This is a genomic window from uncultured Tateyamaria sp., assembly GCF_947487805.1.
Lineage (GTDB): Bacteria > Pseudomonadota > Alphaproteobacteria > Rhodobacterales > Rhodobacteraceae > Tateyamaria.
In genome coordinates this window covers 1-379191 of the sequence record NZ_CANKXW010000003.1, presented here as the reverse complement: position 1 = coordinate 379191, position 379191 = coordinate 1, and the positions used below count along the sequence as shown (strand labels likewise).

The following is a 379191-nucleotide window of genomic DNA, read 5'->3' as shown; positions in this document are numbered from 1 at the left end:
TGGTGACGGCTTGCGAAACCTCAGCAAAGGAATTGAGCGGGTTAGAGGAACGCTCGACGACCAAGATGCAGAGCCAGATGGATGGATTGGCCGCCTGCGTGTCAGTGCTCATTCAATCGCAAACGGTGTCCGTGGCTGGACCTGTCGCGCTTTTGTGCCGCCCCAAGTGCTCGTTTGGGCCACCTTCCGTTCGAAGGCGACAGGGCTTTTCCAGCCCAGTGCTGAGTGGCGACGGCGCGGATTATAGAAGCCGTTGATGTATTCGAAGATTGCCATCTCGACTTGCCGCCGCGTTTCCCATGACCTGCGCCAGATTAGCTCAGCCTTGATGGTCTTGAAGAACGTCTCGACAGCCGCGTTGTCATAACAGTTGCCTTTGCCACTCATCGAGACTTTGAAGCCATGTTGCCGCAGGATCCGCTGATAGTCGTGCGAACAGTATTGGCTGCCGCGATCCGTATGGTGAATGCACCCTTTGGGTGGAGCCCTGAATGCAATTGCCATGTTCAATGCCCGGATCGCCAGATCGCGTTTCATGCGATTGCTAACGGCCCATCCAATCACGCGCCGAGAATGCAGGTCCAAGATCACAGCTAAATACAGCCAGCCCTCACGCGTCCAAACATAGCTGATGTCATCTGCCCATTTCTGATTGGGCGCATCCGCGTGGAAGTCGCGGTTCAGCAGGTTCGGCGCGATGTTGAACGCATGGTTGCTGTCGGTGGTCACCTTGTATTTCCTGGACCGTTCGACGCGTATGCCATTCTCGCGCATTAGTCGGCCAACGCGGCGATGGCCGATGTTCAGGCGGATCTCTTTCAGCTCTTCTGTCATCCGCGGCCTGCCGTAGCTGCCCAGGCTGAGACGGGACTGTTCTTTGATATGTGCAAGTGTCACCAGATCGGACCGCTGCCTGCGACTGGCGGGACGGCTGCGGAAGGCCCGCAAACCGCGTGGGCTGACGTCCATCATCCTGCAAAGGCGTTCCGTCTGGAAAGACCCAGAATGTTCTTCCCCTCTCATCGAAACTACGTTTCGACTGCCGGGCAGTGGATGAACCTGAACCTCATGGCTTTTGGCCCGCGAAGAACTGCGTTGCTTTTTTTAAGATTTCCCTCTCCTCCTTGAGAATGCGGTTCTCACGTCGAAGCCGGTCATTCTCTTGGGCGAGGCTCAAATCTTCCTTCGACACCACATCTGTATCCCGGTGAGCTGTGATCCATTTGTTCAGTGTCGACATCCCGACGCCCAGATCATCAGCCACCTGCTTACGCGTTAGCCCGCTCGTCAGCGCTATGCGCACCGCATCTTTGCGGAATTCGTCTGTTCGTTTCAGTCCCATAGTTCGTCTCCTTTGTTGCAGTAAATGCTATCAAAGGAGCGGCATCAAACCGCGACAGGTCCAGTCCCTTACCAACTCTTTTCCTGCCTTCTGTATGAGCCTTTAGAACAAACAAAAAATACGGGCTGTTTTGAATGATTAGACGCTTTTTGGCCAACTTATGAATTGACCGTTACCGCCCGGTGTCAACTGTTGCCTTGCGGCTTCACACCGAAACCTGCTCATGTCAGTCCTTAAAGCATTGAAAATTGAGGGCTTCTGCGTTGCCTTGAAAGGCTCGGCAGTCTTTGTAGATTGAAAGCTAAGCGCCTTGAGCAAATCCAAAGCGACGTCCACAGGAAAAAGCAATTCGAGGCCCAAGCAAGGCGGTGCAGCAGCGGGCGAGATGGCCGCACAACTGGCGGCGGTGTCCGAGGTCATGCAGGTCTTGGGACGGTCGCGGGATGAGGATGGCCCCGTTTTCAAAACGATTTTGACCAACGCCGTTGCCCTGTGCAATGCACAGATGGCCGGCCTGATCCTGGCAACGGCACAGGACGCCGTCCAGTCGCTTGCCGCGCAAATCGGCATGTTGCCGAAGGCCGTCGCGCTTTTTGAAACGGGTGGCATGAAGATGGACCCTGACCTGTCATATGCGGCGCGGTCCATTGTCGAAGCGCGGCTGATCGCGTTCGAAGATATGGGCGAAAGCGACCTCTATACCGCCGGCAGCCCGGTTGTGCGGTCTATGGTGGATGACAGCGGTATCCGCAGCGTTCTCTTTGTGCCCTTGGTTGGGCAGCACGGGGCCATCGGCGCAATCACGTTGTTCCGAGACAGGCGCGCGCCGTTCTCGGCGGATGAAATTGCCCTCGTTCAAGCATTTGCACTCCAGGCGGTCATCGCCATCGAAAACGTGCGCCAGTTCCGCGAAATAGAGACCCGGTTGGAACGAGAACGCGGCATGGGCAAGATCTTGAGCCTGATCAGCCAATCGCGACAGGACGAGCGGCCGGTGTTTGACATGATTGTCAAAAATGCGGCCAACCTGTGCAACGCTCACGCTGCGGCTTTGGCGATGGGCCAGGTCGGTGATCTTCATCAAACGATGGCGGCGTCCTACGGGCTCGATCCGGCGACGCTTGATGTTTACCAGGATGGGCGGGTGTCTATGGGCCCCGACCTGTCTGTCGGTGCGCGGGCCATCCTGACGGGCAAGCCCATCCACATCCCGGATATGGCCGACACTGACGAATACAAACGGGGCGTGCCCGTTTTTGTATCGGTGGTCGAAGACACGGGCATTCGCACCAATTTGCTTGTCCCTTTGCTTACCAGCAAAGGCGCCATTGGTGTGCTGATCCTGTTCCACAAAGAAGTGCGCCCTTACACACAAGACGAGATTGCGCTGGTCGAAACCTTTGCCGCGCAGGCTGTGATTGCCATTGAGAATGTGCGCCAGTTCCGCGAAGTACAAGAGCGTCTGGAACGCGAAGCTGCCACTTCTGAAATCCTGTCAGTTGTCAGCTAAAGCCGCGATGACGCCGCAGCCGTTTTTCAAACCGTTCTGGAACAGGCTACAACTGTGTGCGGGGCGGATCAGGCGGGTTTGGCCCTGCGGGTGCCGTCACACGAAACCTATCAGCTGGCGGCAAATTGGGGCCACGCCAACGAAGTGTCCAAACCGGGCGATGAATGGCCGCTCAGCAGCTCACAGGCGGCGGCCACTGCAATCAGAACAGGCAAGGTGGTCGACTTGCCGGACCTGGCTGACACAGACGCGTATCGCAACGGTGACCCGGTCGCCGTGTTGTTGGTCGATGGCGAAGGCATCCGGTCCCGTCTGGCCGTGCCTTTGATCCGCGACGGCGAGGCCATTGGCGCAATTGCTCTCAGCCGCCGCGAGGTCCGCCCGTTTTCGCCAACGGAAATCGCATTGATTGAAAACTTTGCCAAACACGCAGTCATTGCAATCGACAACACCCGGCAGTTTACCGAGACCAACGATGCGCTGGCCCGTCAGACCGCCACGGCCAACATCCTGAGCGTCATCAACAAGAATCCGGGCGATACACAGCCTGTGTTCGACAGCATCGCGACATCTTCCAAGGAACTCTGTGGCGCAAGCTTCTGAAATATTTGGCGTATCGAAGACGGGATGCAACATCACTGCGCCCTTGCCGGTTTTGAGCAAGCCGACATGGAAAGCTACCTGAAACAGTTCCCCAGGCCTGCCGGTACCGATACTTTGTCTGGTCAAGTCATCAAGGCGGGTGCGATGCAGCGCATCGCTGACGCTCAAGATCCCAACTACCGCGATCACCAACTGGCAAGGAAACAGGGGTTCCGCGAGATCATAGGTTTTCCTATTTTTGTCGGCCACGCAATTTGGGGCACGATCATTCTTGCGTGGCCTGACGGGCACACGCGGACGCAGGCCCACATCGATCTGATAGAGACATTCGCCGAACAGGCTGCCATCGCCATCGAGAACGCGCGGCTGTTCACGGAAACCAAACAACGCACCGCCGAAGTGGAAGAGGCGCTGGTGTGTGAACAGGCCAGCGCGGAAGTCCTGCAGGTCATCAACGCATCGACCTTGAACCTGCAGCCGATGTTTGACCTGATCGTGTAGAAATCGGCCGAACTGTGCGGCGCACGGTTTTGCGTGCTGGACCGGTTTGATGGGGAGGCCTACCACTTCTGCGCGCAGCACGGATTTCCCCCGGACCTCGCCGCCGCCCTTCTGGACGATTACCCGTTCACCGAGGGCAAAGGCCACATGTCGACCATGGTGATCGAATCCGGCCAAGTGGTCGAAATCGAAGACGCGCAAAGCGGGGATGTCTACTATGCCCCCGAAATGGCCAAGTCGGTTGGATGGCGGCGCATGCTGGGTGTCCCGATCCGCGTTGGCGCGCAAATCTGGGGGGCTGTCATTGTGGCCTGGCCAGATACCACACCGCCGTCCGCCTCGAACATAGAATTGATCCATAGCTTTGCCGCCCAAGCCGGTATCGCGATCGAAAACGCGCGCTTGATGCAGGAAACGAAGGCCCGGACGCTTGAGGTTGAGGAGGCGCTGGAACGCCAGACGGCGACTGCGGAGGTGCTTGAGGTTATTTCCAACTCGGTCGAAGATACCAAGCCCGTCTTCTCCAAGATCCTCCACAGTTGCGAGCGACTGACCAAATCGACCGATCTGTCGCTGATGACACTGGACGAAAGCAATCTGGTCCACCTGGCAGCCTTCCGAGGCGACGCCGCCACACTGACCGCCCAGAATTACCAGCCGATGCCGCTTGAAGAGACAATCCTGAGCGGCGCTGTGAGGCAGGGCAAGGTTATGCACTACGCCGATGTGACGAACGATCCTGATGCCCCCCAGGCTCTTAAGAAGATAGCCACAAAATTTGGCCAGGACGCAGAAAAGATGTCTGCGATTGTGGCTCCGATGGTGTGGCAGGGCAGCCCTATAGGAGGGATTCTCGTCACGCGTATGATGAACGAAGATAACTGGGCGCCATTTACCCTCCGAGACAGGGAACTACTGGAAACCTTCGCCGATCAAGCGGTGATCGCGATCCAGAACGCGCGGCTCTTTTGGGAAACGAAGGATGCGCTTGAGCGTCAGACCGCCAGCGCCGATATCCTTCGGGTCATCAGTGAAACGCAGGATGATCTGGGCCCTGTGTTTGACGCGATCCTCAGCCGGGCAGCAATGCTGTGCGGTGCACCGATGGCCAGCCTGAACATCGTCAACACCGAACGCACCCACGCCAACCTTGTGGCCCACCACGGAGACAACTTGCAGGCGCTTGAGGTCGGCAAGACACAATGGCCGCTGGATGACGACCTGTCCAACGCGGTGGCAATCAGGAACAAGCAAGCCGTCCAGATTGCCGATCTGAAGGACACTGACCTTTATCGTGAAGGGAACGAACTTCGCCGGCATGCCGTAGACGAAGAAGGGGTGCGCACGTTTCTCGCTGTACCATTGGTGCACAAGGGACAGGGCATCGGCAGCCTTGCCTTGTACAAGCGTGAGGTAAAGCCGTTTACCGTTGAAGACATTTCCATTCTGAACAGCTTTGCCGATCAGGCTGTCATCGCGATCCAGAACGCGCGCCTGTTCAGCGACACGCAGACATCACTGGCCCGCCAGACGGCCAGCGCTGATATTCTGAGGGTCATCAGCAGCGCCCAAGCCGACGCCAGCCCGGTCTTCGAAGCGATTGCGCAGACGGGTATACAATTGCTGTCGTGTGAAGGTGCCGCCGTCCTGATCCGGGAGGGCGATACCTTCATCCCGGAAGGCGGTTTTCAAACGACGGGTCGTATCGCCAACCTCGACCCGGAACCTGTGCATATCGATGCTGCGATGAACTATCCGTCGCAAGTTTTCCTGAGTGGACAGATGGTCCACATCCCCGACTTTGAAACCGTCGAACTGCCCGTGCACGAACGCGATACCGTTCCCAAGTTCGGCATGAAATCAGCGATCTACCTGCCCATGATCCGCGACGGGGTCACGTTGGGCGTTCTCATCTTCACGCGCGTGTCCAAGGCGCGCGCCTTTACCGCCGAAGAAATCGAATTGGCCGAAAGCTTCTGCGACCAAGCGCTGATCGCCATCGAAAACACGCGGCTGTTCAATGACACCCAGGCGTCGCTCGCGCGCCAGACTGCGAGTGCAGATGTGTTGCGCGTGATCAGTGAATCGCCGACAGATGTGCGTCCGGTGTTTGAGGAAATCGTGCAGGCGGGTGTCCGGCTTGTGGATTGCCACATGGTTGGCGCGACGATCCTGTCAGAGAATCAGTTCAAAGTGATCGCACGCGCGCAACCGGACGGTCTGGAAGAAGTCGACGAAACAAATAACCGGTTTCCTTTCGATCCAGAGATGAACTTTCCCAGGCAGGTTATGCAATCCGGCGAGATGCTGCACCTGCCGGACTGGGACGCGATCACGTTGACGCCATTCGAACAGCGTACTCAAGAGAAATACGTCGTTCGTGCATCCCTGATGCTGCCCTTGTTGCAGGCGGGTACGTCGCATGGCGTGATGCTGTTTATCCGGCAAGACCCGCGGCCGTTCCGTAGCGAAGAAATTGCCGTTGCGAGATCGTTCTGCGACCAGGCAGTGATCGCCATCGAAAACGTCCGGCTGTTCATGGAAGCGCAAGACGCCCGCGAAGAAGCCGAAAAGGCAAACGAGGCCAAGAGCGCCTTTCTTGCCACGATGAGTCACGAAATCCGCACCCCGATGAACGCCGTCATCGGGATGAGCGGTCTGATCATGGACACCGAGCTGAACGAAGAACAGGCCGATTATGCGCGCACCATTCGCGACAGCGGCGATGCGCTTCTGGGGATCATCAACGAAATCCTCGACTTCTCCAAGATTGAAGCCGGGCAGATGGATATTGAGGATCACCCGTTTGACCTTCGTAATTGCATCGAATCCGCGCTGGATCTGATCAGCGGGCGCGCCGCGGAAAAGCAGCTTGAGCTGGCCTATATCTATGACGACAATGTGCCGGTCGGGATCAGCGCCGACCTGACGCGGCTGCGGCAAATCCTGCTGAACCTGCTATCGAATGCGGTCAAGTTCACCGATGCCGGCGAGGTGATTTTGTCGGTCAGCGCCGCCCGCTCGGACAGCGGCAAGACAACCCTTGAGTTCAGCGCGCGCGACACCGGCATCGGGCTGACCGACCAGGGCATGAGCCGCCTGTTCCAGTCCTTCAGCCAGGCCGACAGTTCCACCACCCGCAAATATGGCGGCACCGGGCTGGGCCTCGCCATTTCCAAGCGTCTTGCAGAACTGATGGGCGGCACCATGTGGGCGGCCAGCGGTGGCGCAGGCAAGGGATCGACTTTTCATTTTACCATCGACGCCAAACCCGCCGCGCTGCCCGACACCGAAAGCCGCAGCCTGATCGGTGAACAATCCGAACTGCAGGGCAAACGTCTGCTGGTGGTCGACGACAACGCAACGAACCTCAAGATCCTCACCTTGCAAACGCAGAAGTGGGGCACCCAGACCACGGCCTTTTCCACGCCGACCGATGCGCTGAAGGCGCTGGACGGGGGGCAAGGTTTTGATCTTGCGATCCTGGACATGCACATGCCCGAGATGGACGGCATTGATCTCGCCCGCCAGATCCAAACACGCCAACCCGACCTGCCGAAAATCCTGTTCAGCTCGCTCGGGCTGCGCGACACGGACGACGACAAGAACCTCTTTGCCGCCGCTTTGGCAAAACCGCTGCGCCAGTCCCAGCTGTTTGACACGTTGGTCACGCTCTTTGCGCCAGCCGTCGCGACCAAGGTCAAACGCAAGGCGCCAGGCAAGCCGCAATCAGACCCAGACATGGCCAAGCGTCATCCCCTGCGCATCCTGCTCGCTGAGGATAACCTGGTGAACCAGAAACTCGCAACGCGGCTGCTGGAACAGATGGGCTATCGCATTGATCTGGCCAGCAATGGAATTGAAGCCTGCGAAAGCGTGGCGCGGCAAACCTATGACGTGGTTCTGATGGACGTGCAGATGCCCGAAATGGACGGGCTCGAGGCTTCGCGCCGGATCAACCACGAACATGCCGAAACACGCCCGCGCATCATCGCGATGACCGCTAACGCGATGCAGGGCGACCGCGAAATGTGCTTGGCTGCGGGCATGGACGATTATATCGCCAAACCGATCCGGGTGGATCGCCTGGTCGAAGCGCTTTTGAACGTACCAACATCGCGAGAGGATCAGAAATGACCGAAGACATCGTAGATACCGAGGTCTTTGCTGAGCTGTGCGAGGCCATGGGCGATGATTTCGCCGCCGAACTTCTCGACACGTTCCTGAGTGAGGCACCGAAGATGCTCGCCGCCCTCAAAACGGCTGTGGCCGAGGACGATGCCGACGGCTATCGCCGCGCCGCACATTCGATCAAATCGAATGCCGAGATTTTTGGCGCAACGGCGCTGGCTGGCCTGTCGCGGCAGATGGAACTGACCAGTTTGGCGGATGCACCGCCCCCGGTCGCGGATCTGGACACCATGTGGTCAGATACGGAAACCGCCCTTAAGGCATTGTGCGATGAATGATGCGCCCGGACACGTGTTGATCGTCGATGACAACAAGGTGAACCGCCTGCTGCTGACGCGCAATGTCGAGATGCTGGGCCACCGCGTGTCTGTCGCCGAAAACGGACGCATTGCGATGGACATGCTGGCATCGGACCGGTTCGACATTCTTCTGCTTGATATCGAAATACCCGAAATGGACGGCTTTGAGGTCCTCGAAGCGATCAAGAGCATGCCCACCCTGCGCCACCTGCCTGTGATTGTGACATCGTCGGTCGAAGGGCTCGACCACATCGTGCGTTGTATCGAATTGGGGGCCGAAGACTACATCCCGAAACCCGTGAACAAGGTTCTGCTCAAGGCCCGTGTCAGCGCCAGTCTTGAACGCAAGCGGCTGCAGGACGAACAAAAGGAACTGCTGAACCGGTTTGCCACCCAGGAAGTGGCCGATCAGCTGACCGAAAGCGGGTTTGCCATCGGGGGCGAGCGTCTGGTTGCAACGGTTCTGTTCTGCGATATCCGGGATTTCACAGCCATTTCGGAAACCATGACGCCCGAGGCCACGATTGATCTGATCAACACCTATTACACGTTGATGTTCGACGCGGTGTCCAGCCAAGGGGGCATCGTCAGCCTTATGGTTAGTGATGGGCTCATGGCGCTGTTTGGTGCGCCCAACCCGCTTGAGAATTCCGCGCAACGCGCCGTGACTGCCGCGCAAGACATGCTTGCCATGACCGCCGCACTGAATGAAGAACGCACAGCCGTTGCAGAAACCCCCTTGCGGATCGGTTTCGGGATCGCCACAGGCGAAGTGGTGGCGGGATATACCTGCGCGCAGCACCGCGCGACCTATACCTGCATTGGCAAAACGGTGAACCTTGCGGCACGGCTGGAGGCGTACACCAAGGTGGCGGGCTGCGAGATCCTGTTTGACCAGACGACATGTGCCAGCCTGCTGGACACCTCCAGCACCCGGGAGATCTCGGACGTCCGTTTGAAAGGGTTCGCCGAGTCAGTTAGCGCGTTTACGTTTGCATAACGGCTTGTTTCGCGATCCTTAAATTATTTTGATGCGGCGGTAAGTCTTCTTCAAAAGCGGCGTCATTGCATGGGATTACGCGATTCGCCCTAAAGCGCACGTTCCATGAATTAGACGTATGGTTTCCATTCGTCAGGAAAGCCTTTGGGATGCAGCGAACCTGTAAATCCGGCGGCTTGATACCTCGCTTTCGCATATGTCAGAAAAACTGCTGATGAGAAAACGACTTTCTGGCACCCGACTTCGATCAGTTGATTGTACCTTTTATTCAACAGAAGGCGACCAATCCCGTGACCATGGCCCGCTTCACTCCCGAACATGCGATTGAATTCGGCGACACCAGCCGACATTTCATTGTACATGACGCAACCCACCACCTGGTCGTCGAGACAGGCCACAAATATACCGCCGCGCGATGAATGAATGGCTGGTTTCCTCGCCGCTCTGCAGCGGCATGGTCAGAGCAGCCACAGCGGTTTTCACGCTGAGTGGTTACGCAACACGTAATCATGATGACCGCCTTGGGCTCTTTCCGGACCTTAGCTGCGTGAAGGGCAGAGGTCTGCTTCTCCGAACTATCGGCAACCGATACGATCGCCGTTCAGTTCGATTTCGAGACCAGATCCCTGCACTCAAGTCCATGCAGAACAGATTCAACGTCATCCAAGAGGTAAACCGGGCCAAAGTAGGTGTCGCCGGGCCGAAACCTCTCGATTCCGGCCGCCTTCAGGCGCTGCGAGATCGATCTGCTGCCTTGGCCAAGCTTTGCCGAGAGAAGCGTGAGCGTCGTAAACCGCGCGTGAAATGCAGCCGCATCATCCTCGGTACAATCGCCCGCTGCACAGTTGAAAGAGTGATGCGCGACATTGGCATTGAAGGCGTCAGGCGGGGCAAGAAGGTCAAAATAGCCCATGGCCAAGGCTGACTGTCTGCGCTGGATCAGGGAGGCTTTGGACGACCGGACAGAGGTCGAAGACCTGTTGCAGGCTGTGAAGGTCTATGCCACCGAATGCGCAGGCTTCACCCGGTCGAAGGCCTGTTTCTCTGACTACTGGTTCAAGTCGGAACAGTGGCGTCCGGCGCCTTGAACCATGATCGACCGCTCAGCGCGCCGTCGCGACAAGAAACGTGGCCGTGCGCGGCCCCGGTTTCCAGCGATGCCGGATATCGAACCCGGCGGCGGTGATCGAATGGGCCAAGGCATCCGATGTGAACACACGCACCGTCGGAAAGAGGCGCAGCGCCTTGCCGATCGGTGCGATCCATTTGAAGATCTTCAGGTCATCGCCCATGCAGACCGTGCTCGACACAAACAGATCACCGGGTTGCAACAGGCTGCGGATCTTGGCCAGCGCAACATCCCTGTCAGACACCAGATGCAGGATGCTCATGGCGAGAACGGCGTCATAGCGCACGCCGTCCGGTGTGAACCCGTGCAGATCGTCGACGTCAAACCGGACATTGCCAATTCCGGCCTCCGCCTTCTTGGCATTGGCGATGGCGATCATCCGTGGGGACACGTCAATCGCGTGCACGTCCGTGACAAATGGCGCTTGGCGCAGCGCCGTTCCACCCGTGCCGCATCCGACCTCCAGCACCCGCATTTCGGGGCTGAGGCGCTCCTGTGTCAGGCGCAGCTTTTCCTCGTAGGCGACAGGGTCGGCGATCGGGCTTTTTGCGTATCGATTTGCCATCCGGTCCCAGAATCGTGCCTCTCGGCTCAATGTCATTTTCATCTCTCTCTCGTCTTCACGCATCCGAATATGCAGGTTTGGTGGCCCAAAAGGCCGTGCTTCCCTGCCGGGTCACGGCCCCAAGTGCCAGCGGGCACAGGCCAATGTCCTGCAACCCCATCTCGCGGAGCCATGTCACGCCCTGCCGCTCGCTCACCGTCCAGGTGCGCCAGCGCATCTTGATGAACGCACCGAACAGCGACGGACGCGTCACGCAGGCAAAGAGGCGTCCGCCCGGTTTCAGTACCCGCGCCATCTCGCGCAAGCCGGCGACGGGGTCAGGCAGGTGCTCAAGCACATGCGCCGCCGTGACAATATCAAAGGATGCGCCGTCATGGGGGATCGCGTCGATACTGCCGCGCCGAAGCTCGCAGAGGATGTCCGCCCCGCGCAAGAACATATCCGCCTGCGCCAGCATCCGCGCGGAGGTATCGATGCCAGAATACTCCACCGGTCCCGCACATATGCCGCGCAGAGCCAAGCTCAGGCTCCCCGTGCCGATGCCGCAATCGAGCACGCGTGTGGCGCCGTGCCCCTGTCGCTGACCTGTGCCGATCCGTCCCCGGCGCAGTGCGTGCCCGTAACTGTCGACCAGTCCGAACCGCCGTGCGGTGTCCTCCCATGTCCCCGCGGCCACATCGTATTGCGCGGCCAGATCGCTGGACGAGCGCACATGGCGGCGCACACCGATTTCCCACGACCCCAGCCGTGCAACACCTACGGGAACGGTCGTTCCGGCGTTGGACTGATCCGAAGGGTGCACAGGTGCGAAAGTCATGGCGTATCCATCCATCTGGAGTTTCCACGGCGTCTATGCCGACGTCACTCTATACGAAATTGCCAAAATCCGTGGGGCTGCTATACGCATTTGATGGAGTGGAAGGGTGCAAATTTCGATTGGAACCAGGCGCGGGCCTTTTTGGTCACGGCCGAGGAAGGGTCTTTGTCGGCGGCTGCCCGTGCGCTGGGGCTGACGCAGCCCACGCTCAGCCGACAGGTGGCCGGGATCGAAGAGGCGCTTGGCGTGACCCTGTTCGAACGCAGTTCGCGCACGCTTTTGCTGACCCAGGCCGGGACCCAGCTGCTGGAGCATTTCCGCACCATGGGGGACGCGGCCAACCGCATCTCGATTGCCGCCACCGGGCAGTCGCAATCCTTTACCGGGCATGTCGCGATCTCGGCGACGAACCTGCTGGCTACGCAGTATCTGCCGGCCATCCTCGCCGAATTGCAAGCGGTGGCGCCTGGGCTTCAGGTCGAGATCGTCACCTCCAACCAGATCAGCGATCTGCGGCGCCGCGAGGCAGATATCGCGATCCGCCATGCACGGCCCCAGGATGACGCCCTCTTTGCCAAGCGTCTGCCTGACCGCACGGCGACGCTTTATGCGTCCCGGTCCTATCTGGCTTCTGTCGGGCATCCGTCAAAACCCGAGGATTTCACGGCGCTGCAATTCGTCGGGTTCGAACATCCCGAACACCTCTTGGGGCTGATGGCGTCGCGCGGGCTCAATCTGACCCGTGCGAATTTCAACCTTTGCACGGCCAGTGGCACGATGTCGGTTGAGCTGATGCGGCAAGGGCTTGGGATCGGCGTGCTGCCTGACGAAATCGCCAAGTTCTATGACGAACTGGTTGTGGCATGGGACGGTTTCGAACCCGTCGAAGTCGAAACATGGCTTGTCGCGCACCGCGAGTTGCGCACCAACCCCAGCATTCGTCTGGTCTTTGACCTTCTGGCAAAGGAACTGTCGCGCAAAGGGTTGCGGCGGATCGGTCACAGCACCCTGCGGTGAAGGGCGGCCTCATCACTTGATCGGGTTGTCACCCGTATAGGTCCAACGATAGCCCGGTGGCGTCGGCCCCTTGTTGCGTCCGCCCTGCTGCGTCTGTTCCCACGCGTGGGCCAGGATCCCCACGGACCGCGACAGGCAGAACAGCCCGCGTGCCAGCGGTGCCGCGAACGCCAGCTCGGCAAAGATCACGGCCGTGGCCCCGTCGATGTTCATCGGCACGGGCTTGCCCTTTTCCTCCGCCAGTGTGGTCTCGATGCCGCGCGCGATCTGCGCGAACCGCCCCGTCACCATGCCCCCCTGCGCCGCATCATCCACCAGCCCAAGCAGCCGTGGCGCGCGCGGATCCGTGGGCGTGTGAAACCGGTGGCCAAAACCGGGGATGAACCGCCCATGTTCGGCCCGCCAATCGTCCAGAACGTCCCTTAGGGGCGCGTTTGTGTCCGCAATCCGCTGGTACAGCTCTACCGCCTGCTCGCCTGCACCCCCATGCACGTCGTCCAACATATTCACGGCCGATGCCAGCGCCCCGTTCAACCCGACCCCGCAGGTGACGGCCATACGCGCGGCGGCAATCGACGGCGCTTGCGGCCCGTGGTCCACCGCCGCCACAAGGGCCGCCTCCAACAGGCGGGCCTCGGCGGCCTCGGGCAGGGTGCCCCGCATCATCAACCAGATCATCTGGACAAAGCTGACTTCGCCGATCAGGTCCTCGATCGGATGGCCGCGCATCCGGATCTGGCCGGGGGCCATGTCGATGATCGATGTGGTCCACCATTCTGAGACATCCGATTCCCTGTCGCTCATATCGCCCCCTTGTCCACCAGGTCCTGCACCGCCGCCGCATCCAGCCCCAGCGCGCCCCAGATTTCTTGCGCATGCGCGCCCAGTTGCGGCGGCGGCGCATCGACCTGCAATGGCGCGCCGTTCATCTTGACCCCGGTATTCACCACCGAGATATCGCGCCCCACCCCCGGCACATCCGCATAGTCCGTCAGCAACCCGCGATCCGCAATCTGCGGATGGGCCAGCACATCCGCGACCTCCATCACCGCCCCCGCGGGGACACCGATCCTGTTCAACTCGCGTGCCAGTGCGCGGGCGGAACAGGGCGCAAGCCGTTCTTCGATCCGCGTGCGCAGCGCGTGCCGGTTGCGCTTGCGGTCCTCGCGGGTCGCGTAGTCCGGATCGGTGCGCAGCTCTGACAGGCCAAGGTAGTCCACCAAAAGCCCCCACTGCTCGTCCTTGTTCGCGGCGATGTTGATCAACCCGTCGCCGGTCTGAAACGCGCCGGACGGGGCCGAGGTCGGGTTTTCGTTGCCATGGGCCGTCGGGGTGGCCCCGGCAATCAGGTGGTTCGACACCACCCATCCCATCGTGGCCAGCACGCTTTCCAGCATGGAGCAATCGATGAAACACCCGCGCGGGCGCGCGTTCAGCGCCGCCGCCACGGCAAAGGCCGCCGTCATGCCGCCCACCGTGTCCGCCACCGGATAGCCCACGCGCAAGGGCGCGCTGTCTGCGTCACCGGTGATCGACATCACCCCGGACACGCCTTGAATGATCTGATCATAGGCCGGCCGATCCACCCACGGGCCGTCCTGTCCAAACCCCGAAATGGCGCAATAGACCAGATCGGGCCTATGTTTGGTCAGGGCATCATACCCGATCCCCAACCGCGCCATGACGCCGGGGCGAAAGTTCTCGACCACCACGTCTGCGGTGGTCACCAACCGTTCGAACAGCGCCTTGCCCTCGGGATGCTTGAAGTTCACGGTCACTGATTTCTTGCCCGCGTTCTGGGCCAGAAAGGACACGCCCATGCCCCGCGCATTCAGGTCCGGATCCGCGCCCAGCTGGCGGGCAAGGTCGCCGCGCCCGGGCGCTTCGACCTTGATCACCTCTGCACCCATATGGACCAACTGGTGGCAACAGAACGGACCGGCCAGAACATTGGTCAGGTCCAGAACCCGTATGCCACCCAGCGGTTTAGTCACCGTCGGCCACACCCTTGGCCCGCAACCGCGCGCGCCGCGCCCGGTAGCTGGGCAGGATCACCAGCAGTGCCGCCACAATCAACAGGCCCAGCGTCATGGGCCGCTCCCAGACAAAGCTGACCCCGTCGTACAGCTGCATGGAACGGCTGAAGTTGTTCTCGAGCATACCGCCAAGGATGAACCCGATCAGCAGCGGCGCCAGCGGGTAATCGGCAAAGCGCAGCACCGTCGCGCAAATGCCAAAGCCCACGAGCAACAAGAGCTCGGTCGCGTTGTTCTGCCCGATATAGGCCCCCATCAGCGTAAAGAAGAGAATGAACGGGATCAGGAAATTCCGCGGCACCGACAGGATCTTGGCGATGTAGGGGATCAGCGGCAGGTTCAGGATCAACAGTACCAGATTGCCGATATACATCGAGATGATGACCGCCCAGAAGATCTGGGGGTCGTCGATCATCAGGCGCGGCCCTGGCGTGACGTTGAGGGCGATGAGCGCCCCCAGCAGGATCGCCGTGGTGCCGGAGCCGGGAATGCCCAGCGTCAAAAGCGGGACGAAGGACCCGGTGCAGGCCGCGTTGTTGGCCGTCTCGGGTGCGGCAAGGCCCTTGACCGATCCTTTGCCAAACTCGTCCTGCTCCGCCTTTGGTGCGATGTTGCGTTCCACGGCATAGCCGAGGAAAGACGCAATCGTCGCCCCGGCCCCCGGCAACACGCCGATAAAGAACCCTTGAAGCGATTGCCGCCCGATCACTGGCGCGATGGACTTTGCCTCGGCCCGCGAAATGCGCAGGTCCTTGATGTCGCCGCTGTCGCCTTGGGCGGACCGCGCCGGGTTGAGCACGAGGAAAATTGCCTCGGGCAGGGCAAACATCGCCATGGCGAGGGTGATGAAGCCAAAGCCAGATTGCAGATCCATCAACCCCATGGTGAACCGCGGCATGTTGAACAGCGCGCCCTCGCCGACTGTGGCCATGATCAGGCCCAGCAGCGTCATGATGATCGCCTTGGCCACCTGACCCGTCCCGGCAAAGGCGGCGATGGCCGACAGGCCCACAACCATCAGCGCAAAATACTCCGCCGAATGAAACAGCAGCGCGACCGACGACAGCATCGGCGCGAAGACCATCAACAGGACCGCCCCGATGGTCCCACCGCAGAAGGATGCAATCGCGGCGATTGTCAGCGCTTTGCCGGCCTTACCCTGCCGCGCCATCGGATAGCCGTCGAAACTGGTCGCGACCGTGCCCGCGACCCCCGGCGCATTCAGCAGGATCGACGAGGTGGAGCCGCCGAAGATGGCGCCATAGTACACCCCCGCAAGCAGAATCAGCGCTGCCGCCGCGTCGCCCATCGAAATGGCGACCGGGATCATGATGGCGATGATGGACATCGGGCCAAGGCCCGGCAACATGCCGATGAACGTGCCGATCAGACACCCACCGATCACCATCAGCAGGTTTTGGACGGATAGGGCCGTTTGCAGGCCGATCAGAATACCTTCGAGCATCGCGTTATCCTCCTAGAAAGCCGGGCAGGGGGCGCAGGAAAATTCCAAGGACCTCCTGCACGAGATACCAGACGACGCCGGTGGCCAGTGCCGACACCACGATCATCGTGATCCACCGCCGTTCGCCAAGGATCACCGATCCCACGATCAGAAAGCCGGTGGTGGAAAAAAGGAACCCGCCAGGGCGCAGCAGCAGCGCATAGGCCACCATCAACGCCAGCAGTCCCAGCGCCTGACCAAGGTGGTAGTCACCCAGTCGCCGGTAATCGATGTCCCCGATCTTGGCCTCGCCCTTTTCCAGGCCTGCAATAATGACCAGTGCGCAAAGAATGCCCATTATCGACAGGATCTTGGGGAATGTGGAGGGCCAGATGGGGTTGCGCTGCATGAAAGGCGCAAGGCTCGCATCCATCGTGAACCAGGCCGCATAGCCATAGGCCAGGAATATCCCCAGCAATATCAATCCGATCCAGCGATCGAGTGCCATTTCCATTCTCCCGTTACATTCTGTCCCCGCGGGGACAGCCAGACCGACGTGTCAAATGACCGGCCGTTGCTATGGGGGCGCTGCCCCCGTCCTTCGGACTCCCCCGAGGTATTTTGAGCGAAAGGAAAGCAAATTTTAATAAAATGCTTTGTACCTTGGCCGCACGGTACAGGCTGAGGAGCCGATGACCGTGCGAGAGGAAGGCCGTTGAACCGCCTTCGAGGGGAAGGGGAGGCCGGATCGTCTCCTCTTCCTTTCGCCGAAAATACCTTGGGGAGCGCGAGGGGTGAAACCCCTCGCACAGTTTTAGATAATGTGCGGCGAAAGCCGCGCCTTTGGATCAGAGGAAGCCAAGCTTCTTCATCAGATCGCCGATGACCTTTTCCTGGTTTTCCAGGAAAGTGTTGAAGTCGTCACCATTGTTGTGGATGTTCACCCACCCGTTGCGGGCGCGCACGGCTTCCCATTCGGGGGTCGCATACATCTTGGCAATGGCATCCTGATAGGCGGCCAGCTGTGCCTCGGGCAGGCCCGGTGCTGCAAAGAAACCGCGCCAGTTCACGAATTCGGTGTCGATGCCCTGTTCCATCATGGTCTGCGCATCCGGGTATGCATCCACACGCTCGGGCGCGGTGACGCCGATGATCTTCACTTCGCCCGCATTGGCCAGGTCGACCGCTTCGGAGAAGCCGGTGGACAGCGCCGCAATCTCGCCCGACAGCAGGGCCGCCATGGCTTTGCCGCCTGCATCGTAGGGGATGTATTTCACGCCAAGCGCATCTTTGCCCGCCGCTTCCATCACCATCGCGGCGACGAGGTGGTCCATGCCACCGGGAACGGATCCGCCGCCCACAGCTGTGGCACCGGGATCGGCGTCATAGGCGGCGATCAGGTCGGCCATCGAGTTGATCGGGCTGTCCTTGCCCACGACCATGGCTGCATAGTCGCCAATGGTGCCTGCGACCAGTGTCAGGTCACGGAAGTTGTGCGGGAAAACACCGGTCAGCGAGCGGATCACGATGGGGGTCGAGTTGACCATCAGCGTGCCGTGGTTGCTGTCGGCGTTTTCGATCAGGAAGCCGATGGCCTTGCCGCCGCCGCCGCCCGACATGTTTTCATAGGACGCGTTGCCCACGAGGCCCGCGCCTGTCAGCGCTTCGCCTGTACCGCGCGCGGTGCCGTCCCAGCCACCACCGGCGCCGCCGGGGATCAGAAAGTGGATGCTGTCGACGACCTGATGGCCGTCCGCCATGGCCTGACCACCCAGACCCAACGCCAAAGCGGCGCCCAAAAGAGCCCGACGGCTCAGTTCAAACGTTTTCATATTTTCCTCCCATTTGACTTCACATGCGTTGCACGCGAATGCTGACAGTCAAACACCTGAACCTGACACAGACCTGTCACGGCCACTTGCAGACAAAGATTGCGCTATGAAATACCTGCTGATCGAAGACAATGCAGAGCTGGCCGCCGCGCTGTGTGATCGGATGCGGCTGGACGGCCACGTCATCGACCACGCCGCGACCCTGTCCGAGGGGGCCGATTTCCTGCATGTGGGAGACTATGACCTGATCCTGCTGGATATCATGTTGCCCGATGGGGACGGGCGCGGATTTCTGGAGCGGCACCGCGCACGGCAGGACGACACGCCGGTGATCGTGCTGACCGCCCGGTCCGAAGTGTCCGACCGGGTGGGTATGCTGGATCTGGGCGCGGATGACTACCTGACCAAACCGTTTGATCATGCGGAGTTGCAGGCCCGCTGTCGCGCGGTGATGCGCCGCCGAGCGGGCGCGGCCCAGACCGTCATACGGCGGGGTACGGTGGCCTTGAACCCGGTCGCCAGCGTGCTGACCGTGGGCAGCAACGAGACTACGTTGCGCAACCGCGAATTGCGCCTGCTCGAGCTGTTCATGAATGCGCCGGGCCAGATCTTTTCCAAGGACAAGCTGGTGGACAGGCTGTTTTCCTATGACGACACGGTCACCGAAAACGCGATCGAGGTCTATGTCGGGCGGCTGCGCAAGCATCTGGAGGGGTCGAGCGTGACGATCTCGACCCATCGTGGGCTGGGGTACCGGTTGGATGAGGGGTAGCGGATGGTCCCTGCGCCGTCGTCTGACCCTGACCCTGATCGGCGGGGCGGCGGTGCTGGCCATCCTTTTCTACCTCGTGGTGCGCACCTATGCGCAGGGCATCGCGCAACAAAGCCAGGACCGTATCCTCGAGGCGTCGGTCACGTCGCTGATGGACGCGGCGGTTGTGCGCGGCGGGCAGATCGAGCTGGACCTGCCCTATGCCGCGTTTTCGATGCTGGACACGGCGGCCGATGACCGGGTGTTCTATGCGATCCATCAGGGGGACGTGTTGCTGAGCGGGTATGAGGGGCTGTCGTCGGGCCCGTTCGCGCCGATGGGCGAGCCGCGGTTCGCCACGCGGGGTTTCGCAGGCGGCGATGTGCGGGTCGCCACGTTGACCCACAGCCTGCCGGCCAGTCCGCGGCCCGTGTTGCTGACCGTGAGTGTGGCGCAGACGCGCGACAGCCTGTCGGGCACCTTGCTGACGATCTCGATCAACGCCGCCGTGTTTGGTGCGGTGTTTTTTCTACTGGCGGCGGGCATGGCGCTCTGGACCTCCGCCTCCACCTTGCGGCCCCTTGGGCAGATTGCGGCGTCGGTTGCGCGGCGCGGGCCCAGCGATCTGCGGCCCGTGACCCGGTCGGTGCCGACCGAGCTGTCGCCGCTGGTGACCTCGTTCAATGCGCTGATGACACGGCTGAGCCATTCGCTGACCCAATCCGAGACGTTTATTGCCGAGGCTGCGCACCGGGTGCGCACGCCGCTTGCCACGGTGCGCAGTCATGCAGAGGTCACGCTGATGCGGGTGGACAAGGATGAGAACCGGCAGGCGCTGCGGTCGATGATCCGCGCCATCGACGAAAGCAGCCGGGCCGCAGGGCAGCTGTTAGATCATGCGATGGTGACGTTTCGCGGCGACCAGCTGGACAAACAGGATGTCGATCTGGTCTCCATCTGCTCGGATATCGTGGATCGGCTGACGCCGGTGGCCGAGATGATGGACCTTGACCTGACCATTTCGAGCGACGGGCCCGTGCCGGTGCAGGCCGACCCGATCCTGGTGCAGAACGCTGTGCGCAATCTGGTCGACAACGCGCTGAAATACTCCTCCGCGGAAAGCGTGGTGCACATCCATGTGTCGGCGCAACCCGGCCCGTCCATCACCGTGACGGATCAGGGCATCGGCTTTCCCAAGGACCAGATCGAACTGTTGTCGCAACGGTTCCAGCGGGGCGACAATGCGCGCGATACGGTGGGGTCCGGGCTGGGGCTGACGATTGCCAAGGACGTGGCCGAGGCCCATGGCGGGCGGCTGGAGTTGAAAAATCTGGAAGCGGGTGGCGCATGCGCAGTCTTGTACTTTTAGTGGCGATGATCTGGGCCCCCTTCGTCTGGGCCGCAGACCTGGAGGACCGCCAGATGTTCGAGGGGGCCGCCGCGGAAACCACCCTGCGGGTGATTTCCAGCACGGACACGGACATATTCGCACCCATTCTCGAGGGGTTTCTCGCGCAGCGCCCGGACCTGCGGATCGACTATGCCGTGGCGGGCTCCGCCGACATCGTGACACTGATCGCGGACTGTCCCGATTGCTACGACATCGCCATATCCAGCGCCATGGACCTGCAACTCAAGCTTGCCAATGACGGGCTGGCGCGGCGCCTGTCGGGGTTGGAGCAGACGGCGGGCACCCAGTGGCGGCAGACGCTTTTTGGCTTTACCCTCGAACCCGCGACCATCGTGCTGAACCGCGCCGCCTTTGCCGGGCGGCCCGTGCCGGAAACGCGGCAACAGCTGATCGAGGCGGTGCGCGCCGACCCCGCCCATTTTCGCGGGCGTCTGGGCACCTATGACGTGCGCCTGTCGGGGCTTGGGTACCTCTTTGCCACGCAAGACGCGCGCACGTCAGAGACCTATTGGCGGCTGATGGAGGTTTTCGGCAGCCTTGATGCGCGGCTTTATTGCTGTTCGGGGGATATGATCGACGATCTGGCCAAGGGCGACCTGTTCGTCGCCTACAACGTGCTGGGCAGCTATGCCTCCACCCGGCCGGAAACACGGGACAAGGTCGCGATCATCACGCCAAGCGATTTCGCCACCACGATGATGCGCACGGCGCTGGTGCTGGACGCCACCGGCGAGGAGGCCGCGGCCACAGACCTTGTCGCCTACCTGACCCAAGGGGCATGGGCCGATGCGGCGCAGCCGGAATATCCGCTGCCGTCCATCGGTGTATCTGATCCCGCGCGCCTGAACGTGGTGTCGCTGGAGCCGGGCCTGCTCGTCTATCTCGACCGGCTCAAACGCCAGATCTTTCTCGAGGCGTGGACCTCGGCGCTGGTGCGATAACGGCCTTGTTGGTTACAAATTCAACCATTACGCATGCAACCAAATTCAAACGGTGCCTGCATGACCTCTGCCCCCCTGACCCTTTACAGCTATTGGCGTTCGACGACGTCCTACCGGGTGCGGGCCGCGCTGAACCTCAAGGGCGTGGCCTATGACATCGTGCCGGTGGACCTGGTGGCGGGCGATCAGAAAGCCGATGACTACGCCGCGATGAACCCGGGCAAGGGTGTGCCGACGCTGGTGCTGCCGGACGGGACCGTTTTGACGCAATCGCTGGCGATCCTCGACTATATCGACGCGGAGTGGCCCACGCCGCCCTTGCTGCCTGCCGATCCCGTGGCGCGGGCCCGTGTGCTGGCGGCGGCGCATACCATGGCGCTGGACGTGCATCCGGTGAACAACCTGCGCGTCGTGACCCACCTGCGTGACGCCTATGATGCGGGCACCGATGGAGCAATGGACTGGATGCGCCACTGGATGACCGAAGGGTTCACAGCACTCGAGGCGTTGGTGCAGGACGACACGCCCTTTGCCTTTGGTACAGCCCCCGATCTGGCGGACCTTTGCATCGTGGCGCAGGTCTATAACGCGCGGCGCTGGGGCGTGGACCTCGACCCCTTCCCGAATGTCGCGCGGATCGAAGCCGCCTGCCTTGCGCACCCGGCCATTGCCGCTGCACATCCCGACCAACAACCCGACGCATCCTGAAAGGACCCGACCATGGCCAAGGCCTTTGCCTCCCAAGGGGACATGACCGAAAAGACCATCACCTTTGACGAGATCGGTGAGGGTCTGTGGGCCTTTACCGCCGAGGGCGATCCCAATTCCGGCGTGATCATCGGCGACGACAGCGTGATGATCGTCGAGGCGCAGGCGACCCCGCGTCTGGCCGAAAAGGTGATCGAAAAGGTGCGCAGCGTCACCGACAAACCGATCTCACATCTGGTGCTGACCCATTACCACGCCGTCCGCGTGCTGGGCGCGTCGGCCTATGGTGCCGATCAGATCATCATGTCCGACATGGCGCGCGGCATGGTGGCCGAGCGCGGGCAAGAGGATTGGGACAGCGAGTTCCAACGCTTTCCCCGTCTGTTCGAGGGGCACGAGAGCATTCCGGGGCTGACCTGGCCGACGACGACCTTTTCCGATGCGATGACCGTATATCTCGGGTCGCGGCGCGTGGACATCAAGCACGTGGGCCGCGCCCATACGGCGGGGGATGCCGTGATCCATGTGCCGGATCAGAACGTGATGTTTACCGGCGACATCGTCGAATACCACTCGGCCTGTTATTGCGGCGACGGGTATTTCGGCGACTGGGGCGGGACGCTGGACGCGATCAAGGCCTACGGTGTGGACGCCATTGCGCCGGGCCGGGGCGATGCGCTGGTGGGGTCCGAGATGGTGAACAAGGCCATCGAAAGCACCCGCGATTTCGTGGACAGCACCTACCGCCCCGCGGCGCGTGTGGCGGCGCGTGGCGGCACGTTGAAAGAGGCGTGGGACGCGGTGCGCGCCGAGTGCGATCCGAAGTTCAGCGATTATGCGATCTACGAACACTGCCTGCCATTCAACGTCGCCCGCGCCTATGACGAGGCCCGCGGCATCGCCCATCCGCGCATCTGGACGGACAAGCGGGATATCGAGATGTGGGAGGCGTTGCAGGGGTGATCAAAGCGAAAGAAGCGGCTTTGAAGGCCGCGATCGTATTGGTGCCAAGCTATACAGCAGCGTACCTAACAGACAAGATGGTTTGGGTGGTTCCTACGTTGGCAGCAGCGGGGTTCTTTGCTGGAACCATTTCGTTGGATCAATCTGCTGTTCGGCGTCGCGTCGACGATGACGGCGACGCTGACGGCCATGAGCATGAATACGAACAACTGGAATCCGTGACTGAGCTGGAAACTGAGGTTTCTGGCGATGGAGATTAGGAGCACCGGATGGTCGACGTTCGCTATGACATAGCCTTCCAACTGTATCCCTACGCCCCCGTCGCAGCGCAGACGATGCCCGCGCAACGGCACCCTGTCGTCATCGTCGGTGGTGGCCCCATTGGGATGGCCTTGGCGCTGGACCTTGGGCGCAAGGGGACGCCCGTACTGGTGCTCGATGACCATGACGGTGTGGGGCAGGGCAGTCGGGCGATTTGTTTTGCCAAGCGGACGCTTGAGATCGCCAACCGCCTTGGCGCGGGGCAGCGCATGATCGACAAGGGCGTGGTGTGGAACGTGGGCAAAGTGTTCCATGGCGACGACCGCGTCTTTCGGTTCGACCTGCAACCCGAGGATGGGCATCGATGCCCCGCCTTCATCAACCTGCAACAGCCCTATTTCGAGAAGTTCCTGGTGGACGAGATCCGCGCAGCACAGGAACAGGGCGCGCCGATTGAGATACGGGGGCGCAATGCGCTGACCGGGATGGACCAGCGCGGCGACCACGTGTTGCTCGACGTGGACACGCCCGACGGCCCCTACCAGATCGAGGCGGAGTGGCTCATCGCTTGTGACGGCGCGCGCAGTCCAATCCGCGACATGATGGGGCTGAGCTTTGATGGCCGTGTGTTCGAGGACAATTTCCTGATCGCCGACGTGCACATGACCGCCGATTTCCCGACCGAGCGGTGGTTCTGGTTCGAGCCGCCGTTTGAAGGTGCGGGTCAGTCGGCGCTGCTGCACAAACAACCCGATGACATCTGGCGCATCGATTTCCAACTGGGCTGGGACATCGACCGGACCAAGGAGCTGCACCCCGACAACATCCGCGCGCGGGTCGATGCGATGCTGGGTGAAGGGGCGGAATATGAACTCGAGTGGACTTCGATCTACACCTTCCAATGCCGCCGGATGCAGGAGTTTCGCCACGACCGCGTGATCTTTGCCGGGGATTCGGCGCATCAGGTGTCGCCCTTTGGCGCGCGCGGGGCCAATAGCGGGGTGCAGGACGCGGACAATCTGGCGTGGAAGCTGGACTATGTGCTGCGCGGGCTGGCACCCGAGACGCTGCTCGACAGCTATTCCGAGGAACGCGCCGTGGCGGCGGATGAGAACATCCTGAACTCCACCCGCGCCACGGATTTCCTGACCCCCAAGAGCGAGATCAGCAAAGTGTTCCGCAATGCGGTGCTGGAGCTGGCGCGGGATCATGCCTTTGCCCGGCCTTTGGTCAATTCGGGACGGTTATCGGTGCCTTGTGTCTATGACGGGCTGTCGCTCAATGGGCCGGATATGCTGGATGGGCCGGCGCGGACGCGGGTGGGGGCACCTGCGGTGGATGCGATGCTGGGCGATACGTATCTGCTGGACCGGCTGTCTGATGGGTTTACCCTGCTGTGCATCGATGCGGTGGCGCCCGATCTGGATGCGGTGGACGGTGTGCCGATCACACGTCTGGACCTGACGGGCCGGGGCAATCCGTATCTGACCGAACGGTATCTGGGGGACGCGGACAGTGCGGTTTACCTGATCCGGCCGGATCAGCATATCGTGGCGCGCTGGTCTACCGCGACCGCAGACGATGTGGCGGCGGCGATGCGCACCGCGCTGGGAAAGGGGACGGCATGACACTCAACCTTGATCCGAACATCCCGGACCCGGACGGGTTCTATGACGAACTGCTCGCGGCGCATCAGGGGCTAAGCAAGGCGGACAGCGACGCGCTGAACGCCCGGCTGATCCTCGTGCTGGCCAATCATGTGGGGGATCGGGACGTGCTGCGCGCGGCGCTGGCCGCTGCGCAGCGTCAGGTGGTTTCGACGCAGTGACGGCGGAACGCGCGCTTGAGCATGTCCAGCTCGGCGCGCAGCAGTTCCACCTCGTTGCGGATGTCGTCGCCGAGCGCCTCACCCGCGATCAGGGTAAATTGCCCCAGCTTGCTGTCATCCGTGGCGTCGGTGATGACAAAGACCTGGACCCCGTCTGCAATCGCTTCGGAGGGGATGGGCACCTGCATCAGCCACTGGCCGTCGCTGCCCTCGCTGACTTGCACATCAGGGACGTCATTGCCCAGATGCGTGACCTTGATCTGCGGCACGCCGGTGCCGGATTGCTGGATGTGCCCTTGCCAGATGCCGTGGCGCATTTTCGTGGGTGTCAGTGTCAGCGTGCTCATGGGCCGGTCTCCGTCACAATGCGGCGCGCGGGCGGCGCGAGAAGGTCAGATCGCGCAACGTGATCTGGTTCATTTCGGGGCCTTCAAAGATCAGGTCGATCCACGCCCGTTCCACGCGCTTTTCGTTCAGTTTCGAATAGGCCAGATCAAATTCCACGGTCACGTCCTCCTGGTTCAGGGGCAGTTCGCGGACGATCTGTTCGGTGTTGGGGCCGTGGCGGATGTTGAGGCGACCAAAGATTTCCAGCGGTTTTTCCATCTCGACGATGGCGTTCATGCCGACCAGATGCGTCTTGCGCAGGCCCTGCACCGCGTCGGGCGGCAGGTCGATCACCAGCGACAGGAACGAGCCGTCGAATTTGAAAACGTCGAGACGCAGGCCGTAGGGGGCCAGGTCCTCTTCGCGCAGGTTGCGCAGCTGGCGCAGGGTCAGTTCGCTGAGCGCGCAGTCATGGAACAGCGTCACCTCCTTGCCCAGCATCGATTTCGTCTGGACCGAGGACGCGCCGGGTGTGGGCAGCGGCCCGCGCCACAGTTCGGGTCGCCATGACCAGTCGGCATTGTGCGGCTTGGGAAAGCTGGTGGAGCCGATGACAGGAAGCGCCAGCCGTTCGTCGGCGCGGTGGATCAGCCGATCAAGATGGCTGCGCATCAGGCGCGCGGCGCTGCGCAGGCCACGCAGTTCGTCCAACGGCGTCTCGCGGGCGTCGCGTGCGGCCCGCGCCCAACGGCGCATCGCGCGCCGATGCGCCAGCCTGTCGATGAACTTGATCTTTTTGCCTGCCATGTGCCCTTGCGCCGTTTCCTGCCCGTTGTCCGGTGCGCCCGTTATCTATGCCAAAGGTTTCACCTAAATAAACCGGCCAGCAGCCCTCGCGGCTCCGGTTTTGCCGCCGTCGTTGCAGAATTGTCCTGCGGTGCTGCCGATTTGCGCTGTGTGCGGTCCATCATCTGGATCAGCAGATCCGGGGCAAGCGCGCCGAGTTCCGGGCTGCCCGACGCCTCGTAGAGGGCAAAGCCCACGGCCTGATCGCCGATCTGCCCGACAGCGCGCCAATAGATGTCGCGGACATCCGGGCTGGGCGGTGTGCCGCGCACGCGCGCCAGAACCAGCGCGTCGGTGCGGGTTTCATCCAGCACGGTTTCCTGATCCGTGCCGACCGCGCTGGCCGCTTCGGCGCTGGATGGCACGGTGGTCGCGGTGATGATGGCAAGCGGCTGGCCGCGCCCTTGCCCACCGCCCAGCGTGTCGCAGCGCGCGATCAGTGCGAAACTCGCCCGCAGGCTGCGCGGGTCGATGCAGAACCCGTCGGGCGGCACCAAGGTGACTGCGCCGCGCCCCAGCTCGGCAAAGGCGAGGCCCTCGGGCGCGGTTGCCCCCAGACCCGGACCACCGATATCGTCACATGCCGTCAGGGCCAGACAACAGGCCCCGACCATGGCCCCCCTAGAGGTCCATGTATTCATGACGTTCCGCCTTGGCACCCGGATGCGTGACCGCACCCTTGTAGGTTTCACCGACCAACTGCGCGTATTTCCACAGCGCGCCCGAGGCATAGATGGTCTCGCGCGGGCCGCTCCATGCGGCTTTGCGCGTCTCCAGTTCCTCGTCGGTCAGGTCGACATTGATCGACCCTTCGATGGCGTTGATCGTGATCACGTCGCCGTCTTTCAGCAGCGCGATGGGGCCGCCATGGGCTGCTTCGGGGCCGACATGGCCGACGCAAAACCCGCGTGTCGCGCCCGAGAACCGGCCATCGGTGATCAGCGCCACCTTCTTGCCCATGCCCTGGCCCGACAGGGCCGCCGTGGTGGCCAGCATTTCGCGCATGCCCGGCCCGCCTGACGGCCCCTCATTGCGGATCACGAACACTTCGCCTTCTTCATAAGTGCGGTTTTGTACCGATTCAAAGGCATCCTGCTCGCATTCGAACACGCGCGCCGGACCGGTAAAGATCTGGTGCTGCGGCTCGATGCCCGCGACCTTCACGATGGCGCCTTCGGGGGCGACATTGCCCTTGAGGCCGACAACGCCGCCGGTCTTGGTGATCGGTGTCTCGACAGGGTGGATGACGCGGCCATCGGCCTCGCCTTCGATCTTGTCCAGTTCCTCGCCGATGGAATAGCCGGATGCGGTCATACAATCCTCGTGGATCAGGCCCGCTTTGCGCAACTCCTTCATCACCACATAGACGCCGCCAACCTCATAGAGATCCTTGGCCACGAATTGCCCGCCCGGTTTCAGGTCGACGAAGTAGGGCGTGTCGCGGAAGATTTCGCAGACGTCATCAAGGAAAAAGTCGATGCCTGCCTCGTGTGCCATGGCGGGCAGGTGCAGACCGGCATTGGTCGACCCGCCCGTGCAGGCCACGACGCGCGCCGCATTTTCAAAGGCTTGCCGCGTGCAGACGTCGCGGGCGCGGATGTTCTTTTCGATCAGCGTCATGACGGCCGCGCCGGAGGCTTCGGCATATTGGTCACGCGACTGGTAGGGTGCGGGCGCGCCGGACGAGTTGGGCAGCGCAAGGCCGATCGCTTCGGACACGCAGGCCATCGTGTTGGCGGTGAACTGGCCGCCGCAGGCCCCGGCAGAGGGGCAGGCCACGCGTTCCAGCACGTCAAGCTCGGCTTCGGTCATGGTGCCGTTCTGCTGGTGGCCCACGGCCTCGAACATGTCCTGCACCGTCAGGTCGCGGTTGGCATATTCGGCGGGCACCTGTGCACCCGACGGCGCGCGACCCGGCAGGATCGATCCGCCATAAAGGAACACGGACGGCACGTTCAGGCGGATCATGGCCATCATCATGCCGGGCAGGGACTTGTCACAGCCCGCCAGACCCACAATGGCGTCATAGCAGTGGCCGCGCATGGTCAGCTCGACCGTGTCGGCAATCGCCTCGCGGCTGGCCAGGGACGACCGCATGCCTTCGTGGCCCATGGCGATGCCGTCGGTCACGGTGATGGTGGTAAACTCGCGCGGCGTGCCATAGGCGGATTTCACGCCCATTTTGACCGCCTGTGCCTGACGGTTCAGCGCGATGTTGCACGGGGCGGCCTCGTTCCAGCAGGTCGCCACACCGACGAGCGGCTGGTGGATTTCTTCCTCGGTCATGCCCATCGCGTAGTAATAGGACCGGTGCGGCGCGCGTGCGGGCCCTTCGGTCACGTGACGGCTTGGCAGCTTGGATTTGTCGAACTTGCCCTTGAGCATCTGGCGTCTCCCTGAAATCGTTGCTGACCGGAATAGCCATTGCCCACAACGCCTGCAAGCGCCACGCGCGGTTGTAATAAGACATAGCGGATACTAGGTTTCCCAAACGGCACGCGCCGGCCGCAGTGATCGGCCAATTGGACAGCAGACGCGGCTGATCAGGTCAGAGCATGGATTCCTCCCTTTTTGCATTCATCTGGAAGCATTCGAAACGCGATCAGCTGATGCTGTTGGCGCTGACGGTGGTGACGTTCCCGTTTCTCTACGTCACGCTGGAACTGCCCAAACGGATCATCAACGACGCGATCGGCGCGACGGATTCGTCCTTTACCGTGCTGGGACTTGAATTCACCCAGATCCAGTTCCTGATGGCGCTGTGTTTCGGATACCTGGGCGCGGTGCTGGTGCACGGCCTGCTGAAAATGCGCCTGAACACGATGAAGGGCGTGACGGCCGAGCGTCTGCTGCGCCGGTTCCGGTTCCAACTGATCAGCCGCATGTTGCGGTTCCCGCGCGCCTATTTCCGCTCGACCAGCCAGGGCGAGCTGGTCAGCATGGTCACCTCAGAGGCCGAGCCGATGGGCGGGCTGATGGGGGATATGGTGGCCCAGCCGGTGTTCCAGGCCGGTCAGATGCTGATCATCCTGGTGTTCCTGTTCCTGCAATCGTTCTGGTTCGGGCTGGCCGGTATCGCGCTGATTCCGCTTCAGGCGTGGCTGATTCCGCTGTTGCAACGGCGGATCAACCTGCTGAACAAGGAACGCATCGTGCACGTGCGCGCCTTTTCCGCCGAGATTGGCGAAAGCGCGGCGGGCATTTCCGATCTGCGCACCAATGGCGGCCTGCGGTTCCGGCTGGCGCAGTTCACCTCGCGCCTCGGCCACATCTTTGATCTGCGGTTCCGGATCTACCAGCAGAAATTCTTTATGAAGTTCCTCAACAACTTCATCACCCAGCTGACGCCATTCTTTTTCTATCTGGTGGGGGGCGTGCTGGCGATCCGGGGCGACATCACCGTGGGCGCGCTGGTTGCGGCGATTGCCGCCTACAAGGATCTGTCGAGCCCGTGGAAAGAGCTGCTGACCTATTACAACCAGACGCAGGACATGGCGCTGCGCTGGGAAATCGTCACTGACCGTTTCGCACCGCAGGGCATGATCGACGAGGCCCTGTTCGAAGGAGAGCCGGACGAGATCCCGCACCTGCGCGGGGATATCGTGCTGGACGGCGTGATGCTGCGCAACACCGACAACAACGCCGTGCTGGAACGGATGGACCTCACCATCCCTCAAGGCGCGCGCGTCGCCATCCAGGCCAAGAACCAGACCGAACGCACGGCCATTGCCGAACTGCTCACCCGCGAGGTGCTGCCCACGCGGGGGCGGGTGTCCATCGACGGCCATGACCTGTCGCAGCTGCACCAGGCGGTGATCTCGGCGCGCATCGGCTATGCCCATTCGCGGCCCTACCTCTTTGACGGGACGCTGGGCACCAACCTGCTGATGCCGCTGATGACCAGCCCCAGAACGGTGTCCTGGTCCCCGGATCGCAAGGACAGCAAGTACCTGAACGAGGCCAAGCGGTCCGGCAACAGCCTCGACAGCCTCGACGCCGATTGGCTCGACCCGTCGCTGGCCGGGCTGTCGGACGCCACCGAGATCCGCAAATGGTGGTTCGAGCTGGTGCAGGCGATGGGCATCGACGAATTCATGTTCCGCCGCATGCTGAACAGCCGCATCGACCCCGAAGCGCACCCGGAACTGGCCAAGGCCATCGTCGATCTGCGCCCCGAAGTTGAAGAGTGCCTGCGGGAAAAGGGCGTACTGGACGCCGTCTACCGATTTGATCCAGACGAGTTCAACCCGGCGGTGCCGCTGGGCGGCAACCTGTTGTTTGCCGCGCCCAAACGGGACATCTCGCAACAGGGGCTGGCCTCGGACGCGCGGTTTATGAACCTGCTCTTTGAACATGGCCTGGCCGAACAGGGCATCGCGATTTCGCAGACGCTGATCGAAACGCTGCACCAGACCTTTGGCATGGATGGCACCAATCACCCGCTGTTCACCGCGCTCAACATCGACGAAGAGATGTACAACACCCTTGTCGACATTGCCGGACGGCGGCGGGAACGGGGCGACATCGCGCTGACCGATGACGAATTTGCGCTGCTGCTGACGGTGCCTTTTGCCTTTACCGCCGAACAGATCGGCCCGGCCTTTCCCGACAGCTTCAAAAAGGACATCGTGGGCATCCGCAAGACCAGCGGGGCGGCGCTGCGAGAGCAGACGGACAACATGTTCGTGCCGATCCAGCCGGATCAGTACCTGCCGCGCCTGACCATCCTGGAGAACGCGCTTTATGGCCGGGTCTCGATGGTGGCGGGCACCAAGGGCGAGCTGATCGAGGATCTCGTGGCCGACCTGCTGGGGCAAAAGAAACTGCGCCGCGAAGTGGCCGAGACGATCTTTGACATCCGTACCGGGCTGGGTGGCACCAACCTGCCGACGATCTTTCACGAACGCGCCGCGTTCTCGCGCGCCGGGATCAAGCGGCCCGATGTTCTTGTGCTGGACCGCGCGCTGGCCAGCCATTCCGCAGAGGAACGCAGCCGGACCCGCACCGCGCTGCGCCGGTTGCTGCCCGATGCGACGCTGATCTTTCTTGAGGAAAAATTCCAGAACCCGGATGCCTATGACCTCTTTGTCGAGATCAAGGATGGCCGCATCGACGGTGTCCAGAGCCATGACGAGGACGAAGAAGGCGACGATCTCAGCCGCAAGCTGCGTGCCATCGCGCGGGCCGACCTGTTTGCGGGCATCGACGGGCGCAACCAGAGGCTGCTGGCCTTTGCCGCGCAGTGGTACGACGCTCCCGCCGGGCAGCGGCTCTTTTCCATGGGCGAGCGGGCGGACGCCGCCTATCTCTGCGTGGCGGGCACGGCGGTGCTCAGCTACGATTCCGAGGACGGAAAGGACCGCGCCGTGACCACGGTGGAACCGGGCCGTCTGATCGGTGACCTGTCTATCATTCTGGACGAGCCGCGCCAGCTGCACCTGACCGCGCAGACGGATGTGACGTTCCTGCGGATCGGTGCCGCCGAATTCCGCGCGGTTCTGGAAAACGATTCGACTGTGCTGATGAGCCTGCTCAAGACCGTCTCCAGCCACCTGACCGGCGCCGCCGACCTGTTGCGGCAGGCCAATGTCCAGATCCCGCAGGAAGAGGGCCCACCGCCCCCGCCGCTCGACGCATGAGCCTTTGGCGTTTCGACTACCGCCCGCATGACGGCTTTGTCGCGCCTGCGCGCGATACGGCACAGCTGTGGCGGCTGCTGATGGGGCTTGTGCTGGCGGCCGCGATCTTTGTGGCGCTGTCGCGGATGATGATCAGCACGGTGTTTTCCGTGCTTGAACCGGGCGCGCGGGCGGCATTGGCGACCGATGGTACCACGGGTCAGACCGCGGGCGGGACGTTGTTGCTTCTGCTTCAGCTGGGGCTGTTGTCGGTGACCGCCGCACTTGTGGTGATCATGGTGCACAAGCGCAGGCCCGCCACGCTGATCGGGCCGGTGGGACTGGCCACGCGGCAATTCGTGGCCGTGCTCAGCATGATGGCGCTCTTGACGCTCGCGCTGTGGCTCCTGCCGCCTTACGACTTTGGCGATCCGCTGGAACGCAACATGAGCCTGGGGCGCTGGATGCTGCTGCTGCCTGTGGCGCTGCTCGCCGTCCTGATCCAGACCAGCGCCGAAGAAGTGTTTTTCCGCGGCTACATCCAGCAACAGCTGGCCGCGCGGTTCCGGTCGCCGCTGGTGTGGATGCTGCTGCCTGCGGGGCTGTTCGGGGTGGGGCACTACCTTCCGGAAACGGCGGGCAGCAATGCGACCACCATCGCGCTCTGGGCCACGGTCTTTGGCCTGCTGATGGCGGATCTGACGGCGCGGTCCGGCACGCTGGGCCCCGCCATCGCGGTGCATTTCGCCAACAACATTTCCGCCATGGTGCTTACCGGCACGCCGGATGAAATGTCAGGCCTTGCGCTCTATGTCCTGCCCTTCGGGGTCGGGGACGAGGCGCAGATGGCTGCATGGCTGCCGGCGGAATTCGGGTTCATGCTGGTGATGTGGCTGGCCGCCCGACTGGCGATCCGCGCCTGACCATGCGTCACACCCCCGATTGCATTTGGCCCGCGCCCAGATTATCTGACACCCGACATCGCAGCAGGACAGCCCAATGAACTGGATCACAAACTACGTCCGGCCCCGGATCAACTCGATCTTCTCGCGCCGCGAAACGCCGGACAACCTTTGGACCAAATGCGACGAATGCGGCACCATGCTGTTTCACCGCGAGCTGTCGGACAATCTGAACGTCTGCACCAATTGCAATCACCACATGGGGATTACCCCGCGCGACCGGTTCACGGCCCTGTTCGACGGCGGCATCTTTACCGAGGTGGCCGTGCCCGCCCCGGTAACCGATCCGCTGATGTTTCGCGATCAAAAGAAATACCCCGACCGGATGAAGGCGGCCCAGAAGGGCACCGGCGAGAACGAGGCGATGCTTGTCGCCGCCGGCGAAATCGGGCGCACGCCGATCATCGCCGCCGGGCAGGACTTTTCCTTTATGGGCGGGTCGATGGGCATGTATGTGGGCAATGCGATCATCGCCGCCGCCGAAGAGGCGGTCAAACTCAAGCGCCCGCTGATCCTGTTCTCGGCCGCCGGTGGTGCGCGCATGCAAGAAGGGATCCTGAGCCTCATGCAGATGCCGCGCACCACCGTTGCCGTGCAGATGCTGAAAGAGGCGGGCCTGCCCTATATCGTCGTGCTGACCCACCCCACGACCGGTGGTGTCACAGCGTCCTATGCGATGCTGGGCGACGTGCATATTGCCGAACCCAACGCGCTGATCTGCTTTGCCGGGCCGCGCGTGATCGAACAGACCATCCGCGAGAAACTGCCCGAAGGGTTCCAGCGCGCCGAATACCTGCTGGATCACGGCATGCTCGACCGGGTGACCAGCCGGACAGAGATGCGGGATGAACTGATCACCATCACGCGGATGCTGATGGGCATGACCCCTGCGGTCAAAGGCGACCTGCCCGCGCCGACCGAGGGCGACACCCCCGCCGAAAGCGACGCAACCGCCCCATGACCGCCCCCGGATCGGACGCCATTCTGGCGCGCATGATGGCCCTGCACCCCAAGGTCATCGACCTGACCCTTGACCGGATGTGGCGCCTGCTGGATGCGCTCGGCAATCCGCAGGACAGCCTGCCGCCGGTGATCCACATCGCGGGCACCAATGGCAAGGGATCGACCCAAGCCATGATCCGGGCGGGCCTCGAGGCGGCGGGCCACCGCGTGCACGCCTACACCTCACCGCATCTCGCGCGGTTCCACGAACGCATCCGGCTGGCCGGAACGCTGATTTCCGAGCCGTCGCTGACCGAATATCTCGATGAATGCTATGACGCCAATGGCGGTGCGGACATCACCTATTTCGAAATCACCACCTGCGCCGCCCTTCTGGCCTTTGCCCGGACCCCGGCCGATTTCACCCTGCTCGAGGTGGGCCTCGGCGGGCGGCTTGACGCCACCAATGTGGTCAAGGATCCGCGCCTGACGGTGATCACGCCCGTGTCAATGGATCACGAGGCGTTTCTGGGCGACACACTGGCCGCCATTGCGGGCGAAAAGGCCGGGATCATCAAGCGGCAGGTGCCCTGCATCGTCGGCCCGCAGGACGAGGCGGGTCTCGACGTGATCGAAGCCCGCGCCACCGCGCTGGGCGCGCCGCTTCTGGCCTATGGGCAACACTGGCACGCCGCGCGCGAACGCGACGGGATGGTCTATCAGGACGACACCGGCCTTCTGGACCTGCCCGCGCCTGTGCTGCCCGGCGATCACCAGATCCAGAACGCAGGCATGGCGCTCGCGGCACTGCGGCATCTGGGCTGCGACGAAGCGGCCTGCGTGGCCGCCGTGACCAAGGCGCAGTGGCCCGCCCGGATGCAACGCCTGTCGTCTGGCCCCTTGCCCGAGATGGCGCAGGCCGAGGGGGCCGAGCTGTGGCTGGACGGGGGGCACAACCCCGCCGCGGGGCACGCGCTGGCCGCAGTCATCGCGCAACTGCCCAAGCGGCCCACATACCTCATTTGCGGCATGCTCAACACCAAGGATGCGCGCGGATACATGGCCCCGCTGGCGCAGGTGGCCGACGGGCTGACCGCGCTGTCCATTCCGGGCGAGGCCAACACCCTGCCTGCCGCAGACACCGCACAGGCCGCAGCAGATGTCGGGCTGGCCAGCGATACGGCAGAGAATGTGACAACCGCCCTGCGCACCATTCTGAAGACCACGCCACACGCGCGGGTGCTGATCTGCGGATCGCTCTATCTGGCCGGGGCAGTGTTGCGCGAAAACGCCTGATTTCAGGCCAAATCACCGAAACAACCCCTAGTAGACGCCACTGTATATTGACCCCATAGGCGGTTTTTTGCTACATTTTGCGGAATTAAGCCGCGGATTTGGCACGATCACGCGGCGCAGCTTTGGGGGAAGCGGTATGTTCAGGCGTGGGGCCAAACCGGCCGACACAACCGATGCGACGGATCTCGATCTGGATCGCTCGACATCAAACATCAAGATGCTTCTGATTGCGGTCGCCTTTCTGACGGTGACGATCGGGCTGATCCTGCTTCAGCCGGGCGCCGACCCTGCCACTGACCAGATTGCCGTGATCGAAGACACTGCCCCCCTGATCGACGCCTCTCCCACGCCCGAGGTGACCCGGTCCGACGCGTCGCTTCTGGACCTTGACGGCCTTTCCGCATCCGAGGCGGTCAGCCGCCAGTTGCGCCAACCCATCCGCCTGACCGACACCGATGCCAGCCGCAGCGACCTGCGCAGCCTCACGGCCACCGTGCTGGCCGAATTCGGATATGGCGTACAGTCAGGCGACCGGTTACAGGGGCTGCTTGTGCAGGCGCTGACCGAGGGGCAATCCAACGCCTATATCGACGCCCTGCTGAATACGGCGGCCGCACGCGGTGAATTCACACCGCCCCGGCAGCTGATGATGACATCCGGCCGGATGGACACCGAAACGCTGCTGGTCGCGCTGGTCCGCTACGCGCGCGGCTAGGCCGCCCAATCCGCGCTTTGCATTTCGCGCAGGCGGGATGCGGTGCGTTCGAACTCGAACGTGCCTTCGCCCTCCAGGTACAGCATCTCGGGCTGGGCCGCCGCCGAACATATCAACCGCACCCGCGCCTCGTATAGCGCATCGATCAACGTCACGAACCGCTTGGCCTCGTTAAAATTGTTGCGTGACAGGCAGGGGATGTCGTCGATCATCAGAACCTTGCAGGCCTCGGCAATGGCCAGAAAATCGCCGGGACCCAGCGGTTTTGAACACAGGTCGAAAAAGCTCGCGCGCCCGACCCCGTTGGAAAACTGCGGCACCGTCACGGTGCGCCCCTTGATCGCGATATCCAGCGGCTGTGCGTCCGGTCCCGACAGATCGGCCCAGATCGCATCCAGCTGCGCGCGCGCCTCGGCACTCAACGGGCTGAAATAGGTGGGGCTGCCGCTCAGCCTGTCCTGCCGGTAATCGGTGGGCGAGGCCAGTTCCCAAACCACCAGATGGTCCTTGATCAGGTCGATGAACGGCACGAACAGCTGGCGGTTCAGCCCGTCCTTATAAAGGTCATCCGGCACCCTGTTCGAGGTGGTCACCACCACCACCCCGGCGGCAAACAGCGCCTCGAACAGGCGGCCCACGATCATCGCGTCGGTGATGTCGGTGATCTGCATCTCGTCAAAGGCCAGCAGTCGCACGGACGCCGCCACATCCGCCGCAACGGGGGCAATCGCATCATCCACCCCGCGCTGCCGCGCCACGTGCATGGCGGCGTGGATTTCCTGCATGAAGGCGTGGAAATGGACGCGGCGCGCGGGCACGGACAGATGGCTGACAAAAAAGTCCATCAGCATGGATTTGCCCCGCCCCACACCGCCCCAGAGGTAGAGGCCCCTGGGCGGCTCGGGCGCGCGGCGGAACAACCCGCGTTTGACCGGTTCGGCCAGTGCTGCGCGGATGCGCTCGAACTCGGGCAGGACGGCCTCTTGCGCGTCATCGCGTTGCAGCGTGCCGTCGGCCACAAGGGCGTCATAGGCCTGGATCAGATCGGTCATTTCCATGTCGTACCGCGCCGCCTCGTGCATGAAAAGCCACGACAGTTCAAGGAAATTGAACCGCGCCTCAGAAATGCTGATTTGACGCGGCGCGTGCGCTCCGTACTGTCGCGGCAACACGTCGGAGACACGAATGACCACCAGCCGCACCTCCATCTTCACACCCGTCCTGATCGTGGGCTGTGTCGTCATCATCATCAGCTTTGCGATCCGCGCGTCCTTTGGCGTGTTCCAGATCCCGATTGCGGATGAATTCGGCTGGGCGCGGGCCGAGTTTTCCATGGCCATCGCGATCCAGAACCTGGCCTGGGGGATCGGCCAGCCGATTTTCGGCGCCATCGCGGAAAAGATCGGTGACCGCCGGTCAATTGTGATCGGCGTCTTTGTCTATGCGGCGGGTCTGGTCCTGTCCGCGTGGTCGACAACGCCGCTGGAACACCAGCTTTATGCGTGGCTCGTGGGCTTTGGCGTGGCGGGAACCGGCTTTGGCGTGATCCTCGCCGTGGTGGGGCGCGCCGCCAGCGATGAAAACCGCTCGATGAGCCTTGCGATCGCCGCCGCGGCCGGGTCGTTCGGCCAGATCTTTGGCCCGCCGCTGGCTGAATGGCTGCTGGGCAGCATGTCGTGGCAGGGCGTGTTCCTGATCTTTGCCGTGGCCGTGATGGCCATCCTGCTGACCCTGCCCATGATGCGGGTGCCGCCGCTGGCCTCAAAGCACCAGATCGAGGAAAGCCTGGGCCACGTACTGGTCAAGGCCTTTCGCGACCCGTCCTATACGCTGATCTTCCTCGGCTTTTTCTCCTGCGGCTATCAGCTTGGGTTCGTCACGGCCCATTTCCCGGCCTTTGTGACCGAGCTGTGCGGCCCGATCCTGCCGGGTGGGATGCTGGACAGCATGGGCATCTCGTCCACGTCTGCCCTTGGGGCCGTGGCCCTGTCGATGATCGGTCTGGCGAATATCGCGGGCACCCTTGCCGCCGGGTGGGCAGGCCAGCGCTATTCCAAGAAATACCTGCTGGCGGGGATCTACATCGGGCGGGCCATTGCGGCCGCGCTCTTTATCATGTTCCCGATCACGCCGACCTCGGTGCTGCTCTTTTCCTTTGCGATGGGCATGCTGTGGCTGGCCACCGTGCCGCTGACCAGCGGACTGGTCGCGTATATCTACGGGCTGCGCTATATGGGCACGCTTTATGGCATCATCTTTTTCAGCCACCAGCTGGGGTCGTTCCTGGGCGTGTGGCTGGGCGGGCGGCTCTATGATGTCTACGGCGACTATACGCTGGTCTGGTGGATCGGCGTCGGCATCGGTGTCTTCAGCGCGGTTGTGCACCTGCCGGTCAGGGAACGCCCGCTGGCGCAGCCCGCCGTGGCCTAGAGCGTTTTCGATTTAACCGGAACCATCACTCATCACTTAATCCGTTGAAATCTTTGATTTCAGGCAGGGTTAAGTGATTCAGGTTTATCGAAAACTGCTTTAGCCGCGCGAGGTGCGAAAGACTTCGAGCACCTGATCGGTGTGGGTATAGGTCACCGAATGGGCGGCCTCGGGTATCACCGCCTGCATCGCCTGCGGGTTCCATTGCGCCAGCGTATCCTTGCCGCTCAGCGGGATGACATCATCCTCTTCGGCCCAGATGGCGAGAACCGGCACGCCCGCCGCCGCAATGGCGCGGTGCGCATCCTCTGCGTCGTGTCGCAACACCCCCCGCAGCGATGCCAGCACCGCCGGAAAATACCCACGCCTGTCCGTCTCTGCCGCTTGCAGGGCGGCAATGTCCGGCACGCTGGACGGCAGATGCGCCTCCGCCCGGATCCCCTTGCGCAGGATGAACGGATAGACCAGCAAAAACAGCCAGTCGCCGATCACCGGCAGGTCGCGCGCAATGCGCAGCTGCCCTCCACCCAGATCGAACATCCCCGCCGGGGCCAGCAGCACCAACTGCTTGACCGATCCCGGATGCTGCGCGGTGAAATGCGCGGCAATGGCCCCGCCCATGGAATAGCCGAACACCGTCAGGTGGCCCTTGACGTTCTCATGCGCCAACAGATCAGTGATCTGCTGGACAAAGAACGCGGCATCCTGCTTGCCCCGCACCCGGTCCGACAGGCCCCGGCCATAGAGATCATAGACCAGCACCCGAAACCCCATCAGCGCCAGCCCCTTGGCCATGCCTCGCCAGACAAAGGACGGCGTGGTCAGCCCGTGGATGCACAGCGCCACCGGCCCGCGTTCCGGGCCCATCCACTCGTAATGCGTGGCCCCCTGCGACAGCAACGCGAACTGGCCCGACGCATTGCCGCGCGCCTTGTCCCCAATGTCATCGCGCATCCATTCTATGGTCAGGGGCACGGCCAGAAGGCCCAGCAGGATCAGCACAAACCACATCATTGCGCGCGCCACCGATCCAGGATGTAGCGGCTGGTCATCAGGTCCAGATGTGCCCCGCCACCGTTCTTGAAAAGGGTGATGTCCTCTGGTGCACGGGTAAACCCAGCCAGATCATAGTAATCCGCCTGCAAGTGATCGCGGGTGATGGTGCCTGCCTCGAGGGGGATCTTGATCTCTCCGATATGGCCGATGGTGGTGTCGTAACTGTCCACGAACACGCGCGCGCCTGCAATGGCCGCGTCGTCCACCTCGCGCATGTCGGGACGGTAGGCCCCGATCAGGTCGATATGCTGACCGGGGCGCAGCCACGCGCCACGGATCAGCGGCGCGGTCGACATGGTGGCGCTGGTGATGATGTCGGCCTCGTGCACGGCTTGCTCAAGGTCCTCCGCCACGCGCAGACCGGGCCGCTCGGCGGCCATCGCCTCGGCGGTGGCGCGGGTGCGGTTCCACACGGTGAACTCTGCCTGCGGAAAGGCCGCGCCATAGGCATCGTGCAGCGAGCGGCCCACCGTTCCCGCGCCCACGATCAGGATGCGCCGGCTGTCTGGCCGGGCCAGACGCCGCGCGGCCAGCAAACTGTCTCCAGCCGTCTTCCACTTGGTCACCAGATGGAAATCGACAATCGCCTCCAGCGTGCCATCGCCATCGGCATAAAGGTTCACACCCCCGTTGATCATCGGCGCACCGCGTCCCGGATTGCCCGGAAACACCGTCGCCGTCTTGACCGCCATGCCCAGCCCGTCGATCCACGCCGCCCGGCTCAGCAGCGTGTCGGGATCACGATACAGGAACGTGTCGCCAATTTCGGCCCGCGGCAGGTCATGCCCCGCCGCCAGCGCATCGGTCAGCCCGATCCAGTCCAGCAGCGCCTCACCTTCGGCAAAGGGGATGAAGGGGATGCCGCTCATGCCGCCTCGTCCGCCGTCAACAGCCCCTCGGCCACCAGCCGATCGGCCCAGCCCTGCGGCCCCTCAAACAGATGCGTGCGCCAGCCTCGTGCGGCGGCGGCGATGATGTTGTCGGCCCGGTCATCGGCAAAGATCAACGCATCGCCCGACAGCCCGCTTGCATCCTCCAGCATCTGGTAGATCGTCGGATCCGGCTTGATCACCCCCATATGTCCCGAGATGAAATCCCGGTCGAACTGGCGCAGGAACGGATAGAACGTGGCCGCGTGATCATAGGTCTGAATGCCGAAATTCGTCAGCGAAAATACCGGTATCCCCTTGGCCTGCAACGCCTCCATCAGGCGCACGGAATGGTCGATCACGGGGGCGGCCATCTCGATCCAGCGATCGTGCCACATGTGGATCTCGTCGCGCCATTCGGGATAGGCATCGGCGGTGGCGTGCACCGTCTCGGTGAAATGGTGGCCCATGTCGACCTTGTCATTCATGCCATGCAGATCGACCGCCGCGAACATCGCACGCCTGCGCGTCTCGCCGATCACACTGTCGAAAAACCGCTCGGGCTGCCACTCGATCAGCACATTCGCGATGTCGAATACCACCGCCTTGATCGTCATCGTTTTGCCGCCCTCAGTTCCCGCTCCAACGCATCCAGAAAACGCGATCTGTCCGCCTTGGTAAAGCCCTTGCCGCCCCCCTGACGAAACGGATCCGCCGCGCGCAGATCGGCCATCAGGTCCCGCGTGGCCAGCACATTGCCGATATTGGCCGCCGTCAACGCCTCACCATTGTGCTTGAGCACCCGCGCGCCTGCCTCGACGCACTTGGCCGCCAGCGGTATGTCGCCGGTGATCACCACGTCACCCGCGCCCGCGCGATCCGCGATCCACATATCCGCCACATCCGGGCCTTCGGGCACGATAACAGTCTCTACCAACGGGTTTTGCGACGGGCGCAGCCCGCCATTCGACACCACCTTCATCGGCACCTTGTGGCGCGTCGCGACCCGCTCGGCCTCTGCCTTCACCGGGCACGCATCCGCATCAATATAGAGCGTGGTCACGCCCACAGCGCCTCGGCGTGAAAGGCCACGTGATCTTCCATGAAGGTCGAGACAAAGAAATAGGAATGATCGTATCCCGGCTGCATCCGCAGGGTGATCTGCTGACGCTTGGCCGCTGCCGCCTCGGCCAGCGCCTCGGGCTTCAACAGATCAATGAACTGGTCCGCCGTGCCCGTATCAATCAGCATCGGCCCGTCAAACCCCCGATCCCGCATGCACAGGGTCGCATCATGGGGCGACCACAGGTCTTCATTGTTCCCCAAATATGCACCAAGCTGCTTGCGCCCCCAATCGCTTGCGGTGGGGTTCACGATAGGCGCAAAGGCCGACACCGACCGGAACTGTCCCCGCGGGGACATCGCCATGGTCAGCGCTCCGTGCCCGCCCATCGAATGCCCGGTGATCGACTGGCGGTCCATGTCCAGCGCAAATTCATTGCCCAGCAGCTCGGGCAACTCCTCCATCACGTAATCCCACATCCGGTAATGCGCGGCCCATGGTGCCTCGGTCGCGTTCACATAGAACCCCGCCCCCTTGCCCAGGTCATAGCCGTCGTCATCCGCAACGTCCTCGCCCCGCGGTGACGTGTCTGGAAAGACCAGCGCGATGCCATGCTCCGCCGCCCAGGCCTGCGCGCCCGCCTTGGTCATCGCGTTCTCGTGGGTGCAGGTCAGCCCCGACAGATACCACAGCAGCGGCACCGGCCCGTCGCGCGTCTCTTCGGGCAGGAACAGCCCAAAGGTCATGTCGCAGGCGCAGGCGCTGGACGCATGGGTATAGACGCCTTGGGTGCCGCCAAAGCACGCGTTCTCGGATTGGGTTTGCATGGGCGTGATCCTTTCGTTTTTTCATCGCTAGCGGGCCAGGGCCGCAGCGGCAAGTTCCGGGTGCGTGAAATGCGGCCTCAACTGACCCATGCAATCACGGCGGTAAGCGTCACGATGCTGAGCGCGGTCGACACGAGGATGGTGGCCGACACACGCTGCGGTGCCACGCCGTAATGCTGCGCCAGCATATAGATGTTGCCCGCCACAGGCATGGCGGCACAGGCGATGATCATCGCCGCGCCAAACGGGTCGACGTGGAACAGATAGAGCGCGGAAAAAGCGACAAAGGCGGGGTGCAGCACCAGCTTGCAAAAACTCAGCCAGCCCGCGATCTCGATCCGCTCGGTTGTCTTCGAGGCCAGCGACGCGCCGATGGCAAACAACGCGCCGGGCGTCGCCGCTCCGCCCAGAATGCTGAGAAAGTCGTTCATTGGCGTGGGGATCGGGATCTTGAAACCCGCCCACAAAAGGCCCGTCGCCATGGCCACGATCATCGGGTTCTTGATCAAACCGATGCCGATGGTCTTGAAGATACCGGGCGACATGCGCCCGCCGCGCCCCACCGTGATCAGAATCACGATCAAGCTGGAAAACACGATCAGGTCCGTGGCCAGCACCAGCATGACCGGCCCGATGGCCTGCGGACCAAAAAGCAGCGCCAGCATGGGCAGCCCGAGAAAGCCCGCGTTGCCGATCACGGCGCATTGCGCCTCGACCGCATTGGTGGCCACGTCCAGCTTGCGCAGGAACCCGACCAGCGTGGCAATCCCGTAGACAAAGGCCGTGCCCCACAGATACGCGGCGACCAGCCGCCCGTCCCAGACCTGCGCCAGTTCCAGATTGGCCGCAAACCGGAAGATCATGGCGCTGAGGGCAAAGTAGAACACGAACTTGGTCAGATAGGCGGTGGCCTCCTGGCTGAAAAACCGCGTGCGCCCGGCCCAGTATCCCAGCCCGATCAGGGCGAAAAACGGCAGTGTTTTGAAAAGGATCGGCAGCATGCCACAGGCATAGCGCGTGCGCGCGCCGCTATCCACTGCCGATGCGCGGCATGGGGCAAAAACGGGTGCGGGAACCTGTGGCGCGCGCTTGCGTTATATGCCCTGACGTCGCCTTGCGGCGATTTTACTATAGAAACTGAACGGATCGGTTTATGTTAAGGCCTGTCTTGGTTCCGGGAAAGTTCATGAACGACGCAACACCCATCGTCCGCAAGGGCCGCAAATTTGATCAGGTGCTCGAGGGTGCGCGGCTGGTCTTTATGGCCGATGGCTTTGAGGGTGCGAGCGTCGATGACATCGCCAAGGCGGCCCAGGTCAGCAAGGCGACGCTCTACAGCTATTTCCCGGACAAGCGGCTGCTGTTCATGGAAGTGGCCAATATGGAATGCGCCCGCCAAAGCCAGGCGGCCATCGACAACATCGACATGAGCGCGCCGCCGCGGGACGTTTTGTGCCAGGTGGGCAAGCATTTCCTGCACTTTATCACGTCGAAATTCGGCCAACAGGTGTTTCGCATCTGCGTGGCGGAATCCGACCGTTTCCCCGAGATCGGGCGGGCGTTCTACAAGTCGGGGCCCGAACGGATGCGTGCGGAGATGGGCGGCTATTTTCAGGCCGCCGTCGATCGCGGCGAGCTGCGGATTGATGACCTGACGCTGGCGGCGGATCAGTTCGGTGAGCTGTGCAAGGCCGATATCTGGCCGCGCCTGATCTTTGGCGTCATCGACAGCGTATCGCAGGACGATATCGACCGGGTGGTCGACAGCGCGGTCGAGACCTTTCTGGCCCGTTACGGCGTCTGACATCTCGACTCAGCCCCGCGACTCGGCGTAGTTTCGGAATGAGAACAAAATGTGAACAAATATAGATGTCCGACCGCCGCATCCTGTCCCTGTGGTTTCCCCGGCTGGGGGCCGAACGCCTGATCCGGCGGCAACCGGTGCTGGCCGATCAGCCCGTCGCCATCGTCGAGGAACGGCAAAATACCCAGGTTATCAGTGCCTTGAACGGTGTCGCGCAGGCGCAGGGCGTGCAGGTGGGACAGCCGGTGCGCGACGCCCACGCGATGTGTCCGGGGCTTTTGACCCACACGCGCAGCGCGGTGGGTGAGGCGCGGTTTCTGGAGGCGTTGCAGCGCTGGGCGGGCAAGTTCAGCCCTTGGGTCGCGCCCGAGGAAACCGATGCGCTGGTGGTGGACCTGACGGGCTGTGCGCATCTTTTCGGGGGCGAGGCGCAGTTGATGCAGGTGGTGCAGGACGACTGCACCGATCTGGGGCTGACCGTTCTGATGGGGCTGGCCGACACCCGTGGTGCGGCCTGGGCGCTGGCCCGCTATGCCGGGCGCGCGGCGGGGTCGGACCGCAGCGGCGACGCCATCGACCAGGAGGCGCGCGCCACCCGGTCCCGCGCGGGCAAGCGGCGCCACTGGACCAAGGGCGGCGCGGCGCCGCCGGTGGTGACCCGGTCCGGGGACGTCACGCGGATTGCGCCACCGGGCCAGACCTATGGCGCGCTGGCGCCGCTGCCCATTGCCGCCCTGCGGCTGGAGCCCGAGACCACCGCCCAGCTGGGGCGGCTGGGCCTGCGCCGTGTGGGCGACCTGCTGGGCCAGCCGCGGGCCGGGCTGGCGCGCCGGTTTGGCAGGGGGCTGGTGATGCGGATGGACCAGGCGATGGGCAGCGCGCCCGAGCCGGTATCCCCGGCCAAGCCGCCCGACCACTTCGCGGTGCGCATGACCCTGCCGGACCCCATCGGTCTGACAGAGGACGTGATGGCGGGGATTGACCGGCTGCTGCCGCGTTTGTGTACAGCGTTGAAAGACAAGGGAAAAGGCGCGCGCCGCGTGGCGCTGCACGCCCACCGCAGCGACCACGCCATCGAGGTGATCGAGATCGGGCTGGCCCGACCCAGCCACGACCCCGACCGCATCCGCCCCCTGCTGGAGCTGAAGCTGGAGGAGATCGACGCGGGCTTTGGCATCGACATGCTGCGGCTGGTGGCGGTGCAGGTGGAGCCGGTGCATGACGTGATGGCCGTGGGCCATATGCAGGCGGGGGCTGCGGTGCAGGCGCGGCTGAACAATGCCAATGCGCTGGACGACCTGATCGGGCGGCTGGGCGCGCGGGTGGGGCTGGACGCGATCCGCCGTCTGCAACCGGCCGACAGCAACATCCCCGAGAAGTCCCAGAAGGTGCTGGCCGCGGCCTGGTCCAAGCCGCATGAGGGGCCGTGGCCCGCCCCGGTCAACCCGCGCCCCATGCTGCTGTGGCACCCCGAACCGGTGCATGCGCCGGATGTGCCGCGCCTGCCGCAAACCTTTCGCTGGCGGGGGCGGGATCTGGTGCGGCTGCGGGCGCTGGGGCCGGAACGGATCGCGCCGGAATGGTGGCTGGACGACCCGAACTGGCGCAGCGGCACGCGGGACTATTGGGTGACGGACACCGAGGACGGACAGCGGTTGTGGCTGTTTTATGCGCATGGGGGGGCGATGTCGTCGGGGTGGTTTTGTCACGGATCCTTTGCCTGACCGTACGGTGGGGTTAACGCAGCGCGCGGTGGTCGGGGGCGCATGAAACCGTGCAATTTACCCCGCAAACTGTACGTTTTGCAGGGCCCGTATCCGCCCCGAACAGGCCCGTTTCGCCAAAAACACGCAGTTTGCCCGCCAAACTGTACGTTTTGACGCGCCGGAGAGACCGCCGCCTCGTTTACCAATTGGCAAGTATCGGTTCCTTGTTAACCTTGGTTGATATTCCCTTAACAAACGCGCGCACGACCCGAAAAAAGGCTTGCCCCGTGTCGCCATTCCCGGCGATGATTGGACCGGGTCGGCGATGGCGTCGCCAGCATGCACATGCACACCCGTTTCCCCCTTCCTGAACGCCGGGATTTTTCTTTGCTGTGGCACAGCCGAGGAAGGCCCACTTCTTCGGATCGTGTTGCGGCACGTCATGGAGGAGCCAGCAATGGATCGCCCAGAATTCTACCGTTTTCATCAGGGTCAGAAGACCCTGCCTTTTGTACCGCAGGAATACGAGGACCGTTTGGCGCGTCTGCGTGCGGACATGCAGGCGTCGGGTGTTGACGCCTGCGTTTTCACCTCGATGCACAACGTGGCCTATTATTCCGGGTTCCTTTATTGCGCGTTCGGGCGGGCCTATGCGCTGGTCGTGACCCAGACCGAGGACGTGACCATCAGCGCAGGGATTGACGCCGCACAGCCGTGGCGGCGCAGCCATGGCGACAACATCACCTATACCGATTGGCAGCGGGACAATTATTGGCGGGCGGTTCTGTCCGTCACCGGGCCGGGCAAGGCCATCGGATACGAGGCCGATCACCTGACACTGGCGCAGCGCGACCTGATGGACAGGTTCCTGTCGCCCAAGACCACGGTGGATGTCGCCCCGATGACCATGCGCCAGCGTATGCACAAGTCGGCCGCAGAGATCGCGCATATCCGGGCCTGTGCCGCCGTGGCGGATGTGGGCGGCCATGCGATCCGGGACGCGGTCCGGGCGGGCACGCGCGAGATTGACGTCGCCATGGCGGGGCGCGACGCAATGGAACTGGAGATTGCCCGGCGGTTTCCCGATGCCGAGTACCGCGACACCTGGGTCTGGTTTCAATCCGGGATCAACACCGACGGGGCGCACAATCCGGTGACGGGCCGCGTCTTGCAGCCGGGCGATATCCTGAGCCTGAACACCTTTCCCATGATCAGCGGTTATTACACCGCGCTGGAACGGACGATGTTCGTGGAAACGGTGGATGCGGCCAGCCTTGAGATCTGGGAGGCCAATGTGGCGGCGCATGAGTTCGGCATGAGCCTGTTGCAGCCCGGCGCGCGCTGTTCGGAGGTGACGGCACAGATCAACGGGTTTTTTGCCGAACGGGATCTGCTGCAATACCGGACCTTTGGCTATGGCCATTCCTTTGGGGTGCTGTCGCATTACTATGGCCGCGAGGCGGGGCTGGAGCTGCGCGAAGATGTGGACACGGTGCTGGCGCCGGGCATGGTCATTTCGATGGAGCCGATGCTGACCGTGCCGGAGGGCAGACCCGGCGCGGGGGGATATCGCGAGCATGATATTCTGATCATCACCGAGGATGGGCCGGAGAACATCACCGGCTATCCCTATGGGCCGGCGTTCAACGTCGTGGGATGATCGGCGTGCGGATCGTCAGCGGTTGTCGACGATCCGCACGGCCTTGCCCTGTGACCGGGCGACGGAGCCCGGCGCGCCCACGGTGATCTGGACGGAGATGCCGATGCTGTCCTTGATGCGCGTGGCCAGTGCCGTGCCTGCGGCGGGGTCCGGTCCCTCGCAGTGGATGGCCATGACGTCCATACGGTCAGGTTTGGTCAGTTCGATCTGGAAATGCGGGGCGAGGCCGGGGGTGGCCATCACGCATTCCTCGATCTGGGTCGGAAAGACGTTCACGCCGCGCAGGATGATCATGTCGTCGCTGCGGCCCGTGACCTTTTCCATGCGGCGCATTGACCGCGCCGTGCCGGGCAGCAGGCGGGTGAGGTCGCGGGTGCGGTAGCGGATGATCGGGAACGCCTCTTTGGTCAGGGAGGTGAAGACCAGTTCGCCCATTTCGCCATCGGCGACGGGTTGGCCGGTGGTGGGGTCGATGATTTCGGGGAAAAAGTGGTCTTCCCAGATGTGCAGGCCGTCCTTGGTTTCGACGCATTCCATGGAGACGCCGGGGCCGATGACCTCGCTGAGGCCATAGATGTCGACGGCGTGCATGTCGAAGGCCTGTTCGATTTCGGCGCGCATGGCGTTGGTCCAGGGTTCGGCGCCGAAGATGCCGACTTCGAGGCTGGAGGCGCGGGGGTCGAGGTCTTGGGCGTGGAATTCGTCGAGCACGGAGAGTGCGTAGGAGGGGGTGACGGTGATGCCCTTGGGTTTGAAGTCTTCGATCAGGCGGACCTGTCTGGGGGTCATGCCGCCCGAGATGGGGATGGTGCTGAGGCCCAGTGCGTCGGCGCCGAGGTGGATGCCGAGTCCACCGGTAAAGAGGCCGTAGCCGTAGGCATTGTGCAGAAGGTCGCCCGGCTGCATCCCCGCCGCGCGCAGGGAACGAGCGACGACCTGGCCCCAGTTTTCGAGGTCGGATTGGGTGTAGCCCACGACGGTCGGTTGCCCGGTGGTGCCGGAGGAGGCGTGGATACGTTTGACCTGATCCCGTGGCACGGCGAACATGCCGAATGGGTAGTTGGCGCGCAGGTCGGATTTCACGGTGAAGGGGAATTTGGACAGGTCAGACAGGTCGGTCAGGTCGTCCGGGTGCACGCCTGCGGCGTCGAAGGCCTGGGTGTAGTGGGGCACGTTGGCGTAGGCATGGGCCAGCGACCAGCGCAGGCGGTCGGTCTGTAGTGCCGTGATTTCGTCGCGGCTGGCGATTTCGATGGGGTCCAGCGTGCTGCGGTCGGGGGTGAGATCCTTCATGGCTGATCCTCGTCGAAATGGGTACCGGAGATGGTGCGGGACAGGCCGCGAAAGAGGGCGACCGTGCGTCCGTCGCCGCCCGTGACTGTGACATCGTAGGTGCCCGAGCGGCCCTGGCGGGCGGTTTCGGTTGCGGTGGCTGTCAGGGTTTCGCCCGGTTGGCCGGGGGAGAGGTAGGTGATCTGGTTCTGCTGGGCCACGGCAATCCGGTTGTAGGTATTGCAGGCGAAGGCAAAGGCGCTGTCGGCGAGGGTAAAGATCATGCCGCCGTGGCAGATGCCGTGGCCGTTGAGCATATCGGCGCGCACGGGCATCGACAGGGTGGCCTGTCCGGGGCCGATGTGATCGACGTGGATGCCCAGCGACTGGCTGGCCAGATCGTTGGCCCACATGGCGTCGGCGCAGCGGGTGGCGCGGTCCTGGGGGGTCATGGGGGCCTCATGCGTTTCCATTTTTGAAAGGTTGCCCCGATTTTGTAACATGTTCAAGCATTCCTGTCAGAGCCTCTTGAATTGTGGCGGCGGTCGCGCAACTGTCGGGGTATGACGTTGCACACGCCCCCCCCGTCCAATTCCCGCGAGATGCCGCCGTTGCAGGTTGCGTTTCACCGGACCGAGCTGGCCGTGATCCTGTCGCTTTATGGGCGGATGGTCGCGGCGGGCGAGTGGCGGGACTATGGCATTTCGTGCCTGCGCGAGGTGGCGGTGTTTTCGGTGTTTCGGCGCACGGCGGAGAACCCGCTGTACCGGATCGAGAAGCGGCCCAAGCTGCGCGGGCGGCAGGGCATGTATGCGGTGATCGGCATGGACGGCCAGATCCTGCGCCGGGGCCATGATCTGAAGACAGTGCTGCGGGTGCTGGAACGCAAGCTGATCCGGGCGGTCGAGTGATCCAATTGTCCGCTGGCGCGGGCGCTATCTATTTTTGTTGACGAGGGGGCTGTCTGCCCCCTCGCGCTCCCCCGAAGGTATTTCATGGCGAAAGGAAGGGGTCAGGGGCGTTTGTGGGCGGTGACGGGGCCGCCGCCCGTTTCGGCGATGCGGGCGGTGGCGGTTGCGATCGGTTCCTCGGTCACGGACATGTGGAAGGCGTTGGCGTGGATCATCTGGGTTTTGCTGGTGACGAGGGCCACGTGGCCTTTCCAGAAGAGCAGGTCGCCGGGGGCGTAGGGGCCTGTGGCATCGGCGAAATGCTGTTGTTGGTGGTCGCTGTCGCCGGGGCAGGGGATGCCGGCGGTGGTCAGGGCGATCTGGGTGAGGCCGGAACAGTCGATGCCTGCACGGGTGTTGCCGCCCCAGAGGTAGGGCGTGCCGAGGAACAGGCGCGCGGTTTCGGTCGGTGGCGCGCGGAACGGTGTGGCGGTGATCTGGGCCTTGGGCACATGGCCGAGATGGGTGTGGATGAAGTCGGCCGTCTCGTCCGTGGCGGTGAGGCGGGTGCCGAAGGTCAGCGCGTGGGCCTGGGGTGATTTGATGTCGGGCGCGGTATAGGCGTGGGCGGCGGGGGTGGTGACCACGTGTGTGGGTGTGGTGACTGGCCCCACGGCGTAGGCCGCAACAAACCCCACATAGCCGTCGAGATCCGCGCGCAGATAGGTGTGATCGCCTTGCGCGCCCAGCACCGTGACCGTCGCGCCGCCGATCAGCTGGCGGTCGCGCGCGCCGTTCGGGCCGCGTTGCAGGTCCACATGGGGGGCGGTGATCTGGCCGGGCCGTGCGCCGTCGACCAGGTGCGGGTCCGGGGTCAGCCGTGGGTCGGTCACGGGGACAGCATCCGCGGCAGGGCCGCGAGCAGGGCGCGGGTGCCCTGGCCCACGCCGCCCTTGGCGCGGGCGGGGGCGTCGGAGGGTTGCCAGCCGTAGATGTCGAAATGCATGTAGCGCCGCGCGCCTGCGAACCGGCGCAGGAACAGGGCGGCGGTGATCGATCCGGCAAAGCCGCCTTTGGGCGCGTTGTCGAGATCGGCGATGCCCGGTTCGATCATCGCCTCGTAGGGCGTGTGGAAGGGCATGCGCCAGACCGGGTCCGCCTGCGCGTGTGCGGCCTGTTCGAGGGCGGTCACCAGGGCCGGGTCATCGGTGTAGTAGGGGGCGAGGTCGGGGCCCACGGCCACCCGCGCGGCCCCGGTGAGGGTGGCCATGGAGATGACCAGATCGGGCGCGTCCTCGTCCGCGTAGGCGAGGGCGTCGGCAAGGACCAGCCTGCCTTCGGCGTCGGTGTTGTTGATCTCGACCGTCAGGCCCTTGCGCGAGGGCAGGATGTCGCCGGGGCGGAAGGCGTTGCCGGACACGCTGTTTTCGACGGCGGGGATGAGCAGGCGCAGTTGGACCCGTTGCCCGGTGGCCATGATCATCTGGGCGAGGCCCAGCGTGGCGGCGGCGCCGCCCATGTCCTTTTTCATCAGGCCCATCGACGCGCCGGGTTTGAGGTTGAGGCCGCCGGTGTCGAAGCAGACGCCCTTGCCCACGAGCGTGAGTTTCGGCCCCGTGCTGCCCCAGCGCAGGTCGATCAGCCGCGGTGCGCGGTCGGCGGCGCGGCCCACGGTGTGGATCAGGGGAAAGTTCCGGGCCAGCAGGTCATCGCCGCTGATGACGGTGATCCGGGCGTCGAACTGTGCGGCCACATCGCGTGCGGCCTGTTCGAGGTCGGGTGGCGCCATGTCGGCGGCGGGCGTGTTGATCAGGGTGCGGGTCAGCGCCTCGCCATTGGCGATGGCAGTGATGTGGCCCGCGTCGATGCCGTCGGGCGCGACCAGTCGCGCGGCCATGGGTGTCTGGTCGCGGTAGCGGTCAAAGCGGTAGCTGGCCAGCAGCCATCCCAGCGCCTCGGTGGCCAGGGTGTCCGGGTCGAGGTCGTGGTGCAAGGTGTAGGTGCCTGAGGGCAGGCGCGCCGCCCCTGCGGCAAGGTGGAAGCGCCCGCGCGCGCGGGCGGGGGCGGTGCCGTATCCGATGGCGGCCAGCGCGATGCCGTCCGGTCCGGGGCAGGTCAGGACCTGTCCAAGTGCACCCTTGAACCCCTGTGCCGTGACCCAGGCGCGGGTCGGCGCGTCCTGTGCATCGGCCCATGTGTCAAACGCGGCCTCGTCGAGCAGGTGCAGGGGGATGGCGGACGGATCCGGGTCGGCAAAGGCCAGGGTCATGGTGGGGCACCTTTTCGTGTGACGGTTGCCCTGACCCTAGCTGCTTTGCCCGGCGCTGCAAGATGCGGCCGCCTAGATCGTGATGTCCTGAAGATCCCAGATGGCGGTCAGCGACCCCTCGCCCGCGCGCAGCAGACGGCCCAGGGTGGCGGCCAGTGCCACCTGATCGCGCGCCTCGGTGCAGGCGACGACGTCGCGGGCGACCTGCGCCAGCACGGTCATGCCGATCTGGTCGGCGATGGCGATCAGCGACCGGCTGGATTTGCGCAATTCGTCCAGATCACCGGCGCGGTAGAGCCGGTCACAATGCGCCATGCGCAGCGCCAGTTCCTCCATCGCGCGGCAAACGACATCCTCGGCATTCACCGGGTCCATCTCGGAATACAGCGCGTCAAGCCGGTCATGGTTGACCTGAACCGGCTCTGCCAGCCGGATCTGTGTTACATTTGTCAAAACTCTCACCTCTTCTCACCCAATGTGGTGTGCCCCCACGGCTGACAGGGTGATCGCATGAACACCGTTCCCAAATCGTTAGGGCGGGATGGTCTTTTCGCTCGAATTTGCCGCGAATTCAGGCTAACCACCGCAGCCAGTACGAACAGGGACAGGCGGAACACCGACATGCACAGGGTCAAACCGTTACCGAATTTTCTTTTGCAGCGGTATCAGGGGTGGAAGGCCACGACCTATACCGAGAACAGCGCGTGGTACCGGCGTCTGGCGACCGAGGGGCAGCGGCCGCGGGCCATGATCATCTCGTGCTGCGACAGCCGGGTGCAGGTGACGTCCATCTTTGGCGCGGATCAGGGCGAGTTCTTCATCCACCGCAACATTGCCAACCTCGTGCCGCCCTATGAGCCGGACGGGGATCACCATGGCACGTCGGCGGCGGTCGAATATGCGGTGAACGTGTTGCAGGTCGCGCATCTGGTGGTGCTGGGGCATTCGCGCTGTGGCGGGGTGCAGGGGTGTCTGGACATGTGCGAGGGCCGTGCGCCCGAGTTGGAGGAAAAAGCAAGCTTTGTCGGGCGGTGGATGGACATCCTGAAGCCGAAATACGGCGAGGTGTCGGAGATGCCCGACAATGACAGCAAATCGCGCAGGCTGGAGCAGCTGGCGGTTGTCACCTCGATGGAAAACCTGATGACGTTTCCCTTTGTCGAGGAACGGGTGAACAACGGGTCGCTGAGCATCCATGGGCTGTGGACCGATATCGCCGAAGGCAGCATGAGCCAGTTCATGGGCAAAACGCTCGATTTCCAGCCGGTTTGACTTTACTTCGTGGCCGATCCGGCCACATGAACGGGCAATCCCGCCAAAGAGGTCACGATGGATCAGATACTGAGCCTGGCGGCAGCGAACCTGCTGTCCCCTATCATCCTGAGCTTTGCCCTTGGGGTGGCGGCGGCGCTTGCGCGGTCTGATCTGAACATTCCCGAGGCGGTGGCCAAGGGGATGTCGATCTATCTGCTGTTTGCCATCGGGTTCAAGGGCGGCGTCAGCGTGGCGGATCACGGGTTGGACGTGACGCTGGGCCTGTCGCTGTTGGCGGGTGTGGTGCTGTCGGCGGTGCTGCCGCTGATTGCCTTTGCGCTGTTGCAGGTGATGGGCAATCTCAGCCGTCTGGATGCGGCGGCGGTGGCGGCGCATTACGGGTCGATCTCGATCGTCACATTCGTGGCGGCGACATCCGTTCTGGAGGGAAGCGGGATCGCGTCCGAAGGGTACATGGTCGCCGTGGCCGCCGCGATGGAGGCCCCGGCCATCCTGTCGGCGCTGTGGTTGATTTCGCGGGGCGGAGACAGCCGCCGCATGGACAGCGATCTGCTGCGCGAGATCATGCTGAACGGGTCCATCGTCCTGCTGGTGGGCAGTTTCCTGATCGGGTGGGTCACAGGGGCGGAGGGGCTGGCCAAGATCGAGGCGTTCATCGTGTCGCCGTTCCAGGGTGTGCTGTGCCTGTTCCTGCTGGATATGGGTCTTGTCGCGGGGCGTGGCCTGCGCGGCGGATCGGGGGTGCTCAGGCCCGGTGTGCTGACCTTTGGCATGGTGATGCCGCTGGTGGGGGCGACGCTGGGCCTTGGCACCGGCCTGTTGTTGGGACTGACCACGGGGGGCGTGGCGCTGTTCATGGTGCTGTCGGCCTCGGCCAGCTATATCGCGGTGCCGGCGGCGATGCGTGTGGCCCTGCCCGAGGCGAACCCGTCGATCTACCTTACCCTGTCGCTCGGGGTGACGTTTCCATTCAACCTGACGCTTGGCATCCCGATCTATGTGGCCGTCGCCAGCGCGCTGACCGGAGGATAAGCCATGCAGACACATCAGGCCAAACGGGTCGCCATCATCATCGAACAGGTGATGCAAAGCCGTCTGACCGACGCCATGACCGATGCGGGCGTCACCGGGTGGACCGTGTTGCCGGTGCTGGGCGGGTCCGGTCAGTCCGGTGCCTGGAGCCGCGAGGGACAGATCAGCCGGGGCACCGGGATGGTGCAGGTGGTCTGTGTGATCCGGCCAGAGCGGCTGGATGAATTGCTGGAGGCGGCCTTTGCCGTGGTCGAGCGCCATATCGGCATCGTGTCGGTCAGCGATTGCGAAGTGCTGCGCGCCGAACGGTTCTGACGAAAACGGGGCGGCGCGCCATTGCTGGCGGGCCACCCCGTGTCACTCGTTACCTCACCTGTCCGCGCGACACTCATCCCGGAATGATCGTCACCTCAATGCGCGCGGATCCTGTTGGGGCGGTGCGCGGTTCCCGCGCGGGCCCTGAAACCTGTTGTCTTTGCTGATCCCGGATCGGCCGCGTGGGCGCGAAATCGGGGCTCCTTGTCGATTGTGGATGCACCGGCCGGCAGGCCATGCGCCGCATGGTGGCGCGCACGGTCTGTCACCGGCGCAACATCGTTCATGCAAGCTGGAGCTGGCGTCCTGCCATCAGGTGGCGTGGCTTCCCAAGCCGTGCCTTGGCGCGCTTTTGCAGCGCCGGGCGGGCCAGTTCGTCGGCAAAGAGATCCGACAGTTCGGCGCGCGTGACATCCGGTGCAACCGGCATGTCTGTTGTCATTTCCTCGGTCGCTGTCTCACCCAGCAGCTGTTTCATCCAAGTCATCATCCCACTCACCTCTTTATGTCTGGCCGGCCCCCCCGGACCGGTATTTGGCGTTCCGGCCCCCCCGGGCCGGTGTCTCTGGCGGCGTGTTGCCGTTCGATGGGATCTTTATGACAGCGACCAATTACTAATTTCTTGCCGTTTTCGGGGCAGTTTTCGGGGTGGCGTTAATGTCTTTATTAACGTAGTAAAATCAGCATCTTAGGTACGAAAAGAGGATATTTAAAACTGTATCCAGCCTGCTTGCAGGCGAGAATCATTGCGGGGTCAACATTTCTGTTAACCGGACCGCAACCATGATGGGGCTGTTTTAGCGCAGGATCATGCCCTCGGGCCAGGACAGGCGGGTGTCGAGGGTGATGGTCTGGGTCCCGGCGGGGGGCAGGTCGAACCGCCATTCGAGAATGCCGCGGCGGTCGTCCAGCGCGGTGTCGTCCGGGGCGGGGGTGGCCTGCCAGTCGATGACGAGGTCCTCCTGTTCCGAAAACGGGACGGCGTCGCGCAGGTGCACAGGCCATGTGCGTCCCGTCAGGTTCTCGATTTCGATGCGGACGGTTTCGTGTTCTTCGTTGCTGCGCGAGATCAGGCCGCGGTCGCCTTCGTTGCGGTTGAGGACCGTGCGGGTCAGGCGCAGCCCTTCGATGGGGCCAAAGAACACCTGCGCCTCGGCGCCCGGTGGCAGGAGGGGCAGGTCTGTGCCGCCGACCAACTGGGCGTCCACATACACGAGCGCGGTGCCCGGCAGCAGGATTTCGGGCGCGGTGTTGTCAAAGGTGACACGGCGATAGGCGGTGTCGTCGAGGCGCGGCACCGCATGGGCGCTGAGCGTGGCATCGAACGACAGCGTGTCGAGCGCGATGCTGGTGGCACCGACATCTGCGGGCACGGTAACAGTGCCGGGCAGGGTATAGGTGACGCCGACCCCGGAGAAGTCAGCGGCGGCGGTGACCTCTTCGACGATCACGGGCGCCTCGATCACCAGTTCGGCCATGCTGTCGGCCTGCATGCGGGACAGGGTGCGCTGGGGCTGGACCGGGTCCTCGATCCGGCGGCGAAGGGGCCACAGGGTGCCGGGGTCGGACCCGGCGAAGGGCGAGAGGGTGGATAGGGTCAGCGCCACTTCGGTCCAGTGTTCGTTGGACCGTTGCCGGATCTGTGCGCCGCGTTCGACGGTCAGGGTGTCGTCGTCGGTCAGGCGGAGCGTGTAGATGGGTTGCCAATTGGCGTTGTCGGTTGGGTAGGTCACGGTCAGGGCGACCGGCCCCGCCTCTGGCAATGAGACACGCAGGCCCAGCTGGGCGGGGTCGGAATTGGGCGGTGTCACCTGGTCAAGTGCTGCGCGGGCGGTGGCCACGGCGTGGGCAAGGTCGTCGCGCCCGATGCGCAGGGTGCGGGCCTGGGTCTGGGCGGCGAGCATGGCACCGCGTGCGGCGGTCCCGTCGGACGCGATCAGCTGACCGATGGCGCGCAGGGTCTCGGCGTCTGTATCGCCATCGCCGGTCAGGTCGATCCCACCCAGAAAGGCGACCTGATCGCGCGCGGCGTCGGCCTGCGCCTCGGCCAGGGCGATCTGGTCATCCAGCGCGGCCAGCGCGGCGGTGGCCGTGTCGAGCCGGTCCTTGGCCGCCAGCCAGGCCGGGGTGCGCGGGGCGCGGTAGGGGGTGGCGCTGCGATCCTGCCACTGGCGCGACAGCAGGGTGGCCCCGTCGAGCGCGATGTCGATCAGCTCCGCATCCACCGCAGCGTCCATATCCGCCAGTTGCAGAAGGTGCTGGCCCGCGGGCAGGTCGATCCGGGTGGTGCGAGTGATCATGGCGCCGCTGGCATAGGCGGTGACCGCCACGGGCGGCGCGGTGAGGGTGAAGGTGTCGGCGTGCACGGCGAGGGGCAGGGCGCAGAGGAGGGCAGCGGCAAGACGCATGGGGCAACCTTTCAGATCGGATGCCCCACCATGCCCGGCGAGGGAGCAAAGAAAAAGGGGCCAACCGGCCCCTTGTTCCCCCTGATGATCAGAGTGGCGTTAGCCCTTTTTCAGCACGCGCGTGCCGAGCAGTTCGGCGATCTGCACCGCGTTGAGGGCGGCGCCCTTGCGCAGGTTGTCGCTGACGCACCAGAAGTTCAGGCCGTTATCAATCGTCGAATCCTGCCGGATGCGGCTGATGAACGTCGCATAGTCGCCCGCGCATTCGATGGGCGACACGTAGCCGCCGTCCTCGCGTTTATCGATGACCATGATGCCGGGCGCCTCGCGCAGGATATCGCGCGCTTCGTCCTCGTCGAGGAAATCCTCAGTCTCGATGTTCACGGCCTCGGAGTGGCCGACAAAGACGGGCACGCGCACGCAGGTGGCCGTGACCTTGATCGAGGGATCGACGATTTTCTTGGTCTCGACGACCATCTTCCACTCTTCCTTGGTCGAGCCGTCTTCCATGAAGACGTCGATCTGCGGGATCACGTTGAAGGCGATCTGCTTCTGGAACTTCTTGGGTTCCACCTCGGATGTGGGGTTGTAGATGGCCTTGGTCTGGTCCCACAGCTCGTCCATCCCTTCCTTGCCGGCACCCGACACGGATTGGTAGGTGGACACCACGACGCGCTTGATCGTGGCGCGGTCGTGCAGGGGTTTCAGGGCCACAACCATCTGCGCGGTCGAGCAGTTGGGGTTGGCGATGATGTTCTTTTTGGCATAGCCCATGATCGCGTCCGGGTTCACCTCGGGCACGATCAGCGGAATGTCGGGGTCGTAGCGGTAGAGCGACGAGTTATCGATGACCACGCACCCGGCCTTGGCCGCGACGGGGGCATATTTCTTGGTCGCGTCGGACCCGATGGCAAAGAGCGCCATGTCCCAGCCCGTGAAGTCGAACGTATCAAGGTCCTTTGTCGTCAGCGTCTTGTCACCGAACGTCACCTCCGTTCCCAGCGAACGGCGGCTTGCCAGCACGGCAATCTCGTCCACGGGAAACTGGCGCTCGGCCAGGATGTTCAGCATTTCGCGGCCCACGTTACCGGTGGCGCCCGCGACGACGACACGATACCCCATGATTGTCTCCTTTTTGGGTAGGTGGGTGGCCCTTACACCCATTGGCGCATGGGGGAAAGGGCGTCAGTCGGTGGAGTCACGGCTTAGTGCGTAGATCGCCACACCGACGGCCAGTGCAATCGCGAAAAAGGCAAAGAGCACGGTGTAGGGTGTGGCGGGGTCGCCGCCTGTGTAGGCGCTGTGCAGGCGGCCCGAGGCGAACTGCATCACGCCGACGCCGCCTATGCCAAAGAGGTTCATCAGCGTCACGCCCCGCCCGGTCAGGTGCGCGGGAAAGAAGCTGCGCGCGTGGGCGATGATGACGGGGAAGGACGCGCCGAAAAACCCGATGGCGGCCATGATCGCGATGGAGAGCGTGGCGCTGCGACCCGTTTGGGTGATCAGCCCGGTGAGCAGCAGGATGGTCAGGGCGTTGCCGCCGAACACGACCCATTTGCGCGTGCCCAGCAGCCGGTCGAGCGGGCCGTAGGCGAGGGTGCCCACGATCATCGCGAGGCTCATCACCAGTGTGGCGACGCCGATCTGGCCGGTACTCAGGTCGAACACGTCGCGCAGGTAGGGGCCGATCCAAAGGCCCCGGATGGCGGCCACGGGGGCGTAGTTGACGAACATGATCGGGATGATCAGCCAAAGGACGGGCAGGCGCAGCAGGTCCATCAGGCTGCCCTGTCCTGCCGCGTCGGCGCGGGCGGGATCGCGGACGGATGTCAGGACGCCGATGGCCACGGCGCCCGACAGGGCCGCCAGCGCCCAGAGGGACGCGCGCCAGCCGATGGCGTCCACGGCGAAGGCGAGCGGGTAGGAGGAGATCAGGTTGCCCACGGTGCCGATGCCGATCATCAGCGCGGCCAGCGTGGCAAAGCGGGCGGGCGGGAATTCGCGGGCAAAGATATAGAAGCTGGCCATAAGCACCGGCGAGCAGCCCACGCCGATCAGCGCCATGGCGGCGTGGATGTGCAGGGGTGCCTGGGCCAGGGCAAAGAGTGCCGCCCCGCCACCACTCCCCACCAGCAGGAGCCACCCGGCGGTACGGCGCGGCCCAATGGTGTCGAGCGCACGGCCGACGGGGATCTGCATGGCGGCAAAGGCGAGGAACCAGTAGCCCGACGCGGTGGCCAGCACGGCGGGTTCGATGCCGAGGGCGTCGCGCAGCGGTGTTGTGAGGACGGCGAGGAACGCGCGGAAGAACTGGCTGAGCACATAGGCCAGCCCCAAGAGCAGCAATCCGGTTTTCATGGTTCCTCTTCCCTTGATGTCAGGGGTGACATGGAAGGTGGGGGTGCGCAAGGGTGATTGCCGTGCCGTGCGCCCGTGCTAGGGTTCAAGGCAGAGAGGTACGGTTACATGTTCTATGATGCGTTGCGGCTGCGGTCGTCCTTTTCCGATCTGGCCGACCCGGCCCAGTACACGCCGCTGCCGGATGACTGGGTTGTCGGCACCTCGGATATCGTCGGGTCGACGGCGGCGGTGGCGGCGGGCAAGTACAAGACCGTGAACATGATCGGCGCGGCGGTCATTTCGGCGCAGATCAACGCGGCGGGCGGGCGTGCCTTTCCTTATGTGTTTGGCGGGGATGGGGCGGCCTTTGCCCATCCGCCGGAATTTGCCGAGACGGCGGCGCAGGCGCTGGCGGCGGTGCAGGTCTGGGCCACCGAAGAGTTCGACATGGGGTTGCGCGTGGGCCTGTTCCGCGTGGCGGACATCCGCGCGGCGGGGCGGGATGTGGCCGTGGCCCGCTATGCGGTGTCGGACGGTGTGGATTACGCAATGTTCGCGGGCGGCGGCATCAGCTGGGCCGAGGAGCGGATGAAGGCGGGGGTGGATACGGTGCCTGCGGCGGCGCCGGGCACGTGGCCGGATCTGACGGGGCTGAGCTGTCGGTGGAACCACATGGCGGCGCGCAACGGCACCATCCTGTCGCTGCTGGTGCAGCCGGCGGCGGGCGCGGAGGAGGCGGCCTTTGCCCGTGTGACGCAAGCGGTGCTGGACGCGGTGGCGCATCTGCGCCGCAACGGGCACCCGTCCCCTGCCGAGGGACCGGGGTTCAGCTGGCCACCGCCCGGTGCCGGTCTGGAGGTGTCCGCGCGCCCCGAGGGGGTCACGGCGGCCAAGCGCAAGCGGCAGATCTGGATCGAGACGGCGATGGCCTGGGTGTTCTTGACCACGCGGATCAAGTTGGGCGGGTTTGACCCGGCGCATTACCAGCGCACCGTGGGGGCGAATGCGGATTACCGCAAATTCGATGACGGGTTGAAGATGACCATCGATTGCGATGCGGACACGGTGTCGGCGCTGCGCCGTATCCTGGACATGGCGCGGGCACAGGGGATTGCGGATTACGGGATGCACACGCAGGACGAGGCGATGATGACCTGTATCGTGCCCTCGATCATGGAGGACACGCATGTGCATTTCATCGACGGGGCCGCGGGCGGGTATACGCAGGCCTCGGTCGGGTTGAAGGCAAGGGCCTGAGCCGGGTCAGCGTTTCCACTTTTGCGCCAGAGTGCGCATCTGGTTGGCGAGGATCAGCAGGTCGATGCCGGTGGCGACAAAGCGCGCACCCCAGTCGAGGCAGTCCTGCGTGAACGCATCGGTCGTGGCCAGCACGCCGGGGGCCTTGCCCGCGGCCTCGATGCGGGCGAAGGCGTCCTTGATCGTGGCCTGGACCTCCGGGTGGGTCAGGTTGCCCATGTGGCCCATATCGGCGCTGAGGTCGGCGGGGCCGATGAACACGCCGTCGATGCCGTCCACGGCGAGGATGTCGTCGAGATTGGAGATGCCTGCGCGGTTTTCGACCTGGATCAGCAGGCAGATCTGGTCATCGGCGGTCTGGCCGTAGTCGGTGATGGCGCCAAAGCGGCTGCACCGTGCGCCGGAATAGCCCACCCCGCGCCCGCCCGTGGGCGGGTAGCGCACGTCGTGGACCAGTTGGCGGGCCTGTTCGGCGGTTTCGACCATGGGGACCAGCACGGTTTGCGCGCCGGCGTCGAGCACCTGTTTGATGATCCAGGTCTCGCCCGTGGGCACGCGCACGGCGGCGTGGCTGTCGGAGGCCTGAAGCGCCATGAGCTGCATCCGCATCCGCGAGATGTCATAGGGCGTGTGTTCGCCGTCGATCAGCAGCCAGTCGAACCCGGCGGTGCCTGCGATTTCGGTGGCGAGCGGATCGCCGAGGCTGAGCCAGCATCCGATGACGGTTTCGCCGTTGCGGATCGCGGCCTTGAACGGGTTGTGGGGGGCGGGCATGGGCGGTCTCCTTTGATGTCGGGGCACCCTAGCCGGAGCGGTGCGCCCGTGGCTACTGTGGAAATGCGGCGCTGGCGCGCCACGCGATGCCTGGCCTTTGCGGGGCGCAAAGGCGGTGCCTCCGGCGGGCATGTATTCTGGAACAATGAAGGGGTCAGAGGACCTTGATCACGTCCTTTTCGACGCTGAGCATGTAGCCGCGGCGGGCGATGTTCTTGACCAGCAGTTCGCTGACGATCTGGTTGCCCAGCGTGTCGCGCAGGCGTTTGATGCGGGTGGCGCCTGCTGCCTCTTCGCAGTCTGCCGCGTTGCGGCCCGAGATCACGCTTTCGATTTCGGAGCCGGACAGGACGTCGTCGTCCATGCGTGCCTCGGCCAGAACGGACATGGTTTCCATCGCGGCGTCGGTCAGTTTGAAGCCGAGGTTGTTGAGGTAGACGGTGTTTTCCTCGCGGCTGATCAGCAGGGAGTTGACCTGGATGCCCACGCGTTCGATCTGGGCCATGCGGCGGTTGAAGCCCACGAGCAGGATCAGGAAGACCAGGGCGGCGATCATCATTGCGGTGGCGAAGACCAGCAGCACGAAGATCACCAGCCGGTAGCTGGCCAGCGTGTCGGCGAAAGCGGTGCCGGATTGGGCGAGGATTTCCAGCAGTTTGATGTCGGTCTGTTCCGTGAGGTCGGCGTTTTCGATGAACATGCGTTCGACGCGCGCGTCAAAAGCCCCTGCATCGGGCAGGGAGAAGAACAGCAGGGCCGCGGCCAGAACGAGGAGGAGCACGATGCCCGCGATGCCGAAGACGACGAGGCGGCCGCCGGTGCGGCGCATGTCAGAAGCGGAGGTAGTAGTGTCCTGCACTGGCTTTCCTTTGATCGAGGCCTTCGGGGCCGAACACCGATTGAACTTGCAGGAGCGTCCAGCCCTGCGCGGCGAGGCGGGGCCCCAGTTGTTGTTGTGCGTTGCCGGGCGCGCAGTCACCGGAGATCTGGGCCACACCATAGTGCAGGCGCAGAGGGTTGTCCTGTTTGGCCTTGTAGTCGGCAAAACACTGGGCCTGTGCCATGGCAGTCGTGGCCAGCACGAGCGGGAGGGAAAGCAGGATCTGTTTCATGGCCCCAACCTGCGGCGTTCGGGCGGGATATTCAATAACCGTGCCGGTGCGCGGCGCGTGATATTCGATAACAGGGGGGCGATATTGCCTGTCTGACAGCCGGGGGGCCAGATCGGTGGCATCAACACCGCACTCTTGCGCTTTTGGAAAAAGGACTGCCCCATGACGCTGCGTATTCAGAAGACATTCATTGCCACGGTGGCTGCGGCCGCGATTGCGATCACCGGAATTGGTGCCGCCCCGGCGCGGGCCGGAGAGGACGAGGTGGGGGCGGCGCTGGCGGCCTTGCTGGGATTGGCGATTGTGGGCGCGGTCATCAAGGAGAAGCGCGACGACCGCAAGGCGCGCCAACAGGTGCATGTACCGCAGCCGCATGTGCAGCCCGGTCCTCCGCCGCGTCATGTCACGCGCCATCCGCGCCATGTCGAGCCACGGCCCCTGCCGCGCCGGGTGAACCGCAAGCTGTTGCCGCAGCGGTGCCTGTTCAACCTGCCCAATGACAATGGCCGCTATATCCAGGTCTTTGGTCAGCGGTGTCTGAACCGTCACTATTCCCATGTGGGCCAGTTGCCGCAGCACTGTGGGCGGCGTGTGTGGACCAGCCGCGGGGCCGGGTTCGGCTATGGCGCGCGGTGCCTGAACAAGCAGGGATATCAGTTGGCCCGTCGGTAAGAGCGGGCAGCGGCGGCCCCCTTGGTCCCTTGGGGGCGGCCAGACTGGAAAGGGCGGTGTTCGGGCACCGTCCTTTTTTCCGTGTCTGGTCTTTTTTATGGTGTTGCAATCCGGGCGGTGGTTCGGTGTGACTGGCGCCGGGATGTGCATATTTCTGGAACAATGAAAGGTTGGGGCGGTGCCTGACTTTGAGATCGAAGCGCGGATCGGCGGGCGTGTGGCCGGTGTGGACGAGGTGGGGCGCGGGCCCCTGGCCGGGCCGGTGACGGCGGCGGCGGTTGTGCTGGATCCGGCGTTCATTCCGGAGGGGCTGGACGATTCCAAGAAGATGACGGCGCGGCGTCGGGCGGCGGTCTGGGCCGGGATCATGGCCCATGCGGATGTGTCGGTGGCCCATGCGAGCGTGGCGGAGATCGAGGAGCTGAACATTTTGCGGGCCTCGCATCTGGCGATGGAGCGGGCGGTGGCCGGGTTGCGGTGCCGTCCGGATCACGCGTTGATCGACGGCACGATGGTGCCGCGGGGGCTGGACGTGGTGGCCACGCCGGTGGTGCGTGGCGACGGGCGGTCGGTGTCGATTGCGGCGGCCTCAATTGTGGCCAAAATATGTCGCGATCGGATCATGGTGGATTTGGCGCAACAGCATCCCGGCTATGGCTGGGAGACGAACATGGGATATCCTTCAAACCGTCACAAAATGGCATTGGAAAATCTTGGGGTGACCCCACACCATAGACGAACCTTCAAACCCGTCCACAATATGTTGTGACAAGTATTTTTCGTAAGGCGCTGATTCAAAAAAGAATTTGACCGCGAATCGGCTATGACTCATCTTGGCTGCAACCAACGAGCACAAAATGTGCCGGGGACAGAGGCAGACGATGACGAAACATGTAAAGGGCGCTGAGGCGCTTCCCTTGAACCAGATTATTGCGGGTGACTGCATTGACGTGATGAACAGCCTGCCTGCGGGCTCTGTTGATCTGATCTTTGCCGATCCGCCGTATAACTTGCAGCTGAAGGGCGATCTGCATCGCCCGGACAACAGCAAGGTGGACGCGGTCGATGACCACTGGGACCAGTTCAATTCGTTCCGGGCCTATGATGAGTTCACGACCGCATGGCTGAAGGCGGCGCGTCGCCTGCTGAAACCCAACGGGGCGATCTGGGTCATTGGCAGCTATCACAATATTTTCCGCGTTGGGGCGTCCTTGCAGAACGAAGGATTCTGGATCCTGAACGACGTGGTGTGGCGCAAGTCGAACCCGATGCCGAATTTCCGGGGCAAGCGGTTCACCAATGCCCATGAGACCATGATCTGGGCGGGCAAGTCCGAGACCAGCAAGTATACGTTCAACTATGAGGCGCTGAAGGCGCTGAACGAAGGCATCCAGATGCGCAGCGACTGGGTTCTGCCGATTTGCACCGGGCATGAGCGTCTGAAGGACGAGCATGGCGACAAGGCGCATCCGACGCAAAAGCCCGAGAGCCTGCTGCACCGTGTTCTGGTTGGGTCGACCAACCCCGGCGATGTCGTGCTGGACCCGTTCTTTGGCACCGGCACCACGGGCGCTGTGGCCAAGATGCTGGGCCGCGAGTTCATCGGGATCGAGCGTGAGGCGGCGTACCGCAAGGTGGCCGAGGCGCGCATTGCCAAGGTGCGCAAGTTCGACCGCGAGGCGCTGAGCGTGTCGGCCTCGAAACGGGCGGAGCCGCGGGTGCCGTTTGGCCAGTTGGTCGAGCGTGGCATGCTGCGTCCGGGCGAAGAGCTTTATTCGATGAACAAGCGTCACAAGGCCAAGGTCCGTGCGGATGGCACGTTGATCGGCGACGATATCAAGGGGTCGATCCATCAGGTCGGCGCCCATCTGGAAGGCGCACCCAGTTGCAACGGCTGGACCTACTGGTGCTTTAAACGCGAGGGCAAGGTTGTGCCCATCGACGTGCTGCGCCAGCAGATCCGGTCGGAAATGCACGACTAGCCCTCAGGAATTTACCAACACCGCCAGGTGCCTGCGGCCTTACCCAAGGCTTTGCCAACGGCACTGCACCTATGCCCCGCCTTTTTGGCGGGGCTTTTTTGTTAAAGCGCGTTACATTGTGGGTCACACCGGCAGAGGACGCAGGGAATGGTGGACATCAGCAACACGCGGTTTCGGGTCCGCAGAGCCTCGGAAGAGGCGGAATTGCCCAAGCACCGACACGCCCGCGAGGCGCTGGAACGCAACAAGCGCGAAGGCATGGATCTGGCCGTCAAGGCGCGGATTGGGGCGCTGGGTGCGACGGCGCTGTTGCTGGTGTTTCTGAACCCCAATTGGGACGTGCTGTGGTATCACGGCCTGCTTGTCGCGCTGGTGGCGGTCGGGCTGGCGCAGCGGCGTGTCGGGCGGGTGGGGCAATCGCGGGCCGAGCTTGGCCTGCTGTTTGCGGATCTGGTGCTGATGACGGTGGCGTTGCTGGTGCCCAATCCGTTTTCGACCGAACCGGTGCCGACGGCGATGATTTTCCGGTTCGAGGTGTTCCAGTTTTTCTCGATCATCCTGGCGGCCGGGGTGCTGACCTATTCCTGGCGGACGATCATTGCGATGGGCAACTGGACGGCGGTGATGTGGCTGTTGGGGGCGGGGTGCGTGTGGTGGTTTGGCCGGACCTATCCCGCACTGAGCGAGGGGGCCGCGGCGATGTTTCCGGACAATCCCGATCTGGCCCGGCTGTTTGATCCCAATGCCATCAACTGGGATCTGCGGATACAGGAGGTGATCGTGTTTTTCATCATGTCCGCGATCCTGGCCGTGGCGGTGCGCCGCTATCAGCTTTTGGTGCTGGACAGTGCGGAGATGGCGCGGGAGCGGACAAATCTGGCGCGCTATTTCTCGCCCACCATGGTGGAGGAGCTGTCGACCAAGGACGAGCCGCTGGGCCAGATCCGCAGCCATGACGCCGCTGTGTTGTTTGTCGATATCGTGGGGTTCACAACCTTTTCCGATGGTCGCCCGCCGCAGGAGGTGATCGAGACGCTGCGCGCCTTTCACGCGCGGATGGAGAGCGAGGTGTTTGCCCATGGCGGCACGCTCGACAAATATCTGGGCGATGGGCTGATGGCGACCTTTGGCACGCCGCTGCCTGCGTCCGATGATGCCGCGCGGGCGGTGGCCTGTGTGCGCGCGATGGCGGAGCGGATGGTGGCGTTGAATACCGACCGCCGCATCGAGGGGTTGCCGGAGATCGACGCGCGGTTTGGCCTGCATTACGGCGCGGTGGTTCTGGGCGATATCGGGGCCAACCGGCTGGAATTCGCAGTGCTGGGCGATACGGTCAACGTGGCCAGCCGTCTTGAGGCTATGACCCGTGCCCTGAACGTGCGTGCCATCGTCAGTGATGCGGCGATGGCGGCGGCCACGCAAGGGTCTGATGCGTTCCGGCGCGTGCCGGATCAAGCCGTGCGTGGCGTTGCTGAGCCGCTGCCAGTTTGGGTCTTGGATTGACCCGTGATCCGCGTGACGTTTTGCATGCCGTCGCGCATGTAGCGTTGCCAAAAAAGCATGATGATTGCCGCAGCCAATGGACGTGCGAGCGTATGGGTGGGACAGAACTGGTAGGTCCATGTGATGTGTGTGTCGGGCCCCTGGTCCTCGAAAACCCAGGTGCCGTGTGCCTCGCGCACCAGCCAGCTGAGCGGTCCGGTAAAGTTCGATACGGTGTACCCGAATTCCGCGCGACCCTGCGCCGGTGCGCCGCCCGTGGGATTGCTGTGCGTGATCTCTTCGTGGACGCGCATGCCGTCGGCCAGAACCACGGTGCGTGACCGGCCCACTGTGTCCCAACGGCCATCCTGATCTTCAACCGCAACGACAGCGGGTATCGGCCCTTTGGGGTTTGGAAAGACGTCAGGCAACTCGACAAATACAAATCGTTCCCAGACCTCGGCCAGAGCTCCGTGTGCCGTTCCTGTCACAACTGCCTTGGGTCCACTGATCGCGTCCGCACCCACTTTATGCCCTCCAACCGCTTGGAAAAACATTTAGTACGTAATTCGTAGTTTATCAAGAGAGCGTGCCAGAGTTACCTTGGCAGCGGATTTGCCGCCTTGTTGTAGGCGGTCCAATCCGTGATTTCCGGATAGTACATATCCCGCCATTTCTGCACGCGGGGGTTCATCACCCGTTTCCATACGCGCGGCATCATCGCGGCGATGGTCATCACCGGATAGCCGTAGGGCAGTTGGGGTGCGTCGGCTTCGGTATAGTTTTGCAGGACCGGGAACCGGCGATCGGGCTTGTAGTGGTGATCGGAGTGGCGTTGCAGGTTGATCAGCAGCCAGTTCGACGCCTTGTGCGCGGCGTTCCACGAGTGGCGCGGTTGGACGTGTTCGTACTTGCCGTCGCCCAGATGTTTGCGCGTCAGCCCGTAGTGCTCGATGTAGTTCACCAGCTCGAGCTGCCAGATGGCGACGCCGGCCTGCACGAGGAACAGCACGATGCCCGTCCAGCCGCCCAGCAGGAAGGCCAGCAAAAGGCAGGCGGCCTGCAATCCGGCATAGCGCCAGAACGGGTTGGACAGGTCCGTGGCGGGCAGGCTCTTGCGCGCCAGCATCGCCTTTTCCGCGTTCCAGGCGGAGTGGAAACACTGTTTCAGCACGCGGGGGTAAAAACGGTAGAAGCTTTCGTTCATGCGCGCCGTGACCGGGTCGCGCGGGGTCGCGACATAGCGGTGGTGCACCAGCAGGTGTTCGGAGCGGAAGTGGGAATAGAGCACCATGGCCAGCAGCGCATCGGCCAGCCAGCGTTCCAGCTTGTTCTTTTGGTGCATCAGTTCGTGGCTGTAGTTGATGCCGACCGTGCCGGTGACCACGCCCACGCCAAAGAAGACGGCGAATTTCTCAAAGCTGTTCAGATGGTCTGCCGGGGCGACATAGGCGATCAGACCAAAGAGCATCAGGAATTGCGCAGGCACCCAGGCGGTGGTGATCATGCGGTACCAGAAGAGGTCATCCTCGGTCGCGTTCAGGTCCGCATTGTCGGTGTTCAGGCCCACGGCGAGGTCGAGGACCGAGAACATGTACCACGTCACCACCGGCAACAGGATCACCGTCCACCCGCCATAGGTGGCGCTGATCACCGCCAGCGGGATCAGCAGGAAGGACATGGCAAAGGGCAGGGCGTTCTGCACCTTGGCAACGGTTTCGGGGGGCAGGGTCATGCTCGGGACCTCTTTGGGTTATGTGCGCGCGTGCTGACCATAGGGCAGGCGGGGCGCGCCTGCCAAGCGTGACGCAGCGCCGCGTGTCATTTCTGTGCCAGGTCGAAAGCCTTGCGCATCACCGTGGGCAGGTCGGAGGGGCGGAACCTGTCGCGCGGCAGGAAGGTGCCGGGCGCGGACATTGGCACCTGCGCCACCATCACGTCGAGGATCAGGTGGAAATGGGTGAAGGTGTGGCGCACCTCGCCTGGCAGCTGTGTCCACGCGGCGTCCATGGGGGGTGCAGTGGGCCGCGGTGCGCTGGCATCGACCCAGTCCGATCCTGGCCAGCCCAGCATGCCGCCCAAGAGCCCGCTGTCGGGCCGGGTTTCCAGCAGCCACGCGCCATCGCTGCGCTGTGCCAGATAGACGGTGCCGTGGCGGATGGGCTTGGCCTTTTTCGGGGTCTTTTTCGGCAATGCAGGCGCGGTGCCGCGCGCGCGGGCAAGGCAAGGCGCGCGCCAGGGGCAGATGCCGCAGGCCGGGTTCCTCGGTGTGCAGATGGTCGCGCCGAGGTCCATGACCGCCTGCGCGTAGTCGCCGGGGCGGGCCTGCGGCGTCAGCGCCTCGGCCTGTGCGGTCAGGGTGGGCTTGGCGCCGGGCAGTAGCGTGTGTTCGTCGTGCAGGCGGGCCATCACCCGTTCCACGTTGCCGTCCACAACCGTAAAGGGCAGGTCAAAGGCAATCGAAGAGATCGCCGCCGCCGTATAGGGCCCGATCCCCGGCAAGTTCAGCAGTGCGGCGTGATCGGCGGGAAAGGCACCGCCATGGTCGGCCACCACGGCGCGCGCGCATTTCAGCAGGTTGCGCGCGCGGGCATAGTACCCCAGCCCCGCCCATTCGCCCATCACGTCCGCATCCTGCGCCGCGGCAAGATCGGCGACCGTGGGCCAGCGCGCCATGAACCGCTGAAAATAGGCGGTGACGGCCGCCACGGTGGTCTGTTGCAGCATGATCTCGGACATCCAGACGGCATAGGGATCGGGCCGCATGCCCGCCTTCTTGTCGGCGGGGGACACGCGCCACGGCATCTGCCGCGCATGGACATCATACCAGTCCAGCAGGTCGTCGCTCAGGTCACGCAAGATTTATTATCCCCGGCTTGTCACGGCTGGTTGCTCACGCCCAGATCCGCTATGGTCAAAAGAAGGTGATGGAGAACATAGTCATGCCCCCCCGGCGCGCCACAACAAAAGGGTTCAAACGGACAGCGACGCTGCTGACCGGGCGGATTCGCAAGGCCAGCGAAAGCCGCGGCTTTGCCCAGAGCCGCCTGTTGACCGACTGGGAAGAGGTGGCCGGGCCGGACGTGGCCGCCATCGCGCGGCCCGTCGAGGTCAGCTATGGCCGGGGCGGCATGGGGGCGACGCTGACCCTGCTGACCACGGGCGCGCAGGCGCCGATGCTTGAGATGCAGAAGGACCAGCTGCGCAGCCGGGTGAACGCGGTCTATGGCTATAACGCCATCGCGCGCATCCGCATCACACAGACCGCCGCCACCGGGTTTGCCGATGGGCAGGTCGCCTTTGAACACCGGCCCAAGGCCAGCGGCCCGACCCCGCCCGCACCGGAGATGCACCGCGCGGCGGGCACCGTCGTGGCCCCGGTCCAAGACGAGACATTGCGCGCAGCCCTCGAACGGCTGGGCGCACATATCCTGACAAAAGAAAAGCAAGGAAACCGCACATGAACCGCATTCTACCCGTGCTCGCCGTCGTGATCGGCGTGGCAGGTTATTTCTGGTATTCGTCGACGCAAACGGGCGGCCAGTCCCCGCAGCAACAGGCTCAGGTCGAACGGCTGCTGGGCGCGGCCAATGCGCAGGCGGCGGGTGACGATCTGGACACCTCCAGCGTGGTGGAGATGTCCCTTGGCAACCCGGACGCGCCGGTCACCGTGATCGAATACGCAAGCTATACCTGCCCCCATTGCGGCCGTTTCCACGAGGGCCCCTACAAGCAGCTCAAGGCCGATTATATCGACACGGGCAAGATCAACTTTGTCTACCGCGAGGTCTACTTTGACCGCTTCGGGCTGTGGGCGTCGGCAATCGCGCGCTGTGCCGGCACGACCGAGGCGTTCTTTGGCATCACCGACATGCTCTATGCCACGCAAGCCGAGTGGAGCCGCGCAGGCGGCGGCGACCCGGCGGTAATCGCAGATGAGCTGCGCAAGATTGGCCGCGTGGCGGGCCTGGACGGCGACACGATCGAGGCCTGCCTGACGGATGCCAACAGCCTGCGGACGCTGGTAGCATGGTACCAAGAAAACGCGGAGGCCGATGGCATCACCTCGACCCCCAGTTTCATGATCAACGGCACCCGCTACCAGAACATGAACTATTCCGAGATGTCCCGTCTGATCGACGAAGCGGCTGGCAGCTGATGACTGCCGCAGCGGGGCCGCTGGCCGGGCTGCGGGTGGTTGAACTGGCGCGCGTTCTGGCTGGCCCATGGGCGGGCCAGACGCTGGCCGATCTGGGCGCCGAGGTCATCAAGGTCGAGGCCCCGCGCGGCGATGACACCCGCCAGTGGGGCCCGCCCTTTGTCACCCGTGACGATGACGTGTCGGCCTCGTATTTCCATTCGACCAACCGGGGCAAGGCCTCGGTTGTGGTCGATTTCCGTACCGATGCAGGCAAGGCCAAGCTGCTGGCCCTGCTGGACGGCGCGGATATCCTGATCGAGAACTACAAGGTGGGCGGGCTGGCCAAATACGGGCTGGACTATGACAGCCTCAGCGACCGGTTCCCGCAGCTGATCTATTGTTCGATTACCGGCTTTGGTCAGACCGGGCCTTATGCTCACCGCGCGGGTTATGATTTCATCATTCAGGGCATGTCGGGCCTGATGTCGATCACCGGCGCGCCGGAGGGTGAGCCGCAGAAATCCGGCGTGGCCATCACCGACATTTTCACCGGGGTCTATGCCACCACCGCGATCCTCGCCGCCGTGCACCAGCGCGCCTCCACCGGGCGTGGTCAGCATATCGACATGGCCCTGCTGGATGTGGCCGTGGCAGTGACGTCCAATCAGGCGATGAACTACCTGACCAGCGGCACGGTGCCGGGGCGCATGGGCAATGCGCATATGAACCTCACGCCCTATCAGGTCTTTGCCTGCGCGGATGGTCACATCATCATCGCCACGGGCAATGACGGGCAGTACCAGCGCCTGTGCCGGTTGCTCGGGCTGGAGGACATGGCCGAAGCGCCCGCGTTCCTGCGCAATGCCGACCGCATCGCCAACCGGGACGAGATGACCCGCCGCCTGACCGAGGCAACGGTGCAGCGGGACCGCGCGGACCTGCTGGCGGCCTGCGAGGCGGAGGGTGTGCCCGCCGGGCCGATCAACGACATGGGCGACGTGTTCGCCGATCCGCAGGTGCAGGCGCGCGAGATGCAGATCGCGCTGGACGGTGTGCCGGGGATCCGGACGCCGATCCGGTTTTCGGACGCCGCGCTTTCGCTGCACCGTCCTGCGCCCAAACTGGGCGAGGATGACGCTTAACCGGGTTTGGGCAGGGCGGCGAGCGCCGTGTCCAGCGCCGTCGTGTCCTGAAATTGCAGGCGGACGGGCAGGGTGATGACCTTGGACCGGAAGGAGGCAGGCAGCCGTGCGGCGTCCTTTTCGGTGGTGACCAGTTGCGCGCCGGTGCTGCGCGCATCGCTTTCCAGCCGGGTGAGAAAGGCCGTGGACAGCGGTTGGTGATCGGCCAGCGCCTCGGCCCGCAGCAGGGTCGCGCCCAGCCCCCGCAGGGTATCAAAGAATTTCTCGGGCCGTCCGATCCCGGCAAAGGCGATCAGCGGTGTGTCGGTCCAGTCCATGCCGGTCTGCAAGGGTTCCAGCGCGGCACGCAGGCGCGGCAGGTCCGGCGGCAGAGGGGTTGCGTCAAAGGCCGCCTGCGCGGCGTCGGTGCCGATGGACAGCAGCAGGTCGGCGCGCTGCAAGCCAGTCTCTGCCGGTTCGCGCAGGGGCCCCGCAGGCAGGCAGAGCCCGTTGCCGAAACCGGTTTCGGCATCCACCACCACGATGGACAGGTCATGGGCCAGCGCCGGGTTCTGAAACCCGTCATCGAGCACGATCACGCTGGCGCCCGCATCGCGTGCGGCCCGCGCGCCCGCCGCCCGGTCTTGCGCCACCCAGGTGCGGGCAAAGGCGGACAAAAGCAGCGGCTCGTCCCCCACTTGCGCCGCGCGGTGCTGGCCGGGCTGGACCTCGACCGGGCCAGTGAGCGTGCCGCCATAGCCGCGGCTGACGATGTGCGGGTCGTGAAACGCGTCGCGCAGCCGTTCGACCAGCGCGATCACCGTGGGCGTCTTGCCCGTGCCGCCCGCATTGATGTTGCCCACGCAGATCACCGGGATGCCCACCCGGTCGCGCGCGCCCGACGCCAGCCGCCGCGCCGTCGCCCGGCCATAGAGCGCGCCAAGCGGGGACAGGGCGCGCGCGCGCCAGTCGCGGCGGCCCCTGGGCGATGTCCAGAACCCCGGTGCGCGCATCAGGCGGCCCCTTCTTGGCGCGCGTCCAGATGCGACTGGACGAGGTCGATGATCCGGTCGAGGCTGTCCGCGCCCTGGGTGACCACATCCCAGCCCGCCATCGCCATCTGTGCGGCGTGATCGGGCGCGATCATCTGGCTGACGGAGCGACCCAGCGTGTCGGCGCTGTTCACGATGCGGGCGGCACCGGCGTTCATCAGCCGCGTGAACGCATCCGCCTGAGCGCCCACATGCGGGCCATAGATGATCGCCGTGCCGTGTGCCGCAGCCGAATAGGGGTCGCACACCGCGTGCCCCGGTTGCAGCGATCCGCCAAGGCATGTCACCGGGGCCAGCCGCAGCCACAGGCCCAGGTCATCCTCTCCATCGGTCAGCAGGACCTGGCAATTGTCGTCGGGCATCTCGCCATCCGCCCAGTCGGCCACGCGCATGCCGCGCTGGGCCAAAGCGGCGCGCGCGGCCTCTGCATCGGCGGCCTGCGCCAGATGCAGGAAAAGGAGCAAACGGTGCGATGCCTTGAGACTTTGGGCGTGGGCCTGCAACACCATGCCGATCTCGCCACGGGTGACGTTCGCCGCCAGCCAGCTGGGCCGCCCGCGCAGCGCCTCTGTCATCTCGGTCAGGTCGCTTTCGGCGGCAGGCAGCATCCGGCCAAACGGGTGCAGCGGTGAGGCCAGTTCGATCGTGTCCAGCCCGCGCCCCAGCTGCGCCAGCCGCAGATGCGCCTTTTGATCGCGCGCGATCACATGGTCAAAGAGCGATACCAGCCGCTTGGGCACTTCGGGCAACCAGCGGTCGCGGCGTCCGTCGAAGCCTTCGCGCGCGGCGTCGACCAACAGCATATGCGCGCCACTGTCGGCCGCCGCCAACACAAGGTTGGGGCGCAGACCGCCCCAGGCCCAGATCACCACATCGGGAGCCCAGTGGGCGACGAACTGTTCCGTTGTGGTGGGGTGATCGGGCGGCAGGTCCTCGACATGCACGGCCTCTGCACCGCGGTCGCCAAAGGAGCCTTCGCCGGCGGTCAGCATCACGTGACAGCCATGCCGCGACCCGGCCAGCCGGTGGCCAAGGTCATTGAGCGCGCGGTTGTTGCCCGGCTCGGCAGCGTGGATCCAGACCAGTTCGCCCCGTGGTCGGTCGCGCTGCGGGGCAAAATCCGGTGCCGCACGGCGGCCCGACAGGGTCCGGTAGGCCGATAGCCCCAGTGACCCCCGCATCCCGTTTTTCAGCCCAGCTCTTCTGTGGGTGTGGCCGCGTTTTCCTCGTCCCGCAGGCGGTGCAGGTGGGCGATGAAATAGCGCATGTGCGCGTTATCCACGGTGCGCTGGGCCTCGGATTTCCACGCGTCATAGGCGGCGTCATAGCTGGGAAAGATGCCGACGATATGCAGGTCGTCCACGTCCTTGAACACGTTCTTCGACGGGTCCACAAGTTCGCCACCAAAGACGAGGTGCAGGCGTTGGGTCATCGATTGTCCTTTGCGATATGAGGGTGGGCGCAGTTTGCGCAATTGGGTCAGGGGGTCAAGCAGGGTGCGGGCGCAATTGGTCCAGAAGACCGCTGTGCAGGGCGCGGCCCGCGGCCAGAACGCCGTTGAGCGTGGGGTGCGGGTTGTTGAACTGCAACGGCGCGCCGTTGCGGTCGGTGATGGTGCCGCCCGCCTCTGTCACGATCAGCGCCCCGGCGGCGATGTCCCATTCCCAGCTGCGGCGCAGGGTCAGCATGCCGTCGAACTTGCCTTCGCCCACCAGCGAGAGGCGGTAGGCCAGCGACGGGCGGTAGTGCCGGTCGAGGTCGGGCACGGCGCCCTTCCAGTGTTCGGGCGCCATCATCGGGCGCGCACCCAGTACGGTGCTGGCCCCGGTCATGGGCGCGGTTGCGGCGCGCAGGGCGGCCCCGTTCAGCGTGGCCCCGATCCCCTTTCCGGCGGCATAGAGCTTGTCCCGCAGCGGCAGGTAGATCGCCGCCGCCGTGATCTGGCCCAGATGTGCGACGGCGATGGAAATGGCCCATGTCCTGGCCCCTTCGACAAAGCTGCGCGTGCCGTCGATCGGGTCGACGATGAACAGGGTGTCGTGGTTCAGCCGGTCGCCCGCGTCCTCGGTTTCCTCGGACAGCCAGCCATAGCCGGGGCGCGCCGTGCGCAGGGTCTGGCACAGGACGTCGTTGACGGCGAGGTCGGCCTCGGTCACCGGGCCTGCGCCATCGGGCTTGTCCCAGCGCGCGGCGGCGGGGCCGGTAAAGCTGGTGGCGACCCGGCCCGCCACCCGTGCGGCGTCCATCAGGAGGGGCAGGTCAGCTGCCGGCAAGGGTCATGCCCGGAACAAGCAGGGAGGGGACCACGCGGCTGAGATGCGTGCGGGCATCATTGGCGGGGATGATCGATTTCAGCATCTCGGGCAGGCTGCCCGCGATGGTGCATTCGTTGACGGCGTGGGTGATCTCTCCGTTCTCGACCCAGAGGCCTGCGGCCCCGCGCGAGTAGTCGCCGGTATTGGGGTTGATCGTCGATCCGATCATCGAGGTGACCAGCAGGCCCGTGCCCATGTCGCGGATCAGGTCGGCGCGCGTCGCGGTGCCCTGATCCAGTGCCACGTTCCAGTTGGACGGGCTGGGTGCAGAGGCGGTGCCGCGCGCGGCATTGGCGGTCGAGGCAAAGCCCAGCTTGCGCCCCGAGGCCAGATCCAGCGTCCAGCCCGTGAGGGTGCCGTCCTCGACAATGGCGCGCCGCGCGGTCGGCAGCCCTTCGGCGTCGAAGGGGCGTGTGCCGCCGGTGCGGGGGCGGTGCGGATCCTCGATCAGGTTCATGCCGCGCGGCAGCACCTGCGCGCCCAGCAGATCGCGCAGCCACGACCCGCCGCGTGCGATGCTGGCCCCGTTGGCGGCGGCCAGCAGGTGCCCGATCAGCGTGGCCGACACGCGTTCGTCAAAGAGCACCGGATAGCTGCCCGTGGGCGGCTTGCGGGCATCGAGGCGGGCGATGGCGCGGGTGCCCGCTGTGCGTCCGATCTCGTCCGCCGCGCGCAGATCCGCCTGAAAGATACGGCTGTCGCCGTCATAGTCGCGTTCCATCCCGCTGCCGGTGCCCGCAATCGCCACACAGCTCAGCGCGCGGTCGGTGCGGCGGTATCCGCCGGAAAACCCGTTGCTTGCCGCAAGCCAGATGTCGCGCGCGCCGTAAGCGCCGGTGGCCTGCTGCACCTGTTCCACACCGTCCACGGCCAGTGCTGCGGCCTCGGCCTCAAGCGCGTCGCGCCGCAGGGCGTCGGGGTCCGGTTCGGGTGTCGGGTCGTTCAGTTCCAGCGCGTCGATGTCCCACTGCGTGGCCAGCGCCGCGGGGTCGGCCAGCCCCGCATGGGGGTCCTCGGGCGCTTCGGCCGCCATGGCGACGGCGCGGGCGGCCATTTCCTCAACCGTGCGGTCGGAGGTGTCGGAGGACGACACGTTTGCCTGCCGCTGGCCCACAAAGACGCGCAGGCCCAGATCGATGCCCTCGGACCGTTCCGCCTGTTCCAGCGCCCCGGCCCGCACATCGACAGAGATCGAGGTGCCTTGCACGGCCATCGCGTCGGCGGCATCCGCCCCCGCCTTGCGCGCGGCCTCAAGCAGGCGCTGGGTCAGGCTGGAAAGATCGGTTGGGGTCATGTCACGTGCTCCGCTCGGATGGGTGTCAGGTAGCGGTGCGAACGGATGGGTGCAAGGGCAGGGCCGCGCGGACCCTGCCCCAGATGCCTCAGCGGATGCGCTGGCCGTTGGCCAGAACGTGGCCCTCGCCGTTGACCTCGATCTTGGAATTGAGGGTATCGGCCCCGGCCCCCGGCACGGCAAAGAGGCCCATCATCATGCGTGCGCCCATGGCCTGATCCTGCGGCACGAGGCCCATATTGACCAGCTTGTCCAACAGACCGTTGCCGCCCACCAGCGACAGGTCCAGAGCGCCCTCGGGGCGGGGCACGCCGTCAAAGGTCGTCAGGTCACTGTTGTCAAAGGTGAAATCGCCCGACCCGGTCAGCTTGGCCCCCGCCACGTCCAGCGTCAGCGCATTCAGGGACAGCGTGTTCAACTCGCCGGGCATGGCGCCTGTCTGTTCCAGAACGGTCGCCTGTGCAGGGTCGAGGAAGTCAAAGAGCACCTTGGCCGTGCCCGACAGATCCACCACCAGCGTGGCGGGATCGCGCGGCAACTGCCCTTGCGGATCGACAAGACCCCAGATCATGTCCGACACTGCAAAATCCCGCAAAGTCACGACAAGGCCAAAGCCCTGTTCGTCGGGCGACTTTTGCAGGGGCATCTGGATACCGGTGCCGATCTCTGCGGCGGAAAAGGACAGGGGCAGCGGAAATTCCGTCATCAGCACATTCATCGCCACATCGCGCTGGAGCACGTCATAGGTCAGGCCCTCGGGCCCCATTGCGACCTCGAGTTCCGCGCCCTGCGATGTGCTGTTGACCGTGCCCGCACCGTCGGGGCCGGAAAAGGACATGTCATAATTGCCACTTGCGGCCGAGAACGTGCCGCCAAAGGCAAAGCCGTCATTGAGCATCGCGTTCAGGTCCTGCGTGTCCGTATCAAGCGGCAGCGCGCCCGCGCCGGCAAAGGCGACGCCCTGCATCGCGCCCTTGAGGTCCACGGACCCCTCGCCCTCGGGATCGGCAAAGCGCAGGTCATAGCCCAGCCCGGCGGCGGACATCGTCTGCGCAATCGACCGCACCACATCCACGCCGGTTTCGGTCACATAGGCCACGTCGGTCATGGTGATGTCGAACTTGGCGACGTCCTGCCCGATGGGTGTTCCGTCCACTGTCAGGCTGCTCAGCGACATGGCGATGGCAGCGGCGTCATAGCTGTAGGTCAGCGCGCTGGGATCACCCGACGCGATCATGCTGTGATCGGTCTGGGTATAGCTGACGGTGACGTTGACCGTCTCGCCCTCTTCGGGCGCGAATTCCATCGCGATCTCGTTCTGCGGCGTCAGCTCGATCGCCACCGTGCCATCGCCCTGCTCGACAAAGCGCACGGTGCCAAAGTCGATGTCCACGACGCCGTCGCCTGCATCCTCGCCCAATGCGGTGCGCATGGTCAGATCGCTCAGCGTGATTTCGCCCGCGCCGCGCGTCTCTGTCAGGCTCAGCTCATATCCCGCGCTGGCCATGTACGATTTCCAGTCGTCCCAGACCTCTGCCGCGGTCAGATCGGCAAGGGCCCCGGTGGCCGGAAGGCAAAGAACAAAGGTGGTGCAGAAAGTCCGCGGCGACAAACAGAGCATGGAAGAATCCTTGGGTTTGAATGTGACGCAATGGTCCGGCACAGGGCGGTGTGCGTCAAGGCTCAACGCTGGACCTAAGCGCCCGTGCGCCATAGGACAAGGGCACATGCAGGATTTGGCGGAGGGATGCGCAGTGCAGGATATGACGGGAAAAACGGTTCTGATCACCGGGGCCAGCCGGGGCATCGGGGCGGACACGGCGCGGGTGTTTGCGGGTGCAGGCGCGCGGGTTGCGCTGGTTGCGCGCTCTGCCGATGCGGTGGCCGCGCTGGCGGACGAGATCGGCCCCGACGCCCTGGCCCTGCCCTGCGATGTCAGCGATCACGCGGCGGTGGCCGACTGTGTGGCGCAGACGGTGGCGCGGTTCGGCGGGCTGGATGTGCTGATCGGGAATGCGGGGGTGATCGAGCCCATCGCGCATATGGGCGCCGCCGATCCCGCGGCGTGGTCGCGGGTCATCGACATCAACCTCAAGGGCGTCTTTTATGGCATGCACGCAGCACTGCCTGTGATGACCGCGCAAGGCGGCGGCACGATCCTGACCATCAGTTCGGGCGCCGCCCACGGCCCGGTCGAGGCGTGGTCGCATTACTGCGCGTCCAAGGCCGGGGCCGCCATGCTGACCGCCTGCCTGCACAAGGAAAACGCGAGCGCGGGCATCCGCGCCATGGGCCTCAGCCCCGGCACCGTCGCCACCCGGATGCAGCGCGAGATCAAGGCCAGCGGCATCAACCCGGTCAGCCAGCTGGACTGGTCCGACCACATCCCCGCCGACTGGCCCGCGCGCGCGCTGCTGTGGATGTGTTCGGGGGACGCGGATGGCTGGCTGGGGCAGGAAATCTCGCTGCGCGATCCCGACATCCGCGCGCGGGTGGGCCTGACATGATCCGCGTGGACAATACCGGCCCGGTCTGGACCATCACCATCGACCGCCCGGACAAGGCCGGCGCCCTGACCGAGGCGATGTTGCAGGATCTTGCCCAAGCAGCCCGCGCAGCGACGGCGGCGCGTGCGGTGATCCTGACCGGCACGGGCGGCGTGTTCAGCGCCGGTGCCGACCTTGATGCCGCGCGCGCAGGCCTTGCCACCTCGCCCCTGTGGGAAGAGCTGTCCGGTGCCATCGCCGCCCTGCCGGGCCTGACCATCGCCGCGCTGAACGGGACGGTTGCGGGCGGGGCCAATGGCATGGTGCTGGCCTGCGACATGCGCATCGCGGTGCCAAAGGCGCGGTTTTTCTACCCGGTGATGAAGCTGGGGTACCTGCCCCAACCCAGCGACCCACGGCGCATGGCCGCCCTGATCGGCCCGGCGCGCGCCAAGATGATCCTGTTGGCGGGTCAGAAGATCGACGCCGACCGCGCCCTGTCCTGGGGCCTGATCGATGAACTGGTTGATGCCGACGCCCTGCTGACCCGTGCCCGCGACCTCTGTGCCGATACGGTTGCCGCCGATCCGCAGGTCGCCCACGCGATCAAGGCGCTCTGCCCCGGGATTTGAATCCTAGGGCCGGGGCCGGTTCTGTGCCATACTCGCGCCAGGACGGAGGCCCGATGGCACGTGACCGGTACATAATTCGACCCGACCCCAAGCCCAGACCCGACCCCAAGGTGCCCACGCGCGAAACGCGGGTGGCGGCGCTGGCGCGGCAGGTGCTGGGCGACGTGAACCAGCGCCTGCAATCCAAACCGACGCGGCCCACGCCCAAGAAACGCTGATCACCGCTTGCGCCGCGCACCCGGCACCTTGGAGGCAAAACCGGGCGGGCGCTTGGCCACCCATGCAATGAACCTGGCCAGACGCGGATGCGCCCGCAGCGCCTCGGGCGTGGCATAGTCGCGCGCCAGCTCCGCCTCGGTCAGGGTCGCGTGGATCTCGCGGTGGCAGATGTGATGCAGCAGGACGGTCGGCCCGCCCTTGCCGCCTTTCAACTTCGGCACGAGGTGATGCGCGCTTTGCGGGGCATCCGGTGGGATGGGACGGTCACATAACGGGCAGATCGGGTCGGACACGCGCGTGATCCCTTGCAGAAGCGGCTCAGTCCATGACAATTGGCGCATGTCGGGGATGAGACAAGGGATGCAACCGGGTGGAGTTTGATCTGGAGAGCCAGCCGGAGATCGTGCAGACGATCGTAGGCTATGGGCAGCAGGGTTGGGAACTGGCCCTGTCGTGGTTGCTGAGCCCGGCGGCATGGTCGCAATTCGGGCTTTTGATCGTTGCCTATGTCGCCGCCGTTCTTGTGTCGCGCAAGCTGCAACCGACGCTGTCGCGGCTGCTCGATCCGGGTGAGAGCGACAGCATCATCGCCAAGGCGCGCCGCTTTGTTGCGCAATTCCTGCCGTTGCTGCTGCCGCTGCTGGCCTATGTGTTCACCGGCATCGGCGAAAGCGTCGTGCGCTCGATCTTTGACAGTGGGGCGGTGATTGCCTTTGGCAAGCGGGTGTTCCTGTTCCTTGCGGTGCGTGCGCTGGTGCGTGACATCGTGTCGGACCCGTTCCTCAAGCTGCTGGGCCGCTACATCCTGATCCCGATGGCGGCGCTTTATGCGCTGGGCCTGATCGAGACGGTTGCCGCGCGGCTCGAGGCGACTGTGGTGCCGTTGGGCAACCTGTCCTTTGACCTTCTGTGGCTTTTGCAATTCCTGGCCGTGGGTGGCGTGATTTTCTGGCTGGGCCAGTGGTCGAACAGCCAATCCAGCGACTTTATCCAGAAACAGGAAGAGATGCGGCCCTCGTTGCGGCAACTGGTGGCCAAGGCGGTGGAGTTCCTGATCTTTGCCGTCGCGTTCCTGGTGCTGATGAACATCATGGGCATCAACCTGTCGGCACTCGCCGTTCTGTCCGGCGCAATTGGTGTGGGTCTGGGCTTTGGCCTGCAAAAGATCGCGTCGAATTTCATCTCGGGCGTCATCCTGCTGGTCGAGGGGCAGGCCACCGTGGGGGACTATGTCGAACTGGACGGCGGCGAGGCGGGCACCATCGTCAAGATGACGGCCCGCGCCGCCATCCTCGAGACCTATGACGGCCGCTGGATCGTTGTCCCGAACGAGGATTTCATCACCACCCGCGTGGTGAACTATTCCGACAGCGGGTCCGCCAACCGCTACGAGGCGCCGTTTTCAGTCAGCTATGACACCGACATCAACGCCGTGCCCGCGATCATCGAAGCGGCGGTGGCGCAACATCCCGAAGTGCTCGACTCGCCGTTTCCGCCCGATTGCGAACTGCGGGGTTTTGGCGACAGCGGCATCGATTTCGCGGTGGAATTCTGGGTCAACGGCATCGATGACGGGCCGAACAAATACACTTCCGACGTGCTGTTCCTGATCTGGAACGCGCTGCGGGACAACAACATCACCATTCCTTACCCGCACCGGACCGTCGAGTTGACCGGCGAATTGCGCACGCGCGCGCAATGACCTCTGTTGGCGTCATCGGCGGCGGGCCCGCGGGTCTGGCCGCGGCCGAGGTCGCCGCACAGGCGGGCCATGCCGTCACCGTCTACGAGGCCAAGCCGTCGCTGGGGCGCAAGTTCCTGATGGCGGGGAAATCCGGGCTGAACCTGACCAAGGCCGAGGCGCTGGACAGGCTGATCGCGGCCTATGGCCCGGCGGCGGACTGGCTGGCGCCACTGCTGCGCGACTGGGACAATGACGCGATCATCGACTGGGCACAGGGGCTCGGGCAGGACATGTTCGTGGGCACCACGGGGCGCGTCTTTCCCACCGCGATGAAGGCGTCGCCGCTGTTGCGGGCCTGGCTGGGGCGGCTGGAAACGCTGGGCGTGACGCGGCACACGCGCTGGCGCTGGCAGGGGTTTGACGGGATGGTCGCCCGGTTCGACACGGCGGAAGGCGCGCAGGTGGTGCGCCATGATGCCTTTGTACTGGCGCTGGGCGGGGCCAGCTGGGCGCGGCTGGGCTCGGACGGGGCCTGGGCCGACGTGTTGCGCGCGGCCGGGGTGGCGGTGACGCCCTTTGCGCCCACCAATGCGGCCATCGCGGTGGCCTGGTCCGAACACATGTTCCGCCACCGGGGCCAGCCCATCAAGGGGGTCGCCTGGCGCGCGGGCGCATACAAATCCCGTGGCGAAGGGGTGGTGGCGCGGCATGGGCTTGAGGGGGGCGGCGTCTATTCCGTGTCCAACGGCGTGCGCGACGGCGCGCCACTGTTTCTCGACATCCTGCCCGATCTCAGCGTGGACGATGTGGCGCAGCGGCTGGCGCGCCCGCGCGGCAAGGCCAGTTTTGCCAACCACCTGCGCAAGGTGCTTCGGCTTGACCCTCTCAAGATCGCGCTGGCGCAGGAATGGGGCCGCCCGTGGCCGGACGATGCCGTGGCCGTGGCGCGCCGGTTGAAAAAGCTGCGCGTGGCGCAGACCGGGCTGCGGCCCATGGACGAGGCGATTTCCACCGCCGGGGGTGTCGCGGCGCAGGCGCTGACGGATGACCTGATGCTGCGCGCGGTGCCGGGCGTGTTCTGCGCCGGAGAGATGCTGGACTGGGAAGCGCCCACGGGCGGCTATCTCTTGACCGCGTGCCTTGCCACGGGTCGGCGTGCCGGCGCGGGGGCCAGCGCCTATGCCTCTGCGGGCTGATGCTGCTGGGCAGCGCGGAAGGCGGGCCGCGCGCGCAGCCGTTTGGAATAGGCCTTGATCGGGTCCGGCAGGGCCGGGAACTGCGCGCCAAAGGCCCAGCCAAAGCAGTGCACCGCCAAGAGATCGGGCAGCGTGATCTCGTCCCCCATGATGAAGTCGCCCGCATCCTCTAGCCACCCGGCATAGCGTTCGGCGCTGCGGGTGAACTCCTTGTGCAGGGTCGGTGTGATGCCCGGCACGCGCAGTTTTTCGGGCAGGGCAAAGCTGTGCTTGGTGTGGGTCCAGAGCGTGGCGTCCAGTTCGTCAATCAGCCACAGGGTCATGGCGTCCTGCCGCGCGCGGGCGGGTGTGCCCGCCGGGGCGGTCAGCGCGCCGTGCTTGTCCGCCAGATAGGTCATGATCGCCACGCTGTCGGTCAGCACGTCCTCGCCGTCGACCAGCGCGGGGATCTTGCCCAGCGGGTTGTGCTGGCGCGCGGTCTCCGATTGGGGTCCGGCGTCGGTCAGAGTGTAGGGCTGGCCCAGTTCCTCGAGCATCCACATGACGCGAAACGCGCGGCTCTTGACGGTTCCGATGACGGTATACATGCGCAGGTCCTCCCTGGTGGTCAGGATGTCAGGATTGCAGGCACGAAGGCCGGTTGCAATGGCTGCTGTCAGCTTCTGTCATCAGGGCGGGGTAGGAATGGGCCGCACCAAACCGACAGGAGAGACAACCCATGGCCCATTCCGGTTCCTGCATCTGCGGCGCCGTCCGCTTTGACATCACCACCCCCGTCACCGAAACCGGGGCCTGCCATTGCAGCATGTGCCGCAAGTGGTCGGGCGGCGTGTACATGGCCGTGGCCGTGCCAAAGGGCGGGATGGACATCACAGGGGCCGACAACATCAGCATCTATGCCTCGTCGCCCTGGGCCGAGCGGGCGTTTTGCAAGACCTGCGGCAGCAGCCTGTTCTACCGTGTCACGGCTCCGGGTCCGATGCAGGGCGAGATGCATGTGGGGCTGGGCACGCTGGCGGATACATCGGGCATCGCCTTTACCGGCGAGCTTTACATCGACCTCAAGCCCGAGAGCTACAGCTTTGCCGGGACGGACCGGCATCAGATGACCGACGCGCAGGTGACCGCGATGTTCGCCGGTCTGGGCGAGGGCCAGCCGTGATCCAAAGGACGCGCATGCGCGCGACGCGATTCTGGCGGGGCTGCGCCCCGGCGCGGGCGGCAGGCGTGGCGTGTCGGTTCAGCGGCGCGCCAGCATCGCCAGTCGGATGAACGTTCGTTCGACCAATGCCAGCGCCGGGGCCCGTTGCCCGGCCGAGCGCAGTTGCAGGTCGGTATCCGTCAGTTCGGTCAGCGCCTGTTCCAGCTTGACCGGCCCCCATGCGCGGGCCTGCGCCAGCATCTTGTCGCGGTTGGGGCCCCATATCTGCGGCCTGCCGGACGTGTCGGTTGCGGCGCGGTGCAGGCTGCGGAAATGGCGCATGGCGCCGATGCACAGGGTCACCGCGTTCACCCCCTGCGCCTGAAGGCGCTGCATCACCGGGCCGATGGCCGCGGCCTGACCGTCGCCCACCACCAGCAGGACATCGTCCACATCCGCCTCGATCGTGGCGGGCGCGCAGGCGGTGATGTCCTGTGCCGTCAGGGGCTCCGGATCGTTCAGTTTGTAAAGCCCGATCTTGGTCAGGGTCTGGCGGAAATCGCCGGGCTCGAGGCTGCGCGCCAGATCGGCCAGCAGGTGCATCGCCTCTTGCGGCGGGTCGGAGATGCCCGCGGCGCGCAGGTCACGCTCGATCTCGTCACGGGTGGGCGGGTTGTCATAGATGCCGATGGCATATGCTCCCTTGTGCCCCTCGAACGCCTTGCGCAGCTTGGATGTGGGTTTGAGTGCCCCCGCCGTCACGATGATCTGCGCATCGCCCGGTTGCCAGTCGGCCAGGGCGTCGATGATGATCGGGCCGGTGGTTTCGTTCACGTCTTCGACCAGCGCCACGCGGGGGCCGGGGAAAAAGCCGATGGCCTTGACCGCATCCAGCAGCAGCGCCGGTTCCTTGCGCAGATCGCCGCTCGCGATCCGGGTCAGGCGCATCTCTTCCTCGCCCTGCGGTCCGATCAGGGCGGCCACGGCCTCTTGGCGTTTGAGCGCGATGCGCATGCCATCCGCGCCATAGATCAGCGCGCCTGCGGCGTCCGTGTCGGGCTTGGCGAAATAGGATGCGGCCTGTCCTGCCGACAGTTTCACAAGGATGACGCCTGCAACTGCACCACGATCTGATCGGCGAGGATCGTCATCAGCCGCGCCTGCGCATCGCGCTGTGCGGCCAGTGTGGCGACGGTGGTGCCCGTGGCCGAATAGCCCACGAAACTGTCCACCCGGTCCGATTGCACCACCGCGCCGGTGCCTACATCGATCAGGGTATAGACCGCACCGCCAATCAGGTGAAACCGCCGGATATCGCCATCGGGGTCAATGGCGCGCTCTTCCTGTCGCAGGTTCAGCTGGATCGCGAGACGGTAGGCCGGATCACCGGCCCGGCCCAGCCGTTCCTCGAGCCGCTGCACCAGCAGGAAACCGTCGCGGTCGCGCGGCGGGTCCACCTGTACCCGGTTCTGCAACGCCGTGCCCGCGCCGCCGGGGCCATAGACAGGCTCAAACCCGCAGGCCGCCACAGCAAGGGTCAGGCAAAGCAGGACAGGTTTGAGCCAGGACATCACACCACCACGTTCACGATACGGCCCGGAACCACGATCACCTTTTTCGGGGTGCCGCCGTCCAGCGCCTTTTGCACAGCTTCGGTGGCGAGGGCGCGTTTTTCAACCTCTGCCTTGTCCAAATCCGCAGGCACGACCAGTTCGCCCCGGCGTTTGCCGTTGATCTGGATGGGCAGGGTGACGGTGTCGGACACCAGCATCGCGTCATCCGCGACGGGCCAGGGGGCGTTGATCACAAGGCCGTCGCCGCCCTGATGGGCCCAGATATCCTCGGCCAGGTGCGGGGTCATCGGGGCCATCAGCTGCGCCAGCGTCATCACCGCCTCGCGCTGGGCGGCGTGGCTGGCCCTGGATTTCTGCAAGGTGGCGGTAAAGCCATAAAGCTTGGCAATCGCCGCGTTGAAGCCAAAGGATTCGACACCCAGCGTGACGTCGTGGATGGTCTTGTGCATCGCGCGCAGCAATTCGTCATCGCCCTGACCGGGCGCATCCTTGTCCATCTGGCCGATGCGGTCGCAGATGTTCCAGACGCGACTGAGGTGCTTGAACGCCGCCTCCGCGCCGCTGGCCGTCCACTCCACGTCACGCTCGGGCGGGCTGTCGGACAGCACGAACCACCGCGCAGTGTCCGCGCCATAGCTTGCGATGATGCCCAGCGGGTCCACGACATTCTTCTTTGATTTCGACATCTTGGCCGATGGGATGATCTCGACCTCGGTGCCGTCGGCCAATTTGCCGTCGATCACGTCCTCCGGCAGGTGATAGACCGGCCGCCCCTTGGCGTCGCGCGTCTGGTAGATCTCGTGCGTCACCATCCCCTGGGTGAAAAGGGCATCGAACGGTTCAATCGCCGTTTCCGGCAAATGGCCGGTGATCTTCATCGCGCGGGCAAAGAAGCGGGAATAGAGCAGGTGCAGGATCGCATGTTCGATCCCGCCGATATACTGGTCCACGTTCATCCAATAGGCGGCATCCTCGGCCACGGTGGGTGTATCGGCGCGCGGCGCGGTAAAGCGCGCGAAATACCACGACGAATCGACGAATGTGTCCATCGTGTCCGTCTCGCGCCTGGCCGCCGCACCACAGGACGGGCAGGGCACGTCGCGCCAGGTCGGGTGGCGGTCCAGCGGGTTGCCGGGGATGTCAAAGCTCACGTCATCGGGCAGGACAACGGGCAGGTTCTCTTTCTTCTCCGGTACCACGCCGCAGCTGTCGCAATGCACGACAGGGATCGGGCAACCCCAGTACCGCTGGCGGCTGAGCCCCCAGTCGCGCAGCCGGTACTGCATCTGGCCGCGGCCCAGGTCGTGTTCTTCGAACCAGTCGATGGTGGCATCGATGGCCTCCTGGCTGGTGACTTCGCCCACACCTGCAAAATGGTCGATGAACACAACCTTTTCCGTTTTGGCAGGCACCAGCGCCTCGTCACCGACCTCGACCTCCTGGCCGGGCATGTAGAACGCATTGCGCACCGGCAGATCGTATTTGCGCGCGAAATCCAGATCGCGCTGGTCATGGGCCGGACAGCCGAACACAGCGCCCGTGCCGTAATCCATCAACACGAAATTGCCGATCCACACGGGCAGTTCCTGATCGGGATAGACCGGGTGCTTGACCCGGATACCGGTATCGATGCCCTTCTTTTCGGCCTTTTCCATGGCCGCTTCGGTCGTGTCCATCTTGCGGCATTCATCGATAAAGGCGGCCAATGCGGGGTTGTCCGCCTCCAGCGCCTTGGCGACCGGATGGTCGGGCGACACCGCGACAAAGGACGCGCCGCGCATCGTGTCGGGGCGGGTGGAGTAACACAGGATCGTGCCATCCCCGTCCGTACGGACAAAGGGAATGTCGATGCCGCGCGATTCCCCGATCCAGTTTTCCTGCATCAGCCGCACCTTGGCGGGCCAGTTGTCCAGACCGTTCAGCGCCGATTTCAATTCGCCCGCCATGTCGGAGATCTTGAAGAACCACTGCGTCAGCTCGCGCCGCTCGACCTCGGCGCCTGAGCGCCAGCCCTTGCCGTCGATCACCTGTTCGTTGGCCAGAACGGTCATGTCGACCGGGTCCCAATTCACCTGCGCGTTCTTGCGATAGACAAGGCCCGCCTCGAGCATGTCGAGGAACAGCGCCTGCTGCTGGCCGTAATATTCGGGGTCACAGGTGGCAAACTCGCGGCTCCAGTCGATCGACAGGCCCAGTGGCTTCATCTGGCCGCGCATGTCCGCGATGTTGTCATAGGTCCAGGTCTTGGGGTGGCCGCCGATGGCCATGGCGGCGTTCTCCGCGGGCATCCCGAACGCGTCCCAGCCCATCGGGTGCAGCACGTTGTGCCCCGTCGACATCTTGTAGCGCGCGATCACGTCACCCATCGTGTAATTGCGCACATGCCCCATATGGATGCGCCCCGACGGATAGGGGAACATCTCCAGCACGTAATACTTGGGCTTGTCGCCGGTGCGGGTGGCCCTGAAGATACCGGCCTCGTCCCAGGCCGCCTGCCAGCGGGCTTCGATTTCGGAGGGGGAATAGGTGGCCATGGGAAACGTGTCCTGGTTCTGGATATGCAAACGCCGGGCGAAACGGCCCGGCGCATGTCTTAGTGCGGAATGAATGGCGCGGAAAGGCCCTAGAGCCGGTTGTCGGCAATGCGCAGCTGGCGGGCGCGGGTCAGGATCGCATCCTCGACCGCACGGACCGTGGCGGCACTGGCGGGGCCGTTGCGGGTTTGCAGCGCGACGTTCAGCGAACGGGCATCCAGCGCCGGGTCACTGATCAGGACCGTCGCACGATAGGCCCGCCCGCCGCCGGGGGGTGTGCCGAACCCGGTGATGATCACCCCGGTGAACGGATCCACCGACTGGATCGGCAGGAAATCGAGCACCTGCAACGTGGATGACCAGATGTATTTGTTGACCTTTACAATGGACTCCTCGTTGCGGCGCGCGCGCAGCGCCTCACCGAGGGTTGTGGCCCCGGATCCATCGCGGCTCAGCGCGATGTCGGAATCGACGTTTTGCTCGTTCGGGGGGCTGGTGCCAAACCGCTGCCCGCACCCAACCAGCACAATTGCCATACATAAAATGGCAATACGCCCCAACCCTTGCACCTTTGTCATCGGACTTCCTACCCGTATCTGATTGTCCAACGTGATAGCCAAGTTGGCGCAGGCTCGCAAGGCGCGCGCAACCGCGTCGCAGCCGTTGCCACGGTATCCAGCGCAGGCCGCATTTGAGAACTGTGGCAAAGCTGCACCAACCATGTCGGAATTGCGGCGCGATCAAAGGCCTTGCTTGAGATAGCCGCTCAAATGAGTGAGACAGCATTCATCCCCTCACCGGATTCCCCGGTTAGGGCGTGTGAATGAAAACCGAGGGAAAACTCATGAAAAAAGTTCTCTTCGCTACAACCGCTCTGGTCGCCACTGCTGGCATGGCCGCTGCGGAAGTTAGCTTTGGCGGCTTTGGCCGTTTTGGCCTGTTCTACCAAGAAAGTGCTGTTCCTGGCGCAGACGAGACACGCATCGAACAGCGTTTCCGCCTGACAGTCACAGGTACAACAACTTCGGACAACGGCCTGGAATTCGAAGGTCGTATCCGTTTCCAATCTGACGAAAACGCAGCTGGCGCATCGAACGTTGTGAACCGTTCCGCACCCGGCTTCGCTGTGTCGACAGGCGGCTTCCGTCTGGACGTGGGCCACGTGTCCGACGTCATCGACTCGGGTGACGTTGTCAACTACTACGGTTACGGCGTTGGTCTGACATCGTTCATCGAACAGTCTTCCGGCCACGGTCTGCCTGCTTCCGGCTTCGGCACATCCGCTGACGGCGCGACAATCGATCCCACAGTCAAGCTGCGTTACACCGCAGGCGACTTCACTGTGTCGGCATCGTACACTGACGCCCTGAACGAAGAGTTCCAGATCGGTGTTGGCTACAACTTCGGCAACTACTCCGCTGGTATCGCATTCGGCACAGCCGAAAACGGTGTTGGCCCGGGCGTTGACAACGACTTCGTCGCTGCATCGTTCGGTGGTGAGATCGGCGCACTGGCGTTCTCCTTGCTGATCACAGACCAAGACACAAACCCCGACACAGGCTACGGCTTCTCGGTCAAGTATGACATCGGCGCGGCCACAGAAATCCGCTTCGCATACTCCGAGAGCGGTGCTGCTGGCGCGAACACAGACGCATACGGCATTGGCTTCCGCCACTCGCTGGGCGGCGGTGTCTCCCTGCAAGGTGGTATCGGCGACAACGGTGGCAACACCACTGCCGACCTGGGTGTGATCTTCAACTTCTAAGTTGAACGCATCATAGCAGATTTGGGGCGGGCCTTTGGTCCGCCCCTTTTCGTTTGTACGCCCCCTTTTCATTCCGGGCTGCGTGCTATCATCTGTGGCCAGATCCTCCCGACCCAAAGGCCCGTCATGTCCCTTACCGACATCCAGTCCCAGATCACCGCCGCCGAAACCAATGCGGGACGCGCGCCCGGCGCCGTCACCCTGATCGCGGTCAGCAAGGTTCAGCCCAATGACCGCGTCGCCGCCGTGCTGGACCAGGGGCACCGCGTCTTTGGCGAGAACCGCGTGCAGGAGGCGGCGGACAAGTGGCCCGGTTTCCGCGACACCTATGGCGACGTGGATGTGCACCTGATCGGCCCGCTGCAAACCAACAAGGCGCGGCAGGCCATGACCCTGTGCCAGGCGATCCACTCCGTCGACCGGCCCAAGCTGGCCAACACCCTCGCCCGTCTGGCGCAAGAGATCGGGACCTGTCCCGACCTGTTCATTCAGGTCAACACCGGGGAAGAGCCGCAAAAGGCCGGGATCCTGCCGCAGGATACGGATGCGTTTGTGGCCCAGTGCCGTGACCTCGACCTGCCCGTACGGGGGCTGATGTGCATCCCGCCCGTGGACGAGGAGCCGTCGCTGCACTTTGCCCTGCTGGCCAAGCTGGCCAAACGCAATGACCTGTCCGGACTGTCCATGGGGATGAGCAGCGATTTCGCCAGCGCCATCGCGCTCGGGGCGACCCATGTGCGCGTGGGCTCTGCCATCTTTGGCGCCCGCACACCTGCTTGAACCCCGCGCAGGCCTAGCGCGGTGTCGGCACGATCAGGCGCGTCTCGAACCCGATGCGCGGCGCGATCCAGCGCAGATCGCCCGGCCGCAACCCGATACACCCCTCGGTCGGATAGCCCGGACGCCGCCAGCGGTGCATGAATATGGCCGACCCCCGCCCCGGCACCGCATAGGGCCAGTTCCAGTCCGTCAGGATCACCAGATCATACAGAGGATCGGCCCGGCGCAGCACCTCGTGGCTGTGCGGATAGGGCGCGCGCACCATGTGGTTGTACTCCGCGTCCCCGCCATCGTCCGACCACAGATCGCCGGGCCGGATCGGCACCGCCCAGTCGGTCGGGCGCGCTATCCGGTCGGGCCGGTACAGCATCCCGACAATCCGGTGAACCCCCAGCGGCGTGGCCCCGTCACCCTCGCGCTTGTCCGCCACGATCCCGCCCTTGCCCACGGTGCAGGGAAACACCCGCCCGGCAAAGCACAGCCCCCGCGGCGTCACCACCATGTCCGTCACCCGCCGCGTGGTCACAGCAGATGCCCCGACTTCGCGGCCTTGGTTGCGAGATAGGCGCGGTTGAACGCCGTCTCGCCCACGCGTAACGGCACCCGTTCGGCCACGCGCAGGCCGCTGGCCTCCATCATCGCGACCTTGGCAGGGTTGTTCGTCATCAACCGCACCGCCGAAAAGCCAAGCCGCGCCAGAATGTCCGACCCGATCCGGAAATCGCGCTCGTCATCCTCGAACCCCAGACGGTGATTGGCCTCCACCGTGTCAAATCCCTGATCCTGCAACGCATAGGCCCGCATCTTGTTGGCCAGCCCAATCCCGCGCCCCTCCTGGTTGAGGTACAGCAGAACCCCGGTGCCCTCGGCCCCCATCTGCGCCAGTGCCGCGTTCAGCTGCGGGCCGCAATCGCATTTCTGACTGCCCAGCACGTCGCCGGTGAAGCAGGCCGAATGCAGCCGCGCCAGCACCGGGGCCGCACGGTCGGGGCGACCGATCTCGATGGCGTAATGCTCCTCGCCCCCATCCTCGGGGCGGAACACATGCAGCCGCCCGGCCTCGGACACCTGAATGGGCAGGCGCGCCTGAATGATCGGATGCAGCGCGGCATGGGCTGCCATGCGCGGGGCGGCCAGCGCCACGGGCACCGCCGTCAGTCCGTGGGCCGCGGCAAAGCCCGCGCCATCCGCCACATCCACACACAGCGCCGCAGGCAGCAGCCGCGCCGACTTGCACAGCTGGATCGCCACACGGTGCGCGGCCACATCACCACCCCGCACCGCCTGCAACGGCCCCTTCATCGGGACCGCCAGATCGTCCGCCGGATCCGCCAGCGCCTGCAACCAGCCCAGTGCCACCTCGTCCGGCACGCGGATGCGGGTCATGTCACCGTCATAGGCCGGGGTGCGCAGCGTCTTGGCGCGCCAGTCGGTCAACGCCAGCACCGGCGCCGCCTCCAGCGCGCGCACCGCCTGCAACCGCGCCTCCGACACCGTCTCTGCGGATACGGCCAGCACGCTCTGCGCCCCCAGCAGCACGATGGGCACCCCCATCCGCAGGTCCGCGCGCGCCCGCGCCAGTGTCTCTGTGATGTCAGGCGCAAGGCCCATGTTACAATTCCCGCATCTTTCCACGACCGACATAAGCAAAAGCCGCGCGGATTGAAACAATTGGCATTATTCCGACACATGGGCGTGAGAAAACAGGGCAAATCTTGCCGAAGCCGCTTTGGCCCATCATCTATGCTCCAACACTGAAGGAGGAATAACCGATGGCACAGCTCAAGAAAATCCTGCTGGTCGATGATGACGAGGACCTGCGCGAGGCGCTGAGCGAACAGCTGATCATGACCGAGGACTTTGACGTCTTCGAGGCGGGCAACGGTCAGGATGCGCTGGTCAAGGCCAAGGAGGCGATCTACGACCTTGTCATCCTCGACGTGGGCCTGCCCGATACCGATGGCCGCGAACTGTGCCGCGTGATGCGCAAACAGGGGGTGAAATCACCGATCCTGATGCTGACCGGGCATGACACCGATGCCGACACGATCCTTGGCCTCGACGCAGGTGCCAACGACTACGTGTCCAAACCGTTCAAGTTCCCGGTCCTGCTGGCCCGCATCCGCGCCCAGCTGCGCCAGCACGAACAATCCGAAGACGCTGTGTTCACCCTCGGGCCGTATACGTTCAAACCGTCGGTCAAGATGCTGATCACCGAAGACGACCGCAAGATCCGCCTGACCGAGAAAGAGACGAACATCCTCAAGTTCCTCTACCGCTCGCCCGACGGTGTCGTGGCCCGCGACGTGCTGCTGCACGAGGTCTGGGGTTATAATGCCGGCGTCACGACCCACACGCTGGAGACGCATATTTACCGGTTGCGCCAGAAAATTGAACCGGATCCGTCCAATGCGCGCCTTCTTGTGACCGAATCCGGCGGCTATCGTCTGATGGCATGAAATAAATTCGGGGCGGGTTGGAACCTTTTTTCCCGACCCGTGTTACAGACCAGATACCCGCGCATGTCGGGGCCGCGTTGCGGAAAAACATGCACCTCCCTGTTGGACTTGCCCGGGCCTTTGAGCCCGGGTTTTTTTTGTCGCGCCGTGCGGTGTCGCGTCAGATCTGGATCAGATCGTCGGTGAACATGGCCAGCGTCGCTCCTTCGAAGGTGACGGTGGTGGCCTGATCGGAGAACACGACATTGCCGTTCACTTCCGACAGGTGCGCGCGCACATCCGCGTCAGAGCCGTAGCCAAAGCCGTTGAACGACACGACGTCCCACGCTTCCAGGTCGGTGACCCGGTCGACGCTTTCTGCCGGTCCGAACTGGAACTCGTCCGAATACATGCCGCCCACCAGAACGTCATCGCCCACACCGCCGTTCAGCGTGTCATCAATGCCCTGCCCGCGCATCCAGTCGATCAGGTTCTGGGTGGAGTTCGTGATGAACTCCGCCGATTGCGCGATGCCCAGTACGACCTCGGCGCGGCTGAACCCCTGATCGTCCAGCCGGTCAATCCACGTGGCCCCGCCCACCGGGTCGGGGTTCCGGTTCAGCACGTTGTTGTAGATCAGCGTGACGAACGTGGCGCTGTCCGTGGCCGAGGCATAGCGGGTCTGGAACTCGGTCGAATTCACAAAACCGGTCACCATGTCGATCAGCTCGCGACCGTCGCCCATCCGTTCGGTCCAGCCTTCAAAACCGACCAGGTCCGGCGTCCGGCCCAGCGTCGCCTGGTAGACGCGGAACACGTCATCCGACCACACCGCATCGGTGCGTGCCTCGAGGTAATCCTCGGTGGCATCCGCCGTCCGCTGCCGGTTCTCGGTGCTTTCGGAAAACCGCAGCACAACCTCGGCGCGGGTCCAGCCCTGGTTGTCCAGCCGGTCCGCCCAGCCCGCGGCACCCGCCGCATCCGGGTCGCGGCCCAGCACGTTGTTGTACATCAGCCGCACGAACCCTTCGGTGTCGGTGCCACCAAACCGGGTCCCGAACTCGACCGAATTGACAAAGGCGTTGGCCATCGAATCGAGCGTAAACCCGCCCTCGACCAGCCGTTCGGTCCACGTATAGTGCCCGCCCGTGTCCGGTGTCCGCCCCAGCGCGGCCTGATACATCCGGTAGGCCTGCCCGGCCTCCTCCGCCACCAGCCCGACCTCAAGCGCCTCGCCCAGCAGGACGTCGTTGCCGGTCTGCCCCAGCATCGCGTCGCCGCCGCCCGCACCGATCAGCATGTCATTGCCGGACCCGCCCAGCATCGTCGCCGCCTGATCGCCCTGCGCGCGGATCGTGTCGTTGCCGCTCCCGCCCAGCGCATCAAAGGTGAATGTCGAGGACAGCGTGATGTCGTCATGGCCGCCATTGCCAAAGATCAGACCCCAGGGCGCCGTCACCCCGCCCACCGGAATGGACGGTGCGGTGATGACATTGTCACCGTCCGTACCCGCATAAAGCGCGTCCAGACGGGTGAACGCCGCCTGCGTCGTCACCAGCGCCAGATCGTTCTGGAACCGGGGCGATCCGTCATTGTTCAGCCCGGTGAACCGCACGGTCTCGATCTGCGGCACCGCGCCGTTCATCTGCATCACCGTGTTGTGCCCGTGCACGGACTGGTGCGTGATTGTGCCGCCCGCAACCACGAAATTCATCACGTCCAGCCCCGGATAATCCAGGATCTCCAGCGTGTCATTGCCCGCACTGTCGAAGATCTCGACCGTGTTCATGGTGCGCGGATCGATGGTGTAGATGTCGTCGCCACCGCCGCCGTTCAGCGTGTCGTTGCCGCCCCCGCTGATCAGTGTGTCATCGCCCAGATCGGTGACAAAGATGTTGTCCTCGGCACCACCCACAACCTCGGCGTCCCACTCCCCGATCAGCTCGAAATGCTCCAGCGTCTCGATCGTGTCCTGCCCGACGGTGGAATTGCGCCGCCCGTGCACGCCGGTCACGGTGTTGAATGTGATGCCGTCGCCCTCGGCCAACCCGGTCACATCGGTCCGCAGCGTGTCCTCGCCCGCGCCGCCGATGAACCTGTCCGACCCGCCGCCTGCATTGATGATCAGGTCATCGCCGCCCAGTGCGTTGATCGTCTCGTCGTTGGCCGTACCGGTCAGCGTGTCATTACCCTCGGTCGGCCCCGCAGGCAGAACCGGCGGCACCCCCGCACCGGACGGGTTGGACGCCGTCGCCTGCAAGGTCACCGTCTCGTCCGCGAACTCGATCGTCTCGAACGCTCGCAGCGTATAGACATAGTCGGGGTTCACGGCCGCCGGATCCATGGACCCGAAATTCGGCTGAAACAGATGGGCCAGCGTATAGTGGTCGCCGTGGAACGTCAGTTCCCAATCCGCGCGGTTAAAGAAACTGGTCAGCACATCCGTGCCCGCGCCACCGTCGATCTCGCCGCCCCAGTTGGTATTCAGCTGAACGGTGTCATTGCCCGCTTCCGTGTGCAGGTACAGGTTCTCGGACACTTCGCCGTTCCGCACCCGGAACTGATCGTCGTGGAAGGACCCGATGACGCGTTCGGCAGTACCGAAATCCGAACGGTTCGAATCCTGAAAACCCGCACCGTCCAGCATCACGCCCGCGGACGCGCTCAACCCGCTATAATCGAACGTGTCATAGCCGAGGCCCGCATAAACCCGCGAGGCTGTATTGCCGTCGGTAAAGGCAAAATAATCGTTGCCGCCCATGCCATAGATCGCGGCATCGTTGTTGGCCGTAATATTCGCCCCGTTCTGCTCCCAGGTGTCATTGCCGCCAAACAGGTACACCAGCTCGTCCGCATCCGTGGCGGTGACGGTGTCATCGCCCACCGTGCCCAGCACGGCATCGGGGCCGTTCGCATTGGTCGTCCTGCTGTCAAAGTTCAGCGTGGGCATGTCGAACACGCCGCCCATCACCTCGTTGGTGCCCGGACCGTTGCGATCGGTGGTCCCGGTCCAGCCGATGAACAGCCGCCCGTCCGCACCTGCGGTGACAAAGGGCGGGTAGATGTCCGTACCCACGACGTTCTGATCCTCGATCACAATCTGCTCGGACAGGACGACCATCTCCGGCGATACAATCTGCAAGTATACCGAGAATTCCAGATCCTGCGCGGTCGTCCCGCCGCTGATGCCGGTCCAGACCAGCGCGAGATTGCCGTCGCTGGTCAGGGTCAGTGCGGTGGACACGTAATCGCCGGGGTTCAGCCCGTTGATACCGGGATCAAAGATGTCGATGTTCAGCGTCTGCGTGACCGCCGACAGCGAATCCCGCAGGATCGTATGCTCGGTCGGGCGCACCGTGCCGTCCGAATAGGTAAAGGCTGGTTGCGTCCGCACCTCGGCCTGATACGCGGTCAGCGAGACTGTTGAATATTGCTGCCCATTTGCAGAATAGTACACCATGCCCTGCCCATCAGAGACCATGTCGTCTTCGAATCCGCCGTCGAACCCATTGCCCGGACCGCCTCCGCCCGTCTGCACAGGCTGGCGAATGCCGTTGAACCAGTCATAGGTGACATCGGGGTTAAAGGTCAGGCTGCGGTTGCCCTCGAGGTGGTATTGACCGTTCCCGACATAGACAAATTCGCCGTCCTGGGTGCTATCCCAGTCAAGGATATGCATCTCGTCGCCGACCGGGTTGCCCATCGCGTCATAGGCCTGCACGAATGCCCGCTCATCGGTGTTGCTGAACCGTCCGTCCTGCCACGTGGCGATGAATCCGCCGTTTTCGGTGGCCACGACCTTGGGGAAATTCTGGTCGTTGTCAGCGACACTGCCAAGGATGATCTCGTCCGTCACCGGAACGCCGTCGGCCGTTAAAACACGTGCGCGCGCGGACACATCGAACCCGTCGTTAAAGTCGGGGCCATCCGTCCACGACACCACCACGTTGCCGTTGGACAGCACCGCGACATCCGCATAGTTCTGCCCCGACTGGTTGGTGGAACTGTTGATCTGGAAAACGTCGCCGCGGGGGGTGCCATCGGCGTTGAACGTACGGCCCAGAACGGCGAGGAACTGGTCATCCGTCACATTCGGGATCGGCAGGATCGACAGAACCAGATGGGTCCAGACGACCATGTATCCCCCGTCGTCCAGCTGAACGACTTCACCATTATTTGAACCACCACCGACGGGAGCAATCACCTGCGCCATACTGCGCCTCCTTGAAAAATGTCTGCTTGAATAAGCGTCGCAAAAGAATTGCTGATCAGGGTAAGGATGTGCCCGAGCAATGCAACAGCATCTTTAATTTCGCATCCAGTTGACCCTGCGGAAACGTCTGGCGCTCTTTGGGGGTCAGGGCCGCCCGCCTTCGGGGGGCAGTGTGCCTGCTGCGTGGTTAAAATCGGCTTGATACGGCGCACGCTCCGGAACGCCCCGGAATGCCCCGACAAAAGCCCACCGGTTACGATTGCGTTTCGGTGCCGTACGGGCTGTCCCCGCGGGGACAAAACGCATTTTCCGGGTGGAGCCGCCGCGCCCCTGAGTCTAGGCTCTGCCTCAACCTCAGATTGGAGCAGCCCGCATGTCTTTCACCCTCGCCACCTGGAACATCAACTCGGTCCGGCTGCGCGAACCCATCGTGCTGAAACTGCTGCGCGACGAGGCGCCGGACGTGCTCTGCCTGCAGGAATGCAAAAGCCCGGTCGACAAGATCCCGCGCGACGGGTTCGACGCGCTGGGCTACACCCACATGGTGGCGCGCGGCGACAAGGGTTACAACGGTGTCGCCATCCTGTCCAAGCGACCCATCCAAGAGGCGGGCGCGATGGACTTTGCCGGTCTCGGCCACGCCCGCCACATCGCGGGCCGTCTGGACAACGGCGTCACCATCCACAACTTCTATGTGCCCGCTGGCGGCGACGCGCCCGACCGCGACAAGAATGAAAAGTTTGGACAAAAGCTCGATTACCTGACCGACATGCGCGACTGGTTCGCGGGGGCCAAGCCCGAACGGTCGATCCTCGTGGGCGATCTCAACATCGCCCCGCGCGAGGACGACGTCTGGAGCCACAAGCAGCTGCTCAAGATCGTCAGCCACACCCCCATCGAGGTGGATCACCTCGCGCAGGTGCAGGCCGCGGGCGACTGGGTCGACATCACCCGTCAGGACATCCCCGAGGGCCTGCTCTACAGCTGGTGGTCCTACCGCGCCAAGGACTGGGACGCCGCCGACAAGGGCCGCCGCCTCGATCACATCTGGGCCACATCGGACATCGCGGCCACCGCCCACAGCAGCCGCATCCTGCGCGACGTCCGCGGCTGGGAAAAACCCAGCGACCACGCCCCGGTGTTTGCGACCTTCGACCTCTGAGGACCCCATGACGCCAGCAGAAAAAGCCTTTCTTTTTGCTGACAAACTGATCGCCTCGGCCATCACACGCGGGGCGGACCGCCTCAGTTTCAACAGGGTCGAAACGCGTGCGCTGGAACGGCTGCCGACACGGATCACCGCGGCCCCGAAGCTGCGCAGGCTCAACCTTGATCGGACCCGCATCTCTGACCTGACCGAGATCGGGAAGATGCCGCAACTCAAGTTTCTTGAACTGAACCGCACGCGGGTGCGCGACCTCGGGCCGCTCAGCGCATGTGCCAAGCTGGCCGAGTTGGGTCTTGATGCCACCGATGTCGATGACCTGCGTCCGCTCGCGTCACTGGCGCGACTTTCCGGCCTGGGGCTGAACGATACCCGCGTGCATGACCTGTCACCGCTCGCGGATCACACGCAGCTGACCGCGCTTGCGCTGGACAATGCGCCGGTGGCGGATCTCGGACCGATTGCAGGCCTCACCAACCTGACGGGCCTGTGGATCAACGGCACCAAGGTCACCGACCTGTCGGCACTGTCGGGGCTGGAGAACCTGCGGGAGCTGTGGCTCAGCAGCACGCTGGCGCAGGACCTGCGCCCGATCCGGTCGCTGAAACGGCTGGTGCAGAGCCCCACGTCGAACGGATTGCGGTTCGATGATTGCACTGCCGCGTGTCTCGACCCTACCATCGCGCGCATCGCCCAGATCCCGGACCCGCGCGAGCGCGCCGAGCGCCTGTTCCAACATCTCGACGGCTGGACCCAACCGCTGCCGGACCCCGATCCGATGATCGAGGCAGAGATCGAAGACGATCGGATCGAAGTGCCCGCCACGACGCCGAGTGCGGCCGAACAGGAAGAGCGGGTCAAGCAGGTCGCCCACGAGGCGTTGCAGGACAAGGCCGCGCGCCTCGCGCAGAAGGCGGGCAACCAGCATTTCAACCTTGCCGAACGCGCGCGCATGGTTGTCGAACAGGTCGAACCGCCCCTGCGGCAGGTCGACCTTCTCCGGCTGCATCTGGCAGTGGATGACTTGCAGGGCATGGCAGACCTCGGCCGCGACAGCGAAGACGCCGATCCGTTCCCGCCCGAGGTGGCGATCCTATTGGGCGACGTGTTGCGCACGGCACCCGGTCTGACGCTTGGAAACCCTGACGTGGACCTGCTGGTCGAACGCGCCAACCGCCGACGTACGTCCCCGCCGGTGCCCGAAGCGGAGCTGGAAGCGCAGGACGAAATGAGCCACGCGGTCGCCAGCGATCCGATGGCCATCGGCGACCGGTTGCGAATGTTGGAACAGATCGTTGCAGGCAGCGACAGCGCAGAAGACCGGGAGGTACAAAAGAGTGCCAACCGCAGTGTTCTGTGGCGCATTGCTTCGGTCTGTGCACAAGGCGGCGCGATCATGGCCACGAACGTGGTCGCTGCCGCACTCGCTCCCCCGATCCTGATATGGTTACAGGCCCATGCGGGCACATTGCTGGCCGCCGCACAGACCTATGGGCCGGTGTTTTTGGCATGGTTCGTCCTGTGTGTCGGGCCGCTGCCGCAATTTGCGGGTGTCATCGACAAATTCGCCGCAATGACGGCGCGTCGGCGACGCCCCTTGGCACCCCGGTCAAACAACTCCATATAGGCCGGGAACACAGATAGAGGATACGACGATGATGGACCTTGGTCTTTCCACTGGCCCCGCAGATGCCGACCTGATCAAGGATGTCAGCGAGGCCACGTTCATGGCCGATGTGGTCGACGCCAGCCAGACCGTGCCGGTGATCGTGGATTTCTGGGCGCCGTGGTGCGGCCCGTGCAAGACGCTGGGGCCGATGCTGGAGGATGCCGTCAAGGCCGCCAAGGGTGCCGTCAGGATGGCCAAGGTCAATGTCGACGAGGCGCAGATGATCGCGGGCCAGTTGCAGATCCAGTCGATCCCCACCGTCTATGCCTTTTGGAAGGGCCAGCCCGTGGACGGGTTCCAGGGTGCTGTGCCGGGATCGGAGATCACCGCCTTTGTGGAGCGGGTGATCAAGGCATCGGGCGGTGAAGCCCCCGGTGACAGCCTGAACGACGCGGTCGAGGCCGCAGAAGAGATGCTGGGCGAGGGTGCCGCGGTCGATGCCGCGCAGACCTTTGCCGCCATTCTGGGCGAGGATCCGAACCATGCCGTGGCCTATGGCGGGCTGGTGCGCGCGCATATCGCCATGGACGATCTGGACCAGGCCGAGGCGATCCTGAACGGCGCCCCGGCGGAGATTTCCGAAAGCCCAGAGCTGGAGGCGGCCCATGCGCAGTTGCAGCTGGCGCGGCAGGCGGCGGAAGCGGGCCCTGTGGCCGATCTGCGCGCTGCGGTCGAGGCCAACCCCGACGACCATCAGGCCCGGTTCGACCTCGCGAAGGCGCTGCACGCCTCGGGCGATGCGGAGGCGGCGGTGGACGCCCTTCTGGATCTGTTCAAGCGCGATGCGGAGTGGAATGACGGCGCGGCCAAGGCCCAGCTTTTCACCATTTTCGACGCGCTCAAACCCAATGACCCGGTGGTTCTGAACGGGCGTCGCAAGTTGAGTTCCATCATATTTGCCTGATGGCCATGGCGGGCTAACTGGTAGGATATGATACAGGTGGCTGACCTTCCCGGGACGATCCCGATCTTTCCGCTTCCCGGTGCGCTGCTGCTGCCGCGGTCGCGATTGCCGTTGCATATATTCGAACCGCGCTATCTTCAGATGCTGGATGATGCGCTCAAGACGCCGGGGCGTCTGATCGGGATGGTGCAGCCGAACGTGGTGGACGGGCGCGATGGTCCGGGCCTTCAGACCATCGGCTGCGCCGGGCGGGTCACCCAGTTTTCCGAGACCGAGGACAACCGGTACCTTGTCACCCTGTCGGGCATTTCGCGGTTCCGCGTGCGCGCGGAGGTCGAAGGGTTCACGCCCTATCGGCGCTGCGAAGTGTCGTGGGACGGGTTCGAGCGGGACCGGGGCAACACCGAGGACGACCCGTCCTTTGGCCGCAGCCGGTTTCTGGACCTGCTGGGGCGCTATTTCTCGGCCCGTGAACTGTCGGCCGATTGGGAGACGTTGAAAGAGGCGGATGACGAGCTGTTGATCAACTCGCTGTCGATGATGCTGGATTTCGATCCCGAGGACAAACAGGCGCTGCTGGAGGCGCCATCGCTGAGCACGCGGCGCGAGACGCTGGTAACGCTGATAGAGTTCGAGCTGCGCGGCGGTGAAGGGGAGATGATGCAATGAGCACAGAGGCCAACCGCCATATGCTGGAGGCGCTGATCTGTCCCGAGACGCACGCCACGCTGCGCTATGATGCGGCGGCGCAGGAGCTGATTTCGGATGCGGCGCTGCTGGCCTATCCGATCCGCAACGGCATCCCCGTGATGCTGGTCGATGAGGCGCGCAAGCTGGATTAGAGCGGGCGGCCCTGCATCAGGCGGGGCAGGGTGCCGGTGAGGCCCGCGGCCTCTCGGATAAAGCTGCGGCGCAGTCCGGGCAGCGCGTTGACCACCCCCATGCCCAGATCGCGCAGGCCGCGCACCAGTGTATTGTCGTTTGAAAACAGCCTGTTGAAGCTGTCGGTCGCGAGTGCCAGCGCGGTGTTGTCGAACCGGCGCCATGCCTCATATCGGGCCAGCACGTCGGTCGCGCCAATGTCCTCGCCGCGACGGGCGGCGTCGGTGATCACTTCGGCCAGTGCTGCGATGTCGCGCATGCCTGCGTTCAGGCCCTGACCCGCGATGGGGTGGACGCCGTGGGCCGCGTCGCCGATCAGCGCAGTGCGCGGGGCCACCAGCCGGTCGGCCAGCGACAGCGACAGCGGGTAGCTATAGCGTTTGCCCACCAGCTCTATGTCACCCAGGAAGTCGCCAAAGCGCGGGCGCAGCATGGTCAGGTAGTCGTCATCCGCCAGCGCGTTGAAGGCGGCGGCGGTGGCGGCCTTTTCGCTCCAGACGATGGCGCTTTGATTGCCGGGCAGGGGCAGGATGGCAAGCGGCCCCGGCGGCATGAAGAACTGGTGCGCGATGCCGCGGTGCGGTTTTTCATGTGCGATGGCGCAGACGAGCGCGGTCTGGTCATAGCCCCAGCCGGTGCGCTTGATGCCTGCGCGTTGGGCCGTGCCGCTGCTGCGCCCGTCGGCGCCGATCAGCACCTTGGCGCGCAGGGTCTGGCCCGAGGCGAGCGTGACGGAGACGTCGCCGGGGCGCGCATCCTGGGACACGACCGTGTCGCCCGCCAGATGGGTGATGGCGTCGCTGGCGGCCATGGCGTCAAGAAGGGCGCGGCGCAGGTGCCGGTCCTGCACCATGTGGCCCATGGGCCCTTCCTCGATCTCGGCGTGGTCGAAATGCATGAAGAAGGGTGAGGGACCCTGGCCCGCGCGACCGTCGGAGACCTTGATTTCGAGGATCGGCTGGCTGTGATCGGCGATGCCGTCCCAGAGGCCCAGACCGTCCAGAAGCCGTTGCGAGGTCAGCGCCACCGCATAGCTGCGCCCGTCGAAGGCCGCGTTCTTGCGCACGGGTTCAGGCAGGGCGTCGATCACGTTGACCGTCTGGCCGCCACGGGCGAGGGCAAGGGCGAGCAGGGGGCCGGAGAGGCCGCCACCGACGATCAGGATATCGCTGTCTTGGGTCATGGGGCGAATATGGGCGTGCGTGCGGGATTGTCCATGCGTTGCGACGTCGCTACCGTCCGGGCAGTGCAACGGAGGGTGCGATGCAAGAGTGGCTGGACAAGAGCGCAAGTGATCTGGGGCGGGCCATCGGGGCCGGAGAGGTGGATCCGCTGGCGCTGACCCGCGCGTATTTCGAGCGCATTCATGCGCACCCGTTGAAGGACCGGATCTATGCCCGCCTGACCGAAGATCGCGCGCTGGCCGAGGCGGAGGCCGCGTCGGCGCGGGCGGCATCGGGGCGGCGGTTGTCGCCGCTGGACGGGGTGCCTGTCAGTTGGAAGGACCTCTTTGATACCGCAGGGACGGCGACGGAGAGCGGATCGAAACTTCTGGCAGGCCGGGTGCCGGATGCGGATGCGGTTGTGTTGGCCAATGCGACGGCCATGGGGCTGGTGTGTCTGGGCAAGACGCATATGAGCGAGCTGGCCTTTTCGGGGTTGGGGTACAACCCGTCTACGGCGACGCCGCCTTGTGTGAATGACGCAGGCGCTGTGCCGGGGGGGTCGTCCTCGGGCGCGGCGGCGTCGGTGGCCTTTGGGCTGGCGGCGGCGGCCATCGGGTCGGACACGGGCGGGTCGGTGCGCATCCCGTCGGCGTGGAATGATCTGGTGGGGCTGAAGACCACGGCGGGCCGGGTGTCGATCGAGGGGTGTGTGCCGCTGAGCCTGAAGTTTGACACGGTGGGACCGCTGACGCGGACGGTGGAGGATGCGGCGGCTTTGCTGGCCGTGCTGGAAGGTGGGCGCGCGCCGGATTTGCGCGGTGCGACGCTGGCGGGCAAGCGGTTTGCGGCATTGCAGACCGTGGTTCTGGACGATCTGCGGGATGCGCCGCGGGCCGCCTATGAGGGGGCCGTTGCGCGGTTGCAGGCGGCGGGCGCTGTTGTCGAGCCGCTTGAGGTGCCGGAACTGGTTGAGGCGATGGCCAATGCCGGGCCGTTGGTGCCGGGCGAGGTTTACGGGCTGTGGCGCGATGTGATCGAGGCCAATCCGGGTGCGATGTACGCCGAGATTCTTGAGCGGTTCCGGTTGGGCAACGGGTTTTCGGCGCCGGATTACAGTGCCGCCTGGGCACAGCTGGATGCGGCGCGCGCGGCTTGGGATGCCGCCGCCACCGGGTTTGATGCGGTGCTGGCCCCGTCGGCCCCGATCCTGCCGCCCAATCTGGAGCGGTTGAACAGCGACAGCGAGTATTACAAGACCGAGAACCTGCTGGCCCTGCGCAACACGCGTGTGGGCAACCTGATGGGGCTGTGTGCGCTGAGCCTGCCCACGGGTGTGCCGAGTTGCGGGATCATGTTGATGGGTGCGCCGGATTGCGAAGAGGCGTTGTTGCGGGTTGGTGTCGCGGCGGAGGCTGCGCTCTTATAATTAAGTTGGCGGAGGCTGCGCTGGCGTGAGGGCGGGACGGACGCGCGTTGGCCCCTGACGGGGCAACGACGCCCCGCCCACCCTCCCGCATGGGTGCGCACCCTGCCGCATGGGCGCGAAAGCCACAGGTTTTGTCCATGGGGTGTGGTTTTTCTGGACGGGAGTCCGCGCCTTGGGGTAGGTTGGGGCAAACGGGGCGTTCACGATCCCGAACCTGAGGCAGTTTTATGAAGTTTCCCGAGCGGTTTTCGAACCTTCCGGCCTATGCATTTCCGCGTTTGCGCGCGCTGTTGGACCACCACACCCCCGGCGGGGACGTGGTGCATATGACCATTGGCGAGCCGAAACATGCGTTTCCGGCCTGGGTCACGGATGTGATTGCCGAGCACGCGGCTGGGTTCAACAATTATCCCCCGAATGAGGGTTTGCCGGAGTTGCGGCAGGCGTTTTGCGATTGGCTGGGCCGCAGATACGGCGTGGCGATGGATGCGGATGCCAATGTGATGCCGCTGAACGGCACGCGTGAGGGGCTGTACAATGCGGGCATGGCACTGTGCCCGGAGGTCAAGAACGGGCAGCAGCCGGTCGTGTTGATGCCGAACCCGTTTTATCAGGTTTACATGTTGGCGGCGATTTCGGCGGGGGCGGAGCCTGTGCTGGTGCCGGCCACCGCGGAGAGCGGGCATTTGCCGGATTATGGGTCGGTTGATCCTGCGATCCTGAACCGCACAGTCGCGTGCTACATGTGTTCGCCCGCGAACCCGCAGGGGGCCGTGGCGGGGGCGGCGTATTGGCGGGACCTGATTGCGCTGGCCGAGCGATATGATTTCCAGGTCTTTGCCGACGAGTGCTATTCCGAGATTTACCGTGATGTGCCGCCTGTGGGCGTGCTGGAGTGCATTGGCGACGCCGACCCCGAACGGGTGGTGGCGTTCCATTCGCTGTCAAAGCGGTCGAACCTGCCGGGGTTGCGGTCGGGGTTCATCGTGGGTGGTCCCGCGACGATCCGCGAGGCCAAGCAGTTGCGCACCTATGCAGGCACGCCGTTGCCCACGCCGTTGCAGCATGCGGCCGCCGCCGTTTGGGCGGATGAAGACCACGTGATCGACAACCGCGCGCAATATCACGAGAAATACGACATGGCGGACCGCATCCTGGGCAACGTGCCGGGATATGCCGCGCCTGAGGCCGGGTTTTTCCTGTGGCTGCCGGTGCCGGACGGTGAGGCCGCCGCGCTGAAGCTGTGGCAGGAGACCGGTGTACGGGTTCTGCCGGGGGCCTATCTGGCGCGCGAGATAGACGGGTTCAATCCCGGTGACGCATATATCCGGGCCGCGCTGGTGGCCCCAAAGGCAGAGACGGAGCGGGGCCTGATGGCGATCCGCGACGTTCTTTACGCCACATAAATACAGACGAGGACGAGGCATGGCATATCAGACACGGCGGGATCCGCTTTTTGATCACGGGATGCAGGCGGCGATCGAGAAACGCAGCCGCGAGTTGATCGGGATCGGGCTGCTCATCCTCGGGATGATGGCCGCGGCGATGATGCTGAGCTATACGCCGGATGACCCGAACTGGATGGCGTCGACGGATGCGCCGGTGCAGAACTGGATGGGCCGCACGGGCGCGTCGATTGCGGCACCGATGTTCATGATTGCCGGTTGGGGTGTTCTGGGGATCGCGATTGTGCTGCTGGTCTGGGGCGGGCGTTTTGCGCTGCATCAGGGGCAGGAGCGGGCCGTGGGGCGGTTGATCTTTGCGCCGATCGCGATTGCCTTCGGGTCGATCTATGCCGCCACGCTTGAGCCGGGGGCCGCGTGGCAGTCCACGCATGGCTTTGGGTTGGGCGGGCTTTTTGGCGATACGGTGATGGCGTTTTTGCTGACCGCGCTGCCGGTGGGGTCGGCGTTTACGGTCAAGCTGATGTCGCTGGTGATGGCGGTGGGCATTGTTCTGTTCGGCGCTTTTGTGCTGGGGTTCACGCGGGCCGAAGTGCTCCGGATCGGGCGGTTTTTGCTGGTTGGGCTGGTGATGGTTTATGCCGGGCTGATGACTGTTCTGGGCCGTGGGGCCAGCGGGGCGGTACAGACCGCGCGGGTCATGCAGGAGCGGCAGGCCGAGCGCAGGGCGCAACGCGCCGCAGAGGCCGCGGAGGCCGAAGCCTATGCGGCGAGTGTGCCGGTAATGGCCGTTGCCCCGGTCGAAGAAATGCCCGCGCCGGAGGCGGCCAAGCCGGGCCTGCTGGGCCGGATGCCCGCCTTGATCAAGCGCCCCGAGCCCGTGCCTGAGGAGATGCCGGAGCAAGAGCTGGTCGAGACGTGGTCCGATGTGGATGTGGGCGACGGCCCCGGACAGGAGCGCATCAGGAACAAGATTTCGGACGTGATCAAGTCGCGGGTGCGCACGCAGCCCCCCGGCGTCCAGATCCACAGCGCCGCACCGCTGACCAAGGGGCGTGGCCGCGGGCCGGATCCGCTGGTTCTGGATACAGGGCCGCAGGTGGGATTGCCGCCCGAGCCGCCGCTGACCGCGCAACCTTTGGGCCGGGCGGAGCCGCCGTTGACTGCACCGCCGATGCCGCGCGCGCCTGCGCCTGCACCGGCCCCCGCGCCCGCTCCGGCCCCGGCGCCCGCTCCGGCCCCCGCGCCCGCGCCGCAGGCCTATGTGCCCGAGCAGCTGGCGGCGCCCATGCCCGAACCGGAGCCTGCCGCGCCGCACATTCCGTTGGCGGAGCCGCGCAAGGTCGTGCAACAGCCCGTACGCAAGCCCGTGCAACCCAGCCAACGCGCCCAGCTTGAGGCGCAGCCGGCGCTGAAATTCGAGGACACGCATCCCGGATTTGAATTGCCGCCGCTGAACCTGTTGGAAAACCCGGTCGAAATCCAGCGCCACCACCTGAGTGACGAGGCGCTCGAGGAAAATGCGCGGATGCTTGAGAACGTGCTGGACGACTATGGCGTCAAGGGCGAGATCGTGAGCGTCCGCCCCGGCCCGGTGGTCACCATGTACGAGTTGGAGCCTGCGCCCGGTTTGAAAGCCAGCCGGGTGATCGGGCTCGCTGATGATATTGCGCGGTCCATGGCGGCGCTGTCGGCGCGGGTGTCGACGGTGCCGGGCCGGTCGGTGATCGGGATCGAACTGCCCAATGAGAACCGCGAAAAGGTTGTCCTGCGCGAGATCCTGGCAAGCCGTGATTTCGGCGACAGCAACCAGAAATTGCCGCTGGCACTGGGCAAGGACATTGGCGGCGATCCGGTCGTCGCGAACCTTGCCAAGATGCCCCACCTGCTGATTGCCGGGACCACCGGGTCGGGCAAGTCGGTGGCGATCAACACCATGATCCTGAGCCTGCTCTACAAGCTGACGCCCGAGGAATGCCGGTTGATCATGATCGACCCCAAGATGCTGGAACTGTCTGTCTATGACGGCATTCCGCACCTGCTGTCGCCCGTTGTGACCGACCCGAAAAAGGCGGTTGTTGCCCTGAAATGGGTCGTGGGCGAGATGGAGGAACGGTATCGCAAGATGTCCAAGATGGGCGTGCGCAACATCGACGGCTATAACGGCCGGGTCAAAGAGGCGCTGGCCAAGGACGAGATGTTCAGCCGTACGGTGCAGACGGGTTTTGACGACGATACGGGCGAGCCGGTGTTCGAGACCGAGGAATTCGCGCCCGAGGCGATGCCCTATATCGTCGTGATCGTGGACGAGATGGCCGACCTGATGATGGTGGCGGGCAAGGAGATCGAGGCCTGTATCCAGCGTCTTGCACAGATGGCGCGGGCCTCTGGCATTCACCTGATCATGGCGACGCAGCGTCCGTCGGTGGACGTGATCACCGGCACGATCAAGGCGAACTTTCCCACGCGGATCTCGTTCCAGGTGACGTCGAAAATCGACAGCCGCACCATTCTGGGCGAAATGGGGGCCGAGCAACTGCTGGGCATGGGCGACATGCTGTACATGGCCGGTGGTGCCAAGATCACGCGTTGCCACGGGCCGTTCGTGAGCGACGAAGAGGTCGAGGAAATCGTGAACCACCTCAAGGCCTTTGGCGCGCCGGATTACGTGTCGGGCGTGGTGGACGGGCCGTCCGAGGAAAAGGAAAACGGCATCGACGAGGTGCTGGGCCTGGGCGGCAACACCAATGGTGAGGATGCCCTTTATGATCAGGCGGTAGCGATTGTCATCAAGGATCGCAAGTGTTCGACATCCTATATCCAGCGCAAGCTGGCGATCGGCTATAACAAGGCCGCACGGCTGGTGGAGCAGATGGAAGACGAGGGCGTGGTCAGCAGTGCCAACCACGTCGGCAAGCGCGAGATCCTCGTTCCGGAACAGTGATTTAACGCAAGATGGGCGGGGAAATGCCGCCCATCGGTCCCCGTTGATATCGTATAACCGCGCGGATGTCCTATATCTGGGTCAAGCAGATCCAATCGAGAACGGAAAGAAGATATGGGCCTCAAGACAACATTCGCCGCCATTGCCGTGAGCTTGTGCGCGGCACAGGGCGCGCTGGCGGAAAAGCTGCCGCTGAGCACGATTTCCAGCTATCTGAACGACCTGCGCACGGTGCAGGGAACGTTCACGCAGATCAATGACGATGGCACCGTGGACACGGGCAACATCTATATCAAACGGCCGGGCCGGATGCGGTTTGAGTACAACGCGCCCAATTCCGCGCTGGTCGTGGTGACCGCGAATGCGGTCTATATCGCGGACAAGAAGTCGAACCAGACACCCGAGACCTATCCGCTGCGGCGCACGCCGCTGTCGCTGATCCTGGCGCGGAACGTCAATCTGGGGGCGGCCAACATGGTCACCGGCCACAGCTTTGACGGGACCGCGACGGTGGTGACGGCGCAGGATCCCGAGCACCCCGAATATGGCAACATCCAGATGAAGTTCACCGGCAATCCGGTGCAGCTGCGCCAGTGGGTGATCAATGACGACACGGGCGGTCAGACGACCGTGGTGCTGGGCGATGTGAGGTCAGGCGGCTCGATCCCGAACCGCCTGTTTGCGGCACCTCAGGGTGGTGCGAATAACTAACAGCTGCGCAACTGCTGGGCATAGAGGTCGGACCGGGCGTCCACCTCGCCTGCCACGCGCACGAGCCACGCCTTGCCGCGGTAGCTGCCGCGGGCATAGCCTGTGCGCCCTTCGTGATAGGCGAGGTACTGGTTGCGGGCATCCGACACCGGCACACCTAGCCGCGATTGAGTTTCGACCATGTACCAGCCCATGAAGTCGGTGGCATCGCGGATGCGGTCCCGGCGGGCAGTGCGCTTGCCGGTTTGTTGCCTGTATTCGTCCCATGTGCCGTCAAGCGCCTGGCTGTAGCCATAGGCGCTGGACAGTCGGCCTGTGGGGATCACGCCAGCGGCATAGCGGAACGGCGGGCGCGCATCGGAAATGAATTTACTTTCCTGATAGATGGTCGCCATCTGCACGTGCACCGGCACGCCGTATTTGCGTTCGACGGCCTTGAAGGCCCTCAGGTATTCCGGGCGCTCGCGCACGATCATACAGGCGTTGTCCAGCTGACGCGGCGCCGTGCCGGATCCGCCGCCACAACTGGCCGCCAATAAAACCAATGCCATCGCGCGAAAGAGTTTGCTCATCTGCCTCACTCGCTATTTTTGTATTTGTTTTGGGGGAGTTTACCGAAAAAACCGCGGCTTGTGAATCACGAAATGTCACAGAACCGCGGCAAGGATCAGCGGCAATGCGCCGACCGAGATCAGGGTGGAGGCGACCACGAGGCCCGCCACGGCCTGGGCATCGGCGCCGTATTTTTCGGCAATGAGATAGGAGGTGACGGCGACGGGCGTCGCGACCTGAAGGACCAGCACGCCAAAGGCCACCGGATCCAGCGTGAAATACCGCCCCACGGCCCATGCGATGACCGTGCAGAGCGCCAGTTTGACCACCGACAGGGTCGCCGCCCGCGCCAGCCCGCGCCCCGACAGCCGCGCCACGGCGACCCCCAGGGTGATCAGCATCATCGGGATCGCCATCTGGCCCACCAGTGTGAGCGTGTTGGTCAGAAAGGTTGGTGTCTCCCACCCCTGCCAGAGGAACAGGGCGCCCAGAACGGTGCCCCATACCAGCGGTTCGCGCAGCACCTTGCCAAAGGACCCGGACCCCGCGACCAGCCAGATGCCGAAGGTGTAGGACCAGAGCGCCATGATCGCGAACACGATGATGGCATAGCTCAGCCCCGCCTCTCCGAAGGCGAAAAGGGCGAGCGGCAGGCCAAGGTTGCCGGTGTTGCCAAAGATCAGGGGCGCGGCATAGGTCCGCGTCTCGAGCCGGGCGAGCCGCACGAGGGCCAGAAACAGGATGGTGATCGCCGCATAGGACACGACAGAGGCCAGCGACAGGGCGGTCAGAGCTGCGGGATCGATTCGCGTTTGCATGAGGGACACGAAGATCAGGCAGGGCAGCGACAGTGTCATCGCCAGCTGCGTGACGAACTGGATCCGGTACTCCAACCCGACCCGCACCCAAGCAAAGCCAATTCCGGCCAGTAAAAAAACGGGCGCGACGATTTCCAGAACTGTTACTGTTAGGTTCACAGACTGTTTCCAGCGAAAATGTGCTCAATTATTGGACAAATGTCCCTTGCAACGTGTAGTCACGGTCGGTAGGGGGCGCAACGCTATGCTGAGAACTCGCGCAAAATACCATCTGGGGCAGATCGTCCGCCACAAAAAGCACCCCTTCCGAGGCGTTGTGTTTGACGTGGATCCGGAATTTTCCAACACGGATGAATGGTACGAAGCCATCCCGGAGGACAGCCGCCCCAAGAAGGCGCAGCCGTTCTATCACCTGTTGGCGGAGAATGACCAAAGCTACTATGTGGCTTATGTGTCAGAGCAGAACCTGGTGGCGGATTATTCCGGGCAACCTGTTGATCACCCGGACATTCCCGACCTTTTCGGCCCGTTCGAAGACGGCACCTATCCGCTGCATTTCCAACTGAACTGAGCTGTGGTGCGCCCGGAGGGCACACCATTCGTAGGGTGCGCATTCACTGCGCACCGCGCGTCAATAGCCCAAGGCACATCCATCCTTGCGCGGATCGCTTGCCCCTTCGAGGACACCGTCGTCGCGGATGTGGATCGCCTGCGCCCCGCCGATGGCCGTGTCGGGCACGGTGACGTCGTGGCCCATGTCGCTCAGTTCCGCGCGCACCGCATCTGAGTACCCCCTTTCGACCTTCATTGATCCGGCGTCCGAGAAGGCGCGCGGCGCGTCGATGGCCGTTTGCGGGTCCATGCCGAAATCGACGATGTTCGACACGAATCGCGCGTGCCCGTTGGGCTGATAGGCCCCGCCCATCACGCCAAAGGGCATGAACGGCTTGCCATCCCGCGCCAGCATGCCGGGAATGATCGTGTGCATCGGGCGTTTGCCGCCCTTGAGCTCGTTTGGGTGCCCGTCTTCGAGGGTGAAGCCCGCGCCGCGGTTCTGGAACAGGATGCCGTATTTCTCGGAGGCAATGCCGGACCCGAACCCGTGAAAGATCGAGTAGATCAGCGACACGGCCATGCCGTCGCGGTCGACCACGGTGATATAGATCGTGTCCTTGTGCACCTGTTCGCTGAGCGCGGCAGGCCCGGCCATCGCCTTCCTCGGGTCGATCAGCGCGGCCAGCCGTTTGGCCGTGTCCGGCGCCATCATGTGATCCAGCCGGGTGGTGTGGTCGGCATCGGCGATGAACCGGTTGCGCGCGTCATAGGCGAGCTTGGCGGCCTCGGCCTCGATATGGGCGCGCTGGCTGCCCAGCGGGTCCATGGCGGCGATGTCGAATTCGGCCAGGATGTTCAGCATCAGGTTGGCCGTCGCCCCCTGGCTGTTGGGCGGATGCTCTACCAGGTCGATCCCCTTGTAGGGGCCACTGATCGGGGTGGTGTCGGTGCAGGCGGTGGTGGCGAAGTCGTCGGCACTGTGGACGCCGCCTGCTGCGGTCAGGGCGGCCAGCATGTCGTCGGCGATCTCGCCGGTATAGAAGGCGTCGCGCCCGGATTTGGCAACGCGGCGCAGCACCTCGGCCTGGCCGGGTGCGGCAAAGATCTGGCCGCTGGTCGGGACCTCGCCGTTTATCAGGAAATGGGCGCGGCCCGCGCCTTGCAGCGCGTGCACGTCATTGCCCCAGTCGAAGGCCACGCGCGCGGCGACCGGCACGCCGGTTTCGGCGTAGTGGATTGCGGGCGCGAGGAGCCTGTCGATGCCCAGCCGTCCGACCCTGTCGGCCAACGTGCAAAAGGCGTCGATTGCGCCGGGCACGGTGACGGCATGGGCGCTGTGCACGGGGACGACGTCGTGGCCGTCGCGGCGCAGGTCCGCGGCGTCCAGCGCGGCGGGCGCGCGGCCCGAGCCGTTGAGCGCGTTGATCTTGCCGTCCGCGTCGGACCACAGCACGAAGCAATCGCCGCCGATGCCGGTCATCTGTGGTTCGCAAATGCCCAGGAGGACCGCGCCTGCGATGGCTGCGTCCATGGCGTTGCCGCCGGATTTCAGGATTTCGATTGCCGTCTGGGCCGCGAGGGGGTGCGAGGTGGCGCACATGCCGGAGGTCGACAGAACGGGCGAGCGGCCGGGCAGATGGAAATCACGCATGGGAGGTCCCTTTAGGCATTACTGGTCCGGTGCAAGGTAACCGGGTCACGCCGGTTGTCCACTCGGGATGTGCGAAAGGGAAGATCCTCGGTGCCGCGCACTGGGTGGGGGCAAAAACACGCGGCACCGAGGGAAGCTATATGCAGCTACAGGGTCATGTATGCCGGTGGATCAAGGCGGGAATGTGGTCGGGGCGGGGCGGTTTGTGGATATTTGACGTTTGGTCAAGAACCGCCGGAGCGCAGGGCCCGGCGGAGTCGTGACTGGATGTGAGTGCGCCGTCAGGCCATGGCCACGGCAAGGCGGAGGGACAGGTGATTTTCCGGCTCTACCCGGTGGTATGTCACGTCCTTGGCCAGATCCTTGATCAGGAACCAGCCGAAACCACCCTCGGGCATGTCGCAGAGATCGACGTTGAGATTGGCGGCAGCGCCAAGCGGCGTGCGCCCGTCGGGCATGCCGCGCCCCTGATCGACCACGCGCAGGCGCAGGCCATCGGCCCCGTGTTCGCAAGTGATGTCGATGGGCCCGGCGGGATCGCCCTCGGGGTAGGCATGTTCGACGATGTTATTCAGCGCCTCGGCCATGACCAGTTCGACGGTGCCCGATTCCTCGACATCCAGTGACAGTGGGCTGAGCCCGTCGAGGAGTTTCTTGAGGGCCTCCCGGACCGCCATTTCGCTGCTTTGCACCGAAACCTGGAATGCGGGAAGTTGCGAGACGAGAGACATGGCACAGACCTTCATCAGGGACGACAAATCAGTGTTTCAATTCTTTGAGGGCGCCATCGAGCGTCGGAAAGACGCTGAACACGCTGTCCATACGGGTCAGGCGGAATACCTTGTCCACCGTCGGCGTCAGGCCGGCGAGCGCGAGGGTGCGCGACTGGCCCATATGCTTCATCGCGGCGACAATCGCGCCTAGACCGCTGGAATCGATGAACTGCACCTCGCTGAGGTCCAGCACCACGGTTTCGCTGCCGCCATCGGTGGACTGCCGCATGGCGTCCTTGAATTCGATGGCCACGGCCGCATCAATTCTGCTGTCGTGCACTGACACGACCTGCAGGTTGTCTTCTGATCTGGTGCGAAGATCCATATGCGCCCTCTTGCAATTCTGTGGTTACATTGTGTCTTTATGCCCCAATCCTTACCAATCAGTTGCTGCCACCCCGCAAAGGAGAAAATTGAAATGAAACCTGTTGTCATCACCGGCGCCGCGCGCACACCCATGGGGGGTTTCCAGGGCGCGCTGTCTGACATGACCGCCGCCGATCTGGGGGGCATTGCCATCAAGGGTGCCATGGACGCGGCAGGGCTGAGCACCGTGGACGAGGTTTTGATGGGCTGTGTGCTGCCCGCAGGGCAGGGGCAGGCGCCCGCGCGGCAGGCCGGGTTTGCCGCTGGTCTGGGCGAAGACGTGCCCGCCACCACGCTGAACAAGATGTGCGGATCGGGGATGAAGGCGGCGATGATCGCCTTTGACCAGATCGCGCTGGGCCACACGGACACGATGATTGCGGGCGGGATGGAGAGCATGACGAACGCGCCCTACATGCTGCCCAAGATGCGCGGCGGTGCGCGGCTGGGCCACGGTGCGGTGGTCGACCACATGTTTCTGGACGGGTTGGAGGACGCCTATGACAAGGGACGGTTGATGGGCACCTTTGCCGAGGATTGTGCCGAGACCTACCAGTTCACGCGCGACATTCAGGACGAATATGCGCTGGCCTCGCTGGCGCGGGCGCAGGAGGCGATCGGGACCGGCGCGTTCGAGGGCGAGGTGTGCGCGGTCACCGTCACCTCGCGGCGCGGCGACACGGTGGTCGACACGGACGAACAGCCCGGCACCGCCCGCCCGGACAAGATCCCGCACCTCAAGCCCGCCTTTCGCGAGGGTGGCACGGTGACGGCGGCGAATGCGTCGTCGATTTCGGACGGGGCAGCGGCGCTGGCGCTGGCGTCTGAGGACGCGGCCGAGGCGCAGGGCCTGGCCATCCGCGCACGCATTCTGGGCCATGCCAGCCACGCGCAGGCGCCGGGCCTGTTCACCACGGCCCCGGTGCCTGCGGCGCAAAAGCTGCTGGAGCGGATCGGCTGGCGCAAGGAGGACGTGGACCTGTGGGAGGTGAACGAGGCCTTTGCCGTGGTGCCGCTGGCCTTCATGCGGGAGATGGGGCTGAGCCATGACATCGTGAACGTCAATGGAGGCGCCTGCGCGCTGGGCCATCCGATTGGTGCCTCGGGCGCGCGGATCATGGTGACGCTGCTGAATGCGCTGGAGCGCCGGAACCTCAAACGGGGTGTGGCGGCGATCTGCATCGGCGGGGGCGAGGGCACGGCCATCGCCATCGAGCGCGTCTGAACGACATCAACGCACAGGAGGACCGCGCGTGCCCGATTACGATATGCTGGCCAAGACGCTGCACAGCCTGACGGGGGGTGAAGATGACATCATCGCCCTGATGGCCACCACCGCCTGCGAGGTGCACCACAGTGACAGCCGATTCGACTGGACGGGGTTTTACCGGGTGACCGCGCCGGAGATGCTCAAGATCGGGCCCTATCAGGGCGGTCACGGCTGTTTGCAGATCCCGTTTTCGCGCGGGGTCTGCGGCGCGGCGGCGCGCACCGGCCAAGCGCAGCTGGTGCCCGATGTGGAGGCGTTCGACGGCCATATCGCCTGCGCCTCGAGTACGCGGTCCGAGCTGGTCCTGCCGGTGCGCAACAAGGCGGGCGAGATCATCGCGGTGTTCGACATCGACAGCGATCAGCCGGATGCCTTTACCGACGGCGATGCGGCCCATCTGGCGCGCATTCTGGACGGTATCTTTGGCACGCGGTGAAATTCTGACTTGATTTTTCATCGCGGGTGACCTTACGTGAAATTCCAGAAGGGATTTTCACGAGCCATGATGCACAGCGATCTGACTACTGCTCACAGTCTGGGGGCTGACCTGCGGGCCCTGCGCAAGGCGCGCGGGCTGACATTGCAGGATATGGCCGATGCGCTGGGCCGGTCCGTGGGCTGGGTCAGTCAGGTCGAGCGGGACCTGTCGGATCCGTCGATCACCGATCTGCGCCACATCGCGGCACAGCTGGATATCGCGGTGTCGACCCTGTTCCGGCGCGGCACGGCCCCTGCGGACGAAGAGGGCTATGTCGTGCGCAGCGGCGCGCGCCGTCCCATCGGGTCCCGCACCGCGGGCTTGGTCGAAGAGCTGTTGTCACCGGACCTGACCGATGATTTCGAGATGGTGCATTCGACCTTTCAGCCGCACAGCCGGATCGACACGCCGGTGTCGCGGCCCACGCAGGAGGTCGGGTACCTGATCTCGGGCAAGCTGGACCTCGAGATATCGGGGCAGCTGTTCACCATCCATCCCGGCGACAGTTTCCGCGTGCGCGGAGAGCCGTTCCGCTGGATCAACCCCTATGATGTGCCCGCTGTCGCCATCTGGGTCATCGCGCCGCCGGTCTATTGAAATGAGCGTCGAGGGGTGGATCATTTTCGCGGTGTTCTGGGCGGTGTTCGTCACCACCCCCGGCCCCAACGCCGTCAATTGTATCACCAATGGCATGACGCTGGGCTTTCGCCGGTCGGTGCCGGGGATCCTTGCGATCCTGACACAGGCGAGCCTGTTCCTGCTGCTGTCCGCGGCGGGGATTACCGCGCTGATCGCGGCCTCGCCCACGGCGTTTTTCGTGGCCAAGCTGATCGGGGCGGGGTTCTTGATCTATCTCGGCGTGCGCGGCTGGTTGATGGCGCGCACGCCGCCACGTGTCGCGGCCCAGACGGGCCGGTCCGTGTACCTGCGTGCGCTGGCGATTGCGACGATCAACCCCAAGAGCGTGGCCGGGTACCTTGCCGCGTTTTCGCAATTCGTGCAGCCGGATGTGCCGATCTGGGATCAGATGTGGGTGATTGTGCCCACCGCGCTGACCATCACCGCGGCCAGCTATGCCGGGTTCACCGCGCTGGGTGCGGGCATCGGGCGGGCGGCGCTAGGCGCGGTGTTCAACGTGTGGGTGCGTCGGGTGATGGCGGTGTGTTTCGTGATCTATGGCGTGCTGCTGGGCGCGGCCAGCACACCGGGGAGAACGTAGGATGCAAGGCAGTTGTCTGTGTGGCGGCGTGACTTACCGGTTGACCGGGCCGCTGCGGGATTCGGTGGCGTGCCACTGCGTGCAGTGTCGCAAGACCAGCGGGCATTACGTATCTGCAACGCAGGTGGGTCCGGGCCAGCTGGAGATCACGCGCGATGAAACGCTGACCTATTACACCTCGTCGCCGGGTGCGCGGCGCGGGTTCTGCAACCGCTGCGGTGCGTCGCTGTTCTGGAGCCACGAGGCGGACAATGGGGCGGTGTCGGTGATGTCCGGTACGCTGGATGGGCCCACGGGGATTGCCACGGCCAAGCATATCTTTACCGCCTTCAAGGGCGACTATTATGACATCGCGGACGACGTGCCGCAGTATCCGGACTGACCGATCGTGCGGTGCGTTGGATCATATATCGAACAAGAATGTGTCGGGCAGGTCATGGCCGTAGAGGCTGTCATTGCCCGCGTCGCCATGGAGCCGATCCCCGCCCGCACCGCCCGCAAGCACATCGTCGCCATCGCCGCCAAAGATCGTATCGCGGCCTGTGCCGCCGATGATGGTGTCGTTGCCGCCGCCGCCATAAATCACGTCATTCCCGGCCCCGGCAAAGATCAGGTCGTCGCCCGCGCTGCCATAGATCGTGTCGTCGCCGTCGCCGCCGTGGATCGTGTCGCCCGCGTGCTGTCCGGGCACCAGCGCAAAGACATCCGCGTCCCAGTCGCCAAAGATCAGGTCGTTGCCGTCCATGCCCGACAGGCTGTCGGCACCGGCGCCGCCATAGATACTGTCGGCGCCGGCAGTGCCGGTCACGGTGTCCTCACCCGCGCCGGCCTGCACGGTTTGACCGGCACGGGTGAGCGTGATCAAGTCGTTCCCGCTGTTGTCGGCGGGCGCGTCGTTGCCCGGATCCGGGATCGGCAGGGTGTTGTAGGCGTTGCCATCCGTCAGCGTTCCGGCGATGCCGAGATCCAGCGCCCATTGCCGGAAATCCGCCCACTGGTCCGGCGTCAGGCTGTGTTCGAGGGCAAGAAAGTCGTAGTCGGTGCCGAACGCATTTATCGCTCTGATCCAGGCGGGGTCGTCGCCGGGCGGGTTGTCGAGGTACTGCGCCTCCATCAACAGCCCGTCGGTCGCGGCCACGTAGGCGGCAAAGAGGGCTGCGGCGCTCGCGTTTGCGTCAAGCGCGGCATGGGCGGCGATATCCACGCCGCCATTTGTCACGATCTGCGCGTCCGGCACGGCGGCGGTAATGTCCAGCACGGTCTGCATCATGCTGCGCGCCTGCGCGGCCAGGTCGGCGATCGTGACAGGGTCGAGCCCGTATGGCAGCGGCTGCGCCTCGAACCGGTGGGTCGCATAGCGCCCGACGTCATCAAGGAACAGCCCGTCATAGCCAAGTGCGACGAGCGCGGCGGCCTCGGCCTCGAGCCGTTGGACCCACGCGGGGTCCGTCCAGTCGACGATGTAGCCAAAATTCGAGGCGACGCCCAATGCGCCCGACAGCCAGGCGGGCGTGCCAGCGACGCCGGTGCGGGCGCCGAAATCGCCGCCGCGGTCGGGACCGTCATTCACGACCAGCGTGCCGTTCGGGTCGAAATTGGGCAAAAAGCCCGGATCAACCCAGTCATCATTCCAGTAGCTGCGCCCATGATCCGTGACCGCCACGTTGAGATAGGCCATGACAGTGCGCCCCTCGGCGCGCAGCTGGGCGATCTGGTCGGCGGTGATGAAGTTGCCCGGCGACTGGATGATGTCGCCATCCGCATCAAGGCCAAGCACACCGCTTTCGATGATGATCGTGTCGTAGGTGCTGGCCATCAGCGCCTCGAAGGACACATCCGCCAGGACGATGGCATAGTTGTCGATGCGGCTCATGTGTCGATCCTCGCGTGGTTCCTCAATTCCAACACACCAAAACTGACGCGCCCATGTGACAGGGCGCAACGGCAAAGACCCTTTCAAGGAGACACCCATGTCTGATTTTCCCACAACGGCCCGCGTGGTCATCATCGGTGGCGGCGCGGTCGGCACGTCGACGCTGTATCATCTGGCCAAGGCGGGCTGGAAAGACTGCGTGCTGCTGGAAAAGAACGAGCTGACCGCGGGGTCCACGTGGCATGCGGCGGGCAACTGCCCGAACTTTTCAGGGTCCTGGGCCGTGATGAACATGCAGCGCTATGGGCTGGAGATGTACCGGACGCTGGCTCAGGATGTCGATTACCCGATGAACTATCACGTAACCGGCTCTTTGCGGTTGGCGCATTCCAAAGAGCGGATGCAGGAGTTCGAGCGGGTTGCCGGCATGGGCCGCTATCAGGGACTCGAGATGACGATCATGTCGCCGTCGGAGATGCAGGACTATCACCCTTTCATGGAAACGCACGACCTGGCAGGCGGCATGTGGGATCCGCTGGACGGGGATATCGACCCCGCGCAGCTGACCCAGGCGATGGCCAAGGGTGCGCGCGATCTGGGGGGACGGATCGAGCGGTTCTGCCCTGTCATCGGTATTGATCGCGACGGCGACGAGTGGATCGTTAAGACGGAAAAGGGTGACATCCGCTGTGAATACGTGGCGAACTGTGCGGGATATTACGCGCAGCGCGTGGGCGAGATGTTCAAACCCTTTGGCGGGCGCACCGTGCCGATGGTGGTGATGTCGCACCAGTATTTCCTGACTGACGAAATCGCAGACGTGGCCGCATGGACCAAGGAAAATGGGCGCAAGCTGCCCATTATCCGCGACGTCGACATCAGCTATTACCTGCGGCAGGACAAGAACGGCCTGAACCTCGGCCCCTACGAGCGGAACTGCAAGGCGCATTGGATCACCCCCGAAGATCCGATGCCCGAGGACTTTTCCTTCCAGCTTTACCCGGATGATCTGGAACGGCTGGAGTTCTATATCGAGGACGCGATGGAGCGTGTGCCGGCCCTTGGCACCGCCGGGGTGGGGCGTAACATCAACGGCCCCATCCCCTATGCGCCTGACGGCATTCCGCTGCTTGGGCCGATGCCGGGGGTGAAGAACGCGTTTGAGGGCCATTGTTTCACCTTTGGCATCGCGCAGGGCGGTGGCGCGGGCAAGGTGCTGTCGGAATGGATCATGCACGGCGAGACCGAGTGGGACATGTGGGCGACCGATCCGCGCCGCTATACTGGCTACGCCGATCACGACTATTCCCTCGCCAAGGCGCTGGAAACCTATGGCCACGAATACGCGATGCATTTCCCGCATCACGAATGGCCTGCGGGCCGCAACAAGAAACTGTCCCCCATCGATGACCGCATCCGTGCGGCAGGCGGCCAGATGGGCGCCTATAACGGCTGGGAGCGGGCCAACTGGTTTGCCAAGGACGGTGACGACACGTCCGAGGAATCGACCCACACGTGGGATCGCAACGGCCCATGGGCGCCGCGCGTGAAGGAAGAGGTCGAGGCCGTGCGTGATGGCGTTGGCGTTCTGGATCTGCCCGGGTTCTCCCGGTTCAACCTTGAAGGTGAAGGGGCCGCTGAATGGCTGCGGGGCCGCATTGCCGGTGCGCTGCCCAAGGCGGGCCGCATGACGCTGGGCTATTTCCCCGACAGCCGGGGCCGTATCCTGACCGAAATGTCGTTGATCCGGCACAGCGAGGATCACTTTACCCTCATCACGGCGGCATTGGCGCAGTGGCACGATTTCGAAGTGCTGAGCAAGGATCTGCCCGAAGGGCTGAGCTTGACCGACCACACGGAGGAATTCTCCACCCTGATCGTGAGCGGACCCAAATCGCGGGCGCTGTTCGAGGGGCTGGGGGTCGAGGCGGATCTGAGCCTCGGCTGGCTGACCCATCAGGACGCGGTTGTCGCGGGCAAGGCGTGTCGGATGCTGCGCGTGTCCTTTGCAGGCGAGCTGGGCTGGGAAGTGCATGCGCCGATGGCGGACATTCCGGCGATCTATGACGCCATCGTGGCCGCCGGTGCGACGCCTTTTGGGATGTATGCGCTGAACTCCATGCGTCTCGAAAAAGGGTACCGCGCGTGGAAGGGCGATTTGTCGACCGACTACACACTGTTCGAAGGTGGGCTGGATCGGTTCATCAAGCTGGACAAGCCGCAGGATTTCCCCGGCAAGGCTGCGTTGATGAACGAAAAGCAGCAGGGGCCCAAGAAACGCTTTGTCACGCTGCTGGTGGACGCGGGCGATCAGGATGCGCCCTATATGTCCACGATCTGGAGCGGGGACACGGTGGTGGGCGAGACGACGTCGGGCGACTGGGGGTACCGTGTGAACGCGTCCATCGCGCTGGGCGTGGTGCGCACCGACCTGTCGGAGCCGGGTTCGGAGCTGGAAGTCGAAATGTACGGCAAACGCTACAAGGCTGTCGTGCAACCGGACCAGCCCTTGTGGGACCCGGCCAATGAAAGGCTGCGTGCGTGAGCGAGATCACCCTTCTGGATGGCGGGATGGGTCAGGAGCTGGTGCACCGCGCCGGTGACAAGCCCACGCCGCTCTGGTCGACGCAGATCATGCTGGATCATCCCGGTCTGGTCACGCAGGTCCATGCGGATTTCTTTGCCGCCGGGGCCACGATTGCCACGACCAACAGCTATGCGATCCACCATGACCGTCTGGCGGGCACCCCGGTCGAGGGTGCGTTTACCGCGCTGCATCAAAGCGCGCTCTATGAGGCGCGCGCGGCGCGGCGGACGCATGGATCGGGGCGCATTGCGGGGGCCGTGGGCCCGCTGGTGGCAAGCTATCGGCCTGACCTGCACCCGACCTCGGACATCGCCGTGCCGCTCTTTGCCGAAGTTGCGACGTTGCTGGCACCTGGCTGTGACCTGCTGATCTGCGAGACGGTGTCGTCGGTGGATCACGCCCGCGACATCCTTGCCGCGACGGTGCCCACGGGCCTGCCCGTGTGGCTGGCCCTGACGGTGGACGACACAGACGGATCGCGCCTGCGGTCGGGCGAGCCGGTATCGGAGGCCGTGCCCGTCGCACAAGAGGGCGGTGCCGCGGCGATCCTGATCAACTGTTCCACGCCCGAAGCGATCCCTGCCGCCTTGGCCGGGTTGGCGGGCACGGAGCTGCCCATGGGTGCCTATGCCAACGGGTTCGAACAGATCAGTGACGGGTTTCTGGATGACAAGCCCACCGTCGACGCGCTGACCCTGCGCCACGATTTCACGCCCGCGCTTTATGCGGATCACGTCATGTCCTGGGTTGCCTCCGGGGCCACCATTGTCGGTGGCTGTTGCGAGGTCGGACCCGCCCATATTGCCGAAATTGCCAACCGTCTGCGCGACGCTGGCCACACCATCGTCTGAGGACCCATTATGCCTGACCTTCCCTCCTCTGCCCGCGTCGTCATCATCGGCGGCGGTGTCATCGGGTGTTCCGTTGCCTATCACCTGACCAAACTGGGTTGGAAAGACGTCGTGCTGCTGGAACGCAAGCAGCTGACATCCGGCACCACGTGGCATGCTGCCGGTTTGATCGCACAGCTGCGCGCGACGGCGAACATGACCAAGCTGGCGCGCTATTCCCAAGAGCTTTACGGCGGTCTCGAAGCGGAAACCGGTGTGGCGACCGGGTTCAAGCGCGTGGGCTCGATCACCGCCGCGTTGACCGGTGAACGGCTCGAAGAGCTGCGCCGCCAGGCAGGCATGGCCCGCGCCTTTGGCGTCGAGGTCGAGGAGATCTCGCCGTCGGAGGTGAAGGCTCGATACGAGCACCTAAATATCGAGGACGTGACCGGGGGCGTGTACCTGCCGCTCGACGGTCAGGGCGATCCGGCCAATATCGCGCTGGCGCTGGCCAAGGGCGCGCGGCAACGCGGGGCACGTGTGCAGGAACGGGTCGCGGTGACCAATATCGTCCGCGAGGGCCGCCGCGTCACTGGTGTGGATTGGAAAGGCGAAGATGGCAGTGACGGGCACATCGCCTGCGACATGATCGTGAATTGTGCGGGCATGTGGGGCCATGAGGTCGGCAAGATGGCGGGCGTGAACGTGCCGCTACAGGCCTGCGAACACTTTTACATCGTGACGGAGGCGATCAAGGATCTGCAACAGCTGCCTGTCCTGCGGATCCCGGACGAATGCGCCTATTACAAGGAAGATGCGGGAAAGATCCTGCTCGGCGCTTTTGAGCCCCACGCCAAACCTTGGGCCATTGACGGCATTCCGCGCGACTTTGAGTTCGACCAGCTGCCCGAGGATTTCGACCATTTTGAGCCGATCCTCGAGGCGGCGGTGAACCGGATGCCGATGCTGGCCGAGGCGGGCATTCACACGTTCTTTAACGGGCCGGAGAGCTTTACGCCCGACGACGCCTATCACCTTGGCCTTGCGCCCGAGATGGACAATGTTTGGGTCGCTTGCGGGTTCAACTCCATCGGGATCCAGTCGGCGGGTGGCGCGGGAATGGCGCTGGCGCAGTGGATGGAGGACGGCGCCAAGCCGTTCGATCTGGGCGATGTGGACATCAGCCGCATGCAGCCTTTCATGGGCAACAAGAGCTATCTCGCGGATCGGTCGACCGAGACGCTGGGCCTGCTTTATGCCGACCACTTCCCGTTCCGCCAGAAGGCGACGGCGCGGGGTGTGCGGCGCACGCCGTTTCATGCCCACCTGATGCAGCACGGCGCGGTGATGGGTGAGCTGGCGGGCTGGGAACGCGCCAACTGGTTCGCGCGGGACGGGCAGACGCCAGAATATGAATACAGCTGGGCGCGGCAGAATTTCTTTGACAACGTGGCCGAGGAACACCGCGCGATCCGCGAGAATGTGGGCATGTATGACATGTCGTCCTTTGGCAAAATCCGGGTTGAGGGGCGCGATGCCGAGGCGTTCATGAACTATGTCGGCGGCGGCAACTATTCGGTGCCGAATGGAAAGATCGTCTATACCCAGTTCCTGAACAACCGCGGCGGGATCGAGGCGGATGTGACCGTCACGCGCCTGACCGAAACCGCTTATCTGGTGGTGACACCGGCGGCGACACGGCTGGCGGACCAGACGTGGATGCAGCGCCATGTGGGTGATTTCAACGTGGTTATCACGGACGTCACCGCAGGCGAGGGTGTGCTGGCCGTCATGGGGCCCAAGTCGCGCGACCTGTTGAACGCGGTCAGCCCGGCGGACCTGTCCAACGACGTGAACCCGTTTGGCACCGCACAGGAGATCGAGATCGGCATGGGCCTCGCCCGGATCCACCGCGTCACATATGTGGGCGAGCTGGGCTGGGAGGTCTATGTCAGCGCGGACCAATGTGCGCACGTGTTCGAGACGCTGCATGCGGCGGGCGAAGGCATGGGGATGAAACTGTGCGGGATGCACATGATGGACACCTGCCGGATCGAAAAGGGGTTCCGCCACTTTGGTCACGACATCACCTGCGAAGACCACGTGATGGAAGCGGGGCTTGGCTTTGCCGTCAAGAAGGACAAGCCGTCCTTCATCGGGCGCGACGCGGTGCTGCGCAAGCAGGACGAGGGCCTGTCGAACCGGATGCTGCAATTCAAGCTGACCGATGCCGAGCCGCTCTTGTATCACAACGAGCCGATTGTGCGGGATGGCGAGATCGTGGGCTATCTCAGTTCAGGCGCGTATGGTCACCATCTGGGTGCCGCGATGGGCCTTGGCTATGTTCCATGCAAGGGCGAAACGGCGGCGGATGTTCTGGCGTCCACCTACGAGATCGACGTGGCGGGTACGCGGGTGCGGGCCGAGGCATCTCTCAAACCGATGTACGACCCCAAATCGGAGCGCGTGAAGGCGTGACGCGGCCCTGACAGGGTGCTAGGGAGGACCGGAAAGGACCTCCCTCATGTCGCAGCCATCCGGTGATACCCCGCAAGGGCTTGGCTTTGCACTGTCGGCCTATTTCCTGTGGGGATTCCTGCCGCTGTATATGAAGATGCTCAGCCATATCGGCCCGGCCGAAGTAGTTGCGCATCGCATCATCTGGTCGGTGCCGATTGCAGCCGTTTTGTTGATCGCGTTGCGCCGGACGGGGGATTTGATGGCGGCGCTGCGCAATCCGCGGATGCTGGCCATGGGCTGTGTCACCGCGGCGCTGATCACGGTGAACTGGGGCATTTACGTCTGGGCGATCACCAGCGGGCACACGCTGGACGCGGCGCTGGGGTATTACATCAACCCGCTGTTTTCCGTGGCGCTGGGTGCGCTGCTGTTGCGCGAACGGCTGACCCGCGCGCAGTTGGTGGCGATTGGGCTGGCGGCCTGTGCGGTGGCGGTGCTGACGATTTCAGCGGGAGTCGTGCCGTGGGCCGCGTTGGGGTTGACCGTGTCCTGGGGGTTCTATGCGCTTGCCAAGAAACAGCTGCCCATCGGGCCGAACCAGGGCTTTCTGCTTGAGGTGCTGATCCTGCTGATCCCGGCGCTGGCCTACGTGACGTGGCTGAGCGTGAGCGGGCAGGGGACGTTCATGGTGGGCGACGCGGCCACGAATTGGTTGTTGCTGGGGTGCGGCGCGGTCACGGCGATCCCGCTGATCCTCTATGCCAACGGCGCCAAGGGGCTGCGGCTGACCACCATCGCAATCCTGCAATACATCGCGCCGACGATGATTTTTCTGTGCGCTGTCGTGGTGTTCAAAGAGCCGTTCGGGCAGGCGCGGATGATCGCGTTCCCGATGATCTGGGCGGCACTGGTGATCTATTCAGTGTCGATGCTGCGCGAGATGCGCCGAGCCTAGGACCCTTCGAACCAATCGCGTGCGAGGGTCGTCCAGCCGCGTGGCATGCCGTGGCCGCCGTCATGTTCGCAGAACCGGATCGCACCGCTTTCGCAGCTGTCGTTCCATGTCCGGCAGCGGAACCGGTCGCCGATGGCGATGGTGTCGGGATGGGTGCGGCACTGATTGGCGCTGCGGGCCAGCGACAGGCTGTCCCAGAGGCTGCCCTGATGCCAGTCGCGGATGGCGCGCCCCTCGAACGGGACCTGATTGTCGGCAAATCCGTGGATTTGCAGGAACCGCACCGGTGCGCTGGGGCAATCGGTTGTGTCATTGGGTTCCCGCAGCGCGCCCGAGATCGAGGCAAAGCCGGCAAAATGTTCCGCCTCCTTGCAGGCCATCAGCCATGCCATGGACCCGCCGGCGGAAAAGCCTGCGACATAGATGCGGTCGGGATCGATATTGGCCTTGGTTTGCGCGTCCTTGATCACATCAAGGACAAAGCCCACATCATCGCGCCCCGGCCCGTCGCGCCCTGCCCAACGGCGGGTTTGCCGCCCTTCGATGGCGGTGCCGTTGGGTGCGATGACCACGTACCCAGCATCGGCGAAATCCGATTTAATCCCGCCGCGAAAAATCATCTGACCCGTCGCGTTGTGCCCATGAAAAAACACGAGCGCGGGGGCTGGGTCATCCGACACTGGCGCGATCATGTGATAGCTGCCCCCGTCGATCTCACAGGCGGTGTCGGGCCCGCACTGGGCCATGGCAAAGGTCGGAAGGGCGAGCAGCAGGGCGACAATGTATTTCATGCCGCCCACCGAACACGACAGCACGGCGCAGGCAATCCTTGCGCCATCGGTCTCTCTGAAACGTGATGGGGCTTGCCTTTGGTCAGCGCATTTGAGAGGCGGACCCATGGACAGCATCTATGACCCGCCCAATGATCCGCTTGACGTGCTGCACGACGATGCAGAGATGCTGGCCGTATCCAAGCCGTCGGGCCTGTTGTCTGTGCCGGGCAAGGGCGCGCACCTGTCCGATTGTCTGATGGCGCGGGTGCAAGCGGTGTGGCCGCAGGCGTTGCTGGTGCACCGTCTGGACCGGGACACAAGCGGCGTGATCGTCTTTGGCCTGACGCCCCATGCGCAACGGTTCCTGTCGAAACAGTTCGAATTGCGTGCGGCGAAAAAGACCTATGTCGCGCGGGTCTGGGGGCGGCTGACGCCCAAGACCGGGCGCGTGGATCTGCCGTTGATCGTGGATTGGCCGAACCGGCCAAAGCAGCATGTGGACCACGAGAATGGCAAACCGGCAGTGACCGACTGGCGGGTGCTGCGCGATACGGACACCGAGACGCGCGTGCGATTGATGCCGCAAACGGGGCGGAGCCATCAGTTGCGGGTGCACATGCAGGCCCTGGGCCATCCGATCCTGGGCGATCCGTTTTATGCCGACGGGGCGGCGCGCGATTTCGAGCGTCTGATGCTGCATTCCGAAGAGCTGAAGATCAAGCACCCGGATTCGGGCCGTATGATGCGGTTCCGCGCGCCTGTGCCGTTTTGAATTGCGCAGTTTGGCGGGGTTAGACTCCGCCCTACGGGCATCCGAGTGGAGGGGGTGGAGGGGGGCCAGCCCCCCGGCTGCGCCTCCCCCCGGAGTTTATTTGGCAAGATGACAGGGATCAGGGCCTATTCGGCGGCCCAGCCCGAGACGGCTTTGACTTCGAGGAAGTCCTCGATGCCCCAGATGCCACCCTCGCGCCCGTTGCCGGATTGTTTCATGCCGCCAAATGGCGAGCCTGCAGCGCGGGAGGTGCCGTTCATTTCGACCATGCCGGAGCGGAGCGCCTGTGCCATGCGGTTCAGGCGCGCGCCGTCTTGCGTCTGGACATAGTTGGTCAGGCCGTAGGGCGTGTCGTTGGCGATTGCGACGGCGTCCTCTTCGGTGTCGAAAGGAATGATCGACAGGACGGGGCCAAAGATCTCCTCGCGGGCGATGGTCATGTCGTTGGTGACGTCCGCAAAGACGGTGGGACGGACGTAGAAGCCCTTGTTGAAGCCTTCGGGGCGGCCTGTGCCACCGGCGACGAGCCTGGCGCCTTCGTCGATGCCTTTCTGGATCAGGTCCTGGATCTTGGTCCATTGGACCTCGTTCACGACCGGACCGATATGGCGGCCTTCGTCGCTGGCGGGGCCGACGGTGACTTTGCCCGCGACGGCGGCGGCCTCTTCGACGGCGGCGTCGTATTTGCTGCGTTGGACCAACATGCGGCTGGGGGCATTACAGGATTGGCCGGTGTTGTTCATCATGTGCAGCACGCCGCGTTTGACGGCCTTGTCGTCGGCATCGTCAAAGATGACATTCGCCCCTTTGCCGCCCAGTTCGAGGTGCACGCGTTTGAGCGTATCGGCGGCGTTTTTGGAGATCAGGCGGCCTGCACGGGACGAGCCGGTAAAGCTGACCATGTCGACGTCCGGGTGGCCGGACAGCACGGTGCCGACGCCAGGGCCGTCGCCGTTGACCAGGTTGAAGACGCCTGGGGGGAAGCCCGCCTCGTGCATCATCTCGGCAAAGATCATCGCGTTGAGGGGGGATTCTTCGCTGGGTTTCAGGATCATGGTGCAGCCCGCGATCGCCGCCGCGCCGACCTTGAGCGTGACCTGGTTCATGGGCCAGTTCCACGGGGTGATCAGGGCCGCGACGCCCACCGCCTCGTAGATGATCCGGTCATTCGGGGCGCGGTCGCTGAGGGGGCGGTTGAACTCGAACGCCTTGGCCGCGCGGATGAAGTTTTTCAGGTGCCATGTGCCAGCGCCGACCTGCTGGCTGCGCGACATGTCGAGGGGCGCGCCCATCTCGGCGGACATGGCCTGCGCCAGGTCTTCGCCGCGTTTCTCATAGACCTCAATCAGCTTTTCGACCAATGCGATGCGGTCCTCCACCGGCGTGGCCATCCACGCGGGGAACGCCGCCTTGGCTGCGGCGATGGCTGCCTCGGCGTCTTGCGTGCCGCCAAGCGAGATGACGGCGGTCGGTTCTTCGGTCGAGGGGTCGATCACGTGGTGATCGGTGCCGTTCATCGGGGCGACCCACTGGCCGCCAATGTAGAAATCGCGTTTTTCGAGCATGGGTTTCTCCCTGAGATTTGGGTGGACTGTGGCACCGGGCGGGGCTGGCGACAAGACGGGGGATGAAAAGATGGTCAGGATCGCTTAGGTTGCAGTCTGACGACATTATCCCGACGGAGGACACCATGGGTTTGCGCATTAACGACACGATCCCCGATTTGACGGTCGAAACGGACCACGGCACGATTTCCCTGCATGACTGGATTGGCGACAGCTGGGCGATTTTGTTTTCGCACCCCAAGGATTTCACGCCCGTCTGCACGACCGAGTTTGGCGCCGTGGCGCAGCTGGCCGATGAATGGGAAAAGCGCGGCACCAAGGTGATCGGCGTGTCCGTCGACGGGGTCGAGGACCACAAGAAGTGGAAGGGCGACATCGAGAAGGTCGCAGGCACCAAGGCCGGGTTCCCGATCATTGCCGATGCCGGGCTGGAAGTGTCGAAGGCCTTCGACATGCTGCCGGCGGAGGCGTACCTGCCCGATGGGCGCACGCCTGCGGACAGTGCCACGGTGCGGTCCGTGTTTATCATCGGCCCCGACAAGCAGCTGAAGCTGTCGATGACCTATCCGATGACTGTGGGCCGCAACTTTGCCGAGGTCGTGCGGGCGCTGGACGGGTTGCAGATGTCGGCCAAGGGTGTGGCGACGCCCGCGAACTGGGTGCCGGGCGAGGACGTGATCATCCCACCCACCGTGTCCAATGAGGACGCCAAGGCCAAGTTCGGTGAGTTCGAAACGGTCCTGCCCTATCTGCGCAAGACCAAGGCACCGAGCTAAGCGGTATCGTTTTTTGGCGGCGCGGTCCCTAAGGCTGCGCCGCCGATCAGGTGCGGCGCGCGCGCCTGCACCGTGGCGGTGGCTTCGGCGCACAGTTCGGTGCCCAGATCGCCGTCGATGCCGTGCAGGAAATCCATCATGATCGCGTGGGTGTCGGCGCTGGCCCAGAGCGGGCTTTTCTTGAGAAACGGATAGGCCTTGTCGCGGATCAGGTGGTGCGGCAGCGCATAGCTGACGCCTTGGCGGGCGATGGCGGTCAGGATCAACGGGATCAGGACGGCGCGGTCGCGCCCTTGCGTGCTGGCCAGCGTGTCGAGCTTGACCTGCCGCATGGTGCTGTCCTCGTGCAGGATCAGCTTGGTCGCGAGGTCGGCGAGGCGGTCGTCGGACATGGCCGCGAGGTCGGCGTCCAGTGTCGCGATGTCGTGAGTGGCCGCGTGGCTGTGGCCGCTGCGCAGCACCCAGCGGGTGAACCCGGTTTCGCCGCGGCGCACGGTTTTCGATTTGTCACCAGTGAGACGGTAGGCCTTCCAGAAGGCGAAAAAGCCTGGATCACGCAGCACCGCAGGGCCCACGGACAGCGCAAAGGAGCCGTAGTGGAAGTTGCGGTTGCCGGTGCCAAAGCGCCAGCGGATCGTGCGAAAGTCATGCGGGCGGACCCGGTCGATGCCCCAGTGATAGCTGGCGGCGACAAAGTCGGGGCCTGCGGTTTCCGCCTGTCGGAGCCAACCGTCGGTGCCGGGCATCGGGAACCAGGACGAATCGTTCAGGAACGCCAGCCGTTTGAGCGCAGGAAGGCTGTCGCCCAGATGCAGGATCCCGTCGCGGTAGCCGCCGAAATCATAGCCCACATTTGGCCGTTCGAGGATGCGCCAGCATAGCGGCAGCAACTGGGCCTTGTCGGCGTCACCCAGCGGCAGGTTGGACACGACCAGCGGGGCATAGCCATTGTCGGTCATCCATCGCAGGGCGCGCAGGTGGCTGGGCTGCACGCCCATGCCGGGAAAGATCAGGTAGAGTGCGACGCGCTCTGTCTGCGCGACCTGCCCGTCGGTTGTGACGATCTGGCGGGCGGTGACGCGGTCGTAGTGGCGGCGTTCGGTCTGGTACCGCCAGAGGTTGCCGGGTGCGGCCACGATCTGGCGACCGAAACGGGACAGCTCGCGCCCCAGCTTGTTCAGGATCGATCCCGCCATGTTCAGGCCCCTTTCTGTTCCGGCAGCGGGGCATAGCCCGCCCCGCCATCCGCCCGCGCGCTGAGCACGCCGCGCAGAAAGGCAAGCTGCTTGGCCCGTTTGCGTTTCGATGCCCATGCCAGCGGTGAGGCCAATTGCCCCAGCGCCGACCACAGCGCGGTGCGCATCGGTGCGGGGCGGCCATGTTTCGCGGTGGCATAGACGCGGCTGCGCCCCATGTGCCAGGCCTTGAAGGCGGCGGTGGCCGGGGTGCGGACGTTGCTGTGCCCTTCGGCGTGGTGCACGGTGGCGGCGTGGACATACCGCAATGGCCCCAAGGCGGACAGGCGCAGGGCGAGGTCGTCATCCTCGTGATAGAGAAAGATCTTTGGATCGAACCCGCCCACTGCGTCAAAGCGGGCGCGCGGAACAAACACCGCCGATCCGTTCAACAGCGGCACGTCGGTATCGGCTTCGGGGGGCGGGCCGGACCACCAAGCGGCGCGCGGCAAAAGGTTGGAGCGACGCCGAAACGCGGGCCGCCCGCGGCGGTCGCGCACATTGGGCACAAAGGCGGCGGCGTCGGGGCATGTTTCGGACGCGGCCAGCAGGGCGTTCAGGCATCCCTCCGCCAATTGCGCATCGGGGTTCAGGAACAGAAGATAGGCACTGTCGCCGATGGCAGCGCCGACGTTGCAGGCCGCGCCAAAGCCGCGATTGACGGGGTTTGTCACCACCTGCGCCCCGTGCCTGTCCGCCAGCGCGCGCAAGGTATCTGCGTCGGCGCTGGCATTGTCCACGATCACGATCTGCACGCCGTCCGGGACAGAGGCCAGCATGTCACCGATCACGCCGGTGCTGTTATAGGCAACGGTCACGATCTGGATATCGCTGAGTGTGGGCATGGCGGGCCTTGGGCAATGGTCAGGGTCTGAAACCACAGACGGCGTGCAGAAACAAGAAGGCCCCGGCGTTTCCACCGGGGCCTTGATGCGTTGAGCGGTGCCGGGATTACTCCGCGGCGGGCTCTTCTTTCTTCACTTCTTCGCCGGTTTCCTGATCGACGACTTTCATCGACAGGCGGACCTTGCCACGATCGTCAAAGCCCAGGAGCTTGACCTTGACCTCTTGGCCTTCCTTCAGGACGTCCGAAGGATGGTTCAGGCGGCGGTTTTCGATCTGGGATACGTGCACCAGACCGTCACGCTTGCCAAAGAAGTTCACGAACGCACCAAAGTCGACGATCTTGACGACTGTACCGGTGTAAATCGCGCCCTCTTCGGGTTCGGCCACGATCGAGTGGATCATGTCATAGGCTTTCTTGATAGAATCGCCGTTGGGCGATGCGATCTTGATGATGCCGTCGTCGTTGATGTCGACCTTGGCGCCCGACACTTCAACGATTTCACGGATCACTTTACCGCCCGAACCGATGACCTCACGGATTTTGTCCGTGGGCACCTGCATGGTCTCAATCCGCGGTGCGTGCACGCTGAATTCCTGCGCGCCTGTGATGGCTTTGCCCATCTCGCCCAGGATGTGCATCCGGCCTGCTTTCGCCTGCTCCAGGGCTTTTTCCATGATCTCGGGCGTGATGCCTGCGATCTTGATGTCCATTTGCAGCGAGGTGATGCCGTTTTCGGTGCCTGCCACTTTGAAGTCCATGTCGCCCAGGTGGTCTTCGTCACCCAAGATGTCGGACAGGATGGCATAGCTGCCGTCCTCTTCGAGGATCAGACCCATGGCCACACCTGCCACGGCCGATTTCAGCGGAACGCCCGCATCCATCATCGACAGCGAGCCGCCGCAGACCGACGCCATCGAGGACGAGCCGTTGGATTCAGTGATTTCAGACACCAGACGCACGGTGTAGGGGAAGTCGGTCGAGGCAGGCAGCACGGCTTGCAGCGCGCGCCATGCCAGTTTGCCGTGACCGATTTCGCGGCGGCCGGGAGGGCCCACGCGACCCGCTTCACCCACCGAATAGGGGGGGAAGTTGTAGTGCAGCAGGAAGTTGGATTTGAAGTTGCCGTGCAGGGCGTCGATGAATTGCTCGTCATCGCCGGTGCCCAGCGTTGTCACCACGAGACCTTGGGTCTCGCCGCGTGTGAACAGGGCCGAGCCGTGCGTCCGGGGCAAAAGGCCTGTCTGGCACACGATGTCGCGGATTTCGTCGGTTTTACGACCGTCGATTCGCGTCCCGGTTTTGACGACGTCACCGCGCAGGATGGATGCTTCGAGTTTTTTCAGCGCGGAGCCGAGGTTGCTGTCTTCCTGCTGCTCTTCGGTCAGCGCGTCGACAATTGCGGTGCGGGCGGCGGAAACCGCGCTCGTGCGCTCTTGCTTGTCGCTGATGGCGAAGGCGGCACGCATCTGCGTCTCGCCTGCAGCTTTGACCGCTTCGTAGAGCTCCGAATAGTCGGGGGCCTGGAAGTCAAAGGGCTCTTTCGCCGCTTCTTCGGCCAGCGAAATGATCAGGTCGATGACCGGCTGGATCTGCTCGTGGGCAAAGTTCACCGCGCCCAGCATTTCGGCCTCGGACAGCTCGTATGCTTCGGATTCGACCATCATCACGGCGTCTTTGGTGCCGGCGACAACCAGATCAAGGCGCTGCTCGGGGTTCAGGCGCAGGTCCTGCATGTCGTCGACGGTCGGGTTCAGGATGTATTCGCCATCCTCGTAACCGACGCGTGCACCGGCGATGGGGCCCATGAACGGCGCGCCCGAGATGGTCAGGGCAGCCGAGGCCGCAATCATGGCGACGATGTCGGGGTCGTTGACCAGATCGTGAGACAGGACGGTACACATCACCAGCACTTCGTGCTTGAAGCCGGAGACGAACAGGGGCCGGATCGGACGGTCGATCAGGCGGGCGGTCAGGGTTTCTTTCTCGGTGGGGCGGGCCTCACGCTTGAAGAAACCGCCGGGGATCTTGCCCGCGGCGTAGTATTTTTCCTGGTAGTGGACGGTCAGGGGAAAGAAGTCCTGACCCGGTTTTGGCGACTTGGCGAACGTCACGTTCGCCATAACGCTGGTTTCGCCCAGCGTGGCAATCACGGAGCCGTCTGCTTGACGGGCAACCTTGCCGGTTTCCAGCGAGAGCGTTTCTTCGCCCCACTGCATCGATTTTTTCACTTCGTTGAACATCTAGGTTTCCTAAGTTGGCCAGTTGGCCATTTGCGTAGGGGGCGTATTCCCCCTGACCTCGGTGCCGGTTGCGGCACCATCTACTCTCGGGCGCTGAGGTCCGGGCGCCATGCTGTCAGATTTTGCGCGCATACAGCAGTTTGCCCTGAATTGGAAGCGCGCAGACCTGCGGCGCATCCGCACCTTAACCCCAGGGTTTCTGGGGCGGTGCGGCAAAGGTGATGGGCGCATCGGGAAACAGGTCGCCTGTCGCGGCATCCGGCGTCGCGCGGCCCCAATTGCGCATCCATTTCGTTGGCGTGGCGAGGGTGCCGCCCGGCTGCCATTCGAAATAGCCCAAGGCCCCGCGGGCAGGGATTGGGGTGCAGGGTTCGGGGTCCCGCAGGGTCAGGCCCGCCGCGCCGCCGAACCATTCGCTGTCCGACGCGGTGATGACGCCGGTAACCTCAACCGTGCCGATGATGGCACCGCGGGCCAGGTCCATGGGGTGGGGGCAGGTCACCCCATGTTTGCCCAGCCGCCAATAGAGGTATCCGAACTCTTCTTCCTTGAGCCCTGCGGCGGCATGGATGCAGATGCGCCCCGGCCCCATGCGCCCCGCACGGATGGAGCCGAGCGTGCGGTTTTCAATCGGCTTGTGCCCGGCGATGATGGCCCAGGCAGAGGGTTGGCGGACGGACAGGGCAAGGCGGGGCAGGTCGTGCATGCCCCATATCTAGAGCGCGCGGCGGGCCAGCCAAAGCGAGCCGAGCCCGGAGACCAGTATCACGACCAGCCCGATCAGGGTCAGCGCATCGGGCCAGTCGCCAAAGGCGAGATAGCCTATGGCAGTGGCAGCGATCAATTGACCGTAGATCAACGGTGCTACGACCCCGGCGGCCGTGGTCCGGCTGACCCAGACCAGCCCGAAATTGCCTGCGGCGGATCCCGCGGCGCTGGCGGCGATCAGGAGCATGGCGGGACCTGTGAGGGGAGGGATGTCCGTGCTGGCGCCCAAAGGCGTCAACAGGACCGCGCCGATGATCAGTTGTGAAAACAGCAGGGCGCGGGGACGGTACGCGCCGGCCAGCCACCGAGTGGTTACCAGAAAACAGCCGTAGAACACCCCGGCCAGCAGGGCAAAGCCGATGCCCGGCGACATGTCAAAGCCCGGTTTCACCACCAGCACCACCCCAGTAAATCCCAACGCCAAGAGCGCCGCCCTGGCAGTGGTGACCCGTTCCCCGAGCAAGAGTGCTGACAGGACAAAGGACACGATCGGTCCGATAAAGAAGGCGCCGAACACGTCCGGCATCGGCGCGGTGGACAACGCGGTCAAGATGCAACTGATGCCCGCAGCAATCAAAGCGCCGCGCAGGATCACGCGCGGGTCGCGCAACATGGCAAGCGCCGTGCGGTTCAGGCCGCAAAAAGGGGCCAGTGCAATCGCGGCGCAAAGGAACCGGGTCCACGCGACAAGGAACGGGTTGAACCCCGCCGCGGTCAGCGCCTTGCCCGCAGCGTCGCCCAGGACGATGCAGGTGGTGGCGGCAAAGACCTGCAACGCGGTGATCAGCACGACTGACCCCTCAAACGCAAATCGCACCCCGGAGGGTGCGATTGTCGTTGGTCGGTTCCGGCGCGGATCAGCGGCGCAGGCCCAGACGTTTGATCAGATCCTGATAGCGCGCCTCGTCCTTGGCCTTGGTGTAGTCCAGAAGCTTGCGGCGCAGGGCAACCATTTTCAGCAGACCACGGCGGCCGTGGTTGTCTTTCTTGTGGGTCTTGAAATGCTCGGTCAGAGTCGCGATGCGCGAGGACAGGATGGCCACCTGTACTTCGGGCGAGCCTGTGTCGCCTTCTTTGGTGGCGAACTCTTTCATGACGCGTGCTTTTTCTTCAGCAGTGATCGACATCGGGATCTCCTTTGCAGGTTAGAGTTGGACGCCGCCGGCCGGGATGTCGTCCAGCGCGGGGCCTAGATACCCCCGCATGTGCTGCGGGGATGCGCGCGTATAGGAGAGATTCGCGGTGATGGCAAAGCAAAACTGGCGCGCTGTGCCCAGAGGGTCAGAGTGGTGCCATGCCCGAGGATTGCGCAAGGCTGAGCGGCATGATCGCGATATCCTCGATCGTGATATCCGCGCCGTTCAGCACATTGGCCACTGCGACGCCGTCCATCATCACCTGCATCGTGTCCGGGTTGTCCGGATCAGGTTGCAAAGAGACGTCCGGGACATCGCTGTCGTCTTCGTAGACCAGGAGGATATTGTCGTCCTCGGCGTCGAAATCCATGATCTGTGCGGTGTTGCCATTGGTGATCCAGCTGCCCAGCACAATGTCATCTTCGCCGTCACCAGCGGTGACCGTATCGTTTTCGCCAGCGATGATCGTGTCGTCGCCGCCACCACCGTTCAGGTAATCGCCGGTGTCGGTGTCATCGACACCGGCCGTGTCAGGATTGTCCTCGACCCCGCTGACCAGATCGTCGCCCCAGCCGCCAAACAGCGTATCCTCGCCTTGCCCGCCGGAAAGCGTGTCGTTGTCGAGGCCACCGTGCACTGCGTCATCGCCGTCGCCACCGTCGAGGACGTCCTCTCCGGCGGAGCCTTGCATCGTATCCGCCCCGGCGCCGCCGGACAGGGTGTCATTGTCATTGTGACCCGTGATGCTGTCATCGCCGTCACCGCCGCGCATCAGGTCTTCGCCGTCTTCGCCATGCAGCGTATCATCGCCTGCCGCACCGTCGATGGTGTCGTCGCCCTCTTCGCCATGCAGGGTATCATCGCCTGCGCCGCCGGTCAGGCTGTCGCTGCCGTCCGTGCCGAGGTTGAAGCCCGTGTCAGCGGGCTCTTGCGCTGCGGGTTCTGCTGCGTTGTCGCCATCATCTGATACGTTTTGCTGATTGGTCGGGTCAGATGCATCGGCAATGGGCGCCCGTTCGGGCGTCTCCTCATCTTCGTCAGATGATCCGCCCATATCGATCACGCCGACTGCGCCGACCGCCATGAGACCCATCAAACCTGCAAGCCACAACATCTACTCGTTCCCATCAAACAGGCGCAATTGCCCAAGCGCAAGTTACGGCGACTCGGGCATCCGACGCAAAGCGATTCTCCGCAAATGGTTAATGCCCGGTGAACGAAATAGATAAAATCCAAACTTTCTAGGCGCCGGGGGTCCACGGTTCGGGCTGCTGTGTATAGGGCAGGTAGAGTGGGTGTTTGGGGTGGCCCGCCTTGGACAGACCCAAGTGGAACAGGGGTTTGCCCGTGTCGCGCAGCAGGGTGCTGACCGCGTGGCCACGGTTCAGGTGGGCACCGTGCGTGCCCCAAGCGGCGATGACCTGATCGGCCCACGCGGCCCGGTCGTGGATGGCCGCGTCATTGCCCGGCCCGATGGGATCGGGTGCGGCGCGCATCGCCTTGGGATCGGTGTCGCGCCAAGCAAAGATGTTGGTGACGGCAAAGCTGCCAAAGCCCAGCGTGCGCGCGCGACGTTCGCAGCGTTCGACGGTCGGGTCGTTCTGCACTTCGGTCGCGGTCGAGGGGTTGAGCATCACGAAATTTACCCGCGGCCCGTCCGGGTCCCAGATCCGCGTCAGGCTGTAGCGATAGCGTTCGCAGTCGGAGTAGATGGCGGTCGACGGCGCGTCGCCCTTGGTGTGGGTGCGGGTGATCATGAGGCCTTGTGTGCCATTGTGTGTTTGGGCGCGCAACAGGGCGCAAAAAAGGGCCGCCGCACAAGCGGCGACCCCGGTTGTCGCGTGAGTGGTGGATGGAATTATTCGGCGGGGACAGCGGAGGCGTTGCTGCGGCGCAGGTCAAGGATGGCGCCCTTGGCCTCCATAATGCCCGCGGCGATCAGCGCATAGACAATGTGACCCCAGAGCGCGACCCAGGTGATGCCGGTGAACCCGAGGAAGGGTTTGTTGCCGGTCACGAGGTGGGCCATGACGTAGAGGGCAAAGACCCAGAGCGCGACGCCGTAAGCCACCGCTGTCAGCGACCAGTGCAGGCGGGGCGCAATCGCCAATTGCAGCGGCCGCGCCACGGCGAACCAGCCCACGGCGAAGAACACGAGGCCCGTCAAAGCGTGCAGCAGGTAGGCCGCACCAGAGGGGTTTGCGCCGAAGATGGCCTTGATCGACGCACCGGCGAGGCCCACGGGTGCCAGCTTGGCATACCCAAAGAGCGGGCTGAGTGCCTGTCCAAAAACGTCAAAGGCGATGGTGGCGAATGCACCTGCGGTGAGCACGGTGCCGACGGTGCGGAGGGTGATGGGTGTCATGTCTGTCTCTTTCATCAAAAGGCGTGTGTCTGTGTTGATGAAAGAGATATGTACCACCTGGTCCCAAAGTGTCAGCCCGCCTCACGCAGGGCTGATCACGGATCGCGAGACTGTAACATTTCAGCGAAAAACCGTCCGTGACGCCGCGTGACGGCGGCGGGTATTGTTACAACGTCCCCGAGATATCAGAGGTTGAATACCCGTGCGGGGTGCAACTCGCCCGCTTTGTAGCGACCCACAGCCACCGGCACACCGTCGAGCGAAGCCCAGCATTCGTCGCCATATTCCACGTCCGAGGCCAGCACCATGCCGGGGTTTCCGTTGCGCATGCGCACGGCGCCCTCGGGTGTGGCCTTGACCTCCGGCAGATCTGCCAGCCCCTCGGCGATGGGGCGCAGGTGTGTGTCAAGTTCCGGGGTTTGAGCCATGGCCTCGATCCGGTCAAAGGTCAGGCCGTCGCTGACCTCGAAGGGGCCGGACCAGATGCGGCGCAGCTCGCGCACGTGGCCGTGGCACCCGAGGGCCGCCCCCAGATCGCGCGCGATGGACCGGACATAGCCGCCTTTGCCGCAGATCATCTCCAGCTCCACATGGTCGGCGTCGGGCCGGTCGGTCATCACCAGTTCCTCGACCCAGAGGGGGCGGGCGGCGATGTCGACGTCTTCGCCGTCGCGGGCGAGTTTATAGGCGCGCTGGCCGTCGATCTTGACGGCGGAGAACTTTGGCGGGACCTGCATGATGTCCCCGACAAAGGGGGCAAGCGCGTCCTTGATCTGATCATCTGTGGGGCGCATATCGGAGGTGGCGATCACTTCGCCCTCGGCATCGTCAGTGTTGGTGGCCTGCCCCAGCCGCACAACAAATCGGTACGCCTTGAGCGCGTCGGTGATGTAGGGCACCGTCTTGGTCGCCTCACCCAGTGCAACGGCCAGAACTCCGGTGGCGTCCGGGTCCAGCGTGCCGGCATGGCCGGCCTTTTTCGCCTGAAGCGCCCAGCGGACCTTGTTCACCACGGCGGTCGAGGTCAGCCCGGCGGGTTTGTCCACCACCAGCCATCCGGAAATATCGCGCCCTTTGCGTGTGCGGCCCATGTCGCCCCCGTTTTGCATAAGGGCTGCCGCCTAGCGCAGCGCGCGCGGGCTTGTCAATCTGTGCGATTGATCACGGTGCCGACAATCGGCCCCATGGCAAAGCCGATGTCGCTGCGGTTCAGGGCGGGCGCGTAGAGCCGCGAGATGTTGCCGTCCAGAAACAGCGCGCTGGGCAGCTTCAGGTGATCGCGAAAGAGCCGCCCGAACTGGTGGAAGGTCACGGCGGTATTCGAGATGGCAAACACCGCGCGGGTGCCATCGGCGCTGGTGCCGACGCCGTTGCGCACATAGCGCGAGGTGCTGTCGGGCAGGAACCGGGGGTGCAGGTCACCGTCGATCACCAGCATCGGGCCCGATTGGGTGGCGTAGGTGCAGGCGGGCGCCTCGCGTTGGAAGCGCAGCGTTTCGACCACGTCCGCGCGGCCCGGCCGGATGCAGAACACCCCATTGGGCAGCAGGCCGAAATTGCCGGGGCCTGCATTCGGGATGACGCGCATCAGTTCCGTGCCGTCCTCGACATAGTGTCCGACGGGTGCACGGTTGTCGTGATACATGCCCGCATTCATGGCAAAGCCCAGCGTCTTGCCTTCGGCCCTGAGGCTGCGGTCCACCGCGCCGAACTGGCCCAGCACGTCGCCCGCTTCATCGTAAAGGAACAGGCGCAGGTCCTCGGTCGTCAGATCGACCTCGCAGATGGTATAGCCAGTGCCGTCATGGCGCACGTTTTCGCAGGTGGCGGCCCAGGCGGGGGCGGTCCATGCGATCAACGCCAGAAGGGTGGCGCGTATCACGCTTCGGTGTCGCGGCGCACCGCGTCCTGGCCCAACATGCGGCGGGTGTCGTCCATGCGGTCAAAGGTTTCGTCCAGCTGGAATCGCAGGTCAGGTGCGAATTTCAGCGCCAGCTTTTTGGACACGGCGCGTCGCAGCTCGCTTTTGTTGCGGGCGAGCAGCTTCAGCACCTCGTCCTGGCCCTGCCCGCCGAGAGGCAGGACATAGGCTGTCGCGATCTTGAGATCGGGGGAAGTGCGCACCTCTCCCACGGTGATGGACATGCGGTTGAGGTCGGGGTCATGCACGTCGCCGCGCGCCAGCACCTCGGATAGGGTGCGGCGGATAAGTTCGCCCACGCGCAGTTGTCGTTGCGAGGGGCCGGGGCCGTCGTGGAATTTGTTCTTTGCCATGCCACCCATCTAAGTCAGGCGCCCCCCTTTGCCAAGCGGGCCTGCGCGCGTTAGGACAGCGGGAAACCGCCAAAAGGGGTGAAGGATATGACAGAACTGCCGGGTATCGTGATTGCGGGTGCATCGGGGCGGATGGGCCAGATGCTGATCCGGTCGGTGATGGAAAGTGACAAGATGCGGTTGGTTGGCGCGCTGGAACGTCCGGGGCATGACTGGGTCGGGCAGGATGTGGGCGTGGCCATGGGCGGCGCTGCGCTGGGCGCGCTGGTCTATGATGATGCGTTGAAGCCAATGGCGCAGGCACAGGCGGTGATTGATTTCACGGCACCCGAGGCCACGATTGCCCTGTCGAAGATCGCAGCACAGGCGCGCGCGGCGCATATCATCGGCACCACCGGCATGACGGATGAGCAGATCGCACAGCTGGAACCCGCCGCGCGGCACTGTGCCATCGTGCGGGCTGGCAACATGAGTCTGGGCGTGAACTTGCTGGTGCAATTGACCAAACAGGTGGCCGCGGCGCTGGATGAGGATTTCGACATCGAAGTGATCGAGGCGCATCATCACCACAAGGTTGATGCTCCGTCTGGGACGGCGCTGATGCTGGGTGAGGCAGCGGCTGCGGGGCGTGGCGTGGATCTGGCGCAAGTGCGCGATGCGGCGCGCGACGGGATCACCGGGGCGCGGACCCGCGGCGACATCGGATTTGCCGTGGTGCGCGGTGGCGACATCGTGGGCGAGCACGAGGTGCTGTTTGCCGGGGCGGGCGAGCGGATTGTTTTGCGGCACATGGCGACAGACCGGGCGCTTTTTGCCAAGGGTGCCTTGCGCGCGGCACTTTGGGCGCAGGACAAGGCACCCGGTGAATATGACATGTTGGATGTGTTGGGGTTGAAGCGGTGATCCGCTCAATTTGAGGGACAGGACGCAAAAAAGTCGAAAAATTTCCCACGGGGTGAACCAAACACCGGGCAGGCACGTAAGCATTGGCAAGTAGTCCGCCAACCTGTGAGGTGTTTGAGATGCGTGTTTTGACCGGAGCCTTTGCGGCGATCTGTTTTGCGATGCCAGCGATGGCGGACCTGACCAAGGTTCAAGATCAGGACAGGTTTGTCGAATTGGTGCAGGGCAAGACGTTGACGCGGCCCCTGGTCAAGCTGACCGTAACGCCGGATGGCCGGATCGAGGGCCGTGGCGCGCGCTGGGATGTCGAGGGCACGTGGTCGTGGAAAGACGGCTATTTCTGTCGGGATCTGTTCTGGGGTGGTGATGCGCTGGGCTATAATTGCCAGCAGGTGCAGGCGACCGCAGATGGGCGCATCAAGTTCACATCGGATCGTGGTGCCGGTGACAGCGCGATGTTCCGTTTGCGCTAGGTTTGTTGGCTGACGCGCGTTTGCGTGCCTGCGCACGCCAACGACGCCCCACCCACCATCCCATTGGGCGGTGCTGTCAGAAGTCGACGGCGATGCCTTTTTTCTCCCAGTCTCCGTAACGCACGGGTTCAGGGCCGTCGCGCCCGCCCAATTCCGTGGGCAGATCGAGGTCCTTTTCGGCCTTGCGGCGTTCTTCGGCCTCGGCCAGGGCGCGCTGTGCGGCGGGGGGCAGGTCGTCTGGTGTCTTGCTGGACATGGTTGCTTTCTCTCTGGTCTGACCCTTGATATACGCGCGGCTTCTGCCCCGGCAAGTCGGGTGCGACGAGATGCAAGGGAACGTCATTCATGTCTGACATCGGTCTGCCCGCGCGGCGCAGTGCGATCTATCTGCTGGATCAGATCATGGGCGAGGGCAAGCTGATGGCCGAGGTCATCGGAGCGGGTGCCCTTGATCGGCTGGAGCCCGGGGACCGTGCGCGGGCACAGCGGTTGGCCACGGAGACAATGCGCGGGATGGAGCGGGCGGACCGCATCCTGCAGAAACACCTGAGCAAGTACCCACCCCTGACCGTACGCAATGCGTTGCGCATCGGCACCTACGAGCTGTGTCAGGGCGAGGCGGCGCATGGTGTCGTGAATGCCATGGTCGGCATCATTTCCAAACACAAGCGGTATGGGCACCTGAAGGGTCTTGTGAACGCGGTGCTGCGCAAGGTGGCGGACAAGGGGCCGGAGCAGTGGCCCGCGCTGCGCACGCCGCGCCTGCCCAAGTGGCTGCGCGGCCCCTTGGTCGAGGCGTGGGGGCCCGAGGCCGTTCTGGCGATGGAGGCGGTGCAGTTTGCGGGCGCGCCGCTGGATTTGACGCCCAAGGGCGATGCCGCTGCTGTGGCTGACGCGCTGGGCGGGACGGTTTTGCCCACGGGGTCGGTGCGGTTGACCGATCCGGGGCAGGTGTCGGGGCTGCCGGGATTTACCGCCGGTGACTGGTGGGTGCAGGATGCGGCGGCCGCGATCCCTGCGCGCGTTCTGGACGCGCAACCGGGCGAAACTGTTCTGGATCTCTGCGCCGCACCGGGCGGCAAGACCATGCAGCTGGCTGCCTCGGGCGCCACGGTGCGGGCGGTGGACATCTCGCCCGGTCGGATGGAGCGTGTATCGCAAAACCTTGTGCGTACGGGGCTGGCGGCAGAGGTCGAGGTGGCGGATGCCTTTGACGTGACGGGCAGTTATGACGCGATCCTGCTGGATGCGCCCTGTTCCGCGACGGGCACGATTCGGCGGCACCCGGATCTGCCCTTTGCCAAGGATGGGTCGGAGTTTGGCGCGCTGATGGATGTGCAGGCGCGGATGCTGGATCACGCGCTGGGCCTGTTGAAGCCGGGTGGGCGGCTGGTGTTTTGCACCTGCTCGCTGCTGCCGGATGAGGGCGAGGTACAGATTGATGAGGCGCTGGAGCGGCATCCGGGTTTGACCGTTGACCGGAGCGCGCTGGACCGTGCGGGCATCGCGCCTGCGTGGATCACCCAAGAGGGCGGTTTGCGCCTGCGACCCGACATGTGGGCCGATATCGGCGGCATGGACGGATTTTACATCGCCTGCCTGCGCAAAAGCTGACGGGACCACGTGACTTGAGCGCGTGGTGCGGCTATGGTGTCGCAAACGCGCCCAAGACGCACCGAGGCAGTGAGCATGTCCACCCGATATGGGTTTTCCGAACGAAAAGCCCGGTTCCTGAACCGTTGGCACGCCGCGCGCGCCACGCGGGCCAAGGCCGCGACCGCGTTTGTCTCCGCACCGGAGCCGCGCACCATCGGCAGCTTTGCCAAGGGGCGGCAGTTGGTGGCGGGCAATTACCTGTTTGCGGGCGCGCTGATCGAGGCGCCGGAGACCGTGATCTGGGATGTGGACATGCCCGACCGGGCGTTCGAGGACGCGGTGCACGGCTTTGCGTGGATGGACGATCTGGCCGCGGTCGGGGACCTGTCGACGCGGACGGTTGGGCAGACATGGCTCTGGGGCTGGATCGACCGCTATGGCCGGGGGCGCGGTCCGGGGTGGACGCCGGATTTGACCGGGCGGCGTTTGATCCGCTGGATCAACCATGCGTTGTTCGTGCTGCGCGGTCAGGAGGCCGACCAGGCCGAGCGGTTTTACCGCTCGCTCGCGCAGCAGACCGAGTTCCTGTCGAAACGCTGGCATGCGGCCCCGCCGGGCCTGTCGCGGTTCGAGGCGCTGACCGGGCTGATATATGCGGGCCTGTCGCTCGAGGGCAAGGAGGCTCTGGCCCCACCCGCCGTAACGGCGCTGGCGCGCGAATGCGCGGACCAGATCGACGAGCAGGGCGGCCTGCCGACCCGCAACCCCGAAGAATTGCTGGAGGTGTTCACCCTGTTGACATGGGCCGCCGCGGCATTGACCGAGACGGGCCACGACGTGCCGCAGCCGCACCTGTCGGCGATTGAACGCATCGCGCCGACCTTGCGCACCCTGCGCCATTCCGATGGCAGCCTTGCGCGGTTCCATGGCGGCGGGCGCGGGCAGGAAGGGTGGCTGGACCATGCGCTGGCTGCCTCTGGTATCCGCACCCGGCAGCCTGATGGCCTGTCGATGGGCTATGCCCGGCTGAGCGCGGGCCGCACCAGCGTCATCATCGATGCCGCGACCCCGCCCGAGGCGATCGCCAGCCACAATGCCCATGCCTCGACCCTCGCGTTCGAGCTGACCTCCGGGCGGCGTCCGTTGATCGTGAATTGCGGATCGGGGATCAGTTTTGGCGCGGATTGGCGGCGCGCAGGCCGCGCCACACCGTCGCATTCGGTGCTGTCGCTCGATGGCTATTCCAGTGCCCGGCTGGGCGATGCCGACCGCATCACCGCGCGCGAGGCGTTGATCGACGCGCCGGATCATGTGCCGATTGAGGTCAGCCATGCCCCCGATGGCCTGCGGTTTCAGGGTGGGCACAACGGATATGTCGGCACCCACGGTCTGACCCACGCGCGCCAGCTCGAGCTGACCTTTGACGGACGGGGCATGGCGGGCGAGGACATGCTGCTGGCCTTGGAAGACAGCGAAAAACGCTTGTTCGACAAGGTGATGGATGCCAAACGCTTGGCCGGTGTGCCCTTTGACATTCGGTTCCACCTGCACCCGGAGGTGGACGCGGCCATCGACATGGGCGGGGCGGCGGTGTCCATGGCTCTCAAGAGCGGAGAGATCTGGGTGTTCCGCCATGACGGCACCCAGACCCTGACGCTTGAACCCAGCGTCTACCTTGAAAAAGGGCGGCTGAAACCGCGCGCGGCGGAACAGATCGTGCTGACAGGCCGTGCAATGGATTACGCCACGCGGGTGCGCTGGTCCTTGTCCAAGGCGCAGGAAACTGCCATGGGCATCCGCGACCTGAACCGGGACGAGCCCGGCGAGATCTACGAGTAAAGGACTGCTGCCAACATGACCGACCTGACCCCCGTGCGCCGCGCGTTGATTTCCGTATCCGACAAGACCGGGCTGGTGGAATTTGCCACCGCATTGGCCGGTCACGGCGTGGAACTGCTGAGCACCGGAGGCACGGCGCGCGCCCTGCGCGAGGCCGGCCTGACGGTCAAGGACGTGAGCGATGTCACCGGGTTCCCCGAGATGATGGACGGTCGGGTCAAGACACTGCACCCGGTCGTGCATGGCGGCCTGTTGGCGCTGCGCGACAACGACGCCCATGTGGCCGCGATGGAGGAACACGGGATCGGGGCAATCGATCTCGTTGTGGTGAACCTCTACCCGTTCGAGGAAACCGTGGCCAAGGGTGCAGAATACGCCGAGGTGATCGAGAATATCGACATCGGTGGCCCGGCGATGATCCGGTCGGCGGCCAAGAACCATGGTTTCGTGAACATCGTCGTCGATGTGGCCGACTATGACGTTGTGCTGGCCGAGATGGCAGGGAACGACGGCCAGACCACCTATGCCCTGCGGCAGCGGCTTGCCCAGACGGCCTATGCCCGCACGGCGGCCTATGACACCGCCGTCAGCACGTGGATGGCCGCACAGGTCGGTGACACACCGCGCCGCCGCACCTTTGGCGGGGAACTGGCGCAGACGCTGCGCTATGGCGAGAACCCGCATCAGGCGGCGGCATTCTATACCGACGGATCGGCCCGCCCCGGCGTCGCCACCGCGACCCAGCATCAGGGCAAAGAGTTGTCCTACAACAACATCAACGACACCGATGCGGCGTTCGAGCTGGTGAGCGAGTTTGCGGGCAAAGGCCCCGCCTGCGCCATCATCAAGCATGCCAACCCCTGCGGCGTGGCAACGGGGGCCACGTTGAAAGAGGCCTATACCCGCGCCTTTGACTGCGACCGCACGTCGGCCTTTGGCGGGATCATCGCGCTGAATACCGAGCTGGACGGCGACACCGCGCGCGAGATCACCGGCATTTTTACCGAGGTCGTCATCGCCCCGGCGGCTAGTGCCGAGGCCCGCGAGGTGTTTGCCGCCAAAAAGAACCTGCGCCTGCTGACCACTGACGGTCTGGCGGACGCGTCCGCGGCGGCGCTGGCGGTCAAACAGGTGTCCGGCGGGTTCCTCGTGCAGGACAAGGATGTGGGTCGGATTACGGCCGATGACCTCAAGGTCGTGACCAAACGCCAGCCCTCTGAGCAAGAACTCGCCGACCTGCTCTTTGCCTGGACGGTTGCCAAACACGTCAAGTCCAACGCCATCATCTACGTAAAAGACGGCGCGACAGTGGGCGTCGGCGCGGGCCAGATGAGCCGTGTGGACAGCACCCGCATCGCGGCGCGCAAAGCGCAGGATATGGCCGAAGCCATGGGCCTGCCTGCCCCGCTGACCCAAGGGTCGGTCGTGGCCTCGGATGCGTTCTTTCCCTTTGCCGACGGCCTGATCACGGCGGCGGAGGCCGGTGCCACGGCGCTGATTCAGCCGGGCGGGTCGATGCGCGACGACGAGGTGATCGCCGCCGCAGATGAGGCTGGGCTTGCCATGGTCTTTACCGGCATGCGTCATTTCCGGCATTAAGGCGCGCATGAAACTTCTCTGGATCTCTGCGGCCATAGCCTTTGCGCTTGATCAGCTGTCAAAGTACCTCGTCATCCACGTGATGGGCGTGTCGCAGTTCAATCCGGTGGATGTGCTGCCGCCGCTCTTGAATTTCCGCTATGGCGAAAACCGGGGGATCAACTTTGGCCTGTTGGGCGACGGTACAAGCGTCTGGGTGCTGATCGCCATCGCCTGCGCGATATGCGCGGGCGTGCTGTGGTGGATGTGGAAACACCCGCAGCCCGCCCTTGCGCGGATCTGTGCGGGGCTCTTGATTGGCGGGGCGCTGGCCAATGTGCTGGACCGTGTGCTTTATGGCTATGTTCTGGATTTCCTGAACATGTCCTGCTGCGGGATCACGAACCCGTTCGTGTTCAACGTGGCGGATATCTTTATCTTTGCCGGGGCCATCGGCCTCGTGTTTTTCGCCAAGGAAGACGGATCCGGCAGCAAACGCGCCCGCAAAAAGGGCGCGTGACAACAGGGGTCAAGCTGCGATAATGCGGCAAGACCGAAGGGAGTGGGGTACGATGCGACTGATCGTCTGTGCCATGATTGCTGTGACGTTTCTTGCCGCGTGCGAGAACAAGGGACTGCGCCAGGTCACCTCGCGCGGGAACGGCCCGGATGAATTCATCGTGGTGCCCTCCAAGCCGCTGCAACAGCCCGAAAGCTTTACCGCCCTGCCGACACCGACGCCCGGCGGGTCCAACCTGACCGACCAGCGCCCGCTTGAGGACAGTATCGCCGCCCTGGGTGGGCGCGCGACGTCGCCCAATGCGCCGGTGCCGGGATCCGATGGCGCGCTGGTCAACCACGCCAGCCGGTTTGGCCGCGAGGCAAACATCCGCGCCACCCTGGCCGAAGCCGACGCCGCGTTCCGCAAGCGTCAGGCCAGGTTCACCCGGATCCGGTTGGTGCGGCAGGATTTCTACAACGAGGCCTACCGCCGGGAATCGCTGAATCCGGGCCGCACGGCAGAACAGTTCCGGCGTGCCGGCATCCCCACGCCAAACGCGCCACCTCCCGGCCGACGCCGCCGCTGACGGCGGGCGGTCGGCCTCACAAACCCGCCAGCGCCGCTTGAACGCGGGCGGGTCTGCCGTATCTGTTAGGCAACCGACCTTAGTCAGGATTTACAATGAACCGATTGCGTACCGCCCTGTCCGGGCTCGCCCTGTCTGTCGCCCTGCCGGTGGCGGCCTTGGCGGCGGATGTCACCACCTTTGAGCTGGACAACGGCATGCAGGTCGTTGTCGTCGAAGACAATCGCGCCCCGGTCGTGCAGCACATGGTCTGGTACAAGGCCGGTTCGGCGGATGAACCCGTGGGTTCGTCCGGCGTCGCACATTTTCTGGAACACCTGCTGTTCAAGGCGACCGATACGCTGAAGGATGGCGAGTTTTCCGCAGTCGTCGCGGCCAATGGCGGGCGCGACAATGCGTTCACCAGCTATGACTACACCGCCTATTTCCAGCGGGTCGCGGCGGACCGGCTGGAGTTGATGATGCGCATGGAGGCCGACCGGATGCGCAACATCAACTTTACCGACCAGAACGTGGCAACCGAACGTGACGTGATTCTGGAGGAGCGCAATCAACGCACCGACAGCAACCCCCGCGCGCTGTTTTCGGAACAGATGAACGCGGCGCAATATCTCAATCACCGTTACGGCGTACCGATCATCGGCTGGCGTCACGAGATGGAGACATTGGACAAGGCCGATGCGCTGGGGTTCTACGATACTTATTACTACCCCAACAATGCGATCCTCGTGGTGTCCGGCGATGTCGACCCCGAAGAGGTCCGCTCGCTGGCCGAGACCTATTACGGGGTGATCCCTGCCAACCCTGACCTGCCCGAACGCGTGCGCAGCGCCGAGCCGCCACAGACCGCCGAGCGCCGCCTGATTTACCGCGATGCGCGGGTGGCGCAGGAATATGTCAGCCGGTCCTACCTCGCGCCCGAGCGTGACCCCGGCGATCAACGTGCGGCGGCGGCGCTGACCCTGCTGGCCGAGGTGCTGGGCGGTGGGCAGACCAGCTACATGACGGAAAAGTTGCAGTTCGAGGAGCAGAAGGCCGTGTTCTCGGGCGCGTTCTATCGGGGCGTGTCGCTGGATGAAACGACCTTTGACGTGGTGGTCGTGCCTGTGCCCGGCCTGTCCCTGCAAGAGGTCGAGGACGCGATGGACGAGACGCTTGCGCGGTTCCTCGAGGACGGCGTGGACGAGGACCTGCTGGAGCGGATCAAGTACCAGCTGCGCGCCAATGAAATCTATGAACGCGACAACGTGGACGGGATCGCCCGGCGCTATGGCGCGGCGATGTCCGTGGGCCTGACGGTCGAGGATATCCAGGCCTGGCCCGATGTCCTGCAATCGATCACCAGTGACGAGATCATGGAGGCCGCGCGCATGGTGCTGAACCGGAATGCGTCAGTGACCGGCTGGCTGACCCGACCAGAGACCGAGGAGGTGACACAATGAACCGGATCGTGACACGTGTTCTGGGGGTCGTGATGGTGGCACTGGCGGCGGCCTTGCCGGCGCGGGCCGAGGTCGAGATCACCGAGGTGGTTAGCCCCGGTGGCATCACCGCCTGGCTGGTACAAGAGCCGTCGATTCCGTTCATGGCGCTGGAGCTGCGTTTCCGGGGTGGGGCGTCGCTGGATGCGCCGGGCAAGCGTGGCGCCATCAACCTGATGACCGGCCTGCTCGAGGAAGGGGCTGGGGATCTGGACGCACGCGGCTTTGCCCGCGAACTGGAACGGCTGGCTGCGTCCTTTGATTATGACATTGGTGACGATGCGCTGTCCGTCTCTGCGCGGTTCCTGTCGGAAAACCGCGACGCGGCGGTCGACCTGCTGCGCCAGTCGATCATTGAGCCGACATTCGAACAGACAGCGCTTGACCGGGTGCGGGGGCAGGTCCTGACCGGGTTGCGGTCGGATGCCAAGGATCCCGACGAGATCGCGCGCGCCACCTTCGACAGGATGGCCTATGGTGATCATCCCTACGGCTCGAATTACCGCGGCACGATCGAGAGTGTGAGTGCGCTGACCCGTGACGATATGCTGGCCGCGCACAAGGCGGTGTTTGCCAAGGACAGGCTCTACGTGGGTGCCGTGGGTGATATCACCCCTGAAGAGTTGGGGCCGCTTCTGGACACGCTGTTGGGGGCGCTGCCTGATAACGGCGCGCCACTGCCCGGCCCGGCGGAGATCCTGATCGAAGGCGGCACGACGGTCGTGCCCTTTGACACGCCGCAATCGGTGGCCATCTTTGGCCAGCGCGGGATCGAACAGGACGACCCGGATTTCTTTGCCGCGCGGGTGCTGAACCAGGTGCTGGGGGCGGGCGGGTTCGAAAGCCGCCTGATGACCGAAGTGCGCGAAAAGCGGGGTCTGACCTATGGTGTCTATTCCTTCCTCGTGCCGCAGGACCACGCGGCGACGTTCCAAGGGCAAGTGGCCTCAGCCAATGAGCGCGTGGCCGAAGCGGTATCGGTGATCCGCGACGAGTGGGCGCGTGCAGCGGCCGAAGGTGTGACGCAGGAAGAGCTCGATGCTGCCAAGACCTATGTGACCGGGGCCTACCCGCTGCGCTTCGATGGCAACGGTCCGATTGCGCGGATCATGGTGGGAATGCAGATGCTGGGCCTGCCCATCGACTACATCGCCACCCGCAACGAAAAGGTCGAGGCAGTGACGCTGGAGGATGTGAGACGCGTGGCGGGTGAGTTGCTGGATCCCGAGGGTCTGCATTTTGTCGTGGTGGGCCAACCGGTCGGATTGGAGAGCACCGTCGCCAATTGAGTGCTGACGCACACGCGATGTTTGACCCCCGCGCTGTGCGCGGGGGTTTTTTTCTTGGGGCGCTGCCCCAAACCCCGAGGTATTTGTGGCGAAAGGAAGGGCTATTCGCCGTAGGGGATCCAGACGGTTTTGATTTCTGTGGCGGCTTGGAGGAAGGGTTTGCCTTCGCCCTCGGGGCCGAACCAGTCGCGCGCCATGCCTGCGTTGACCCATGTGCGTTTAAGGTTGCCCGCGGCGGCGTGTTCGATGGTGGCCGAGAGGTCGCTGCCCGAGAAGGACCAGACGGCGTCGATATTGAGGTGCTTGCCCATATGCGGCGCGAGGTCGGCGTGATCGCCTGTCAGGATGTTGACGACGCCGCCGGGCACGTCGGACGTGTCGAGCACCTGGTAGAAGTCGGTGGCCGCCAGCGGGAAGGGTTGCGAGGCGGCGAGGATGACCCGGTTGCCCATGGCGATGGCAGGCGCCATGCAGGAGATGAGGCCCAGCAGCGGTGCCTCGTCGGGGCAGAGTGCCGCGATGATGCCGGTGGGTTCGTTCATCGTAAGCGCCACGCCGCGCAGGGGCACGCCCTTGGCTGCGCCATCGTATTTGTCGGCCCACGCGGCATAGGTAAAGAGGCGCTGGATTGATGCGTCGACCTCTTTGTCGCCGTTGCGTCCGCCCTGGAGCGCGTTGAGGCGCGCGGCGAATTCATCGGCGCGGGCGGAGAGGTTTTCGGCGATGTAGTAGAGGATTTGCGCGCGCAGGTGGCCGGAGGTCCTGGCCCACCCCTTGGCTGCGGCGGCGGCTTCTACGGCGTTGCGCAGGTCCTTGCGGTTGGCGAGGCTGGTCTGGCCCAGAAGCGCACCGTTCTTGCCGTAGACATTGCGGGAATAGCCGCCGTCGGGGCGTGCCTGTTTGCCGCCGATATAGAGTTTCGCGGTGCGGTCCAGTGCACCTGCGGGAGCGGCATCGCCGGTGAAGGCAGCGATGGGTTTGACCGGTTTGGCTTTGCCTGCGGGCTTGGTGTAGGCCATGAGCCCTTCCCAGCCGCCTTCACGTCCGAACCCGCTTTCGCGCACGCCGCCAAAGCCCGCGGCGGCGTCAAAGAGGTTGGTGGCGTTCACCCAGACCACGCCTGCGGCCAGTTTTGGCGCGATATCCAGGGCCAGGTTCACATTCTCGGTCCACAGCGTCGCGGCCAGCCCGTAGCGGGTGTTGTTGGCAAGTTCGACCGCTTCGGATGGCGTGCGGAAGGTGGTGGAGACGAGGACCGGGCCAAAGATCTCTTCCTGCATTAGCGTGTCGGCGGTGTTGAGGCCGGTGATGAGCGTAGGCGCATAGTAGCAGCCTGTCTCGGGCAGGGGTGTCTGGGCCTGATAGGTGTCGCCGGCGGTGTTGCCCTCGACCATCCGTGTGATGGTGTCGAGCTGGACCGGATCGACCACCGCGCCCACGTCGATGCTTTTGTCCAGCGGGTCGCCGATGCGCAGTTTGTCCATGCGCGTGCGCAGTTTGGCATAGAAAGCGTCGGCCACGGGTTCGTGCACCAAGAGGCGCGACCCGGCACAGCACACCTGGCCCTGGTTGAACCAGATGGCGTCGACCAGCCCTTCGACGGCTGAATCCAGATCAGCGTCGTCAAAGACGATATAGGGGGATTTGCCGCCCAGTTCGAGCGTCAGCGCCTTGCCCGTGCCTGCGGTGGCCTCGCGGATGCGGCGGCCCACGGCGGTGGAGCCTGTAAAGGCGATTTTGTCCACGTCCGCATCGACCAGAGCAGCACCCGTGTCGCCATCGCCCGTGACGATGTTCACGACACCGGGGGGCACGCCCGCCTCGGTGCAGATTTCGGCAAAGACCATCGCCGAGAGTGACGTGTATTCGGCGGGCTTCAGAACAACGGTGTTGCCCATGGCCAGTGCGGGCGCGATCTTCCACGCCAGCATCAGCAGGGGGAAGTTCCACGGGATGATCTGGCCGCAGACGCCCAGCGGCACGCGGTCGGGCAGGGTGTCGTCCATCAACTGGGCAAAGCCCGCGTGGTGGTAGAAATGCCGGATCGCCAGGGGCACATCGATGTCGCGGCTTTCGCGGATCGGTTTGCCGTTGTCGAGCGTTTCCATGACGGCCAGCAGACGGCTGTGTTTCTGCATCAAGCGGGCAATGGCATAGAGGACGCGGGCGCGGGTGTGGCCCGATTTGGCCCAGGCGGGTTGGGCCTTGCGCGCGGCGGCGACGGCGGTAGCGACCTCGTCCGCCGTACCTTTGGTGACGCCTGCCAGCTTGTCGCCGGTGGCCGGATTGCGGGACGCAAAATCGTCGCGCAGCGGGCCCCACTGGCCGTTGATGTAGTGGCCCGCGATACCGCCGCGGTCGGCGATCCATTTCAGCGCCTCGCCCGCAGCTTCGGGGGCGGTGCCGTAGTCCATGGACTCGAATATGTCTTTGACGGTCATGTCCGTGATCCCTTTCCGTCAGCCGATTGCGTGGCGGTAGCCGGCGGAATAGGCGCCGGTCAGGTGGTGTTCCAACTGGCGTTCGATATCGCCCAAGAGCGACGACGCGCCAAAGCGGAAGAGGTCGGGCATCAGCCAGCGGTCGCCCAGTTCCTCCTTGATCAGGCTCAGGTAGACCAGCGCGTCCTTGGCCTTGGAAATCCCGCCTGCGGGTTTGTAGCCCACACGGTGCCCGGTTTGGTCATAAAAGTCGCGGATCGCGCGGATCATCACAAGGCTGACGGGCAGGGTGGCGTTGACGCTTTCCTTGCCGGTCGAAGTCTTGATGAAATCCGCGCCCGCCATCATGCACACCAGCGACGCCCGCGCCACGTTGCGCAGCGTGCCCAGCTCGCCCGTGGCGAGGATCGCCTTGACGTGGGCATCCCCGCAGGCCGCGCGCATCTGTGCCATCTCGTCATAAATCGCCTGCCAATTTCCCTCCAGTACGTGGCGGCGCGAGATCACGATGTCGATCTCGGACGCACCCGCGGCAACGCTGTCGCGGATTTCCTGCAAGCGCAGGGGAAAGGGCGACAGACCGGCCGGAAAGCCGGTGGACACAGCCGCCACAGGAATGCCCGAGCCGCGCAGCGCCGTCACGGCGGCAGGGATCATCTCGTGATAGACGCAGACCGCCCCGGTGGTCAGGCCGGGCATGCCCAGCGCTTCCAGCATCTCTGGGCGCACAGGCTGGCGGGCCTTGGCACAGAGGCGCTGCACGCGCCGTTCGGTGTCGTCGCCCGACAGGGTGGTCAGGTCGATCAGGCTCACGGCTTTCAAGAGCCATGCGGCCTGATGGTCCTTCTTGATCGACCGGCGACCGGGCAGGGTGGCACAGCGGCGTTCAATGGCCGAGGTGTTGGCCTGCACCCGCCTGATCCAGTCCATGTCGAGCGGCTGGCCGGGGTTGCGCGGTTCCGTCACCTGCGGCAACTGCGCGGTGTGGGCGGTCTGGCTGTCTGTGGTCGTCTGGTGCATCGGGGGATCCTTTCGGACATGTGCAGACACCCGAAGTGGCATGGCCCGCGCCGTTTGGCAAGCGGTGCCGCTGCGCCAGCGCGCCTGCACAACTTCTGCACAACCGGTCCGCACATCCGTGCACATGCGCTCGCCATACCGGCGCCCAGAACCATAAAACACGAGGGATCAAGTGATGAAGACAATGTGCATACGCGGTGTGCCGCTGGCCATGCAACAGGACGGATGGTGGCTGAGCGGACGGGAGACGGACGCCCCGCGCGCGCCCCGCGCCATCCAGCGGCGGCGGGATCTGGGCCTTGCCGCGCTTCTGGTGGCGCTGATCGCGTTGGCGGATGTGCTGGTATGGCACGTGATGCCGGGCCTCGCGCTGGCGGTACTGTCGCTGGCGGTGATGCTGGCCGGGTTGGGCGTGGCGTGGCCGGGGCTTGCGCCGCGCGTGCGGTGGGCCGTGGCGGCGGGCAGCGTGCTGACCGTGCTGCCGCTGGTCGAACTGGTGCAGCCGCTGTCACTGCTGGTGGCGGTGGCGGGCATGTCGGCGGTCTGTGCGGCCCTTGCGGGTCTTGGCCGCGCCGATCTGGTCCGTGGGGCGCTGCGGATATGGATGTGGGGCCCGGTGCAGACCGTGACCGACGCCGTCGCAGGCACGCGCCAACTGGGCCGGATCGAGGTGGGGTCCATGGACGCGCGGACGCTGGTGTCGGGATGGGCCCTGCCGTTGGGGGCCACGGCCCTCTTTGCGCTGCTGTTGATCGGGGCGAACCCGGTGCTGGATCAGGCCCTGTCGCGTCTGGGCGACCTGCGACTGCCCGCGCCGGATATGGGGCGCGTCTGGTTCTGGGGCATCTTTGGTGCCGCAGCCTGGCCCGTGCTGGTGGCCTGGCGGATGCGCGAACGGCTGCGCGCGCGCCGCCGCCCTCGGGCAACGGTGCGCCGCTCCGGCACCCTGATCAACGCCCAATCAGTGGCGCGGTCGCTGGTGGCGTTCAACGCGCTCTTTGCGGTGCAGACCGGGCTGGATGTGCTGTACCTCTATGGCGACGCGGCACTGCCCGAGGGGATCAGCCCGGCCGCCTATGCCCACCGTGGCGCCTATCCGCTGCTGGCAACCGCGCTACTAGCGGGGCTGTTTGCCGTGCTCGCGCGGCCCCATCTGGGCGCACGCCCCGTGGTACGGATGCTGATGATGCTGTGGCTGGCACAGACGCTTGCACTGGTCTTTGCCTCCGTCTGGCGGCTTGACCTTTATATCGATAGCTTCGGCCTCACCCGGCTGCGGCTTGCCGCCTATATCTGGATGGGCGTGGTCGCCGTGGGCCTTGGTATCACGGCGCAACAGATCTGGCAGGACCGCCCGACGACATGGATGACCACGCGCTGCGCGCTCCTTGGGGCGGTTGTCCTCTATGTCTGCACCTTCGTGAATTTTGATCACGCCGTGGCGCAGCACAACCTGACGAGTGACGTGCCCGAAGACCGCCGGATGTTGTGCGAACTCAGCGAAGGGGCGATGCCCGCCATCGAACGGCTGACCGGGATGGCGTCGCGTGATTACTGTGACCGGTACTATTTCCACCCGACACTCTTTCACCCGGCCGACTGGCGCGAATGGGGCTTTCGAAACTGGCGGGTGCGCAATAGCCTTGCGGCCATGACTGACCCGAACGGCCCTACACGATGACTGCGACGACACACTTGCTGGTCGTGGATGACGACCCCCAGATCCGCGCGGTCCTGCGCATCGGCCTGACCCAGGCGGGCCACCGCGTGACCGAGGCGGGCGACGGTGCCGAAGGGCTGGCCAAGGCGCAGTCGGGCCGCTTTGACCTGATCGTGCTCGACATCGGCCTGCCCGAGATGGACGGGCTGGCCCTGTGCCGTGCCCTGCGCGCCACTGACCAGACGCCGGTTCTGTTCCTGACCGCGCGGCAGGACGAGATTGACCGCGTGCTGGGATTTGAGATGGGCGGCGACGACTATGTGACCAAGCCGTTTTCCCCGCGCGAGTTGACCGCGCGTGTGGCCGCGATCCTCAAGCGGAGCCGGGGCACCCCGGCCCGTGACCAGATGCAGGCGCATGGTGTTCTGCGCATCGACCGGGCGCGGCATCTGTGCGAGGTGCGGGGCGTGCCCGTATCCCTGACCGCGCGCGAAATGGAGATCCTCGCCCACCTGATGGCCCATCCCGACCGGGTGGCCGCGCGCCCTGCGCTGACGGACGCGGTCTATGGCCCGCATGCGGGTGTGAGTGACCGGACCATGGACAGCCACTTGCGCAACCTGCGGGCCAAGCTGGCCGCAGCAGGCTGCGCCGACGCCATCGAAACCGTGCATGGGATCGGCATACGGATGGGTCCATGCGCGGGATCGTAAGGAAATGGCGTCCCCCGCTTGCCCTTGTCATCGGGGGCGCGTTGGTCGGGGTCTTTGCGCTGCCGCTTTTGGGCATCGTGCCCCTGCGTTTGTGGGGGAATGTGCTGGGTTGGGGCGAGGCCGTCTGGCTGGTCGTCGCGCTGGCACTTGCTGCGACCCTTGTGCTCGGGGTGCTGCTCTGGCGTCTGGTGTTGCGCCCGGTCTACGCGCTGACGGGCTACGCCCGCGCGGTCAAGGCTGGCCAATCCCCGGATGCGCCGACCCAGTTTGGCACGCCGGAGTTCAGCGCGCTGGCCGCCAGCGTGCAGGCCATGGGCGACAGCCTGCACAGCCGTGCCGAGGGCATGAAAGCCTATGCCGATCACGTCGCACATGAACTGACCTCGCCCCTGACCGCCATCCACGGCGCGGCCGAGCTGTTGGACAATGGCGCCACCGGCGCCGATGCCGCAGCACTCCGCCAGACCATCCGCGACGCGACGCTGCGGATGCGGGCGCTGCTGGATGATCTGGGCCACCACGCGCAGGCCGCCACCAGCTCTGGGCCGGGCACCTGCACGCTTGGGCACGTCGCTCGCGGCATCGACACTCCCCTACAGGTCACTGTGGCGCAGGACGGGGCAATCCCGCTCAGCGCGCAGGATCTGGCGACCATCCTGACCCAGCTGGCGCGCAACGCCGCCGAACACGGGGCCCGCACGCTGCGCATTGCGGCGACGGATGTGGGCCTGACTGTCGCGGACGATGGCGCAGGGATCAGCGCGGGCAACCGCGACCGCGTGTTCGACCCGTTCTTTACCACCCGCCGCGCGGATGGCGGCACCGGCATGGGCCTCAGCATCGTGCGCAGCCTCGTGCAGGCGCGCGGCGGGCGCATCACACTGGCCGACAGCAGCGCAGGTGCTGCTTTTGACATCACATTCGACTGATTGCGCGTTTGTTATTGCGAGTCATTCGCAACTTCCTTGACTTTCTGCGAATGACTCTCATATTCAATCTCATGAGCAAGACATCGTCTTTCCCTGTTTCCCGTCGCGCGGTCCTCGCTGGAATGGCCGCCATGGCCGCGACCCCGGCACTTGCCGCCGACCGGCTGAACATCGTGGCCTCCACCGGCATGATCGCCGACCTGACCCGCACCATAGGCGGCGACGCCGTGACGGTGCGCGGCCTGATGGGCGCGGGCGTTGACCCTCACGCCTACCGCCAGACCCGCAGCGATATCGTTGCCATGACCCGCGCCGACGCGGTCCTGTGGCACGGCCTCTATCTCGAGGCGCAGATGGAGGCGTTCTTTGCCGACCTCGCCCGCAAGCGCCCGGTGCACGCCATCGCCGACACGCTGGATCCTGCGCTGCTGCTGTCGCACGAGGATTACGCGGGCCGCTATGACCCGCATGTGTGGATGGACCCGGACCTGTGGGTGCAATGCGCGCCTGCGGTGGTCGAAGCGCTGTCCGACCTGCGCCCCGCCGCGCGCCCGCAATTCGAGGCGAACGCACAGGCCTTTGCGACCGAGGCCGCCGCACTTGCAACCTATTCCCGCGACGCGCTCAAGGCGGTCGCGCCTGACCGCCGTATCCTGCTGACCGCCCACGACGCCTTTGGCTATTTCGGCGCGGCCTATGGGTTTGACGTGCTGGGCATCCAGGGCATCTCGACCGAAAGCGAGGCGGGCCTGAACCGGATCGGCACGCTGGTCGACCTGCTGGTGGACCGCGATCTGCCCGCGGTGTTTGTCGAAACCTCCGTCTCGGACCGCAACATCCGCGCCCTGATCGAAGGGGCCGCGGCGCGCGGGCACGACGTACAGATCGGCGGCGCGCTCTTCTCCGACGCGATGGGGCCCGAGGGCACTTACGAAGGCACCTGGCTGGGCATGATCGACCACAACGTGACAACCATCGCCCGCGCACTGGGCGCGGATGTTCCCGCCGCCGGACGGCTGGGCAGATTGCAGGGGGCCGCATGACACTCGCATTGGTGCAGGACGACGCAAAACTGACCGAGGCCGCGCGCATGGCCAGCCCGCTGGCCGTGCGTGGCCTGACCGTATCCTATGGCCAGACGCCCGCGATCTTTTCCGTCGATGTCACCGTGCGCGCCGGGGCTATGACCGCCATTGTCGGCCCGAATGGGGCGGGCAAATCGACCCTGCTCAAGGCCGCGCTGGGCGTGATCACGCCGCTGGCGGGGACGGTCGCCATGCTGGGCCAGCCGCTGGACCGGATGCGCGACCGCATCGCCTATGTGCCGCAACGCGCCAGCGTGGACTGGGATTTCCCCACCCGCGTCATCGACGTGGTGCTGATGGGTATGTACCGCCAGCTGGGCCTGTTGGGCCGCGTGCGCGCCACGCACCGGGCCCAGGCGATGGCCTGCCTCGACCGCGTCGGCATGACCGACTTTGCCACCCGCCAGATCGGCCAGCTCTCCGGCGGCCAGCAACAACGCGTGTTCCTCGCCCGCGCACTGGCGCAAGAGGCGGATCTCTACGTGCTTGATGAACCCTTTGCCGGGGTCGACGCCGCCACCGAAAAGGCGATCATCGCCGTGCTGAAATCCCTGCGTGACGCGGGCCGGACAGTCGTGGCCGTGCATCACGATCTGGCCACTGTGCCGGACTACTTCGACGATGTCGTGCTGCTGAACACACAGGTCGTGGCCGCCGGGCCGGTGGCGCACGTCTTTACCGAGGACAACCTGCAAGCCACCTATGGCGGCCGCCTCACCACCGCGCGCGCCGATCCGGAAAGCGTGGCGGGCTAGGCCATGTGGGCCGACGCGCTGCTGTTGCAGCTGGGCTACAACGCCACGCTGGTCACCCTTGGCGCCGCCCTGCTGGGCATGGCGGCGGGGGTCGCGGGCACCTTCCTCTTTCTGCGCAAACGCGCGCTTGTCAGCGACGCGATCAGCCACGCGACCCTGCCGGGGGTGGGGCTGGCCTTTGTGGTGATGGTGGCGCTGGGCGGTGACGGGCGCGCGCTGCCGGGGCTGCTGTTGGGTGCTGCGCTGTCGGCGGCGCTGGGCCTTTTGTGCGTACAGTGGCTGACCGCACGGACCCGGCTGGGCGAGGATGCGGCCATCGGGGCGGTGCTGTCGGTCTTCTTTGGCCTCGGCGTCGTCATCCTCACCGTGATCCAGACCATGAACACCGGGCGGCAGGCGGGCCTCGAAGGGTTCCTTCTGGGGTCCACCGCGGGAATGCTGCGCGGGGATGCGATCCTGCTGGCGGCCTCGGCGGCGCTGGTGCTGGCGCTGGTCGTGCTCTTGCGCAGGCCGTTGACGCTGGCGGCCTTTGACCCCGGATACGCGCAGGCGACGGGCTGGTCGCTGGCGCGCGTCGATCTGGCGATGATGGGTGTGGTGCTGGTGGTCACGGTCGTGGGCCTCAAGGTGGTGGGCCTGATCCTGATCGTGGCCCTTCTGATTGTCCCGGCGGTTACAGCGCGGTTCTGGACCGAACGGGCCGACCGCGTGGTGTGGATCGCGGGCGCGGTTGGTGGGGTGTCGGGCTATGTCGGTGCGGCGCTGTCGGCGGTGGCGCCGGCCCTGCCCACGGGGCCGATCATCGTGCTGGTAGGCTTTGGCCTGTTTCTCGCGTCGCTCCTCTTTTCGCCCGGACGCGGGGTGCTGGCCTCCGTGCTGATGCACCGGCGCTACCAACGGCGCGTGCACATGCGGCAGGGCCTTTTGGCGCTGGCCCAGGGCCAACCGATATTCGAGGCGCTCACCCGCCGCCTTTTGCACCGCGCCGGCCTGATCCTGCCCGACGGGGTCGCCACCGCCGAAGGGCAGGCCGCCGCGGCCAAGGCGCTGCTGGATGAAACCCGCTGGTCCATCGTGCGCCGCGACCAAAGCTTTGCCGTGGCCGCCTCCCGCTATGACGGCCTCACCCCGATCGAAGACGTGCTGACCCAGGACCAACTGCGCGCGGTGGACGCCCGCATCGACGCACCACAGGTGGTGGCATGATGGGGGCCGAATTCGTCGCTTTGTCGCTGCCGCCGATCCTGATCGGGATCTGCGTCGCCGTGGCCTGCGCGCTGCCGGGGAACTTCCTGCTGCTGCGGCGTCAGGCGCTGATCGGTGACGCGATCAGCCACGTTGTCCTGCCGGGCATCGTGGTGGCGTTTCTGGTGACCGGCGCCGTGGCCACCGGCCCGATGCTGATTGGTGCCGCCGGGGCGGCCATCGCGGCAGTAGTGGTCATCGACGTCATACGCCGTCTGGGCCGGATCGAATCCGGTGCCGCCATGGGGGTCGTGTTCACCGCGATGTTTGCCGCCGGTGTGCTGCTGCTGGAACGGTCGGACACCTCGAACGTGCATCTCGACGTCGAACACGCGCTCTTTGGCAATCTGGAAAGCCTGATCTGGCTGGATGCCACCGGCTGGGCCTCACTGCTGGACCCGGCGGCACTGGCGGGCCTGCCTGTGGAACTGCCCCGTATGGCGCTGGCCCTGCTGGTGGTGGCGCTGTTCCTCTTCGTGTTCTGGCGCCCCCTCGCGATGTCCACCTTTGACGAAGGGTTCGCGCGCGGCATGGGCCTGCGCACCGGGCCACTGGGGCTTGCACTGGTGGTGGTGTCGGCGATCGCGGCTGTCGCAGCCTTTGACGCGGTGGGGTCGATCATCGTGATTGCGATGTTCATCTGCCCGGCGGCGGCGGCGCGGATGATGACCAACAGGCTGGGCCGACAGGTCGCGTGGTCGGCGGGCTTTGCCGCGCTGTCGGCCATCGTCGGTTACGTGCTCGCAGGCTATGGCCCGCTCTGGGTCGGGGCCTCCGCCTCGGTCAGCGCGGCGGGCATGATCGCCACCGTGTCGGGCCTGATCCTCGCCCTTGCCGCCATCGCCGGACCGCACCGCAAAGCGGTGCAGTGACGCGCCTAGTATGTCGGGTGGAACTTGCCCGCAGGGGACAGGGTAAAGATCTCGGCCCCATCCTCGGTCACACCGACCGAATGTTCGAACTGTGCCGACAGCGACTTGTCGCGGGTCACAGCCGTCCAGTCATCAGCCAGCGTCTTGGTCTCGGGACGGCCCAGGTTCACCATCGGTTCGATGGTAAAGAACATGCCCGGCTCCAGCACCGCGCCGGTGCCCGGACGGCCATAGTGGAGCACGTTGGGCGGCGCGTGAAACACCCGGCCCAGCCCGTGGCCGCAGAAGTCCCGGACGACGGACATGCGGTGGCTCTCGACATAGCCCTGAATGGCGTGGCCGATGTCACCAAAGGTGTTGCCCGGCTTGACCGCCTCGATGCCCAGCATCAGCGCGTCATGGGTGATCTCGATCAGCCGCTCGGCCTTGCGCGGCAGCTTGCCCGCCACATACATCCGGCTTGTGTCGCCGAACCAGCCGTCCACAATCACCGTCACGTCGATGTTCAGGATGTCGCCGTCCTTCAGGACCTTGTCGCCGGGAATACCGTGACACACCACGTGGTTCACACTGATGCAGCTGGCGTGCTTGTAGCCCTTGTAGCCGATGGTGGCAGACGTGGCCCCGGCCTCTTCGACCATTTCGGTGATGCGGCGGTCGATGGCGCCAGTGGTCTGGCCGGGAAACACCAGCGGTGCCATCGCGTCGAGGATCTCGGCGGCGAGGCGTCCAGCGGCGTGCATACCGGCAAAGTCGGCGTCGTCATAAATGCGAATGCCATCCTTGGTCAGGCGGCCGCGGGTTTCGTGGTTCAAGGTCTGCTCCATCAGCAAAATGCGTCCGACACTATACTGCACTGCGGCGAAAAGGACCAGTCAAGCCTGTGTGTTGACCGGAATGGGCGCGGCCACAGTCACTCCATCAGGCGAAATATGGGTGCCAAGGCACAGGGTTTCCACCCCCGCGCCAGACGCGTGCGCATAGGCCGCAGCATAGGCAGGGTCGATATCGGCCGCGAGCGCAAAGCGGTCGCAATCCGTGCGCTGCACCAGATACAGCATCACGGCCCAGTGCCCGGCCTGCGCCACGCGCGCCAGTTCCCCCAGATGCTTGGCCCCGCGTGCGGTCACACTGTCGGGAAATTCGGCCAGCCCCGGCGTGCGCGACAAAGTCACGGATTTGACCTCCACATAGGCATCGGGCAACCCGTCCCCCTGCAACAGGAAATCGATCCGGCTGTTTTCGCCGTATTTCTGCTCGGGGCGCACAGTGGTGTAGCCGTCAAATCCCGGCACCACCCCGGCCTCGAACGCCGCGCGCAGGGCGCGGTTGGGCACGGATGTGTCGACACCGGTAAAATGGCCCCCGCCATGCTCCACCAGCCGCCAGCCGAATTTCAGTTTCTTCTTGGGGTCGTCGTTCGGCTCCAGCCAGATGCGCATACCCGGCTCGGCCAGCCCCATCATCGAACCTGGGTTCGCGCAATGCGCCACCACCTCGCGCCCGTCCGCCAGCGTGCAGTCGGCCAGAAACCGTTTATAGCGGCGGATCAGCGTGGCGGGGACAAGTTCGGTTTGAAAGCGCATGGGCGCAGCCCTATACCGTGGCAGGCCCTGCACACAAGGAGGCCCGCAATGCCCAACCCCACCGCCGCCATGCTCGTCATCGGAGACGAGATCCTGTCAGGCCGCACCCGCGACGCCAATATGCACTATCTTGCAGGCCAACTGACCGAAGCCGGGATCGACCTGCGCGAAGTCCGGGTCGTCAGCGATGACCAACCCGCCATTGTGGCCGCGGTGCGGGCGCTGTCGGCGGCCTATGATACGGTGTTCACCTCCGGCGGCATCGGCCCCACCCATGATGACATCACCGCCGACTGCATTGCCGCGGCCTTTGACGCGCCAATCGACGTGCGCGCCGATGCCCGCGCCCTGCTCGAGGCGCATTACGCCAAATCCGGGCTGGAGCTGAACGCGGCCCGCCTGCGCATGGCCCGCATCCCCGACGGCGCGACCCTGATCGACAACCCCGTGTCCACCGCGCCGGGCTTTACCATGGGCAACGTGCACGTGATGGCGGGGGTGCCGTCGGTGTTTCAGGCGATGGTGGCCAGCGTCCTGCCGACGCTCACCGGGGGCGACCCGCTGGTGTCGCGCACCGTCCGCATCGACCGGGGCGAGGGCGACATCGCGGGGCCCTTGGGCGAACTGGCCGGCGCGTATCCAGACCTCAGCATCGGGTCCTACCCGTTCCAGAAAGACGGCAAATACGGCGCCAATGTCGTGATCCGCGGCACGGATGCTGCCATGGTCGACACCTGCGTGGCCGCGCTGAACGCCCACTTTCCCGCATGACGATGCCTGCGGCCTTCTACGCCGCACTTGACGGCACATGGCCTGCCGCGCGGCGCATCACGCTGGCCGATTGGACCCTGCGTATCGGTGAGGGCGGCGGCAAACGTGTATCGGCGGCCACCGCGAACGCACCCGGCGCGGATATCCAGACGGCCGAAACCGCCATGCGCGACCACGGGCAACCGCCTCTCTTTATGGTCAAACCGGGCGAGGACGCGCTGGATCAGGCGCTGGCCGCGCGTGGCTATGACATCGTGGACCCGACCAACGGCTATATCGCGCCGGTCGAAACCCTCACCAATATCCCGATCCCCCGCGTGACCGCCTTTGCCATCTGGGAACCGCTCGCCATCATGGAAGAAATCTGGGCCAAGGGCGGCATCGGCCCCGCGCGGCTGGCCACCATGGCCCGCGCGGAAACAAAGACCGCCATCCTCGCCCGCTGGAACGAAAAGCCCGCAGGGGTGGGGTTCGTGGCCCTGCACGACGGCATCGCCATGGTCCACGCGGTCGAGGTGCTGGCCCACCAGCGCAGGCAGGGCGTCGCCCAATGGATCATGCGCCGCGCCGCAGTCTGGGCGCACGAAAACGGCGCACATTCCATCGCCCTTCTGACGACGGCGAACAATGTCGCGGCAAATGCGCTCTACCAAGGCTTGGGTTTTCAGCCCATTGGCGGCTATCATTACCGGGCACAGCCGCAACAGACGTGACCGACACCGCCATGACAGACCAGCCCACCGCCCTCGATCTGCCCATGGTCGACCCACTGCCCGCACAGACGCAGAAATATTTCGACATCTGTCAGGACCGGCTTGGCATGGTGCCCAACGTCCTCAAGGCGCACGCTTTTGACATCGACAAGCTGAACGCCTTCACCGGCCTCTACAACGACCTGATGCTCGCCGACAGCGGCCTGACCAAACTGGAACGCGAGATGGTCGCCGTCGTGGTCAGCGCCACGAACCGCTGCCACTACTGCCTGACAGCGCACGGGGCGGCGGTGCGGCAACTGTCCGGTGATCCCGCACTGGGTGAGGCGCTGGTCATGAACTGGCGCGTCGCTGACGTCACCCCGCGCCAACGCGCGATGCTGGCCTTTGCCGAACGGGTGACGCTGGCCTCCGCCCAGATCGAGGAGGCCGACAGGCAGGCGCTGCGCGACCAGGGCATCAGCGACCGCGACATCTGGGACCTGATCAACGTGGCCGCGTTCTTCAACATGTCCAACCGGGTGGCCAGCGCGACCGGCATGGTGCCCAACCCCGAATACCACGCGCAGGCCCGCTAGCATCGTGGGGCGCACGGCACGGAACTGCGCGGCGCTGCTCTTGGCCGTGATCTGCGGCCCGGTGGCGGCGCTGCAATTCTCCCTGCCGCCCAACGCACGTGAAACCGCCGCCCGCGACAGCGCGCTGGAACAGGTGTCGCTGCCCGTCGGTCCCTTTGCCGACGGGGCCCTACCCACCCGCATCATCGAAGGCCCGGTACAGCGCCGCGCCTACCGCATCTCGACCGGGGGGCTGACGCCGCTGCAAATCGTGGCCCCCTTGCGCGACCAACTGGCGGCGGCAGGCTATGACGTGCTCCTGGATTGCGCCGATGTGCACTGCGGCGGGTTCGACTTCCGCTTTTCAACAGAGGTGCTGCCCGCGCCCAACATGTTCGTCAACATCCGCGCCTTTCACGTGATCAGTGCCCTGCACCCCGACACCGGCACCGCCGTCTCGGTGATCGGCAGCACGGCGGCCGGGGCGGCCTACCTCCAGATCGTGCAGGTGGGTGAAGATGTCGAGGCGCCCGCACCCGCACCGGCGGCACCATTGCCCGTGGATCCGGTGACCAAGGCCGATCTGACTGCGCAACTGCTTCAATCGGGATCGGTGGTACTGGACAGCCTCGATTTCGCCGTGGGCACCACGGCCCTGGCCGACCCCGACACGCCGGAACTGGCCGCCTTGGCAGCCCTACTGGAAACGCGGCCGGGCCTGCAAATCGCGCTGGTGGGTCACACGGATACGGTGGGCGCGCTAGAGGCCAACATATCTGTCTCGCGCGCCCGTGCGCAGGCAGTGCGCGACGCGCTGATCACGCAATATGGCGCAAACCCCGACCGGATCGAGGCCGAGGGCATGGGATATCTGTCCCCCGTGGCGACCAACCTGACCCCCGAGGGCCGCGAGGCCAACCGTCGGGTCGAAGTGATCGTCGTGCGCGAAAACGACCCGAACTGACGGGCGATAGGCCCTGCATTGCCATGTCGACCCTCGGCAAAGAAAAACCCCGATGCGCAAGGCATCGGGGCAGGTCAACCGAGGGGAGGTTGGTTGGGAGAGTGTTACCAGTCCGCCGGGCCCTTTTCGGCGAAGGCATGGACCAGGAAATCAATGAACGCGCGGACCTTGGGCTGGGTGAACCGACCCGGCGGGTACACGGCGTAGATGCCTTGGGTCTCCATGGGCAGCTCGGGGATCGCATCCTCGACCAAACCCTGTTCCATGGCATCCGAGTATAGAAAGCTCGGCAGATAGGCGATGCCCAGACCCGAGATCGCGGCATTGAGCAGGGATTGCCCGTCATTCACGCTCAGCCAGCCGGCGGTGCGGACCTGACGCTTTTCACCCGAGGGCGCGGTCAGTTTCCAGACATTGCCAGACGACTGGTTGGAATAGTGCAGCAGCTTGTGCTCGTTCAGATCGTCGATCTTTTCGGGGCGGCCGTATTTTTCGAAATAGGCGGGGCTCGCGATCATCCGCTTGGTGGTTTCGGTCAGCTTGCGGGCCCGCAGGGTGCTGTCTTCCAGCTCTCCGATGCGCACGGCCATGTCGAACCCTTCGGAAATCAACTCAACATAGCGGTTGTTCAGCACCATGTTGACCGTGATGTCCGGGAAATCGGCGAGGAATTCCGACAGGCGCGGCGACAGGTGGTTGACGCCAAAATCCGTCGCAACCGAGATACGCAAGAGGCCCGAGGGCGCCGATTGCATCGAGGTGACAAGCGAATCCGCTTCGCCCGCATCATTCAGAACGCGGCGGGCACGGTCGTAATAGGCCAGACCAATCTCGGTCGGGCTGACCCGACGGGTGGTGCGGTTCAGCAGCCGTGCGCCCAGACGGGCCTCCAGCGACGACACGTGTTTGGACACGGCGGACTTGGAAATGCCCATCTTCTTTGCGGCGTCGGTAAAGCCACCTTGGTCCACGACCGTGGCAAATGCTTCCATTTCAGTGAGGCGGTCCATGCCCGTCCCTTTCAATCATGCGGTTCGAGGATCAGGTATCGACCTCAAACACGGCACAATCAGGGCAGGGGTGGGATAATACTGGGGTGATTGATGGGATCGTTCATGGCATGGAAACGACCCCGTGCCGCTCAGGCGGCGGTGTCACGGCTCCAGTCGCGGAAGGTTTCGGCCTCGTCCGCCAGCGGGGCCGCGTCGTCCCCGCCAATCAGCAGGAACCCGAAACCCGGCGTGTTCCACCGCGCGATGTCCAGCCCCTCGGCGGCCCCCATGCTCAGCGGTTTGCCCTCCGGACCGGCCGCAATGATGCACAGCGCCACCGGCGTCCCGTCGTCGCGCAGATAGGCGATCTGGACCAGCGGCTTGCCGTTGAACCCCAGCACCTGCGCGCGTTTGAACGTCAAACTCTGCGCCACCGGCAACCCGCGCAGATCCAAGCCCAGCGCGTCCGACACCCGCGCTAGCTGCACCTCCGCCTCCTGCGGCGAGGGCGTGGCACCGTCCAGCGTGGCCGTCGTGTAAAGCGCCTGATAGCTGGCGACAAAGGACACCCAGCCGCGCTGCTGCGGCTCGGGCGTGCCAAATCCGGTGAACACCGCCACCGCCAGACCCGCGGCCAGACCAGAGCCAAAGAGGGCCGCCCCCTTGGCCCACAACCCGCGCGGGCGCGGGGGGGCGGGCGCATCCATCTCGAATGCCGGCATCGCAGGTGCCGTGGCCAGCAGGGCGTCATAGGCCTCGACTATCGGGGCCAGCGGCAAATCCAGCGCCGCCATCCGTTCGGCCAGTGCGGCGTCTGTTTCCAACGCGGCCTCAATCGCGGCATGCAGCGCGTCGTCCGCCTCTCCATCCAGAAAGGCGGTCAGATCTTCGTCTGTGAACTGGCGCGCGTCCGTCATGTCACCCTTGCCTGCATCTCGGCCATCTCCGTATTCAGCCGTTTGCGTGCGGCTGCAAGACGGCTCATCACCGTGCCGATCGGGATCTCCATGACCTCGGCGGCTTCCTTGTAACTGAACCCCTCGACATAGACGAGCACAACGGCCTGACGCTGCGCCTCCGGCAGGGAGTTCACCTTGTTCAACACTTCACGTGCAAAAATATTCACTTCCGTGTCAGGAGATTTGTCCGCGATGTCGATCTCCTCGACCGGCACCAGCCCGCCACCGGTGCGCACCTTGCGCGACCGCAACTCGTTCAGCCAGATGCGCTGGGCCATGCGGAACATCCAGCGGTCCAGATGGGTGCCGGGCTCGAACTGTTCGGCCTTGTCCAGTGCGCGCACACAGGTGGTCTGGATCAGATCATCTGCCCAATCCCTGCGCCCGGTCAGCGACATCGCGTATCGCCACAGGCGCGGGTACACCTCTGGCAGGCCCTCGCGCACGATACGGATCGATTGGTGTCTGGAGGCTGGGATGGGATTGGTCCTGCAATTGTCGTCGCGCTGCGGCAAAAGGAACACGAACGCAGCACCCTCACAATGAAATAATTCGTCAACTATGTGACAGTGGGCGTCAGATCCACTTCAGCCAACGCATCACCGCGACCGCCGCCACCGTCAGGGCAACAAGGCCCGCACTCAGCGCGGCAAAGGCCCAAGGGCTGTCGAGGCCCGGCATCCCGCCCACATTCACGCCAAAAAGGCCGGTGACAAATCCCAGCGGCAGGAACACCGCGGCCACGATCGACAGCACATACCCGTTGTGCCCCTGTTTCAGCGCCGCCTGCGCGGTGTGGTGGTCCTGCACCGCCGTCATGCGGGCAATCAACGCCTCCAGCTCTTCGACCGCCAGCTTGGCAAGGTTCGCCTGCTCGCGCAGCAGGTCGCGCTGGGTCTGCGTCATCAGCGGGCTGTCCGTGCCCACCAGCGCCACCAGCGCATCGCGCTGCGGGGCGAGGTAACGGCGCAGCCGGATCGCCATGCGCCGCTCCTCGGCCAGATCGGCAGGCAGCGGCGCGTCATCGTCCTGTACGCTGTCCTCCATCGCATCGATGCGCGCGCTCAGATCAAAGACACTGTCCTGCACCCGGCCCATCAGCCGCCCGGCCAGCGCAGTAACAAAGGCCATCGGCGTGGCGGGGGCGTGACCGGTCTCGGCCTCCTGCCGCAGCGCATCCAGCGCGAACACCCTTCGCATGCGCACGGACACAACCCGGTCCGCCGTGACCCACAGGCGCACGGCCACCATCTGGTCCAGCGGCCCGTCCGCGTTCAGGTTCACACCCCGCAGGTTCAGGATCAGCCCGTCGCCAAACCGGTCACAGCGCGGGCGCGTCTCCGGCGCGGTCAGCGCGGCGGCCGGGATCTCGGGCACATGTGCTGCCAGAAACGCAGGCAGGTCCGCATCGGTCAGATCGAAATGGGTCCACCGATACCCTGCCAAGGGCAGGGGGCCATCTGCCGCCGGGGCGGCAGAGGCGTCGGTGATATCAAAGGCACAAAGCGTCATGTCCCGACGCTATCCGCAGGCATGCGGCCTAGGCAACGCCCGCATGGACCAGTGCCGCGTCGACCTTGGCCTTGGTCTCGTCCGAAAGGCTGGTCAGCGGCAGGCGCACTTCGTCCGAACACAGGCCCAGACGCGACATCGCGTATTTCGCGCCTACCAGACCGGGCTCCATGAAAATCGCCTTGTGCAGCGGCATCACCTTGTCCTGGATCTCGAGCGCGGTGGCATAATCGCCCGCAAGGCACGCGGCCTGCATCTGCGCCAGCAGCTTGGGCACCACATTCGCCGTGACCGAGATACAGCCGACGCCGCCCTGGGCGTTGAACCCGTGGGCCGTGGCGTCCTCGCCCGACAGCTGGATAAAGTCCGGCCCGCAGGCCATACGCTGATCGCAGACACGCGCCAGATCACCCGTTGCGTCCTTGACACCCACGATCCGGGGCAGGGCCGCCAGCGCGCCCATCGTGTCGGGCGTCATGTCGATCACGGACCGGCCGGGGATGTTGTAGATGATGATCGGGATATCGGCACAATCATGCAGCGCGGTGAAATGCGCGATCAGGCCCCTCTGTGTGGGCTTGTTGTAATAGGGTGTGACGACCAGCGCGGCATCGGCGCCCACACGTTCGGCGAACTGCACGAAACGGATCGCCTCGACCGTGTTGTTCGACCCCGCGCCCGCAATCACCGGCACCCGGCCCGCGGTCGCCTTGACCACGGTTTCGATCACGGTCTCGTGCTCTTCATGGGTCAGGGTCGGGCTTTCGCCGGTGGTGCCGACGGGCACAAATCCGTTTGTGCCTTCACCAATATGCCACTCGACCAGCTTCTTGAGGCATTCCAGATCCAAAGCGCCGTTACGAAACGGCGTGACGAGGGCAGGCATAGAACCTTTAAACATTCTCACGCTCCTTTTTTACGTGTGGCAGGCAGAGGGCCTGGGATGAAATGGCATATTTCCTGATCGTGAGTTGAAACGTCACAGGACGGCCATATGCTCAGAGGCTCTAGCCCCGCAGGACAAGGAATTGCAAGAGATGAGCCGGATTGCCCTCGCCCTCGTGGTGCTTTTTCTGACTGCTGTGGCCTCTTTGGCCGAACGGCCCCGCCCCTTGGGCTGGGCGATGGATGCGCTGCGCGGCGGGGACTGGGCCACGGCGGCCCGGCTGGCGGCGCGCGACGGGCCGGTGGCGGCGGATGTCATCGAATGGCAACGCCTGCGCGCCGGGCGCGGGACCTATGCCGAGGTGACGGATTTCATCGACCGGCGCCCCGACTGGCCTGGCCTTGCACTGATGCGCCGCAAATCCGAACCGGCAGTGGCCGAGGCCGGGTCCGCGGCGGTGCTGGCCTTCTATGCCGAACAGGGCCCGCAAACGGCGCAGGGCGCGCTGGACTATGCCGCCGCGCAAATCGCGCAAGGCAATGCGGGTGACGCCGAGGCGACGCTAGTGCTGGCATGGCGATCGATGCGTATGTCGGCGGGCACCCATGATCTGTTCCTGTCGCGCCACGCCGATCTGATCGCGCCGCACCATGCCGCGCGCCTTGAGGCGATGCTGTGGGACCGCGCGGGCGCGGATGCCGCACGGATGCTGCCGCTGGTGCCCGAGGGTCCGGCGGCACTGGCCCGTGCGCGGCTGGCACTCCAGTCCCTGTCGGACGCCGTTGACGCCCGCATCGATGCGGTGCCGGCCGCGCTGGCGCAGGATCCCGGTCTGGCCCACGACCGGTTCGAATGGCGCATCCGCAAGGGGCGCTGGGCCGATGCCAAGGCGCTGCTGCGCGAAAGGTCGCGTTCGATCGAGGCGCTGGGCCAGCCCGGCGCATGGTCCAACCGCCGCCGCGCCATGGCGCGGGACGAGATGCGCGACGGCGACCCGGCCCTGGCCTATCAACTGGCTGCACGGCATTTCCTGACCGAAGGGTCGCATTACGCCGACCTCGAATGGCTGGCCGGGTTCATTGCCCTGCGGCAACTGGATGACCCCGAACTGGCGCTTGAGCATTTCCAGAACCACCGCGCCGCCATCGCCTCGCCAATCTCGCGTGGGCGGGCGGGCTACTGGATCGGGCGCGCGCACGAGGCGGCGGGTCAGCCAGACGCCGCGCAGGCCTCCTATGCCGACGGGGCGCAGTTCCAGACGACATTCTACGGGCTGCTCGCCGCTGAACGCGGCGGGCTGCCTGTCGATCCCGACCTGGACGGGGCCGAGACATTCGAGGATTGGCGCACCTCCGACCTTGCGCGGCGCGACCTCTTCGAGGCGGGCCTGCTGCTGCAAGCCTCGGGCGAGCTGAGCCTCGCCGAACGGTTCTGGACCCACCTCGCCGAAGACCTCGACCGCGACACCGCGGGTCAGCTGGGGCAGGCCGCCATCGACGCGGGCCAGCCGCATTTGGCCGTGATGATCGGCAAACGCGTGGCACAGCGCGGCATCACCCTGCACGCGCCCTATTATGCGCTCCACCCGCTGGCGCAGGCCGACCTGCCCATGGCGCCCGAAATGTCGCTGGCCATCGCCCGACGCGAAAGCGAATTTGACCCGGTCGTACAATCGGGCGTCGGCGCGCGCGGGCTGATGCAGATCATGCCCGCCACCGCCGCCGAGGTGGCCGGTGACCTTGGCCGCAGCGCCGAACACAGCACCGCGCGGCTCACCTCCGATCCTGTCTACAATGCCGAACTGGGGTCCGAGTTCCTCAGCCAGCTGGCGGGGCGGTTCGACGGCAACGTGGTGATGATGTCCGCGGCCTATAACGCAGGCCCCAGCCGCCCGATCCGCTGGATGGACCTCTATGGCGATCCGCGCGGGCAGGGCGAGGATGCGCTGGTCGACTGGATCGAATTCATCCCCTTCCGCGAAACCCGCAACTATGTGATGCGCGTCACCGAAAGCCTGCCCATCTACCGCGCCCGGCTGGGCGGCGATGCGCTGCCGGTGCCGTTTTCGCAGGAACTGGGCGGCTCAACCCTGCTGCCGTTCGCGCCACAGGGTGAATAGCCCTGCGCCCACGATGATCAGCGCGCCGATCACCACGTTGATCTCCAACACCTCGCCAAAGACGGCGAGGCCCACAAGGGCGGCAAACACCATCTGGAAATAGGCAAACGGCTGCACCGCGCTCGCCTCCGCCACCTCGTAGGTGCGAATAAGCAGCCAGTGCCCCGACGCCCCCGTCAGGCACAGCGCGCCCATCCACAACCAATCGCCCGCACTCATCGGCTCCCAAAACCATACGCCCACGCAGGTCATCGCGACCGCGCCCACCGTGCCCGTCCAAAAGAACGAGGTCGCCGTGCTGTCATCCCGCGCGACATAGCGCGTCAGCAGGCCATAGACCGCGAACATCACCGCCGAGGCCAGCGGGATCACCGCCGCCGGGTCGAACACGCCCAGACCGGGCTTCAGGATGAACAGAACGCCCACGAACCCCACACCAATCGCCGCCCAGCGTCGCCAGCCCACATGCTCGCCCAGGATCGGCCCCGACAGCGCGGCCACCAGCAGCGGATAGGCGGCAAAGACCGCGTGGCTCTCTACCAGCCCCAGAATGGTGAAGGCGGTGACCATGACACAGATCTCGGCGGCCAGCAGCAGCCCGCGCAGCCCCTGCACAACCGGCTGGCTTGTGCGCGCCGCCGCCCGCAGCCCGCCCGCCTTGCGCCCCGCAATCGTGATGACAAAGGCCGCAAAGAACCAGTACCGGATCATCACCACCATAAAGACGTTGTATTCCCCCGCCAGATGCCGCGAAATCCCGTCCTGACTGGCAAAGACAACCGACACCGCGATCATCAGCGCAATGCCCAGCCGCGTGTTGTTGCCCTGGCTCATCCCAAAACCGCCCGCGTCATGTGCCGCTTGCGACCAAAGCCCGGCCCGCGCGTGACGGTGAACCCGGCGTCCTCAAGGCCCCGGCGCACGAACCCCGCGGCCGTGTAGGTGGCCGCTGTCCCCGCGGGGACAGTGTGCGCCGCAACCTGCCCCATCAGGTCCGCGCCCCACAATTCAGGGTTTTTCGCAGGCGAAAACCCGTCCAGAAACCACGCATCGGCGCGACCCGGCCAACCCGGCAGGGCCTCACGCGCATCACCGTGGATCACCGTCAATTCTGCGTCGTCAAATGTGGCCGACCCGCCACCCGCTGCCAGAAAAGGGGCGGCCAGCCCTGCCACCTCGGGAAAGGCGGCAAGCGCGCGGGCCATCGCGTCCGGCTCCATCGGATAGGCCTCGAAACTCGTGAAACGAAACCGCCCCGCTACGCCCGCATCCCGCCACGCGGCCCACGCCGTCAGGAAATTGAGGCCCGTGCCAAAGCCAAGCTCCGCAATATGGAACCCGTCCCGAAACCGCGCGGGCAGGTCATTGCCGTCCAGAAACACATGCCGCGTCTCGGCCAGCCCATTGTCGAGGCTGAAATACGGGTCGTCAAACCGCGTGGACACCGGCACGCCACTGTCGCGCCATTCAAGCTCTGCGTGCTGGTCCTGCATGGGTGGTCCTAGTAAGAGGGTCGCGGCGACCTTGGGACAAGAGACAGACATTGGCAACGGCAGAGATCACGGTTCGCGGCGCGGGCATATTCGGCCTGTCGATTGCATGGGTGCTGCGCGCGCGCGGCGCGTCGGTGCAGGTGATCGACCCGCATGGCCCTGCCGCCGCGGCGAGTGGCGGCATCGTGGGTGCGCTGGCCCCGCATGTGCCGGAAAACTGGAACCCCAAGAAACAGTTCCAGCTGGACAGCCTGCTGATGGCCAAAGGGTTCTGGGCCGAGGTCGAAGCGGCAGGCGGCCAGCCATCGGGCTATGGCCGCACGGGCCGCTGCCAGCCCATCGCCGACGACGCGGCCCTCGCGCTGGCCCAGGCCCGCAGCGCATCGGCACAGACGCTCTGGGGCGATGCCGCGACCTGGACGGTGCGGCCCGTGGCCGACCCGCACTGGGCGGCGCACAGCCCCACGGGGATGGAGATCCACGACACGCTCAGCGGCCGCATTCACCCGCGCCAATCCTGCATGGCACTGGTCGCGGCACTGGCGGCGCGCGGCGTTGAGATCAAACCGGAAGGCAAAGACACCGACATTACGATCCACGCCACGGGTGTGGCGGGCCTTGAGGCGCTGAATGCCGGGCACAGCCGCCTCGTGGGCGCAGGGATCAAGGGGCAGGCGGCCCTGCTCGACCTCGCCCTGCCGGATGCGCCGCAGCTTTTTGCCGACACGCTGCACATCATCCCCCATGCCGACGGCACCACCGCCATTGGCTCAACCACAGAACGCGAATTTGCGGAACCCACCGGCACGGACGCACAACTGGACGATATCGTGGCCCGCGCGCGCGCTGCCGTACCTGCGCTGGCGGATGCGCCCGTGATCGCCCGCTGGGCCGGGCTGCGCCCGCGCAGCCGCAGCCGCGCACCCATGCTGGGCGCATGGCCCGACCGACCGGGACATTTCATCGCCAATGGCGGGTTCAAGATCGGCTTTGGCATGGCCCCCAAGGTCGCCACCACCATGGCCGACCTGATCCTCGACGGGCGCGACACCATTCCGCCGGGCTTCGAAGTGGCGGCCTCGCTCTAGGCTTCGGCCTGCATGCACAGCCGCCCATCCGGCCCCCGCACCCACAGCTTGCGCCCCGCCCGGCACAGTGTCGCGGCCTCATGGTGCATCAACGGCGACACCGCGCGAAAGGCAAAGGTCCGGAGCGGCCCCAAATCGGCCTGCGCCATCAGCATCAGGTGCTGCGCCAACAAGGGCCCATGCACCACCAACCCACCATACCCTTCAACATCCCGCGCATAGGGCTGGTCGTAATGAATGCGGTGCCCGTTGAAAGTCAGCGCCGAATAGCGAAAGAGCAGCGTGGCGTCGAACCGCACCTCCCGCTCGGCCTCTGCGCCCGTGGCTGCGTCCGGTGGCACAGGCCGGGGCGCATTGGCGTCCGGGTCCTCGCGGTAGACAAGGTCCTGCCACTCGGTCAGGCACAGCGCGCCGCCCTGCCACACCTCATGGCGCAAGGTGACAAAGGCCAGCGGCCCGGTGCGGCCGGTCTTGGCCTGTGCGGCCTCGCATACCGACACGCGTTCGGCCTCGGCCCCCAGCCGCAGGGCCGCGTGAAAGGCCAACCGCCCGCCCGCCCACATCCGGCGCGGCAGGCCCATGTCGGGGATCAGCCCGCCCACACGCGGATGCCCGTCCCGGCCCAGACCGTCGGTTGCCACCGGCGTCCAGAAATAGAGCTGGTGAAAGAACGGCGGCAGCGCATCGCCCGGCGCAAGGGTCGGCGCAAGGCCCATCGCCACCTGCATCGCCTGCGCGCGGGCGGGGTCCATCACATCGCTTTGACGTGTCGTTGTCTGATCGGCATTCTGCATGGGTCAGACCATGCGCCACGGAGCCCGGAAATGGAACAGCCCACACTCGCCCGCCTCGATCACCTCGTGCTGACGGTGGCGGACATGCAGGCCACGATCACGTTCTACACCAAGGTTCTGGGCATGGCGCACCGCCCGTTTCAGGTGGCCGACGGCAGCACCCGCCACGCGCTGGCCTTTGGTCCGCACAAGATCAACCTGCACCCGCAGGGTGGCGAATTCGATCCCAAGGCGCGCAGCCCCGCACCGGGCACCGCGGACCTGTGCTTTCTGACGGACACGCCGCTCGACACATGGCAGGCCCACCTGGCCGCCCACGACGTCGCGGTCGAGGACGGCCCCGTCGCCCGCACGGGCGCGCAGTTTCCGATTGTCTCGCTCTATCTGCGGGACCCCGACGGCAACCTGATCGAAATCAGCGTGCCCGCGTCCTAGCGTTTGATCTCGGCCCGCAGCGCCTGCATCAGTTGCGACAGCGTATCGACATAAAGCTGCCCGGTCAGCCGCCCGTCGGCGTCGAACTGGTTGCCGCAATCGGCCAGATGCACCTCGGGACCTTGCAGGATGCGCGGGCGAAACGCCACAAAACAGCCCCGCAGCACCATCTGCGCCCGCTCACCGCCTGCGCGGCCTGCGGCGGCGGACATCACCGCCAGCGGCTTGTCGGCCCAAGGGTTGCCCTTGACCCGGCTGACCCAGTCCAGCGCATTCTTCAGCGCACCGGACGGCGCCTTGTTGTATTCCGGCGTCGACACGATCACGGCGTCGGCCTCGGCGATCTGCCCGGCCAGCGTCTCGGCGGCCTCGGGAATGCCATCGGCCTCTTCCAGATCACCATCGTAGAGAGGCATCTGGATATCCGCCTCCACATAGGTACAGTCGCCAAACAGCCGCGCACCCTCGCGCAGCAACTTGCGGTTCGTCGACCCGGTCCGCAGCGAACCGGAAATCCCCAAAAGCGTCGGTGTGGTCATGTCGTGTCCTTGTACCTCAATCCGCGTTGCATCGTGATCGCAACCTTCCGTCCACAACGCAAGAGACCCGGGAAAGGATCCCGGGCCTCCGTAGGTTCAAATGACCTGCGTGATCAGGCGTTGGGCAGAATGACGATCTCGACGCGCCGGTTCTGGGCCTTGCCCTCGGGCGTCAGGTTCGTCGCGATGGGCTGGCTTTCGCCGCGGCCAAAGGTCTGGATCCGGTTGAACGGCACGCCCTGACGCATCAGTACATCCGCCACCGCATTGGCGCGGCGCTCGGACAGCTGCTGGTTGAACGCGGCTTCGCCGTCACTGTCCGTATGGCCCACGATCTGCACGGTCGAGTTGGGATAGCGTTGCAGGCTGCCCGCCAGATCGCCCATGTCACCCGACAGGCCCGGACGCACGGCAAAGCTGCCAGAGGCAAAAAGGATCGCCTCGGGGAAGGACACGATCAGCCGGTCACCGGTGTTGGTGATGGTCACGTTGCTGTTCAGATCCCGGCGCAGCTCGGCCTCTTGCTGGTCAAGGTCATAACCGATGGCGCCACCGATCAGGCCACCCGCGACGGCACCGGCCAAGGCCGTGTTGCGGTCGCCCACGACGGCACCGATCACCGCGCCCGACGCCGCCCCGATGGCCGCGCCCCGGTTGCGGTTTTCGTTGATCGGCTCGCCGCTGGGGCCAACCGTTCCCAATGCGGCGGGGTCCGTGCACGCGCTGAGTGCTGCAATAGCGCCCACGCCAAAGATGAGGGGGGATTTAAGCATATCTGTCGTCCTACTGCCTTCGAAGGGGTGGGGTCTGTTCGGGCAGACCCCGTTATGAAACGCAAGATAGGGGGGCGCGGTTCCCCGAAACAGGGGGAAAATGCAATAAGCAACAACCCGCGCACAACTGTGACCGGCGCGTGATCGCGGCTCAGGCCTCGGCGCGGGCGGATTCGTAGGCCAAGAGCGCCCGCTTGACCGGCAGACCCCAGTGATAGCCGCCAAGCCCCCCCGACTTGCGCAAGGCGCGGTGGCACGGGATCAGCCAGCTGACCGGATTGCGCCCCACGGCGGTGCCCACGGCCCGTACGGCGCGGGGGTTGCCGATGCTGTCCGCGATCTCGGAATAGGTGGTGACATGGCCCGACGGTACCCGCAACAGCGCCTCCCAGACCTTGATCTGAAACGGCGCGCCAATCAGGTAAAGCGGCGCCTCGCTCAACTCGGCATTCTCCGCGCCAAAGGCCGCCAGAACCCAAGGGCGCAGGCGCATCGGGTCTTCGACAAAATCAGCCTTGGGCCAGCGGCGCAGCAGGTCCTGCATGGCCCAGTCCTCGCCCATCTCGGCGGCAAAGCCCAAGCCACAGATCCCTTTGTCCGTGCCCATCACGATGGCCGGACCAAACGGGCTGTCGAACCAGCCCCAAAAGATGGTCAACCCGGCACCACCCTTGGCGAAATCGCCGGGGCTCATCGCCTCCCAGCGCAGGAACAGATCATGCAGCCGCCCCGATCCGCTCAGCCCCGTGGCATGGGCGGTCTCCAGCGTGGTGAACCGTTCGCTCAGCAGCGCCTTGGCGTGGCCAAGGGCCAGATATTGCTGGTACCGCTTGGGTGACACCCCGACCCAGCGCGAAAATATGCGCTGGAAATGCGCGGGGCTCATGCCCATCTCGGCCGCCAGCGCCTCAAGGCTCAACGGGGCGTCCGCGCCGTCGATCAGGTCAATGGCCCGGCGCATGACGTTGAAATGATATCCCTGTTCGGCGGTGCTGTGATCGGTCTGTTCCATGGTCCGAACCTATGGCACGCGGGATCGCCATGCGACCCGTTTCCTGCGGCTAATTCCAGTCGGGCAGGGCCGCCAGATAGGCCGACATATGCCCCAGCCCGGTGCGCAGGACGGACGGCGCGTTGGCGTAACCGATGCGCAGATACCCCTCCATCCCCAGCGCCGAACCGGGCGTCAGCAGCACGCCGGTCTTTTCCAGCAGGTCCACACAGACATCGCGCGACGGGATGTCATGGGTGTATTTCAGCAGGGCGGTTGTGCCCGACCGCGGGCGGACCCAACTGATGCTGTCTTCGGCCTCTACCCAATCAGACAGGGTGGACAGGTTCTCGCGGGTGATGGCGTGGCTGCGGGCCAGCACCTTGGCGCTGTTCTCCAGCGCCATTGTGGCGAAATGGTCGTCGATCATGCCCACGGAAATGGTGTCGTAATCGCGGTGGATCATGATGTCGTGGATCAGGTCGGGCGGGGCGGCCACCCAGCCCAGCCGCAGGCCCGCCAGCGAAAACGCCTTGGACATGCTGGCGGTGCTGATGCCCTTTTCATAGAGGTCGGCCATGGACGCGGTCATGCCGCCGCCCGTCTGGTCGGTCCCGCGATACACCTCGTCGCACAACACCCAGGCCCCCACGCTGCGCGCGATGTCCGCGATCTCTTCGAGCATCGCGCGCGGGATCAGCGCGCCGGTTGGGTTGTTGGGATTGGTCAGCGCAATCAGCCGCGTGTCGGGCCGCACCATCGCCCGCAGCGCCTCCAGATCGGGCAACCACCCGTCCGCCTCCCGCAGGCGCAGCTGCGTGACCTCCGCGCCGATGCTGGCCGGGATGGAATAGTGTTGCTGGTAGGTCGGCGTCACCGCCACCACATGATCGCCCGGCCCCACAAGCGTCTTGTGCACCAGCATGTTGGCCCCAATGGTGCCGTGGGTCACGACGATATGCGCCGGGCTCTGCCGATCATAAAGCGCCGCAATCGCCGCGCGCAGCCGGTCCGACCCCTCAATCGCGCCATAGGTCATCTTCATGCCCATCAGTTCGGCCAGATCCATGTCATTCCGGCCCGCGATCTGCATCAGCTGCGCGATGGTCATGCTTTCCACGCAGGTCTCCGCGAGGTTCCAGTCGCAGCGCGTCTCCCACTCGTTCATCCACAGCTCGACGCCAAAGGGCTCAATGTCCATGCCGGTGCTCCATCCTGCTCGCTTTGGCATAGGCCAAACCGCACCGTCCAACAACTCCGCCCGCTTGCAATATCGCAGCCCCCATGCCCGTTTGCGCAAACACTGGGCGCTTGACTTGACCGGGGGCCGTTCCTACCGTCCCAAAGCGATTTGGACACAGAAAAACCGCCGCCCCGACCACCACACCGCAGGAGACTTTCATGACCATCCGTGTCACCGTTTGGGGCGAAAACGTCCACGAGCGCGAAAACAAGATCGTTGCCGGGGTCTATCCCGACGGCATGCACAATTGCATCGCGGCAGCGCTGAATACCCATGACGACATCCGCGCAACCTCCGTCACCTTGCAGGACCCTGAACACGGGCTGACGCAGGCGCGGCTGGCAGAGACCGACGTGCTGATCTGGTGGGGCCACGCCGCCCACGGCGATGTCGAGGACGCCATCGTCGACCGCGTCTGTGACGCCGTGTGGGGCGGGATGGGCATCATCTTCCTGCACTCCGCCCATTTTGCCAAACCGTTCAAGCGGCTGATGGGCGCGCCCTGCAACCTCACCTGGCGCGAGGCGGGCGAACGCGAACGGCTCTGGGTCACGTCGCGCCACCACCCGATTGCCGCAGGCCTGCCCGACAGTTTCGAGCTGGAGCACGAAGAGATGTACGGCGAACCCTTTGGCGTGCCCGAACCGCTGGAAACCGTGTTCATCAGCTGGTTTCAGGGCGGCGAGGTGTTCCGCTCGGGCCTGACCTACAAACGCGGGGCGGGCAACGTGTTCTATTTCCGGCCCGGCCACGAAACCTATCCCACCTATCACGACGCCAACGTGCGCCGCGTGATCGCCAACGGCGTGCGCTGGGCGTTCAACCCCGAGGCGCGCATCGGCGACCCCAACGATGCGCCCAACGTACCGGTCGAGGCCGCCCCCGAACCGATCACCGCACGCGGCCCCCGCCTGCACGAGGACGGCGAAGAGGGGTTCCGCTGATGGCCGCCCCGGTCCGCCTGCTGATCCTCGGCACCGGCGGCATGGCCCACAAACATGCCGAAGAGTTCGGCCGCGACGCGGGCGCGCAGATCGTCGCCTGCGTGGACATGGACCCAGACAGGCTGGCCGCCTTCCAGACCCGGTTCGGCATCGACACCGGGTTCGCCAGCTTGCAGGATGCGCTGGACTGGGGCGCGTTCGATGCAGTGGCCAATGTCACACCCGACGGCGTCCACCACGCCACCACGATGCAGATCATCGCGGCGGGCAAGCATGTGCTCTGTGAAAAACCGCTGGCCACCAATGCCGCCCATGCCCGCGAAATGGCCGACGCCGCCCGCGCGGCGGGTCTGGTGAACATGGTCAACCTCAGCTACCGCGACGCGCCCGCCCTGCAAGAGGCCGCGCGCATGGTGCGCGCAGGCGCCATCGGCACTGTCCGGCATATCGAGGCCTCCTATCTGCAAAGCTGGCTGGTCCAGCCCGCATGGGGCCACTGGGACCGCGAAAGCCAATGGCTCTGGCGGCTGTCCACCGCGCATGGCTCCAAGGGCGTGCTGGGGGATGTGGGCATCCACATCCTCGACTTTGCCACCTTTGCCGCGGATCAGCCGGTGGCCGAGGTGACCTGCCAGCTGGCAACCTTCGACAAGGCGCCGGGCAACCGTATCGGGGACTATACACTTGATGCCAATGACAGCGCGACGATGCAGGTGCGGCTGGCCAATGGTGCGCTGGGGGTGATCACGGCCACGCGCTTTGCCACCGGGCACCTCAACGACCTGCGGCTGTCGGTGCACGGGGATCAGGGCGCGCTGGACGTGCAATGGCAGGGCAACACCAGCCGCCTGCGCGCCTGCCTGCCGCCGGATCTGGAAACCGCCACGTGGCGCGACATCGAAACACCGCCCGTGCCCACGAACTATGCCAAGTTCATCGCGGCCATTCAGGCGGGCGAGGCATGCGCGCCGGATTTCGGACGCGGCGCGGACCTGCAAGAGATTCTTGACCGGGCCGAAGCGAGCGCCGGGGGCGCCTGATGTAACGCGGTCCCTTGCCCGTGCGCGCAAATTTCCCCATACCACCCGCCATGGCCAAGCAACTCGACTATCACACGATCCGCGCGATCTTTTCCCGGTTTCACGAGGCGGACCCCGAACCCAAGGGCGAGCTTGAGCACGTCAACGTCTATACGCTGGTCGTGGCGGTGGCCCTGTCGGCGCAAGCCACGGATGCGGGCGTGAACAAGGCGACGCGTGCGCTGTTTCAGGTGGCCGACACGCCGCAAAAGATGCTGGACCTCGGGATTGACGGGCTGACCGAGCATATCAAGACCATCGGCCTCTTTCGGCAAAAGGCCAAAAACGTGATCAAGCTCTCACAGATCCTCGTCGACGACTATGGCGGCGTGGTCCCCAATTCCCGCGCCGCCCTGCAATCGCTGCCGGGGGTGGGGCGCAAGACCGCCAATGTCGTGCTGAACATGTGGTGGCAGTACCCCGCACAGGCCGTGGACACCCATATCTTTCGCCTGGGCAACCGCACCGGCATCGCGCCGGGCAAAACCGTGGACGCGGTCGAACGCGCCATCGAAGACAATATTCCCGCTGATTTCCAGCTTCACGCTCACCACTGGATGATTTTGCACGGGCGCTACCATTGCAAGGCACGCAAGCCGCAATGCCCGACCTGCATCATCCGCGATCTCTGCCCGTTTGAGGACAAAACCCAATGACCAAATATACGCTCGCCGGCATCGGCAACGCCGTTGTCGATGTGATCTCCCATGCTGACGACAGCTTTCTTGATCTCATGGGGATCGAAAAGGGGATCATGCAGCTGATCGAACAGGACCGGGGCGAGGTGCTCTATGCCTCCATGACGGACCGGCTGCAAACCCCCGGCGGGGCGGTGGCCAACACGATTGCGGGCGTGGGTGCGCTGGGCCTGCCCACGGCGTTCATCGGGCGGGTGCATGACGACGCGCTGGGCCGGTTCTATGCCCAGTCGATGGCCGAAAGCGGTACGGATTTCGTGAACGCGCCGGTGCCGGACGGTGAATTGCCGACCTCGCGCTGCATGATCTTTGTCACGCCGGATGGCGAGCGGTCGCTGAACACCTATTTGGGCATCTCGACCGAACTGGGCCCCGAGGACGTGCCCGAGGCCGTGGCCGCAAGCGCGGAAATCATGTTCCTCGAGGGCTATCTCTTTGACAAGGACAAGGGCAAGGAGGCGTTCCGCCAGGCCTCGCGCCTGACGCGCGGCGCGGGCGGCAAGGCGGGCATCGCCATTTCCGATCCCTTCTGCGTGGACCGGCACCGCGCCGATTTCCTCGACATGATCGGGAACGAGCTGGACTTCGTGATCGGGAACGAGCACGAGATCAAATCCCTGTTCGAGACCGATGACCTCGAGGCCGCGATGGCCCGGACGGCCAGGATGATCGACCTGATGGTCTGCACGCGGTCAGGTGACGGGGTCACGATCATCGGCGGAGGCGCGCGCCACGACATCCCCGTGGACACGGTGACGCCCGTGGATGCAACGGGCGCGGGAGACCAGTTCGCGGCGGGGTTCATCTATGGCATGGCGACAGAGCGCGACCTGGCCACCTGCGGACGGATGGGCAACCTCTGTGCCGCGGAGGTGATCAGCCATATCGGCCCGCGCCCGCAGACGGACATGAAACAGCAATTTGCGAATGCGGGTCTGCTCTGATCCGGTGACGGTGCTGGCGGGTCTGTCGGATTTGCATATTTGGGGAACAATGAAGCCATGCTGAGTGACGGATATCATGCAGTACCCCGCGGCAAGGTCGCCACGGTGGTCACACATCTGGAGACCCGCGCGCGCCCCGAGACCCGTGACGTGCCCGCGCCCGAGGGTTGGCGGCTGACCCGGATCCAGACGCCGACGGTGCCGTGGTACCGGGCGCTTTATCAGGCTGTCGGGGCCGACTGGCTGTGGTTCGGGCGGATGAAGCTGCCCGATGCAGAGATCGACGCGGTGCTGTCTGATGGGGACGTGCATGTTTATGCCCTGCAAAAGGACGGGGTGGACGGGGCGCTGATGGAGCTGGACTTTCGCACCGAGGGGGAATGCGAGCTGGTCTATTTCGGCCTGATCCCGGCGCTGATCGGCACCGGCGCGGGCCGGTTTCTGATGAATGCCGCGATTGATGCGGCCTGGTCCGCGCCCATTGACCGGTTCCACGTCTTTACCTGCACGCTTGACAGCCCGCAGGCGCTGGCATTCTACCGGCGGTCCGGGTTCACGCCCATCGCGCAAAAGATCGAGATCGCGGACGATCCGCGCATCACCTTTGGCTATGACCGCAGCCTGGCCCCCCATGTGCCGATCTTTGACCCCTGAGCCGGGTCAAAACCGCACACGTTCATTTTCGTTTACAGACCACTGGAGGTTGCATAGCGTGCCTCGGGCAGACTGGTCCGTATGGTGTGACACCTGCGGCGCCCGCGCTGTGTGACAATACGAATTGAATGAAAGCTACAGAATGTCGATCAACTTTCCCGACCCCATGCCCGATCCGTCCTTTGACGAACATGCCACGCACGAGGCCGATCAGGTCACCGTCTACGTGACCTGCGGCGACAGCAAATATGCCGGCACCAAAAGCGAGATCGCCATCGAGATCTTTGGCCAGCACTACACCACCGGTCAGGTGCCCCTGCGCGGCAACAGCTTTGAGCCGAAAAAGATCAGCGGGTTCATTTTTGATCTGCGCACCACCGAAAACGGCAAGAGCGCGGATACCGACCTGATGCCCACCGACCCCGGCCCGCCGCTTGCGGTCAAGCTGATCAACCGCGGCGACGATGCGATTGTCGTCAATGACATCGTGCTGAAATACCGGTTCAAGGATCACAACCCCAACGACCAGTACTACCGCTTCATCTGCGACAATGCCGTGCTGGGGGCCAAGGGCGATTTCGGCATCGCGGGCGACCGCAAGGCGATGGTGTCCTATTACGGCAGCGGCACCAACGCCCCAAGCCGGTCAGGCACACGCAAGATATCGCAGAAATACGACAGCAAGGGGCAGTTCTGGCGCAACGACACCGACAGCCCGATCGAATACTCCGAGACGATCACCGACTCCGTCACCCGCGAGCAGTTCGAGGCCGCGGTCAGTTCGATCAGCACGACGAATTCCGTGTCCGTCTCCGCCTCGGCCGAGGCCGGGTTCGGCGGCTTTGGCGCCTCGGTGGACGCCACCGTCGAAGAGGACCAGACCAAGGCCTCTGAACGCATCAAGGAGGACGCGGTGGGCCAGTCGCTGGAGAACGAGATGAGCTTTGCCATCGAGGTCGGCGCGGGCAAATGCGCTTTCCTCGTGGCGGACATCTACATGGACCTGACGGGAGCGAGCTATGCCATCAGCGGTCACCGCACGATTGAATTCTTCTCGATGCAGGACGGATCGCTGCAGGGAAAATCCAGCTGGATCTATGAGGCGGACACGCAGGCGCTGCTGCGCAGTCTGATCACCGACCCCGATCACCTGGCGCTCTTCGACACAATCGCGCCGTCCTGACCGTCGCGGCGCGCGGGCCACATCGGCCCGGCGCCCACCCCCCGGTCAGCGCGGCGACAGGCGGGTGCAATCGCGCCCGGCAAGGCAGGCCTTGACCTGATCCACCTGCGCGTCGGTTGGCGCGCCGAACAGGAACCCGCCGCAGGCATTGGTGTGCAGCACATAGCTTTGGCTCGTCTGGCGCAGAAACCCCAGCATCTTGCCCGGTTGCGGCTGTGGACACCACGGCCCGAAACACTGCACTTCGAGGACGACATCCGCCCGGAACGGTTGCGCAATGCCGCGCACCGTCAGCGCGTCGCCGGTGAATGTCGCAGGCAGGCGCGTGGTGCCGGGCGTGTCCTGCTGGTTGTCCCAGTCCACCTGCGGCAGCAGGTCGGTGTCAAAGGCCAGCGTGCCCAGCACGGGCACATACCCCTCGGGCGCATCCGCCGCATCGTGATAGGCGTCGGTGACGCCGTACGCCATGCAGGACAGCGCCAGCGCAGGCAGGGGCAGAACCCCGAAAAGGACACTCAGAACACGCAACATGGATCACCTCGGAACACGGGAACATATGCGCCGATCTGGGCGCAGGGCGGCGTGATATGCAATATCACCTCACAGATGGGCGTCGAATTCCGCAAGCACCCGCTCATAGACATCGCGCTTGAACGGCACGATCGCGTCGGGCAGGTCCGCAGGGGCCATCCACTTCCACGCCGAAAACTCGGGATGTTCGGTGTCCAGGTTGATCACGTCATCCGCACCGTTGAACCGCATCAGGAACCACTTTTGCTTTTGCCCGCGATACTTGCCCTTCCACAGTTTGGGGATCAGGTCATGGGGCAGCTCGTAAGGCAGCCAATCGGCGGTTTCGGCCACGATCTCGACCATGGGCGCGGGGATCGAGGTTTCTTCCTCCAGCTCCCGCAGTGCCGCCGTGCGCGCATCCTCGCCCTTGTCGACACCGCCCTGCGGCATCTGCCAGGCGTCGCGGTACCGGTCGGTGCGCTGGCCGACCCAGACATGGCCCTCCGCATTGATCACCATGACGCCCACATTCTTGCGATAGGGCAGTTTCTCGATCTCTTCGGGGGTCATGTCAGCACCTTTTCCATCTCGGCCCGGTCCAGCGTTTCGCCATTCCGGGGCACGGTTTCATGCCGGATAACATGGAAACCTCGCGCCGCAAATGCGGGCTGCGCCATCAGCGACGCGTGCACCCACAACCGGCGCAGGCCTGCGGCACGCGCGGCGGCTTCGGTCCGGGCGAACAGCGCGGCGAACACCCCGCGCCCCTGCCAGTCGGGCAGGACAAAGGTGAAATCGATGTACGTCTCCTGCCGGGCCATGAACCCCACCGGCGCGCCATGGGCCTCTGCCACATGCACGTCCATTGGGGCCAGTCGCGCGGCCCAGTTGGCACCGCTGGGCGGTGTCGCGGCCCAGGCGGATTTCTGTGCGGTTGTATAGGCGCTGGGGCCTGCGTGGATGGCCTCGAACATGATGCGCCCCAGCGCGTCTTCTTCGCCTGCGATGGCGGGTCGGATGATCAGATCTGTTGCCATGGGTCCTGCCGCTGCGTGCGGTCTGTTCTATGGGTGGTAACGGTTGGGCGCATCACGCAACCCATATGCTGCGGTCCTGTCTAGGGCATGTGGCTTGGATGCAAAACCACACAATTCTGTCCCCGCGGGGACAGGCATGACGCCGCGTTGCACGTGACATCCGTCGGGCTATACCTGACACCAAAGGGAAATCACGTTCGGGAGGGACCCATGACAGCCTATCCACATATGCTCGCGCCGCTGGACCTCGGGTTCACCACGCTCAAGAACCGGGTGCTCATGGGGTCCATGCACACCGGGCTCGAAGAGACCAAGGACTGGAACCGCGTGGCCGAGTTCTATGCCGAACGTGCGCGGGGCGAGGTGGGCTTGATGGTGACCGGCGGGATCGGTCCCAACCTCGAAGGGTCCGTGTTGCCCGGTGCTGCGATGATGACCACGGATGAGGACGTCGCCAACCATGCAATCGTGACCGAACGGGTGCACGCGAACGGCGGCAAGATCGCGATGCAGATCCTGCACGCGGGTCGCTATGCGTACGGGCCCATGTGTGTGGCGCCCTCGCCGGTCAAATCCCCGATCTCTCCCTTCCCCCCGGCCGAGCTGGACGAGGACGGGATCGAGAAACAGATCAGCGACATCGTCGCCACCGCAGGCCGTGCCAAGGCGGCAGGCTATGACGGGGTCGAGATCATGGGCTCCGAAGGGTATTTCCTCAACCAGTTCCTCGTCACCCACACCAACAAGCGCACCGACCGCTGGGGCGGCAGCTACGAGAACCGGATGCGCCTGCCGATCGAAGTGGTGCGCCGCACCCGCGAAGAGGTCGGCACAGACTTCATCATCATCTACCGCCTGTCGATGATCGACCTCGTGCCCAACGGCTCAACCTTTGAGGAGGTCGTGCAGCTGGCGCAGGAGATCGAGAAAGCGGGCGCCACAATCATCAACACCGGCATCGGCTGGCACGAGGCGCGCATCCCGACCATCGCCACCTCGGTCCCGCGCGCAGCCTTTGCCTGGGTGACGAAAAAGCTGATGGGCAAGGTTTCCATCCCGGTCATCACCTCGAACCGCATCAACACGCCCGAGGTCGCCGAAGAGGTGCTGTCGACCGGCTGCGCCGACATGGTGTCGCTGGCCCGGCCGATGCTGGCCGACGCGCATTTCGTGCGCAAGGCGATGGACGAAAAGGCCGCACACATCGCGCCCTGCATCGCCTGCAACCAGGCGTGTCTGGATCACACCTTTGGCGGCAAGATCAGCTCGTGCCTCGTGAACCCGCGCGCGTGCTATGAAACAGAACTGGTCGTCGCCCCGGCGGACACCGCGAAATCCATCGCCATCGTTGGCGCGGGGCCTGCGGGTCTGTCCACCGCGCTGACGGCGGCGGAGCGGGGCCATACGGTCACGATCTTTGACCGCGCGGACGAGATCGGCGGCCAGCTCAACATGGCCAAGCAGGTGCCCGGCAAGGAAGAGTTCTGGGGCCTTGTCGACTGGTACCGCGCCATGGTCGCGGAGATGGGCATCACCGTCCACCTGAACACCGAGGCGACGGTCGATGCGCTCAAGGGCTTTGACGAGGTGATCATCGCCACCGGCGTCCTGCCGCGCGATCCGGAAATCCCCGGTCAGGACGCGGACAATGTGCATTCCTATATCGACGTGCTGCGCAAGCGCGCGACGCCGGGCAAACGCGTCGCCGTGATCGGCGCGGGCGGAATCGGGTTCGACGTGTCGGAATACCTCGTGCACGAAGGCCAGAGCCCGACCGAGAACCTGCCCGCATGGATGGAGGAATGGGGCGTGGCCGACACGGCCGAGCATCGCGGTGGCCTGTCGCCCGAGGGGCCGCAACCGGACGCCCCCGCACGGGCGGTCACGCTGCTGCAACGCAAGGCGGAGAAACACGGCAAGCGGCTGGGCAAGACCACCGGATGGATCCACCGCGCGGCGCTCAAGATGAAGGACGTGGAATTCGTGGGCGGCGTGAACTATGAACGCATCGACGCGGAGGGGCTGCACGTGTCCTTTGGCGATGCGCGCGAGAACCCGACGCTGATCGCGGCGGACGACATCATCCTTTGCGCCGGGCAGGTGCCGGACCGGTCGCTGGCCGATGCGCTGGAGGCGGCAGGCATCGCACACCACATCATCGGCGGTGCCGACGTGGCGGCCGAGCTGGACGCCAAGCGCGCCATCGACCAAGGCACGCGGCTGGCCGCGACGCTTTAGGCCGCAGGCGGCCTAGCGCTTGCCGTAATAGAGGCCGACCACATGTTCGGCCTCGGCAAAGAAGAGCCAGCGCGCGGCCAGCGCGCCGGCCACGTGGCTGACCACCGCCAGCAGTGCCACCACATGAGTAAAGGGGGCGGCCAGCAGTGCGATGGGCAGAACGGCCATCAGCACGATGGCGATCACCCGCAGCTTCATGCTGTGCTTGCGGCCCACGACAAAGGCAAATTCACGCAGCAGATAGTTGGTGCCGGTATGGGGCGGCTCAAACGCGCGCACGCTGCCGCCCGCGCCTAGGCCCGTCGCGGTGGCCAGCGTCGTGCCCGACCCGGCCAGTGCGCCGTCGCCCTGCGCCCAGAGCAGAACCTGCACCACCGCCGCCACGGCCAAAAGCGCCATGGCCCATGTCACCTGACCCGCCAATAGCGCGCCGCCTGCCAGTGCATAGCTGAGGAACATGGCGGGCGTCAGGGGCGAGTTCCAGCGCGGTATCGTCTTGAGCTGGGTGTAGATCATCGAGGTGGTGAACACGGTCAGCAGCGAGAAGATCGCGCCGATCAGGCCCAGGATGCCCCAGCGCTGGCCAAAGAACACCAGCCCCGCGCCATAGAGCGCCATGGTCACGAGGGCCACGACGGCGCAGACCCCCTCGCGGCTGAGCCACGAGCTGCGCCACTGGGTAAAAGCCTTCAGCGCGCGTTCGGGGTGGCCGAGGTGGAAGGTGGACGAGATCAGCCCGCCAACGGCACAGAGATAGGCGATCACGAAAAACGCGAATGCCGTCCATCCGGTGACGTTTGGAAAGCCGAGGCCAAGAAAGGTCAGAAGGCCAAAGCCGATGCCCGAGAACACGGTGAAGAAGATGACGGAAGGGGCCGGATGCATCAGAGTTTCTCCAACGTCTTGTCGAGCCAGCCGAGGAAGCCCTTGGCCTCTTGCGCGACGGGTTCGAGATAGGGGGCGAGGATGTCGATGTCGCCCGCGCCTTCGGACAGCGTGTCCTTGGGGCGGGGCGGCAGATATTTGTTCACGGGCTTGGTGCCCTGTTCGGGCATCAGGTCCATACCGCCGCGTTCGGCGCTGAGTTTCGACACGTGGCTATCGGGGTCGGCGAAGTCACCGAAGTGGCGGGCACCAGCGGGGCAGGTACGCACGCAGGCCGGTTCGCGGTCTTCTTCGGGCAGGTTTTCATTGTAGATGCGGTCGACGCAGAGGGTGCATTTTTTCATCACCTTTTCGACCTGGTCCATTTCGCGGGCGCCGTAGGGGCAGGCCCAGGCGCACAACCCGCAGCCGATGCAGTCCGACTCATTGACCAGCACGATGCCATCCTCGACCCGCTTGTAGCTGGCGCCCGTGGGGCAGACGGTGACGCAGGGCGCATCCTCGCAATGCAGGCAGGATTTGGGGAAGTGGATCAGTTGCGCCTCGGGGGCGGGCTGATCCTTGAGCACCGGCGGCTTGACCTCGAAACTGTGCACGCGGTTGAGGAAGGTGCCCGACGGGTCGCCGCCATACGCATCCGTGTCGGACAGGGGCGCGCCGTAGTTTTCGGTGTTCCAGCCTTTGCACGAGATCACGCAGGCATGGCAGCCCACGCAGGTATCGAGGTCGATGACGAGGCCGAGTTTTTTGGTTGTGGCGGTGGGCAGGGTGGTCATGCGGTTGTCCCCGTTGTGAGGGCAGGACCGGGGCGCTGCCCCGGACCCCGAGGTATTTCGAGCGAAAGGAAGGGAGATGCGTTGCGCAAGGCCCCGATGGGTTCGGCCTTGGACGCGTCCCAGTTGGCGATGAAGTAGATGAAAGAGCCGACGGCGACCGCGACGAAGGCGGCGATGGCAAGGAGGGTGCGTTGGATCCCGGTCATTTGCCGACCTTCCAGGAGAGGGTTTTGGGGCCCTTGCCGACGGGGGATTTGATCGGTTGCATGGCGGGTTGCGACTCGGTGGGGGCATCCGCCTTTTCGATGCGGACCTTGAGGTCGAACCACGCGGCCTGGCCCGTGATCGGGTCGGAGTTGGCCCAGCGGAGCCCGTCGCCCTTGGGCGGGAGCAGTTCATGGATCAGGTGGTTGAGCAGGAAGCCGCGTGTCGCCTCGGGGGCGTTTTCGTCGAGCGCCCAAGCGCCCTTGCGCTTGCCGATGGCGTTCCAGGTCCAGACCGTGTTTTCGTTGAGCGCGGCCATTTCGAGGACCGGGACGGTGATCTCTCCGTGGGGCGAGGTGACGCGGGCCCAGTCGCCATCGGTGAGGTTGTTGTCCTGCATCAGCTTGGTCGGCAGGTAGAGCGGGTTGTGGCCGTGCAGCTGGCGGAGCCATGCGTTCTGCGACCCCCAGGAGTGGTACATCGCCATGGGCCGCTGGGTGAGCGCGGTGATGGGGAAGTCGTCGACCTTGTTGTCGGGCGCGGGGTCGTACCAGATGGGCAGCGGGTCCATCGTGGCCTTGATCCGTTCGCGCAGGTGATCGGGGGGCTGGCGGTCGCCGTGGCCTTCGGCGGCCAGTTGGAACCGGCGCATCGGCTCGACATAGAGCGAGAAGAGGTAGGGTTGGGGTGTGTCGTAGAGGCCCATGCCCACGGCCCAGTCCTGATAGGCGGCGTTCCAGGGTTTGTAATAGTTCGCCCCCTCGGGGATGTGTTCGACGAAGAAGCCGCCGTTTTCAATGTAGTTGTCGAGTTGGCTGGCGTTCACACCGCCGCGGCCCGAGGTCAGGCCGTCCTCGCCCATGCGGAAGCCTGCGAGCGGGCCGATGCCCGGTTTGCGTTCGTGGTTGACGATGTAGTCGGCGTAGTCGGCGTATTTCTGGCTGCCGTCCTCGTTGGTGAAGCCGGGCAGGCCGAGTTTGGCCCCTAACTCGCAGAGCACCGACTGGAAGCCGCGCACGTCGCGATCAGGTTCGATCACGGGCCAGCGGATGGCGTCGGCGGCGGCGTCGGCCTCGCAGATGGGGCGGTCGAGCAGCGAGATGCAGTCGTGGCGTTCGAGATACGTGGTGTCGGGCAGGATCAAGTCGGCATAGGCGACCATTTCCGAGCTATACGCATCCGAATAGATGATGCGGGGGATGACGTAGTCGCCGTTGTCGTCCTTGTCCGTCAGCATGTCGATCACGCCGCGGGTGTTCATGGAGGAATTCCACGACATGTTGGCCATATACATGAACAGCGTGTCGATCTTGTAGGGATCACCTGCGTGCGCGTTCGAGATCACCATGTGCATGAGGCCATGCGCGCTCATGGGATTTTCCCATGTGAACGCCTTGTCGATGCGGGCCGGTGTGCCGTCTTCTTTCAGGGCCAGATCGTCGGGGCCGTGCACAAAGCCGAGGTGCGGGCCGTCGAGCGGGCAATCCGGCGTCGTGTTGCAGTGCGGTTTGGGGTGCGCCGTGGCCGGTTTGGGATAGGGCGGTTTGAAGCGGAAGCCGCCGGGGACTTCGACACTGCCCAGCAGGATTTGTAGCACGTGCAGGGCGCGGCAGGTCTGGAACCCGTTGGCGTGGGCGGAGATGCCGCGCATGGAGTGGAACGACACCGGGCGGCCTTGCATGGTCAGGTGCGTCTCGCCGCGGAAATCGGTCCACGCGTGGTTCAGCTCGAACGCTTCCTCGAACGCCACGCGGGCGATTTCGTTGGCGATGGTGCGGATGCGTTTGGCGGAAATGCCGACACGGTCCGCCACGGCCTCGGGAGTGTATTCATCGGATAGATACCGTTCGGCCATGTGCTGCATGACGGTGCGGTGGCTGATGCCTGCGTGGCGGTGGGTGGCGGTGAGGTCGGGTTTGACGCCCTTTTGATCGAAGGGCGTCAGTTTGCCGGTGGCGCGGTCCATCACCAGTTCTTTGCCGTCGTCATCGCGCAGCAACAGGCCAAATTCAGGCGACTTTTCATCGCCGTTCACAAGGCATGGCGCGTTGGTGTATTGCGCGAGGTAATTGACGTCGATCTTGCCCGCCTTCATCAGGCAGTGGACCATCGACAGGATAAAGAGGCCGTCCGTACCGGGCGTGATGCCGACCCAATCGTCGGCCACGGCGTTATAGCCGGTGCGGATCGGGTTCACGCCGATGACGCGGGCGCCGCGGGCCTTGATCTTGCCAATGCCCATCTTGATCGGGTTGCTGTCATGGTCTTCGGCGACGCCGAACAGCATGAAGAGCTTGGTGTGGTCCCAGTCGGGTTGGCCAAATTCCCAGAACGCGCCGCCCATCGTGTAGATGCCCGCCGCCGCCATGTTGACCGAGCAGAAGCCGCCATGGGCCGCGTAGTTGGGGGTGCCGAAGTTCTGTGCGAAGAAGCTGGTGAAGGATTGGGATTGGTCGCGACCTGTGAAGAAGGCGAGCTTGCTGGGGTCGTTCTTGCGGATGGGCGCGAGCCATTGGCACGCGATTTGCAGCGCCTCATCCCACTCGATTTCCTGAAATTCGCCCGCGCCGCGTTCGCCCACGCGCTTGAGCGGCTTGCGCAGACGGGAGGGCGCGTTGACCTGCATGATCCCGGCGGAGCCCTTGGCGCAGAGCACGCCCTGGTTCACGGGGTGATCGCGGTTGCCCTCGATATAGGCGACTTTACCGTCCTTGAGGTGCACGTTGATGCCGCAACGGCAGGCGCACATGTAACAGGTGGTCTTGCGGACCTCGTCAGAGACCTTGGGCGACAGATCGAGCTTGGGCTGGTTCATGAGGTCTCCTGGTTTGCGGCGGCCTGTAGCGCGGTGACGGCGATCATGTTGACCACGTCCTCGGCGACACAGCCACGGCTGAGGTCGTTGGCGGGTTTGGCGAGACCCTGAAGAATCGGGCCGATGGCGGCGCAGCCGCCGACCCGTTGTGCAATCTTGTACCCGATATTGCCCGCATCGAGGTTGGGAAAGATCATCACGTTGGCCCGACCTGCGACGTCCGATCCCTTGGCCTTGCTGGCGCCGACCTCGGGGACGAATGCGGCGTCGAACTGCATCTCGCCATCAGAGGCGATCTGGGGGTGCTGTTCCTTGAGCAGGGCAGCGGCGTCCGTGACCTTGGTGACGTTCGGGTGGCGCGCGCTGCCCATGGTCGAAAAGGACAGCATCGCGACCCGTGGCGTGCCACCGAGAAGGGCGGTGTAGGAGGCCGCGGATTGCGCGGCGATGGCGGCGAGGTCTTCGCTGCTGGGGTCGATGACGAGGCCGCTGTCGGAAAAGATCATGGCGTCGCGACCCGATGGGTGCCCGTCGGGCAGCACCATCAGGAAAAAGCTGGAAACGAGGGCCGCGTCCTTGGCCTTGCCGATCACTTGCAGCGCGGCGCGCACAGTGTCGGAGGTGGTCGCAACCGCGCCGCCCACGGTGCCGTCGGCGTGGCCCTCGCGGACCATCATCGCGGCAAAGACGAGCCGGTCGCGGACGGTCTCGGCGGCCTTTTCCGGCGTGACGCCCTTGTGCTGGCGCAGCTGGTGGAAGGCGTCGGCAAAGCCGTCTGTGAGGTCGGAGGTCGCGGGATCCGCGATGTGCAACGTGCCCCCGTCGGCGGCGCCCTGCGCGCGCAGTTCGGCCGTGATGGCGGCGGTGTCACCGACCAGAGAAACCTGGGCCAGCCCGGAGGACGTGGCGGAAATGGCGGCGGCGACGATCCGGGGATCATCGCCTTCGCTCAGCACGATATGTGCGGGATGGGCCGCCGCGCGGCTCTGGAGTGTGTCCAGTACGCTCATGCGGCCCGTCCTGTTTTTGTGTTGCAGCCCACGTGGATCAAACGACCTGCGCGCGCATGTCGTCTTTGGAGATGCCGGCCACCTTGACGGGTTTCTTCATCGCGTCGCGGCGGAACGGGTCGCCCAGTTCCTGGTTGATCATCGCCTCGATCAGGGTGGTGATGCCGTTTTCCATCTGATCCTTGATCGCCTGATCAAGTGCTGCGGTCAGTTCGTCCTGGGTGCGGGCCACGACGCCCTTGAGGCCACAGGCGTTGGCGATACCGGCATAGGAGACATCCTCGTCCAGCTCTGTGCCGACAAAGTTGTCGTCAAACCACAGGGTCGAGTTCCGCTTTTCCGCGCCCCACTGGTAGTTGCGGAAGACGATCTGCGTGATCGCGGGCCAGTCGCCGCGGCCGATGGCCGTCAGTTCGTTGACGGAGATGCCAAAGGCGCCGTCACCGGCAAAGCCCACGACCGGCACGTCGGGCTTGCCGATTTTCGCACCCACAATCGACGGCAGGCCGTAGCCGCAGGGGCCAAAGAGGCCGGGGGCCAGGTATTTGCGGCTTTCGTTGAAGGACGGGTAGGCGTTGCCGATGGCGCAGTTGTTGCCGATGTCCGAGGAGATGATCGCCTCGACCGGCAGGGCGGCCTGAATGGCGCGCCATGCCATGCGGGGGGCCATCCAGTCAGGCTTGGCCGCGCGGGCGCGCACGTTCCAGTCGGTGCCGGGATCGTCCTGTTCCTCGGTCATCGAGGTCAGTTCCTGCGCCCATGCGGATTTGGTGGTCGCGATGGTGTTCTTGCGCTCGGCGCGGTTGGTGTCGCCTGCGTCATCGCTGAGCCGGGCGGTGATGCCCTGCGCCACTTTGGCCGCGTCGCCGACGATGCCCACGGTGACTTTTTTGGTCAGGCCGATGCGGTCGGGGTTGAGGTCGACCTGAATGATCTTGGCGTCTGTGGGCCAGTAGTCGATGCCGTAGCCGGGCAGGGTCGAGAACGGGTTGAGGCGGGTGCCGAGGCACAGGACCACGTCGGCCTGGCTGATCAGCTGCATCCCGGCCTTGGAGCCGTTATAGCCCAGCGGGCCCGCAAACAGCGGGTGGTTGCCGGGAAAGGCGTCGTTGTGCTGGTAGCCGACGCAGACGGGGGCGTCGAGACGCTCGGCCAGAATGCGCGAGGCTTCGATGCCGCCCTTGGACAGAACCGCACCGGCGCCGTTCAGGATGACGGGGAATTTCGCCTCGCTCAGCATCTTGGCGGCTTCGGCCACGGCGGTCTCGCCACCCTGGGGCAGTTCGAAGTCGACGATGACGGGCAATTCGATGTCGATCACTTGTGTCCAGAAATCGCGGGGGATGTTGATCTGGGCCGGGGCGGAGGCGCGTTTGGCTTGCATGATCACGCGGTTCAGGGTTTCGGCGATGCGGGACGGGTCGCGGACCTCTTCCTGATAGGCGACGCAGTCGGCAAAGAGGTTCATCTGCTCCATTTCCTGGAAACCGCCCTGACCGATGGTCTTGTTCGCGGCCTGGGGTGTGACCAGCAGGACCGGCGTGTGGTTCCAGTAGGCGGTTTTCACAGCCGTGACGAAGTTGGTGATGCCGGGGCCGTTTTGCGCGATCATCATGCACATTTTGCCGGTGGCGCGGGTGTAGCCGTCGGCCATCATGCCGCCGGATGTCTCGTGGGCGCAGTCCCAGAACTTGATCCCGGCGTCGGGGAAGATGTCGGAGATGGGCATCATCGCGGACCCGATGATCCCGAATGCGTTGTCGATCCCGTGCATTTGCAGTGTTTTTACAAAGGCTTCTTCTGTCGTCATCTTCATGGCGGCGCTCTCCAAATAAAAAAAGGGGGCGTCGAATCGCGCCCGGATAGATTGCCAAGCAAGGTAGAGTGATGGCCGCTGTCGGGTTAGGGCCAGATGAATTGTCCGTTTAAGACCAGATTATAAACCAAGGCTTTGCCCGATCAGGGCGATCCCCGGCCGGATCTTGTGGGCGTCGATGGACGAGTATCCGAGGCGGTAATACATGCGCGGCTGGTCGTCGCCGGCAAAGAAGGCGTGCCCCGGTTCGATCAGCACCCCGTCCGCGCGCAGCGTGTCGGCGAGCTCGCCCGTGTCGGTGCCGTCCGGCGCGCGCATCCAGAAGGACGACCCCCCGAACGCGCCGATGCCCGCGATGTCGAGGCCGGTGTCTTCGATGGCGTCCTGCATGGCGGTGCGACGGGTGTGCAGGGCCGCGCCCATCTTGCGGATCTGGGCGTCGTAATGGCCCATGGACAGGAAATAGGCGGCGGTGCGCTGGATGTGGCCGGGCGGGTGACGCAGCACCGAGGTGCGCAGCGCGCGGGCCTCGCGCACAAAGGGTTCGGACCCCACCAGATAGCCCAGCCGCAGGCCCGGAAACAGTGACTTGGAAAAGCTGCCCACGTAGATCACCCGCCCGTCCACATCCATCGACTTGAGCGCGGGCGACGGGGGTTCGAGAAAGGACATCTCGAATTCGTAGTCGTCCTCGACGATCAGCGCATCAAGGTCGCGGGCGCGGTCCAGCAGGGCCTGGCGGCGGGCCATGGGCATGGTCGCTGTGGTCGGGCACTGGTGGCTGGGCGTGGTGAAAATCACGTCTGTTTCCGGGGGGATTGCATCGGGCGGCAACCCGTCACGGTCCACCCGCACCGGCGCCATATGGCACCGGGATTGCGTCAGAATTTCGCGCAGCGCGGGATAGCAGGGATCCTCGAACGCGGCGGTGCGCCGCTGGGTCAACAGCACCTGAGCGGCGAGCCACAGCGCGTTCTGTGCGCCGAGCGTGATCAGGATCTGATCCGAGCGTGCCGCGATGCCGCGCCGGGGCAGGGTGTTGCGCTGGATGAACTCGATCAGTTGCGGGTCGTCCTGATCGAAATAGTCCGAGGTCAGGGCGGAAAAATCGCGCTGTCCCAGCGCCTGAAGCGCGCATTGCCGCCAATTGGCATGGTCAAAGAGCTGGGGGTCGGTCTGGCCGTAGATGAACGGGTATTTGAAGCGGGCCCAGTCCTGCGGTTTGTTGAGCGTCATCCCCCCCGAAAAGCGCTGGCCGATGGCGCGGGACCAGTCGATGCTGTCGCCCTGTTCGTTCTGTGGCTGGAACATCGGCGGGACGGGCGCATTGTGGGACACGTAATATCCCGAACGCCCGCGCGCGGTCAGGTAGTCCGAGGCGACAAGTTCGGTATAGGCCAGCGTGACGGTGATGCGGCTGATGCCCAGATGGGAGGCCAGTTTTCGCGTCGAGGGCAGTTTCTCGCCCTTGCCAAAGCGTCCGGACAGGATGCCATGTGCAATCATCTGGTGCACCTGACTTTGCAGGGTGCCCCGGTGGTTGGGTGAAAGGAAGAATGTTTCGACGGGCAGGGCCATGGCGCGACAGTAAACTGGACTTATCGCAGAATCAATCTGGATGTAAATTGGGGTGAAAACACCGCGCCTCTACCCTAACAATAGATCGATTCTGCCATGGACGCAATAAAAATGAGACGAAAAGTTTCAAAAAATGACGCATTGGCGCATTTGTCGCGGGTTACCACGTCGAATCGCCCGAGGTGACGTGTGGACGTGAAAAAGGCGGGGACATGCCCCGCCTTTTGCGTCTGGATGCTGTGGTGCCGGTTGTGCGTCAGCCGAACACGTCCGTCAGGGCCGTGTCGACGGCGCCCACGATCTGGTCGATGTCGTCCTTGGTCGCGATCAGCGCGGGCGAGAAGCACAGCGTGTTGTTGCGGCCGGGCAGGGACCGGTTGGTTGCACCGATGATCACCGCCTGCTTCATGCAGTTGCCGACGACGGCCTGCACCATCTTTTCCTCTGCAGGTTCACGGGTGTGGCGGTCTGCGACCAGTTCGGCGCCGAGGAACAGCCCCTTGCCGCGCACATCGCCGATCACTGCATGCCGATCCTGAAGCGCGCGCAGCTGGTCGAGCATATAGTCGCCCATGGCCACGGTGTTGCCGAGCAGGTCCTCGTCCTCGATGATGCGCATGTTCTCGATTGCGGCGGCGGGCCCTGCGGTACAGCCGCCAAAGGTCGAGATGTCGCGGAAGTAGTTGAGGTGGTCCGTAGCATCGTCCTTGAACATGTCGAAGACTTCGTTCGTGGTGACGAGGCAGGAGATCGCGGCATAGCCCGAGGCAACGCCCTTGGCCATCGTGACCATGTCGGGCTGGATGCCATAGTGCTGGTATCCGAACCATGTGCCGGTCCGGCCCACGCCGCAGACGACCTCGTCGATATGCAGCAGGATGTCGTATTTCTTGCAGATCTCTGCGACGCGCGGCCAGTAGCCGTCGGGTGCCTCGATCACGCCGCCACCTGCGGTCACGGGTTCAAGGCAGAGCGCGCCGACGGTGTCGGGGCCTTCGCGTAGGATGACCTCTTCGATCTGATTGGCGGCCCATTCGCCGTAGTTCTGTTCGGGCGCGCCGTCCTGTTCGTGCTTGCGGTATTCCAGGCAGTGGGGCACGCGGACAAAGCCGGGGGCAAAGGGGCCGTATTGCGCGTTGCGCTCGTCCTGGCCGCCTGCGGACATCGTCGCGAGGGTGGAGCCGTGGTAATCGCGGTCACGGTAGAGGATCTTGTGCTTTTTGCCGCCGTAGCGTTTGTGCGCGATCTGGCGGACCAGCTTGAACGCCTTCTCGTTCGCCTCGGAGCCGGAGTTGGCATAGTAGACGCGATCGAGCCCGGGCATTTTCGAGACCAGTTTTTCGGCAAAGAGCGCGCCGGGGATCGTGCCGACGGTGCCGCCAAAGAAGTTCATCTTGACGATAGCGTCGCGCACGGCGTCGCCCATGCTTTCGCGGCCATAGCCCACGTTGACGGTCCACACACCGCCCGACACGGCGTCGATATGTTCGATGCCTTTCTGGTCCCACACGCGCAGGCCTTTGCCTTCGACGATGATTTTCGGGTCAGCACCGGTAAAGAATTGCTGGTGCTGGATCAGATGGTGCCAAACATTTGCGCGATCTGCTTCGACAACACGGCTAATGTCGTTTTCGTTGAACGTTCCGTCCATGGTGTTTGACCTTTCGAGGTGGGGGAGACCCAATGAAATAAGGGCGCACTTCGCCCGCTGCCATGTACAATCGCTGAGAATCTGGTCACGACAATAGGGCCAGATTAATACCATAAGTACTGCCAGATTCCTACGGGCCCTACAGACCGGCCACCGGCATGCACGCCAATTTCCCTTGTTTTCAAGCCTCTGGCGGAGTTTTGGGATTCTCAAAACAGCAGTTCAGGTGACCGGAAAGGCCGCCCTGTCTGTTATTTTACGTTGATCCTGCGGAATTTATGGGCTCGGATCATGCCAGCGCCGCGCGTTCTGCGTGGCCACAGAGGCGGACCACCGCCCAACTTTATCGAAACGTGCAGCAAAAACGCCTGCATGAAACACGGGAGTAAAGACCAATGACATTCAAGACCAAGCTTATGGGTGCGGTTGCAGCCACGGCGATGCTGGCCGGTGCCCAGGGTGCCGTTGCCGCGGGTCACGGCGGCGAAATCACTGTTGCCTATTTCCTCGAATGGCCGATGCCGTTCCAGTTTGCCAAAGAAACCGGCATGTACGAAGAAGCCATGGGCGGCACCAAGATCAACTGGGTGAGCTTTGACACCGGCACCGCGATGTCCGCGGCGATGGCGTCCGGCGACGTCCAGATCTCGGTCTCCCAAGGTGTGCCGCCCTTCGTGGTTGCGGCATCCGCCGGTCAGGACATCCAGATCGTTGATGTGGCCGTGTCCTATTCCGAGAACGACAACTGCGTCGTGGCCTCCGGTCTGGAGATCGACAAGGAGTCCGCGGGCGAGCTGGCTGGCAAGAAAGTGGCCGTGCCGCTGGGCACAGCCGCGCACTATGGCTTCCTGAGCCAGATGAACCACTTTGGCGTGGATCTGGCATCGCTGGACGTTGTTGACATGGCGCCTGCCGAAGGTGCGGCCGCACTGGCACAGGGGTCTGTCGACATGGCCTGTGGCTGGGGTGGCGCGCTGCGTCGCATGAAAGAGTCCGGCAACGTGCTGCTGACCGGCGCGGAAAAAGAAGAGCTGGGCATTCTGGTGTTTGACGCCACAACAGCGCCTGCGAACTTTATCGCCGAAGAAGGCGAGCTGCTGAGCCAGTTCCTGTCCGTCACAGCCGCAGCCAACGCAATGTGGGCCGATGAGGCCAACCACGCGAAAATGCTGCCCGTGATCGCCAAGGACGCCGGCATGGACGAAGATGCGACAGCCGCGACGCTGGCGACATTCAAGTTCCCCACAATCGACGAACAGCTGAGCGAAGCATGGCTCGGCGGGACGGCACCGACCTTTATGAAAGGTGTGGCGGACGTGTTCGTGAACGCGGGGTCCATCGACAGCGCGCTCGACAGCTATGAAGGCACTGTGAACACAGCGCCCCTCGCAGCAGCGAAGTAAGATCATCGGAAAGGGGCTCGCGTGCCGTGTGCGCGCGGGCCCTTTTTCATACCGAGGTGGGGTAAACCCCGCCCTACCGGGTGTTTCGACACCCAAGCCACAGGTGGGAACCTATGTCCGGATTATCAATTCAAAGTATTTCCATGCGCTTTGATCTGCCCAATGGTGGGCATGTCCAGGCCTTGCAAGACGTGTCGCTGGACCTCAAGGCCGGTGAGTTGCTGAGCGTGCTTGGCCCGTCGGGCTGCGGCAAGACGACCCTTTTGAATATCGTTGCAGGCTTTTTGGCCCCGACCGACGGCAAGATGATTTTGAACGGTCACGAGATCAACGGACCCGATGCCGAACGTGGCATGGTGTTCCAGCAGGGCGCGCTGTTTGAATGGATGAGCGTGCGCGAGAATGTGGGCTTTGGCCCCTCGATGAAGGGCATGCCCAAGACCGACAAGGCGGAGATCGTGGATCACCTGCTGGATGTGGTCGGTTTGCAGGATTTCAAGGAAAAGGCGGTTTACGAGCTGTCGGGCGGGATGCAGCAACGTGTGGCCTTGGCCCGCTGTCTGGCCAATGACCCGGACGTGATCCTGATGGACGAACCGTTGGGCGCGCTGGATGCGCTGACCCGCGAAAAGATGCAGAGCCTTGTTCTGAAGCTGTGGAAAGAGACGGGCAAGACGATCATCCTGATCACCCACTCGGTTGAAGAGGCGTTGTTGCTGGGTGAGCGGCTTTTGGTCATGGCCCCGCGACCGGGGCGCATTCACAAGGAATACCGCCTGCCCTTTGCCGAGATGGGCGTTGATGCCGATCTGCGCGAGGTCAAGAAGCACCCCGAGTTCGCCGAGCGCCGCGAAGAGATCCTGGGCATGATCTGGGATATGGAAGAAGAAATTATGGGCCGTACGGAGGCAGCGACATGATCCCGTTTCTGATTTACGTCGCGATCTTTGTGATCGCCTTTTTCGTTGTCACCAAGATCGCGCAGCGGTCGGCGATTGCCGACTACGGGTCGCTCAAAACGGTGACATTCGGGGATGAAAGCGCCGTGACGCCCAACCGGGCGGCGAGTGTGATTTCCATCCTGACCATTTTCCTGTTGTGGGGGATGTTCACCGGGTCGGCCCTGTTGCCCAAGTTCCTGCATGCGCCGGGTCCGTTCGAGGGGACGGGCACGTTTGAATACACCGCGCAGGCCGGGAACGAGCGGGACACGGCGACGGTCACGGTTGTGGTGCACCCCATCGACACACCCACCGAAGCGCCCGAAGTGGCCCCCGGTGACGGCTGGGCCAAGGATGACAGTGTGGCCATCGGCATGTGGCGGTCGGGCCTGTTGCGGGTGGACCGCAATGACGAGCTGGGCCGCGGTGACGGGGCCGCGGTGATCGAGATCAATGGATCCAAAGTGCAGCCCGGCGACACCGTCGATGTGGGCTTTGCCACGGTGACGATTTCCGACAAGGGCACGCCGAACATTCAGCCCGACAAGGGCTGGCAGATGGAGCCCATCTGGCTGCCCGCGCCCGAGGCCGTGGTCAAGCGGATCGGCGAAATTGCGAGCGAGGGGTTCCGTGGGTCCACCTTGTGGGAGCATCTGGGCTATTCGCTGTTCCGGGTTGTGGTCGGGTTCTTCTTTGGGGCGCTTGTGGGCATTCCGCTGGGCTATGCCATGGGGCTGTCGAACTGGTTCCGGGGCTGGTTTGATCCGATCGTGGAATTCATGCGTCCGGTGCCGCCTTTGGCGCTGATCCCGTTGGTGATCATCTGGGCCGGTATCGGGGAGACGGGCAAGATCATCCTGCTGTTCCTTGCGGCGCTCTGGATCATGGCAATTGCGGCGCGGTCGGGTGTGTCGGGGGTCAAGATCTCCAAGGTACATGCGGCCTACAGTCTGGGCGCGTCCAAGGCGCAGATCATGCGCCATGTGATCGTGCCCAACTCGTTGCCCGAGATCTTTACCGGCGCGCGGGTTGCGATGGGGGTGTGCTGGGGCACGGTTGTGGCCGCGGAACTGGTGGCCGCCGAGCAGGGGGCGGGCATGATGATCATGGTCGCGTCCAAGTTCCAGAACACGGATATCGTGATCATGGGCATCATCCTGATCGGCATCATCGGGTTCGGCATCGACATGCTGATGCGCTGGGCCGAGCGGATCCTGGTGCCGTGGAAGGGCAAAGGCTGATCCGGGCCTAGCCCGGCGCAAGGTCCGGTGGACCTTTTGAAGCCTTTGCAGGCGGAACCCCGGGTTTCGAGATTTTAAGGACGGCGCCTGCGTGGCGCCGTTTTCTTGTCTCACGTGCGGTGCGCAGTGCATGCGCACCCAACGGCGTGTGCACGGGATGGCCCCACCAGGCTGCCCGGTCGCCCCGGCAGAGTGCTGGCGCATGCCGGCACGCGAGAGGGGCCGTTCAAAGTGTCTGCGCAGGATGTCGCCCCTCGCAGTGGCTCGGGGCATTCATTTCCTAAATCCGATCCACTGGATCGAATTTTTTGCTGCGCAAATCGGAAAAGAATGGTGGAGCATAGCGGGATTGAACCAGCGTGCCGCCCGTGGCGGCGCGCGTCGCCCCGGCAGAGTGCTGGCGCATGCCGGCACGCGAGAGGGGCCGTTCAATTTGTCTGCGCAGGATGTCGCCCCTCGCAGTGGCTCGGGGCATTCATTTCCTAAATCCGATCCACTGGATCAAATTTTTTGCTGTGCAAATCGGAAAAGAATGGTGGAGCATAGCGGGATCGAACCGCTGCACTCAGCGTAGCGGCGCCAGCCGATGCGCGTAAGTCGGCGCCCGACCGTTCGGACGGTGCAACAATTGCATGGGAATACAGAAAGAATGGTGGAGCATAGCGGGATCGAACCGCTGACCTCCTGCATGCCATGCAGGCGCTCTCCCAGCTGAGCTAATGCCCCATTCTCTGGTGGTCGTCTCCGACCGTGCGCCGGTGATTAGGCGCTTTGCCGAACGGGATCAAGCGAAAAAGACCCCGTTCGGCGCTTGCGTTTACGACTCGTCGTCGTCGGCGGCAACGTCGGCCAATTCTTCGAGAGGGACCGTGTCCTCCTCTTCGTCGTCATCGAGCAGATCGTCGTCCAGATCCACATCGACGTCATCATCGTCGAGCACCTGATCCTCTTCCTCGGACGCGGTTGCGGCCTTGGCCTTGGCGGTCACGGCATCTTCGGCATCGGCGGCGATCATGCGTGTCTTGGTGCTGTCCAGCTCGACCACGTCGCCCGTGTAGGGGCTGACGATGGGATTGCGGTTCATGTCGTAGAACCGTTTACCTGTGGTCGGGCAAAGGCGTTTGGTGCCCCATTCTTCCTTTGGCATCGGTGATCCTTTGTGTCTCGTTTGATCTGCCGTGGCGCGGCCGGTGGCGCGGGTGGGCAGGTCGTCCATATTGCGGCGATTCTGGGCAAGTGCCATAAGGTCGGGACGGAGTCAAAGCCTTATGACGCAACGGGGGAAATGGGGTGGCTGAGCATGTGCTTCAAGGGGATCCCGATATCGCGGTGACCCTGCGCCGGAACGCGCGTGCGCGCCGCATGACATTGCGCATATCCCAGCTGGACGGGCGGGTGACGCTGACTGCGCCGCCATCGGTATCCACGCGCGAGGCCTTCGGGTTCGCGCGGGAGAAGGAGCCGTGGATCCGCAGCCATCTGGCGGCACGCCCGGATGTGGTCGAGATCGGTATGGGCAGCGTGATCCCCATCGAGGCGCAGCCGCATGTCATCGCACCGGCCACGGGACGCGCGATCCGCGCCACGGGCACGGCGCTGGAGGTGCCGGGACGCCCCGAGACGGCGCCGCGCCGCGTGCTCGGCTATCTCAAGGCGCGGTCGCGGGACCGGCTGGTGGCGGCCTGTGATCACTATGCCGGGCGGCTGGGGCTGGCCTATTCCGGGATCAGCATCCGGGACACGCGGTCGCGGTGGGGGTCGTGTTCATCCGCTGGGCGGCTGATGTTTTCATGGCGTCTGATCCTCGCGCCGCCGGAGGTCTTGCGCTATGTCGCGGCGCATGAGGTGGCGCATCTGGCGCAGATGAACCATTCGCCTGCATTCTGGGCCGAGGTGACGCGCATTCACGGGCCCTATGATGGCATGCGCCGCTGGTTGCGGACAGAGGGCAACGCGCTGCACCGCTACCGCTTTGGTGATTGACCGCGCGCGCGCGGTGTGATCACAAATGCCCATGCAGACAGCGCCGCGCCCCCGAGATACCACAACCGCCGCCCATGACCGGGTGTACCGCCGCTTGCGGACGCGGATCATGCACGGGGATATCGCGCCGGGACAGGCGCTGACCTTGCGCGGTATTGGCAAGCAGTATGACGTGTCGATGACGCCGGTGCGCGAGGCCGCGCGGCGGCTGGTCGCCGAGGGCGCGTTGACCATGTCGCCATCGGGGCGGATGTCGACGCCGGAGCTGTCCAACGAGCGGATCGAGGAACTGGCGGCGTTGCGGGCCCTGATCGAGGTCGAGCTGGCCACCCGTGCCCTGCCCCGGGCGCATCTGGCGCTGATCGAGCGGTTGCAGTCGATCAACGGCGCGGTGGCCGAGGCGGTCGCGCATCGCGATGCGGTCAGTTACATTCGCACCAACCTGGAATTTCACCGGACGCTGTATCTGCGCGCGCAGGCGCCTGCGATGCTGGCCATGGCCGAAACGGTGTGGTTGCAGATGGGGCCGACGATGCGCGCGCTCTATGGTCGGCTGCGCCGGACCGAGCCGCCGCAATACCACCGCCTGATCATTGCGGCCCTGCGGGCGGGGGACGAGCCGGGCCTGCGGCTGGCCGTGCGATCGGACGTGACCCAGGGGTTGCGGATGCTGGCAAGCTGACGCGTTAAGCGTTTGGTAGCGCGGATGTTGTTATGTGTCCTGAGAATACGAGGGTTCACATGCAGACGGCAGACTTCACGATCTTTGATCACCTGAGTGATCCGGTCTTTGTCCTTGGGGCGGGTTCGTCGAACCGGCCCGTGTATGTGTTTCTGAACGCGGTGGCGCTTGCGCATCTGGGCACGTCGCTTGACGACGTGCAGGGGCGCCCGGCCCACGAGATATTCTCCGGGCGCGCGGCCTATTCCGTTTACCGCCAGCAGTGCCACGCATGGGCTGCGGCAGAAGACACCGAATACGAGATCGCGCTGCCCGTTCGGGACAAGACGCTGTGGGTGCGCACCCGGCTGAAGGCGGTCAAGGACCCGGCGGGCGTGCTGCAATACATGGTCGGCACGTCGCAGGACATCACCGCACAGCGCGAGATGGCACAGGCGCAGACCATGGCCAATGCAGCCGCGCGCGAGATGGAAGACCTTGTGTGTCTGGCGGCCCATGATCTGCGGAGCCCCATCGGCAATTTGAAGACGCTGGCGGAGGTGATGCGCAGGGATTTCGTGGATCATGGTGATGGCAAGATCGAGCTTTTGAACATGATCGACAGCATTGCGGACAATGCGTTGACCGTGGTGTCGGACATCATGGCCCATGCGCTGGCGGCCAACACGTCTGAAAAGCCGGCCTGGTTCGACTTTGGCGCGTTGTGCGACAATGTCATGGTGTTGCTGGATCCGATGCGCAAGCACAGTGCGCGGTTCCCGCGGGTGCAGGTGCAGGCCGATTACACGGTGGTTCAGATCATTCTGCGCAACCTGATCGACAACGCCATCAAATACGCCGGCAAACCCGAGGTGCGCATCGCCATTGACGTCACGGCGATGAATGCGCAGCGGCTGATGTTCTCGGTGCGCGATGACGGGCTGGGGTTTGGCGACGTGGCCGAGAACGCTTATGGCGATGTGCCCGGCCCACTGGAAAGCCAGGGGGGGTTCGGCCTTGTTGGCGTGCGCCGGTTGGCGCGGTCACGCGGCGGGCGCGTGACGGTCGAGCAACGAGAGGTCGGGGCCGAGGTGCGGTTTGAATTGCCGGGCAAGGTTGGGGCGGGTGCGCCCTTACTGCCAGCCGCGGACCTGCGCGCGCCGCTTGATCAGGCCGCCAGCCCGGTTTGACCGAGGTTCAGGAATTTTTGCCGCCGGTCCGCGATCAGGGCGGCGGCGTCCTTGCCGTCCAGATCGTCGAGCATGCCCTGGATTGCGGTGCGCACGGCGGTCAGGGTTGCATCGGGGTGGCGGTGGGCGCCGCCCACTGATTCCGGGATGATCCGGTCAATGACGCCCAGTTGCTTGAGGTCCTGCGCGGTCAGGCGCAGCGCTTCGGCGGCCTCGCGCATTTTTTCCGCATCCTTCCACAGGATGGAGGCGCAGCCTTCGGGGCTGATCACAGAATAGACGGAGTGTTCCAGCATCGCCACGCGGTTGGCGGTGGCAAAGGCCACGGCCCCGCCGGAGCCGCCCTCACCGATGACGACGGACAGGAGCGGCACGCCGATTTGCAGGCATTTTTCGGTGGACCGCGCGATGGCCTCGGATTGGCCGCGTTCCTCGGCCCCCTTGCCGGGATAGGCGCCGGGTGTGTCGACCAGCGTGATCACGGGCAGGCCAAAGCGGTGCGCCATGTCCATCAGGCGGATCGCCTTGCGGTAGCCTTCGGGGCGGGCCATGCCGAAATTGCGTTCGATGCGGGATTTGGTGTCATTGCCCTTTTCGTGGCCGATGACGATGACGGGGCGGTCGTTGAACCGCGCAAGCCCGCCCATGACCGCGTGGTCGTCCGCGAAATTGCGGTCCCCGGCCAGGGGCGTGTATTCGGTGAACAGGGCCTTGATATAGTCGACGCAATGGGGCCGGTCCGGGTGGCGGGCGACCTGGCATTTCCGCCAGGGCGTCAGATCCGCATAGAGATCATTGAGCAGCGTGGCCGCCTTGGCATCCAGTGCCGCCGCCTCGTCCGAGACGTCCATATCCTCGTTCTGGCGCGCGAGGGCGCGCAGCTCTTCGGCTTTGCCTTCGATTTCCGCCAGGGGTTTTTCGAATTCCAGGTATTGCGTCACGCGCGCTCTCCGCCTCAGGTTTGGAGCTATATGGCGGGCGCGCACGCGATTTGCAACGCTAGGGAAACATCACCGGGTAGAGCGAGGCGACGAGCAGGAGCGCCATGGTCCAGTTGAACAGGGTCAGGCGGGCGGGATTTGTCAGCACGCGGGCCATCTGCTGACCCAGCAAGGTCCAGGAGCTGACCGCCGGCAGGTTGATCGCGCCAAAGACCAGTGCGACCACGCCGATGGCCCTGAGCGTGGTGTCGGGCGTGTAGACGGTGACGGCCGTCAGGGCCATGGTCCAGGCCTTGGGGTTGACCCATTGGAAGGCCGCCGCCTGAAGGAATGTCATGGGTGTGCCGGTGGCTTCGCCCGCGGCCCTTGGGGCGGCATTGGCGATGCGCCGGGCCAGCCACAAGAGGTAGGCCACGGAGACGAATTTCAGGATCGTGTGACTGATCGGGTAGGTGTCGAATATCTGGATGAGCCCGGCACCGACCAGCATCACCATCACGACAAAGCCAAGGCCCACGCCCAGCATGTGCGGCACCGTGCGGCGAAATCCGAAATTCGCGCCGGAGGCCATTAGCATCAGGTTGTTGGGCCCCGGCGTGATCGAGCTGACAAAGGCAAAGACCGCGAGGGCGGAGAGGAGATCAAGTGTCATTCGCAATTTGTGGGGGAGTTGGCGGGGTGTGTGGTTGCGTTTTGCCGTTTGTTGCGGGTATTTTCACAATGAATGGCGAAGATGGATGGCATAAACGACCGAATATTGCAGGAACTGTCCCGCGACGGGCGGGTAAGCAATATTGATCTGGCCGCGCGGGTGGGCCTGTCGCCGTCGGCCTGTTTGCGGCGGGTGCAGGAGCTGGAGCGGTCGGGCGTGATCACCGGTTACCGCGCGGTGCTGGACCGGACGCGCATGGGCACGGGGTTCGTGGCCTATATCGGGGTGAGCCTGAACAACCATTCCAAGGCCAGCCAGGAGGCGTTCGAGCAGGCGATTTCACGCGCGCCCGAGGTCCGCGAGTGCCACAACACCACCGGCACGATCGAGTACCTGTTGCGGATCGAATGCGCGGATCTGGGCCGTTACAAGGACTTTCACACCAACATGCTGGGAGCGCTGCCGCAGGTGAACGGCATCACGACCTATGTGGTGTTGGGATCGCCCAAGGATGCGCGCGCCTGAGTTAGCGCGTGGCGTCGGCGGCGATGGCGGCAAAGACCGTGTCCAGCTCTGCGGCGATGGTGGCGAGGTCCGGGCCGGCCTCGTCCACGTAGGGGGCGAAGACGGTGGAGGGGGTTTTGTAGCTGAGCGTGGCGGTGCCGTCGGTGTTTTCGGTGACGTAGACGCGGATCGGAGCCTCGATCATGGCGGCGGTGGAGAGGTTGAGTACGTTCACGGCGTAGACGTTGTTGAAGAGCCCGATGACACGGTTGCCGGGGATGGTGATGCCGCGGTTTTTGGCAGCGCCGGTGGGGCCTGCTTGGGTGACGACGCCCATCCGGTTGGCCTTGGCCGCGGATTTCACCGCATCGATGAGGGCGGTGTAGGATTTGTCCGTTTTGGTGACGGACCACCCGTCGCGGGGGGTCATTTCGGCCTGTGCGAGGGTGGCGCAGAGGAAGAGGACTGTGGCGAGAAGGGGGCGGATCATGGTGTTCTCCTGGCTGGTGGGGCCAGAGAACATGGGTTTGTGCGGTTTGCCCAATCACGTCTGTGTGGGGGAGGATGGGTGACGTGCTTTGCCCCCCTTGCGGGGCCAAAGACACCCCACCCACCATCCCTTTGGGCCTCTTGGTCAGGCGTTGGCGATCATTTCGGATTGGCGCACGATCACTTCGGCCTGTTTGATGGAGGCGATGTCGACGAGGCGGCCTTTGTAGACGGTGGCGCCTTCGCCGTTGGCCTTGGCTGTTTCCATGGCGGCGAGGATATCGCGGGCTTCGGCGACGGCGGCGTCGGAGGGGGTGAAGACCTCGTTCGCGAGGGCGATCTGTTTGGGGTGGATGGCCCATTTGCCGACCATGCCCAGCGTGGCCGAGCGCAGGGCCTGGGCGCGGAAGCCGTCATCGTCGGAGAAGTCACCGAAGGGGCCATCGACGGGCAGCACGCCGTGGGTACGGCAGGCGGCGACGATGGCGGCCTGGGCCCAGTGCCATGGGTCGGACCAGTGTTTTTCGCCCTCCCGCATCATGTAGTAGTTTTCCTGTGTGCCGCCGATGCCGGTGGTGGCCATGCCCATTGACGCGGCAAAGTCGGCAGCCCCCAGCGACATGGCCGCGAGGCGCGGGGAGGCCGCGGCGATGTCGGTCACGTTGGCGATGCCTGCGGCGGATTCGATGATCACCTCGAAGGTGATGGGTTTGGTACGGCCCTTGGCCGCCTCGATCGCGGTGACCAGCGCGTCCACGGCATAGATGTCGGCGGCGTTGCCGACTTTGGGGATCATGATCTGGTCGAGCCGGTCGGAGGCCTGTTCCAGCAGGTCCACCACGTCGCGGTACCAGTAGGGCGTGTCGAGCCCGTTGATCCGTACGGACAGGGTTTTGGTGCCCCAGTCGATGTCACCGATGGCGGCGATGATGTTGGCGCGGGCGCTGTCCTTGTCGGAGGGGGCCACGCTGTCTTCGAGGTCGAGGTTGATGACGTCGGCGGCGGAGGCGGCCATTTTCTCAAAGATCGCGGGGCGGGAGCCGGGGCCGAACAGCTGGCAGCGGTTGGGGCGGGCCGGGGGTGTGGGTTGGAGACGGAAGGACATGCGCAGGCCTTTGGTAAGAAAGTTACGTTTTGTGCTGCTTGGCTGTTATTAAATTGCGCCCACTTGCGCAACCGGGATTTTGCAGGTGCAGCATTGGGGGGTGGAGTCGCGGCGAGATCTGCGATGTACACGCGCAAATCTTCGAGGATTTGTGCATTGGCGCAAGGATCTTCGGTCTTGGGCGGTTTGCAAGCGGGTTTCGCAATGGATTTGCGTGAAAAACGGGTAAGATTGCGCGTAACTGCCAAGGGGATAGCATCATGATTCAGACACCGTATCTTTTGTTTCTGGGCGACGCCCCGGATCAGTTGGCCGCAAAGGTCGCGCAAGGCATCAAGGACTGGCGTCCGGAGAATGCCGTGGGGCAGTTGCGGCTGCCGGGATGTGGCGCGGATATGGGTCTGGCGGACATGAGCCTTGAGGAGGGGTTGAAGGCCGGGGCCAAGACGCTGGTGATTGGCGTGGCGAACCGCGGCGGCATCATCTCGGACGAGTGGAAGGTCGTTTTGGTTCAGGCCTTGCAGATGGGCTATGATCTGGCGGCGGGCTTGCACAACCTGTTGCGCGACGAGAACGAGCTGCAATCGGCGGCCAAGGTGAACGGGCGCACGTTGCATGATGTGCGGGTGCCGACGATTGCCTATCCCATCGCCAACGGCAAGAAGCGGACGGGCAAGCGGGTGCTGGCGATCGGGACGGATTGTTCCTGTGGCAAGATGTATACCGCGATGTCGATGGATGCCGAGATGCGGGACCGCGGCCTCAAGTCCGATTTCCGGGCGACCGGGCAGACGGGGATCCTGATCACCGGCAAGGGCGTGCCGCTGGATGCGGTGATCGCGGATTTCATGGCCGGTGCGGTCGAATACCTGACACCGGACAATGATGCCGACCACTGGGATCACATCGAGGGGCAGGGCAGCCTGTTTCACGTGTCCTATTCCGGGGTCACGATGGCGTTGATCCATGGCGGCCAGCCTGATGCGCTGGTGCTGTGTCACGAACCGACGCGCACGCATATGCGCGGCCTGCCGCATTACGGGTTGCCGTCGCTCGAGACGCTTCGGGACACGGCGCTGCCGTTGGCGCGGGTGGCGAATCCCGACTGTTTCGTGGCAGGGGTGTCGGTGAACACCAAGGCCCTGGACGAGGCGGCGGCCAAGGCCTGCCTGCAAGAGATCGAGGACCGCATGGGGTTGCCTGCGACCGATCCGTTCCGCTTTGGTGCGGGCAAGTTGGTGGATGCGCTGATCGCGTGATCGGCCGGGCGGCCTGCGCCCTGTAAGGGGCGTGATGCAGCAGAGAAGGGGCAGGACCATGCGGATCGACGTAAGCCGGGATGTTTTTCAGCTGGCAGAGGTGTTCACCATTGCGCGGGGGTCCCGGACCGAGGCGCAGGTGCTGACGGCGCATCTTTCGGATGGGGATCACGCCGGGTGGGGCGAGTGCGTGCCCTATGCACGCTATGACGAGACGCTGGACAGCGTGGCGGCGCAGATTGCGGGCCTGCCGGAGGCGTTCAGCCGCGCGGATCTGATTGATCTGCTGCCTGCGGGGGCGGCACGCAATGCGGTGGATTGCGCCCTGTGGGATCTCGAGGCCAAGCGCGCCGGGAAGCGGGCATGGGATCTGGCCGGGCTCGGCACGCCGGGGCCGGAGATCACCGCCTATACCCTGTCGCTGGCCGCACCGGACGCGATGCGGGATCAGGCGGCGCGCAATGCGCATCGCCCGCTGCTCAAGACCAAGCTGGGCGGTGGCGAAGAGGACGTGGCCCGGATCGAGGCCGTGCGCGCCGGTGCGCCGGATGCGCGCATCATCGTGGATGCAAATGAGGGGTGGACGCCCGACCTGTATCGCACGCTGGCGCCCGTGCTGGTGCGGTTGGGGGTCGCGATGGTCGAACAGCCGCTGCCTGCGGGGGCCGATGACGCCCTGTCCGAGATCGAGCGCGTGCTGCCGGTCTGCGCCGACGAAAGCTGCCATGACCGTGGCAGCCTGGCCGGGCTGAAGGGCAAGTACGACATGGTCAACATCAAGCTGGACAAGACCGGGGGGCTGACCGAGGCGCTGGCCTTGCGGACGGCCGCGCGGGCCGAAGGGTACAGGGTGATGATCGGCTGCATGGTGGGGTCATCGCTGGCCATGGCGCCGGCGACGATTCTGGCGCAGGGGGCGGAGGTCGTGGACCTTGACGGCCCGCTTCTCTTGGCCGAAGACCGCGACGCGCCCTTGCGCTTTGACGCGGCGGGGGTGCATCCTCCGGAGGCGGCTCTCTGGGGCTGAAGGGCGAAAGAAGGACAAGGCGATGCGCTACGGTTTTGGATGGATCCTTGGGGCGATGTTGTGGGCGGGGGCGGCTGTGGCGCAGGGCCAGTGGACCGTCACCCTGACAAAAAATCAGGCCAAGGCGCTGGCGGAACTGGCAGCCGAGCCCAATGTGACCGCGTTTGCAATTTCGCCGGATGGCGCCTGGGGCCGGTCCTGGGGCGTGAACAACGCGGAAAACGCGGGTGCGCGGGCGTTGAACTACTGTCAGGGCGAGCTGCGAAAGGGCAAGCGGGACTGCATCCTGTACGAAGTGGCGGGCAAGCGTGTGGCCCCGCAGGTGGTGCAGACGCGCAAGGTCACCATGCTGTATCGTCCTGTGAATGGCCGTCAGGCGGCGGCTATGTTCGGCCTGATCGATTTCGATTTTCAGGGCAACCCCGGCGTTGCCCGCGCGCAGGTTGACAGCGTAGTCAAGCAACAAGCCAGCCTGCGCGGCGACAAGCGGCTGCGCGACATTCTGCGCGGGCGCAGTATTCTGTCGCCCAAGGCCAAGGGCTTTGGGGTTACCTTCGAGGATACCTATGCCGAGCAATATGCAATGGCCGACAGCGGGATTCTCAAGACGATTTACGACAGTTGGACCGTCACGGCCGAGGGGGTGATTTGCATGTACGGAGGCCGCGTCGCGTCCAACGGCAATCCCGTGGGAACGCGATGTGTGATCCTGAACAGCGCGTCTGACGGGGTGGTTTCGTTTTCCTGGGGCCACCGCCCCGGTTCCAAGCAGAAGATGAATTTGATCGCAGGCGACGCACGGTTCGCCACGGCACGGTAAGCGGGCGCGGCCCGGACAAGAAGGATACGAGAGATGCGAACTGTTTACGTGAACGGCGATTACCTGCCCGAGACCGAGGCCAAAGTGTCGATCTTTGATCGCGGGTTCCTGATGGCGGATGGTGTGTACGAGGTGACATCGGTGCTGGGTGGCAAGCTGATCGATTTCGACGGCCACGCCGTGCGCCTGCAACGGTCGCTGGACGCGCTGGAGATGCAGTCACCGATTGCCAAGGACGACCTGCTGGAGGTGCACCGCGAGTTGGTGCGCCTGAACGGGATCGAAGAGGGGATGATTTACCTGCAGATCACGCGCGGCGCGCCCGACGACCGGGATTTCGTCTTTCCGGATCCGGAAACGACGCCGCCGACCATTGTGCTGTTCACCCAGAACAAGCCCGGCCTTGCCGACAATCCGGCGGCGAAAAAGGGGATGAAGGTGATCAGCATCGACGACATCCGCTGGGGCCGTCGCGACATCAAGACGGTGCAACTGCTCTATCCGTCGATGGGCAAGATGATGGCCAAGAAGGCTGGCGCCGATGATGCCTGGATGATTCAGGACGGGTTCGTGACCGAAGGCACGTCCAACAACGCCTATATCGTCAAGGGCAACAAGATCATCACCCGCGCCAAATCCAACGATATCCTGCACGGGATCACCCGGGCCGCCGTTCTACGCTTTGCCCAGGAGGCGCAGATGGAGGTGGAAGAGCGGAATTTCACCATCGAGGAGGCGCGCGAAGCCGATGAGGCCTTTATCACCTCGGCCTCGACATTTGTCATGCCGGTGGTGGAAATCGACGGTCAGGCGCTGGGGGATGGCACGCCCGGTCGGGTGGCCCCGCGCCTGCGCGAAATCTATCTGGACGAAAGCCGCAAGGTGGCGATCTGACTCTCGAAATTCGGCCCGCTTTTCGATTTCCCCTTGAAAAGCGGGCTTTTTGTTCCCATTTCCATATGTAAAGATTATTAACATCGAGGGGCAAATTAAATGAGTGAAGACGTCATCCTGACCCTGCTGAGCGAGAATCTGATTTTTATTCTGGCTGCGGTTTTTCTGCTGCTCTGTCTGTTTCTGGCTGTGCGGATTGTGCCGCAAAGCGAGAAATATGTCGTGGAGCGCTTTGGCCGTCTGCACTCGGTTCTGGGCCCCGGCATCAATTTGATCGTTCCGTTCATGGATGTGGTGCGCCACAAGGTGTCGGTGCTGGAACGCCAGTTGCCGAACGAGAGCCAGGACGCCATTACATCTGACAACGCATTGGTGCAGGTCGAGACCAGCGTGTTCTACCGCGTGATCGAACCCGAGCGCACGGTCTATCGCATCCGTGACGTGGACAGCGCCGTGCAGACAACGATTGCGGGGATCGTCCGCTCGGAGATCGGCAAGATGGAACTGGATGAGGTGCAGTCCAACCGGTCGCATCTGATCGGCGAGATCAAGGTCCTTGTCGAGGAGGCCGTGAATGACTGGGGCATCGAGGTGACCCGCGCCGAGATTCTGGATGTGAACCTGGATGTGGCCACCCGTGAGGCGATGTTGCAGCAGCTGAATGCGGAACGTGCGCGCCGCGCCTCGGTGACGGAGGCCGAGGGCCACAAACGGGCGACAGAGCTGAATGCGGATGCCGAATTATATGCCGCGGAACAGGCGGCCAAGGCCCGCCGTGTCACCGCCGACGCGGAGGCCTATGCAACCCAGGTCGTGGCCGAGGCCATCAACACGCACGGCATCGAATCCGCGCAGTACCAGGTGGCTCTCAAACAGGTGGAGGCGATTGCCGATCTGGCGCAGGGTGATGGGCAACAGACAATCGTGTTGCCCGCAAGTGCCATCGATGCCTTTGGCGAGGCCTTTGGCATGCTGGCAGGAAGGAGCAAGAAATGACCGAGCTTTGGACGTTGTGGTGGATCTGGATCGTGGCCGCCCTGGTGCTGGGCATCATCGAGATCTTTGTGCCCGTGTTCGTCTTTCTTGGCATGGCCGTGGGCGCCGTGGTGGTCGGCGTCGGCCTTGCCTTTGGCCTGTTGGGCTGGATCGCGACCTTGCCGGTCCTGCTGTTGGTCTTTGCCGTTGCGTCGGTGATCGCGGCGGTGGCCCTGCGGTCGGCCCTCGGGGTGCGTCGCGGTCAGGTCAAGATCTGGGACCGCGACATCAACGACTAGGCCCCGTTGCCTGAACGGCTGACCGTCTCGTCCCCGTTATGCACGAGCCGCGTGGTCCACGGGATCGGGTTGCGCAGGGCGAAATGGGCCATGCAGGCGCCTTCGGCCTCGGCCAGAAGTGCTGCGATCCGGTCGCGGGGTTCGGGGCTGTCGATCAGCACGTGGGTCTCGACCAGCTCGGTCTTGCCGTTGGTCATGTGCCCCAGTTCGCGCATGTGGCCCAGATTGGTGGCAAAGCGCACCCGCTGTTCCAGCCGCAGGGACGTGATCTCGATCCCGCGCGCGGTATAGATGTCGGTGAGGTGAGTCATCAGGCAAAAGCCGATGCCCGCGCAGAAGTAGGCCAGCGGCGGCGGCGCCTGATCTTCGCCCACCGGGGGCTGCTCATCACAATAGAGTGTCAGCGGCGAAAAGCCGGGGATGTTGACCGACACTGACCCGGTTTTGTGCTGCATATTCCCCGCCTCGGCCACGAGGTTGACCTCGAATTGCACGGGGTCGGGGGCCTTGGCGCGCTTGAAAGGGTCGGGTTCAAAGGCCGTGGGTGCGGGTGCGGCTTCGGCGCGTTCACCGACGCGGTAGGTCATGACTTGTCCCCGACATTCTCGGCAAAGGCGGTCTTGAACGCCTCTTGCTGGCCGGTGTTCGCGTCAGTCTGGTAGTTGGCCTTCCAGTCTTCCATGGTCATACCGTAGAATGTTTCGCGTGCGGCGTCCTTGGACATCTCGATCCCTTTTTCGGCAGCGGCCTCCTGATACCAGCGCGACAGGCAGTTCCGGCAGAACCCGGCCAGGTTCATCATGTCGATGTTCTGCACATCCGTGCGGTCCTGCATCAGGTGCTGGCGCAGGCGGCGGAAGGCGGCGGCCTCGAGTTCGAGTTGGGTTTGGTCGTCCATGGGTGTTGGTCCTTGTTGTCAGGGTCGGACTGGGGGCCAGCCCCCAGACCCCCGGGATATTTCTGGCCGAAAGAAGCAGGTGTGGTCAAAGATTGGCCTGATTGCGCGCGGCTTCAAGGTGGGGGGCCAAAAGCTGTGCCCAATGCCGTTGCCCGGCCGCGTCTTCGATCAAATCCTGGCGCAGTTCCAGGATCACGTTGGGACGGCCCGGCGCGTGGGCATGTTGGGTCATGGCGTCGCCGGGGAAAAAGCCCGCATAGGGTGCGTTGTCGCCTACGGGGGTGTCGAGTGCGGCCGCCAGCGACGCGATCAGAGGGTCGGCGATGCGCCGGTCCTGCGCGGACAGCACGCCGATCTCCCAGGGGCGCGGCGGGCGGGATTTGAGTTGCGGCGTAAAGCTGTGCATTGCCAGAAAGCAGATGTCGCGCCCGGCGGCGGTGCGGGCGATGGCGTCATGATAGGGTGCATAGAGCGTGTCAATCCGGCGCTGGCGCTCGGCCGCGGGCAGCACGCGGTTGCCGGGGATGATCGTCCCGTCATAAAGCTGCGGGATCAGGGTGGGGTCGTCCGCGCCCCGGTTCGGATCGATCACGAGGCGCGAGAAATTGGCGCTGACCACCGGCGCGTTCAGCGCCGCGCCAAGCGCGCGGGCCACACCCAGCGCACCGATGTCCACAGCGATATGGCGCGCCATCTCGGCCTCTGGCAGGCCCAGCGTGCCGCCGTTGACGTGATCCGGCACCGCGTTCGTGGCGTGATCGCAGGTGATTACCCAAGGCCCGTCGCGGTCCGGGCCATCGATATGAAAAGGTGCGTGTGTCATGGAGCCTTCACCAAATATGTCGCAGGTTTAGGCCAGTTGCCTTGGGATGTGAATTGGGCAATAAGGCCCGTGTTAGCGATATCAGCAGAGAGGCCCGCCCCATGAGACGTATGCGAAACGTAAAGATCGTGGCCACTCTGGGGCCAGCATCGGACAGCTACGAGATGATCCGGTCGCTGCACGAGGCGGGCGCGGATGTGTTTCGCCTGAACATGTCGCATGGCAGCCACGCCGAGATCGCGGAAAAGCACGCCATCATTCGCAAGGTCGAGGAAGACACCGGGTCGTCCATCGGCATCCTCGCGGATTTGCAGGGGCCGAAACTGCGCGTGGGTGTTTTTGCCGGGGACAGCGAGATGCTGGACGAGGGCGCGAAATTCCGGCTGGACCTTGATACCGCCGATGGTGACAGCAGCCGTGTCTGCCTGCCGCATCCCGAGATTTTCGCGGCATTGGAGCCGGGCAAGTCCCTTTTGGTCAATGACGGCAAGATCCGCTTGCGGGTCGAGGATTGCGGCCCTGATTTTGCCGACTGCGTGGTGATTGCGGGCGGCGTGATTTCCAACCGCAAGGGCGTGAACGTGCCGGATGTGGAACTGCCGCTGGCCGCGCTTTCGGAAAAGGATCGGGCCGATCTGGAATTCGTGGCCGAGCTGGGCGTGGACTGGATGGCGCTGTCCTTTGTGCAGCGTCCTGCGGATGTCGAAGAGGCACGTGACCTGATCAAGGGCCGCGCCGCGGTTTTGTCCAAGATCGAAAAGCCCAATGCCGTTGAACGGTTTGACGACATTCTGGCCGTGAGCGACGGCATCATGGTCGCGCGCGGCGATCTGGGTGTGGAGCTGCCCGTTCAGAACGTGCCGCCCATCCAGAAACGTCTGGTGCGCAAATGCCGTCACGCGGCCAAGCCGGTGATCGTGGCCACGCAGATGCTGGAAAGCATGATCGAAAGCCCGATGCCGACGCGCGCCGAGGTCAGCGATGTGGCCACCGCCATCTATGAAGGCGCCGATGCGGTGATGCTGAGCGCGGAAAGTGCGGCGGGCAGTTATCCGATCGAGGCGGTCACCACCATGGACCGTGTCGCCGCCGAGGTCGAACAGGACCCGACATATACCCAGATCATCGAGGCCAGCCGCAGCCCCATCCGCGGCTCGGTTGCCGACGGCATCGTGGCCGCCGCCCGCGAGATCGCGGAAACCGCCGACATCAAGGCGATCTGCTGCTTTACCCAGAGCGGGACAACCGCACTTCTGGTGGCGCGCGAACGGCCCCGCGTGCCGATCATCGCGCTCACACCCCTGGTGGGCACGGCGCGGCGTCTGGCGCTCAGCTGGGGCTGCAACTGTGCGATCACGGGCGTCATGGACCGGTTCAAGGGGGCCGTGGTTGGCGCGGCCAAGGCCGCCCGCGAAGAAGGGTTCGCCACGGAGAACGACCAGATCGTCGTGACTGCGGGCGTGCCGTTCAACGTCACCGGGACCACGAACATCCTGCGCGTTGCCCCCTGTGATGAACGTTTGATTTACTCGACCGATCCGGAGTAACCTGACCGCACGTTAAGTAAGGTTAAGTTATGAGCCCCGATTTGTATTTGGTGCTCGGCATCCTGATTGCCGGGTTTTCGATCCCGTCCGTCCTGTCCGCGATTTCCGACCGACGCGCGCCGCGCGCCTCTGCCATTACCGTCCTTATTGCGGGTGGGTTGATCCTGCTTGCTGTGCAGTCGCAACCGGGTGGGTATACGTTGCAGGAAATCCCCGACGTGTTTGTCCGGGTGATTGCACGCTTCATCTGATCCAGTCGCGGTGGAATTGCTCTTGCCATGGGCGGGGCGACCTCCTATACGCCGGGCTCGTTCCGCGCGTCCGGCCCAAGTGGCATGCCGAGTCGCGCATTCGACCGAACTCAAACGATGGAGACGGAAATGCCCAAGATGAAGACGAAATCGAGCGCCAAGAAGCGCTTTAAAGTGACCGCGACCGGCAAGGTCCTGGCAGGTCAGGCCGGCAAGCGCCACGGCATGATCAAACGCACCCGCAAATTCATTCGTGACGCCCGTGGCACCACGACCCTGTCGGCTCCCGACGCCAAAATCGTCAAGGGCTTCATGCCCTACGACCGCTGATAGGAGGTATCTGATATGTCCCGTACCAAAGGTGGAACAGTCGCCCACGCCCGTCACAAGAAGGTCATCAAGGCCGCCAAAGGGTATTATGGCCGCCGCAAGAGCACCTTTAAGGTCGCACGCCAGGCGGTCGACAAGGCCAACCAATACGCCACGCGTGACCGTCATAACCGCAAGCGCAACTTCCGTGCGCTGTGGATCCAGCGGATCAACGCAGCCGTGCGTGCCCATGACGAGGCGCTGACATACAGCCGCTTTATCAATGGTCTGAACCTGGCCGGCATCGAAGTGGACCGCAAGGTTCTGGCCGATCTGGCCGTGAACGAGCCCGAGGCATTTGCCGCGATCGTTGACCAGGCCAAGGCACAGCTGACCGCCTGATTGGCGCCTCAGTTCTGAGTTTTGAAAACCCCGGCCTCGTGCCGGGGTTTTTCATTCCGGGGCAGGTTGCGTGATCTGCGCGCCGCCCGCATGGGTCAGGCGGATCGTGCATCCCGCCTCCAGTTCCGCGGCATAGGCGGTGGCCGCGATATTCCAGACCTCTTGCGGCGCGCTGGTCCAGACATCCGTGACATGGCAGTGAAAGTGATCTTTCAACAGCGCGTCCGCCGCATTTCCAAACGCAGCGCGGCGTTCGTTGATGTCCACATCGCCCCCACCGCCGAACAGGCGCGCCGTGGGTGTGACGATCCCGATCACAGCCTCGATCAGCCCATTGACGAACACCTGGTCATCCTGTCCTGCCGTGGCCATGTCGGCCAGCCCTTCGGAAAACAGGTCGGGGTCGCAGTAAAACAACGTGCCTTCGTCGCGGTCCAGAACCCCGAGGTAAAACGCGGCATAGGCCGCCGCCCCCAGTTCGGAGGTGTCGGCCATGGCCTGCCGGGCCGCAATCTCCAAACGCGCGTAATCGCCGCCCCATCGTGGCAGCAGGTGAAACGCGCGTTCGCGCATCGTCACCCAGCACCGCGGGTTCAGGGCGAGACAGCGTTGGAACACGGCGTCGCAGGCCGCGTCGTCCCATTCCGACGACAATGCAACCGTGTGGGTGACAGAGGCCAGCAGGAATGAGGTCTCCTTCTGGACGTCAAAGTCGGCCAATACTTCATTGGCGCGCTCCAGGTGCATCTCGAACCTGTGCCATCCGTCCGCCGTCACCGCGTCGGCATAGTCACCACCGCGCCGCGCCCAGGCCATTTCCTCGTGCGCGCGCGCCAGCATCGCGGCCAACCGGGGATCGCGGTGATGTTCGGCAAAGGCCATTTCGAGCTTTTCAATGGAGGCAAGCGGCAGCTCTGGTGCCGCCATGCCATAGCAGTCGTCGTGTTCCTCGAGGAAGGTCAGCTGCGCCCACCGCGCAGCACGCGTGCCGACATAGGTGAGCGGCTGCCCCCCGACCGAGGCATTCACCGCGTCCCACTTGGCCATCTGGGTCAGGAATGCGGGCCATTTGTCCGTGCCCGCCAGACCACGCATGCGAAACAGGGCTGCGGGTTCATCGGAGATCTCGTCGCGCGTTTTCGCGTCCAGCTCAAATTGTCCGTCCGCGACCGCGGGCACCGCCATGCCGGTGTCACCAAGGGGCGCTTGCGCCTTGTTCAAGCGCCAGAGCGCGCGGGGCATGGCCCAGACCAGCACAATGGGCAGCAGCATCAGGTTCAACGCCAGCCGCACCAGATAGGGCAGGCGCGGAAACAGGATTTCATATTTGCGGGCGAGATACTGCATGGTGGACACTCCTTACGCGCATGGGTTGAAACATGCGTCTTTGGCCCGCATTCGACGGCGCGGCGGCGAAACTGTGGCGCCAGACGCGGCCATGGGCGACCCAAGCCCGGTTGCACTGCGCTGCGCGCGGCGTTAGATCGCTTTGAAACCACGTGGGAACAGCGGCGCCATGGACGATCTCAAATCCAAATACCTGTCAAAGATCGCTGATGCGGCTGATGAGGCCGTGTTGGAGGATATCCGCATCGCCGCTGTTGGCAAAAAGGGCGAGGTTGCGCTGAAGATGCGCGAACTGGGCAAGATGACGCCCGAGGAACGCCAAGTGGCGGGCCCGGCGCTCAACGCGCTCAAGGACGAGATCAACAGCGCGCTCAGCGCCAAAAAGGCGGCGCTGGCTGATGCAGCGCTGGATGAGCGGCTGCGCAGCGAATGGCTGGACGTGACGCTGCCCACACGGCCGCAGCGGCAGGGCACGATCCACCCGATCAGCCAGGTCAGCGAAGAGGTCACGGCGATCTTTGCCGAAATGGGGTTTTCCGTGGCCGAGGGGCCGCGCATCGACACCGACTGGTATAATTTTGATGCGTTGAACATCCCCGGCCACCACCCGGCACGGGCCGAGATGGACACGTTCTATATGCACCGTGCCGAGGGCGACAATCGCCCGCCGCATGTGTTGCGCACGCACACGTCGCCGGTGCAGATCCGGTCGATGGAGGCCACCGGCGCGCCCACGCGCATCATCTGTCCCGGCGGTGTTTACCGCGCGGATTATGATCAGACGCATACCCCGATGTTCCACCAGGTCGAAGGCCTCGCCATCGACAAGGACATCAGTATGGCGAACCTGAAATGGGTGCTGGAGGAGTTCCTCAAGGCGTATTTCGAGGTGGATACGGTCGACCTGCGGTTCCGCGCCTCGCACTTTCCGTTCACGGAACCATCGGCCGAGGTGGACATCCGCTGTTCGTGGGACAACGGCACGCTCAAGGTGGGTGAGGGCGACGATTGGCTCGAGATCCTGGGCTCCGGCATGGTGCACCCCAAGGTGCTGCAAGCGGGCGGGATCGACCCAACGATCTGGCAGGGCTTTGCCTTTGGCATGGGGATCGACCGGATCGCAATGCTGAAATACGGGGTGCCGGATCTGCGCGCGTTCTTTGACAGCGACCTGCGCTGGCTGCGCCACTACGGCTTTGCCGCGCTGGATGTCCCGACACTGCATGGCGGGTTGAGCCGGTAGTCAGCGTCTGGCAGAGGTACGTAGGGCGCGCATTCATTGCGCACCGCCCGCAGCGTGCTACGTTGATCCCCATGCGCCTCTGGCTTGTCCTCGCTATGATCGCCGTGATCGGCATAGCCCACATATTCCTGTGGCGGTCGGACATGCCTGCGCATCTCAAACTCACCTTTACCCTTCTGAACGTCGCGGGCTGGACAATCGTGCTGGCCCCGATCCTGTTGATCGACCGCTGGTTGGAGGCGATCCAGCGGCGCAACAGCGACGACCACGACAATGTGACGTGACACCGGGGCGGGGATGGGTAGCGTGCGCCGCATGAGATATCTGATTTGCCTGATCGCCCTTTGCTGGGCGTTGCCTGCCGCCGCCATGGGGCCGTGGCAGCGTGATACCTGTCATTTGGATGTGCCCTGTGTGTTGGGCGACCGGTCCTATCACGTCAAGGAGCCGGACGATTGGGACGGCACCAGCCCTATGCCCGTCCTCATCCACTTTCACGGCTGGCAACGCACCGGCGCTCTGCCCGTGCAGCACCAGCGGATATCGGGCGCCACTCGGCGGCGCGGCGTGCTGCTGATCGCCCCGAACGGCATCCGCAAGACCTGGAACATGTGGTATCCCGAAACCGAGGACGTGCAGTTTGCCGCCGACGTGCTGGCCGATGTCATGGCGCGGTATCCGGTCGATCCCGACAATATCCTCGTATCGGGCTATTCCTATGGGTCGATCATGGCGTGGCGTGTGGCCTGCGATCGCGGCACGGACATGAACATCCGCGCGCTCTTGGGCATTTCCGGCACGATCAGCCTGTCCGAAGAGTGCCCGCAGGCCCCGGAAGAGGCGCGCCACGTGCATGGCCTCAAGGACAACGTGCTGGATTTCCCCCTTGGCCCGCAGGGAGAGACGGATTACCCCGCCCGGCTGTGGCGCGACCGGTTGGGCTGTGACGACACGGTGGCGGATACGCGGGACTGGTCGGTGGTCGATTTCCTGACGCTGACGCGCACGGAATGGGCCGACTGCACCGACGGCACGCGGGTGACGCTCGACATCCATCCCGGCGGGCATTTCATCCCCCACGGCTGGATCGGGCGGCAGCTGGACGAGGTGCTGGGACGCACGCCCACCTACCCCTAGGCCCCGCCGCGGCTTGCACCTTGGCGCGATCTTTGCCATTGCAGGCGCAGACGCCAAGGCAAGGGACGCACCCGATGAAATTCACGCTCAGCTGGCTCAAGCAGCACCTCGACACCACCGCCACGGTGGACGAGATCACCTATGCTCTGACCGATCTCGGCCTCGAAGTCGAAGGGGTCGAGGACCGTGGGGCAAAGCTGGCCGACTTTACCATCGGGCATGTGCTGAGCGCGGAAAAGCACCCCGATGCCGACCGGCTGCGTGTCTGTCAGGTTGCCACCGACGAAGGCACCAAGCAGATCATATGCGGCGCGCCCAATGCGCGCGAAGGGATCACCGTCGTGGTCGCCAAACCGGGCGTCTACGTGCCCGGCATCGACACCACCATCGGCGTGGGCAAGATCCGCGGCATCGAGAGCTTTGGCATGATGGCCTCCGAACGCGAGATGGAGCTGTCGGACGAACATGACGGCATCATCGAACTGCCCTCGGGCGAGGTTGGCGAACGGTTCGTCGACTGGCTTGCGGCCAATGACCCGGCCAAGGTCGATCCGGTGATCGAGATCGCCATCACGCCCAACCGGCCCGATGCGCTGGGTGTGCGGGGCGTTGCCCGCGATCTGGCCGCGCGCGGTCTGGGCACATTGCGCCCGTGCCCTGTGCCGGATGTCGAGGGCAGCTTTGTCGCCGATATCGCGGTCAGCATTGACGACGACACGCTGGACGGCTGCCCGGCCTTCTTTGGCCGTGTGATCCGCGGCGTTCAGAACGGGCCTAGCCCCGCGTGGTTGCAGGATCGTCTGCGCGCCATCGGGCTGCGGCCCATTTCGTTCCTCGTGGATGTGACCAACTATTTCACCTACGACCTGAACCGCCCGCTGCACGTCTTTGACGCCGACATGGTGGCGGGCAATCTGCGTGTGCATCGCGCCAAGGGCGGCGAAGAGATCGTGGCGCTGGATGAAAAGACATACATGATGCAAGCCGGTCAGATGGTCATTTCAGATGACAACGGCCCGGAAAGCATCGCGGGCATCATGGGTGGCGCCGCCACGGGCTGCACCGAGGATACGGTCAACGTCTTTGTCGAAAGCGCCTATTGGGACCCGGTCCAGATCGCCTATACGGGGCGCGCGCTCAAGATCAACTCGGACGCGCGTTACCGGTTTGAACGGGGCGTGGACCCGGCCTTTACCCCGTCGGGTGTGGATCATGCCTGTGCCTTGATCCTCGATGTGGCGGGCGGGACCGTGTCGAACATGATCAGCGCCGGTGCTGTGCCGGACACAAGCCGCGCCTACAGGCTGGATGCCGCACGGGTGCAAAGCCTCGTGGGCATGGACATCCCCGAAAGCGAACAGCGCCAGGCGCTGACCGCGCTGGGCTTTCGCCTGGAAGGTGACATGGCGCAGGTCCCAAGCTGGCGACCTGACGTGATGGGCGAGGCCGATCTGGTCGAAGAGGTGGCGCGCATCGCGTCCCTGACCAAGTTGCAGGGCCGACCCTTGCCGCGCTTGGGTGCGGGCGTGCCCAAGCCGGTGATGACCCCGATCCAGCGGCGCGAACAGATCGCGCGGCGCACGGCGGCGGCGCTGGGTTACAACGAGTGCGTGACCTACAGCTTTATCGATCAGGCGGCGGCAGCGCTCTTTGGCGGGGGCGATGATACTACGCGTCTGGAAAACCCGATTTCCAGCGATATGAGCCACATGCGCCCCGATCTGCTGCCAGGCCTGTTGCAGGCTGCGGCGCGCAATCAGGCGCGCGGGTTCATGGATCTGGCCCTGTTCGAAGTCGGCCCCGCCTTTGACGGCGGAGAGCCGGGCGAGCAGCATTTGCAGGTCTCCGGCCTGCTGGTCGGGCGCACGGGCCCCAAGGACGTGCATGGTGCGTCCCGGCCCGTCGATGTGTTCGACGCCAAGGCTGATGCCGAGGCGGTGCTGTCCGCGATGGGCGCACCGGCCAAGGTGCAGATCCTGCGCGGCGCGCCGGAATGGTGGCATCCGGGCCGTCATGGCCGGATCTGTCTGGGCCCCAAGAAGGTGCTGGGCGTGTTTGGCGAATTGCACCCTCGCGTGCTCGAGGCGCTGGATATCAAGGGGCCCGCGATGGCCTTTACCCTCTGGCCTGCCGAACTGCCGATGCCGCGCAAATCGGGCGCGACCCGGCAGGCGCTGGACATCAGCGACCTGCAAGCGGTCGAGCGTGACTTTGCCTTTGTGGTGGATGCCGAGGTCGAGGCGCTGACGCTGGTGAATGCCGCCGCAGGGGCCGACAAGGCGCTGATCGAGGATGTCCGCCTGTTCGACGAGTTCATCGGCGGCGCGCTGGGCGAGGGCAAGAAATCGCTGGCCATCACCGTGCGCCTGCAACCGCGTGCGGCAACGCTGAAGGATGCGGAGATCGAGGCCGTGTCCCAAAAGGTCGTCGAGAAGGTGACCAGGGCCACCGGCGGCACGCTGCGGGGATAAGGGGCGGCCTGCCGCCCGTTACCGTTCGGTCAGGACTTCGGCCAGCAGGTCAAACACCAGCCTGATGCGTTTGCTGGTGTGCAGTTCGCGGTGCGTGACCAGCCAGATGGGAAAGCTCAGGTCGGTCTCGCCCTCCAGCACGGGCACAACATCGTCGAACTGGCGCGCAATTGCATCCGACATTGGAAACATCCCGAACCCCCGCCGCACCATGGCCCAGATCGTCACCACGCTCGTGGAACCGGCCGTGAGGTTGGCATGGGTGACCGGCAGGCCCCGCTCGGCCATTGCGGCGACAAAGGCCGTGTCATCGGTCATGCTGATGAAATCGTGCTGGGCCAGATCGGCCACGGACCGGGGCATGCCCCGCGCCGCGAGATAGGATTTCGAGGCATAGAGATGTGCGGATGCGTCGCTGATCTTGCGGGCGATCAGGTCGGGTTCTGTCGGGCGCACGTGGCGGATGGCGATATCCGCCTCGCGCTTGAGAATGTCGCGGATATCATTGGCTGAAATCACGTCGACCCGCAGGCTGGGCGCCATGCTGCGCAGCTGGATCAGCGTGTCGGGCAGGACATATGTGCTCATCATATCCGAGGCGGTCACGCGGATCGTGCCGTCGAGCGCCTGTGCGCGACCATGGGCAAGCAGTGACACGCGCGCGGCGGCATCGGCCATGGCGCGTGCCTCGCTGACCAGTTCGCGGCCCACATCGGTCAGTTGCAGGCTGCGCGTTGTCCGCTCAAAGAGGTCCACGGCCAGCGCCTCTTCGAGGGCGCTGACCTGGCGGCCGACGGTGGGCTGTGCGATGCCCAGCTTGCGGGCGGCTGCGGACAGAGATCCAGTATCGGCGGTGGCCAGAAAAGCGCGCAGGTGGTTCCAGTCAAATTCACGGTTCATGCGTTTGTGTATATGTGTGCTGCAAAAAACGTCAATTCCTTGCGGTTTGGTGCTGGGATATATGCAGTTTCAAAGGAGATGACGATGACACAGACAGCATCAACCCATGCGGGGTTCTGGGACCGGATGGCCCGCAAATACCGGGCGCAACCGATCAGCGACATGACCGCCTATCAGCAGACACTGGACCGGGTGATCACCTACCTGTCGCCTTCGTCGCGGGCGCTGGAGCTGGGCTGTGGCACCGGCGGCACCGCGCTGGAGCTTGCGCCCTTTCTGGGAGAGATCGTGGCCACGGACTTTTCCGCTGGCATGATCGCGCAGGCAGAAGCGCGGGAAGGGGCAGAGAACGTGCGGTTCCTGCACGCGGATGTGTTCGACGGGGTGCTGGAGCCCGGCGCGTTCGACGTGGTGATGGCGTTCAACCTCTTGCACCTGATCGATGATATCGACGTGTCGCTTGCACGCATCCACGCGCTGTTGCCCCCCGGTGGGCTGTTCATCTCCAAGTCGCCCTGCCTCGGCGAGCCGCGGCTTGGGTTCAAGTTCGGCCTGATGCGGCGGATGATCCCGTTGATGCAGCGTGTCGGCAAGGCGCCCTTTGTGCGTTATGACACGATCGCGGGACTGGAGGCGCGCATCGCGCAGGCCGGGTTCGATATCGTGGAGACCGGCAACTATCCGATCCGTCCGCCCAATCATTTTGTGGTGGCGCGGCGGCTCTGAGCCTTGCAATTGCGTCAGCGGGGTGCAGGTTGAGTGGCCTGACACAATGGAAAGGTCCTGGCCCATGCTCAACGTCTATCTCTCTGGCGAAATCCACACCGACTGGCGCGAACAGATCATCGACGGGGCGCAGGGGCTGGATGTGACCTTTTCCGCACCGGTGACGGATCACGGTGCGAGCGACGATTGCGGTGTGGCTATTCTGGGTGCCGAGGCGGACAAGTATTGGCACGACCACAAGGGTGCGATGGTGAACGCCATTCGCACCCGCAAGGGCATTGCGGATGCGGATGTGGTCGTGGTGCGGTTTGGTGATCAGTACAAGCAGTGGAATGCGGCCTTTGACGCGGGCTATGCCGCGGCGCTGGGCAAGTCTCTGATCATCCTGCACGGTCCGGATCATGCGCATGCGCTGAAGGAAGTGGATGCCGCGGCACTGGCCGTGGCGCGCGAGCCTGCGCAGGTGGTGGAGATCCTGCGCTATGTGTTGACGGGGACGTTGCCGGGCTAGGTCGGGGGCGGCTCTGTTTGCCTGACGGCAAAGGCGCCCGCCCGCCGACCCGGGGTTACGCTTGTGTCATTTGTGCCGCCCTGTAGGGTTCGAAAGAACGCGGGAGGGCGGACCATGCAGTTTGATTATGTGATTGTGGGGGGCGGATCGGCGGGCTGTGTCATGGCGGCCCGGTTGAGCGAAGATCCCGCCGTGTCGGTTTGTCTGATCGAGGCGGGCGGCGATGGGCGCAGCATTCTGGTGCGAGCACCCGCGCTTGTGGCGGCGATGATTTCCGGACGGCCCAAGATCAACAACTGGGCCTTTTCAACCGAGCCGCAGCCCGGTTTGAACGGGCGGCGCGGGTTTCAGCCGCGCGGACGCACCCTGGGCGGGTCGAGCGCGATCAACGCGATGCTGTATGTGCGGGGGCACGCGGGCGATTACGACGCATGGGCGGATCTGGGGGCCGAGGGCTGGGACTGGGCCTCGGTGCTGCCGTATTTCCGCATGTCGGAGGGCAATGCGCGCGGGGCGGATGATCTGCACGGTGCCGATGGGCCCTTGCAGGTCGCCGATCAGGCCGAGCCGCGGGCGATCACCCATGCCTTTGTCGCGGCGGGTGCGCAGGCGCAGCACCGGGTGACGACGGACTTCAACGGGCCGGAACAAGAGGGTGTGGGCCTCTATCAGGTGACGCAGGCCCATCGCGGGCCGGACAAGGGCACGCGCTGTTCGGCGGCGGCGGCCTATTTGCCGGATGCGGTGCTGGCGCGCGCCAACCTGACCGTGCTGACCCGCGCGATGGCGCAAAAGGTCGAGATGCAGGACGGGCGCGCCGTGGGCGTGCGGATCAGGCATCAGGGCCGCGTCAAGCTGGTGCAGGCCGGGCGCGAGGTGATCCTGTCCGCCGGGGCATTCGGGTCGCCGCAACTGCTGATGCTGTCGGGGATCGGGCCGCGGGATGAGTTGGCGCAGCACGGGATCGAAGTTGTGCACGAGGCCCCCGGTGTGGGGCAGAACCTTCAGGACCATCTGGATTACATCATCAGCTATCATTCCAAACGCGACGACGTGATCGGGCTGGGCCCCAAGGGGTTGGCGGATCTGGCGCGCGCGGGCCTGCGCTGGCGCCGTGACGGTGGGGGCATGTTTGCCACGCCCTTTGCCGAAGGTGGCGCCTTCCTGCGGTCGGAGGCGGGGGCGGATCGACCCGATGTCCAGCTGCATTTCGTGGTGGGGATCGTCGATGATCACATGCGCAAGATCCATTTCCGCTTTGGCTATTCCTGCCACGTGTGCGTGTTGCGGCCCTGGTCGCGCGGGCATGTGGGGCTGCACGGTGCGGATCCGGGGCTGCCGCCGCGCATTGATCCGGGGTACCTGTCCGATGCCCGTGACCTTGCCGTGCTCAAACGCGGCGCGCGGTTGATGGAGGATATCCTGACCGCGCCGCCGCTGGATCCTTGGCGGGGCAAACGGCTTTATCCCCATGACGGGAGTGACGCTGGCCTCGAGGCGGATATCCGGGCGCGGGCCGACACGATCTATCACCCGGTGGGGACCTGCCGGATGGGGCAGGGTGACATGGCCGTAACCGACCCGGCGGGCCGTGTGCACGGTGTTGCCGGCCTGCGCGTGGTCGATGCGTCGTTGATGCCGCGGTTGATCGGGGGCAACACCAATGCGCCCACGATCATGATGGCGGAAAAGATCAGCGCCGGGATGCGTGCCCCGGCGCTTTGACGGTCAGGGGCGGGGCGGGATGTTCTTGCCCTTTTCCACGGCGGGCCGTGCCATGAAACGGTCGAGATAGGCCACCAGGTTCTTGTGGTCGTCCCAGCCGACCATGTCCTTTGCCTCGTAGAAGTTCAGCGCATTGAGCCACGGCGCGATGGCGATATCCGCGATGGAATACTGTCCGGTGATCCAGTCCTTGTCCGCCAGCTCCTTGTCGAGGACGCCGAGCAAACGCTTGCCCTCGTCGACATAGCGTTGCTGCGGGCGCTTGTCCTCCCACTGGGATCCGGCGAATTTCACGAAAAATCCCATTTGCCCCAGCATCGGGCCAAGCCCGCCCATCTGGAACATCAGCCACTGGATCGTCTTGGCCTTGTCGCTGGCGGTGTCACCGATCAGCTTGCCGGATTTCTCGGCGAGGTAAATCAGGATCGCACCGGATTCGAACAGGCCCACAGGCGTGCCATCGGGGCCGTTGGGATCGATGATGGCGGGGATCTTGTTGTTGGGGTTCAGGGACAGGAACTCGGGGCTTTTGACGTCCGCATCCGACAGGGTGACGAGGTGGGCTTCATAGGGGATCTCCATCTCTTCGAGCGCGATGGAGGCTTTGACCCCGTTCGGGGTAGGGAAGGAAAACAGTTGCAGGACACTTGGGTTTTTCGGGGCCCATCGCTGGGTGATCGGGAAGGCGCTGAGGTCGGCCATGAGGTCTCTCCTGTGGGTGTAGATCTATGACATAGGGGAAAACGGGCCGCAAAATACCCTTTGAGATGTGGGTTCATGTGTTAACAGGTGTTCACTCACGCACGAAGCGCGGGCAAACGCGCAACTGCTGTAGCCAACAAGGGACTGAATATGCTTAACGAATTCAAGGATTTCATTGCCAAGGGCAATGTCATGGACATGGCCGTCGGTATCATCATCGGGGCGGCATTCACGGCGATTGTGTCGTCGCTGGTGGCCGATCTGATCAACCCGTTTATCGGTTTGTTCATGGGCGGTGTCGACTTTACCAACATGTACTTCGTGTTGTCGGGTGACGTGGCCGAGGGCGCATCGCTCGAAGCTGCACGCGAGGCCGGGGCTGCCGTGTTCGCCTATGGGTCTTTCATCATGGCCGTCATCAACTTCTTGATCATCGCCTTCGTGGTGTTCATGCTGGTGCGCTATGTCAACAAGGTCAAAGCCATGTCGGAAAAGCCGGAAGAGGTGGCACCAGAGGTCGAAACCGGCCCAAGCGAGCTGGATATCCTGATGGAAATCCGCGACTCCCTGGCCAAGTGATCCGGCCCTGAAAAGATGATGAAGGCCCGCCAATGGCGGGCCTTTTGCGTTACGTCAGGAATTGCGCGATGACCTGCGCCTGCTGCTTTCTGCCATCGGGGTCGAGGTCGGTCTTGAGCGCACAGAACGTTTCGGCCCATTGAGATGTGCGGATGCGGATGGGCGGTGTGTCCGCCGCGATGCAGGACATCACCACCTCGGCCACCTGATCGGCGGTCTGATAGATGTCGCCGCCCTGCCTGTCCTGCGCACCGCCGATATATTTCTGCAGGATCGGCAGGTACTCATCCTCCAGCATGCCGCCGGTGGACTGCACATGTTGCAAGACATTCGTGGCGAATTCCGACGCGATGCCGCCCGGTTCCACGCAGGTAAAGTGGATGCCGAAGCTGGGCGTGATGTAAGAGGCCATCGCCTCAGTGTACCCTTCGACCGCAAATTTCGCCGCACAGTAGACCTCGTTGAACGGTTGCCCGACCAGCCCGCCCACAGACGAGATGTTGATGATATGCCCGGACCGCGCGCGGCGCATATGTCCGATGACGGCCTTGGTACAGCGCACGACGCCGTTGAAATTCACGTCCATGACCCAGTTGATGTCGTCTTCGCTGGCCTGCTCTGTCGACCTTACAAACCCCGCGCCTGCGTTGTTGATCATCACGTCGATGCGGTTTTCGGCCTGCATGACGTGGGCCACGGCAGCGGTAACACTGTCAGTGTCCTGCACATCGAGTTGCAGGACGTTCAGCGTGACACCGGCCTCTGCGGCGGCGGCATCCAGTGCGTCGCGTTTGCCCAGGTTGCGCATGGTCGCATAGACGATGTGCCCGGCCTGCGCGGCCTGCACCGCGATGCGAATGCCAAGGCCCGTCGAGGTGCCGGTGATCAGGATGACGTGCTGCATGGGGATGCTCCGATATGGCGAGGGGCCCATCGCCCCGGCCACAGTCTCATCACAGCACGCCGCCAGTGTAAACTCCTCAGTTTACATCGGCCGCTCTACTGCTTGATCGCAAGGCCCGGCGAAATCACGTCAATGCCAAGCGCCTTGCCCACCGCGAAATAGGTCAGCTGCCCGGCATGGACGTTCAACCCTTCCAGCAGGTGCGGATCATCCGCGCAGGCCTGCCGCCACCCCTTGTCCGCCAGCGCCAGCATGAACGGCATGGTCGCATTCCCCAGCGCAATGGTCGACGTGCGCGCCACGGCGCCCGGCATGTTGGCCACGCAATAGTGCATGATCCCGTCCACCTCATAGATCGGATCGTCATGGGTCGTGGCGCGCGAGGTCTCGAAACATCCGCCCTGGTCGATGGCCACATCGACGATGGCTGCTCCGGGCTTCATCGTCGACAGCTGCGCGCGTGTCACCAGTTTCGGGGCCGCAGCGCCGGGGATCAGGACTGCACCCACGACCATGTCCGCCTCTGCCACCAGTTCGGCGGTGTTGCCCGCGCTGGCAAAGCTGGTCTTGAACACTCCACCAAAGGCATCGTCGAGATAGCGCATGCGTGGCAAGGACCGGTCCAGAACCGTGACATCCGCGCCCATGCCCGCCGCGACGCGGGCCGCATGGGTGCCCACGACGCCACCCCCGATCACGACCACGCGGGCGGGCCCCACACCGGGCACCCCGCCCATCAAGACTCCCCGCCCGCCATTGGCCTTTTGCAGCGTCCACGCGCCCACCTGCGGCGCCAGCTTGCCCGCAACCTCCGACATCGGCGCCAGAAGCGGCAGCCCGCCTTGCGCATCCGTCACCGTCTCATAGGCGATGGCCGTGCAGCCCGACGCCAACAGGTCGCGCGTCTGTTCCGGGTCGGGTGCGAGGTGCAGATAGGTGAACAGGACCTGCCCCTCGCGCAGCATCTTGCGTTCACCCGCCTGCGGTTCCTTGACCTTTACGACCATGTCGGCACTGGCAAAGATATCCTGCGCCGTTTCCACGATTTCCGCACCGGCGCTGACGTAATCCGCGTCGGCAAAGCCCGCGCCCATCCCGGCCCCGGTCTGCACCGACACCCGGTGCCCGTGGGCGATGGCCTCGCGCGCGGCATTGGGCGTCAGCCCGACGCGATATTCCTGTGGTTTGATTTCCGTGGGACAACCGATATGCATGGGATCCTCCTCTGATCTTGCCCCCATGATGCGCCTCAAGGCTTGCAATCGGGCACCAAACCGGGTTCGTGTTTGCGTGTAACAGTCGAAGAATGTTGCGTATTGCGCCGCAAATGCAGGAGGATTCCGCGCCAATGACCCTGGATGCAACAGATCGCCGTATTCTCAGCGCCCTGCAAAAACGCGGCCGGATGCCCAATGCCGAACTCAGCGAGGCGGTCCACCTGTCGGCCTCTGCCTGTCACCGCCGCGTGCAGCGCCTCGAAGAGGCGGGGTATATACGGGACTACGTGGCTCTGCTGGACGCGCGCAAGATGGGCGTGCCCACAACCGTTTTCGTGGAAATCACCCTTCAGGGTCAGGCCGACGAGGTGCTCGAGGCCTTTGAAAAGGCCGTCGCGCGCATTCCGGATGTGCTGGAATGCCACCTGATGGCGGGCACGGCGGACTATATCCTCAAGGTTGTCGCCGAAGGGACCGAGGATTTCGCCCGCATCCACCGCCAGCACCTCGCGCGCCTGCCCGGCGTGGCGCAGATGCAGTCCAGCTTTGCGCTCAGGACGGTGTTCAAGACAACTGCGCTGCCTGTCTAGACGGGGCGTCGCGTAATTTCGGGTGGCGATTAGGCATTCCTTTAGAAGGCCGCGCTATCACAGCCTCGGTTTTGGTCGATGGTGTATGATGCGCGTTTGGATGATGATGTTTCTGCTGGTGGTCGCGGGGCCGGTGATGGCGCTGGCCACGGCGCCGCGCGCAGACGGCGATGTGATGCTGGTGATCGTGCCGCCCTGGCTGGACAGCGGCGCGATGGTGTCTGCGCTGGGCGGGCGTGTCATCGGCCCTGAACGCGCGCCTTTCGGTGTCCTGATTCAATCCGATCACCCCGATCTGGCCCACACGGCGCAGGCCGCGGGCGCGTGGTGGGTTGTTCCGGCCGATGCGCTCGCCGCGATATGTGGAGTAAAAACATGAACCACGATGTAATGAGTGCGCTTGACGCGTCGCGCCTGCGTGCGGCGGGATGGCTGGTCAAATGGTGCGGGATCTTTGCCGTCTGTATCGCCGCTGCCGGTCTTCTCTTGCCCATCGATTCGGTGCTGCCGGGCGTCCTTGGCGCGGTGGCCGCGGGGGTCGGGTACTGGTCAGTGCGAACAGAATTTCCCGGCTACAGGCTGGTGGTTGGGCAAATGGTCATCGCGCAGGCGATCGCCTTTGTGGCGGTCATGTCCGGGACGGGCTGGCAAATCGACTCGCACATGTTCTTCTTTGTCGCCCTGTCCGCGTTGGTGGGCCTTGTGGATTTCCGTGCGATTCTTCTGGCGGCGGGCACCACCGTTCTGCATCACCTGTCGCTGGGTGTATTTGTACCGCAACTGGTGTTCCCGACGACTGACTTTCTCCACAATATTGAACGTGTCCTGTTTCACGGCGCCATCGTCGCCTTGCAGGTGCTTGTGCTCGGGTGGGCTGTGCGTATCCGGCTCAGCCTGACGCGGCAGATTGACCGCGCTCTGAAATCTGCGACCGAGGCCACGGAACGGGCCGAGCAGGCGAGTGACATGGCCACAGCCGCGCAATCTGCCGCAGAGGCTGAAACCGCGCGTGCGCAATCTGCCCAGAAAGAGGCCGAGATCCTGTTGAACCAGCTTGAGGTCGAACAGGCTGCGCGCGCCAAATCCGATGCAGAAGTGCGCGAGAGCGAGGCTCGCAGTGCCGCGGCACAACAGGCTGTGCTGGACGAACAGGAGCGCGTGGTCGCAGCATTGCGGTCGGCGCTGGCGCGGGTGGCGCAAGGTGATCTGTCCTCGCCCATCGAAATCGCATTTCCCGACGCGTACGAGCCGCTGCGCTCGGATTACAACCGCGCAATCCGCAACCTCGCGTCCGCGCTGGGGGATGTGGCGACCAACACCAATGCGCTGATGGAACAGGTGGCGGGCGTGAATTCGTCGGCCAACGACCTGTCGGAACGCACGGACAAGCAGGTCGCCTCGCTCGAGGCCACGGGGGCCGCGATCGACAGCCTGCACACGACCGTGCGCGCTTCGACCGAAAACGCCAAGGCAACGGCCGCCGCGGCCAGCGCGGTCAAGTCAGACGCCATTGCGGGCGGCGAAGTTGTCCGCCGTGTCATTGCCGCGATGAGCGAGATCGAAGCTTCGTCGCAAGAGATTGCCAAGATCAACGCGGTCATGGACGGGATCGCGTTCCAGACCAATCTGCTGGCCCTGAACGCCGGTGTCGAGGCGGCCCGTGCCGGCGAGGCGGGGCGCGGTTTCTCCGTTGTCGCCTCCGAGGTGCGGGCGCTGTCCCAACGCGCGACCGAGGCGGCGCGCGGCATCAACGAATTGACCGAACGCAGCGGCGCACAGGTACAGGATGGCGTGGGCCTCGTGGGGCAGGCGGGCAAGGCGCTGGAAGGGATCGTGACCTCCATCGCCGACATGACCGCCGCAGTCGAACGCATTGCCCATGCCGCCGAAGAACAGTCCAACGGGCTCAGCGCTGTGAATGCGACGGTCGGCGATCTGGACGCCGTCGCACAAAGCAACGCGGCCATGTTCGAGGAAACCAGCGCCGCCTGCATCGCGCTGACGGCGGGGATGGAACACATTTCGGACCGCTTGCGCAGCTTCCGGCTGGATCACGTGGTACAGGACGACGACCCGGGCGCTCGGATCGGACCGGTTGCACCGGACATGCTGCGGGCGGGCTAGGTGCGCAGCGACCCGGCAAAAACAAACCCCCGCAGCCGGGGCCACGGGGGTTGAAATTCTTGACACAAATTGCGTCGGGATGACTTACATCATGCCTTCGCGCTGTGCTTTTTTGCGTGCCAGCTTGCGGGCACGGCGGATCGCTTCAGCTTTCTCGCGCGCTTTTTTCTCGGACGGTTTCTCGAAATGTTGCTTGAGCTTCATTTCACGGAACACGCCTTCGCGCTGGAGCTTTTTCTTCAGAGCCCGGAGGGCCTGATCGACATTGTTGTCGCGAACACTAACCTGCATGTGGTTGTCACCACCTTTCTAGATTCGAGTTGCAAGGATTTGCAGGAAGTGGCCGCATAGCAAAGGCCGGGCCGTTTGTCCAGCCCGACGCGCCTAAGGATGTCAAGGCAGATGCGACCCCGCGCCCCCTTGCCCGGACCCCGCGCGCGCTCTAGCTCTTGGGCATGGTACAGACACCCCAAGACCTGATCGACCGCCTTCTGGATGCCGCGCTCTTGCACGTGCCGTTTGACGGCTGGTCCGAGACGACCTTTGTCGCAGCCGCCCGTGACGCGGAAATCGACATCACCATGGCGCGCGCGATGTGCCCACGCGGCGCCGTTGATCTGGCGCTGGCCTACCACGCGCGCGGTGACGCGGCGATGGTGGACCGGCTCAAATCCGACGCCTTGCCGGAGCGGTTCCGCGACAAGATTGCCGCCGCCGTCCGCTTTCGCATCGAGGCCGTGTCGGACAAGGAAGCCGTGCGACGCGGGACGACGCTCTTTGCCCTGCCGATGCATGCGGCCGACGGGGCCAAGGCGATCTGGGGCACGGCAGACCTGATCTGGGATACGCTGGGCGACACGTCCGACGACGTGAACTGGTACACCAAACGCGCAACCCTGGCGGGTGTCTACAGCGCGACCGTGCTCTATTGGCTGGGCGATGACAGCACTGACAATCAGGCGACCTGGGCCTTTCTTGACCGGCGCATCGACGACGTGATGCAGATCGAAAAGGTCAAGGCGCAGGTACGCGACAGCAAGACGCTCAGCGCGCTTCTGGCCGGACCGAACTGGGTGCTGAGCCAGATCAAGGCCCCGCCCCGCATGCCCAATGCGGACCTGCCTGGCATGTGGTCCCCGCCCCGCGACTGACGCCGTGCGGTGATGTCGATCGGTCCGCGCATTTCGGTTCCTTTCCGGATTTGAAACGGGATACGGTGGGCGCAACAGGCGACAGAGGGAGCGACCACCATGGCGGACGAGATGCAGGCAATCGAGATTTCAAAGCCCGGTGGCCCCGAGGTGCTGACGCCCGTGATGCGCGCGCGGCCCGCGCCTGGCCATGGGCAGGTGGTGATCGCGGTGGCCTGGGCCGGGGTCAACCGGCCCGATGCGCTGCAACGCGCAGGCCTCTACAATCCGCCACCCGGCGCCAGCGACCTGCCGGGGCTGGAGGCGTCGGGCACCATTGCCGCCATCGGTCCGGGCGTGAGCGGCTGGGCCGTGGGCGACCGGGTCTGTGCGCTTTTGCCCGGTGGGGGCTATGCGCAATATGTGGCGACCCCGGCCGCGCATTGCCTGCCCGTGCCAGAGGGTCTGAGCCTGAAACAGGCAGCCTGCCTGCCCGAGACCTATTTCACCGTCTGGTCAAATGTCTTCACCCGTGGTGGTCTGAAGGGCGGCGAGCGATTTCTGGTGCATGGTGGATCGTCCGGCATCGGCACGACGGCCATCCAGCTGGCGCATCATTTCGGCGCGCGCGTCTTTGCCACTGCCGGGTCCGAAGAAAAGTGTCAGGCCTGCCGGGATCTGGGCGCGGAGGTGGCGATGAACTATCGCGACACCGATTTTGTGGCTCGGATGAAGGAAGAGGGTGGTGCGGATCTCATCCTCGACATGGTGGGCGGGCCCTATATCCCGCGCAACCTGTCAGCGCTGGCCGATGACGGGCGGCTGGTGCAGATCGCGTTTTTGCAGGGCCCCAAGGTCGAGCTGAACATGGTGCAGCTGATGACCCGGCGTCTGACCATGACCGGCAGCACCCTGCGTCCGCAAAGCGATCTGGCCAAGGCCCGGATTGCGCAGGATTTGCGTGAGGCGGTCTGGCCGTTGCTGGCGGCGGGGCGCATCGGTCCGGTGATGGATTCCGAATTTGCGCTGACCCAGGCGGCAGAGGCACATGCGCGGATGGAAAGCTCGGACCATATCGGCAAGATCGTTCTGGCGGTGGCAGGCGGTGACTAGGGGGCGTTGCCCCCTCGGTGCGGTGCACCTCACCCCCAAGGTATTTGACGCGAAAGGAAGGACAGACCATGGCAAAGACGGCGATCATCGAGGAACATGGCGGGCCAGAGCAGTTCCGCATCGTGGATCAGGCGGTTGGGGAGCCCGGCCCCGGCGAGATCCGGATCGTGCACAAGGCCATCGGGCTGAATTTCATAGATGTGTATCAGCGCACGGGGCTCTACCCGATGGACTTGCCGCATGCGCTGGGCATGGAGGCCGCGGGTGTTGTCGATGCGGTGGGCGAGGGTGTTGACCATCTGGCGGTTGGGGATCGTGCGGCCTATGCCGCGATGCCGCCCGGTGCCTATGCGGAGGCGCGGGTGATGCCTGCCGCGCAAGTGGTCAAGCTGCCCGATGCGGTGCCGTTTGATGTGGCCGCGGCGATGATGCTCAAGGGGTTGACCACGGAGTACCTGTTTCACCGGACCGCGCCCTTGGCTGCAGGCGACACGGTGTTGTTCCAGGCGGCGGCGGGTGGCGTTGGTCTGATCGCCTGCCAGTGGGCCCGGTCGGAGGGCATTACCCTGATAGGAACCGCCGGCGGGCCGGAGAAATGCGCATTGGCGCTGGCGCATGGGGCGGCCCATTGCATTGACTACCGGGCCGAGAATTTCGTGCCGCGTGTGCGGGAGCTGACCGGAGATGTCGGGGTGGATGTCGTGATGGATGCCGTGGGCAAGGACACGTTTGACGGGTCGCTTGATTGTCTCAAGCCGTTGGGGATGTTCATGTCCTTTGGCAATGCGTCCGGCCCGGTGCCGCCGCTGAACATCGGCCTTCTGGGGCAGAAGGGATCGCTGAAGATCACGCGGCCCACCCTGTTCACCCATATCAGCAATCCCGACACGCTGCGGGCGATGGCGGACCGGCTGTTCGGCAAGGTCATTGCGGGCGACGTGACATTGCGCATCGACCAGCGGTTCAAGCTGGATGACGTGGCCGAAGCGCACCGCGCGCTGGAGGCACGCCAGACCACCGGGTCGACGGTGATCGAGATCTAGCGGACCGGCGTGAAGAGCGCGTCGCGCGCCGTGCAGTCGCGCACGACGTCGCGGCCGCAGGGCACGGGGTCGAGGTCGCGGCTCAGGCAGATGCGCGCCTCCTGAATGTGGCCGTCGCGGCAGGTGATGGTGACGCCGTCGGGTTCCATATCCGGGTTGGCTTGCAGAAACGCATCCTCGACCACCGAGGCGGGCAGGCGCACGGTCTTGTCCAGCTTGCGAAAGACGGCCGGGCGGGTGACGCGGGCATAGGCCTCGCGCGAGAGCGCGTAGTAGGCGGGCGCCGAGAGGCCGGTGCAGACCCCGTGTTTCTTCCATTGGTGCCAGGCGAGGCCGGACGTGCCCATGATGTCGGCCATGTCGCGCGTCATCGCACGGCTGGGGGCGCGTTCGGCGGTGCGGCAGTAAGAGGGGAAGCCGCGGTGGAACTGTGGCCACAGCCCGTGCAGGATCCAGCCGTGGTCGTGGCGTGCGTCGCATTGATCCGATCCGCGCGCGTCGCCTTCGTAGGCGCACCAGTTCGGCGACCAGCTGAGCGAAAGGACGTAGTAGTCGAATGTGCCCGCGCGCTCGCCTTCGGCCGTGGCCCAGCCGGGCAGCCACATCATCATCCAGATCAACACAATGCGCATAAGGCTTTCCTTTTTCCGTTGGCGCGACTATATCGCGTCCAAGTTCCCCCACAACGGAAACCCGCCTTGGACGCCAAGGCCGCCGATTTCAGGCGACGGGACAGATATGCGCGAAGGAGCATGACAATGGCAAAACCGATCATGGCCAAGGCCACCGCCGTCTGGCTGGTGGACAACACGACGATCAGCTTCAAGCAGATCGCGGATTTCGTCGGCATGCACGAGCTGGAAGTGCAGGGCATCGCGGACGGCGATGTGGCGGCAGGGGTCAAGGGCTTTGATCCGATTGCAAACAATCAGTTGACCCAAGGTGAGATCGACGAGGCGGAAAAGAACCCGCTGCACAAGCTGAGCCTGAAATTCAACGCCGCCGCCGTGGGCGAGGAAAAGCGCCGCGGCCCGCGTTATACCCCGCTGTCCAAGCGTCAGGACCGTCCCGCCGCGATCTACTGGCTGGTCAAGTTCCACCCCGAGCTGACCGATGGCCAGATCTCGAAGCTGGTTGGCACGACCAAGCCGACGATCCAGTCGATTCGCGAGCGTACGCACTGGAACATCTCGAACATCCAGCCGGTGGATCCGGTGGCACTCGGCCTGACCAAGCAGACGGAGCTGGACGCCGCCGTGCAAAAGGCCGCCGCCAAGAAGGCCGCCGACGGGGCCGTGATGTCGGATGATGAACGCCGCAAGCTGGTCAGCACCGAACAAAGCCTCGGCATGGAGGCCGAGCCCAAGATCCCCACCGCCATCGAAGGGCTCGAGACGTTCTCGCTGTCGATGGATGTCGAGGATGATGACGAGGACGACACCTCGACCCTCGTGGATGCGGACAGCCTGTTCAACCTGCCCAAGGGCGGTGGCGACGACGAAGACGAACAGCCCTGAGGCAAACCGGCTTGTCACTCGGATACGGGCGCGCCTAGTGTGGGCGTGCCCGTTTTTTATTGCTGCAAAGGTCCGTTCCGATGAACCAATACGCCTCTGTCGATACCGCGCCTGCCGTCCCTGTTCTGGCGGATTTGCGCAGTGACACGGTCACTGCCCCCGATGCGGCCATGCGCGCGGTGATGGCCGATGCCGCCGTGGGCGACGATGTCTACGGCGAGGACCCGACCGTCACCCGGCTCGAGGAGACGCTGGCCGAACGGCTGGGCAAGGAGGCGGGGCTGTTCCTGACTTCGGGTACGCAAAGCAACCTGGTGGGGCTGCTCAGCCATTGCGCGCGGGGCGAAGAGATCCTCGTGGGGCGCGGCTACCACGTCTACAAATACGAGGCCGCGGGCGCGTCGGTGCTGGGAGGCATTGCGCTTGATCCGCTGGCGGTGGCCGAGGACGGCGCGCTCGAGGCCCGTGCGGTCACGGCGGCGATCAAGGATGACGATTCGCATCATGCGATCACCCGCCTTTTGTGCCTCGAGAACACGCATAACGGCCACGCGGTGTCTCTGGATCGGTGCCGGGCGGCGGCGGATGCGGCGCGGGCGGCGGGGCTGTCGGTGCATCTGGACGGCGCGCGGTTTTTCAATGCGGTCGAGGCGCTGGGTTGCGCCGAACAGGACCTTGCGGGGATCGTCGATACCGTGTCGATCTGCCTGTCCAAGGGGCTGGGCGCGCCCGTCGGTTCGGTTCTTGTGGGGCCGCGCGACCTGATCGACCGGGCGCGGCGCTGGCGCAAGATGCTGGGCGGCGGCACGCGCCAGTCGGGCATTCTGGCGGCGGCGGGCCTGCACGCGCTGGACCACAACGTTATGCGCCTGTCCGAGGACCGCGCCCGCGCCGAACGGCTGGGCCAGACCCTGTCGCAATTCGGCACGGTGGATCAGGCGACGAACATGATCTTTTTCACACCCGATGGCGGCGTGACCCCGGCCCTGCAACAGCACATGGCGGCCCATGGCGTCACCCTCAGCGGGGCCACCGGAACCACGCGCCTGGTGCTGCACAAGGATGTGACCGAGGCGGGGCTGACAGCGGCAACCGACGGGTTCCGCAGCTTTTTCGGCGGCTAGAGCGCCTTGCGCGCCCGCAGCGCGGCGGTGATCGTGCCATCGTCGAGGTAATCCAGCTCTCCGCCAATCGGCACCCCCTGCGCCAGTGACGTCAGCGTGACCTGCCCGTCCAGCTGGTCGGCAATGTAATGCGCCGTGGTCTGCCCGTCGATCGTGGCATTCAGCGCCAGGATCACCTCGGTGATATTTTCGGTCGCGACCCGGTCGATCAGGCGCGGAATGCGCAACTCCTGCGGGCCAATGGCGTCCAGCGCCGACAGCGTCCCGCCCAGCACGTGATAGCGGCCCTTGAACACGCCTGACCGTTCCATCGCCCACAGGTCGGCTACGTCCTCGACAACGCACAGCTCGCCATTTGCGCGCTTTTCCGAGGTGCAGATGTCGCAGATGTCGGTGGTGCCGACATTGCCACAGTTCAGGCATTCGCGGGCCGTGGCCGCCACGGTCTGCATCAGATCGGCCAGCGGCGTCAGCAACAGCGCGCGTTTGCGGATCAGGTGCAGCACCGCGCGCCGCGCGGACCGTGGCCCAAGGCCGGGCAGTTTCGCCATCATCTCGATCAGGGCGTCAATGTCGCGGGTGCTGCTCATGGCGTTGAATCCTATTGCGTTTTCCGCAGAACAAAAAGGGGTGATATGGGTTCACCCAATCTCAACCAAAGATCACTAGCGTCCCGCCATGGGCAGCAGAAGGCGCAGCGTTTTGAATCGTGGAACTTGGATGGCCCTGATCTGGGCGTGGATCATCTGTGCGGTGCCGGGGCTGGCCGTGGCCTGCGCCTATCCCGCGCCGCTGCGCAGTGTGAACACCACACTGCTGGCTGTGCTGGAGGCGGGGGGCGAGGTGTCGATCCATCACCGCAACCGATTGGCCCGAACGGTGGGTGGCATTGTCCCGGACCAGCTGAAACAACATCTGGCGCAGGATGTGGCGCGCCGCGATGCCCGTGCGGCCGCCGCCGTGATCGACGTGGCGGTGGCTCTGGCGGATGGGCGTGGCATTCGGCTAAGTGATGATCTGCGCGACCCCGTGGCGCGGCTGGGTGCGGCGATCCAGTCCGATTGCGCGGGGTCGGGTCAGGTCGCTGGCGGTGCGGATGCCGCCGTGGGTGCGGAACACGGCACGCGCCGCGACCCGACCCAAGGCGCCCGTGCCCTGACCTTTCGCGAGGGCGTCGCCCGGCTCAGCCTGACATTCACCGTCTACATGACGTTTCTGGCGTTCCTGCTGGGGGTGCGCCGCTATGTCCGCAACCGCCCGTCGGCGGCGCGGGCCGACATGAGCCAGGTGCCCGACAAGCCCGAGGGCGCGCCCTAAAAGGGCAGTTTCATCCCCGCCGGCAGGCCCAGCCCTTCGGTCAGCTTGCCCATTTCTTCCTGCGCCTTTTCGGCGGCCTTGGCCTGGGCATCCTTGATCGCGGCAAGGATCAGGTCCTCGACCACTTCCTTGTCATCGCCGTTAAAGATCGACGGATCGATGTCGAGCGCGGTCAACTCGCCCTTGGCCGTCGCCGTCGCCTTGACCAGACCCGCGCCGCTTTCGCCGGTGACCATGACATTGTGCAGCTCGTCCTGCATCTCGGCCATCTTGGTCTGCATTTCCTGCGCTTTTTTCATCATCCCGGCCATGTCGCCGAGCCCGCCAAGTCCTTTGAGCATCCTAAGTCTCCGATCCGTCTGCGCCGCCCGAACGCGGCTTGGTCCATAAAACAATCGCCACACATATCGCAGCCACGGCCACGATGAACAAGGTGGGTGCGCCGACACAGCCCTCGGCCAGCATGTCGGCACGCAGGCCGGTGGGGTCGGCCATGGTGACCACGGTGATGAACACCGTCCACAGGATCACCGCGGCCAGCCCGACCCATTGCTGCCGGAACCGCAGCGCCACCAGCGACATGAGCAGCAGGGCAATGCCCGCAGGCGACGTGAACAGGCTGACCGCCTCACCCAGCGCGGTGACGCGCGTGCCGTCCCAGTCGGGATAGGGCTTGTCGCAGACCTCCGCCCATGCGGCGCGCGGAAAAAAAGATACAGCTGTTCCAAGGGCATAGAGCTGTCCCCGCGGGGACAGAGTGCCGGATATCAGTCTTCTTCGAACGGGTCCCACTCGTCATCCACCTCCGGCAGGGCCTCGATATGGGCCTCGTTCGCGATCTCTTCGGCGGTGCGGATCGCGGTGATCCGCGCCTTGGGGAACTGGGCCAGAACGGCCTGCACCAGCGGGTGCGCCTCGGCCTGCGACTTCAGCGCCAGCTCTTCGGCGTCGCGCACCTCGGCGATGGTCTTGCCGCCGCCCTCGTTGACGACCGACACGCCCCAGCGGTTGCCCGTCCACAGTTGCAGCCGTTGCCCCAGCCGTTGCGCCAGATCGCGCGGCGCGTTTTCGGTGGGCACGAATTCGATGCGGCCCGGCTGGTAGGCGGCGAGGCGCAGCGTGGTTTCAACCTCGACCAGCAGCTTGACGTCCCGATTGGCGCGGATCAACTCGAGCACGTGTTCAAAGGTCGGGTACCGCGCGAGTGCGGCGTCGACGTCACGGGCCAGCGCCGTGGTCTGGCCTGAGGCGTTGGGCTGCGCGGCCATGCGGGTCTGGGCTTGCTGCACCGCTTGCACACCGCCCGACGATGCAGACCCCCCGCTTGGCGCAGGTGCGGCGGCCGGGGGCGGGGTTGCGTTTTGCAGCTTGCGGACCAGCTCGTCAGGGCTGGGCAGGTCGGCCACATGGGTCAGGCGGATGATCGCCATCTCGGCGGCCATCATGGCGTTGGGGGCGGCGGCGACCTCGTCCAGCGCCTTGAGCAGCATCTGCCACAGCCGCGTCAGCACCCGCATCGGCAGCGCCTCGGCCATGGTCAGACCGCGGCTGCGTTCGTCCGGAGAGATGGTCGGATCGTCGGCGGCCTCGGGGGTGATCTTGACCACGGACACCCAGTGCGTGATCTCGGCGAGGTCGCGCAGCACGGCCATCGGGTCGGCACCATCGGCATATTGCCCGCCCAGTTCGGTCAGCGCGCCGTGGGCATCGCCTTTGAGGATCATGTCAAAGAGATCGAGCACCCGGCCCCGGTCGGCCAGACCCAGCATGGCGCGCACCTGATCCGCGGTGGTTTCGCCCGCACCATGCGATATCGCCTGATCAAGCAAAGACGTGGCATCGCGCGCCGACCCTTCGGCGGCGCGGGTGATCAGCGCCAGCGCGTCATCAGCAATCTCGGCCCCTTCGGCGGTCGCGATCTTGCGCATCAGGGCGATCATCACCTCGGGCTCGATCCGGCGCAGGTCAAACCGTTGGCACCGTGACAGGACCGTGACGGGCACCTTGCGGATCTCGGTCGTGGCAAAGATGAACTTGACGTGGGCGGGTGGCTCTTCGAGCGTTTTCAAAAGCGCGTTGAAGGCGCTGGTGGACAGCATGTGCACTTCGTCGATGATGTAGATCTTGTAGCGCGCAGAGGCCGCACGATAGTGTACGCTGTCGATGATCTCGCGGATATCATTGACGGAGGTGTTGGAGGCGGCGTCCATCTCGAGCACGTCGACATGCCGCCCTTCCATGATCGCGACGCAGTGTTCGCACTGCCCGCAAGGTTCGGTTGTGGGGCCGCCTGTCCCGTCGGGGCCGATGCAGTTCATCCCCTTGGCGATGATCCGGGCCGTGGTCGTCTTGCCGGTGCCGCGGATGCCGGTCATCACAAAGGCCTGCGCGATTCGGTCGGCCTCGAACGCGTTTTTCAGCGTCCGCACCATCGCGTCCTGACCGACCAGATCGGCAAAGGTTTCGGGCCGGTATTTGCGGGCCAGAACCTGATATGTTTGGGTCTCGTCTGACATGGGCCTCAATGCGGATTCGGAGTGACCACGCGACACTAGGGGGCGGCGCGCGCGGCGTCCACCGCTGCCTTGGGCGCGCGGGGCGATATCGGGCCGGGTTTTCACGCGGGCGCAGTTTTTGGCTGACAGGAACCTGTCGCGCCGCTTATGCGTTGATCGGCAAAGAGAGGACATCGCCATGCGCCTGCGCGGGATCACCAGAAGTCGAAACATCGAAGACCGCCGGGGCCGGGGGCGCGCCGGAGCGGCGGGCGGTCTGGGCATTGGCGGGATATTAATCGTTCTCGTGATCGGCTGGGTGACCGGCATTGACGTGATGCCGTTCCTGTCAGGCGGATCCGCACCCAGCCAGGCCAGCCGTCCGGTCACCGAGGCCGACCAGCGCGAGGGCGAGTTTGCCGCGCGTGTTCTGGCCACCACCGAAGCGGTGTGGAGCCGTGAGTTTCCCGCGCAGTTGGGCCGCCCCTATGACCCGCCTGTCATGGTGCTGTATTCCGGCGTGACGTCCAGCCCCTGCGGCGGGGCGTCGGGTGCTACGGGGCCATTCTATTGCCCGGCGGACGAAAAGGCGTATCTCGACACGGCGTTTTTCACCACGATGCGCGACCGGCTGGGTGCGGGTGGTGATTTCGCGGCGGCCTACGTGATCGCCCACGAGGTCGCGCACCATATCCAGAACGAGCTGGGCATTCTGAACAGGCTCCAGCAGGCGCGCAACCAGGCGAGCCAGACCGAGGCCAACCAGTTGACCGTGCGGTCCGAGTTGATGGCCGATTGCCTGTCCGGGATCTGGGCGCGCAATGTCGGTGACCTGATGGAGCGGGGCGACTTGCAAGAGGCGTTGAACGCGGCGCGGATGATCGGGGATGATCATCTGCAACGGCAGGCGGGCCGGGTGCCGCAGCCGCACACGTTCACCCATGGCACATCCGACCAGCGGGCGCGGTGGTTCCAGCGCGGCTATGATTCCGGGATGATTGCCGATTGCGACACCTTCGCGGCGCGCAGGTTGTAGGGCGGGTTCAGACCTGCTTGGCCAGGCGGCGCAGCACGTCCGAATTGCGCCGCGCGCGCGACAGGGTCCAGCCGCCTTCGATCAGGACAAAGAGGTGTTCGGCCTTGGCGTGGGCGTCTGTTTCTGACAGGCCGAGCCGTTCGGCATGGTCGTAGACCTCGGTTACCCAGCCTTCGTAGATATGCGCGGCGTGGTCGCGAAAGCCCATGTCGTCGGGCCCTTCGAACAGGGTTGCGGCGATGGGGCAGGTGTCCCACCCGGTCACGTCAAAGAGTTTCGCCAGCTTGTGGCACAGCGTGGCCGCCCCGTCACTGAACGTGTCGGCGCCGTCGAAACTGGCTGCGATGAGGCGCAGCATTTCATCGGAGGCCCATGTGGCAGCGGCGATGGCGAGGTCGGATTTGCCGTTGGGAAAGTGATGGTAGAGAGACCCTTTGGGCGCCTGCGCGGCGGCGAGGATGTCCGCCATGCCAACCCCGTGATAGCCGCGTTTGCGGAACAGGGTCGCCGCCGACAGGATCAGTCGATCCTTGGTGGGGCGTGGTCTGTCGTTGGTTTGTGCCGTCATGGATTTACCTTGACAGGAATAGACCGATTGGTCCAGCGTGCTGATTAGACCAAACGGTCTAGTTCATCAGATCCAAGCCGGAGCCACATCATGTTCGATTCATCGCCCGTTCAGAGGGACATTTCCGAACGGTCCCTTGCGTTCAAGTCCGCAGATGGGGCCGAGTTGGTGGGGCGGATGTACCGGCCCGTGCAACGCCCGTTCGCGGCCGTTGTGCTGAACAGTGCGACGGGTGTGCCACAGAGCTACTATGCACATTTCGCGCGGTGGCTTGCGGCGGAGCGCGGCATGGCTTGTCTGACCTATGACTATCGCGGGCTGGGGCGGTCGACCGCGGGGCCGCTGCGCAAGGTCCGGGCGACGATGGCCGATTGGGGCATTCGCGACCAGGTGGCCGCACGGCGGGCGATGCGCGCGGCCCTGCCGGGTACGCCGCTCTGGGTGGTCGGGCATTCGCTGGGCGCGATGGTGCTGCCCAACCAGCCCGAAATGGAGGACGTGGCCCGCGTGATCGGCGTGGCCTCTGGCATGGTACATCACACCGACCACCCGTGGCCGTATCGGGCCGTTGCGCTGAATTTCTGGTTCACGGTGGGGCCACTGGCCACGGCGCTGTGTGGCTATCTGCCGGGCAAGGCCTTGCGGCTGGGCGAGGATCTGCCGGCGGGCGTGTTCTGGCAGTGGCGCAAGTGGTGTACGTCGCGCGATTTCTATGACGCGGATATCGGGCCGGACCTGCCTGCGCCGGACTGGCGGTCTCGGGCGGATGTGCGCCTGTATTCCTTTGCCGATGACGACCTGATCCCGCCGCACTGTGTGCAGCGGCTGGCGGATGTCTATGGTGATGGTGCGCAGCATGTAACGATTGCGCCGCAGGACCACGGGGTGGCGTCCATCGGGCATATCGGCGCCTTTGCGCGGCGCAATGCAGCGCTTTGGCCGCGGTTGATCGAGGGGTAGGAGGATGCGCCCACCGCGACATGCGCGGTGTGGCTGGGTGAGAGATTGACAACGACCCAAGCGGGGCTCGTTACGGCTGCTTCCTTCCGGATCTGACCGGGTTGGCGAGGCGCTCGCCCGCGCCAACCTCTCGACCGGTGATATAGTCGCCCTGACCGCGCAGCGCAAGGTGCCTCAGATGGTGACGCGGATGCGGAGGAACCCGGCCTCGGACCGGCCCGCAGGTTCGGGGGCAAAGCGGGCGATGTCGTTCAGGTGCGCCTGCGCCGCAGGGGCGGTTTCGATCAGGACCGACGCGTCGAGCCCGTTCACGAACTGCCAGACCGAAGGTGCGGGATGCGTGGGCAGGTCGGTGCCTGTGATCTCGTCGCGCAGGGCATGGGCCAGATCGACATCGGTGCGCACGATGTTCGTTTCGTGCGTCAGGCCGGGAAAGGCGCCACCGCCCGCGCCGCGATAGCTGGTCATGGCGACAAGGAACAGGTGGTCGGGGTGAACGGGCGTGCCCGCGTGGCTGAGCGAGACGATGCGCCCGCCGTCCGAGGCCACGGGCTTGCCCATGACGTTGTATTTGGGCGGCTTGAACGGGTCGATCACCGTGTGCAGGCCGTGCAGGCTGTCAAAGTTGAAGGACGGGGCGCCCGGATCGACCAGCAGCCCGTCGGCTGACGCGCCGGGCGCAAAGAAGGTCGCGGCGCGTTCGGCCCAGGCCCAGAGTTCCTGTCCCGACATCACGGCGGCCCAGACCACGTTGGGATAGGGCACCATCATCGACACGTGGCGTTCGCGGATCATGCCTGCGGGGGCGTCGACATAATGGTCGGGGCCTGCGCGCCCGCCCACGGCCATGGGTGCGACCGAGGCCAGCAGGGGCAGACCGGCCAGCGGCGTGTCGCGGACGCGGTCGCGGATCACCCGGCGCATGGCGCGGGCCACGAGGCTGGTTGCCGTGCCCGATTGCAGCATGTCGAAATAGCTGTTGAAGCCTGTTTGCGTCCGCGCGAGTGGCGCATCCAGCGCGTCGCGGGTGGCGGCGAGGGCAGGGGCTGCGATGCGGGTCATCTGCGGGTCGGGCGTGTGCCGCTTGCCGGGTGTGTGCAGGGCCACCACGTGTTTGCCGACGCGCCATCCCCTTGACGCGCTCCAGCGCAGGCCCAGATCGATCACGCCGAGCGCCTGGGCGGCAAAGCCGGGCATGACCGCAGGCACGCCGTGCACTGTGCCTTTGACCGGATCGCATTGGGGCCCGCCGTCGTGATCGTCCGCCGGAAACAGGCGGTGGGTGTGGCCCAGCACCATGGCGTCGATGCCGCGCACCTGTGCGGCCACGGCGGTCGAGAAATTCTCGCCCTCGCCATCGGGTACGGGGCTGAGCCCGCTGTGACACAGCAGGATGACCAGATCCGCGCCGCCGCGGCGCAGCGCCCGCACCGCGCGCCGGGTCGCATCGACCCCGGTGTCGAAGGCAACGCGCCCGACGAGGTGGCGCTGGTTCCAGATCGCGGTTTGCGGCGGCAGGACGGAGGTGATGCCAATCGCCAGATCCCGGTGTACGCCGTCGGAACAGGCGACCGACCGCACGAGTATGGTATTGGCCTGCACGCTTGCGATGCGCCCCTTGATCAGGCTGGCACAAAGGACCGGTGGCGTGATGGCCCGCGTGATCCGTTCCAGAACGCCGAGGCCGAAATCGAAATCGTGATTGCCAAGGCCGATCGCGTCGTAACCAAGCGCGTTGACCATCGCAGGCCAGGGGTGCGGCTCTGCCGTGCCCGGTGCGGCACAGGCGTCGCCCAGCGGCGTGCCTTGCAGGCTGTCGCCATTGTCGAGCAGGATCGAGGTGCCGGGGGCGGCGCGGCGGGCAGCGGAGATCACCGTGGCCAGCACGTCCAAGCCCCGGTTGGGCGTCACCGTGTTGCGCAACACATCCTGCCCCGTCAGATGCATATGCGTGTCCGACGTGGCCAAAATACGGAGATCTGCATGTATCTTGGTTGTGCCCATGCCATCAAGTGCACCCTAAAGTAGAGCAAAGGCAAGACCTGCCGTGGCGCTCCGGTGACAATTCCGCGCGGCGTTGCGCGCAAGCTTTGGATGCGGCCATTGCGCCGGGTGCCCCGCCGTGCCAAGCCTTGGCAAAACGGCGGCACAGGCCTTGGCGCGGAGGGGAGCGGCATGAAACACGCGGAAACGGTGACATTCGGCGGGTCTGGTCTGGACCGTGCGGCGGAGCTGCGCGGGGACGCAGACGGGCTGGCACGGGCGCTGGCGGATCCTACGGCACGCGGCATCCTGTTGTGGCGCGGCAAGCCGATGATCAACCGGGCGCGACCTGCGCAATTGGTGCGGGCTCGGCTGGATCACCCTGCGCTGGCGGATGCGGGTGGGGCGCCGATATTCCTGGGCCGCGAGGACGGCGCGCCACGCTTTGCCTATGATCTGTCAGGCTGGACGCCTGCGGATCTGGATGCGGCGGCGCTGGGCGGGTTTCTGGACCCGAGCGAACAGCGGCATCCGAGTTTTGCCGAGGACGAGGTATTTGCCGAGTTGCGCCGCGTCATGACGTGGTTGTCGCCACGGGATGCGGAGCTGGCCGCGACCGCCAAGGCGATTTTCGGCTGGCATCAGAGCCATGGGTTCTGTGCCGCCTGCGGTGTGGCGTCCAAGATCGACATGGGCGGATGGCAGCGGACCTGTCCGGCCTGCGGCACGCATCATTTTCCCCGGACGGACCCGGTTGTGATCATGCTGATCACCCATGGCAACAGCGTGCTGATGGGACGGTCACCGGGGTGGCCGGAGGGGATGTATTCGCTGCTGGCCGGGTTCGTGGAGCCGGGCGAGACGTTGGAGGCCGCGGTGCGGCGCGAGGTGTTCGAGGAGGCGGGGGTGCGCGTAGGGCAGGTGTCGTATCTGTCGAGCCAGCCGTGGCCGTTTCCCGCGTCGTTGATGTTTGGCTGTGAGGGGGTGGCGACCAGCCGCGAGATCACGATCGATCCCGCCGAGATCGAGGATGCGATCTGGATCACGCGGGAGGAGATGATGAAAATTTTTGCAGGTGATCATCCGACGATACTGCCCGCGCGAAAGGGCGCAATTGCGCATTTTTTGCTGGAGAACTGGCTTGCGGACACGCTGGATTGAGACGACACTGGCGAGAAATAGAGAGAACAGGCATTTTTCATGAAGTTTTCAGCGCGCGAAGACATTGCAGCCCCGATTGATCAGGTGTTCGCGGCACTGTGCGATTTTGAAGGCTTTGAGCGGCAGGCGTTGCGGCGCGGGGCCGAGGTGCAGCGGTTGGACGGGTTGACGCAGCCCGGTGTGGGCATGGAGTGGCAGGCCGGGTTTTCGATGCGCGGGCGCAAGCGGTCGGTAAAGATCGCGCTGGCGCAGTTCGATGTGCCCAACGAGATGCTGTTCGATGTGAAGTCGAGCGGCATTGACGGTGCGTTTTCGATTGACCTGCTGGCGCTGTCGCGCAGCCGGACGCGGATGTCCGTGGCGCTGGATATCACCCCGTTGAACCTGTCGGCGCGGTTGCTGGTGCAATCGCTGAAACTGGCCAAGAGCAACCTGAACAAGCGGTTCAAGTTGCGTGTTGCGGAATATGCCAAGGGGCTTGAGGACCGGTTGTAGGGTTTGTCGGGTGCTCTGTTTGGTCCGGTGCCCGGACCAAAGGCGCCCACCCGCCAACCCCGGGCTGCGCCCCTAGTCGCGTTTGGCCGCAGCCGGGTAGACGCCGAGGATGTCGAGGCGGTTGGTGAAATAGTCCAGTTCCTCGAGCGCGCGGGCCAGGGCCGGATCGTCCGGGTGCCCTTCGACGTCGGCGTAGAACTGGGTTGCGGTGAAGGCGCCGCCGACCATGTAGCTTTCCAGCTTGGTCATGTTGATGCCGTTTGTGGCAAAACCGCCCATGGCCTTGTAGAGCGACGCGGGAATGTTGCGGACCTCGAAGACGAAGGTGGTGATCATGGTGTCGCCGCGCACCGATTGGTCCGCCTGCGGTGACATCAGCAGAAAGCGTGTCGTGTTGTGGCCCTGGTCCTCGATGTCGCGCGCCAGCACGGTGAGACCGTAGATGTCGGCGGCCACGGCGGAGGCCAGCGCGCCCACGCCCATTTCACGGGCCTCGGCGATGGCGGCGGCGGCACCGGCGCTGTCGGGGGCGGCCTCGGCGGTGATGCCGTGGGCATCGAGATAGGTGCGCGCCTGCGGGATCAGGACGGGGTGGGCGCGGATGTGGCGGATGTCGTCCAGGGTTTGGCCCGGCATTGCCATCAGCGCGATGCGGACGCGCACGAAGGCCTCGTCCACGATGTGCAGCCCGCTTTGCGGCAGCAGGCGGTGGATGTCGGCCACGCGCCCGTAGGTGGTGTTTTCCACCGGCAGCATGGCCATGCCGGCGGCCCCGCAGCGCACTGTGTCGATCACATCCTCGAAGGCGTGGCAAGGTACGGGAGTTGCGGTGGGGCGCGCCTTGAGCACGGCCTCGTGGCCGTAGGCGCCCAGATCCCCTTGAAACGCGATGCGCATTGTCTTGCCCTGCCCTGTAGACGTCGTTTGTGCCGCTGCGCGCAAGGCAGGGCGATTGGTCGCGGTATCTATACCTTGCCAGTGCCGAGGGGAAGCAATAGATACCCGCCGGACACATGAACACTTTTGGCACGGGAACCGAATCCACATGTTCGACACGATGACCTTTACCAAAATCGCCAGCAGCCTGTGCGGCGCCCTGTTGGTGTTGCTGCTGGGCAAATGGGCGGCTGAAGAGATTTATCACGCCGGCGGCCACGGTGGCGAACAGTCCTATGTGATTGACACCGGCGTGGACGAGACCGCCGAACCGGAGCCCGAGATCGATTTTTCCGTTGTGCTTGCCTCGGCTGATGTGGCCGACGGTGCCAAGGTGTTCCGCAAGTGCAGCGCCTGCCACAAGGTCGAAGATGGTGCGAACGGCACCGGCCCGCACCTTTACGGTGTCGTGGGCCGCGACATTGCCAGCGTGGATGGCTATGGGTCCTATTCCGGCACGTTGGCCGACCTCGAAGGCGACTGGACGGCCGAGGCGCTGAACGCGTTCCTCGAGAACCCCAAAGGCTGGGCGCCGGGCACGTCGATGGCGTTCAACGGCCTGCCCAAGGTCGAGGACCGGGCGGACGTGATCGCCTATCTGGACAGCCTCGACAACTGATCGTGACGAAAATTCTGACGAAAGACGGCCGCGTGCACCCGCATCGCGGCCGTTTTGCTGTCTGATGTTACAGTTCGGTCACGAGGACGAGCGGTTGATCACATAATCTCAAGTTGCCTATTGGCGCGCCTGCGCTTTAGCTTACCTTTCAACAACAAGACGGCCCCGAACGCCACACAGGAGGATCTGCCATGGGCAATACCCGAAACAGGAACCAAGCCGAAGCGCGTGTGATTGCCGCCCGCAACCGTTATCTGGTCTGGTCGGCGCTGGGTGTCCTGGGTCTCATCGTCACGCTTGCCCTTGCCGGTGTCGCGCGGGCGGCCGAGCATGAAAAGATCATCTCGTCCCACGGGTTCTCGTTTTACGGCGATCTGAAATACCCGGAGGATTATCCGCATTTCGACTATGTGAACCCGAATGCGCCCAAAGGGGGCGAGATTTCGCTGGGCACGGTGGGCACATTTGATTCGATGCACCCCTATACGCGCAAGGGCCGCGCCGGGGCGCTGTCGTCGTCGATCTACGAAAGCCTGCTGGGCGAGGGTATCAACAGCACCGCGGCACCGGCGGATGTGTACGGCGAATATTACGGCCTGCTGGCAGAGCGGATCGAATATGACGAGGGCAAGAACTGGGTCATTTTCCACATGCGGCCCGAGGCGCGGTTTTCCGATGGTTCGCCCGTGACGGCGCATGACATCGCATTTTCGCACAACCTGCTTTTGGACGAGGGGCTGAAATCCTATGCGGATGCGGTGCGCAAGCGCATCCCCAAGGTCGAGGTGCTGAACGATCACGCGATCAAGTTCTATTTCACCGAAGGAATTTCGCGGCGCAGCCTGATCGATCAGGTTGGATTCGTGCCTGCATGGTCCAAGAAGTGGTACGAGGAAACCGGCGCGGGGCTGGACGAATCCCGGCTCGAGATCTCCCCCGGTTCAGGGCCTTACGTGGTCGACACGGTCGATGTGAACCGCCGGATCGTGTACAAGCGGAACCCTGATTACTGGGCCAAGGACCTGCCGTTCAACGTCGGGCGCAACAATTTCGACACCATCCGGATTGAATATTTCGGCGACGCCGAGGCCGCGTTTCAGGCGTTCATGGCGGGTGAATTCACCTATCGGACGGAAAACGATTCCAAGAAGTGGGCGACGCGCTATGACACGCCCAAGGTCAACAGCGGTGCGATCGTAAAGCGCGAATTGCCGGACGGATCGCCCCCCACACCCTCGGGCATCATCTTCAACCTCAATTCGGATGTGTTCGAGGACAAGCGCGTGCGCGAGGCCGTGGCGCTGGCCTATAATTTCGAGTGGACCAATGCGTCGCTGCAATATGGCCTGTTCCAGCAACGCGCCTCGTTCAGCCAGGACACGCCCGTGATGGCGACCGGCGTGCCCGAGGGCGCGGAACTGGCGTTTTTGCAGGGTCTGGGCGATCTGGTGCCGCAGGAACTCTTTACCGAAGAGGCGCGGATGCCGCACACCTCCAACGAGGCGCGGCTGTTTGACCGGCGCAATGCGCGCAAGGCCATGGCGCTGTTGGACGAGGCCGGGTGGCCCGTGGGTGATGACGGGATCCGTCGCAAGGACGGCAAGACGCTGGACATCAATTTCCTGTTCAACTCGTCCTCGCCGGACACGCTGTCCGGTGCGATGGAGAACTTTGTCTCCAACGTGCAGAAACTGGGCATCAATATCACCCTCGAAAAGGTGGACCCGTCACAATATACGTCGCGGGAACGCGACCGGGACTATGACCTTGTCTATGACGCCTATGCGGCGTTCCTGGGCACGGGCACCGGCCTGATGCAGCGGTTTGGGTCCGAGGCGGCGGAGTTTTCGCTGTTCAACCCGGCGGGGCTGGCCAGCCCTCTGGTCGATGCGATCATCGAGGCGTCGCTGAACGCCACCACGCGCGAAGAAGAGCTGGCGGCGGTGACCGCGCTGGACCGGGCGCTGCGGCATGAGTTCATCATGATCCCGCTGTGGTACAAGCCCACCCATTGGGTCGCGTTCTATGACATGTACGAATATCCCGACACGATCCCGCCCTATGCCTTGGGGCAGCTGGATTTCTGGTGGTACAATGCGGACAAGGCCGACGCGCTCAAGGCCTCTGGCGCGCTGAGGTAGTCGCAGCATGGGCCCGTACATCCTGCGCCGGCTGTTGCTGGTCATCCCGACATTGCTTGGCATTCTGCTGGTGAACTTTACGCTGACGCAGTTTGTGCCCGGCGGCCCGGTCGAACAGGCCATCGCCCGTGCGCAGGGGGGCGGCGACGTGTTCGGCGGCTTTGCGGGGGGCAACAATGATGCGGGCGCGGACGAGCTGAACACCGCGTCCGACAGCGAATATGTGGGCGCGCGGGGCCTGCCGCCCGAGTTCATCGAAGAGCTGAAGGCCGAGTTCGGCTTCGACAAACCACCGATGCAGCGGTTTTTGCTGATGGTGTGGAACTATGCGCGGTTCGATTTCGGCGAGAGTTATTTCCGAAGTATCGGAGTCATAGACCTGGTGATCGAAAAGCTGCCTGTATCGATCACCCTGGGCCTTTGGTCGACGGTGATTGCCTATCTGGTGTCGATCCCGCTGGGCATCCGCAAGGCGGTGCGCGACGGCACGCCGTTTGATACATGGACCTCCGGCGCGATCATCGCGGCCTATGCGATCCCCGGCTTTCTCTTTGCGATCCTGCTGCTGGTTCTGTTCGCGGGCGGCAGTTATTTCCAGATCTTCCCGCTGCGCGGCCTGACGTCGGACAATTTCGACGAGCTGAGCGCGCTGGGCAAGGTGGCGGATTACTTCTGGCACATCACCCTGCCGGTTCTGGCGGGCACCATCGGGGCGTTTGCGACGCTGACGCTGCTGACCAAGAACAGCTTTCTCGACGAGATCAAGAAGCTCTATGTGATGACGGCGCGGGCCAAGGGGCTGTCTGAGCGGCGTGTTCTGTACGGCCATGTGTTCCGCAACGCGATGCTGATCGTGATCGCGGGCTTTCCGGCGGTGTTCATCGGCGTGTTCTTTGGCGGCTCGCTTATCATCGAGACGATTTTCAGCCTCGACGGCCTCGGGCGGCTGGGGTTCGAGGCGGCAGTGGCGCGGGATTATCCGATTGTGTTCGGCACGCTCTATATCTTTGGGCTGATGGGTCTTTTGGTCGGGATCATCTCTGACCTGATGTATGTGCTGGTCGATCCACGGATCGACTTTGAGCGGAGGGAAGGCTGATGGCGCAGCCCGATCCCGCAATCGAGATCGAACCGACCCCTGCCGCCGCGCCTGCGCCGCGACGGGGCATGTTCACCCTGTCCCCGCTGAACCAGCGACGCTGGCGGAATTTCAAGAAAAACCGCCGGGCCTATTGGTCGCTGTGGATCTTTGCGGTGCTCTTTGGCCTGTCGCTCTGTGCCGAGCTGATCGCCTATGACAAGCCGATCCTCGTACGCTATCAGGGCCAGTTCTATACGCCGATCTGGAACTTCTATGCCGAGACGGATTTTGGCGGCGATTTCCAGACCGAGGCGAGTTACCGCGACCCGGAGGTTGAATGCCTGATCGTGTCGGGCGGGTTGGATGCGTGTTTTGACGACCCCGAAGGCGTGATCGAAGACGCGCAGGACGGCGAGGTTGACGGCGAAGCAATCACCAAGGGCTGGACGATCTGGCCGCTCATTCCCTACAGCTATGACACGGCCGTGGACCGGCCCGGTGCGGCGCCGCTGGCGCCCAATGCGGAAAACCTGCTGGGCACGGACGGGACCAAACGCGACGTGCTGGCGCGGGTGATCCACGGTTTTCGCCTGTCGGTTCTGTTCACGTTGATCGTCACGGGGGCCAGCGCGGTGATCGGCATCATTGCCGGTGCGGTGCAGGGCTATTTCGGCGGGCGCACGGACCTGATCTTTCAACGGATCATCGAGATTTGGTCGTCGACGCCCAGCCTCTATGTGATCATCATCATGTTCGCGATCCTTGGCCGAAGTTTCTGGTTGCTGGTGTTTCTGCTGGTTTTGTTTGGGTGGACGGGCCTTGTGGGCGTGGTGCGGGCCGAATTCCTGCGTGCGCGGAACCTTGAATATGTGCGCGCGGCGCGGGCTCTGGGTGTTGGCAACGTGACGATCATGTTCCGCCACATGCTGCCCAATGCGATGGTGGCGACGCTGACGATGCTGCCGTTCATCATCACGGGCACGATTTCGTCGCTGGCGGTGCTGGATTTCCTGGGCTTTGGTCTGCCGTCCTCGGCGCCGTCGCTGGGGGAACTGACCTTGCAGGCCAAGCAGAACCTGCAGGCGCCGTGGTTGGCATTTACTGCGTTCACGGTGTTTGCGGTCATGCTGAGCCTGCTGATTTTCATTTTCGAGGGCATCCGCGATGCCTTTGACCCGCGAAAGACGTTTTCCTGATGGCGCTGTTGAATGTGGAGAACCTGAAGGTCGGGTTTCGTCAGGATGGCCAGCTGACGCAGGCGGTCCGGGGCGTTTCGTTCCATGTGGACCGAGGTGAAACCGTCGCGTTGGTGGGCGAATCCGGGTCGGGCAAGTCGGTGTCGGCACTGTCGACCGTGTCCTTGCTGGGCGACAGCGCAGAGGTGTCAGGGTCAGTGACTTATGACGGGCAAGAGATGATTGGCGCGGATGAGCGTTTGCTGCGCAAGGTGCGCGGCAACGACATTTCGTTCATCTTCCAGGAGCCGATGACGTCCCTGAACCCGCTGCACACGATCGAAAAGCAGTTGGGTGAAAGCCTTGCCCTGCATCAGGGGATCGTGGGGGAGAGCGCGCGGGGGCGCATTCTGGAACTGCTGGACAAGGTGGGCATCCGTGACGCCGAAAGCCGTTTGTCGGCCTATCCGCACCAGTTGTCGGGCGGGCAGCGGCAGCGGGTGATGATCGCCATGGCGCTGGCCAACAAGCCTGATGTCTTGATTGCAGACGAGCCGACGACGGCGCTGGACGTAACGATCCAGGCGCAGATCCTCGACCTGCTGGCCGAGTTGAAAAAGACCGAACAGATGGGGTTGTTGTTCATCACCCATGATCTGGGGATCGTGCGGCGGATCGCGGACCGTGTATGCGTGATGCAGAACGGCGAGATCGTGGAGACCGGCCCGACAGCAGAGATTTTCGACGCACCCCAGCATCCCTATACGCAAAAGCTGTTGAGCGCGGAGCCCAAGGGGCAGCCCGCGCCGGTGCCCGCCGATGCGCCGCTGATTGCGGAGACATCGCATCTGAAGGTGTGGTTTCCGATTACGGCAGGACTGTTGCGCCGGACGGTGGGCCATGTGAAGGCGGTGAACGACGCGACCTTGCAGGTCCATGCGGGCGAGACCGTTGGCATTGTGGGCGAGAGCGGGTCGGGAAAGACCACCTTGGCCTTGGCGATCATGCGGTTGATTTCGTCCGAGGGCGGCATTGTCTATATGGGGCAGGACATCCGGGCGTGGTCGGTGCGCGAGTTGCGCCGGTTGCGCAAGGACATGCAGATCGTGTTTCAGGATCCTTACGGGTCACTCAGCCCGCGCATGACCTGTATGCAGATCATTGCCGAGGGCCTGGGTGTGCACGGGATCGAGGATGGGCGCAGCCCGCGCGAGGTTGTGGCGGAGGTCATGGCCGAGGTGGGCCTCGATCCGACCACGATGGATCGGTATCCGCACGAGTTTTCGGGTGGTCAGCGGCAGCGGATCGCGATTGCGCGGGCGATGGTGCTGCGGCCCAAGCTGGTGGTGCTGGACGAGCCGACATCGGCGCTGGACATGACGGTGCAGGTGCAGATCGTGGAGCTGCTGCGCGGGTTGCAGCAGAAGTACGGGTTGGCGTTCCTGTTCATTTCCCATGACCTCAAGGTGGTGCGGGCGATGTCGCACAAGGTGCTGGTGATGAAGCAGGGCGATGTGGTCGAGCAGGGGGCCGCGGAGGATTTGTTCGAGCGTCCGCAGACCGACTATACGCGCCTGTTGTTGCAGGCCACGCATTAGGGATGGAGACGACGTGCGTTGCCCCTTGGCAGGGGCAACGACACCCCGCCCGCCATCCCGTCAGCCTGCGGCCATGCCGAAGATCATCGCGGCCACGGCCACCACGTGGATCAGCATGATGGCGTTGTCGTTCCAGCGCCATCCGACGATGAACCAGCCCGCGATACCGACCATGAAGAAATAGAGGTTGAGCGGCGTGGCCTGCATCGCCGTCGCACCGTAGCCGAGGATCTGGGCCACCGAGGCGGCCCATTTGATCGTGTCCGTTCCGGTGGACCACCGCAGCGCGCGGATCACAGCCGGTCCAGGTTGATGCACGTGGTGCGGGGCCCGTGCCACCAGCGTTTGCGCGGCAGTTTGACCGACGTGCAGCGGCGGTTGCGGGTCGCATTCATGAAAGTCTGAGCGTAGATGTCCAGCATGTCGAAGTCTCCTGATGTTGTCGTTGTTCCTTCTTTCTTGACCGTTTTGCGCGTTCATGCGAGTCAATTGGCTGGACGATATGTAAGGTGAGGTTTAATATGGAGTGGCGCGACATGCCGCCCTTGCCCAGTTTGCGGGCCTTTGCCGCCTTTGTTGAGACGGGCAATGTGGTGGCTGCGGGGCAGGCGCTTTCGGTCAGCCATGCAGCGGTCAGTCAGCAGTTGCGCAGTCTTGAGGCGCATCTGGGTGTGGCCTTGCTGGACCGGTCGGGCCGGGCGATGCGCCTGACGCCCGATGGCGAGGTGCTGGCGCAGGGATGCACAGAGGGTTTCGGGGCCATCGCGCGCGCGGTGGCGCTGGTGACGGGGGTGGAGGCCGCGCGCCCCTTGCATATCTCGCCCACGCCAAGTTTTGCCGCCGCATGGCTGATGCCGCGGCTGTCGGAATTTCGGCAGGCCTTTCCTGACATCAACCTTGTGCTGGACCCCACGGCAGAGCTGGTCACGCTGAGCCCCGGCGGCGTGGATCTGTCGATCCGTTACGGGACGGGCGGCTGGGACGGGCTGGACGATGAATTGCTGATCGAGACGTCGATTGTCGTGGTGGGGGCGCCGGATCTGCTGGCGGGGCACGACCTGTCGGATCTGTCGCGCATCGGGGCGCTGCCCTGGCTCGAAGAGGTGGGCACGAGCGAGAGCACCCGGTGGCTGGCGACGCATGGTGTGCCGGGGGGCTTGCGGGGCACGCTGACGCAGGTGCCGGGCAACCTGATGCTGGACGGTGCGCGCGACGGGCAGGGGGTTGCGGTGACGGTGCGCACCTTTGTCGAGGCGGATATCCAGGCCGGTCGGCTATGCGTGCTGCACGAGGATGCGACGCCGGGGGCGGGTTATCACCTGGTGACGCGTCCGGGGGTGCACCGCCCGCCTTTGCGGTCCTTTTTGCGGTGGATTCGGCGCGCGGCCCGGCAGGGATAGGTGGGTTCAGGTCGCCGTGGCGGTGATCCGCAGCGACGGCGCGGGCACGAAATGGCCGCCGGCCTCTGCGCGGCCCTGGGCCAGTACGCAGCGCGCCAGGTCGGCGCGGATTGCGTCGCGCCGGTCCGTGGGTTGGCCGCTGAGCAGGGATGCGGCGCGCACGGCACCGCCGGCGAAGACATCAAAGAGCGCCGCGGGCGTGGGCACCCAAAGATCCGTGTCGAGATCGGCAAAGGCCACGTCATAAAATCCCGCCTGCGTCACCATGCGCGTGGCGACACCGTGGTCGGTCAGCCAATGTGCGTCGGGGCCGGGGGGCAGGGTCACGCTGCTGTCACCCAGACGGCCCACCGCGTCGAACAGCCATCCGAAAGAGCCGGGCGATCCCTTGCCGTACCAGATCGAAAACGCGATCCGCCCGCCGGGGCGCAGCACCCGCGCGGCCTCGGCCAGACCGCGGGCAGGGTCGGGAAAATGGGGCACGCCAAAGCCGATAGTGACCGCGTCAAAGCAGTCGTCGTCATAGGACAGATGCATCGCGTCGCCGTGCACGAATGTCGCCTCGGGCACGTTTTCGCGGGCCAGCGTGATCATCGCCTCGGAGAAATCGAGGCCGGTGACCCGCGCGCCTTTGGCAACACAGGCCGCGGCGACCACGCCGTGCCCCGTGCACAGGTCGAGAACATCGGCACCGGGTGCGGCAACCTCGGAAAGGGCCGCCGCCACCTGTCGTGACGCACGGTCAAACCCGTCGGCGTACCCTTTGGCGATGTCCGGGTTGCCCCAGCCATCCCGCTCCATCCGTTCGAACGCGTCTGTGTCCGCCATGGCGATACCCCCTGACGTCAGGGTAACACCAGCGGGCCGTTACGCCAAATGAGGCGTCAGGACTTGGGGCCGATCATAAAGCAGGTGACATTGCGGGCCTGCAAGCGGCGGCAGGCGAGGTCGGCGCTGTCGCGGGTCATGCCCATGAAATTGGCGTCGAACCCGGTGGGCTTGCGCACCACCTTGCGCAGCGATCCATCCAGCGTCGACATCTCGGTCAGGGCGGTTTGCAACAGCACCTTTTCCGCCTTGTAGCGGCTGGTATAACGGCCGACATTCACGCCCCAATGGCGACCCCCGGAGGTCGAGATGCGGGTGACAACTTCGGGTTCGGCCTTGGCCAGCACCACATTTTGCGGGCGTGCTTCGGGCCGGATGGTCGGGGTCAGGGCCTGCGAAAGGGCGGCGGCGGCCACGGGCGCGGTTTCCTCGGTTGTCTGGGCGGCTTGCAGGGCCGTCTGGATGTCGTCAGGCAGGACGGTCGCGGCCACCGGAGCCTGTGCCAGCAGGACAGGGGCCTCTGCGCCGGGACGCAGCTTGGGCCGGATTGATGTCTTGACCGCGCCGCTCAGGCGGATGACCTTGCCCGCGCCTTTGGGGGCGGTCTGGTTTCCGGCCACGATCACAGGATCATCACCCGGCACATATCCCGGTTTCTTGGGCTTACGCACGGGCGCGCGGCTGGGGGCGCGGCGAAAGCCCAGATCCAAAAGCTCTGCGACCTTGGCGTTGCGCGATACGGTGGATTTGCCGCCGAACACGGTGGCGATGATGCGTTCGTTGCCGCGTTCGGCAGATGCGACAAGGTTGAAGCCCGCGGCACGGGTATAGCCCGTCTTGATCCCGTCGGCACCCTTGTAGGCGCCCAGCAGGCGGCGGTTGGTGTTGGCCACCTCGCGGATGCCCGCATGGGTCGAGGTGCGCGAGAACAGGTTATAGTATTGCGGATAATCATAGATCATGTGGCGGCCCATGATCGACATATCGCGGGCGGTGGACATGTGCCCGCTTTCGGTCAGGCCGTGGGCGTTCTTGAACGTGGTGCGGGTCATGCCCAGCGACGCCGCCGTGCGGTTCATCCGGCGGGCAAAGGCGGCCTCGGAGCCCGAGATCGCCTCGGCCATGGCGGTGGCCGCGTCATTGGCGGATTTCACGGCAGAGGCGCGGATCAGATAGCGCAGCTTGATGTGCGACCCGGCCTTCAGCCCCAGTTTAGAGGGCGGCTCGGACGCGGCCTTGGCCGAGATCTTGACCTTGGTGTCCAGCGTGATCTCGCCCCGTTCGACTGCCTGAAAGACGACGTAGAGCGTCATCATCTTGGTCAGCGATGCGGGGTGCAGCCGGGTGTCGGCATTGCGCGAATGCAGCACCTCGCCGGTGCGCGCATCCATGACGAAGGCGGCGTAAGGAGCGGCCAGAACGGAGACCGGCACGAACACCAACATCCAGATCGCTGCAATGATGAATAGCCCTGCACGGGCCGACGGGTGATGTCGTACCTTCACGGTGAACCTGCCTATGACTGCCTCAGACCGCCGATTATTCGACTGGCCAATTTTTTGATTACCTATAGGCTAACACAGGCGCGGTTTTCGATAAAGTGTTGATCCACCTCACATTTCCGTTTTTCTGCGGGCGGTGATGTCAACATGTGGGGGCAGGCGTCGTGCCGCCCCCAACACAGGCGATTGTGGCAGGAATGTGGCGGCGGTTACCCGCCCGTGCCAAGCAGGCCGGGCAGGCTCCCCAAATCAGGCAGGGCGGTATAGCGCGGGCAGTCCACGGGGGCCTCTGCCGCCTCGAAATCCCATTGCAGATCGTGGGGCACGAACACGCCAAAGCCGCCTGCGTCGATCATCGGGCGCACGTCGGATTTCATCGAATTGCCGATCATCATGCCCGCCGCCGCCCCGCCCCAATCTGCAAAGATGCGGGTATAGACGTGGCTTTGCTTGTCCGACACGATCTCGACCCCATCGAACATCTCGCCCAGCCCGGATTGCGCCAGCTTGCGTTCCTGGTCCAGCAGGTCACCCTTGGTGATCAGCAGGACGGGCCCGCGCGCCTTGGCGGCGGCGACGGCCTCGGCGGCGTGGGGCAAGAGGTCGATGGGATGGCGCAGCATGTCCTGACCGGTGGCGATCAGGTCGGCGATGACAGCACCCGGTACGCGGTTCTCGGTCACCTCCAGCGCGGTCTCGATCATCGACAGGACAAAGCCCTTGATGCCGAACCCGTAGTGCCCGAGGTTGCGCCGCTCGGCCTGCATCAGGCGGGCGTCCAGATCGGGCATATCCACATGCGGGGCCAGCAGCTCGGCAAACCTGTCTTGCGTCAGTTTGAAGAACCGTTCGTTGTGCCACAGGGTGTCATCGGCATCGAAGGCGATGCATTTTACCAGGGTCGGATCAAAGCCTGTGGGCCGTTGCGTGGCGGACATTTTGAACGGCCCTCTTTTCTAAGTGCCGTTACACGTTATATAGAGCAGCCCAAGCGCACCACAGGATTCCCGGTTTGATGAAGACGTACATGCATACAGACGTGCATCTGATCGCCACGATGATGGCCGGTCCGTCGGGGGATGAGAACGACACCGACGTCATCACCGAAACCAAGCCCAAGACCAAGCGGCCACCGCTCTACAAGGTGATGCTGCTCAATGACGACTACACGCCGATGGAATTCGTCGTGCACGTGCTGGAACGGTTCTTTGGTCTCAACCACGCGCAGGCGTTCGAGATCATGTTGACCGTCCACAAGAAAGGGCTGGCCGTGGTCGGCGTGTTCAGCCACGAGATCGCGGAGACCAAGGTGGCGCAGGTCATGGACTATGCCCGCCGTCACCAGCATCCGCTGCAATGCACCATGGAAAAAGAAGAATAGGCCAGTGATCGGTGATCGCTTGCCTCTGGCGCTGGACGCGGTGACGCTGCCCGGTGCGGGCACCCTTGCGGTGCTGCATCCGGATGCCGATGCCGACCTGTCCGCCCTTCCGCGCGACCGCGTGCGGGTGGTGTCGCCGATGGCGACCGTTTGCGCGGCCTTTGCGGCGCGTGGCTATGACACGGCGGCAGCGCTGGACCCGGATGTTCGGGTGGCCGCGTCGATCCTGTGCCTGACCCGCGCGCGGGCCGAAGCACAGGCGCTGGTCGCGGCGGCCATGGCCTGTACCGACGTGTTGGTGATCATCGACGGCCAAAAGACCGATGGCGCGGATTCGATGCTCAAGGCGATGCGGCAACGCACGCAGATGGGCGGGCCAATTTCCAAGGCGCATGGCAAGGTTTACTGGACAGAGCCAAGTGCGGCCTTTGCCGACTGGGCTGCGGGCCCGCAATTGCAGCCGGGCGGATTCTGGACTGCGCCGGGCGTGTTCTCGGCAGACGGGGTCGATCCGGCCTCTGCCTTGCTGGTGGCGGCCCTGCCAGAGACGATGGTGGGCACCGTGGCCGATCTGGGGGCCGGTTGGGGGTATCTGTCGGCGCACGTGCTGGACCGGGGGGCCGATGCCGTGCATCTGGTCGAGGCGCATGACATGGCGTTGCAATGCGCGCGCCACAACGTGACCGACCCGCGTGCACAGTTTCACTGGGCCGATGCAACACAGTGGAAACCGCCCGCCCCGGTCGATGCGGTTGTGATGAACCCGCCCTTTCACAAGTCGCGCAGCGCCGAGCCGGGCCTTGGTCAGGCGTTCATCGCCAATGCGGCCCGCGTGCTGCGGCCCCACGGTGCGCTGTGGATGGTGGCCAACCGGCACCTGCCCTATGAGGACACGCTGACCGCCAATTTCGCCAAAGTGGTTGAACTGGACGGCGATGCACGGTTCAAACTGGTGCGGGCCGAACGGCCAAAGCGGATACGGAGATAGGCATGTCCTTTTCGATCAACGGCAAGACCGCCATCGTGACCGGTGCGGCCAACGGCATCGGCCTTGCCATCGCGCGCCATTTCGCCGACCGCGGGGCGAATGTGATGTGCGCCGATATGGATGAAAAACGGCTGGTGGCCGAATTGGGCGACGTCGCCGAAGAGGGCAACATTCGCTATTTCGCCGGTGATCTGCGCCAGCGGCTGACGATTGCCAATCTGGTGTCGGCGACCATCGACGCCTTTGACGAGATCGACATTCTGATCAACGCATCCCGTCAGGTGACCGAGACCAATGCGCTGGATGCGGAGGACGAGTCGGTTTCGGCCCTGTTCGAGCAGAACGTGCTGACCGCCCTGCGGCTGAGCCAGCAGGTGGCACGGCGGATGATCAAGCAGGGCGAGGGGCGGTCGGGCGACGAGAGTGTGGGCTCTATCGTCAATCTCAGTTCGATTGCCGCACACCAGACCCGGCCCGAGCTCTTGGGCTATTCCATCGCGTCGGCGGGGTTGGAGCAGATGACGCGGTCGATGGCGCTGGCGCTGGCACCGCACCGGATCCGGGTGAATGCGGTGGCCTTCGGGTCGGTCATGTCCGCGTCGCTTCAGTCATCGATCGGGGATCATCCCGACTGGCGCGACGAGATCGAGGCGCACACCCCGCTGCACCGGATTGCCAGCCCTACTGAATTGGTGGACGCGGTACAGTTCCTCGCCTCTGACGGGTCAGGGTTCGTGACCGGGGACGTGATGACCGTGGATGGCGGGCGCAGCCTGCTGGATCCCGTGGACGTGCCCGCGCATTAACACTTGGCCCCACGGGGGCGGGTGCGCTAGAAAACTGTCAACCAAACAGGACAGTGCGCATGACAGAGCATTTCGACACGCAAAAGGCCCGCGCGGCGGGTTGGTTCCGGCAGCTGCGCGACGATATCGTTGCGGCCTTTGAGGCGCTGGAGGCGTCGCACGGGACCGGGCCGATGTCGGATGCGGCGCCCGGTACGTTTGAAGTGACCGAGACGACGCGGTCGTCCGAGGATGGATCGGATGCGGGCGGCGGGTTGATGAGCGTCATGCGCGGTGGTCGGGTGTTCGAGAAGGTCGGCGTGAACATCTCGACCGTCTATGGCACCCTGGGCGCGCGGGCGCAGATGGCCATGGCCGCGCGCAAGGGCATTCCGGGGATGAAGGACGACCCGCGGTTCTGGGCGTCGGGCATTTCGCTGGTGGCGCATATGCAGAACCCGCATTGCCCTGCGGTGCACATGAACACCCGGATGTTCTGGACGCCCCATGCGTGGTGGTTCGGGGGCGGGTCGGATTTGAACCCGTGCATCGAATATGCCGATGACACTGCGCATTTTCATGCCGCGCAGAAGGCGCATCTGGATCCGCATGGGACCGATCATTACCCGAAGCTGAAGGCGTGGGCGGACGAGTATTTCTATATTCCGCACCGCAATCGCGCGCGGGGTGTGGGCGGTATTTTTATGGACGATCTGTGCACCGGCGACTGGGAGGCCGATTTTGCGCTGACGCAGGACATCGGGCGCGCGTTCCTGCCTGCCTATGTGCCGCTGGTGGAAAAGCGGCGCGTACAGCCGTGGGATGCCGATCACAAGGATCAACAGCTGGTGCATCGTGGGCTCTATGCCGAGTACAATCTGGTCTATGACCGGGGGACGAAATTCGGGCTGGAGACGGGTCATGATGCCAATGCGGTGTTGATGTCCTTGCCGCCCCTGGCCAAGTGGCACTGATCTGTCCCCGCGGGGACAGGTGTGCTTGTGGTCCGGCGGGGTGGTCTGTTTGCTGACGCAAAGGCGCCCACCCGCCGACCCTTTCAGTCCGTGAAGCTTTTGAGAATCGTCTGTGTGTCGAGGCCGGTTGTGCTGCCTGCGATATGGCCGTTCGGGGCGTGCAGGCGGCTGGTGATGAAGGCGTCGGCGACGGCGTGGGGGGCGTGCTGGATCAGGACGGATCCGGCCAGCAGGAGGGCGGTGTGTTCGGCAAAGGCGCGGGCCTCGATTTCCGCTGGATTGCCGCGCCAGCGGGTGTGCCACGCGCTCAGGGCCTGATCGAAGCGTGCATCTGTGCCGCGTGGTGTGGACAGGGCAGCGTGCAGCGCGTCGCGGGCTTGTGGGTCGCGGGCGAGGGTGCGCAGGATGTCGAGGCAGATCACGTTGCCGGACCCATCCCAGATGCTGTTGAGCGGTGCTTCGCGATAGAACATCGGCAGGGCGGTATCCTCGACATAGCCCATGCCGCCTATGGCCTCCATCGCCTCGTAAGTGACGCGGGGGCAGAGTTTGTTGTTGAGGAACTTGGCCAGCGCGACGGCTATGCGTGCGAAGGGGCGGGCGTCGGGGTCATCGAAGGCGGTGGCCACGTGCAGGCCGAGCCATGTGGCGGTGTGCCAGTCGAGGATCATGTCGGCGAGGACGGCCTGCATAAGTGGTTGATCGATTAGAGTTTTCTGGAACGCCCGGCGGTGTCTGACCCAGTGCAGTGCGTGGGTGAGCGCGCCGCGCATCAGACCGGCGGGTGCCATGGCGGTGTCGAGCCGGGTGTGGTGCACCATTTCGATGATGGTCTGCACGCCGCGCCCTGTGTCGCCGAGTTGCATGGCAAAGGCGTCATGATATTCGATTTCGGCGGAGGCGTTGGAGATATTGCCGAGCTTGTCCTTGAGCCGCATCAGGTGGATCCTGTTGCGCTGATCCTCGAGCCAGCGGGGCACGAGGAAGCAGGTGAGGCCGCCATCCGTCTGCGCCAGCGTAAGAAACCCGTCGGACATCGGGGCGGAGCAGAACCATTTGTGTCCGGTCAGCCGCCAGTGTTCACCGTCGGGCGTGGCCTGCGTGGTGTTGGCGCGCACGTCCGAGCCGCCCTGTTTTTCGGTCATGGCCATGCCCAATGTTGCCGCGCGTTTCTGTGCGACGGGGCGGACGCTTGGATCGTAGGCGCGCGCGGTCAGTTTGGGCACCCACGCTGCGGCGATTTCGGGGTTGGCGCGCAGGGCAGGCACGGCGGCGTAGGTCATGGTGAGGGGGCAGCAGTGGCCCGGCTCGACCTGGCTGGCCATGTAGACCATGGCCGCGTGTTCCAGGTGGCTGCCGCCGTCCCAGGCGCAGGCGGCGTAGCCAGCCGATTGGCTGAGCGTCATCATGTGGTGGTAGGCGGGATGAAACCGGACCTCGTCCAGTCGTCGCCCGCCCGCGTCGAAGGTCATCAGTTCGGGGCGGTTGCGGTTGGCGTCGCGTGCGTGGGCCTGTGTGTCCTGCGCGCCCATTGCGGTGCCGTATGGTTGCAGAGTGCGCGGGGCCGTGGCGCGCAGGATCGGATCGGAGAGATAGAAATCCCGGTCGCCTAGGGGCGGGGGTTGGTTTTCAACCTGGTGGGTCGGCAGGTCGCCGTTCGGGGTGGGCATGTGCAGATCGTGGGCCCGATGCGGCCCTGCGGTCAAGGGCGATCAGCGCCAGTCGAAGAACCCCGGCCCCGCCTGTTTCAGCAGATCCTGCGCCAGTTCGGTGCCCATCGCGGGGCCATCGGCGACAGCCCCTGTCCGGCTGCCGGACAGTGCGTCGGATCCGTCGGGCCGCAACACTTCGCCGGTGAGGGTCAGCGTATCACCGTCCAGCGTCGCCAGCCCCGCAATCGGGGTTTCACAGGAGCCATCGAGCGTGAACAGGAACTGCCGTTCCGCCGCTAGACGCTGTCCGGTGGGCGTGTCGTGGATCGCGGCCAGCAGGGTCTGGGTGTTGGCGTCATCCATGCGCCGTTCGATGCCGATGGCGCCCTGGGCCACGGCGGGCAGCATATGCGCGGGATCAACCGGCGTGGCGGGAACGTCCGTCATTTCGAGCCGGTTCAGCCCGGCGCAGGCCAGAAACGTGCAATCGGCCACACCGTCGCCCAGTTTCTTGAGCCGTGTCTGCACGTTGCCGCGAAACTCGACGACGTTCAGGTCGGGGCGCTTGTTAAGCAGTTGCGCGCGGCGGCGCAGGGACGAGGTGCCGACCGTCGCCCCCTGGGCAAGATCGGTGATCTGCGACAGGCTTGGCGACACAAAGGCGTCGCGCACGTCCTCGCGCGGCAGGTAGGTATCGAGAATCAGCCCCTCGGGCTGGACGGTCGGCATGTCCTTCATCGAGTGGACGGCGATGTCGATCTTGCTTGCGATCAGGTCTTCTTCGATCTCGCGGGTGAACAGGCCCTTGTTGCCGATTTCCTTAAGCGGGCGGTCGGCGGCAATCATCGACCGATCATCGCCTGTGACCTTGATCACAACAATTTCAAAGGCCTCGAGCGGCAGATCGAACGCAGCGCTCAGGCGTCTGCGGGTCTCGTGGGCCTGGGCCAGGGCCAGGGGCGAGCCGCGCGTTCCGATACGGAGCGGCGCGGAAGGGGTAGGAAGTCGCACTGTCATGGGTTTATCTTTTAAGTGTGTCAACTTATCCTGACAACTGTAAACGGCATGATAGGGACTTCTGCAATGAAAGATGGCGGAACGGGCAAGACGATTTTGCGGGCGCTGGCGGGCGAGACATTGCCGACGCCGCCAATATGGATGATGCGTCAGGCCGGGCGGTATTTGCCCGAATATCGCGCCACCCGCGCGCAGGCCGGGGATTTCCTGTCGCTGTGCTACAACCCCGAGCTGGCCGCCGAGGTCACTTTGCAGCCGATCCGCCGTTACGGGTTTGATGCGGCGATCCTGTTTGCCGACATCCTGCTGGTGCCGCAGGCGTTGGGTGCGGATCTGTGGTTTGTCACAGGCGAGGGGCCGCGTCTGTCCACGATCACCGATCAGGCCGGGGTTGATGCGCTCAAGCCGGTGGACGACATTCACGAGACGCTGTCGCCGATCTATGAGACCGTGCGCATCCTGCGGCGCGAGTTGCCCGAAGACACCACATTGATCGGCTTTGCCGGTGCGCCGTGGACGGTTGCGACCTATATGATCGCAGGGCGCGGCACGCCGGATCAGGGGCCGGCGCATGCGTTCATGCAGGGCAATGTCGCGGCGTTCGAGGCGCTGTTGGCGCGGATCACGGCCGCGACCATCGAATATCTCGCCGCCCAGATCGATGCCGGGGCCGAGGTCGTCAAGATTTTCGACAGCTGGGCTGGGTCACTCAAGGGCGAGGCGTTCCAGAAATATGCCGTTGCGCCTTGCGCCGAGATCACGGCGGCCATCAAGGCGCGCTATCCGCATATTCCCGTCATCGGCTTTCCGCGCGAGGCGGGCGATGGCTATATCGGGTTCCACGCGGCCACTGGCGTGGACTGTGTGGCGCTGGACAATTCGATTTCGCCGGAGTGGGGGGCCGCGCATGTGCAAACGGGCGGGTGTGTGCAGGGCAACCTTGCGTCGTCGCATATGGTAACCGGCGGGCAGGCGTTGGTGGATGAGACGCGCGCGATTGTGCAGGCGTTTTCGAAGGGGCCGCATATCTTCAATCTGGGCCACGGGATCACGCCGGATGCCGACCCGGAGAACGTGACGCTGATGATCGAGACGGTCCGGGGTGGTTAAGCCCGATTTCGGTCTTGACGACTCCCGGGGGCTGGCATAGGTCACGCCTCCAGTGGCGCGGTAGCTCAGTTGGTTAGAGCGATCGACTCATAATCGATAGGTCGGGAGTTCAAGTCTCCCCCACGCCACCATTCACATCCGGTTTTCGAAGAAAATTGAAGCGTCCGGTGGACGGTTCAAAGGGTGGGAATGCCCCGAGCGCCTGCGAGGGGCCTGGCCGACCGGTTGAAGTTGTTGGACCGGCCCCTCTCGCGCATCGGCTACGCCGCTACGCTGCCGGGGCGACGCGCGCCGCCTTTGGCGGCACGCTGGTTCAAGTCTCCCCCACGCCACCATTCACATCCGGTTTTCGAAGAAAATTGAAGCGTCCGGTGGTCGGTTCAAAGGGTGGGAATGCCCCGAGCGCCTGCGAGGGGCCTGGCCGACCGGTGCAGATTGTTGGACCGGCCCCTCTCGCGCATCGGCTACGCGGCTACGCTGCCGGGGCGACGCGCGCCGCCTTTGGCGGCACGCTGGTTCAAAGGGTGGGAATGCCCCGAACCCTACGCGCCCTGCGCTGCCTCCTGTACGGTCTGCAACGCGGCATATGCCGCCCCGGCCATGCCTTGGGGCACGAAAATGTGGTCGTGGTGATAACCAGCCACGACATTGCACGGGATGTCCTGGGCTGCGAGTGCGGTTGCTACGGCGGCGGTCAGGCCGACACCTTCCAGATCTGAATTCACCTCGAGCGTGATCTTTTTCATCACCGGGCTGCTGTCGTATCCACCCGCTTGCGCTGTCGCCTGCGGCAGGATCAGGGTCGTGCCCTCGGCCTCTTGAATGACAGCGAAGGCATCGGCAGGCAGGGCACCCGCCCCGGTCACGGCGCAAAACACCCAGTCGCCGGGATCGAGAACGGGGGTCATGCCGGCGATCATGGCGTGGGTGTCTTTGACGGGCATCGGGGACCTCTCAGGGATGGCGGATGTCGAAGGCGGCGCGGATCGCCGCGTCGGTTGCCTCATCGATATAGGACGGGTGGTGGTTTGCAAGGATCTCGTCCACGCGCGCCGCGGCCCGGTCCCATGCGGTCAGCGCACCGGTGCCTTCCCACGTGCGCGGCGTGTCCCGGTCCGCGAGCCCGGGATAGACATAGTCCCGCTCCATCGCCGCGATGGTCGCGGCACCGCCCAGGAAGTGCCCCTCGCCCAGAACCGCGTCGCAAATGCCCTGATGATCCAGCGCATCCTCTGACACTTCGACGCCGCGCAGGATGCGGTAGGTGGCGGCGTGCATCTCGTCATCCAGCACGAACGCCTCGAAACTGGCGCCCAGCAGGGCCGCGGTCATGCCCGAGCTTTCATAGATCAGGTTGCCCCCGGCCAGTGCGGCGGCCAGCGAGGTCAGCCCCTTCTCCACGCCGTATTGCGCATCGATCGCCTTGGCATCGGTCATGGAGGCCGCCACGCCGGAGACCAGACCCAGATGGTTGATGATCTGCGCCGATGCGGCGTTCATCACGGCAATCTCGCCACCCCCGCCTGAAAACGCCCCGCTGCGCAGGTCAATGACCAGCGGCCAGTTGGAAAAGACCATCGGGTGGCCGGGTTTGATCGCGTGCACCATCACAAGGCTGGCCAGCGTTTCGGCCAGCGATTGCGACAAAAAGCCCGCAAGGGTCGCAGGCGCCGTTGCCCCGGCCTGGGCGGCGGTGATGCAGCTGAGCGGGATATTGTGAGCAAGGCATTCGAACACCGTGTCAACGGCATCCTCGCCAAAGCGCATGGGGGAAATCACCGGGCTGATATGCGCCTTGACGAAGGGGCGCGCGGCAAAGCGCCCCGCACCACCGGCGGCCATGTCGAACATGGCCACCAGCGGGGCCACATGTTCGGGCAGGGTAAAGGCCGTCGCCACGGGTTTCGTGGTGTTGCGCAGGAGCGCGTAGGCGGTGTTGACGTCCAAAAGCCACGGATCCGGCATATCCCCGGCGATGCAGCAGCGGGTGAACCAACTGACATTGGTCAACGTGTCCTGAAGGCGGGTAAAGTCATGCAGATCCGCCAGCGTCGACGCGCGGTAGCGGCGGGATTGCCTGTCGAGGGTCTGCACTGCCGCGCCGCCCGTGCCGAAATGAACGGCGTCTCCGCCCACTTCGATGGTCCGGGCAGGATCGCGGCCATGCAAGGGAAAGGATTTGGGGGCGGCGTCAATGGCTTCTTCGACAAGGGCCGCAGGCAGGGCGACGCGCCCGTTGGCCAAGGGCTGCGCGCCTGCCGCGACAAGTACGTCGTGTAACCGGTCCGGCACCTCGCCCATCCCAAGCTCTGCCAGCAGTCGCAGCGCGGCTGTATAAATGTTGCTCACATCGCTGGATGACAGCGGCGCGTATTGCCCGCCACGCTGACCGGGTGGGGCGGGGTTCATCGGTGGCCCGGCGGCGCGGGCCCGTTTGCGCGCGCTGCGCCCTTTTCGGATGGGTTTTGGATCGGACATGCCGTCAGCAGGCCGCCAAGTCATCGCATCAGGCAAGCCTTCGCCATGGGTTTCGACGTCAGCAAATGCATATTTTCAGAACAATGAAACTACAGGGTCTCGATTGACCTTGGGGGTGTGCTCTTCATTGTTCCGGCAAATATGCAAATCCGGAGAGTGGCCATGAAAACCCAGACCCGAGCCGTGGTGATCGGCGGTGGCATTGCAGGGTGTTCGACCCTGTATCACCTCACGCAAGAGGGGTGGACCGATGTGGTGCTGGTCGAGCGGGACGAGTTGACCAGCGGCACGACCTGGCATTCGGCGGCGCAGGTCACGAATTTCGGGATGAACCAGACGATGGTGGGGCTGAAGTCGCATTCGATTGCTCTGTATCAGGAGTTGCGCGACGATCTGGATTACCCGGTGCAGTACAATCACGGCGACGGCGGCATCCGGCTGGCCAATACGGAGGCGCAGATGGACGGTTATCGCCATTTCGCGTCAATGGCGCGGGGCATGGGGGTGGAGTTCGAGGTGATCGACGCGGCGGAATGCGCGCGGCGGCACCCGCTTATCTCGACCGACAACCTGCTGGGCGGTCTTTGGGATGGCAATGACGGAGATATCGACCCTGCGTCCCTGTGCCAGGCCTTGGCGCGGCGTGCGCGCAAGGCGGGTGCGGAGGTGTACCGTCAGACCAATGTGACCGGGTTGACCCAGCACAAGGATGACAGCTGGACCGTGCACACGAACAAGGGCGACATCGATTGCGAAGTGGTCGTCAATGCCTGCGGCTACCGCGTGAACGAGGTGGGGGCGATGATGGGGGTGCATCACCCCGTGGCCTCGATGGAACATCAGTATTTCGTGACTGACGAGATCCCCGGCATTGTTGCAGCGGGGCACCGGATGCCGCTCTTGCGGTGTCCGATCAGCGACTATTACTGCCGTCAGGAAAAGAACGGGTTGCTGTTGGGATTTTACGAGCAGGACTGCAAGACCTGGGGCATGGACGGGATTTCCCCAGATTTCTCGAACGATCTGTGCCCTGACGATCTGGACCGGATCACGGATGTGCTGGAGGGCGCGTTTGCGCGGATGCCGGCCCTGACCGAGGTGGGGATCAAGAACGTCGTGAACGGGCCGATCACCTACACGATCGACGGCGCGCCGCTGGTGGGGCCGATCCCCGGCAAGCGGAATGCGTTCTGCATCATCGGGCTGCGTGCCGGTTTGGGCGAGGGGGGTGGCCATGGGTGGCTGCTGGCCCAGCAGATCGTGCATGGCGAGGCGTGCTATGACACATGGGTGATCGATCCGCGCCGGTTCACGGGCCATGGCAATGTCGAGTTGACGGCGCTGAAGGCGATTGAGGATTACCAGAACGAATTCCGGTTCCATTTCCCGCATGAACATCGTCCCGCTGGGCGGCCGATCAAGACCACGCCGCTTACGCCGGTGCTGGCGGCCGAGGGGGCGGAATTCACGGTTGTGAACGGGTGGGAGCGGGCCGAGTATTTCAAGCCGGCGCCTGATTTTGCTGTCACGCACGGGTTCCATTTTGACGAGGCGTTCGACGTGGTGGCGGCCGAGGTCGCGGCAGTGCAGAGCGCCGCAGGCCTGGCCGAGGTCAACGGGTTCAACCGGATCGAGATTGATGGGCCGGACGCCCATGCCTTTCTGGATCACGTGATCTGTGGCCGGGTGCCGCGCAAGCCCGGCAAGGTGGGTCTGGGGTATCTTTTGAACGACCATGGCTGTGTGAAGGGCGAGGCGACCATTGCCAATATTCCCGGTGGGCCGGTGTGGTTCGGATCCGCGGCAGCGGCGGAGTGGCACGACATGGACTGGCTCGAGGCCCATGCGGACGGGTTTGACGTCTCGTTGCGGTCGCTGACCAATGATCACACCATCCTTGTTCTGGCCGGGCCCAAGGCGCGCGACGTTTTGTCCGCCGTATCGCGGGGTGATTGGTCCAAGGCGGCGTTTCCATGGTTGTCGGTGCGGCGCGCCTTTGTCGGTATCGCGCCTGCGGTTGTCATGTCGGTCAGTTTCTCGGGCGAACTGGCTTATGAAATCCACGTGCCGAACAACCAGCTTTATGCGGCTTATCTGGCGCTGCGGGCGGCTGGAGACGCGCATGGGCTGCGCCTGTTTGGCGCGCGCGCAGTGGAGTCGATGCGGATGGAAAAGGGATACCTGCATTGGAAGGCCGACCTGATCACCGAGTTCGACCCGTTCGAGACCGGGCTGGACCGGTTCGTGAAGATGGACAAGACGTTCGTCGGCAAGGCGGGCCTTGAGGCGCGGCAGGCCAGGGGCGTCAGCCGTCGCCTCGTGTCGCTGCGCATCGACAGCACCACCACACCCGCCCATCCCGGCGCATCCGTGATGCAGGATGGTGCCGTTGTCGGCACGGTGACGTCGGGCGATTGGGGGCACCGGGTTGGCATGAACTTGGCTTATGCCTTTGTGCAGCCGGAGCATTCCGAACAAGGCACTGAATTCACGGTGGATATTCTGGGCCATGACGTGGGCGCACAGGTTATTGCGCCCGGTCCCTATGACCCGCAGACGACGCATCCGCGGAGCTGACCAAAGCGCGAGAAAGCGGTGATATAGTTACAAAGGCGGGTGACAGACATAGTTGCGTTGCATAACAATCCCAGCGAAGACCGAGTCACGCGGTTCGTGCCTGACCGGCAAATGGGAGGAAATCTATGTCATTCACTCGCAAATCATTCCTGAACATGGTGGGTGCTGCCGCCTTTGCCGTGGGCTCGGGAACGGCGGCGCTGGCGCAAGAGGTCACGCTGAACCTGCACCAGTTCCTGCCCGCGCAAGCGAACGTGCCGAAACTGGTTCTGGACGTCTGGGCCGACAATGTCGAAGCGGCCTCGGATGGGCGGATCAAGATTGACCGCTATCCGTCGATGCAGCTGGGGGGGCGTCCGCCCGAGCTGATGGATCAGGCGATCGACGGCGTGGCAGACATTGTCTGGACCGTGGTGGGCTATACCCCCGGCCGTTATCCCAGCACCGAAGTGTTCGAGCTGCCCTTTATGATGACAAACGCACGTGCGATGTCGTCGGCCTATTGGCAGATGTTCGAAAAGCATATGAAGGACACAGAGTTCAAGGATGTGCACATCCTGGGCACGTGGGTGCACGGCCCCGGCATGATCCACGTCAACAAAGAGGTGAAGACCCCCGCCGATATGGAGGGTCTGAAGATCCGCGGCGGGTCGCGTACCGTCAACAACCTGCTGGAAAAGATGGGTGCCACACCTGTCGGCATGCCGGTGCCAGCCGTGCCCGAGGGCCTGAGCAAGGGTGTGATCGACGGCACCACGATCCCGTGGGAAGTCACTGCCGCGCTGAAAGTGCCGGAATTGGTGGGCAACCACACCGAGTTTGAAGGCGAAGCGCTTTATACGCTGACCTTTGTGCTGGCGATGAACAAGGACCGTTACGAGGGCCTGCCGGCGGACCTGCAAAAGGTCATTGATGACAATTCGGGCCTTGAGTTCAGCATTTTTGCCGGTGGCACACAGGCGGATTCCGATGGGCCCGCGCGGGCGCTGGCGGTGGACAATGGCAACAACATCGTGACCGTGTCCGGGGCCGATCTGGACGCATGGCGCGCTGTGTCGCAGCCGATCTATGACGAATGGGTCGCCGATATGGAAAGCAAGGGCATCGACGGTCAGGCGCTGATCGACGAGGCGCGCGCTTTGATGGACGCCTACGAGGGCTAAGCCCGCGCAAAACGTGAAACCGGGCCGTGGCAGCCATGCCGCGGCCCGATTTGTCCAAAGGGGTAAGGCAGGCATGTATGGGGTGGTGAAATGGCTGGCGCGCGCGTCGGCAGTGATCGGCGGGATTGTCCTGTTGATCCTGATTGTCCTGACCACCCTGTCCATCGTCGGGCGCGAGCTGTCCAAGATGGGGCATGCGCTGGGCGATGGTGCGCTGGCGGCCCTTGGTAATTTCATCGTCTCGACGGGCGTGGACGAGATCAACGGCACCTACGAGTTGACCGAAGCGGGCGTGGCCTTTGCCATCTTTGCGTTCTTTCCGGTCTGTCAGTTCTATGGCCAGCACGCGACGGTGGATGTGTTTACCTCGCGGTTGGGACAGCGGCCCCTTGGGTGGCTGCGGGCGTTCTGGGAAATCGTGCTGGCGGCGGTCATCGTGTTCATATCGCTGCGCCTTTACGAGGGGATGCTGCGGTATCTCGGCAATGGAGAGACGACGCTGTTCCTGCAATTCCCGGTCTGGTGGGCCTATGCCGCAGCCGTGGGCGCCGCGATTATCGCCAGCATCACGGCCATCTATTGCGCTTATGCGCGCCTCGTCGAGGCCGCGACCGGCCGCATGATCCTACCGGAAGGCTGAGCGATGGACTGGATACGCGACATCGTTCAATTCGTGGGCCTCAGCCGGCTTGAGCTGGGCTTTTGGTCATTCCCGATCCTGCTGGGCCTGATTTTCCTGCGCGCACCCATCGGGCTGGCCATGTTCCTGTGCGGGCTGCTTGGGTGGATATTTGCCATGAACGGCAATCCGATCCCGATTCTGGCCAAGCTGAAATCCGAGACCTACACGACCTTTTCCAACTATTCGCTGACCATCATCCCGATGTTCCTGCTGATGGGGCAGTTCGCGACCCTGTCGGGCATGTCCACCGCGCTGTTCAAAGCGGCCGAAGGGTTTCTGGGACACCGTCGCGGGGGCGTGGCCATGGCCGCCGTGGGCGCATGTGCCGGTTTCGGCGCGATCTGTGGGTCGTCACTGGCCACTGCGGCCACAATGAGCCGCGTGGCCCTGCCGGAGTTGAAACGCTATGGCTATTCGGGCGGATTTTCGACGGCGACGCTGGCCGCAGGGGGAACGCTGGGCATCCTGATCCCGCCGTCTGTGATCCTCGTGATCTATGCGATCATCACCGAACAGAACATTGCCAAGCTGTTCCTGGCGGCGTTTGTCCCCGGCATTCTGGCGGCCATCGGCTATGTCATCACCATCTCGATCTATGTGCGGCTGTTTCCGGGGTCGGCGGGCACGCGTCCACCGGTTCCCATGGCGGAACGATGGAAGGCGCTGGGCGATACCTGGCCGGTGCTTGCGATCTTTGCCATCGTTGTGGGCGGTATCTATGCCGGTTGGTTCACCCCGACCGAAGGGGCCGCCATCGGTGCCGCGGGCACCGGGTTCGTGGCGTTGGTGGGTGGCAACCTCACGTGGGCGGTGTTGGGTGAGGCGCTGATCGGCACGGCCAAGACCACGGCGATGATCTTTTTCATCGTGCTGGGCGCTTCGCTTTACAACAATTTTCTCGCGCTGTCCGGCGCGCCGCAATGGCTGGCAGATTACGTCCTGAACCAAGGGTTTACACCCATTCTGGTGCTCAGCGTGATCCTCGTGTTCTACCTCGTGTTCGGCTGTGTGATGGACAGCCTGTCGATGATCCTGCTGACGGTGCCGATCTTTTTCCCGGTGATCCAGGGGCTCGATTTCGGGATGACGCCGGAACATGTGGCGATCTGGTTCGGCATTCTGGTGCTGATCGTGGTCGAGGTCGGGTTGATTACGCCGCCGGTGGGGATGAACCTGTTCATCATCAACGCAATGGACCGGACGACTCCGATGACCGAGACCTACAAGGCGGTGCTGTTCTTTGTTGGGTCGGACATTGTGCGGGTTGTGCTTTTGGTGCTGTTTCCGGCGATCACCTTGTTCCTCATTCCCTGAGAGCGTCGCGCTTGTGCGCGCGGGTCGAATCGTGCCTAGATAGTTATGAAGCATAACCAAACGGGATGTTCATGGCGGATTTGCTGGTAGACGTGCGCGATGCAGTGGCGGTTCTGACCCTGAACCGCGCGGCCAAACGCAACGCGATGTCCGACGGGCTGCTGGCCGAGATTGACGCGTTTTTCTCCGCACCGCCCGAAGGCGTGCGGGTGGCGGTCATCACCGGGGCGGGCGGGCACTATTGCGCCGGTCTGGACCTCAGCGAACATGTGGCGCGCGATGCCGAGGGCACGCTGCATCATTCGCGCGGCTGGCATGCGGTGATGGACAAGGTGCAGGGATCGGGCCTGCCTGTGGTGTCCGCGATGACCGGTGCGGTGATCGGCGGGGGGCTGGAACTGGCCACGTCGACCCATGTGCGCATCGCTGAACCCGACTGCATCTTTCAACTGCCCGAAGGGCGGCGCGGTATCTTTGTCGGTGGTGGGGCGACGGTGCGGGTCGGGCGGATCCTTGGCCCGGACCGCATGACCGAGATGATGCTGACGGGTCGGAAATATGGCACCGAGGATGCGGTGGCTCTGGGTCTGGCCCACTACGCCGTGGGGCCGGGCGAGGCGCTGCCGCGCGCGATGGAGATCGCGCAGCAGATCGCCGGGAACGCGCCCCTGTCCAATTACATGATGATCCAGGGGATCGCGCGCATTGCCGACATGTCGCGGCAGGACGGGCTGTTTGTCGAAAGCATGGCGGCGGCCCTTGCGCAGACCTCGCCCGACGCGGTCGAAGGGCTGGCGGCGTTTCTGGAAAAGCGCGCGCCGAGGTTTCGGTGATGCGGGCCGAGGCCACATCCGTGTCCGACGCGCGTTTGCGGGCCTTTGTAGGCTATAACATGAAACGCGCGATGAACGTGTTGCAGGCGGATCTGGCGCGCACGTTGCAGCCGTTCGGGTTACGGATGCTGACATTTTCCACTCTGTCGATGATCGTGGAAAACCCCGGCCTGCGGCCCAGCCAGCTGGCCGAGGCGCTGTTGATCGAACGGGCGAATATGGTGGTCTACGTGGATCAACTGGAACAGGCCGGGTGGGTCACGCGCGCGCCCAATCCGCTGGACCGGCGCGCGCACGCGCTGCACTGCACCGAGGCCGGGGCCTGCGTCTATGATCAGGCGCGCGCGGCGGTCGAGGCGCATGACCGGCGCATGTTGGACGGGTTGCGCGCGGACGAGGTGGCGACGGTGCGCAAGGCCTTGGGCCGGATTGAGGTGGGTTCATGACGGCGCACCTGGGCCTCAGACCGCACAAAGTGCTGCGCGAGGACCGTGCGGATGGCACAATCCTGCTGCGTTCAGGCTATGATCTGCCGCCTGCGGAACGGTCAACCGGCGTTTGGCTTGACCGTTGGGCCGAGGCGGCGCCGGACCGGACATTTCTGGCCGAGCGGGCGGGGGCGGGGTGGCGCAGGCTGTCTTTTGCACAGGCGCGCGTCGAGGTGCGGCGCATCGCGGGTGGGCTGTTGGCGCACGGTATCGACGGGCCCATCCTGATCCTGTCCGGCAATTCCATCGATCACGCGGTGCTGACCCTTGCGGCGCAATATGTCGGGCTGGTGACCATGCCCGTTGCCGCGCAATACAGCCTGATCCCGGCGGCGCGGGCGCGGCTGGAGTATGTGCGCGGTCTGGCCCGGCCCGGTCTGGTCTATGCGGCGGATGATGATGCCTTTGGCCCTGCGCTGGATCTGTTTGACTGTCCCAAGCTGGTGTCCCGCGTCGAGACGGGGCGGGCGGGGACCTTGGCCGACCTGCGCGGCGCGGCGGATGTGGATGCGGCCCACGCAAACGTCGGGCCGTCCACAGTGGCCAAGCTGCTGCTCACCTCCGGCTCCACCTCTGACCCCAAGGCGGTTGTGACGACCCATGGCATGATGACCACCAATCAGGCGCAGATTGCGGTGGGCCTGCCCTTCGTACAGGCGCGCCCGCCGGTTCTGGTGGATTGGCTGCCGTGGAACCATGTGTTCGGCGGGTCGCACAACTTTAACCTCGTGCTGGCCAATGGCGGATCGCTCTATATCGACGACGGCACCCCGTTGCCCGCCATGTTCGGGCGGACGATAGAGAACCTCGGCCTTGTGCCGTGCACGATGTCGTTCAACGTGCCCGTTGGCTTTGCGCACCTGGTCAAGGCGATGGAGGCGGACGCCGCCCTGCGCGAGATCTATTTCCGCGACCTCGACATGATCTTTTATGCCGGTGCGTCCCTGCCGCAGGACGTGTGGAGCGTACTTGAGCGTATGGCGATGGAAACGGCGGGTCGGATGCCGCTGATCACATCGAGCTGGGGGCTGACGGAAACTGCGCCTGCCGCCCTGTTGCAGCACGAGCCGGCCAAAGGCGCAGGCATGGTCGGCGTGCCATTGCCCGGTGTGACGGTCAAGCTGGTGGATGACGGAAGCGGGCGCATGGATGTGCGCGTGGCGGGGCAGAGCATATTTCAGAGCTATCATCAGAATGCGGAAAAATCGGTGGAAGCTGTTGATGAAGAGGGATTTTTTATTACAGGCGACGCGATGCGTTTCACCGATCCGGGTGATATGTCCCGCGGTCTGGTCTTTGACGGCCGCCTGTCGGAGGACTTCAAGCTCAGCACCGGCACATGGGTGCAGGCCGCACAGCTGCGCCTTGACATGCTGGCCGCGCTTGGGCCGCTTGCGCGGGATGTGGTGGTGTGCGGCGCGGGGCGTGACCATGTGGGCATCCTGATCTTTCCCGGCCCGGACAGCGCGACGGGGGACGTGGATCAAGGTGCGCTTCGCTGCGCAGCATCGCGTGACATACGGAAAAGTATGGAAACGCATGCAAAGGGCACCAGCGGCTCTGCCCGCACGGTGGTTCGGGCGCTGGTTCTGGCCGATCCGCCGGACATCGGGTCGGGCGAGGTGACGGCCAAGGGCAATATCAACTTTGCCAAGCTGCTGGCGCGCCGAGCGGCGCTGGTGGACCGGCTTTATGACGACGCTGACCCGGCGAGTATCTTGCTATGATCGACCTTGAGGCCATTCGCGCCATCGACATCCACACCCATGCCGAGGAACCCTGCGGGTGCCACCCGGATGACGGCTATGACATGTTGCAATCCACGATGGCCGAATATTTCCGCGCGCCGTGGAAACACCCGCCGACAGTCCCCGAGACCGCGGCACATTACCGGGCGCAGAACATTGCCGCCGTGATCTTCCCGGTCGATGCGGAGCGCGAGACGGGATACCGCCGCTACGCCAACGAAGAGGTTGCCGAGATCGCCGCCGAGAACAGCGACGTTCTGATCCCCTTTGCCAGCATCGACCCGTGGAAGGGCAAGATGGGCGTGCGCGAGGCGCGGCGGCTGATGCGCGATTTCGGCATCAAGGGGTTCAAGTTTCATCCGACCATGCAGGGGTTCTATCCCAACGACCGGATGGCCTATGCGCTTTATGAGGCGATCGAGGCGGAGGGCGGCATCGCGCTGTTCCATACCGGGCAAACCGGGGTCGGGTCGGGCATGCCGGGCGGCAATGGCATGCGGCTGAAATATTCGAACCCGATGTATATGGACGATGTCGCCGTGGATTTCCCTGATCTCAAGATCATCCTCGCCCATCCCAGCTTCCCCTGGCAGGACGAGGCACTGGCCGTCGCGCAGCACAAACCAAACGTCTATATCGACCTCAGTGGCTGGTCGCCCAAGTATTTTCCGCAGATCCTCGTGCGGTACTGCAATTCGATCCTGCGCAAGAAGGTGCTGTTTGGCTCTGACTGGCCGATGATCACGCCCGAACGGTGGCTGAGCGATTTCGAGGGCATCGACATCAAGGACAGCGTGCGCCCGGACATCCTCAAGAACAACGCCGCAGGGCTGCTGGGGTTGCAGTAAAATGCTAAAATGAAGCGCCAGCGTTGCGGCAGCATGCCGCAGGGCGCAGGATAACGCATCATCCGTGTGTTTGGGAGGGCCGCGCATGAGCAATGCCGCCGTATATTTCGTGGATCGCCACGTGGACGAGGGCCGCGCAGACAAGACCGCCTTTCGCGAGGTGGGCACGGGGCGCAGCCTGACCTATGGCGCGCTTGCTGACGCGTCAGGGCGTGCCGCGTCCGCCCTGTTGGCGCATGGTGTCCGGCCCGAAGATCGGATGGCCATGCTGGTTCTGGATCAGATCGAGTTTCCGGTGCTGTTCTTTGGCGCGCTCAAGGCGGGTGTCATTCCCGTGCCGCTCAACACCTTGCTGGCCACCCCGGTCTATGACGCGATCCTGCGCGACAGCCGGGCGACAACCCTCGTTGTATCCGAGGCGCTGTTCGACGTCGTGGCGCCTGTGCTGGACAACCCATACCTGACATCGGTGATCGTGATCGGCGACGCGCCTGCGGGCACCACCAGCTATGACGACTTGATGGCGCAGGCGACCGGGCCCATACCCGCCCACGACGCGCATGACGACGAAACGGCCTTCTGGCTCTACTCCTCAGGCTCCACCGGCGCACCAAAAGGCGTGCACCACGTCCATGCGGCAATGCGCGCGACTTCTGACACCTACGGCGCGCAGGTGCTGGGCATTCGCGAGGATGACGTGATCTTTTCCGCGGCCAAGTTCTTTTTCGCTTACGGGCTGGGCAACGCCATGAGCTTTCCGATGTCGGTGGGGGCGACGGTCGTGATCTTTGGCGGGCGTCCGACGCCGGGTGGGGTGATCGACATTCTGGTGCAGGAACGGCCGACGATCTTTTGCGGTGTGCCGACGCTTTACGCCGCTATGGTCGCGCAGATCGAGGCGCAGGGCGCGCCGGATGTTCCGCTGCGCCTGTGCATCTCGGCGGGAGAAGCCCTGCCCAAGGATGTGGGCCAGCGGTGGAAGGCGCTGATGGGCGCGGACATCCTCGACGGGGTTGGATCAACAGAGATGCTGCACATCTTTCTCAGCAATGCGCCCGGCGATGTGGTTTACGGCACCTCGGGCGTGCCGGTGCCGGGATATACCGTGCGGCTGGTGGACGAGGCCGGGGCTGAGGTCGCGCCCGGCGAAATCGGCGAGTTGCTGGTCAATGGCGCCTCTGCGGCGGACGGGTACTGGAACAACCGCGCCAAGACCCGCGCCACATTCGAGGGCGTATGGACGCGCACAGGGGACAAGTATGAACGGCGCGCCGACGGGCGCTTTGTCTACTGCGGGCGGACGGACGACATGTTCAAGGTGTCCGGCATCTGGGTCAGCCCCTTTGAGGTCGAACAGGCCATCAGCAGCCACGCATCGGTGCTTGAATGCGCCGTGGTCGCGGCGCGGGATGCGGACGGACTTGAAAAGCCCAAGGCTTTTGTCGTGGTGAACGGCGCGCGGGCCGATGACCTCGAGGATCTGTTGCGCGCCCACGTCAAGGACCGGATCGGCAAGTGGAAATACCCGCGTTGGATCGAATGCGTGGACAGCCTGCCCAAGACGGCGACGGGCAAGATACAGCGGTTCAAACTGCGAAAGGATCTGTGATGGAGTGGAGCGCGGGGCGGATGGCCATAGCCGGGCACGATCTGGAGTACGCGTGCTGGGGGCCGCCGCCGGTGCAGGCACCGACGCTGGTGATGCTGCACGAGGGGTTGGGCTCCGTGGGGCTGTGGCGCGAGTGGCCTGCCGCGTTGGCGCAGGCCACGGGCATGGGCGTGCTGGCCTATTCCCGCGCGGGCTATGGCCGGTCGAGTGCGGCGGCATTGCCGCGCCCGCTGGATTACATGACGCGCGAGGCAGTGGAGGTGCTTGGCCCGGTCCTTAATGCCGCAGGGGTGCAATCCGCTGTGCTGTTGGGTCATTCGGACGGAGCCACGATTGCGGGCATTTACGCCGGGACCGTGTCGGACATGCGGGTGCGCGGCCTTGTGCTGATTGCGCCGCATTTCTTTGCCGAACCCGAAGGGCTGGCGGCGATCCGTGCTGCGGGCGAGGCCTACCGCACCGGTGATCTAAAGGGCCGGCTGGCGCGGCATCACGACGACCCGGATGTCGCGTTTTTCGGCTGGCACGATGCGTGGACCGACCCCGGTTTTGCCGATTGGAATGTGGGGGATGCGATCGACCACTGGCGCGTTCCGTCGTTGGTGGTGCAGGGCACGCAGGACCCCTACGGCACTCAGGCGCAAGTCGATGAGGCACATGACAGATCCTATGCGCCGGTCGAGGTCTGTCTGGTTGATGGCGCAGGCCATGCGCCGCATCAGGACGCGGCGGACACCGTCACACAGGCCGTCGCCGGGTTTTGGGATACGCTGCATAGCCTGGAGCATAGTGTGGTCGAAATCCCCGATATCCCGCATTAAAGTGCAACAAATTGCCGATTGGCGACGCGCTTGATGCGATTTCCGATGTATTTAATGTATCATAATGCCAACTCACACCTGAAAGCGACACTGATTCATGTCCAATATCATCGACTTCCGCACGGATCCTTCCCGCTACCGTCACTGGCGCGTCGATTATGACGGGGCGGTGGCCACGTTGTGGATGGACGTGGACGAGGATGGCGGGTTGTTCGACGGATATCAGCTCAAGCTAAACTCATACGATCTGGGCGTGGACATCGAATTGAACGATGTGGTCCAGCGGATGCGGTTCGAGCATCCCGAGGTCAAGGTTGTGGTCATGCGCTCGGCCAAGGACAAAGTGTTCTGCGCAGGGGCCAACATTCGGATGCTGGGCGGGGCGGCGCACAGCCACAAGGTCAATTTCTGCAAGTTCACCAACGAGACCCGCAACGCGTTTGAGGCCGCAGAGGCCGACAGCGGCCAAAAATACATCGCGGCGGTCAAGGGCGCGTGCGCAGGCGGCGGGTACGAGCTGGCGCTGGCGTGCAACCACATCATGTTGACCGACGATTCGACGTCGTCCGTGGCGTTGCCCGAGGTGCCGCTGTTGGCGGTGCTGCCGGGCACGGGCGGACTGACCCGCGTGACGGACAAGCGCATGGTGCGGCGCGACCGTGCGGATGTGTTCTGTTCGACCGAAGAAGGGGTCAAGGGCAAGCGCGCAGTGCAGTGGAAGCTGGTGGACGAGGCGGTGCCAAATGCGCGGTTCGACGAGGTTGTCGCGGCGCGGGCGGTGGAGTTTGCTGCGGCTTCGGACAAGCCGGACGTGGCGCGGGGGATCACGCTGGACCCGCTGGAGCGGACAGCGGCTGAGGACGGGTCGGTCACGTACGGGCTGGTCGAGGTCACGGTGGATCGCACGGCCCGCCGGGCGGACATCCTGATCAAGGGGCCGGACGATGCCGCGCCCGCGGATATGGAGGCGCTGGTCGCCCAAGGCGCGCAGGCCTACATCCTGCGTCTGGCGCGCGAGTTGGAGGACGCGGTACTTCACCTGCGTCTCAACGAGATGGAAGCCGGTGTATGGGTGATCCGCAGCCAGGGCGATCCCGAGGCGGTTCTGGCCCATGAGGCGCTGATCCTCGGCAATCCGGATCATTGGTTGGCGCGCGAGATCCGCCACTACTGGAAGCGCGTGCTGAAACGCGTGGACGTGACATCGCGGTCGCTGGTGGCACTGGTCGAACATGGCAGCTGTTTCGCGGGCGTGCTGGCCGAACTGCTTTGGTCGGTGGACCGGTCCTACATGATGGAAGACGAATTTGATGGCGACAACCGTGCGCTGGCCACGGTCACGCTGAGCGATGGGAATTTCGGGGCTTACCCGATGGGCAACGACCTGACCCGGTTGCAAACGCGGTTCTATGGCTCGGATGATGCCGAGGGATTGCGCGATCAGATAGGCGAGGCGCTGGAGGCCACCGAGGCGGACGAAGGCGGGCTTGTCACGGAAATCCTGGATGACATCGATTGGGAGGATGAGATCCGCATCTTCCTCGAAGAGCGCGCGTCTTTCAGCCCCGATGCGATGACGGGGATGGAGGCGAACCTGCGCTTTGCGGGGCCCGAGACGATGGAGACGCGGATTTTTGGCCGTCTGACGGCTTGGCAGAACTGGATCTTCAACCGACCCAATGCGGTCGGGCAGGACGGCGCGTTGCAGCGGTACGGGACCGGTGTGCGCGGAGATTTCAATATGGAGCGGGTGTGACCCGCGCGGTTGGTGGGCAGATTGCCCACCCTACGAGGTCCCGGCGCGGTCGGTCCTTGTCCAACTGGGTAGGGTGGGCAATCTGCCCACCGCCAACGGAGGAGATGAAGACATGACAGCATTGAACGTCAGCTATGACACCCGCATCCCCAACAATGTTGGGCTGAGCGAAGACCGCAAGGTTCTGAAGGCGCTGGAAAAATGGCACCCCGGTTACATCAACTGGTGGAATGACCTGATCCCGCAGAATTTTCAGAAATCCATGGTCTACCTGCGCACCGCCGTCAGCGTTGATCCCAAGGGCTGGGCCAAGTTCGACTATGTGAAAATGCCCGACTACCGCTGGGGCGTGCTGCTGGCGCCTGCGGTCGAGGATCGCCGTATCCCGATGGGCGAACACTATGGTGAGCCTGCATGGCAGGAGGTGCCGGGCGAGTATCGCAACATGCTCAAACGCCTGATCGTCATTCAGGGCGACACGGAGCCGGGATCGGTTGAACAGCAAAGGTTCCTCGGCCTCACAGCGCCCAGCCTCTACGACATGCGCAACCTGTTCCAGGTGAATGTCGAAGAAGGCCGGCACCTGTGGGCGATGGTCTATCTGCTGCAAAAGTATTTCGGCAAGGACGGTCGCGAAGAGGCGGATGACATGCTGGTCCGCTCGTCCGGCAACGAGGACGCGCCGCGCATGTTGGGGGCCTTCAACGAGGAAACGCCCGATTGGCTGTCGTTTTTCATGTTCACCTATTTCACCGACCGCGACGGCAAGATGCAGCTGGAAAGCCTGGCGCAGTCGGGCTTTGACCCGCTGTCGCGCACCTGCCGGTTCATGCTGACCGAAGAGGCGCACCACATGTTCGTCGGCGAAACCGGCGTGGGCCGGACCATTCAGGCCACGCTGGAGGCGATGCAGGCCAACGGGATCGACGACCCCTATGACATTGACAAGATCCGGGCGCTGGGGGTCATCGACCTGCCTACCATCCAGAAAAAGCTGAACCTGCACTATACGCTGTCGCTGGACCTTTTCGGCCAGGAGGTCAGCACCAATGCCGCCAATGCGTTCAACGCAGGGATCAAGGGGCGGTATATGGAGCAGCGGATCGAGGACGATCACAAGCTGACCAGCGACACCTATGCGGTCGCCAGCATCCGCGATGGTCAGATCGTGACCGAAAATGTGCCCGCTCTGACCGCGATCAACATGCGCCTGCGCGATGACTATGTCCGGGATGCGAGCGGTGGCTTGCGCCGCTGGAACAAGCAGATCGCGCGCACGGGCATCGCATTCGAGCTGAAGCTGCCGCACGAAGGGTTCCACCGCAAGATCGGCGTATTTGCCAATCAGCCGATCACGCCGGAGGGCACGTTTATTTCGCCCGAGGCGTGGGCGGCACGCGCGGCGGAGTGGCTGCCCACCAAGGAGGACGGCGCTTTTATCCAGTCGTTGATGAAGCCGTGTTATGAGCCGGGTCAGTATGCCAGCTGGATCGCACCGCCGCGTGTGGGCATCGACAACAAGCCCGGCGATTTTGAATACGTCAAATTGCACATGGCCTGAGCGGGGAAGTGGACATGCGGATTGATCGAACCACGTTGCGCAATGACGCCAAACCGGGCCGGGCCTTTTGCCTGCTGGACTGTGATGGCTGTACCGGGATGTGCCTGTCGCTCTACATGATGCTGACACGCGATGAGCAGGACGAGATGGTGCGCGCCTACAAGGCGGGCGACATGGCCGTGACACGGCATTGAGAGTGAGGTGAAGCGATGAAGGTTGGTATCTATTACGGGTCCGAGACCGGCAATTCCGAAATCCTGTGCGAGGATATCGAAACGGAACTGGGCGCAGGGTTCGACTGCGACATCCAGAGCCTTGCCGATGTGGACCCGTCTGCGTTGGAGCCGGAGGCGTTCTATCTTTTTGTCACGTCGACTTACGGCAATGGCGACCTGCCTTCGACCGCGCTGCCATTCGAAGAGGCGTTGACTGGCGGCAAGCCCGATCTGAAGGGCATCCGCTTTGCCATCTTTGGTCTGGGTGATCAGGTGTTTGCCGAGACGTTCAACCATGGCTCGGAAAAGTTGGCCGCAATGCTGGTGGCCCAAGGCGCCACGCAGGTGGGCGAACGGGGCATCCACGATGCGTCCAGTTTCGAGATGCCCGAAGATATCGCCCTGCCGTGGGTGCAGGGGATCATGGCGCAGATGGCCGCCGACAAGGCCGCGTGAGCCCGGTTTTCGAACATGAGATCCGCGTGACATGGGGCGATTGCGACCCGGCGCGGATCGCCTATACCGGGCGATTGCCGTGGTTTGCGCTGGATGCAATCAACGCCTGGTGGGAGGCGCATCTGGGCGGGGATGGTTGGTACCAGCTCGAGATCGACCGCAATATCGGCACGCCTTTCGTGCACATGAGCATGGATTTCCGCGCGCCCGTGACGCCGCGCCATCGGCTGCGCTGTGCGGTGTGGCCAAGTGCGCTGGGCACGTCTTCCGTGACGTTCCGGGTTGATGGGCGGCAGGACGGAACTTTGTGCTTTGAAGGAACGTTTGTCTGTGTGTTCATCATTGCGGACGAATTCAAGAGCCAGCCTGCGCCGCCCAGTCTGCGTCAGGTTATCGCGCCTCACATTCCTGCCGCGTAACCCATTGATCTTGCGCAATGCCGCGCTAGGATTAGTTGATAAGACAAGTAAAAGTGCGCATGACATCACCGAAGCCCATCCCTGATGCGTCGGTCGCTATGATCGAACGCCTTGCCGCCCGTGTACGTGCTGCGCGGACCGGGCAGGGCATGCCGCGTCGTGCGTTGTCGGAGCTGTCGGGTGTGTCGCCCCGGTATCTGGCGCAGATTGAGGCGGGAGAGGGAAATATCTCGGTTATTCTGCTGGACCGCGTGGCCAAGGCGCTGAACATCCGGATCGAGGATTTGCTGAGCGAGGACGGGCCGCTCGATGGCGATGTGGCTCGCGTTGCGCGCCTTTACAAGGCGGCACCTGAGGCCGTGCAGGGGCGCGTGCGCGCACTGCTTGCGCCGGAAAACCCAACCGCATTGCGGGCGCACAGGATTTGCCTGATCGGGTTGCGTGGTGCGGGCAAGTCAACGCTGGGCCGGATGGCCGCGGAGAAGCTCAGGGTGCCCTTTGTCGAGTTGAACGATGAGATCGAAGCGCAGGCGGCCATGCCGCTGAGCGAGGTCATGGCGCTTTATGGTCAGGACGGGTATCGCGCGCTCGAGGCCGAGGCGATTGCGCGCGTTGTGGACCGCCATGACCGGCTTATCCTTGCTGTTGCGGGGGGCATCGTCGAGGACGCGGCCACCTATGATCAGGTTCTGGAGCGGTTCCACACGGTGTGGCTGCGCACGAGCCCCGGCGAGCATATGGCCCGTGTGCGCGCGCAGGGGGACCTGCGCCCGATGGAGGGCAACCCGGCCGCGATGGACCAGTTGAAGACGTTTCTGACCACGCGGACGCCGCTCTATCAAAAGGCGCAGGCGCAGGTCGATACGACGTCGAAGACAGTGCAGTCGTCGCTGAACGATCTGCTGGCGGCCATTGCCAAGAACAGGTTTCTGGGCCGGGTCGGGATTGAATGACCCCCCCGGTTGTCACCCCATTGCAGGACAGGTTCTGGCGTGCCTGTGAGGATGTGATCCTGCGGCACAGCAACCCGTGGGAACTGGATGAGGCACTGGTCGCCTTTGGCTACGGGATCGGGCCGTGTGCGGCGCAGGATCTGGTTGGGCTGGATGTGGTTCTGGCCGCGCGCGGCGTAGGTGCGGCACCAACCCCGGTCTTGTCCCGCATGGTCAACGAGGGCCGTTTGGGCCGCCGCGTCGGGTGGGGGTTTTACCGCTATCCCGGGGGCGGCGGTGCAGTGGTGGATCCGCTGATCGAGGATCTGGTGCGGGAAGAAGCGTGGTTTGCGAAGCTGGCGCGCGACGAGTGCGAGGGAGCGGCGCTGGTTACCCTGGTGCACGGCCAAGTGGCGACGGCGTTGCGGGCCTGTCCGCAGGCCGCTGTGGTAGAACTGGGCTATCCTGCCGTGCGGGTTGTGGACTTGATTGAGACATGACGCCGTGCGGACGCTGTTTGCCCTTACGGGCAAAGACGCCCCGCCCACCGTCCCGTCAGAGCGCCAGAAGGATCATCGTGCCGACACCCCAGAGCGTCATCTGGTAATGCGTGTTCTGCGCGCCTTCGTGGCAGAACCAGTAGCAGAAGTGATTTCCGACAATCAGGAACCCGGCCCAGACGGCGGTGAAAAGCATGGCGCCCGACAGGGCAAGGCTGCGTGCGAGATCCTGGCCAGTGGCACCAAGGGCGGCGAGGGCCAAAAGAAGCGTGCCCGCCCAGAGAACGAGAGTAGCCAGCAGTTCAGCCGTCACCACCGCGCGGAAGGCCCAGCGTTGCAGCGTGCGGTTCGTGATGGCGCGATGGGCCACGTGGGCAAATGCGTCGGGGTAGTCGACGCGCATGCGGGTCATCTCCATCACCTCGGCGGTGTAGGTTTCGTTGACGGCCGGGTGAAGGATATTGTCGCGCACCCCCAGTGTCAGCCATGCGGCGATCAGGGCAGTGGCCAAGGCTTGCGCGGCCAGCAGTGTCGTTTCCATGATGTGGCCTTTGCGTGTTGTGGGGTCTCGTGTGAGGCGATGTTTCGGGGGCTTCCATAAAAAAGGGCCGCACGGTGGCGGCCCTTTCGATATCGATTTGGCTTGGATCAGGTCCAGGCCAGCTCCGCGGGGCGGATCTCGAACGAGATGTGGTGGCCGCCGCCAACCAGACCGTCCTTGGTGTGGTTGTAGAGCGAACGCCAGTAAGGTTGGATCGTCACGCCGTCGTTCTGGATCATCGCCTGACCCTCGGCCATCAGGGCGCGGCGCGCCTCGACATCGGCCGTGGCCAGCGCTTTTTCCAGCAGCGCGTCAAATTCGGGGTTGGAATAGCCGAATTCGTTCCATGCCTCGCCGGTGCGGTAGGCCAGGGCCCAGATCTGCACGCCGAGGGGGCGGTGGTTCCAGTTGGTCGAGCTGAACGGGTATTTCGCCCAGTCGTTCCAGAAGGTCGAGCCGGGCAGGATTGTCCGCTTGACCTTGATGCCCGCGTCACGCAGCTGTGCCGCGACCGCGTCGGTGGTGTCCTTGCGCCACGCATCGTCGATCGAGATCAGCTCGTGCTCGAAATCACCCATGCCGGCTTCGTCCATCAGGGCCTTGGCCGCTGCGGGGTCCACCTTGCGCGGTGCGATTTCCGCGTATTCCGGGTGCATCGGGCCCACGTGGTGGTTTTCGGCAGGAATGCCGCGACCGGCATAGCCCAGCTCGAGCAGCACTTCGTTGTCCACGGCCATGGTGATGGCCTGACGGACGCGCGCGTCGGCATAGGGCTTCTTGCCATCGACTTCGGCCAGCTGGTTGGGGCGGATCACGATGGTCGCGGCGGTCACGATCTCGTTGTTCACCCAGCCATCCAGCGTGTCGAAGATGTCGATGAACTCACCCTCGATCGAGTAGGTCATGTCGATCTCTTCGGCTTCGGCCGCGGCGACAAAGGCCGACGGGTCGGTGCCGTAATCGATGTATTCGATCCGGTCGAGATATGCGCCATTGCCGGCGTTCCACCATGTGTGGTCCTCGTTGCGGACCAGCACGGCCTTGACGCCCACTTCGAGCGTTTCGGGCAGGTAGGGACCTGTGCCGATGGGGTTGTCGATGTTTTCCAGCGATGTGTCCGGGTGGACGATGGCCGCCGGGTAGTCGGCCATGCCGGGGATCAGCGAGATGTCGGAGGTAGGCAGGTTCAGCTTGACGGTGTGGCTGTCGACCACTTCGATGCCGCCGTCGATGGCCTTGCCCGTATCTGCGTCGATCAGGGTCGCGAAACGTCCCGCCATCGAGTTGCCTTCGACGTCTTTTTCACACCAGCCCGCGATATTGCGCGCCACGTCTTCTGCGGTGAAATCGTCGCCGTTGTTCCACTTGACGCCCTTGCGGACATTCAGCGTGTAGACCGTGGCGTCGTCGTTGATTTCCCAGCTTTCGAGCAGCTGCGGTTTGAACGTGCCGTCATTTTCATAGCTGACGAGGTATTCCAGCCAACCGCGCGATACGTTGGCGATCTGGCTCCAGTCATAGGTGCGCGGATCCTTGAGGCCGCGGACTTCCTGCTGGATGCGGACCGTGCCGCCGGTCTTGTGGCCGTCGGCCATGGCCGGTGCAGCAGTGCCCAGCATGCCATAGGCTGTGGCAGCCGTGGCGCCGAACGCGCTGGCGATGGCCAGGAATTCACGGCGGTTGACCGCGTCGGTGCCGACTTTGGCGGCCGAATCCACAACGGATTGAGGCAGCGGTTTGCCGGTACGGGTTACAAAGGTCATGTTCTTCCTCTCTGTTGGCGTCGCGACATATGTCGCGCCCTTGTTCGGCGGAGGTGAGTGCCCCGCCTTTTCGGTGTTGCAGTTGACCTGCGATTATATCGCCTCCCCTTGCGGGGGACGCCCAAAGTTCAAACGATCAGGCGCATGGCGTCAACCCCATCTTCCGGGGTCGCGGAAATACAAATACTGGATAAAACTCGAGGTTCGTTGTGATTCCACGCCGTCCCACGGTGCAAAACCGCCCTTTGGTCCCAAATCAGGACATCTCCGACCTGCCACTGGTGGGCATAGACAAATTGCGGTTGGGTCGTGAATTCGATCAATCTGTCGATAAGTGCGGCACCTGTGTCCTTGTCCTGCCCGTGCACCGCAAAGGCGTGGCTGGCGATATACAGCGCATCGCGCCCGTTGACCGGGTTGCGCCAGACCGCGCGCCACAGCTGGTCAGGCCATTTGTGAAACATGGGCAGTTGCGCCAGCTCCGGGCTGATCCGCGCGCGGCTGTGGGCATAGCGGTGCCAGAACCCGGTGTCACGCACCTGCGCGCGCAGTGTTTCCGGCATGTCTGCCCATCCCGCACGGGTGGACGCCAGTTCTGTCGCGCCGCCGGTTTTGGTCACCACCCGCGCCGTCAGGATATTGGTCAGCGCAGGCGTGGGCATGAAGGTGCTGTCGGCATGCCACAGCATGTTGGCCTTCAGGTGCAGGCTGTGCAGGTCCATCTCGCCTGTCAGGCTGCCATCCTCCCGTACGTTGCTGACCTGCGGCACGGCAAAATCCTCGTCCGCGGGGCGTTCATCGGCCAGACGATCCTCGATCGGGCCAAAGCGTCGGGCCAGCCGGATACGGGCTGCGTCGTCCAGCGACTGGCTGCGGAGGAGCAGAACGGAGTGCTCTTCGAACAATCCGCGCAAGGTGCGGTATCCTGCATCTTCGATGGTGCTCAGATCCATGTCGTGCACTTCTACCCCGAACCGGTCGGTGAGCGGTGTGGTTCTCATGTGGCATCTCCCTTGGCGGCAATGTCTTCGGGGCTGAGGTGTTTGACGGCGTCCCAGAACCTGGATTTCGGGCTGTTCAGCAGGCCCTTGGGATCCATCCGCTTTTTCCAGGCAAGGTGGGTGTAGTCGGCCTTGAGCCCACCGCCTTCGACGTTCCACGTATGTGCGTCGTAAACCGGGAAACCGTTCGCCTCGTAGGTGTCGTTGATCTCGGCCAGCCGTTCGGGGCTGGTGAACCAGATGATCGGCAAGTCAAAAGTGACGATATCGCCGCCCACGCGGGCAAATTCGTGGTGCATCCAGACATCATCGCCCAGCTTGGGCCGCAGGGCCGCGATGGCCGCCGGATCGGGCGGCACCGGGCACCCCACCTGCTGGTAGGTGGCGCTGCGGTCGGCCTTGAGCACTTGCAACGTCGTGTGGTTATAGCTGAAGTCGAACACGTGCGGCAGGCCCAGTGCCCGGCGTTCCGCATCGGTCAGCATCAAGTCGATCTGTCCGCCATGGCCCTGCGTCAGCGCTTCGAACGCGGCCCGGTCTTCGGCCGGAATCATCGACACGAGCAGGTGCTTGCCCGCGCGGATATGCCCCTCAAGCTTGGGGAAATAGGCGCAGATACGCGCATCCACCGTCGTAACCAGCTTGGCCGCGATATCCTCGGCCAGGGCGATGGCGTGGCCCGCGGCGTAGGCAGTTTCATAGGCATCAAATGTCACGATACAGCCAACCCAGTCGCGCTTGGGAACCGTACGCAGGGTCACGTCCGTGATCACTCCGTTCAGGCCCCACGCATGATGGATGTGCAGCGTGTCCTCCCCTTCGAAAACCCGCGCGCGGGGCATTTCCTCTACCGACAGCGCGGTCAGCGCGATCAGGTTGCCTGGATCGCGCAGCGCGCCGTTGGCCACGGATCCAATGCCCGCACTGCCGCCTGCGACAAAGCCGCCGATGGTCGCGATGTCCTGGGTGGACGGGAACATCGCCATCTCCTGCCCTGACGGCGCAAGGGCTGCGTTGATGTCCGCCATCAGCGTCCCGGCCAGCGCGGTCACCTGCCCGTCGCCGATCTCTGTGACGCCCGCCATCGCGGTGGTGTCGATGATCAGCCCGCCCGCCATCGGCACCGCCTGCCCGTAATTGCCGGTCCCGCCACCGCGCACCACGACGGGCGCGTCATGGGCATAGGCCACGGCAAGCGTATGGGCCATTTCCTCGGGTGTTTTAGGCCGCGCCACCAGATCGCCAAAGCAGCGTTTGAGTGCCGCGTTCAGGATCGGCGAATACCAAAAGAAATCGCGGCTGCGCTTTTTGATCAGCACGGGTTCGGTGATCGTCTCGACCGGGGCCAGGTCGGCGGCAAAGGCGGTCCAATCGATGTCGGTCTTGCCAGAGATCGAGGTCATGTGAGTGTCTCCCGTGCCGGTCGCAGGACGGTTCGCCCGGATATGAGGTTGGCGGTGTGGGTCACCTCGCAGGTCAGCAGATCCGTCAGCGCGGCCCCGTCCACATGGCCCGCCGGGTGGCCAAGCGCCACGGTCGCATCCGTCGTGATCGCGGGCAGCCAGTCGCCCAAAGGCGGATCGAGATGCGCCGTTACACAGGCCAGCGCCAGCGCTGCGCGCGGATCATGCGCTCCCAGCGGGCAGAACGCATCGGCCACATTGTCCGACCCCACGACCACGCGCACACCCGCGGCCCGCAATTCGCGCAGGCGGGTGATGCCGCGCCGGTCCGGAGTGCCGTCCACCCGCCCTTGCAGGTACAGGTTGGTCACGGGCAGGGTGCAGACGGTGATGCCCGCCCGCGCGCATTTGTCGGCGATGCGGGCGAAATCATGCGGGCTGCGGTCCATCAGGCTGACCGCATGGCCGCACAGGATCGGCCCGTCGAACCCGGTTGCCAGCGCCATGTCCGCGATGGCTTCCAACCCGTTGAAATCGCCAAGGCCCTCGTCGACGTGGAAATCCAGTATCAGGTCATGGCGGCGGGCGGCGGCAAAGATCTGCGTCAGCCCATCCTGCATCCGGTCATGGTCCAGCACAAAGGCGCCCAGCACACCGCCCGTTCGGGCAACCGCGGCGGCGGCCTGTGCCGCGAAATCGGCATCGGCCCATTGGTTCACACCGATCAGCGCGGCCAGTTGCAGGCCGGGCGTGTCCTCGGCCAAATCCGTCAGCACCGACCAGCTGAGCGGCGGGGCAGGGCCGTCGCCCCAGTCCACATGCGACCGGATGAAGTGGCACCCGTTGGCCTGTGCCTCGGCCAGACCGCGTGACGCACGGGTGCGCAGATCGTCTTCGGTCCAGTTGGCCTTGTCCTCGTATTGCCGCGCGATGGCATGGCGCAGATCGCCGCCGACCTGCCCCAGCCGGGCGATGGTGTGGCATTTGTCCAGATGGCAATGCGGCTCTGTCAGGCGGGGCAGGATCATCTGTGTCGCGGCACCCTCGGGTGGGGCCAGGCCTATCAGACGGCCCCCGCGAACCACGGGCGTGCCGTGCAGGCAATCGCCCTGCGGCCTTCCGCCAAAGGCCGTGGGCGCGGCAATCACACTGTGCGGGACAAGGATGTTCACCGCAGCGCACCAGCAAAAAATGTGTCGAGCACGCCGCGAAACCACGCGCCCTGCGCTGCGTCGTGCTCCAGCATCAGGCGGGTCTGTTCGGACTTACTCTGCACACCCGGTTCGGCATAGCGGCCCCAACCCTCACCCCGCGCCATCCAGCGCTGGAACCCGGCAATGGTCTGTTCGGGGTGAAACTGAAAGGCCAGTACGTTGTCGCCCACGGCAAAGGCCTGGTTCTCGAAAAGCGCACTGCGCGCCAGATGCGTGGCCCCGTCGGGGATGCCGAAGGTGTGGAAATGCGCTTGCGCGAAATGCTGGGTTTCCGCGAACATCCCTGCGCCTGCCGGCGTCGGGGTGACCTCGTACCAGCCGAACTCGTGGTTGCCATGATCCGGCGCACCGGCAAAGGCCCCCATGTGGTGGGCAATCATCTGTGCGCCCTGGCACAGCCCCAACAGCGGCACGCCCGCGGTCATGGCCGCGTCGATGATGCGGTATTCCGCGTTGAGGAACGGGTGCAATTCAGTGTCATAGGCGTTGTAGTTGCCGCCATAGACCACGACCCCGGCAAGGTCGTCGGTGACCTGCCCCAGATCATCGCCCTGCCACGCGCGGCGCGCATCGCAGCGCACCTGATGCGCCCCGCACCATGTAGTGATCCGGTCGTCCATGGGGCCATCGCCGTGGCGCAGGCACAAAAGTCGCTTGTCCATTGCTTGCTCCGTTTGCAAGTGGATGTCAGCGGCCCTTGAGATCGAAATCTGTGCCAGAGATTTAGGCCAAGGGTTTCAAATTTTTCTCCGCCGCGCAAGTGTAGTGTCATGAGATCGCTGAACCCTGACCGCATCGCCCCGCCCTTTGCCCGCTATTCGCACGGCGTAGAACTGCCCGCCGGTCACCGCGTCGTGCGCACCTCCGGGCAATTGGGGCTGGCGCAGGACGGGACGGTGCCCGATGGCGCAGAGGCGCAGGCGCGGATCTGTTTCGACAACATCACCGCCATTTTGCAAGAGGCGGGCATGGGGGCGGCGGACGTGTGCCATGTGAGCGCCTTTGTCACGGACCGTGCGCATATGGCCGGGTACATGCGGGCGCGGGATGCGTTTCTGGCCGCGAGCGATGTGCTGCCCAGTTCGACCCTGTTGATCGTGTCGGGATTCACGCGGCCCGAATTCGTGGTCGAGATCGAGGTCTGGGCCGCAGCCCCCTAGCTGTGGTCGCGGCGTATCAGCTTGCGCAGCGTCCAGAGCAGGGTGCCGCCGAAAAACAGGGTGCCGAGTCCGATCGCCTCCCACCCGCCGGGCCCCTGCGGCAGGCCGCGATAGGCCAGCGCGCCCGCCACCATGGCAAGACCGATCAGCGACACCGCCAGCCGGAATTTCAGATCGCCGCGGGTGGGGCCGTATTTGTTACTCATACGCTGCGCAGCCTGTGAGGTCGGGTGGGGGCGCTGCCCCCGGCGCGGTGCGCCTCCCCCGAGGTATTTGGTGCGAAAGGAAGGGGCATCAGCGTGCAAACGGATCGGTGAGGGCGGGCAGGATGGTGCCTGTGCAGGTGCCAAAGCCCACGCGGTAGCCGTCGCCATGGGCCGCGCCGGACAGGGTCAGCCTGTCGCCGTCCTCGAGGAAGGTGCGGGTGTCTCCGGTGTCGAGCGTGAGGGGTTCCTTGCCGCCCCAGCTGAGTTCCAGCAGGCTGCCGCGTTCGGGTTTGGTCGGCCCGGAGATGGTGCCTGAGCCCAGCAGATCGCCCACATTCATCGGGCAGCCCGAGGTCGCGTGATGCGCAAGTTGCTGGGCGGCGGAATAGTACATCTGGCTGTAGTTGGTCCGGGCGATGGTGGTCGCGGTCTTGCCCTGCGGCGCGAGTGTGATGTCCAGCGCGATGTCGTAGAGCATCGGCCCGCTGTCCTTGAGGTGATCCAGCAATTCGAATTCGCGCGCGGGCGTGTCCGTGCGGAAGGGTTCAAGGGCTGCCTTGGTCACGATCCAGGGCGAGATCGAGGTCGCGGTGGCCTTGGCCTGAAACGGACCGAGCGGTTGGTATTCCCAGGCCTGGATATCGCGGGCGGACCAGTCGTTCAGCAGCACGTAGCCGAAGATGGCGGCGTCCGCCTCGGCCACGGTGATGGGCCCGTCCGAGGCCATGCCGACGATGGCGCCCATCTCGAGCTCCAGATCGAAGCGCCGGCAAGGCAGGAAGGCAGGCGTGGCGTGGTCAGGGGATTTCAGCTGACCCCAGGGGCGGCGGATGTCGGTGCCGGACACCACCACCGAGGACGCGCGCCCGTTATATCCGATGGGGATGTGCAGCCAGTTGGGCGGCAGCGCGTTTTCTGCGCCCCGGAACATGGTGCCCACATTTGTGGCGTGGTGGCGCCCGGCGTAGAAATCGGTGAACTCCGACACCACAAGCGGCATATGCAGCGCCGCGTCGGCCATGGGCACCAGCAGCGGCTCGACCAGCGCGCGGTCCTTGGCCCCTTCGGCCAGCAGGTCGGTCAGGCGGTTGCGCAGGGCGGTCCAGACCGCGGGGCCCTGTTCCATCAGCTCGTTCCAGAACGGCACGTCAAAGAGCGGCTCGTCGGTGAGGTCGATGATGCCCTGCGCCTCGGCCTCGGCCATGTCGAGGACCATGTCACCGATGGCCACGCCGCAGCGCGCATCGAGGGTATCAGTTGAAAACACGCCGTAGGGGAGGTTGTTGAGGGGAAAATCGCTGTCGGCGTCGTTCGCGCTTGCGACCCAGGAAGGTGTCAGGGGCATTCAGGTGTCTTTCTCATTGCGGTGCGCAGTCGATACGCACCCTACAGTGTCGGGGTAGGGTGTGCGTTTACCGCGCACCGCACGTGGTTATTTCTTGCCGGGTGTCCCGTCGAACTTCTTGTCGAGATCGGACCAGCAGTCGATGTAGTCGTCCTGCAATGGCGCGTCCTGCGCGGCAAAGCGGGTCAGGTGCTGGGGAAACCGGGTTTCGAACATGAAGGACATGGTATTGTCCAGCTTGGCCGGTTCAAGGGCTGCATTGCTGGCGCCCTCGAACGCCGCCTTGTCGGGCCCGTGCGGCAGCATCATGTTGTGCAGGCTCATGCCGCCGGGGATGAACCCTTTGGGCTTGGCGTCATACTGGCCGTAAATGTTGCCCATCAGCTCGGACATGATGTTCTTGTGATACCACGGCGGGCGGAATGTATCCTCGGCCACCAGCCAGCGTTCCCGGAAAAGGACAAAGTCGATATTGGCCACACCCGGCTGGCCCGAAGGAGCGGTCAGCACGGTAAAGATCGACGGATCGGGATGGTCGAACAGGATCGCGCCCACCGGGCAATAGGTGGTCAGGTCGTATTTCAGCGGCGCGTAATTGCCGTGCCAGGCCACCACGTCGAGGGGCGAATGCCCGATGGCGGTTTCGTGGAATTGCCCGCACCACTTGATCGTCAGGGTCGAGGGCGTCTCGCGATCCTCAAACGCGGCAACAGGAGCCTTGAAGTCGCGCGGGTTGGCCATGCAGTTGGCCCCGATCGGCCCACGTCCGGGTAGTTCGAATTTGGCGCCGTAGTTCTCGCAGACAAAGCCGCGGCACGGCCCCTCCAGCACCTCGACACGGTAGACGAGGCCGCGCGGCAGGATGGCGATCTCTTGCGGGGCCACGTCGATGATGCCCAGCTCGGTGCAGAACCGCAAACGGCCTTCCTGCGGGACCACCAGCATCTCGCTGTCGGCGGAATAGAAATAGGTGTCCTGCATCGACGCGGTGACCAGATAGATATGGCTGGCCATGCCCACCTGCGTATTGACGTCACCGGCGGTCGTCATCGTGCGCATGCCCGTCAGCCAGGTCAGGTCCTCGCCCGTATGCGGCACGGGATCCCAACGGTACTGGCCCAGGCTGGTGACATCCTGCGGCACATGCGGCGCGGTCTTCCAGAGCGGCAGGTCAATCCGCGCATAGCGGCCAGAATGCCGGACCGACGGGCGGACGCGGTAGCACCATGTGCGTTCGGGGCGCACATCCGTGAACGCCGTCCCGCTCAGCTGTTCGCCATAAAGGCCATAGTTGCACTTTTGCGGGCTGTTCATGCCCTCGGGCAGGGCACCCGGCAGGGCCTCGGTTTCGAAATCATTGCCAAAGCCGGGCATGTAGCCTGCGGTAATACCCGCACCGGACGGTGCCTGGATCATGGAGTGTGGGGCGGTCTGGCGGTTCATGAGAATGCTCCCTTGCGCGATGGTTGCGTCTGTAATAGTTGTTTTTGTAACTAACAAGCGGTGATGCAATGCACGATGATCCCGATTTCGATGTCCGCGGGTTTCTGCCCTACCTGCTCAATCAGGCGGCGGAGGCGTCGAGCCTGGATTTCCAAAAGGTGTACAAGGACCGCTATGGCATGTTGCGCAACGAGTGGCGCGTGCTGTTCCATCTGGGCATCTACACGCGCATGACCGCCAGCGAGATCGGCGAACGCGCCCAGATGCACAAGACCAAGATCAGCCGCGCAGTGCAGCGTCTGGCCGAGCGACGCTATCTGATCCGGCAACGCGACGGCGATGACCGCCGGGTGGAGCATCTGGAACTGACCGCGCTGGGGCGCAAGGTCTATGACGACCTGCGCGGTATCGCCAAGGACTATGACATGGCGCTGGTCGAGGGGATGCCGCAGGCCGAGGTCGAACGGCTCAAGACGCAGCTGGAGGCGCTGGCCCGCCGGTCGTGAGAATGTGATTTGCCTGCGACCACGCCCGCCCGCAGGCTGGTGCGGTATGTTCAAAGGAAAGACCTTATGCCCCGCCATATCCTTGCCGCCCTCGCCTGCTTGATCCTGCCCACCCTCGGTCATGCGGCGGAGTGCGGTTCTGCCGAAACACCCTGCACGGTGGAGAGCGGCAGCTACCATATGGCGACGCCGGACGTGGCCACCCCTAAGGGCGTAGTAATCCACCTGCACGGCGGCGGTGGGCGCGGGCGGGGGTTGCTGACCTCCGGTTTGGCCAAGGAAGCCCTCGCACGCGGCTATGTCTTTGTCGCGCCGAACGGAGAGCACCCGGAAAACCGTTGGACGCGGGACTGGTCAGTCAAGGCCAAGGGCACGTCGCACAACCGCGATGACAAGCTGTTCCTGATCGATGTGCTGGCCGATGCCCGCGCCCGCACAGGCGTCGAGGCGGATACCGTGTTCCTTGCGGGCTTCTCGCGCGGGGGGTCGATGGTCTGGGACATCGCCTGCTACACGCCGGACTTTGCAACTGCCTATGCGCCGCTGGCGGGCGCGCTGTGGGATGACCTGCCCGACAGCTGTGCGGCACCCGTGCGCCTGTTTCACACCCACGGCTGGAACGACCGGACCGTCCCGCTCGAAGGGCGGTCATTCGGCGGTGGTGCTGTGGTACAGGGCGATGTCTGGGCCGCGCTCAAGATCCTGCGCGAAACCAATGGCTGTGACGCGCGCCAGCCGGAACGCAACAGCTATGATGGGGATCTGTGGTTCCGCCACTGGACCGACTGTGCGGCGGGCGAAATCCAGCTGATGCTGCACAAGGGCGGGCACGGCGCGCCGCAGGGCTGGTCCGCGCGGATGATGGACTGGTTCGAGGCCGGAACCTCCTAAAGGTCGACCTCGACCCCCGGCAGCTTGAGCGCCTTGAGCAACTCGCGCAGCTCCTGCCGCGCGGCCACGTTCGAGATGTTCAGTTGCTTGACGCCGATATCCTTCAGGTCCAGCAGAGTCAGCCCGCGCGGAAACAGTTCGCGAAAGATCACCCGCTCGGAAAAGCCCGGTGCGATGCGGAACCCGATGCGCTGGGACAGCATCTTGATCGCGCGTTCCATCTTTTCCTTGTTGACCATGCGCTGTGCGCCCATCCGGTTGCGCACCACGATCCAGTCGATGGGTTTGAGCCCCGCCTGCGCCCGCAACTGCCGCGCGTTCCACACCATTTCGGAATAGACCGACGGCCCGAGGATCTTTTCCCCGCTGGCATCGATCCGCGCCAGCAGGTCGAAATCGACAAAGCTGTCGTTCAGCGGCGTGATCAGCGTATCGGCCAGCGAATGCGCCACCTGGCTCAGCCGCGTGTGCGATCCGGGGCAGTCGATCAGAATGAAATCGCTGTCCGGCTCCAGCGTCGCGACCGCGGCCGACAACCGGTGGTCATAAATGTTCTCGCCGGGTTTCAGCGCGCTGGCGTCGATCTCGGGCAGGTCGTGCACATCCGGGGATGGCAGATCCAGCTCGGAGGAGGCGATGAATGCGGTCCGGTTTTCGACATATCGGCCAAAGGTGCGTTGCCGCAGATCCAGATCCAGTGCGCTGACCTTGTGGCCCATGCGCGCCAAGGCCGTGGCCACATGCATCGACACGGTCGACTTGCCCGCGCCGCCCTTTTCGTTGCCGACGACGATGATATGCGCCATTGATGTCCCCTTACCGCACGTCCGCTAGGCGAATTTTTGCACACTATATGTTGTGGTTGACCCGTTGAAAAGCGGGCATACCTCTTTTCCTGCGGCACCGTGGCGCGGCAGACTCAACCGGGTTCCTGTTAGCGCTATCAGAATTGCCGTGCTATAGACCGCGCAAACATGGATTGGAACCGGGAGAGCACGATGCCCCTACACCCGACACTGGAACGCGTGACAGAGCGCGTCATCGACCGCAGCGCAGACACGCGCCGCCGCTATCTCGACCGGATGGCCGCCGCCAAATCGCAGGGGCCCGCACGTGCGCACCTGTCGTGCAGCGGTCAGGCCCACGCCTTTGCCGCCGCGGGCGATGATCAGGACCGGCTGGCCGAGGCAAGCGCGGGCAATCTGGGCATCGTGACCGCCTATAATGACATGCTGTCGGCGCACCAACCGTTCGAACGCTATCCCACGCTGATCCGCGACGCGGTGCGCGCGGCAGGCGGCACGGCGCAGGTGGCAGGCGGCGTGCCCGCCATGTGTGACGGCGTGACCCAGGGCGAGGCGGGGATGGAGCTGAGCCTGTTTTCCCGTGACGTGATTGCGCTGGCCGCCGGTGTGGCGCTGTCCCACAACACCTTTGACGCGGCCGTCTATCTCGGCGTCTGTGACAAGATCGTACCGGGGCTGATCATCGCCGCGCAGTCCTTTGGCCACATGCCCGCCGTCTTCCTGCCTGCGGGGCCAATGACCAGCGGCCTGCCCAATGATGAAAAGGCCAAGGTCCGCCAGCGTTTCGCGGCCGGAGAGGCCACCCGCGCCGAACTGCTCAAGGCCGAGATGGCCGCCTATCACGGGCCGGGCACCTGCACGTTCTACGGCACCGCGAACACCAACCAGATGCTGATGGAATTCATGGGGCTGCACCTGCCCGGATCGTCTTTCGTCAATCCCAACACCGACCTGCGTGACGCCCTGACGGTCGAGGGGGCGAAACGCGCCCTGTCGCTGTCGGCGCTGGGCAACCACTACACGCCTGTGTGCAACATTCTCGATGAAAAGGCGTTCGTGAACGGCATTGTCGGGCTGAACGCAACCGGCGGCTCCACCAACCTGCTGATCCACCTCATTGCCATGGCGCGGGCGGGGGGCATCGTGCTCGATTGGGAGGATTTTGCCGACCTGTCCGAGGTGACGCCGCTGCTGGCGCGGGTCTATCCCAACGGGTTGGCGGATGTGAACCAGTTCCACGCCGCGGGCGGCCTGGGCTTTATGATCGGGCAGCTTTTGTCGTCGGGCCTGCTGCACGAGGACACGCAGACCGTCGCGGGCGAGGGGCTGGAGAATTATACCCATGAGCCCAAACTGACCGACGGCGTGCTGGGCTGGACTCCGGGCACCAAGGACAGCCTGAACCAAGGCATCCTGCGCCCCGCGACGGACCCGTTCCAGGAGACCGGCGGGCTGAGCCGTCTGGCGGGATCGCTGGGCACGGGCGTGATGAAAGTGTCCGCCGTGGCGCCAGAACACCGCATCGTCGAGGCACCTGCGCGGGTGTTCCACGATCAGGAAGCGGTCAAGGCCGCGTTCAAGGCCGGGGAATTCACTGGCGACGTGATTATTGTGGTGCGGTTCCAAGGACCAAAGGCCAACGGCATGCCCGAATTGCACAGCCTGACGCCGCTGCTGGGGATATTGCAGGGCCGCGGGCAAAAGGTGGCGCTGGTCACCGATGGCCGCATGTCGGGTGCATCGGGCAAGGTGCCCTCGGCGATCCATGTCTGTCCCGAGGCGCTGGACGGTGGCCCCATCGGCCAGGTGCAGGATGGCGACATCATCCGGCTGGATGCCGAGGCGGGTGTGCTTGAGGTTCTGACCGAAGGTGTGCTTCAAAGGGCCCACGCCACGGCGGATCTGTCCGCGAACCAGTGGGGCGTGGGCCGCGACATGTTCACGGCCTTCCGCAACACCGTGGGATCCGCCAATACCGGCGCAACCGTATTTGGAGACTTTTGATTATGCTGACTGCCAAGGCCGCATCCGTTCGGGCCCGTGAAATCTGTGAACTGGCGCCGATCGTGCCGGTGCTCGTGGTCGAGGACGTGGCCCATGCGCGTCCCCTTGCCGAGGCGCTTGTGGCCGGGGGACTGCCCGCGCTCGAGGTCACGCTGCGGACGCCGGCGGCGCTCGAGGTGATTGCCGCCATGGCGCAGGTCGAGGGCGGTGTGGTCGGGGCCGGAACGCTGGTCACGCCCGACGACGTGAAAGCCGCCAAGGCGGCAGGCGCGCATTTTGGCGTGTCGCCGGGGGCGACGGATGCGCTGATCGCGGCCTGTGCGGCCGAAGAACTGCCGTTGTTGCCGGGGGCGGCCACCGCGTCGGAGGCGATGGCGCTGTTGGAGCAGGGCTTCGACATGCTCAAGTTCTTCCCCGCCGAGGCCTCGGGGGGTGCGCCTGCGCTGAAAGCCATTGGTGCGCCGTTGCCGCAGATTTCGTTCTGCCCCACGGGTGGTGTCAGCCCCGGAAATGCCGAGAGCTACCTGAGCCTGCCCAATGTGGTCTGCGCGGGTGGTAGTTGGGTTGCGCCCAAGGACAAGGTGATCGCGGGCGACTGGGCCGGGATCGAGGCACTGGCCCGCGACGCGGCGGCGTTGGCGCGCTAAGGCGCCGTCGGGCGGCTATGTTTGCTGACGCAAAGGCGCCCGCCCGCCGACCCTTGGGACTACATGCTTTAGGTTCGGCCTGTGAGCTGCGGGCTGTGGCAGACGGCTTCGATGTTGTGCCCGTTCGGATCGCGGAGGAACGCTGCGTAATAGTCTGCGTGGTAGTGTGGCCGCAGGCCCGGCGCGCCATTGTCGGTGCCACCTGCGTCCAGGCCTGCGGCATGAAACGCATCGACATCCGCCCGCGTTGCAGCCTGAAAGGCGACATGCAGGAGCCCGGTCGTCGGGCGCTCCCTGGCCAGCCAGAGGATGGGTTGTTCCCTGCCGTAGCCTGTGACGTGCACGCCCTCGGTCTGGTCCAGCGGCAGGGTCATCACACGGCATATGCCCAGCGGCGCCAGCGCTGCGTCGTAAAAGGTCACAGCGCGGGCGAAATCCGTCACGCCGAGTGTCATGTGGTCGATCATCTGCAGTCCTCGTCACGTCCGCCTGCGCCAGTATGGCACGAAAAAAGCCGCCCCGGTGCGGGGCGGCTTTGATCTTTTGGCAAACCGGAAGGCTTTAGAAACCCAGGCCTGCGTATTTGTTCTTGAACTTGGACACGCGGCCACCAGTGTCCATCAGGCGCGATGTGCCGCCTGTCCATGCGGGGTGCACGGAGGGGTCGATGTCCAGGGCCAGCTGGTCGCCCTCGGCGCCCCATGTCGACTTCATTTGCACCACGGTGCCGTCGGTCATTTTGACGTCGATGATGTGGTAGTCGGGATGCGTATCGGCCTTCATGCCTTGGCTCCTTCGGACTTGGGTTTGTAGTTGGTGACCTCTGCGATACGGGCGGATTTGCCGCGACGCGAGCGGAGGTAGTACAGCTTGGCGCGGCGCACGCGGCCACGGCGCACGACGGTGATGCTGTCGATGTTGGTCGAATAGAGGGGGAACACACGCTCCACGCCCTCGCCAAAGGAGATCTTGCGCACGGTGAAAGACCCGGCAATGCCGTGGCCGTTGTTGCGTGCAATGCAGACGCCTTCGTAGTTCTGCACCCGTGTGCGGGTGCCTTCGGTCACTTTGAAGCCGACACGGATGGTGTCACCGGCTTTGAAATCGGGGATATCTGCCCCGAGGGCGGCGATTTGCTCCGCCTCCAATTGTGCGATCAGGTCCATTGACCATCTCCTCATGATGCTCGTGGTTTGTCCCACGAAGGTTTGTCGCGCCTCAGAGCTCTTGGTCTTCACCGGGTCCACCGAAGTGCCCGCCAGAGATCAGGTCATCATTTCCTTGTCGTGCTGCCCCTTGCCCTGCCTGCCGCACCGAAGAAGATGCCACAGCACAAAGGGTCCGATCGGAGAAATCCGAGTCGGAATGGGCGGTGTATAGGCAAAGCCGACAGGTGGATCAAGGGACTAGTCGACAGGACATCCCGTGCCACCGATCCCGTCACCATCGCCTGTGACACATGGCTCGGTGGTCGCGTCAATAATCACCGGATCTTCGATTATTGGCTCAACAGGAGGCAGTGCGGATGTGCAGGCAATGACGCTGAACAGAGACATAAGCGCAGCAAAAAATCTCATTTCATATCCTTGGATCTGAAGAAGAATGCACCGGCGCGGAACCTGCCTTGCGCTTTGGTATTGCGGGATTTCATTTTGGCGGCCTGGACCGACAGGTCGTGAAAGAGGGCCATTTGGCGTTCGGAATGTATCTGCTGCAACACCTCGATCTGCTCATCGGTCAGATCGGTGTAATGCACGGCGCGTTCGAAATGGGGCGGGGTGGCGCCCAGAACATTGTCGGTGGCCGCTGCAATGTGATCGCCAAGATTGTGGGCAAAGTATCGCACCTGGTCCTCGGACCCGGCCAGCGGTTGATAGGACGCCTGTTGCAACGCGACCGTGTCGCCTGAGATCGCAACAGTCCCAGCCGCGACCAACGTGTCCAACACTGTCCGTGGATGGACGTCGCGGGAAATGGTCTGGGCCAGCGCCTCGAAAGAGGGGGCAGAACCGGTGCGGGGGATCGGCTTGCCCCTATAGTCTGGGTCGGTCTGCCAGCGCGCCACTACAGCCGACAGAGCATTGCCCCGCTCGGATCGCGGCGGCGCCGCCCGCAGCCGCGCAACATCGCGCCGCTGCAGCCCGGTCATGACCGACAGCCTGCTGTCCGTCACCTTGCCGTCCGTATGATCCACGGCTGCCGCTACATAATGCCCCTTCAGACGCTCAGCGAGGTCAGGGAATCGCACGCCTTGCGCGACCAGTAGTCGGGCCAGCGGCGCAAGCAGGGCATCAAGAAGGGTTATCATAATGTGCAAAATACACATTTATCTTGACGGCGCCAGTCGATTCAAAATATGTGCAAAATACACATTTTTTGGAGTATCATCATGATTATACCCAAGCGACTGTTTTGCGTGCTCTTTGCGGGGGCATGGGTTGCGGCCTGCACGCCGGGGGGCGGGGTTGTCGAACCGCTTATCGAAGCGCCTGTCATCGTTCAGGAAAGCGCTGTACCGATCACCGCGCCGCGTCCCAATTCACCCGTGGCCCCCGCACCCCAACGGCGCCCCTTGCCGCCATCCGGCGTTCTGACAGCGGGCGACATCGATGACGGCCTGAACCTCTCCGCGCTTATGCGATACCAGACCCGCGCCGCGCGGCACCTGAAATGGCAGCGTATGAACCTGTCCAAACCCGTGCTGGCGCAACTTGTGGGTCCGACGGGCACGCCAGCCCCGGGTGTTCGGTTCACCTTGCGCCACCCCGGCGCAACAGACCCGTTTTACGAAGGGTATTCCGGCGTCGATGGCATGATCACCGCCTTCCCGGCGGTGCTGGATGCGCGCCGGTCCGACAGAATTGAACTGCGTGCGTTTCCGAACGACGACGGCCCGGCCACACAGGCGACCCTGCGCACGAACGGCAGGCGGACTATCGTCGCCTTGGACACGGATCATGCGTGGCAGCCGCAATTCGTCGACCTTGTCTTTGTGGTGGATACGACGGGCAGCATGACGGACGAAATCGAATGGCTGATCTCGGATTTGGGGGCGATAGTGAGCGCGACCGCCCGGGGTGTCGACCTGCGGCTGGGCCTTGTCACCTACAAATCGCGGGGCGATGTGTACACGGTGCGGGACTACGGCTTTGCCAAAGGCAGGTCCCATTTCCAACGGTGGTTGCAGCGCGAGCTGCCCACAAGTGGCGGCGGTGGCTACCCCGAAGCCGTGGCGCAATCGCTTGAGACGGCCGTTGCCCTGCCTTGGCGCCGGGGCCGTGGGGAACGTCTGATCATCCAGATCGGGGACGAGCCGCCACATCGCGATCAGGTGGGCGTCTACTACACCGCAGCCCGTAAGGCCGCCGTCAAAGGTGTGCAGGTCTTTGGTCTGGCCGCCAGCGGCGCCGAGGCGCAGCTCGAATTCCTCATGCGTCAGGGTGCGGTCGCGACGGGCGGGCGATATATGTTCCTCACCGATGACAGCGGCGTGGGCAACCCGCATGCAGAGCCCACGGTGTCCTGTTACCGCGTCACGTCGTTGACCAACCTGATGACGCGGGTGTTGCGCAGCGAATTGACCGGGCGTCGGATCGAAGCCGCGCCAAGCGCGGTCAAACGCAGCGTTGGAAGCTATGCAGGCGGCGTGTGCCGCAGTTAGCGCTCAGCTTTGCCTTGTGCGGCGGCCCACAGATCGGGTCGCCGTTCCTTGGTCAGTTCCTCCGACATCTCCTGCCGCCACGCCGCGATCTTGCCGTGGTTGCCGGACATCAGCACTTCGGGGATGTCGCGCCCTTCCCACGTGGCGGGGCGGGTGTATTGCGGATGCTCCAGCAACCCGTTCGAATGGCTTTCCTCCACCGCGCTTTCGGCATTGCCCAACACGCCCGGCAGTAGGCGCACGGTGGCGTCCAGCATCGCCTGCGCCGCAATCTCGCCGCCGGTCATCACGAAATCACCCAGCGACACCTCGGTCACACCCCAGTGTTCCAGCACCCGCTCGTCCACGCCCTCGAACCGACCGCACAGCATCGTCACCCCGTCACAGCGCGCCAGATCGCGCGCCATGGCCTGATCGAAGGGGCGTCCCCGCGGGGACATGTACAGGATCGGCCAGCGCCCGCGGGCGTGCGATTGCGCCTCGGCGAGGGCCGCGCTGACCACATCGGCGCGCAACACCATGCCCGCGCCACCGCCCGCAGGCGTGTCATCGACGTTGCGGTGCTTGCCCACGCCATGGGCGCGCAGGTCGTGGGTGTGCAGCTGCCATTTACCGTCCTGCAACGCCTTGCCGGTCAGCGACGCACCCAGCACGCCGGGGAATGTCTCGGGAAACAGCGTCACGATGCGCGCCTGCCAGACGCCCACCAGATCGGGCGCTTCGTCCATCAGCGACGCAGGCCGCAGGGTGGGCCGGATCGCCTTGCGGCCATGGGATTTCGAAGGTCCGGTCATGTCACATCACTCACGCGGGGTCTGGGGCGGCTTATGGGCGCAAGGCGCCTGCGGTTTCAAGCCTTGGCCTGCATGGCGGCCTTGCGGGCGGCGCGGGCGTCGTCGTCTGACAGGTCCGACCGGTTGATCTCCAGCAAGGTCGCGCGCAGGCTGTCAGGCTCGCCCCGGTTGCGATGCGGCATCGCGGGCCATAGGTCCTCTGGCACGCCCGCCAACGCCAGAATCTGACCAAAAGGCGCGTCTTCGAGCGCGAAGCGGTGGACGGGCACCCCCGGCACCGCCGCAGCAACCGCATCGACGATCCCGTCCAGATCGGCAGACCCGGCATAATCGCGGACATAGTCCTCTTGCGCCTGCGTGATCCGCGTCGCGCGCAGATGCTGCATATGACAACTGGCCAGCCACGGGCCAGCCTCACGGGTGGTGAACACCAGATCGATCCCTACATCCCCCAACACCGCGCGCCAGACCTCGACCATCGCCGCCATCAATTTCGGCGTGGCGTCATAGGCCTGAAGGCCCCGCCGTCCGGGCATATGGCCGCTCAGGTCCTCGGAACTCAAGAGCAGCGTGCCGTCCCGCTCCGCCCACGCACTCGCCAGCTCTGCCGCCTCGTATCGCACCAGCCCCAGATCCAGCGCGCTGCGGCTGACGGAATAGGCGCGCGCGGCCTCGCACAGACCGACAATCGCAGGGCGCAGGCCGACGCGGGCATGGGGCCGCAACTGCGCGCGATGCGCCTTCAGCGCCTTCTGGATCGAGGTCGTGCCGGTCTTGTGAAAGCCCGCATGGACGATCAGCCGCTGCACCATCGCTCAGAACAGGCCGTCAGGCGGGTCCGCCACGATGCGCCCGGCCCCCAGATCAACGGTGGGCACGGCGGCCTGCGTGAACGGCAGCAACACGGTGGCCGTTGCACCGGGCTGATGCACCTCCAGCAGATCGCTGGCGCCGTGGTTCTGCACCGACTTTACGTGGCCCAGCGACGTGCCGCCGGTGTCGAAAACCTCAAGCCCCACCAGATCGGAGTAATAGTATTCGTCGTCCGGCAGCACCGGCAGTTGCGCCCGCCGCGCAAAAAGCTGCGTGCCCTTGAGCGCGTCCGCCTCCTCCTTGGTGGCGACCTCGGCGATGCGCGCGACAAACCCGTTCTTCATCGGGCGGATCAGCGCCAGCGCAAAGCTGCGCGCGCCATCCTCGCTGGTCAGCGGGCTGTAGGTTTCGATGTCATCCGGCTGCGCGCAAAAGGATTTCACCCGCACCTCGCCCTGCACGCCATATGCGCCGCTGATGACGCCCACGCAGATCTTGTCGTCACTCATTCCAGCATATCCCGTCCCGCATCACGCCGCCTGACCCGTCACAGGCATCCGCCGCCTGACTGCGCTCGAACAGCAGGCCGCCGACAAAGGCGACGCCGATCAGAACAGCAGTGCGTATCAGGCCAAACATGGGCACCTGCGGGTGGGGTCAATGGTCGGTGCATTTGGGGCACGACACAGGGGTTTGTCCAGAGCAGGCTTGCCACCTGTGCGCAGTGCGGGCAGTCTGGTGACATCCGTGCCATGGGGCGCGGAATGGAGATTTTATGTCGGTATAAACGGGCACAGGCCCCGCGGGCCCGATCCAGGGCGCGCAATCAGGGATCACAGGGAGGTCGCGCCGCGACCGCTGTTGGTGTGCCCAAGCGACTGCACCCCGTCGGGGTGAATTCATCATATAGTCAAACCAAATCAAAAGGATGGCCCATGCCAGACCCCTACGTAACCCGTGCCCCGCGCGCGGAAGATATCCCAACACTCGCCGCCATCGCGGATGCCACGCTCTTTCCCGGCGAGATGCTGGCCGACATGATCGCCCCGGCCCTTGCCGGGCAGGGCGATGACCTGTGGCGCGTGGTGACACGCGACGACACCCCGGTCGGGTTCGCCTTTGTTCAGCCTGAGGCGATGACCGACCGCACATGGAACCTGCGGGCGATCGCAACCGATCCGGACTTCCATGGTGGCGGCGCGGGCACGGCGCTGCTGGCGGCGGTCGAGGCCGCGTTGGCAGGCGCGCGGCTTTTGGTGATCGACACCACCCAATTGCCGGATCAGGCGCGGGCACGGAGGTTTTATGCCGCCCGCGGGTGCGGTCACGTCGCGACCATTCCCGATTTCTTCGGGCCGGGCGAGGACAAGGTCACCTTCGTCAAAGCACTGACCTGACATGACAAAAGCGCGGGCGGGCCCTGGCCTGCCCGCGTTCCCGGTCCCATGGCGCGGCATTTGACTTGCACCGAGCCGTCATTGTCATAGTTTGTGAACTGAACGGTTCCAAATTGTGAGGCAACGGGATGGCGTGGTTTTATCTGGCACTTGCGGCGGTGTTCGAAGTGACCTTTGCTATGAGCATGAAATATGCCGACGGGTTCACCAACCTGCGCGCCAGCCTGATCACGGTGGTTGCGGTGATCCTGGGCATCGGGTTCCTGACCCTGGCGCTGCGTGACCTGCCGGTCAGCGTGGCCTATCCGATCTGGACGGCGGTGGGCACACTGGGCACGGTCACGCTGGGCTACCTGTTTCTGGGCGAGGCGCTGACGCCGCTCAAGGTGCTGTCGGCGCTGGCCATCGTCGCGGGTGTGGCCGGACTGAAGATTTCGGCAGGGTGATGTGAAACGCCCGCCGCGGTCAGGGACCGGGCGGGCGCATCGTGATCTTGGGGCGGGGATGCTCCCGCCGCTGCGGCTTTACTCTGCGGCGGCTTCTTCGGTGGCATCCTCGGCAGGTGCGGCGGCGGCTTCGGCGGCCTCTGCTGCCTTGGCGGCTTTCTCTTCGGCACGTTCCTTGGCCTTGGCGCCGGGCTCACCTTTTTTCAGGTTCGCGCGCTCTTTCTTGGGCAGAACACCCGCGGCTTCCAGCATACGGCTGATGCGGTCGGTGGGCTGTGCGCCCTCACCCAGCCAGTACTGGACGCGCTCCATGTTCATTTTCACGCGCTCTTCGCTGTCCTTGGGCAGCAGCGGGTTATATGTGCCCAGCTTTTCGATATAGCGGCCATCGCGGGGCATGCGGCTGTCGGCTGCGACGATGCGATAGAAGGGGCGCTTTTTCGAGCCGCCGCGGGCGAGACGAATTTTCATAGCCATGGTGTATTTCCTTTTGGTTTTCAGTTGGATGGTGGGCAGATTGCCCACCCTACGATTGGTGTTGCTTGTGGTGCTGAATGACTTCAGCGATGATGAAGTTCAGAAACTTCTTGGCGAATTCAGGGTCCAGATCGGCCTGGTTCGCCAAATCTTCGAGCCGCTTGATCTGCGCGGCTTCGCGCGTGGGATCAGAGGGCGGAAGGTCGTGTGTGGCCTTGAGTTTCCCCACGGCCTGCGTGTGTTTGAACCGCTCGCCCAGCGTGTAGACGAGGATCGCATCAAGCCGGTCGATGCTGGCGCGGTGATCGGCCAGCACATGGGCTGCTTTGGAAACGGCATCAGTCAAGCGCCCATCCTTTCGGTTTGAACATCGGGTCGGCGTAGTGGCCGATTTCCATTTCGATCCCGTGCGCCAGTTGCGTGCCATCGAGGGCCGCAGGCGACGGGTGGCGATAGACGGCGTCCGAGCCGTCAATGGTGGGTGCGTCGCGGTCTTTGACTGCACCCAGCCGTTCGGCCAGGCGGATGCTGTCGAGGTTCATCGGGTCGATATAGCTGACCGCGCCGTCCCAGCCGTTTGCGTAGTAATGCGCACGCACCGCATGGGTTGCCTCGAGCGCATAGCCCTTGCCGGCCTTGTCGGGCCAGATGATCCAGGCGATTTCGCGCTCGGGCCAGCCTGCGGGCTGCCAGCCGCCTGCCATGCCATAGGTGTCGTCGCTGTCCTTGTCGTGGATCATCCACATGCCAAAGCCACGGATTTCCCAGTGCCCGATCTCGGCGGCATAGAGCATCCATGCCTCATAGGTGTTCAGTGGCCCGCCCATGAACCGCGAGCGGTAGGAGGCGAAGGTGGCCTTGAAGTCCGGGTAGTCCTCGGGCTGTGGGCCGCGCAGGATCAGACGGTGGGTTTCGATTACGGGGATCACGGGATGGCCCATCACATCACCTCCCGGACATAGCGGTAGATGAGGGTGGTGTCGCCGTCTTGCGTGATCTCGCCATCGGGCAGGCCGCCGAGGCGCTGCGCCAGTTTGAGGGAGCGTGTGTTGGCGGGGTCGATATAGGAGACGAGCGTGGACCAGCCAAGTGTCCCGAACGCGTGGGTGAGCGCGGCTTGCGCGGCCTCTTGCGCCAGCCCCATCCCTTCGGCAGTTTTGGTGAGCATGAAACCCAGTTCCGGCTCCTGATCACCGGGCTCGTATCCCAGCACGACAAAGCCCGCGATGTCGCCCGCGTGGCCAATGGTCCAGAGCCCGTGCCCGTGCAGCAGCCAGGTGGAGGTCATCTGGGAAAAGTCGAGCCAGGCGTCTTCGCGCGTCATCGGGCCGCCGAGGTGTTTGCCACGATCGGTGCAGGCGATCTGCGCGTAGGTGTCGAAGTCGGTCACGCGCGGCGCCCGCAGGATCAGCCTGTCTGTGGCGAGCGTGGGCAGGTGGCCCTGAAGGGCGATTGCAAAGAGCGCAGCAGCGCCGGGCCGGGGTGTCTCGCAGGCGTAGGTCATGCGTGCGATCCCCCGTTGGCGGGACGTGATCCAAATGGCGCGCTGACACGGTTTGATCCAATTGGCGCGCTGACGCGCGACACGATCCTGGCGGCGGCTGCACCGTGAGCCCGTTGGGGGCGGAGGGGTTGCGATGCGGTCATGCTGCGGGCCTCGGGTGGCGGTAGATGAGGCAAGGGTTGGTGGTTTCCGGTTTCGGCGCGTCATCGTCGCGCTGTGCGCCCAGCCGTTCCGCGAGGCGGATCGAGGCCACGTTGCCGGGCGCGATATAGCTGACGGCGGTGTCCCAGCCCAGCGGGCCAAAGGCGTGGGCGATGCAGGCCTTGGCGGCCTCTGCGGCGATGCCTTGCCCCTCGTCCTTTGGGTCAAAGAGGACCCAGCCGATTTCGCGTTCGGCCCAGCCCAGCGGGTACCAGTGGCCGACAATGCCCAGCGGGGTGTCGTCGCCGTGGCGCGTGACCGTGAACATGCCAAAGCCGCGCATGACCCAGTGGCCGAGTTCCGTGCCAAAGAAGTTCCATGCGTCGCGCCGTGTCTTGGGCCCGCCGGTGAATTCGGACCGCTGGGTTGCGAAATAGGCGACAAAGGCGTCCGCGTCGGCCTCGATGGGCGCGCGCAGGGTCAGCCGTTCGGTGCGCAGGATGGGGGTGCCGGTGAGGGTGGTCATGCCGTCCTCCGGTGCCGGTAAACCGTGGTTTCGGCTGCATCTTCGCCTTCGGGCCAGGGCCCGTTTTCATCCGCAGTCGCCCCGAGTTTGGTGGCAAGCGCTTCGGACCGTGTGTTGCCGGGGGTGATATAGCTGACGAGTGTGTCGGCATCGAAGCTGGCCCAATACCAATCGCGCGCCAGCGTCGCGGCTTCGGCGGCGTAGCCGTGCCCCTCGTAGTCTTCAAGCAGGACCCAGCCAAGCTCAGGCTCGGGGAAGTGGTGCGGCTGGTTGATGCCGACCTGGCCCATGAACGCGCCGTCGCTGTTGCGGATCAGCCCCCAGCTGCCAAAGCCCTTGAGCTGCCAGCTGCCCACTTCGGCGGCGATCCAGTACCACATCTGTTTAGCGTCCACCGGGCCGCCCATGTACTTTGCGCGGTCGGATGCGAACAGATCATAGAGCGGCGCAAAGTCGTCCATGACATGGGCGCGCAGTGTCAGCCGATCCGTGGTCAGGGTGGGGGCGATGGCGGTCACAGGCCCAGCTCCTCGACCGTGGCGCCGTCCAGAACGGGGCGGGTGAACGTGCGGTCAAAGCTGAGGATGCAGCCGGTCGCCTGCGCGTGTGCATAGGCGCGCTGGCACGCGCCGTCCTGTGCCATCTCGCTGCGGTAGACTTCGTAGGCCGCCAGCGACGGGAACGAGAACATCGCCCACGCCTTGTTGTTGGCCCCCTCAGAGGGCAGGAAATAGCCGTGGTGCGTGCCGCCCATGCGATTCACGAGGTGTATCCACGCGCGGGCGTAGACCTCGAACGCATCGACCTTTGCGGGGTCGATCACATATGTGATGAGCGCGGTGATCATTTCTTTTTCTTGCCGAACCCCGAAAGGCCGGGGGGCAGGGGCATGCCGCCACCCAGACCCGGCAAACCGCCGGGCATCTTGCCGCCCAGCTGCTTGGCCGCCGCTTCCAGTTGCGCCTGATCCATGCCGCCCATGTCGGGCATGCCGCCGCCTTTGCCCATCATGGCTTTCATCGCCTGTTTCATCATGCCGCCTTTGCCCTTGCCGAGCTTTTTCATCATGTCCGACATCTGGCGGTGCATCTTGAGCAGTTTGTTGAGGTCGCTGACCTGCATGCCCGAGCCGCGCGCGATGCGTTTCTTGCGGCTGGCTTGCAGGATCTGGGGGGCGGCGCGCTCTTTCTTGGTCATGGACTGGATCATGGCGATCTGCTGTTTCAGGACCTTGTCGTCAAAGCCCGCATCCGCCACCTGTTTCGACAGTTTACCCATGCCGGGCATCATGCCCATCATGCCCTCCATGCCGCCCATCTTGATCATCTGTTCCAGCTGCATGCGCAGGTCGTTCATGTTGAACTGACCCTTGGCCATGCGCTTCATCATGCGCTCGGCCTGTTCCGCCTCGATGGTCTCCTGCGCCTTTTCGACAAGGCTGACGATATCGCCCATGCCGAGGATGCGGCCCGCGATCCGCTCGGGTTCGAAGGTTTCGAGCGCGTCCATTTTCTCGCCCAGGCCCACGAACTTGATCGGCTTGCCGGTGACGGCACGCATGGACAGGGCGGCACCACCGCGCCCGTCGCCGTCCATCCGGGTCAGCACCACGCCCGAAATGCCGATACGGTCGTCAAAGTTCTGCGCCGTGTTCACCGCGTCCTGACCGGTCAGGCCATCGACCACGAGGATCGTTTCGCGGGGCGTGGCGACGTCGCGGACCTGTTCGACCTGCGTCATCAGCTCTTCGTCGATGGACAGGCGCCCGGCGGTGTCGAGCATATAGACGTCATAGCCGCCCATGCTGGCTTGGGTCTTGGCGCGCTTGGCGATTGCGACGGGGTCTTCGCCCTTGACGATGGGCAGGGTGTCGACACCGATCTGGTTGCCGAGGATCGCGAGCTGTTCCATCGCTGCCGGACGGTTCACGTCAAGCGAGGCCATCAGCACGCGTTTGCCGTCGCGCTCAGTCAGGCGCTTGGCGAGCTTGGCGGTTGTCGTGGTCTTACCACCGCCCTGCAAACCCACCATCAGGATCGGGGCAGGGGGGCTGTCGATCTTCAGCGCACCGGGCTCGCCCTCGCCCTTGAGCGTGTCAACAAGTGCATCGTGCACGATCTTGACAACCTGCTGGCCGGGAGTGACGGATTTGGTCACCGCCTGACCGGTCGCCTGATCCTGCACCGCCTTGACGAAATCCCGCGCCACGGGCAGGGACACGTCCGCCTCCAGCAGGGCCACACGCACCTCGCGCAGGGCAGTCTTGACGTCCTCTTCGCTCAGCGCGCCCTGCTTGGTCAGCCGGTCGAACACACCGGAGAGGCGTTCGGAGAGATTTTCAAACATGGGCCTGCATCCTTTCGACCGTTGACATTATGCCTTCACCTAAGTGCGGGCGGCGTGAAACCCAATGGCCCAAACCACGATGGCCCCCGTGGGCGCAACGCGCTGACGGAGGGCGATCCCGGAACAGATCCAAGGGACCGGAAGGTATGACGCTTCCGGGTATTGTGCGCGGATTAGGCGGGTGCGCGCGCAGAGTCAAGGGTGCGCCCGTTTACGTGGCCCGGATCGGCGGGCTAGGGTGGCGCGAAAACAGGAGGCAATCGATGTCGGACCTATTTGCGCCGCAGGCCTACAACAATGCGTGGTCCAATCACCGCCTGTTGCGCAGCTGCGCGGCCCTGCCCACGGCGGAGCTGTCGGCGCCGCGGCCGTCGTTCTTTGGCTCCATCATCGCAGCGCTCAACCACATCCTGATTGTCGACTGGTTCTATGTCTCCGCGCTCGAAGGGGCCTGTGTCGGGCCGCAGGCCTTTGCCGATCCGGTGCCTTGTCCGGATATCTCGGCCCTGCGCGCGGCACAGCGCGACGTGGATCGCCGCCTCATTGCCGTGACCGAGGACGCGACCCTGTCCGACCCGGCCCGCACCGTGCGCATGCTGCGCGACAGCGGCGCGCAGGAAGACCGCTTTGACCGCACCTTCCTGCATCTGGTCCAGCACCAGATCCACCACCGGGGCCAGGTGCATGGGCTGCTCAGCATGACAGACGTGCCGCCGCCGCAACTGGACGAATTCTATATGAGCTGGGACGCCGACGCGTCCCTGCGCGCGCCCGATTTCACCGAGATGGGCGTGACCGAGGCCGACATCTGGGCCGGACGCTGATCAGCCACCCCGCCGCCAGGCGCGCAGCCAGTCGTTGATCGCCGCTGCCGTCTGGCGCGGGCCGTTGCCGGAGTGGTACGCCTCGACCAGCGGATAGGGCGGGGTGGTGTCGTGAAAGGTCAGCGTCGCGCGGCCCGTATCGGAAAACGCCTCGACCTCGGCCCGCCGCACGACCGCCAAGGGGTGGGTGGCGCTGCGATAGCCCAGCAGGGTGCGGCGCTGGACCGTGACCGTCCCGGCTGTGGCATCGAAAATCACCTGATCCCGCTTGACCGCCATCGCAAAGATCCCCAACGGCACGCCCGCGCCAAAGATCACCGTCAACAGCCCCGCCGTCTCGCCCCCGGCAATCAACGCCAGCCCCGCCGCCGCACAGGCGACCATGCAAACGATCAACCCACCCCCCAGCAGCCAGGGCGCATGGGCGAGGATCAATTGCTGGGGCATGTTGCGCAACACGGTCATGGCCCCCAGCCTAATGCCCCGCACAGGGCCACAACAAGCGGGCGCAACGAAAAACCCCCGCCACAATCGGGCGGGGGCAGGTGAGTGGTGGCAGTACCCAAAGGCGTGTCAGGCGGCCAGTTTGGCAATCTCGGCCTTGGCGTTTGCGATGGCCTCGGCGCCCTGGGCCATCACACGGTCGGCGGCAATGACGTCCACCTCCGTGATGCCCACAAACCCCAGCACGTGGCGCAGGTAACCGGTGGCAAAGTCGATGTCGCTGCCCACCGGTGTGCCGCCCGTGGCGACAGCGATGATGGCCCGCTTGCCCTCCAGCAGGCCCACGGGGCCGTTCTCGGTGTATTTGAACGTCAGGCCCGCCCGCGCGATCAGGTCGATCCACGCTTTCAGCGCCGCAGGCACCCCAAAGTTATAGACGGGCAGGCCGATCACCACCGTATCGGCGGCCTCCAGTTCGACCACCAGCGCGTCCGACAGGGCCAGCGTGTCGCGCTGTGCCGCGTCGCGCGCATCGGCGGGGGTAAAGTTCGCGTTCACCCAGGTCTCGGTGATTTGCGGCAGGGCTTCGGTCAGGTCGCGGCGGATCACGTCGCCGCCCAGCTGTGCAACGATGTCGGCCGACAGGTCGCGGGAAACGGAGCCTTCGGTACGGGCAGAGCTGTCGATATGCAGAATGGTCATGGTCGGGTCCTCTTTGGGATTTGTGTCTGTCTGCGGTGACAATTGGCCCTTGCAAATTCGAACGCAATTGCTGAAACTCAACAGCATCTGTTTGGAATTGCACAGTACAGGTCACACATGGACAATTGGGACGAGATCAAGACCGCGTATCAGGTGGCCCGAATGGGCACGGTCAGCGGGGCGGCAGATGTCTTGGGCGTGCACCACGCCACGGTCATCCGCCATATCGATGCGCTCGAGGGGCGGTTGGGCGTCAAACTCTTTCAACGGCACGCGCGCGGTTATACCGCGACCGAGGCGGGCGATGACCTGTTTCGCGTGGCGCAGGCGACGGATGATCAGTTCAGCCAGCTGGTGGGCCGGATCAAGGGCCGCGGCACCGAAGTGTCGGGCGAACTGGTGGTCACATCGCTGGTCAACATGGCCCCGCGCATGGCCCCGGTCCTGACCGAATTTCAGCGGATGCACCCGGATGTGGTCGTCCGCTACCTGACCGGCGACCGGCTGTTCCGGCTGGAATACGGCGAGGCGCATGTGGCCATCCGCGCAGGCAACGCGCCGGATCAGCCCGACAATGTCGTGCAGCCTTTCGTGCGCCAGTCGATGGGGATCTACGCCACCAAGGGCTATGTCGCCGAATACGGACACCCCGGCGATATCGCCACCTGCACCGGCCACCGCTTTGTCAGCCACGACGCCGCCGACAACCGCGCGCCCTTCCACAAATGGCTCCGCAGCCAGGTGAGCGAGGACGACATCACCTTCCGCTCCACGGACGTGCGTGCGCTGGAACAGGCGGTGCTGGCGGGGGCGGGGATCGGGTTCCTGTCGGTGCTCGAGGCACGCGCCAACCCGGATCTGGTCGAAATCATGCCCCCGCGCGAAGACTGGTCCGCGCCGCTCTGGCTGGTGACCCACGTGGATCTGCACCGCACCAACAAGGTGCAGGCCTTCCTGACCTATCTCAAGGATCAGTCCAAGAACTGGCAGGTGCTGTGACCCCCGCGCTTCAGGGCCACCTGGCGATGCTGTGCTTCTCCGCCCTCGTGGCGGGGTCGTTCTCGCTCGGGTCTCTGGCGGCCAATGAAATCGCACCCGCGGCACTCAATGCCGCACGGTTCGGCATCGCGGCCTGCGTGATCGGCGCGGTGGCCTGGGCGCGCGGCGGCGTGCCCCGGTCGGCGCTGGCCGCCCCATGGCGCTACCTGCTGCTGGGCGGATTCTTTGCCACGTATTTTGTCCTGATGTTCGAGGGGCTGAAAACCGCACCCCCGGTCAGCGCCGCCGCCGTCTTTACCCTGACGCCGGTGCTCGCGGGCGGCTTTGGCTGGCTCCTCCTGCGACAGGTCACAACCCCGCGCATGGCGCTGGCGCTGGCCATCGGGGCCACGGGCGCGCTCTGGGTGATCTTTCGCGCGGACATTTCGGCGCTGATGGCCTTTGCCGTGGGTCGGGGCGAGGTCATCTATTTCTTCGGCTGCGTCGCCCACGCCGTCTACACCCCGCTGGTGCGCCGGCTCAACCGCGGCGAAAGCGCGGTGGTCTTCACCCTCGGCACCCTGCTCGCGGGCGCACTGATTCTCACGGTCTATGGCTGGGGTGACCTGCGCGCGACACAATGGGCGGCCCTGCCGGGCATCGTCTGGATCACGCTGATCTACATCGCGATCTTTGCCAGCGCGGCCACTTTCGTCCTGCTGCAATTTGCCTCCCTGCGCCTGCCTTCGGCCAAGGTCATGGCCTACACCTACCTCACCCCCACATGGGTGATCGGCTGGGAAATCGCGCTGGGCAACGGCGTGCCGGGGCCGCTGGTGCTTGCCGGTGTGGCCCTGACCATCGTGGCGCTGCTGATGCTCCTGCGGGACGAGGACAGCGCCCGCTAGAGAAACCCGGCATCGGCCAGCTTGTCCCGCAGCACATCCAGATCAAGCGGCGCAGGCGTCGTGCGCGGCAAGGGGCGCACACGCGGGTCAATCGTGGTGGGGGTGACATCGGCAAACCCCTCCATCTGCCGCGCAAGGTACCCCAACACCTCGGGCCGGTTGCGCCGCATGAACACCGCCGCCCGCGCATCCCCGCGCATGGCAAAAGGCAGGTGGTGAAAGGCCGATCCGTCCGGCCCGACGATCTGCCGCGCCGCGCGAAACACGCCCAACTGCACCTCGAAATGGAACTTTTCGGGCGCAAAGACGAAATACCCCGCCGCCTCCATCATCGCCTCGATCTCGTCCTCGCGGTCCACCAACTGATCGGGTCGGTTTAACCGGCCCCGCGTCAGGTACAGCCGCTCCGGCCCGTCCACCTCGATCTGCGCAAACCGCTTGGCGACAAAGGCGCGGAACGCGGGCGTCCCGGCCAGCCACGGCCCATGCCCAAACCCCGCACTGGGCAGGACCAGACGGTCCACCCGCGTCGGCACATGCAGGATGCGGACAGGCAGCCCATCGCACAGCCGCGCCACCACCGGCCCCAGATTGTGCGATAGGTTGTGCTCCATATCCATGTCGCCTCGCGCGGGCAGGACCAGTCCGTCAATGCGCATCTCCGCATGATCCAGCGCCCACAGGCGCGCAATCCCCTCCAGCAGGAAATGACCGAAATGCGTGTGGCTGCACCCCATATACAGATGCGTGCCGGGCAGATGGTCCTCGACCGCGCGCGCCTCGGGCACGGCACTGACCCGCCCGCGCGACAACCGCGCCCGCGACAGGGGCAGGAACGCGCCACGACTGTCGAACACACCGTGCGGCACCAGATCGGCCCCCTGATCCGGCACCACCACCGCGCCGCGCACCACACGGATGCGCGGGTCGGGCAGGTCATCCGTCAGCGGCGGGATCATGCGGCAGCTCTGCGGCCAGAAACCGCTCGAACGCATCCAGGTTCACCGGCTCGAACTGGCCAAACCCCTGCATCCACACGGACGCCGCCCGCATCGCGTCGGGGTCCAGCTTGCACCATTTCACCCGCCCGCGCTTTTCCTGCGTGATCAGGCCCGCGCGCGTCAGGATCGTCAGGTGCTTCGAAATCGCGGCCAGCGACATCTCGAACGGCTCCGCCACATCCGTGACGGCCATGTCATCCTCCAGCAGCATGGTCAGGATCGCCCGCCGCGTCGGGTCGGCAAGCGCAGAAAACACAGTGTCGAGCGGATCGGCCATGCCCCGTCATACCGGGCGCGCGCGCCAAGGGAAAGCGATCACAGAAACGGGTGCCTGCTGTCGCGCGACGGCCAGTGATGCGACATCAACGCCCGCTCATGCGGCGTCAGCCCGATGTCGCGGGCGATATGGTCGGTCATCGGCGGCAAGGCGGTGCCTTTGACTGTTGCCGCAGGCCGCAAGCGGCGCAAGATTTTAGCACAGGTCGACAGGGCGCGTAAAAGCGCGTTTTGTTGGGTGATAAGCATGAAAGGCCTCTTTGGGTTGAGGAATGCGCCCAACATGCCCAAACACAGCCCTTGCCACAAACAGAGTTCCCTGACATCTCTTGTGCGTTTTCTGCACAGGTCACCATCACATGTCCCGCACCTTGCCCCCGCTCAACGCCCTGCGCGCCTTCGAGGCCGCCGCCCGCCACGAAAGCTTCAGCCGCGCCGCGGACGAACTGGGCGTGAGCCACTCCGCCATCAGCCGCCACGTGCGCGGGCTCGAAGCGCGGCTGGGCGTGCACCTCTTTCGGGACGCCGCCCGCGGCGTGGCCCTCACCGCCGAGGGCAGCCACTATCTCCAGCGCATCACCCCCGCCTTCGACGTGATCGGCGAGGCGACCGAAGGGCTCGCCGACGCCCCCGCCGGGCGGGTCGTGGTCAACAGCGAACCGGTCTTCGCCACCAAGATCGTGATCCCCTTGCTGGCCAGGTTCCAAAAGGATCTGCCGGGCATCGACCTGCGGCTGGTCGGCTCCAACGAACTGGCCGACCTCGACCGCTACGAGGCCGACCTCGCCATCCGCTACGCCAAGACCGGCAGCCTCGACCAACCCTCGGATCTGCTGAGCGATGCGCCGATCTATCCGTTCACTGCGCCGGGATACCTGCCGGACGACACCCTGCGCCCAAGCGACCTGACCGAACGCCCCCTCCTGCGCGACCGTGGCCCCAACATATGGATCGACTGGGCGCGCATCGCGGGTTTCGACGTCGCCGTGCCCGACCCGCCCTGGCGGATGCGCGCGGCGCTCGCACTCGAGGCGGCGGTGCACGGGGCGGGGATCTACCTTGGCGCGTCCGACGGCACCCACCTCGACGAAACCGCAGGTCGCCTCGTGCGGGTGTCGGATGTGGGCTTCCGTCAAGGCTCCTTTCACCTGCTGACCAGCGGTCAGGCCGGACGGCGCAAGGCCGTGCGCCAGGTCCGCACATGGCTGCTCGACCACACACAGGCGCTGCGCCGCGCAGAAAATCAACCAAACGGTTGAATAAGCCAAAGCCCCGCAATCCGCCCCTGACCAAGGGTGCGGCGCGGTGTCGCCCATCTTCATTGTTCCAAAAATATGCAAGAAAACAAAGACCTAACACCATACCCCACGCAACAAGCAGCGCGTTGACTCACGCCCCCACCCGACATATCCACCCTGTAATCCAAATTGCGGGACGAAGGTGTGTGACCGACCCTGACAACAAGGCCAAGATGGAGGCGCTCAGCGCCCGGATCGACGCCGTCAAAGAGGTGCACGCCCCCAAACCCCGCACGCCGGATCATCACTCTCAGGCCCAACTCGCCTGGCGTATGGTGATCGAACTGGTGGCCGGTCTGGGGATCGGGTTTGGCATGGGCTACGGGCTGGACGCCATCTTTGGCACCTCTCCATGGTTCATGATCGTGTTTATTTTTCTGGGCTTCGCGGCCGGCGTCAAAACGATGATGCGCAGCGCCGAAGAAGTGCAGAGCCGACAAGCGGCCGAAATGGCCGAGGACGAGACCCACCCGAACGGGTGAGACAAGTGGAGACAGCCGGATGGCAGACGACGCAAAAGGTGGCGGTGGCCTCGAATTTCACCCGATGGATCAGTTCATCGTCAAACCGCTGTTTGGCGATGTTGGCGACCCGGTTCACTGGTACACCATCACCAACGCGACCCTGTGGCTTGCACTGGCCGTTCTGGCCATCATCGGCCTGATGGTCCTGACCACGTCCAAGCGCGCCGTGGTGCCGGGCCGTGGCCAGTCGATCGCCGAACTGATGTACGGCTTTGTCTACAAGATGGTCGAGGACGTGACCGGCAAGGACGGGATCAAGTACTTCCCCTATATCATGACACTGTTCATGTTCATCCTCTGCGCCAACTTCCTCGGGCTGATTCCGATGTCGTTCACCACCACGTCGCACATCGCCGTGACGGCCATTCTGGGCTTTGGCGTGTTCTTTGCCGTGACCATCCTCGGCTTCGTCAAGAACGGCGCGTCTTTCCTCGGCCTCTTCTGGGTGTCCAGCGCGCCGCTGCCGCTGCGCCCGGTTCTGGCGATCATCGAAATCATCTCGTATTTCGTCCGTCCGGTCAGCCACTCCATTCGTTTGGCGGGCAACATGATGGCCGGTCACGCCGTTCTCAAGGTGTTCGCGGGCTTTGCCCAGGTGGCGGCCATTGCGCCCGTCGCGATCATCGGCGTCATGGCGATCTACGGTCTCGAAGTGCTGGTGTCGGCCATCCAGGCCTACGTCTTCACGATCCTCACATGCGTGTATCTCAAGGACGCACTGCACCCGCATCACTAAAGGTTTGGTGGGCATATTGCCCACCCTACGAACATCAAACTTCCAATCGTAAGGAGAATTCTCATGGAAGGTGAACTCGCACACATCGGCGCAGGCCTCGCAGCAATCGGTTCCGGCGCAGCCGCCATCGGTGTTGGTCACGTGGCTGGCAACTTCCTCGCCGGCGCCCTGCGCAACCCGTCGGCTGCTGCCGGCCAGACTGCTACTCTGTTCATCGGCATCGCCTTCGCAGAAGCCCTGGGGATCTTCTCGTTCCTCGTCGCTCTGCTGCTGATGTTCGCTGTCTAAGTCACTCTGAGACGCATTCCTTACGGTTGGGCGGCGTGACACCCTCACGCTGCCCAATGTAACGGCTTCGCATTTCGGCCCGGCATATCGGGCCACTCCAGAGGAACGACCGATATGGCAGAGAACACAAACGCCCTGGGCGAAGTTGCAGTAGGCGCCCCTCCGGGCATGCCGCAACTCGACATTGGCACTTTCGACAACCAGGTCTTCTGGTTGCTGATCACGCTTGTCGCGATCTATTTCGTGCTGTCGCGCGTGGCCCTGCCACGGATCGCGGCCATTCTGGCGGAACGCCAGGGCACAATCACAAATGACATTGCCGCGGCCGAGGATCTGAAATCCCAGGCCGAAGCCGCCGAAGCGGCCTATGACAAGGCGCTGGCCGATGCCCGCGCCGAGGCACAGCGCATCGCAGGCGAAACCAAGGCCGCCATCCAGGCCGACCTGGACGTCGCCATCGAAAAGGCCGACGCGGAAATCGCAGCCAAGGCCGCCGAAAGCGAAAAGGCCATTGCCGAAATTCGCGCCGGCGCCATGGAAGCCGTGGCCGAAGTGGCCAAGGACACCGCGCAGGACATCGTCGCCGCCATGGGCGGCACAGCCGACGCCGCCAAGATCGCCGCTGCGGTCGACACACGGATGAAAGGGTAAGCACATGCGCAACATCTTTGCATCCGCGACCGCACTGACGCTGCTGGCCAGCCCCGCGCTGGCGGCCAAGGGTCCGTTCCTGAGCCTGGCCAACACCGACTTCATCGTGCTGGTGGCGTTCATCCTGTTCATCGGCGTCCTGATGTATTTCAAGGTGCCGGGCATGCTGTCGCGCATGCTGGACGACCGGGCCAAGGGCATCCAGTCCGAGATCGACGAGGCCCGCGCCCTGCGCGAAGAGGCGACAAGCCTGCTGGCAACCTACAAGCGCAAGCAACAGGAAGTGCAGGAACAGGCGGACAAGATCGTGGCGCAGGCCAAGGTCGACGCCGAAGCCGCAGCCGATCAGGCCCGTGCCGACCTCGCCCGCTCTATCGAGCGCCGTGTCGCCGCAGCCGAGGACCAGATCGCATCGGCCCAGGCCGGTGCCGTGAAAGAGGTGCGTGACACCGCCGCTGTCGTGGCCGTTCAGGCCGCCCGCGACGTGATCGCCGACCAGATGACCGCCGCCAACGGCAACCAGCTGATCGACGCCGCCATCGCCGAGGTCGAAGCCAAGCTGCACTGACGCCACGCGTCCGCAACAGAACCATAGAAAACCCGGCCCCTGCGCCGGGTTTTTTCGTGCGCCGCGTCAGGTGCCTGTTTCGTGATCCAGCCGCTGCCGCGCGATGTCCTCGTTGCGGTCGGCCTTGACCTGATCCCGCAACGCCCGTTCCACATAATCCAGATGGTCATGCACCGCACTGCGCGCGGCCTCCGGATCGCGGGTCTGCAACGCCGCATTGATCGCGCGGTGCTGATCCAGCAGCGCCTGCCGCGTCGTGCGTTGTTTGAACATGACCTGCCGGTTGTAGAACACGCCGTCCCGCAGCAACTGGTACATCGACCGCATCATGTGCAGCATGATCACGTTGTGGCTGGCCTCGATGATCGCCATGTGAAACTGCGCATCCAGCCGCGCCTCTTCATCGCTGTTGCGCTTGGGGTGGGCGGCCTCCATCTTTTCGAAGACGGCCTGTACCACGGCCAGATCCGTATCCGACGCCAGCCGCGCGGCGCGCTCGGCGGCCAGCCCCTCCATATCCCTGCGAAAGCTCAGGTAGTCGAACACCGCCTCGTCATGGCGGGCAAAAAGCTCGGTCAACGCGGGCGCAAAGGCCGACCCCAGCACATCCGCGACAAAAATGCCCGCACCGGGCCGCGTGGCCAACAACCCGCTGTCCTGCAAGGTGCCGATCGCATCGCGCAGGGACGGGCGCGACACGCCCATCCGCTCGGCCAGCTCCCGTTCGGGCGGCAGGCGTTCACCCGGGCGCAGAATACCGCGCAAAATCAACTGCTCGATCTGACGGATCACCGCCGAAGACAGCTTTTCCGGTTGCACAGGGCGAAAGGGCATCGGCGCTCCACTGGTTGAATTGGTCATTTTGTATGACCAATTCAGCGTGGGCGCAATCTACATCCAGCGGCGCGGGTCCACGGCCTGTCCGGTGCGCGCGCTCTCCTGCGCGGCGATCCCCATGGCCACGGCGGCCCAGCCATCGGCCAGCGTCACCTCGGGCGTGCCGTCCCCGCGCACCATCGCCACGAATTTCTGGTGCTGATAGAACGTCGATCCGTTGTGATCGCCCGCATCCAGCAAAGTTGGGTCCACGGGGATGTCATGCACCACCGGCCCCTGCGGATGGCGCGGCGAGGTGACCAGCTTGGCCACGGGTGCTGCCCCCAGATGTTCGGGCCAGAACCGCCCCGGACCGGGCACAAAGGCTTCGATCTTGCCCACAGGGCCCACCGCCGACAGCTCTTCCTGATAGGCCGAACCTTCGGCAAACATGCACAGCTCCAGCATCGCCCGCGCGCCACTGTCGAAATCAACCAGCACGTAACCGCTGTCGATGATGTCCGGCACCTCGCCGCCATAGCTTTCGTCCAGATGGTTCACCGCCTGCGCAGCCGAAGCCATGACCCGCACCGGGTCGGCCTGCAACCCGTGCCGCATCAGATCAAAGAAGTGGCAGCATTTCTCGACAAAGGTGCCGCCGGTGTACCGGTTGAACCGGTTCCAGTCGCCGACCTTCTCCATAAAGGGAAAGCGGTGCTCGCGGATGCTGAACTGCTTGATGCCACCCGTGGCCTCCGCGGCCTTGGTCAGGAATTCCGTGACCACGGGCATATACCGGTACTCCATCGCGACCCAGACCGGATGGGGATAGCTGTCGCGGAACGCGGCCAGCTTGGCCACATCCTCGGGGTCGGTGAACAGCGGCTTTTCCACCAGCAGGGGCAGGGGGCGCGTGGCCGCGATCTCTTCCATCTGTGCGACGTGGCAGAAATTGGGGCTGACGATCAGCAGGCAATCCAGGTCTTCCACCGCCAGCAACTCCGCCACCGATCCAACCCGCGTGGCGGCGGGTGCAATCGCCAGGGCACGCGCTGCCATCTCGTCGTCCGGCTCGAAAAATGCGCCAACGGTGGCGTCAGGCAACAGGGCAATGTTGCGCATATGCTCTTGCCCCATCATGCCGCATCCGATGATGCCATAGGTGATGTGCTGTGCCATGGGTGGCGTTCCTTACTTCAGTCGTTGGACATAAACCGCGCGGGCCGGATCGTACCAGGTGCGCGAAAATTCGATGGGGGCGGGGGCGTCGGACCAGGACAGCCGCTCGATATACCCCACAGTGTCGCCGGGGCGCGGGCCATAGGCATCCGGTGCCCAGTCCGGCACCGGACCCAGCGACACGCGGTCCTCGGCGCGCTGGATCCACAGGCCCAGATCCTTGCGATAGGTGGCATAAAGGGATTCGGACATCGTCGCCTCCGACACGATTCCCGCATCCGCATCCAGCCAGATTTCCTCGACGCCCATGATTGTGTCATTCAGCGACCGCAAGCGCCGGATGCGAGTCGCCCGTGTCGCCGTGCCGAACGCTGGCAGATCGGCGGGCTTGTCCATCACATCCACCGACAGGACCTGCGCCCGCGGCAGGCCGCCGCCCTCCAGCAGTTCCAGCCGGAACATCGCGTAGACAGTGCCGGTATCCCCGCCCGCACGCACATAGTTGCCCGAACCCTGCACGCTTTCGATCAGACCCTTTTCGCCCATATCCCGCAGGGATTTGCGCAAGGTGCCGACACTCACGCCAAGCTCCGCCGCCATGTCCCGCTCGGGCGGCAACCGTTCGCCGTCAATCAGCCGCCCGGCCACGATGTCCCGCGTCAACAGCTCGGCGATCTGCACATAGATCGGCAGCGACTGGGGGGATTGGCGGGGGCTGGTCATAGGGCGGGGCGACGCGGCGTTTTGAAAATTGATACACCATTGATCTACATCAATGACAGTGTTACGCAAGGGGCAAGTTGAAGCGAATGAAAGACCGAAGATGACTGTCGTCCCCATCACCTCCCCAGACCTCGACGCGGCCGAAGTGTCGTGGTTCTCGGCGCTCTGCTCGGACGACTATCAATTCCTCGGCGTGCCGGATGGCGATCTGCGCTCGTCCTGGGCGCATTGCTCCGACATCGTGAAAGAGGCCGAGGCCCAAGGCTTCCGCAACATCCTCTGCCCGTCCTCCTATCAGGTCGGTCAAGATACGCTGTCCTTTGTTGCCGGGTGCGCCCCCATCACGTCGAAAATCAACCTGCTGGCCGCCGTCCGCTGTGGCGAGATGCAGCCCATCATGCTCGCCCGCACCATCGCCACGCTCGACCACATGTTGCAGGGGCGGCTGACGGTCAACATCATCTCGTCCGACTTCCCCGGTGAAAAGGCCGACAGCGATTACCGCTACCAACGCTCGCGCGAGGTGGTCGAAATCCTGAAACAGGCCTGGACGCAGGACGAGATCAACTACGCTGGCGAGGTCTACAACTTCTCCGGCCTCACCACTGACCCCGTGCGCCCCTACCAGATCGGTGGCCCGCTCCTGTACTTCGGCGGCTACTCGCCCTCCGCGCTCGAGCTTTGCGGCCAACACTGCGACGTCTACCTCATGTGGCCCGAACCACAGGAAAATCTGGCGGGGCGGATGCGCGATGTGAATGCCGTGGCCGAGAAATACAACCGCACGCTGGATTACGGCCTGCGCGTCCACATGATCGTCCGCGACACCGAGGCCGAGGCCCGCGAATACGCCGACTACATCGTGTCGAAACTGGATGACGAATACGGCCAGTTGATCCGCGACCGCGCACTGGACTCGACCTCCCTCGGGGTCGCGCATCAGGCCAAGGCGCGTGAACTGGCGGACAAGTTCGGCTATGTCGAGCCAAACCTCTGGACCGGCGTGGGCCGGGCGCGCTCGGGCTGCGGTGCCGCCCTTGTCGGCTCCACCGATCAGGTCATGTCCAAGATCGAAGAGTACCAGAAAATGGGCATCCGCGCCTTCATCTTCTCGGGCTACCCCCACATCGACGAGGCAAAACATTTCGGCGCGCGCGTCATGCCGCACTTGAAAACCTGTTCGCTGCCCCATGCTTATGGCCGGGTGCCCGCACAGGCACCTGCAACACCCCTTGCCGCAGGAGAGCGCCGCTAATGGACCGCGTCCAACTATCCGACACCCTGAATTTTTCCCGCATCGTCTATGGCATGTGGCGTCTGGCCGATGACACGGACACGTCCGTGGCGCATGTGCAGGCCAAGATCCACGCCTGCCTCGATCAGGGCATCACCACCTTCGATCAGGCCGACATCTACGGCGGTTACGTGGCCGAGGCCGTGCTGGGCGAGGCCCTGCGCGCCGACACCGGCCTGCGGTCCAAGATGGAGATCGTGACCAAATGCGACATCGTGGCGCCCGTGGGCCGCTATGCCGATGCGCCGGTCAAATATTACGACACCTCCCGCGCCCACATCATGCAGTCGGTGGAAAACTCCCTGCGTGACATGGCCATCGACCACATCGACCTGCTGCTGATCCACCGCCCCGACCCGTTCATGGACCACCATGAAACCGGTGCCGCGCTGGACGAGGCCGTGGCGAGCGGAAAGGTCGGTGCGGTCGGCGTGTCGAACTTCCGCCCTTGGGACTGGACCCTGCTGCAATCGGCGATGAAAACCCCGCTGGTCACCAACCAGATCGAAATTTCGCTCAGCGCGATCGACCCCTTCACCAACGGCGATCTGGCCTTTCACCAACAGCACGGCCAACCTCTCATGGCATGGTCGCCCCTGGGTGGCGGCGGGCTGATGACGGGCGGCGACAAACTGCACGCCGTCATGGACGAAATTGCCAGCGCCAATGGCGTGGACCGCGCCGCCGTGGCGACCGCGTTCCTGCTGGCGCATCCCGCACATATCATCCCGGTCATGGGCACCAACAACATCGACCGGATCAAGAACATCGGCGCAGCGACCAATGTGGCGCTCGACCGACCCACATGGTTCCGTCTCTACGAGGCGGCGCTTGGACACGAGGTGGCCTGATGACAATGCAAAGCCCGAACCAACCGACAGTGTTTTCCCCCGACGCCGACAGCAGCCGCCAGCTGCGCGACGCCTTCGGCAAATTCGCGACCGGCATCACGGTCATCACCGCCCCCAGCGCGGATGGCCCCGTCGCCATTGTCGCCAACAGCTTTTCGTCCGTGTCGCTGGATCCCGCACTGGTGCTGTGGTCCGTCGACCGCGGCGCGCGCCGCTTTCCCTATTTCGAGGCGGCGGACCATTACGCGATCCACGTGCTGGCGGCAGAACAGCAGGACGTGTGCAGCCTCGCCGCGCGCAACGCCCACATGCTGAACGACCACCCCCACACGCTTAACGCTGATGGAGTGCCGTTGATTGATCATTGCCTTGCGCGGTTCGAATGTCGCAGGGTGGCTGCACATGACGCGGGCGACCACGTCATCATCGTGGGCCAGGTCCAGCGCACCGAAATGCGCGATGGACAGCCGCTCACATTCTTCGCCGGCCAGTTCGGCAGCCTGTCCAGTTAGGACAGGCCCCAGACCCGCCCGTAGGGCGAAAGAAAGACCCGCCCGCGGGGTGAAAGCGGAAAATGGGCCACGGCAGAACAAACTGCCGGGCGACCGACAAAGGGAGGGCCCGCAATGGGCTTATTACTGACGGTGCTTGCACCGCTCAGCTGGGTGAACGCCCTCGTGCTCAAGTTCGGGCGCGCGATAGGTATTGCCGCCATCGCCTTCATGGTGGCCGCGATCCTGATACAGGTCGTGGCCCGCTATATCTTCAACAATGCCCTGCCATGGCCGGACGAGGCCGCACGTTTCTGCATGTTGTGGATGACCGGCCTGATGGCGCCCACCGCCTTCCGGCGCGGCGGTTTCGTGGCGCTCGACATGATCTCGGGCTTTCTGTCCAGTCGGGTCGCGGCGCTGCTGGGCCTCGTCCTCCTCCTGATCTCGCTCGCCATCCTGATCGTGGCCGTCCAGATCGGGTTCAAAGAGGTCACCGGCTTTGGCGGCCGCTTTGCCACCGCATCGCTCTATCTGCCCACCTTTGACGGCTGGTTCCGGGTGCCGCGCAGCTGGATGATGCTCTCGCTCTTTGTGGGTGTGGTCCTGCTCTTGAGCGTGAACATCGAATTGATCCTGCGCAGCATCGTGACATTCCTGGGCGGCGGCGACCGTTTGCCCGATCTCGATCTGGGTGACATGGCCGCGGGGAGCGAATGATATGCTGATCTGGTTTCTGCCTCTCTTCCTGCTCTTTTTGCTGATCGGCCTGCCGGTGTTCTTCGGCCTGCTGGCAGCCCCCGGTCTGCTCTTGTGGCTGAACGGTCAGGAAAAGGACATCACCCTCCTTTACCGCAACGTCTACAACGGCATGGACAGCTTTCCGCTGATGGCGATCCCGTTCTTCATGCTGGCCGGAGAATTGATGAACAAGGGCGGCATCACCATCCGCCTCGTGCAGTTCTCACAGGCGCTCATGGGCCACCTGCGCGGGGGGCTGGCACAGGTCAACGTGCTGTCTTCGATCCTCTTTGCAGGCCTCTCGGGCTCTGCCGTGGCGGACACCTCCGCGCTCGGCTCCATGCTGGTCCCCGCGATGGAAAAGGAAGGCTACACAAGGCGTTACGCCGCCGCCATCACCGCCGCCTCCTCCGTCATCGGCCCGATCATCCCGCCCTCGGGCATCATGATCATCTATGCCTATGTCATGGGCGAAAGCGTCGCGGCGCTGTTCCTTGCAGGCATCGTGCCGGGCATCCTCGTGGGCGTCGGCCTGATGGTGATGATCCGCGTCACCGCCGACAAATACGACCTGCCCGCCGCCAAGCGGGTGGAGTTTGACGGCGTCGAACTGGGCGCTCTGGAAAAATGGGTCAGCTTCGCGCTGGCGCGTCTGAACATCGGCCTGCTGATCTGGGTCATCGCACCGCTGCCCGAAACGTCGGGCCTGATGACATGGGTGACGTTCCTCGCCGCCGTGGCCGTGGCCCACGCGCTGCTCTTGGCGCTGCGCACGCAGGTCAGTTCCGATTTCCGCACCATCTGCAAACGCGCCATCGTGCCGCTGCAAACGCCCGTGCTGATCCTGGGCGGTATCTTGGGCGGTGTCTTTACCCCCACCGAGGCCGCCGCCGTCGCCGTGGCCTATGCGGTGTTCGTGGCGTTCTTTGTCCTGCGCACGATGTCGCTCAGGGACCTGCCCGACATCCTCAGCCGTGCGGGCCTGACGTCCGCCGTGGTGCTGCTGCTGGTGGGGGCGGCCATGGCGTTCAAGACGGTCGTGTCGCTGTCCTACGCGCCGCAGATTCTGGCCGACTACATCCTGACCCTGTCGGAAAACCCGCTGATCCTGCTGTTCCTGATCAACCTGCTGTTGTTCATCGTCGGCATGTTCCTCGACGCAGGGCCCGCCATCATCATCCTCGGGCCCATCCTCGCGCCGATCTTCACCGATCTGGGCGTCGACAGCATCCACTTTGCCATCATCATGTCGGTGAACCTGACCGTGGGGCTGGCCACGCCACCCATGGGCCTTGTGCTGTTCGTCGCCGCGGCGGTCAGCAAGGAAAAGGTCGAAACCATCGCCAAGGCGATCCTGCCATTCCTGGCCATCGAAATCGCGGTGATCTTCCTGATCACCTACGTGCCGGCCATTTCAATGACGATACCCCGCCTGACGGGGTTCGCGAACTAAGAGCTATAACCGGGAGGACTTACCACTATGCTCAAAAACACCCTCAAAACGCTGACCGCAGCCGCGCTTGTCGCGGGTTCCGCGATCATGGCCCAGGCACAGGATTACACAATCCGCGCCACCGCCAACTCCAACACCAATGACGAAGACTATGACGGCCTCGTCGTGTTCAAAAACTACGTCGAGGCGGCCTCCAACGGCGCCATCGCCGTGGAACTCTTCATCGGTACACAGCTCTGCTCGAACGGTGCGGAATGCTTGCAAGGCGTGGCCGACGGCTCGATCGATGTCTACATCTCCACCTCCGGTGGCGCGTCGGGCATCTTCCCTTACGTGCAGGTCCTCGATCTGCCCTACCTGATGGCCGATGACCGTATCGCCGAACACGTGCTGTCGGGCGACTTCACCCGCAAGATGCGCGCCATGGCGCTGGAAGATTCCGGTGACGCGATCCGCCTGATGACCATCGGCAATACCGGCGGCTGGCGCAACTTTGCCAACACGCAACGCCGTGTGGCCGAACCGTCGGACATGGAAGGTCTGAAAATCCGCACCGTGGTCGCCGACCTGCCGCAGGAACTGGTCAAGGCACTGGGCGCGTCGCCCACCCCGATCCCGTGGCCCGAACTCTTCACCTCGTTCCAGACTGGTGTGGTTGAAGGTTCGAAAAACGGCATCACCGACATCATGGGCATGAAATTCCCCGATGCGGGTCTGCAATACGTGACACTGGACGGCCACGCCTACATGGGTGCGCTGTGGTGGATGTCGAACCAGAACTTCATGGCGATGCCCGAAGACATGCGCCGCGTCGTGGTGGACGGCTTCTATGCGCTGCAACAGGCGACCTTCGCCTCGCCCAAGCGCAAGTCGATCCAGGCCTACGAAGACTTCGTGGCCGGTGGCGGTGACCTCTATGTGCCGACACCCGCACAAAAGGCAGCCTTCGCCGAAGCGGCAGCACCCGTGAACGACTGGTTCACCGCCAACGTGGCCCGTGGGGATGAGATCCTGACCGCGCTGCAAGAGGCCGTGGCCGCCGCCGAAGCGGACGTGAACGCCGCGCGCGACGCCGACCTGAATTAAGGAAAGGTGGGCATATTGCCCACCCTACACCCGGCCGCTCCTGTCATGGGGGCGGCCTTTTCTGTTTGAACCGGGATAATATTGATGTTGATGTGCGTCAAACACTCGGAAAAGGTAACACTATGTCAAATCTGGCGAAAACCTTCACCGCCTGCATACTGACCTTGGGGATGGCTGCACCTGCCTTGTCAGACACAGCGCGTACGGTGAAATTTGAAAGCCGTTACGGCAAGAAGATCAAAGGCGCTGTTTGTCAGGTTACCGTCGGTAACCAACGGTACGAGGTCGTTACGCCTGCACGTGTAAAGCTGCCCCTTGATGTGAACGGTCGGTTGAACATCGCACAGATGGATTGTGATTTGCAGGGCATCCGGAAAACTACCTCCTTCTTTCCGGCTGAGGACGTGTTCGACCGTGAGATTTATGGAATTACCGTTTCGTTCAAGGACGAGAAGACACCGTTTTCCTATCTCAAGAAAAATGGTGGGCTGGCCGTCTGGAAAACCCGCGATGGAAACTGGGTCCCGGTTCGATGACGCCTGCGGTTTGAAAATCTTCAATCGCCGCGAACGCTTGGACCGTGCGTCGCCCTTCCCAAGTTGCCCGTCCCCTGCCAAACTCATCGAAACGGATACATCCACACCTTGTAGTCAGCGACCAGAATATGCGCCCGATTGATCTCTTCCTGCGTCATTTTCTTGACCACCTCTTCCAGCGAAATGGCCGCGTCCGGGTCACCGCCGATGGCCGACAGCGTGTACCACATATAGGCGCGCACGAGGTCCGGGGCGGGCATGCCGCGCCCGACCTCATAGTACCATCCGACACCGGATTGCGCGCCGGGATGACCCTTCATGGAACTGCGCAGATACCACTCGAACGCCCGCTCGTCGTCGCGCTCGACGCCGAGGCCCAGGGCATAGAGAACGCCGATCAACTCCTCGGCATCCGCATTGCCCGACCGCGCCGCGGGCCACAGCGCGTCATAGGCGGCCTCGTACTGGCCGGCCTCCATCAGGTCACGCGCCTCCTCGATCTCGGCAAAGACGGGAAGCCCAAGAAAACAAAGGGTTATGGCAAGTTTGCGCATATGATCCTCCTGTGCGCGACCCCGGCTTTTGCGACGGATCTGCCGCGCGCGCTCGGGGCTGATGATTTCATTCCCGTCGACCCTGCGCAAGCCAAACTGGGCCAGCTTCTGTTCTATGATCCGATCCTGTCGGGCAACCGCAACATCGCCTGTTCCACGTGCCACCACCCCGATCTGGGCACCGGTGACGGGCTGAGCCTTGGCATCGGCGAGGGCGGGCAGGGGATCGGGCCGCTGCGCACCGCCGGTGTGGGCGATGACCGCATCCGCAAGCGCATCCCGCGCAATGCGCCGGGCCTGTGGAACCTGGGCGCGCGCGACCTGCACACGATGTTCCACGATGGCCGCCTCAGCGTGGCGGATACCTTCGAGAACGGCTTCAACTCCCCGGCCGAGGAATGGCTGCCCGAGGGGCTGGATAACCTATTGGCCGCACAGGCTATTTTTCCGCTGGTGGCCCAGTTTGAGATGGCCGGAAACCCCAAGGAAAACGAGGTCGCAGGCGCCGTTCACAACCGTATGGATTATGCCTGGCCGATCCTCGCCGACCGGGTCCGTCACATCCCCGCCTATGCCGAAGGGTTCGCGGGTGCCTATCCGCATATCACCACCGTGACCGACATCACGATCGCCGATATCGCCAACGCGCTCAGCGCTTTCATGATCTGGGAATGGACCAGTTTCGACAGCCCCTTTGACGCCCATCTGGCCGGGCATCCCGGTGCACTGACCGAACAGGAACGGCGCGGCATGGACCTCTTCTATGGCAAGGCCGATTGCGCCAGTTGCCACGCGGGTCCGCTGATGTCGGATCAGAAATTCCACGCGCTGGGCCTGCCCCCCTTTGGCCCGGGCCGTACGCGGCGGTTTGACCCGATGGTGCGCGATGTCGGCCGCATGGGCGAAAGCGACGCGCTCGAGGATGCCTATGCGTTCAAGACACCCATGTTGCGCAACGTGGCGCTGACCGCGCCCTATGGCCACAACGGGGCCTATCCCACGCTCGAAGGGATCGTGCGTCATCACCTTGCGCCGCTCGCGATGCTGGACCGCTGGACGCAGGACATGGCGGATCTGCCGGATGTGCCGTGGCTGTCGGGGATTGATTTCATGGTCTGGCAGGACCGTATCGAAATGGCCCGCCACCGGGCCGTCGTGCCCCGGTCGGTGACGCCTTTGGATGATCGCGAAGTGGCTGATATCGTTGCGTTTCTGGGGGCGCTTACCGGTGCGACAGCGCGCGGTGGCAAGCTGGGTGTGCCAGATACCGTGCCCAGCGGGCTGCCTGTGGATCCCCGCCTTGACCCGGCGCTGCGTCCGTGATCGGGCGGGTGGAGGCACATCCAGACCGGCCCGCATGCCGACCTGCGTCGCGCGCGTTCCAAGCAGGGAGAGCAACGGGATGACCACGGCGGCGCGGACCCTCATGGGCGCTGTGGCAATCGTGCTGGCGGCCACCGCCACGCGCGCCGCAGAGTGGACGCCGCCCGGTCCGATCAGCATGCTGATTGGCTTTCGCGCAGGTGGCGGTGCCGACACGCAGGCGCGCCTGATCGCGCAGGAACTCGAGGCCCGCCACGGCTGGACGATCCAGCCCCAACAGGTGACGGGCAAGGGCGGTCTGAACCTCGCCGCCGCCCTCAAGGACGCGCCTGTGGACGGCACGGTGATCGGCATGGTGGTGACGGAAACGCTGGGCTACAACATGGCTGCTGCGGGTGCGGGGCTTCATCCCGATGACTTCACCGGCATCACCACAACGGCGGGGTTCCAGATGGGTGTCGTGGCGCGCCGCGTCACGGGATGGGCCACCCTCGAAGATGCCATTGCGGCCGCCAAAGGTGGCGCGGCGCTGCGCTTTGGCGTGATGAGCCCGCGCCTTGCGGACCTCGCCTATCTCTTGGGCAAGGCGCAGGGTGTCACGTTCAACATCGTGGAAATGCGCGGCGGCAAGGCGGTGATGGATGGCATCAACGCAGGCGATCTGGATCTCGGTTTCGTGGCGGGCATTCAGGCTGCCAGCGTAGCGGCGGGTGATCTGGTCAACCTCGCTTCGGCCCTGTCGGTGCCACTGAACCAGACGCCGGAGGCTCCGACATTTGCGACCCTCGGCGTCGATTTCAATGCCGATGGCCAGTTCATGTTCGTCGGTCCCGCGGGCATGTCCACCGCAGCACGGAGCGCGATGTCCACGGCAATCGCAGAGATCATTTCGGACCCGCAGACCGGTGCAGGCGCGTTGATTGCAAGTGCCTTTGGCGGGCCGTCCATCCTTGCGGGCGACGCGTTGCAGGCGCAGATGGCGGCGGATTACGATGCCGCCGGGGCGCTGCTCGCGGCGGCGTCCGAATGATCTGACCCTTATGCGGGGCGGCATGTCCGTCGCCCTGCGCAGACCACAAGGCATGACATGTCACGGGCCGAAACCAGAACCCTAGGAGTGATCTGCGTGATCTTTGCGCTGGGTTGCATCTTGGTCTGGATTCCACTTGATACCGATACGGGCCTGATCGAAACGGTACGCCGCCGGGTCGAGATCGGCGATGCCATGGCGCCCACCTTGGCGGCGCTCTTCGTGCTGGTGGGGGGCGCGATCCTGTGCATTGCGCCGGGCGAACCTGCCCGGGGCGCGGGCGCCAAACGCCCACTCCTGTTCTGTGCCGCGGCGATGATCGGTGTTCTGGCGGCGGGGGTTGTCCTGATGCTCTGTGCCGGGCCGCTGGCGCTGTGGCTTGCGGATGCAGGCCGCGCCGAGCCGCGCGAGTACCGCCTGATGCGCGACAGTTTTCCGTGGAAATACATTGGCTTCGTACTGGGCGGGACGGTGGCTATTTCCGGCCTGATCGCGCTGGCGGAACGACGCATGACCTGGGCTGCGCTGATCATCGGGTTGGTGGGCGTTCTGGGGATGGTCGCGCTTTTTGACCTGCCTTTCGATGATCTGCTTTTGCCGCCCAACGGGGATTACTGATGGACGTGTTGGCCCATGTCTGGCTCGGCATCCTCGCCGTGTTTCAGGGGCCCGACGCCTTTGCGGTGGCCGGGCTGAGCGTGTCGATCACGCTGGTCATGGTTGCGGCGGGGTTCCTCCTGGGGATCGTAGTGGGGGCCACGCCCGGTCTGGGCGGGCCGACGGCGATGGCGATTGCATTGCCCATCCTGATCTCGGTCTTCGGGTTCACGCCGGATGCGCTGTTGCCGGTGATGGGGTGCCTTATCGGCATCATGAAAGGGGCGACGGTCGGCGGGGCCGTGCCTGCCATCCTCTTCAACACGCCGGGCACGCCCGACAGCTACATGACCACACTGGACGGGTATCCGATGGCGCAGCGCGGCGAGGCGAAAAAGGCGCTGCGCGTGGCCCATTTCGCCTCTGCCTCTGGGGATACGTTCTCGGACATCGTGCTGATCCTGTGCGCGCCCTTTCTGGCGCTGCTGGTCGAACGCCATCTGGACCTGCCGGAAAAGACCGCGCTGCTGATCCTGTCGCTGGCCTTTGTCGCGGCGGTTGTGGGCCGATCACCGGGCAAAGGGCTGATCAGCGCAGGCCTCGGCCTTCTGGTGGTCTATGTCGGCACGGGCGAGGATTTCTATCCCCGGCTGTCCATGGGCACAGAGGCGCTCAACCGCGGTTTTCCGATCGGCACGGCGGTGCTGGGTGTGCTGGTGGTGGGGGCGGTGTTTCACCAGATGGCCGAGGGGTTTGCCAGCCGCTCGAACACCAGCCTCCAGCCTGCGCCAAAGGCCGGCAACGCAGGCCGTCTGCGGTGGCCAGACATCCGGCCCCTGCTGCCGACGATGCTGCGCTCTGCGGTGGCGGGCACGGTGATCGGGGCCCTGCCGGGCATCGGATCGACCCTTGCAGCAACCATCGGCTATACCACCGCCAAGGCGCGTCACGACCGGACTCGCGCCCCGGATGCGCCCCGTTTTGGCGACGGTGTGCCGCAGGGCGTCGCCGCAACCGAAGCGGCCAATTCCGCGGTCTCGGGCGCCAACCTGATCCCGGTCCTGTCGCTGGGCATTCCGGGAAACACCGCCGCCGTGTTCCTGATCCTTGCGGCGGACAGCATCGGCGGCTTCAACCCCGGCCCGTCGGTGTTCCGCGTCACGGCTGATGCGATAAACCCCGAACTGGTCGTGGCTTTTGGCCTCTTTACCTGCATGTTCGTGGCCAACGCTTTGAACTGGACCGTGGGGGGCTTGGTCATGCGGTCGATGGGTGTGCTGGCCCACCTGCCGAAACAACGCCTGTTGCCCGTGGTGCTGGTGCTGACCCTCACGGCGATCTACGTGCAGGAAACCCGGATCGAGGCAATCTGGTTCACCATCGCCTTCGGTATCCTCGGGTTCGGCATGCGCCTGCTGGACATGTCGCCGCTTCCCTTTGTCATTGCCTTCATCCTCGGCGCCAAGCTTGAGGACAGCGCGCGCCAGGCCTTCGCTGCCACGGGCGGGGATGCGTGGTTCCTGTTCACCAGCCCGGTGGCTGCGGCGTTCATGGCGCTGTCGGTTCTGGTGGTCGTTCTGGGCGCGCGGCGGCGGGGCTAGCGGCCCTTCCAGACGGGGTCGCGTTTCTCTGCAAAGGCGCGCGCGCCCTCCAGTTGATCCTCCGACCGATAAAGCCGCTCGACCGCGGGCAGTTGGCTCTTGGTGATGCGGTTCATCGCGTCCTGGAACTTGGCATCCTCCGCGTCGCGCACGATTTCCTTGATCGCGGCGTAGACCAGCGGCGGGCCCGAGGCCAGCAACCGCGCCAGATCCCAGGCCCGGTCCAAAAGTGTCCCCGCGGGGACAACCTCGTTCACCAACCCCCAGCGGTGCGCCTCTTCGGCGTCAAACCAACGCCCGGTCAGCAGCAGCTCCATCGCGATGTGATACGGGATCCGCTTGGGCAGCTTGACGCTCGCCGCATCCGCCACCGTCCCGGACCGGATCTCGGGCAGGGCAAATTGCGCATGGTCCGCGGCCAGGATCATGTCCGCACTTAGCGCCAGTTCCAGCCCACCGCCACAGGCAATCCCGTTCACCGCCGCGATGACCGGCTTGTTCATCGCGCGCATCTCCTGCAACCCGCCAAAACCGCCGACGCCATAGTCGCCGTCCACCGCGTCCCCGTCGGCTGCGGCCTTGAGGTCCCAACCGGGGCAAAAGAACTTTTCCCCCGCACCCGTGACGATCGCCACCCGCAGCTCCGGATCATCGCGGAACGCCAGAAACGTCTCGCCCATGATGCGCGAGGTCGCCAGATCAATGGCATTGGCCTTGGGCCGGTCCAGCGTCACTTCGAGGATCGCGCCGTCGCGCCGGGTCTTGATGGGGCTGTCTGTCATATCGGTCTCGCTTGTGGTCATGGGTTGCCGCGCCCTCAGGCAGTGTGGATCAGCGCATCCACCGCCACGGCGCGGGTGGGGGTGCAGATCAGGGGGTTGATCTCAACTTCGCTGACACGGTCGCGCTGCGCAAGGACGTAGTCCTGCACCGCCAGCACCGCCGCCACGATGCTGTCCACATCCGCAGGGCGCGCCCCGCGATAGCCACGCAGCACCGCGCCGATGGTCAACCGATCAAGCGCGGCCGCAACGTCCGCGCCCGTTACGGGCAGCAGCATGGCCGTCGTGTCGCGCAGCAGTTCCGTCAGTACGCCCCCCGTACCCAGCGTCAGGACAAATCCATGGGCGTCGTCCCGCACCACCCCGATCAACAGCTCGGCAACGCTGTCCCGCACCATCTCTTCGACCAGCACGGCGTCGGTGCCGATGTCCTGCGCCGCTTGCTCCAGATCCGCCGCACCCACGTTCAGGCGCACCGCTCCGGCGTCGGTCTTGTGCGCAAGGCCCAGCCCCTTGACCGCCAGCGGCGCGCACAGATGCGCGGCATCCGTCGCCGCACGCGCGGGCGTGGTCGCCACGTGGCCGGGGACGTTCAGCCCATGGGCGGCAAGGGCGTCCTTCGCCTCCGCCTCGCTCAGGGTCCGCGTCGGCGCGCGTGTGCCCGGCGGGCAGATCGGCGCGGGCGTTCCCACATCGCGGGTGCGTGCCGCGCGGATGGCGGCCAGCGCCTCGCCCATGCCCTGAAACGGCACGACCCCGCCCTGCATCAGCTCATGCGCTACGTCACGCGGCATCAGCTCGGGCAAGGTCGACACCACGCCAAAGGGCCGCCCCGTCGCCGCCCGCACGGCCAGCGCCGCCTCCGTCGCACAGGTCCAGTCGGATGCATCGGTCACGGGATAGTCCACAACCGACAGCGTCATGTCGATGCCGTCACCCGTCATACCCTGCCACGCCTGCGCCATCGCGTCGGCATCGCGCCAGATATAGGTGTGGTAGTCCAGCGGATTGCCCAGGGCCACCATCGGCCCCAGCGCTGCACGCAATGCGCAGGCCTGCGCTGTGGTCACCGGGGGAAAGGTCAACCCAGCCCCGAGCGCCATGTCCGCCATCAGGCTCGCCTCGCCCCCCGAACAGCTGATCGAGGCGATGCGCCCCCCCGCCACCGGCCCGTTCACATGCAAAAGCTTCAGCGTCTCCAAAAGGTCGGGCAGGCTGCGCACCCGCGCAATGCCCAGCCGGTCCAGCACCGCCTGCGCGCCCGCATCACTGCCCGCAAGCGATGCGGTATGCGACACCGTCGCCTGCCGCGCCTGATCCGACGCACCCACCTTGACGGCCACCAGAGGCACACCGCGCACCCGCGCCCGTGCGGCCAGCGCCTCCCATGCGGGCAGGGCGCCAAACCCCTCGATATGCAACCCGATCGCCGTCACCCGCGGATCGTCCAGCAGCGCCATGGCGATCTGCGCCTGCGTGGTCTGCGCCATGTTTCCGCACGTCACCGCATAGGCCACGGGCAGGGCGCGCTGCTGCATGGTCAGGTTGATCGCGATGTTCGAACTTTGCGTCAACAGTGCAACACCGCGTGCCACCGGCACACAGCCATGCTGATCCGGCCACAACAACGCCCCGTCCAGCGCATTGATGAACCCATAGCAATTGGGCCCGAGGATCGGCATGTCGCCCGCCGCCGCAACCAGGGCCGCCTGCATGTCCGCGGCACCGTCATCCTCCGCCGCGGCCTCCGAAAACCCGGAGGCAAAGCACACCGCCCCGCCCGCAGCCATCGCGGCAAGTGCTCGCACCACCTCCACCGTCGCATGACGGTTCACGCCCACAAACACCGCATCCGGCGCGTCCGGCAAATCCCCCACCGTTGGATAGGCACCCAAGCCCGCCACCACCGCCACCCGCGGATGCACCGGCCACACCGGCCCGTCAAAACCGAACTGCGCCAGCTGCTGCACCACCTGCGCGCACCACGCACCACCGCCCACCACGGCAATGGACCGGGGCCGCATCATGCGCATCACGTCACCCATGACTGCTTCCTTTCGCGCCAAATACCTCGGGGAGCGCGAGGGGCTGGCCCCTCGCTCCTGTCGGATGGGCCATGCCCATTCGATCCCAATTCACGCGCCAAGCGGACGCAACAGGTCGCGGCTGATGATATGGCGCTGGATCTCGCTGGTCCCGTCCCAGATCCGCTCCACCCGCGCATCGCGCCAGAACCGCTCGATGGGGAAATCATCCATCAACCCCATGCCGCCATAGATCTGCAAGGTCGCATCCGTCACCCGCGCCAGCGCTTCGGAGGCATAGAGCTTGGCGGACGCGATCTCGCGGTTCGACGGCAACCCCTGGTCCAGCCGCCAGGCCGCCGCCAGGGTCAGCCAGTCGGCCGCGTCAATCTCGGTGATCATGTCGGCCAGCTGGAACCCCACGCCCTGAAACTTGCCTATGGCCTGCCCGAACTGCTTGCGTTCGGCGGCATAGCGCAACCCATAGTCAAAGCAGCGCCGCGCCCGGCCCACCGAAAACGCCGCCACTGTGATCCGTGTCGCATAAAGCCATTCGTTCATCACCGCGAACCCACCATCGACATCTCCCAGAACCTGCGCATCCGGCAGGCGGCAATCGTCGAAATAAAGGATGCAGTTCTTGTACCCCTTGTGGCTGACCGAATTGTACCCGTCCCGCACCTCAAAGCCGGGCGTGCCCCGGTCCACAAGAAACGTGGTGATCCGTTTCTTGGGGCCCTTGGGTGTCTCGTCCACGCCCGTGGCAATGAACACGATAAAGAAATCCGCGTGCTCCGCGCCCGAGATGAAATGTTTCGATCCGTTGATCACCCAATCGCCGCCGTCGCGCGTGGCGGTGCATTTCATGCCGCGCACATCCGATCCGGCGTCCGGCTCGGTCATGGCCAGCGCGTCCATCCGCTCGCCACGCACCGCCGGCAGCAGATACCGTTCGCGCTGTTCGGAGTTGCAGGCCATCAGGATGTTCTGCGGCCGGCCAAAGAAATGCGTCAGCGCCATCGACCCGCGGCCCAGTTCACGTTCGACGAGGGTGAAATCCAGATGGCTCAGCCCTGCGCCGCCGACACTTTCGGGAAAGTTGCAGGCATAGAATCCCAGGTCGATGACCTTCTGCTTGATCTCCGCGCCCAGCTCGGGCGGCACATGGCCGGTGCGCTCGACCTCGGCCTCGTGCGGATAGATCTCGTTTTCCACAAATGTCCGGACGGTAGAGACGATCATCTCCTGTTCCGTGCTCAGTCCAAAGTCCATGTGCCGGATCCTTTCCCGCCTGCCGCTTGCAAGCGCAGCACAGCGCAGCTTGCGCGCCTATGCTGTGCAGGATTACCCTGCAATCATGCACAGTTCGGAATATATCGACGCCCAGACACAGCATATTGACGTGCTGCTCTTTGATGCGTTCTCCAACCACTGCCTTGCCAACACGGTGGAACCCTTGCGTGCGGCCAACGGGTTCGCGGGCCGCACCCTCTATAGCTGGCGGTTCTGCACCCTCGACGGCGCGCATGTGCACAGCTCGAGCGGGCTTCAGGTTGCGCCGCATTGCGCGCTGGACGCGGCCACGGGCGACACGCTCTATGTAATGCCGTCCTACGGGGTGCGGGCGCTGGACCAGTGGGCGGTGGTGCGCGCGCTGCGCCGGGTCGCGGGACGCTACGGCGTGATCGGCGGGTTTGACACCGGCCCGTGGCTGATGGCGCGCGCGGGGCTCTTGGACGGGTCGCGGGCCACGATCCACTGGGACGAGCTGACCGCCTTTGCCGAGGCGTTCCCCCATATCGACGTCCAGCGCGCGCGCTATGTCATCGACGGCGCGCGCCTGACCTGTTCGGGGGCGATGGCGGCCTTTGACCTCGTCCTCCACCTGATCTCCGAACGGCACGGCCCGCTTCTGGCGCTGGACGTGGCACAGCTTTTCATGTCGGCGCAGGCGGGTCCCGCGCGCTGGCAGGCTCCGTCGCGCCCCGGCCGCACCGTGTCGCGGGCGCTCGCAGTGATGCAGGAGACGCTGGAACACCCGCTGACCATCCCGGCGCTCGCCCGGCGCATCGGCTGCACCCAAAAGACGCTGGAACAGCGGATGCGCGCGGTGATGCAGGCCACGCCGCAGGCCGTCTATCACCGCCTGCGGCTGAACCACGCCTATCAACTGGTGGCTGACACCGATCTGCCCGTGTCCGAGATCGCCGGGCGCTGCGGCTATGACAACGCCAGCGCCATGACCCGTGCCTTTCGCACTGCGTTTCAGGTCACGCCCACAGGCGTGCGGCAGGGGCGCTGACCGCGACAGCCTTGCAAAAAACCTGTTGTGCTGACCCGCTGCCTGCGGTGATCTGTGCCGCAGGGTCACAAGGGGGCAACAGATGCAGATCATCGTCGCGGGCGCGGGTATCGTCGGGGTGTCCTGTGCCATCTGGATCCAGCGCGCCGGGCACGACGTGACCCTTGTGGACCGGACAGGACCCGCCAGCGGCACCAGCCACGGCAATGCGGGCGTGCTGGCCGCGGGGGCCATCCTGCCGGTGACCACGCCCGGCCTCTTGCGCCGCGCGCCGGGCATGTTGCTGGACCGTGACGCGCCGCTGTTCCTGCGCTGGTCCTATCTGCCGCGGCTGATGCCGTTCCTGTGGCGCTATCTGCGCCATGCCTCGGATGCGCATGTCGACCGCTATGGCGCGGCCATGTCGATGCTGCTGCACGACACGGTGGACCAGCATCGCGCGCTGGCGGCGGGCACCGGGGCCGAAGGGTTCATCAGCACCGAGGATTATTGCTTTGGCTATGCCACGCGCGCCGCCTATCAGGCCGACGCCTATGGCTGGGACAAGCGCCGCGCGCTGGGCTACGCCTTTGACGTGGTGTCGGGGGCGACTTATGCGCAGGACGACCCGGTCTTCGGCGATGCCTTTGACACGGTGGTACGCTGCCGCAACCACGGGCGCATTTCGGATCCGGGCGCGTACGTTCAGGCGCTGGCCGATCACTTTGTCGCCGAAGGTGGCCAGCTGGTCCTGACCGAGATCGCGGATATCGACGTCTCAGACGGCGCGATCCGCGCACTGCGCACGGGCGAGGGCGAAATGCGCGCCGACCGCATCGTCCTTGCCATGGGGCCATGGTCGAAACCCATCGCGCACAAGCTGGGCGTCTCCGTCCCGTTCGAAAGCGAACGCGGCTATCACATCGAGCTGCTGAACCCGTCGGTGATGCCGAAGAACCCGATGATGGTGGCCAGCGGCAAATTCGTGCTGACGCCGATGCGGGGCCGGTTGCGCGCGGCTGGCGTCATCGAGTTCGGCGGCCTGGACGCGGGCCCCAGCCGCGCCCCGCTCGAGATGTTGCGCAGGCAGGTCGCTGCCCTGTTGCCGGATCTGCACCACGAGGGGATCGTGGAATGGATGGGGCATCGGCCTGCCCCCGCAGACAGCCTGCCGCTGATTGGTGCCAATGATGCAGGCGGGCGCAGCTATTCGGCCTTTGGCCATCAACATGTCGGCTTGACAGGTGGTCCCAAAACGGGTCGGATCATCGCGGATCTGATTGCAGGCACACCACCAAACGCAGATTTGACGCCTTTTGATCCAGCAAAATATGCCGCGCGCTAGACGTGGCCCGACCGGGAGATTATCAATGAAAACATATGTGAAAACAGCGTCCGCCATGGCGATTGGCCTGACGGCGGCCAGCGGCGCCTGGGCGGATGGCCACGCACAGTCCTGGGACATGCCCATGGCCTATGCCGCCACGAACTATCATTCCGAACATGGCGTGATCTTTGCCGACAAGGTGCGCGAATACACCGATGGCGCCATCGACATCACCGTGCATCCGGGCGGGTCGCTCTTTGGCGGCGGCGACATCAAGCGCGCGATCCAGACCGGCCAGGTGCCCATCGGCGAGCGGTTCATGTCCGCCCACGCAAACGAAGCACCGCTGCTGGCCTGGGACAACCTGCCGTTCCTTGCCACCACCTACGAGGATAATGCCAAGCTGTGGGAGGCCGCGCGCGACACCGTGAACGCCCAGCTGGCCGACCTGAACCTCGTGGCGCTCTATACCTGCCCGTGGCCCGGTCAGGGGTTCTACTTCAACAAGGAAGTCGCCTCCTCCGCCGACACGCAGGGCATCAAGTTCCGGTCCTACAACTCGGCCACCGCGACCTTTGCCGAGGAACTGGGCATGATCCCCGTCCAGATCGAAGCGGCCGAACTCAGCCAGGCGCTGGCGACGGGCGTGGCCTCGGCCTTCATTTCTTCCGGTTCCACCGGCTATGACCGCAAGGTGTGGGAACATCTCAGCCACTACTACAAGGTCAACGCATGGCTGCCGCGCAACTATGTGATGGTCAACACGCAGGTCTGGGACGGGCTGGACGACGACGTGCGCGCCGGGCTGCAAAAAGCCGCGGACGAGACGGCGGCCAGCTGTGCGGCCAAGTCTGCGGAACTGTCCAACTTCTATTTCGACGAGCTGGCCAAGAACGGCATGACCGTCGAGGATGCAGGCCCCGATTTCCTTGCCGAGCTGGAGGCCATTGGCGCCAAGATGACAGCCGAGTGGCTGGAAACCGCAGGCGCGGACGGTCAGGCGATCCTGGACGCCTACAAGGCCAACTGATCCACCAAACCCGAACCGGCGCCGCACCTGACGGCGCCGGTTTCTTGTCTATCAGCATCGGATAACCACCATGCGCGACTGGTCGCCTGTCATGGGTCTGCCGCTTTGGGTCTGGCTCTTTGTTCTTCCGTCCGTCTTTGCCGTGATCTGCCTGATCGCGGGGCCGCGGCTCGAGCGTGTGCTGCGGCCGCTTTGGCGTGGGCTTGACGGGGTGTACCTGGCCAGCGGGATCGTCGCCGCGATGTTCATGATCACCATTCTGGGGCTGATCGTGGCAGGCATGATCGCGCGCTGGGCCAGTGTCGCGCTGCCCGGCACCACCGAGTTCGCGGGCTACGCCATGGCGGCCACGTCCTTTTTCGCGCTGTGCCACGCCATGACGCGGGGGGCGCATATCCGGGTGTCGATCATCCTGAACGCCAATGATTTCCTGAAACGCTGGCTCGATGTGTTCGCGGTCTTTGCCGCGGCGGTCATCGCCACCTATTTCGCCCGCTACGCCATCAAGACCAACGCATTTTCCGAGATGCTGAACGACCGCACGCAGGGCCAGGACCAGATCCCCGAATGGGTCGTGACCCTCTTCAGCCTGCCCAGCTACGCGCTGCGCGACTGGGGCTCCGTTTGGGCCGAACGGTCGAGCGAGCTGGTCTATACCCCCGTCTGGATCCCGCAACTGGCCATGTCCGTGGGCACCGTCCTGTTGGCCATCGCCCTGTGGGACACCCTGTTCCGCATGTTGATCACCGGTGTGAACCCGATCGTATCGGAGACGGTGGAATGACCGAAGCCTACGCCACGATTGTCTTTCTCTTTGTCCTGTTCACGCTACTGGGGTCGTCCGTGTGGATCGGTCTGGCGCTGATGGGCGTCGCATGGGTGGGGATGGAGCTGTTTACCACCCGCCCCGCGGGCGACGCGATGATCACCACGATCTGGACGGGGTCCAGCAGTTGGACCCTGACTGCGCTGCCGCTCTTTATCTGGATGGGCGAGATCCTGTACCGGACCCGATTATCGCAGGACATGTTCCGCGGGCTTGCCCCGTGGATGCGGTTTTTGCCCGGTGGGTTGCTGCACACCAACATTGCGGGCTGCACCATCTTTGCCGCCGTGTCGGGGTCGTCGGCGGCGACGCTGACCACGGTGGGCAAGATGTCGATCCCCGAACTACGCAAGCGGGGGTATCCCGAATACATGATCGTCGGCACGCTGGCGGGGGCGGCCACTCTGGGCCTGATGATCCCGCCGTCGCTGACGTTGATCGTCTATGGCGTGTCGATCAACGAAAGCATCATCAAGCTGTTCATGGCGGGCATCATTCCGGGCCTCGTGCTCGCGGGTCTGTTCATGTCCTACATCATCGCCTGGCACTATTTCCGGCCCGCACAGCGCCCGGCCCCCGAACCGGGGATGAGCGTGGGCGAGATGTTCTCGGAAAGCCGGTTCCTGATCCCTGTGCTGATGCTGGTCTTTGCCGTGATCGGGTCGATGTATTTCGGCTGGGCCACCGCGACCGAGGCGGCGGCGGTGGGTGTGATCGGTTCGCTTGTGCTGGCCGCGTTCCAGCGGTCGCTCACGGCCTCGGCCTTTTTCGAAAGCCTGATGGGGGCCACGCGCACATCCGCGATGATCGCGCTCATTCTGATGGGGGCCGCGTTCCTGTCGCTGTCCATGGGGTTCACCGGGCTGCCCCGCGCGCTGGCCGCGTGGATCGACCAGATGAACCTGTCGCCCATCACGCTCATTGCGGCGCTGACGGTGTTCTATGTGATCCTCGGCATGTTCCTCGACGGAATTTCGTCGGTGGTGCTGACCATGGCGATTGTCGAGCCGATGATCCGGCAGGCGGGCATCGACGTGATCTGGTTCGGCATCTTCATCGTCGTGGTGGTCGAGATGGCGCAAGTGACGCCGCCCATCGGTTTCAACCTCTTTGTGCTGCAAGGCATGACCCGGCATGACATCGGCTATATCTCCAAAACCGCGATCCCGATGGTGGGGCTGATGCTGCTGATGGTGGTGATCCTCGTGGCGTTTCCGGGGCTGGCCACGTGGCTGCCGGACAACATCCGGCAATAGCCATGGCACCCTCTGTCACCGTCCTGCAACTCGACACCGATTTCCCAAGGGTGCCGGGCGACGTGGGCAGTGCCGAGACGTACCGCGATGCCGTCGAGGTGCTGCGCATCCCCAGCGCCACGGTGGCGCATGTGGTCAGCGGCGCGCCGCAGGAGATCGACATTGCCCCGTTCGAGGCGGCCCTGCGCGCAGCCTCGGGCGAAGTCATCGTGACCTCTTGCGGGTTCCTGTCCTATTGGCAGGGGCACCTGGCCGCCCTGACCGACCGTCCGGTCATTGCCTCGTCGCTGGTGGCGCTGGACCGCATCGCCCGGACCCATACACCGGACGAGGTGATGATCGTCACCTTCGACGCGGGCAGCCTTGGCGCGCCACATCTGGGCCGCCACGGCGCGTTTGCGCCCAGCATCGTGGGGCTGGGCCCGGACATGCACCTGCGTCAGGTGATCGGGCAGAACCTGCCGCATCTGGATCAGGACCGCGCCGCCCGAGAGATGCGCGCGTTGATCACGGGACACATCCGGCCCGCGCATCGCTGCATCCTGCTCGAATGCACCAACCTGCCGCCCTACAAACCCGCGATCCGCGATGTGACCCTGATGCCAGTGATCGACATCCTGACAGAGATCGAAAGGGTCCGCCCCGGCACGGTCAAACCCGCCTTTCTCAGCCCTACTGAGGTGCAGCCATGACCGACACCCCCTTTGCCGCCGCACGTGCCACAGATGCCAAGACGATCCCGGTGATCGACATATCCACCCTCATGGCGGGGGAGGGGGTGGATGCGGTCTCGCAGGCCATTTATGCCGCCGCAACGGATCACGGGTTTTTTTATGTCTCGGGTCACGGGATCGCACAGTCCCTGATGGACCGCGCCTTTGACGCCGCCGCACGGTTCTTTGCGCTGAACACAGAGGCCAAGGCGTCTGTCGCCATCGACACATACCAACGCGGGTGGATGGCGCAGGGCATGTCGCGGCTGGATGGGGCGGACACCCATGACCTCAAAGAGGTGTTCTTTTGGGCCGCCGAGGTGGCAGAGGATGATCCCGACTGGCGTGCGGGCAAACCGATGGTTGCGCCCAACCAGTGGCCGGATGCGGTCTGCCCGGACCTCCGGCGCGGCCTGGCCCCCTATCACGCGGCGGTCTGCGATGTGGGGCGTCGCCTGATGTCCGCCATCGCGCTCAGCCTTGGGCAGCCCGCTGACCAGTTCGATGCAGCCTATGCCAAACCGCTGGCGCGGGGGCAGGCGGTGTACTATCCGCCCTCGACCCAAGCCGACGAGGCCGCGCGGCGCTATGGTGTCGCGCCGCACACGGATTTCGGTGTCCTGACCCTGCTGTTGCAGGACGCCAGTGGCGGTTTACAGGTGCGCGCACGGTCCGGTGAGTGGATCGAAGCGCCGCCCATTGACGGCACGCTCGTGTGCAACATCGGTGACTTGCTGGCACGGTGGAGCAATGACAGGTTCAATTCGACCCTGCACCGGGTGATCAACCGCACGGAGGACGCGCGCTATTCGATCCCGGTGTTCTTCGACCCACACACGGACACGGTGGTGGACCCGGCGGACCTTGGCGTGGCGCGTGCGGACTGTCTCCATGACCCGGTCACGGTCGGCGCGCATATCGCGTCGCGCAACCGCAAGAGTTTTGCCCAGTACAAGGATGCCTGAAACGGCCATCCCGACAGGTACCGATCCGGCAAAGTCCGGCGTGCACAGCGGGTGCAGATGCGCGGACAACGGCCGGGTGGCCAAAGCGCTTTTGTTGCGAAATTTTCGACAGATACCGCGTTAATCCATTGTAATTAAACGTTAAAAAACTACTAATTATTTAGTTTGACAGGAAAGATTCTTTAGGCATATCGTAGCTCAGCCGGCGAAATCCGGCTCACAAACACATTTTGGGAGGAGACAAGATGCGTAAGTATCTGCTCTCCGCGACTGCAGCTATCGCTGTCATCGCGGGGCATGGGACTGCTTTGGCCGATGCGGCGGCAGCTCAGAAATGGATTGACCAGGAATTCCAGCCATCCACGCTCAGCAAGGCCGAGCAGATGTCGGAAATGGAATGGTTCATCGGCGCGGCGGAGCCCTATGCGGGCATGGAAATCAACGTGCTGTCCGAGGGCATTCCGACCCACGGCTACGAATCCGAAGTGCTGACAAAGGCGTTCGAGGAAATCACCGGGATCAAGGTCAACCACCAGATCCTCGGCGAGGGCGAGGTTGTGCAGGCTGTGCAGACACAGATGCAGACCCAGCGGAACCTCTATGACGGCTATGTCAACGACTCTGACCTGATCGGCACGCACTCGCGTCTGCAACTGGCCTACAACCTGACCGAACAGATGGCGGGTGACTGGGCGACGACAACATCGCCCACGCTGGACCTTGGCGACTTTATGGGTGTGCAGTTCACGACCGGTCCCGATGGCAACCTCTATCAGTTGCCCGACCAGCAATTTGCGAACCTCTACTGGTTCCGCAAGGACTGGTTCGACGACGCGGACAACAAGGCCGCGTTCAAGGCCAAGTACGGCTATGAGCTGGGTGTTCCGGTCAACTGGTCGGCCTATGAGGACATCGCTGATTTCTTCTCGAACGATGTGACGGAAGTCGACGGCGTGGCGATCTATGGCCACATGGACTACGGCAAGCGCGCGCCCGACCTGGGCTGGCGGATGACCGATGCGTGGCTGTCGATGGCAGGCACCGGGTCCAAGGGTGAGCCGAACGGTGTGCCGATCGACGAATGGGGCATCCGCATGGAAGCCGGGTCGTGCAACCCTGCCGGTGCGTCCGTGACGCGCGGTGGTGCGGCGAACGGCCCTGCGGCGGTCTATGCGATCCGCAAGTGGGACGAGTGGCTGCGCAACTACGCCCCTCCGGGTGCGGCGTCCTATGACTTCTACCAATCGCTGCCCGCACTGGCGCAAGGCAACGTGGCCCAGCAGATCTTCTGGTACACCGCCTTTACCGCCGACATGGTCAAGCCGAAGTCTGAAGGCAACAACACCGTCGATGATGCAGGCAATCCCCTGTGGCGGATGGCGCCCAGCCCACACGGCCCCTATTGGGAAGAAGGTCAGAAGGTTGGCTATCAGGACGTGGGGTCGTGGACCTTCCTCAAGTCCACTCCGTCGGACCGTGCCCAGGCCGCGTGGCTCTATGCCCAGTTCGTGACGTCCAAGACCGTCGATGTGAAGAAGTCCCATGTGGGTCTGACCTTCATCCGCGACAGCTCGGTCAACCACGAAAGCTTTACCGAACGCGCACCCAAACTGGGTGGTCTGGTCGAGTTCTACCGCTCGCCTGATCGCGTGGCATGGTCGCCCACCGGCATCAACGTGCCCGACTATCCCAAGCTGGCCCAAATCTGGTGGCAGCAGATCGGTGACGTGAACTCCGGTGCCTTCACTCCGCAACAGGCGATGGACCGTCTGGCCGAAGAGATGGACATCACCATGGCCCGGATGCAGCAGGCCGATGAAGCGGCGGGTGTTTACGGTGGCTGTGGCCCACGTCTGAACGAAGAGCGTGACGCCGAGTACTGGTTCGCCAATGGCGGCGCCAAGCCCAAGCTCGACAACGAGAAGCCGCAAGGCGAGACCGTGAACTATGACGAGCTGGTCGCGCGCTGGCAGAACTAAACTCCCAGCCTGCCCGCTTGGTGAGTGCAAGCGGGCAGGCGCAGGCCGGGGTCGATACGGAGCCCCGGCCATTTCTCGACACAGGTACATCCCATGACAATCGAGCTGAAGCAGGCCAGCAAGGTGACGCGTGGCATCACGCATATCAAACCCACATCGCTGGTGCTGGAGACCGGACATTTCAACGTCCTGCTGGGCCAGACCGGATCGGGCAAGACATCCCTGATCAAGCTGATGGCGGGCCTTGACCCGCTGGCGAGCGGAGAGATCTGGATGGATGGGCAGAACGTCTCGAAACTGTCCACGCAGAAACGCAACATCAGCCTCGTGCACCAGTTCTTTGTGAACTATCCGCAGATGACGGTGTACGACAATATTGCCTCCCCCCTGCGGGTCGCAGGCATGGCGAAATCCGAGATCCAGGGCCGCGTCGAAGAGGCGGCGGACATCCTGCAACTGCGGCCCATGCTGCACCGTCGCCCGCACGAGCTTTCGGGCGGGCAGCAGCAGCGCTGCGCGCTGGCGCGCGCCATTGCCAAGGAAAGCCGCGCGGTGTTTCTGGACGAACCGCTTGCGAACCTCGACTACAAGCTGCGCGAAGAGTTGCGCGAACAGCTGCCCGAACTGTTTGCCGGGCGCGGGGCGGTGGTGGTCTATGCCACGTCCGAGCCCGAGGAGGCGCTGCTGCTGGGCGGCAGCACCGCGCTGATGGAGGACGGATCGGTCAGCCAGTTCGGCGTGACCGCCGACATCTATCGCAACCCCGCAAGCCTGACCGCGGCGCGAGTGTTTTCCGACCCACCCATCAATGCGGCACGCGTCACCAAGACCGGCGATCAGGCGCAGCTTGATACCGGCGCACGCTGGACCCTGTCCGGCCCGGCCGCGGCGCTGCCCGATGGGGCGTATACGATGGCGATCCGGCCGCACCACGTCACACCTGTCCCCGCGGGGACAGATTATGTTAAATTGTCCGGCAAGGTTCTGGTCACCGAATTGTCCGGCTCGGAATCGAGTGCGCATTTCGAACTGGGCACGGATGGCTGGGTGTCGCTGGCGCATGGGGTGCACCCTTACGAGGTCGGCGAGGCCCATGATTTCTACATGGATGCCAGCCGTGCCTATTATTTCTCGCAAGATGGGAGGCTCGTGGCATGACCCCGGTTTCGCAATATCGGTGCGCCGTAAAGGCACACCCTACGGCGCCGTGCAGGGTGTGCATTCATGCGCACCATTGGGCAGGTGTGTGATGGCCAAGATCACACTTTCGAACCTGCGTCATTCGTATCTGCCAAACCCCTCCGGGCCGGCGGACTACGCGCTCAAGGAAATCGATCTCGATTGGCGGGATGGCGGCGCCTATGCGCTGCTGGGGCCATCGGGCTGCGGCAAGTCCACGCTGCTCAATATCATCTCGGGCCTGCTCGTCCCCTCCGAGGGGCGGATCCTGTTTGATGACCGCGACGTCACTGACCTGCCCCCCGATCAGCGCAACATCGCGCAGGTGTTCCAGTTTCCGGTGATCTACGACACGATGACCGTGCGCGACAACCTTGCCTTTCCGCTGCGCAATCGCGGCGTGGCCGAGGCGCGGATCGCCGAGCGGGTGGCCGAGATCGCGACCATGCTGGAGGTCGAGGAAATGCTCGACACCCGCGCCTCGCATCTGTCGCCCGACAACAAACAGAAGATCTCGATGGGGCGCGGCCTTGTGCGCGACGATGTGAACGTCGTGATGTTTGACGAGCCGTTGACCGTGATCGATCCGCATCTGAAATGGAAGCTGCGCTCCAAGCTGAAGGAGTTGCACCAGCGGGTGCGCGCCACGATGATCTATGTCACCCACGACCAGACCGAGGCGCTGACATTTGCCGATCAGGTGGTGGTCATGCAGGAGGGCGAGGTCGTCCAGATCGGCACGCCGGTCGAGTTGTTCGAGCGGCCGCAGCACACGTTTGTGGGTCACTTCATCGGCTCGCCCGGCATGAACATCCTGCCGGTCGAGGAACGCGATGGCGGTGCGTTCCTGCACGGCCACCCCGTGACGCTGGAAGGTCAGGTGACCGGGCAGGGAGGACGCACCGAACTGGGTGTGCGGCCCGAGTTTGTCAGTCTCTCCGATCAGGGGCTGGAGGCGCGGGTGCGCAAGGTGTCGGATGTGGGCCGCCACGCCGTGGTCGAGGCGATGCTGGGGGACACCAGCGTCAAGGCCGTGGTCGAAGGGGACGTGCCGGAGCAGGGGGCGCAGGTGCATCTGGCGTTTCGGCCGGACCACACGCGGCTCTACCGCGACGGATGGCTTTCTACTGAAAATGAGGGGTCGGCACGGACATGAAAACCGAAAATCAAAAGGCGTGGTTCTTTGTCCTGCCGGTTCTGTTCCTGGTGGCGTTCAACGCGCTGGTGCCGATCATGACGGTGGTGAACTATTCCGTGCAGGAGACGTTCGGCAACAACGTGTTCTTCTGGCAAGGGCTTGATTGGTTTGAGCAAATCCTGCGGTCGGACCGGTTTCAGGCCGCTTTGGGGCGGCAGTTCCTGTTCACCTTTCTGATCCTGATCATCGAGGTGCCGCTGGGCATCATCATTGCCCTGTCGATGCCGAAGAAGGGCATGTGGGTGCCGGTCTGTCTGGTGCTGATGGCTTTGCCGATGCTGATCCCGTGGAACGTGGTGGGGGCGATGTGGAACATCTTTACCCTGCCCAAGATCGGGCTCATGGGCTATTTCCTGAACGACGTGTTGGGCATCAATTATGACATGACGCAGAACCCGTTTGCGGCTTGGGTCACGATCATCGTGATGGATGTCTGGCACTGGACGTCGCTGGTGGTGCTGCTGAGCTATGCGGGCCTCGTGTCGATCCCGGATGCCTATTATCAGGCGGCCAAGATTGACGGGGCATCCCCGTGGAAAGTGTTCCGCTATATCCAGTTGCCCAAGATGAAGACGGTTCTGACCATCGCGATCCTTTTGCGGTTCATGGACAGCTTCAACATCTATACGGAGCCGTTTGTTCTGACCGGTGGTGGTCCCGGTAACTCGACGACGCTCTTGTCCATCGATCTGGTCAAGATTGCCCTGGGGCAGTTCGACCTGGGCCCGGCGGCGGCGATGAGCCTGATCTACTTTGCCATCACGCTGTTGGTTTCGTGGCTGTTCTATACCCTTATGACGAAGGACGATGCGCAATGATCCGGGATATTATTGATCCTCTGACAGTCGTCAGAACAGAGGGCTGCCCGGCGGTGCCGGGCGGCACATATGGACAGGAGGGCACAACATGAGAAAACGCTCCCTCATCCCGATCCTCTATATCGCGTTCCTGATGCTGCCGATCTACTGGCTGGTCGCGATGTCGTTCAAGACGACGAACGAGATCCTCGCGGGCTTCAGCCTGTTTCCCCAGACCTTCACGCTGGAGAATTACCGGGTCATCTTTACCGATCCCAGCTGGTACTGGGGCTATATCAACTCGATCATCTATGTGTCGCTGAACACCGTGATCTCGGTCTGTGTGGCGCTGCCTGCGGCCTATGCGTTCTCGCGGTATCGGTTTCTGGGCGACAAGCAGCTGTTCTTCTGGCTGCTGACCAACCGGATGGCCCCGGCGGCGGTGTTCGCCTTGCCGTTCTTTCAGCTTTATTCGTCGGTCGGCCTGTTCGACACGCATATTGCCGTCGCGCTGGCGCATTGCCTGTTCAACATCCCGCTGGCGGTCTGGATCCTCGAAGGGTTCATGGGCGGTGTGCCCAAGGAACTGGACGAGACCGCCTATGTGGACGGCTACTCCTTTCCGCGCTTTTTCGTCACCATCTTTTTGCCGACGATCAAGGCGGGCGTGGGGGTCGCGGCGTTCTTCTGCTTCATGTTCTCTTGGGTCGAGCTGCTGCTGGCCAAGACGCTGACGGCGGTGGCCGCGAAACCCATCGCCGCGACCATGACCAAGACGGCATCCTCTGCCGGATACGAATTGGGCCTATTGGCGGCGGCGGGGACGCTGACGATCATCCCCGGCGCCATCGTCATCTATTTCGTGCGCAACTACATCGCCAAGGGCTTTGCCCTGGGGAGGGTCTGATGAAACACCTGGCATATCTGATCGCGCTGGCACCGGGGGCCGCGCTGGCGCAGGGCTGGGGCAATGTCGCCCAGCAAACCGAGGAAAAGGGGTTTTCCTGGACCGACCCGCTGTGGCCCAGTTTCTGGATGGCTTGGACGCCTGTGACCTTTGCGCTCTTTTGTTTCATCTTTGGCGCGATTGCCGTGATTGCGGTGCTCGAGATCACCAAATATCGCGACGGCATCGAACGGACGGGGGTGTTTGGTCTGACCACGACACTGGGTGATCGCCTGTTCATCACTCTTTTGGGAAGTGCCTATATTTTTCTCGCGTGGCTGGGTTTGGTGGGGCAACCGTTGTGGGCACCCTTGGGGGCGTCGATCGTTTGGGGCATATTCTGTTTCTGGAAAGTGTGAAAAACGTTTTGAAAAACTAAAAACTTCGTATTTACTCACTCTGCACAAATAGTGAGCTATACGTGCTGGATGGTACCGTATGAGAAAGAAGAAGAATAACGAGCTGCTGACGGAGGTGGAACTGGAGTTCATGAACGAACTCTGGGCGCTGGGCGAGGGCACTGTGCGGGACGTACTGGACCGTTTGCCCGAAGACCGGGACCTTGCCTATACGTCGGCGGCGACCATCCTGCGCATTCTGGAACAAAAGGAATTCGTCACCAGCCGCAAGGATGGCAAGAGCCATGTGTTCAAGCCGACGCTGGGCAAAGACGCCTATCAGACCCGTTCACTGAAAGATCTGTCGATGAAGTTGTTTGACGACGCGCCCGTGTCACTGGTGGCGCGCCTTGTCAACGACGACGAACTGACGGACGAAGCATTGGGGACAATCCGGGCATTAGTGGATCGGAGGTTGAAAAATGATACCGGGTGATGCCCTTCTCGATGCTTTCATCAATGCCAATATCCTGATTGTGATCGCTTTTTTCCTGTGGTCGGGGGTTCGGTGGAGCCTTATGCGTCTGGGTTTGAAACATAGTTACGCCACGCAGCTCAAGCTGTTGAACACGATCTTTCTGGCCATTGTCTTTTCGCCGTTCCTGATCCTCGCCTTTACGACGCTGCAGACCAGCGGGTACGCCAAGAGCGTCAATATCAACCTGTCCGACATGGTCGTCGCCTATTACCTCAACGGCGGGTTCGAGATGCAGGCGACCGAGTTCGAGCGGCTGGTGAACTTGCGCGATACATTCCTGAACAACGTGATCAACGCCGCCGGATGGGTGGCGTGGACGGCGATTATTGCCTTTGCCATCAGCCTTGCGGTGGGCGTGCTGCGCCTGTGCTATTCGATGGCGTGCCTCTACCGGATCGTGTCTTCGGGCTATGCGTGGCGCAGGTTTGGCCGCGTACGGCTGCGTCTGTCGGACCGGACGCTGGTGCCATTTTCGACGCGGGGGCTGTGGTATTACTATGTGGTGATTCCCTCGCATATGCTGGGTCAGCCTCAGGAGTTGAAGGTGTCTCTGGCCCATGAGTTCCAGCATTTGCGGCAGGGTGACATCGATTGGGAGATCCTGCTCGAGGCGCTGAAGCCCGCGTTTTTCCTGAACCCGGCCTATCACGCGTGGAAGCGGCAGGTGGAGACACTGCGCGAGCTTAGCTGTGATGCGGAAGTATTGCGGCGGGGTCGGATCGATGTGCGCGCCTATTGCGACACGTTGCTGTCGGTGTGTCAGCAGACGCTGCGCCGCGACCGTATGTTCGTGGTGGCGGTGCCCAAGGTCACGCTGGTTACGGCGGACCGGTCGGGTATCAACGACACGACCACCAGCTTCCTGCACCAGCGGATCACGTCCATGCTGGATTTGCGGCACTTGCGGCATCCGCGTCTTTTGTATCTTGCGACGTTGTTGCCGTTGGTGGCGTGTATCATGCTGACCGCGGTGGCGATCCAGCGGCCCGGCGACTGGAGCCAGGACCGGCTGATGCTGTCCACGGTCGTCAATCTGGAGCGTCTGGACGAGATCAACCGGTTGTCGACCTTTGGTCGGATCCGGAACTGACCCGCGTATCTGCGGGCGGGGACTGCACAAGATCTGCGACCCAAGCGGCAAAGCCATCGGTTTCGGGCGCATGCCGTTGCACGGCAAGGTGATACCCTTCGGCCCCGGTGATCGCACGCGGATGCGCCTGGGTCACCTGGCCTGAGCGCAGGGCCGCGCGGGCCACCACGGAACTGACCAAGGCGGCACCGTTGCCTTGTGCGGCGAGGGTCAGGGCAAGGCCATAAGAGTCGGCGAAATATGTGGGGTCGGGCAGGGTCATGCCGCTGGCGTGCGCCCATGCGGGCCAGCCGTTGGAGGTGCCCACGGTTTCGATCAGCGGCTGATCCGCCAGCGGCGCGGTACTGTTCGACACGACGATCAGGCTGTCCGGCCCGAGGGCCGTGGCATTGGCCCCCACCTGTTTCTGCGACCCGAACCGGATTTCGACATCGGCCCGTGCGACGGAGAATTCGTCAGGCCAGATGGTGCTGACAAAGCGGACCGACAGGCCCGGATGACGCGCGTGAAAGGCGGGCAGGGCCGGGGCGATGACCCATTCGATCACGCTGAGCGAGGCCGCGACGGTGATGTGGGCGCTGTCGCGGGCGGGGGCGTAGGGCCGCGTCGCGGTCGCCAGCGTTTCGAGCGCGGCCTCGACTTGCGGGAGCAATTTGCGCCCCTCGTCCGTCAGGGTCAGCCCGCGGGCGTGGCGGGCAAAGAGCACGACGCCCAGCCTGCTTTCCAGCGCGCGGATCTGTTGGCTGACGGCCGATTGTGTCAGGCCGATTTCATTGGCGGCGGCGGTGGAGCTGAGCGTGCGGGCGGCGGCCTCGAACGAACGGAACCAGTTGAGCGGGGGCAGGGATTTGGCCATCTGTAACGCACCTATTAGCAACGCTACTACCTAAGCCGCAGATTCTTTCGTTTGTCAAAATTTCGCGCCGGTCCGAAGAAAGGGAGACACGCAAGAAACGAGGCGCATCCCGTGACACCCGAGATCCGAAAAATCGTGACCTATGACGAAGAGGTGCTGATCGAAGGGTTCCAGCCCGCGGCCAGCCCGTGGCGGATGTTTGCGGTCGCAGCGGTGGTGCGCAACCCGTGGGCGGGGCGGTTTGTGGAGGATCTCAAGCCCGAGATTCAGGCTTATGGTCCGGTACTGGGCGAGTTGCTGACAGACCGGATGATTGCGCTTGCCGGGGGCGGAGCCGCGATCGAGGCCTATGGCAAGGCGGCGGTTGTGGGCTTGGACGGTGAGGTCGAACATGCCTCGGGCCTGATCCATACGCTGCGGTTTGGAAACCATTTCCGCGAGGCTGTGGGGGCGAAATCCTATCTGTCCTTTACCAATACGCGCGGCGGGGCGAATGCGCCGATCATGGTGCCGTTGATGGACAAGAACGATGCGGGGCGGCGGTCGCATTACCTGACCATTCAGTTCGCAATCCCGGATGCGCCGCGCGCCGACGAGATCGTTGTAGTTCTGGGCGGTGCGACCACGGGGCGTCCGCATCACCGCATTGGCGACCGGTATCAGGACCTCAAGGATTTGGGCCATGACGTGGACAACCCGGCAGCGGTCTGAGATCGCGGGCCACCCGGCCATTGTGGCGGGGCAGGGGCCGGTCGTGCTGCTCTTGCACGGGGTGGGCCTGCGGGCAGAGGCCTGGGGGTCGCAGATCGACGCGCTGGCCGGGGCCGGGTTCCGGGCGATTGCGCCGGACATGATTGGGCACGGGGCGGCGGCACCGTCGGGGGCGTCGTCGTTGGAGGATTTCGTGGCACCGGTGCGGGCGATGGTCGATGGCCCTGCGGTAGTGGTCGGGCATTCCATGGGTGCGATGATGGCGCTGGCGCTGGGGTCGGAGGTGCAGGGCGTGGTGGCGATGAACGCGGTCTATCGCAGGTCGGACGCGGCCAAGGCCGCCGTGACCGCGCGCGCCGCGTCGCTGGACGGGCAGACGGTTGCGGATCCGGAGCCGACGCTGGCCCGCTGGTTCGGCACGGCCCCGTCCGAGGCGCGCCATGCCTGTGAGCAGTGGCTGCGGGATGCCGACCTCGCCGGATACCGCGCCGCCTATACCGTGTTCGCCGCCGAGGACGGGCCGGAGGATGCCGCGCTGGCTGGCCTGCGTTGTCCCGCGCTGTTCCTGACCGGCGCGGAGGAGCCCAATTCGACGCCGGAGATGTCGCAGGCCATGGCGGCACTGGCCCCGCAGGGGCGATGCGTCGTGGTGGAGGGGGCGGCACATATGCTGCCGATGACACATGCGGCAGTGGTCAATGCGGTGCTGGTCGAGTTTGCGGAGAGGTGCCTGCGATGACGCCAGAGGATCTGCGCACGGGCTTTGGCCGGTTCATGACCGGGGTGACCGTTGTGACCGCGCGGGACGGCTCGGGCGCGCCGGTCGGGTTCACGGCGAATTCGTTCACCTCCGTCTCGCTGGATCCGCCCTTGTTGCTGGTCTGTCCAGGGCGGTTCCTTTCCAGTTTTGCCGCGTTCGAGCGGTGCAGCCATTTCGCGGTCAACGTGCTGGCCGAGGGTCAGGAGGACGTGTCCAACACTTTTGCCGGGTACAAGGGCGACCGGTTTGCCCGTGTGCCGCACGGGATCAATGCAGACGGCGTGCCGGTGATCGACGAGGCCGTGGCGCAGTTTTCCTGCCGTACGGAGCAGGTGATCCCGGCGGGCGATCACATCATCCTCGTGGGCCACGTCATGGACATCGCGCAGCGCGACGCGCCAGGGCTGGGCTATGTCGGGGGTCGGTATTTCAGCCTCGGGCTGGAGCGAGACACAGGCGCGGCAGGGTTTTGCGGCGCGATCATCGAACGCGACGGCCATGTCTTGATGCAGACCACGGCGCAAGGGATGCAGCCCGTTCTGGTCGAGGATGCCGCCCCCGGCGCGCAGCGCGCGCGGCTGGCCGATGGGTTGGCGGCGCTGGGGATCACTGCAGAGATCGACCAGGTCTATTCCGCGTTCACGCAGCGGGGCACGGGGCGGCGGTTTACCTATTACCTTGCCCGGACGGCACAGCAAGCGGTGCCCGAGGGCATGGTCTGGGTACCAATCACTGCCTTGCCGACGCTTGCCTTTGCCTCTGCGCCGGTGGGTCAGATGATGGCGCGCTTTGCGCTTGAGGCGCGGACCGGCACCTTTGCCTTGTATCTCGGCGATGCCGAGGCGGGCGACATTCACACCCTGTCCTAGAGGAGCATGCCCATGGATTTTTCGCTGTTTGCGCATATGGAACGCCTGAATCCGGATCAGCCGCATGATGTTCTGTACGATGAATTCGTCAGCCTGGTGGAGATGGCGGACCAGGGGGGCATGCGCGCGGTGTGGACGGGGGAGCACCACGGGATGGAGTTCACCATTGCTCCGAACCCGTTCCTGTCCCTGGTCGATCTGGCGCACCGGACCAAGAATGTGCGTCTGGGCACTGGCACGGTGGTGGCCCCGTTCTGGCATCCCATCAAGCTGGCCGGTGAGGCGGCGGCAGCCGACCAGATGACGAAAGGGCGGATCGAGGTGGGCATCGCGCGCGGGGCCTATGCGTTTGAATACGAGCGCCTGATGCCGGGCATGGATGCCTGGGAGGCGGGGCAGCGCATGCGCGAGACGACGCCCCTGTTGCCACAGCTTTGGGCCGGGGATTGCGCGCATGAGGGCGAATTCTATGCCTTTCCGCCGACCACGTCCGCGCCCAAGCCCAAGCAGGACGGCGGCCCGCCGATCTGGATCGCGGCGCGGGATCCCAACAGCCATGAGTTTGGCGTGCACAACGGGTTCAACATTCAGGTCACGCCGCTGTGGCAGGGGATGGAGGAGATCGAGACGCTGATGGACCGGTTCAACGCGGCCTGCGCCAGCTATGACGGGCCGCGGCCCAAGGTCATGCTGCTGCATCACACCTATGTCGGCAAGGATGCGGATGACGTGGCGCAGGGGGTGCGCGATCTGCGGCGGTACTACAACTATTTCGGGGCGTGGTTCCTGAACAAGCGCCCGATCCGGCAGGCTTTGATCGAGCCGATCACCCAGGCGGAGATGGACGCCAACCCGATGTATACGGATGAAAAGATCGGCCGCGATCTGACCATCGGCACGACGCAAGAGGTGATCGACCGGATCAAGCGGTACGAAGATCTGGGTTACGACGAATTTTCGTTCTGGGTGGACAGTGGTATGAGCATCGAACGCAAGCGTGCGTCGCTGGCGCGGTTCATCGATGACGTCATGCCAAGGTTTCAGTGAGGGGAACGATGGGACATTTGCCGCATTATCAGCTGTATATCGACGGCGCGTGGACCGAAGGGTCCGCCGGGCAGGTCATGGAGACGGTGAATCCGGCCAGTGGCGCGGCCTGGGCCAGTTTTGCCTGTGCCGGCCCGGACGACATCGACCGGGCGGTGCGCGCAGCGGCGCGGGCGCTGGAGGATCCGGCGTGGCGGGACATGTCGCAGACGGCGCGGGGCAAGCTCTTGTACCGCTTGGCCGCGCTGATCGAGGAGAACGCGCGTCATCTGGGTGAGCTGGAGACGACGGACAGCGGCAAGCTGCTTGCCGAGACGTCGGCGCAGACGGCTTATGTTGGCGATTACTATCGGTACTATGCGGGGCTGGCCGATAAGGTCGAGGGCGCGGTTCTGCCCATCGACAAGCCGGATATGCATGTGTTCACCCGCCGCGCGCCCATTGGCGTGGTGGCGGCGATCGTGCCGTGGAATGCGCAGATGTTCCTGACCGCGACCAAGCTGGGGCCTGCGCTGGCCGCGGGCTGTACCGTTGTCCTCAAGGCGTCGGAGGCGGCCCCGGTGCCCATGCTGGAATTCGCGCGGTTGGTCGAGGAGGCGGGGTTCCCGCCGGGCGTTGTGTCCGTCGTGACGGGGGACGCGGAAAACTGCGCCATTCCGCTGACGCGCCATCCGCGGGTGGACCGCATCGCATTCACGGGCGGGCCGGGCACGGCGCGGCATGTGGTGCGCAATTCGGCCGAGAATTTCGCGGTGACCACGTTGGAGCTGGGGGGGAAGTCGCCGATAATCGTGTTCGAGGATGCGGATCTGGAAGGGGCGGCCAATGGTCTGATCGCGGGCAATTTCGGCGCTTCGGGTCAAAGCTGTGTCGCGGGGTCGCGGGGGCTGGTGCATAGGTCGATCCTTGAGCCGCTGGCGGACCTGATTGCGGAGAAATCCAAGGGCATCGTCGTGGGCGATCCGCTGGAGGCGGGCACGCATGTGGGGCCGCTCTGTACCGAAGGGCAGATGCAGACGATTGCGGCGACGTTGGCGCGCGCAACCGAACAGGGCGCGCAGATCCGGTTTGGCGGCGCAGCGCTGCCGCGCGCGGGCAACTACATGGCACCGACGCTGGTGACGTGCACGGATGCGGCGACGCAGACGCTGAAGACAGAGATGTTCGGCCCGGTGATGACGCTGTTGCCCTTTGACACCGAGGACGAGGCGATTGCGCTGGCCAATGACACGGAGTTCGGCCTTGGGTCTGGCGTGTTCACCCAGAACCTCGCGCGGGCGCACCGGGTGTCGGGGCGCATCCGGTCGGGCATTTGCTGGGTCAACACCTATCGCGCGATTTCGCCCATCGCGCCGTTTGGTGGGTTCAACCAGTCGGGATACGGGCGCGAGGCGGGCATGGAGGCGATCCTCGATTACACCCGGACGCAGACCACGTGGATCAACACGTCCGACGCGCCGATGGCCAATCCGTTTGTCATGCGGTGACAGAAAATGTGTCGACGTCAGAACGCTTCGCGCTAGGGTTGCCAAGACAGAGTTGACCGCTACACAAAGACGCCGCCATGAAGGTTCTTATTCTCGAAGACGATTTTGACCTCGTTCAGTCGTGGCGCGACAAGTTTGAACAGGCCGGGATCGACACGGTGCACGTGCATGGCGCGACCGAAGGGTTGGCGCAGATCCAGCATGATCACGTGGATGCGGTGATTGCAGACATTTTCATCCGAGACGACAGCGGCCAACCCCTGAAAGACGGGGGGATTTTGCTGTTGGGCAAGATGCGTACGCAACTGCCGCGCGAGCAACAACCCAAGACGATTGCGGTCAGTGGCTTCATGCCGAGCAAATATTCCGGCATCGACCCGCTGCTGACGGTCGAAAACATGGGTGCCGACCGCGTGATGCGCAAACCGTTTACCGCTGATGAACTGGTCACTGCCGTGTTGGAGCTGTTGCGACCCAAGGTGGAAAACGGCTAGGGGTTTGTCATGGTTCACACGGGCGCGGTGTCCGTGCAATCTGACATGACAAAAGACCCGAGCGGAAAGCCATTATGACACTTACCGCAGACGAGCTACGGCAGGCACTGGACCGGTGCAGCGAGGATCCGATCCACATTCCGGGTCGCATTCAGGGCTTTGGGCTGCTGGTGGCACTAGATGCGTTCTGCGAGACAATTGAGTGCATCAGCGACAACTGCGCACCGATCCTTGGCGCGGTGCCGGACGCACTGGTGGGTGGTGCTGCGGACACGGTGTTTTCTGCCGAAGAGTTGCACGGGTTTCGCAATGCGCTGAGCCATGACACGATCGAGAGACAGCGCGAGGTGCAGTCGCCCAAGACGATCGGTGATGTCACCTATGCGGTGTCGTTGTACAGGGCCGGGACGCGGGCCGTGATCGAGATGATCCCAGAGCCCGCACATGGCCAGGAGCGCGGCGGCGCGCTGCATCAGGCACAGAGCTTTTTGACAAGTCCGCTGGATTTCAACGACTTGCCATCGTTCTTCGACAGAGCGACCGAACGGCTGCGGGCCTTATGCGGGTTTGACCGGGTCAAGTTTTACCAGTTCCTGCCCGATGGATCGGGCATGGTGGTGGCCGAGGCACGGCACCCGGATGTGGCCTCGTATCTGGGTCTCAGGTTCCCGGAAAGCGATATCCCCCGGATTGCGCGCACGCTTTATGCCCGGACCCCGATCCGGGTGCTTTCGGATATCATGGGCCCGGATGCTGGCGTCGTCGGCTTGCCCGGTGCCGAGCCGCTGGACATGTCCCTTGCGGTGCTGCGTGGCAAGGATGCAGTGCATCGGCAATACCTCGAGAATATGGGGGTCGGGGCCACCATGACCGTGCCGGTTGTGGTGGACGGGGCGTTGTGGGGCTTGTTTGCCGCGCACCATATGACGGCCAAGACGGTTGACCCGAACACTTTGGTCGGGGCCGAACTGGCGGGCAAGCTGATCAGCTTGCGGATCCAGCACGCATTGGAGAGCCGGCGGCAACAGGCGCGGAACCAATGTTTCGGCATTGCCAATCGGCTGGTCGTTCTGGATGACAGCGAACTGGCCGCAGGGGCCTATTGGGATGCGGTACGGGATGAGGTGGCCGCGTTGATCGCCTGTGACGGGGTCGCGATGGTGCTGGGCGGGCAAGTGCTGACATATGGGGAGACGCCGCCTGTGGATGCGTGCCGTTCTCTTTTGCAAGAGGCCGGAGACGCGCCGCTGACAGCTGTCAATGACCTCGGCGCACGGATGCCCGACGTCGATTGGGGGCAAACGGGCGGGGCCCTGGCAGCGCGCGTGCCGGAGATGGAGGATGCATCGGTCGTTTTCTTCAGGGACAGGATTGATCAGATCGTGCGTTGGGCCGGAGCGCCCGAAAAGACCGTGACGGTCGATGATGGCCGCCCGAGGCTTGACCCGCGCGCGTCATTTGACAGCTATGTGGAGCAAAACCGAGACCAGTCATCGGAGTGGACGGCAGCCGAGATCGAACTGGCGCAGGCCTTTTGTGATGCGCTGTCCCAAGTTCTCGCCACGCAGAAACGGCTGAGCGACAACCGCCATCGCATGGGGTTGATGGTGCGGGAGCTGAACCACCGGGTGCACAACATCCTCGCGCTGGTGCAATCGCTGGCATCGCAGTCGCGACAGGACAGCACATCGATTGAAGCCTATGCCGCGGCGCTGGAACGGCGGATCGTCGCGTTGGCGGGGGCCCATAATCTGTTGACGCGCGCCGATATGCAGGGTGCGATGCTGGCGGATTTGATCCTGCTGGAACTGCGTCCTTACGAGGGGGAACTGGGGCGTGTGACAATCGATGGCCCACAGGTCGTGCTGCGTCCGGACGCGGCGTCGGTTATTGCGCTGATCATGCATGAGCTGACCTCGAACGCGGCAAAATACGGGGCTCTGTCGGTGCCGAAAGGGCGCGTTACGGTAAATTGGCGGCTTAACGAGAGCGTGCTTGAACTGCTTTGGGTTGAAAGCAGAGGACCACCGGTGGTTGCGCCGACGCACACCGGATTTGGCACCACGATCGTTGCTGACGGCATTGGCTACGAGTTCAACGGCGTGTCCGACTTGCAATTCCTGCCAGGTGGCGTCGAGGTGAGGTTGCAGATCCCGGCGGACGTGGTGGTTGACGGAGATGTCCCGCAAGCCCGCCAGAGCAGCCGCGGTGCAAAGCCCGAATACTCCGAACAACCCGCAGCGACATTTGGCGGTCGTGCGCTGTTGGTGGAGGACAATTTCATTGTTGCGATGCAATCGCGGAAGATATTGCAGGAATTGGGATTTTCTCAAATAGATTCAGCAAATAGCATTGCGGATGCTTTGGCGTGCATCGATGCGGAAACCTATGATTTCTGCCTTCTGGACGTCAATCTGCACGGAGAGATCTGCACACCAGTGGCGGCCAGGTTGCAAAGCGTCGGAACGCCTTTTGTATTCGCCACCGGCTATGGCAGCGACGCGCTGGATATGGTCGAGGGGCTGGACGCGCTATGGGTCGCAAAGCCGATCGAAACCTCGATTCTACGTGTTTTGCTGACAGACCTGTTGCGCGTCAAACCTTAGGTTGAGTCTGCGTACGGTACTCTGATCAAAGAGTTATACAATTTGACATTTGAGAATTCTGTGGCACCTTTAGGTTGTAAGCTTGGAATGATTAAATGATGAACAGACGAATTGTCTTGGTCGATGACGATGTCGACTACTTGAGTGCATTGGGTGCGGCCCTGTCTGGCAAGGCGGACGTGATCGCCTTTGACAATGTGGTTGACGCTTTGGACTACCTCAAGAAGAACGGCGAGGGGGTCGACCTGATCTGTGTTGATCTCTTTATGCCGGATGTCGAAGGTGTCGACTGGCAGCTGAGCGGTCTATCGACCATCAATGCGATACGCGCGCTCTATCCGGAGAACCCGCCGCTGATCGGGGTGCTGAGCGGGATGGATGCGGTCGTTCATATTCATACTTGTCTCAAGAACGGCGCGGACTGGTTCATCGAGAAACGGTTCGATGTTGAATCGGTTGCGGCGCAATTGGTCGAAAAGCCCCTCGTGCTGCATACGGTCGACAGCTAAGTGCAGGCGGCCAGTATCGGCGATATCGCTGCGCGACTTGCGCATGACACGACTGCCTTGTGCCGGAACATTGCCTTTCTGTCTGACATGGTATCCGAGGACGCGGACGATCCGGACCGAGTGCGCAAGCTGAGCCAGCAGATCAAGGACAAGTCCAGAAAGCTGTTTGCGCTGGTGCGGATGACGCGCAGGGTCACGGATCTGGCGAGCCACCGGACCGAGTGCCGACTGATCGACCTGCGGCCGGCGGCGCGTGCGGCGGTGACACGGGCAGGTGGTCGCCTTGGGCGGTTCGAATGCTTTGTCGACGGGGAGGGTGCGGCATGGACGGACGCGCATCTTCTTGATCTGGCGCTGGATGCGCTGACGGAAAACGCGGCGGATCATGGGGCGGACAGGGGTAATTTCACCATCCGCATCGATGGATCGCTCTTACGGGTCACCACTGTGGCTGACGTTCAGGCAACGGCCGCCGATTTCACGCCATTTCGGTCGCGCGATCCGGCGTCGCATGCGGGCCTGGGCCTCGCGCTTGTGGCGCATATCATGGAGCGCGTGGGCGGAAGCGCCCGGGCGTCGCATGCCGGGCACAATAAATTTGGCATCACACTGGAAATGGCTGCAAAAGCCCCCAAGTCCGTTGCTTGACGCAACGCAGATGCAGGGTTTGATGCCGTATTCGGTGATCTTTATCGACGACGATCCACTGGAACACCACCTCGTGTCACGGTTGCTGGACCGCGACGGGCGGTTCACGCTGCGCTGTTTTCTGTCTGTAGAGGATGCGGAGGAGGCGATCAGACAGGACCGACCCGGCGTCGTCCTGTTGGATTCGCGCATCCCCCCCGAGACCGATCACCGGCAGTCCGTCGCGACCTTGCGCAGCCTTGGCGTGGCGGTGCAGATCGTTGTCGTGTCTTCGGTCCTGAACCCGCAGGTGCAAGGACAGGATGGTGATTTGCTGTTTTTCGAGAAGGACGACGTGACGGCCGACATGCTGGCCGAGATCTTTGAGCGCCGATCCTAGTTCTGGTTGGGCAAGGCCGCCGTATCCAGCCAAAACAGCGCAATGGCACGCACAAATTCCTGTAACCGCGACATCGAACTGGGTTTTATCATGTGCGCATTCGCGCCCGAGGCATAGGCTTGCCGAATTTCGCGCACCGAATCCGACGTCGATAGAATGATGATTGGCAGATGCCGGGTCAGGTTGGAGCTGCGCAGGGCCTGAAGGGTTTCAAACCCGTTCACGCGCGGCATGTTGATGTCGAGCAGAACGAGGTCCGGTAGATCCCTAAATTCCTGAATGGCGAGCAGATGGTCAACGGCCTTGGCCCCGTCGGACAGGTGCTTGAGCTGGATCGTGTCATCATATTTGGAGAACGCCCGCCGGATGGCAAAAACGTCTTCGTCGTCGTCATCCACGATGATGACATGGCGTCCGGTTGCTATTTTGCCCACTCGCTGCTTTCGATCGGTATTCTGATTTCAATGCGTGTGTGACTACCCTTCGTACTAGAAGCGGTCAACGTCCAGTTGTGTCGTTCGCAGATTGTACGGCAGATCGCGAGGCCAATGCCGGTGCCTTGCGCCTCGGATTTCGAGACCAGCCTGACGAAGGGGTCAAAGATGCGTTCCGCCTCGCTTTTGTCGAACCCGATGCCGTTGTCGGTAAAGCTGAGGATGATGCGGTCATCCGATTGTTCGACCCCCACCTTGATTTCCGGCGCGCGTTGTGGCGCGCGGTATTTCAGGGCGTTCGAGATGATGTTTGAGAACACGATCTGCACAAGGTTCTCGTCGCAGCGCACTGATGGCAGGGTGTCCGAGGTGATGGTCGCGCCAGTTTCCTCGATCACCTGTTTGTAGTCGTCGACGACCTTGTCCACCAGCTTGCCCAGCGGGATTTCCTGCGGTGTGAAATCCCCCTGCGAGGCGCTGGAGAATTGCAGCAGGTTCTTGACCAGGCTGCTCATCCGTTCGGCCGAGGACGTCATCACATCCACGTAGAATTGCCCGTCCTTGTCCAGATTGTCGCTGTAATCTTCGGTCAGCAGGTCGCCGTATTGGCGGATCTTGCGCAGCGGTTCCTGAAGGTCATGCGACGCGGCATAGGCGAATTGCGCCAACCCGTCATTGAGGTGCTCCAGCTCGGAATTCTTGGCCTCAAGCGCGGCGAGGGCGAGGTTGCGCGCCGACACGTCGTGCACGACCCAGAGGCGGCGGAATTCGCCGTCGGCCAGCGTGTCGTCGATGCCTGCCAGTTCCACGTCCAACAAGGTGCCATTGCTGCACAGCAGGCGCATCGGCTCGCCGCTGTCGCGTTCGTCCACCTGCGGCAGGTCGGTGTCGCGCTTGCGTTCGAGGAACACGTCGCGCATGGCGCGGCCAATCAGTTCCTCGCGGGTATAACCGCCCGTTTTGGCCAGCAGGTCGTTGGCGTCCTCGATACGATTTTCGGCATCCGTAGTCAGCATCATCGCGGGCGTGTGTTGGTAGATCTCGCGATAAAGGCCCCGCTGTTGATTGAGCGACTTGTTCAACCGCTCGATTTCGGCCTCCTGATTCTTGAGCATCGTGATGTCGGTCGAGATGACCAGCAGGTTGCGGGCGCCGGTGCGCGGATCGACGTAAGGGATCTTGTCGGTCTTGGACCACCCGTGCGGGCCGTGTTTGGGCGTGAACTTTTCGATGATCCCCAGCTTGGGACGGCCCGAGTTGATCACCGCAAGGTCGTCCTTGTGGTATTTTCCGGCCATTTCGGGGAACTGGTCGTAGGTGTTGATGCCCGTGGCGTTTTCGACAGACATGCCCATCGAGGCGGCCGCCGTTGAATTCAGCCAGATGATCTTGTTCTGGTCGTCCTTGAACCACACCCGCGCAGGCAGGTGATCGATGGTCAGCATCAGCTGGGCGCTGGTGCTTTCGATGGCTTCGATGGTGCGGCTGCGGTCCCAGATATAGCCGGCCCAGCGGATCGTGATCCGTGCGAGCGCCAGTTCCAGTTCGGTGAAATCGCGGTCCGGGTGGTGCGAGGACACGGCCAGAGCCACCCGTCCGATCACCGCATTCCGCGAGATGATCGGGCCGACGATAGCGCGGGATGCGCCCAGATCGTTCAGCAGCGTCTTGTGTTGATTGCGGCCCGCCAGGTTGACCTTGCGGATGCCCACGGTTTCAGAGCTTGCCGCGTCGTCGGAGACGATTTTTTCGAGGCTGTTATAGGCGCTTTGCGGCACCACGCCCGGTTGGCTGACCGCGGGCAGTTCCAGCGGTTTGGGCGTTTCGTCATGGCCGCCGATGGTGACCAGCAGCTGGGTTGCGCCCAGATAGGACTGCACGATCTCAAAGAGTTTCTCGACCCGCGCCAATTCGTTCTTGGCGACATGCGAGCCGTATTTGGAGGCGGGATAGTCCGACCGGTCGACCTCAAGCACTTCTTCGAGAGTGCGGATATATTCCTGATCCGGCGTCATGTCGCGCCCGGTGATCTGGAAGCCGAAGATATTGCCCGACTTGTCCGACAGTGCGCGCAGCATGTTGTCAAAATAGCGGTCTGCGCCCGACGGGTCGGTATATTTGAACATCACGCGGCGGAAGGCACCGGGGGCAATTTCCTTGGTCGCGTCGTTGATCTTGGCGTGCACCTCGGCGGAGAGGTGGGTTTTGAAATCGGTGCCCAGCAGGTCGGCGATGGACCCGCCGCACAGTTCGGCAAAGGTGGCGTTGCAAAAGGTCACCTCGCCATCCGCCTTGTTCCAGCGCACGATCAGCTGTCCGATATCCTTGAGCACCTCGTCGTGCAGCTGTTCCATGTCGGCAATGCGGGTACGGGCGCGGCTGAGCGCGTCGATGTCGATCATCGTGATCACGACGCCGGGCTTTTGCTGGACGTCGGACACGTAGGGCAGCACGCGCATGAGGTAGGATCTGTCGTTGGACACGATCTCGCTGTCGACCGGTTTGGCGTCGGCCTGTACCTGTCGGACAATGTCCTGAACATCGACGGTCGAGAACCGTGCGGTGACGTGGGCAAAGGGACGTCCGACATCCTGCGCGATCAGGTTGAACGTATGCGCAGCCGCAGGGGTAAAACGGCGCACCTGCAAATCAGAATCGAGGAAGATCGTGCCGATGGCCGTGCTCTTGAGCAGGTGGTCCATGTCGGAAGTCAGTTCGCTCAGCTCTTCGATCTTGCGCTCGTGTTCGGAACTGACGGTATAGAGTTCCTCGTTGACCGAGTGCAGTTCCTCGTTGGTGGACTGAAGCTCTTCGTTGGCGGACATCAGTTCTTCGTTGGTGGCCTGCAATTCCTCGTTCGAGGTCTCCATCTCTTCGATGGTGGCTTGCAGGCTTTCCTCGGTAGAGCCGAGCATCTGCTCGAGCTCGGACACGCGCGAGGCATAGGAGGTGACCAGATCGCGGTCGATGTCATCGGCGTCGTCACTGCTGGGGATCAGCGCGATGTCGGTTTCGACGCGGCCAGTTTGCTCAAGCGTAACGATGGCATAGGGGCCGCCATCGGTGTCCTCTTCGATCAGGGGGCGCATCAGCAGGCGCAGCTCGATCGTTTCACCGTCTTCTTCGGTCAGGGTGGCGCTGCGCGCATGTTCGACCATGATCCCGTGTTTGAACCGGTCGATCATGGGCGCGACAAAGGGCTTCAGGTCTTCGCGCAGCAATTCGGTCAGCACGTTGCTGAATCCGCCGGTATTGAACCGCAGGTGTTTGCGGGCATCGCCGAAAATGTGGGTCAGCTGCCCGCTTTGATCGATCAGGAAACCGGGCGGGCCGTAGATGCCCAGAAGTCTGTGCAGTGCGGCGGATATGGCCGTCGACTTGGGGTCATTCGCGACCCGCATCGGCGCTGCTTTTGTGGCTGGTTTACGGGTGGTGGCCAGTGCGAGGCTCGCGTCCATCGGCGGGCGTTGCGAGTTGAGCAGGCGCGTGGATTCCATCAGGCGCACGTCGCGCGTCTTGCGGAAGATGCGCCAGCGTTGCGAGATCTGGGTGAACTCGCGGTGAAGTTTGCCGGTGGTCTCGCTGGGCCCGAGGAACAAGTAGCCGTCCTTGTTCAGCGAGAAATGGAACAGGGCAAGCAGCTTTTGTTGTGCCTCTTCGGTGAGGTAGATCATCACGTTGCGGCAGCTGACCAGATCCATCCGGGTAAACGGCGGATCCCGCAGCAGATCATGCGGGCTGAAGACAACGGCGCGGCGCAGGTTTTGGCGAACCTGATGGTAGTCGCCGGTTTTTTCAAAATACCGTTCGATCAGGTTCTCGTCCACGGCCGCCAGCGTTTCATTCGAAAAGATCCCGGCAGAGGCCGCTGACAGCGACCGCTTGTGAATATCCGTGGCAAGGATCTTCAGATTGAACGCCTTGTCATTGGCGCGGGCAAATTCGGCGACCTGAATGGCGAGAGTATAGGCCTCTTCTCCGCTGGCGCAGCCGGGCACCCACATACGTACCTGCCGTTGCGGGGACATGTCGCGGCAGATTTCCGGAATGGCGTCGCGGGCCAGCAGGTCAAAGGCGGGCTTGTCGCGGAAAAACGCCGTCACTTCGATCAGCAGATCGTTATAGAGCGTCTCAAGCTCGTCCGGATCCTGAAGCAGTGTGCGGTAATAGTCGCGCACATCCGCGTGGCCCGACAGGTCCTTGCGGCGGTTCAGCCGGCGGGCCACGGTTTCGATCTTGTAATAGGTGAAATTGGTGCCGAACCGGTCCTGCATCAGGCCCAGGATGTCGAACACCGGATCACTGGTCATTTCGCGATAGAAATTGCCGCCCAGCCCGAATTCGCCCGCGATATGGCGCTGGATCAGTTCCGGCAGGTCCTCGGGGGCGGCGGATCCGTCCTCGAGCTTGGCCGTCTGGATGGCGCGCGGCATGCTGTCGAATTTCGCGGTCTCGGGCGTCTGGGCAAAGACGCGGCCGCCGCGGGATTTGATCTGGCGCGCACCGCGCACGCCGTCGCTGCCTGACCCGGACAGGATCACGGCCACCGCCTCGTCGCCGTATTCATCCGCAATGGAGTTGAAGAAATCGTCGATGGGCAGGCGAATGACGTCTTCGGTTTCCTCGGGCGCCACCACAAATTTGCCATCCGCCACCGTCAACACCTGCCGCGGACGGTTGAGGTAGATGGTGTTCGGTTCGATCACCATCCCGTTTTCGACCCGGTGGATCGGCATCGACGAATGCCGCGCCAGCAACTCGTCCATAAGCGACCGAAAGTCTGGCGACAAATGCTGGATCACCACATAGGCAAAGCCCTTGTCGACCGGTGCGTGATCGAAAAACAGCTCGCACGGGCCAAGGCCCCCGGCGCTGGCACCAATGGCAACGATAGTCTTGGGTTCAGTCATCGAACGGAAAACCTGTCTTTAATCTGCACGTTCAACTTCTCGCGTCATGCGGTGCGGCCTGCCTCTGCACACCAAGAATAGCATGGTTGCGCCCCTGCCTATAGTTCAATCTAGTGTAGAATTTGCTTTGGCAATCCGGTGTTGCACAAGTTTTCTATGCCCGGCTTGTTGCGGGTTCAAGCCCGCGCGGGGCAGACGCTGCGGCAACGGGGGCTTCGGTTTCCTGCCCCGATCGTCTAGGCATACTGGACCACAGAACAGAAAGCCCGCCGCACATGCCAACATTGCCGGATTTCCGCCTCGAAACCCACTTCTCCAAATGGGAGTTCAAGGCCCGTTACCACATGACCGCATCCGATGCGGAAGCCATGTCGATGCGCGATCTGCTCGCCATGGCCAGCCCCGAGGACCGCGAGGCATTCGAGGGGCTCTGGCTTGGGTACACCGAAACCTATGGGGCTCCGGATCTGCGCGCGGCCATCGCCGAGACCTATGCGCACCAGAGTGCGGATAACGTGCTGTGCTTTGCCGGTGCGAGCGAGGGGATCTTTGCGGCCAACAACGTGCTGCTGGACAGCGACAGCCACGCGATCGTGGTCACGCCGAATTACCAATCGCACGAGACATTGCCCGTGGCGATTTGCGAGGCGACGGGCGTGCCGCTTGATCCGGACGACAACTGGTCGCTGGACATCGACCGGATTGCGGACGCGATACGCCCGAACACGCGTTTGGTGACGATCAACTTTCCGCACAATCCCACCGGGGCGATTTTGCCGCTGGATCGGTACACCGCGCTGATTGATCTGTGCCGCAAGCACGGGATCTACATCCTGCATGACGAGATTTTCAACGGTTTGGGTCCCTCGGGCACGCGGCACCTGCCCTTTGTCGCGGACCTGTACGAACGCGGGCTTTCGCTGAACGTGATGTCCAAGTCCTATGGGTTGCCGGGCCTTCGGGTTGGTTGGATCGCGTCCCAGGACAAGGATGTGCTGTCGCGGATGGAGCGGATGAAACACTATCTGTCGATCTGCAATTCCGGCCCAAGCGAGCGGTTGACCCTGATCGCGTTGCGCAACCGTGCGCGCATTCTCGCGCGCAACTGTGAGATCGTGGATGAAAACCTGCCCAAGTGGGATGCCTTCTTTGCCCGCTATCCCGACCTCTTTGATTGGCATAGGCCCGATGGGTCCTGTATGGCCTTTCCACGCTACAAGGGTCCTGAAGGTGTCGAGGCGTTCTGCCAATCGCTGGTGGAAGACAGCGGCGTGCTGTTTTTGCCCAGCACCATCTATACATCTGCACTTGGCCCGACCCCTGCGGACCGCCTGCGCCTTGGCTTCGGGCGGCGCAATCTGGACGAAGGGTTGGCAGCGCTGTCCGCGCATCTTTCAAAAAACAGCTCCAATTGAGGCACTTGCTGGACCCTGCGGATATCCGCAGGGTCGCCGGTCGTCGCCCCGCGAATTTCTTCATGCGTTTTGTGCGACGGAATGGTGTTTAAGTCGTCCCAGATCAAAAAGGGAGGAATTTTGATGTCTAGGGTTTTGACTGTCGGCGTTGCCGGTCTCGTTTCGTTGAGCTTTGCGCTTGAGGCTTCAGCGACGGAGTGGAATGTGTCTGTTTGGGGCA

Annotated in this window: 387 protein-coding genes, 2 tRNA genes, 1 other RNA gene and 2 pseudogenes; 218 read left to right on the top strand and 174 right to left on the bottom strand. The window is 64.3% G+C overall.

Annotated features, from left to right (window positions below):
* Positions 1-108: 108 nt before the first annotated feature.
* Positions 109-1342: pseudogene (locus tag Q0949_RS11220) on the bottom strand (IS3 family transposase).
* A 385-nt stretch (positions 1343-1727) separates the two neighbouring features.
* Between Q0949_RS11220 and Q0949_RS11215 the strand changes: the two are divergent.
* The 6 genes and pseudogenes from Q0949_RS11215 to Q0949_RS11190 all read left to right on the top strand — a co-directional run bounded on the left by Q0949_RS11215 (position 1728) and on the right by Q0949_RS11190 (position 9446).
* Entirely contained in the window at positions 1728-2852 is a 1125-nt protein-coding gene (locus Q0949_RS11215; RefSeq protein WP_299371792.1) for a GAF domain-containing protein, read from the top strand.
* Positions 2853-2876: 24 nt separating this feature from the next.
* Positions 2877-3455: pseudogene (locus Q0949_RS11210) on the top strand (GAF domain-containing protein); the annotation flags it as partial.
* A gap of 66 nt (positions 3456-3521) precedes the next feature.
* The gene (locus Q0949_RS11205) at positions 3522-3956 is read left to right on the top strand and encodes a GAF domain-containing protein (RefSeq protein ID WP_299371790.1); all 435 of its coding nucleotides are present in this window, start codon (positions 3522-3524) and stop codon (positions 3954-3956) included.
* 12 nt (positions 3957-3968) lie between these two features.
* Complete coding sequence (locus tag Q0949_RS11200) at positions 3969-8093, top strand: GAF domain-containing protein (RefSeq protein WP_366524029.1); 4125 nt, start codon at positions 3969-3971, stop codon at positions 8091-8093.
* Complete coding sequence (locus tag Q0949_RS11195) at positions 8090-8425, top strand: Hpt domain-containing protein (RefSeq protein ID WP_299371786.1); 336 nt, start codon at positions 8090-8092, stop codon at positions 8423-8425. The genes Q0949_RS11200 and Q0949_RS11195 overlap by 4 nt, the downstream gene beginning before the upstream one ends.
* Positions 8418-9446, top strand: coding sequence for a response regulator (locus tag Q0949_RS11190; RefSeq protein ID WP_299371783.1), 1029 nt, complete (start codon positions 8418-8420; stop codon positions 9444-9446). The genes Q0949_RS11195 and Q0949_RS11190 overlap by 8 nt, the downstream gene beginning before the upstream one ends.
* A gap of 110 nt (positions 9447-9556) precedes the next feature.
* Here the strand turns inward: Q0949_RS11190 and Q0949_RS20615 are convergent, their stop codons facing one another.
* On the bottom strand, positions 9557-9871 hold the full coding sequence (locus tag Q0949_RS20615) for a GNAT family N-acetyltransferase (protein WP_366524028.1): 315 nt from the start codon (positions 9869-9871) through the stop codon (positions 9557-9559).
* 176 nt (positions 9872-10047) lie between these two features.
* Entirely contained in the window at positions 10048-10359 is a 312-nt protein-coding gene (locus Q0949_RS11185) for a hypothetical protein (protein ID WP_299371780.1), read from the bottom strand.
* Between Q0949_RS11185 and Q0949_RS11180 the strand changes: the two genes are divergently transcribed.
* Positions 10358-10534: a hypothetical protein gene (locus Q0949_RS11180; RefSeq protein WP_299371777.1), complete on the top strand. Its 177-nt coding sequence runs from the start codon at positions 10358-10360 to the stop codon at positions 10532-10534. The genes Q0949_RS11185 and Q0949_RS11180 overlap by 2 nt on opposite strands.
* Before the next feature lie 15 nt (positions 10535-10549).
* Here Q0949_RS11180 and Q0949_RS11175 read toward each other — a convergent pair whose 3' ends face one another.
* On the bottom strand, positions 10550-11176 hold the full coding sequence (locus Q0949_RS11175; protein WP_299371774.1) for a methyltransferase domain-containing protein: 627 nt from the start codon (positions 11174-11176) through the stop codon (positions 10550-10552).
* A gap of 19 nt (positions 11177-11195) precedes the next feature.
* Entirely contained in the window at positions 11196-11957 is a 762-nt protein-coding gene (locus Q0949_RS11170) for a class I SAM-dependent methyltransferase (protein ID WP_299371771.1), read from the bottom strand.
* A gap of 93 nt (positions 11958-12050) precedes the next feature.
* Between Q0949_RS11170 and Q0949_RS11165 the strand changes: the two genes are divergently transcribed.
* Positions 12051-12974, top strand: a complete 924-nt coding sequence (locus Q0949_RS11165; protein ID WP_299371768.1) for a LysR family transcriptional regulator — start codon at positions 12051-12053, stop codon at positions 12972-12974.
* 12 nt (positions 12975-12986) lie between these two features.
* Here the strand turns inward: Q0949_RS11165 and Q0949_RS11160 are convergent, their stop codons facing one another.
* The 5 genes from Q0949_RS11160 to Q0949_RS11140 all read right to left on the bottom strand — a co-directional run bounded on the left by Q0949_RS11160 (position 12987) and on the right by Q0949_RS11140 (position 18286).
* Positions 12987-13778 carry a citryl-CoA lyase gene (locus Q0949_RS11160; protein WP_299371766.1) on the bottom strand — a complete coding sequence of 264 codons (792 nt, stop codon included), beginning with the start codon at positions 13776-13778 and terminating at the stop codon, positions 12987-12989.
* Positions 13775-14968, bottom strand: coding sequence for a CoA transferase (locus Q0949_RS11155; protein ID WP_299371763.1), 1194 nt, complete (start codon positions 14966-14968; stop codon positions 13775-13777). Before Q0949_RS11155 ends, Q0949_RS11160 begins: the two co-directional genes overlap by 4 nt.
* Entirely contained in the window at positions 14961-16475 is a 1515-nt protein-coding gene (locus tag Q0949_RS11150) for a tripartite tricarboxylate transporter permease (protein ID WP_299371760.1), read from the bottom strand. Before Q0949_RS11150 ends, Q0949_RS11155 begins: the two co-directional genes overlap by 8 nt.
* Positions 16476-16479: 4 nt before the next feature.
* A complete protein-coding gene (locus Q0949_RS11145) occupies positions 16480-16962 on the bottom strand; it encodes a tripartite tricarboxylate transporter TctB family protein (protein ID WP_299371757.1) in 483 nt (160 codons plus the stop codon).
* Between the two features lie 340 nt (positions 16963-17302).
* Complete coding sequence (locus tag Q0949_RS11140) at positions 17303-18286, bottom strand: tripartite tricarboxylate transporter substrate binding protein (protein ID WP_299371754.1); 984 nt, start codon at positions 18284-18286, stop codon at positions 17303-17305.
* Between the two features lie 106 nt (positions 18287-18392).
* Here Q0949_RS11140 and Q0949_RS11135 point away from each other — a divergent pair, with 106 nt between their 5' ends.
* From Q0949_RS11135 to Q0949_RS11100, 8 genes are read left to right on the top strand one after another with little or no spacing between them, the layout of a single operon-like run.
* Entirely contained in the window at positions 18393-19058 is a 666-nt protein-coding gene (locus Q0949_RS11135; RefSeq protein ID WP_299371752.1) for a response regulator transcription factor, read from the top strand.
* Positions 19048-20406, top strand: a complete 1359-nt coding sequence (locus Q0949_RS11130; RefSeq protein ID WP_299371749.1) for a sensor histidine kinase — start codon at positions 19048-19050, stop codon at positions 20404-20406. The genes Q0949_RS11135 and Q0949_RS11130 overlap by 11 nt, the downstream gene beginning before the upstream one ends.
* The gene (locus Q0949_RS11125; protein WP_299371746.1) at positions 20385-21389 is read left to right on the top strand and encodes a substrate-binding domain-containing protein; all 1005 of its coding nucleotides are present in this window, start codon (positions 20385-20387) and stop codon (positions 21387-21389) included. The genes Q0949_RS11130 and Q0949_RS11125 overlap by 22 nt, the downstream gene beginning before the upstream one ends.
* 60 nt (positions 21390-21449) lie before the next feature.
* Positions 21450-22097 carry a maleylacetoacetate isomerase gene (maiA, locus tag Q0949_RS11120; RefSeq protein WP_299371743.1) on the top strand — a complete coding sequence of 216 codons (648 nt, stop codon included), beginning with the start codon at positions 21450-21452 and terminating at the stop codon, positions 22095-22097.
* Between the two features lie 12 nt (positions 22098-22109).
* Positions 22110-23060: an MBL fold metallo-hydrolase gene (locus Q0949_RS11115; RefSeq protein WP_299371740.1), complete on the top strand. Its 951-nt coding sequence runs from the start codon at positions 22110-22112 to the stop codon at positions 23058-23060.
* Positions 23057-23320 carry a hypothetical protein gene (locus tag Q0949_RS11110; RefSeq protein WP_299371737.1) on the top strand — a complete coding sequence of 88 codons (264 nt, stop codon included), beginning with the start codon at positions 23057-23059 and terminating at the stop codon, positions 23318-23320. The genes Q0949_RS11115 and Q0949_RS11110 overlap by 4 nt, the downstream gene beginning before the upstream one ends.
* Positions 23321-23329: 9 nt before the next feature.
* A complete protein-coding gene (locus Q0949_RS11105) occupies positions 23330-24949 on the top strand; it encodes an FAD-dependent oxidoreductase (RefSeq protein ID WP_299371734.1) in 1620 nt (539 codons plus the stop codon).
* A complete protein-coding gene (locus Q0949_RS11100) occupies positions 24946-25149 on the top strand; it encodes a DUF2783 domain-containing protein (RefSeq protein ID WP_299371731.1) in 204 nt (67 codons plus the stop codon). Before Q0949_RS11105 ends, Q0949_RS11100 begins: the two co-directional genes overlap by 4 nt.
* Here the strand turns inward: Q0949_RS11100 and Q0949_RS11095 are convergent.
* The 4 genes from Q0949_RS11095 to ilvD are packed head-to-tail and all read right to left on the bottom strand — an operon-like array spanning position 25128 to position 28707.
* Complete coding sequence (locus Q0949_RS11095) at positions 25128-25496, bottom strand: hypothetical protein (protein ID WP_299371728.1); 369 nt, start codon at positions 25494-25496, stop codon at positions 25128-25130. The genes Q0949_RS11100 and Q0949_RS11095 overlap by 22 nt on opposite strands.
* Before the next feature lie 13 nt (positions 25497-25509).
* A complete protein-coding gene (locus tag Q0949_RS11090) occupies positions 25510-26283 on the bottom strand; it encodes a DUF6478 family protein (protein WP_299371725.1) in 774 nt (257 codons plus the stop codon).
* A gap of 59 nt (positions 26284-26342) precedes the next feature.
* Positions 26343-26963, bottom strand: a complete 621-nt coding sequence (locus tag Q0949_RS11085) for a hypothetical protein (RefSeq protein WP_299371722.1) — start codon at positions 26961-26963, stop codon at positions 26343-26345.
* A complete protein-coding gene (gene ilvD, locus Q0949_RS11080; RefSeq protein WP_299371719.1) occupies positions 26944-28707 on the bottom strand; it encodes a dihydroxy-acid dehydratase in 1764 nt (587 codons plus the stop codon). Before ilvD ends, Q0949_RS11085 begins: the two co-directional genes overlap by 20 nt.
* 170 nt (positions 28708-28877) lie before the next feature.
* Here ilvD and Q0949_RS11075 point away from each other — a divergent pair, with 170 nt between their 5' ends.
* The 5 genes from Q0949_RS11075 to Q0949_RS11055 all read left to right on the top strand — a co-directional run bounded on the left by Q0949_RS11075 (position 28878) and on the right by Q0949_RS11055 (position 35855).
* A complete protein-coding gene (locus Q0949_RS11075) occupies positions 28878-31961 on the top strand; it encodes an ABC transporter transmembrane domain-containing protein (protein ID WP_299371716.1) in 3084 nt (1027 codons plus the stop codon).
* A complete protein-coding gene (locus Q0949_RS11070) occupies positions 31958-32863 on the top strand; it encodes a CPBP family intramembrane glutamic endopeptidase (RefSeq protein ID WP_299371713.1) in 906 nt (301 codons plus the stop codon). Before Q0949_RS11075 ends, Q0949_RS11070 begins: the two co-directional genes overlap by 4 nt.
* Positions 32864-32939: 76 nt before the next feature.
* Positions 32940-33863 (top strand): acetyl-CoA carboxylase, carboxyltransferase subunit beta, encoded by a 924-nt coding sequence (gene accD / locus Q0949_RS11065; protein ID WP_299371710.1) that lies wholly within the window; start codon positions 32940-32942, stop codon positions 33861-33863.
* Positions 33860-35140 carry a folylpolyglutamate synthase/dihydrofolate synthase family protein gene (locus Q0949_RS11060; RefSeq protein WP_299371707.1) on the top strand — a complete coding sequence of 427 codons (1281 nt, stop codon included), beginning with the start codon at positions 33860-33862 and terminating at the stop codon, positions 35138-35140. The genes accD and Q0949_RS11060 overlap by 4 nt, the downstream gene beginning before the upstream one ends.
* Positions 35141-35276: 136 nt before the next feature.
* On the top strand, positions 35277-35855 hold the full coding sequence (locus Q0949_RS11055; protein ID WP_299371704.1) for a hypothetical protein: 579 nt from the start codon (positions 35277-35279) through the stop codon (positions 35853-35855).
* Here the strand turns inward: Q0949_RS11055 and zapE are convergent.
* Positions 35852-36907 (bottom strand): cell division protein ZapE, encoded by a 1056-nt coding sequence (gene zapE, locus Q0949_RS11050; RefSeq protein WP_299371816.1) that lies wholly within the window; start codon positions 36905-36907, stop codon positions 35852-35854. The genes Q0949_RS11055 and zapE overlap by 4 nt on opposite strands.
* A 133-nt stretch (positions 36908-37040) precedes the next feature.
* Here zapE and Q0949_RS11045 point away from each other — a divergent pair, with 133 nt between their 5' ends.
* Complete coding sequence (locus Q0949_RS11045) at positions 37041-38285, top strand: MFS transporter (protein ID WP_299371701.1); 1245 nt, start codon at positions 37041-37043, stop codon at positions 38283-38285.
* A 99-nt stretch (positions 38286-38384) separates the two neighbouring features.
* On the opposite strand, the gene Q0949_RS11040 is transcribed toward Q0949_RS11045, so the two are convergent.
* From Q0949_RS11040 to Q0949_RS11015, 6 genes are all read right to left on the bottom strand, one after another.
* Entirely contained in the window at positions 38385-39299 is a 915-nt protein-coding gene (locus Q0949_RS11040) for an alpha/beta hydrolase (RefSeq protein WP_299371698.1), read from the bottom strand.
* Positions 39296-40210 (bottom strand): ornithine cyclodeaminase, encoded by a 915-nt coding sequence (locus Q0949_RS11035; RefSeq protein WP_299371695.1) that lies wholly within the window; start codon positions 40208-40210, stop codon positions 39296-39298. Before Q0949_RS11035 ends, Q0949_RS11040 begins: the two co-directional genes overlap by 4 nt.
* Entirely contained in the window at positions 40207-40827 is a 621-nt protein-coding gene (locus tag Q0949_RS11030) for an HAD family phosphatase (RefSeq protein WP_299371692.1), read from the bottom strand. Before Q0949_RS11030 ends, Q0949_RS11035 begins: the two co-directional genes overlap by 4 nt.
* Positions 40824-41273, bottom strand: a complete 450-nt coding sequence (locus tag Q0949_RS11025) for a YaiI/YqxD family protein (protein ID WP_299371689.1) — start codon at positions 41271-41273, stop codon at positions 40824-40826. The genes Q0949_RS11030 and Q0949_RS11025 overlap by 4 nt, the downstream gene beginning before the upstream one ends.
* Positions 41270-42100, bottom strand: coding sequence for an S-formylglutathione hydrolase (gene fghA / locus Q0949_RS11020; protein WP_299371686.1), 831 nt, complete (start codon positions 42098-42100; stop codon positions 41270-41272). The genes Q0949_RS11025 and fghA overlap by 4 nt, the downstream gene beginning before the upstream one ends.
* Before the next feature lie 77 nt (positions 42101-42177).
* Positions 42178-43101, bottom strand: coding sequence for an AEC family transporter (locus Q0949_RS11015; protein WP_299371683.1), 924 nt, complete (start codon positions 43099-43101; stop codon positions 42178-42180).
* Between the two features lie 185 nt (positions 43102-43286).
* On the opposite strand from Q0949_RS11015, the gene Q0949_RS11010 reads away from it, so the two are divergent.
* The 3 genes from Q0949_RS11010 to Q0949_RS11000 all read left to right on the top strand — a co-directional run bounded on the left by Q0949_RS11010 (position 43287) and on the right by Q0949_RS11000 (position 47270).
* On the top strand, positions 43287-43904 hold the full coding sequence (locus tag Q0949_RS11010) for a TetR/AcrR family transcriptional regulator (RefSeq protein WP_299371680.1): 618 nt from the start codon (positions 43287-43289) through the stop codon (positions 43902-43904).
* Between the two features lie 65 nt (positions 43905-43969).
* Complete coding sequence (locus Q0949_RS11005; protein WP_299371677.1) at positions 43970-45628, top strand: DNA polymerase Y family protein; 1659 nt, start codon at positions 43970-43972, stop codon at positions 45626-45628.
* A 439-nt stretch (positions 45629-46067) separates the two neighbouring features.
* Entirely contained in the window at positions 46068-47270 is a 1203-nt protein-coding gene (locus Q0949_RS11000) for an aminopeptidase P family protein (RefSeq protein ID WP_299371675.1), read from the top strand.
* Between the two features lie 15 nt (positions 47271-47285).
* Here Q0949_RS11000 and paaK read toward each other — a convergent pair whose 3' ends face one another.
* Together paaK and paaI are read right to left on the bottom strand one after the other, a co-directional pair.
* Positions 47286-48563, bottom strand: coding sequence for a phenylacetate--CoA ligase PaaK (gene paaK / locus Q0949_RS10995; RefSeq protein WP_299371673.1), 1278 nt, complete (start codon positions 48561-48563; stop codon positions 47286-47288).
* Complete coding sequence (gene paaI, locus Q0949_RS10990; RefSeq protein WP_299371671.1) at positions 48560-48994, bottom strand: hydroxyphenylacetyl-CoA thioesterase PaaI; 435 nt, start codon at positions 48992-48994, stop codon at positions 48560-48562. The genes paaK and paaI overlap by 4 nt, the downstream gene beginning before the upstream one ends.
* Positions 48995-49105: 111 nt before the next feature.
* Here paaI and Q0949_RS10985 point away from each other — a divergent pair, with 111 nt between their 5' ends.
* On the top strand, positions 49106-49453 hold the full coding sequence (locus Q0949_RS10985; protein WP_299371669.1) for a DUF2794 domain-containing protein: 348 nt from the start codon (positions 49106-49108) through the stop codon (positions 49451-49453).
* A 101-nt stretch (positions 49454-49554) separates the two neighbouring features.
* Here Q0949_RS10985 and Q0949_RS10980 read toward each other — a convergent pair whose 3' ends face one another.
* The 3 genes from Q0949_RS10980 to Q0949_RS10970 form a co-directional block, all read right to left on the bottom strand.
* The gene (locus Q0949_RS10980) at positions 49555-50325 is read right to left on the bottom strand and encodes an NlpC/P60 family protein (RefSeq protein ID WP_299371667.1); all 771 of its coding nucleotides are present in this window, start codon (positions 50323-50325) and stop codon (positions 49555-49557) included.
* On the bottom strand, positions 50322-51701 hold the full coding sequence (locus Q0949_RS10975; protein WP_299371665.1) for a M17 family metallopeptidase: 1380 nt from the start codon (positions 51699-51701) through the stop codon (positions 50322-50324). The genes Q0949_RS10980 and Q0949_RS10975 overlap by 4 nt, the downstream gene beginning before the upstream one ends.
* A 72-nt stretch (positions 51702-51773) precedes the next feature.
* Complete coding sequence (locus Q0949_RS10970; protein ID WP_366524027.1) at positions 51774-52163, bottom strand: hypothetical protein; 390 nt, start codon at positions 52161-52163, stop codon at positions 51774-51776.
* A 159-nt stretch (positions 52164-52322) separates the two neighbouring features.
* Between Q0949_RS10970 and Q0949_RS10965 the strand changes: the two genes are divergently transcribed.
* The 3 genes from Q0949_RS10965 to Q0949_RS10955 are packed head-to-tail and all read left to right on the top strand — an operon-like array spanning position 52323 to position 54323.
* Positions 52323-52973, top strand: coding sequence for a carbonic anhydrase (locus Q0949_RS10965; RefSeq protein ID WP_299371661.1), 651 nt, complete (start codon positions 52323-52325; stop codon positions 52971-52973).
* A 57-nt stretch (positions 52974-53030) separates the two neighbouring features.
* A complete protein-coding gene (locus tag Q0949_RS10960) occupies positions 53031-54008 on the top strand; it encodes a sodium-dependent bicarbonate transport family permease (protein ID WP_299371659.1) in 978 nt (325 codons plus the stop codon).
* A gap of 3 nt (positions 54009-54011) precedes the next feature.
* Positions 54012-54323 carry a transcriptional regulator gene (locus Q0949_RS10955; protein ID WP_299371657.1) on the top strand — a complete coding sequence of 104 codons (312 nt, stop codon included), beginning with the start codon at positions 54012-54014 and terminating at the stop codon, positions 54321-54323.
* A gap of 283 nt (positions 54324-54606) precedes the next feature.
* Here Q0949_RS10955 and Q0949_RS10950 read toward each other — a convergent pair whose 3' ends face one another.
* From Q0949_RS10950 to Q0949_RS10935, 4 genes are all read right to left on the bottom strand, one after another.
* Positions 54607-54813 (bottom strand): hypothetical protein, encoded by a 207-nt coding sequence (locus tag Q0949_RS10950; protein WP_299371655.1) that lies wholly within the window; start codon positions 54811-54813, stop codon positions 54607-54609.
* Between the two features lie 307 nt (positions 54814-55120).
* A complete protein-coding gene (locus tag Q0949_RS10945) occupies positions 55121-56731 on the bottom strand; it encodes a DUF4139 domain-containing protein (protein WP_299371653.1) in 1611 nt (536 codons plus the stop codon).
* Between the two features lie 99 nt (positions 56732-56830).
* A complete protein-coding gene (locus Q0949_RS10940; protein ID WP_299371651.1) occupies positions 56831-57853 on the bottom strand; it encodes an aspartate-semialdehyde dehydrogenase in 1023 nt (340 codons plus the stop codon).
* A gap of 63 nt (positions 57854-57916) precedes the next feature.
* Positions 57917-59089: an MFS transporter gene (locus Q0949_RS10935; RefSeq protein WP_299371648.1), complete on the bottom strand. Its 1173-nt coding sequence runs from the start codon at positions 59087-59089 to the stop codon at positions 57917-57919.
* Positions 59090-59197: 108 nt separating this feature from the next.
* Here Q0949_RS10935 and Q0949_RS10930 point away from each other — a divergent pair, with 108 nt between their 5' ends.
* A complete protein-coding gene (locus Q0949_RS10930) occupies positions 59198-60328 on the top strand; it encodes a DUF3095 domain-containing protein (protein WP_299371645.1) in 1131 nt (376 codons plus the stop codon).
* A gap of 6 nt (positions 60329-60334) precedes the next feature.
* On the opposite strand, the gene Q0949_RS10925 is transcribed toward Q0949_RS10930, so the two are convergent.
* From Q0949_RS10925 to Q0949_RS10915, 3 genes are all read right to left on the bottom strand, one after another.
* Positions 60335-61102: an HpcH/HpaI aldolase/citrate lyase family protein gene (locus Q0949_RS10925; protein ID WP_299371642.1), complete on the bottom strand. Its 768-nt coding sequence runs from the start codon at positions 61100-61102 to the stop codon at positions 60335-60337.
* 154 nt (positions 61103-61256) lie between these two features.
* Positions 61257-61961, bottom strand: a complete 705-nt coding sequence (locus Q0949_RS10920; protein WP_299371639.1) for a hypothetical protein — start codon at positions 61959-61961, stop codon at positions 61257-61259.
* On the bottom strand, positions 61933-62214 hold the full coding sequence (locus Q0949_RS10915; RefSeq protein ID WP_299371636.1) for a hypothetical protein: 282 nt from the start codon (positions 62212-62214) through the stop codon (positions 61933-61935). The genes Q0949_RS10920 and Q0949_RS10915 overlap by 29 nt, the downstream gene beginning before the upstream one ends.
* A gap of 162 nt (positions 62215-62376) precedes the next feature.
* Between Q0949_RS10915 and Q0949_RS10910 the strand changes: the two genes are divergently transcribed.
* From Q0949_RS10910 to Q0949_RS10895, 4 genes are all read left to right on the top strand, one after another.
* On the top strand, positions 62377-62886 hold the full coding sequence (locus Q0949_RS10910; RefSeq protein WP_299371633.1) for a hypothetical protein: 510 nt from the start codon (positions 62377-62379) through the stop codon (positions 62884-62886).
* A 178-nt stretch (positions 62887-63064) separates the two neighbouring features.
* Positions 63065-63655, top strand: a complete 591-nt coding sequence (locus Q0949_RS10905) for a ribonuclease HII (RefSeq protein WP_299371630.1) — start codon at positions 63065-63067, stop codon at positions 63653-63655.
* Between the two features lie 112 nt (positions 63656-63767).
* Positions 63768-64868, top strand: a complete 1101-nt coding sequence (locus tag Q0949_RS10900; RefSeq protein ID WP_299371628.1) for a site-specific DNA-methyltransferase — start codon at positions 63768-63770, stop codon at positions 64866-64868.
* Between the two features lie 147 nt (positions 64869-65015).
* Entirely contained in the window at positions 65016-66371 is a 1356-nt protein-coding gene (locus Q0949_RS10895; protein WP_299371625.1) for an adenylate/guanylate cyclase domain-containing protein, read from the top strand.
* On the opposite strand, the gene Q0949_RS10890 is transcribed toward Q0949_RS10895, so the two are convergent.
* The 3 genes from Q0949_RS10890 to mutY form a co-directional block, all read right to left on the bottom strand.
* Positions 66320-66877 carry an SRPBCC family protein gene (locus Q0949_RS10890; RefSeq protein ID WP_299371621.1) on the bottom strand — a complete coding sequence of 186 codons (558 nt, stop codon included), beginning with the start codon at positions 66875-66877 and terminating at the stop codon, positions 66320-66322. The two genes, Q0949_RS10895 and Q0949_RS10890, sit on opposite strands and share 52 nt — an antisense overlap.
* Positions 66878-66948: 71 nt before the next feature.
* Positions 66949-68085: an alkane 1-monooxygenase gene (locus Q0949_RS10885; RefSeq protein ID WP_299371618.1), complete on the bottom strand. Its 1137-nt coding sequence runs from the start codon at positions 68083-68085 to the stop codon at positions 66949-66951.
* Positions 68086-68171: 86 nt separating this feature from the next.
* Entirely contained in the window at positions 68172-69209 is a 1038-nt protein-coding gene (gene mutY / locus Q0949_RS10880) for an A/G-specific adenine glycosylase (RefSeq protein WP_299371616.1), read from the bottom strand.
* Positions 69210-69292: 83 nt separating this feature from the next.
* On the opposite strand from mutY, the gene Q0949_RS10875 reads away from it, so the two are divergent.
* Genes Q0949_RS10875 through Q0949_RS10865 form a run of 3 tightly spaced genes read left to right on the top strand, consistent with a single transcriptional unit; the run spans position 69293 to position 71633 of the window.
* Positions 69293-69814 (top strand): DciA family protein, encoded by a 522-nt coding sequence (locus Q0949_RS10875; RefSeq protein WP_299371613.1) that lies wholly within the window; start codon positions 69293-69295, stop codon positions 69812-69814.
* A complete protein-coding gene (locus tag Q0949_RS10870) occupies positions 69811-70509 on the top strand; it encodes a DsbA family protein (RefSeq protein WP_299371610.1) in 699 nt (232 codons plus the stop codon). The genes Q0949_RS10875 and Q0949_RS10870 overlap by 4 nt, the downstream gene beginning before the upstream one ends.
* Complete coding sequence (locus Q0949_RS10865; protein WP_299371607.1) at positions 70509-71633, top strand: CaiB/BaiF CoA-transferase family protein; 1125 nt, start codon at positions 70509-70511, stop codon at positions 71631-71633. The genes Q0949_RS10870 and Q0949_RS10865 overlap by 1 nt, the downstream gene beginning before the upstream one ends.
* On the opposite strand, the gene lpxK is transcribed toward Q0949_RS10865, so the two are convergent.
* The 6 genes from lpxK to Q0949_RS10835 form a co-directional block, all read right to left on the bottom strand.
* Complete coding sequence (gene lpxK, locus Q0949_RS10860) at positions 71630-72625, bottom strand: tetraacyldisaccharide 4'-kinase (protein ID WP_299371604.1); 996 nt, start codon at positions 72623-72625, stop codon at positions 71630-71632. The genes Q0949_RS10865 and lpxK overlap by 4 nt on opposite strands.
* On the bottom strand, positions 72625-73845 hold the full coding sequence (locus tag Q0949_RS10855; protein ID WP_299371600.1) for a glycosyltransferase N-terminal domain-containing protein: 1221 nt from the start codon (positions 73843-73845) through the stop codon (positions 72625-72627). The genes lpxK and Q0949_RS10855 overlap by 1 nt, the downstream gene beginning before the upstream one ends.
* Before the next feature lie 8 nt (positions 73846-73853).
* Complete coding sequence (locus Q0949_RS10850) at positions 73854-74096, bottom strand: DUF4170 domain-containing protein (protein WP_299371597.1); 243 nt, start codon at positions 74094-74096, stop codon at positions 73854-73856.
* A gap of 55 nt (positions 74097-74151) precedes the next feature.
* Entirely contained in the window at positions 74152-74937 is a 786-nt protein-coding gene (locus Q0949_RS10845; RefSeq protein WP_299371594.1) for a 3'(2'),5'-bisphosphate nucleotidase CysQ, read from the bottom strand.
* On the bottom strand, positions 74924-76273 hold the full coding sequence (locus Q0949_RS10840; protein ID WP_299371591.1) for a TldD/PmbA family protein: 1350 nt from the start codon (positions 76271-76273) through the stop codon (positions 74924-74926). Before Q0949_RS10840 ends, Q0949_RS10845 begins: the two co-directional genes overlap by 14 nt.
* An 88-nt stretch (positions 76274-76361) precedes the next feature.
* Positions 76362-77894: a DUF2125 domain-containing protein gene (locus Q0949_RS10835; RefSeq protein ID WP_299371589.1), complete on the bottom strand. Its 1533-nt coding sequence runs from the start codon at positions 77892-77894 to the stop codon at positions 76362-76364.
* A gap of 106 nt (positions 77895-78000) precedes the next feature.
* Between Q0949_RS10835 and Q0949_RS10830 the strand changes: the two genes are divergently transcribed.
* Genes Q0949_RS10830 through Q0949_RS10820 form a run of 3 tightly spaced genes read left to right on the top strand, consistent with a single transcriptional unit; the run spans position 78001 to position 79609 of the window.
* Positions 78001-78780 carry an SDR family oxidoreductase gene (locus Q0949_RS10830; protein WP_299371586.1) on the top strand — a complete coding sequence of 260 codons (780 nt, stop codon included), beginning with the start codon at positions 78001-78003 and terminating at the stop codon, positions 78778-78780.
* Positions 78777-79391, top strand: a complete 615-nt coding sequence (locus tag Q0949_RS10825) for an enoyl-CoA hydratase/isomerase family protein (protein ID WP_299371583.1) — start codon at positions 78777-78779, stop codon at positions 79389-79391. Before Q0949_RS10830 ends, Q0949_RS10825 begins: the two co-directional genes overlap by 4 nt.
* A 53-nt stretch (positions 79392-79444) precedes the next feature.
* A complete protein-coding gene (locus tag Q0949_RS10820) occupies positions 79445-79609 on the top strand; it encodes a hypothetical protein (RefSeq protein WP_299371580.1) in 165 nt (54 codons plus the stop codon).
* Here the strand turns inward: Q0949_RS10820 and Q0949_RS10815 are convergent, their stop codons facing one another.
* Positions 79610-79903, bottom strand: a complete 294-nt coding sequence (locus Q0949_RS10815; RefSeq protein ID WP_299371577.1) for an HNH endonuclease — start codon at positions 79901-79903, stop codon at positions 79610-79612.
* 77 nt (positions 79904-79980) lie between these two features.
* Between Q0949_RS10815 and Q0949_RS10810 the strand changes: the two genes are divergently transcribed.
* Together Q0949_RS10810 and Q0949_RS10805 are read left to right on the top strand one after the other, a co-directional pair.
* Positions 79981-81312, top strand: a complete 1332-nt coding sequence (locus Q0949_RS10810) for a mechanosensitive ion channel domain-containing protein (protein WP_299371574.1) — start codon at positions 79981-79983, stop codon at positions 81310-81312.
* Positions 81309-82490 (top strand): TIGR03862 family flavoprotein, encoded by a 1182-nt coding sequence (locus Q0949_RS10805; protein ID WP_299371571.1) that lies wholly within the window; start codon positions 81309-81311, stop codon positions 82488-82490. Before Q0949_RS10810 ends, Q0949_RS10805 begins: the two co-directional genes overlap by 4 nt.
* Here Q0949_RS10805 and Q0949_RS10800 read toward each other — a convergent pair.
* Positions 82472-83077, bottom strand: coding sequence for a glutathione S-transferase family protein (locus Q0949_RS10800; protein ID WP_299371568.1), 606 nt, complete (start codon positions 83075-83077; stop codon positions 82472-82474). The two genes, Q0949_RS10805 and Q0949_RS10800, sit on opposite strands and share 19 nt — an antisense overlap.
* 131 nt (positions 83078-83208) lie before the next feature.
* On the opposite strand from Q0949_RS10800, the gene Q0949_RS10795 reads away from it, so the two are divergent.
* Positions 83209-83652 carry a GFA family protein gene (locus Q0949_RS10795; protein ID WP_299371565.1) on the top strand — a complete coding sequence of 148 codons (444 nt, stop codon included), beginning with the start codon at positions 83209-83211 and terminating at the stop codon, positions 83650-83652.
* Between the two features lie 78 nt (positions 83653-83730).
* On the opposite strand, the gene holA is transcribed toward Q0949_RS10795, so the two are convergent.
* The 4 genes from holA to Q0949_RS10775 all read right to left on the bottom strand — a co-directional run bounded on the left by holA (position 83731) and on the right by Q0949_RS10775 (position 88317).
* Positions 83731-84732, bottom strand: coding sequence for a DNA polymerase III subunit delta (holA, locus tag Q0949_RS10790; protein ID WP_299371562.1), 1002 nt, complete (start codon positions 84730-84732; stop codon positions 83731-83733).
* Positions 84729-85202, bottom strand: a complete 474-nt coding sequence (gene lptE, locus Q0949_RS10785) for an LPS assembly lipoprotein LptE (RefSeq protein WP_299371559.1) — start codon at positions 85200-85202, stop codon at positions 84729-84731. The genes holA and lptE overlap by 4 nt, the downstream gene beginning before the upstream one ends.
* Positions 85202-87739, bottom strand: coding sequence for a leucine--tRNA ligase (leuS, locus tag Q0949_RS10780; RefSeq protein WP_299371556.1), 2538 nt, complete (start codon positions 87737-87739; stop codon positions 85202-85204). The genes lptE and leuS overlap by 1 nt, the downstream gene beginning before the upstream one ends.
* An 89-nt stretch (positions 87740-87828) precedes the next feature.
* Positions 87829-88317, bottom strand: coding sequence for a DUF3576 domain-containing protein (locus tag Q0949_RS10775; RefSeq protein WP_299371553.1), 489 nt, complete (start codon positions 88315-88317; stop codon positions 87829-87831).
* A gap of 245 nt (positions 88318-88562) precedes the next feature.
* On the opposite strand from Q0949_RS10775, the gene Q0949_RS10770 reads away from it, so the two are divergent.
* Both Q0949_RS10770 and Q0949_RS10765 read left to right on the top strand, forming a co-directional pair.
* The gene (locus tag Q0949_RS10770; RefSeq protein WP_299371550.1) at positions 88563-89504 is read left to right on the top strand and encodes a porin; all 942 of its coding nucleotides are present in this window, start codon (positions 88563-88565) and stop codon (positions 89502-89504) included.
* A gap of 126 nt (positions 89505-89630) precedes the next feature.
* Positions 89631-90284 (top strand): YggS family pyridoxal phosphate-dependent enzyme, encoded by a 654-nt coding sequence (locus Q0949_RS10765; protein WP_299371547.1) that lies wholly within the window; start codon positions 89631-89633, stop codon positions 90282-90284.
* 13 nt (positions 90285-90297) lie between these two features.
* On the opposite strand, the gene Q0949_RS10760 is transcribed toward Q0949_RS10765, so the two are convergent.
* Both Q0949_RS10760 and ribA read right to left on the bottom strand, forming a co-directional pair.
* Positions 90298-90786 (bottom strand): L,D-transpeptidase family protein, encoded by a 489-nt coding sequence (locus Q0949_RS10760; protein WP_299371814.1) that lies wholly within the window; start codon positions 90784-90786, stop codon positions 90298-90300.
* 20 nt (positions 90787-90806) lie between these two features.
* A complete protein-coding gene (ribA, locus tag Q0949_RS10755; protein WP_299371544.1) occupies positions 90807-91895 on the bottom strand; it encodes a GTP cyclohydrolase II in 1089 nt (362 codons plus the stop codon).
* A gap of 161 nt (positions 91896-92056) precedes the next feature.
* On the opposite strand from ribA, the gene Q0949_RS10750 reads away from it, so the two are divergent.
* Entirely contained in the window at positions 92057-92743 is a 687-nt protein-coding gene (locus Q0949_RS10750) for a response regulator transcription factor (RefSeq protein WP_299371541.1), read from the top strand.
* A gap of 160 nt (positions 92744-92903) precedes the next feature.
* Here Q0949_RS10750 and Q0949_RS10745 read toward each other — a convergent pair whose 3' ends face one another.
* On the bottom strand, positions 92904-96935 hold the full coding sequence (locus Q0949_RS10745; RefSeq protein ID WP_299371538.1) for a DUF4214 domain-containing protein: 4032 nt from the start codon (positions 96933-96935) through the stop codon (positions 92904-92906).
* 373 nt (positions 96936-97308) lie between these two features.
* Between Q0949_RS10745 and Q0949_RS10740 the strand changes: the two genes are divergently transcribed.
* From Q0949_RS10740 to Q0949_RS10720, 5 genes are read left to right on the top strand one after another with little or no spacing between them, the layout of a single operon-like run.
* Positions 97309-98097 (top strand): exodeoxyribonuclease III, encoded by a 789-nt coding sequence (locus tag Q0949_RS10740; RefSeq protein WP_299371535.1) that lies wholly within the window; start codon positions 97309-97311, stop codon positions 98095-98097.
* A 7-nt stretch (positions 98098-98104) separates the two neighbouring features.
* Complete coding sequence (locus Q0949_RS10735) at positions 98105-99727, top strand: leucine-rich repeat domain-containing protein (protein WP_299371532.1); 1623 nt, start codon at positions 98105-98107, stop codon at positions 99725-99727.
* A gap of 28 nt (positions 99728-99755) precedes the next feature.
* Positions 99756-100673 (top strand): co-chaperone YbbN, encoded by a 918-nt coding sequence (locus Q0949_RS10730; protein ID WP_299371529.1) that lies wholly within the window; start codon positions 99756-99758, stop codon positions 100671-100673.
* A 27-nt stretch (positions 100674-100700) separates the two neighbouring features.
* A complete protein-coding gene (locus Q0949_RS10725) occupies positions 100701-101342 on the top strand; it encodes an LON peptidase substrate-binding domain-containing protein (RefSeq protein ID WP_299371526.1) in 642 nt (213 codons plus the stop codon).
* The gene (locus Q0949_RS10720) at positions 101339-101515 is read left to right on the top strand and encodes a Trm112 family protein (RefSeq protein WP_299371523.1); all 177 of its coding nucleotides are present in this window, start codon (positions 101339-101341) and stop codon (positions 101513-101515) included. The genes Q0949_RS10725 and Q0949_RS10720 overlap by 4 nt, the downstream gene beginning before the upstream one ends.
* Here Q0949_RS10720 and Q0949_RS10715 read toward each other — a convergent pair.
* Complete coding sequence (locus Q0949_RS10715; protein WP_299371520.1) at positions 101512-102738, bottom strand: FAD-dependent monooxygenase; 1227 nt, start codon at positions 102736-102738, stop codon at positions 101512-101514. The two genes, Q0949_RS10720 and Q0949_RS10715, sit on opposite strands and share 4 nt — an antisense overlap.
* A gap of 80 nt (positions 102739-102818) precedes the next feature.
* On the opposite strand from Q0949_RS10715, the gene Q0949_RS10710 reads away from it, so the two are divergent.
* From Q0949_RS10710 to Q0949_RS10695, 4 genes are all read left to right on the top strand, one after another.
* The gene (locus Q0949_RS10710; RefSeq protein WP_299371517.1) at positions 102819-104147 is read left to right on the top strand and encodes an amidase family protein; all 1329 of its coding nucleotides are present in this window, start codon (positions 102819-102821) and stop codon (positions 104145-104147) included.
* A 227-nt stretch (positions 104148-104374) separates the two neighbouring features.
* Positions 104375-105553: an aminotransferase class I/II-fold pyridoxal phosphate-dependent enzyme gene (locus Q0949_RS10705; protein WP_299371514.1), complete on the top strand. Its 1179-nt coding sequence runs from the start codon at positions 104375-104377 to the stop codon at positions 105551-105553.
* A gap of 19 nt (positions 105554-105572) precedes the next feature.
* The gene (locus tag Q0949_RS10700; protein WP_299371511.1) at positions 105573-108494 is read left to right on the top strand and encodes a DNA translocase FtsK; all 2922 of its coding nucleotides are present in this window, start codon (positions 105573-105575) and stop codon (positions 108492-108494) included.
* Positions 108495-108608: 114 nt separating this feature from the next.
* A complete protein-coding gene (locus Q0949_RS10695) occupies positions 108609-109205 on the top strand; it encodes an outer membrane lipoprotein carrier protein LolA (RefSeq protein WP_299371508.1) in 597 nt (198 codons plus the stop codon).
* On the opposite strand, the gene Q0949_RS10690 is transcribed toward Q0949_RS10695, so the two are convergent.
* Together Q0949_RS10690 and Q0949_RS10685 are read right to left on the bottom strand one after the other, a co-directional pair.
* On the bottom strand, positions 109202-109777 hold the full coding sequence (locus Q0949_RS10690) for a lytic transglycosylase (RefSeq protein WP_299371505.1): 576 nt from the start codon (positions 109775-109777) through the stop codon (positions 109202-109204). The genes Q0949_RS10695 and Q0949_RS10690 overlap by 4 nt on opposite strands.
* A gap of 75 nt (positions 109778-109852) precedes the next feature.
* The gene (locus Q0949_RS10685) at positions 109853-110734 is read right to left on the bottom strand and encodes an AEC family transporter (RefSeq protein ID WP_299371502.1); all 882 of its coding nucleotides are present in this window, start codon (positions 110732-110734) and stop codon (positions 109853-109855) included.
* An 85-nt stretch (positions 110735-110819) separates the two neighbouring features.
* Here Q0949_RS10685 and hspQ point away from each other — a divergent pair, with 85 nt between their 5' ends.
* Positions 110820-111146, top strand: coding sequence for a heat shock protein HspQ (gene hspQ, locus Q0949_RS10680; protein WP_299371500.1), 327 nt, complete (start codon positions 110820-110822; stop codon positions 111144-111146).
* A gap of 60 nt (positions 111147-111206) precedes the next feature.
* On the opposite strand, the gene Q0949_RS10675 is transcribed toward hspQ, so the two are convergent.
* The 3 genes from Q0949_RS10675 to Q0949_RS10665 all read right to left on the bottom strand — a co-directional run bounded on the left by Q0949_RS10675 (position 111207) and on the right by Q0949_RS10665 (position 113879).
* Complete coding sequence (locus Q0949_RS10675) at positions 111207-112781, bottom strand: gamma-glutamyltransferase family protein (RefSeq protein ID WP_299371497.1); 1575 nt, start codon at positions 112779-112781, stop codon at positions 111207-111209.
* A 281-nt stretch (positions 112782-113062) separates the two neighbouring features.
* Positions 113063-113512, bottom strand: coding sequence for an ATP-binding protein (locus tag Q0949_RS10670; RefSeq protein WP_299371494.1), 450 nt, complete (start codon positions 113510-113512; stop codon positions 113063-113065).
* Between the two features lie 28 nt (positions 113513-113540).
* Positions 113541-113879 (bottom strand): STAS domain-containing protein, encoded by a 339-nt coding sequence (locus tag Q0949_RS10665; RefSeq protein ID WP_299371491.1) that lies wholly within the window; start codon positions 113877-113879, stop codon positions 113541-113543.
* Positions 113880-113972: 93 nt separating this feature from the next.
* Between Q0949_RS10665 and Q0949_RS10660 the strand changes: the two genes are divergently transcribed.
* From Q0949_RS10660 to Q0949_RS10640, 5 genes are all read left to right on the top strand, one after another.
* On the top strand, positions 113973-115145 hold the full coding sequence (locus Q0949_RS10660) for an acetyl-CoA C-acyltransferase (protein WP_299371488.1): 1173 nt from the start codon (positions 113973-113975) through the stop codon (positions 115143-115145).
* A gap of 43 nt (positions 115146-115188) precedes the next feature.
* Complete coding sequence (locus Q0949_RS10655; protein WP_299371812.1) at positions 115189-115626, top strand: GAF domain-containing protein; 438 nt, start codon at positions 115189-115191, stop codon at positions 115624-115626.
* Between the two features lie 69 nt (positions 115627-115695).
* A complete protein-coding gene (locus Q0949_RS10650) occupies positions 115696-116265 on the top strand; it encodes a helix-turn-helix domain-containing protein (protein WP_299371810.1) in 570 nt (189 codons plus the stop codon).
* 1 nt (position 116266) lies between these two features.
* Positions 116267-116887 (top strand): LysE family transporter, encoded by a 621-nt coding sequence (locus Q0949_RS10645; RefSeq protein WP_299371485.1) that lies wholly within the window; start codon positions 116267-116269, stop codon positions 116885-116887.
* A 1-nt stretch (position 116888) separates the two neighbouring features.
* Positions 116889-117269, top strand: coding sequence for a GFA family protein (locus Q0949_RS10640; protein WP_299371482.1), 381 nt, complete (start codon positions 116889-116891; stop codon positions 117267-117269).
* A gap of 21 nt (positions 117270-117290) precedes the next feature.
* Here the strand turns inward: Q0949_RS10640 and Q0949_RS10635 are convergent, their stop codons facing one another.
* The gene (locus Q0949_RS10635; protein ID WP_299371479.1) at positions 117291-118760 is read right to left on the bottom strand and encodes a hypothetical protein; all 1470 of its coding nucleotides are present in this window, start codon (positions 118758-118760) and stop codon (positions 117291-117293) included.
* A 97-nt stretch (positions 118761-118857) separates the two neighbouring features.
* Here Q0949_RS10635 and Q0949_RS10630 point away from each other — a divergent pair, with 97 nt between their 5' ends.
* From Q0949_RS10630 to rarD, 4 genes are read left to right on the top strand one after another with little or no spacing between them, the layout of a single operon-like run.
* Complete coding sequence (locus tag Q0949_RS10630; RefSeq protein ID WP_299371476.1) at positions 118858-121305, top strand: FAD-dependent oxidoreductase; 2448 nt, start codon at positions 118858-118860, stop codon at positions 121303-121305.
* Positions 121302-122198 (top strand): homocysteine S-methyltransferase family protein, encoded by an 897-nt coding sequence (locus tag Q0949_RS10625; RefSeq protein ID WP_299371473.1) that lies wholly within the window; start codon positions 121302-121304, stop codon positions 122196-122198. The genes Q0949_RS10630 and Q0949_RS10625 overlap by 4 nt, the downstream gene beginning before the upstream one ends.
* Positions 122199-122207: 9 nt before the next feature.
* Positions 122208-124655 carry an FAD-dependent oxidoreductase gene (locus Q0949_RS10620; RefSeq protein ID WP_299371470.1) on the top strand — a complete coding sequence of 816 codons (2448 nt, stop codon included), beginning with the start codon at positions 122208-122210 and terminating at the stop codon, positions 124653-124655.
* 46 nt (positions 124656-124701) lie between these two features.
* Entirely contained in the window at positions 124702-125592 is an 891-nt protein-coding gene (gene rarD / locus Q0949_RS10615) for an EamA family transporter RarD (RefSeq protein WP_299371467.1), read from the top strand.
* Here rarD and Q0949_RS10610 read toward each other — a convergent pair.
* The gene (locus tag Q0949_RS10610; protein WP_299371464.1) at positions 125589-126383 is read right to left on the bottom strand and encodes an alpha/beta fold hydrolase; all 795 of its coding nucleotides are present in this window, start codon (positions 126381-126383) and stop codon (positions 125589-125591) included. The two genes, rarD and Q0949_RS10610, sit on opposite strands and share 4 nt — an antisense overlap.
* 106 nt (positions 126384-126489) lie before the next feature.
* Between Q0949_RS10610 and Q0949_RS10605 the strand changes: the two genes are divergently transcribed.
* The gene (locus tag Q0949_RS10605) at positions 126490-127137 is read left to right on the top strand and encodes an RluA family pseudouridine synthase (protein ID WP_299371461.1); all 648 of its coding nucleotides are present in this window, start codon (positions 126490-126492) and stop codon (positions 127135-127137) included.
* Between the two features lie 125 nt (positions 127138-127262).
* On the opposite strand, the gene Q0949_RS10600 is transcribed toward Q0949_RS10605, so the two are convergent.
* Positions 127263-128702 carry an aldehyde dehydrogenase family protein gene (locus Q0949_RS10600; protein ID WP_299371458.1) on the bottom strand — a complete coding sequence of 480 codons (1440 nt, stop codon included), beginning with the start codon at positions 128700-128702 and terminating at the stop codon, positions 127263-127265.
* Between the two features lie 125 nt (positions 128703-128827).
* Here Q0949_RS10600 and Q0949_RS10595 point away from each other — a divergent pair, with 125 nt between their 5' ends.
* Positions 128828-129478, top strand: coding sequence for a peroxiredoxin (locus Q0949_RS10595; protein ID WP_299371455.1), 651 nt, complete (start codon positions 128828-128830; stop codon positions 129476-129478).
* On the opposite strand, the gene Q0949_RS10590 is transcribed toward Q0949_RS10595, so the two are convergent.
* The 12 genes from Q0949_RS10590 to rbfA all read right to left on the bottom strand — a co-directional run bounded on the left by Q0949_RS10590 (position 129475) and on the right by rbfA (position 140343).
* A complete protein-coding gene (locus Q0949_RS10590; protein ID WP_299371452.1) occupies positions 129475-130674 on the bottom strand; it encodes a rhamnan synthesis F family protein in 1200 nt (399 codons plus the stop codon). The two genes, Q0949_RS10595 and Q0949_RS10590, sit on opposite strands and share 4 nt — an antisense overlap.
* A 2-nt stretch (positions 130675-130676) precedes the next feature.
* Positions 130677-131558, bottom strand: a complete 882-nt coding sequence (locus tag Q0949_RS10585; protein ID WP_299371449.1) for a glycosyltransferase family 2 protein — start codon at positions 131556-131558, stop codon at positions 130677-130679.
* Positions 131559-131664: 106 nt separating this feature from the next.
* Positions 131665-133800, bottom strand: coding sequence for a polyribonucleotide nucleotidyltransferase (gene pnp / locus Q0949_RS10580; RefSeq protein ID WP_299371446.1), 2136 nt, complete (start codon positions 133798-133800; stop codon positions 131665-131667).
* Between the two features lie 184 nt (positions 133801-133984).
* A complete protein-coding gene (locus Q0949_RS10575) occupies positions 133985-134506 on the bottom strand; it encodes a hypothetical protein (RefSeq protein ID WP_299371443.1) in 522 nt (173 codons plus the stop codon).
* A 9-nt stretch (positions 134507-134515) separates the two neighbouring features.
* On the bottom strand, positions 134516-135358 hold the full coding sequence (locus Q0949_RS10570) for a DMT family transporter (RefSeq protein WP_299371440.1): 843 nt from the start codon (positions 135356-135358) through the stop codon (positions 134516-134518).
* 67 nt (positions 135359-135425) lie between these two features.
* Positions 135426-135695, bottom strand: a complete 270-nt coding sequence (gene rpsO, locus Q0949_RS10565) for a 30S ribosomal protein S15 (RefSeq protein ID WP_108839422.1) — start codon at positions 135693-135695, stop codon at positions 135426-135428.
* 154 nt (positions 135696-135849) lie between these two features.
* Positions 135850-136818, bottom strand: coding sequence for a calcium-binding protein (locus Q0949_RS10560; protein WP_299371437.1), 969 nt, complete (start codon positions 136816-136818; stop codon positions 135850-135852).
* A gap of 127 nt (positions 136819-136945) precedes the next feature.
* A complete protein-coding gene (locus Q0949_RS10555; RefSeq protein WP_299371434.1) occupies positions 136946-137461 on the bottom strand; it encodes a DUF1643 domain-containing protein in 516 nt (171 codons plus the stop codon).
* A gap of 101 nt (positions 137462-137562) precedes the next feature.
* Entirely contained in the window at positions 137563-138069 is a 507-nt protein-coding gene (locus Q0949_RS10550; protein WP_299371431.1) for a hypothetical protein, read from the bottom strand.
* A 185-nt stretch (positions 138070-138254) separates the two neighbouring features.
* A complete protein-coding gene (gene truB / locus Q0949_RS10545) occupies positions 138255-139160 on the bottom strand; it encodes a tRNA pseudouridine(55) synthase TruB (RefSeq protein WP_299371428.1) in 906 nt (301 codons plus the stop codon).
* A gap of 53 nt (positions 139161-139213) precedes the next feature.
* A complete protein-coding gene (locus Q0949_RS10540; RefSeq protein WP_299371425.1) occupies positions 139214-139951 on the bottom strand; it encodes a phosphodiester glycosidase family protein in 738 nt (245 codons plus the stop codon).
* Complete coding sequence (gene rbfA, locus Q0949_RS10535; protein WP_299139078.1) at positions 139948-140343, bottom strand: 30S ribosome-binding factor RbfA; 396 nt, start codon at positions 140341-140343, stop codon at positions 139948-139950. The genes Q0949_RS10540 and rbfA overlap by 4 nt, the downstream gene beginning before the upstream one ends.
* Before the next feature lie 87 nt (positions 140344-140430).
* Here rbfA and dapB point away from each other — a divergent pair, with 87 nt between their 5' ends.
* Positions 140431-141246: a 4-hydroxy-tetrahydrodipicolinate reductase gene (gene dapB, locus Q0949_RS10530; protein ID WP_299371422.1), complete on the top strand. Its 816-nt coding sequence runs from the start codon at positions 140431-140433 to the stop codon at positions 141244-141246.
* A 119-nt stretch (positions 141247-141365) separates the two neighbouring features.
* Complete coding sequence (locus tag Q0949_RS10525) at positions 141366-141719, top strand: dihydrodipicolinate reductase (RefSeq protein WP_299371419.1); 354 nt, start codon at positions 141366-141368, stop codon at positions 141717-141719.
* Positions 141720-141795: 76 nt separating this feature from the next.
* On the opposite strand, the gene Q0949_RS10520 is transcribed toward Q0949_RS10525, so the two are convergent.
* The gene (locus Q0949_RS10520; protein ID WP_299371417.1) at positions 141796-141975 is read right to left on the bottom strand and encodes a DUF1674 domain-containing protein; all 180 of its coding nucleotides are present in this window, start codon (positions 141973-141975) and stop codon (positions 141796-141798) included.
* A gap of 89 nt (positions 141976-142064) precedes the next feature.
* On the opposite strand from Q0949_RS10520, the gene Q0949_RS10515 reads away from it, so the two are divergent.
* The 7 genes from Q0949_RS10515 to Q0949_RS10485 all read left to right on the top strand — a co-directional run bounded on the left by Q0949_RS10515 (position 142065) and on the right by Q0949_RS10485 (position 150590).
* Entirely contained in the window at positions 142065-143333 is a 1269-nt protein-coding gene (locus Q0949_RS10515; RefSeq protein ID WP_299371414.1) for a transcription antitermination factor NusB, read from the top strand.
* Between the two features lie 75 nt (positions 143334-143408).
* On the top strand, positions 143409-145154 hold the full coding sequence (locus Q0949_RS10510; RefSeq protein ID WP_299371409.1) for a heparinase II/III family protein: 1746 nt from the start codon (positions 143409-143411) through the stop codon (positions 145152-145154).
* A 15-nt stretch (positions 145155-145169) separates the two neighbouring features.
* Positions 145170-146753 carry a bifunctional phosphoribosylaminoimidazolecarboxamide formyltransferase/IMP cyclohydrolase gene (gene purH / locus Q0949_RS10505; protein WP_299371406.1) on the top strand — a complete coding sequence of 528 codons (1584 nt, stop codon included), beginning with the start codon at positions 145170-145172 and terminating at the stop codon, positions 146751-146753.
* A 7-nt stretch (positions 146754-146760) separates the two neighbouring features.
* Positions 146761-147252 carry a signal peptidase II gene (gene lspA / locus Q0949_RS10500; protein ID WP_299371403.1) on the top strand — a complete coding sequence of 164 codons (492 nt, stop codon included), beginning with the start codon at positions 146761-146763 and terminating at the stop codon, positions 147250-147252.
* Positions 147253-147304: 52 nt separating this feature from the next.
* Positions 147305-147820: a DUF3035 domain-containing protein gene (locus Q0949_RS10495; protein ID WP_299371400.1), complete on the top strand. Its 516-nt coding sequence runs from the start codon at positions 147305-147307 to the stop codon at positions 147818-147820.
* A gap of 95 nt (positions 147821-147915) precedes the next feature.
* Positions 147916-149262 (top strand): pitrilysin family protein, encoded by a 1347-nt coding sequence (locus tag Q0949_RS10490; protein ID WP_299371397.1) that lies wholly within the window; start codon positions 147916-147918, stop codon positions 149260-149262.
* Positions 149259-150590 (top strand): pitrilysin family protein, encoded by a 1332-nt coding sequence (locus Q0949_RS10485; protein WP_299371394.1) that lies wholly within the window; start codon positions 149259-149261, stop codon positions 150588-150590. The genes Q0949_RS10490 and Q0949_RS10485 overlap by 4 nt, the downstream gene beginning before the upstream one ends.
* A gap of 101 nt (positions 150591-150691) precedes the next feature.
* On the opposite strand, the gene Q0949_RS10480 is transcribed toward Q0949_RS10485, so the two are convergent.
* Both Q0949_RS10480 and deoC read right to left on the bottom strand, forming a co-directional pair.
* On the bottom strand, positions 150692-153031 hold the full coding sequence (locus Q0949_RS10480) for an aldehyde dehydrogenase family protein (RefSeq protein ID WP_299371391.1): 2340 nt from the start codon (positions 153029-153031) through the stop codon (positions 150692-150694).
* An 18-nt stretch (positions 153032-153049) separates the two neighbouring features.
* Entirely contained in the window at positions 153050-154051 is a 1002-nt protein-coding gene (gene deoC, locus Q0949_RS10475; RefSeq protein ID WP_299371388.1) for a deoxyribose-phosphate aldolase, read from the bottom strand.
* A gap of 175 nt (positions 154052-154226) precedes the next feature.
* Here deoC and Q0949_RS10470 point away from each other — a divergent pair, with 175 nt between their 5' ends.
* From Q0949_RS10470 to Q0949_RS10440, 7 genes are all read left to right on the top strand, one after another.
* Complete coding sequence (locus Q0949_RS10470; protein ID WP_299371385.1) at positions 154227-155732, top strand: DUF4153 domain-containing protein; 1506 nt, start codon at positions 154227-154229, stop codon at positions 155730-155732.
* Positions 155729-156424 carry a response regulator transcription factor gene (locus Q0949_RS10465; RefSeq protein WP_299371382.1) on the top strand — a complete coding sequence of 232 codons (696 nt, stop codon included), beginning with the start codon at positions 155729-155731 and terminating at the stop codon, positions 156422-156424. Before Q0949_RS10470 ends, Q0949_RS10465 begins: the two co-directional genes overlap by 4 nt.
* Positions 156409-157353: a HAMP domain-containing sensor histidine kinase gene (locus Q0949_RS10460; protein ID WP_299371379.1), complete on the top strand. Its 945-nt coding sequence runs from the start codon at positions 156409-156411 to the stop codon at positions 157351-157353. Before Q0949_RS10465 ends, Q0949_RS10460 begins: the two co-directional genes overlap by 16 nt.
* 131 nt (positions 157354-157484) lie before the next feature.
* Positions 157485-158396, top strand: coding sequence for a zinc ABC transporter substrate-binding protein (locus tag Q0949_RS10455; protein WP_299371376.1), 912 nt, complete (start codon positions 157485-157487; stop codon positions 158394-158396).
* Positions 158393-159193, top strand: coding sequence for a metal ABC transporter ATP-binding protein (locus Q0949_RS10450; protein WP_299371373.1), 801 nt, complete (start codon positions 158393-158395; stop codon positions 159191-159193). Before Q0949_RS10455 ends, Q0949_RS10450 begins: the two co-directional genes overlap by 4 nt.
* 3 nt (positions 159194-159196) lie before the next feature.
* A complete protein-coding gene (locus Q0949_RS10445; protein ID WP_299371370.1) occupies positions 159197-160399 on the top strand; it encodes a metal ABC transporter permease in 1203 nt (400 codons plus the stop codon).
* The gene (locus Q0949_RS10440) at positions 160396-161310 is read left to right on the top strand and encodes a metal ABC transporter permease (RefSeq protein WP_299371368.1); all 915 of its coding nucleotides are present in this window, start codon (positions 160396-160398) and stop codon (positions 161308-161310) included. Before Q0949_RS10445 ends, Q0949_RS10440 begins: the two co-directional genes overlap by 4 nt.
* Before the next feature lie 5 nt (positions 161311-161315).
* On the opposite strand, the gene map is transcribed toward Q0949_RS10440, so the two are convergent.
* Positions 161316-162137 (bottom strand): type I methionyl aminopeptidase, encoded by an 822-nt coding sequence (gene map, locus Q0949_RS10435; protein ID WP_299371365.1) that lies wholly within the window; start codon positions 162135-162137, stop codon positions 161316-161318.
* A 48-nt stretch (positions 162138-162185) separates the two neighbouring features.
* Entirely contained in the window at positions 162186-162896 is a 711-nt protein-coding gene (gene sfsA, locus Q0949_RS10430; RefSeq protein ID WP_299371362.1) for a DNA/RNA nuclease SfsA, read from the bottom strand.
* A 48-nt stretch (positions 162897-162944) separates the two neighbouring features.
* Between sfsA and Q0949_RS10425 the strand changes: the two genes are divergently transcribed.
* From Q0949_RS10425 to Q0949_RS10410, 4 genes are read left to right on the top strand one after another with little or no spacing between them, the layout of a single operon-like run.
* The gene (locus tag Q0949_RS10425; RefSeq protein ID WP_299371359.1) at positions 162945-163667 is read left to right on the top strand and encodes a molybdopterin-binding protein; all 723 of its coding nucleotides are present in this window, start codon (positions 162945-162947) and stop codon (positions 163665-163667) included.
* Positions 163664-164380, top strand: coding sequence for a GNAT family N-acetyltransferase (locus Q0949_RS10420; protein WP_299371358.1), 717 nt, complete (start codon positions 163664-163666; stop codon positions 164378-164380). The genes Q0949_RS10425 and Q0949_RS10420 overlap by 4 nt, the downstream gene beginning before the upstream one ends.
* 11 nt (positions 164381-164391) lie before the next feature.
* On the top strand, positions 164392-164958 hold the full coding sequence (locus tag Q0949_RS10415) for a peroxidase-related enzyme (protein ID WP_299371356.1): 567 nt from the start codon (positions 164392-164394) through the stop codon (positions 164956-164958).
* A 4-nt stretch (positions 164959-164962) separates the two neighbouring features.
* Positions 164963-165901, top strand: coding sequence for an OmpA family protein (locus tag Q0949_RS10410; protein WP_299371354.1), 939 nt, complete (start codon positions 164963-164965; stop codon positions 165899-165901).
* Between the two features lie 104 nt (positions 165902-166005).
* On the opposite strand, the gene Q0949_RS10405 is transcribed toward Q0949_RS10410, so the two are convergent.
* From Q0949_RS10405 to dapA, 5 genes are all read right to left on the bottom strand, one after another.
* Entirely contained in the window at positions 166006-166911 is a 906-nt protein-coding gene (locus Q0949_RS10405; RefSeq protein ID WP_299371352.1) for a LysR family transcriptional regulator, read from the bottom strand.
* 131 nt (positions 166912-167042) lie between these two features.
* A complete protein-coding gene (locus Q0949_RS10400) occupies positions 167043-167810 on the bottom strand; it encodes a hypothetical protein (RefSeq protein WP_299371350.1) in 768 nt (255 codons plus the stop codon).
* The gene (locus Q0949_RS10395) at positions 167807-168376 is read right to left on the bottom strand and encodes an RNA polymerase sigma factor (protein ID WP_299371348.1); all 570 of its coding nucleotides are present in this window, start codon (positions 168374-168376) and stop codon (positions 167807-167809) included. The genes Q0949_RS10400 and Q0949_RS10395 overlap by 4 nt, the downstream gene beginning before the upstream one ends.
* 52 nt (positions 168377-168428) lie before the next feature.
* Complete coding sequence (locus Q0949_RS10390; protein ID WP_299371346.1) at positions 168429-169364, bottom strand: CorA family divalent cation transporter; 936 nt, start codon at positions 169362-169364, stop codon at positions 168429-168431.
* Positions 169365-169392: 28 nt separating this feature from the next.
* Positions 169393-170265 (bottom strand): 4-hydroxy-tetrahydrodipicolinate synthase, encoded by an 873-nt coding sequence (dapA, locus tag Q0949_RS10385; protein ID WP_299371344.1) that lies wholly within the window; start codon positions 170263-170265, stop codon positions 169393-169395.
* Positions 170266-170401: 136 nt separating this feature from the next.
* Between dapA and Q0949_RS10380 the strand changes: the two genes are divergently transcribed.
* On the top strand, positions 170402-172369 hold the full coding sequence (locus Q0949_RS10380; protein WP_299371342.1) for a lytic transglycosylase domain-containing protein: 1968 nt from the start codon (positions 170402-170404) through the stop codon (positions 172367-172369).
* Here Q0949_RS10380 and Q0949_RS10375 read toward each other — a convergent pair.
* Positions 172334-173203 carry a DMT family transporter gene (locus Q0949_RS10375; protein WP_299371340.1) on the bottom strand — a complete coding sequence of 290 codons (870 nt, stop codon included), beginning with the start codon at positions 173201-173203 and terminating at the stop codon, positions 172334-172336. The genes Q0949_RS10380 and Q0949_RS10375 overlap by 36 nt on opposite strands.
* Complete coding sequence (gene mnmD, locus Q0949_RS10370) at positions 173200-173862, bottom strand: tRNA (5-methylaminomethyl-2-thiouridine)(34)-methyltransferase MnmD (RefSeq protein WP_299371338.1); 663 nt, start codon at positions 173860-173862, stop codon at positions 173200-173202. Before mnmD ends, Q0949_RS10375 begins: the two co-directional genes overlap by 4 nt.
* Positions 173863-173912: 50 nt before the next feature.
* Between mnmD and Q0949_RS10365 the strand changes: the two genes are divergently transcribed.
* The gene (locus Q0949_RS10365) at positions 173913-174950 is read left to right on the top strand and encodes an FAD-binding oxidoreductase (protein WP_299371337.1); all 1038 of its coding nucleotides are present in this window, start codon (positions 173913-173915) and stop codon (positions 174948-174950) included.
* Here the strand turns inward: Q0949_RS10365 and Q0949_RS10360 are convergent.
* Entirely contained in the window at positions 174947-175744 is a 798-nt protein-coding gene (locus tag Q0949_RS10360; protein ID WP_299371335.1) for an acyl dehydratase, read from the bottom strand. The genes Q0949_RS10365 and Q0949_RS10360 overlap by 4 nt on opposite strands.
* A 30-nt stretch (positions 175745-175774) precedes the next feature.
* Between Q0949_RS10360 and Q0949_RS10355 the strand changes: the two genes are divergently transcribed.
* A complete protein-coding gene (locus tag Q0949_RS10355; protein ID WP_299371333.1) occupies positions 175775-176179 on the top strand; it encodes a VOC family protein in 405 nt (134 codons plus the stop codon).
* Here Q0949_RS10355 and Q0949_RS10350 read toward each other — a convergent pair.
* The 4 genes from Q0949_RS10350 to Q0949_RS10335 form a co-directional block, all read right to left on the bottom strand.
* Positions 176176-176718 (bottom strand): NADPH-dependent FMN reductase, encoded by a 543-nt coding sequence (locus tag Q0949_RS10350; protein ID WP_299371331.1) that lies wholly within the window; start codon positions 176716-176718, stop codon positions 176176-176178. The two genes, Q0949_RS10355 and Q0949_RS10350, sit on opposite strands and share 4 nt — an antisense overlap.
* Positions 176719-176831: 113 nt before the next feature.
* A complete protein-coding gene (locus Q0949_RS10345; protein WP_299371329.1) occupies positions 176832-177491 on the bottom strand; it encodes an OmpA family protein in 660 nt (219 codons plus the stop codon).
* 151 nt (positions 177492-177642) lie between these two features.
* Complete coding sequence (locus tag Q0949_RS10340) at positions 177643-178503, bottom strand: bifunctional helix-turn-helix domain-containing protein/methylated-DNA--[protein]-cysteine S-methyltransferase (RefSeq protein ID WP_299371327.1); 861 nt, start codon at positions 178501-178503, stop codon at positions 177643-177645.
* 49 nt (positions 178504-178552) lie between these two features.
* Positions 178553-179683, bottom strand: coding sequence for an aminotransferase (locus Q0949_RS10335; RefSeq protein ID WP_299371325.1), 1131 nt, complete (start codon positions 179681-179683; stop codon positions 178553-178555).
* Between the two features lie 200 nt (positions 179684-179883).
* On the opposite strand from Q0949_RS10335, the gene Q0949_RS10330 reads away from it, so the two are divergent.
* The 6 genes from Q0949_RS10330 to Q0949_RS10305 all read left to right on the top strand — a co-directional run bounded on the left by Q0949_RS10330 (position 179884) and on the right by Q0949_RS10305 (position 185227).
* Positions 179884-180669 (top strand): ThuA domain-containing protein, encoded by a 786-nt coding sequence (locus tag Q0949_RS10330; protein WP_299371323.1) that lies wholly within the window; start codon positions 179884-179886, stop codon positions 180667-180669.
* Positions 180669-181709 (top strand): Gfo/Idh/MocA family oxidoreductase, encoded by a 1041-nt coding sequence (locus tag Q0949_RS10325; RefSeq protein ID WP_299371320.1) that lies wholly within the window; start codon positions 180669-180671, stop codon positions 181707-181709. Before Q0949_RS10330 ends, Q0949_RS10325 begins: the two co-directional genes overlap by 1 nt.
* Before the next feature lie 50 nt (positions 181710-181759).
* Positions 181760-182404 (top strand): endonuclease III, encoded by a 645-nt coding sequence (gene nth, locus Q0949_RS10320; protein WP_299371317.1) that lies wholly within the window; start codon positions 181760-181762, stop codon positions 182402-182404.
* A complete protein-coding gene (locus Q0949_RS10315; protein WP_299371314.1) occupies positions 182401-183390 on the top strand; it encodes an adenosine kinase in 990 nt (329 codons plus the stop codon). Before nth ends, Q0949_RS10315 begins: the two co-directional genes overlap by 4 nt.
* A 57-nt stretch (positions 183391-183447) precedes the next feature.
* Entirely contained in the window at positions 183448-184044 is a 597-nt protein-coding gene (locus Q0949_RS10310) for a GNAT family N-acetyltransferase (RefSeq protein WP_299371311.1), read from the top strand.
* A 142-nt stretch (positions 184045-184186) separates the two neighbouring features.
* Positions 184187-185227 carry a PLAT/LH2 domain-containing protein gene (locus tag Q0949_RS10305; protein WP_299371308.1) on the top strand — a complete coding sequence of 347 codons (1041 nt, stop codon included), beginning with the start codon at positions 184187-184189 and terminating at the stop codon, positions 185225-185227.
* A gap of 45 nt (positions 185228-185272) precedes the next feature.
* On the opposite strand, the gene Q0949_RS10300 is transcribed toward Q0949_RS10305, so the two are convergent.
* From Q0949_RS10300 to Q0949_RS10290, 3 genes are all read right to left on the bottom strand, one after another.
* Positions 185273-185758, bottom strand: coding sequence for a hypothetical protein (locus Q0949_RS10300; RefSeq protein ID WP_299371305.1), 486 nt, complete (start codon positions 185756-185758; stop codon positions 185273-185275).
* Between the two features lie 69 nt (positions 185759-185827).
* Positions 185828-186310: an RNA pyrophosphohydrolase gene (locus tag Q0949_RS10295; protein ID WP_299371302.1), complete on the bottom strand. Its 483-nt coding sequence runs from the start codon at positions 186308-186310 to the stop codon at positions 185828-185830.
* Positions 186307-186777 (bottom strand): GNAT family N-acetyltransferase, encoded by a 471-nt coding sequence (locus Q0949_RS10290; protein WP_299371299.1) that lies wholly within the window; start codon positions 186775-186777, stop codon positions 186307-186309. Before Q0949_RS10290 ends, Q0949_RS10295 begins: the two co-directional genes overlap by 4 nt.
* A gap of 210 nt (positions 186778-186987) precedes the next feature.
* On the opposite strand from Q0949_RS10290, the gene Q0949_RS10285 reads away from it, so the two are divergent.
* On the top strand, positions 186988-189015 hold the full coding sequence (locus tag Q0949_RS10285; protein ID WP_299371296.1) for an NADPH-dependent 2,4-dienoyl-CoA reductase: 2028 nt from the start codon (positions 186988-186990) through the stop codon (positions 189013-189015).
* Positions 189016-189027: 12 nt separating this feature from the next.
* Here the strand turns inward: Q0949_RS10285 and Q0949_RS10280 are convergent, their stop codons facing one another.
* From Q0949_RS10280 to Q0949_RS10245, 8 genes are all read right to left on the bottom strand, one after another.
* Entirely contained in the window at positions 189028-189900 is an 873-nt protein-coding gene (locus Q0949_RS10280; RefSeq protein WP_299371293.1) for a DmsC/YnfH family molybdoenzyme membrane anchor subunit, read from the bottom strand.
* Positions 189900-190676, bottom strand: a complete 777-nt coding sequence (locus Q0949_RS10275; RefSeq protein WP_299371290.1) for a 4Fe-4S dicluster domain-containing protein — start codon at positions 190674-190676, stop codon at positions 189900-189902. The genes Q0949_RS10280 and Q0949_RS10275 overlap by 1 nt, the downstream gene beginning before the upstream one ends.
* Positions 190673-190882, bottom strand: a complete 210-nt coding sequence (locus Q0949_RS10270) for a hypothetical protein (RefSeq protein ID WP_299371288.1) — start codon at positions 190880-190882, stop codon at positions 190673-190675. The genes Q0949_RS10275 and Q0949_RS10270 overlap by 4 nt, the downstream gene beginning before the upstream one ends.
* Complete coding sequence (locus Q0949_RS10265; protein WP_299371285.1) at positions 190879-193695, bottom strand: molybdopterin oxidoreductase family protein; 2817 nt, start codon at positions 193693-193695, stop codon at positions 190879-190881. The genes Q0949_RS10270 and Q0949_RS10265 overlap by 4 nt, the downstream gene beginning before the upstream one ends.
* Positions 193692-194705, bottom strand: coding sequence for a phosphate acetyltransferase (pta, locus tag Q0949_RS10260; RefSeq protein ID WP_299371282.1), 1014 nt, complete (start codon positions 194703-194705; stop codon positions 193692-193694). The genes Q0949_RS10265 and pta overlap by 4 nt, the downstream gene beginning before the upstream one ends.
* Before the next feature lie 37 nt (positions 194706-194742).
* Positions 194743-196521 (bottom strand): sulfoacetaldehyde acetyltransferase, encoded by a 1779-nt coding sequence (xsc, locus tag Q0949_RS10255; protein ID WP_299371279.1) that lies wholly within the window; start codon positions 196519-196521, stop codon positions 194743-194745.
* A 120-nt stretch (positions 196522-196641) separates the two neighbouring features.
* The gene (locus tag Q0949_RS10250; protein ID WP_299371276.1) at positions 196642-198099 is read right to left on the bottom strand and encodes a PLP-dependent aminotransferase family protein; all 1458 of its coding nucleotides are present in this window, start codon (positions 198097-198099) and stop codon (positions 196642-196644) included.
* A gap of 256 nt (positions 198100-198355) precedes the next feature.
* Positions 198356-199750, bottom strand: coding sequence for an aminotransferase class III-fold pyridoxal phosphate-dependent enzyme (locus Q0949_RS10245; protein WP_299371274.1), 1395 nt, complete (start codon positions 199748-199750; stop codon positions 198356-198358).
* A 395-nt stretch (positions 199751-200145) separates the two neighbouring features.
* On the opposite strand from Q0949_RS10245, the gene Q0949_RS10240 reads away from it, so the two are divergent.
* The 3 genes from Q0949_RS10240 to Q0949_RS10230 all read left to right on the top strand — a co-directional run bounded on the left by Q0949_RS10240 (position 200146) and on the right by Q0949_RS10230 (position 203335).
* Positions 200146-201153 (top strand): ABC transporter substrate-binding protein, encoded by a 1008-nt coding sequence (locus tag Q0949_RS10240; protein ID WP_299371271.1) that lies wholly within the window; start codon positions 200146-200148, stop codon positions 201151-201153.
* A 113-nt stretch (positions 201154-201266) separates the two neighbouring features.
* Positions 201267-202073, top strand: coding sequence for an ABC transporter ATP-binding protein (locus tag Q0949_RS10235; RefSeq protein ID WP_299371268.1), 807 nt, complete (start codon positions 201267-201269; stop codon positions 202071-202073).
* A complete protein-coding gene (locus tag Q0949_RS10230; protein ID WP_299371265.1) occupies positions 202070-203335 on the top strand; it encodes an ABC transporter permease subunit in 1266 nt (421 codons plus the stop codon). Before Q0949_RS10235 ends, Q0949_RS10230 begins: the two co-directional genes overlap by 4 nt.
* 650 nt (positions 203336-203985) lie before the next feature.
* On the opposite strand, the gene Q0949_RS10225 is transcribed toward Q0949_RS10230, so the two are convergent.
* Positions 203986-204061, bottom strand: a tRNA-Ala gene (locus tag Q0949_RS10225).
* A 91-nt stretch (positions 204062-204152) separates the two neighbouring features.
* Positions 204153-204482 carry a TIGR02300 family protein gene (locus Q0949_RS10220; protein WP_299371262.1) on the bottom strand — a complete coding sequence of 110 codons (330 nt, stop codon included), beginning with the start codon at positions 204480-204482 and terminating at the stop codon, positions 204153-204155.
* Between the two features lie 143 nt (positions 204483-204625).
* On the opposite strand from Q0949_RS10220, the gene Q0949_RS10215 reads away from it, so the two are divergent.
* The 3 genes from Q0949_RS10215 to Q0949_RS10205 are packed head-to-tail and all read left to right on the top strand — an operon-like array spanning position 204626 to position 207169.
* Positions 204626-205318, top strand: coding sequence for a SprT family zinc-dependent metalloprotease (locus tag Q0949_RS10215; RefSeq protein WP_299371259.1), 693 nt, complete (start codon positions 204626-204628; stop codon positions 205316-205318).
* Between the two features lie 31 nt (positions 205319-205349).
* Positions 205350-206000 (top strand): GntR family transcriptional regulator, encoded by a 651-nt coding sequence (locus Q0949_RS10210; RefSeq protein WP_299371808.1) that lies wholly within the window; start codon positions 205350-205352, stop codon positions 205998-206000.
* 59 nt (positions 206001-206059) lie between these two features.
* Entirely contained in the window at positions 206060-207169 is a 1110-nt protein-coding gene (locus Q0949_RS10205; RefSeq protein WP_299371256.1) for a PAS domain-containing sensor histidine kinase, read from the top strand.
* Here Q0949_RS10205 and Q0949_RS10200 read toward each other — a convergent pair.
* Positions 207148-208110, bottom strand: a complete 963-nt coding sequence (locus Q0949_RS10200) for an acetyl-CoA carboxylase carboxyltransferase subunit alpha (protein WP_299371253.1) — start codon at positions 208108-208110, stop codon at positions 207148-207150. The genes Q0949_RS10205 and Q0949_RS10200 overlap by 22 nt on opposite strands.
* A 58-nt stretch (positions 208111-208168) precedes the next feature.
* Positions 208169-208762: a LysE family translocator gene (locus tag Q0949_RS10195; protein WP_299371250.1), complete on the bottom strand. Its 594-nt coding sequence runs from the start codon at positions 208760-208762 to the stop codon at positions 208169-208171.
* 72 nt (positions 208763-208834) lie between these two features.
* On the opposite strand from Q0949_RS10195, the gene Q0949_RS10190 reads away from it, so the two are divergent.
* The gene (locus Q0949_RS10190) at positions 208835-209287 is read left to right on the top strand and encodes an Lrp/AsnC family transcriptional regulator (protein WP_299371247.1); all 453 of its coding nucleotides are present in this window, start codon (positions 208835-208837) and stop codon (positions 209285-209287) included.
* Position 209288: 1 nt separating this feature from the next.
* Here Q0949_RS10190 and Q0949_RS10185 read toward each other — a convergent pair whose 3' ends face one another.
* Positions 209289-209756 (bottom strand): DUF302 domain-containing protein, encoded by a 468-nt coding sequence (locus Q0949_RS10185; RefSeq protein WP_299371244.1) that lies wholly within the window; start codon positions 209754-209756, stop codon positions 209289-209291.
* A gap of 144 nt (positions 209757-209900) precedes the next feature.
* Positions 209901-210860 (bottom strand): L-malyl-CoA/beta-methylmalyl-CoA lyase, encoded by a 960-nt coding sequence (locus tag Q0949_RS10180; protein WP_299371241.1) that lies wholly within the window; start codon positions 210858-210860, stop codon positions 209901-209903.
* Positions 210861-211120: 260 nt separating this feature from the next.
* Here Q0949_RS10180 and dgcN point away from each other — a divergent pair, with 260 nt between their 5' ends.
* The 6 genes from dgcN (at position 211121) to Q0949_RS10150 (ending at position 216134) form a co-directional block, all read left to right on the top strand.
* Positions 211121-212119 carry an N-acetyltransferase DgcN gene (gene dgcN / locus Q0949_RS10175; RefSeq protein WP_299371238.1) on the top strand — a complete coding sequence of 333 codons (999 nt, stop codon included), beginning with the start codon at positions 211121-211123 and terminating at the stop codon, positions 212117-212119.
* Between the two features lie 58 nt (positions 212120-212177).
* Positions 212178-213146 (top strand): N-acetyl-D-Glu racemase DgcA, encoded by a 969-nt coding sequence (dgcA, locus tag Q0949_RS10170; RefSeq protein ID WP_299371235.1) that lies wholly within the window; start codon positions 212178-212180, stop codon positions 213144-213146.
* A 22-nt stretch (positions 213147-213168) separates the two neighbouring features.
* Positions 213169-213966 (top strand): hypothetical protein, encoded by a 798-nt coding sequence (locus tag Q0949_RS10165; RefSeq protein WP_299371232.1) that lies wholly within the window; start codon positions 213169-213171, stop codon positions 213964-213966.
* Positions 213967-213999: 33 nt separating this feature from the next.
* Positions 214000-214860: a D-amino-acid transaminase gene (locus tag Q0949_RS10160; RefSeq protein ID WP_299371229.1), complete on the top strand. Its 861-nt coding sequence runs from the start codon at positions 214000-214002 to the stop codon at positions 214858-214860.
* 99 nt (positions 214861-214959) lie between these two features.
* A complete protein-coding gene (locus tag Q0949_RS10155; protein WP_299371226.1) occupies positions 214960-215856 on the top strand; it encodes an SPFH domain-containing protein in 897 nt (298 codons plus the stop codon).
* Positions 215853-216134 carry a hypothetical protein gene (locus Q0949_RS10150; RefSeq protein WP_299371223.1) on the top strand — a complete coding sequence of 94 codons (282 nt, stop codon included), beginning with the start codon at positions 215853-215855 and terminating at the stop codon, positions 216132-216134. The genes Q0949_RS10155 and Q0949_RS10150 overlap by 4 nt, the downstream gene beginning before the upstream one ends.
* Here the strand turns inward: Q0949_RS10150 and Q0949_RS10145 are convergent.
* The 3 genes from Q0949_RS10145 to Q0949_RS10135 form a co-directional block, all read right to left on the bottom strand.
* Complete coding sequence (locus tag Q0949_RS10145; protein WP_299371220.1) at positions 216131-216721, bottom strand: OsmC family protein; 591 nt, start codon at positions 216719-216721, stop codon at positions 216131-216133. The genes Q0949_RS10150 and Q0949_RS10145 overlap by 4 nt on opposite strands.
* A complete protein-coding gene (locus Q0949_RS10140) occupies positions 216718-217032 on the bottom strand; it encodes a DUF1244 domain-containing protein (RefSeq protein ID WP_299371217.1) in 315 nt (104 codons plus the stop codon). The genes Q0949_RS10145 and Q0949_RS10140 overlap by 4 nt, the downstream gene beginning before the upstream one ends.
* Before the next feature lie 85 nt (positions 217033-217117).
* Positions 217118-217855: an N-formylglutamate amidohydrolase gene (locus Q0949_RS10135; protein ID WP_299371214.1), complete on the bottom strand. Its 738-nt coding sequence runs from the start codon at positions 217853-217855 to the stop codon at positions 217118-217120.
* Between the two features lie 101 nt (positions 217856-217956).
* Between Q0949_RS10135 and pyk the strand changes: the two genes are divergently transcribed.
* The 4 genes from pyk (at position 217957) to rplT (ending at position 220364) form a co-directional block, all read left to right on the top strand.
* Entirely contained in the window at positions 217957-219402 is a 1446-nt protein-coding gene (gene pyk, locus Q0949_RS10130; protein WP_299371211.1) for a pyruvate kinase, read from the top strand.
* Positions 219403-219431: 29 nt separating this feature from the next.
* Positions 219432-219653, top strand: coding sequence for a hypothetical protein (locus Q0949_RS10125; RefSeq protein ID WP_299371208.1), 222 nt, complete (start codon positions 219432-219434; stop codon positions 219651-219653).
* Positions 219654-219782: 129 nt separating this feature from the next.
* The gene (rpmI, locus tag Q0949_RS10120) at positions 219783-219983 is read left to right on the top strand and encodes a 50S ribosomal protein L35 (protein ID WP_014873788.1); all 201 of its coding nucleotides are present in this window, start codon (positions 219783-219785) and stop codon (positions 219981-219983) included.
* A gap of 15 nt (positions 219984-219998) precedes the next feature.
* A complete protein-coding gene (gene rplT / locus Q0949_RS10115; RefSeq protein WP_299138761.1) occupies positions 219999-220364 on the top strand; it encodes a 50S ribosomal protein L20 in 366 nt (121 codons plus the stop codon).
* A 51-nt stretch (positions 220365-220415) separates the two neighbouring features.
* Here rplT and Q0949_RS10110 read toward each other — a convergent pair whose 3' ends face one another.
* Positions 220416-221711: a hypothetical protein gene (locus Q0949_RS10110; RefSeq protein WP_299371205.1), complete on the bottom strand. Its 1296-nt coding sequence runs from the start codon at positions 221709-221711 to the stop codon at positions 220416-220418.
* Positions 221712-221880: 169 nt separating this feature from the next.
* Here Q0949_RS10110 and pheS point away from each other — a divergent pair, with 169 nt between their 5' ends.
* From pheS to pheT, 4 genes are all read left to right on the top strand, one after another.
* Positions 221881-222954, top strand: a complete 1074-nt coding sequence (gene pheS, locus Q0949_RS10105) for a phenylalanine--tRNA ligase subunit alpha (RefSeq protein ID WP_299371203.1) — start codon at positions 221881-221883, stop codon at positions 222952-222954.
* A gap of 71 nt (positions 222955-223025) precedes the next feature.
* Complete coding sequence (locus Q0949_RS10100; protein ID WP_299371200.1) at positions 223026-223238, top strand: phenylalanyl-tRNA synthetase subunit beta; 213 nt, start codon at positions 223026-223028, stop codon at positions 223236-223238.
* Positions 223239-223269: 31 nt separating this feature from the next.
* A complete protein-coding gene (locus tag Q0949_RS10095) occupies positions 223270-224091 on the top strand; it encodes a polyhydroxybutyrate depolymerase (RefSeq protein ID WP_299371197.1) in 822 nt (273 codons plus the stop codon).
* 74 nt (positions 224092-224165) lie between these two features.
* Entirely contained in the window at positions 224166-226562 is a 2397-nt protein-coding gene (gene pheT / locus Q0949_RS10090) for a phenylalanine--tRNA ligase subunit beta (RefSeq protein ID WP_299371194.1), read from the top strand.
* A gap of 18 nt (positions 226563-226580) precedes the next feature.
* Here the strand turns inward: pheT and Q0949_RS10085 are convergent, their stop codons facing one another.
* The gene (locus tag Q0949_RS10085) at positions 226581-227462 is read right to left on the bottom strand and encodes a LysR family transcriptional regulator (RefSeq protein ID WP_299371191.1); all 882 of its coding nucleotides are present in this window, start codon (positions 227460-227462) and stop codon (positions 226581-226583) included.
* An 84-nt stretch (positions 227463-227546) separates the two neighbouring features.
* Here Q0949_RS10085 and Q0949_RS10080 point away from each other — a divergent pair, with 84 nt between their 5' ends.
* The 3 genes from Q0949_RS10080 to Q0949_RS10070 all read left to right on the top strand — a co-directional run bounded on the left by Q0949_RS10080 (position 227547) and on the right by Q0949_RS10070 (position 230424).
* The gene (locus tag Q0949_RS10080; RefSeq protein WP_299371188.1) at positions 227547-228188 is read left to right on the top strand and encodes a class I SAM-dependent methyltransferase; all 642 of its coding nucleotides are present in this window, start codon (positions 227547-227549) and stop codon (positions 228186-228188) included.
* A 64-nt stretch (positions 228189-228252) separates the two neighbouring features.
* Positions 228253-228699: a YtoQ family protein gene (locus Q0949_RS10075; protein ID WP_299371185.1), complete on the top strand. Its 447-nt coding sequence runs from the start codon at positions 228253-228255 to the stop codon at positions 228697-228699.
* Between the two features lie 114 nt (positions 228700-228813).
* A complete protein-coding gene (locus tag Q0949_RS10070; RefSeq protein ID WP_299371182.1) occupies positions 228814-230424 on the top strand; it encodes a GMC family oxidoreductase N-terminal domain-containing protein in 1611 nt (536 codons plus the stop codon).
* Positions 230425-230427: 3 nt separating this feature from the next.
* Here the strand turns inward: Q0949_RS10070 and Q0949_RS10065 are convergent, their stop codons facing one another.
* Positions 230428-231126, bottom strand: a complete 699-nt coding sequence (locus Q0949_RS10065; protein ID WP_299371179.1) for a glutathione binding-like protein — start codon at positions 231124-231126, stop codon at positions 230428-230430.
* 150 nt (positions 231127-231276) lie between these two features.
* On the opposite strand from Q0949_RS10065, the gene mscL reads away from it, so the two are divergent.
* A complete protein-coding gene (mscL, locus tag Q0949_RS10060) occupies positions 231277-231705 on the top strand; it encodes a large conductance mechanosensitive channel protein MscL (RefSeq protein WP_299371176.1) in 429 nt (142 codons plus the stop codon).
* A 49-nt stretch (positions 231706-231754) separates the two neighbouring features.
* Here the strand turns inward: mscL and Q0949_RS10055 are convergent, their stop codons facing one another.
* Positions 231755-232609 carry an SDR family oxidoreductase gene (locus tag Q0949_RS10055; protein WP_299371173.1) on the bottom strand — a complete coding sequence of 285 codons (855 nt, stop codon included), beginning with the start codon at positions 232607-232609 and terminating at the stop codon, positions 231755-231757.
* 95 nt (positions 232610-232704) lie between these two features.
* Positions 232705-233823, bottom strand: coding sequence for an alanine dehydrogenase (ald, locus tag Q0949_RS10050; RefSeq protein ID WP_299371170.1), 1119 nt, complete (start codon positions 233821-233823; stop codon positions 232705-232707).
* 134 nt (positions 233824-233957) lie between these two features.
* On the opposite strand from ald, the gene Q0949_RS10045 reads away from it, so the two are divergent.
* From Q0949_RS10045 to Q0949_RS10035, 3 genes are all read left to right on the top strand, one after another.
* The gene (locus Q0949_RS10045; protein WP_299371167.1) at positions 233958-234416 is read left to right on the top strand and encodes an Lrp/AsnC family transcriptional regulator; all 459 of its coding nucleotides are present in this window, start codon (positions 233958-233960) and stop codon (positions 234414-234416) included.
* Positions 234417-234516: 100 nt separating this feature from the next.
* Positions 234517-234795 carry a hypothetical protein gene (locus Q0949_RS10040; protein ID WP_299371165.1) on the top strand — a complete coding sequence of 93 codons (279 nt, stop codon included), beginning with the start codon at positions 234517-234519 and terminating at the stop codon, positions 234793-234795.
* Complete coding sequence (locus Q0949_RS10035) at positions 234792-236540, top strand: methyl-accepting chemotaxis protein (protein WP_299371162.1); 1749 nt, start codon at positions 234792-234794, stop codon at positions 236538-236540. Before Q0949_RS10040 ends, Q0949_RS10035 begins: the two co-directional genes overlap by 4 nt.
* 84 nt (positions 236541-236624) lie before the next feature.
* On the opposite strand, the gene rpsU is transcribed toward Q0949_RS10035, so the two are convergent.
* A complete protein-coding gene (gene rpsU / locus Q0949_RS10030; protein WP_007118112.1) occupies positions 236625-236831 on the bottom strand; it encodes a 30S ribosomal protein S21 in 207 nt (68 codons plus the stop codon).
* Positions 236832-236995: 164 nt separating this feature from the next.
* On the opposite strand from rpsU, the gene Q0949_RS10025 reads away from it, so the two are divergent.
* The 3 genes from Q0949_RS10025 (at position 236996) to Q0949_RS10015 (ending at position 239826) form a co-directional block, all read left to right on the top strand.
* Positions 236996-237691: a COQ9 family protein gene (locus Q0949_RS10025; RefSeq protein WP_299371159.1), complete on the top strand. Its 696-nt coding sequence runs from the start codon at positions 236996-236998 to the stop codon at positions 237689-237691.
* Positions 237692-237790: 99 nt separating this feature from the next.
* Positions 237791-238783: an NAD(P)H-quinone oxidoreductase gene (locus tag Q0949_RS10020; RefSeq protein WP_299371156.1), complete on the top strand. Its 993-nt coding sequence runs from the start codon at positions 237791-237793 to the stop codon at positions 238781-238783.
* A 68-nt stretch (positions 238784-238851) separates the two neighbouring features.
* Complete coding sequence (locus Q0949_RS10015) at positions 238852-239826, top strand: quinone oxidoreductase (RefSeq protein WP_299371153.1); 975 nt, start codon at positions 238852-238854, stop codon at positions 239824-239826.
* On the opposite strand, the gene Q0949_RS10010 is transcribed toward Q0949_RS10015, so the two are convergent.
* A complete protein-coding gene (locus tag Q0949_RS10010; RefSeq protein ID WP_299371151.1) occupies positions 239823-240458 on the bottom strand; it encodes a ribonuclease T2 in 636 nt (211 codons plus the stop codon). The genes Q0949_RS10015 and Q0949_RS10010 overlap by 4 nt on opposite strands.
* A 126-nt stretch (positions 240459-240584) precedes the next feature.
* On the opposite strand from Q0949_RS10010, the gene Q0949_RS10005 reads away from it, so the two are divergent.
* Positions 240585-241343 (top strand): cell cycle transcriptional regulator TrcR, encoded by a 759-nt coding sequence (locus Q0949_RS10005; RefSeq protein ID WP_299371148.1) that lies wholly within the window; start codon positions 240585-240587, stop codon positions 241341-241343.
* An 80-nt stretch (positions 241344-241423) separates the two neighbouring features.
* On the top strand, positions 241424-242467 hold the full coding sequence (gene ltaE / locus Q0949_RS10000) for a low-specificity L-threonine aldolase (protein WP_299371145.1): 1044 nt from the start codon (positions 241424-241426) through the stop codon (positions 242465-242467).
* Here ltaE and recR read toward each other — a convergent pair.
* Positions 242464-243057, bottom strand: a complete 594-nt coding sequence (recR, locus tag Q0949_RS09995) for a recombination mediator RecR (RefSeq protein WP_299371142.1) — start codon at positions 243055-243057, stop codon at positions 242464-242466. The genes ltaE and recR overlap by 4 nt on opposite strands.
* A gap of 130 nt (positions 243058-243187) precedes the next feature.
* Between recR and Q0949_RS09990 the strand changes: the two genes are divergently transcribed.
* Positions 243188-243784 carry a hypothetical protein gene (locus Q0949_RS09990; protein ID WP_299371140.1) on the top strand — a complete coding sequence of 199 codons (597 nt, stop codon included), beginning with the start codon at positions 243188-243190 and terminating at the stop codon, positions 243782-243784.
* Here the strand turns inward: Q0949_RS09990 and Q0949_RS09985 are convergent.
* The 3 genes from Q0949_RS09985 to Q0949_RS09975 are packed head-to-tail and all read right to left on the bottom strand — an operon-like array spanning position 243781 to position 246300.
* Complete coding sequence (locus tag Q0949_RS09985) at positions 243781-244125, bottom strand: YbaB/EbfC family nucleoid-associated protein (RefSeq protein ID WP_299371137.1); 345 nt, start codon at positions 244123-244125, stop codon at positions 243781-243783. The two genes, Q0949_RS09990 and Q0949_RS09985, sit on opposite strands and share 4 nt — an antisense overlap.
* Position 244126: 1 nt before the next feature.
* Positions 244127-244576: a hypothetical protein gene (locus tag Q0949_RS09980; RefSeq protein ID WP_299371134.1), complete on the bottom strand. Its 450-nt coding sequence runs from the start codon at positions 244574-244576 to the stop codon at positions 244127-244129.
* Positions 244552-246300 carry a DNA polymerase III subunit gamma/tau gene (locus Q0949_RS09975; protein ID WP_299371131.1) on the bottom strand — a complete coding sequence of 583 codons (1749 nt, stop codon included), beginning with the start codon at positions 246298-246300 and terminating at the stop codon, positions 244552-244554. The genes Q0949_RS09980 and Q0949_RS09975 overlap by 25 nt, the downstream gene beginning before the upstream one ends.
* 178 nt (positions 246301-246478) lie before the next feature.
* On the opposite strand from Q0949_RS09975, the gene Q0949_RS09970 reads away from it, so the two are divergent.
* Positions 246479-247315 carry a neutral zinc metallopeptidase gene (locus Q0949_RS09970; RefSeq protein ID WP_299371128.1) on the top strand — a complete coding sequence of 279 codons (837 nt, stop codon included), beginning with the start codon at positions 246479-246481 and terminating at the stop codon, positions 247313-247315.
* A gap of 7 nt (positions 247316-247322) precedes the next feature.
* On the opposite strand, the gene Q0949_RS09965 is transcribed toward Q0949_RS09970, so the two are convergent.
* A complete protein-coding gene (locus Q0949_RS09965; RefSeq protein ID WP_299371125.1) occupies positions 247323-247883 on the bottom strand; it encodes a TetR/AcrR family transcriptional regulator in 561 nt (186 codons plus the stop codon).
* 90 nt (positions 247884-247973) lie between these two features.
* On the opposite strand from Q0949_RS09965, the gene Q0949_RS09960 reads away from it, so the two are divergent.
* Positions 247974-248843: an alpha/beta fold hydrolase gene (locus Q0949_RS09960; RefSeq protein WP_299371122.1), complete on the top strand. Its 870-nt coding sequence runs from the start codon at positions 247974-247976 to the stop codon at positions 248841-248843.
* 35 nt (positions 248844-248878) lie between these two features.
* On the opposite strand, the gene ffs is transcribed toward Q0949_RS09960, so the two are convergent.
* Positions 248879-248976: signal recognition particle sRNA small type (ffs, locus tag Q0949_RS09955), an RNA gene on the bottom strand.
* 41 nt (positions 248977-249017) lie between these two features.
* The gene (locus Q0949_RS09950) at positions 249018-250847 is read right to left on the bottom strand and encodes a 5'-nucleotidase C-terminal domain-containing protein (RefSeq protein WP_299371119.1); all 1830 of its coding nucleotides are present in this window, start codon (positions 250845-250847) and stop codon (positions 249018-249020) included.
* A 171-nt stretch (positions 250848-251018) separates the two neighbouring features.
* Between Q0949_RS09950 and nudC the strand changes: the two genes are divergently transcribed.
* Positions 251019-251987, top strand: a complete 969-nt coding sequence (nudC, locus tag Q0949_RS09945; protein WP_299371116.1) for an NAD(+) diphosphatase — start codon at positions 251019-251021, stop codon at positions 251985-251987.
* A gap of 39 nt (positions 251988-252026) precedes the next feature.
* Positions 252027-252482 (top strand): SRPBCC family protein, encoded by a 456-nt coding sequence (locus Q0949_RS09940; RefSeq protein WP_299371114.1) that lies wholly within the window; start codon positions 252027-252029, stop codon positions 252480-252482.
* Between the two features lie 72 nt (positions 252483-252554).
* Here Q0949_RS09940 and Q0949_RS09935 read toward each other — a convergent pair whose 3' ends face one another.
* Positions 252555-253379, bottom strand: a complete 825-nt coding sequence (locus tag Q0949_RS09935) for a prephenate dehydratase (protein ID WP_299371112.1) — start codon at positions 253377-253379, stop codon at positions 252555-252557.
* 148 nt (positions 253380-253527) lie between these two features.
* Between Q0949_RS09935 and Q0949_RS09930 the strand changes: the two genes are divergently transcribed.
* From Q0949_RS09930 to Q0949_RS09910, 5 genes are all read left to right on the top strand, one after another.
* The gene (locus Q0949_RS09930) at positions 253528-254037 is read left to right on the top strand and encodes a cytochrome c family protein (protein WP_299371110.1); all 510 of its coding nucleotides are present in this window, start codon (positions 253528-253530) and stop codon (positions 254035-254037) included.
* Positions 254038-254228: 191 nt separating this feature from the next.
* Positions 254229-256178 carry an extracellular solute-binding protein gene (locus Q0949_RS09925; RefSeq protein WP_299371108.1) on the top strand — a complete coding sequence of 650 codons (1950 nt, stop codon included), beginning with the start codon at positions 254229-254231 and terminating at the stop codon, positions 256176-256178.
* Between the two features lie 7 nt (positions 256179-256185).
* Positions 256186-257277 carry a microcin C ABC transporter permease YejB gene (locus Q0949_RS09920; RefSeq protein WP_299371106.1) on the top strand — a complete coding sequence of 364 codons (1092 nt, stop codon included), beginning with the start codon at positions 256186-256188 and terminating at the stop codon, positions 257275-257277.
* Between the two features lie 68 nt (positions 257278-257345).
* The gene (locus Q0949_RS09915; protein WP_299371806.1) at positions 257346-258455 is read left to right on the top strand and encodes an ABC transporter permease; all 1110 of its coding nucleotides are present in this window, start codon (positions 257346-257348) and stop codon (positions 258453-258455) included.
* Complete coding sequence (locus Q0949_RS09910) at positions 258455-260032, top strand: ABC transporter ATP-binding protein (RefSeq protein WP_299371104.1); 1578 nt, start codon at positions 258455-258457, stop codon at positions 260030-260032. The genes Q0949_RS09915 and Q0949_RS09910 overlap by 1 nt, the downstream gene beginning before the upstream one ends.
* A gap of 60 nt (positions 260033-260092) precedes the next feature.
* Here the strand turns inward: Q0949_RS09910 and Q0949_RS09905 are convergent, their stop codons facing one another.
* Positions 260093-260329, bottom strand: a complete 237-nt coding sequence (locus tag Q0949_RS09905) for a DUF6552 family protein (RefSeq protein ID WP_299371101.1) — start codon at positions 260327-260329, stop codon at positions 260093-260095.
* Positions 260326-260454: a hypothetical protein gene (locus Q0949_RS09900; protein WP_299371098.1), complete on the bottom strand. Its 129-nt coding sequence runs from the start codon at positions 260452-260454 to the stop codon at positions 260326-260328. Before Q0949_RS09900 ends, Q0949_RS09905 begins: the two co-directional genes overlap by 4 nt.
* Before the next feature lie 99 nt (positions 260455-260553).
* Here Q0949_RS09900 and Q0949_RS09895 point away from each other — a divergent pair, with 99 nt between their 5' ends.
* Positions 260554-261432 carry a LysR family transcriptional regulator gene (locus Q0949_RS09895; protein WP_299371095.1) on the top strand — a complete coding sequence of 293 codons (879 nt, stop codon included), beginning with the start codon at positions 260554-260556 and terminating at the stop codon, positions 261430-261432.
* A gap of 6 nt (positions 261433-261438) precedes the next feature.
* Here the strand turns inward: Q0949_RS09895 and Q0949_RS09890 are convergent, their stop codons facing one another.
* The 3 genes from Q0949_RS09890 to Q0949_RS09880 all read right to left on the bottom strand — a co-directional run bounded on the left by Q0949_RS09890 (position 261439) and on the right by Q0949_RS09880 (position 264700).
* Positions 261439-262260 carry a methyltransferase domain-containing protein gene (locus Q0949_RS09890; RefSeq protein WP_299371092.1) on the bottom strand — a complete coding sequence of 274 codons (822 nt, stop codon included), beginning with the start codon at positions 262258-262260 and terminating at the stop codon, positions 261439-261441.
* 56 nt (positions 262261-262316) lie between these two features.
* Positions 262317-263705 (bottom strand): D-alanyl-D-alanine carboxypeptidase family protein, encoded by a 1389-nt coding sequence (locus tag Q0949_RS09885; protein ID WP_299371804.1) that lies wholly within the window; start codon positions 263703-263705, stop codon positions 262317-262319.
* 266 nt (positions 263706-263971) lie between these two features.
* Entirely contained in the window at positions 263972-264700 is a 729-nt protein-coding gene (locus Q0949_RS09880) for an HAD family hydrolase (protein WP_299371089.1), read from the bottom strand.
* Positions 264701-264789: 89 nt separating this feature from the next.
* On the opposite strand from Q0949_RS09880, the gene clpS reads away from it, so the two are divergent.
* From clpS to hemF, 4 genes are read left to right on the top strand one after another with little or no spacing between them, the layout of a single operon-like run.
* Complete coding sequence (gene clpS, locus Q0949_RS09875; RefSeq protein WP_299371086.1) at positions 264790-265143, top strand: ATP-dependent Clp protease adapter ClpS; 354 nt, start codon at positions 264790-264792, stop codon at positions 265141-265143.
* A 4-nt stretch (positions 265144-265147) separates the two neighbouring features.
* Positions 265148-266131, top strand: a complete 984-nt coding sequence (locus Q0949_RS09870) for a methyltransferase (RefSeq protein WP_299371083.1) — start codon at positions 265148-265150, stop codon at positions 266129-266131.
* A gap of 2 nt (positions 266132-266133) precedes the next feature.
* Positions 266134-266937, top strand: a complete 804-nt coding sequence (locus Q0949_RS09865) for an SDR family oxidoreductase (RefSeq protein ID WP_299371082.1) — start codon at positions 266134-266136, stop codon at positions 266935-266937.
* Between the two features lie 59 nt (positions 266938-266996).
* Complete coding sequence (gene hemF, locus Q0949_RS09860; RefSeq protein WP_299371079.1) at positions 266997-267890, top strand: oxygen-dependent coproporphyrinogen oxidase; 894 nt, start codon at positions 266997-266999, stop codon at positions 267888-267890.
* Between the two features lie 83 nt (positions 267891-267973).
* Here hemF and Q0949_RS09855 read toward each other — a convergent pair whose 3' ends face one another.
* Together Q0949_RS09855 and hemC are read right to left on the bottom strand one after the other, a co-directional pair.
* Positions 267974-269560, bottom strand: coding sequence for an acyl-CoA dehydrogenase family protein (locus Q0949_RS09855; RefSeq protein ID WP_299371077.1), 1587 nt, complete (start codon positions 269558-269560; stop codon positions 267974-267976).
* A 42-nt stretch (positions 269561-269602) separates the two neighbouring features.
* On the bottom strand, positions 269603-270559 hold the full coding sequence (gene hemC / locus Q0949_RS09850; RefSeq protein WP_299371075.1) for a hydroxymethylbilane synthase: 957 nt from the start codon (positions 270557-270559) through the stop codon (positions 269603-269605).
* 66 nt (positions 270560-270625) lie between these two features.
* Here hemC and hemE point away from each other — a divergent pair, with 66 nt between their 5' ends.
* The gene (hemE, locus tag Q0949_RS09845) at positions 270626-271669 is read left to right on the top strand and encodes a uroporphyrinogen decarboxylase (RefSeq protein WP_299371073.1); all 1044 of its coding nucleotides are present in this window, start codon (positions 270626-270628) and stop codon (positions 271667-271669) included.
* Positions 271670-271723: 54 nt separating this feature from the next.
* Positions 271724-271800 (top strand) — tRNA-Met (locus Q0949_RS09840).
* A gap of 411 nt (positions 271801-272211) precedes the next feature.
* On the opposite strand, the gene Q0949_RS09835 is transcribed toward Q0949_RS09840, so the two are convergent.
* The gene (locus Q0949_RS09835) at positions 272212-272613 is read right to left on the bottom strand and encodes an ACT domain-containing protein (RefSeq protein WP_299371071.1); all 402 of its coding nucleotides are present in this window, start codon (positions 272611-272613) and stop codon (positions 272212-272214) included.
* Between the two features lie 10 nt (positions 272614-272623).
* Complete coding sequence (locus Q0949_RS09830) at positions 272624-274147, bottom strand: trimethylamine methyltransferase family protein (protein WP_299371069.1); 1524 nt, start codon at positions 274145-274147, stop codon at positions 272624-272626.
* 162 nt (positions 274148-274309) lie between these two features.
* Between Q0949_RS09830 and Q0949_RS09825 the strand changes: the two genes are divergently transcribed.
* From Q0949_RS09825 to Q0949_RS09745, 17 genes are all read left to right on the top strand, one after another.
* Positions 274310-276724 (top strand): FAD-dependent oxidoreductase, encoded by a 2415-nt coding sequence (locus tag Q0949_RS09825; protein ID WP_299371067.1) that lies wholly within the window; start codon positions 274310-274312, stop codon positions 276722-276724.
* 155 nt (positions 276725-276879) lie between these two features.
* A complete protein-coding gene (locus Q0949_RS09820; RefSeq protein ID WP_299371802.1) occupies positions 276880-277887 on the top strand; it encodes a TRAP transporter substrate-binding protein in 1008 nt (335 codons plus the stop codon).
* Positions 277888-277960: 73 nt separating this feature from the next.
* Positions 277961-278527 (top strand): TRAP transporter small permease, encoded by a 567-nt coding sequence (locus Q0949_RS09815; protein ID WP_299371065.1) that lies wholly within the window; start codon positions 277961-277963, stop codon positions 278525-278527.
* 3 nt (positions 278528-278530) lie between these two features.
* Positions 278531-279883 (top strand): TRAP transporter large permease, encoded by a 1353-nt coding sequence (locus tag Q0949_RS09810; protein ID WP_299371063.1) that lies wholly within the window; start codon positions 278531-278533, stop codon positions 279881-279883.
* A gap of 71 nt (positions 279884-279954) precedes the next feature.
* Entirely contained in the window at positions 279955-280716 is a 762-nt protein-coding gene (locus Q0949_RS09805; RefSeq protein WP_299371061.1) for a crotonase/enoyl-CoA hydratase family protein, read from the top strand.
* Entirely contained in the window at positions 280716-281162 is a 447-nt protein-coding gene (locus tag Q0949_RS09800) for a MarR family transcriptional regulator (RefSeq protein WP_299371059.1), read from the top strand. The genes Q0949_RS09805 and Q0949_RS09800 overlap by 1 nt, the downstream gene beginning before the upstream one ends.
* Positions 281159-282931: an AMP-binding protein gene (locus Q0949_RS09795; protein ID WP_299371057.1), complete on the top strand. Its 1773-nt coding sequence runs from the start codon at positions 281159-281161 to the stop codon at positions 282929-282931. Before Q0949_RS09800 ends, Q0949_RS09795 begins: the two co-directional genes overlap by 4 nt.
* Positions 282928-283800 carry an amidohydrolase family protein gene (locus tag Q0949_RS09790; RefSeq protein WP_299371055.1) on the top strand — a complete coding sequence of 291 codons (873 nt, stop codon included), beginning with the start codon at positions 282928-282930 and terminating at the stop codon, positions 283798-283800. The genes Q0949_RS09795 and Q0949_RS09790 overlap by 4 nt, the downstream gene beginning before the upstream one ends.
* 85 nt (positions 283801-283885) lie before the next feature.
* The gene (locus tag Q0949_RS09785; protein ID WP_299371053.1) at positions 283886-285409 is read left to right on the top strand and encodes a benzoate-CoA ligase family protein; all 1524 of its coding nucleotides are present in this window, start codon (positions 283886-283888) and stop codon (positions 285407-285409) included.
* Positions 285409-286230: an alpha/beta hydrolase gene (locus Q0949_RS09780; RefSeq protein ID WP_299371051.1), complete on the top strand. Its 822-nt coding sequence runs from the start codon at positions 285409-285411 to the stop codon at positions 286228-286230. Before Q0949_RS09785 ends, Q0949_RS09780 begins: the two co-directional genes overlap by 1 nt.
* Before the next feature lie 97 nt (positions 286231-286327).
* The gene (boxC, locus tag Q0949_RS09775) at positions 286328-287986 is read left to right on the top strand and encodes a 2,3-epoxybenzoyl-CoA dihydrolase (protein WP_299371049.1); all 1659 of its coding nucleotides are present in this window, start codon (positions 286328-286330) and stop codon (positions 287984-287986) included.
* 112 nt (positions 287987-288098) lie between these two features.
* Positions 288099-289547, top strand: a complete 1449-nt coding sequence (boxB, locus tag Q0949_RS09770) for a benzoyl-CoA 2,3-epoxidase subunit BoxB (RefSeq protein ID WP_299371047.1) — start codon at positions 288099-288101, stop codon at positions 289545-289547.
* Between the two features lie 14 nt (positions 289548-289561).
* The gene (locus tag Q0949_RS09765) at positions 289562-289741 is read left to right on the top strand and encodes a hypothetical protein (protein WP_299371045.1); all 180 of its coding nucleotides are present in this window, start codon (positions 289562-289564) and stop codon (positions 289739-289741) included.
* Positions 289742-289756: 15 nt separating this feature from the next.
* The gene (locus Q0949_RS09760) at positions 289757-290218 is read left to right on the top strand and encodes a flavodoxin family protein (RefSeq protein WP_299371043.1); all 462 of its coding nucleotides are present in this window, start codon (positions 289757-289759) and stop codon (positions 290216-290218) included.
* Positions 290215-290637: a thioesterase family protein gene (locus tag Q0949_RS09755; protein ID WP_299371041.1), complete on the top strand. Its 423-nt coding sequence runs from the start codon at positions 290215-290217 to the stop codon at positions 290635-290637. Before Q0949_RS09760 ends, Q0949_RS09755 begins: the two co-directional genes overlap by 4 nt.
* A 59-nt stretch (positions 290638-290696) precedes the next feature.
* On the top strand, positions 290697-291590 hold the full coding sequence (locus Q0949_RS09750) for a helix-turn-helix transcriptional regulator (RefSeq protein ID WP_299371039.1): 894 nt from the start codon (positions 290697-290699) through the stop codon (positions 291588-291590).
* Positions 291587-292069: a 3-hydroxyacyl-CoA dehydrogenase family protein gene (locus Q0949_RS09745; RefSeq protein WP_299371037.1), complete on the top strand. Its 483-nt coding sequence runs from the start codon at positions 291587-291589 to the stop codon at positions 292067-292069. The genes Q0949_RS09750 and Q0949_RS09745 overlap by 4 nt, the downstream gene beginning before the upstream one ends.
* Before the next feature lie 55 nt (positions 292070-292124).
* Here Q0949_RS09745 and Q0949_RS09740 read toward each other — a convergent pair whose 3' ends face one another.
* The 6 genes from Q0949_RS09740 to Q0949_RS09715 all read right to left on the bottom strand — a co-directional run bounded on the left by Q0949_RS09740 (position 292125) and on the right by Q0949_RS09715 (position 298653).
* The gene (locus Q0949_RS09740; protein ID WP_299371035.1) at positions 292125-292610 is read right to left on the bottom strand and encodes a DUF2165 family protein; all 486 of its coding nucleotides are present in this window, start codon (positions 292608-292610) and stop codon (positions 292125-292127) included.
* Between the two features lie 107 nt (positions 292611-292717).
* Positions 292718-294373, bottom strand: coding sequence for an ABC transporter substrate-binding protein (locus Q0949_RS09735; RefSeq protein WP_299371033.1), 1656 nt, complete (start codon positions 294371-294373; stop codon positions 292718-292720).
* 128 nt (positions 294374-294501) lie between these two features.
* A complete protein-coding gene (locus tag Q0949_RS09730; RefSeq protein ID WP_299371031.1) occupies positions 294502-295374 on the bottom strand; it encodes a TauD/TfdA family dioxygenase in 873 nt (290 codons plus the stop codon).
* The gene (locus Q0949_RS09725) at positions 295371-296777 is read right to left on the bottom strand and encodes an FAD-binding oxidoreductase (protein ID WP_299371029.1); all 1407 of its coding nucleotides are present in this window, start codon (positions 296775-296777) and stop codon (positions 295371-295373) included. Before Q0949_RS09725 ends, Q0949_RS09730 begins: the two co-directional genes overlap by 4 nt.
* Positions 296774-297949 (bottom strand): amidohydrolase family protein, encoded by a 1176-nt coding sequence (locus Q0949_RS09720; protein WP_299371027.1) that lies wholly within the window; start codon positions 297947-297949, stop codon positions 296774-296776. Before Q0949_RS09720 ends, Q0949_RS09725 begins: the two co-directional genes overlap by 4 nt.
* Positions 297946-298653, bottom strand: a complete 708-nt coding sequence (locus tag Q0949_RS09715; protein ID WP_299371025.1) for a glutamine amidotransferase — start codon at positions 298651-298653, stop codon at positions 297946-297948. Before Q0949_RS09715 ends, Q0949_RS09720 begins: the two co-directional genes overlap by 4 nt.
* 108 nt (positions 298654-298761) lie before the next feature.
* Here Q0949_RS09715 and Q0949_RS09710 point away from each other — a divergent pair, with 108 nt between their 5' ends.
* The gene (locus tag Q0949_RS09710) at positions 298762-299151 is read left to right on the top strand and encodes a RidA family protein (RefSeq protein ID WP_299371023.1); all 390 of its coding nucleotides are present in this window, start codon (positions 298762-298764) and stop codon (positions 299149-299151) included.
* Here Q0949_RS09710 and Q0949_RS09705 read toward each other — a convergent pair.
* The 3 genes from Q0949_RS09705 to hmgA form a co-directional block, all read right to left on the bottom strand.
* The gene (locus Q0949_RS09705; RefSeq protein WP_299371021.1) at positions 299148-299357 is read right to left on the bottom strand and encodes a hypothetical protein; all 210 of its coding nucleotides are present in this window, start codon (positions 299355-299357) and stop codon (positions 299148-299150) included. The two genes, Q0949_RS09710 and Q0949_RS09705, sit on opposite strands and share 4 nt — an antisense overlap.
* A gap of 88 nt (positions 299358-299445) precedes the next feature.
* On the bottom strand, positions 299446-300702 hold the full coding sequence (fahA, locus tag Q0949_RS09700) for a fumarylacetoacetase (RefSeq protein WP_299371019.1): 1257 nt from the start codon (positions 300700-300702) through the stop codon (positions 299446-299448).
* 87 nt (positions 300703-300789) lie between these two features.
* Positions 300790-302145 (bottom strand): homogentisate 1,2-dioxygenase, encoded by a 1356-nt coding sequence (gene hmgA / locus Q0949_RS09695; protein ID WP_299371017.1) that lies wholly within the window; start codon positions 302143-302145, stop codon positions 300790-300792.
* 68 nt (positions 302146-302213) lie between these two features.
* On the opposite strand from hmgA, the gene Q0949_RS09690 reads away from it, so the two are divergent.
* Positions 302214-302651 (top strand): MarR family winged helix-turn-helix transcriptional regulator, encoded by a 438-nt coding sequence (locus Q0949_RS09690; RefSeq protein WP_299371015.1) that lies wholly within the window; start codon positions 302214-302216, stop codon positions 302649-302651.
* A 66-nt stretch (positions 302652-302717) separates the two neighbouring features.
* Positions 302718-303542 carry a polyhydroxybutyrate depolymerase gene (locus Q0949_RS09685; RefSeq protein WP_299371013.1) on the top strand — a complete coding sequence of 275 codons (825 nt, stop codon included), beginning with the start codon at positions 302718-302720 and terminating at the stop codon, positions 303540-303542.
* Here the strand turns inward: Q0949_RS09685 and Q0949_RS09680 are convergent.
* Positions 303539-304348 carry a division plane positioning ATPase MipZ gene (locus tag Q0949_RS09680; RefSeq protein ID WP_299371011.1) on the bottom strand — a complete coding sequence of 270 codons (810 nt, stop codon included), beginning with the start codon at positions 304346-304348 and terminating at the stop codon, positions 303539-303541. The two genes, Q0949_RS09685 and Q0949_RS09680, sit on opposite strands and share 4 nt — an antisense overlap.
* Before the next feature lie 192 nt (positions 304349-304540).
* Between Q0949_RS09680 and edd the strand changes: the two genes are divergently transcribed.
* The gene (edd, locus tag Q0949_RS09675; protein WP_299371009.1) at positions 304541-306352 is read left to right on the top strand and encodes a phosphogluconate dehydratase; all 1812 of its coding nucleotides are present in this window, start codon (positions 304541-304543) and stop codon (positions 306350-306352) included.
* Positions 306352-306999 carry a bifunctional 4-hydroxy-2-oxoglutarate aldolase/2-dehydro-3-deoxy-phosphogluconate aldolase gene (gene eda / locus Q0949_RS09670; protein ID WP_299371800.1) on the top strand — a complete coding sequence of 216 codons (648 nt, stop codon included), beginning with the start codon at positions 306352-306354 and terminating at the stop codon, positions 306997-306999. Before edd ends, eda begins: the two co-directional genes overlap by 1 nt.
* 68 nt (positions 307000-307067) lie before the next feature.
* On the opposite strand, the gene Q0949_RS09665 is transcribed toward eda, so the two are convergent.
* From Q0949_RS09665 to Q0949_RS09650, 4 genes are all read right to left on the bottom strand, one after another.
* Positions 307068-307466, bottom strand: a complete 399-nt coding sequence (locus tag Q0949_RS09665) for a VOC family protein (protein WP_299371007.1) — start codon at positions 307464-307466, stop codon at positions 307068-307070.
* A 94-nt stretch (positions 307467-307560) separates the two neighbouring features.
* Positions 307561-307782, bottom strand: a complete 222-nt coding sequence (rpmE, locus tag Q0949_RS09660; RefSeq protein ID WP_299371005.1) for a 50S ribosomal protein L31 — start codon at positions 307780-307782, stop codon at positions 307561-307563.
* A complete protein-coding gene (rplS, locus tag Q0949_RS09655; protein ID WP_299138554.1) occupies positions 307779-308165 on the bottom strand; it encodes a 50S ribosomal protein L19 in 387 nt (128 codons plus the stop codon). The genes rpmE and rplS overlap by 4 nt, the downstream gene beginning before the upstream one ends.
* Before the next feature lie 407 nt (positions 308166-308572).
* On the bottom strand, positions 308573-309307 hold the full coding sequence (locus tag Q0949_RS09650) for a DUF6502 family protein (RefSeq protein ID WP_299371003.1): 735 nt from the start codon (positions 309305-309307) through the stop codon (positions 308573-308575).
* Positions 309308-309388: 81 nt separating this feature from the next.
* Here Q0949_RS09650 and Q0949_RS09645 point away from each other — a divergent pair, with 81 nt between their 5' ends.
* Entirely contained in the window at positions 309389-310660 is a 1272-nt protein-coding gene (locus Q0949_RS09645; protein ID WP_299371001.1) for a vWA domain-containing protein, read from the top strand.
* On the opposite strand, the gene trmD is transcribed toward Q0949_RS09645, so the two are convergent.
* From trmD to Q0949_RS09625, 4 genes are read right to left on the bottom strand one after another with little or no spacing between them, the layout of a single operon-like run.
* Positions 310657-311454 (bottom strand): tRNA (guanosine(37)-N1)-methyltransferase TrmD, encoded by a 798-nt coding sequence (gene trmD / locus Q0949_RS09640; protein ID WP_299370999.1) that lies wholly within the window; start codon positions 311452-311454, stop codon positions 310657-310659. The genes Q0949_RS09645 and trmD overlap by 4 nt on opposite strands.
* A gap of 56 nt (positions 311455-311510) precedes the next feature.
* The gene (locus Q0949_RS09635; protein ID WP_299370997.1) at positions 311511-312266 is read right to left on the bottom strand and encodes a hypothetical protein; all 756 of its coding nucleotides are present in this window, start codon (positions 312264-312266) and stop codon (positions 311511-311513) included.
* 3 nt (positions 312267-312269) lie between these two features.
* The gene (gene rimM / locus Q0949_RS09630) at positions 312270-312776 is read right to left on the bottom strand and encodes a ribosome maturation factor RimM (protein ID WP_299370995.1); all 507 of its coding nucleotides are present in this window, start codon (positions 312774-312776) and stop codon (positions 312270-312272) included.
* Complete coding sequence (locus tag Q0949_RS09625) at positions 312769-312906, bottom strand: hypothetical protein (protein WP_299370993.1); 138 nt, start codon at positions 312904-312906, stop codon at positions 312769-312771. Before Q0949_RS09625 ends, rimM begins: the two co-directional genes overlap by 8 nt.
* A gap of 296 nt (positions 312907-313202) precedes the next feature.
* On the opposite strand from Q0949_RS09625, the gene Q0949_RS09620 reads away from it, so the two are divergent.
* Together Q0949_RS09620 and Q0949_RS09615 are read left to right on the top strand one after the other, a co-directional pair.
* Positions 313203-313664 carry a GNAT family N-acetyltransferase gene (locus Q0949_RS09620; protein WP_299370991.1) on the top strand — a complete coding sequence of 154 codons (462 nt, stop codon included), beginning with the start codon at positions 313203-313205 and terminating at the stop codon, positions 313662-313664.
* A gap of 128 nt (positions 313665-313792) precedes the next feature.
* Positions 313793-314110, top strand: coding sequence for a multidrug efflux SMR transporter (locus tag Q0949_RS09615; protein WP_299370989.1), 318 nt, complete (start codon positions 313793-313795; stop codon positions 314108-314110).
* A 78-nt stretch (positions 314111-314188) separates the two neighbouring features.
* Here Q0949_RS09615 and rpsP read toward each other — a convergent pair whose 3' ends face one another.
* The 8 genes from rpsP to ffh all read right to left on the bottom strand — a co-directional run bounded on the left by rpsP (position 314189) and on the right by ffh (position 319104).
* Positions 314189-314587, bottom strand: coding sequence for a 30S ribosomal protein S16 (gene rpsP, locus Q0949_RS09610; RefSeq protein ID WP_299370987.1), 399 nt, complete (start codon positions 314585-314587; stop codon positions 314189-314191).
* Positions 314588-314636: 49 nt separating this feature from the next.
* Positions 314637-314933, bottom strand: coding sequence for a chorismate mutase (locus tag Q0949_RS09605; RefSeq protein WP_299370985.1), 297 nt, complete (start codon positions 314931-314933; stop codon positions 314637-314639).
* A complete protein-coding gene (locus tag Q0949_RS09600) occupies positions 314926-315528 on the bottom strand; it encodes a GNAT family N-acetyltransferase (protein WP_299370983.1) in 603 nt (200 codons plus the stop codon). The genes Q0949_RS09605 and Q0949_RS09600 overlap by 8 nt, the downstream gene beginning before the upstream one ends.
* Positions 315528-316091 (bottom strand): GNAT family N-acetyltransferase, encoded by a 564-nt coding sequence (locus Q0949_RS09595; RefSeq protein ID WP_299370981.1) that lies wholly within the window; start codon positions 316089-316091, stop codon positions 315528-315530. Before Q0949_RS09595 ends, Q0949_RS09600 begins: the two co-directional genes overlap by 1 nt.
* A 139-nt stretch (positions 316092-316230) precedes the next feature.
* Positions 316231-316758: a GNAT family N-acetyltransferase gene (locus Q0949_RS09590; protein ID WP_299370979.1), complete on the bottom strand. Its 528-nt coding sequence runs from the start codon at positions 316756-316758 to the stop codon at positions 316231-316233.
* Complete coding sequence (locus Q0949_RS09585) at positions 316755-317276, bottom strand: GNAT family N-acetyltransferase (RefSeq protein WP_299370977.1); 522 nt, start codon at positions 317274-317276, stop codon at positions 316755-316757. The genes Q0949_RS09590 and Q0949_RS09585 overlap by 4 nt, the downstream gene beginning before the upstream one ends.
* Complete coding sequence (locus Q0949_RS09580) at positions 317273-317605, bottom strand: NIPSNAP family protein (protein WP_299370975.1); 333 nt, start codon at positions 317603-317605, stop codon at positions 317273-317275. The genes Q0949_RS09585 and Q0949_RS09580 overlap by 4 nt, the downstream gene beginning before the upstream one ends.
* The gene (ffh, locus tag Q0949_RS09575; RefSeq protein ID WP_299370973.1) at positions 317602-319104 is read right to left on the bottom strand and encodes a signal recognition particle protein; all 1503 of its coding nucleotides are present in this window, start codon (positions 319102-319104) and stop codon (positions 317602-317604) included. Before ffh ends, Q0949_RS09580 begins: the two co-directional genes overlap by 4 nt.
* Positions 319105-319367: 263 nt before the next feature.
* Between ffh and Q0949_RS09570 the strand changes: the two genes are divergently transcribed.
* Positions 319368-319928 (top strand): DinB family protein, encoded by a 561-nt coding sequence (locus Q0949_RS09570; protein WP_299370971.1) that lies wholly within the window; start codon positions 319368-319370, stop codon positions 319926-319928.
* Here Q0949_RS09570 and Q0949_RS09565 read toward each other — a convergent pair whose 3' ends face one another.
* Positions 319929-320393: a hypothetical protein gene (locus Q0949_RS09565; RefSeq protein WP_299370969.1), complete on the bottom strand. Its 465-nt coding sequence runs from the start codon at positions 320391-320393 to the stop codon at positions 319929-319931.
* A 108-nt stretch (positions 320394-320501) separates the two neighbouring features.
* Positions 320502-321074: an NAD(P)H-dependent oxidoreductase gene (locus Q0949_RS09560; RefSeq protein ID WP_299370967.1), complete on the bottom strand. Its 573-nt coding sequence runs from the start codon at positions 321072-321074 to the stop codon at positions 320502-320504.
* A 117-nt stretch (positions 321075-321191) separates the two neighbouring features.
* On the opposite strand from Q0949_RS09560, the gene Q0949_RS09555 reads away from it, so the two are divergent.
* Both Q0949_RS09555 and Q0949_RS09550 read left to right on the top strand, forming a co-directional pair.
* Complete coding sequence (locus Q0949_RS09555; protein ID WP_299370965.1) at positions 321192-322073, top strand: LysR family transcriptional regulator; 882 nt, start codon at positions 321192-321194, stop codon at positions 322071-322073.
* Positions 322070-322960 carry a DMT family transporter gene (locus Q0949_RS09550; RefSeq protein WP_299370963.1) on the top strand — a complete coding sequence of 297 codons (891 nt, stop codon included), beginning with the start codon at positions 322070-322072 and terminating at the stop codon, positions 322958-322960. The genes Q0949_RS09555 and Q0949_RS09550 overlap by 4 nt, the downstream gene beginning before the upstream one ends.
* On the opposite strand, the gene Q0949_RS09545 is transcribed toward Q0949_RS09550, so the two are convergent.
* The 3 genes from Q0949_RS09545 to Q0949_RS09535 are packed head-to-tail and all read right to left on the bottom strand — an operon-like array spanning position 322957 to position 324486.
* Complete coding sequence (locus Q0949_RS09545; RefSeq protein ID WP_299370961.1) at positions 322957-323919, bottom strand: glycosyltransferase family 61 protein; 963 nt, start codon at positions 323917-323919, stop codon at positions 322957-322959. The genes Q0949_RS09550 and Q0949_RS09545 overlap by 4 nt on opposite strands.
* Positions 323897-324238 carry a metalloregulator ArsR/SmtB family transcription factor gene (locus Q0949_RS09540; protein ID WP_299138509.1) on the bottom strand — a complete coding sequence of 114 codons (342 nt, stop codon included), beginning with the start codon at positions 324236-324238 and terminating at the stop codon, positions 323897-323899. Before Q0949_RS09540 ends, Q0949_RS09545 begins: the two co-directional genes overlap by 23 nt.
* A gap of 38 nt (positions 324239-324276) precedes the next feature.
* Positions 324277-324486 carry a hypothetical protein gene (locus Q0949_RS09535; protein ID WP_299370959.1) on the bottom strand — a complete coding sequence of 70 codons (210 nt, stop codon included), beginning with the start codon at positions 324484-324486 and terminating at the stop codon, positions 324277-324279.
* Between the two features lie 110 nt (positions 324487-324596).
* On the opposite strand from Q0949_RS09535, the gene Q0949_RS09530 reads away from it, so the two are divergent.
* The 6 genes from Q0949_RS09530 (at position 324597) to Q0949_RS09505 (ending at position 328302) form a co-directional block, all read left to right on the top strand.
* Positions 324597-325496, top strand: coding sequence for a LysR family transcriptional regulator (locus Q0949_RS09530; protein WP_299370957.1), 900 nt, complete (start codon positions 324597-324599; stop codon positions 325494-325496).
* Between the two features lie 185 nt (positions 325497-325681).
* The gene (locus Q0949_RS09525) at positions 325682-326017 is read left to right on the top strand and encodes an AtpZ/AtpI family protein (RefSeq protein WP_299370955.1); all 336 of its coding nucleotides are present in this window, start codon (positions 325682-325684) and stop codon (positions 326015-326017) included.
* A gap of 19 nt (positions 326018-326036) precedes the next feature.
* A complete protein-coding gene (locus Q0949_RS09520; RefSeq protein WP_299370953.1) occupies positions 326037-326795 on the top strand; it encodes a F0F1 ATP synthase subunit A in 759 nt (252 codons plus the stop codon).
* A 63-nt stretch (positions 326796-326858) separates the two neighbouring features.
* Positions 326859-327083, top strand: coding sequence for a F0F1 ATP synthase subunit C (locus tag Q0949_RS09515; protein WP_015496525.1), 225 nt, complete (start codon positions 326859-326861; stop codon positions 327081-327083).
* A gap of 114 nt (positions 327084-327197) precedes the next feature.
* Positions 327198-327734 carry a F0F1 ATP synthase subunit B' gene (locus Q0949_RS09510; RefSeq protein ID WP_299370951.1) on the top strand — a complete coding sequence of 179 codons (537 nt, stop codon included), beginning with the start codon at positions 327198-327200 and terminating at the stop codon, positions 327732-327734.
* A 4-nt stretch (positions 327735-327738) separates the two neighbouring features.
* The gene (locus Q0949_RS09505) at positions 327739-328302 is read left to right on the top strand and encodes a F0F1 ATP synthase subunit B (RefSeq protein ID WP_299370949.1); all 564 of its coding nucleotides are present in this window, start codon (positions 327739-327741) and stop codon (positions 328300-328302) included.
* A gap of 66 nt (positions 328303-328368) precedes the next feature.
* Here Q0949_RS09505 and Q0949_RS09500 read toward each other — a convergent pair whose 3' ends face one another.
* From Q0949_RS09500 to Q0949_RS09490, 3 genes are read right to left on the bottom strand one after another with little or no spacing between them, the layout of a single operon-like run.
* Positions 328369-329136, bottom strand: a complete 768-nt coding sequence (locus Q0949_RS09500; protein ID WP_299370947.1) for an FCD domain-containing protein — start codon at positions 329134-329136, stop codon at positions 328369-328371.
* A gap of 57 nt (positions 329137-329193) precedes the next feature.
* Positions 329194-330297, bottom strand: a complete 1104-nt coding sequence (locus tag Q0949_RS09495; protein WP_299370945.1) for a Gfo/Idh/MocA family oxidoreductase — start codon at positions 330295-330297, stop codon at positions 329194-329196.
* 12 nt (positions 330298-330309) lie between these two features.
* Complete coding sequence (locus Q0949_RS09490) at positions 330310-331020, bottom strand: GntR family transcriptional regulator (protein ID WP_299370943.1); 711 nt, start codon at positions 331018-331020, stop codon at positions 330310-330312.
* A 100-nt stretch (positions 331021-331120) separates the two neighbouring features.
* Between Q0949_RS09490 and Q0949_RS09485 the strand changes: the two genes are divergently transcribed.
* The 7 genes from Q0949_RS09485 (at position 331121) to Q0949_RS09455 (ending at position 337472) form a co-directional block, all read left to right on the top strand.
* Positions 331121-332275 carry an LLM class flavin-dependent oxidoreductase gene (locus Q0949_RS09485; protein ID WP_299370941.1) on the top strand — a complete coding sequence of 385 codons (1155 nt, stop codon included), beginning with the start codon at positions 331121-331123 and terminating at the stop codon, positions 332273-332275.
* Entirely contained in the window at positions 332275-333165 is an 891-nt protein-coding gene (locus tag Q0949_RS09480; RefSeq protein ID WP_299370939.1) for an aldo/keto reductase, read from the top strand. Before Q0949_RS09485 ends, Q0949_RS09480 begins: the two co-directional genes overlap by 1 nt.
* A complete protein-coding gene (locus tag Q0949_RS09475) occupies positions 333165-333677 on the top strand; it encodes a flavin reductase family protein (RefSeq protein ID WP_363323269.1) in 513 nt (170 codons plus the stop codon). Before Q0949_RS09480 ends, Q0949_RS09475 begins: the two co-directional genes overlap by 1 nt.
* A 114-nt stretch (positions 333678-333791) precedes the next feature.
* Positions 333792-334376 carry a TRAP transporter small permease gene (locus Q0949_RS09470; protein WP_299370937.1) on the top strand — a complete coding sequence of 195 codons (585 nt, stop codon included), beginning with the start codon at positions 333792-333794 and terminating at the stop codon, positions 334374-334376.
* A 1-nt stretch (position 334377) separates the two neighbouring features.
* Complete coding sequence (locus Q0949_RS09465) at positions 334378-335850, top strand: TRAP transporter large permease (RefSeq protein WP_299370935.1); 1473 nt, start codon at positions 334378-334380, stop codon at positions 335848-335850.
* Between the two features lie 27 nt (positions 335851-335877).
* Complete coding sequence (dctP, locus tag Q0949_RS09460) at positions 335878-336936, top strand: TRAP transporter substrate-binding protein DctP (RefSeq protein WP_299370933.1); 1059 nt, start codon at positions 335878-335880, stop codon at positions 336934-336936.
* Positions 336937-337058: 122 nt separating this feature from the next.
* Complete coding sequence (locus tag Q0949_RS09455; RefSeq protein WP_299370931.1) at positions 337059-337472, top strand: hypothetical protein; 414 nt, start codon at positions 337059-337061, stop codon at positions 337470-337472.
* A gap of 83 nt (positions 337473-337555) precedes the next feature.
* Here Q0949_RS09455 and Q0949_RS09450 read toward each other — a convergent pair whose 3' ends face one another.
* The gene (locus Q0949_RS09450) at positions 337556-338026 is read right to left on the bottom strand and encodes a tetratricopeptide repeat protein (RefSeq protein WP_299370929.1); all 471 of its coding nucleotides are present in this window, start codon (positions 338024-338026) and stop codon (positions 337556-337558) included.
* On the opposite strand from Q0949_RS09450, the gene Q0949_RS09445 reads away from it, so the two are divergent.
* From Q0949_RS09445 to Q0949_RS09430, 4 genes are all read left to right on the top strand, one after another.
* The gene (locus Q0949_RS09445; protein ID WP_299370927.1) at positions 338027-339349 is read left to right on the top strand and encodes a cytochrome c peroxidase; all 1323 of its coding nucleotides are present in this window, start codon (positions 338027-338029) and stop codon (positions 339347-339349) included.
* A 79-nt stretch (positions 339350-339428) separates the two neighbouring features.
* Complete coding sequence (locus tag Q0949_RS09440; RefSeq protein WP_299370925.1) at positions 339429-340379, top strand: tripartite tricarboxylate transporter substrate-binding protein; 951 nt, start codon at positions 339429-339431, stop codon at positions 340377-340379.
* A 96-nt stretch (positions 340380-340475) separates the two neighbouring features.
* Complete coding sequence (locus Q0949_RS09435) at positions 340476-340997, top strand: hypothetical protein (RefSeq protein WP_299370923.1); 522 nt, start codon at positions 340476-340478, stop codon at positions 340995-340997.
* Complete coding sequence (locus Q0949_RS09430) at positions 340997-342577, top strand: tripartite tricarboxylate transporter permease (protein ID WP_299370921.1); 1581 nt, start codon at positions 340997-340999, stop codon at positions 342575-342577. The genes Q0949_RS09435 and Q0949_RS09430 overlap by 1 nt, the downstream gene beginning before the upstream one ends.
* Here the strand turns inward: Q0949_RS09430 and Q0949_RS09425 are convergent.
* The 3 genes from Q0949_RS09425 to Q0949_RS09415 form a co-directional block, all read right to left on the bottom strand.
* Complete coding sequence (locus Q0949_RS09425) at positions 342574-343359, bottom strand: carnitinyl-CoA dehydratase (RefSeq protein WP_299371798.1); 786 nt, start codon at positions 343357-343359, stop codon at positions 342574-342576. The genes Q0949_RS09430 and Q0949_RS09425 overlap by 4 nt on opposite strands.
* 35 nt (positions 343360-343394) lie before the next feature.
* On the bottom strand, positions 343395-345404 hold the full coding sequence (locus Q0949_RS09420) for an acetate--CoA ligase family protein (RefSeq protein WP_299370919.1): 2010 nt from the start codon (positions 345402-345404) through the stop codon (positions 343395-343397).
* A 90-nt stretch (positions 345405-345494) separates the two neighbouring features.
* A complete protein-coding gene (locus Q0949_RS09415; protein WP_299370917.1) occupies positions 345495-346655 on the bottom strand; it encodes an acyl-CoA dehydrogenase family protein in 1161 nt (386 codons plus the stop codon).
* Here Q0949_RS09415 and Q0949_RS09410 point away from each other — a divergent pair.
* The 15 genes from Q0949_RS09410 (at position 346654) to Q0949_RS09340 (ending at position 361846) form a co-directional block, all read left to right on the top strand.
* A complete protein-coding gene (locus tag Q0949_RS09410) occupies positions 346654-347685 on the top strand; it encodes a helix-turn-helix domain-containing protein (protein WP_366524024.1) in 1032 nt (343 codons plus the stop codon). The genes Q0949_RS09415 and Q0949_RS09410 overlap by 2 nt on opposite strands.
* An 82-nt stretch (positions 347686-347767) precedes the next feature.
* Positions 347768-349009, top strand: coding sequence for an FAD-dependent oxidoreductase (locus Q0949_RS09405; RefSeq protein WP_299370915.1), 1242 nt, complete (start codon positions 347768-347770; stop codon positions 349007-349009).
* Positions 349010-349064: 55 nt separating this feature from the next.
* Positions 349065-350021 carry a TRAP transporter substrate-binding protein gene (locus Q0949_RS09400; RefSeq protein WP_299371794.1) on the top strand — a complete coding sequence of 319 codons (957 nt, stop codon included), beginning with the start codon at positions 349065-349067 and terminating at the stop codon, positions 350019-350021.
* Between the two features lie 70 nt (positions 350022-350091).
* Complete coding sequence (locus Q0949_RS09395) at positions 350092-350805, top strand: TRAP transporter small permease subunit (RefSeq protein WP_299370913.1); 714 nt, start codon at positions 350092-350094, stop codon at positions 350803-350805.
* Entirely contained in the window at positions 350802-352103 is a 1302-nt protein-coding gene (locus Q0949_RS09390; RefSeq protein WP_299138360.1) for a TRAP transporter large permease subunit, read from the top strand. The genes Q0949_RS09395 and Q0949_RS09390 overlap by 4 nt, the downstream gene beginning before the upstream one ends.
* Positions 352104-352105: 2 nt before the next feature.
* Positions 352106-352795 carry a hypothetical protein gene (locus tag Q0949_RS09385; protein ID WP_299370911.1) on the top strand — a complete coding sequence of 230 codons (690 nt, stop codon included), beginning with the start codon at positions 352106-352108 and terminating at the stop codon, positions 352793-352795.
* Positions 352792-353781, top strand: a complete 990-nt coding sequence (locus tag Q0949_RS09380) for a 2-oxoglutarate and iron-dependent oxygenase domain-containing protein (protein WP_299370909.1) — start codon at positions 352792-352794, stop codon at positions 353779-353781. Before Q0949_RS09385 ends, Q0949_RS09380 begins: the two co-directional genes overlap by 4 nt.
* A 245-nt stretch (positions 353782-354026) precedes the next feature.
* Positions 354027-355760 carry an ABC transporter substrate-binding protein gene (locus Q0949_RS09375; RefSeq protein ID WP_299370907.1) on the top strand — a complete coding sequence of 578 codons (1734 nt, stop codon included), beginning with the start codon at positions 354027-354029 and terminating at the stop codon, positions 355758-355760.
* 93 nt (positions 355761-355853) lie between these two features.
* On the top strand, positions 355854-356918 hold the full coding sequence (locus Q0949_RS09370; protein ID WP_299370905.1) for an ABC transporter ATP-binding protein: 1065 nt from the start codon (positions 355854-355856) through the stop codon (positions 356916-356918).
* A 91-nt stretch (positions 356919-357009) separates the two neighbouring features.
* Positions 357010-358095, top strand: coding sequence for an ABC transporter ATP-binding protein (locus Q0949_RS09365; RefSeq protein WP_299370903.1), 1086 nt, complete (start codon positions 357010-357012; stop codon positions 358093-358095).
* Entirely contained in the window at positions 358092-358955 is an 864-nt protein-coding gene (locus Q0949_RS09360) for a sugar ABC transporter permease (RefSeq protein WP_299370901.1), read from the top strand. Before Q0949_RS09365 ends, Q0949_RS09360 begins: the two co-directional genes overlap by 4 nt.
* A gap of 88 nt (positions 358956-359043) precedes the next feature.
* A complete protein-coding gene (locus Q0949_RS09355) occupies positions 359044-359841 on the top strand; it encodes a carbohydrate ABC transporter permease (RefSeq protein ID WP_299370900.1) in 798 nt (265 codons plus the stop codon).
* Positions 359841-360239: a DUF2160 domain-containing protein gene (locus tag Q0949_RS09350; protein ID WP_299370899.1), complete on the top strand. Its 399-nt coding sequence runs from the start codon at positions 359841-359843 to the stop codon at positions 360237-360239. Before Q0949_RS09355 ends, Q0949_RS09350 begins: the two co-directional genes overlap by 1 nt.
* Positions 360240-360318: 79 nt before the next feature.
* The gene (locus Q0949_RS09345) at positions 360319-360714 is read left to right on the top strand and encodes a BlaI/MecI/CopY family transcriptional regulator (protein ID WP_299370898.1); all 396 of its coding nucleotides are present in this window, start codon (positions 360319-360321) and stop codon (positions 360712-360714) included.
* Positions 360701-361846 carry a M56 family metallopeptidase gene (locus Q0949_RS09340; protein WP_299370897.1) on the top strand — a complete coding sequence of 382 codons (1146 nt, stop codon included), beginning with the start codon at positions 360701-360703 and terminating at the stop codon, positions 361844-361846. The genes Q0949_RS09345 and Q0949_RS09340 overlap by 14 nt, the downstream gene beginning before the upstream one ends.
* Here the strand turns inward: Q0949_RS09340 and Q0949_RS09335 are convergent.
* Entirely contained in the window at positions 361809-362702 is an 894-nt protein-coding gene (locus tag Q0949_RS09335; protein ID WP_299370896.1) for a LysR family transcriptional regulator, read from the bottom strand. The two genes, Q0949_RS09340 and Q0949_RS09335, sit on opposite strands and share 38 nt — an antisense overlap.
* Before the next feature lie 111 nt (positions 362703-362813).
* On the opposite strand from Q0949_RS09335, the gene Q0949_RS09330 reads away from it, so the two are divergent.
* The 10 genes from Q0949_RS09330 to Q0949_RS09285 all read left to right on the top strand — a co-directional run bounded on the left by Q0949_RS09330 (position 362814) and on the right by Q0949_RS09285 (position 372212).
* Positions 362814-363413: an amino acid synthesis family protein gene (locus Q0949_RS09330; protein ID WP_299370895.1), complete on the top strand. Its 600-nt coding sequence runs from the start codon at positions 362814-362816 to the stop codon at positions 363411-363413.
* A complete protein-coding gene (locus tag Q0949_RS09325; RefSeq protein WP_299370894.1) occupies positions 363385-364152 on the top strand; it encodes an alpha/beta fold hydrolase in 768 nt (255 codons plus the stop codon). Before Q0949_RS09330 ends, Q0949_RS09325 begins: the two co-directional genes overlap by 29 nt.
* On the top strand, positions 364149-365042 hold the full coding sequence (locus tag Q0949_RS09320) for a flavin reductase family protein (RefSeq protein ID WP_299370893.1): 894 nt from the start codon (positions 364149-364151) through the stop codon (positions 365040-365042). Before Q0949_RS09325 ends, Q0949_RS09320 begins: the two co-directional genes overlap by 4 nt.
* A 12-nt stretch (positions 365043-365054) precedes the next feature.
* The gene (locus tag Q0949_RS09315) at positions 365055-366089 is read left to right on the top strand and encodes an LLM class flavin-dependent oxidoreductase (RefSeq protein WP_299370892.1); all 1035 of its coding nucleotides are present in this window, start codon (positions 365055-365057) and stop codon (positions 366087-366089) included.
* 8 nt (positions 366090-366097) lie between these two features.
* Positions 366098-367576, top strand: coding sequence for an aldehyde dehydrogenase (locus Q0949_RS09310; RefSeq protein WP_299370891.1), 1479 nt, complete (start codon positions 366098-366100; stop codon positions 367574-367576).
* 77 nt (positions 367577-367653) lie between these two features.
* Complete coding sequence (locus tag Q0949_RS09305) at positions 367654-368070, top strand: response regulator (protein ID WP_299370889.1); 417 nt, start codon at positions 367654-367656, stop codon at positions 368068-368070.
* A gap of 74 nt (positions 368071-368144) precedes the next feature.
* Positions 368145-370676, top strand: a complete 2532-nt coding sequence (locus Q0949_RS09300; RefSeq protein ID WP_299370887.1) for an HWE histidine kinase domain-containing protein — start codon at positions 368145-368147, stop codon at positions 370674-370676.
* A 95-nt stretch (positions 370677-370771) separates the two neighbouring features.
* Positions 370772-371185: a response regulator gene (locus Q0949_RS09295; RefSeq protein ID WP_299370885.1), complete on the top strand. Its 414-nt coding sequence runs from the start codon at positions 370772-370774 to the stop codon at positions 371183-371185.
* Positions 371186-371833 (top strand): hypothetical protein, encoded by a 648-nt coding sequence (locus Q0949_RS09290; protein ID WP_299370883.1) that lies wholly within the window; start codon positions 371186-371188, stop codon positions 371831-371833. It abuts the gene before it with no gap.
* 10 nt (positions 371834-371843) lie between these two features.
* The gene (locus Q0949_RS09285; RefSeq protein ID WP_299370881.1) at positions 371844-372212 is read left to right on the top strand and encodes a hypothetical protein; all 369 of its coding nucleotides are present in this window, start codon (positions 371844-371846) and stop codon (positions 372210-372212) included.
* On the opposite strand, the gene Q0949_RS09280 is transcribed toward Q0949_RS09285, so the two are convergent.
* Positions 372209-372610 (bottom strand): response regulator, encoded by a 402-nt coding sequence (locus Q0949_RS09280; RefSeq protein ID WP_299370879.1) that lies wholly within the window; start codon positions 372608-372610, stop codon positions 372209-372211. The genes Q0949_RS09285 and Q0949_RS09280 overlap by 4 nt on opposite strands.
* Before the next feature lie 23 nt (positions 372611-372633).
* On the bottom strand, positions 372634-377556 hold the full coding sequence (locus Q0949_RS09275) for a CheR family methyltransferase (protein ID WP_299370878.1): 4923 nt from the start codon (positions 377554-377556) through the stop codon (positions 372634-372636).
* Positions 377557-377831: 275 nt separating this feature from the next.
* Between Q0949_RS09275 and Q0949_RS09270 the strand changes: the two genes are divergently transcribed.
* The gene (locus tag Q0949_RS09270; protein ID WP_299370876.1) at positions 377832-378971 is read left to right on the top strand and encodes an aminotransferase class I/II-fold pyridoxal phosphate-dependent enzyme; all 1140 of its coding nucleotides are present in this window, start codon (positions 377832-377834) and stop codon (positions 378969-378971) included.
* The last annotated feature ends 220 nt before the right edge of the window (positions 378972-379191 follow it).

Coding starts and splice junctions, on each gene's coding strand:
- Q0949_RS11215 (WP_299371792.1), top strand. CDS start 1,728: ATGGCCGCACAACTGGCGGCGGTGTCCGAGGTCATGCAGGTCTTGGGA.
- Q0949_RS11205 (WP_299371790.1), top strand. CDS start 3,522: ATGGAAAGCTACCTGAAACAGTTCCCCAGGCCTGCCGGTACCGATACT.
- Q0949_RS11195 (WP_299371786.1), top strand. CDS start 8,090: ATGACCGAAGACATCGTAGATACCGAGGTCTTTGCTGAGCTGTGCGAG.
- Q0949_RS11190 (WP_299371783.1), top strand. CDS start 8,418: ATGAATGATGCGCCCGGACACGTGTTGATCGTCGATGACAACAAGGTG.
- Q0949_RS11180 (WP_299371777.1), top strand. CDS start 10,358: ATGGCCAAGGCTGACTGTCTGCGCTGGATCAGGGAGGCTTTGGACGAC.
- Q0949_RS11185 (WP_299371780.1), bottom strand. CDS start 10,359: ATGGGCTATTTTGACCTTCTTGCCCCGCCTGACGCCTTCAATGCCAAT.
- Q0949_RS11175 (WP_299371774.1), bottom strand. CDS start 11,176: ATGACATTGAGCCGAGAGGCACGATTCTGGGACCGGATGGCAAATCGA.
- Q0949_RS11170 (WP_299371771.1), bottom strand. CDS start 11,957: ATGACTTTCGCACCTGTGCACCCTTCGGATCAGTCCAACGCCGGAACG.
- Q0949_RS11165 (WP_299371768.1), top strand. CDS start 12,051: ATGGAGTGGAAGGGTGCAAATTTCGATTGGAACCAGGCGCGGGCCTTT.
- Q0949_RS11160 (WP_299371766.1), bottom strand. CDS start 13,778: ATGAGCGACAGGGAATCGGATGTCTCAGAATGGTGGACCACATCGATC.
- Q0949_RS11150 (WP_299371760.1), bottom strand. CDS start 16,475: ATGCTCGAAGGTATTCTGATCGGCCTGCAAACGGCCCTATCCGTCCAA.
- Q0949_RS11145 (WP_299371757.1), bottom strand. CDS start 16,962: ATGGCACTCGATCGCTGGATCGGATTGATATTGCTGGGGATATTCCTG.
- Q0949_RS11140 (WP_299371754.1), bottom strand. CDS start 18,286: ATGAAAACGTTTGAACTGAGCCGTCGGGCTCTTTTGGGCGCCGCTTTG.
- Q0949_RS11135 (WP_299371752.1), top strand. CDS start 18,393: ATGAAATACCTGCTGATCGAAGACAATGCAGAGCTGGCCGCCGCGCTG.
- Q0949_RS11130 (WP_299371749.1), top strand. CDS start 19,048: ATGAGGGGTAGCGGATGGTCCCTGCGCCGTCGTCTGACCCTGACCCTG.
- Q0949_RS11125 (WP_299371746.1), top strand. CDS start 20,385: ATGCGCAGTCTTGTACTTTTAGTGGCGATGATCTGGGCCCCCTTCGTC.
- maiA (WP_299371743.1), top strand. CDS start 21,450: ATGACCTCTGCCCCCCTGACCCTTTACAGCTATTGGCGTTCGACGACG.
- Q0949_RS11115 (WP_299371740.1), top strand. CDS start 22,110: ATGGCCAAGGCCTTTGCCTCCCAAGGGGACATGACCGAAAAGACCATC.
- Q0949_RS11105 (WP_299371734.1), top strand. CDS start 23,330: ATGGTCGACGTTCGCTATGACATAGCCTTCCAACTGTATCCCTACGCC.
- Q0949_RS11100 (WP_299371731.1), top strand. CDS start 24,946: ATGACACTCAACCTTGATCCGAACATCCCGGACCCGGACGGGTTCTAT.
- Q0949_RS11095 (WP_299371728.1), bottom strand. CDS start 25,496: ATGAGCACGCTGACACTGACACCCACGAAAATGCGCCACGGCATCTGG.
- Q0949_RS11090 (WP_299371725.1), bottom strand. CDS start 26,283: ATGGCAGGCAAAAAGATCAAGTTCATCGACAGGCTGGCGCATCGGCGC.
- Q0949_RS11085 (WP_299371722.1), bottom strand. CDS start 26,963: ATGAATACATGGACCTCTAGGGGGGCCATGGTCGGGGCCTGTTGTCTG.
- ilvD (WP_299371719.1), bottom strand. CDS start 28,707: ATGCTCAAGGGCAAGTTCGACAAATCCAAGCTGCCAAGCCGTCACGTG.
- Q0949_RS11075 (WP_299371716.1), top strand. CDS start 28,878: ATGGATTCCTCCCTTTTTGCATTCATCTGGAAGCATTCGAAACGCGAT.
- Q0949_RS11070 (WP_299371713.1), top strand. CDS start 31,958: ATGAGCCTTTGGCGTTTCGACTACCGCCCGCATGACGGCTTTGTCGCG.
- accD (WP_299371710.1), top strand. CDS start 32,940: ATGAACTGGATCACAAACTACGTCCGGCCCCGGATCAACTCGATCTTC.
- Q0949_RS11060 (WP_299371707.1), top strand. CDS start 33,860: ATGACCGCCCCCGGATCGGACGCCATTCTGGCGCGCATGATGGCCCTG.
- Q0949_RS11055 (WP_299371704.1), top strand. CDS start 35,277: ATGTTCAGGCGTGGGGCCAAACCGGCCGACACAACCGATGCGACGGAT.
- zapE (WP_299371816.1), bottom strand. CDS start 36,907: ATGACCGATCTGATCCAGGCCTATGACGCCCTTGTGGCCGACGGCACG.
- Q0949_RS11045 (WP_299371701.1), top strand. CDS start 37,041: ATGACCACCAGCCGCACCTCCATCTTCACACCCGTCCTGATCGTGGGC.
- Q0949_RS11040 (WP_299371698.1), bottom strand. CDS start 39,299: ATGATGTGGTTTGTGCTGATCCTGCTGGGCCTTCTGGCCGTGCCCCTG.
- Q0949_RS11035 (WP_299371695.1), bottom strand. CDS start 40,210: ATGAGCGGCATCCCCTTCATCCCCTTTGCCGAAGGTGAGGCGCTGCTG.
- Q0949_RS11030 (WP_299371692.1), bottom strand. CDS start 40,827: ATGACGATCAAGGCGGTGGTATTCGACATCGCGAATGTGCTGATCGAG.
- fghA (WP_299371686.1), bottom strand. CDS start 42,100: ATGCAAACCCAATCCGAGAACGCGTGCTTTGGCGGCACCCAAGGCGTC.
- Q0949_RS11015 (WP_299371683.1), bottom strand. CDS start 43,101: ATGCTGCCGATCCTTTTCAAAACACTGCCGTTTTTCGCCCTGATCGGG.
- Q0949_RS11010 (WP_299371680.1), top strand. CDS start 43,287: ATGAACGACGCAACACCCATCGTCCGCAAGGGCCGCAAATTTGATCAG.
- Q0949_RS11005 (WP_299371677.1), top strand. CDS start 43,970: ATGTCCGACCGCCGCATCCTGTCCCTGTGGTTTCCCCGGCTGGGGGCC.
- Q0949_RS11000 (WP_299371675.1), top strand. CDS start 46,068: ATGGATCGCCCAGAATTCTACCGTTTTCATCAGGGTCAGAAGACCCTG.
- paaK (WP_299371673.1), bottom strand. CDS start 48,563: ATGAAGGATCTCACCCCCGACCGCAGCACGCTGGACCCCATCGAAATC.
- paaI (WP_299371671.1), bottom strand. CDS start 48,994: ATGACCCCCCAGGACCGCGCCACCCGCTGCGCCGACGCCATGTGGGCC.
- Q0949_RS10985 (WP_299371669.1), top strand. CDS start 49,106: ATGACGTTGCACACGCCCCCCCCGTCCAATTCCCGCGAGATGCCGCCG.
- Q0949_RS10975 (WP_299371665.1), bottom strand. CDS start 51,701: ATGACCCTGGCCTTTGCCGACCCGGATCCGTCCGCCATCCCCCTGCAC.
- Q0949_RS10965 (WP_299371661.1), top strand. CDS start 52,323: ATGCACAGGGTCAAACCGTTACCGAATTTTCTTTTGCAGCGGTATCAG.
- Q0949_RS10960 (WP_299371659.1), top strand. CDS start 53,031: ATGGATCAGATACTGAGCCTGGCGGCAGCGAACCTGCTGTCCCCTATC.
- Q0949_RS10955 (WP_299371657.1), top strand. CDS start 54,012: ATGCAGACACATCAGGCCAAACGGGTCGCCATCATCATCGAACAGGTG.
- Q0949_RS10950 (WP_299371655.1), bottom strand. CDS start 54,813: ATGATGACTTGGATGAAACAGCTGCTGGGTGAGACAGCGACCGAGGAA.
- Q0949_RS10945 (WP_299371653.1), bottom strand. CDS start 56,731: ATGCGTCTTGCCGCTGCCCTCCTCTGCGCCCTGCCCCTCGCCGTGCAC.
- Q0949_RS10940 (WP_299371651.1), bottom strand. CDS start 57,853: ATGGGGTATCGTGTCGTCGTCGCGGGCGCCACCGGTAACGTGGGCCGC.
- Q0949_RS10935 (WP_299371648.1), bottom strand. CDS start 59,089: ATGAAAACCGGATTGCTGCTCTTGGGGCTGGCCTATGTGCTCAGCCAG.
- Q0949_RS10930 (WP_299371645.1), top strand. CDS start 59,198: ATGTTCTATGATGCGTTGCGGCTGCGGTCGTCCTTTTCCGATCTGGCC.
- Q0949_RS10925 (WP_299371642.1), bottom strand. CDS start 61,102: ATGCCCGCCCCCCACAACCCGTTCAAGGCCGCGATCCGCAACGGCGAA.
- Q0949_RS10915 (WP_299371636.1), bottom strand. CDS start 62,214: ATGAAACAGATCCTGCTTTCCCTCCCGCTCGTGCTGGCCACGACTGCC.
- Q0949_RS10910 (WP_299371633.1), top strand. CDS start 62,377: ATGACGCTGCGTATTCAGAAGACATTCATTGCCACGGTGGCTGCGGCC.
- Q0949_RS10900 (WP_299371628.1), top strand. CDS start 63,768: ATGACGAAACATGTAAAGGGCGCTGAGGCGCTTCCCTTGAACCAGATT.
- Q0949_RS10895 (WP_299371625.1), top strand. CDS start 65,016: ATGGTGGACATCAGCAACACGCGGTTTCGGGTCCGCAGAGCCTCGGAA.
- Q0949_RS10885 (WP_299371618.1), bottom strand. CDS start 68,085: ATGACCCTGCCCCCCGAAACCGTTGCCAAGGTGCAGAACGCCCTGCCC.
- Q0949_RS10875 (WP_299371613.1), top strand. CDS start 69,293: ATGCCCCCCCGGCGCGCCACAACAAAAGGGTTCAAACGGACAGCGACG.
- Q0949_RS10870 (WP_299371610.1), top strand. CDS start 69,811: ATGAACCGCATTCTACCCGTGCTCGCCGTCGTGATCGGCGTGGCAGGT.
- Q0949_RS10865 (WP_299371607.1), top strand. CDS start 70,509: ATGACTGCCGCAGCGGGGCCGCTGGCCGGGCTGCGGGTGGTTGAACTG.
- lpxK (WP_299371604.1), bottom strand. CDS start 72,625: ATGCGCGCACCGGGGTTCTGGACATCGCCCAGGGGCCGCCGCGACTGG.
- Q0949_RS10855 (WP_299371600.1), bottom strand. CDS start 73,845: ATGCGGGGGTCACTGGGGCTATCGGCCTACCGGACCCTGTCGGGCCGC.
- Q0949_RS10850 (WP_299371597.1), bottom strand. CDS start 74,096: ATGACCCAACGCCTGCACCTCGTCTTTGGTGGCGAACTTGTGGACCCG.
- Q0949_RS10840 (WP_299371591.1), bottom strand. CDS start 76,273: ATGACCCCAACCGATCTTTCCAGCCTGACCCAGCGCCTGCTTGAGGCC.
- Q0949_RS10835 (WP_299371589.1), bottom strand. CDS start 77,894: ATGCTCTGTTTGTCGCCGCGGACTTTCTGCACCACCTTTGTTCTTTGC.
- Q0949_RS10830 (WP_299371586.1), top strand. CDS start 78,001: ATGCAGGATTTGGCGGAGGGATGCGCAGTGCAGGATATGACGGGAAAA.
- Q0949_RS10825 (WP_299371583.1), top strand. CDS start 78,777: ATGATCCGCGTGGACAATACCGGCCCGGTCTGGACCATCACCATCGAC.
- Q0949_RS10820 (WP_299371580.1), top strand. CDS start 79,445: ATGGCACGTGACCGGTACATAATTCGACCCGACCCCAAGCCCAGACCC.
- Q0949_RS10805 (WP_299371571.1), top strand. CDS start 81,309: ATGACCTCTGTTGGCGTCATCGGCGGCGGGCCCGCGGGTCTGGCCGCG.
- Q0949_RS10800 (WP_299371568.1), bottom strand. CDS start 83,077: ATGTATACCGTCATCGGAACCGTCAAGAGCCGCGCGTTTCGCGTCATG.
- Q0949_RS10795 (WP_299371565.1), top strand. CDS start 83,209: ATGGCCCATTCCGGTTCCTGCATCTGCGGCGCCGTCCGCTTTGACATC.
- lptE (WP_299371559.1), bottom strand. CDS start 85,202: ATGTCCTGGCTCAAACCTGTCCTGCTTTGCCTGACCCTTGCTGTGGCG.
- leuS (WP_299371556.1), bottom strand. CDS start 87,739: ATGGCCACCTATTCCCCCTCCGAAATCGAAGCCCGCTGGCAGGCGGCC.
- Q0949_RS10775 (WP_299371553.1), bottom strand. CDS start 88,317: ATGACAAAGGTGCAAGGGTTGGGGCGTATTGCCATTTTATGTATGGCA.
- Q0949_RS10770 (WP_299371550.1), top strand. CDS start 88,563: ATGAAAACCGAGGGAAAACTCATGAAAAAAGTTCTCTTCGCTACAACC.
- Q0949_RS10765 (WP_299371547.1), top strand. CDS start 89,631: ATGTCCCTTACCGACATCCAGTCCCAGATCACCGCCGCCGAAACCAAT.
- Q0949_RS10760 (WP_299371814.1), bottom strand. CDS start 90,786: ATGGTGGTGACGCCGCGGGGGCTGTGCTTTGCCGGGCGGGTGTTTCCC.
- ribA (WP_299371544.1), bottom strand. CDS start 91,895: ATGGGCCTTGCGCCTGACATCACAGAGACACTGGCGCGGGCGCGCGCG.
- Q0949_RS10750 (WP_299371541.1), top strand. CDS start 92,057: ATGGCACAGCTCAAGAAAATCCTGCTGGTCGATGATGACGAGGACCTG.
- Q0949_RS10745 (WP_299371538.1), bottom strand. CDS start 96,935: ATGGCGCAGGTGATTGCTCCCGTCGGTGGTGGTTCAAATAATGGTGAA.
- Q0949_RS10740 (WP_299371535.1), top strand. CDS start 97,309: ATGTCTTTCACCCTCGCCACCTGGAACATCAACTCGGTCCGGCTGCGC.
- Q0949_RS10735 (WP_299371532.1), top strand. CDS start 98,105: ATGACGCCAGCAGAAAAAGCCTTTCTTTTTGCTGACAAACTGATCGCC.
- Q0949_RS10730 (WP_299371529.1), top strand. CDS start 99,756: ATGATGGACCTTGGTCTTTCCACTGGCCCCGCAGATGCCGACCTGATC.
- Q0949_RS10725 (WP_299371526.1), top strand. CDS start 100,701: ATGATACAGGTGGCTGACCTTCCCGGGACGATCCCGATCTTTCCGCTT.
- Q0949_RS10720 (WP_299371523.1), top strand. CDS start 101,339: ATGAGCACAGAGGCCAACCGCCATATGCTGGAGGCGCTGATCTGTCCC.
- Q0949_RS10715 (WP_299371520.1), bottom strand. CDS start 102,738: ATGACCCAAGACAGCGATATCCTGATCGTCGGTGGCGGCCTCTCCGGC.
- Q0949_RS10710 (WP_299371517.1), top strand. CDS start 102,819: ATGCAAGAGTGGCTGGACAAGAGCGCAAGTGATCTGGGGCGGGCCATC.
- Q0949_RS10705 (WP_299371514.1), top strand. CDS start 104,375: ATGAAGTTTCCCGAGCGGTTTTCGAACCTTCCGGCCTATGCATTTCCG.
- Q0949_RS10700 (WP_299371511.1), top strand. CDS start 105,573: ATGGCATATCAGACACGGCGGGATCCGCTTTTTGATCACGGGATGCAG.
- Q0949_RS10695 (WP_299371508.1), top strand. CDS start 108,609: ATGGGCCTCAAGACAACATTCGCCGCCATTGCCGTGAGCTTGTGCGCG.
- Q0949_RS10690 (WP_299371505.1), bottom strand. CDS start 109,777: ATGAGCAAACTCTTTCGCGCGATGGCATTGGTTTTATTGGCGGCCAGT.
- hspQ (WP_299371500.1), top strand. CDS start 110,820: ATGCTGAGAACTCGCGCAAAATACCATCTGGGGCAGATCGTCCGCCAC.
- Q0949_RS10675 (WP_299371497.1), bottom strand. CDS start 112,781: ATGCGTGATTTCCATCTGCCCGGCCGCTCGCCCGTTCTGTCGACCTCC.
- Q0949_RS10670 (WP_299371494.1), bottom strand. CDS start 113,512: ATGTCTCTCGTCTCGCAACTTCCCGCATTCCAGGTTTCGGTGCAAAGC.
- Q0949_RS10665 (WP_299371491.1), bottom strand. CDS start 113,879: ATGGATCTTCGCACCAGATCAGAAGACAACCTGCAGGTCGTGTCAGTG.
- Q0949_RS10660 (WP_299371488.1), top strand. CDS start 113,973: ATGAAACCTGTTGTCATCACCGGCGCCGCGCGCACACCCATGGGGGGT.
- Q0949_RS10655 (WP_299371812.1), top strand. CDS start 115,189: ATGCTGGCCAAGACGCTGCACAGCCTGACGGGGGGTGAAGATGACATC.
- Q0949_RS10650 (WP_299371810.1), top strand. CDS start 115,696: ATGCACAGCGATCTGACTACTGCTCACAGTCTGGGGGCTGACCTGCGG.
- Q0949_RS10645 (WP_299371485.1), top strand. CDS start 116,267: ATGAGCGTCGAGGGGTGGATCATTTTCGCGGTGTTCTGGGCGGTGTTC.
- Q0949_RS10640 (WP_299371482.1), top strand. CDS start 116,889: ATGCAAGGCAGTTGTCTGTGTGGCGGCGTGACTTACCGGTTGACCGGG.
- Q0949_RS10635 (WP_299371479.1), bottom strand. CDS start 118,760: ATGAGCCGCATCGACAACTATGCCATCGTCCTGGCGGATGTGTCCTTC.
- Q0949_RS10630 (WP_299371476.1), top strand. CDS start 118,858: ATGTCTGATTTTCCCACAACGGCCCGCGTGGTCATCATCGGTGGCGGC.
- Q0949_RS10620 (WP_299371470.1), top strand. CDS start 122,208: ATGCCTGACCTTCCCTCCTCTGCCCGCGTCGTCATCATCGGCGGCGGT.
- rarD (WP_299371467.1), top strand. CDS start 124,702: ATGTCGCAGCCATCCGGTGATACCCCGCAAGGGCTTGGCTTTGCACTG.
- Q0949_RS10610 (WP_299371464.1), bottom strand. CDS start 126,383: ATGAAATACATTGTCGCCCTGCTGCTCGCCCTTCCGACCTTTGCCATG.
- Q0949_RS10605 (WP_299371461.1), top strand. CDS start 126,490: ATGGACAGCATCTATGACCCGCCCAATGATCCGCTTGACGTGCTGCAC.
- Q0949_RS10600 (WP_299371458.1), bottom strand. CDS start 128,702: ATGCTCGAAAAACGCGATTTCTACATTGGCGGCCAGTGGGTCGCCCCG.
- Q0949_RS10595 (WP_299371455.1), top strand. CDS start 128,828: ATGGGTTTGCGCATTAACGACACGATCCCCGATTTGACGGTCGAAACG.
- Q0949_RS10590 (WP_299371452.1), bottom strand. CDS start 130,674: ATGGCGGGATCGATCCTGAACAAGCTGGGGCGCGAGCTGTCCCGTTTC.
- Q0949_RS10585 (WP_299371449.1), bottom strand. CDS start 131,558: ATGCCCACACTCAGCGATATCCAGATCGTGACCGTTGCCTATAACAGC.
- pnp (WP_299371446.1), bottom strand. CDS start 133,800: ATGTTCAACGAAGTGAAAAAATCGATGCAGTGGGGCGAAGAAACGCTC.
- Q0949_RS10575 (WP_299371443.1), bottom strand. CDS start 134,506: ATGCACGACCTGCCCCGCCTTGCCCTGTCCGTCCGCCAACCCTCTGCC.
- rpsO (WP_108839422.1), bottom strand. CDS start 135,695: ATGTCGATCACTGCTGAAGAAAAAGCACGCGTCATGAAAGAGTTCGCC.
- Q0949_RS10560 (WP_299371437.1), bottom strand. CDS start 136,818: ATGTTGTGGCTTGCAGGTTTGATGGGTCTCATGGCGGTCGGCGCAGTC.
- Q0949_RS10555 (WP_299371434.1), bottom strand. CDS start 137,461: ATGATCACCCGCACCCACACCAAGGGCGACGCGCCGTCGACCGCCATC.
- Q0949_RS10550 (WP_299371431.1), bottom strand. CDS start 138,069: ATGACACCCATCACCCTCCGCACCGTCGGCACCGTGCTCACCGCAGGT.
- truB (WP_299371428.1), bottom strand. CDS start 139,160: ATGGGCCGCACACGCAAAGGGCGCGATATTTCCGGATGGCTGGTGGTG.
- rbfA (WP_299139078.1), bottom strand. CDS start 140,343: ATGGCAAAGAACAAATTCCACGACGGCCCCGGCCCCTCGCAACGACAA.
- dapB (WP_299371422.1), top strand. CDS start 140,431: ATGACAGAACTGCCGGGTATCGTGATTGCGGGTGCATCGGGGCGGATG.
- Q0949_RS10525 (WP_299371419.1), top strand. CDS start 141,366: ATGCGTGTTTTGACCGGAGCCTTTGCGGCGATCTGTTTTGCGATGCCA.
- Q0949_RS10520 (WP_299371417.1), bottom strand. CDS start 141,975: ATGTCCAGCAAGACACCAGACGACCTGCCCCCCGCCGCACAGCGCGCC.
- Q0949_RS10515 (WP_299371414.1), top strand. CDS start 142,065: ATGTCTGACATCGGTCTGCCCGCGCGGCGCAGTGCGATCTATCTGCTG.
- Q0949_RS10510 (WP_299371409.1), top strand. CDS start 143,409: ATGTCCACCCGATATGGGTTTTCCGAACGAAAAGCCCGGTTCCTGAAC.
- purH (WP_299371406.1), top strand. CDS start 145,170: ATGACCGACCTGACCCCCGTGCGCCGCGCGTTGATTTCCGTATCCGAC.
- lspA (WP_299371403.1), top strand. CDS start 146,761: ATGAAACTTCTCTGGATCTCTGCGGCCATAGCCTTTGCGCTTGATCAG.
- Q0949_RS10495 (WP_299371400.1), top strand. CDS start 147,305: ATGCGACTGATCGTCTGTGCCATGATTGCTGTGACGTTTCTTGCCGCG.
- Q0949_RS10490 (WP_299371397.1), top strand. CDS start 147,916: ATGAACCGATTGCGTACCGCCCTGTCCGGGCTCGCCCTGTCTGTCGCC.
- Q0949_RS10485 (WP_299371394.1), top strand. CDS start 149,259: ATGAACCGGATCGTGACACGTGTTCTGGGGGTCGTGATGGTGGCACTG.
- Q0949_RS10480 (WP_299371391.1), bottom strand. CDS start 153,031: ATGACCGTCAAAGACATATTCGAGTCCATGGACTACGGCACCGCCCCC.
- deoC (WP_299371388.1), bottom strand. CDS start 154,051: ATGCACCAGACGACCACAGACAGCCAGACCGCCCACACCGCGCAGTTG.
- Q0949_RS10470 (WP_299371385.1), top strand. CDS start 154,227: ATGAAGACAATGTGCATACGCGGTGTGCCGCTGGCCATGCAACAGGAC.
- Q0949_RS10465 (WP_299371382.1), top strand. CDS start 155,729: ATGACTGCGACGACACACTTGCTGGTCGTGGATGACGACCCCCAGATC.
- Q0949_RS10460 (WP_299371379.1), top strand. CDS start 156,409: ATGCGCGGGATCGTAAGGAAATGGCGTCCCCCGCTTGCCCTTGTCATC.
- Q0949_RS10455 (WP_299371376.1), top strand. CDS start 157,485: ATGGCCGCGACCCCGGCACTTGCCGCCGACCGGCTGAACATCGTGGCC.
- Q0949_RS10450 (WP_299371373.1), top strand. CDS start 158,393: ATGACACTCGCATTGGTGCAGGACGACGCAAAACTGACCGAGGCCGCG.
- Q0949_RS10445 (WP_299371370.1), top strand. CDS start 159,197: ATGTGGGCCGACGCGCTGCTGTTGCAGCTGGGCTACAACGCCACGCTG.
- Q0949_RS10440 (WP_299371368.1), top strand. CDS start 160,396: ATGATGGGGGCCGAATTCGTCGCTTTGTCGCTGCCGCCGATCCTGATC.
- map (WP_299371365.1), bottom strand. CDS start 162,137: ATGGAGCAGACCTTGAACCACGAAACCCGCGGCCGCCTGACCAAGGAT.
- sfsA (WP_299371362.1), bottom strand. CDS start 162,896: ATGCGCTTTCAAACCGAACTTGTCCCCGCCACGCTGATCCGCCGCTAT.
- Q0949_RS10425 (WP_299371359.1), top strand. CDS start 162,945: ATGCCCAACCCCACCGCCGCCATGCTCGTCATCGGAGACGAGATCCTG.
- Q0949_RS10420 (WP_299371358.1), top strand. CDS start 163,664: ATGACGATGCCTGCGGCCTTCTACGCCGCACTTGACGGCACATGGCCT.
- Q0949_RS10415 (WP_299371356.1), top strand. CDS start 164,392: ATGACAGACCAGCCCACCGCCCTCGATCTGCCCATGGTCGACCCACTG.
- Q0949_RS10405 (WP_299371352.1), bottom strand. CDS start 166,911: ATGGACCGCCTCACTGAAATGGAAGCATTTGCCACGGTCGTGGACCAA.
- Q0949_RS10400 (WP_299371350.1), bottom strand. CDS start 167,810: ATGACGGACGCGCGCCAGTTCACAGACGAAGATCTGACCGCCTTTCTG.
- Q0949_RS10390 (WP_299371346.1), bottom strand. CDS start 169,364: ATGACGCTTTGTGCCTTTGATATCACCGACGCCTCTGCCGCCCCGGCG.
- dapA (WP_299371344.1), bottom strand. CDS start 170,265: ATGTTTAAAGGTTCTATGCCTGCCCTCGTCACGCCGTTTCGTAACGGC.
- Q0949_RS10380 (WP_299371342.1), top strand. CDS start 170,402: ATGAGCCGGATTGCCCTCGCCCTCGTGGTGCTTTTTCTGACTGCTGTG.
- Q0949_RS10375 (WP_299371340.1), bottom strand. CDS start 173,203: ATGAGCCAGGGCAACAACACGCGGCTGGGCATTGCGCTGATGATCGCG.
- mnmD (WP_299371338.1), bottom strand. CDS start 173,862: ATGCAGGACCAGCACGCAGAGCTTGAATGGCGCGACAGTGGCGTGCCG.
- Q0949_RS10360 (WP_299371335.1), bottom strand. CDS start 175,744: ATGCAGAATGCCGATCAGACAACGACACGTCAAAGCGATGTGATGGAC.
- Q0949_RS10355 (WP_299371333.1), top strand. CDS start 175,775: ATGGAACAGCCCACACTCGCCCGCCTCGATCACCTCGTGCTGACGGTG.
- Q0949_RS10350 (WP_299371331.1), bottom strand. CDS start 176,718: ATGACCACACCGACGCTTTTGGGGATTTCCGGTTCGCTGCGGACCGGG.
- Q0949_RS10345 (WP_299371329.1), bottom strand. CDS start 177,491: ATGCTTAAATCCCCCCTCATCTTTGGCGTGGGCGCTATTGCAGCACTC.
- Q0949_RS10340 (WP_299371327.1), bottom strand. CDS start 178,503: ATGGAACAGACCGATCACAGCACCGCCGAACAGGGATATCATTTCAAC.
- Q0949_RS10335 (WP_299371325.1), bottom strand. CDS start 179,683: ATGGACATTGAGCCCTTTGGCGTCGAGCTGTGGATGAACGAGTGGGAG.
- Q0949_RS10330 (WP_299371323.1), top strand. CDS start 179,884: ATGACCATCCGTGTCACCGTTTGGGGCGAAAACGTCCACGAGCGCGAA.
- Q0949_RS10325 (WP_299371320.1), top strand. CDS start 180,669: ATGGCCGCCCCGGTCCGCCTGCTGATCCTCGGCACCGGCGGCATGGCC.
- nth (WP_299371317.1), top strand. CDS start 181,760: ATGGCCAAGCAACTCGACTATCACACGATCCGCGCGATCTTTTCCCGG.
- Q0949_RS10315 (WP_299371314.1), top strand. CDS start 182,401: ATGACCAAATATACGCTCGCCGGCATCGGCAACGCCGTTGTCGATGTG.
- Q0949_RS10310 (WP_299371311.1), top strand. CDS start 183,448: ATGCTGAGTGACGGATATCATGCAGTACCCCGCGGCAAGGTCGCCACG.
- Q0949_RS10305 (WP_299371308.1), top strand. CDS start 184,187: ATGTCGATCAACTTTCCCGACCCCATGCCCGATCCGTCCTTTGACGAA.
- Q0949_RS10300 (WP_299371305.1), bottom strand. CDS start 185,758: ATGTTGCGTGTTCTGAGTGTCCTTTTCGGGGTTCTGCCCCTGCCTGCG.
- Q0949_RS10295 (WP_299371302.1), bottom strand. CDS start 186,310: ATGACCCCCGAAGAGATCGAGAAACTGCCCTATCGCAAGAATGTGGGC.
- Q0949_RS10290 (WP_299371299.1), bottom strand. CDS start 186,777: ATGGCAACAGATCTGATCATCCGACCCGCCATCGCAGGCGAAGAAGAC.
- Q0949_RS10285 (WP_299371296.1), top strand. CDS start 186,988: ATGACAGCCTATCCACATATGCTCGCGCCGCTGGACCTCGGGTTCACC.
- Q0949_RS10280 (WP_299371293.1), bottom strand. CDS start 189,900: ATGCATCCGGCCCCTTCCGTCATCTTCTTCACCGTGTTCTCGGGCATC.
- Q0949_RS10275 (WP_299371290.1), bottom strand. CDS start 190,676: ATGACCACCCTGCCCACCGCCACAACCAAAAAACTCGGCCTCGTCATC.
- Q0949_RS10270 (WP_299371288.1), bottom strand. CDS start 190,882: ATGACCGGGATCCAACGCACCCTCCTTGCCATCGCCGCCTTCGTCGCG.
- Q0949_RS10265 (WP_299371285.1), bottom strand. CDS start 193,695: ATGAACCAGCCCAAGCTCGATCTGTCGCCCAAGGTCTCTGACGAGGTC.
- pta (WP_299371282.1), bottom strand. CDS start 194,705: ATGAGCGTACTGGACACACTCCAGAGCCGCGCGGCGGCCCATCCCGCA.
- xsc (WP_299371279.1), bottom strand. CDS start 196,521: ATGAAGATGACGACAGAAGAAGCCTTTGTAAAAACACTGCAAATGCAC.
- Q0949_RS10250 (WP_299371276.1), bottom strand. CDS start 198,099: ATGGCCCTGCCCGTCGAAACATTCTTCCTTTCACCCAACCACCGGGGC.
- Q0949_RS10245 (WP_299371274.1), bottom strand. CDS start 199,750: ATGGACGGAACGTTCAACGAAAACGACATTAGCCGTGTTGTCGAAGCA.
- Q0949_RS10240 (WP_299371271.1), top strand. CDS start 200,146: ATGACATTCAAGACCAAGCTTATGGGTGCGGTTGCAGCCACGGCGATG.
- Q0949_RS10235 (WP_299371268.1), top strand. CDS start 201,267: ATGTCCGGATTATCAATTCAAAGTATTTCCATGCGCTTTGATCTGCCC.
- Q0949_RS10230 (WP_299371265.1), top strand. CDS start 202,070: ATGATCCCGTTTCTGATTTACGTCGCGATCTTTGTGATCGCCTTTTTC.
- Q0949_RS10220 (WP_299371262.1), bottom strand. CDS start 204,482: ATGCCAAAGGAAGAATGGGGCACCAAACGCCTTTGCCCGACCACAGGT.
- Q0949_RS10210 (WP_299371808.1), top strand. CDS start 205,350: ATGCAGACAGCGCCGCGCCCCCGAGATACCACAACCGCCGCCCATGAC.
- Q0949_RS10205 (WP_299371256.1), top strand. CDS start 206,060: ATGCAGACGGCAGACTTCACGATCTTTGATCACCTGAGTGATCCGGTC.
- Q0949_RS10195 (WP_299371250.1), bottom strand. CDS start 208,762: ATGACACTTGATCTCCTCTCCGCCCTCGCGGTCTTTGCCTTTGTCAGC.
- Q0949_RS10190 (WP_299371247.1), top strand. CDS start 208,835: ATGGCGAAGATGGATGGCATAAACGACCGAATATTGCAGGAACTGTCC.
- Q0949_RS10185 (WP_299371244.1), bottom strand. CDS start 209,756: ATGATCCGCCCCCTTCTCGCCACAGTCCTCTTCCTCTGCGCCACCCTC.
- Q0949_RS10180 (WP_299371241.1), bottom strand. CDS start 210,860: ATGTCCTTCCGTCTCCAACCCACACCCCCGGCCCGCCCCAACCGCTGC.
- dgcN (WP_299371238.1), top strand. CDS start 211,121: ATGATTCAGACACCGTATCTTTTGTTTCTGGGCGACGCCCCGGATCAG.
- dgcA (WP_299371235.1), top strand. CDS start 212,178: ATGCGGATCGACGTAAGCCGGGATGTTTTTCAGCTGGCAGAGGTGTTC.
- Q0949_RS10165 (WP_299371232.1), top strand. CDS start 213,169: ATGCGCTACGGTTTTGGATGGATCCTTGGGGCGATGTTGTGGGCGGGG.
- Q0949_RS10160 (WP_299371229.1), top strand. CDS start 214,000: ATGCGAACTGTTTACGTGAACGGCGATTACCTGCCCGAGACCGAGGCC.
- Q0949_RS10155 (WP_299371226.1), top strand. CDS start 214,960: ATGAGTGAAGACGTCATCCTGACCCTGCTGAGCGAGAATCTGATTTTT.
- Q0949_RS10150 (WP_299371223.1), top strand. CDS start 215,853: ATGACCGAGCTTTGGACGTTGTGGTGGATCTGGATCGTGGCCGCCCTG.
- Q0949_RS10145 (WP_299371220.1), bottom strand. CDS start 216,721: ATGACCTACCGCGTCGGTGAACGCGCCGAAGCCGCACCCGCACCCACG.
- Q0949_RS10140 (WP_299371217.1), bottom strand. CDS start 217,032: ATGGACGACCAAACCCAACTCGAACTCGAGGCCGCCGCCTTCCGCCGC.
- Q0949_RS10135 (WP_299371214.1), bottom strand. CDS start 217,855: ATGACACACGCACCTTTTCATATCGATGGCCCGGACCGCGACGGGCCT.
- pyk (WP_299371211.1), top strand. CDS start 217,957: ATGAGACGTATGCGAAACGTAAAGATCGTGGCCACTCTGGGGCCAGCA.
- Q0949_RS10125 (WP_299371208.1), top strand. CDS start 219,432: ATGAGCCCCGATTTGTATTTGGTGCTCGGCATCCTGATTGCCGGGTTT.
- rpmI (WP_014873788.1), top strand. CDS start 219,783: ATGCCCAAGATGAAGACGAAATCGAGCGCCAAGAAGCGCTTTAAAGTG.
- rplT (WP_299138761.1), top strand. CDS start 219,999: ATGTCCCGTACCAAAGGTGGAACAGTCGCCCACGCCCGTCACAAGAAG.
- Q0949_RS10110 (WP_299371205.1), bottom strand. CDS start 221,711: ATGCAGTATCTCGCCCGCAAATATGAAATCCTGTTTCCGCGCCTGCCC.
- pheS (WP_299371203.1), top strand. CDS start 221,881: ATGGACGATCTCAAATCCAAATACCTGTCAAAGATCGCTGATGCGGCT.
- Q0949_RS10100 (WP_299371200.1), top strand. CDS start 223,026: ATGCGCCTCTGGCTTGTCCTCGCTATGATCGCCGTGATCGGCATAGCC.
- Q0949_RS10095 (WP_299371197.1), top strand. CDS start 223,270: ATGAGATATCTGATTTGCCTGATCGCCCTTTGCTGGGCGTTGCCTGCC.
- pheT (WP_299371194.1), top strand. CDS start 224,166: ATGAAATTCACGCTCAGCTGGCTCAAGCAGCACCTCGACACCACCGCC.
- Q0949_RS10085 (WP_299371191.1), bottom strand. CDS start 227,462: ATGAACCGTGAATTTGACTGGAACCACCTGCGCGCTTTTCTGGCCACC.
- Q0949_RS10080 (WP_299371188.1), top strand. CDS start 227,547: ATGACACAGACAGCATCAACCCATGCGGGGTTCTGGGACCGGATGGCC.
- Q0949_RS10075 (WP_299371185.1), top strand. CDS start 228,253: ATGCTCAACGTCTATCTCTCTGGCGAAATCCACACCGACTGGCGCGAA.
- Q0949_RS10070 (WP_299371182.1), top strand. CDS start 228,814: ATGCAGTTTGATTATGTGATTGTGGGGGGCGGATCGGCGGGCTGTGTC.
- Q0949_RS10065 (WP_299371179.1), bottom strand. CDS start 231,126: ATGGCCGACCTCAGCGCCTTCCCGATCACCCAGCGATGGGCCCCGAAA.
- mscL (WP_299371176.1), top strand. CDS start 231,277: ATGCTTAACGAATTCAAGGATTTCATTGCCAAGGGCAATGTCATGGAC.
- Q0949_RS10055 (WP_299371173.1), bottom strand. CDS start 232,609: ATGCAGCACGTCATCCTGATCACCGGCACCTCGACGGGCCTTGGCATT.
- ald (WP_299371170.1), bottom strand. CDS start 233,823: ATGCATATCGGTTGTCCCACGGAAATCAAACCACAGGAATATCGCGTC.
- Q0949_RS10045 (WP_299371167.1), top strand. CDS start 233,958: ATGACCCTGGATGCAACAGATCGCCGTATTCTCAGCGCCCTGCAAAAA.
- Q0949_RS10040 (WP_299371165.1), top strand. CDS start 234,517: ATGATGATGTTTCTGCTGGTGGTCGCGGGGCCGGTGATGGCGCTGGCC.
- Q0949_RS10035 (WP_299371162.1), top strand. CDS start 234,792: ATGAACCACGATGTAATGAGTGCGCTTGACGCGTCGCGCCTGCGTGCG.
- rpsU (WP_007118112.1), bottom strand. CDS start 236,831: ATGCAGGTTAGTGTTCGCGACAACAATGTCGATCAGGCCCTCCGGGCT.
- Q0949_RS10025 (WP_299371159.1), top strand. CDS start 236,996: ATGGTACAGACACCCCAAGACCTGATCGACCGCCTTCTGGATGCCGCG.
- Q0949_RS10020 (WP_299371156.1), top strand. CDS start 237,791: ATGGCGGACGAGATGCAGGCAATCGAGATTTCAAAGCCCGGTGGCCCC.
- Q0949_RS10015 (WP_299371153.1), top strand. CDS start 238,852: ATGGCAAAGACGGCGATCATCGAGGAACATGGCGGGCCAGAGCAGTTC.
- Q0949_RS10010 (WP_299371151.1), bottom strand. CDS start 240,458: ATGCGCATTGTGTTGATCTGGATGATGATGTGGCTGCCCGGCTGGGCC.
- Q0949_RS10005 (WP_299371148.1), top strand. CDS start 240,585: ATGGCAAAACCGATCATGGCCAAGGCCACCGCCGTCTGGCTGGTGGAC.
- ltaE (WP_299371145.1), top strand. CDS start 241,424: ATGAACCAATACGCCTCTGTCGATACCGCGCCTGCCGTCCCTGTTCTG.
- recR (WP_299371142.1), bottom strand. CDS start 243,057: ATGAGCAGCACCCGCGACATTGACGCCCTGATCGAGATGATGGCGAAA.
- Q0949_RS09990 (WP_299371140.1), top strand. CDS start 243,188: ATGGCCCTGATCTGGGCGTGGATCATCTGTGCGGTGCCGGGGCTGGCC.
- Q0949_RS09985 (WP_299371137.1), bottom strand. CDS start 244,125: ATGCTCAAAGGACTTGGCGGGCTCGGCGACATGGCCGGGATGATGAAA.
- Q0949_RS09975 (WP_299371131.1), bottom strand. CDS start 246,300: ATGTCAGACGAGACCCAAACATATCAGGTTCTGGCCCGCAAATACCGG.
- Q0949_RS09970 (WP_299371128.1), top strand. CDS start 246,479: ATGCGCCTGCGCGGGATCACCAGAAGTCGAAACATCGAAGACCGCCGG.
- Q0949_RS09965 (WP_299371125.1), bottom strand. CDS start 247,883: ATGACGGCACAAACCAACGACAGACCACGCCCCACCAAGGATCGACTG.
- Q0949_RS09960 (WP_299371122.1), top strand. CDS start 247,974: ATGTTCGATTCATCGCCCGTTCAGAGGGACATTTCCGAACGGTCCCTT.
- Q0949_RS09950 (WP_299371119.1), bottom strand. CDS start 250,847: ATGGGCACAACCAAGATACATGCAGATCTCCGTATTTTGGCCACGTCG.
- nudC (WP_299371116.1), top strand. CDS start 251,019: ATGAAACACGCGGAAACGGTGACATTCGGCGGGTCTGGTCTGGACCGT.
- Q0949_RS09940 (WP_299371114.1), top strand. CDS start 252,027: ATGAAGTTTTCAGCGCGCGAAGACATTGCAGCCCCGATTGATCAGGTG.
- Q0949_RS09935 (WP_299371112.1), bottom strand. CDS start 253,379: ATGCGCATCGCGTTTCAAGGGGATCTGGGCGCCTACGGCCACGAGGCC.
- Q0949_RS09930 (WP_299371110.1), top strand. CDS start 253,528: ATGTTCGACACGATGACCTTTACCAAAATCGCCAGCAGCCTGTGCGGC.
- Q0949_RS09925 (WP_299371108.1), top strand. CDS start 254,229: ATGGGCAATACCCGAAACAGGAACCAAGCCGAAGCGCGTGTGATTGCC.
- Q0949_RS09920 (WP_299371106.1), top strand. CDS start 256,186: ATGGGCCCGTACATCCTGCGCCGGCTGTTGCTGGTCATCCCGACATTG.
- Q0949_RS09915 (WP_299371806.1), top strand. CDS start 257,346: ATGTTCACCCTGTCCCCGCTGAACCAGCGACGCTGGCGGAATTTCAAG.
- Q0949_RS09910 (WP_299371104.1), top strand. CDS start 258,455: ATGGCGCTGTTGAATGTGGAGAACCTGAAGGTCGGGTTTCGTCAGGAT.
- Q0949_RS09900 (WP_299371098.1), bottom strand. CDS start 260,454: ATGCTGGACATCTACGCTCAGACTTTCATGAATGCGACCCGCAACCGC.
- Q0949_RS09895 (WP_299371095.1), top strand. CDS start 260,554: ATGGAGTGGCGCGACATGCCGCCCTTGCCCAGTTTGCGGGCCTTTGCC.
- Q0949_RS09890 (WP_299371092.1), bottom strand. CDS start 262,260: ATGGCGGACACAGACGCGTTCGAACGGATGGAGCGGGATGGCTGGGGC.
- Q0949_RS09885 (WP_299371804.1), bottom strand. CDS start 263,705: ATGTTGGTGTTCGTGCCGGTCTCCGTTCTGGCCGCTCCTTACGCCGCC.
- Q0949_RS09880 (WP_299371089.1), bottom strand. CDS start 264,700: ATGTCCGCCACGCAACGGCCCACAGGCTTTGATCCGACCCTGGTAAAA.
- clpS (WP_299371086.1), top strand. CDS start 264,790: ATGCATACAGACGTGCATCTGATCGCCACGATGATGGCCGGTCCGTCG.
- Q0949_RS09865 (WP_299371082.1), top strand. CDS start 266,134: ATGTCCTTTTCGATCAACGGCAAGACCGCCATCGTGACCGGTGCGGCC.
- hemF (WP_299371079.1), top strand. CDS start 266,997: ATGACAGAGCATTTCGACACGCAAAAGGCCCGCGCGGCGGGTTGGTTC.
- Q0949_RS09855 (WP_299371077.1), bottom strand. CDS start 269,560: ATGCCCACCCCGAACGGCGACCTGCCGACCCACCAGGTTGAAAACCAA.
- hemC (WP_299371075.1), bottom strand. CDS start 270,559: ATGACAGTGCGACTTCCTACCCCTTCCGCGCCGCTCCGTATCGGAACG.
- hemE (WP_299371073.1), top strand. CDS start 270,626: ATGAAAGATGGCGGAACGGGCAAGACGATTTTGCGGGCGCTGGCGGGC.
- Q0949_RS09835 (WP_299371071.1), bottom strand. CDS start 272,613: ATGCCCGTCAAAGACACCCACGCCATGATCGCCGGCATGACCCCCGTT.
- Q0949_RS09830 (WP_299371069.1), bottom strand. CDS start 274,147: ATGTCCGATCCAAAACCCATCCGAAAAGGGCGCAGCGCGCGCAAACGG.
- Q0949_RS09825 (WP_299371067.1), top strand. CDS start 274,310: ATGAAAACCCAGACCCGAGCCGTGGTGATCGGCGGTGGCATTGCAGGG.
- Q0949_RS09820 (WP_299371802.1), top strand. CDS start 276,880: ATGGTGGGTGCTGCCGCCTTTGCCGTGGGCTCGGGAACGGCGGCGCTG.
- Q0949_RS09815 (WP_299371065.1), top strand. CDS start 277,961: ATGTATGGGGTGGTGAAATGGCTGGCGCGCGCGTCGGCAGTGATCGGC.
- Q0949_RS09810 (WP_299371063.1), top strand. CDS start 278,531: ATGGACTGGATACGCGACATCGTTCAATTCGTGGGCCTCAGCCGGCTT.
- Q0949_RS09805 (WP_299371061.1), top strand. CDS start 279,955: ATGGCGGATTTGCTGGTAGACGTGCGCGATGCAGTGGCGGTTCTGACC.
- Q0949_RS09800 (WP_299371059.1), top strand. CDS start 280,716: ATGCGGGCCGAGGCCACATCCGTGTCCGACGCGCGTTTGCGGGCCTTT.
- Q0949_RS09795 (WP_299371057.1), top strand. CDS start 281,159: ATGACGGCGCACCTGGGCCTCAGACCGCACAAAGTGCTGCGCGAGGAC.
- Q0949_RS09790 (WP_299371055.1), top strand. CDS start 282,928: ATGATCGACCTTGAGGCCATTCGCGCCATCGACATCCACACCCATGCC.
- Q0949_RS09785 (WP_299371053.1), top strand. CDS start 283,886: ATGAGCAATGCCGCCGTATATTTCGTGGATCGCCACGTGGACGAGGGC.
- Q0949_RS09780 (WP_299371051.1), top strand. CDS start 285,409: ATGGAGTGGAGCGCGGGGCGGATGGCCATAGCCGGGCACGATCTGGAG.
- boxC (WP_299371049.1), top strand. CDS start 286,328: ATGTCCAATATCATCGACTTCCGCACGGATCCTTCCCGCTACCGTCAC.
- boxB (WP_299371047.1), top strand. CDS start 288,099: ATGACAGCATTGAACGTCAGCTATGACACCCGCATCCCCAACAATGTT.
- Q0949_RS09765 (WP_299371045.1), top strand. CDS start 289,562: ATGCGGATTGATCGAACCACGTTGCGCAATGACGCCAAACCGGGCCGG.
- Q0949_RS09760 (WP_299371043.1), top strand. CDS start 289,757: ATGAAGGTTGGTATCTATTACGGGTCCGAGACCGGCAATTCCGAAATC.
- Q0949_RS09750 (WP_299371039.1), top strand. CDS start 290,697: ATGACATCACCGAAGCCCATCCCTGATGCGTCGGTCGCTATGATCGAA.
- Q0949_RS09745 (WP_299371037.1), top strand. CDS start 291,587: ATGACCCCCCCGGTTGTCACCCCATTGCAGGACAGGTTCTGGCGTGCC.
- Q0949_RS09740 (WP_299371035.1), bottom strand. CDS start 292,610: ATGGAAACGACACTGCTGGCCGCGCAAGCCTTGGCCACTGCCCTGATC.
- Q0949_RS09735 (WP_299371033.1), bottom strand. CDS start 294,373: ATGACCTTTGTAACCCGTACCGGCAAACCGCTGCCTCAATCCGTTGTG.
- Q0949_RS09730 (WP_299371031.1), bottom strand. CDS start 295,374: ATGAGAACCACACCGCTCACCGACCGGTTCGGGGTAGAAGTGCACGAC.
- Q0949_RS09725 (WP_299371029.1), bottom strand. CDS start 296,777: ATGACCTCGATCTCTGGCAAGACCGACATCGATTGGACCGCCTTTGCC.
- Q0949_RS09715 (WP_299371025.1), bottom strand. CDS start 298,653: ATGGACAAGCGACTTTTGTGCCTGCGCCACGGCGATGGCCCCATGGAC.
- Q0949_RS09710 (WP_299371023.1), top strand. CDS start 298,762: ATGAGATCGCTGAACCCTGACCGCATCGCCCCGCCCTTTGCCCGCTAT.
- Q0949_RS09705 (WP_299371021.1), bottom strand. CDS start 299,357: ATGAGTAACAAATACGGCCCCACCCGCGGCGATCTGAAATTCCGGCTG.
- fahA (WP_299371019.1), bottom strand. CDS start 300,702: ATGCCCCTGACACCTTCCTGGGTCGCAAGCGCGAACGACGCCGACAGC.
- hmgA (WP_299371017.1), bottom strand. CDS start 302,145: ATGAACCGCCAGACCGCCCCACACTCCATGATCCAGGCACCGTCCGGT.
- Q0949_RS09690 (WP_299371015.1), top strand. CDS start 302,214: ATGCACGATGATCCCGATTTCGATGTCCGCGGGTTTCTGCCCTACCTG.
- Q0949_RS09685 (WP_299371013.1), top strand. CDS start 302,718: ATGCCCCGCCATATCCTTGCCGCCCTCGCCTGCTTGATCCTGCCCACC.
- Q0949_RS09680 (WP_299371011.1), bottom strand. CDS start 304,348: ATGGCGCATATCATCGTCGTCGGCAACGAAAAGGGCGGCGCGGGCAAG.
- edd (WP_299371009.1), top strand. CDS start 304,541: ATGCCCCTACACCCGACACTGGAACGCGTGACAGAGCGCGTCATCGAC.
- Q0949_RS09665 (WP_299371007.1), bottom strand. CDS start 307,466: ATGATCGACCACATGACACTCGGCGTGACGGATTTCGCCCGCGCTGTG.
- rpmE (WP_299371005.1), bottom strand. CDS start 307,782: ATGAAGGCCGATACGCATCCCGACTACCACATCATCGACGTCAAAATG.
- rplS (WP_299138554.1), bottom strand. CDS start 308,165: ATGGACCTGATCGCACAATTGGAGGCGGAGCAAATCGCCGCCCTCGGG.
- Q0949_RS09650 (WP_299371003.1), bottom strand. CDS start 309,307: ATGATAACCCTTCTTGATGCCCTGCTTGCGCCGCTGGCCCGACTACTG.
- Q0949_RS09645 (WP_299371001.1), top strand. CDS start 309,389: ATGATTATACCCAAGCGACTGTTTTGCGTGCTCTTTGCGGGGGCATGG.
- trmD (WP_299370999.1), bottom strand. CDS start 311,454: ATGACCGGACCTTCGAAATCCCATGGCCGCAAGGCGATCCGGCCCACC.
- Q0949_RS09635 (WP_299370997.1), bottom strand. CDS start 312,266: ATGGTGCAGCGGCTGATCGTCCATGCGGGCTTTCACAAGACCGGCACG.
- rimM (WP_299370995.1), bottom strand. CDS start 312,776: ATGAGTGACGACAAGATCTGCGTGGGCGTCATCAGCGGCGCATATGGC.
- Q0949_RS09625 (WP_299370993.1), bottom strand. CDS start 312,906: ATGTTTGGCCTGATACGCACTGCTGTTCTGATCGGCGTCGCCTTTGTC.
- Q0949_RS09620 (WP_299370991.1), top strand. CDS start 313,203: ATGCCAGACCCCTACGTAACCCGTGCCCCGCGCGCGGAAGATATCCCA.
- Q0949_RS09615 (WP_299370989.1), top strand. CDS start 313,793: ATGGCGTGGTTTTATCTGGCACTTGCGGCGGTGTTCGAAGTGACCTTT.
- rpsP (WP_299370987.1), bottom strand. CDS start 314,587: ATGGCTATGAAAATTCGTCTCGCCCGCGGCGGCTCGAAAAAGCGCCCC.
- Q0949_RS09600 (WP_299370983.1), bottom strand. CDS start 315,528: ATGGGCCATCCCGTGATCCCCGTAATCGAAACCCACCGTCTGATCCTG.
- Q0949_RS09595 (WP_299370981.1), bottom strand. CDS start 316,091: ATGACCTACGCCTGCGAGACACCCCGGCCCGGCGCTGCTGCGCTCTTT.
- Q0949_RS09590 (WP_299370979.1), bottom strand. CDS start 316,758: ATGACCACCCTCACCGGCACCCCCATCCTGCGCACCGAACGGCTGACC.
- Q0949_RS09580 (WP_299370975.1), bottom strand. CDS start 317,605: ATGATCACCGCGCTCATCACATATGTGATCGACCCCGCAAAGGTCGAT.
- ffh (WP_299370973.1), bottom strand. CDS start 319,104: ATGTTTGAAAATCTCTCCGAACGCCTCTCCGGTGTGTTCGACCGGCTG.
- Q0949_RS09570 (WP_299370971.1), top strand. CDS start 319,368: ATGTCGGACCTATTTGCGCCGCAGGCCTACAACAATGCGTGGTCCAAT.
- Q0949_RS09565 (WP_299370969.1), bottom strand. CDS start 320,393: ATGACCGTGTTGCGCAACATGCCCCAGCAATTGATCCTCGCCCATGCG.
- Q0949_RS09560 (WP_299370967.1), bottom strand. CDS start 321,074: ATGACCATTCTGCATATCGACAGCTCTGCCCGTACCGAAGGCTCCGTT.
- Q0949_RS09555 (WP_299370965.1), top strand. CDS start 321,192: ATGGACAATTGGGACGAGATCAAGACCGCGTATCAGGTGGCCCGAATG.
- Q0949_RS09545 (WP_299370961.1), bottom strand. CDS start 323,919: ATGATCCCGCCGCTGACGGATGACCTGCCCGACCCGCGCATCCGTGTG.
- Q0949_RS09540 (WP_299138509.1), bottom strand. CDS start 324,238: ATGGCCGATCCGCTCGACACTGTGTTTTCTGCGCTTGCCGACCCGACG.
- Q0949_RS09535 (WP_299370959.1), bottom strand. CDS start 324,486: ATGCTTATCACCCAACAAAACGCGCTTTTACGCGCCCTGTCGACCTGT.
- Q0949_RS09530 (WP_299370957.1), top strand. CDS start 324,597: ATGTCCCGCACCTTGCCCCCGCTCAACGCCCTGCGCGCCTTCGAGGCC.
- Q0949_RS09520 (WP_299370953.1), top strand. CDS start 326,037: ATGGCAGACGACGCAAAAGGTGGCGGTGGCCTCGAATTTCACCCGATG.
- Q0949_RS09515 (WP_015496525.1), top strand. CDS start 326,859: ATGGAAGGTGAACTCGCACACATCGGCGCAGGCCTCGCAGCAATCGGT.
- Q0949_RS09510 (WP_299370951.1), top strand. CDS start 327,198: ATGGCAGAGAACACAAACGCCCTGGGCGAAGTTGCAGTAGGCGCCCCT.
- Q0949_RS09505 (WP_299370949.1), top strand. CDS start 327,739: ATGCGCAACATCTTTGCATCCGCGACCGCACTGACGCTGCTGGCCAGC.
- Q0949_RS09500 (WP_299370947.1), bottom strand. CDS start 329,136: ATGCCCTTTCGCCCTGTGCAACCGGAAAAGCTGTCTTCGGCGGTGATC.
- Q0949_RS09495 (WP_299370945.1), bottom strand. CDS start 330,297: ATGGCACAGCACATCACCTATGGCATCATCGGATGCGGCATGATGGGG.
- Q0949_RS09490 (WP_299370943.1), bottom strand. CDS start 331,020: ATGACCAGCCCCCGCCAATCCCCCCAGTCGCTGCCGATCTATGTGCAG.
- Q0949_RS09485 (WP_299370941.1), top strand. CDS start 331,121: ATGACTGTCGTCCCCATCACCTCCCCAGACCTCGACGCGGCCGAAGTG.
- Q0949_RS09480 (WP_299370939.1), top strand. CDS start 332,275: ATGGACCGCGTCCAACTATCCGACACCCTGAATTTTTCCCGCATCGTC.
- Q0949_RS09475 (WP_363323269.1), top strand. CDS start 333,165: ATGACAATGCAAAGCCCGAACCAACCGACAGTGTTTTCCCCCGACGCC.
- Q0949_RS09470 (WP_299370937.1), top strand. CDS start 333,792: ATGGGCTTATTACTGACGGTGCTTGCACCGCTCAGCTGGGTGAACGCC.
- Q0949_RS09465 (WP_299370935.1), top strand. CDS start 334,378: ATGCTGATCTGGTTTCTGCCTCTCTTCCTGCTCTTTTTGCTGATCGGC.
- dctP (WP_299370933.1), top strand. CDS start 335,878: ATGCTCAAAAACACCCTCAAAACGCTGACCGCAGCCGCGCTTGTCGCG.
- Q0949_RS09455 (WP_299370931.1), top strand. CDS start 337,059: ATGTCAAATCTGGCGAAAACCTTCACCGCCTGCATACTGACCTTGGGG.
- Q0949_RS09450 (WP_299370929.1), bottom strand. CDS start 338,026: ATGCGCAAACTTGCCATAACCCTTTGTTTTCTTGGGCTTCCCGTCTTT.
- Q0949_RS09445 (WP_299370927.1), top strand. CDS start 338,027: ATGATCCTCCTGTGCGCGACCCCGGCTTTTGCGACGGATCTGCCGCGC.
- Q0949_RS09440 (WP_299370925.1), top strand. CDS start 339,429: ATGACCACGGCGGCGCGGACCCTCATGGGCGCTGTGGCAATCGTGCTG.
- Q0949_RS09430 (WP_299370921.1), top strand. CDS start 340,997: ATGGACGTGTTGGCCCATGTCTGGCTCGGCATCCTCGCCGTGTTTCAG.
- Q0949_RS09425 (WP_299371798.1), bottom strand. CDS start 343,359: ATGACAGACAGCCCCATCAAGACCCGGCGCGACGGCGCGATCCTCGAA.
- Q0949_RS09420 (WP_299370919.1), bottom strand. CDS start 345,404: ATGGGTGACGTGATGCGCATGATGCGGCCCCGGTCCATTGCCGTGGTG.
- Q0949_RS09410 (WP_366524024.1), top strand. CDS start 346,654: ATGTGCCGGATCCTTTCCCGCCTGCCGCTTGCAAGCGCAGCACAGCGC.
- Q0949_RS09415 (WP_299370917.1), bottom strand. CDS start 346,655: ATGGACTTTGGACTGAGCACGGAACAGGAGATGATCGTCTCTACCGTC.
- Q0949_RS09405 (WP_299370915.1), top strand. CDS start 347,768: ATGCAGATCATCGTCGCGGGCGCGGGTATCGTCGGGGTGTCCTGTGCC.
- Q0949_RS09400 (WP_299371794.1), top strand. CDS start 349,065: ATGGCGATTGGCCTGACGGCGGCCAGCGGCGCCTGGGCGGATGGCCAC.
- Q0949_RS09395 (WP_299370913.1), top strand. CDS start 350,092: ATGCGCGACTGGTCGCCTGTCATGGGTCTGCCGCTTTGGGTCTGGCTC.
- Q0949_RS09390 (WP_299138360.1), top strand. CDS start 350,802: ATGACCGAAGCCTACGCCACGATTGTCTTTCTCTTTGTCCTGTTCACG.
- Q0949_RS09385 (WP_299370911.1), top strand. CDS start 352,106: ATGGCACCCTCTGTCACCGTCCTGCAACTCGACACCGATTTCCCAAGG.
- Q0949_RS09380 (WP_299370909.1), top strand. CDS start 352,792: ATGACCGACACCCCCTTTGCCGCCGCACGTGCCACAGATGCCAAGACG.
- Q0949_RS09375 (WP_299370907.1), top strand. CDS start 354,027: ATGCGTAAGTATCTGCTCTCCGCGACTGCAGCTATCGCTGTCATCGCG.
- Q0949_RS09370 (WP_299370905.1), top strand. CDS start 355,854: ATGACAATCGAGCTGAAGCAGGCCAGCAAGGTGACGCGTGGCATCACG.
- Q0949_RS09365 (WP_299370903.1), top strand. CDS start 357,010: ATGGCCAAGATCACACTTTCGAACCTGCGTCATTCGTATCTGCCAAAC.
- Q0949_RS09360 (WP_299370901.1), top strand. CDS start 358,092: ATGAAAACCGAAAATCAAAAGGCGTGGTTCTTTGTCCTGCCGGTTCTG.
- Q0949_RS09355 (WP_299370900.1), top strand. CDS start 359,044: ATGAGAAAACGCTCCCTCATCCCGATCCTCTATATCGCGTTCCTGATG.
- Q0949_RS09350 (WP_299370899.1), top strand. CDS start 359,841: ATGAAACACCTGGCATATCTGATCGCGCTGGCACCGGGGGCCGCGCTG.
- Q0949_RS09345 (WP_299370898.1), top strand. CDS start 360,319: ATGAGAAAGAAGAAGAATAACGAGCTGCTGACGGAGGTGGAACTGGAG.
- Q0949_RS09340 (WP_299370897.1), top strand. CDS start 360,701: ATGATACCGGGTGATGCCCTTCTCGATGCTTTCATCAATGCCAATATC.
- Q0949_RS09335 (WP_299370896.1), bottom strand. CDS start 362,702: ATGGCCAAATCCCTGCCCCCGCTCAACTGGTTCCGTTCGTTCGAGGCC.
- Q0949_RS09325 (WP_299370894.1), top strand. CDS start 363,385: ATGACGTGGACAACCCGGCAGCGGTCTGAGATCGCGGGCCACCCGGCC.
- Q0949_RS09320 (WP_299370893.1), top strand. CDS start 364,149: ATGACGCCAGAGGATCTGCGCACGGGCTTTGGCCGGTTCATGACCGGG.
- Q0949_RS09315 (WP_299370892.1), top strand. CDS start 365,055: ATGGATTTTTCGCTGTTTGCGCATATGGAACGCCTGAATCCGGATCAG.
- Q0949_RS09310 (WP_299370891.1), top strand. CDS start 366,098: ATGGGACATTTGCCGCATTATCAGCTGTATATCGACGGCGCGTGGACC.
- Q0949_RS09305 (WP_299370889.1), top strand. CDS start 367,654: ATGAAGGTTCTTATTCTCGAAGACGATTTTGACCTCGTTCAGTCGTGG.
- Q0949_RS09300 (WP_299370887.1), top strand. CDS start 368,145: ATGACACTTACCGCAGACGAGCTACGGCAGGCACTGGACCGGTGCAGC.
- Q0949_RS09295 (WP_299370885.1), top strand. CDS start 370,772: ATGATGAACAGACGAATTGTCTTGGTCGATGACGATGTCGACTACTTG.
- Q0949_RS09285 (WP_299370881.1), top strand. CDS start 371,844: ATGCAGGGTTTGATGCCGTATTCGGTGATCTTTATCGACGACGATCCA.
- Q0949_RS09275 (WP_299370878.1), bottom strand. CDS start 377,556: ATGACTGAACCCAAGACTATCGTTGCCATTGGTGCCAGCGCCGGGGGC.
- Q0949_RS09270 (WP_299370876.1), top strand. CDS start 377,832: ATGCCAACATTGCCGGATTTCCGCCTCGAAACCCACTTCTCCAAATGG.